480 protein-coding genes, 42 tRNA genes, 4 rRNA genes, 1 other RNA gene, 5 pseudogenes, 2 riboswitches and 2 other annotated features (2 of these 536 running past the window's edge) are annotated in these 461373 nt (G+C 37.5%); of the genes and pseudogenes, 413 read left to right on the top strand and 119 right to left on the bottom strand.

Annotation, left to right across the window (positions count from 1 at the left end; genetic code table 11):
* The 9 genes from MHB65_RS20425 to MHB65_RS20385 all read left to right on the top strand — a co-directional run.
* A protein-coding gene (locus MHB65_RS20425) for a fatty acid--CoA ligase family protein (RefSeq protein ID WP_342441543.1) crosses the window boundary here: on the top strand, positions 1–95 show its 3' portion. 1453 nt of this gene lie to the left of the window's left edge; the window shows 95 of its 1548 coding nt (coding positions 1454–1548); its start codon lies off the left edge, out of view; it ends in the stop codon at positions 93–95.
* A 249-nt stretch (positions 96–344) separates the two neighbouring features.
* Entirely contained in the window at positions 345–992 is a 648-nt protein-coding gene (locus MHB65_RS20420; RefSeq protein ID WP_205445461.1) for a VTT domain-containing protein, read from the top strand.
* Between the two features lie 164 nt (positions 993–1156).
* Positions 1157–2386, top strand: a complete 1230-nt coding sequence (locus MHB65_RS20415; protein WP_205445460.1) for an HDOD domain-containing protein — start codon at positions 1157–1159, stop codon at positions 2384–2386.
* A gap of 164 nt (positions 2387–2550) precedes the next feature.
* Entirely contained in the window at positions 2551–3393 is an 843-nt protein-coding gene (locus MHB65_RS20410) for a YitT family protein (protein ID WP_205445458.1), read from the top strand.
* A gap of 48 nt (positions 3394–3441) precedes the next feature.
* Positions 3442–3759 (top strand): cytochrome c551, encoded by a 318-nt coding sequence (gene cccB, locus MHB65_RS20405; protein WP_205445457.1) that lies wholly within the window; start codon positions 3442–3444, stop codon positions 3757–3759.
* A 142-nt stretch (positions 3760–3901) separates the two neighbouring features.
* The gene (gene hprK / locus MHB65_RS20400; RefSeq protein ID WP_131521124.1) at positions 3902–4837 is read left to right on the top strand and encodes an HPr(Ser) kinase/phosphatase; all 936 of its coding nucleotides are present in this window, start codon (positions 3902–3904) and stop codon (positions 4835–4837) included.
* 46 nt (positions 4838–4883) lie between these two features.
* Positions 4884–5705, top strand: coding sequence for a prolipoprotein diacylglyceryl transferase (gene lgt, locus MHB65_RS20395; RefSeq protein WP_205445455.1), 822 nt, complete (start codon positions 4884–4886; stop codon positions 5703–5705).
* A 13-nt stretch (positions 5706–5718) separates the two neighbouring features.
* Positions 5719–6360, top strand: a complete 642-nt coding sequence (gene ppaX, locus MHB65_RS20390) for a pyrophosphatase PpaX (RefSeq protein ID WP_342441542.1) — start codon at positions 5719–5721, stop codon at positions 6358–6360.
* Positions 6361–6365: 5 nt separating this feature from the next.
* Positions 6366–6908 carry an acyltransferase gene (locus MHB65_RS20385; protein WP_342441541.1) on the top strand — a complete coding sequence of 181 codons (543 nt, stop codon included), beginning with the start codon at positions 6366–6368 and terminating at the stop codon, positions 6906–6908.
* A gap of 396 nt (positions 6909–7304) precedes the next feature.
* Here MHB65_RS20385 and MHB65_RS20380 read toward each other — a convergent pair whose 3' ends face one another.
* Positions 7305–7508 (bottom strand): hypothetical protein, encoded by a 204-nt coding sequence (locus tag MHB65_RS20380; RefSeq protein WP_054549571.1) that lies wholly within the window; start codon positions 7506–7508, stop codon positions 7305–7307.
* A 563-nt stretch (positions 7509–8071) separates the two neighbouring features.
* Between MHB65_RS20380 and MHB65_RS20375 the strand changes: the two genes are divergently transcribed.
* The 14 genes from MHB65_RS20375 to MHB65_RS20310 all read left to right on the top strand — a co-directional run bounded on the left by MHB65_RS20375 (position 8072) and on the right by MHB65_RS20310 (position 20609).
* A complete protein-coding gene (locus tag MHB65_RS20375; protein WP_342441540.1) occupies positions 8072–9244 on the top strand; it encodes an ATP phosphoribosyltransferase regulatory subunit in 1173 nt (390 codons plus the stop codon).
* Entirely contained in the window at positions 9237–9872 is a 636-nt protein-coding gene (gene hisG / locus MHB65_RS20370) for an ATP phosphoribosyltransferase (RefSeq protein ID WP_205445447.1), read from the top strand. The genes MHB65_RS20375 and hisG overlap by 8 nt, the downstream gene beginning before the upstream one ends.
* A 37-nt stretch (positions 9873–9909) precedes the next feature.
* Positions 9910–11184 carry a histidinol dehydrogenase gene (gene hisD, locus MHB65_RS20365; protein ID WP_205445445.1) on the top strand — a complete coding sequence of 425 codons (1275 nt, stop codon included), beginning with the start codon at positions 9910–9912 and terminating at the stop codon, positions 11182–11184.
* A 4-nt stretch (positions 11185–11188) separates the two neighbouring features.
* Complete coding sequence (hisB, locus tag MHB65_RS20360) at positions 11189–11788, top strand: imidazoleglycerol-phosphate dehydratase HisB (RefSeq protein ID WP_342441539.1); 600 nt, start codon at positions 11189–11191, stop codon at positions 11786–11788.
* A complete protein-coding gene (hisH, locus tag MHB65_RS20355) occupies positions 11785–12417 on the top strand; it encodes an imidazole glycerol phosphate synthase subunit HisH (RefSeq protein ID WP_342441538.1) in 633 nt (210 codons plus the stop codon). The genes hisB and hisH overlap by 4 nt, the downstream gene beginning before the upstream one ends.
* Positions 12411–13172 (top strand): imidazole glycerol phosphate synthase subunit HisF, encoded by a 762-nt coding sequence (gene hisF / locus MHB65_RS20350; RefSeq protein ID WP_342441537.1) that lies wholly within the window; start codon positions 12411–12413, stop codon positions 13170–13172. The genes hisH and hisF overlap by 7 nt, the downstream gene beginning before the upstream one ends.
* Entirely contained in the window at positions 13169–13786 is a 618-nt protein-coding gene (gene hisIE, locus MHB65_RS20345; RefSeq protein WP_342441536.1) for a bifunctional phosphoribosyl-AMP cyclohydrolase/phosphoribosyl-ATP diphosphatase HisIE, read from the top strand. Before hisF ends, hisIE begins: the two co-directional genes overlap by 4 nt.
* 90 nt (positions 13787–13876) lie before the next feature.
* Complete coding sequence (locus MHB65_RS20340) at positions 13877–15400, top strand: tetratricopeptide repeat protein (protein WP_342441535.1); 1524 nt, start codon at positions 13877–13879, stop codon at positions 15398–15400.
* A gap of 162 nt (positions 15401–15562) precedes the next feature.
* A complete protein-coding gene (gene trxB / locus MHB65_RS20335; RefSeq protein ID WP_036078816.1) occupies positions 15563–16507 on the top strand; it encodes a thioredoxin-disulfide reductase in 945 nt (314 codons plus the stop codon).
* Positions 16508–16855: 348 nt separating this feature from the next.
* Positions 16856–17323, top strand: a complete 468-nt coding sequence (locus tag MHB65_RS20330) for an 8-oxo-dGTP diphosphatase (protein WP_342441534.1) — start codon at positions 16856–16858, stop codon at positions 17321–17323.
* A 9-nt stretch (positions 17324–17332) separates the two neighbouring features.
* Complete coding sequence (gene rapZ / locus MHB65_RS20325) at positions 17333–18226, top strand: RNase adapter RapZ (protein WP_054549566.1); 894 nt, start codon at positions 17333–17335, stop codon at positions 18224–18226.
* Between the two features lie 4 nt (positions 18227–18230).
* A complete protein-coding gene (locus MHB65_RS20320; RefSeq protein WP_205445432.1) occupies positions 18231–19226 on the top strand; it encodes a YvcK family protein in 996 nt (331 codons plus the stop codon).
* Between the two features lie 65 nt (positions 19227–19291).
* On the top strand, positions 19292–20239 hold the full coding sequence (gene whiA, locus MHB65_RS20315; RefSeq protein ID WP_004228019.1) for a DNA-binding protein WhiA: 948 nt from the start codon (positions 19292–19294) through the stop codon (positions 20237–20239).
* 112 nt (positions 20240–20351) lie between these two features.
* Positions 20352–20609, top strand: coding sequence for an HPr family phosphocarrier protein (locus MHB65_RS20310; protein ID WP_004228023.1), 258 nt, complete (start codon positions 20352–20354; stop codon positions 20607–20609).
* A 54-nt stretch (positions 20610–20663) separates the two neighbouring features.
* Here the strand turns inward: MHB65_RS20310 and clpP are convergent, their stop codons facing one another.
* Positions 20664–21254, bottom strand: a complete 591-nt coding sequence (gene clpP, locus MHB65_RS20305; RefSeq protein WP_004228025.1) for an ATP-dependent Clp endopeptidase proteolytic subunit ClpP — start codon at positions 21252–21254, stop codon at positions 20664–20666.
* 304 nt (positions 21255–21558) lie between these two features.
* On the opposite strand from clpP, the gene MHB65_RS20300 reads away from it, so the two are divergent.
* From MHB65_RS20300 to MHB65_RS20285, 4 genes are all read left to right on the top strand, one after another.
* Positions 21559–21633 (top strand) — tRNA-Arg (locus MHB65_RS20300).
* Between the two features lie 499 nt (positions 21634–22132).
* Positions 22133–22930, top strand: coding sequence for a basic amino acid ABC transporter substrate-binding protein (locus MHB65_RS20295; protein WP_205445430.1), 798 nt, complete (start codon positions 22133–22135; stop codon positions 22928–22930).
* 87 nt (positions 22931–23017) lie between these two features.
* Positions 23018–23728 carry an amino acid ABC transporter permease gene (locus MHB65_RS20290; RefSeq protein WP_205445428.1) on the top strand — a complete coding sequence of 237 codons (711 nt, stop codon included), beginning with the start codon at positions 23018–23020 and terminating at the stop codon, positions 23726–23728.
* Positions 23725–24447, top strand: a complete 723-nt coding sequence (locus MHB65_RS20285; protein ID WP_205445427.1) for an amino acid ABC transporter ATP-binding protein — start codon at positions 23725–23727, stop codon at positions 24445–24447. The genes MHB65_RS20290 and MHB65_RS20285 overlap by 4 nt, the downstream gene beginning before the upstream one ends.
* Before the next feature lie 87 nt (positions 24448–24534).
* On the opposite strand, the gene MHB65_RS20280 is transcribed toward MHB65_RS20285, so the two are convergent.
* Positions 24535–25149, bottom strand: coding sequence for a spore coat protein (locus tag MHB65_RS20280; protein WP_205445425.1), 615 nt, complete (start codon positions 25147–25149; stop codon positions 24535–24537).
* Positions 25150–25282: 133 nt separating this feature from the next.
* Between MHB65_RS20280 and MHB65_RS20275 the strand changes: the two genes are divergently transcribed.
* The 14 genes from MHB65_RS20275 (at position 25283) to MHB65_RS20210 (ending at position 40471) form a co-directional block, all read left to right on the top strand.
* The gene (locus tag MHB65_RS20275; protein WP_342441533.1) at positions 25283–25864 is read left to right on the top strand and encodes a LemA family protein; all 582 of its coding nucleotides are present in this window, start codon (positions 25283–25285) and stop codon (positions 25862–25864) included.
* The gene (locus tag MHB65_RS20270) at positions 25864–26613 is read left to right on the top strand and encodes a TPM domain-containing protein (protein WP_342441532.1); all 750 of its coding nucleotides are present in this window, start codon (positions 25864–25866) and stop codon (positions 26611–26613) included. The genes MHB65_RS20275 and MHB65_RS20270 overlap by 1 nt, the downstream gene beginning before the upstream one ends.
* 148 nt (positions 26614–26761) lie before the next feature.
* A complete protein-coding gene (locus tag MHB65_RS20265) occupies positions 26762–29035 on the top strand; it encodes a S9 family peptidase (protein ID WP_342441531.1) in 2274 nt (757 codons plus the stop codon).
* Positions 29036–29340: 305 nt separating this feature from the next.
* Positions 29341–29574 carry a glutaredoxin family protein gene (locus tag MHB65_RS20260; RefSeq protein WP_205445417.1) on the top strand — a complete coding sequence of 78 codons (234 nt, stop codon included), beginning with the start codon at positions 29341–29343 and terminating at the stop codon, positions 29572–29574.
* 543 nt (positions 29575–30117) lie between these two features.
* Positions 30118–31170 (top strand): sugar-binding domain-containing protein, encoded by a 1053-nt coding sequence (locus MHB65_RS20255; RefSeq protein ID WP_205445415.1) that lies wholly within the window; start codon positions 30118–30120, stop codon positions 31168–31170.
* Positions 31171–31296: 126 nt separating this feature from the next.
* Complete coding sequence (gene gap, locus MHB65_RS20250) at positions 31297–32313, top strand: type I glyceraldehyde-3-phosphate dehydrogenase (protein ID WP_342441530.1); 1017 nt, start codon at positions 31297–31299, stop codon at positions 32311–32313.
* Between the two features lie 547 nt (positions 32314–32860).
* Positions 32861–34045 carry a phosphoglycerate kinase gene (locus MHB65_RS20245; protein ID WP_342441529.1) on the top strand — a complete coding sequence of 395 codons (1185 nt, stop codon included), beginning with the start codon at positions 32861–32863 and terminating at the stop codon, positions 34043–34045.
* Between the two features lie 19 nt (positions 34046–34064).
* Positions 34065–34826 (top strand): triose-phosphate isomerase, encoded by a 762-nt coding sequence (tpiA, locus tag MHB65_RS20240; RefSeq protein WP_205445410.1) that lies wholly within the window; start codon positions 34065–34067, stop codon positions 34824–34826.
* The gene (gene gpmI / locus MHB65_RS20235) at positions 34819–36360 is read left to right on the top strand and encodes a 2,3-bisphosphoglycerate-independent phosphoglycerate mutase (protein WP_342441528.1); all 1542 of its coding nucleotides are present in this window, start codon (positions 34819–34821) and stop codon (positions 36358–36360) included. The genes tpiA and gpmI overlap by 8 nt, the downstream gene beginning before the upstream one ends.
* Before the next feature lie 2 nt (positions 36361–36362).
* Positions 36363–37655 (top strand): phosphopyruvate hydratase, encoded by a 1293-nt coding sequence (eno, locus tag MHB65_RS20230; RefSeq protein WP_342441527.1) that lies wholly within the window; start codon positions 36363–36365, stop codon positions 37653–37655.
* A gap of 220 nt (positions 37656–37875) precedes the next feature.
* Positions 37876–38163, top strand: coding sequence for a site-specific integrase (locus MHB65_RS20225; RefSeq protein ID WP_342443772.1), 288 nt, complete (start codon positions 37876–37878; stop codon positions 38161–38163).
* A 402-nt stretch (positions 38164–38565) separates the two neighbouring features.
* Positions 38566–39093, top strand: coding sequence for a DUF6241 domain-containing protein (locus tag MHB65_RS20220; RefSeq protein WP_342441526.1), 528 nt, complete (start codon positions 38566–38568; stop codon positions 39091–39093).
* A gap of 111 nt (positions 39094–39204) precedes the next feature.
* Positions 39205–39573, top strand: coding sequence for a hypothetical protein (locus tag MHB65_RS20215; protein WP_342441525.1), 369 nt, complete (start codon positions 39205–39207; stop codon positions 39571–39573).
* 76 nt (positions 39574–39649) lie between these two features.
* Positions 39650–40471: a methyl-accepting chemotaxis protein gene (locus tag MHB65_RS20210; protein ID WP_342441524.1), complete on the top strand. Its 822-nt coding sequence runs from the start codon at positions 39650–39652 to the stop codon at positions 40469–40471.
* Between the two features lie 632 nt (positions 40472–41103).
* Here MHB65_RS20210 and dltD read toward each other — a convergent pair.
* From dltD to MHB65_RS20175, 7 genes are all read right to left on the bottom strand, one after another.
* Positions 41104–42279: a D-alanyl-lipoteichoic acid biosynthesis protein DltD gene (dltD, locus tag MHB65_RS20205; RefSeq protein ID WP_342441523.1), complete on the bottom strand. Its 1176-nt coding sequence runs from the start codon at positions 42277–42279 to the stop codon at positions 41104–41106.
* Positions 42276–42509 (bottom strand): D-alanine--poly(phosphoribitol) ligase subunit 2, encoded by a 234-nt coding sequence (gene dltC, locus MHB65_RS20200; RefSeq protein WP_016994756.1) that lies wholly within the window; start codon positions 42507–42509, stop codon positions 42276–42278. Before dltC ends, dltD begins: the two co-directional genes overlap by 4 nt.
* Before the next feature lie 42 nt (positions 42510–42551).
* Positions 42552–43715, bottom strand: a complete 1164-nt coding sequence (gene dltB, locus MHB65_RS20195; RefSeq protein ID WP_342441522.1) for a D-alanyl-lipoteichoic acid biosynthesis protein DltB — start codon at positions 43713–43715, stop codon at positions 42552–42554.
* A complete protein-coding gene (dltA, locus tag MHB65_RS20190) occupies positions 43712–45187 on the bottom strand; it encodes a D-alanine--poly(phosphoribitol) ligase subunit DltA (RefSeq protein ID WP_342441521.1) in 1476 nt (491 codons plus the stop codon). Before dltA ends, dltB begins: the two co-directional genes overlap by 4 nt.
* Before the next feature lie 17 nt (positions 45188–45204).
* Entirely contained in the window at positions 45205–45342 is a 138-nt protein-coding gene (locus tag MHB65_RS20185) for a teichoic acid D-Ala incorporation-associated protein DltX (RefSeq protein WP_004228095.1), read from the bottom strand.
* Between the two features lie 279 nt (positions 45343–45621).
* Entirely contained in the window at positions 45622–47268 is a 1647-nt protein-coding gene (locus tag MHB65_RS20180) for an alkaline phosphatase (protein ID WP_342441520.1), read from the bottom strand.
* Positions 47269–47416: 148 nt separating this feature from the next.
* A complete protein-coding gene (locus tag MHB65_RS20175; RefSeq protein WP_342441519.1) occupies positions 47417–48664 on the bottom strand; it encodes a transglutaminase domain-containing protein in 1248 nt (415 codons plus the stop codon).
* A 205-nt stretch (positions 48665–48869) separates the two neighbouring features.
* Between MHB65_RS20175 and secG the strand changes: the two genes are divergently transcribed.
* The 5 genes from secG (at position 48870) to ssrA (ending at position 53785) form a co-directional block, all read left to right on the top strand.
* Positions 48870–49097 (top strand): preprotein translocase subunit SecG, encoded by a 228-nt coding sequence (gene secG / locus MHB65_RS20170; protein WP_205445394.1) that lies wholly within the window; start codon positions 48870–48872, stop codon positions 49095–49097.
* Positions 49098–49286: 189 nt separating this feature from the next.
* Positions 49287–50033, top strand: a complete 747-nt coding sequence (locus MHB65_RS20165) for a carboxylesterase (protein ID WP_205445392.1) — start codon at positions 49287–49289, stop codon at positions 50031–50033.
* A gap of 38 nt (positions 50034–50071) precedes the next feature.
* Positions 50072–52540 (top strand): ribonuclease R, encoded by a 2469-nt coding sequence (gene rnr / locus MHB65_RS20160; RefSeq protein ID WP_205445390.1) that lies wholly within the window; start codon positions 50072–50074, stop codon positions 52538–52540.
* 71 nt (positions 52541–52611) lie between these two features.
* Positions 52612–53079: an SsrA-binding protein SmpB gene (gene smpB, locus MHB65_RS20155; RefSeq protein ID WP_342441518.1), complete on the top strand. Its 468-nt coding sequence runs from the start codon at positions 52612–52614 to the stop codon at positions 53077–53079.
* Positions 53080–53429: 350 nt separating this feature from the next.
* Positions 53430–53785: a transfer-messenger RNA gene (gene ssrA, locus MHB65_RS20150) on the top strand.
* 125 nt (positions 53786–53910) lie between these two features.
* On the opposite strand, the pseudogene MHB65_RS20145 reads toward ssrA, so the two are convergent.
* Positions 53911–55046 (bottom strand): annotated as a pseudogene (locus MHB65_RS20145) (site-specific integrase).
* Positions 55047–55049: 3 nt separating this feature from the next.
* Between MHB65_RS20145 and MHB65_RS20140 the strand changes: the two are divergent.
* The 4 genes and pseudogenes from MHB65_RS20140 (at position 55050) to MHB65_RS20125 (ending at position 58597) form a co-directional block, all read left to right on the top strand.
* Positions 55050–55637 (top strand): annotated as a pseudogene (locus MHB65_RS20140) (recombinase family protein).
* 99 nt (positions 55638–55736) lie between these two features.
* Positions 55737–57380: a Sau3AI family type II restriction endonuclease gene (locus MHB65_RS20135; protein WP_342441517.1), complete on the top strand. Its 1644-nt coding sequence runs from the start codon at positions 55737–55739 to the stop codon at positions 57378–57380.
* 158 nt (positions 57381–57538) lie between these two features.
* On the top strand, positions 57539–57724 hold the full coding sequence (locus MHB65_RS20130; protein WP_342441516.1) for a hypothetical protein: 186 nt from the start codon (positions 57539–57541) through the stop codon (positions 57722–57724).
* 12 nt (positions 57725–57736) lie between these two features.
* Positions 57737–58597 (top strand): HNH endonuclease, encoded by an 861-nt coding sequence (locus MHB65_RS20125; protein ID WP_342441515.1) that lies wholly within the window; start codon positions 57737–57739, stop codon positions 58595–58597.
* Between the two features lie 309 nt (positions 58598–58906).
* Here MHB65_RS20125 and MHB65_RS20120 read toward each other — a convergent pair whose 3' ends face one another.
* The 4 genes from MHB65_RS20120 to MHB65_RS20105 all read right to left on the bottom strand — a co-directional run bounded on the left by MHB65_RS20120 (position 58907) and on the right by MHB65_RS20105 (position 66077).
* Complete coding sequence (locus tag MHB65_RS20120; protein ID WP_342441514.1) at positions 58907–59134, bottom strand: hypothetical protein; 228 nt, start codon at positions 59132–59134, stop codon at positions 58907–58909.
* A gap of 327 nt (positions 59135–59461) precedes the next feature.
* Positions 59462–62026 carry an SNF2-related protein gene (locus MHB65_RS20115; protein ID WP_342441513.1) on the bottom strand — a complete coding sequence of 855 codons (2565 nt, stop codon included), beginning with the start codon at positions 62024–62026 and terminating at the stop codon, positions 59462–59464.
* Positions 62019–63311 carry a hypothetical protein gene (locus tag MHB65_RS20110; protein ID WP_342441512.1) on the bottom strand — a complete coding sequence of 431 codons (1293 nt, stop codon included), beginning with the start codon at positions 63309–63311 and terminating at the stop codon, positions 62019–62021. The genes MHB65_RS20115 and MHB65_RS20110 overlap by 8 nt, the downstream gene beginning before the upstream one ends.
* A 288-nt stretch (positions 63312–63599) precedes the next feature.
* A complete protein-coding gene (locus MHB65_RS20105) occupies positions 63600–66077 on the bottom strand; it encodes a hypothetical protein (protein WP_342441511.1) in 2478 nt (825 codons plus the stop codon).
* A gap of 221 nt (positions 66078–66298) precedes the next feature.
* Here MHB65_RS20105 and MHB65_RS20100 point away from each other — a divergent pair, with 221 nt between their 5' ends.
* Positions 66299–66949: a hypothetical protein gene (locus MHB65_RS20100; protein WP_342441510.1), complete on the top strand. Its 651-nt coding sequence runs from the start codon at positions 66299–66301 to the stop codon at positions 66947–66949.
* Between the two features lie 97 nt (positions 66950–67046).
* Here MHB65_RS20100 and MHB65_RS20095 read toward each other — a convergent pair whose 3' ends face one another.
* Positions 67047–67271 carry a hypothetical protein gene (locus tag MHB65_RS20095; protein WP_342441509.1) on the bottom strand — a complete coding sequence of 75 codons (225 nt, stop codon included), beginning with the start codon at positions 67269–67271 and terminating at the stop codon, positions 67047–67049.
* Between the two features lie 141 nt (positions 67272–67412).
* Between MHB65_RS20095 and dcm the strand changes: the two genes are divergently transcribed.
* Positions 67413–68666 carry a DNA (cytosine-5-)-methyltransferase gene (gene dcm / locus MHB65_RS20090; RefSeq protein WP_342441508.1) on the top strand — a complete coding sequence of 418 codons (1254 nt, stop codon included), beginning with the start codon at positions 67413–67415 and terminating at the stop codon, positions 68664–68666.
* 239 nt (positions 68667–68905) lie between these two features.
* Positions 68906–69070 (top strand): hypothetical protein, encoded by a 165-nt coding sequence (locus tag MHB65_RS20085; RefSeq protein ID WP_342441507.1) that lies wholly within the window; start codon positions 68906–68908, stop codon positions 69068–69070.
* Between the two features lie 541 nt (positions 69071–69611).
* On the opposite strand, the gene MHB65_RS20080 is transcribed toward MHB65_RS20085, so the two are convergent.
* From MHB65_RS20080 to MHB65_RS20065, 4 genes are all read right to left on the bottom strand, one after another.
* Positions 69612–70571 carry a DNA cytosine methyltransferase gene (locus MHB65_RS20080; protein ID WP_342441506.1) on the bottom strand — a complete coding sequence of 320 codons (960 nt, stop codon included), beginning with the start codon at positions 70569–70571 and terminating at the stop codon, positions 69612–69614.
* A gap of 4 nt (positions 70572–70575) precedes the next feature.
* Positions 70576–71664, bottom strand: coding sequence for a HindVP family restriction endonuclease (locus MHB65_RS20075; protein ID WP_342441505.1), 1089 nt, complete (start codon positions 71662–71664; stop codon positions 70576–70578).
* A gap of 204 nt (positions 71665–71868) precedes the next feature.
* Positions 71869–72027: a hypothetical protein gene (locus tag MHB65_RS20070; RefSeq protein WP_342441504.1), complete on the bottom strand. Its 159-nt coding sequence runs from the start codon at positions 72025–72027 to the stop codon at positions 71869–71871.
* Between the two features lie 92 nt (positions 72028–72119).
* Positions 72120–72335 (bottom strand): hypothetical protein, encoded by a 216-nt coding sequence (locus tag MHB65_RS20065; RefSeq protein WP_342441503.1) that lies wholly within the window; start codon positions 72333–72335, stop codon positions 72120–72122.
* A gap of 203 nt (positions 72336–72538) precedes the next feature.
* Between MHB65_RS20065 and MHB65_RS20060 the strand changes: the two genes are divergently transcribed.
* Entirely contained in the window at positions 72539–72883 is a 345-nt protein-coding gene (locus MHB65_RS20060) for a hypothetical protein (RefSeq protein ID WP_342441502.1), read from the top strand.
* 1 nt (position 72884) lies between these two features.
* Positions 72885–73055: a hypothetical protein gene (locus MHB65_RS20055; protein ID WP_342441501.1), complete on the top strand. Its 171-nt coding sequence runs from the start codon at positions 72885–72887 to the stop codon at positions 73053–73055.
* Between the two features lie 47 nt (positions 73056–73102).
* Here the strand turns inward: MHB65_RS20055 and MHB65_RS20050 are convergent, their stop codons facing one another.
* A complete protein-coding gene (locus tag MHB65_RS20050; protein ID WP_342441500.1) occupies positions 73103–73318 on the bottom strand; it encodes a hypothetical protein in 216 nt (71 codons plus the stop codon).
* Positions 73311–73784, bottom strand: coding sequence for a hypothetical protein (locus MHB65_RS20045; protein ID WP_342441499.1), 474 nt, complete (start codon positions 73782–73784; stop codon positions 73311–73313). Before MHB65_RS20045 ends, MHB65_RS20050 begins: the two co-directional genes overlap by 8 nt.
* A gap of 786 nt (positions 73785–74570) precedes the next feature.
* On the opposite strand from MHB65_RS20045, the gene MHB65_RS20040 reads away from it, so the two are divergent.
* The 30 genes from MHB65_RS20040 (at position 74571) to MHB65_RS19895 (ending at position 98874) form a co-directional block, all read left to right on the top strand.
* Entirely contained in the window at positions 74571–75575 is a 1005-nt protein-coding gene (locus MHB65_RS20040) for a hypothetical protein (protein ID WP_342441498.1), read from the top strand.
* A gap of 545 nt (positions 75576–76120) precedes the next feature.
* Positions 76121–76885 (top strand): hypothetical protein, encoded by a 765-nt coding sequence (locus tag MHB65_RS20035; protein ID WP_342441497.1) that lies wholly within the window; start codon positions 76121–76123, stop codon positions 76883–76885.
* A 113-nt stretch (positions 76886–76998) separates the two neighbouring features.
* The gene (locus MHB65_RS20030) at positions 76999–77430 is read left to right on the top strand and encodes a DUF1064 domain-containing protein (protein ID WP_342441496.1); all 432 of its coding nucleotides are present in this window, start codon (positions 76999–77001) and stop codon (positions 77428–77430) included.
* A 54-nt stretch (positions 77431–77484) separates the two neighbouring features.
* A complete protein-coding gene (locus MHB65_RS20025; RefSeq protein ID WP_342441495.1) occupies positions 77485–77652 on the top strand; it encodes a hypothetical protein in 168 nt (55 codons plus the stop codon).
* 57 nt (positions 77653–77709) lie between these two features.
* Complete coding sequence (locus tag MHB65_RS20020; RefSeq protein ID WP_342441494.1) at positions 77710–78030, top strand: hypothetical protein; 321 nt, start codon at positions 77710–77712, stop codon at positions 78028–78030.
* Between the two features lie 63 nt (positions 78031–78093).
* Positions 78094–78606: a LuxR C-terminal-related transcriptional regulator gene (locus tag MHB65_RS20015; RefSeq protein ID WP_342441493.1), complete on the top strand. Its 513-nt coding sequence runs from the start codon at positions 78094–78096 to the stop codon at positions 78604–78606.
* A gap of 419 nt (positions 78607–79025) precedes the next feature.
* Positions 79026–80006 (top strand): hypothetical protein, encoded by a 981-nt coding sequence (locus MHB65_RS20010; protein ID WP_342441492.1) that lies wholly within the window; start codon positions 79026–79028, stop codon positions 80004–80006.
* Positions 80003–80629, top strand: a complete 627-nt coding sequence (locus MHB65_RS20005) for a hypothetical protein (protein WP_342441491.1) — start codon at positions 80003–80005, stop codon at positions 80627–80629. Before MHB65_RS20010 ends, MHB65_RS20005 begins: the two co-directional genes overlap by 4 nt.
* Positions 80630–81111: 482 nt before the next feature.
* Positions 81112–81573 carry a helix-turn-helix transcriptional regulator gene (locus tag MHB65_RS20000; RefSeq protein ID WP_342441490.1) on the top strand — a complete coding sequence of 154 codons (462 nt, stop codon included), beginning with the start codon at positions 81112–81114 and terminating at the stop codon, positions 81571–81573.
* Complete coding sequence (locus MHB65_RS19995; RefSeq protein WP_342441489.1) at positions 81566–82855, top strand: PBSX family phage terminase large subunit; 1290 nt, start codon at positions 81566–81568, stop codon at positions 82853–82855. The genes MHB65_RS20000 and MHB65_RS19995 overlap by 8 nt, the downstream gene beginning before the upstream one ends.
* A gap of 24 nt (positions 82856–82879) precedes the next feature.
* Positions 82880–84400: a phage portal protein gene (locus MHB65_RS19990; protein ID WP_342441488.1), complete on the top strand. Its 1521-nt coding sequence runs from the start codon at positions 82880–82882 to the stop codon at positions 84398–84400.
* Positions 84400–85332 (top strand): phage minor capsid protein, encoded by a 933-nt coding sequence (locus tag MHB65_RS19985; RefSeq protein WP_342441487.1) that lies wholly within the window; start codon positions 84400–84402, stop codon positions 85330–85332. The genes MHB65_RS19990 and MHB65_RS19985 overlap by 1 nt, the downstream gene beginning before the upstream one ends.
* Positions 85333–85414: 82 nt before the next feature.
* Positions 85415–85948 (top strand): hypothetical protein, encoded by a 534-nt coding sequence (locus MHB65_RS19980; protein ID WP_342441486.1) that lies wholly within the window; start codon positions 85415–85417, stop codon positions 85946–85948.
* 32 nt (positions 85949–85980) lie between these two features.
* Positions 85981–86913, top strand: a complete 933-nt coding sequence (locus MHB65_RS19975; RefSeq protein ID WP_342441485.1) for a hypothetical protein — start codon at positions 85981–85983, stop codon at positions 86911–86913.
* Between the two features lie 83 nt (positions 86914–86996).
* Positions 86997–87173: a hypothetical protein gene (locus MHB65_RS19970; protein ID WP_342441484.1), complete on the top strand. Its 177-nt coding sequence runs from the start codon at positions 86997–86999 to the stop codon at positions 87171–87173.
* Positions 87170–87571, top strand: a complete 402-nt coding sequence (locus MHB65_RS19965) for a hypothetical protein (RefSeq protein WP_342441483.1) — start codon at positions 87170–87172, stop codon at positions 87569–87571. The genes MHB65_RS19970 and MHB65_RS19965 overlap by 4 nt, the downstream gene beginning before the upstream one ends.
* Position 87572: 1 nt before the next feature.
* Complete coding sequence (locus tag MHB65_RS19960; RefSeq protein WP_342441482.1) at positions 87573–87884, top strand: hypothetical protein; 312 nt, start codon at positions 87573–87575, stop codon at positions 87882–87884.
* Between the two features lie 13 nt (positions 87885–87897).
* On the top strand, positions 87898–88437 hold the full coding sequence (locus tag MHB65_RS19955; protein ID WP_342441481.1) for a hypothetical protein: 540 nt from the start codon (positions 87898–87900) through the stop codon (positions 88435–88437).
* Between the two features lie 13 nt (positions 88438–88450).
* Positions 88451–88963, top strand: coding sequence for a hypothetical protein (locus tag MHB65_RS19950; RefSeq protein ID WP_342441480.1), 513 nt, complete (start codon positions 88451–88453; stop codon positions 88961–88963).
* 69 nt (positions 88964–89032) lie between these two features.
* A complete protein-coding gene (locus MHB65_RS19945; protein WP_342441479.1) occupies positions 89033–89548 on the top strand; it encodes a hypothetical protein in 516 nt (171 codons plus the stop codon).
* Positions 89549–89666: 118 nt separating this feature from the next.
* Positions 89667–90044 carry a hypothetical protein gene (locus tag MHB65_RS19940; protein ID WP_342441478.1) on the top strand — a complete coding sequence of 126 codons (378 nt, stop codon included), beginning with the start codon at positions 89667–89669 and terminating at the stop codon, positions 90042–90044.
* Positions 90045–90055: 11 nt separating this feature from the next.
* Complete coding sequence (locus MHB65_RS19935) at positions 90056–90406, top strand: hypothetical protein (RefSeq protein ID WP_342441477.1); 351 nt, start codon at positions 90056–90058, stop codon at positions 90404–90406.
* A gap of 37 nt (positions 90407–90443) precedes the next feature.
* Positions 90444–92339: a phage tail tape measure protein gene (locus MHB65_RS19930; protein WP_342441476.1), complete on the top strand. Its 1896-nt coding sequence runs from the start codon at positions 90444–90446 to the stop codon at positions 92337–92339.
* Positions 92340–92356: 17 nt separating this feature from the next.
* Positions 92357–92758 carry a hypothetical protein gene (locus MHB65_RS19925; protein ID WP_342441475.1) on the top strand — a complete coding sequence of 134 codons (402 nt, stop codon included), beginning with the start codon at positions 92357–92359 and terminating at the stop codon, positions 92756–92758.
* Positions 92759–92797: 39 nt separating this feature from the next.
* Complete coding sequence (locus MHB65_RS19920) at positions 92798–95143, top strand: hypothetical protein (RefSeq protein ID WP_342441474.1); 2346 nt, start codon at positions 92798–92800, stop codon at positions 95141–95143.
* A gap of 58 nt (positions 95144–95201) precedes the next feature.
* Complete coding sequence (locus MHB65_RS19915) at positions 95202–96992, top strand: hypothetical protein (RefSeq protein ID WP_342441473.1); 1791 nt, start codon at positions 95202–95204, stop codon at positions 96990–96992.
* A gap of 19 nt (positions 96993–97011) precedes the next feature.
* A complete protein-coding gene (locus MHB65_RS19910) occupies positions 97012–97167 on the top strand; it encodes a hypothetical protein (RefSeq protein ID WP_342441472.1) in 156 nt (51 codons plus the stop codon).
* A gap of 29 nt (positions 97168–97196) precedes the next feature.
* Positions 97197–97706, top strand: a complete 510-nt coding sequence (locus tag MHB65_RS19905) for a phage holin family protein (protein WP_342441471.1) — start codon at positions 97197–97199, stop codon at positions 97704–97706.
* On the top strand, positions 97696–98433 hold the full coding sequence (locus MHB65_RS19900) for an N-acetylmuramoyl-L-alanine amidase (RefSeq protein ID WP_342441470.1): 738 nt from the start codon (positions 97696–97698) through the stop codon (positions 98431–98433). Before MHB65_RS19905 ends, MHB65_RS19900 begins: the two co-directional genes overlap by 11 nt.
* 111 nt (positions 98434–98544) lie before the next feature.
* Positions 98545–98874 carry a hypothetical protein gene (locus tag MHB65_RS19895; RefSeq protein WP_342441469.1) on the top strand — a complete coding sequence of 110 codons (330 nt, stop codon included), beginning with the start codon at positions 98545–98547 and terminating at the stop codon, positions 98872–98874.
* A gap of 259 nt (positions 98875–99133) precedes the next feature.
* Here MHB65_RS19895 and MHB65_RS19890 read toward each other — a convergent pair whose 3' ends face one another.
* Positions 99134–99295: a hypothetical protein gene (locus MHB65_RS19890; RefSeq protein ID WP_342441468.1), complete on the bottom strand. Its 162-nt coding sequence runs from the start codon at positions 99293–99295 to the stop codon at positions 99134–99136.
* 103 nt (positions 99296–99398) lie between these two features.
* A complete protein-coding gene (locus tag MHB65_RS19885; RefSeq protein WP_342441467.1) occupies positions 99399–99815 on the bottom strand; it encodes a hypothetical protein in 417 nt (138 codons plus the stop codon).
* A gap of 252 nt (positions 99816–100067) precedes the next feature.
* On the opposite strand from MHB65_RS19885, the gene MHB65_RS19880 reads away from it, so the two are divergent.
* From MHB65_RS19880 to MHB65_RS19830, 11 genes are all read left to right on the top strand, one after another.
* Entirely contained in the window at positions 100068–101213 is a 1146-nt protein-coding gene (locus tag MHB65_RS19880; protein ID WP_342441466.1) for a hypothetical protein, read from the top strand.
* 100 nt (positions 101214–101313) lie between these two features.
* Positions 101314–103158 (top strand): recombinase family protein, encoded by a 1845-nt coding sequence (locus MHB65_RS19875; RefSeq protein WP_342441465.1) that lies wholly within the window; start codon positions 101314–101316, stop codon positions 103156–103158.
* Positions 103159–103335: 177 nt separating this feature from the next.
* Positions 103336–103482, top strand: a complete 147-nt coding sequence (locus MHB65_RS19870; RefSeq protein WP_036122926.1) for a hypothetical protein — start codon at positions 103336–103338, stop codon at positions 103480–103482.
* A gap of 191 nt (positions 103483–103673) precedes the next feature.
* Positions 103674–103802, top strand: coding sequence for a hypothetical protein (locus tag MHB65_RS19865; RefSeq protein WP_342441464.1), 129 nt, complete (start codon positions 103674–103676; stop codon positions 103800–103802).
* A gap of 255 nt (positions 103803–104057) precedes the next feature.
* A complete protein-coding gene (locus MHB65_RS19860; RefSeq protein WP_342441463.1) occupies positions 104058–105344 on the top strand; it encodes an S-layer homology domain-containing protein in 1287 nt (428 codons plus the stop codon).
* A gap of 648 nt (positions 105345–105992) precedes the next feature.
* A complete protein-coding gene (locus MHB65_RS19855) occupies positions 105993–106541 on the top strand; it encodes an XRE family transcriptional regulator (protein WP_342441462.1) in 549 nt (182 codons plus the stop codon).
* Positions 106542–106678: 137 nt separating this feature from the next.
* Positions 106679–107935: a hydroxymethylglutaryl-CoA reductase, degradative gene (locus tag MHB65_RS19850; protein ID WP_342441461.1), complete on the top strand. Its 1257-nt coding sequence runs from the start codon at positions 106679–106681 to the stop codon at positions 107933–107935.
* Between the two features lie 3 nt (positions 107936–107938).
* The gene (locus tag MHB65_RS19845) at positions 107939–108379 is read left to right on the top strand and encodes a hypothetical protein (RefSeq protein ID WP_205445362.1); all 441 of its coding nucleotides are present in this window, start codon (positions 107939–107941) and stop codon (positions 108377–108379) included.
* Complete coding sequence (locus MHB65_RS19840; protein ID WP_205445360.1) at positions 108376–109731, top strand: tripartite tricarboxylate transporter permease; 1356 nt, start codon at positions 108376–108378, stop codon at positions 109729–109731. Before MHB65_RS19845 ends, MHB65_RS19840 begins: the two co-directional genes overlap by 4 nt.
* A gap of 19 nt (positions 109732–109750) precedes the next feature.
* Entirely contained in the window at positions 109751–110650 is a 900-nt protein-coding gene (locus MHB65_RS19835; RefSeq protein ID WP_205445359.1) for a hydroxymethylglutaryl-CoA lyase, read from the top strand.
* A 356-nt stretch (positions 110651–111006) separates the two neighbouring features.
* A complete protein-coding gene (locus MHB65_RS19830; RefSeq protein ID WP_342441460.1) occupies positions 111007–112962 on the top strand; it encodes an AraC family transcriptional regulator in 1956 nt (651 codons plus the stop codon).
* 222 nt (positions 112963–113184) lie between these two features.
* Here the strand turns inward: MHB65_RS19830 and MHB65_RS19825 are convergent, their stop codons facing one another.
* Complete coding sequence (locus tag MHB65_RS19825) at positions 113185–113916, bottom strand: helix-turn-helix transcriptional regulator (protein ID WP_342441459.1); 732 nt, start codon at positions 113914–113916, stop codon at positions 113185–113187.
* Positions 113917–114046: 130 nt separating this feature from the next.
* Here MHB65_RS19825 and MHB65_RS19820 point away from each other — a divergent pair, with 130 nt between their 5' ends.
* Together MHB65_RS19820 and MHB65_RS19815 are read left to right on the top strand one after the other, a co-directional pair.
* The gene (locus tag MHB65_RS19820; RefSeq protein WP_342441458.1) at positions 114047–115507 is read left to right on the top strand and encodes an amidase; all 1461 of its coding nucleotides are present in this window, start codon (positions 114047–114049) and stop codon (positions 115505–115507) included.
* Between the two features lie 135 nt (positions 115508–115642).
* Positions 115643–116899, top strand: a complete 1257-nt coding sequence (locus MHB65_RS19815) for an MFS transporter (protein ID WP_342441457.1) — start codon at positions 115643–115645, stop codon at positions 116897–116899.
* Positions 116900–116970: 71 nt separating this feature from the next.
* Here the strand turns inward: MHB65_RS19815 and MHB65_RS19810 are convergent, their stop codons facing one another.
* Together MHB65_RS19810 and MHB65_RS19805 are read right to left on the bottom strand one after the other, a co-directional pair.
* Positions 116971–117411, bottom strand: a complete 441-nt coding sequence (locus MHB65_RS19810) for a cell wall hydrolase (protein ID WP_205445351.1) — start codon at positions 117409–117411, stop codon at positions 116971–116973.
* A gap of 134 nt (positions 117412–117545) precedes the next feature.
* Entirely contained in the window at positions 117546–118100 is a 555-nt protein-coding gene (locus MHB65_RS19805; protein ID WP_036078698.1) for an ECF transporter S component, read from the bottom strand.
* 178 nt (positions 118101–118278) lie between these two features.
* Between MHB65_RS19805 and MHB65_RS19800 the strand changes: the two genes are divergently transcribed.
* The 5 genes from MHB65_RS19800 (at position 118279) to MHB65_RS19780 (ending at position 123128) form a co-directional block, all read left to right on the top strand.
* Entirely contained in the window at positions 118279–119127 is an 849-nt protein-coding gene (locus MHB65_RS19800) for a pyridoxamine kinase (RefSeq protein ID WP_342443771.1), read from the top strand.
* A 277-nt stretch (positions 119128–119404) separates the two neighbouring features.
* The gene (locus MHB65_RS19795) at positions 119405–120901 is read left to right on the top strand and encodes an AAA family ATPase (RefSeq protein WP_342441456.1); all 1497 of its coding nucleotides are present in this window, start codon (positions 119405–119407) and stop codon (positions 120899–120901) included.
* The gene (locus tag MHB65_RS19790; protein ID WP_342441455.1) at positions 120885–122171 is read left to right on the top strand and encodes an McrC family protein; all 1287 of its coding nucleotides are present in this window, start codon (positions 120885–120887) and stop codon (positions 122169–122171) included. The genes MHB65_RS19795 and MHB65_RS19790 overlap by 17 nt, the downstream gene beginning before the upstream one ends.
* Positions 122172–122208: 37 nt before the next feature.
* Entirely contained in the window at positions 122209–122385 is a 177-nt protein-coding gene (locus MHB65_RS19785) for a hypothetical protein (RefSeq protein ID WP_342441454.1), read from the top strand.
* Positions 122386–122528: 143 nt separating this feature from the next.
* On the top strand, positions 122529–123128 hold the full coding sequence (locus MHB65_RS19780) for a hypothetical protein (protein ID WP_342441453.1): 600 nt from the start codon (positions 122529–122531) through the stop codon (positions 123126–123128).
* A 102-nt stretch (positions 123129–123230) separates the two neighbouring features.
* Here MHB65_RS19780 and MHB65_RS19775 read toward each other — a convergent pair whose 3' ends face one another.
* Positions 123231–123776, bottom strand: coding sequence for a DinB family protein (locus tag MHB65_RS19775; RefSeq protein WP_342441452.1), 546 nt, complete (start codon positions 123774–123776; stop codon positions 123231–123233).
* Between the two features lie 108 nt (positions 123777–123884).
* On the opposite strand from MHB65_RS19775, the gene MHB65_RS19770 reads away from it, so the two are divergent.
* Positions 123885–124382 carry a GNAT family N-acetyltransferase gene (locus tag MHB65_RS19770; protein ID WP_342441451.1) on the top strand — a complete coding sequence of 166 codons (498 nt, stop codon included), beginning with the start codon at positions 123885–123887 and terminating at the stop codon, positions 124380–124382.
* 51 nt (positions 124383–124433) lie between these two features.
* Here MHB65_RS19770 and MHB65_RS19765 read toward each other — a convergent pair whose 3' ends face one another.
* The 7 genes from MHB65_RS19765 to MHB65_RS19735 form a co-directional block, all read right to left on the bottom strand.
* Positions 124434–124679, bottom strand: coding sequence for a hypothetical protein (locus tag MHB65_RS19765; protein WP_342441450.1), 246 nt, complete (start codon positions 124677–124679; stop codon positions 124434–124436).
* Between the two features lie 665 nt (positions 124680–125344).
* On the bottom strand, positions 125345–126268 hold the full coding sequence (locus tag MHB65_RS19760; protein WP_342441449.1) for a S8 family peptidase: 924 nt from the start codon (positions 126266–126268) through the stop codon (positions 125345–125347).
* A gap of 510 nt (positions 126269–126778) precedes the next feature.
* Complete coding sequence (locus MHB65_RS19755) at positions 126779–127459, bottom strand: hypothetical protein (RefSeq protein ID WP_016993734.1); 681 nt, start codon at positions 127457–127459, stop codon at positions 126779–126781.
* A gap of 602 nt (positions 127460–128061) precedes the next feature.
* On the bottom strand, positions 128062–128313 hold the full coding sequence (locus MHB65_RS19750) for a hypothetical protein (protein ID WP_016993735.1): 252 nt from the start codon (positions 128311–128313) through the stop codon (positions 128062–128064).
* Positions 128314–128736: 423 nt separating this feature from the next.
* Positions 128737–128925 (bottom strand): hypothetical protein, encoded by a 189-nt coding sequence (locus MHB65_RS19745; protein ID WP_342441448.1) that lies wholly within the window; start codon positions 128923–128925, stop codon positions 128737–128739.
* A 5-nt stretch (positions 128926–128930) separates the two neighbouring features.
* Positions 128931–129104 carry a YvrJ family protein gene (locus MHB65_RS19740; RefSeq protein ID WP_016993736.1) on the bottom strand — a complete coding sequence of 58 codons (174 nt, stop codon included), beginning with the start codon at positions 129102–129104 and terminating at the stop codon, positions 128931–128933.
* 41 nt (positions 129105–129145) lie between these two features.
* A tRNA-Cys gene (locus MHB65_RS19735) sits at positions 129146–129216 on the bottom strand.
* Positions 129217–129349: 133 nt separating this feature from the next.
* Between MHB65_RS19735 and MHB65_RS19730 the strand changes: the two genes are divergently transcribed.
* From MHB65_RS19730 to MHB65_RS19720, 3 genes are all read left to right on the top strand, one after another.
* Positions 129350–129592: a glutaredoxin family protein gene (locus MHB65_RS19730; RefSeq protein WP_342441447.1), complete on the top strand. Its 243-nt coding sequence runs from the start codon at positions 129350–129352 to the stop codon at positions 129590–129592.
* A gap of 143 nt (positions 129593–129735) precedes the next feature.
* On the top strand, positions 129736–130326 hold the full coding sequence (locus MHB65_RS19725; protein ID WP_342441446.1) for a sigma-70 family RNA polymerase sigma factor: 591 nt from the start codon (positions 129736–129738) through the stop codon (positions 130324–130326).
* Between the two features lie 3 nt (positions 130327–130329).
* Entirely contained in the window at positions 130330–130530 is a 201-nt protein-coding gene (locus tag MHB65_RS19720) for a hypothetical protein (RefSeq protein WP_205445336.1), read from the top strand.
* 196 nt (positions 130531–130726) lie between these two features.
* On the opposite strand, the gene MHB65_RS19715 is transcribed toward MHB65_RS19720, so the two are convergent.
* From MHB65_RS19715 to MHB65_RS19705, 3 genes are all read right to left on the bottom strand, one after another.
* Positions 130727–131626 (bottom strand): 3-hydroxyacyl-CoA dehydrogenase, encoded by a 900-nt coding sequence (locus MHB65_RS19715; RefSeq protein WP_342441445.1) that lies wholly within the window; start codon positions 131624–131626, stop codon positions 130727–130729.
* A gap of 222 nt (positions 131627–131848) precedes the next feature.
* Entirely contained in the window at positions 131849–132745 is an 897-nt protein-coding gene (locus MHB65_RS19710) for a copper oxidase (protein WP_342441444.1), read from the bottom strand.
* A gap of 232 nt (positions 132746–132977) precedes the next feature.
* Positions 132978–133664, bottom strand: coding sequence for a zinc transporter family protein (locus MHB65_RS19705; RefSeq protein WP_243456400.1), 687 nt, complete (start codon positions 133662–133664; stop codon positions 132978–132980).
* Between the two features lie 418 nt (positions 133665–134082).
* Here MHB65_RS19705 and MHB65_RS19700 point away from each other — a divergent pair, with 418 nt between their 5' ends.
* Positions 134083–135771 carry an FAD-dependent oxidoreductase gene (locus tag MHB65_RS19700; RefSeq protein WP_342441443.1) on the top strand — a complete coding sequence of 563 codons (1689 nt, stop codon included), beginning with the start codon at positions 134083–134085 and terminating at the stop codon, positions 135769–135771.
* Between the two features lie 131 nt (positions 135772–135902).
* The gene (locus MHB65_RS19695; RefSeq protein WP_342441442.1) at positions 135903–137516 is read left to right on the top strand and encodes a GNAT family N-acetyltransferase; all 1614 of its coding nucleotides are present in this window, start codon (positions 135903–135905) and stop codon (positions 137514–137516) included.
* Positions 137517–137556: 40 nt separating this feature from the next.
* Here MHB65_RS19695 and MHB65_RS19690 read toward each other — a convergent pair whose 3' ends face one another.
* Positions 137557–138174: a 3-ketosteroid-delta-1-dehydrogenase gene (locus tag MHB65_RS19690; protein ID WP_342441441.1), complete on the bottom strand. Its 618-nt coding sequence runs from the start codon at positions 138172–138174 to the stop codon at positions 137557–137559.
* 225 nt (positions 138175–138399) lie between these two features.
* Between MHB65_RS19690 and MHB65_RS19685 the strand changes: the two genes are divergently transcribed.
* The 7 genes from MHB65_RS19685 to MHB65_RS19655 all read left to right on the top strand — a co-directional run bounded on the left by MHB65_RS19685 (position 138400) and on the right by MHB65_RS19655 (position 145836).
* Positions 138400–140001, top strand: coding sequence for a Na/Pi symporter (locus tag MHB65_RS19685; RefSeq protein ID WP_243456399.1), 1602 nt, complete (start codon positions 138400–138402; stop codon positions 139999–140001).
* A 68-nt stretch (positions 140002–140069) separates the two neighbouring features.
* Positions 140070–140519, top strand: a complete 450-nt coding sequence (locus MHB65_RS19680) for an SACOL1771 family peroxiredoxin (protein ID WP_342441440.1) — start codon at positions 140070–140072, stop codon at positions 140517–140519.
* 141 nt (positions 140520–140660) lie between these two features.
* Complete coding sequence (locus MHB65_RS19675) at positions 140661–141296, top strand: sugar transferase (protein ID WP_342441439.1); 636 nt, start codon at positions 140661–140663, stop codon at positions 141294–141296.
* A 10-nt stretch (positions 141297–141306) separates the two neighbouring features.
* The gene (locus tag MHB65_RS19670) at positions 141307–142437 is read left to right on the top strand and encodes a glycosyltransferase family 4 protein (RefSeq protein ID WP_342441438.1); all 1131 of its coding nucleotides are present in this window, start codon (positions 141307–141309) and stop codon (positions 142435–142437) included.
* Position 142438: 1 nt separating this feature from the next.
* Entirely contained in the window at positions 142439–144112 is a 1674-nt protein-coding gene (locus tag MHB65_RS19665; protein WP_342441437.1) for a GNAT family N-acetyltransferase, read from the top strand.
* Positions 144093–144839: a hypothetical protein gene (locus tag MHB65_RS19660; protein ID WP_342441436.1), complete on the top strand. Its 747-nt coding sequence runs from the start codon at positions 144093–144095 to the stop codon at positions 144837–144839. The genes MHB65_RS19665 and MHB65_RS19660 overlap by 20 nt, the downstream gene beginning before the upstream one ends.
* Before the next feature lie 4 nt (positions 144840–144843).
* Positions 144844–145836 carry a polysaccharide deacetylase family protein gene (locus tag MHB65_RS19655; protein ID WP_342441435.1) on the top strand — a complete coding sequence of 331 codons (993 nt, stop codon included), beginning with the start codon at positions 144844–144846 and terminating at the stop codon, positions 145834–145836.
* 90 nt (positions 145837–145926) lie between these two features.
* Here MHB65_RS19655 and MHB65_RS19650 read toward each other — a convergent pair whose 3' ends face one another.
* The gene (locus tag MHB65_RS19650) at positions 145927–146820 is read right to left on the bottom strand and encodes a hypothetical protein (RefSeq protein ID WP_342441434.1); all 894 of its coding nucleotides are present in this window, start codon (positions 146818–146820) and stop codon (positions 145927–145929) included.
* A gap of 270 nt (positions 146821–147090) precedes the next feature.
* Between MHB65_RS19650 and MHB65_RS19645 the strand changes: the two genes are divergently transcribed.
* The 4 genes from MHB65_RS19645 (at position 147091) to MHB65_RS19630 (ending at position 150603) form a co-directional block, all read left to right on the top strand.
* On the top strand, positions 147091–148077 hold the full coding sequence (locus tag MHB65_RS19645) for an agmatinase family protein (protein ID WP_342441433.1): 987 nt from the start codon (positions 147091–147093) through the stop codon (positions 148075–148077).
* Between the two features lie 115 nt (positions 148078–148192).
* Positions 148193–149080 carry a 5'-3' exonuclease gene (locus tag MHB65_RS19640; protein WP_342441432.1) on the top strand — a complete coding sequence of 296 codons (888 nt, stop codon included), beginning with the start codon at positions 148193–148195 and terminating at the stop codon, positions 149078–149080.
* A gap of 112 nt (positions 149081–149192) precedes the next feature.
* Entirely contained in the window at positions 149193–149732 is a 540-nt protein-coding gene (locus tag MHB65_RS19635; RefSeq protein WP_205445310.1) for an RNA polymerase sigma factor, read from the top strand.
* Entirely contained in the window at positions 149722–150603 is an 882-nt protein-coding gene (locus MHB65_RS19630; protein ID WP_342441431.1) for a stage II sporulation protein P, read from the top strand. The genes MHB65_RS19635 and MHB65_RS19630 overlap by 11 nt, the downstream gene beginning before the upstream one ends.
* An 11-nt stretch (positions 150604–150614) precedes the next feature.
* On the opposite strand, the gene MHB65_RS19625 is transcribed toward MHB65_RS19630, so the two are convergent.
* Together MHB65_RS19625 and MHB65_RS19620 are read right to left on the bottom strand one after the other, a co-directional pair.
* On the bottom strand, positions 150615–151127 hold the full coding sequence (locus MHB65_RS19625) for a C39 family peptidase (RefSeq protein WP_205445307.1): 513 nt from the start codon (positions 151125–151127) through the stop codon (positions 150615–150617).
* 56 nt (positions 151128–151183) lie between these two features.
* Complete coding sequence (locus MHB65_RS19620) at positions 151184–151528, bottom strand: thioredoxin family protein (protein ID WP_205445306.1); 345 nt, start codon at positions 151526–151528, stop codon at positions 151184–151186.
* A 353-nt stretch (positions 151529–151881) separates the two neighbouring features.
* Between MHB65_RS19620 and MHB65_RS19615 the strand changes: the two genes are divergently transcribed.
* From MHB65_RS19615 to MHB65_RS19540, 16 genes and pseudogenes are all read left to right on the top strand, one after another.
* Positions 151882–154266: a 3-hydroxyacyl-CoA dehydrogenase/enoyl-CoA hydratase family protein gene (locus MHB65_RS19615; RefSeq protein WP_342441430.1), complete on the top strand. Its 2385-nt coding sequence runs from the start codon at positions 151882–151884 to the stop codon at positions 154264–154266.
* Between the two features lie 49 nt (positions 154267–154315).
* Positions 154316–155488, top strand: a complete 1173-nt coding sequence (locus tag MHB65_RS19610) for an acetyl-CoA C-acetyltransferase (protein ID WP_205445302.1) — start codon at positions 154316–154318, stop codon at positions 155486–155488.
* 126 nt (positions 155489–155614) lie between these two features.
* Positions 155615–157399, top strand: a complete 1785-nt coding sequence (locus tag MHB65_RS19605) for an acyl-CoA dehydrogenase family protein (RefSeq protein WP_205445300.1) — start codon at positions 155615–155617, stop codon at positions 157397–157399.
* 206 nt (positions 157400–157605) lie between these two features.
* Complete coding sequence (locus MHB65_RS19600; protein ID WP_205445298.1) at positions 157606–157962, top strand: arsenate reductase family protein; 357 nt, start codon at positions 157606–157608, stop codon at positions 157960–157962.
* An 80-nt stretch (positions 157963–158042) separates the two neighbouring features.
* Positions 158043–158423, top strand: a complete 381-nt coding sequence (gcvH, locus tag MHB65_RS19595; protein WP_205445297.1) for a glycine cleavage system protein GcvH — start codon at positions 158043–158045, stop codon at positions 158421–158423.
* Between the two features lie 90 nt (positions 158424–158513).
* Complete coding sequence (locus tag MHB65_RS19590) at positions 158514–158855, top strand: hypothetical protein (protein ID WP_004228229.1); 342 nt, start codon at positions 158514–158516, stop codon at positions 158853–158855.
* Between the two features lie 13 nt (positions 158856–158868).
* Positions 158869–159180, top strand: a complete 312-nt coding sequence (locus MHB65_RS19585; RefSeq protein WP_205445295.1) for a thioredoxin family protein — start codon at positions 158869–158871, stop codon at positions 159178–159180.
* A 56-nt stretch (positions 159181–159236) separates the two neighbouring features.
* Positions 159237–159340: riboswitch (SAM riboswitch) on the top strand.
* Positions 159341–159422: 82 nt separating this feature from the next.
* Positions 159423–160451, top strand: coding sequence for a methionine ABC transporter ATP-binding protein (locus tag MHB65_RS19580; protein WP_205447092.1), 1029 nt, complete (start codon positions 159423–159425; stop codon positions 160449–160451).
* Positions 160441–161109, top strand: coding sequence for a methionine ABC transporter permease (locus MHB65_RS19575; RefSeq protein WP_205445293.1), 669 nt, complete (start codon positions 160441–160443; stop codon positions 161107–161109). The genes MHB65_RS19580 and MHB65_RS19575 overlap by 11 nt, the downstream gene beginning before the upstream one ends.
* A gap of 69 nt (positions 161110–161178) precedes the next feature.
* Positions 161179–162030 (top strand): MetQ/NlpA family ABC transporter substrate-binding protein, encoded by an 852-nt coding sequence (locus tag MHB65_RS19570; protein WP_205445292.1) that lies wholly within the window; start codon positions 161179–161181, stop codon positions 162028–162030.
* A 260-nt stretch (positions 162031–162290) separates the two neighbouring features.
* Positions 162291–162527, top strand: a pseudogene (locus MHB65_RS19565) (IS5/IS1182 family transposase); the annotation flags it as partial.
* A 1064-nt stretch (positions 162528–163591) separates the two neighbouring features.
* Positions 163592–164917 (top strand): nucleotide sugar dehydrogenase, encoded by a 1326-nt coding sequence (locus tag MHB65_RS19560; RefSeq protein ID WP_342441429.1) that lies wholly within the window; start codon positions 163592–163594, stop codon positions 164915–164917.
* Between the two features lie 16 nt (positions 164918–164933).
* Positions 164934–166364: a polysaccharide deacetylase family protein gene (locus MHB65_RS19555; protein ID WP_342441428.1), complete on the top strand. Its 1431-nt coding sequence runs from the start codon at positions 164934–164936 to the stop codon at positions 166362–166364.
* Positions 166364–168226 carry a glycosyltransferase gene (locus MHB65_RS19550; protein ID WP_205447088.1) on the top strand — a complete coding sequence of 621 codons (1863 nt, stop codon included), beginning with the start codon at positions 166364–166366 and terminating at the stop codon, positions 168224–168226. Before MHB65_RS19555 ends, MHB65_RS19550 begins: the two co-directional genes overlap by 1 nt.
* Positions 168223–169974, top strand: coding sequence for a polysaccharide deacetylase family protein (locus tag MHB65_RS19545; RefSeq protein WP_342441427.1), 1752 nt, complete (start codon positions 168223–168225; stop codon positions 169972–169974). Before MHB65_RS19550 ends, MHB65_RS19545 begins: the two co-directional genes overlap by 4 nt.
* Before the next feature lie 139 nt (positions 169975–170113).
* Positions 170114–171043 (top strand): glycosyl hydrolase family 18 protein, encoded by a 930-nt coding sequence (locus MHB65_RS19540; RefSeq protein ID WP_342441426.1) that lies wholly within the window; start codon positions 170114–170116, stop codon positions 171041–171043.
* A 35-nt stretch (positions 171044–171078) separates the two neighbouring features.
* Here MHB65_RS19540 and MHB65_RS19535 read toward each other — a convergent pair whose 3' ends face one another.
* Complete coding sequence (locus tag MHB65_RS19535) at positions 171079–171981, bottom strand: LysR family transcriptional regulator (RefSeq protein ID WP_205445285.1); 903 nt, start codon at positions 171979–171981, stop codon at positions 171079–171081.
* A 155-nt stretch (positions 171982–172136) separates the two neighbouring features.
* On the opposite strand from MHB65_RS19535, the gene MHB65_RS19530 reads away from it, so the two are divergent.
* From MHB65_RS19530 to MHB65_RS19450, 17 genes are all read left to right on the top strand, one after another.
* A complete protein-coding gene (locus MHB65_RS19530; protein ID WP_342441425.1) occupies positions 172137–175082 on the top strand; it encodes a histidine kinase in 2946 nt (981 codons plus the stop codon).
* Positions 175054–175818, top strand: coding sequence for a response regulator (locus tag MHB65_RS19525; RefSeq protein WP_342441424.1), 765 nt, complete (start codon positions 175054–175056; stop codon positions 175816–175818). Before MHB65_RS19530 ends, MHB65_RS19525 begins: the two co-directional genes overlap by 29 nt.
* A gap of 468 nt (positions 175819–176286) precedes the next feature.
* Complete coding sequence (sufC, locus tag MHB65_RS19520; RefSeq protein WP_085986379.1) at positions 176287–177072, top strand: Fe-S cluster assembly ATPase SufC; 786 nt, start codon at positions 176287–176289, stop codon at positions 177070–177072.
* An 18-nt stretch (positions 177073–177090) separates the two neighbouring features.
* Positions 177091–178398 carry a Fe-S cluster assembly protein SufD gene (gene sufD, locus MHB65_RS19515; protein ID WP_342441423.1) on the top strand — a complete coding sequence of 436 codons (1308 nt, stop codon included), beginning with the start codon at positions 177091–177093 and terminating at the stop codon, positions 178396–178398.
* A complete protein-coding gene (locus MHB65_RS19510) occupies positions 178398–179627 on the top strand; it encodes a cysteine desulfurase (RefSeq protein WP_342441422.1) in 1230 nt (409 codons plus the stop codon). Before sufD ends, MHB65_RS19510 begins: the two co-directional genes overlap by 1 nt.
* Positions 179617–180042, top strand: coding sequence for a Fe-S cluster assembly sulfur transfer protein SufU (gene sufU / locus MHB65_RS19505; protein ID WP_036078619.1), 426 nt, complete (start codon positions 179617–179619; stop codon positions 180040–180042). The genes MHB65_RS19510 and sufU overlap by 11 nt, the downstream gene beginning before the upstream one ends.
* A 100-nt stretch (positions 180043–180142) precedes the next feature.
* Positions 180143–181540 carry a Fe-S cluster assembly protein SufB gene (gene sufB, locus MHB65_RS19500; protein ID WP_205445275.1) on the top strand — a complete coding sequence of 466 codons (1398 nt, stop codon included), beginning with the start codon at positions 180143–180145 and terminating at the stop codon, positions 181538–181540.
* Between the two features lie 253 nt (positions 181541–181793).
* Positions 181794–182789: an ABC transporter substrate-binding protein gene (locus tag MHB65_RS19495; protein ID WP_342441421.1), complete on the top strand. Its 996-nt coding sequence runs from the start codon at positions 181794–181796 to the stop codon at positions 182787–182789.
* 173 nt (positions 182790–182962) lie between these two features.
* On the top strand, positions 182963–183820 hold the full coding sequence (locus MHB65_RS19490) for a DUF72 domain-containing protein (protein ID WP_342441420.1): 858 nt from the start codon (positions 182963–182965) through the stop codon (positions 183818–183820).
* Positions 183820–184644 (top strand): sulfite exporter TauE/SafE family protein, encoded by an 825-nt coding sequence (locus tag MHB65_RS19485; protein WP_205445269.1) that lies wholly within the window; start codon positions 183820–183822, stop codon positions 184642–184644. Before MHB65_RS19490 ends, MHB65_RS19485 begins: the two co-directional genes overlap by 1 nt.
* Positions 184645–184666: 22 nt before the next feature.
* Positions 184667–186034, top strand: a complete 1368-nt coding sequence (locus MHB65_RS19480) for a bifunctional UDP-sugar hydrolase/5'-nucleotidase (protein ID WP_342441419.1) — start codon at positions 184667–184669, stop codon at positions 186032–186034.
* Positions 186035–186067: 33 nt separating this feature from the next.
* On the top strand, positions 186068–187177 hold the full coding sequence (locus MHB65_RS19475; RefSeq protein WP_342441418.1) for an HD-GYP domain-containing protein: 1110 nt from the start codon (positions 186068–186070) through the stop codon (positions 187175–187177).
* A 23-nt stretch (positions 187178–187200) separates the two neighbouring features.
* Positions 187201–187998, top strand: a complete 798-nt coding sequence (gene yunB / locus MHB65_RS19470) for a sporulation protein YunB (protein ID WP_205445264.1) — start codon at positions 187201–187203, stop codon at positions 187996–187998.
* A gap of 107 nt (positions 187999–188105) precedes the next feature.
* Positions 188106–189023 (top strand): lipoyl synthase, encoded by a 918-nt coding sequence (gene lipA / locus MHB65_RS19465; RefSeq protein ID WP_004228269.1) that lies wholly within the window; start codon positions 188106–188108, stop codon positions 189021–189023.
* 33 nt (positions 189024–189056) lie between these two features.
* Positions 189057–189404, top strand: coding sequence for a YutD family protein (locus tag MHB65_RS19460; protein ID WP_342441417.1), 348 nt, complete (start codon positions 189057–189059; stop codon positions 189402–189404).
* 117 nt (positions 189405–189521) lie between these two features.
* Complete coding sequence (locus MHB65_RS19455; protein ID WP_205445258.1) at positions 189522–190049, top strand: HAD family hydrolase; 528 nt, start codon at positions 189522–189524, stop codon at positions 190047–190049.
* Between the two features lie 63 nt (positions 190050–190112).
* Positions 190113–190295 carry a hypothetical protein gene (locus MHB65_RS19450; protein ID WP_009371989.1) on the top strand — a complete coding sequence of 61 codons (183 nt, stop codon included), beginning with the start codon at positions 190113–190115 and terminating at the stop codon, positions 190293–190295.
* Positions 190296–190377: 82 nt separating this feature from the next.
* Here the strand turns inward: MHB65_RS19450 and MHB65_RS19445 are convergent, their stop codons facing one another.
* Positions 190378–190644: a DUF3055 domain-containing protein gene (locus MHB65_RS19445; RefSeq protein WP_205445257.1), complete on the bottom strand. Its 267-nt coding sequence runs from the start codon at positions 190642–190644 to the stop codon at positions 190378–190380.
* A gap of 89 nt (positions 190645–190733) precedes the next feature.
* On the opposite strand from MHB65_RS19445, the gene MHB65_RS19440 reads away from it, so the two are divergent.
* Together MHB65_RS19440 and MHB65_RS19435 are read left to right on the top strand one after the other, a co-directional pair.
* Positions 190734–191186, top strand: coding sequence for a DUF86 domain-containing protein (locus MHB65_RS19440; RefSeq protein WP_205445255.1), 453 nt, complete (start codon positions 190734–190736; stop codon positions 191184–191186).
* Positions 191183–191935, top strand: coding sequence for a TIGR01457 family HAD-type hydrolase (locus tag MHB65_RS19435; RefSeq protein WP_342441416.1), 753 nt, complete (start codon positions 191183–191185; stop codon positions 191933–191935). The genes MHB65_RS19440 and MHB65_RS19435 overlap by 4 nt, the downstream gene beginning before the upstream one ends.
* A 79-nt stretch (positions 191936–192014) precedes the next feature.
* Here the strand turns inward: MHB65_RS19435 and MHB65_RS19430 are convergent, their stop codons facing one another.
* Positions 192015–192251, bottom strand: a complete 237-nt coding sequence (locus tag MHB65_RS19430) for a YuzB family protein (RefSeq protein WP_004228286.1) — start codon at positions 192249–192251, stop codon at positions 192015–192017.
* 269 nt (positions 192252–192520) lie between these two features.
* Here MHB65_RS19430 and MHB65_RS19425 point away from each other — a divergent pair, with 269 nt between their 5' ends.
* On the top strand, positions 192521–193585 hold the full coding sequence (locus MHB65_RS19425) for an NAD(P)/FAD-dependent oxidoreductase (protein WP_205445252.1): 1065 nt from the start codon (positions 192521–192523) through the stop codon (positions 193583–193585).
* Positions 193586–193638: 53 nt separating this feature from the next.
* Here MHB65_RS19425 and MHB65_RS19420 read toward each other — a convergent pair whose 3' ends face one another.
* A complete protein-coding gene (locus tag MHB65_RS19420; RefSeq protein ID WP_205445250.1) occupies positions 193639–193974 on the bottom strand; it encodes a YuzD family protein in 336 nt (111 codons plus the stop codon).
* A gap of 83 nt (positions 193975–194057) precedes the next feature.
* Between MHB65_RS19420 and MHB65_RS19415 the strand changes: the two genes are divergently transcribed.
* On the top strand, positions 194058–194294 hold the full coding sequence (locus MHB65_RS19415; RefSeq protein ID WP_004228295.1) for a NifU family protein: 237 nt from the start codon (positions 194058–194060) through the stop codon (positions 194292–194294).
* A 51-nt stretch (positions 194295–194345) separates the two neighbouring features.
* Here MHB65_RS19415 and MHB65_RS19410 read toward each other — a convergent pair whose 3' ends face one another.
* Positions 194346–195038 (bottom strand): DUF2225 domain-containing protein, encoded by a 693-nt coding sequence (locus tag MHB65_RS19410; protein WP_205445248.1) that lies wholly within the window; start codon positions 195036–195038, stop codon positions 194346–194348.
* Positions 195039–195224: 186 nt separating this feature from the next.
* Between MHB65_RS19410 and MHB65_RS19405 the strand changes: the two genes are divergently transcribed.
* From MHB65_RS19405 to MHB65_RS19380, 6 genes are all read left to right on the top strand, one after another.
* On the top strand, positions 195225–195599 hold the full coding sequence (locus MHB65_RS19405; protein ID WP_342441415.1) for an iron-sulfur cluster assembly accessory protein: 375 nt from the start codon (positions 195225–195227) through the stop codon (positions 195597–195599).
* Between the two features lie 199 nt (positions 195600–195798).
* The gene (locus MHB65_RS19400; RefSeq protein WP_342441414.1) at positions 195799–196014 is read left to right on the top strand and encodes a hypothetical protein; all 216 of its coding nucleotides are present in this window, start codon (positions 195799–195801) and stop codon (positions 196012–196014) included.
* Between the two features lie 131 nt (positions 196015–196145).
* Positions 196146–196799, top strand: coding sequence for a site-specific integrase (locus MHB65_RS19395; protein WP_342441413.1), 654 nt, complete (start codon positions 196146–196148; stop codon positions 196797–196799).
* 779 nt (positions 196800–197578) lie between these two features.
* Complete coding sequence (locus MHB65_RS19390) at positions 197579–198298, top strand: ParB N-terminal domain-containing protein (RefSeq protein WP_342441412.1); 720 nt, start codon at positions 197579–197581, stop codon at positions 198296–198298.
* Positions 198299–198303: 5 nt separating this feature from the next.
* Entirely contained in the window at positions 198304–198462 is a 159-nt protein-coding gene (locus MHB65_RS19385) for a hypothetical protein (protein WP_342441411.1), read from the top strand.
* Positions 198463–198489: 27 nt separating this feature from the next.
* Positions 198490–198636 (top strand): hypothetical protein, encoded by a 147-nt coding sequence (locus tag MHB65_RS19380; protein WP_342441410.1) that lies wholly within the window; start codon positions 198490–198492, stop codon positions 198634–198636.
* Here MHB65_RS19380 and MHB65_RS19375 read toward each other — a convergent pair.
* Positions 198633–198854: a helix-turn-helix transcriptional regulator gene (locus tag MHB65_RS19375; RefSeq protein ID WP_342441409.1), complete on the bottom strand. Its 222-nt coding sequence runs from the start codon at positions 198852–198854 to the stop codon at positions 198633–198635. The genes MHB65_RS19380 and MHB65_RS19375 overlap by 4 nt on opposite strands.
* A 150-nt stretch (positions 198855–199004) precedes the next feature.
* On the opposite strand from MHB65_RS19375, the gene MHB65_RS19370 reads away from it, so the two are divergent.
* The 24 genes and pseudogenes from MHB65_RS19370 (at position 199005) to MHB65_RS19255 (ending at position 214250) form a co-directional block, all read left to right on the top strand.
* On the top strand, positions 199005–199478 hold the full coding sequence (locus MHB65_RS19370; RefSeq protein ID WP_342441408.1) for a hypothetical protein: 474 nt from the start codon (positions 199005–199007) through the stop codon (positions 199476–199478).
* Positions 199475–199702, top strand: a complete 228-nt coding sequence (locus MHB65_RS19365) for a hypothetical protein (protein WP_342441407.1) — start codon at positions 199475–199477, stop codon at positions 199700–199702. Before MHB65_RS19370 ends, MHB65_RS19365 begins: the two co-directional genes overlap by 4 nt.
* Positions 199703–200007: 305 nt before the next feature.
* Entirely contained in the window at positions 200008–200547 is a 540-nt protein-coding gene (locus MHB65_RS19360) for a hypothetical protein (protein ID WP_342441406.1), read from the top strand.
* 425 nt (positions 200548–200972) lie between these two features.
* Entirely contained in the window at positions 200973–201944 is a 972-nt protein-coding gene (locus MHB65_RS19355) for a hypothetical protein (protein WP_342441405.1), read from the top strand.
* A gap of 264 nt (positions 201945–202208) precedes the next feature.
* On the top strand, positions 202209–202448 hold the full coding sequence (locus MHB65_RS19350) for a helix-turn-helix transcriptional regulator (protein ID WP_342441404.1): 240 nt from the start codon (positions 202209–202211) through the stop codon (positions 202446–202448).
* A 29-nt stretch (positions 202449–202477) separates the two neighbouring features.
* Positions 202478–203431, top strand: coding sequence for a hypothetical protein (locus tag MHB65_RS19345; RefSeq protein ID WP_342441403.1), 954 nt, complete (start codon positions 202478–202480; stop codon positions 203429–203431).
* Between the two features lie 2 nt (positions 203432–203433).
* Positions 203434–203739 carry a hypothetical protein gene (locus tag MHB65_RS19340; protein ID WP_066036204.1) on the top strand — a complete coding sequence of 102 codons (306 nt, stop codon included), beginning with the start codon at positions 203434–203436 and terminating at the stop codon, positions 203737–203739.
* Between the two features lie 121 nt (positions 203740–203860).
* Positions 203861–204454, top strand: coding sequence for an HNH endonuclease (locus MHB65_RS19335; RefSeq protein ID WP_342441402.1), 594 nt, complete (start codon positions 203861–203863; stop codon positions 204452–204454).
* Positions 204455–204536: 82 nt separating this feature from the next.
* On the top strand, positions 204537–204689 hold the full coding sequence (locus MHB65_RS19330; RefSeq protein ID WP_342441401.1) for a hypothetical protein: 153 nt from the start codon (positions 204537–204539) through the stop codon (positions 204687–204689).
* An 88-nt stretch (positions 204690–204777) separates the two neighbouring features.
* Positions 204778–204945, top strand: a complete 168-nt coding sequence (locus tag MHB65_RS19325; RefSeq protein WP_342441400.1) for a hypothetical protein — start codon at positions 204778–204780, stop codon at positions 204943–204945.
* Between the two features lie 142 nt (positions 204946–205087).
* Positions 205088–205507, top strand: a complete 420-nt coding sequence (locus tag MHB65_RS19320; protein ID WP_342441399.1) for a hypothetical protein — start codon at positions 205088–205090, stop codon at positions 205505–205507.
* Positions 205494–206183 carry a hypothetical protein gene (locus tag MHB65_RS19315; protein ID WP_342441398.1) on the top strand — a complete coding sequence of 230 codons (690 nt, stop codon included), beginning with the start codon at positions 205494–205496 and terminating at the stop codon, positions 206181–206183. The genes MHB65_RS19320 and MHB65_RS19315 overlap by 14 nt, the downstream gene beginning before the upstream one ends.
* A gap of 2 nt (positions 206184–206185) precedes the next feature.
* Positions 206186–206389 (top strand): hypothetical protein, encoded by a 204-nt coding sequence (locus MHB65_RS19310; protein ID WP_342441397.1) that lies wholly within the window; start codon positions 206186–206188, stop codon positions 206387–206389.
* Between the two features lie 80 nt (positions 206390–206469).
* On the top strand, positions 206470–206793 hold the full coding sequence (locus tag MHB65_RS19305) for a hypothetical protein (RefSeq protein ID WP_342441396.1): 324 nt from the start codon (positions 206470–206472) through the stop codon (positions 206791–206793).
* Entirely contained in the window at positions 206784–209150 is a 2367-nt protein-coding gene (locus MHB65_RS19300) for a phage tail tape measure protein (RefSeq protein WP_342441395.1), read from the top strand. Before MHB65_RS19305 ends, MHB65_RS19300 begins: the two co-directional genes overlap by 10 nt.
* A 100-nt stretch (positions 209151–209250) precedes the next feature.
* Positions 209251–209637 (top strand): phBC6A51 family helix-turn-helix protein, encoded by a 387-nt coding sequence (locus tag MHB65_RS19295; RefSeq protein WP_342441394.1) that lies wholly within the window; start codon positions 209251–209253, stop codon positions 209635–209637.
* Between the two features lie 431 nt (positions 209638–210068).
* Positions 210069–210653, top strand: coding sequence for a tyrosine-type recombinase/integrase (locus MHB65_RS19290; protein WP_342441393.1), 585 nt, complete (start codon positions 210069–210071; stop codon positions 210651–210653).
* A gap of 193 nt (positions 210654–210846) precedes the next feature.
* Complete coding sequence (locus MHB65_RS19285; protein WP_089934047.1) at positions 210847–211425, top strand: tetratricopeptide repeat protein; 579 nt, start codon at positions 210847–210849, stop codon at positions 211423–211425.
* A 158-nt stretch (positions 211426–211583) separates the two neighbouring features.
* Entirely contained in the window at positions 211584–211949 is a 366-nt protein-coding gene (locus MHB65_RS19280; protein ID WP_342441392.1) for a hypothetical protein, read from the top strand.
* Positions 211950–212101: 152 nt separating this feature from the next.
* A pseudogene (locus MHB65_RS19275) lies at positions 212102–212197 on the top strand (iron-sulfur cluster assembly accessory protein); the annotation flags it as partial.
* Positions 212198–212520: 323 nt separating this feature from the next.
* A complete protein-coding gene (locus MHB65_RS19270) occupies positions 212521–213018 on the top strand; it encodes an NUDIX hydrolase (RefSeq protein WP_342441391.1) in 498 nt (165 codons plus the stop codon).
* A 24-nt stretch (positions 213019–213042) separates the two neighbouring features.
* Positions 213043–213297: pseudogene (locus MHB65_RS19265) on the top strand (LytS/YhcK type 5TM receptor domain-containing protein); the annotation flags it as partial.
* Between the two features lie 52 nt (positions 213298–213349).
* A complete protein-coding gene (locus MHB65_RS19260; protein ID WP_342441390.1) occupies positions 213350–213496 on the top strand; it encodes a LytS/YhcK type 5TM receptor domain-containing protein in 147 nt (48 codons plus the stop codon).
* A 424-nt stretch (positions 213497–213920) separates the two neighbouring features.
* A complete protein-coding gene (locus tag MHB65_RS19255; RefSeq protein WP_004228336.1) occupies positions 213921–214250 on the top strand; it encodes a YuiB family protein in 330 nt (109 codons plus the stop codon).
* Between the two features lie 90 nt (positions 214251–214340).
* On the opposite strand, the gene MHB65_RS19250 is transcribed toward MHB65_RS19255, so the two are convergent.
* Positions 214341–214823, bottom strand: coding sequence for a divergent PAP2 family protein (locus MHB65_RS19250; RefSeq protein ID WP_342441389.1), 483 nt, complete (start codon positions 214821–214823; stop codon positions 214341–214343).
* A gap of 123 nt (positions 214824–214946) precedes the next feature.
* Here MHB65_RS19250 and MHB65_RS19245 point away from each other — a divergent pair, with 123 nt between their 5' ends.
* The 7 genes from MHB65_RS19245 (at position 214947) to cysI (ending at position 222530) form a co-directional block, all read left to right on the top strand.
* Complete coding sequence (locus MHB65_RS19245; protein WP_342441388.1) at positions 214947–216455, top strand: leucyl aminopeptidase; 1509 nt, start codon at positions 214947–214949, stop codon at positions 216453–216455.
* Positions 216456–216590: 135 nt separating this feature from the next.
* A complete protein-coding gene (locus MHB65_RS19240) occupies positions 216591–216794 on the top strand; it encodes a uroporphyrin-III methyltransferase (RefSeq protein ID WP_205445221.1) in 204 nt (67 codons plus the stop codon).
* A 368-nt stretch (positions 216795–217162) separates the two neighbouring features.
* A complete protein-coding gene (gene cobA / locus MHB65_RS19235; protein WP_342441387.1) occupies positions 217163–217936 on the top strand; it encodes a uroporphyrinogen-III C-methyltransferase in 774 nt (257 codons plus the stop codon).
* 12 nt (positions 217937–217948) lie between these two features.
* Positions 217949–218689, top strand: a complete 741-nt coding sequence (locus MHB65_RS19230) for a sirohydrochlorin chelatase (protein ID WP_342441386.1) — start codon at positions 217949–217951, stop codon at positions 218687–218689.
* A complete protein-coding gene (locus MHB65_RS19225) occupies positions 218689–218838 on the top strand; it encodes a YezD family protein (protein WP_205445216.1) in 150 nt (49 codons plus the stop codon). The genes MHB65_RS19230 and MHB65_RS19225 overlap by 1 nt, the downstream gene beginning before the upstream one ends.
* 43 nt (positions 218839–218881) lie before the next feature.
* A complete protein-coding gene (locus MHB65_RS19220) occupies positions 218882–220675 on the top strand; it encodes an assimilatory sulfite reductase (NADPH) flavoprotein subunit (protein WP_342441385.1) in 1794 nt (597 codons plus the stop codon).
* A 133-nt stretch (positions 220676–220808) separates the two neighbouring features.
* On the top strand, positions 220809–222530 hold the full coding sequence (cysI, locus tag MHB65_RS19215) for an assimilatory sulfite reductase (NADPH) hemoprotein subunit (RefSeq protein ID WP_342441384.1): 1722 nt from the start codon (positions 220809–220811) through the stop codon (positions 222528–222530).
* Between the two features lie 46 nt (positions 222531–222576).
* Here the strand turns inward: cysI and MHB65_RS19210 are convergent, their stop codons facing one another.
* The 4 genes from MHB65_RS19210 to MHB65_RS19195 are packed head-to-tail and all read right to left on the bottom strand — an operon-like array spanning position 222577 to position 226318.
* Complete coding sequence (locus MHB65_RS19210; protein ID WP_342441383.1) at positions 222577–223179, bottom strand: response regulator transcription factor; 603 nt, start codon at positions 223177–223179, stop codon at positions 222577–222579.
* The gene (locus MHB65_RS19205; protein WP_342441382.1) at positions 223169–225205 is read right to left on the bottom strand and encodes an ATP-binding protein; all 2037 of its coding nucleotides are present in this window, start codon (positions 225203–225205) and stop codon (positions 223169–223171) included. The genes MHB65_RS19210 and MHB65_RS19205 overlap by 11 nt, the downstream gene beginning before the upstream one ends.
* A gap of 16 nt (positions 225206–225221) precedes the next feature.
* Complete coding sequence (locus MHB65_RS19200) at positions 225222–226151, bottom strand: polyprenyl synthetase family protein (RefSeq protein WP_342441381.1); 930 nt, start codon at positions 226149–226151, stop codon at positions 225222–225224.
* Between the two features lie 2 nt (positions 226152–226153).
* A complete protein-coding gene (locus tag MHB65_RS19195; RefSeq protein ID WP_342441380.1) occupies positions 226154–226318 on the bottom strand; it encodes a hypothetical protein in 165 nt (54 codons plus the stop codon).
* Between the two features lie 438 nt (positions 226319–226756).
* On the opposite strand from MHB65_RS19195, the gene MHB65_RS19190 reads away from it, so the two are divergent.
* From MHB65_RS19190 to MHB65_RS19150, 9 genes are all read left to right on the top strand, one after another.
* A complete protein-coding gene (locus MHB65_RS19190) occupies positions 226757–227260 on the top strand; it encodes a MauE/DoxX family redox-associated membrane protein (protein WP_342441379.1) in 504 nt (167 codons plus the stop codon).
* On the top strand, positions 227257–227688 hold the full coding sequence (locus tag MHB65_RS19185; protein WP_342441378.1) for a hypothetical protein: 432 nt from the start codon (positions 227257–227259) through the stop codon (positions 227686–227688). The genes MHB65_RS19190 and MHB65_RS19185 overlap by 4 nt, the downstream gene beginning before the upstream one ends.
* 398 nt (positions 227689–228086) lie before the next feature.
* Complete coding sequence (locus tag MHB65_RS19180; RefSeq protein ID WP_342441377.1) at positions 228087–228572, top strand: hypothetical protein; 486 nt, start codon at positions 228087–228089, stop codon at positions 228570–228572.
* On the top strand, positions 228559–230367 hold the full coding sequence (locus MHB65_RS19175; protein WP_342441376.1) for an ABC transporter ATP-binding protein: 1809 nt from the start codon (positions 228559–228561) through the stop codon (positions 230365–230367). Before MHB65_RS19180 ends, MHB65_RS19175 begins: the two co-directional genes overlap by 14 nt.
* On the top strand, positions 230360–230779 hold the full coding sequence (locus MHB65_RS19170; protein WP_342441375.1) for a hypothetical protein: 420 nt from the start codon (positions 230360–230362) through the stop codon (positions 230777–230779). Before MHB65_RS19175 ends, MHB65_RS19170 begins: the two co-directional genes overlap by 8 nt.
* Positions 230780–231157 (top strand): hypothetical protein, encoded by a 378-nt coding sequence (locus tag MHB65_RS19165; RefSeq protein ID WP_342441374.1) that lies wholly within the window; start codon positions 230780–230782, stop codon positions 231155–231157.
* A gap of 11 nt (positions 231158–231168) precedes the next feature.
* Positions 231169–232236 carry an ABC transporter permease gene (locus tag MHB65_RS19160; RefSeq protein ID WP_342441373.1) on the top strand — a complete coding sequence of 356 codons (1068 nt, stop codon included), beginning with the start codon at positions 231169–231171 and terminating at the stop codon, positions 232234–232236.
* Between the two features lie 9 nt (positions 232237–232245).
* Complete coding sequence (locus MHB65_RS19155; protein ID WP_342441372.1) at positions 232246–233196, top strand: hypothetical protein; 951 nt, start codon at positions 232246–232248, stop codon at positions 233194–233196.
* Between the two features lie 39 nt (positions 233197–233235).
* Positions 233236–233919, top strand: coding sequence for an ABC transporter ATP-binding protein (locus MHB65_RS19150; RefSeq protein WP_342441371.1), 684 nt, complete (start codon positions 233236–233238; stop codon positions 233917–233919).
* Positions 233920–234349: 430 nt separating this feature from the next.
* Here MHB65_RS19150 and MHB65_RS19145 read toward each other — a convergent pair whose 3' ends face one another.
* The 4 genes from MHB65_RS19145 to MHB65_RS19130 are packed head-to-tail and all read right to left on the bottom strand — an operon-like array spanning position 234350 to position 238219.
* Entirely contained in the window at positions 234350–235420 is a 1071-nt protein-coding gene (locus MHB65_RS19145; RefSeq protein WP_205445210.1) for a sulfate/molybdate ABC transporter ATP-binding protein, read from the bottom strand.
* Positions 235421–235435: 15 nt separating this feature from the next.
* Positions 235436–236311, bottom strand: a complete 876-nt coding sequence (gene cysW, locus MHB65_RS19140) for a sulfate ABC transporter permease subunit CysW (protein ID WP_342441370.1) — start codon at positions 236309–236311, stop codon at positions 235436–235438.
* Between the two features lie 10 nt (positions 236312–236321).
* Positions 236322–237155 (bottom strand): sulfate ABC transporter permease subunit CysT, encoded by an 834-nt coding sequence (gene cysT, locus MHB65_RS19135; RefSeq protein ID WP_205445207.1) that lies wholly within the window; start codon positions 237153–237155, stop codon positions 236322–236324.
* 11 nt (positions 237156–237166) lie between these two features.
* Positions 237167–238219, bottom strand: coding sequence for a sulfate ABC transporter substrate-binding protein (locus MHB65_RS19130; protein ID WP_342441369.1), 1053 nt, complete (start codon positions 238217–238219; stop codon positions 237167–237169).
* A gap of 466 nt (positions 238220–238685) precedes the next feature.
* Between MHB65_RS19130 and MHB65_RS19125 the strand changes: the two genes are divergently transcribed.
* From MHB65_RS19125 to cysC, 4 genes are all read left to right on the top strand, one after another.
* The gene (locus MHB65_RS19125) at positions 238686–239387 is read left to right on the top strand and encodes a phosphoadenylyl-sulfate reductase (RefSeq protein ID WP_342441368.1); all 702 of its coding nucleotides are present in this window, start codon (positions 238686–238688) and stop codon (positions 239385–239387) included.
* A 12-nt stretch (positions 239388–239399) separates the two neighbouring features.
* The gene (locus MHB65_RS19120; RefSeq protein ID WP_342441367.1) at positions 239400–240464 is read left to right on the top strand and encodes an inorganic phosphate transporter; all 1065 of its coding nucleotides are present in this window, start codon (positions 239400–239402) and stop codon (positions 240462–240464) included.
* A 70-nt stretch (positions 240465–240534) separates the two neighbouring features.
* Positions 240535–241674 (top strand): sulfate adenylyltransferase, encoded by a 1140-nt coding sequence (gene sat, locus MHB65_RS19115; protein ID WP_342441366.1) that lies wholly within the window; start codon positions 240535–240537, stop codon positions 241672–241674.
* Complete coding sequence (gene cysC, locus MHB65_RS19110) at positions 241671–242264, top strand: adenylyl-sulfate kinase (protein ID WP_205445198.1); 594 nt, start codon at positions 241671–241673, stop codon at positions 242262–242264. The genes sat and cysC overlap by 4 nt, the downstream gene beginning before the upstream one ends.
* A gap of 45 nt (positions 242265–242309) precedes the next feature.
* On the opposite strand, the gene mnhG is transcribed toward cysC, so the two are convergent.
* The 7 genes from mnhG to MHB65_RS19075 are packed head-to-tail and all read right to left on the bottom strand — an operon-like array spanning position 242310 to position 248065.
* Positions 242310–242678 (bottom strand): monovalent cation/H(+) antiporter subunit G, encoded by a 369-nt coding sequence (gene mnhG / locus MHB65_RS19105; protein ID WP_205445197.1) that lies wholly within the window; start codon positions 242676–242678, stop codon positions 242310–242312.
* Positions 242662–242943 (bottom strand): Na(+)/H(+) antiporter subunit F1, encoded by a 282-nt coding sequence (locus MHB65_RS19100; protein WP_004228375.1) that lies wholly within the window; start codon positions 242941–242943, stop codon positions 242662–242664. Before MHB65_RS19100 ends, mnhG begins: the two co-directional genes overlap by 17 nt.
* A complete protein-coding gene (locus tag MHB65_RS19095) occupies positions 242940–243419 on the bottom strand; it encodes a Na+/H+ antiporter subunit E (protein WP_131522557.1) in 480 nt (159 codons plus the stop codon). Before MHB65_RS19095 ends, MHB65_RS19100 begins: the two co-directional genes overlap by 4 nt.
* A 4-nt stretch (positions 243420–243423) precedes the next feature.
* Positions 243424–244911, bottom strand: coding sequence for a Na+/H+ antiporter subunit D (locus tag MHB65_RS19090; RefSeq protein ID WP_342441365.1), 1488 nt, complete (start codon positions 244909–244911; stop codon positions 243424–243426).
* The gene (locus MHB65_RS19085; RefSeq protein WP_004228379.1) at positions 244904–245245 is read right to left on the bottom strand and encodes a Na(+)/H(+) antiporter subunit C; all 342 of its coding nucleotides are present in this window, start codon (positions 245243–245245) and stop codon (positions 244904–244906) included. Before MHB65_RS19085 ends, MHB65_RS19090 begins: the two co-directional genes overlap by 8 nt.
* Positions 245245–245667, bottom strand: a complete 423-nt coding sequence (locus MHB65_RS19080) for a Na(+)/H(+) antiporter subunit B (protein ID WP_205445192.1) — start codon at positions 245665–245667, stop codon at positions 245245–245247. The genes MHB65_RS19085 and MHB65_RS19080 overlap by 1 nt, the downstream gene beginning before the upstream one ends.
* Positions 245654–248065, bottom strand: a complete 2412-nt coding sequence (locus MHB65_RS19075) for a Na+/H+ antiporter subunit A (RefSeq protein ID WP_342441364.1) — start codon at positions 248063–248065, stop codon at positions 245654–245656. Before MHB65_RS19075 ends, MHB65_RS19080 begins: the two co-directional genes overlap by 14 nt.
* A gap of 155 nt (positions 248066–248220) precedes the next feature.
* Here MHB65_RS19075 and MHB65_RS19070 point away from each other — a divergent pair, with 155 nt between their 5' ends.
* The gene (locus MHB65_RS19070; protein WP_342441363.1) at positions 248221–248784 is read left to right on the top strand and encodes a DUF5366 family protein; all 564 of its coding nucleotides are present in this window, start codon (positions 248221–248223) and stop codon (positions 248782–248784) included.
* A gap of 482 nt (positions 248785–249266) precedes the next feature.
* Here the strand turns inward: MHB65_RS19070 and MHB65_RS19065 are convergent, their stop codons facing one another.
* On the bottom strand, positions 249267–251117 hold the full coding sequence (locus MHB65_RS19065) for a transglycosylase domain-containing protein (protein ID WP_342441362.1): 1851 nt from the start codon (positions 251115–251117) through the stop codon (positions 249267–249269).
* Between the two features lie 237 nt (positions 251118–251354).
* Between MHB65_RS19065 and MHB65_RS19060 the strand changes: the two genes are divergently transcribed.
* The gene (locus MHB65_RS19060) at positions 251355–251942 is read left to right on the top strand and encodes a peptidylprolyl isomerase (RefSeq protein ID WP_205445186.1); all 588 of its coding nucleotides are present in this window, start codon (positions 251355–251357) and stop codon (positions 251940–251942) included.
* Between the two features lie 22 nt (positions 251943–251964).
* Positions 251965–252177, top strand: a complete 213-nt coding sequence (locus MHB65_RS19055; RefSeq protein WP_205445184.1) for a hypothetical protein — start codon at positions 251965–251967, stop codon at positions 252175–252177.
* Between the two features lie 48 nt (positions 252178–252225).
* Here the strand turns inward: MHB65_RS19055 and MHB65_RS19050 are convergent, their stop codons facing one another.
* On the bottom strand, positions 252226–253650 hold the full coding sequence (locus MHB65_RS19050; RefSeq protein WP_342441361.1) for a hypothetical protein: 1425 nt from the start codon (positions 253648–253650) through the stop codon (positions 252226–252228).
* A 108-nt stretch (positions 253651–253758) separates the two neighbouring features.
* Positions 253759–254931, bottom strand: coding sequence for a MalY/PatB family protein (locus MHB65_RS19045; protein WP_342441360.1), 1173 nt, complete (start codon positions 254929–254931; stop codon positions 253759–253761).
* A gap of 72 nt (positions 254932–255003) precedes the next feature.
* Here MHB65_RS19045 and MHB65_RS19040 point away from each other — a divergent pair, with 72 nt between their 5' ends.
* The gene (locus tag MHB65_RS19040; RefSeq protein WP_004228396.1) at positions 255004–255264 is read left to right on the top strand and encodes a DUF1871 family protein; all 261 of its coding nucleotides are present in this window, start codon (positions 255004–255006) and stop codon (positions 255262–255264) included.
* A gap of 79 nt (positions 255265–255343) precedes the next feature.
* Here the strand turns inward: MHB65_RS19040 and MHB65_RS19035 are convergent, their stop codons facing one another.
* Positions 255344–256684 (bottom strand): sodium-dependent transporter, encoded by a 1341-nt coding sequence (locus MHB65_RS19035; protein ID WP_342441359.1) that lies wholly within the window; start codon positions 256682–256684, stop codon positions 255344–255346.
* A gap of 200 nt (positions 256685–256884) precedes the next feature.
* On the opposite strand from MHB65_RS19035, the gene MHB65_RS19030 reads away from it, so the two are divergent.
* The 3 genes from MHB65_RS19030 (at position 256885) to yugI (ending at position 259528) form a co-directional block, all read left to right on the top strand.
* Positions 256885–257433, top strand: a complete 549-nt coding sequence (locus MHB65_RS19030) for a sigma-70 family RNA polymerase sigma factor (RefSeq protein ID WP_205445177.1) — start codon at positions 256885–256887, stop codon at positions 257431–257433.
* Positions 257426–259066: a hypothetical protein gene (locus MHB65_RS19025; protein ID WP_342441358.1), complete on the top strand. Its 1641-nt coding sequence runs from the start codon at positions 257426–257428 to the stop codon at positions 259064–259066. Before MHB65_RS19030 ends, MHB65_RS19025 begins: the two co-directional genes overlap by 8 nt.
* An 84-nt stretch (positions 259067–259150) precedes the next feature.
* Positions 259151–259528 (top strand): S1 domain-containing post-transcriptional regulator GSP13, encoded by a 378-nt coding sequence (gene yugI / locus MHB65_RS19020; protein ID WP_004228409.1) that lies wholly within the window; start codon positions 259151–259153, stop codon positions 259526–259528.
* 42 nt (positions 259529–259570) lie between these two features.
* Here yugI and MHB65_RS19015 read toward each other — a convergent pair whose 3' ends face one another.
* Positions 259571–260878, bottom strand: coding sequence for a sigma 54-interacting transcriptional regulator (locus tag MHB65_RS19015; RefSeq protein WP_342441357.1), 1308 nt, complete (start codon positions 260876–260878; stop codon positions 259571–259573).
* A 145-nt stretch (positions 260879–261023) separates the two neighbouring features.
* Here MHB65_RS19015 and pruA point away from each other — a divergent pair, with 145 nt between their 5' ends.
* The 5 genes from pruA (at position 261024) to MHB65_RS18990 (ending at position 267969) form a co-directional block, all read left to right on the top strand.
* A complete protein-coding gene (gene pruA, locus MHB65_RS19010; protein WP_069480049.1) occupies positions 261024–262568 on the top strand; it encodes an L-glutamate gamma-semialdehyde dehydrogenase in 1545 nt (514 codons plus the stop codon).
* Between the two features lie 250 nt (positions 262569–262818).
* A complete protein-coding gene (locus MHB65_RS19005; RefSeq protein WP_205445172.1) occupies positions 262819–264012 on the top strand; it encodes an ornithine--oxo-acid transaminase in 1194 nt (397 codons plus the stop codon).
* An 83-nt stretch (positions 264013–264095) separates the two neighbouring features.
* A complete protein-coding gene (locus tag MHB65_RS19000; protein ID WP_004233781.1) occupies positions 264096–265340 on the top strand; it encodes a Glu/Leu/Phe/Val dehydrogenase in 1245 nt (414 codons plus the stop codon).
* Positions 265341–265710: 370 nt separating this feature from the next.
* Complete coding sequence (locus tag MHB65_RS18995) at positions 265711–266874, top strand: iron-containing alcohol dehydrogenase (protein ID WP_342441356.1); 1164 nt, start codon at positions 265711–265713, stop codon at positions 266872–266874.
* Positions 266875–267231: 357 nt separating this feature from the next.
* Positions 267232–267969, top strand: a complete 738-nt coding sequence (locus MHB65_RS18990) for a hypothetical protein (RefSeq protein ID WP_205445169.1) — start codon at positions 267232–267234, stop codon at positions 267967–267969.
* Positions 267970–268022: 53 nt separating this feature from the next.
* On the opposite strand, the gene MHB65_RS18985 is transcribed toward MHB65_RS18990, so the two are convergent.
* Positions 268023–269006, bottom strand: coding sequence for a cation diffusion facilitator family transporter (locus MHB65_RS18985; RefSeq protein WP_342441355.1), 984 nt, complete (start codon positions 269004–269006; stop codon positions 268023–268025).
* Between the two features lie 14 nt (positions 269007–269020).
* Positions 269021–269743, bottom strand: a complete 723-nt coding sequence (locus MHB65_RS18980) for an MgtC/SapB family protein (RefSeq protein WP_205445165.1) — start codon at positions 269741–269743, stop codon at positions 269021–269023.
* Between the two features lie 132 nt (positions 269744–269875).
* Here MHB65_RS18980 and MHB65_RS18975 point away from each other — a divergent pair, with 132 nt between their 5' ends.
* The 24 genes from MHB65_RS18975 to MHB65_RS18860 all read left to right on the top strand — a co-directional run bounded on the left by MHB65_RS18975 (position 269876) and on the right by MHB65_RS18860 (position 277849).
* On the top strand, positions 269876–270775 hold the full coding sequence (locus MHB65_RS18975; RefSeq protein ID WP_205445163.1) for a DMT family transporter: 900 nt from the start codon (positions 269876–269878) through the stop codon (positions 270773–270775).
* Between the two features lie 271 nt (positions 270776–271046).
* Positions 271047–272598, top strand: a 16S ribosomal RNA gene (locus MHB65_RS18970).
* A 181-nt stretch (positions 272599–272779) separates the two neighbouring features.
* Positions 272780–275707: ribosomal RNA gene (locus MHB65_RS18965) — 23S ribosomal RNA — on the top strand.
* 160 nt (positions 275708–275867) lie between these two features.
* Positions 275868–275983, top strand: a 5S ribosomal RNA gene (gene rrf / locus MHB65_RS18960).
* The 16S, 23S and 5S rRNA genes sit together here with 20 tRNA genes alongside, the layout of an rRNA operon.
* A gap of 10 nt (positions 275984–275993) precedes the next feature.
* A tRNA-Val gene (locus MHB65_RS18955) sits at positions 275994–276069 on the top strand.
* 3 nt (positions 276070–276072) lie between these two features.
* Positions 276073–276148 (top strand) — tRNA-Thr (locus MHB65_RS18950).
* A gap of 7 nt (positions 276149–276155) precedes the next feature.
* Positions 276156–276231, top strand: a tRNA-Lys gene (locus MHB65_RS18945).
* An 18-nt stretch (positions 276232–276249) separates the two neighbouring features.
* A tRNA-Leu gene (locus tag MHB65_RS18940) sits at positions 276250–276334 on the top strand.
* A gap of 36 nt (positions 276335–276370) precedes the next feature.
* Positions 276371–276445: transfer RNA gene (locus MHB65_RS18935), tRNA-Gly, on the top strand.
* Positions 276446–276450: 5 nt separating this feature from the next.
* A tRNA-Leu gene (locus tag MHB65_RS18930) sits at positions 276451–276539 on the top strand.
* Between the two features lie 8 nt (positions 276540–276547).
* A tRNA-Arg gene (locus MHB65_RS18925) sits at positions 276548–276624 on the top strand.
* 9 nt (positions 276625–276633) lie between these two features.
* Positions 276634–276710 (top strand) — tRNA-Pro (locus MHB65_RS18920).
* Between the two features lie 16 nt (positions 276711–276726).
* A tRNA-Ala gene (locus MHB65_RS18915) sits at positions 276727–276802 on the top strand.
* 28 nt (positions 276803–276830) lie between these two features.
* Positions 276831–276904 (top strand) — tRNA-Met (locus tag MHB65_RS18910).
* Positions 276905–276910: 6 nt separating this feature from the next.
* A tRNA-Ile gene (locus MHB65_RS18905) sits at positions 276911–276987 on the top strand.
* 15 nt (positions 276988–277002) lie between these two features.
* A tRNA-Ser gene (locus MHB65_RS18900) sits at positions 277003–277095 on the top strand.
* Between the two features lie 53 nt (positions 277096–277148).
* A tRNA-Met gene (locus tag MHB65_RS18895) sits at positions 277149–277223 on the top strand.
* Between the two features lie 3 nt (positions 277224–277226).
* Positions 277227–277302: transfer RNA gene (locus MHB65_RS18890), tRNA-Asp, on the top strand.
* Between the two features lie 58 nt (positions 277303–277360).
* Positions 277361–277436: transfer RNA gene (locus MHB65_RS18885), tRNA-Phe, on the top strand.
* A 5-nt stretch (positions 277437–277441) separates the two neighbouring features.
* Positions 277442–277515: transfer RNA gene (locus MHB65_RS18880), tRNA-Gly, on the top strand.
* 1 nt (position 277516) lies between these two features.
* Positions 277517–277593: transfer RNA gene (locus MHB65_RS18875), tRNA-Ile, on the top strand.
* 4 nt (positions 277594–277597) lie between these two features.
* A tRNA-Asn gene (locus MHB65_RS18870) sits at positions 277598–277674 on the top strand.
* Positions 277675–277684: 10 nt separating this feature from the next.
* Positions 277685–277775 (top strand) — tRNA-Ser (locus MHB65_RS18865).
* Positions 277776–277777: 2 nt separating this feature from the next.
* A tRNA-Glu gene (locus tag MHB65_RS18860) sits at positions 277778–277849 on the top strand.
* Between the two features lie 59 nt (positions 277850–277908).
* On the opposite strand, the gene MHB65_RS18855 is transcribed toward MHB65_RS18860, so the two are convergent.
* The 4 genes from MHB65_RS18855 to nadB all read right to left on the bottom strand — a co-directional run bounded on the left by MHB65_RS18855 (position 277909) and on the right by nadB (position 281985).
* Positions 277909–278325: a VOC family protein gene (locus MHB65_RS18855; protein WP_342441354.1), complete on the bottom strand. Its 417-nt coding sequence runs from the start codon at positions 278323–278325 to the stop codon at positions 277909–277911.
* Between the two features lie 166 nt (positions 278326–278491).
* Positions 278492–279595 (bottom strand): quinolinate synthase NadA, encoded by a 1104-nt coding sequence (nadA, locus tag MHB65_RS18850; protein WP_342441353.1) that lies wholly within the window; start codon positions 279593–279595, stop codon positions 278492–278494.
* Complete coding sequence (nadC, locus tag MHB65_RS18845; protein ID WP_342441352.1) at positions 279582–280442, bottom strand: carboxylating nicotinate-nucleotide diphosphorylase; 861 nt, start codon at positions 280440–280442, stop codon at positions 279582–279584. Before nadC ends, nadA begins: the two co-directional genes overlap by 14 nt.
* A complete protein-coding gene (nadB, locus tag MHB65_RS18840) occupies positions 280399–281985 on the bottom strand; it encodes an L-aspartate oxidase (RefSeq protein WP_342441351.1) in 1587 nt (528 codons plus the stop codon). Before nadB ends, nadC begins: the two co-directional genes overlap by 44 nt.
* Before the next feature lie 100 nt (positions 281986–282085).
* Between nadB and MHB65_RS18835 the strand changes: the two genes are divergently transcribed.
* From MHB65_RS18835 to MHB65_RS18725, 23 genes are all read left to right on the top strand, one after another.
* Positions 282086–283156 (top strand): cysteine desulfurase family protein, encoded by a 1071-nt coding sequence (locus MHB65_RS18835; protein ID WP_342443770.1) that lies wholly within the window; start codon positions 282086–282088, stop codon positions 283154–283156.
* Positions 283157–283435: 279 nt separating this feature from the next.
* Positions 283436–283551 (top strand): 5S ribosomal RNA (gene rrf, locus MHB65_RS18830).
* A 10-nt stretch (positions 283552–283561) separates the two neighbouring features.
* Positions 283562–283637: transfer RNA gene (locus tag MHB65_RS18825), tRNA-Val, on the top strand.
* 3 nt (positions 283638–283640) lie between these two features.
* A tRNA-Thr gene (locus tag MHB65_RS18820) sits at positions 283641–283716 on the top strand.
* A gap of 7 nt (positions 283717–283723) precedes the next feature.
* Positions 283724–283799: transfer RNA gene (locus tag MHB65_RS18815), tRNA-Lys, on the top strand.
* An 18-nt stretch (positions 283800–283817) separates the two neighbouring features.
* A tRNA-Leu gene (locus tag MHB65_RS18810) sits at positions 283818–283902 on the top strand.
* Between the two features lie 36 nt (positions 283903–283938).
* Positions 283939–284013 (top strand) — tRNA-Gly (locus tag MHB65_RS18805).
* A 5-nt stretch (positions 284014–284018) separates the two neighbouring features.
* Positions 284019–284107 (top strand) — tRNA-Leu (locus tag MHB65_RS18800).
* 8 nt (positions 284108–284115) lie between these two features.
* Positions 284116–284192, top strand: a tRNA-Arg gene (locus MHB65_RS18795).
* Between the two features lie 9 nt (positions 284193–284201).
* Positions 284202–284278 (top strand) — tRNA-Pro (locus MHB65_RS18790).
* A 16-nt stretch (positions 284279–284294) separates the two neighbouring features.
* A tRNA-Ala gene (locus MHB65_RS18785) sits at positions 284295–284370 on the top strand.
* A gap of 28 nt (positions 284371–284398) precedes the next feature.
* Positions 284399–284472 (top strand) — tRNA-Met (locus MHB65_RS18780).
* A gap of 6 nt (positions 284473–284478) precedes the next feature.
* Positions 284479–284555: transfer RNA gene (locus tag MHB65_RS18775), tRNA-Ile, on the top strand.
* 15 nt (positions 284556–284570) lie between these two features.
* Positions 284571–284663: transfer RNA gene (locus MHB65_RS18770), tRNA-Ser, on the top strand.
* A 53-nt stretch (positions 284664–284716) separates the two neighbouring features.
* Positions 284717–284791 (top strand) — tRNA-Met (locus MHB65_RS18765).
* A 3-nt stretch (positions 284792–284794) separates the two neighbouring features.
* Positions 284795–284870: transfer RNA gene (locus MHB65_RS18760), tRNA-Asp, on the top strand.
* A gap of 58 nt (positions 284871–284928) precedes the next feature.
* A tRNA-Phe gene (locus MHB65_RS18755) sits at positions 284929–285004 on the top strand.
* A gap of 5 nt (positions 285005–285009) precedes the next feature.
* Positions 285010–285083 (top strand) — tRNA-Gly (locus tag MHB65_RS18750).
* A 1-nt stretch (position 285084) separates the two neighbouring features.
* Positions 285085–285161, top strand: a tRNA-Ile gene (locus MHB65_RS18745).
* Positions 285162–285165: 4 nt separating this feature from the next.
* Positions 285166–285242, top strand: a tRNA-Asn gene (locus MHB65_RS18740).
* Positions 285243–285252: 10 nt separating this feature from the next.
* Positions 285253–285343: transfer RNA gene (locus MHB65_RS18735), tRNA-Ser, on the top strand.
* Positions 285344–285345: 2 nt separating this feature from the next.
* Positions 285346–285417 (top strand) — tRNA-Glu (locus MHB65_RS18730).
* A 269-nt stretch (positions 285418–285686) separates the two neighbouring features.
* Positions 285687–286889 carry a diaminopropionate ammonia-lyase gene (locus MHB65_RS18725; RefSeq protein ID WP_342441350.1) on the top strand — a complete coding sequence of 401 codons (1203 nt, stop codon included), beginning with the start codon at positions 285687–285689 and terminating at the stop codon, positions 286887–286889.
* A 45-nt stretch (positions 286890–286934) separates the two neighbouring features.
* On the opposite strand, the gene MHB65_RS18720 is transcribed toward MHB65_RS18725, so the two are convergent.
* Positions 286935–288254 carry a trypsin-like peptidase domain-containing protein gene (locus tag MHB65_RS18720; RefSeq protein WP_342441349.1) on the bottom strand — a complete coding sequence of 440 codons (1320 nt, stop codon included), beginning with the start codon at positions 288252–288254 and terminating at the stop codon, positions 286935–286937.
* Positions 288255–288430: 176 nt separating this feature from the next.
* On the opposite strand from MHB65_RS18720, the gene MHB65_RS18715 reads away from it, so the two are divergent.
* The 3 genes from MHB65_RS18715 to MHB65_RS18705 all read left to right on the top strand — a co-directional run bounded on the left by MHB65_RS18715 (position 288431) and on the right by MHB65_RS18705 (position 290691).
* On the top strand, positions 288431–289192 hold the full coding sequence (locus MHB65_RS18715; RefSeq protein WP_342441348.1) for a MerR family transcriptional regulator: 762 nt from the start codon (positions 288431–288433) through the stop codon (positions 289190–289192).
* A gap of 75 nt (positions 289193–289267) precedes the next feature.
* Positions 289268–289717 (top strand): TraR/DksA C4-type zinc finger protein, encoded by a 450-nt coding sequence (locus tag MHB65_RS18710; protein WP_342441347.1) that lies wholly within the window; start codon positions 289268–289270, stop codon positions 289715–289717.
* Positions 289718–289764: 47 nt separating this feature from the next.
* Positions 289765–290691 carry a dipeptidase gene (locus MHB65_RS18705; RefSeq protein WP_342441346.1) on the top strand — a complete coding sequence of 309 codons (927 nt, stop codon included), beginning with the start codon at positions 289765–289767 and terminating at the stop codon, positions 290689–290691.
* 13 nt (positions 290692–290704) lie between these two features.
* Here MHB65_RS18705 and MHB65_RS18700 read toward each other — a convergent pair whose 3' ends face one another.
* On the bottom strand, positions 290705–291625 hold the full coding sequence (locus MHB65_RS18700) for a 1,4-dihydroxy-2-naphthoate polyprenyltransferase (protein ID WP_205445146.1): 921 nt from the start codon (positions 291623–291625) through the stop codon (positions 290705–290707).
* 247 nt (positions 291626–291872) lie between these two features.
* Between MHB65_RS18700 and MHB65_RS18695 the strand changes: the two genes are divergently transcribed.
* From MHB65_RS18695 to MHB65_RS18670, 6 genes are all read left to right on the top strand, one after another.
* The gene (locus MHB65_RS18695) at positions 291873–293258 is read left to right on the top strand and encodes an isochorismate synthase (RefSeq protein WP_342441345.1); all 1386 of its coding nucleotides are present in this window, start codon (positions 291873–291875) and stop codon (positions 293256–293258) included.
* The gene (gene menD, locus MHB65_RS18690) at positions 293251–294966 is read left to right on the top strand and encodes a 2-succinyl-5-enolpyruvyl-6-hydroxy-3-cyclohexene-1-carboxylic-acid synthase (protein WP_342441344.1); all 1716 of its coding nucleotides are present in this window, start codon (positions 293251–293253) and stop codon (positions 294964–294966) included. The genes MHB65_RS18695 and menD overlap by 8 nt, the downstream gene beginning before the upstream one ends.
* Positions 294963–295772 carry a 2-succinyl-6-hydroxy-2,4-cyclohexadiene-1-carboxylate synthase gene (gene menH, locus MHB65_RS18685; protein ID WP_342441343.1) on the top strand — a complete coding sequence of 270 codons (810 nt, stop codon included), beginning with the start codon at positions 294963–294965 and terminating at the stop codon, positions 295770–295772. Before menD ends, menH begins: the two co-directional genes overlap by 4 nt.
* A gap of 64 nt (positions 295773–295836) precedes the next feature.
* Positions 295837–296655, top strand: coding sequence for a 1,4-dihydroxy-2-naphthoyl-CoA synthase (menB, locus tag MHB65_RS18680; protein WP_205445140.1), 819 nt, complete (start codon positions 295837–295839; stop codon positions 296653–296655).
* 687 nt (positions 296656–297342) lie between these two features.
* Positions 297343–298767 (top strand): o-succinylbenzoate--CoA ligase, encoded by a 1425-nt coding sequence (locus MHB65_RS18675; RefSeq protein WP_342443769.1) that lies wholly within the window; start codon positions 297343–297345, stop codon positions 298765–298767.
* Positions 298768–298899: 132 nt separating this feature from the next.
* Entirely contained in the window at positions 298900–300090 is a 1191-nt protein-coding gene (locus MHB65_RS18670; RefSeq protein ID WP_342441342.1) for a transglutaminase domain-containing protein, read from the top strand.
* Here the strand turns inward: MHB65_RS18670 and MHB65_RS18665 are convergent.
* From MHB65_RS18665 to ytzI, 4 genes are all read right to left on the bottom strand, one after another.
* Positions 300076–301128, bottom strand: a complete 1053-nt coding sequence (locus MHB65_RS18665; RefSeq protein ID WP_342441341.1) for a zinc ABC transporter substrate-binding protein — start codon at positions 301126–301128, stop codon at positions 300076–300078. The genes MHB65_RS18670 and MHB65_RS18665 overlap by 15 nt on opposite strands.
* Before the next feature lie 109 nt (positions 301129–301237).
* Positions 301238–301471 (bottom strand): membrane protein insertion efficiency factor YidD, encoded by a 234-nt coding sequence (gene yidD / locus MHB65_RS18660; protein WP_205445135.1) that lies wholly within the window; start codon positions 301469–301471, stop codon positions 301238–301240.
* A complete protein-coding gene (locus MHB65_RS18655) occupies positions 301468–301629 on the bottom strand; it encodes a hypothetical protein (protein ID WP_342441340.1) in 162 nt (53 codons plus the stop codon). Before MHB65_RS18655 ends, yidD begins: the two co-directional genes overlap by 4 nt.
* Positions 301630–301659: 30 nt before the next feature.
* Complete coding sequence (ytzI, locus tag MHB65_RS18650) at positions 301660–301806, bottom strand: YtzI protein (RefSeq protein WP_205445131.1); 147 nt, start codon at positions 301804–301806, stop codon at positions 301660–301662.
* Between the two features lie 137 nt (positions 301807–301943).
* Between ytzI and MHB65_RS18645 the strand changes: the two genes are divergently transcribed.
* A complete protein-coding gene (locus tag MHB65_RS18645; protein ID WP_016992524.1) occupies positions 301944–302261 on the top strand; it encodes a hypothetical protein in 318 nt (105 codons plus the stop codon).
* A gap of 46 nt (positions 302262–302307) precedes the next feature.
* Here the strand turns inward: MHB65_RS18645 and MHB65_RS18640 are convergent, their stop codons facing one another.
* The 4 genes from MHB65_RS18640 to MHB65_RS18625 all read right to left on the bottom strand — a co-directional run bounded on the left by MHB65_RS18640 (position 302308) and on the right by MHB65_RS18625 (position 306859).
* Positions 302308–302979: an AroM family protein gene (locus MHB65_RS18640; protein ID WP_342441339.1), complete on the bottom strand. Its 672-nt coding sequence runs from the start codon at positions 302977–302979 to the stop codon at positions 302308–302310.
* Between the two features lie 5 nt (positions 302980–302984).
* Positions 302985–304127 (bottom strand): amidohydrolase, encoded by a 1143-nt coding sequence (locus MHB65_RS18635; RefSeq protein ID WP_205445128.1) that lies wholly within the window; start codon positions 304125–304127, stop codon positions 302985–302987.
* Complete coding sequence (locus MHB65_RS18630) at positions 304124–305194, bottom strand: amidohydrolase family protein (RefSeq protein WP_342441338.1); 1071 nt, start codon at positions 305192–305194, stop codon at positions 304124–304126. The genes MHB65_RS18635 and MHB65_RS18630 overlap by 4 nt, the downstream gene beginning before the upstream one ends.
* A 63-nt stretch (positions 305195–305257) precedes the next feature.
* Positions 305258–306859 carry an ABC transporter substrate-binding protein gene (locus tag MHB65_RS18625; protein ID WP_342441337.1) on the bottom strand — a complete coding sequence of 534 codons (1602 nt, stop codon included), beginning with the start codon at positions 306857–306859 and terminating at the stop codon, positions 305258–305260.
* Positions 306860–307077: 218 nt separating this feature from the next.
* On the opposite strand from MHB65_RS18625, the gene MHB65_RS18620 reads away from it, so the two are divergent.
* From MHB65_RS18620 to MHB65_RS18565, 12 genes are all read left to right on the top strand, one after another.
* Positions 307078–308040: an ABC transporter permease gene (locus tag MHB65_RS18620; RefSeq protein WP_205445124.1), complete on the top strand. Its 963-nt coding sequence runs from the start codon at positions 307078–307080 to the stop codon at positions 308038–308040.
* 2 nt (positions 308041–308042) lie between these two features.
* Entirely contained in the window at positions 308043–308909 is an 867-nt protein-coding gene (locus MHB65_RS18615; RefSeq protein ID WP_205445122.1) for an ABC transporter permease, read from the top strand.
* Between the two features lie 17 nt (positions 308910–308926).
* Positions 308927–309949, top strand: coding sequence for an ABC transporter ATP-binding protein (locus tag MHB65_RS18610; RefSeq protein ID WP_205445120.1), 1023 nt, complete (start codon positions 308927–308929; stop codon positions 309947–309949).
* A complete protein-coding gene (locus MHB65_RS18605; RefSeq protein ID WP_342441336.1) occupies positions 309933–310940 on the top strand; it encodes a dipeptide ABC transporter ATP-binding protein in 1008 nt (335 codons plus the stop codon). The genes MHB65_RS18610 and MHB65_RS18605 overlap by 17 nt, the downstream gene beginning before the upstream one ends.
* A 44-nt stretch (positions 310941–310984) precedes the next feature.
* On the top strand, positions 310985–311938 hold the full coding sequence (locus tag MHB65_RS18600) for a DUF1177 domain-containing protein (protein WP_205445117.1): 954 nt from the start codon (positions 310985–310987) through the stop codon (positions 311936–311938).
* Positions 311931–313199, top strand: a complete 1269-nt coding sequence (locus tag MHB65_RS18595) for an ArgE/DapE family deacylase (protein ID WP_205445116.1) — start codon at positions 311931–311933, stop codon at positions 313197–313199. Before MHB65_RS18600 ends, MHB65_RS18595 begins: the two co-directional genes overlap by 8 nt.
* A gap of 134 nt (positions 313200–313333) precedes the next feature.
* A complete protein-coding gene (locus MHB65_RS18590) occupies positions 313334–314095 on the top strand; it encodes an IclR family transcriptional regulator (RefSeq protein WP_205445114.1) in 762 nt (253 codons plus the stop codon).
* An 11-nt stretch (positions 314096–314106) separates the two neighbouring features.
* A complete protein-coding gene (locus tag MHB65_RS18585; protein ID WP_342441335.1) occupies positions 314107–315030 on the top strand; it encodes an aminopeptidase in 924 nt (307 codons plus the stop codon).
* Between the two features lie 507 nt (positions 315031–315537).
* On the top strand, positions 315538–316044 hold the full coding sequence (locus MHB65_RS18580) for a helix-turn-helix domain-containing protein (RefSeq protein WP_342440642.1): 507 nt from the start codon (positions 315538–315540) through the stop codon (positions 316042–316044).
* A complete protein-coding gene (locus MHB65_RS18575) occupies positions 316041–316883 on the top strand; it encodes an IS3 family transposase (RefSeq protein WP_342440641.1) in 843 nt (280 codons plus the stop codon). The genes MHB65_RS18580 and MHB65_RS18575 overlap by 4 nt, the downstream gene beginning before the upstream one ends.
* A gap of 389 nt (positions 316884–317272) precedes the next feature.
* Positions 317273–317740 (top strand): NUDIX domain-containing protein, encoded by a 468-nt coding sequence (locus MHB65_RS18570; RefSeq protein ID WP_342443768.1) that lies wholly within the window; start codon positions 317273–317275, stop codon positions 317738–317740.
* Entirely contained in the window at positions 317724–318500 is a 777-nt protein-coding gene (locus MHB65_RS18565; RefSeq protein ID WP_205445111.1) for a prolyl oligopeptidase family serine peptidase, read from the top strand. Before MHB65_RS18570 ends, MHB65_RS18565 begins: the two co-directional genes overlap by 17 nt.
* Positions 318501–318566: 66 nt before the next feature.
* Here the strand turns inward: MHB65_RS18565 and pckA are convergent, their stop codons facing one another.
* Complete coding sequence (gene pckA, locus MHB65_RS18560) at positions 318567–320153, bottom strand: phosphoenolpyruvate carboxykinase (ATP) (protein ID WP_205445109.1); 1587 nt, start codon at positions 320151–320153, stop codon at positions 318567–318569.
* A 389-nt stretch (positions 320154–320542) separates the two neighbouring features.
* A riboswitch (SAM riboswitch) is annotated at positions 320543–320661 on the top strand.
* 258 nt (positions 320662–320919) lie between these two features.
* On the opposite strand from pckA, the gene metK reads away from it, so the two are divergent.
* On the top strand, positions 320920–322116 hold the full coding sequence (gene metK / locus MHB65_RS18555; RefSeq protein WP_205445107.1) for a methionine adenosyltransferase: 1197 nt from the start codon (positions 320920–320922) through the stop codon (positions 322114–322116).
* 179 nt (positions 322117–322295) lie between these two features.
* Here metK and MHB65_RS18550 read toward each other — a convergent pair whose 3' ends face one another.
* Positions 322296–322808, bottom strand: coding sequence for a gamma carbonic anhydrase family protein (locus MHB65_RS18550; RefSeq protein WP_342441334.1), 513 nt, complete (start codon positions 322806–322808; stop codon positions 322296–322298).
* 134 nt (positions 322809–322942) lie between these two features.
* Between MHB65_RS18550 and MHB65_RS18545 the strand changes: the two genes are divergently transcribed.
* Positions 322943–323749, top strand: coding sequence for an alpha/beta hydrolase (locus tag MHB65_RS18545; RefSeq protein WP_205445104.1), 807 nt, complete (start codon positions 322943–322945; stop codon positions 323747–323749).
* Between the two features lie 127 nt (positions 323750–323876).
* Positions 323877–325385 carry an alanine/glycine:cation symporter family protein gene (locus MHB65_RS18540; RefSeq protein ID WP_342441333.1) on the top strand — a complete coding sequence of 503 codons (1509 nt, stop codon included), beginning with the start codon at positions 323877–323879 and terminating at the stop codon, positions 325383–325385.
* 70 nt (positions 325386–325455) lie between these two features.
* On the opposite strand, the gene MHB65_RS18535 is transcribed toward MHB65_RS18540, so the two are convergent.
* A complete protein-coding gene (locus MHB65_RS18535) occupies positions 325456–326031 on the bottom strand; it encodes a class I SAM-dependent methyltransferase (protein WP_342441332.1) in 576 nt (191 codons plus the stop codon).
* A complete protein-coding gene (locus tag MHB65_RS18530; RefSeq protein ID WP_342441331.1) occupies positions 326028–326984 on the bottom strand; it encodes a TIGR01212 family radical SAM protein in 957 nt (318 codons plus the stop codon). The genes MHB65_RS18535 and MHB65_RS18530 overlap by 4 nt, the downstream gene beginning before the upstream one ends.
* Before the next feature lie 236 nt (positions 326985–327220).
* Here MHB65_RS18530 and MHB65_RS18525 point away from each other — a divergent pair, with 236 nt between their 5' ends.
* From MHB65_RS18525 to leuS, 4 genes are all read left to right on the top strand, one after another.
* Positions 327221–328399, top strand: coding sequence for an MFS transporter (locus MHB65_RS18525; protein ID WP_342441330.1), 1179 nt, complete (start codon positions 327221–327223; stop codon positions 328397–328399).
* A gap of 146 nt (positions 328400–328545) precedes the next feature.
* Positions 328546–328893, top strand: coding sequence for a metalloregulator ArsR/SmtB family transcription factor (locus MHB65_RS18520; protein WP_205445095.1), 348 nt, complete (start codon positions 328546–328548; stop codon positions 328891–328893).
* Positions 328894–328949: 56 nt separating this feature from the next.
* The gene (sulP, locus tag MHB65_RS18515) at positions 328950–330692 is read left to right on the top strand and encodes a sulfate permease (protein ID WP_342441329.1); all 1743 of its coding nucleotides are present in this window, start codon (positions 328950–328952) and stop codon (positions 330690–330692) included.
* Positions 330693–330757: 65 nt separating this feature from the next.
* Positions 330758–330968: a binding site (T-box leader), on the top strand.
* 86 nt (positions 330969–331054) lie between these two features.
* Positions 331055–333472 (top strand): leucine--tRNA ligase, encoded by a 2418-nt coding sequence (gene leuS / locus MHB65_RS18510; protein WP_342441328.1) that lies wholly within the window; start codon positions 331055–331057, stop codon positions 333470–333472.
* A gap of 145 nt (positions 333473–333617) precedes the next feature.
* On the opposite strand, the gene MHB65_RS18505 is transcribed toward leuS, so the two are convergent.
* Positions 333618–334799 carry a nucleoside transporter C-terminal domain-containing protein gene (locus MHB65_RS18505; RefSeq protein WP_279381303.1) on the bottom strand — a complete coding sequence of 394 codons (1182 nt, stop codon included), beginning with the start codon at positions 334797–334799 and terminating at the stop codon, positions 333618–333620.
* Between the two features lie 374 nt (positions 334800–335173).
* Here MHB65_RS18505 and MHB65_RS18500 point away from each other — a divergent pair, with 374 nt between their 5' ends.
* Together MHB65_RS18500 and MHB65_RS18495 are read left to right on the top strand one after the other, a co-directional pair.
* A complete protein-coding gene (locus tag MHB65_RS18500; protein WP_342441327.1) occupies positions 335174–335695 on the top strand; it encodes a sigma-70 family RNA polymerase sigma factor in 522 nt (173 codons plus the stop codon).
* The gene (locus MHB65_RS18495) at positions 335682–336617 is read left to right on the top strand and encodes a DUF4181 domain-containing protein (protein ID WP_342441326.1); all 936 of its coding nucleotides are present in this window, start codon (positions 335682–335684) and stop codon (positions 336615–336617) included. The genes MHB65_RS18500 and MHB65_RS18495 overlap by 14 nt, the downstream gene beginning before the upstream one ends.
* A gap of 36 nt (positions 336618–336653) precedes the next feature.
* Here MHB65_RS18495 and MHB65_RS18490 read toward each other — a convergent pair whose 3' ends face one another.
* Genes MHB65_RS18490 through MHB65_RS18460 form a run of 7 tightly spaced genes read right to left on the bottom strand, consistent with a single transcriptional unit; the run spans position 336654 to position 343297 of the window.
* Positions 336654–337910: a permease gene (locus MHB65_RS18490; protein WP_342441325.1), complete on the bottom strand. Its 1257-nt coding sequence runs from the start codon at positions 337908–337910 to the stop codon at positions 336654–336656.
* Between the two features lie 4 nt (positions 337911–337914).
* Complete coding sequence (locus MHB65_RS18485) at positions 337915–338613, bottom strand: response regulator (RefSeq protein ID WP_342441324.1); 699 nt, start codon at positions 338611–338613, stop codon at positions 337915–337917.
* A 38-nt stretch (positions 338614–338651) separates the two neighbouring features.
* On the bottom strand, positions 338652–339404 hold the full coding sequence (locus MHB65_RS18480) for a histidine kinase (protein WP_205445081.1): 753 nt from the start codon (positions 339402–339404) through the stop codon (positions 338652–338654).
* Between the two features lie 37 nt (positions 339405–339441).
* A complete protein-coding gene (locus MHB65_RS18475; protein ID WP_205445079.1) occupies positions 339442–340434 on the bottom strand; it encodes a dipeptide ABC transporter ATP-binding protein in 993 nt (330 codons plus the stop codon).
* Positions 340431–341444 (bottom strand): ABC transporter ATP-binding protein, encoded by a 1014-nt coding sequence (locus tag MHB65_RS18470; protein WP_342441323.1) that lies wholly within the window; start codon positions 341442–341444, stop codon positions 340431–340433. Before MHB65_RS18470 ends, MHB65_RS18475 begins: the two co-directional genes overlap by 4 nt.
* A 15-nt stretch (positions 341445–341459) precedes the next feature.
* Entirely contained in the window at positions 341460–342380 is a 921-nt protein-coding gene (locus MHB65_RS18465; RefSeq protein WP_205445076.1) for an ABC transporter permease, read from the bottom strand.
* A gap of 14 nt (positions 342381–342394) precedes the next feature.
* Positions 342395–343297 carry an ABC transporter permease gene (locus MHB65_RS18460; protein ID WP_342441322.1) on the bottom strand — a complete coding sequence of 301 codons (903 nt, stop codon included), beginning with the start codon at positions 343295–343297 and terminating at the stop codon, positions 342395–342397.
* Positions 343298–343479: 182 nt separating this feature from the next.
* On the opposite strand from MHB65_RS18460, the gene MHB65_RS18455 reads away from it, so the two are divergent.
* The 6 genes from MHB65_RS18455 (at position 343480) to MHB65_RS18430 (ending at position 351602) form a co-directional block, all read left to right on the top strand.
* Positions 343480–345039 (top strand): glutathione ABC transporter substrate-binding protein, encoded by a 1560-nt coding sequence (locus MHB65_RS18455; RefSeq protein WP_205445072.1) that lies wholly within the window; start codon positions 343480–343482, stop codon positions 345037–345039.
* A 43-nt stretch (positions 345040–345082) separates the two neighbouring features.
* Positions 345083–346333 (top strand): amidohydrolase family protein, encoded by a 1251-nt coding sequence (locus tag MHB65_RS18450; protein ID WP_205445071.1) that lies wholly within the window; start codon positions 345083–345085, stop codon positions 346331–346333.
* Positions 346330–347541 carry an amidohydrolase gene (locus MHB65_RS18445; RefSeq protein ID WP_342441321.1) on the top strand — a complete coding sequence of 404 codons (1212 nt, stop codon included), beginning with the start codon at positions 346330–346332 and terminating at the stop codon, positions 347539–347541. Before MHB65_RS18450 ends, MHB65_RS18445 begins: the two co-directional genes overlap by 4 nt.
* Before the next feature lie 168 nt (positions 347542–347709).
* Positions 347710–348615, top strand: a complete 906-nt coding sequence (locus MHB65_RS18440) for a DMT family transporter (RefSeq protein ID WP_342441320.1) — start codon at positions 347710–347712, stop codon at positions 348613–348615.
* A gap of 766 nt (positions 348616–349381) precedes the next feature.
* On the top strand, positions 349382–350650 hold the full coding sequence (locus tag MHB65_RS18435) for an OFA family MFS transporter (RefSeq protein ID WP_004226054.1): 1269 nt from the start codon (positions 349382–349384) through the stop codon (positions 350648–350650).
* 259 nt (positions 350651–350909) lie between these two features.
* Positions 350910–351602, top strand: coding sequence for an AIM24 family protein (locus MHB65_RS18430; RefSeq protein WP_342441319.1), 693 nt, complete (start codon positions 350910–350912; stop codon positions 351600–351602).
* Positions 351603–351642: 40 nt separating this feature from the next.
* On the opposite strand, the gene MHB65_RS18425 is transcribed toward MHB65_RS18430, so the two are convergent.
* Positions 351643–352893 carry an NAD(P)/FAD-dependent oxidoreductase gene (locus tag MHB65_RS18425; RefSeq protein WP_342441318.1) on the bottom strand — a complete coding sequence of 417 codons (1251 nt, stop codon included), beginning with the start codon at positions 352891–352893 and terminating at the stop codon, positions 351643–351645.
* Positions 352894–353180: 287 nt separating this feature from the next.
* Between MHB65_RS18425 and asnB the strand changes: the two genes are divergently transcribed.
* From asnB to MHB65_RS18405, 4 genes are all read left to right on the top strand, one after another.
* Positions 353181–355031 carry an asparagine synthase (glutamine-hydrolyzing) gene (asnB, locus tag MHB65_RS18420; RefSeq protein ID WP_205445051.1) on the top strand — a complete coding sequence of 617 codons (1851 nt, stop codon included), beginning with the start codon at positions 353181–353183 and terminating at the stop codon, positions 355029–355031.
* A 265-nt stretch (positions 355032–355296) separates the two neighbouring features.
* Positions 355297–356910 carry a polysaccharide biosynthesis protein gene (locus MHB65_RS18415; protein WP_342443767.1) on the top strand — a complete coding sequence of 538 codons (1614 nt, stop codon included), beginning with the start codon at positions 355297–355299 and terminating at the stop codon, positions 356908–356910.
* Between the two features lie 10 nt (positions 356911–356920).
* Complete coding sequence (locus tag MHB65_RS18410; protein ID WP_205445048.1) at positions 356921–357634, top strand: pseudouridine synthase; 714 nt, start codon at positions 356921–356923, stop codon at positions 357632–357634.
* A 165-nt stretch (positions 357635–357799) separates the two neighbouring features.
* Positions 357800–359317: a GGDEF domain-containing protein gene (locus MHB65_RS18405; protein WP_342441317.1), complete on the top strand. Its 1518-nt coding sequence runs from the start codon at positions 357800–357802 to the stop codon at positions 359315–359317.
* A gap of 59 nt (positions 359318–359376) precedes the next feature.
* Here MHB65_RS18405 and MHB65_RS18400 read toward each other — a convergent pair whose 3' ends face one another.
* Together MHB65_RS18400 and MHB65_RS18395 are read right to left on the bottom strand one after the other, a co-directional pair.
* Positions 359377–360546, bottom strand: coding sequence for an MFS transporter (locus MHB65_RS18400; RefSeq protein ID WP_342441316.1), 1170 nt, complete (start codon positions 360544–360546; stop codon positions 359377–359379).
* A gap of 441 nt (positions 360547–360987) precedes the next feature.
* On the bottom strand, positions 360988–361209 hold the full coding sequence (locus MHB65_RS18395) for a DeoR family transcriptional regulator (protein ID WP_004226074.1): 222 nt from the start codon (positions 361207–361209) through the stop codon (positions 360988–360990).
* A gap of 357 nt (positions 361210–361566) precedes the next feature.
* Here MHB65_RS18395 and pepV point away from each other — a divergent pair, with 357 nt between their 5' ends.
* The 7 genes from pepV to MHB65_RS18360 all read left to right on the top strand — a co-directional run bounded on the left by pepV (position 361567) and on the right by MHB65_RS18360 (position 368993).
* Positions 361567–362973 carry a dipeptidase PepV gene (gene pepV, locus MHB65_RS18390; protein ID WP_342441315.1) on the top strand — a complete coding sequence of 469 codons (1407 nt, stop codon included), beginning with the start codon at positions 361567–361569 and terminating at the stop codon, positions 362971–362973.
* Between the two features lie 27 nt (positions 362974–363000).
* A complete protein-coding gene (dat, locus tag MHB65_RS18385; protein WP_205445041.1) occupies positions 363001–363855 on the top strand; it encodes a D-amino-acid transaminase in 855 nt (284 codons plus the stop codon).
* A 223-nt stretch (positions 363856–364078) separates the two neighbouring features.
* Complete coding sequence (locus MHB65_RS18380) at positions 364079–365083, top strand: NERD domain-containing protein (RefSeq protein WP_342441314.1); 1005 nt, start codon at positions 364079–364081, stop codon at positions 365081–365083.
* A 3-nt stretch (positions 365084–365086) separates the two neighbouring features.
* Entirely contained in the window at positions 365087–366016 is a 930-nt protein-coding gene (locus MHB65_RS18375; RefSeq protein WP_342441313.1) for a diacylglycerol kinase family protein, read from the top strand.
* A 97-nt stretch (positions 366017–366113) separates the two neighbouring features.
* Positions 366114–366764, top strand: coding sequence for a tRNA (guanosine(46)-N7)-methyltransferase TrmB (trmB, locus tag MHB65_RS18370; protein ID WP_342441312.1), 651 nt, complete (start codon positions 366114–366116; stop codon positions 366762–366764).
* Positions 366765–366775: 11 nt separating this feature from the next.
* The gene (locus MHB65_RS18365) at positions 366776–367639 is read left to right on the top strand and encodes an MBL fold metallo-hydrolase (protein ID WP_205445033.1); all 864 of its coding nucleotides are present in this window, start codon (positions 366776–366778) and stop codon (positions 367637–367639) included.
* Positions 367640–367766: 127 nt separating this feature from the next.
* Entirely contained in the window at positions 367767–368993 is a 1227-nt protein-coding gene (locus tag MHB65_RS18360; protein WP_337976850.1) for an ATP-grasp domain-containing protein, read from the top strand.
* Positions 368994–369250: 257 nt separating this feature from the next.
* Here MHB65_RS18360 and MHB65_RS18355 read toward each other — a convergent pair whose 3' ends face one another.
* The gene (locus MHB65_RS18355; RefSeq protein ID WP_205445030.1) at positions 369251–369565 is read right to left on the bottom strand and encodes a hypothetical protein; all 315 of its coding nucleotides are present in this window, start codon (positions 369563–369565) and stop codon (positions 369251–369253) included.
* Between the two features lie 165 nt (positions 369566–369730).
* Between MHB65_RS18355 and MHB65_RS18350 the strand changes: the two genes are divergently transcribed.
* The 9 genes from MHB65_RS18350 (at position 369731) to MHB65_RS18310 (ending at position 379757) form a co-directional block, all read left to right on the top strand.
* Positions 369731–370807, top strand: a complete 1077-nt coding sequence (locus tag MHB65_RS18350; RefSeq protein ID WP_342441311.1) for a M42 family metallopeptidase — start codon at positions 369731–369733, stop codon at positions 370805–370807.
* Between the two features lie 59 nt (positions 370808–370866).
* The gene (locus MHB65_RS18345; protein ID WP_342441310.1) at positions 370867–371388 is read left to right on the top strand and encodes a DUF84 family protein; all 522 of its coding nucleotides are present in this window, start codon (positions 370867–370869) and stop codon (positions 371386–371388) included.
* A gap of 94 nt (positions 371389–371482) precedes the next feature.
* Complete coding sequence (locus MHB65_RS18340) at positions 371483–372001, top strand: hypothetical protein (protein ID WP_342441309.1); 519 nt, start codon at positions 371483–371485, stop codon at positions 371999–372001.
* Positions 372002–372071: 70 nt separating this feature from the next.
* A complete protein-coding gene (locus MHB65_RS18335; protein ID WP_205445023.1) occupies positions 372072–372890 on the top strand; it encodes a DUF1444 domain-containing protein in 819 nt (272 codons plus the stop codon).
* A 2-nt stretch (positions 372891–372892) separates the two neighbouring features.
* On the top strand, positions 372893–373507 hold the full coding sequence (ytpR, locus tag MHB65_RS18330) for a YtpR family tRNA-binding protein (protein WP_342441308.1): 615 nt from the start codon (positions 372893–372895) through the stop codon (positions 373505–373507).
* A 262-nt stretch (positions 373508–373769) separates the two neighbouring features.
* The gene (locus tag MHB65_RS18325; RefSeq protein ID WP_342441307.1) at positions 373770–376967 is read left to right on the top strand and encodes a DNA translocase FtsK; all 3198 of its coding nucleotides are present in this window, start codon (positions 373770–373772) and stop codon (positions 376965–376967) included.
* Between the two features lie 229 nt (positions 376968–377196).
* The gene (gene murC, locus MHB65_RS18320) at positions 377197–378510 is read left to right on the top strand and encodes a UDP-N-acetylmuramate--L-alanine ligase (RefSeq protein WP_342441306.1); all 1314 of its coding nucleotides are present in this window, start codon (positions 377197–377199) and stop codon (positions 378508–378510) included.
* Between the two features lie 109 nt (positions 378511–378619).
* Entirely contained in the window at positions 378620–379123 is a 504-nt protein-coding gene (locus tag MHB65_RS18315) for a DUF948 domain-containing protein (protein ID WP_342441305.1), read from the top strand.
* Positions 379124–379256: 133 nt separating this feature from the next.
* The gene (locus MHB65_RS18310; protein WP_342441304.1) at positions 379257–379757 is read left to right on the top strand and encodes a YtxH domain-containing protein; all 501 of its coding nucleotides are present in this window, start codon (positions 379257–379259) and stop codon (positions 379755–379757) included.
* A 52-nt stretch (positions 379758–379809) separates the two neighbouring features.
* Here MHB65_RS18310 and pilM read toward each other — a convergent pair whose 3' ends face one another.
* Positions 379810–381963, bottom strand: coding sequence for a pilus assembly protein PilM (gene pilM / locus MHB65_RS18305; protein ID WP_205445015.1), 2154 nt, complete (start codon positions 381961–381963; stop codon positions 379810–379812).
* Positions 381964–382136: 173 nt separating this feature from the next.
* Here pilM and MHB65_RS18300 point away from each other — a divergent pair, with 173 nt between their 5' ends.
* Both MHB65_RS18300 and ccpA read left to right on the top strand, forming a co-directional pair.
* The gene (locus MHB65_RS18300) at positions 382137–383222 is read left to right on the top strand and encodes a bifunctional 3-deoxy-7-phosphoheptulonate synthase/chorismate mutase (protein WP_004226108.1); all 1086 of its coding nucleotides are present in this window, start codon (positions 382137–382139) and stop codon (positions 383220–383222) included.
* Positions 383223–383396: 174 nt separating this feature from the next.
* Complete coding sequence (gene ccpA / locus MHB65_RS18295) at positions 383397–384401, top strand: catabolite control protein A (protein WP_342441303.1); 1005 nt, start codon at positions 383397–383399, stop codon at positions 384399–384401.
* A 194-nt stretch (positions 384402–384595) separates the two neighbouring features.
* Here ccpA and MHB65_RS18290 read toward each other — a convergent pair whose 3' ends face one another.
* From MHB65_RS18290 to MHB65_RS18280, 3 genes are read right to left on the bottom strand one after another with little or no spacing between them, the layout of a single operon-like run.
* Positions 384596–385756 carry an acetoin utilization protein AcuC gene (locus MHB65_RS18290; RefSeq protein WP_342441302.1) on the bottom strand — a complete coding sequence of 387 codons (1161 nt, stop codon included), beginning with the start codon at positions 385754–385756 and terminating at the stop codon, positions 384596–384598.
* Entirely contained in the window at positions 385756–386403 is a 648-nt protein-coding gene (locus MHB65_RS18285; protein ID WP_205445010.1) for an acetoin utilization AcuB family protein, read from the bottom strand. Before MHB65_RS18285 ends, MHB65_RS18290 begins: the two co-directional genes overlap by 1 nt.
* Before the next feature lie 24 nt (positions 386404–386427).
* A complete protein-coding gene (locus MHB65_RS18280) occupies positions 386428–387060 on the bottom strand; it encodes a GNAT family N-acetyltransferase (RefSeq protein ID WP_036078398.1) in 633 nt (210 codons plus the stop codon).
* Between the two features lie 327 nt (positions 387061–387387).
* Here MHB65_RS18280 and acsA point away from each other — a divergent pair, with 327 nt between their 5' ends.
* The 5 genes from acsA (at position 387388) to MHB65_RS18255 (ending at position 393612) form a co-directional block, all read left to right on the top strand.
* Complete coding sequence (acsA, locus tag MHB65_RS18275; RefSeq protein WP_342443766.1) at positions 387388–389109, top strand: acetate--CoA ligase; 1722 nt, start codon at positions 387388–387390, stop codon at positions 389107–389109.
* 228 nt (positions 389110–389337) lie between these two features.
* Entirely contained in the window at positions 389338–390372 is a 1035-nt protein-coding gene (gene argC / locus MHB65_RS18270; protein ID WP_342441301.1) for an N-acetyl-gamma-glutamyl-phosphate reductase, read from the top strand.
* A gap of 56 nt (positions 390373–390428) precedes the next feature.
* Entirely contained in the window at positions 390429–391661 is a 1233-nt protein-coding gene (gene argJ, locus MHB65_RS18265) for a bifunctional glutamate N-acetyltransferase/amino-acid acetyltransferase ArgJ (RefSeq protein ID WP_342441300.1), read from the top strand.
* Positions 391624–392409, top strand: a complete 786-nt coding sequence (gene argB / locus MHB65_RS18260) for an acetylglutamate kinase (RefSeq protein WP_342441299.1) — start codon at positions 391624–391626, stop codon at positions 392407–392409. Before argJ ends, argB begins: the two co-directional genes overlap by 38 nt.
* A 72-nt stretch (positions 392410–392481) precedes the next feature.
* Positions 392482–393612 (top strand): acetylornithine transaminase, encoded by a 1131-nt coding sequence (locus tag MHB65_RS18255; RefSeq protein ID WP_342443765.1) that lies wholly within the window; start codon positions 392482–392484, stop codon positions 393610–393612.
* Between the two features lie 110 nt (positions 393613–393722).
* Here the strand turns inward: MHB65_RS18255 and MHB65_RS18250 are convergent, their stop codons facing one another.
* On the bottom strand, positions 393723–394604 hold the full coding sequence (locus tag MHB65_RS18250; RefSeq protein WP_342441298.1) for an NAD-dependent epimerase/dehydratase family protein: 882 nt from the start codon (positions 394602–394604) through the stop codon (positions 393723–393725).
* 135 nt (positions 394605–394739) lie between these two features.
* Entirely contained in the window at positions 394740–397787 is a 3048-nt protein-coding gene (locus MHB65_RS18245; protein ID WP_342441297.1) for a transglycosylase domain-containing protein, read from the bottom strand.
* A 102-nt stretch (positions 397788–397889) separates the two neighbouring features.
* Positions 397890–398098: a binding site (T-box leader), on the top strand.
* An 84-nt stretch (positions 398099–398182) separates the two neighbouring features.
* Here MHB65_RS18245 and tyrS point away from each other — a divergent pair.
* Entirely contained in the window at positions 398183–399451 is a 1269-nt protein-coding gene (gene tyrS, locus MHB65_RS18240) for a tyrosine--tRNA ligase (protein ID WP_342441296.1), read from the top strand.
* A 51-nt stretch (positions 399452–399502) separates the two neighbouring features.
* Here the strand turns inward: tyrS and MHB65_RS18235 are convergent, their stop codons facing one another.
* Positions 399503–400306: a cobalamin-binding protein gene (locus MHB65_RS18235; protein ID WP_342441295.1), complete on the bottom strand. Its 804-nt coding sequence runs from the start codon at positions 400304–400306 to the stop codon at positions 399503–399505.
* A gap of 130 nt (positions 400307–400436) precedes the next feature.
* The gene (locus MHB65_RS18230; RefSeq protein WP_342441294.1) at positions 400437–401642 is read right to left on the bottom strand and encodes an iron-containing alcohol dehydrogenase; all 1206 of its coding nucleotides are present in this window, start codon (positions 401640–401642) and stop codon (positions 400437–400439) included.
* 543 nt (positions 401643–402185) lie between these two features.
* On the opposite strand from MHB65_RS18230, the gene MHB65_RS18225 reads away from it, so the two are divergent.
* Positions 402186–402734 carry a MarR family transcriptional regulator gene (locus tag MHB65_RS18225; protein WP_342441293.1) on the top strand — a complete coding sequence of 183 codons (549 nt, stop codon included), beginning with the start codon at positions 402186–402188 and terminating at the stop codon, positions 402732–402734.
* Between the two features lie 91 nt (positions 402735–402825).
* Positions 402826–404022 carry an MFS transporter gene (locus MHB65_RS18220; RefSeq protein WP_342441292.1) on the top strand — a complete coding sequence of 399 codons (1197 nt, stop codon included), beginning with the start codon at positions 402826–402828 and terminating at the stop codon, positions 404020–404022.
* A 203-nt stretch (positions 404023–404225) separates the two neighbouring features.
* Here MHB65_RS18220 and MHB65_RS18215 read toward each other — a convergent pair whose 3' ends face one another.
* The 3 genes from MHB65_RS18215 to MHB65_RS18205 all read right to left on the bottom strand — a co-directional run bounded on the left by MHB65_RS18215 (position 404226) and on the right by MHB65_RS18205 (position 406580).
* Positions 404226–405386, bottom strand: coding sequence for a tyrosine-type recombinase/integrase (locus MHB65_RS18215; RefSeq protein ID WP_342441291.1), 1161 nt, complete (start codon positions 405384–405386; stop codon positions 404226–404228).
* A gap of 113 nt (positions 405387–405499) precedes the next feature.
* Positions 405500–406213 carry an ImmA/IrrE family metallo-endopeptidase gene (locus MHB65_RS18210; protein WP_342441290.1) on the bottom strand — a complete coding sequence of 238 codons (714 nt, stop codon included), beginning with the start codon at positions 406211–406213 and terminating at the stop codon, positions 405500–405502.
* Positions 406214–406226: 13 nt separating this feature from the next.
* Entirely contained in the window at positions 406227–406580 is a 354-nt protein-coding gene (locus MHB65_RS18205) for a helix-turn-helix transcriptional regulator (RefSeq protein WP_342441289.1), read from the bottom strand.
* Positions 406581–406747: 167 nt separating this feature from the next.
* Between MHB65_RS18205 and MHB65_RS18200 the strand changes: the two genes are divergently transcribed.
* The 70 genes from MHB65_RS18200 (at position 406748) to MHB65_RS17855 (ending at position 446900) form a co-directional block, all read left to right on the top strand.
* Positions 406748–406972 carry a helix-turn-helix transcriptional regulator gene (locus MHB65_RS18200; RefSeq protein ID WP_342441288.1) on the top strand — a complete coding sequence of 75 codons (225 nt, stop codon included), beginning with the start codon at positions 406748–406750 and terminating at the stop codon, positions 406970–406972.
* An 11-nt stretch (positions 406973–406983) separates the two neighbouring features.
* The gene (locus tag MHB65_RS18195; RefSeq protein ID WP_342441287.1) at positions 406984–407808 is read left to right on the top strand and encodes a BRO family protein; all 825 of its coding nucleotides are present in this window, start codon (positions 406984–406986) and stop codon (positions 407806–407808) included.
* Positions 407808–408044: a hypothetical protein gene (locus tag MHB65_RS18190; RefSeq protein ID WP_342441286.1), complete on the top strand. Its 237-nt coding sequence runs from the start codon at positions 407808–407810 to the stop codon at positions 408042–408044. Before MHB65_RS18195 ends, MHB65_RS18190 begins: the two co-directional genes overlap by 1 nt.
* Positions 408045–408061: 17 nt before the next feature.
* On the top strand, positions 408062–408343 hold the full coding sequence (locus tag MHB65_RS18185; protein WP_342441285.1) for a hypothetical protein: 282 nt from the start codon (positions 408062–408064) through the stop codon (positions 408341–408343).
* Positions 408344–408556: 213 nt separating this feature from the next.
* Entirely contained in the window at positions 408557–408838 is a 282-nt protein-coding gene (locus tag MHB65_RS18180; protein ID WP_342441284.1) for a helix-turn-helix transcriptional regulator, read from the top strand.
* Positions 408826–409080, top strand: a complete 255-nt coding sequence (locus tag MHB65_RS18175; RefSeq protein ID WP_342441283.1) for a hypothetical protein — start codon at positions 408826–408828, stop codon at positions 409078–409080. The genes MHB65_RS18180 and MHB65_RS18175 overlap by 13 nt, the downstream gene beginning before the upstream one ends.
* Positions 409064–409198, top strand: coding sequence for a hypothetical protein (locus MHB65_RS18170; protein WP_342441282.1), 135 nt, complete (start codon positions 409064–409066; stop codon positions 409196–409198). Before MHB65_RS18175 ends, MHB65_RS18170 begins: the two co-directional genes overlap by 17 nt.
* Before the next feature lie 304 nt (positions 409199–409502).
* On the top strand, positions 409503–409787 hold the full coding sequence (locus MHB65_RS18165; RefSeq protein ID WP_342441281.1) for a hypothetical protein: 285 nt from the start codon (positions 409503–409505) through the stop codon (positions 409785–409787).
* Complete coding sequence (locus MHB65_RS18160; protein ID WP_342441280.1) at positions 409784–410068, top strand: hypothetical protein; 285 nt, start codon at positions 409784–409786, stop codon at positions 410066–410068. Before MHB65_RS18165 ends, MHB65_RS18160 begins: the two co-directional genes overlap by 4 nt.
* Before the next feature lie 64 nt (positions 410069–410132).
* Positions 410133–411062, top strand: a complete 930-nt coding sequence (locus MHB65_RS18155; RefSeq protein WP_342441279.1) for a lambda-exonuclease family protein — start codon at positions 410133–410135, stop codon at positions 411060–411062.
* Between the two features lies 1 nt (position 411063).
* The gene (locus MHB65_RS18150) at positions 411064–411654 is read left to right on the top strand and encodes a hypothetical protein (RefSeq protein ID WP_342441278.1); all 591 of its coding nucleotides are present in this window, start codon (positions 411064–411066) and stop codon (positions 411652–411654) included.
* A complete protein-coding gene (recT, locus tag MHB65_RS18145; RefSeq protein WP_342441277.1) occupies positions 411655–412458 on the top strand; it encodes a recombination protein RecT in 804 nt (267 codons plus the stop codon).
* Between the two features lie 175 nt (positions 412459–412633).
* On the top strand, positions 412634–412837 hold the full coding sequence (locus MHB65_RS18140; protein WP_342441276.1) for a helix-turn-helix transcriptional regulator: 204 nt from the start codon (positions 412634–412636) through the stop codon (positions 412835–412837).
* 25 nt (positions 412838–412862) lie between these two features.
* On the top strand, positions 412863–413312 hold the full coding sequence (locus MHB65_RS18135) for a hypothetical protein (RefSeq protein ID WP_342441275.1): 450 nt from the start codon (positions 412863–412865) through the stop codon (positions 413310–413312).
* Positions 413313–413384: 72 nt separating this feature from the next.
* Positions 413385–413612, top strand: coding sequence for a hypothetical protein (locus tag MHB65_RS18130; RefSeq protein ID WP_342441274.1), 228 nt, complete (start codon positions 413385–413387; stop codon positions 413610–413612).
* A gap of 15 nt (positions 413613–413627) precedes the next feature.
* On the top strand, positions 413628–414410 hold the full coding sequence (locus MHB65_RS18125) for a DnaD domain protein (protein ID WP_342441273.1): 783 nt from the start codon (positions 413628–413630) through the stop codon (positions 414408–414410).
* Positions 414334–415155, top strand: a complete 822-nt coding sequence (locus tag MHB65_RS18120) for an ATP-binding protein (RefSeq protein WP_342441272.1) — start codon at positions 414334–414336, stop codon at positions 415153–415155. Before MHB65_RS18125 ends, MHB65_RS18120 begins: the two co-directional genes overlap by 77 nt.
* 33 nt (positions 415156–415188) lie before the next feature.
* Entirely contained in the window at positions 415189–415905 is a 717-nt protein-coding gene (locus MHB65_RS18115) for a hypothetical protein (protein ID WP_342441271.1), read from the top strand.
* A 4-nt stretch (positions 415906–415909) separates the two neighbouring features.
* Positions 415910–416095: a hypothetical protein gene (locus tag MHB65_RS18110; RefSeq protein WP_342441270.1), complete on the top strand. Its 186-nt coding sequence runs from the start codon at positions 415910–415912 to the stop codon at positions 416093–416095.
* Between the two features lie 16 nt (positions 416096–416111).
* Positions 416112–416297 (top strand): hypothetical protein, encoded by a 186-nt coding sequence (locus MHB65_RS18105; RefSeq protein ID WP_342441269.1) that lies wholly within the window; start codon positions 416112–416114, stop codon positions 416295–416297.
* Positions 416290–416595 carry a hypothetical protein gene (locus tag MHB65_RS18100; protein ID WP_342441268.1) on the top strand — a complete coding sequence of 102 codons (306 nt, stop codon included), beginning with the start codon at positions 416290–416292 and terminating at the stop codon, positions 416593–416595. Before MHB65_RS18105 ends, MHB65_RS18100 begins: the two co-directional genes overlap by 8 nt.
* Complete coding sequence (locus MHB65_RS18095) at positions 416595–416996, top strand: hypothetical protein (protein WP_342441267.1); 402 nt, start codon at positions 416595–416597, stop codon at positions 416994–416996. Before MHB65_RS18100 ends, MHB65_RS18095 begins: the two co-directional genes overlap by 1 nt.
* Positions 416965–417135, top strand: a complete 171-nt coding sequence (locus MHB65_RS18090; protein WP_342441266.1) for a hypothetical protein — start codon at positions 416965–416967, stop codon at positions 417133–417135. Before MHB65_RS18095 ends, MHB65_RS18090 begins: the two co-directional genes overlap by 32 nt.
* The gene (locus MHB65_RS18085; protein ID WP_342441265.1) at positions 417128–417316 is read left to right on the top strand and encodes a hypothetical protein; all 189 of its coding nucleotides are present in this window, start codon (positions 417128–417130) and stop codon (positions 417314–417316) included. The genes MHB65_RS18090 and MHB65_RS18085 overlap by 8 nt, the downstream gene beginning before the upstream one ends.
* Positions 417313–417777 (top strand): YopX family protein, encoded by a 465-nt coding sequence (locus tag MHB65_RS18080; protein WP_342441264.1) that lies wholly within the window; start codon positions 417313–417315, stop codon positions 417775–417777. The genes MHB65_RS18085 and MHB65_RS18080 overlap by 4 nt, the downstream gene beginning before the upstream one ends.
* On the top strand, positions 417774–418481 hold the full coding sequence (locus MHB65_RS18075) for an NUMOD4 domain-containing protein (protein WP_342441263.1): 708 nt from the start codon (positions 417774–417776) through the stop codon (positions 418479–418481). Before MHB65_RS18080 ends, MHB65_RS18075 begins: the two co-directional genes overlap by 4 nt.
* On the top strand, positions 418478–418837 hold the full coding sequence (ssb, locus tag MHB65_RS18070; RefSeq protein WP_342441262.1) for a single-stranded DNA-binding protein: 360 nt from the start codon (positions 418478–418480) through the stop codon (positions 418835–418837). The genes MHB65_RS18075 and ssb overlap by 4 nt, the downstream gene beginning before the upstream one ends.
* 176 nt (positions 418838–419013) lie before the next feature.
* Positions 419014–419559, top strand: a complete 546-nt coding sequence (locus MHB65_RS18065) for a dUTP diphosphatase (RefSeq protein WP_342443764.1) — start codon at positions 419014–419016, stop codon at positions 419557–419559.
* An 82-nt stretch (positions 419560–419641) separates the two neighbouring features.
* On the top strand, positions 419642–420457 hold the full coding sequence (locus MHB65_RS18060; RefSeq protein WP_342441261.1) for a DNA adenine methylase: 816 nt from the start codon (positions 419642–419644) through the stop codon (positions 420455–420457).
* A gap of 10 nt (positions 420458–420467) precedes the next feature.
* Complete coding sequence (locus tag MHB65_RS18055) at positions 420468–420893, top strand: RusA family crossover junction endodeoxyribonuclease (protein ID WP_342441260.1); 426 nt, start codon at positions 420468–420470, stop codon at positions 420891–420893.
* On the top strand, positions 420878–421132 hold the full coding sequence (locus MHB65_RS18050; protein ID WP_342441259.1) for a hypothetical protein: 255 nt from the start codon (positions 420878–420880) through the stop codon (positions 421130–421132). The genes MHB65_RS18055 and MHB65_RS18050 overlap by 16 nt, the downstream gene beginning before the upstream one ends.
* A 29-nt stretch (positions 421133–421161) precedes the next feature.
* Positions 421162–421386 carry a hypothetical protein gene (locus MHB65_RS18045; RefSeq protein WP_342441258.1) on the top strand — a complete coding sequence of 75 codons (225 nt, stop codon included), beginning with the start codon at positions 421162–421164 and terminating at the stop codon, positions 421384–421386.
* A 37-nt stretch (positions 421387–421423) separates the two neighbouring features.
* Positions 421424–421999: a hypothetical protein gene (locus tag MHB65_RS18040; protein WP_342441257.1), complete on the top strand. Its 576-nt coding sequence runs from the start codon at positions 421424–421426 to the stop codon at positions 421997–421999.
* Positions 422000–422043: 44 nt separating this feature from the next.
* Positions 422044–422544, top strand: coding sequence for a hypothetical protein (locus MHB65_RS18035; RefSeq protein ID WP_342441256.1), 501 nt, complete (start codon positions 422044–422046; stop codon positions 422542–422544).
* 58 nt (positions 422545–422602) lie between these two features.
* Positions 422603–423106, top strand: a complete 504-nt coding sequence (locus MHB65_RS18030; protein ID WP_342441255.1) for a hypothetical protein — start codon at positions 422603–422605, stop codon at positions 423104–423106.
* A gap of 125 nt (positions 423107–423231) precedes the next feature.
* On the top strand, positions 423232–423684 hold the full coding sequence (locus tag MHB65_RS18025; RefSeq protein WP_342441254.1) for a LuxR C-terminal-related transcriptional regulator: 453 nt from the start codon (positions 423232–423234) through the stop codon (positions 423682–423684).
* A 474-nt stretch (positions 423685–424158) separates the two neighbouring features.
* Complete coding sequence (locus MHB65_RS18020) at positions 424159–424362, top strand: hypothetical protein (protein ID WP_066037345.1); 204 nt, start codon at positions 424159–424161, stop codon at positions 424360–424362.
* Between the two features lie 154 nt (positions 424363–424516).
* Positions 424517–424786 carry a hypothetical protein gene (locus tag MHB65_RS18015; RefSeq protein WP_342441253.1) on the top strand — a complete coding sequence of 90 codons (270 nt, stop codon included), beginning with the start codon at positions 424517–424519 and terminating at the stop codon, positions 424784–424786.
* Between the two features lie 61 nt (positions 424787–424847).
* Positions 424848–425171, top strand: coding sequence for a hypothetical protein (locus MHB65_RS18010; protein WP_342441252.1), 324 nt, complete (start codon positions 424848–424850; stop codon positions 425169–425171).
* A gap of 9 nt (positions 425172–425180) precedes the next feature.
* Positions 425181–425969, top strand: a complete 789-nt coding sequence (terS, locus tag MHB65_RS18005) for a phage terminase small subunit (protein WP_342441251.1) — start codon at positions 425181–425183, stop codon at positions 425967–425969.
* Positions 425966–427258, top strand: a complete 1293-nt coding sequence (locus MHB65_RS18000) for a PBSX family phage terminase large subunit (protein ID WP_342441250.1) — start codon at positions 425966–425968, stop codon at positions 427256–427258. The genes terS and MHB65_RS18000 overlap by 4 nt, the downstream gene beginning before the upstream one ends.
* A gap of 8 nt (positions 427259–427266) precedes the next feature.
* On the top strand, positions 427267–428601 hold the full coding sequence (locus tag MHB65_RS17995; RefSeq protein ID WP_342441249.1) for a phage portal protein: 1335 nt from the start codon (positions 427267–427269) through the stop codon (positions 428599–428601).
* Positions 428594–429382 (top strand): minor capsid protein, encoded by a 789-nt coding sequence (locus MHB65_RS17990; protein ID WP_342441248.1) that lies wholly within the window; start codon positions 428594–428596, stop codon positions 429380–429382. The genes MHB65_RS17995 and MHB65_RS17990 overlap by 8 nt, the downstream gene beginning before the upstream one ends.
* 136 nt (positions 429383–429518) lie before the next feature.
* Positions 429519–430598, top strand: coding sequence for a DUF2213 domain-containing protein (locus MHB65_RS17985; RefSeq protein WP_342441247.1), 1080 nt, complete (start codon positions 429519–429521; stop codon positions 430596–430598).
* Between the two features lie 12 nt (positions 430599–430610).
* Entirely contained in the window at positions 430611–431057 is a 447-nt protein-coding gene (locus MHB65_RS17980; protein ID WP_342441246.1) for a hypothetical protein, read from the top strand.
* Positions 431058–431075: 18 nt separating this feature from the next.
* Complete coding sequence (locus MHB65_RS17975; protein WP_342441245.1) at positions 431076–431981, top strand: family 1 encapsulin nanocompartment shell protein; 906 nt, start codon at positions 431076–431078, stop codon at positions 431979–431981.
* Positions 431982–431994: 13 nt separating this feature from the next.
* Entirely contained in the window at positions 431995–432306 is a 312-nt protein-coding gene (locus tag MHB65_RS17970; protein ID WP_342441244.1) for a hypothetical protein, read from the top strand.
* An 11-nt stretch (positions 432307–432317) separates the two neighbouring features.
* A complete protein-coding gene (locus MHB65_RS17965) occupies positions 432318–432677 on the top strand; it encodes a DUF4054 domain-containing protein (protein ID WP_342441243.1) in 360 nt (119 codons plus the stop codon).
* Positions 432677–433144 carry a hypothetical protein gene (locus MHB65_RS17960; protein WP_342441242.1) on the top strand — a complete coding sequence of 156 codons (468 nt, stop codon included), beginning with the start codon at positions 432677–432679 and terminating at the stop codon, positions 433142–433144. Before MHB65_RS17965 ends, MHB65_RS17960 begins: the two co-directional genes overlap by 1 nt.
* The gene (locus tag MHB65_RS17955) at positions 433144–433485 is read left to right on the top strand and encodes a hypothetical protein (RefSeq protein WP_342441241.1); all 342 of its coding nucleotides are present in this window, start codon (positions 433144–433146) and stop codon (positions 433483–433485) included. The genes MHB65_RS17960 and MHB65_RS17955 overlap by 1 nt, the downstream gene beginning before the upstream one ends.
* Entirely contained in the window at positions 433482–433964 is a 483-nt protein-coding gene (locus tag MHB65_RS17950; protein ID WP_342441240.1) for a hypothetical protein, read from the top strand. The genes MHB65_RS17955 and MHB65_RS17950 overlap by 4 nt, the downstream gene beginning before the upstream one ends.
* Before the next feature lie 4 nt (positions 433965–433968).
* Entirely contained in the window at positions 433969–434982 is a 1014-nt protein-coding gene (locus MHB65_RS17945; protein WP_342441239.1) for a DUF3383 family protein, read from the top strand.
* 12 nt (positions 434983–434994) lie between these two features.
* The gene (locus MHB65_RS17940; protein WP_281114883.1) at positions 434995–435387 is read left to right on the top strand and encodes a phage protein; all 393 of its coding nucleotides are present in this window, start codon (positions 434995–434997) and stop codon (positions 435385–435387) included.
* A 4-nt stretch (positions 435388–435391) separates the two neighbouring features.
* Positions 435392–435658, top strand: coding sequence for a hypothetical protein (locus MHB65_RS17935; RefSeq protein ID WP_342441238.1), 267 nt, complete (start codon positions 435392–435394; stop codon positions 435656–435658).
* Positions 435659–435841: 183 nt separating this feature from the next.
* Positions 435842–437971 carry a hypothetical protein gene (locus MHB65_RS17930; protein ID WP_342441237.1) on the top strand — a complete coding sequence of 710 codons (2130 nt, stop codon included), beginning with the start codon at positions 435842–435844 and terminating at the stop codon, positions 437969–437971.
* Between the two features lie 12 nt (positions 437972–437983).
* On the top strand, positions 437984–438502 hold the full coding sequence (locus MHB65_RS17925) for a phage baseplate protein (RefSeq protein ID WP_342441236.1): 519 nt from the start codon (positions 437984–437986) through the stop codon (positions 438500–438502).
* Complete coding sequence (locus tag MHB65_RS17920) at positions 438502–438822, top strand: hypothetical protein (protein ID WP_342441235.1); 321 nt, start codon at positions 438502–438504, stop codon at positions 438820–438822. Before MHB65_RS17925 ends, MHB65_RS17920 begins: the two co-directional genes overlap by 1 nt.
* The gene (locus MHB65_RS17915; RefSeq protein ID WP_342441234.1) at positions 438815–439720 is read left to right on the top strand and encodes a hypothetical protein; all 906 of its coding nucleotides are present in this window, start codon (positions 438815–438817) and stop codon (positions 439718–439720) included. The genes MHB65_RS17920 and MHB65_RS17915 overlap by 8 nt, the downstream gene beginning before the upstream one ends.
* Positions 439717–440253, top strand: coding sequence for a Gp138 family membrane-puncturing spike protein (locus tag MHB65_RS17910; protein ID WP_342441233.1), 537 nt, complete (start codon positions 439717–439719; stop codon positions 440251–440253). The genes MHB65_RS17915 and MHB65_RS17910 overlap by 4 nt, the downstream gene beginning before the upstream one ends.
* A 10-nt stretch (positions 440254–440263) precedes the next feature.
* The gene (locus MHB65_RS17905; protein ID WP_342441232.1) at positions 440264–440620 is read left to right on the top strand and encodes a hypothetical protein; all 357 of its coding nucleotides are present in this window, start codon (positions 440264–440266) and stop codon (positions 440618–440620) included.
* Complete coding sequence (locus tag MHB65_RS17900; protein ID WP_342441231.1) at positions 440598–441773, top strand: baseplate J/gp47 family protein; 1176 nt, start codon at positions 440598–440600, stop codon at positions 441771–441773. The genes MHB65_RS17905 and MHB65_RS17900 overlap by 23 nt, the downstream gene beginning before the upstream one ends.
* On the top strand, positions 441766–442434 hold the full coding sequence (locus tag MHB65_RS17895) for a hypothetical protein (RefSeq protein ID WP_342441230.1): 669 nt from the start codon (positions 441766–441768) through the stop codon (positions 442432–442434). The genes MHB65_RS17900 and MHB65_RS17895 overlap by 8 nt, the downstream gene beginning before the upstream one ends.
* Positions 442431–442739, top strand: coding sequence for a hypothetical protein (locus tag MHB65_RS17890; RefSeq protein WP_342441229.1), 309 nt, complete (start codon positions 442431–442433; stop codon positions 442737–442739). The genes MHB65_RS17895 and MHB65_RS17890 overlap by 4 nt, the downstream gene beginning before the upstream one ends.
* The gene (locus tag MHB65_RS17885) at positions 442732–443331 is read left to right on the top strand and encodes a hypothetical protein (protein WP_342441228.1); all 600 of its coding nucleotides are present in this window, start codon (positions 442732–442734) and stop codon (positions 443329–443331) included. Before MHB65_RS17890 ends, MHB65_RS17885 begins: the two co-directional genes overlap by 8 nt.
* A 1-nt stretch (position 443332) precedes the next feature.
* Positions 443333–445174: a DUF6273 domain-containing protein gene (locus MHB65_RS17880; protein ID WP_342441227.1), complete on the top strand. Its 1842-nt coding sequence runs from the start codon at positions 443333–443335 to the stop codon at positions 445172–445174.
* Entirely contained in the window at positions 445174–445389 is a 216-nt protein-coding gene (locus MHB65_RS17875; RefSeq protein ID WP_342441226.1) for a hypothetical protein, read from the top strand. Before MHB65_RS17880 ends, MHB65_RS17875 begins: the two co-directional genes overlap by 1 nt.
* On the top strand, positions 445389–445538 hold the full coding sequence (locus tag MHB65_RS17870; RefSeq protein WP_342441225.1) for an XkdX family protein: 150 nt from the start codon (positions 445389–445391) through the stop codon (positions 445536–445538). The genes MHB65_RS17875 and MHB65_RS17870 overlap by 1 nt, the downstream gene beginning before the upstream one ends.
* 115 nt (positions 445539–445653) lie before the next feature.
* Positions 445654–445902 carry a BhlA/UviB family holin-like peptide gene (locus tag MHB65_RS17865; protein WP_342441224.1) on the top strand — a complete coding sequence of 83 codons (249 nt, stop codon included), beginning with the start codon at positions 445654–445656 and terminating at the stop codon, positions 445900–445902.
* A 13-nt stretch (positions 445903–445915) separates the two neighbouring features.
* Positions 445916–446176 (top strand): phage holin, encoded by a 261-nt coding sequence (locus tag MHB65_RS17860; protein ID WP_342441223.1) that lies wholly within the window; start codon positions 445916–445918, stop codon positions 446174–446176.
* The gene (locus MHB65_RS17855; RefSeq protein ID WP_342441222.1) at positions 446169–446900 is read left to right on the top strand and encodes an N-acetylmuramoyl-L-alanine amidase; all 732 of its coding nucleotides are present in this window, start codon (positions 446169–446171) and stop codon (positions 446898–446900) included. The genes MHB65_RS17860 and MHB65_RS17855 overlap by 8 nt, the downstream gene beginning before the upstream one ends.
* 60 nt (positions 446901–446960) lie before the next feature.
* On the opposite strand, the gene MHB65_RS17850 is transcribed toward MHB65_RS17855, so the two are convergent.
* The 3 genes from MHB65_RS17850 to MHB65_RS17840 form a co-directional block, all read right to left on the bottom strand.
* Complete coding sequence (locus tag MHB65_RS17850) at positions 446961–447293, bottom strand: hypothetical protein (protein WP_342441221.1); 333 nt, start codon at positions 447291–447293, stop codon at positions 446961–446963.
* Positions 447294–447415: 122 nt separating this feature from the next.
* Positions 447416–447802, bottom strand: a complete 387-nt coding sequence (locus MHB65_RS17845) for a hypothetical protein (RefSeq protein WP_342441220.1) — start codon at positions 447800–447802, stop codon at positions 447416–447418.
* A 25-nt stretch (positions 447803–447827) separates the two neighbouring features.
* Positions 447828–448895 carry a hypothetical protein gene (locus tag MHB65_RS17840; protein WP_342441219.1) on the bottom strand — a complete coding sequence of 356 codons (1068 nt, stop codon included), beginning with the start codon at positions 448893–448895 and terminating at the stop codon, positions 447828–447830.
* A gap of 192 nt (positions 448896–449087) precedes the next feature.
* On the opposite strand from MHB65_RS17840, the gene MHB65_RS17835 reads away from it, so the two are divergent.
* Genes MHB65_RS17835 through MHB65_RS17825 form a run of 3 tightly spaced genes read left to right on the top strand, consistent with a single transcriptional unit; the run spans position 449088 to position 450048 of the window.
* Entirely contained in the window at positions 449088–449360 is a 273-nt protein-coding gene (locus MHB65_RS17835) for a YolD-like family protein (protein ID WP_342441218.1), read from the top strand.
* A 15-nt stretch (positions 449361–449375) separates the two neighbouring features.
* A complete protein-coding gene (locus tag MHB65_RS17830; RefSeq protein ID WP_342441217.1) occupies positions 449376–449714 on the top strand; it encodes a YolD-like family protein in 339 nt (112 codons plus the stop codon).
* Entirely contained in the window at positions 449707–450048 is a 342-nt protein-coding gene (locus MHB65_RS17825; protein WP_342441216.1) for an aconitate hydratase, read from the top strand. The genes MHB65_RS17830 and MHB65_RS17825 overlap by 8 nt, the downstream gene beginning before the upstream one ends.
* A gap of 104 nt (positions 450049–450152) precedes the next feature.
* Here MHB65_RS17825 and MHB65_RS17820 read toward each other — a convergent pair whose 3' ends face one another.
* A complete protein-coding gene (locus MHB65_RS17820) occupies positions 450153–450626 on the bottom strand; it encodes an Ltp family lipoprotein (protein WP_342441215.1) in 474 nt (157 codons plus the stop codon).
* A gap of 628 nt (positions 450627–451254) precedes the next feature.
* Here MHB65_RS17820 and MHB65_RS17815 point away from each other — a divergent pair.
* On the top strand, positions 451255–451527 hold the full coding sequence (locus tag MHB65_RS17815) for a hypothetical protein (RefSeq protein ID WP_342441214.1): 273 nt from the start codon (positions 451255–451257) through the stop codon (positions 451525–451527).
* A gap of 251 nt (positions 451528–451778) precedes the next feature.
* Here the strand turns inward: MHB65_RS17815 and rpsD are convergent, their stop codons facing one another.
* Positions 451779–452381, bottom strand: coding sequence for a 30S ribosomal protein S4 (gene rpsD / locus MHB65_RS17810; RefSeq protein ID WP_205444994.1), 603 nt, complete (start codon positions 452379–452381; stop codon positions 451779–451781).
* 469 nt (positions 452382–452850) lie between these two features.
* Between rpsD and MHB65_RS17805 the strand changes: the two genes are divergently transcribed.
* Positions 452851–454734: a GGDEF domain-containing protein gene (locus tag MHB65_RS17805; protein ID WP_205444992.1), complete on the top strand. Its 1884-nt coding sequence runs from the start codon at positions 452851–452853 to the stop codon at positions 454732–454734.
* 92 nt (positions 454735–454826) lie between these two features.
* Here MHB65_RS17805 and MHB65_RS17800 read toward each other — a convergent pair whose 3' ends face one another.
* Together MHB65_RS17800 and hisJ are read right to left on the bottom strand one after the other, a co-directional pair.
* Positions 454827–455306: a GAF domain-containing protein gene (locus MHB65_RS17800; RefSeq protein ID WP_342441213.1), complete on the bottom strand. Its 480-nt coding sequence runs from the start codon at positions 455304–455306 to the stop codon at positions 454827–454829.
* A gap of 24 nt (positions 455307–455330) precedes the next feature.
* The gene (gene hisJ, locus MHB65_RS17795) at positions 455331–456125 is read right to left on the bottom strand and encodes a histidinol-phosphatase HisJ (protein WP_342441212.1); all 795 of its coding nucleotides are present in this window, start codon (positions 456123–456125) and stop codon (positions 455331–455333) included.
* Between the two features lie 163 nt (positions 456126–456288).
* Between hisJ and ezrA the strand changes: the two genes are divergently transcribed.
* From ezrA to MHB65_RS17770, 5 genes are all read left to right on the top strand, one after another.
* Positions 456289–457989, top strand: a complete 1701-nt coding sequence (gene ezrA, locus MHB65_RS17790; protein WP_342441211.1) for a septation ring formation regulator EzrA — start codon at positions 456289–456291, stop codon at positions 457987–457989.
* A gap of 90 nt (positions 457990–458079) precedes the next feature.
* Positions 458080–458547, top strand: a complete 468-nt coding sequence (locus tag MHB65_RS17785; RefSeq protein ID WP_342441210.1) for a GNAT family N-acetyltransferase — start codon at positions 458080–458082, stop codon at positions 458545–458547.
* Between the two features lie 106 nt (positions 458548–458653).
* On the top strand, positions 458654–459805 hold the full coding sequence (locus MHB65_RS17780; RefSeq protein WP_342441209.1) for a cysteine desulfurase family protein: 1152 nt from the start codon (positions 458654–458656) through the stop codon (positions 459803–459805).
* Positions 459806–461017, top strand: coding sequence for a tRNA uracil 4-sulfurtransferase ThiI (gene thiI / locus MHB65_RS17775; protein ID WP_342441208.1), 1212 nt, complete (start codon positions 459806–459808; stop codon positions 461015–461017).
* Positions 461018–461162: 145 nt separating this feature from the next.
* Positions 461163–461373, top strand: the 5' portion of a protein-coding gene (locus MHB65_RS17770) for an alpha/beta-type small acid-soluble spore protein (protein WP_036118875.1). The gene runs 5 nt beyond the window's last position; only the first 211 of its 216 coding nucleotides appear in the window; its start codon is at positions 461163–461165; its stop codon lies beyond the right edge, outside the window.

Here is a 461373-nt window from a genome sequence, read left to right as displayed (position 1 = left end):
AATACAAGGTACCGAAAGTAATTGAAATACTGGATGAACTACCAAAAAACACAACAGGAAAAATATTAAGACGTTCATTAAAAGAAAAAGTTTAAACGAGAAAAGCTACTATTGAAAAATGGTAGCTCTTTTTTTGTACATTATTCGTATAATAGTAAAATCAGTTGAGAGTAGATGTCTGTAAGTGATAAAATCAAACTTGTGAAATCTTCTACATACTTTTCAAGGGCTTGTCATATAGTGAGGAAGTAATGTAAAAAGACGTACAAAACTGGAACCCTTTGAGGTGAAGCCACGTCAAAGCTTTTAGGTAAAAATACTATTGAAAGAGAGCATACAAAAACATGTTAGAGCTCATTAAGGAGTTAATCAGTTTTATTGTGCATATCGATGTGCATTTAGAAGAAATTATTCGTGATTTTGGCAATTGGAGTTATCTTATTTTATTTGCGATTGTTTTTGTAGAAACAGGCGTTGTTATTTTCCCATTCTTACCTGGTGATTCCTTGTTATTTGCAAGTGGAACATTAGCCGCTGCAATGGGCGCGTTTGATATGTGGATTTTAATCCCTGTATTTTTAGCAGCAGCTATTTTGGGAGATACGATGAACTATCATATTGGACATAAGGTAGGGACATCTATCCCACCAAAGAGCCTCCTTGGTAGAGTTGTAAAAAAAGAGCGGATGGAAGCAGCAGAAAAATTCTTTAATACACATGGTGGGAAAACGATCGTTATTGCACGTTTCATGCCATTTATTCGTACATTTATCCCGTTTGTGGCAGGTGCAAGTAAAATGAAATATAGTTATTTCTTATTCTTTAATATTTTTGGTGCCATTTTATGGGTATTCAGTTGTACATTATTAGGTTACTTCTTTGGAAATATTCCAATTATTAAAGATAACTTCTCAGTTGTACTTATTTTGATTATCTTTATATCAGTTGTGCCTGCAGTGATTGGAGCAATCAAAGCCAAAGTGGGTAAATAATAAGGACAGTCCTAAAGTGATGAATTATCACGGGACTGTCTTTTCTTTTAAATTGTCTAAAAAAGCCAATGAGACCATGCTAAGTTAGCTTGAAGTATAAGCATCAGGTCGTAAAAAATGTTATACTATAAATTACTAGAAAATGGAGAAATGGGGGCAACGAAATGGAAGTATTCATTGGCAGACAGCCTATATTTAATCTGCATGAGCAGGTCGTTGCATATGAATTGTTATATCGTAGCAAAAACGTAAATGCCTTTCCAATGGTTGATTCAGATGCAGCAACGATTGACGTACTTGTGAACTCATTTCTTTCAATTGGCTTTGAAGAGGTAACGAAAGGTAAGCCTGGTTTTGTTAATTTTACTGAAAACCTACTGATGAGCTCTATACATGAATTTTTAAATCCCTCACAGGTAGTGATTGAAATATTAGAGGATGTTCCACTTACCTCTCAGTTAGTGGAGCGTGTGATTGAGCTAAAAAAACATGGGTTTCAAATTGCTTTGGATGATTTTATGATGGATGATCAAGTGGAAGTTTATGATGAATTATTCGAACAAATTGATTATATTAAGGTAGATTTTTTAGCCTCTTCCATCGTAAAAAGAATGGAAATTGAAAATAAAGTAAAGGAGAAATTTCCACATATTCAATTGCTTGCTGAAAAGGTAGAGACGCGTCACCAATTTGAAGTCGCTAAATCCTCTGGCTATGTGTTATTTCAAGGTTATTTTTTTGAACAACCGCAAATAATACGAGCAACAGACATTCCAGCGAATGCGATTCAATATATTCACATTATCTCCTTACTGAAAGAGGAAGAACCGAATATTCAATTATTAGCTGAAAATATTGAACGTGATATTTCATTGACATACAAATTATTGCAAATGATTAATAACTCATCTAAACGCTCTAAATCGAAAGTGCGCTCCATCAAACAAGCGATTGTATTACTAGGCGTATCGAATTTACGAAAATGGATTTATTTATTGGCCATGCGTGAAATTGATATCGATGCCGATTCCGATCTGTTTAAAGAAGTGATGTGTACGTCTTTATTCCGAGCTAAGGTTTGTGAGAAACTAGCTAAGCTATCTTATAAAAAGAATTTCTCAGAATATTTTTTAGTCGGCATGTTTTCACTTATCGATACATTACTTCAAAGACCGATGAATGTTATTTTACAGCAACTACCATTCTCAGAGGATATTACGAATACCATTTTAGGCTTTGAAACGGAAATGTCCCCTTATTTGGAGTTTAGTATTGCGTTAAGCAAATTAGATTGGCCGCGATTAGAAGAGCTAGCTGTACAGTTGAATATTCAGTTAGTTGATATTGATCTTTTATATTATGAAGCCATCGAATGGGCAGAAAAATCATTTTAAACCAAATCAGCAAAAGCTATCTTATTGATTACAGTAAGATAGCTTATTTTATATCTTCCTCAATATAGTATCCCTTCATCAAGATGAAGTTCTCAAGGCTAAAAGTATTTGCTATAATCATCTCGTCTTTAAAAAATTCTGATAGTTGAAGTGGGCGTGGGGAAATGAAACATGATGTGAGAGATAGCATTGTGGAGTATGTGTATGTCATAGTAGGAGCGGCAATAATTGCTGTTGGTTTTAATGTCTTTTTATTACCAAATCAAGTCGCTTCAGGTGGGGTAAGTGGGATTAGTACGATTTTACATGGTTTATTTGGTTGGAATCCGGGAATTGTTCAATATGCATTTAACATTCCGCTTTTTATTGCTGGTGTGTTATTTCTGGGCAAAAAATTTGGGATAAAATCCTTTATTGGGACAATTACGTTACCGTTTATTGTCTTGTTAACGAATAGCTGGGAGCCTTGGACTGATAATCCTTTATTGGGTGCTCTTTTTGGCGGAATTGTTGTTGGCCTGGGGATAGGACTGGTCTTTAAGGGGAATGCTTCAACTGGTGGCACTGATTTACTAGCGCAAATCATTACGAAATATACAGGATTGTCGCTTGGAACAAGTGTGCTGTTAATAGATGGCGTTATCGCAATTAGTGCAGCAATTGTTTTCGACTTAGAAAAAGGTTTGTATGCTCTCATTGGACTTTATGTTACCACAAAAACGATTGATATTATTCAGCTAGGTTTCAGTCAATCTAAAATGGTCTATATCATTACATTGAAACAAGATGAGGTAAGGGAAGCCATATATGCTGAAATCAATCGTGGTGTAACGAAGTTACCAGCAATCGGTGGGTATACAGGAGAAGCACGACCAGTTCTGATGGTTGTTGTTTATCAAACAGAATTCACAAAGCTGAAACAACTCATTAAAAGCGTTGACCCATCAGCGTTTGTTATCGTTTCTGATGCTTATGAGGTATTAGGAGAAGGTTTCAAACGTGCATAAATTTGGTATAATGGCGGCGTAAGGTATTTATTATGAGGAGGGGTACTAATGAAAAAAGCAATGTTAACATTAGTGTTCGGATCAGCAATCTTCTTAGCTGCATGTGGTGGCGGAGATAAAACTGCAACTAATAATGAAAGTGCTACAGAGCCAGATGGCGAAGCGATTGCAATGAAATCTTGTGTTACTTGTCATGGTGGCGAGCTACAAGGTGCAAATGGTCCAGCATTAAATGATGTAGGTTCTCGTTTATCTGAATCAGAAATTTTAGATATTATTAATAATGGTAAAAACGGCATGCCTGCAGGATTAGTAAAAGGTGCAGATGCTGAGGCAGTTGCTAAGTGGTTAGCGGCTCAAAAATAATAGCTTTTAAAAAACTAGCGGGCTGGAGAGCCGCTAGTTTTTTTAGTGAAAGTAAACATTGTATTGAGAGTAAATACATTTCTTTTACACATAGACATGCTAAAATAAGGAGAACCTTATCCATTGATTGGAGGCTTTTTCATTGGTCGTAGTATTAACAAGAGATGTTATGGAGAAATTTAAGTTAGAGTTATTAGCTGGTGAAGAAGGAATAGGCAGGACAATTGTGACAAGTGATATTTCAAGACCAGGTCTTGAAATGGCAGGTTATTTTACCCATTATCCGGCAAATCGTGTACAATTGCTCGGCAAGACGGAACTTTCCTTTTTTGAAATGCTACCAGCAGATGTCAAGCTTGAGCGTATGCGTTTACTTTGTTCACAAGACACGCCTGCTATTATTATTTCTAGAGATTTAGAAGTACCAGAGGAGCTTATTCAGGCCTCAAACGAAAAGCATGTACCTGTGTTCAAAACACATATGACCACAACCAAATTTTCGAGTAGATTGACGAACTACTTAGAGGGACGCTTAGCTCCAATGACAGCAGCGCATGGTGTGCTTGTCGATGTGTATGGTATCGGTGTGCTTATTATTGGTAAAAGCGGTGTAGGTAAAAGTGAAACAGCACTTGAGCTTGTAAAAAAGGGTCATCGTTTAGTAGCTGATGATTGTGTTGAAATTCGTCAAGAATCAGAAAACCTATTAATTGGGAGCCCTCCTCCTCTTTTAGAGCATCTATTGGAAATACGAGGAATCGGCATTATTGACATCATGACACTCTTTGGTGCAAGTGCAGTACGTCCCTATAAACGGATTACCCTCATCATTGAACTAGAAATATGGGATCCACAAAAAGTTTATGATCGATTAGGCTTAGAAGAAGAAAAAATGAAGATAATTGATACGGAACTAACAAAATTAACAATTCCGGTAAGACCAGGACGCAATGTCTCCGTTATTATCGAAGTGGCAGCAATGAATTATCGTTTAAAGAAAATGGGCGTCAATGCAGCAGAGGAATTTTCAAGACGTTTAGATGAAGTGATTACATCTAATGATGTGTTAGATGATTAAAAAGTTACAAACAACATTGTTCATGACATATTGAGAGGAGTAGAAGATGGATTTATTACTATTACAGATTGACCCGATCGCCTTTCATTTAGGCCCCATTCCAGTTCGTTGGTACGGATTGCTAATCGTGTCGGGAATCATTTTAGCCTATATTGTTGGACAAAGAGAGACTGTTAAGCGTGGTTTGCCTGAAGATTTTCTTGCAGATTTATTATTATGGGCAGTTCCTATATCCATCATCTGTGCACGTATTTACTATGTGTCAATGCGATGGGATTACTATAGCGAAAATCCAGGAAAAATCATTGAGATATGGAATGGTGGTATTGCCATTCACGGAGCACTCATCGGGGCATTTGTCACAGCTTACATATTTACTCGTATAAAAAATGTAAGCTTTTTACGAGTAGCAGATATTGCAGCACCTAGTATTTTAATCGGGCAGATTATTGGGCGATGGGGCAACTTTATGAACCAAGAGGCTTATGGTGGTGAGGTATCGAAAGCATTTTTAGAAAACCTAATGCTACCAGATTGGATTATTAATCAAATGTATATCGAAGAATTAGGTTCTTATGTACATCCCACTTTTTTATATGAATCGGTTTGGAACCTGATTGGGCTTATCATTTTATTAGCTTTGCGCAAAGTGAACTTACATCGTGGTGAAATTTTCTTTAGCTATTTAATATGGTATTCTATCGGTCGCTTCTATATCGAAGGGATGCGTACAGATAGCCTCTACTTAGTTGGAGATTTACGTTCAGCACAGGTTGTCTCCATTATTGGTATTGTAGTTGGTCTAGGTGCAATTATTTATCGTAGAATAAAAGTGAAACCAGCCGTGAAATACTTGGATAATAAATAAGGGGTTGTAAAAGATGGCTGTAAAGGCACTACTATTTGATTTTGATGGAACTTTACTGAATACCAATGATTTAATCATTCAAACATTTATGCATGTATTAAATGAGCGATTTCCCGGGCAATATTCGCCAAAAGATTGCCTGAAATTCATTGGTCCATCATTGAAACAGACATTTAATGACATTGCACCAGGTGAAGAAGAAGCTTTGATAGAAATGTATCGCGCTTGGAATATTGAGCACCATGATGAACTAGTCAGCCAATACCCTGATGTTGTGTCAACACTAGAGCAATTAAAAGCTCAAGGTATACGATTGGCTATTGTTTCGACGAAACGTAATGAGACCATTGATCGTGGACTTGCTATTCTTGGGGCAACGCATCTATTTGATGTGCGTATTGGTACAGATGATGTGAACAATGTGAAGCCTGATCCAGAGCCAGTATTACTTGCTTTGGAACGATTAGGAATAGAAAAAGAATACGCCATTATGATTGGTGATAATTCGCATGATATTGAAGCAGGACATCGTGCTGGTGTAAGAGCAGCTGGTGTTGCTTGGGCAATTAAAGGTGAGGCGTACTTACAGCAGTATCAACCAGAATATATGTTACAGCATATGTCAGATTTATTTGATATTGTGAAAGAGGGGTAGGATAGATGGCGCGTAAAACAGAACGTTACCGTGTCGAAGGAGCCAATTCACTTTGGAATATATATGATACGGTGTCCTTTTGGAAGGTGATGAAGTGTTTCATTGTCATTCAGATTGGACGCTTCACACCACTTTTACGTGTGAAAAACTGGCTTTATCGTACATTTTTAAACATGACAATTGGTAAGCAAACGTCTTTAGCCTTAATGGTCATGCCAGATACCATGTTTCCAGAACGAATTTTCATTGGAAACAATACCGTAATTGGATTTAATACAACCATTTTAGCGCATGAATATTTAATAGAGGAATATCGCTTAGGTGATGTTCATATTGGAAATGAAGTAATGATAGGGGCAAATTCAACCATTTTACCAGGTGTAACAATTGGAGATGGTGCCATTGTTTCAGCTGCCACTCTTGTACATAAGGATGTACCAGCAGGTTGTTTAGCAGGGGGCAATCCGATGCGAATTATTTATACTGCTGAACAAATGACAGAGCGCAAACGCAATGAGACTGTAGAGTGGTGTACACCAAAAAAATAATAGAAACTCACGCAGTATGGGTATATACTTCGTGAGTTCTTTTTGCGCTGGCTCCACTAAAACCAAAAGTGTCTACTTTTTTCCAAAAATCATTAGTTTTTTTTCAATGGAGTAGCTTTTCACTGAACACCTTTTTATTTGAAAACCTGCAAGAACACTTTTGCTACTTGACTCCCGTCGATACACGGAGCGGTAGCGGAGGAAGCGGCTCGGCGCTCGCCCACAGGAAAGCAAGTAGCCTGCAACGGAAATTCATTTTCACTTTTCACAAAAATTCTATTGATTGTTTTGTTTTTCAACACTATGAACTCACGTAGTATAGGTATATACTTCGTGAGTTTTTTGCATAAAAAAGCTACTCCAAAAATCATTAGTTTTTGGAGTAGCTTTTACTGTTTATGCAAGAGCTGCGTCATAGTCTGACTTGAATTCACAAGTGTCGTGATCACCTAAGCAAGTAGTTTCAACAAAGGTTGATTTAATTGCAGTCCCATCAATGTCTTCAGTTGTATGAAGTGTTACTTTGTCACCAGGATAAAACTCGCCTTTACAAATACTAACGATCATTTGCTCACTAAGTTGTACGAATGGACATGCCATAATAAATCCCTCCAATGTGTAGTGTATATGGTTCTTTTTGTTATTAATGCTATTCTATATTAAGTTTTTTAAAATGTAAAAAGAAAAATAGAATGAGAGTAATAATCAATCAGGATATTGATAGTAAAGTATTCTTGATGATAATGAGATTGATAATCATTTTAAGTGAGAGATGAAAAATAATTATTCTGAGATAATTTATGGATTTCTATATTGAGAATAGTCTATTGATAAATCTTTATTTTTACCAATGATTTGTTAAGAGAGAATCATTATCAATTTTTTAGCGAATACTTTAAGTGATTAATAATTGATTTGTCACATTTTAGACACATTCTCATTCTCAGTAAAATATTTTGTCAAATTATAAGAGAAATGAGTCATGCTTTTTATGTAATTCTTTTCTACTTAATGTGTATAATTAACAGAATAATAAGTATTTAAAGATTTTGATAATTAATAAGGATAGCGTTGACTGTTTAATTGAAATAAGTTAAAATTCTTTCATAATCTAATTCTCTAATACTCTAGTGAATTAAAGTGAAATGTAAGGAAGTGTCCATATGTCGTCAATAAAAATGTTTGAAAAACCACTTGGAATGCGCGATACATTTCCGCAAATCTATGAGAAAGTTGAAGCTGTTAGACATGCTGGCAGAGACTTTTTATATAAAAGGGGTTATGAGTTTATTAAAACGCCTGCTGTGGAGTATTTCGATACAGTGGGAAAGGCTTCGGCTATTGCTGATGCTCATTTATTTAAGCTAGTAGATAGCCAAGGAAACACGTTAGTGCTACGACCTGATATGACTACACCAATTGCTCGAGTAGCTACATCAAAATTATTGAAAGAAATGATTCCTCTACGTCTTGCCTATTTCGCGAGCGTTTTTCGAGCTCAGGAAGCAGAGGGTGGAAGACCAGCAGAGTTTGATCAAATGGGGATTGAGTTAATAGGTGATCAATCCGTATTTGCCGATGCAGAAGTTATTGTAACGGCAATGGAGCTATTAAAGCATTTTAAATTAGAAGAGTTTAAAATCACGATTGGACATGCTGGCATACTAAATTGCATTTTACAAGATTACACAGAGAGTATCGAACAGCAAACAATTCTTAGAACATTGCTTGTCCAACGAAATTATGTAGGGTTTGAAGAAGCGGTGGAGTCTTTTGACCTGCCAAAAGCAAAATCTGATGCCCTCTTACAATTTATTGAAGAAGCCATGAATGTTAAAGATATCCGAGATATTGAAAAATATGTCCGTAAAAATGATGCATTAGAATACATGCAACAGCTTGCTCAACTATTGGAAATGGCTGACTTAGCTGATTATATAGCATTTGATTTCACACTTTCGAGTCATATGAGTTATTACACAGGCATGCTTTTTGAAGTATTTGCTGTAGGAAGTGGCTTTTTATTAGGAAATGGAGGCCGTTATGATGGCCTGTTAGAGGTATTTGGTTCGAAAGTTGGTGCTACAGGGTTTAGTATTCGAGTAGATCGTTTATTAGAAACTTTAAATGGGCAAACAGAGAAACGACAGGAAGCAACCGTTGTACTTTTTGAGGAAGAACAATTTGAGGCGGCTTTACTAAAGGTTAAAACATTACGAGCAACAGGAAAATTAGCTACTTTACAGTTACGTAGTAGTCTAGTCGATGAAGCGGCCTTTTTAGCATACTTTACAGAAGTGGTGGTAGTTGGACAGGAGGAAGTTGGCGGTGAATGAATTGACGATTGCAATGCCCAAAGGACGAATCTTTGAAGAGGCATATCAAATGTTGTTAGAGGCAGGCTTTAATTTACCAGAAGAAGTAGAGATGTCACGTAAATTAATGATTGAAATACCCGAGGAAAAAATTCGCTTTATTTTATCAAAGCCAATGGATGTTCCTGTCTATGTTGAACATGGTGTAGCTGATATTGGTATTGCTGGGAAGGATGTTTTGTTAGAGCAACAGCGAGAGGTGCATGAATTACTTGATTTGAAAATTAGTAATTGCTATATCGCTTCTGCAGGCTTACCAAACACTTCAATGAATGAGATTGCACCTAGAATTGCTACTAAATATCCGAATATTGCAATGAAGTACTACAAAGGCATTGGAGAGCAAGTGGAAATAATCGAGCTTAACGGTTCTATTGAATTAGCACCAATGATTGGCTTAGCTGATCGAATTGTCGATATTGTTTCTACGGGTCGTACATTAAAAGAAAATGGCTTAGTAGAATATGAATTTATTACCGCTGTCTCTTCCCGACTAATTGCAAACCCAGTAAGTTATCGTATGAAAGGTGAGCGTATTATTGACCTCGTGAAGCGATTAAAGAAATGTGTGAATGAGCAGAAAAAGTAATCATTTTTAGCTACATAGACTAAAGGGGATTCATCCTATGAAAATAACAAAGCTTGAAAAAGGCATTTCCTTAAAAAGACCACTTGAAGGGGGAAATGAGGAACAGATAAAAGTTGTGCGACAGGTGCTATCAGATGTTAAGGCACAGGGTGATGCAGCATTACGTACCTATACTGAGAGATGGGATGGCTATGTACCTGAGAGCTTCCGTGTCTCTGAAGAAGAAATACAGGAAGCAGTAAATGCACTTGATCAACAACTCTATAAGGACTTAGCGGAAGCTGCGGAAAATATCCGTTTTTATCATGAACAACAAATACGTTCAGGTTATCGATTAGAACTGGGAGATGGTTCTTGGCTAGGTCAACGGGTGACAGCCTTAGATGCAGTAGGACTATACGTTCCGGGTGGCACAGCAGCCTACCCTTCATCTGTATTGATGAATGTGATACCAGCACAGGTTGCAGGGGTGAAACGTATTGTTATTACTTCCCCTGCAGGGCAGAATGGGAAGCTACCAGCAGGTGTCCTTGTGGCGGCTCACCTTTTAGGGATTGATGAAATTTATAAAGTTGGTGGAGCACAAGCCATTGCAGCTCTTGCCTATGGCACAGAAACAATTTCGCCAGTCGATAAAATTACAGGTCCAGGAAATATTTTTGTGGCACTTGCCAAACGTGAGGTATTTGGAGAAGTAGCGATCGATATGATTGCGGGACCAAGTGAAATTGCTGTGCTGGCTGATGATTCAGCCTATCCTGATGAGATCGCTGCAGATCTTTTATCACAGGCAGAGCATGATCCGCTAGCCTGCGCCATCCTTGTCACAACCTCAGAGTCATTAGCCAAAAAAGTAGCTGAGGAAGTAGAGAAGCAATTGCTGAACCTACCACGTCAAGAAGTAGCTCGTGCTTCCATAGAAAATTTTGGGGTAATTTATGTAGCTGAAACGTTGTCAGATGCAGTGGAGGCCATTAATTCATTGGCACCTGAGCATTTAGAAATTGTGACAGAAAATGCAGAGGGGCTAGCTGAGCAAATAAGACATGCTGGCGGTATTTTTATAGGTCGGTATAGTTCTGAGCCAGTTGGTGATTATTTTGCAGGGACGAATCATGTGTTACCAACCAATAGTACGGCTCGTTTTGCAAGTGGCTTAAATGTCGATGATTTTGTGAAAAAATCAAGTATTGTTTACTATAGTGAAAAAACATGGAAAGACAATGCACCAAAAATTGCACGTCTAGCGCGTATGGAAGGCTTAGAGGGCCATGCCCGTGCAGTGGAATCACGTGGATGGGAGAAGGAATAGGACGATGACAGAAAAGAAACGATATGCAAAGATAGAGCGCACAACAAATGAAACGCAAATTTCAGTAGCAATTGATTTAGATGGAGAGGGAAAGGCAGATATCCAAACAGGCGTGGGGTTTATGGACCATATGCTTGACTTATTTATCAAGCATGGACTATTTAATGGCACAATACATGCAAATGGTGATACCTATATTGATGATCACCATACAACAGAGGATCTTGGTATTGTCTTAGGACAAGCTGTTCGAGAAGCACTTGGTGATAAGAAAGGCATAAAACGCTATGGTAACGCCTTTGTACCGATGGATGACGCACTCGCTCAGGTGGTGGTAGATTGCTCGAATCGCCCTCATCTAGAGTACCGTGTGCCAACATTAAAAGAAAAAGTAGGAACGTTTGATACAGAATTAGTGCATGAATTTTTATGGAAATTTGCCCTTGAGGCACGAATGAATGTTCACGTAATTGTACCCTATGGACAAAATACACATCACATTATTGAGGCGATTTTCAAAGCATTAGCACGTGCGATTGATGCGGCAGTGGAAATTGACCCACGTGTGAAAGGCGTACCATCGACTAAGGGGCTGTTAACGTGAAAATAGGTGTCATTGATTATGGTATGGGCAATTTATTTAGTGTGGAACAGGCATTAAAACGTCTAGGCTGTGAAGTTATTGTAACGGCTGATGAGAAGGTGTTAGATACAACAGATGCCCTATTGTTACCAGGGGTGGGCGCATTCCCTGATGCTAGAAAGCGTTTAGCAGAAACAAAATTAGATCAATATTTACACAAGGCACAAAGCGAAAACCGTCCTCTTTTGGGAATTTGTCTAGGCATGCAATTATTGTTTGAGCAAAGTGATGAAGTAACCTCAACAAAAGGGCTAGGTTTTTTCAAGGGGTGCATTAAACGCTTTAGTGGTATCCAGGAAGGCCAAGCATACCGAGTGCCACATATGGGTTGGAATGAGCTGATTGTGACAAATCGTCCTGCCTGGTTAAATAATGAAGTATCAGCGAAGCATGTCTATTTTGTTCACTCATTTTATGCAGCAGATATAGAAGAATCAGAGCTTGTTGCCTATGCGGATTACTACGGCATTAAAGTACCTGGTATTGTGACAAATGGTTCCGTGACTGGCATGCAATTCCACCCTGAAAAATCAGGAGAATTAGGTGTTTATTTATTAGAGCAATGGCTGAAAGGTGTGAAGGCATGCTAACAAAACGTATTATCCCATGTCTTGATGTGAAAGAAGGTCGTGTTGTAAAAGGTATACAATTTGTCTCTATCCGAGATGCAGGAGATCCAGTGGAGCTTGCGAAGTTCTATGATGAACAAGGAGCAGATGAGCTTGTATTTTTAGATATTTCTGCTTCACATGAAGGTCGAGAAACGATGGTAGACGTTGTTCGTCAAACAGCGGCTACGCTTGCCATCCCCTTTACTGTTGGCGGAGGCATTCGTACATTGGATGATATGAAGCGTATATTACGTGCAGGTGCTGATAAAGTTTCCGTGAACACGTCTGCGTTGGAGCGGCCCGCTCTTATTCAGGAAGGCTCAGATTTTTTTGGTGCACAATGTATCGTTGTTGCAATAGATGCTCGCTATAGTGAAGAAGATGGCACATGGATGGTTTATACACATGGTGGACGCAACAAAACAACTTGGTCAGCCATTGAGTGGGCAAAAGAGGCTGTACGGTTAGGAGCTGGTGAGATTTTATTAACAAGCATGAATCAAGATGGAGAAAAATCTGGCTTTGATTTAGCCTTAACTAAAGCAGTACGTGATGCTGTGACAGTCCCTGTGATTGCTAGTGGTGGAGCGGGACATGCCGAACATTTTTACGAAGTATTAGCACAAGAGGTAGATGCAGATGCTGCACTAGCAGCCTCCATCTTCCATTACAAAGAAACAAGTGTAGCGCAAGTAAAAGAATACTTACGTGAAAAAGGAGTGGCAGTAAGATGATAGAGAACATTCAATTTGATGAGAGAGGTCTTGTTGCAGCTGTAGTACAAGATGCCAATACAAAAGAGGTATTAACAGTAGCTTATATGAATAAAGAGTCATTAGCTAAAACCATTGAATCAGGGGAAACTTGGTTTTACTCTCGTTCCCGTCAAGAGCTTTGGCATAAGGGTGCAACAAGTGGTCATACACAAAAAGTAGTGTCAATCAAAGCAGATTGTGATCAAGATGCGTTAGTAGTGGAGGTTCTACCGACGGGGCCAGCATGTCATAATGGTACAATTTCTTGCTTCAATGAGGTTATGCAGCAAAAAGAGAAGGTCGGCTCTGTGGACATCGTTTCTAAACTTGCTCGTGTCATTGAAAAGCGAGAGCAAGAAATGCCAGAAGGAGCTTACACTACATATTTATTTGATAAGGGCATCGATAAAATCTGTAAAAAGGTTGGAGAAGAAGCAACAGAGGTAGTCATTGGTGCTAAAAACCGAGATGCAGAGGAAGTAAAATGGGAGGCAGCTGATTTAATTTATCATCTCCTAGTACTATTACAAGAACAAAAAGTAAGCATTTATGATGTTCTACATGTGTTGGAAAAACGTCACGAGGAGAAATAACAGCATATTATTGATTGTGTGGTATAATAGGGATTACTGTGTAAAGGAACGTAAAATACGTTCCTTATTTCTTGTTTCGGAGGAAATATATTGGAAAAGAAACGTCAAAATGAGACTCAATCGAATATAGTGTCGTTCATTCCAACAGGCGACTATTATTATAAGAAATCAATTCAAGCAATGAACAGTGGACAAATGAATAAAGCCTATAAATATTTACAGCGTGCGGTAGATTTAAGTCCCGACGATCCAATGATTATCTTGCAGTTAGCCATAGTAGAGTTAGAAGGTCAACGTTTTGAGGAAGCGTATGATCTGCTTCGTCGTGCCTATCAACTTGATCCAGATAATCCAGAAATCATATTTTATATGGCAGAAGTATCAGGATGTGTGGGCATCATGCATGATGCTAAACGCTTTGCAGAAGAATATTTAAAGCTAGAACCTGAGGGTGCTTATGCTGATGAAGCAGCAGAAATATTAGAGTTTGTCGCTTTTGAGCAAGATGATTTTGAAGAGCTTGAAGGATCTGGTGAGGATTTATATCGTCAGGAACAAGCTCGTCGTTGTATGGAAAAGGGAGATTTTCCAGAAGCTATTACTATTTTAGAAGATTTAATTGAAGATCGACCAGCATTTTGGTCAGCCTATAATAATCTAGCACTCGCTTATTTTTATGTTGGAGAAGAAGAGCAAGCTAAGGCGCTCTTGCATACAGTGCTACGTGAAAATAAGGGCAATCTACACGCATTATGCAATTTAACGGTGATTGCGTATTATGAAAAAAATGAAGAGGATTTACAAGAACTGTTAAATGTCCTTGTTAAAATTCAACCCTATACATGGGAGCATCGTTATAAACTTGGTGCGACATTAGCCTTAATCGGACAGTATGAATTAGCCTATAAATGGTTGCGCAGTATGCAAAAGAGAGGCTATTTAGGAGATGCAGGATTTTACTTTTGGTTGTCACATGCTGCCTATTTCTCAGGTCATGAGGAAATTTCGAAAAGTGCGTGGGATCAGCTTCTAGAGCTAGACCCAGACAAAGAGGGCTTCGAACCTTGGCGCCAACAAGAAAATGAATTTGGACTTGATGCGTTGGAGCACGACCGTGATTTTATTGTTGAAAAATTAGAGAGCACGTATACAAGTGAGCGCATTTTTGGTTTGTTTTTACTGAAAGGTACAGCGCATAAGCAAGAAATTATCGCCCATCCGAAATGGATTGATATTGAACAATTAGGCTCTTTTGAGAAATTGTTTTTGGCTTATGCACTTGGACATGAATTTGATAAGAAAAACAAAGTAGAAGCAAGCTTTTTACGGGCAGTACAGGTCTCAGAAATTTTATTAGAACAATATGGAAAGCTATCATCATTAATTGTCCCGATGTTTCAAATGTGGTTTGTGCTATGTGAACAAGCTTTAGTAGAAAATTATCGTTTTACAAATCCAACAGCAATTGCAGGAGCAAATGATTATTTATTCAGATCTTCACAAATGCTCAAAGTGACAAAAAAGGAAATTGCACAGCAATATGGAGTATCGGTATCTACTTTAACGAAGTATATTGACGAAATCTTAACGTTTTTGCCAAACAGTCATAATTAATGTGTGAGCAACATAGTTGAATAACTTTATACTTTCACATACGATGAACATACTAACGCTATCACCAATTTTTCCTTAGCGTCATTGATCTTCTTCTATAGATGACGTTACACTTATTGGTTGAATGAAGATAAAAAGTATTCTGTTTAGGGGGAAGTATTTATGTCGGAAGAAAAAATTTATGATGTAGTAATTATTGGTGCAGGTCCTGCCGGGATGACTGCTGCTGTCTATACATCTCGTGCGAATTTGTCAACATTAATGATTGAACGTGGTATCCCTGGTGGACAAATGGCAAACACAGAAGAAGTAGAAAACTACCCAGGTTTTGAGACAATTTTAGGACCAGAGCTTTCTACAAAAATGTTTGAGCATGCTAAAAAATTTGGTGCTGAATATGCCTATGGTGATGTAACGGAAATCATCGATGGAGAAGAATATAAAACAATTAAATCAGGTGCAAAAGAATATAAAACACGTGCCATTATTATTACAACTGGTGCTGAGTATAAAAAAATGGGCGTGCCTGGTGAAAAAGAACTTGGTGGCCGTGGTGTCAGCTACTGTGCAGTATGTGACGGTGCATTCTTTAAACAAAAAAATCTAGTTGTCGTAGGTGGCGGAGATTCGGCTGTTGAAGAGGGTGTCTATTTAACTCGCTTTGCTGATAAAGTGACAATTGTCCACCGTCGCGATAAATTACGTGCACAAAAAATTCTACAGGATCGTGCCTTTGCCAATGAAAAAATTGATTTCATTTGGAATGCAACTGTAAAAGAAATCAATGAAGCAAATGGTAAAGTTGGCAGTGTAACGCTACAATCAACTGTCGATGGTACGGAATCTGAATTTGCAACAGATGGCGTCTTTGTCTATATTGGTATGTTACCTTTAACTAAACCATTTGAGTCATTAGGCATCTTAAATGATGCTGGCTATATTTTGACAAACGACACGATGGAAACAAAAATCCCAGGTATCTTTGCAGCTGGAGATGTTCGTGAAAAATCACTTCGTCAAATTGTAACAGCAACTGGTGACGGTAGTATTGCCGCGCAAGCTGTTCAACATTATGTAGAAGAGTTATTAGAGAAAATTAATGCCTAACATGGCTATTTTAAGGTAAAAAATACAATTTTAATGTGGTTTTAATATTGCTGTAACTTGTATGACATATAAAAGGTGTATCATTAAAAATGTAATTAGCAATCCCCCTTTTATTTTGTTTAGTAGGTTGTTTCCGCCTCCATTAGGTGGGAGCAACCTACTTTTTTATGTGTAAAAAATCAAATAATCCTATCAGGGAAAATGTAAATTTCGCCCAAGATAAAATGGTTATCTTTGAATAAAACTAAATTGTTAATTGTCTGCGTACAAGAGTTGTAAATGAGGACAAATCTTACAAGGTCTTGTTATAATGAAGAGTAGAATGCAAAAGTGATTAGAGGTGTGCCTATGCAAAGAATTGCAAATTTAATTGCCGTAAAAGACGGTAAAGTATTATTACTTCAGAAACCAAGACGAGGCTGGTATGTAGCGCCAGGAGGGAAAATGGAGAGCGGCGAGTCAATCTTTGAGGCTGCTTTACGTGAGTTTCAAGAAGAGACAAATGTTACACCTTTACATGTTCATTTAAAGGGTGTTTATACGATGGTCATTAAAGAAAACAATGATGTAGTGGATGAATGGATGCTCTATACATTTGTTGCAAAGGATGTAGAAGGTATACCATTCGAAGAAACAAGAGAAGGCAAGCTTGCATGGCACCCAGTAGAGGATTTAGCACATTTGCCAATGGCTGAAGGAGATCGAACTAATTTACAATTTGCTGTTTCGCAATCAGGCATTCAGTATGGCACGTTTGACTATACAACGAATTTTGAATTACTTCATCAGAAAATACAAATTTCAAAAGAACAATAAAGGAGTTGCATGACAGTGGTGGTTGAAGGCCAACAAAGTACACATGAATTGGTTATTATTACAGGAATGTCTGGGGCTGGGAAAACTGTAGCTATTCAAAGCTTTGAGGATTTAGGGTATTACTGTATTGATAATTTACCACCTGCGTTACTTACAACTTTTTTAACTTTACTGAGAGATTCTGGTAAAAACAGTACCCGAATTGCGGCAGTAATGGATATGCGCGGAGGCGACTTTTTTGATGCTCTAATTGGCGCATTGGACCATATACTAAAAGAAGGCGATATTGTTGCTCGTATTTTATTTTTAGATGCAGATGATGCCACATTAGTCAGACGTTATAAAGAAACAAGACGTGCCCATCCATTAGCAGTGAACGGTTTACCTCTAGATGGAATTAAACAGGAACGAGTACTTTTATCTGAAGTAAAGGGCCGTGCTAATTTTGTTTATAACACATCTAATATGAAACCAAAGCAATTGCGTGAAAAAATTGTCAAAGAATTTGCGAGTGAGGCAGATACTATTTTTACCGTTAACATTATGTCCTTTGGCTTTAAACATGGTATGCCGATTGATGCGGACTTAGTGTTTGATGTTCGTTTTCTTAAAAACCCATATTATGTGGAGGAGCTACGTCCAAAAACGGGTCTTCAAACAGAGGTATCTTCTTATGTTTTAGCTTTGGAAGACACGCAAATCCTCATACAAAAACTAACGGATTTATTAGACTTTATGATTCCTCTCTATCGACAAGAGGGCAAATCACAGCTTGTTATTGCTTTTGGTTGTACTGGGGGCCAGCATCGCTCCGTGACATTAGCAGAATTTTTTGGGGCATATTTTGCGGGCAAGGAAAATACGGTTATTACGCATCGTGATATTAATCGTAGAAAGGAATGAGTGAATGGGGAAAAAGCAAACAAAGCTTGTGGTAATTGGTGGTGGCACAGGGCTCTCCACGTTACTTCGCGGGCTGAAGCACCACCCATTTGATATTACTGCTATTGTGACAGTAGCAGATGATGGCGGTTCTTCAGGGCGTTTACGTGATGATTATGATATTCCACCACCTGGGGATGTACGCAATGTAATTGCAGCATTATCAGATATTGAGCCCCTTGTAGAGCAAATGTTTCAATATCGTTTTTCAGCATCTGAAGATTTACGAGGTCATTCCTTAGGGAATTTAATGCTTACGGCACTCACTGACATTACTGGAGATTTCAGTCATGCTATTAGTGAGATGGGAAAGGTTTTAAAAGTTCATGGTCGAGTAATACCAGCTGCTAATAAAAAAATCGCCTTACATGCTGTGCTTGAGGACGGTTCAATTATTGAGGGCGAATCAAAAATCCCGACAGCGACAAAACGCATTAATCGCGTTTTTTTAGTACCTGAAAATGTGCAACCGTTACCAGAAGCTATTCGTGCTATACTTCGTGCCGACTATATTTTAATAGGACCAGGAAGCTTGTATACAAGCATTATTCCGAATTTGCTTGTTAAGGAGATAGGAGAAGCAGTTGTTAAGGCTAAAGGAAGAAAAATATATGTTTGTAATTTAATGACACAAAAGGGTGAAACCATTTCTTATACAGCAGGCGATCATGTAACAGCTATACATAAGCATGTTGGCCATGACTTTATCGATTCCATTTTAGTAAATGATGAAGAACTCCCTAACCCTGTAAAAGAACTGTATAAAGAAGAAAGAGCGGAACCAGTGACATTTGACGTAGCAAAGCTTGAAAGCATGGGATTAGAAGTTATTAAACGAGACATTGCTACAATTCGTCCAGATGGCACGGTTCGGCATAATGCTGCGAATGTTGCAGAATGGCTGGTAGATTATGCTGATATTTACCATCAAAAAGTAAGAGGACCAATAATAGAAACATAATGGCTTTATTGTATATGGTAAGATGAACATATACATAGAAATCAGGATTGAAAGGGGGGCGTGATATGTCTTTTGCTTCTGAAACAAAAAAAGAGTTAACACAAATAGAAGCGGACAATCATTGTATGAAAGCAGAAGTTTCTGCCCTAATTCGTATGAATGGTTCATTATCCTTTGCAAATAAACAACTAAGCTTAGACGTGCAAACCGAAAACGCTGCAATTGCCAGAAGACTATATACGATTATGAAAAAATTGTATCCGTACAATGTGGAATTACTGGTTCGTAAGAAAATGCGACTGAAAAAAAATAATGTGTATATATGCCGTGTAAGAGAAGGTGCGCGTGAGCTGTTAATTGATTTAGAAATCATCTCAGACGACTTTCAATTTAACCATACGATCTCAAGAAAGCTCATTCAAAAGAGTGGCCAAAAAAGAGCTTATTTAAGAGGTGCATTTTTAGCAGGAGGTTCTGTCAATAATCCAGAAACATCAGCTTATCATTTAGAGGTGTATTCTTTATATAAAGAGCATGGTGAAGCATTAATGGATTTGATGAATGAATTTGAACTCAATGCCAAAACAATCGAACGTAAAAAAGGTTTTGTGACTTACTTAAAGGAAGCAGAAAAAATTTCGGATTTCCTTAATATTGTTGGTGCACATCAGGCTATGATGAAATTTGAAGATGTTCGCATATTGCGAGACATGCGCAATAGTGTCAACCGTATTGTAAACTGTGAAACAGCCAACCTAAATAAAACCATTGGTGCAGCATTACGGCAGGTAGAGAATATTCGATTTATTGAAAATTCAATTGGTCTTGATCAACTACCAGAGAAGCTTCGTGAAATAGCACGTCTCCGTGTAGAATACCAAGATGTGACATTAAAAGAGCTTGGTGAAATGGTATCTAGTGGAACGGTTAGTAAATCAGGTGTCAACCATCGATTGAGAAAAATTGATGAGATTGCTGATGCATTAAGGCGCGGTGAAAAAATAGGTGGTTAAGTTATCATACTTTTCAGGTATGAATGTCATGCTAATCGCTTATTGTTCTTTTGCTAGTAAGTGAGGTAAGATAAAACTAATAGATGAACGGTAGTGAAGGGGAGTTTTGAGAATGATTGAGAGAAGAGTCCAGGTTAAATTAAAATTAGGACTACAAGCTAGACAAGCAGCACTATTTGTGCAGGAAGCAAATCGTTTTAGTGCTGATATCTTTCTAGAAAAAGATGAGAAAAAAGTAAATGCCAAATCCATTATGGGTGTCATGAGCTTAGCTGTTGCTAAAGGTACTGAAGTTACTTTAAGTAGTGAAGGTAACGATGCTGAGCAAGCGGTTACAGCATTGGCAACAATTATTGAAAATGAAGATTAACATTCATTGAACACAAAAGGCATCACAGAGAAAATCTGTGATGCCTTTTATTTTTTATTTATTATCGCTACGATGCATAATGTGGTCAATTAAGCCATATTCTTTTGCACGTTCAGCAGTCATGAAGTTATCACGATCTGTGTCTCTTGCAATGACTTCAAGTGGTTGACCTGTGCGTTCAGATAAAATGCCATTTAGTTTTTCACGTAAGAATAAAATACGTTTAGCAGCAATTTCAATTTCTGTCGCTTGACCTTGTGCACCACCTAGTGGTTGGTGAATCATCACTTCAGCATTTGGTAGAGCAAAACGTTTACCAGGTTCACCAGCTGCAAGTAGGAAAGCACCCATTGATGCAGCCATCCCAATACAAATTGTTTGTACCTGTGGTTTAATAATTTGCATTGTGTCATAAATAGCCATACCAGCCGTAATGGATCCGCCAGGTGAGTTAATGTAAAGTGAGATATCTTTATCTGGATCTTCTGCTTGTAGGAAAAGAAGCTGAGCGACAATGGAGTTAGCAACATTGTCATCAATGGCACTTCCTAAAAGGATAATACGGTCTTTAAGTAGACGTGAATAAATGTCATATGCACGCTCACCACGACTTGTTTGTTCAATAACTGTAGGAATTAAATTCATGTTAAATCCTCCTTAAAAAGCTAAATTCGAATACCTTTACTGAAAATTTCCTTTGTATTTCAGCTGTATCCTTATCATACACATTATAGTCAGGGAAGGTCAAATATTAACCCTGCTAAAGTGAAATTAAAAAAATAAATTGTTTTTGCATTCTATGGTTGAATTATATAGGATGGGCTTGTATAATAATTAAGGTTATAAGTTTAAAGTACAGGACACTATTTTGCAGGTATGCTTCAAATGAGGGTTATCTACATCATGCTTTTCGTAAGCCTAGAGTGAGTACTTTTTTTTTGTGTCTTTTGCCCTCGTGGTGTAATGGATAACACGTAAGATTCCGGTTCTTGCACTGGGGGTTCGATTCCCTCCGAGGGCGCCATTTTACTGATGAATTGATATACTGTAATAGCTCATCTCCTAATAAGTAGTTTAGCAGCCTGCTTACTGGAGATCGAGAGGAAGAATAAAGTGAATACTGTCCTAGTTGGCATTATTCCCCTATTTATTCCTTTCAAACCTTCAAAAAAGCAATAACTCCAAATTATTTTTTAGTGAACATACTGTACGTGAGACTAGCAATAGTCGAAAAAAAAGAATCCTATCTGAGGGGATTCTTTTTTTTTGCCTAAATTTATCGAAATTTGGCATGGTTCTCATTGTATATATATTAGTTTTAGGTTTAATTTCTTGTGATTTATACATGTTTTTTCAAATTATATGAATTAATTATAAATTTATATGAAAAAATATTTAGTTTTATGCGAAAAGTTGTTGTCTAAATACTATATTGTTAATATAATTGACCTAATAGTCTAACATTTCCGAATTGCGAAAAATAATACGTATTTTGGAAAATTATCGAACTAGGGGGAAATACAATGAAAAAAACAGGTTGGATGTTACTGATGATTATCGCAGCTTTAACATTAGCACTTGCAGGATGTGGTACAAAAGATGATGCTTCTTCTGGTAGTACACCTTCAGAAGACGGCGGAGATGGCAAGAAAGTATACAAAGTTGGTACTGAGGCCACTTTTGCACCATTTGAATCTGTTGACGATTCAGGGAAAATTGTAGGGATTGATGTCGATATTTTACAAGCTATTGCAGATGAAATGGACTTTGAAGTTGAGTGGAATAATATTGGGTGGGAACCAGTTTTCCAAACAATTAAAAATGGTGAAACAAATATCGGAGCTTCAGGAATCACAATTACTGAAGAGCGTAAAGAATCATTTGATTTCACTGAACCATACTATGAGTCTCAATTATTAATTGTTGTGAAAGAAGATTCAAAAATCAAATCTCTTGATGAATTAAAAGATAAAAAAGTATCAGTACAAATTAATGCTACTGGTCATATGGCGGCGAAAAAGCTACAAGGGGAAGCAAGTACAAATATTATGGCATTTGAAAGTCAGCCAATCGCGATTCAAGAGATGCTAAATGGTAATGTTGATGCAGCTATCGGAGATAATGCGGTAGTTTATGAATATATGAAAGCTCATCCAGATCAAAAACTAAAAGTAATTGAAGATGACGCATTCGATAAAGAATACTATGGCTTCATGGTTCAAAAAGGGAATAAAGAATTGTTAGATAAATTAAATGAAGGTCTTAAAAAGATTAAAGAAAACGGTAAATTAAAAGAAATTACGGGCACTGATTTTGAGTAACAAATGAATGACATGATGCTACTAACATAGTAATTGTGCTAGCGGCTCATTTATTATTCGTAATTTAAAGGGGAATGGGGTTTTCGGATGGACATCTTTGACTTACGCTGGGACATTGTCTGGAACTACCGAGATATGTTTATACGAGGTATTGGCGTAACACTTATTTTGACACTTAGTGGTTATTTTGGCGGTATTCTATTAGGGCTATTTTTAGGTCTTGGAAAATTATCGAGTAAAAAATGGATTTATTGGCCATCTAAACTATATATCGATTTATTCCGTGGAACACCGATGCTTGTACAAATCTTGTTAATTCACTTAGCAGTTATTCCAACAATTTTTGGTCATTCTTTAGGTTATATGGTATCGGGGATTACAGCGCTTATTTTAAACTGCGCTGCTTACAATGCAGAAATTTTCCGTGCAGGGATTCAAAGTATTGCAAAAGGGCAAATGGAGGCTGCACGCTCTCTTGGGTTAACACATAACCAAGCGATGCGTAAGGTCATTTTACCTCAAGCATTTAGACGTATGATCCCACCATTAGGGAATGAATTCATCGCATTATTAAAAGATTCTTCACTCGTAACAGTTATTGCCGCACCAGATATTTTATATGCTAGTAAGGTAGTAGCTGGTGCAAGCTTCCGCTTCTGGGAACCGTATATCGTTGCAGCATTATTGTATTTAGTTTTAACATATGGTGTAACGAAAGTTGTAGCATTTATCGAGAAACGATTTAGCAATAGTTATGTCCCTCGTAAAGCTAAGGTAGAAGGGCGGGAAGCAAGATGATAAAAATTGAAAACCTACACAAGTACTTTGGTAAGCTTGAAGTATTAAAAGGAATCGATTATGAAATTCAAGAAAAACAAGTTGTCTGTGTCATTGGGCCATCTGGATCAGGAAAAAGTACATTTCTACGATGCATTAATATGTTAGAAGAAGTAACAGATGGTGCTATTTATATTGAAAATGTAAAGATTAATGATCCTAAAACGAATATCAATGAAATACGTGCAGAAGTGGGCATGGTGTTTCAACAATTTAACTTATTCCCGCATATGACTGTTATCGATAATGTCACGATGGCACCTATGCAAATTCGTAAAATGAGTCGTGCAAACGCAGAAGAACTAGGACATGAGCTATTAAAAAAAGTTGGACTCGATAGCAAGGCCTATAATTATCCTGAGCAGTTATCGGGTGGTCAACAGCAGCGTGTGGCAATTGCTCGTGCCTTAGCTATGAAGCCAAAAGCTATTTTATTTGACGAGCCAACTTCAGCACTTGACCCTGAAATGGTAAAAGAGGTGCTAGATGTTATGAAAAATCTAGCGGCTGAAGGGATGACAATGGTGGTTGTGACGCATGAAATGGGCTTTGCTCGTGAAGTAGGCGATCGAGTAGTCTTTATGGATGGAGGCTATATCGTAGAAGAAGGTTCTCCAGAGGAACTATTCGGCAATCCACAAAGCGATCGAACAAAGGCGTTTTTAGGAAAAGTATTATAAAGCTGAAAAAGCGAACGACGTGCTCGTTCGCTTTTTTGTGCTAAAAAAAGCAGTCCATGATGAGTATTCACCATGGACTGTTCATATTTAATGAAGGGGATTAGATGTTGTGTCGTATGCATTTAGCATCGTTTGCATATCCTGTTGGGAGTACTGAGGCACCTGATAATAGCCATGTTTATTTTGATAAATGGATAATTCGTATCCCATTTCAATGCAGTTAGGAATACTATCTGCAACAACGCGACGAACAACAGGGTTTGTTGTCTCCAACGCAGCGGTTGTCATACATTTTGCTGCCCCTTTTTGAGCACCAAGTAAGAATCCAGAAATGGCTTCATCATTTATTTCATTAGCATTTTGCATTGGCTTTTTCGGTTGACCAGGATTTAAGCCATATTTGAAGTCATTTCCTGTTTCCATTTGGTAACGTCCTGTTGGAACAGATGGATCGTGCCCTGTTTTAAAGGACTCTACGATTGTATTGTACATACCTAGAGTGAAATTATATTGACGATCCAAAATGTTGAGTAGTTCAGGGTCTTTTACATGGGGACGCAAAATAATGGCTTGGTTCATACCTGCAATAATTTCGCCAATTGTTTCATGCATGTCCATCATTTCATGGCCACCATGATTTAGGCTATGCTGTTGGTTGAAATTTGTTTGATTTGATGATTCGTTGTAAAACGATTGTGACAAAAAAAACGCCTCCTCAATAATTTTTTGTTGCAGTATTTAGTATGTCGAGTCAATTCAATTTCATACGGTATAAATGTAAAGGTAAAAATGTAGACTAATGATAGAAGGAAAAGCAAGTCAAGGAGGCTTAAAATTGAAAAAGTTGCTTGGACCAATTGGAATAATTGTCATTATTCTTGTTGTAATCGCCTTATTATTCATACCTAAATATAATAGCCTGGTGACAGCCGAGGAAAATGTTGATTCTAAATGGGCACAAGTTGAAAATCAGCTCCAACGTCGCTATGATTTGATTCCCAATCTGGTGGAATCTGTGAAAGGCTATGCCAATCATGAGCAAGAGGTGATAACGAGTATTACGGAGGCGCGTGCCCAAATGGGGAGTGCAAGCTCACCAGAGGAGCAAGCTGTCGCCAATGATGCATTAACGGGCGCTCTTAGTCGTTTACTAGTCGTTGTGGAAAATTATCCAAACTTAAAAGCAGATGCAAACTTCCGTCAGTTAATGGATGAGCTAGCAGGTACTGAAAATCGCCTGGCGGTAGCACGTGAGGATTACAATAATGAGGTGCAGCAATTCAATAAACATGTTAAACGTTTTCCTGGTAATTTGATGGCAGGGATGTTTGGCTTCGAACAAAAAGAATACTTTAAAGCCGCAGCAGGAGCTGACAAAGCACCATCTATCAACTTTAGTCAATCAGGTACACATTAATGAAGCGTTGCATTGTACAGATGATCATCGTTTGTTCGGTGCTTCTTTTTTTCTCGGATATAACGAAAGCAGCTATGCCGTCACCCATGAAAAATACGTATATACATGACTTTGCCAATGTAATTTCAGCGAATGTCAAAGAAGAGTTAAATCATTATTCAGAGCAATTGGATCAAGGCACAGGTGCTGAAATCATGGTAGTCACAGTTGATAGTCTTCATGGACAAGAGCCAAAGATGTATGCAACAAAATTGATTCGGTCATGGGGCATAGGTGATAAGGAGAAAAATAACGGTGTCTTGATTTTAACTACTTTTGGTCAAGGGGAAGGGAATAACGACGTTGTAATCGCTGTGGGCCAGGGCTTAGAAGGAGCATTACCAGATGGTAAATTAGGACGCATTTTAGATAATGCCTTTTATCCTTCGGCAAGTACGGGTAATTTAGATCAAGCATTCCAAGCGACCTATACTGAAGTTTTTCGAGCTGTTGCCCAAGAGTATAATTGGAGCGGTGAATTACCAGCACATACAACCGAAGGGGAAGACATGCCCACTTGGTTAATAATCTTAATCATTATCGTTGTCATTATTATTTATTCGTTCTTTTCGAAAGGCGGCGGAGGTCCTCGCAGTGGAGGCTATGGAGGCTATCCAGGTGGCTTTGGTGGAGGACGTTCAAGTAGAGGTGGCTTTGGCGGATTTGGTGGAGGAACTTCCGCCGGCGGAGGAGCAAGCCGGAAATTTTAATAGGGGTAGTGGCGAACTAATTTGTTTAGTTCGCTTTCATTATGAATCAATTAAATTCTCTCAATTATTGACAATAATGCTAGAATTGTTATAATTTAAATATATCGACAATCGATATAACGTAAACTGATATAGGGAGGAATCATTTTTGAAAAAAAGATTTTTATCTGCATCGTTAGCAATTATTTTAACAACCTCTGTCGTTATACCTGCAACAATGCAAGAAGTTCGTGCTGCCAACGAAACAACTAGCACCGTGATAGCACAAGAAGAACGATTGACAGCGCAGGAATTTTTGAATTTAGCTGTAACAACTTTAACATTCCAGCACGGCTCAGATTCAATGCGTCAACAAATTATTGATAAATGGGTAAAGGCTGGGGAATTCACAGATTTAAGTTTGACGATTAAACATGATGAAGCGGCTCGAATTTTAGTAAGAGCGTTAAATAAAGAAGAAAAAGAGGCTTCACTTGCTGAGTATTTAGAGAAAGCCAATAAAATTGGTTTATTTAATGGCTTATCATTAAGTAGTGAAGCAATATCAAAACAAGATGCAGTAAAAATTTTAAACAATGCAAAACAAGAAAAAAATGGTTCCAATCATGAAGGTGTAAAGGAAATTTCAGTTGAAGACTTTATGAAGAATCCTGGGAACTTTGGTTATGAACTTTCACCTGATGGCAATTACATTACTTTTTCCTCTGCTTGGGAGAACAGATCCAATGTTTTCGTGAAAAAGATGAATGATGATAGTGAGCCCGTTCGTGTTTCTAATTCAAAAGATCGTGATGTTGCAGGATTTTTCTGGAAAGATAATAATTTACTATATTTAAAGGATAAAGGTGGAGATGAAAACTTCCATATTTATTCTACGACATTTAATGGCGCTGAGGAAAAAGATTTAACACCATATCCAAACGTCACAGTTGGCATATTAAGTGGTCTGCAAGGTGTTAAAGATGAAATACTTATTATGATGAATAAGGAAGATGCAACAGTTTTTGATGTCTACAAGCTGAATGTAAAGACTGGTGAAACAACTCATGTTGCAAAAAATCCTGGTAATATTACGAGCTGGCTAGCAGATCGCAATGGAAATGTGCGAATTGCCGTAGCTTCAGATGGTGTGGAAGGAACGATTCTTTATAGAGATTCGGAAAAGGATGAATTCAAGCCATTTATTGAAATGGAAGCTGGCGATGAAGTAATGCCACTAGCATTTTCTAAAGACAATCAATACATTTATGCTACATCAAATAAAGGTAGAGATAAAGTAGAAGTGGTGAAATACGACTTAAAAGGTAATGAAGAAGTCATTATGTCTAATGATCAAGTAGATGTTTCGGGTGTCTTATATAGTGCTGAACACGATAAATTGCTATATGGTGCATATATAACAGATAAACCACATTATCAATTCTTTGACGAGAACTTTGAAAAGCTTTTCCGTAAAATTCAAAGCAAGCTGAATGTGCATGAAAGTGAGCTTGGTATCAATGATTACAATAAAGAAATGACAAAATTTATTGTGAGTGTTTCAAGTGATACTGTCTATGGAAAATATTATTACTACGATTCAACAACAGATGAATTAACAGAATTGGCCACTTTAAGTCCTTGGTTAAATCCGAATGAACTTGCTGAAATGCATCCAATTTCTTATAAGAGCCGAGATGGTTTAACAATTAATGGCTATTTAACTTTACCGAAAAATAAAGAAGTGAAAGATCTCCCTCTTATTGTCAATCCACATGGTGGACCATGGGCACGTGATATGTGGGGCTTCAATCCAGAAGTACAATTGTTAGCTAATCGTGGCTATGCAGTGCTACAGGTGAATTTCCGTTCATCAACTGGCTATGGTAAAGAGTTCCTTCAAGCTGGAAATAAGCAATGGGGTCTGAAAATTCAAGATGATATTACAGATGGTGTCCAATGGGCAATTGACCAAGGCATTGCAGACCCTGATCGCATCGGTATTTATGGTGCATCATTTGGAGGTTATGCAACATTAGCTGGTATTACGTATACGCCTGATTTATATGCTGCAGCAGTTGATTATGTAGGGGTATCTAACATATTCACGTTATTAAATACCATCCCACCTTACTGGGAAACTATGCGTAACATGTTTTATGAGCGCGTAGGTCACCCAGAGAAGGACAAAGAATTATTAACAGCTGTTTCACCTGTTTTCCATGCAGATAAAATCAAAACACCATTATTTGTCGCTCAAGGTGCAAATGACCCACGTGTGAACAAAGCAGAATCCGATCAAATTGTGGAAGCCTTACGTGCTAGAGGTGTCGATGTAGAATACATGCTAAAAGATAATGAAGGACATGGCTTCGCTAACGAAGAAAATAGAATTGAATTCTATAATGCCATGGTGAAATTTTTCGATAGTCATTTAAAATAATCTGAAACGAAAGGCATTGATGTGTAGCTTGCTCACAATCAATGCCTTTTTAATTACATAAGGTGAATAGAGTTTGTCTAGCGTTTCTTACGATCAAATGGAGAAATATACAGAGCCAGTTCCTCAATACCATTATAAATTTATTGTTCATCCACTTGAGAAATACTGAAACGAATAAGATTATGCTTTTTAAATTCTGGTAAAAACATTCTAGAGGCGTCATCCATCAAAATATAAATCGTCAATGAATAGTAGCCATAACTTCATTGTACTTTCGTTTATAATAAAGATGGGAGGTGCTATCTATGAAGATTAAATTTTTTAGTCGGGCAAATTGTCCTTTATGTGTAGAAGGATTACAGACATTAAAGCTTGTTCAGGAAGATGTTCCCTTTGAAATTGATGTGATTGATATTGAGCAAGATGATCGCATACATGAAAAATATATGCTAATGATTCCTGTAGTTGAGAAGGATGGTGTCGTAATCCAGTATGGTAATTTAGATTATGCCACCTTGATGGAGCAATTAGGCAGTTAATTTACTGAATGTATAAAAGGTTATTAACGGAAAAAATGACTCTATTGTTAGCTGTAATTCACACAATTCACAAATTGTTCAATGAAAGCGTTTTGAATTTGAACAGTTTGTGAAGACCTTCACATTAGACTTTCTTTTCATAAAAAACGGAGTAGAATAGGTATCAAGTAAGAAGTTGTTATAAAACAGTTTAGCGAATGTATCACAAATTTTAGTGGTTGTTATATTACAAAAATGAATGATGTGAAGGGAGATTTTACAGTATTTGAGAAAAAGGATGTTCGTATTTTTGAATTTACAAATAAAAGTGAAGCAACAAAAGCTTTAGAAGGTTTTAAAAAGAACGCGATTTTATCTTTCACTAAATAAGTACAAAAAAGTCTCGTAGCCATGTTGATGGCTATGAGGCTTTTTTTAATATAAACAATTCAACTACTTGCACTTTAAAACAATGCATATTATAATAAAAGTATAAGTGGGACGCAAAATAATTAAGTGGGATAAAATTAAGCCCACAACTATTAATTAAGGGAGTAGATAGATATGTTAACTGTTCCAGAGGCACAGCAAAGGCTACTTCCTGAAATGTATCCGCTTCTGCAATCAAGATATCGAATTTTGCAAGCCGTTCAACTTATGCAACCAATCGGACGACGTGCGCTAGCCGATTCACTGAAAATGACAGAAAGAGAAATACGTAAAGAAACTGATATTTTACGTGAACAAGGGTTATTAGATGCGCAAAAGTCGGGTATGGTATGTACAGATGATGGTGAAATAGTCATTGAAAAATTAAGAGTCATCGTTTACGAATGGTCTGGTTTAACACAGCTTGCAAAAGTGCTCGAAAACCATTTTGGCATCCAGCGTGTAGTCGTAGTTCCTGGTGATTACAATGAGGATCATACAATCCTGACCATGCTAGGCAAAGAAGCGGCATTGCAATTTATGTCGACTGCTTTTGATGAGCAAGTAGTAGCTGTCACTGGTGGAAAATCTGTTGCCTCTCTTGCACAGTTTTTACATCCTCTAGACGGGCAAAAGGATATCACTTTTGTAGCTGCACGCGGAGGGATTGGACATGAAATGCAAATGCAGGCCAATACACTTGTTGCAACATTTGCCATGCAGATGGAGGCACAGTACCGTACTTTATTTTTACCGGAGCATTTAAGTGAGCAAGCTTATCAAGCGATGTTAACAGAGCCGATGGTAACAGAAATGATGGCATTCTACGATCAAGCAGATTGCGTCATTCACGGGATTGGCTCCGCAGAGGAAATGGCGATTCGTCGTAATTCATCTCCAGAGGATTTGCGAATTCTTGAGGAGAAAGGCGCTGTAAGTGAAGCATTTGGCTATTATTTTAATGCTAATGGTGAAATTGTTCATCGTATACGTACGATTGGTATTCAACTTGAGCAGGTACAAAATAGCCAGCAAGTCATTGCAGTTGCAGCAGGAAAACAAAAGGTCAATGCAATGCTTTCCTATTTTAAAGTAGCACCTAAGCAAACCATATTTGTAACAGATGAAGCAGCAGCCAAAGCAATTGCTGCCCAATTATCTTCTATAGAAAATAAGCATCTTGAATGATGGTAAAGTATCAAACATGTCACTCGATCTCAGAAAGTGCTAGAACACTTTTTGAATGAGCATAAAGTAAATTTTGATGTCTCTATTCATAGAGACAGACAATACACATTATTGGAGGAATTAACAATGGCATTAAAATTAGCGATTAATGGATTTGGACGTATTGGACGTTTAGTATTTCGTGAGGCAATGAAGCATGATGAAATTGAAGTAGTAGCCGTAAACGACTTAACAGATGCTGGTCAGCTTGCGCACTTATTGAAATATGATTCAGTACACGGTATCTATGATGCTGAAGTCAATGCAGATGAAGATTCTTTCGTAGTAAATGGCCAACGTGTAAAAGTATATGCTGAAAAAGATCCTGCACAATTACCATGGGGCGAATTAGGCGTAGACGTAGTGCTTGAATGTACTGGTCGATTCCGTTCAATGGAAGAAGTAGGCAAGCATATTGAAGCAGGCGCGAAAAAAGCCATTCTATCGGCACCAGCAAAAGGGGCAATGCCTACATTTGTTATGGGTGTAAACCATGAGGATTATAACCCAGCAACTGATGATGTAATCTCCAATGCTTCTTGTACAACAAACTGTCTTGCACCAGTAGCTAAAGTACTTGATGAGAAATTTGGCATTGAACGCGGTATGATGACAACAATTCACTCTTATACAAATGACCAACGAATTCTAGACTTCCCACACTCTGATCCACGTCGTGCACGTGCTGGGGCGGTTTCTATGATTCCAACAACAACGGGTGCAGCAGTAGCAGTATCAAAAGTATTACCACAATTAAAAGGTAAGCTAGATGGCTTCTCTATGCGTGTGCCAACACCTAACGTATCATGTGTTGACTTAGTTGTGGAGCTAAAAGCAGATGTATCGAAAGAAACGATTAATGCAGCATTAAAAGAAGCTTCTGAAAATGAATTAAAAGGCATTTTAGATTACAATGAGCTACCATTAGTATCAATCGATTATAACGGTAACCATCATTCTTCTACTGTAGATGGTCTTTCAACAATGGTATTAGAAAACAAAATGGTGAAGGTTTTAGCTTGGTATGATAACGAAATTGGTTACTCTACTCGCTTAATGGACCTAGCTTTATACATTGCTGAACAAGGATTAAACCATAAATAAGTATCATATTTCGACATTTTGAGTAAAAAGTGTGACATATTACTGCTTTTTATGCACAAAAAGTATAGCCTTTATAATATCGAATAGATATAATATACAAGGGTATTGGGAGTAAGGGATAACCCTTACTCCTTTTTTAACTAAATTCAGCAGAAAACGCCCACCTCTATACGTGGTGAGATGAATACACAAATTGCTCTCTTTGATTCAGTGAGTGTCTAAACACAAACTGAATCAAGATAAAAGCCCCAGCAGACGTCACAGATTTTGAAGAGGAGCTTTTAGAGCAAGCTCGAAAAAAATCTGGACGCAATTACGCTAAGGCGTAATTGATACATGGTGATTGCAAGACATAGAAGGTAACTTTTGCTACTATAAAAACAAGTATTAGGGTTCATTATCAAAAGTTGGAGAATCATAATCACACTAGATAGTGACCCTGAAAAAGTACCAAAATGACTTTTCAATTTAGTAAGCATGGTGTAGAGCCAAGATGGGTAAAACACAAGGGTGTAAGACTAAAACAAATTTTGAAGGGAGTTTCTTCATGTTAAATAAGAAAACAATGAAAGATATTGAAGTAAAGGGTCAACGCGTTTTTGTACGTGTAGATTTTAATGTGCCAATGGCAGATGGTGCTATTACGGATGAGACACGTATTCGTGCAGCTATTCCTACAATCGAGTATTTAGTAGAGCAGGGTGCTAAAGTTATTCTAGCTTCTCACTTAGGTCGTCCAAAGGGTGAAGTAAAAGAAGACATGCGTTTAACAGCTGTTGGCATTCGCTTAGCTGAATTAATGGGTAAGCCTGTTACGAAGCTTGATGAATCCATTGGGCAAGCGGTGGAAGAAGCCGTTGCAAACATGCAAGATGGAGATATTCTACTGCTTGAAAATGTACGCTTCCATGCTGGTGAAGAGAAAAATGATCCGACATTAGCACAGCAATTTGCTCAGCTAGCAGATATTTATGTCAATGATGCTTTTGGTGCAGCCCACCGAGCACATGCTTCTACAGAAGGAATTGCTAAGCATATTCCAGCTGTATCTGGATTCCTAATGCAAAAGGAATTAGATGTACTAGGTAAAGCCTTGTCTAACCCTGAGCATCCATTTACAGCCATTATTGGTGGTGCCAAAGTAAAAGATAAAATTGGTGTTATTGAAAGCCTGTTAGAGAAAGTAGATCACTTAATTATCGGTGGAGGTTTATCCTTTACATTTATTAAGGCACAAGGCCATGATATCGGTAAATCATTGTTAGAAGAAGATAAAATTGAGCTAGCAAAGTCCTTTATTGAAAAGGCAAAAGTAAAAGGCGTGCAATTACATATGCCAGTCGATGCTGTTGTGGCAAATGAATTTTCACAGGATGCTGAAACACAAATCGTTGATGTAGAGGCTATTCCAGCTGATTGGATGGGCCTAGATATTGGTCCAAAAACAGCTGCAAACTATGCAGAAGTTATTAAAAACTCTAAATTAATCATTTGGAATGGGCCAATGGGTGTCTTTGAAATGGACAAATTTGCAAACGGCACAAAAACAGTTGCTGATGCAATGGCAACAACTGCAGGCTACACGGTAATCGGTGGCGGTGATTCGGCAGCGGCAGTTGAAAAATTTGAAGTAGCAGATAAGATGGATCATATTTCTACAGGTGGCGGTGCTTCCTTAGAATTAATGGAAGGCAAAGAGCTTCCAGGGATTGTAGCACTAAACGATAAATAAGCTAATCGGAGGCAAAATGATGCGTAAACCAATTATTGCAGGTAACTGGAAAATGTTTAAAACATTTGAAGAAGCTATTCAGTTTGTAGATGCTGTACAGGAAAAACTTCCTTCCAATGACAAAGTAGATGCTGTTATTTGCGCACCAGCTCTTTACCTACCTACACTTGTGCAAGTTGCTAGTGAATCAGAGCTGGCGATTGGTGCACAAACAATGCACTATGAAAATGAAGGTGCTTTTACTGGTGAAATTAGTCCAGCACAGCTAGCAAGTGTAGATGTTGACTATGTCATTTTAGGGCACTCAGAACGTCGCGAATACTACAATGAGACAGACGAAGCGATTAATAAAAAGGTAGCAGCAGCACTTGCACATACTATCGTACCTATTATTTGCTGTGGTGAAACGCTAGAGGAACGTGAAGCTGGCACAACAGAGCAAAAAGTTGCTGGTCAAATTAAAGCGGCACTTGCTGGGTTTGAAGCACAGCAAGTAGAGCATATGGTCATTGCATATGAACCGATTTGGGCGATTGGTACTGGTAAAACGGCTACGGCAGACGATGCAAACCAAGTATGTGGAGCGATTCGAGCAGTAATCGAAGAGCTCTATAATGCTGAAACTGCGAATGCTGTGCGCATTCAATATGGCGGTAGTGTGAAGCCTGATAACATTCAGGAGCTTTTATCGAAAGAACATATTGATGGTGCTTTAGTTGGTGGAGCAAGCTTACAACCAGAATCTTATTTAACATTATTGGAGGCGGCAGCAAATGCCTAAAAAGCCAGTAGCATTAATTATTTTAGATGGCTTTGCATTTCGAGATGAAACATTCGGGAATGCAGTAGCACAGGCGAATAAGCCAAATTTTGATCGATATTGGAGCCAATTCCCTCATGCGACATTAACAGCAGCGGGAGAAGCCGTTGGATTACCTGAAGGACAGATGGGAAATTCCGAGGTGGGGCACTTAAACATCGGTGCTGGACGTATTGTTTACCAAAGCTTGACACGCTTAAATAAATCCATTCGTGATGGAGATTTCTTTACGAATCAAGCCTTTTTAGATGCAGTAGCACATGTTAAAGCTCATCAGTCAAAGCTACATGTTATGGGCTTATTGTCAGACGGTGGTGTTCATAGTCATTATGAGCATATGTTTGCGCTATTAAAACTAGCTAAACAGCAGGGATTAGATGAGGTTTATATACATGGCTTCTTAGATGGTCGTGATGTTGGTCCAACAACGGCATTAGACTATATCGAAGAAACAGAAAAGCAAATGGCTGAAATAGGCATAGGGCAATTTGCTTCGATTCATGGACGTTACTATGCAATGGATCGTGATAAACGTTGGGATCGTGTTGCGCTCACTTATAATGTACTTGTGGATGGTGTTGGTCAAACAGCAGAAAGTGCCAAAAGTGGTGTAGCAGCATCCTATGAGCGTGAAGTAACAGATGAATTCGTCATTCCATTTAGCATTCAAGAGCATGGTGAGCCAGTAGCAACAATTGGCGATCATGATGCAGTGATTTTCTTTAACTTCCGTCCTGATCGTGCGATTCAGCTATCAAAAGTGTTTACAAATGAAGCATTCGATGGTTTTGCAATATCTGCAAAGCATCCAAAGAATTTAAAATTTGTGTCCTTCACACATTATAGTGATGAAGTCAACGCACAGGTTGCTTATGAAAATGACAACTTGAAAAATACAATTGGTGAAGTATTAGCGACGAATGGGAAAACACAGTTGCGCATTGCGGAAACTGAAAAATATCCACATGTTACATTCTTTATGAGTGGTGGACGTGAGGAAAAATTCCCAGGTGAAGAACGAATCTTAATTGCTTCTCCAAAGGTGGCAACATACGATTTAAAACCTGAAATGTCTGCTTATGAGGTGACAGAAGCCTTACTTGCAGAAATTGCGGCTGAAAAATTTGATGGCATTATTCTTAACTTTGCCAACCCTGATATGGTTGGTCATAGTGGAATGCTGGAGCCAACAATTAGAGCCATTGAAGCAGTAGATGAATGCTTAGGGAAAGTAGTAGATGCGCTCCTTGCAAAAGGTGGAGCAGCTATTATTACAGCTGACCATGGCAACTCTGATGAAGTGTTAACTTTAGCAGGTGAGCCAATGACAGCTCATACAACAAATCCTGTTCCAGTAATTGTGACAAAACCAAATATAATGTTAAGAAATGATGGTATTTTAGCCGATTTAGCGCCAACCATGTTAGAATTATTACAGGTGTCACAGCCTACTGAAATGACAGGACAATCATTAATTGAAAAAGAGGAGAATTAATTATGCCATTTATTACACAAGTTTATGCGCGCGAAGTTTTAGACTCACGTGGGAACCCAACAGTAGAGGTTGAAGTATTTACAGAATCAGGCGCATTTGGCCGCGCAATCGTACCATCAGGTGCATCAACAGGTGAATACGAAGCGGTAGAATTACGCGATGGTGACAAATCTCGTTACCTAGGCAAAGGTGTATTAAAAGCAGTTGAAAATGTAAACACAATTATTGCGGAAGAATTAGAAGGTAACTATTCTGTTCTTGATCAAGTGGTCATTGACAAAGCTTTAATCGAGCTAGATGGCACAGAAAACAAAGGCAAGCTAGGTGCCAACGCAATTCTAGGTGTATCCATGGCAGTCGCACATGCTGCGGCAGATTATTTAGATGTACCTCTTTATCAATATCTTGGTGGGTTCAACTCTAAACAATTACCAGTACCAATGATGAACATCCTAAATGGTGGTGCTCACGCAGATAACAATGTAGACATTCAGGAATTCATGGTTATGCCTGTTGGTGCAGAATCTTTCCGTCATGCAGTACGCATCGGTGCTGAAATTTTCCATAGCCTAAAGGCTGTTCTAAAAGCAAAAGGCTACAACACAGCAGTAGGTGATGAAGGTGGTTTCGCACCAAACCTTGGCTCTAACGAAGAAGCGATTACAGTGATCTTAGAAGCGATTGAAAAAGCGGGCTACAAACCAGGTGAAGAAGTGAAACTTGCAATGGACGTAGCATCCTCTGAACTATTCAATAAAGAAGATGGCAAATATCACTTAGATGGTGAAGGCGTTGTGAAAACTTCTGAAGAAATGGTTGATTGGTACGAAGAGTTAACAGACAAATATCCAATCATTTCAATTGAAGATGGCTTAGACGAAAACGACTGGGCTGGACACAAGCTATTAACAGACCGTATCGGCAGTCGCGTACAATTAGTAGGTGATGACCTATTTGTAACAAATACGAAAAAATTATCAGCTGGTATTGAGCAAGGCGTAGGAAATGCTATCCTGATCAAAGTAAACCAAATCGGTACGTTAACTGAAACATTTGAAGCAATCGAAATGGCGAAACGTGCAGGCTACACAGCGGTTATTTCTCACCGTTCTGGTGAATCAGAAGATGCGACAATTGCTGATATCGCTGTTGCAACAAATGCTGGTCAAATTAAAACAGGTGCTCCATCACGTACAGATCGTGTAGCTAAATACAACCAACTTCTTCGCATTGAAGATCAACTTGGTTCAACAGCAGAGTATCTTGGTTTAAATTCATTCTATAATATAAAATAAGCATTTGATTTAAGAAAAAATGCTTTGAACTTAGTAATACACAACCTTTTTATACAATTTGAACTATGTTGTACATTTAGGTGAATTTAGCAATACGTATGTATTGTTTCAACCTCTGATTTATAAGTGTGATAAACACTTGTAGATTGGGGGTTTTTTATTTGCTTATCAAAGATTGATTAAAAGAATTTACATGCTAATTACAGATTAAAATTATTCAATTAGAACAACAGAAACTTATAACTACAATACAACTCACTTCATTCAATATCTGGACGAGTTTCATGAGGTGAATGAAATTGAAGACGTTTCTACAGTTCATGTGAAAAAATATATTCAACATCAATTAAATCTTGGTAAAAAGGCGACTTACATTAACACTGTAATTAAATCGTTGAGGTCGTTTTACACGTATTTGGTGGCGGAAGAATATGTCACATTAAACATCATGGCACGCACCGAATCGTTGTGTGATGAAAGGTATGCACATTACGCACACCCTTGGTGAAAAGGATACGAATAGTAATTAGAAGGTTCGTAACATTATTCAGACCCTTGGAGGGAGTCGCAAAACACGACCCCCTTGTAAAAACGTTATGTACCTAGCAAAATGCTAGATACCTCAGCGATGTTTACGCATTGAGGTACTCTCCTCTATAGAGAGCACCTATGATGGACTTACCTATATTAACGCATACAAAATTGTATCAGTTGTATTTAATCAACGAACGCAATTTTGCGTTGGTTAACATGCTGTATACAATGTATATACCATTATCTAAGAACAGTGTTTGTACTATAGTTTTTCATTGAACCTTGTTTCAAAATTCTGTTATTATTATCCTAATTACATAATATAAACCAATACATAATTGCATAATGATATAAATTACAAGGAGGAGTTAATAACATGAAGAGAAAAACAAAATCTGCAATTGTTATCATTGCAGTATTGGTCATTTTTGGAGGGATTTTTGGTTACATTAAATCCACCGAACAAATGGAAAAACCTGTTGCCAAAAAAGAAAGAGCCACTATAACTGTTGACGGAGTAGCGCTTGAAGATAAAAAAGTTACAAAAGAAGAATTGCTTTATCCTGACAATTTAATGGAAATGAAAGTAAATGAAACCATCCATAGCATGTCTCACCAAAAAGTGAAAGCTACTTCTCAATGGGGGCGTGAGCGAATAACACAAGAAAAAGTTGACCGATTGTTAACTGTAGTTAAAATGAACGATTATAAATATAAAGATCTTTACATTTCAATATTGGAAAGATGGTCGAAAGGTGATTTTTCAAACGCCGTTGACGACCATAACAAAATTTGGGAAATGCAAGGTGGCGATGACACAACAAATTCAGGAAGAGCAACTCGTTTATTATCGCCCGAGGAAGAAGAGCAGTATATTGAACAATTTTACACAGATGAAAAATAGGTGAGCCTTTGAATTGTATGTAAATTTTTCTGTTTGTTATCATTAATTTTTATTACACAAAATCCACCAATTACTAAGATACAAAAAAATTATCGGTGGAGGGTTTTATTTATGAATGAAGAAAGACCGCTAACAGACAAAGAACTTTATCATTTAATTATCACTTTGAACGCAAAAGCCTATGGATTGAAAAACGTGTACAAAAAGAGTTTGGCGATTCAACTATTCATGCGAGGTCACAATTTGGACCATACAATGCGGAACAAGCGAAATCCGAAATTTCAAGTTTTTGTGTTCACTAAGACTCCCAAATTTATTGTAGACCTCATAGAATTGACCATAATAAATCAAGGTTCATGCTCAGGTGCTCCATCACGTACAGACCGTGTAGTAAAATACAACCAATTTCTTCACATTGAAGATCAACTTGGTTCCACAGCTGAGTACCTTGGTTTACAATCGTTCTACAACCTTAAATAATAGACAAAAAATACCTCAAAGTATGTATACCCTAAGCAGTCTAGTATAATAAAGAAAAATAGAGGGGGATAGAGATATGGGGATTATTCAATCATTAGAAGAGACGTTGCCGATTTTTCATGAAGTCTTTAAGAAGGAAATAGCAATGACTATTAATTGTGCAGAGGAAAGAAAAGTCCTGTTTGTATTAGAGGGGACAAGAGTCAAAACGAATTTACAAGTAGGGACTATTCTTGAGGATACACCTGATTTTCATAGTGTCACAAAAGGACAAATTTTAAAGCGTAGCATTTCAAAAGAGTATTTTGGGATTGCAATGAATAGTGAGCTTTATCCTGTGCGTGAAAATGGTAAAGTTGTAGCCGTATTAAGCCTAATCTTTCCAGTTGATGCGCAAGAAAAAGTGGAAGGTTTTATGGGCAGTTTGCAAGCTATTATTCAAGAACTACAAATAAAAGTACATACGATTGCTGCACATTCTGAAGAATTGTCTGCAACGAGTGAAACTATTACAGAAAAATCTCGACATGCCTTAGAAAATTCTTCTCGTTCTAATGAAGTAACAGATTTTATTAAAACGATTTCGAGACAGACCAACTTACTGGGCTTAAATGCCTCGATTGAAGCGGCACGAGCAGGCCAATACGGTGCAGGTTTCAACATCGTAGCGCAAGAGGTAAGGAAGCTTTCTAGTGAGACAGCTACAGCAACAGAGCAAATTGAAACCTCTCTTAAAACGATTACGAGTAATATTCAAGCACTTATGGAAAGCATGGAGCAAATTGAAGCAGCCTCAAATGATCAGGCAGAGCAGGTTCAACAATTTAGTGAAGCCATTGAAAAACTAAATGATATAAGCGAGCAAATGGCGGTTTACATAAAAGGTCTCTTACGATAATAAGAAAGGACAGTCTACTAATGCTAGACTGTCCTCATATTGTTGAAAAACAAAACCATCAATAGAATTTTTGTGAAAGGTGAAAATGGTTTCCGTTGCAGGCTACTTGCTTTCCTGTGGGCGAGCGCCGAGCCGCTTCCTCCGCTATCACTCCGTGCAGGGGCTCGCCTGTCTCGCTATCCCACGGGAGTCAAGTAGCCTTCCACTTCAACATACAAAAGTGTTACCTTTTTAGCAAAGATTTTCAAATAAAGTAAAGGTGTTCACTACTCTTTATGGAGGGGTGTTGGCACGCATCACTTCTCCACATTGAAAATAAAAATCCTATCCCCCTAAGAATACAGATATTGGGCTATTTGATTGCTATGCTAGTATGAAAAAAAGTAAAGACACTTTGCAGAATGGTTGATTGGAGTGGAGCCAGCGTCACTCCTAGGGGATTTAGCGTTACAGAGGAGACCCTGGAGCGAACGGAAGTGAGTGAAGCGGCTCATCGGACGCCCCCTGGAAAGGACGCTGGTGGAACGGAAATCAACCTCTCACCTTGCAAAGTTGCTTTTTCTGCCGTTGACATCATCTTTTTTCAACAGCATGAGGACAGTCTATTAATGCTAGACTGTCCTGATTATTTTTTATGGCTGTGACCAATGTTGATCTAGTTCTTGATCGAGATAGACCCAGCCCTTCCAAGCAATATGAATCGTATCCATTATAAAATAAGGATCATATTCATGATCTGAAAAATCAACATAGGCAACATTCGCGTCCTGTAATACTTGCTCCATTTTATCGTAGTACTTTTGACGACGCTCCTCAGGATAGCCATTATAATCATACCAATAGCCATTAACCGGAATGGACACGAATAGTGGCTTGGCACCTGCATCCTTTAAAACATCTATTACTAGTTGGAAATCCTCATATTCAGGAGAGTTTGTATAATCCTCTTTTTTCCGTATATCTTTAAACTTTGAAAATTTAGCATTTACAAGTCGCTGATAGGCGCGATCTTCAATCATATAGTCATTGGATACACGTTTCTCACCATATGCCTCTGCATGCTGCAATTGTTGTTCAAAGCTTTGATTGGCAATGAGCTTGTCATTACTTTTTAATGCATGACCTTTACGTGGGAAAAGGGAATAATATAAGTCCTTCTTTTCTAGCAATTCCTTGTGGAAACGACCTGCGACCATGGCCATACGTCCAGTAATTGGCTTTTCCTTGCCGTTAGACATTTGATATTGAAACATGGTCTTTAAGAGACGGTCCCGTTTGACGGTATCAAATTCTAGCAGACGCTCCATTGCTCGTTTACGAAGAGCGGCATCCATCTCCTGATTAAAAGCTAAATCATAGGCATGTAACATGGAGTAATTCGGTGAAAAGTGAAATTCACCCATGCCCTTCTCTGTAAACCACTGCGGGGAGATGATAAAGACCACTTTTTTATCCTTTAAATTCTTTTCTTGTGCTGCAAAATTCAGGAAGTGGGTAATGGACTGCATGCCCCCACGTCCAATCATAAATGTCGAATATGGAGCGTTAGTTGCTCGCGTATAATTATATGGATGGAACGGGTCAAAACGGTTTAATTCCGAGGAGCCATATAGAGGCATGGAACTAGGCTCCTGCAACATTCGCTCCTGTAAATATGTGCCTTGAAATACAAGTGGAGACATGTTAGTTTTGGCTTGCTCCACATCCTCATTGGATATCCAGGCTTTAATCCAAGCATTAGGAAAGAAGACAAAGCCAGTAAAAAGAGCGAATGCAATAAATAAAGAAAGAAAGCCTTTTTTGATCATTGTCTTTCAGCTAATTTCCCTGCTATTCGATTAGGCGTATTCCATTCTTCACGATTGAAATCAGTAATAGGTACAGAAATATTAAAACGATTTTCAATTTCAACTAATAAATTAATTGTCCCAAACGAATCTAGTAAACCTTCTTCAAATAAATCAATATCTGGGTTTTCTACAATAATTTCGTCTTCACATAACTCGACTAGCATTTCTAAAACTTGTTGTTGATCCATTAATAATTCTCCTTTAGTGAACAGGCTCTTACAGCCCTTTGTTTAAAATAATGTGCCAGAAAAAATATAGAAGCCAAAGCATATGGCATGAAACGTAATGATTACGCCAATAACATGCGTCCATTTATTTTTTGGCCAACGCTTATGCTTTTTATTCCAGCGTTCAAATTTATCAAAGCTGATAATCAATAGGGCATGATAGAGTCCATAGACCACAAAGTGCCATTCGAGACCATGCCAAATACCCATTAAAAAGAATAGTAAAAAGAAGCCTATATACGAAATAGCAAATTTATTTTTCAGCCACTTTTTCTTTGTCATCCAAAGGACAAAGCGCATATAGACGTAATCCCTAAACCAAAACGAAAGGCTCATATGCCAACGATTCCAAAAATCTTTAATATTGCGGCTGGCGAATGGACGGTTAAAGTTAATCGGTGTTTGGATACCCATTATTCGGCTCACCCCAACAGCAAATGCACTATAGCCAGCAAAATCAAAGAATAAATAAAAGCTATACATATACATATACGCTAGTTGCCCCTGAAAAGGTGTCAAATAGTTATACGTATGATTAGGCAAATAAATAAGCGTGTAGTTATAAATTAAATATGCCAAAATAAATTTATATAAAAAGCCGACAAAAATATAGTTAATTCCACTTAATAGCAGCTTTTGGTAATCCTCCGAGGAAGGCACGGCATGAAAATCCTTCGTAAAACGACGCCAACGATCAATAGGTCCAGATGATACGGTAGGAAAGAATAATAAGAAATAGACTAGCTCTACTACAGAAATTTTCTCTTTCATCAAGCCGTCACGGGTTTCTAAAATCATTTGCACCGCTTTAAACGTAATGTAGGACACACCAAGGAAGCCAAATAAATGATGTAACCCGAGAATCGGCAGAACCTTCACAAGGACAAGCGGTAATATGGATAAAAGCACAGCTATTATAAAAATAGTGCCGCTATTTTGCTGAAGTCGGTAACGCTGATAAGCCACAATAAGGACTACCTGAAAGACCGTAAATAGTACAAGCGAAATGGTCCCATTCAATGAATGTCCGAAAATCAGTGCTAAGACAATTACCGAGACAAAAAGATTATAGCGTTTCGAAGATTTGCCTCGTAACCCTAATAGGATGGTAGGTAGTAATAAAAGTCCGATGATCACAAAAAATGCTATATTTCCATAAGGCGTCATACTGTTTCCATAACCGCCAATCCTTTACGATCAACCTTACCATTTGGATTTAATGGTAAAGCGTCCATATATTTAAACGTTTTCGGTATCATATAGGCAGGTAAGTACGCCGATAAAAGTGCCTTCAATTGCTTTGTCGTTTTGAAGGCCGCGTCTGTTAATGGCTCACGTAATACAATATGGGCACTAAGAGAAATGATTTCCTTCTCTTTATAAACAGGTACAACGACACAGCTTGAAACTGGTGGTAGGTTACTGATTTGTTTTTCAATTTCTTCGATTTCTAAACGATAGCCATGTAATTTCACTTGGAAATCCTTACGACCTGAAAAGAACAAATAACCATCCTGCTCATAGCCGATATCACCAGTTTGATAGATGCGATCGCCATCAACGATCGGGAAAGCTTTCGCTGTTAATTTAGGCGCTCCCAAATACCCGGCACTAACGGTTGGCCCTGAAATCATAATTTCTCCATCTCCTGCTACAGATACGTTTGGCTCTGTTATAGGGGCAATCGGTAATTGTTCGAAGCGTGCTACTAGCTCTGTCGTCACCTTTACATAGGATACAGCGACGGTTGTTTCCGTAGGGCCATATAAATTATAAATTGTTGCCTGTGGAAAACGGAGCATCAACTCGTTACATACCGCTATCGGTAAAACCTCTCCGCAAAATAAAAAAGTATCCAATGCAGGCATGAGTTTTTGATCCCATTCTTTGTTCATCAAACACATCTTGGCAAAGGAAGGTGTAGAAGTCCATACCCGAGTATTTGACGTCGCTAATGAATCAAACAATGCTTTTGGATTAGCAATTTCTTGCTGTGTAATCGCATAAAGCGTGTGTCCACCAACAAGAGCTGGGTAGAGATCCATAACAGATAAATCAAAGGAATAGGGTGCTTGATTTAAAAATACGCCGTCTTCCTGTAAAGGGAAGTGCTCCTGCATCCACATAACAAAGTGTGTTAGATTACTAGCTGTTATTTGTACCCCTTTTGGTTGACCAGTTGAACCAGAAGTGTAAATAATATAATGAATATCCTCATCTTGAACCCATGTTGCAGATGATAGGATTACGTCCTTTGAGGAGGTATCCAGAATATCATGCACTGCCATAACTGGAATGTTCATCTGCATTTGTAATAGCTCTGTTGTCAATACTAAACCTGCTCCAGAAGCTTCTGTAATGAGCTGTAATCTTTCAGATGGTGTTGATGAATCAACAGGTACATATGGATGGCCGGCCTTTACAGCTCCTATAAAGGCAACAATTTGTAGGGGGGACATATGTCCATAAATGACAATAGGTTGCTGTCTCCGCAAGTTAAGCTTCATCAAATAATCGGCAATACGATCCGATAAATGCCAAAGCTCACTATAAGTTAAGGAGGCATTGTGTGTCTGATAAGCAGTTTTTTGTGGCTGCTGGATGGCCACACGTTCAATAGCTGCCAAAATACTTAACATATTTTAATCTCCTTTATTTAAAATTCCGTATATATGAATGGTCCAGCGTTCATATCATGGAAGCCATGTATAAGAAACAACAGTACCAAAACAATCAAATAAAATAGCGTGAAGCCAATGAAGCGTAAATACTCATTATTTTTGATGGATTGCATTTGTCCACCTCCAATGAAAAAAAGTATAGGATTAAACTTTCAAAAAATAGTAATTTACTAGTTAAAAATCCTTACCTTATGTTTTTAACACTGATTTGACGGAATGTGGAGAAAAATGTTGCTGAATTAAGATGAATTCAGTAAATCATAAGATTAATTTAAGGTAAATTTAAGGTTCTGGGGGAATGTGTAGGTTTTGCAAACTATTGGCTGGTTATCTTATGTAAAAAAAGCACGAACATAAGGGAATAATCTCAACTTATGTTCGTGCTATTCATTTTATTTCACTTCATTAATCACTTTTTTAGATACATAAAATTCAGAGCCATTGTAGACATTGATTGTATCAAATGTATGCGTCTTTGCCGTGTTTGTGGAAGTTTGTTCATATATCATGGTGTTTTTATTGACCGGAATCTTCACTGTAACATCTGCTTTTTGTGCAATAAATGTTGGGTTTTCTTTATCCGATAAATCGATTTTTGTTGTAAATCCTTTTTCCGTAAATGCCTTTGTCGCTGGCACATATAAATCATTCGTTAATGTGTTTAAGTCGAAGCCCATAAAGCGTGCCATTGTATGGGCTAAATCAGTGTTTTCTACTAGCCCTGTCAATTTAGAAGGACCAAATGAATATAAAAATACATCTTCACCAGTATGACCACCTGTTGTATAACCAATGTTCGCACGATTAGCTAGCATTTTTACCATTGCATTGCCCAAGTCTTTAGCTGACTGTAATGTTTTGAGCTCGTCCTCAGTTAATGAATCTAGTCCATATAGGGCAGCAACCTCAACTAAGTTAGAGCGATTTTCTTTCAGTTGACTTAATGCTCCCTCAACAGTCATTGAAGCCTTTTTTAACGGATCAATGTAAGCAGAGACTGGAATGCTTGAATAGGTACTAGTTGTGTTAGCGTTCCCCATCGTAATGCCGCTATTTCCATGGTCAGTTACTGCAATGACTAACGTATTACCATCTTCCTTCGCAAAATCAACCGCTTCTTTCACTGCATCATCAAACGATAAAATATCACTAATGATACCAATTGTATCATTGGCATGTGCTGCCCAGTCAACCTTGCTACCTTCTACAAAGAGGAAGAAGCCGTCCTCATCCTTTTTCAGCGTATTGATCGCCTTATTTGTCATTTCTGCAAGTGTAGGCTCAGAGGCTCTTGTTTTAGCACGGTCTAAATCATAAGCAAGTGCACTTGGTGCAAAGCTTCCCCAAATTTTTGAGGATTGACTATTGAATAGCTCATCACGCGTTTTAACGAGATCATAATTTTTTTCATTCAGAACCTTGATTAAATCCTCACCATCTTGACGAGCATTTTTCGTTGTGCCTGGTGATAAGGATTCTAGACCACCACCTAAGACAACATCAATATTTTGATAAACCTGCTGCTCTGCAATATCCCCATATTGACTTCTATTATTGACATGCGCAGAAAACCCAGCTGGTGTAGCATGTTGAATTTCAGAAGTAGAAATTAATCCAGTCGCCTTACCTTGCTGCTTAGCTCCTTCTAGCACATTGGCTACAGGTCGGAAGGCATCTTCCTTAGCGATTTGCGCTAATCCAGGGGAGTTAATCACAGATGGGAGCACACCTATATATTTATCGTTCGATTTATGGCCAGTTGCTAATGCCGTAGCAGCAGGCGCAGAATCTGTAATGGCTGATTCAGCAGAATACGTGCGCATAGCACCCGATAAAATTTCATCCATTGCGAGGCTTTCACCTTTATACCAACGAGAAAGGGTTACAGCATTATTACTGCTACCATCCATCACAAGCATAATGACATTTGTCGGTTTTTTTACTTCGGCTGCGTGTACCTCTTGTTGTGGGATACTAACTGCGGATAAAGTCACTGCACTTGCTAAAAACAATGAAGTCCATTTTTTTGCGTATTTCATGATTTTCCTCCTTTAGATGAATTCAACTGTAAGTGTAAAGGAAGGGTGTAAAGCTAGCGTTAAAGGTTTGTTAATGAAGTATGGTAATTCTGTAAATAATGAGGAAGAAAAGAATCTATGTAGAGGTCACACAGATTCTTTTGGGACATTACAAATTTTCCTGATGTTGTGTACCGTCTATCTTTTCATAATATAAAGTGCCTGCTTCGATGTACAAATTGAGGACTTCATCTTCGAGTAAGACTTCTTCGGAGCCGTCCTGGACATCAATTTTTGTTAGATAGCCAGCATTGTCATAGTCGCTGCAATAAATGGATTCTTGATAAGTAGCTAAATAATAGCACGCCGTTTCTGTAATATGATGGTTTTCATTGGTGTCAAAATTATAAGAATAGACCATATTATCGTTGATACTATTATAATAAATCACATCATCTACAGTATTGGCATACCACATATCATGCATAAAATCATAATCATTATTTGTAGCAGCAAAATAGTTTTCATTTGCCCATAAATGATCTTGGCTTAGTTTTTCATCATTGACTAAAAAGTATTCATAGGAAATCGCATAAGGCTCCGCTGAATCCACATCATTCCATGTTGTATCAAGGTGATACCAGTTGCCATCGATACTGACTAAATTCCAAGCATGTAGCTGATCCTCGCTATAGCCATAAACATATTTCGCTTCCACATCCGAAGCCAATAGTAGGCGATAAGCTAGTAGGGCATAGGCCTGACATACCGCAGTTTCCTCATCTATTAGCTCAAAAACCGTTTGTCCCTCAGTAGAGCCTTGTTCTGTATAAGTGGCTAACTGTACGACAGTATCATTAATGATTTTAGCACGCTCAAAATCTGTCATTTCCTTCGTAATATACTGGTCAGCAAAAGCATCTACATATTGATCGACCTTTTTCTCCTTCTTGGCATCTGTTAAGTAATCAATCGACAACTCCACCAAATAGCCATCATCTGTTTCCCAAGCAGTCCATTCATAAGTAAGAAAATAACCAGCTGTATAGGGGTCAACAAAGGTAAGCAGGCTATTTAAGTCATTCAACTGCACTTCAAAATCTTCGAAAGCTAGCTTCCCTGTATAAGGGACTTCAAAGTGCTGTTCAAACTTTGCTACTTGTTTTTCTACTTTTTTAGTGAATTGTAGTAAGGCAGGATCATCCTTAAATAATGAGGTAGAGAAAAGATCATTAGGTGAAAAAGAAGCAGATAACGCTTTACTTTCTGGCTTCTTTATATCATTCTCTGTTTCTTCTGCTAAGGTCGTAGTTGTTACATCATCCTCATCAAGAAGTATGTCAATGGCCTTTGAGCATGCCGTAAGAAAGGGAATCATGCAGCATAGTACAAGCAGCGCTGTTATTTTTTTATTCATTTTCCCATCCTCCAAAAAAATTCATTTTTGCCATTATAATTTAATTTATAGGGAGTGACATCCACAAATAGTAGCATAAGTCGACAAGGAGGGAGGCATGAAGCGGAAAAAATCCCGCAAAACATAAAGCTAAGTTTGTCATGGTAACCTTTTTTTGTTATAATGTAGTCTGTTGTGATGTTTCAAAGTTCGGGAGGTGCAGTGAATGCATACAGTAGTATTAGTTTCATTAGTTATCGTATCATTAGCGTTAATCGTTGTGGTATTACTTCAATCTAGTAAAAGTGCAGGCTTATCAGGTGCCATCTCGGGTGGAGCTGAGCAACTATTTGGAAAGCAAAAAGCGCGTGGTATGGATTTAATCCTTCACCGTGCAACAATTGTGTTAGCTATAGTGTTCTTTATTTTAGCAATCGCTATTACAAAAATCTAATAGTTGAAGATATATCGCCTAACCGAATTGGTTGGGCGTTTTCTTTTATCATTGTTAAATGGTAAATCCTCTCTCTGTAGTAAAAAATGAATTGTAACGCAATATCCAAATGTCAATCGCTGGACATCATCGAGATGACTATAATGGGTATAGTATGTATAAGTGTTTTAGAATGAAGGAGTGCTTACAGTGAACAAAACATTATCACAGCCATTTTTCTTTCAAGCAGGATCACGTGCTGTTTTATTATTACACGGCTTCACAGGAAGCTCTGCAGACGTGCGAATGCTTGGTAGATTTTTAGAGAAAAAAGGGTATACTACATTAGCACCTCACTATAAAGGTCACGGTGTGGAACCAGAAGAACTAATCACAACAGGACCAGCAGACTGGTGGCAGGATGTCGTTGCCGCCTACAAACAGTTACAGGATGCTGGCTATCAGGAAATTGCCGTTGCTGGCCTTTCATTAGGCGGTGTCATGGCGTTAAACATTGCATTAAATAATCCTGTTAAAGGAATTGTCACAATGTGCGCCCCCATGACAATGCGTACAACCGACGTTATGTTTGAGGGTGTCTTGAAATATGCAAGGGACTATAAAAAGTTCCAAGGGAAACAGGAAGAACAAATTGAAGCTGAAGTTGCGCTCATTGCTGAAAATGGCATGCCATCTCTACAGCAGTTGCGAGAATTTATAGCCCGTACTCGTCAAGAAATTGACATGATTTATGCGCCTATTTTTGTCGTACAAGCTACAAATGATGAAGTAATAGAGACAGAATCTGCCAACATTATATATAATCAAACTGAGTCACTTGAAAAGCACATCAAGTGGTATGAAAACTCAAAACATGTTATTACATTAGATCAAGAAAAAGATCAATTACATGAAGATATTTATCGCTTTTTAGAAAGCCTAAATTGGGCACAATAAATAATAAATAGGATTTTCTCATGAAGGAGGGAATATGTATGAAAGACCAAAAAGATACACTACAAAGTCGTTTACTCGATTTTTTCAGCAAAGAAGATTATAAACCACTAACTGTCGGTGAAATCGAGGATGAATTTGGCTTTGAGGATGCGGAGGAGTTCAAGGAGCTTGTGAAAACACTTGTCCGCATGGAAGGGCAAGGCTTAGTTGTACGTTCTCGCTCCAATCGCTATGGCTTACCGGAGCGTATGAATTTGCTAAGAGGTAAATTTATCGGACATGCGAAGGGCTTCGGCTTCGTGACACCTGATGTCGAGGGCATGGATGATGTGTTCATTCCACCTCACGAAATTAATGGCGCTATTAACGGAGACATTGTTCTGATTCGTGTTTTAAAGGAATCATTCGGTGATCGACGTGAGGGTACGGTTACAAAGGTTGTAGAGCGTGGTCAAACAAGCTTTGTCGGCACATTCCAGGCAAATCGTGGCTTTGGCTTTGTTGTCTTAGATGATAAAAAGCTACCAATGGATATCTTTATTGCCAAAGGAGATACATTAGGCGCTGTCGATGGACATAAGGTTGTTGTTGAGGTAGCAACATGGCCGGAGGATTTAAAATCTGCTACAGGTTATATTACGAAAATTTTAGGGCATAAAAATGACCCTGGTGTGGACATTTTATCCATTTTATATAAGCATGACATTCCACCTGAATTCCCGGATGAAGTCATTGCTGCTGCCCAGCGCGTGCCAGATGAAATTACTGAGGCCGATTTAGTAGGCCGTCGTGATTTACGTCATGAAACGATTGTGACGATCGATGGTGCAGATGCAAAGGATTTGGATGATGCCGTAACTGTAACAAAAAATGTAGATGGTACTTATAAGCTTGGCGTACATATTGCAGACGTAAGTTATTATGTAACGCAAGGCTCAGTTATTGACATTGAAGCTTATGATCGTGCGACAAGTGTTTATTTAACGGACCGTGTAATTCCAATGATTCCACATCGTTTATCGAACGGCATTTGTTCATTAAATCCACAGGTTGACCGTTTAACACTATCTTGTGAAATGATTATTGATGCGAATGGCAATGTCATTGCACATGAAATTTTCCAAAGTGTCATTAAAACGACAGAGCGTATGACATATAAGGACGTTTACATGATTTTAGAGGAGCAGGATGAGGCACTAATCGAACGCTACGAACCACTTGTTCCAATGTTTAAAAATATGGCTGAGCTATCTGGTATTTTACGTCGTAAACGTGAAACACGAGGGGCAATTGACTTTGACTTTAAAGAATCCAAGGTGATCGTGAACGAAGAAGGATGGCCAGTTGATATTGAATTACGTGAACGGACAGTAGCGGAGAAATTAATTGAAGATTTCATGCTAGCTGCCAATGAAACAATCGCTGAGCATTTCCACTGGATGAATGTACCGTTCCTATACCGTATTCACGAAGATCCAAAGCCTGAAAAGCTTCAACGCTTCTTTGAATTTGTCACAAACTTTGGTATTTTAATTAAAGGTACTGGTAATACGGTTCATCCTAAGGCATTACAGGATGTATTAAAGGCCATTGAGGGTATGCCAGAGGAGCCTGTTATCTCAACAATGCTCTTACGCTCGATGCAGCAGGCGAAGTACTATCCTGAAAGCATTGGTCACTTTGGTTTATCAACTGATTTCTATACACACTTCACATCACCAATTCGTCGTTATCCAGACTTAATCGTACACCGTTTAATTCGTACGTATTTAATTAATAAGGATACATCTAGAGAAACAATTGCACAGTGGAGTATGGCAATGGATGAAATTGCCGATCACACATCTGAGCGTGAACGCCGTGCTGTTGATGCAGAACGTGATACAGATGCTTTGAAAAAAGCACAATATATGTCCGATAAAATTGGCGAAGAATTCGAAGGAATTGTTTCATCGATTACAAACTTCGGTATTTTTGTGGAGCTACCAAACACAATCGAAGGACTTGTCCATATTAGCAATATGACAGATGATTATTACCGTTTTGATGATCGTCAAATGATTATGATTGGGGAACGAACGAATCGCCAATTCCGTATTGGTGATGAAGTAACAGTTCGTGTGGCCAATGTCATTATTGAGGAGTCATCCATTGACTTTGAAATCGTAGGAATGGTAACTTCATATGGACGAACACGCAAAGCAGCACCTACTGTTATTCATGCACGTAAAAATTACAGCGATAACAAAGGTGAACGCAGTCGCCGAAGCACACGCAGTGATGAGGAACGAGGCAGCCGTGGGGGCAATCGCAGAGGCGGCCGCCAAGAGGAAGACCGAGGAAGTCGTAGCGCTAAGCAAGGTGAACGTCGTGAAAGCGACCGTGACCCACGTGGTCGACGCAAAGATGACTCAAGCCCAGGTCCGAAAAAACGCGTGAAGCAAAAGCAAAAGTTCTATGAGGGCATTGCCAAAAAAGGCAAAAAGAAAAAATCAAAACGTAAATAAGCCTAAGCGAAAGTGTCCATTGAGAGGGTGCTTTCGCTTAAGCTCAACCTTTTAAGTAGAGGGTGAAAAATATGGCAAAAGGTACTGGTAAAGTATTAGCACAAAACAAAAAAGCAGGCCATGACTACTTCATCGAAGAAACAATCGAAGCAGGCATGGTACTAACAGGTACAGAAATCAAATCCATCCGTGCAGGCAAGGCCCAACTAAAGGACTCCTATGTCCGAATCACCAATGGCGAAGCATGGATTAGCAACATGCATGTCAGCCCCTTTGATCAAGGCAACCGTTTCAATCACGACCCACTGCGCGCCCGCAAACTGCTGCTCCACAAAAAGCAAATCGGCGAGCTAGTCGGTGCCGTAAAGCGTGACGGCTACACAATCGTCCCATTGAAAATGTACATCAAAGACGGCTATGCCAAGCTTTTAATCGGCATCGGCAAAGGGAAAAAAGACTACGATAAACGCAACGACATGCGCAAAAAAGAAGCCAAACGCGAAATGGAACGTACCTTCAAATCAAAAAATCAATATTAATAGATTTGGAGAAAGCTCACTGCTGGACTGCGGTGAGCTTTTTTCGGTTGTTGGGTGGCAGTGGTGCTGGGCGTGGCGGATAGAATGGCGAAAGTGACGGATAGAGGTTGAAATGTGGTGGATAGCAAAACAAAAGTGATGGATAGAAAGCTCAATCTAACGGATACCCTAAGTATCTAAGCCAATTTTTTCTAAGATAGCGGGATACTTGAACTATCAATAGTTTTGTTTTATAATATGTATTACTGATTGCCAGATTTCATGGAAGCGTACTTTTAAGCTCCCACCGTACTAGAAGCAATTCTAGCTCTTTGTTTGAACGAAGCCCAATCGCTTCGCTTCATATTCAAGGGGACGTTACGGATTCGACAGGGATGGTTCAAGCTTTAGTCGCGCGTCGGAGGGCTCGGCTCCGTCATCAACGACAGTTATATAATAACTGGCAAACAACAAAACTTAGCTTTCGCAGCGTAAGCTCGTAAGCGCTCTGCCTCTCTATCGCCCATGTAGAGAACGTGGGGCCCAACTTTAGTGGGATACGGTCGATGGTACCACCTGAGTCATCGGCAAGAGATTTCCAGGTTAGCGTACAGGACGCCTGTTTGTCGGCATAATGTTACGTGAATCCTAAATAGGCAAACTACACGCGTAGAAGCTGAAGTATTGGAGTCTTTGGACGCGGGTTCGACTCCCGCCGTCTCCATAATACAAGTTCATTGAGTTTCAATGAACTTCAAAACCCTTGATACACAAGGGTTTTTTATTTTGCGTTCATTTATTGAATATCATTGGATTTCACCTAATGGCATTTTTGATGGCATTTTTTTAGAGTTAAAAATCTATATACTTTGCAAACTTTTCTGCTGCAAGTTCTTTTGCTTTTTCTGTTACATGAGCATAAATATTCATAGTGGTTTTTACATCTGCATGTCCTAGCCTATCTTGTACTTCTTTAATTGTTGCACCAGCTTCAAATAACAATGAACAATGCGTATGGCGTAGTTCATGTGTAGTGATCTTTTCTAATTTATGTTTTTTTGTACTTGCACCATCCACTTGCGTGTTTTGGTTAGCTGGAGATATTCATTATATTCATTACTGAAAACAAGTTGATTAGGTTTTAATGTATTGATTCCCAACTTCAAATAATCTTGCTTCTGCTTTTTTTCCAAACTTCTAAAATATCCAGCGTTACTTTATCCATTTTAATTGTGCGAATAGATTTTTTTGTTTTAGTTGCCTTTATATATAATTGATTATTTTCACCACGTGCTAATGCTTTATTAATACGGATTTCTTGTTCTTTAAAGTTGATATCATTCCATTGTAATGCCAATGCCTCACCTTTTCTCATACCACTGAAAGCAAGTAACCTAAATAATGCATATGATTTGTAATTGTTCTCCTTTTCAAAACACTTTAAGAAATGAATTAATTGCTCTTTAGTATAGTAATTAATATTTTCGTCTTCATTAGGAATATCAAAATTTTTAGGCATAGTAACTCTTTTCATTGGGTTATCGATAATTACCCCTAGTGTTACTGCATAATCAAATACCTTTGAAGCATAGGACTTTACGGTGCGATATTTTTTCAATTTGTTAAACCATTCATTTACGTGTTTTTGACAAGTCTGTACATTCACTTTTTCAATTTTATAGTTACCTATAGAAGGTAATATATGATTTTTAAATATCCCTGTTGTTTTTACGAATGTACTTGCCTCAACTGTATTTTTATATTGTTCGACCCATAAGACATAAATATCATTGAATGTGTCAACGGATCTTTTACGGAAGTCCCCTCTTTCTATCTCTAGTTGTAAACGAGATAAAGCGATTTGGGTTTCTTTTTTTGTGGTAAATCCATGTTTTCATACGTTTACCTGTTAGTGGGTCTGTCCCAATATACATTTGAAACTTATAAAATTTCTTACCATTTATTGTGTAACTCTGTATAGTTGGCATGAAATATCCCTCCTATTTAGCCACTTGTGGGGGCAAGTTTTTTTGATAGGTAGTGGGAAGAATTTTAATCGTCCGCAGTACCAGGCATTGAAAAGTGTAATTCGTGCTGGAGATCTTATTTATATGGATGCGTTGAATCGTTTAGAGCGCAACTATGATGAAATTATTAGCGAGTGGAAAGACATTACTCGAAATATTAATGCTGATATTGTGGTTCTTGAAAATGAGACACTGTTCGATAGTCGTAAGTTTAAAGCAATGAACACAGATGATAGTAAGCTGGGCTCTTTGATGGAGGAACAGTTTTTATCACTGCTTTCATACGTAGCTGATTAGGAACGGAAAAAGATTTTGAAGCGCCAGGCTGAGGGAATTGCGGAAGCACGAAAAGCAGGAAAGCACTTAGGTAGACCACGACTAGATTTATCGACACTATCGAAAGAGCAGCGTACACTGTTGGAAGCAAATTATGAGGCATGGAAGTGTAAGGAGCTGACGGGGGTTAAGTTTGCGGAGATGTTGGGGTTGAAGAAGAATAGTTTTTATAAGGTTTTGAGGGAGTATGAATTTGAAAGTAAAAATAATAGTTGAAACAAGTTGGGATGAAAGAAAAACGTATGACGTTCTACCAAAGTTATTGATATACTATAATTAATAATTATTGTCCGCTATATTGGAGGGGGTATTGAGTTGAGTAGTGTTTATAATACTAAAGAGAAAGTACATAAAAGAGCATTAGAAGCTGTTGGAAAGACACTTGGAGAAATTGATGTAAATAGCACTATAAATGTGAAAAATAAATCTTATCCAGGCAACGTAATAGAGCAGGTCTGGTTTGACCATCCAGCAGATAATTATGCTGAACCGGATTTTCCAGAAGCTGGAGTAGAATTGAAAGTTACCCCTATAGATAAACAAACAAAAAAGAAAAAAGTCACAAAACTTATAGCTGGTGAGAGACTCGTTTTAAATAAAATTAATTACCAAAATGAATATGGTAAAACATTTGAACAAAGCTCCTTTTGGCATAAAAATAAACTAATTGAATTAATTCAATATTACAGACGGGATGTCTCGTATAAGGAAAAAATTTCTATCGGAGAAATGATTGAAGATAAAACAAAATTTGAAGTATTATATGCAAATCTACTTTCAATGACGGAATTACAAGATTTTGGCTTACCTAAAGATACTGTAATTGAAATACCTGAGAAAGATTTAGAAATCATTAAGCAAGATTGGGGAAAAATATCTGAATATATAAATAACGGTAAAGCTGAGCAATTATCAGAAGGGCTTACAAATTATCTAGGAGCATGTACAAAATCAGCAACTGGTGCTGATTTTACAAAACAAAAGCATACCGATGTTCCTGCAAAACCTAGAGCCTATTCATTTAAAGCAAAATTCATTAATAAACTTATAAATGATCATATTATTGGACAAGATCATACCGAAGCAATTAATAGTATTGTGAAGGATGTTAGTGAGCTAGAAAAGAATACTCTTGAGGAAATTATTGTATCTCGCTTTACTCCCTACTACGGTATGAAACAAAGTGACTTGATTCAAAAACTTGGTATCGAAGTAGGAAAAAGTAAGTCACAAAAAAATATTAATAACATGATAATCCGTGGAATTCTTAATTTACCAACCACTACAAATGAAGTCACATCAGAAGAAATAGAAAAAGCAGAAATTAGTTTAAAAACGGTTACTTTAAGGGATGGGCAACCAAAAGAACATTTTAAATTTATGGGAATTCCTTCATTTCTTGAACTAGTTAACGAACCTTGGGAGGAATCAAGTATTTATAATTTCTTAGAAAGGAAAAAATTTCTACTACTAGTCTTTAATGATTTTAATAAAAAGAAAAAAAATAGCACTTCGTACGAAACAAATCCTGAGAAAATTTTTTTTGTAGGCGCTAAATTTTGGAATATGCCAATCCGTGATATAGATGGGCCAGTTAAAAGAGTATGGGAAACAGAGGTGGCAAAACTAAAAAATGGTGTTGAACTAAATTTTACCAAAAGTGAAAATAATGAAATCAAAATATATAATAATTTCATTAAACCATCTCTTGAAGATATTTTACATCTTCGCCCCGATGCCGCAGTCGCCCAGTACAGAGTAAAATACTATAAAGATGTAATAGTTAAAGGGAAACCTAAAAAGGAGTTAATGAATAATTCTAGGGAATTACCTCATCCAGCAAAATGGATAAATCGACCTGAAAGTGAAAAAGAAAATTTTACAGATGATTATATGACAAAACAAGCTTGGTGGTTAAGTAAAGAATATATTTATGAACAAATTAAAGATTTGTTATAGAATAATGTCTTAATCTAATAAAAAAGCTTACCGAAATGGTAAGCTTTTTATCTATTAATATTTTGGGGACGTGGGATTACATAAGTCATCAAGTCATTGCTTCTCCTTTTAAACCAATTGATTATTAGATTTAGCAGGAATACACTCATGACTACAGCATGATTGATGCTTTTGTTGTTGCTAATGATTCTTCACAAGAGGTTATAGATGAAAGAAACGAGGCAGCGAAAAGATTTTACACAAAGGGACGTACACCAGCTGTTACATATGAATGGATGAATTTAAGGTTGGTTCGATATATCTATAATGAAGTAACAGGAACTTTACAATTCGAAGAAATGTAAGGAGGAAATTCTATGGCCTTTAGAAAGATTGCAGCTGAAGAACAAATTTTTGAAGATATAAGAAATAAACATGGAAAAGTCTATAACAATTTTTTGAAATTTGCAGAAGGTTTATCGCTTAAGAAAGGTGCTGCAAAAAAGAAAAGTGGCAAAGCATCTTCTTATGCAAGGTATTTAGTAAGGTTAGTAATCTTATACGAAGAAACTTTCAATAAAGAAATAATGGATTTAGATACATATTTAGCATTACATCAACTTGAAGAATTAGGGGATTTGCCGGAATTCAAAAAGTATAATCAAGATGAACGTAGATTTCCAATGGCAACACTAAGCTGCTATAAGTCGTATATTGTTGCTAAACATATGGCTCAAGAAGAGCGGACAGATACAGAATTAAATTATAGTTTAAATAATTCAGATGCAATAAAAAATGAAGATGCAATCATAAAAAATGATAATGACTTGGTGAAAGGACCAAGAAAAAGAGCACAACTTATTTTAAGTAAAAATGGAATGAGTTATCCGAGAAATATAGCTGAGAGTATTGAAGCCAAGAAAAGAAGTGCTTACAAGTGTGAGATAGATTCAAGTCATGAAACATTTATAAATTCAAAAGACAATAACCCTTATATTGAAGCCCATCATTTAATTCCAATGGCTGCACAAGGATATTTTGAAAATACTATTGATTTTGCAGATAATATTGTTACTTTGTGTCCTAATTGTCACCGTAAGATTCATTATGCGCTTCCACATGAAAGAGAAAAAATGCTTGAGGTTCTATATATTAAGCGTGAAAAATTGTATTCGAAGTACGGAATTAGAGTTGATAAGCAAATGTTAATGGAGTTCTATGGTATTACGAAAACGTAATAATATCTATAGATAAAATAATATAATTTAGTTGAAATAGTTTGAAAATACTCATGTGGATTATTGCAGAATACGTTGAACTATCGTAGTTTATTTAAAGCGTAATATCCAATTGGAAAATTAATTAAAGAAACCATCTAGATGATTAAAAGGGGCTGTCCCATAAGTAGAAAACTTATGGGACAGCCCTTCTTTCTATAATAAATATCCACTATGAAGTATTGCTCCTGTGGTGGTCGAGTCAAGATTCCACCACAGGAGCAAAGGGTGTGTCTCAAAAGGACTTTTCAGACACGCCCTTATTTCATTTCAAATAAACTCTACTTCCTCCAGCATCTTATTAATAACACTACCCCTCATCCACAGGTATTGTGCATACATTTTAATTCCATTCAATTCAAAATTTTTGTAATTAGCATCTGACCCTGATTCACGCAGAAAGAAGGTATGCTCTTCGAATTTTGAGAAATTCAGCTGTGCACGGACAGTTTGCGTTTTTTTATTGATAATAGGTGTACCATCTTTTTTTAGCATCACCGTTTCCGACAGCTTATGGATAAATAGAAAGGGGGAATCTAAAATAATTTAAAATTAGAATGAACCCATTTATTGATTATTTTGTCCGATTTTAAATAATCAATGATGATTGATTAACTAATAAAAATACCCTTTACCATGAAATTAAAAGTATATAATTTTGCGTTTTGAGGATACCAAGGATGAAAATAGGTATTAAACCAGATTTGTAATCCGAAATATGTTTATATTGGAATTAAGTGTTGTTGGAGATTTAAACTCTGCTTTCATTCATACCAAGAAAGCAGGGCTCCTTTTATATTCAATCCTAGATTTGCTGGATAAATATTAATCACCAAGCAAATCTAGGATTTCATCTAAATTAACAGTTGGGTCAGGTTCTAGTACACCTCGTTCTATCGCGTTAATCATAATTTCTTCCTTCTCTTTTAAGCGATTGTAGATTCGCTCGTCGATTGTATTACGCTGTCCTTCTTGACCATTCATCATGAAAAAGTAGTACTGTGTGTATTGGTCGTCTGCTAATCCTAAACGATGAATACGATCTTTTGACTGTAACATATGAGTTAAGTTGAAAGAGTACTCCAAATAGATTGCGTCGTGACACGTATGGTGTAATGAAACAGATTCTCCTAAAGTATGAGGGTTTGTTACAAGGACATCAATTTCATTGTTTAAGAATTCATTAATTAAAAAGTCACGTTCCTTCTGTGGAGTGCTTCCGAAAATCGTAGCAACCCGTAAGCCTTTTAAGTTTAAATCTTCAGAAACACTTTGAATGGTATCCACAAACATGCACCAAATTATGCTTTGCTTTCCTTCTAGATGTAAGTCAGTAGCCAAATCAATAGCAGCGTAATATTTTGAACTTTTAGGAACTTGTTGAATCAATTGGATTTCTTCCTCAGTAAACTTAACAAGGTCGTCATCAACCTGATTCCATGGATTGTTTTCATCTGAAGCATCCTCACCGTACATTTCAACGTAATCGATTGTGTTTAACAACAATTTTGGATTTGATGATGCTTGCATGAGTCGAATATACAATTCAAAAGCAGATCGCCCAAACTTTCGATAAAGCATATTAATGATTTCTTGTTCGTCTTCGTTAGCTACAACATGACATAACTCGTCCTCATTAGATTTAGGAACATCTAATTGTTCTTTTGTTGTACGCCAAAAGAAAGGATAAAGTGCATTGTTAATTCGTTCGACTAGTAATGGAGATGGTTTTTTAAGCTCATCTTTTCGGAAGTTAAAATACAGTCGATATTCCTCATTGTATAAAATATTTAATAAGTTATAAATGTCTTCATACGTATTAGGGATAGGCGTTCCTGTTAAAGCATATTTATAAATAGCTTTTTTGGAAACTTCTTTAACAGCTAGAGCACGTGAGCTTGTAATACCTTTGATACGGTGCACTTCATCTAGAACTAACATTGTCCGATTATTAATAAGACGCTTTAACGAGTCTTGGAATTTTGGAACAGCTTCATAGTTAACTAAAATTAGATTAGCATCTCCACAAGCTAGTAAAAACTCAGTTGATGTATACTTTGTTTTCTGGACATCAACAACTTTTAATGATTTGTTTCCTCCAAAGTTTGCTTTAAATTCATTTGTCCAAGCCATAAATGAGTTTTTAGGGCCAAACACAACTAATCGATCTACTTTATCTACTTCAGGTGAATTTAAATAAGCAAATGTGGCATATTTCATGGCTGTTTTACCAGCGCCAGGAACGGAAAAGTTTGAACTTTTTTGCATTTCATACATATAAAAAGCACACCATAATTGAACATCTCGAAGGGGACGTACAAAAAATTTCTCAGTAATGACTTTGAATTTTTCAAATCTCTCTAGAATTTGAGGTGCTATACTTTTTTCGTAATATTTTAAGTTGTAGGCATAGTCTGCCCTTTCTTGAATAAAGTAAGATTTTTGTGAAATAAATTCCTTTACTTCATCACTAACAACAAAATTGAAACCTTTCCTTTTTGAGAATTTTTCAATTATTTTTACGATATTTTGAATATCAAGATGAGTTAATGAAGATGAGAAATTCGGGTATTCGTCTTCTAAATAAGGGAATAGTTTTTGAGTAATAAAGGGTTCAGTACCTTTAATTTTATAAGAAGTTAAGTTGTCATGAATAACTAGTCGTTCGTTCTCATATGACAACACCAGTGTATCGTGTAGCAACATATCTTGGTTCAATATAATCTTCCCCTTGTCATAGGTAATAATTTTCTTTCTAACGATGTCATTAAAGCTTTGTACATAGACAAAATGATTTTTCATTCCGTCCCATAATGAATTGAACCGAGTGATTGCACCTTTAGGCTTTTCTAAATCAAATTCTGAGCATTTCCAGGAAGCGGTCACGTCAAAAGATTCGTAGTTCCGATAAATAGCTGCTTCTGTTTCATTATTGGATCCAGTAAAGTAAATGATATCACCAGTTGCATCTATACAAATGCCGTATTTAGTATGGAAAATTCCATAATGAGTAAAGCCAATCTTAATGTCTACATATCCTTCAGCAATTAAATGAGCTAGATTACTATAATTTATCTGTTCATCTAAGGTTAGGGAATCATTTAAACGTTCTAAAAATTGTTCCTGTATCTCTTTTCGAAGAGCGTAGCCTTTTTCAATTAGACGATAATCTTCTTCTGATAAGTCATGTGAAATGATGAGGCGCATTTTTCCACCATTTTCGATTAACCCTTGAATTCCTTTGGCATAAGAGGCAAGAGCCTTAGCGCTAAAATAGCCACTAATCCTGTCATACTGTACACTTTGAGATAGCACAGGAATGTAAAATTCCTGTGCTATGTTGCCTTCATCTGTGTAGTATGAAGGCTTCAAATTTAAAGATTTAAACATGTAGTGCTTTCCCTAAGAGCTCTAATTTTTTTTGGATTTCCTCATAAACTAAGATGAATTCATGCTGAGACTTATCGTTCATATGTTTCACCTGATCGACTGGGATGCTACTAATCTGCTTAAGGGCTGAGTTTAAAGAATCTACAGGTTGAATTTGTGCTTTTTCTCGCTTTGCGTCCTCGATTTTTGTGCTCACAATTTTAAGGCTATTAGAGTTTAGCTCCGATAAATCTTTAGCTACATCACTTAGTGTTTCAAGAGTCACAGATGTTTCCTCAAAAGTTTCCATCATATCTTCTACAATATCATCAAACTTTTCTAAGAAGTCTTCATTATTTGAAGAGTTTATAATGTATTTGCCAGTTTCACGAATATATCGTGATAAGTCTCCGCTTTCTTCACTCTTTTGGCTACGAGCTGCAAAAACTGTTGCGAATAGTGAGTTGCGGATACGGATATATTGTGCTTGCTCATTCTTATCATGATAGTCTTTATTCATTACTGTTAAAATATCGATACCTTTTAGAGCTCGTTCAATAATTCCTACCATTTCTTGTAGAGGACCATCTAAGTTGAAATCACGTGCAATATAGTATTGCTTTGGAGCATTTATGAATTCTAAAAATTGAACCATCAGTACAGATTTTTTAACTAATAGTTTTACTTCTTTTAAATCTTTATTAGAGCTTGAATCTTTTCCGATAGCTACTGTATATTCGGGAATTTCGAAAAGTTCATTTTCGATGATATCTCGGTATACATCTACAAGATTATCAATAGGGTTGTAATCAACTGGTTTCTCTTCTGCATGTTGTAATTGAAGCTCGAGCATTTTGATGTCCTTGCGATTAATGCCTTCACTTTCATCTAAGATGACAGCATGGAAATACACGTCTTTTCCTGCAGCTTTTAATTTGCGTAAGGCTGTAAATCTTCTATTACCGTCAATAATTGTTCCATCATTTAAAACAACACCAGCAACAAGTTGCCCGACAGTATCAATATTTTTCTTTGTAGTGTCCAAAGCTTTAGGATTTGATTGGTAAATAAAATCTTCAATCACAGCATTGTAAGCCTCAGTATCATTCTTATCAATTACATTACCATTAGCAATATGTTGAGAGATATATGTTGAAATCCGACCGTTTAAGTCGTTGTAAAGGCACTTATCAAGTGGAATAATCATTACTTTATGTGCCTTTGTAACCCCTTTAATACGTAACATACGAGTTGAATCTGATTCCATAATTTCTGTTCCAATTAGAGCTTTTAAATCTGTAGTCATTGAAAATTATCTCCTTTATTTTTGAGTTTGATTGAACATCATTATGATGTTTAATCAACATGTTTAATTTTAGTGAAGGGCTATTACATTTTTTAAATAAATATCTAATTTATGAGGCACCGATTGCCATCAAATCGACTGACGGGTAGAGATTTAGGATTAGGAATTAAAAGTTTTCTGATAACTCCAGATATATCTTGGTGGCTCGCTATATAACGTTTAGTAAAGTTTGGCATAGTGATATACTTTGACATATTGATTCAACCTCCTGATGTGAATAAAGTTTTATTAGTAAATATCCTCGTAAAATGCATTTGTATTTAGATAAAAGCATTCCATTTCAGCTGAATAATGCATAGAAGAATTATTAACTATATCAATTAGTTTATATAATTTTAAGTTAAGTCCATATTCACGTTGTAATATGTCCATAAATTTATAGATATCAACTTTAATGTAATTAGAGATTAAGTATTTTATAAATTTAGTTAAATTAGTTTCCTCTAAAGAGGTGCTAAAAATGATATGCGATGAAGTATGGATTGATTGAATTAATGGATTACTCCAAATAATTCGTTCGTAGAATAAGTCGCTAAAACCATAGTCTTCTAACGGATGACTGAATCCTGCTAGTCGAATTTGAGGTAATGTGAAATATTCCATCTGAGATACATATGCATAAACTGTATCTCTATATCCAATAAGCGCACCTTTGGTAAGATTTGCAGCTTCTAATTTTGTACTAGTAATATATAAGTCACGTTCGATTCGAATAGCATCCAACGACCTCTCAAGTTCATACAATGTACCCATAAATGAAGTTGTTTGGTAAATTTGAGATCTAGTATTATGAAAAACATCTTGTTGCATAATATGCTCAGTAAAATATTGCTCAATTGAGTTATATTTTTCATTGAGTACGAACATACCTCTTATATAGTAACCAACCTTTAGTAGAGTATGATTATTGATAAACTTGTTGCGGAAGTTGACATCCAGTGTTTGACCTATCTTTACAAGTTCTTCGATAGTGTAAATATCTTTAGTTAGAAGTTGTTTGAATTTAACTAACTCTAATTCCGTAACTGGAGGATGATCGACTACAATCATATTTTCATGTATATAGGAAATGTAATCGGTATATATTAATGATCGTACAGAAGCGCTTTTTAAACCATAGTTCTCCTCTATATAAGAGACGAACTCATCAATCGAAATAGGCGCTAATTCATGAAACGCCACAATCAGAAATTCTTCTTTCGAAACCTGCCCCACTGAAAACTCAGGCATTCGTGTATATTCAACATGAGGAACATCAATAATCTTTTTGTAAATGTTATGAAGCTCATATTCAGAATCAATATTTAGCTCATTCATTAAATCAATATTTTCATTAAAAAGCTTCGCAGTGCTATAAATCCCAGGCCCTAAGTTTAACAGCTGCTTTAATTGATTTATTTCGAACGTTTCTAAATTCGAAAGATTGTAATAACGGAAACCTTGTTTGTTTGTCCGAATAACACGATTGGATCGATCAGCTAATCCAATAACATTACGTTCATCGAAGAGTAAATTTTCAGTCAATTCTTTCTCGATAATAAATTCATTTGCAATTTCGATGAATTCACTGTAATGCACAGCGACTTCTCCCAAGTTGTAAACTAAATGTTCGAATAGAGCAATTTTATTTGAATAAGGCATAATTTGGTTTTCGTAATTAACATAGTAATTAAAATACGTTAGAACAGTATTTCTTTCGTTTAAGTCCAAAGAAAGTTCATCTAAATGTTTTAATATATCTTTAGTGCCCTTCTTTAAAGATAATTTTAAAAATTGATATACATAGGGATGTTCTTTGAAAATCATATTAAACAATTCTTCTGGCCAGTCATATTGTTCGAAGGATTCTCTATAAATTATGATTTCTTCCATCAAAGGTAAATTGCTAAGAACTTTGCTTAGTTTTTGACGAATTCGTTCGCGGGAAACCTTTTGTTCGTCTGCAATATCTTGTAAAGTAGCGTTATTCAACTTCTGAATTAATATATCTTTATCTTTAAAATCTACTTCTAGATAATCAATGAACTTAATGTATTTTTTAGCGAACCCTAAATCGCTACTTAAAATCAACCCTTTTTCTATATTTTTTTCTAAAAAAACTTCGATTGCGTTCTCGTCTATCTCCCGAACATCAACATGTAAACTCCCATGTAAACTTCTAAGGAGATACAATTTGATTTCTAACTTGGAAATAAATTTTCGCGGAGGTAAGGAATCAAAGAGTTTGATTAAGAGAGAATCGTATATTTTATCTATTGAAGGAGGGATTTGAAAGGCTTCCTCTACTCTTTCAAAAGCTGTTTTTATTCTTTGGAATACAGCTTCTTTACTAGATGTACTTTTTAATGTTTCCATAAAATCGGAGTACGTTAAATTTTCTATATCTTGATAACAAATATTATGTTCTCTCAATAAATTGATATTCTTTATCGATAAACCAGCAGCGGCTAATTTATATACAGATTCGTTTAAGGAAGCTGAATTAATAAAGGGGAGTGCTTTTGTAATTTTTTCATACAATAATTTTTTCTTTTTACTTAACTGATTGGCCAAAACAGTTTGTTCTATAAAATCAGCCAAAGTATAACCCTTAGTTATCAAAAGTTCCACTTGGTGTAAACTAATTTCATATTCCATTAACACATACAAACTATTTGGGTGGTATAATTGGGTGGTATAAAAATTTGGTTTCAAGTTTAGTTTCAATAGTAAATCACCGCCTGAATTATTTGGATATTAAAACCATAACACATAATTCTGGTAAAACTGTTTTTTTCAATATTATGATTTTTGAAGGCATGAAATTGATCGAAGCTACTACAATAATTGCTAAAACAGTATATTTTACACCTAAGACAATCGATTTTACATAAAATAAATGTGATTATATATTATTATATCCTTAGTAATAACAAGGAGGCGATTCTATGAATAGGGTTATGTTTGATCGAGATATACAAAACGAACAAGTACTAGCTAGATACTTAGATTTATATTTTTATCCCCGATTTAATTTACATAATTTTCAGAGGATAAATGATGCACAGTTTGCAGGTATAGATGTTCAATTTGTTAGTAATAACCAAATATATATAGTCGATGAAAAAGGGTATTTATCAAGATCTACAATTCAAGATACATTTGTTTTAGAGTTAATCTCATTAAATAGAAATGGGCAAAGAGTAGAAGGTTGGTTTTATAAACCAGAAAAACAAACAATCCATTATTTAATGTGTTGGGCAGATAGAGATCCGATAGATATTTATAGAGAACAGTTAACGATAGATCATTTACATAGAGTAGAGACTATGCTAGTAAATCGTCGTATATTGCAAAATTATTTGGAGGAACAATACGGTATAAATCGTACATATATCCAAAATAACCAAGATCAACTATTGAGAATTTTACAAAACGGACCGATTAATTTACCTAATAGTAATTCAAGGTATATGGTAAGTTATCAAAAAAGAGAGCAGCCACTTAATATTGTTACGACTAAAGATGAATATATTGCTTCTGGTGCAGTCGAAGCTAGATACATGGTTTATCGAGATAGAATTGAAGACTTATTGTGAGAAAATAACAGCCTAGGCTGTTTGTTATTTAAATATATATTCAACTTCGCTCAATATCCGATTATCACGCTCCCCTTAATTCTCCAAAATATCTTTATTATTGTAATTGTAGTTGGGCTTTTGGAGAAGGTTCTTCAAAAATGATGCAAAGGAGATAGCCTAAAATTGATTGTTCTACTACATCACCAGCAATTCCTGTAATTTTAGGATGGGTAATCGTTCGTGCAAAAACATTATTTACATCCACTTGACCAAGTGTTTTATTCACCACTTTTTTTAAAATAGTATCTAATTCATTTCTAGTAAACTCATGTAGCGCCATAAAAAAAACCCTTTATTCCATTCTTAATTCTAGAATACGCTACTCCACCCATTAAATCACTAAAAGGTATATAAAACATAATTGTTGATCTTTCATTTCCGTTGGTTTATAATACTCATATAGAGAAAGGATGTTCGTATTATGAGTAAAAACCTAAATGTTGTGGAATTATTCGCAGGTGTTGGTGGATTTCGTCTTGGCTTGGAGAAAGTTGATAAAGAATATTTTCAAACAGTATGGGCAAATCAATGGGAGCCTTCAAAAAAGGCGCAAGATGCGTATGATTGTTATAGTAGACATTTTACTGAAGGTGAAGTAAGTAATAAAGATATTGCATCTGTACCTATTGCTAAGTTTGATTCATTAAAAATAGATCTCTTAGTTGGTGGATTTCCTTGCCAGGACTATAGCGTTAGTCGGTCTTTAAATAATGAGCAAGGGATTAACGGAAAAAAGGGCGTTCTATTTTGGGAGATTAAGCGTGTGCTTGAAAGCAGCCATCCGAAGTACGTCCTTTTAGAAAATGTCGATCGCTTAATCAAGTCACCTTCCAAACAACGTGGTCGCGATTTCTCGATTATGTTAGCCGTTTTTAGGGATTTAGGATATATCGTTGAGTGGCGCGTTATAAATGCAAGTGAATATGGTTATGCGCAAAGAAGACGCAGAGTATTTATCTTCGCTTACAAAAAGAATTTAGATTTTGCGAAAAAGCAAATGAGTATAAGAAATAGAGAAGAAATTCTATTTGAAAAAGGTTTCTTTGCAAATGTTTTCCCAGTTAAACAGGATCCATATAAGGATCGTAGAGCAACGGCAACATTACTAGAAGATATCATTAAAATATCGGATAGCTATGCCTTTGGATTCCATCCAGCAGGCATTATGATTAATGGTGAAATTCATACGGTTCATCCAGAGCCGATTGAAAAAGCACCAATTCCGTTAAAGGATATTTTACAGCCTGAAGAGGAAGTTGATGAAGAGTATTATTTAAATGATGCAGCCATCGAAAAATTTGGTTACTTACGTGGACCTAAAAAAATTGAAAGAACGTCTGCTGAAGGTCATAAATACATCTATTCAGAAGGTGGTATGTCACCTACTGATGATTTAAATTTACCAGGTCGAACAATGCTAACAAGCGAAGGTACCGTAAATCGCAGTACACATATAGTTGAAGTTAACGGTAGAAAACGTTTCTTAACTCCAATTGAATGTGAGCGCCTAAATGGTTTTGATGACAATTGGACAGAGGGTATGCCAAAACGTATGCGTTATTTCTGTATGGGGAATGCCTTAGTTGTTGATTTAATACGCGATATGGGTATGAAAATTAAAGAAATTGACTTGCTTGAAAAAGAAGAGGCTACACAAATTACACTTGGAATCTAATACACAGGTCACACCTGTGTATTTTTCTATACGGAGGATTAATGTTACAAGTATATTTACTATATTTAGATTCAGAAATAATGAAAATCCAAGCTGAAGTATTGCAATAATGAAACAAGTGATACTTTGGATATGGAATTAAAGAAAAGATTACAAGCTGATGGTTACGACTTCTAGATTACAGCGATGAAATTTCAATCTTAGTCGATGATCAAGGCAACAACCCGGTATTTGAAATCGTGAGTGAATTTAGTGATCGTACACAATTAGCTGGACGCCTACTCTTTGTACGAAATATTGAAAATGAGTTCAGTGTTGATATTGAATCAATTATGTACGAAGATATATTTAACCTACGTACAAACCTACAAATCCAATTAATCGGAGTAACCAAAGGAGAGTAAACAATGTTCTGTCAAAAATGTCACGGCATCCAAGAGGTTATAAAAGTCCACGAAGAAAAAGACATAACCAAGCCAAGATTATGCGATGTACAGTGCCTTGAATGTGGTGAAACCGTGTATTACCAGCCTTATGATTTCGGATCTGTTTTAAATATTGTTTCTAATAAAAATTTGGAAAATGAATAGGTTTTTCTTATTAGGTATATCACTTATCAAAAAAATCTTACTGTTTAAGTAATAACTGAATGACCTAATGATTTTAAAATAATTTGCCCCCGACAACGCTAATTTAGTGAAATGGCATTTAATATGGCATTTAGAAATTTAATAAAAGTGCTAAAAACCTTTAAAAATGCTGATATAATCAACTTTTCAAGAGACGCGGGTTCGACACCCGCCGTCTCCATCAGCAATACCCAAATACAACGACTATTTTGTGGTTAAATCTTTTATATACAAAAGCAGAGTTGGCAAGATTGGGAAGCAAAACAAAAAGGACAAAGAGGAATAATTTCCTCTTTGTCCTTTTTGTTTTATTTAGTTATGCATTAACGACTTCAAGTTCAAACATATCAATTTGCTCATCTTGCTTTAATACTTCTTTCGCATAATCTTTGTTTTCAATATAGTCGGTAATTGCATTTGCTACATACTCAGCCAATTTAACTGGAACTGCATTTCCAATCATTTGTTCTAAGTTCGTTCTTGAAATACTTAAGAAGTCAAAATCCTTCGGGAAAGTTTGAACATAACTTCTTTCTATTGTAGTTAATGGACGAACTTCCGCAGCAGGTGCTGTATCATTGTGATGACCCGGATAACCTGCAGGAACTGGTCTATTAACTCCACGGATTGTAGGCGAAGGTTCGTCTATGCTAAATACTCCTCTACGATTATAATTTCGAGGGTGTCTGTAATAATGCTCAAGACCTAAACTATCCCCAAAGTAATCACGTAGTGTCATTGGCTTTTTAGTTAAATTCTTTTCTAAAAAAGGTAAAAATAAATCGTCTATTCCACCTAGTTCACCAAATAAGAAAAAGCGTTTTCTTTTTTGCGGAACACCACATAAACTTGCATCTAATACTTTTGATGATAATCCATATCCTGCATTTTTAAAGATTTCAACTGCTCTTTTATATACATCGTATTTTTTAATTTGATCTACATTTTCCATTAAAAAATACTTAGGCTTTACATTTACTACTATATTTGCAAAATCTGTTGTTAAGTTTGCATTATCTTTAGCAATTCGATTGCCAGAAGAAGAGTAGTCCTGACAAGGTGGTCCACCTATAATAATGTCTGGATTTAATTGTTTAAAAACACTATAATCTTCTACTTGTGATAAGTCTAAATTAACGCAAGAGTGGTTAAAGTTTGCATTATAAACTTCAACTGCTTCGTCCCAATTTTCAAATGCAGATATAATTTCGAAACCTGCATTTTGGAAGCCTAAAGACATACCTCCACAACCTGAGAATAGGTCTACTACTTTCAAAAAATCACTCCTCTTGTTCGAAAATATCCGATGCGTAATAAATCGCTGCATCAAAACGACGTTCAGGACTTAATAGCAACTGCCCATCGTTAAGAATAATATTTCCGATTTCCTCCCTTGTAATCCTCGGATTTAATAATTCATCGCAAGCCATATATGGGTTAGTTTTACTTCCATTAACTGCAAAGGCTTTATCTGTTTGAGAATTAAAAGGCATAGTGTAAATTTCACTACTATTTATTTTATCACGGATTGTGTATTGATGTAACAAGTAAAGCAACCAAACAAGAGAACGTGAATATCTATCTATGCCTTTTTTACTAGTATTTATGGAATTTATAAAAAGTCTAGTGACTGCAAAATCAGACCATACAAATAAATCTAGACAATTATCAGCCAGAGCAGAAGACTTACCATTGGTCTTCCATATTGGGTTTAAAATTAATGGAGATTGTTTGTCAATATTTTGTGTAAGTATATCGTTAAGAACATTTATCATCGTTGGTAGCAAAGGTAAAATGGTCTTTTCGTCTTTCCAGTCGCTAATAACACTTGTTACCGGATTGAGAATAGCGGCTAAATCGTTCTTTTTATTTTCATAAAGTTCTATTAAATTTACGGCTAAGTGAACTATTGTGACGGATCTTACAACTATTTCGCAACCGAATTTATCTTCAGTTTTGTTAAAAGTAGCACTGTCAGGTAAAGTTGTTAATTTCACTTCGTGATGGGAAAAGTAAGTATCCTCCAATCCATCTGTTGGAATACTTTTGATTACTAAGTCGCTTCTTAATAATGTTTCATCATATTTGTTGTGTGGCTTATAAATACCTTCGAATTCAAAGTACACATCACTAATACCTACACCCATTGGTATTTTAAATAACTCAGACACTTCTATGTAGTCCTTGTATACAGCATGTTGACTATCCATTTTTAGATAAACAGGCTTTACTTCTTTTTTGCCCATATAGCAAGCAAGTGCTGCGGGAAAACTGCTGTTAAATTGATTTTTACCCCAATTATCTTTGGATGAAAAATCTCTATTCGAGTTCTTTAAGCCGAACAAACTGGCTTTTCTTTCTTTTGTCATCATGTATCCTCCTATTAATAGATTCCAAATATAAGGGTACATTAAGTTGACGACTGGTTCCATAGAATTAGTAAATAAAAGCAAAAAAGACTTAGAATGATAAATTCACACTAAGTCTTTTTTACCTAAATTAGTTATTTAGTTTAATTTTAACTTGCTCAATATGATCTCTTACAGTAGCAGTATTTGTTGCAAAACTTGCATTTAACACTGTAACAGGTTGATCTCCACTATGCTCTCCCGCATACCCACTTGAGACCAAATCCCAACTTCCATCCTTCCATCCTTCCATACTACTATTTTGCCATTACCACCTTCTTTTAACACTTTTCTTAATTTTGTTACATCTTTAATTTTTACCATAATAACCTTCCTCCTCATCACTCGACACTCTACCTATAAGAGGGGAGTAGGTAGTGTGTGCTACCTAATTTCTTAAACCGTATTGAATACTCTTATTTAAGTTCCTCTTCCAATCTTTCGTAGAAGTAAGTTTTAAACAAACGGCTCTTCTTGAATGCAGCCTTTGCAAAAACCTCTGAATCATTGTAGTAATCACTTTCACGTAGTAAATTTAAAAACTGATCAAACTGTCTTCTTGTTGCATATAACTGCAAGTATTCTTCAATTATCTGCATAACAAATTCTTTTGTGTATTTTTCTTTTAACATATTAATAACCCCTTTCGATCTAGCCAAGTTCAGCCAAACGGAGTAGTGTGTACTACTCGAAATATTCCTACTAGTCATTTCTATACGCCTATTTACTTTCCTTTTTTTATTTCAGAAAAAAATAAAGTTTTTACTTGTAGATGAAATAGATTCACGTTTTACTTAAAAAAAGAAAAAAAGAAAAAAAGGAAGGAATGAGCATATTGATAGAAACACAAAAAAATATGTTTTATAAGGCTTTTAGTAATGGTGGGTTAATGTTTGTTATGCAAGGCTACAAAAGACAACACTTAGATTTGCAGAAAAAGCACGAAAATACATTTGTCCTTAAAATTGAATATTTTATTGATTTTAGTACGGTAAGAACACTTATATTTTGCGGTAGAAAATTTATTCGAATTAGTGGCAATATTTTTATGGATGATAATTTTTGCTATAAAATTCTGCTAGAAAACCAATTTACCGTTTACAGTGGATTAAATGTAGCATTTTTGAAGATCGTAGAGGCCGAATATCCAGCAAGGTTCTTTAAAAAGGGGGCTATATAGTATGATTCCAGTGGCTGAGGATGCTATTTTTAAAAGCATTGTTGTGGATAAGTTTGTGGGGAATGTATTCTATAATTCCAAAGGGGAGTTTATCTATGTGACACTTGATAAGTTAATCGCAATAGAAGAAAATAAGGTTTGTTTGCTTAATTTTCATAAGGTTGCACAATAAAAAAGAGGCTTATTCCTATCACATTTTAGGAGTAAGTCTCTTTTTTATCAGCAAGTTTGTTGAATTGCTTCTATTTTTTGTACAACTATTTTATTTAAAAGTGTTTCTTTTTCTTCCTCTGTCATGCTTGTTGGTAGGAAATCTTTAAAGTTGTCTGGAGTCATATATCCCTCCCAAAACATATTACACACTGTAAGTGTAACTTGTCTTTTTTCGGCAATTTCTTTTTCAACTGGCTTAACTACTTTTATAATATTACTCATGTTCGCCACCTAATTTAACTTGTTGGTGAACGAATTTTCCGTATGCTGTTTCAGTGTATTTATTAAATCCATCTTGTGTCTTTTCCATTAGATGGGTGTTTTCTTCTGTAACTGCTTCCGCTGGGACTAATTTGAAAGGCTTTTGATTTAAACTTTCTTGAAAGTCCAACTCTTCTTTAATCGCTTTTTTAGAAGCAATTCTTTCTAATTCTGCTTCGATTTCGTGTTTAGTAATTGCTGCTTTTAAAAGAAGTTCTCTTTCTTGTTCTTTGACTTCTAGATCAATCTCTTCTTGTTGGTAAGTATCAAGGAGATCCATTGCTTGTTGCATTGTTAAGTCTTGAATTATTTCGTCTTGACCGAATTCTTTCTTAATCTGAAGATCATAGAGTTCAGCAGTATTTAAATCCGCATTTACCTCGATAATCCCATTGATTGTTTTAAACTTGTTGTTTTCTTTTAACATATAAATTTCCCCTTTCGTGTTGCCTGTTGCAACAATGCAGTGTGTGCTGCATTTTCTTAATACTTGTAATTTCAATACTTTAAAACGAAAACCTTTTTTATTTTAAAAATTTTATTGAAAGTAATGATTTTGTTTGTTATAATATATAATTTTTCTTTTCTATCAAAAAACCTTTTTTATTTTAAAATTTTTTTAAAAAAGATTTTAGAACTTTAAAACTTACTACTTTCAAGAACATTTCTTTTTTCAAAGTAAAAACCCTCTTTTTAAGAACTTAATTTCTTTACTACTTTCAAGAACATTTTCTTTTTAAAGTAAAAGATCTTTTTGGTTGTTTTAAGAGGTTGTTTTGGTAAAAAAAGAGTTTCTTCCTATTAAAAGAACTAATGTTGTAGATTTGGTTTTTAACTTTGAAAAAAGAAAGTTCTTGAAAGTATATAAGTCATAAAGTTCTTTAAATATAGTTCTTGTAGTTTTGGTGTAAAAAGTTCTCTTTGGAATCTAAAATTCCAACTATCGTCTTCCATCAGATGATTTATTCTATTTATAGATATTTATTATATATGATGGGGTAACTTTTTATTCCGAAAAACCTTCTTTTTTGGAATCTAAGATTCCATTCTTGGAATAAAAGATTCCGTTTTTGGAAGAAAAAATTCCACTTCGATTTTTAAGGGTAATAAAAAATTCCGTTTTGGAAGAAAAAATTCCAAATAAAAAAAGGAATGTTTACTCTGAAGAAGAAAAGATATACATAAGCATATTATTTCGAAAGGGGGAGTTTATATGCAATTAGTAAAAACATACAAACAATTTACAGACTTATATTCAATCTTAGGATGGGAGGTTATCCTAAAAGGTTCGGATTGGGCTGTACTAAGTCTTTTAGTGAGATTAGAGCAAGCCATAGCATTAAAGAAGAACCTCGTTAAAGGGCAAATAGACTGGAATCAGAAGTCGTTTGACTTTTACATAACTGATCAACATATCGCAGATCTAACAGGTCTACATATAAAGTCGATTGGGAAGATAATTTCAAATTTAGAGGAGTTAGGATTAATTAGTGCAAAGTATAGAGTTAATTCTAAAAAGGCCACAGAATATACTATTATTAAACCTGTTCCACTTCCTGCTGAAATTATTATTCCTAAGTTTTGGAGCGAAATTATTTTTACAGAAGGTCGTGCTGAACAGTTGGTGCAGGAGTATGCTGATTTTGTAAATGGAGGACAGAATAGCAAGGAAAAAGTAGATCTTGAAAAAAGACTATTAGAGGCAGGTTATCCTTCTTCTACTGTTGCTGAGGTGTTAGCATTAGATAGTTTCAGAATCGTTGCTAATGGGCTTCTAAACGGCTTAGATAGTAAGCCTAGTGAAGAGGTAGATACTAAGGAAGAAGAAGATGTAGAGCCTAATATAAAGGCTTTTAAAGAGTTTTTAGACAGTAATGATTTAGATTTTAATGGATATAAATCATTTGTAGAAAAAGACGAAAATGAACAGGAAGTAATCCTTGAAATATTAAGTAAATCGAATCTAGAAAAGGTTCAAAATTTAGGAGGTTTTATTTACTCCTTATGTAAAGAAGATCTTGCTAAATTAAATAAAAGACTTGAGCAAGTAAAATCATTTAAGGTTGTTGTTAAGCAAGCAAAGAAAGAAACAGCAGCAACTGACAGAAGTTATTATGAACAACGTATTGAAGGAGCAAATAAAGAAACAGCAGAAGCAACTAAAGCAAGTTATTCTAACCAACATGTTGAAGAAGAAAATGACGATTTGCCATTCTAATTAAACAAAAAAAGACTTACAGCGAACGTTCATTCCTGTAGGTCTTTTTTATTTATATGATGATGAAAAACGGATGTTTTCCGCCATCCGTCTTCCACATGTATTTTACTATCACAAAAGAAAGGAGGTGTTAATATGACACCAAAAACAACCACTACTCATTACTCTAGAAAGATTTGCAAATCTTATTATTATAGACAGATATCCATAAAGTATTTTTAATATTAAATTCTAGGATTTAACTATTAAGTTATACAAACATAACGAAAGCCTGTATGCCTCCGACCACCCTGTCCTAAGTGATAACTATATATTACCACCTTATGTAAAAGATATCCAGAAGGAAGTTTAAAAAAATAATAAATAAAAAAAGGTATTACTATCTAAATGAGTAAATTATATATTATAACAAAAAGATTTATAAAAGTAAATATTTTTTTGTGTAGAAAAAGGTATTTACTTTAGTTAAATCGAAAAGTTAGTTATTGATATATGTAGCACATACTACATTATTTGCGAACAGCAAATCGAAAGGGGATATTAATATGAACAATCAAGCATTTAATCAATTCGGACAAGGGACACAAGCAGTGGTAATGGAAAATTACTATATTATAGATAGTTACTATCAAAGTTTTACAGATATTCCACAAGCGAAAATTATTGAAGTTTTTAACTTCCTAAGAACTCCATTCAAATTCGAGGAGTTAAAAGACAATCACAAAGGAAATTACAGTGTAATTCCTACTTACTGCCGACAAAGACTGTATCAAGCATTTCTTCCTGTTAATATTTCAGAAGAATATGGAGAATACAAACTAAATGGAGGTAACATGTACTGTACTTGTACAATTACAGTGTGTGGTGTTCAGTTTACAGGTGTAGGTGGTGCTAAATTAAATGTTAAAACTGCAGAAGGTGCAGTAACATACGACCACAACACTTTAAAAAGTGTTCAAAGTTCAGCATTTAAAGACGCTTGTAAACGTCTTGGAATGCCGACAAGCAGTGAGGATATATCCTTGGTTATTAAGGGTGTAAGAAGTAAACAACAGGCTTATAAGCCAAATAATCAGCCTGTAAATCAAGAGCAATACGATAATAAAAATAACAGTCAAGAGCCAAACTTTGAGCAAATGAATGTTCAGAAAAATATAGTTCAAATGCCTAGTCAAAACAATCAAAACAATTCTGTTCCTTGTTCAGATTGTGGATATGAGATTACGAGTAAAAATGTAATTCAAAAATCAACTGAGATTCACGGAAAGCCATTATGCTGGAACTGTCAACAAAAGAAAAAAGCAAACTAAATAATTAATAAAAAATGACTTGAGTAATTGTTCGAGTCATTTTTTATTTTCTTATTCAAAAAAGAAGGTATTCGTCTTACTATCCTCAACTGTAGATATAGGAGGTGTTTATTGTGGCTAAAAAATGTATTTACAATTATATAGAGTTTGATAGTGAAACTGAAAGAGATTATTTTATTTTCCTTATAAATCAGAAGGAAAAAGGATTAATAAAAGACTTTGAAAGACAAGTAAGATATGTCGTTCAAAAAGGATTTATATTGCAAGGCAAGAAGAAATTAGACCGAATTTACACAGCAGATTTCGTAGTTGTTTTTAATGACAATAGTAAGATTTTAATTGATGTTAAAGGCCATTTAAAAGACGAAAGAAATTTAATCAACAATACTTTTTCAGTTTTAAAGAAGTTAACAGAAGTAGGTGAAAATGTTGATTTTGCGATTGTTTATCGCAAGCGAAGTCGATGGTTTTGTAAGGCAGTACATACCAGATGTGACTATCCTGCTTTAGGTTTAAATTGGTATAAAAATAAAAAAATAAGGTGATAAAAAAAGGGTCGTTAATTGATATGTTGAAAAGACTTATAGGAGGTGTTTATTATGAACAAATTTTTAGAAAAAATCCTAACAGAAAGTAGAAACGATATTTTAGTACCACTTTTTGATAAAGTGTTGGAAGAAAAAATTGAAGACAAATTTACTCATGTAGATTTAGATCACTTATTTTACGAGTACCAAATCCTTGTAGAGCAGAGGTTAAGCGAATAGGCAACAAGGCGAGGCTCTCCTCTAGAGTGAGCCGAAAGGGAAGGAGGTTGAGGGATTGTGAAAAAGATAGATACAAGTAAGAAGTTATGGTTATTTACGATAATTGACTTTTATCCGAGTGGAGGTATGGATGATTATAATGGTTCGTTCGATTCATTTGAGGAGATTTTAGAGCAAATACAGATTATGTTGCACACATATAAAGAAGTTGATAGTTTTCAAATATTTTACTCTGAAACAAGTGCTTATGAAGAGTACGATATCCTACATTCACTGGAATATGAAGATGAAGATATTCTTTATATAGAGTTAACTTATAAAAATGGCGAAGGTTGTTTTACACCAGTTTATGTAGTTAATAGTACATGTCGTAAATAATAATTATTACGAGGCAGCCCCGCCTCTGAGGGGAGGTCGGTGGAGGAAGAGGAGGAGATTTTTATGATAACAAAAGAAGAATTATTCAACTTAATATATGGTAACAAAACCTACAAGCAGTGGGTTGTTATAGCGGTAAGAAAGGCTTGTTTAACTAACAAAAGCAACTTATCATTTAATTTTTTAGAAGAGGATATGATCTCAGAAGTTCAGTTTAGATTGATTAAATTTTACTTAGAGAATAAAAATGAGAGCCTTAAAACGAGTCATTTTTACACAAAAGCATATGATTTCGCACGTGATATTCTGCGAGAATTTTCTAGAAAAAGCAAGTATTTAAAAGATCAAGAGGTAACTGTTGTATATGAAGATATGAATGACGAAAAAAACACGAATAAATTAAAATATACACAGGAGGTAGATTTATTCCTTCCTAATGGCCTTTCGACTAGACAACAAACTATATGCAGAATGTTAGCAGCAGGACATACGAGAACTGAAATTGCTGAAAAATTGAAGGTAAATAAAAGTACAATTACACGCGAAATTGAAAAACTAAAAGTATCTTTAAGATAAATAAAAAGGTTTTAACTTCTTTAGAAAAATAATTCTAATTTAGTTAAAACTTTTTTATTTTCTATGAAACAGAACATAAGTTCTTGTCGGGGTATATAGTGTAAGGACAAAAGATAAAGACATATATTGAACCCCCTTTCGATTGTTGATATTACTCCTTACAGCAGAAAAACAACACGTTACAAAAACATACTACTTGCGAGAGTGTTGGATTACATTCATTCTTGCAAGTTCTCGTACTGCTGGTGCTTATGACAGGTTCAATCCCTGCGAGTACGACCAAAGAAAAAACACCTCCTAAAGGTATATATTTGCAAGAAGTCCGTGCTGAAAGGTTCGGGCTTCTTGCATGAAAAAGATAAAGCGATTGTGGAAATGAAAGGAAGGAAGGAAGGAAGGAAGGAAGGAAGGGATAGAGAATGTTGAGTTTAAAAATTAAAGATAAGAAATATTTATTAAAGTTAAAGTTAGTTCCAGAAATTACAGGTGACGAGGTGTTGATTAAAGAGAGTGGTATTTGGGGAAGTTTTGGTTTTTTATATAAAAAGCAGATTGAAACAGGTTGTGGTGTTTTAGAATATATATACGTAGTTTATATTTCGAGATTAGATAAAACTTCTAGTCTTATTGAATTAGAAGATTTATTTACATTAGATCCTTCAAAGTATAGAACTTACTCTAAAGAAACTTTAAACGAATTATTCGAAGAAATGTTCTTTGATACTTCTTTAGAAAAAGAATATAAGAAGTTAGTAAAAGACACTGTTCGATTTAGCAAGCATATCAAAATTGACAGTGATTTAGCAGAACAAATTGCTGAGGAATTATACGAAGAACAAGAGCAGGAAAGCGATTGTAAGGAGTATTCGCCTATTTATAAAACTTATGATTTTGGTGGATGGAGCAATGCTACAACTAAATCTAATGAAGACTCTAAAAAAGTTCTTGTTTATGAGAATAGTTGGGAGCAATACATTCCATTTTCACCATTAAGAGGTTCTTCTAAGGTGGAATTTCGAACAGATTATGCGACTCAACTAAGGAAGTCAGCCTTAGTTGCCTTAGCAGCGTATAAAGCAAAAGAAGATTATAGAAAGCCATTTACAACAAAAGAAGATGTTGAAATATGTATTAAGCCGTATGATTTATATTTATTTAATCAAGGCGAGTTAATGGAAAAGGTTGAAAAGATATTATTCACAGAACAAGTTGAAGAAGACATAGACGATATGTCAGAACTTTCTGATTTACTTCTTGAAGCGACTAATCTTAATGAAAAATTCCTTGAAGATATAAAAATAACTAAGAACTTACAGAGATTAGTAGAAAGTCACAATGAAAAGGCTGTAGAGTTAAGAACTAAATTTCAAAAAATTATATTAAAAGGAGGGGTAGTATGATTTGTCAGGTATTTAACATTAAAAAAGCAGAAAGTGAAGAAGATAAAGGTTACTATGTAGTCAAAAAAATAAAGTGTAGAAATGAAGATAGTCGAGTTACGAAAATCTATCTTCATTTATATAAGACAACAGATTTAAACAAAGTAGATCAAGACTTATTTATTAGTGAAGTTGAAGATGTTGAGGATTTATTTAAATTAATTAAAAATATTGAATCGAAAGGTGTTTTAAATTTAGAAGAAACTATTCTTATGGATAGTTTCTTAGAATGCTTCGATCAGTCTTATATAAATACTGAGTTAAATATTAAAGAAGTTTACAGTGAAATGGTTCATTCTTACATAAGAAATCTAGTCGTAACAGACCGTTTTCTAAACTTAGTAGATAGTGTATGTCGCAAGGTTTACATAAATGATAAAGAGGATTTAAAGCAAGAAGTAATCGAAAGATTTTTTGAAACTTCACTAAAAACTAAAGATTCTAACTATCTTCTAAAATTAGAAAGTGAAGGGTATTTAAGAAATACATTAAAGAAAAGTTTGGCAAGATCGTTCCGAACAAAGCGAAACAGACAAGGACAGAAGGAGATTCCAAAATCAGACTTCATTGATTTAGTTGTCTAATAGTCGTTCAAATGAAGTGTTTGAAGTTTGTTGTTTCATACTAAGTGAGCATAGAAAAATTGAAGATGTTGATTTTTTAATCTCACTTAAGCAGGAATTAAAGCATGTAAACTTCAAGGATAATGAAGTGGAAGTGTTAAAGCAACGAGAATTGGAAGGTGAAAAGTTTGAGGATATAGCAAACTCAATCGGACTCTCAGAAAAGCGTTGCCGAAATCTTTATACATTCGCTAAAAAGAAACTACACTTAGCAATTTTAAATACTTTAGAAAAATAAAATGAAGGTATTAAGGGAAAAACGAAGACTAAATGGCTAATTAACTTTTAGAGAGTAAAGAACTCTGCAACCTATTTATTCTTCCAAAATCCTCTATTGTCTTCATTTTTATACCCCGAAGATATGGAAAAGGGCATGACTCTCACAGAGTTGTGTCCTTTTTCTATTTGAAAAGCAGATAAAAAAGAAAGGAGTTGAATGTAAAATGACAAGAAAAACAAAGAGAACAGCCTATGAAGTAAAGGTTCTTCCTCATCTTAAAGAAATTCGTGAATGGTGCGAATTAGGATTATCACAGAAGCAAATAGCAAAAAATTTAGGAATATCAGAAAGCACATTGTACAAAACCTTCAATGAGAATCCTAACTTCAGGGAAGCCTTTGATAGATGGTGTATGCCAGTAGACATTGAGTTGGAAAATATCTTTATGAAGAAAACGAAAGGATATTACTATGATCACTATTATCATGATGAAAATGGAGAACTTAAAACAATTCCTAAGTACATTCCACCTTCCGACCAGTTGTTAATGTTTGCAGTAAAAAATAAAATGCCGGGCTACTACAAAGATAAGCAAGAAGAAGAATTAAAGGAAATGTCATTCGAAGTTACTTATGTGAAGAAAGATAAAAAAGAAATTGCCAGCGAAGGTGAGGAAAATGATTAAAAGAAGTACTCACATTGCGAATAGAAGGAGTTTTAAGTTAATTGTTGACGAAGATATTTTTAATGAAATCTACTTAAAAGTACTTTCTTCCACTTGTTATATGAATTTACTTTATGGTGGTGGTGGATCTGGTAAATCTTCTTTTATGCGTCAAAAAGTAGTCTTAATGGCTATGGCTAAGAAAGAAAGAATTGTTATCTTCCGAAAGGTGGCCTCTACATTACGAGATTCTGTCTTTGCAGAGGTGATGGAACAATTAGACGAGTTTGGTATTTCAAGCCTTGTGAAGGTTAATAGGACTCGTTTAGAAGTGGTATTCCCAAATGGAAGTGTTATCCTCTTCAAAGGCTTAGACGACCCCGAAAAGGTCAAGGGATTAATGAAGACAACAAAAATTTGGATTGAAGAGGCGAGTGAATTAAAAGAGGCCGACTTAAATCAATTAGAAACCCGTCTTCGTGGTGATCACTGTGACGATTTCCAAATCTTCATGACATTTAATCCAATTAGTGAACATCATTGGTTGAAGAAGAAATTCTTTGATAAAGAGCAAGAAGATACTTTAATTGTTCATTCTACTTATTTAGATAATAAATTTATCGACAATAAATTCCATAAGAAAATGTTAAAGATAAAAGAGCGTGACCCAAACCATTACAATATCTATGCTCTAGGGCACTGGGGAAGTTTAGGTAAAATGGTTTACAAAAATTACAAAGTAATAAAAGCAACAAAAGACTATTCCTTTTTTGACTATTTAGTGTGTGGGCTTGATTTTGGCTCAACAGATCCTAATGCATTTTTAGTCTTAGGAGTTAAAGGTGAAGATATTTATGTGTTGCATGAACTTGTAATTAATGATATTACGAACAATGTTTTGATTGAGTTAATAAAAGATAAGTTTCCATTTGTCTTACGAGAGCAGATTCCCATTGTTGCAGACTGTGCTGCCAAAGGATATATTACAGAGTTTGTCTTAGCAGGGTTTAATATTCACCCAACTATAAAGGGTCCACATTCTAAGAAGGAAGGGATTGACCATGTAAAAAGAAGAATGATTTATATTGACGAAAGTTGTGAAACTACATATGCCGAAATATGCAGTTATGAATATATGCAGAATAAAAATGGTGAGGTTCTAGAAAATCCAAAGGATGGAAATGACCACTGCATGGATTCCTTACGCTATGCAGTTTATGAATATGTGAAGATCTTTAACTTAGTTATTTCAGATTACTTAATGCCTCCGTCCCACATTAAGCGTGGCCGTGGAAGTTGGTAGTTAAAAACGAAAGGAGGAAAAACAATGAGCAATTATGAAAAAGGCGACATTGAATATGTAGTCGTTCATAAAGACACACAAGAAACGATAGATATTAAAGAAATAGAAAAAATGGGAAATACAGTAGGGATAGATAGTAAGCAAGTAAAACGATATAAGAAAAATGAAAGGATTTACAAAGGAGAGCATAAAGATTTATTTGCAGGAAATCTTTCTTTAGAAGATAAAGATAGATACATGACTGTAAACCTCATTAAGCCCGCTTTTAGAGACTTATCTAATCTGTATGTATCTTCTAATCCCACTCCTGTCGTACAGTCTGAGGAAGCACAAGAATGGCTAGATACATACATCAAGAATAATAAAATTCAAAGCAAACTCTTTGATATGATTATTTCAATGCTAACGCTAGGAGGTTTAGTTGTTAGAACTGGTGTTCGTACGAGTAAGAAAAATAAAGAAATTGAGATTTATACGGAGTTTGTTCATCCACGCCATTTAGAAGTAATTCAAGACCCTTGGGATCAAGCAAATCCTATTGGTTATCGTTTGATTTTTGAGAACCAAATAGGGCAAGTACAGTATAAAAGGATTGAGGAGTATCGTGAGAATTCTTATGAGATCTCAAGATTTATTAAAGATAAAAACTCAACGACTTTTCGATTAGTTGGTGAAGTTGAACAAGTAAATCATGATGCAGGAATGTTAATCCATTATATGCCGTTTAATCGTGATCCATTTGAATTTTATGGTCGTTCTGCAATTGAGGATGTAGAGGATTTAATTAAAGAGATCAACAATCGTTTTACTTTCTTGAAACGAGTAAATGATATATTCGCTGCACCTAAATTAATGTTACCACCTACTATCTTTAAGCAGTTTCAAAAGAGCATGGGGTGGGACGTTAAAATGGACCAATATGGAAGTGAGTATGTGACTTTCGCCAATCAAGACGTTTTCTGTTTTAACCCTTCTGTTGATGGTCAAATGCCCGAATATTTAACGTGGGATGCAGATACAGAATCAGCCTTCAAATTCCTCTTCACAGTCACTATGGCTATGTCTACGATTTTAGGAGTACCTTCACATTCATTACGAATCGAGGAAGGCAACTATCCTGAAAGTGGAAAGGCCTTAACTCTCCGTTATCTTCCTTCTTTAACAATCATTAAAAACCTTCAAACTGTTGTTAGTGACACTATGGAAATGGTTTATTGGCAAGCACAGAAACTGGCTTATCAATACGGTCAAATCACATTCGCTCCAGAATGGGTTACAGTCTTTCATTTCAGTTCTCTTCCTTTGGACGAAGAATCAGTTATTGCAGAGATTTCTAAATATCAAGCAGGATTACAAAGTAAAGAGACTACTATGCAAAAACTAGATAATTTAAATGCACGACAACTTGAAGAAGAGTTAAGAAAGATTAATGAAGAAAGTAGTAATGACCATTCACACGAAAACGATTATAGTAAGGAGCGAGATTTAACAGCCTTATTAGGTCTTTCAGATAGCAAGGATGAAAAGGAAGAAGTGAATGAATAATGAAATATACATTTTCAGAATATCGAGCGCGCGAAAAGAAGAATGAAAAACTTCGATTAGATTTAGTTGATGCATACGATATGGTTAAAAAACTGATACAAGCCGAAATGACAGTCACAACACAGGCAGAAACTCATAGCGAAATGAAAAAACACTATGATAATGTTATAAAAGGAATAGACAGTAATTTGGCGAAATTGAATCTTTATGTAGAGCAGAATCTTCCTTTATTAGTAAAAGAACAATATGCATTGGGTCAATATTGGGCAGCACTTAATCTGCAGTCTGAGTATGGTATTAATGTTACACGTCAACCCGATTCCTTTTCAAAGATAGACGAATATGCGATTCGTTCCGTGCTAGAGGAAACCTTTCATGCATTAGACTCTGCCCGTGCTGGTGTCTTATCTAATTCACGTGCGATTATAAATAACGAATTAAACAATGCGGTTCTGCAAAATTTAATTTCGGGTGAAAGTATGAAGACGGCTTCTGATAAATTGGCTGAACGATTCATTTCTAAGGGACTAGACTCTATCACAATGAAGAATGGACGAAGCATGGATATATTGCACTATGCACGAACAAAACTTCACACAGCGACAATGAAAGCCCATAATAAGGGTACAGAGTTGTTAATGCTAGAAGACGGCTTCTGTTATGTTACTTATTCAGACCATAAGACTTCTTGTTCTAAATGTAATGCCGTAGTAAAAAAAGGCGGTAAGCGAAATATATACTCCATAGATCCGAGAGTAACCACTTTACCTGATGGAACTCCTGTTAAATCCATAACTGAACTACCAAATGGTGGGGAGTATATACACGAAAACTGCCGTCATGTGAAGAAACCATTTATTCCAGAATACGAAGATATAAGCAATTTCAACACGTTAAAAGAGAATGATGAAGAAAAGAAAGAAGATGCTTAAAACCCATCTTTTTTCTTTTTTTTATGCACTTATAAGGGAAAAATCCGTGTCTATTGGCTAATTAGATTTTGAGGTGATAAAAATGGAAGAATTAAATAACTCGGAAGTTTTAGAAAATACAGAAGTAGAAACTAAAACAGTTGAAACGGTTGCAGACACTGTTGAAACTAAAGAAGAAACAAACACAGAAGAAGCGAAAGTCGTTTCAGAAGAAGATTTTAACTCTCTTAAAACAGAGTTAGATACGATCAAAGCCCTATTAGGCGAAAAAGACTTAAAATCCATTCTAACTGAATTTGATTCCTTAAAGAATTTCAAGACCGAAGCAGAAGAAGTTAAGAAGCAAGAGTCCTTCAAATCATCTGTTACAGAACTATTAAATGGTCGAAAAATGAGCGACACGTACAGAAAAGAAATCGAATATACAAACGATCCAAAAGTTCTAAAAGAGCGTGTCGATACTGTTTATCAAAAAATGGTTTCTGAATTACAGAAGGAAGGTTTACTCTCAACGATTGGACAAGAAGGAGCAAATCCTTCAACAACTTCAAATGCACCAAAAACGACTGAGCAATATGTCGGAGATTGGGCAAGCGAATTTGTAAAAGATATTTAATAAAAAAGGAAAAGAAAGGAAGGGATAATTAAATGGCACATTCACTATTACATTCTTCAAATTTACAAACCGAAGAATTCTTAAAAGGTATTTATGGGTCTTTAGCAAAAGGTTCACCTTTAACAGCACGAATTTTATTTGAAAAGATTAAAGGAGCAGCGATTAAGTTCAGCCGTTCTGACGGTATTCATGGGTCTGGTACTCGTTTTACAGGTCAAGCACCAAAACAAACAGAGTTTAACTACACGCCAGTTACAGAGTCTACTTCTGTGTTCTATGCTGACTTCCGTGTAGATAAAGCAGAATTAGCACGTATGGTTGACCCTGCTTCATTTATTCAAAATGCAGTAATGGATCAAATGGCTTCTATTTCACGTGCTTATGCTCACGAATTTTTATTAGGAGATTTAGAAGTAAACGATGCAGGACTGAATGGTGTTAAAAATCGTATTGCAGAAGACTTAGTTTACACTGCAACAAACAACGACATTGACGAAGTGCAATTACAATTAGCACTTTTAGCATTACAACCTGCTAATCCTTCTGACTTAGTAATTGTTGCGAATGACTTTGACTATGTAAAACTAGTTAACAAATTAGCGAGTAAACATTTGCTAGAACGCAGTACTAATGCATTTAATCTAGGTGTCGTATCATTCAACGGGGCTGAAATTATCCGTATGAGTACATTCCAAAAGCAAGTGAAAGCATTAGACGGTACATTCTCTACTGTAACTGTAAATCCATTACCAAAAAATGAAACTGTTGACGGAGTAGAAAATACTTCTTCAATCTATATTTTAAACCTTGCAAGTGGTCGCTTAAACGGTATTGAAGGTGAACAAGGCATTACAGTGTCACCTTATGAAATCGCTCCAATTTGGAAAGGAAACTACATTGAGTGGCATGCAGGTCTTGCAGAATTTACTGCTCGTTCTGCTGCAGTCATTAAGGGTATTAGATAATTTAAACAAAAGGCATAGGAGTTTGGAGGAATAACTCCTTCCTATGCCTTTTGTTTAAAAAGAAAGGAAAGGAGGACTATGAAATGATTTATAAGATTGAAGCCTTTAACACAAATAAGAATGGTTTCTTTTTGGGCTTAGAATTTAAAAACGGAATTGCAGAAACAAATGATTCTAAAACTGCGGGATTATTTAAATATATTGGTTGTATTGTAACCGAAGAAAAGAGTCCTACCACTAAAAAGAGGGTGTCAAAATGACACTAAGAGACTACAATCTTGTTTCAGTTGAAGAAGCAGATCTATTTATGAGTAATATGATAGACGATTTCGCTAATTGGAATGACTTCACAGAGGACCAAAAACGAAGAGGACTTTCTACTGCTTGGAGAACTATTCTAAACGATTCCACCATTATCTTTAAATACTCAATCGAGTATAAAAAATATAAAGATCACCGAGTTTTTGAAGCGGTTATTTTACAAGCCTATCATATGTTAACTGACCACGAAGCCCAATATGCTGAAAAGAATGCTAAGAATGGTAATACTTCAATTGGTCTTCCAGATTATTCAGCATCTTTTAACAAACCCACGCAGTTATATCCTTCCGTTTACGAAACTTTAATCCCTTGTTTAGTGAGAGTTGGGAGGCTCTAATATGTATAACAACATGCGAGAACCTATTCAAACTTATCCGTTTATTATGAATGCGAAGCGACAACCTACACCAGATTACGATAATGGACATATTGAACATGGCTACATTACCTATGAAAACAATTGGGAGATTGACGCGAATAACCAAGAACAGTATACCATTTATGCCTATCTACACTGTAGAGCAGACTCTCCAATAGATGAATCATGGAGGATTTGGTATGACGAAAATATGTATACTGTATGGCGGGTTTATTTCGTAAGGCATCCATACTCTAGACGGATTCTAAAGAAGATAGTTTACTTTGGCTAGATCAGGACTGAATATGTCAGTTGAGTTAAAGGGATTAAAGGATTTAGCAAAAAACTCAAAGGAACTTCAGAAGAAATTAAACAAAACTATTAGACGTTCTACTAAAGCCGCTGCTTTAAAACTATTAGCAGACGCTGTTGAACTTGCTCCTGTTTATCAAGGGCAAATAGACGAAAATGGTGAATTGCTGAAAGACGAGGAAGGAAATGTAGTAAAAACTCATACGGGTGGTAAATTGAAAGGTTCAGGAACTGTTGTGTTAAACAACAAAACAGTAGTGGCAGAATCGGATGAAAATGGAAATATTAACGCTGCTAAGTCTAACTCTTCTTCTGCTAGGGATATGGAAAGTGTTTCATTCTTTGATGTTGGATTTAATACTACTTATGCTGAAAAACAACATGATCACGAAGAGTATCGACACATTGACGGACAGGCTGATTACTTAATGCAACCAATGCGTGAGTTGAAATCAACTTTCGAGGAACAAATCATTAAGGATGCCAAAAAGACAATGGAAAAAGAAACAAGAAAGAATAGGACAAACAACTAAAGGAGGTGGGACTATGGCCTATCAAGAATTAAACATACCTGAGAATGAACTAAAGGTAAATGCTACGATGTTTCCTTCACCAAATTTCATTCTTAGATACTATTTAGCAGAAAAAGAAGTTGAAGAGTTAAATCTAATAACGATTGATTCATCACATACAGGTTGTGGAATCTTCCTTTACGAAGCGGGTTCATATCCTGCCCCGAAGGTTGCACGACATATTAAATACCCTGTTATTAGTGTTCAAGTTAAGTATTATGACGCAATAGACGATAGAGACCCTCGCTCAGTCTGTGAAGAAGTATCAAATGCATTAGACGAATTAATCAATGTTAGATACGGACCATTCTTAATTAAGAGGTGTTTCGTAGAAAGAGAATTTGAGTTTTTTGAACAACAAGACACTTTATTAGTCTACCGTGCCTCTTACTATCTACAAGTAATAGATTTAAGAAAACAAGCAAAAGCGAATGAAGAGGAGTATATTCCTTCTGAAATTGAAGAAAAAGGGCTGTTTTTGTTTTAAAAACAATCAAAAAGTGATGAAAAATGCACAAAAACGCACAAAAAGTGCAAGAAGGGAGCGAAAAGTATAATGATCAATACAACTAAAAAAACATTTATTACAACTTATGGTTTATACGAAACCACTGACGGCAGTACTTTAGGTGCTAAATTAGGAACAACTTCTGAAGAAGGTGTCACTGTCGAATTTGATCTAGGAGATTTCGAAGTCCCTAATGGGGAAGATGCTTCAATTATGGAAATCGTCAAACGTCTAAAATATGCGGTAATTAATATCGGATTTATGGAATTTGATACGAAGGCATTAAAGAAAGCATTACCACATTTAGTGGAAGTTTCAGCAGGAAAAAGATATGGAATGAAAGGTGGAGCAGTTCGACTTTCAGAACATACATTCTCAGCCGTGTTAGTTCCTATCGACTATCCAGAAGATAAGGAAAAGTATATCTATCTACCAAAGGTAGTTAATGCAGGAAATCCTTCCTTCGAATTTGGATTAGAAACAATCACAACAATAGACTTAGAACTTAAAACATTCAAGGACGAAAGCGGTTATCATTTATACTTCGGTAGCGAAGGAGTTTAAGAATTAAATAACACAAACAAAAGGAAGGACTTTCATTCGTTCCTTCCTTTTGTTTAGTCCTTCATTAATCATTTAAAAAAGGACAGGAAAATAGGAAAAGGAAAAGGAGGAATTAATTATGAGTGAATCAGTGTTTATAAAAATGAAAAAGGTTAAATATTTAGATCAGAACGGTGAGGAGACTTCTTCTATCGTTAAGCGAGTTGTTATCTTTAAAATTCTAAAGCAGTTGTCAGATTTACTAAAGAAAGAAGAAGCAGCGGTTATTTTTGAATTGTTAAATGGTAAAGAATTTACTGTTGAGGAATTAGTAAAAGCAGTAGTTAAGTTACTTCCAGACTTCCCGAATTTACTAGATTTATATATTGATAATTTTGATATTGAAGATGTATTAGATTCTGACGGTTTATATGATTTAGTAATGGCTGTATATGTCGTTAACTTTGTGCCAAATATTGACTCCATAAAAAAGAAGTTCGGGGCGTTCAAAAAGTAGAAAGAAAGAAGTTGAAAAAGTTTGATCTTGAACGCACCCTTCTTGAAATAGATTTCTTCTTTTTAAACAAAGGAATATCTAAACAAGAATGGCAGAATAGTTACTCCTTTGCAGAATGTTTTGAATTTCTTGTTCTAGAAGAAAGACAGCAATTAAATATAAATATAAATAATTTTGTAAATTCCTTAACGGCTATTCAAGGATTTAGTAAAGAAGGAGGAAAGGCAATTAATGAAAGAATGAAAGCATATCAAAAACATTCTAAACTGTTTGACTTTGAAACTGAAGAAGTCCTTCCTTCCATGACTTTGGAAGAGCAATATGATGATGTGCAGAATTTCCTTCTGTCATTAAAAAGGTAAGAAATAAAAAATATAAAAATGAAAGGAGGTAAAAGCAATGGCAAATAAATTTGGACTAGGTAGCATTATGGCAAGGATTGGAGCAGATACTACCAATTTTGACGAAGGAATGGAAAATGTACAAAAACAGATTGACAGTATATCTGGTGCGTTTTCTAAGGCTAATTTAGGATTAGGTGGATTGGCGGCAGGACTAGGTGCAGCAAGTGTTGGCGGTGCTAAAGGGATTGGCGATTTAATTAAAACGGCTGCTGAATATGAAGATACTATGAATCGTGTACAAGCCAGTACAGGAATGACTGACGAACAAGCCTTAAAAGCAGGAAAGCAAGTTAGAGAACTATTCCGAAAAGGATTAGGTGAAACTTACGGTGAAATCGGCTCGGCTTACAGTTTAGTGAATTCCCTGTTCCCAAACACAAGTGAAGATAAGAAGGCAATAACAGAAAGAGTATTGCAAATTGCAAAGACATTCGATTTAGGAGCAGAAGAGGTGGCAAACTCTCTTGCAAGAATGACTGTCGGGTTTCAAGTTCCATTCAAAGAAGCAGCAGATGGATTAGTTAAGACATTACAGGTTTCAGGTGGACAATATTCTCATGTTCTTGACGCATTTACAGAGTATTCAGAAGACTATAGATTAAGCGGAAGTAAGATTGGTGACGTTATTGCTGACATACAATACGGAATGACTGATGGTGCTTCTTACCAAGTCGATAAGATTGCAGATTTAACCCGTGAAATTATGGATAGGACGAAAGACCTTACTCCAGATATGTTGCAGTCCTTAATGGTTCTATATTCTGACGAATTGCAAAGTGGCGAGATTACGATGAATGAAATTATTGACAACCTAAAAGCCCGTGATAAACGAACTTTGGAACAAACTCAAGATATTATTAAGAAAATAGGTGAGGTAGAGGACGGATTTACTCGTAGAAATATGATGGAAGTATTTGGAGGCAGCATTGCTACGGATATGGGGGAAACATTCTTTATTAATTATGGAAAAAGAATTGGAATGTTTATCGAGTCAACAGGATCAGCAGAAAAGGCTTGGAATGATTTTACAAAAGGAAGTTTCGAATACAATATGCTGAAAATGAAGAATGCTTGGACAGATTTAAAAACTACAATAGGAGTGCAATTCCTTCCTGCAGTTATTAAAGCAATTCAGACAATTACTGTTTCGCTTAACGGTATTAACAAATTCTTCCGTGATAATCCTATGGCTTCGAAATTCGTGGCAGGATTTATGGTGTTAGGAACTGTTTTGGCGGGTGTCCTTTCTGCCACTCTTGCAATAATTGCTGTAGTTAGAATTGCTGGACCAGCAATCGCTAAAATGTTTGGCATATTCACAAAAGGAGCAGGAGGAGGAACAGCAGTAGCATGGAGATTATATAGTGTTTTATTCAACATTGCTCTATTCCTTGAAAAAGCCATAACTTGGGTTGCTAGATTCGGAAGACTTCTATTGAGTCCAATCACTCTAGCAGTAGCAGCAGGAATTGGACTTCAAAAGTTACTTTATAATGCAATTAATGAATTTGCAGGGAAAGGTGCTGCAAACTTCTTTAAAATGATTATGAACCCTCTAGTCCTTCTACAGGACATCTTCGTTGGAATCCTTAACTGGTTTGTTTCTATCCTTCCTCAAGGCATTCAATCCTTCGCACAAAAGGTTGTAAACATTGTTGCATACCTTACAAAATTATTAACATTACCAGCCCAAATGTTAGCAAACATAATTTCGGGTGATACAATCAATCCATTTAAAATAATGAGCGAATACAAAACAGATATAGAGAATGGAACAGCAGGAGGCGATACTTGGAACTTTGTCTTTAACGGCAATGTAGATAAGCCTAATGCTCAATCAACTGGCTACGGGCTTGTTCAAGGTGTTAAAACAGCAAATAACATGCGATAAGGAAGGAGGAATGAAAAATGGTAATGACCTTATCAAATGCAGAAAAAAATAACTGCTTGTATTACTTAGAAAATCTAAATGGTACAGGAAGGATTTATTTTATAGGAATTTATGACGATTGGAATCCGCGCTCTTTTGAGGGTAACGTATCAGTCAAGATTCCGCTAGACAAAACCTCAGATGACGATATCCTCTTTGAAACCTTTGGTATTACTTCCACGATCAGTTTAGAAGCAACTATCCTTTCACAGGACTTTCCTTCCTTTTCCTCTTTCAGATTTACGAAATGCAGATTCAAAGATCCACACGGAATTTACAATGTATTTGTAGAACGCGCGGAAGCAGTAAAAGGAAAACAAATAAAGGAAATGGACAGGGTTTCATTAGTTGTTCGAGTAATTTCACAGGTTAATATGTAATGATTATAATGAGGTATAAAAGGAAGGAGGAGGAAATAAATGACGAATTATTATTTAAATGAAAACACACCTATATCAGTTAGTTTGACTGTTAATCCTTATACAGGCGGTTCTATTGCTATTCCTAATAATTTTATTAATCAATTTGATTATGATGCACAGTTTGGCGAAGTTCAGAATTGCGTATTTGAATTAATTTCTTATAAAGGAAAATATAACTATTTAAAGGACGAACAGTTTAAAGGAATTCTCAACAGCAGATTAACAACAATAGATATTAGTGTTAAAAAAGGTGGGTCTACTGACTACATGATGAAAGGGATAATCAATAGTTGGGGAATGGTGGCGGATACTAACGATTACACAATAATTCGTGTTGAAATGGTAGATAGAAATATGGATATAAACAACTCTATACTAAGAGGCACTGACGTTTCCGCGCTAGGAACAATCTATGATCAGGCTGTTGAATTAAGTGGTGATTCAACAAATCGGGATTTAGAAATACTAAACAATGCAATGGGGAAGATTAAAGAAAATAATCCAGACTTCAATTTTAAAGTTGGAACACCATCCAATGTAGATTACGGTACAACTATTCGACCTCCTTCTTCTTCCTCTGGTGGACCTTCAAATGATTATCCTGTTTATGGCGAATGGGAAAAGATTATTGGAAATCTATACAAGTTAATTCCTAATGCTACAAACATAGAGGCAGGAATAACGAAGCAAGGATATATGATTATTTCCTATCTTCCTTTCTATAACCCTAATGACATAAAGTATCATAGATTGCTAGTTATAGATTTAAATACAATGAAAAATGTAACAGTTGAAATGAATATGCATAGAGCAGGATTGAAAGGTGATGGAGCAAATACTGCAAGGCTTGCAGTTAATGAGCAAGGAAACAATGCTATCCTATGTTTTGCAAATCCTTTTACATTTTACAATATAGATTTAGACAGCAAGGAAGTCACAAAGTTAGAAACTAGAAATCAAATTGATCAGCCGACTTCATATTCTAATTTAACAGTAAATAGACAACCATATTTACTCAGAGACCAACTTTTCATGATAACGACAGGAAGTATTAATGGATCACTACAAACTCATGTGGATGTTTTCACAGTAAAGTCTAAAAAGGTAGTTTTAGAATACCAAAAGCACTATGGCCTTTCGATAGAATATCAACAAGATGCATCTTATTATATTGTTTCTGGAAACTACTTTTATTTAAAGAGAATAAAAAGAAGAGAACTTACTCATAATACTTCGCCTGAGTACCGTGTTTTTAGAATTTCAGATGGGCTAAGTATTACAGAGGAAGACAACGAATTTACAATTCCTAATTGGCAAGAAGTACTTCCTTTTAAAACCTACAACAACCCACGAACAATGAATGTCTTTGGTTACACCTTGATTGCAAATAATAGCGATTATAAGATTATAGACCCTGTAGAAAAAACAATAGAAACCATATCATCAAGAAGTGATGCCCAAATCTATGGTGTATCGAATGAAAAACACACTTGTTATTACAAAGGTTATATATATAGAATACCTAACGCGACTGAGGATACGGTTATTAATTCATTTAAAACAGCAAGGCAGAAGGCTTCTTTTAATGAAGTTATTCGGACTAGAGTTAAATTTAAGAATGACGGAGTAGATCAAAATGGAATTCCTACTTCTTACTATGTTGATCAATCTACAAATTCTGCTTATCGAGATTATATAAATTCAGACTATTCCTCTAATATTCCTTCCTACGATTTTGAAGTTCCAAAATATGAAAATTTCATGAATGAGGCTTATGATATGTCTAATTATGTTACTCCTGCTCTTCCTTCTACTGGTACTACGAATGCAGACTTACTAAAGGATTTAGCAGATAGTACAGGAATGAAATTCTACTCAGTTGGTAATATAGTCATCTTCGAAACACCAGAAGTAAAATCACTTGAGGATTTTGTTCTTGATATGAAGTATAGTGCGGAACCAATCGAACATGTTAAATCCGCAAATATTTACAGCAGTGTAAAGATTTATTACGGAAGAGGAGCAAGTAGTGGTGTAGTTGAAATCTTCCGAGATCAAAATGTAATAGCAGGAGAATCTGCGACTACCTATGAGCAAATAAGACCAACTATGAATAAGGCACAGGCTGAAACATATGCAAGAAGGATTCTGAAGAATGGAATAAAGGAAGAAATCCTAATTTCCTTTCCTTATGTTCCTAACCTTAAGGTCGGCCATACTGTAAAGGTTGTTTCACAAAAACTTCTAGGTGGCTCTTACAAAGGAATATGCACAGCAATGTCCTTATCTATTTCGCCTGAGAGTGGTGCTTATTGCCACTACACACTTACAGACTATAGTTAGGGAAAGTAAGGAAAAACAAGCCTTTAATGGCTAATTAAAAAGAAGGAGGGATAAAAAAATGAGTGAATATAGAAATCATCTAGGGCTTCATTCTGAGTTGAAGCGCTTAGTTCAGAAAGAATTAGATAGGCAACAACTAAAAGGGATAAATAGATATGTTTTTGACGGTGAAAAGGCAGTGGATATACTTCAAGAATTATATGTAATTAAATATGTATTAGAAAAGATTACGAAGGAGTACAAGCCTAATGTAGTTGCAGAGGTTGAAAATGAAGAAATAAAGAACACAATTAAACAGTCAGTTATAGACGAACTTAACAGTCAGATTGACTCCATTAACACTGCTATTGAGACTGTAAAAACAACTTATGTAAAGAATACAGACTTAGACATATATGCAAAAAAGATAGATTTAGATAGTTATGCAAAAAAGATTGAATTAGATAAATACTTGTTAAAAAGTGAATACAATAATGGTAGCAACAGTGTTGGTGCGGATTTAACTAGAATTAAAAAAGAACTTGATTCTGTCAATCTAAATCTTTCACGTGAGATTCTATATCGAGTTGTTAATAATGCTCAAAATGGACAACTTGATCCAGTTTGGAGCGGTTTTGAGGGTCTGTACTATGATGACTTTTTTGACGAAGATACAAGTCAATACACACTAACAAACTGTTCAGTAAGGAATGGAGTTATTAAGTCTGATGGAGTTCAGTTTTATAATGTTAATAATTTGAAAAATGAAAGTAAGCCAATCTTTGAAAATGTTAATGACATTACATATAAGTATGATTTTGTTGGAAGTTGGTTAAATGCATATGTTGAAAAAACAAGAAAAGATACTAATACTCAAGAATATATTTCAAGCAAGACTTTATATGAAATTTTTTCATTTTTAGAAAGCAGCACAGTCTATGATCTTAGACATTATTGGCGGAGTGATTATTTTGATATAAAAAATGACCTTCTTCTTATACAGTACTACAATCGTGAAGGTATTTATTTTGTAAAATACCACATTCCTTCAAATACCTATAGTGTGGATAAACATGAGAATTTTAATGGTTTTATGCAAGAAATATGGCAGTATGAAATAGTTTCATTAATTCCGGATGACGATCCATTAAAAGAAGATTACTTATATAATGCTTTGTTTTCGATAGATGAATTAGCCAGTTCAGCATTTAATTCAATTCTTTCATCTGATGGTAAGTTTCTTTACTTTTTAACTTTATTGCCAATCGCGTTCGAACCTCAAAATTATTACACAGGAGGTCCAGCAATGGCTGTTAAGCAAGTGTTGCTTAAAAAGGAACTTGCAACAGGGTTTACTGATATCGCTGCTGAAAGTCATGACGAAATGCATAGTCTTGCACTTTCACTTGAAACACCTTGGTTTTACTCTGGGATTAGCGATATCGTATATGTTGACGATAAAATACTTATCACTCAAGGATATATAAAAAATATATTAACAAATGAAACAATAAACAAAGGTTACTTTAAGAACAAAAATATATATGTATCTTCTAATAAATATTACATTGAAAACAATGGCAATTACCTTGTTATAAAAAAAGATGATTTAAGTGTAACAACACAGCAAAGTTCACCAGTTGGGTTTTCTATAAAAATAAATAAAAACATAATAGCAAAAACTCTCCATGTAATTTTGGCTGCTAACAAGGCATACGCAAGTAATTCTAGCCTTATTATAAGTGGTGAAAAATATAAACTAGATAAAAAAATTGAACTTAATAGTGTAAGCCAAGTTAATAGTCTTGAAATAGTTTTTGACGATTTTGATTTAGAAATATCTGGCCTGCTAGTTGGGTATGCAACTTAATACAAAGGAGGCGTTGCAAATGAAACATATATTAATAAGCAAGACGATTGAACAGGAAAACTTAGAATTAAAAGAAGAGTTAAAGACTGTTAAGGAAGAATTGATAGAGATTAAAGATCTTCTTTTGATTTTAGTTAATAAGGAGAATTCAGACTCCTCTACCGTTGGTAGTTAACTTCTGAATTAGAAGGCGGTGAATATTAAATGGAGGTCTTAACTTCTGTATGGAGTAAGTTAATTAGTTTATTAAGTAATATTTTTATATGGTATTACGGGTTGATTGTTAGCCTGTTAGGAATCTCTTTTACGAGTGATACAGCAAAGTTTTATGTAGTTATGGGTACAACAATTGTTTTAGCGGTGCTGTTTGATTTTATATTTGCGGTCACTTGTGCTTGGTTAAATAAAAATGCAATCATAAGAAACAGACGAATTCGTGACACATTTGACAAGTTAGTTGCCATGATTATTCCTTTTGTTTTTATTTCCTTCCTATCATTAACTTCAAATTCATTTTCAGATTTGGGTTTCATACATACTATTTTAAACGGAATAATTATATTTTATGTTGTGGTTGTTGTTTTGTGCGAATTGATTTCAGTCTTAGAAACAAGCGCAGATATGGGATTTCCTCATGCGATAGTTATTAAAAATAAAATACTAAGGATTTATGAAAATTATATAGAAAAGGAGGAAGATGAAAATGAAAATTAACAAGGATTATTTGCTAACAGATAGCGAAGCATTGCAGGTAACAGGTGGAAAAGGGAATGCAAAGAAATTCCTTACAATTCATGAAACAGGCAATCTAAATGCAAGATCACTAAATCATGCGAAATTGCAAAAAAGACTTGGAATGAAACTAAATAAAGCGAGTTGGCATTACAGCGTTGATGATAAAGAAGTTCATCAGAACTTTGACCATACTTGGAAGTGTTGGCATACAGGAACTACAGAAGGTAATAATTCTAGCATCGGAATCGAAATTTGTTGGGTAAAAGATTTTGATAGTGCTGTTAAGTTAGCCGCGCAATTAGCAGCAAAGATCTTAAAGGACGAAAACATTCCTTTAAGCAACATGAGGCAACATTATCATTGGAGTAAGAAAAACTGTCCTGAAAGAATTAGATCCGGAAAGTATGGGTGGACTTGGGACAAGTTTGTGGCCTTAGTTAAATCCTATTTAAATCCAACAGTACAAAAGAAAGAGGAAGTAAAGCAACCTACGGTAGTTAAGAAAACAACATATGTACAAGTTACAGCAGACAACCTTTGGACTTACAATACGGCAGATTGGAAGGATAAATACATTTCCTATAAAAAAGGTACTACATTTACAGTAGTAAGCACACATACAGTAGCAGGTGCAAAAATGTACAAACTAAAGAGTGGAAAGTATATAACGGCAAGTAGCAAGTATGTCAAAGTTTTTACTAAGTAATAAGTCTAATTATGTTTTATTAATAACACTTCATAATATTTAATAATAAAAAATAATTGTTATTAATAAAGCATAATTACCAACAAATGAGCATAAAAGGAGGTAATTGTTATGCAAGATTTACTGATAATCTTTATTGTTTTCCTCTTATTCCTAATCTCTTTCGTTCTTACTTATAAGTTCAGTAAGAGCAAGGAGTTGAAGGAAATAGCATTTAAAGCAGTTGTAGATACCGCTTCTGATACATTGCAAGAGTTGCTGAAAGTAGTTAAAGCAAGGATTAATGAAAAGACTTCTAAGCAGGAAAAGGTTGATATTGATAAGGTTTTGTCCGAAATTAGTGTTGAATATCAACAACGACTAGTTAAAGCAGGGCTAAATAAAGAACTTGTTGAACAGTTGCTTTTAGATTTAATTAATAAATCTATTAATAAAAAATAGTTCTTAATACCCATTTTCTTTACCAGAAATAAATCATTTTATTCGCCCAGAAATAAATCCCTAATAAGGAGTTATATATAGAAGAAAATAATAAAAAATAGAATAAAATAGGAAAGAGGAGATTAAATTCTTCTTTTAATTATTAAGGCCATAAAATAAAATAATACAGGCAATTTCGGACGACTTTAGACATTTTTAAAAATGAATATAAAAAAGACTATAAAATAGTAAATTCTCTAATTATAGTCTTTTTTTGATATTAAGATAATTTAAAATCCCTTGATTTTTGCACACTTTCGAAGGCTTTACCTAACGGTTCTACATTATAACCATTTTGATTACATACTGTTTCAATGTCTTTTAATGCTCCTTCAATTTTATTTAAAAGAACCTTTACTCTATTTTCTGCTTCATTTGTCATTTTACATTCCTCCTACACTTATCTTCTTACTTACAATTATATAGGAGAACATATTTGGCGCCAATAAATAAAAGACCTCCTATTTATAGGAAGTCTTTTATTTTTACCATATAGACATTGCATGACTATATGCGCTAAAGAATATTTGGCTCAATTCTTTAATTGTTTGTTTATGTGCTAACTTATAGTCCTTTTCTTTATGTTCTATTTTTTGAAGTGTGCATACTACGTTTTCAAAATCAATTCTCAGATCTGCAATTGTTTGTAAAAAGTCATTAGGCAGTCCTTCCTCTTCTGCAATTTCGTTCAATTCCTCAATTGCTTCTGTTATTGTTGTTAGGCTTTGCAGGAATACATTGTAAACACCTGCAGGAATAACATTTTTAGAGTATCTTAGTGCGAACTCCACTCTGTCTTTTGCTGATTCTACTTCTACTTTCTTTTGTTCCATTGGTAATTCTACTTCTATTCCGTTTTCAGTAGTTCCATACTTCTGCCCTGAGTGCTTTCTTGTTAACATTTGTCAACAACTCCTTTTCGTCTTTAGTTTGTTTTGTTTTACATGTATACATTTCTATATAACTTTCTACTTCCTCTTTTTTTATTTATTATTTTTTTTATTTATTTCAAACTTATTTTTCAAGAAGTTCTCGTATTTTAACTACCAATGGTTGATAAAAATGATTACAAAGACCTAATAATAAATAAAGGAAATGACTTTCGGTTGATTAACTGTAGATATACAGGTCATATCACGAAAGGGGTTGATTATATGACATTTGTTCAAGAAAGAAGTAAGAAGAATAAGTTTGAAAAAGAGGTGTTTGATTTAATATACCAAGTAGTAAATGATTGTGATTTAGATATACAAGTTACTACTGGTGCAGTTTCTGATTCTGAAGAGATTACAGAGACCGCGCATTGGGAAGCAAAGACTAAATCAGATCTAGTTTTAAGGGTTAATTTTAAAGTAATGGGTAATAAGGAAAAAATAGAAATTCCTATATCCCTAAAGTACGCTGGGAACTACGAAACAAAGATTCCGAAAAGAGTAAAGATGGCTATAACGAATCAAAAGGTGATCAATGGTGATCCTAATGATTTTCTAATTATAGACACTCACCAGTTGAAGTTGGCTATAAATCAGGGTAGTACAGGCTTCACACTATTTAAAGATTATTTCGATAACAAAGTATATATATATAGCAATACAAGCCTAATGGCAAGTATAGCAAGCGAATGCTTTATTGATTCAGAAGGTGGAATTCTTAATTTCAAGAAGTTTAAAATGGGTGATATTTTTCATGAACTAATACATTCATCAGAAGGTGAGTTTAAACGAAAAAATGTAATAAAAAAGGTATCTACCGCTTCTGCAAATACTAAACTTTCACTGGAAGCAATCCTTAAAGAAATAGAAAAGAAGGTCGAAAAAGAAAAGAAAAGGATTATTGAATTAAGAACTAATCCTAAATTTAAAGACTACGAAAACCAATTAATGGACTATATAAGTCGAAATAAGGTTGTTGCTTGCAGAACTTTCGAAAACCTATCTTCCACAAATCTTTCGATTTGCACAAATATCTACTTTGAAAGCAACATTCTAGAAATGGAGTTAAAAAATGAGCAAGTTGACGAAATAATAATTAAAGACAATCTACTTACGAAAGAATATTTTGATATGTTTATTAAAGGCTTCGATATTAGAAGTATTATAGGCTATGCTATTAATCAAAAATCAATTGAGTCCTATAATAAGCATATTAACAAAAGACAAAGGCTATATACACAGGAGGACGGACAAATACAGGAAAGAATAGCAGTTGCTAGTCCTTCCTCTAAGAAATGTCCTGATGCTCCTTTTAGAAAGACTATTTGGACTTCGTTCAAATTTGGTTATAAGATATTTTTAAGATAATTATAAGGAAGGATTGACGGTCTTGCTATTAGACTATCAATCCTTTTTTATATCCTTTATAATCTCCTTATAATCCTATTATAAAAGGAGGTTTTTTCCTGTGAATAAAGGTAAACGCGCGGTAGGATATGTTCGTGTAAGCAGTAGCAGACAAGCAGAGGAAGGACATAGTCTTAATCATCAACATCAGAAAATTATACAGTATGCAAACGATCAGGAGTTTGAACTCGAAGACGTTTATGAAGACGCTGGAATCAGTGGGTATTCCGACAATAAATTAATAGAATACGAACAAGGAAACACAGGAATAAATTTAAAAAGAAAAGGTATGATACAACTTTTACATGCTATAAAACACCTAAAAATTGATTATATTTTGGTTACAAAATCTGACCGTTTAGGACGTGATTCAAACGAAAGAGCCTTTCTAAAAAGGTTATGTGTAAAGTATAATGTGGAAATAATTTATATAGATCAGCCCGGTTTCCGTGGGGCATCTGACGACCCAATGGAACAATTGATAGACGCTATATTCCAAGCGTTGGACCAGTTTTACAGTATGAATTTAAGTATGGAAGTAAGGAAGATACACGAAGATTTAGCACGAAAAGGATTATATACTGGTGGTAAAGTTCCTATTGGTTATAAACTTAAAGAAGTAAAAATAACAGAAAAGAAATCTGAAAAATATTATGTAGTTGACGAAGAAACAGCACCTACAATTAGGCTTATTTTCAAAATGTATTTAGACGGTTATGGTTATACAGCGATAGCGAATCACCTAAACGAAATTAAAGCACCGGGCATTGCATTTTGGAAACATGCGAATATCATGACGATTCTGAAAAACGAAAACTACTACACGCGAGTATGGAATAAGTCTCAGTCCTTCCAAAAAGCAGGAACAGTTAAGCCGAAAGAGGAATGGATTTTCGCTAAAGAGGGCGAGCATGAAACTATAATTTCGGAAGAAGATTTTGTTAGAGTTCAGGAAATAATAAAGTCAAAAGCGAAGAACACAAACAGAGGAAATAACATAAACGAAGATAGAGACTATCGTGGAAAGGGTAAATACCTTTTAACGGGCTTTATTAAGTGTGGAAATTGTGGGAAGACTTATACAGCGAACAGAACAACAAGCAAGCGTAGCGGAACTGTTAATTACTATTTCACTTGTCCTTCAAATAGTAGCCTTCCGCGCGGAAGAAAGTGTTCAAACAACCTAAACATGGCAAAACTAGACTTCATGGTGTGGCAAGAATTATGTAAATATCTATCAACAGATTCATTAATTGAAGAAATAGACAAGTATCTGGCAACTAAAAATGAGGAAAACCGTGTCTTAAATCAAAAACTTTATGGATACCAAAAGGAAATAAAAGCATTAAAAAGAGAGCACGATAATATTTTCAAATGGATAGGTAAACTAGATCCAGACGAAGACGAAGAACTTTTTGAAGAGTACAATGAAAAACTAACTAAAAACAGAAAAGCAAGAAAAGAACTTGAGTATTTAATCGAAGATTATGGAGACCCATTGCAAGAAGACATGAAGTTTCCTAGAAATATTAAGCAAATTAAAGGCGAATGGCTATTTGAAGAAATTTATTACAACCACTTAAAATTCGAGGTTATGGTTTCAATTTTTGAGCAATTAATAGACCATATTAAGGCAACGAAAATAAATGATAAAGAAACACAGATTGATATATACTTTAAATTCAATCATCCTTCTGTTCACAAACTGGTGGATTTTAGAGCAGCATTAAATAAGAAGAAACTAATAACTAAGACAAGAACAAAAGAGGAAAAAGAGGCGGTTACAAGTAAAATCGTTAGGTTTATTGAAGACATGTATTTGGGTATTGCTAACAGAGTGCCGTCTCCATACATAAAAATGAGCAATATTGTAGCGGTAAATAAGAATAAAGGTATCATCATCTGAAATGAGTGCGGATACAGATATGTTAAATACATTTGGCAATGAATGATTTACTAAGCCTTTACTGAAATTAAGGTTAAGCAGTACACCAATATAGGAAAAAGGTTTACATAAGCAAATAAGGTATACTATATTTGTTGAATAGATTTCTTTAAAGGCAGGAAAAGTAGGTGAACCGAAGTGGGGAAATATCAATTGGATACTAAAGGTAAGGTGGCTGTGGCAAAGTATCATGAAAAACACAAGCCAGCCAAATTTGATAAAAAGCAGCAACTTGAGAAAATACGTGCGGAGTATTTGAAAAAGAAGCAAGAACAAACAGATTAATAATTGAATGAAAACATAGGAAGACTAAAATCTCCCTATGTTTTTCTTTGATATTAACGGTAGAATTTTTCAAATTGTAGATTCGGTGACAGAAAACCTGTCATCAAATATCCATTCCTCTTTAATTGATTTTGACATTTCTTGTCTCGCCCTAGCATTTTTTATTTGTTGTCATAGGGAAGACACTCTCATTGGAAGAACAAATAAAAGATTTAATACATGGGAAAGTGATGACATTAGAAGGGAATCATTATTTATATCCTACTAAAGCAAAAGAAATCATTAAAAGCTTTAGAGAATTTATGAATGAAGTAAAATGAATTAATCCACCTCAATTGCAAAGGTGAGAACGAGTCAACTAGATTGAACAACCTCAACCAGCAGTAAAATATAGCATGAATTTACTTAGTGTAGACTTGGTGTGTTCAAACTATAGACAAATTCAGTGAATTTTTTACAAAATCCCCCCCTTTTTTACTAAGCTCCTATTATGATACAAAATCCTCTTATGTAGAAAATATAATTATTGTAATTTAGTATAAATATGATTATTTTTGAAAACAGAGGAGCGTTATATGAGGAAAAAGTTACTATTACTAATGGTTGTTTTAACTATTGCGATTAATAATCTTTACTTTGCATCGAATGTTTATGCAGCTGAAATGATTTTTAAAGATGTGGATCAAAAGCATTGGGCAGCAAAGGAAATCCAATACTTATCTCAACAAAATATTATTCAGGGAAATCCAGATGGGAGTTTTGCACCTAATGATAAATTAACGCGATTACAAATTGCGTTAATGGTTACGAGAGCGAAGGGATACAGTGTAATCGATCGACCTGACCCACAGTTGGTTGATGTAAAAAATGAAGATGCTCATTTCGATATCATTTCTGCGGTCATGGCTGAAGGGGTTTTTGATGATGTTATAAAGGGGCAAGAATTTAAACCGAACGTATTTGTGACAAGGGCAGAAATGTCATCAATTCTAACAAGAGCTTTTGAATTAAGTGGTCTTTCTTCACTTCAATTTAAGGATGTTACAACGAACGATTGGGCGTATTCGTCTATTCAGGCATTAGTGAAAAATGAAATTGTTTTTGGTTTTGCGGATGGGACGTTTCAACCAGAACGCTTTTTAACAAGAGCAGAATTTGCCGTGATGATGGCGAGGGTATTAGATGAAACGTATCGTGTAGCACCAGAGCCGCCAAAAGCACAAGCTCCTGCAGAAGAACCCAAGCTAAATAAAATGTACATAACGGTTCCAATTGTTAAGCAAAATCCAGAATTGCCAAATGGCTGTGAAATAACCTCTTTAACAGCTGTTTTAAACTATTATGGATTTTCAACAAACAAAATGGAAATGGCAAATAATTATTTACCGAAGGAATCATTTACCTATCAGAATAATAAAAGATACGGTCCGAATCCTTATAAAGCCTATGCAGGTGACCCTCGTTTAGGGACAGGCTTCTTTTCTTATGCACCTCCCATTGTTGCTTCTGCAGAAAAATTTTTCGTCGGAAGAACGACTAAATACACAGCAACTGATGTAAGTGGCAAGGAAAAAGAGTTTTTCTATGAGAAAATTAATCATAATGTTCCAGTAGTCATTTGGGTGACCTTGGATTTAAGTACGCCAAAAGTATCGTCTTCTTGGTATTTCAGTGATACAAAGGAATATTTTAAAGCACCGATTAATCTCCATGCTGTTGTGCTAGTTGGCTATAATGAGCTCAATAATACCGTTCATGTGATGAATCCGCTAAAAGGAAGAGTCTCACATAATGCCGATAAGTTTTTCCAAAGCTATAAAGAACTTGGAAGTCACGCGATGATTGTTGAGAGAAATAAATAAAGTAAAATAAGATTATAATGAGGCTTACGAAATGAATGGATGGTAAGGTTGTATAGTTAAAGGAATTATTATGATGCTAATAGTAATTGGTAATATAACTATTGTAAAGAAGGATTGAAAAGAGAATATTCACATATTGCTAACGGTGAATAAAATGTAATGGTTAATTTATCTATCAATCCAAAGGTAAGATGGACAATAAAAGTTGAAGATTTATTACCAAAATAGCTATGTTCACTTCTTTTTGCACTCGCACTACTGCAAAACTTAGCTACTTCACTAGACTATACCATGCTCAATCAGCTTGATAGCGCATTAGAATGAGCGAAAAAATAAGGTGTTTACGTTTTATCTCCAAGAACTACAATATAAGCTGATTACTGCTTACCAAAAGTATTCATTATGGAGCATGATGCAACAATGACGAAAATTATGATTGGGAGTATACAGACTAAGAAGATGTGAATGTCATCACTATAATGGTATAAGGGTGTGCTAAAAGTAGCGAAACTTTCAGCACACCCTTTTGTATTTAGTTGAACAGACCAAAATGAAAAGGGGGTTATAGTCTCCGTATTTTTCTATCCATCATTTAAAAATATAGTATAGTTATTGTAAAAAACGAAATGATTGAGGGGACTGGAATAGATGAACTTACTAGAAGTTGGAGTAAAAATAAAGCAGATGCGGAAGAAAAATAAAATGTCTCAGGATGATCTAGCTTCGCAGATTAATTTAACGAAAAGTCATATTTCAAAAATAGAAAATGGCAAAGCGACACCGAGTCTGGTGACATTGTCCAAGATTGCAGAAATATTTGATGTGCCAATGGCTTGGTTTGTTATCCAGGATCAATTTGATGGCATTTCGATTGTCTCGAAAAAAGAGCGCAATGAGACTGTTGAAACGAATGAACTTGGCTATCAATATGAGCTGTTAGCGAATAAGAGTTATATGAGCAATATCAATCCTTCTATTGTTACTGTACATAATGGAGCGGAAAATTTAGCCACTTATACACATGATAATGATGAATTTATTTATGTCATTTCGGGTAGTATCGTCTTGAAATACGATCATAAATTTTACAATTTAGAAGAGGGGGATTCTGCGTATTTTTCTGGGAAAAAGGAGCATATCTTTATTAACAATTCTGCGGAAAACTCAAAGGTATTAACGATTTATGTTGAGGATTAAATCTTTCCTTTAAACGTAAATATTATCGAAAATACAAATTTCTTGTTTACAATACTATTCAGACAATTTACAATTGGTGTAATGTTATTCAACTAAGTTGAATTATATTACACTTTTTTATTTTTGGGGGTATAGGGATGACTTCACGAATTAAAGGATTTTATTTACTTTCAGTAGAAGAGCGAATTAAGTTAATCGCTGAAAAATCAAATTTAACCAACGAGGAAGTTGAAGCTTTAAAAAGTGGAATTTCATTAGAGCTTGCAGATGCAATGGTTGAAAATGTTATTGGACATATTTCAGTGCCTCTAGGGGTAGCGGCCAACTTTAAGGTGAATGGCAAAGAGGTATTTATTCCGATGGCTACGGAAGAGCCGTCAGTAATCGCTGCGGCTAGTAATGCGGCACGTGCAGCATATGAGTTAGGGGGTATTTTTACTTCCAGCTCGGGAACAGTTATGCGTGGACAGATTCAGGTATTAAATGTTGAGGACCCTCATGCAGCGAGGGCGAAAATTTTTGAACATAAAAATGAGATCATCGAGCATTGTAATGAAAAAGATCCAACGTTAGTCAAGTTAGGCGGTGGAGTGAAGGATATAGAAGTACACTTAATCGACACAGCAAAAGAAACAATGGTTGTCGTCCATTTAATCGTAGATACGAAGGATGCAATGGGGGCAAACGCTGTCAATACAATGGCGGAATCTGTGTCACCATTAATCGAACGGATTACAAATGGACGAGTTGTGCTACGAATTATTTCAAATTTAGCAGATAAGCGTATTGTCCGTGCGCGTGGTGAATTCTCAACAGAAATGCTTGGCGGTATAGAAATTGCCAAAAATATTGTAAGTGCTTACGAATTTGCGGATGCTGACCCGTATCGGGCTGCTACACATAATAAAGGGGTTATGAATGGTATCACAGCCGCAGTATTGGCATCGGGTAACGATACACGTGCTGTTGAGGCTGGTGCTCATGCCTATGCTGCTCGTTCTGGTAGATATCGTTCTTTAACAACGTGGGAGCTAAATAAAGCAGGCAATCTTGTTGGTACGTTGGAATTGCCATTAGCTGTTGGTATTGTGGGAGGGGCTACGAAGACTCATCCAGTTGCAAAAGCAGCGCTAAAAATTATGGATGTGCAATCTGCAGAGGAGCTAGCCAGCTACATTGTCGCAGTTGGATTAGTAGAAAATCTAGCAAGCTTACGCGCACTTTCAGCAGAGGGTATTCAATCTGGTCATATGCGTCTGCATGCGAAAAACTTGGCTGTAATGGCTGGGGCAACAGGCGATATTATTGATCGTGTTGTGCAGCAGGCGGTAGAAGAGAAAGATTTCCGTTATGATCGTGTTTTAGAGATTACAAACTCTCTGCGAGGTGAATAAAACATGGCGAATACTCCATACAATGAGCAAAAAAATGTAGAGGAAAAAAAGTTTATTGAAATTTTAGGTGACACAGTTTCTGGTAATCAGTTAATTCTTTCAATTATTTTAAGCGTTGCCGCAAGCTTTTTAGGCTATCAGTTTGGCCAGTGGGTTTTTCCGAAGTTTGCAGACCCTCAAATGATTAACTCGTATTCATTGTTAACAGGCATTGCAGGTATTCTGATTGTTGTTGCTATCAATACGATTCTTTTTAAACCAAAACGTATTTTAGTAGAAGATGAAGCATCCAGTCATTCTTTAAAGGAAGCATTTGAAGATTTACAAATTGATATAGACGAGGAAATACGCTTAATCGAGGAAGATCCGGTGACAAAAAAAGAGCTCGAGGATTTTGGTATTCTTTCTAGCTTACAAGGCTTGAAAGGAGCGGATAAAAAATGAGTATTTATTTAATAGCTCTTTTATTTGCCCTTCTAGGCGCAGCTATCTTTACTGTTATTGGGCTTATTTCAGGTACAGATGAAACAGCGATTATGGTACCAATTACGCTGTTAGTTATTTTGCTGGGAGCGCCTCCTGAAGGGGTATTCGCCTTTTTCATGGCGGGCGTGTTAGCTAAGCACTTAACACATGCTGTACCAACTGCGTTATTAGGTATTCCTGGGGACACAACAGCTGTACCTTTAATTGACCATGCCAATACATTACGCCGTTTAGGGATGCCGCACGTGGCACTACGTAAAATGATTTCAGGCGGCGTTATCGGTGCATTTATCGCCCTACCAACCGCAGTACTTTTAGGTCAGTTTTTAGGTCAATTTGCCGACTTTTTTAAATCTTCATCAGGCATCATTTTTACACTTGCCGCTATTTTAATCGCGTTCTTTTCAAAAGGAAAATGGGCAAGTATTTTAATCATTATCCCATTTGCGTTTTTCATTAAAGCTTTAGATAGCGTTAGCTTTGCGATGCTGGATAAACATTTAAGCATTACATTCTTTTTAGGAATTGCCATTGGACCAATGTTTTGTAATATTTTAATGGCGGCATCTTCGGTTGCTAAAAATGATCTAGCACGTAGTAAGCCAAATCAATATAATCTTGCTCCTGAAACGAAATCATGGAAAGGCTATTTTCCAAATCCATTTAAAATTTTATCGAAAAGGCAGACCATTTTTACGAGTATTACAACGTTTCTTTCCTCCCTCACATTTGTCTTCAGTCCTGTCGGGATGACGTCATTGATGGGGGAAATTGTAGGCTCTCGCACAAAAGGTGCCTATAAAAAATCAACAACGAGTCTTACTGTAATGAATGGTGTAACGGAATCGACTTATATTGCTGAAGCGATTATTCCATTAATTGCATTCGGTATTCCGTTAAGTCCAGTTGCACTTGGACCGGCATCACCTTTATTTAATGCACCACCGATTTTTACAGTAGATCCAGTAAACAACTTACACACGCTAATGTCTTCATGGGATTTTTTCATTTTTGGGTTAATCGGTATTAGTGTAGCTGCTTTAATTGCTTATCCATTTGCGATGAATTATGCACGTAAAGCGTCTGTATTAGTATTGAAATATATTAGCCAGGAAGCAATCGTAGCGATGTTCATCGGTTTAGCATTCTTGCTTGCCTATAACGAGGCGCAATTGCTAGGAGTAGTGTTAACATTTACAGTCGCAACTGTTGGTGGTTTATTAAATCGAATTTTAGGTGTAGGAGCCGGTGTGCAATTCATGGTATTCTACGCATCAAGTTGGATTATGCTACAACTGTTCGGCATTTAATTAAAGGAAGTGTATCTTGATGAACTTACCAAAAGCAGTGGAAATAAGAGAAGTAGGTCCGCGTGACGGCTTACAAAATGAGAAAATTTTTATTCCAACTGATTTGAAGGTGCAATGGATTAACTTAATAAGTGAAACAGGTGTCCGCCATATCGAGGTATCCTCTTTTGTTAGTCCAAAGTGGATACCGGCTTTAGCCGATCATCATGAAGTATTCGAGCAAATCACACGTCATGAAAAAATAACGTATGCAGCTCTTGTGCCCAATTTGAAAGGGATAGAAGGGGCCATCCAACAAAAGGTTGATGAAATTGCTTTATTTATTTCTGCTTCTGAGGAGCATAATCAAAGTAATGTAAACGCTTCAATCAGCCAATCTTTGCAAAACTTAAAAGCTGTAGCTGAAGTAGCAAATCGTGAAGGTATATCGTTAAGAGGCTATATTTCAACTGTATTTGGCAGTCCGTTTGGTGACGAAGTAAAGCTTCAAACAGTGAAGGAAATCATTGATGCCTATCTAGAAATGGGCGTTTCTGAAATTTCACTTGGTGATACAATTGGTGTAGCAGACCCTGTACAAGTAAAGGCTATTTTATCAGAGCTGCTCACTCGATACGACCATGATTTGTTTGCCCTTCATTTTCATGATACGTATGGCCGTGCTTTAGCGAATATTTTTGCAGCACTTGAACTCGGGATTACAAAATACGACAGTGCTATTGGTGGTTTGGGGGGGTGCCCCTATGCCCCTGGTGCAAGCGGCAATGTGTCAACGAATGATTTAGTAAATTTCCTACATCGTTTAGGCGTGCAAACGAATATTGATGAAGAAAAATTGTTTACCGCAACACAATTTTTACAGCAGGCAATAAATAGACAGCTTGATAGTAAAGTGTATAAAGTGCAAAGTAATAAGTAAAAGAATGGGATCTATACCCCTATAGTTAGAGTCAAAATCAGAACTGCATCACCAATTGTTAGACACACTCTACCAATTGATGATGCAGTTTTTTCTATGGGAAAATTTCCTGCTGAGAAAAAATAGAGACTGTTTTAAGCTATTTGAAACCATAAATAAATTACACACAACGGTGTAACAAGCTACGTCCTTAATTGGAATTCTTCATCTAGTCAGAAATGATTTGACTGTCCTTGACATATCTTGAAACAAAAATCAAAATGAGAATGATTATCACAAATAATTTCAATTGTAATATGCATGGGAAGGAGCAATCTAATGGATAGGGTAGATAGTAGTCGTTACGTGGTTTTATTATGAATATAGGTGAACAAATTCAATTGTGGAATCAAGTTGACATTCGTGTACTCGACATTCGGATAAAACGAATAGGGCGCGGCGATGTGATTTGTGATTATGTAACACCAGCAAGCATGTTTATGTTTGTGGCAAATGGCCATGCTGAACTGTGGACAAACGATGAAGTATGGCTATCCGAACGATTTCATTTAATACATATCGGCAAGGGGCAGCGGATAACGGTTCAATCCACTGACTTTCTTGACACCTACATGATTTTATACAATGCTTCTTTACCCGCTTCAGCATTGCGGGAGTTTCATATGATGATGCAAACAGACAATCCATTTATGCAAAGCTGGGCAGTGTCACCATCCGAACCGCTCGTTATACTGGAGATGCTAGAAACAATGCTTACCGACTGGCAACAAATAGACAATGGGCAGATAGACAAAGAGAAAAACATGAAGGATGTCCATGAATTGAGAAAACTGAAGGCCAAGGGGGAATTCATCCGTTTCGTACATGCAACGTTACAGGAGCGGCTGGAGCATGCTCACGCCCCATCTCTAACAGAACAAGTTGTCCGCTATATCGCAAAAAATTATCGTGGTATGATTTCTATGGAGCAGTTGGCCCAGCAAATGAATTACACTCCACAGTACGTTTCGAGGAAATTCAAAGAGCAGATGGGATGCAGTCCACTTGATTATACGATTCGATTACGCATAGACTTGGCGCGAAAATTGCTGTGTGATACCGAAGCGACGCTACAGGAAGTAGCTGCTTATGTTGGTTATCCAGACACGGTCTATTTTAACCGTATGTTTAAGAAACAAACAGGCATAACTCCAGGAGAATACCGCAAGCAATATCAGTATATAGGTTCGAAAGATACAATGAATAGGTCAAATCTGTCCATTGTTGCACCACATCCAGCAATGTATCATTTAAATGGTAATGATATTCATTATCAATTAATGTTGGATGGAGGAAATGATATGGCAATTAGAAAGAAGAATCTATTAGCGATGGCACTATTGTGTCTGACTATGGTCGCATCAGGATGTGGAACATCATCAGAAGGGGCTAACGGAAATAGTGGTGCAACAAAATCGAATCAAGTAAAGTCAGAGGCACCTGCCAACATCCAAATGCGAACAATTAAGACGGCACTCGGAGATGTAGAAGTGCCTATACAACCACAACGTATAGCAGCACCTGCCTATTTAGGAACCGTGTTGGCACTTGACGTCCAACCAGTTGCATCTGATTTTTTATTGATGGAAAGCCCGTATTTAGAAGGGATGCTTGATGGTGTAACGGATGTAGGCGATTCGCTAGAAGCACTGGTTGAATTGAAACCAGATTTAATCATCACAAATATTAATAAAGAGGAAACAGTGGATAAATATTCACTCATCGCACCAACAGTGGCTATGCCTTATAATAGCTTTGAAACGATTCAGGAGGAAATGCGTTATTTCGGTGATTTATTAGACAAAAAGGATGTAGCTGAACAATGGATTACCGATTTTGAGAGTCGCACAGGTAAATTACGTGATGAAGTTCAAGCTGCACTTGGTGAGGGAGAGACAGTTTCCATCATGCAGGAGTATGATGGAAAGGTATTCTTATTCGGATCAAAGTCTGGACGCGGCGGTCGAATTATGTATGAAATATTAGGTGCGAATCCACCCTCAACGGTTCCAGAACATATGCTAGCTGAATCATTTTACGAGTTTTCGCTAGAAATGCTTCCTGAATATACTGGAGATTATTTGGTTTTAACAACAAAATCAACGTTGGAGGAACTACAGGCTGATCCGATTTGGGGTAACTTGCCTGCAATTCGAGATGGAAAAGTATACTTGTGGACGGAAAGTGAGTCATGGTTTAGAGACCCAATTGCAGTAGAAGGACAAATAGACAATTTAGCTAAATGGATTATTGAAACTGCCAAAACAAAATAAAAGTGTAGCTAATGAACATCTATGATAAATAAATATCAAACATGATAGAAAAGAGACATTTCGATCTTGGAAATGTCTCTTTTATAATGTCAATTTAGAAAATATTGTAGATACCCCTATAGTTCAAATGACAAATCATATTTATAAGGCTCCAGTTTGTAGAAGAGTTCAATGTCACAATATATGGGTATCGAACAAGAAATTATTCTTTGGAGGAACCTACTAAACATGATCAATATACTTCAAACACTTTGCTAGTAGCTGGGTGCGATTGGTTACTTGAAACTTTCTATATAGGTTTTGAAGATGTTTTTTAATCGTATTTTCACTGATGAATAATTGCTGGGCGATTTCTCCATTTTTCAAGCCTTTGAAAACAAAGTTTAAAACTTCTCTTTCTCGTTCCGTCATTTTAAATAGGATGGAGGGCTGTGAATAGTGATGAAGGGAATACATGTTTTCGATATTTCTTTTCAAATACACTAATTTTAAAATATCTTTTTCATTAAATAACTTTTCTCCTGTTTTCCTTAAAAAGCCAATAACCGCTACGAGCTTATTGTCTACCCTCAAATACATCGCCATTTCATCTTCATAGCGATTTTCTTTTAAAAAAACTTCTTTATAGTGGGTTTGTTTTTGCACACACATAACTTCATTCCTATTCATTAGTTGAATGGAATGCTGTGTACCTATATTTTGAGGGTGTAATGGATCAAATTTTTGATATATTTGTAAATAATCATTAATCGTATGACCCTCTATATTTAAAAGCACAGGAGCATTTAATTCATTATTCGATATTTCCCAAAATAACATATGGTGATAGCCGAGATGCTGACTTAATGTATGCAATAGTTCATGTTTAAAACTCTCATTACTTTGTTTCACATTCATATTCGAAATATGATAGCTCGCTTTAAGAATGTTTTCTAAATCATTTTCCAAAAACATGAAAACACCTCGTTTCTCTATTATGCATTTATATTCTACTTAAAACAGAATTATCCTTTCGGGTAATATCTTAATTTTAGAATATTCAGTACATTGTAATTGCAAGATTACTACTATACGAGGTGATGATATGAATTTACAAGAGTATGCATCATATGACGGTATTGGGTTGGCAGAGTTAGTAAAATCAAAGGAAGTAACACCACAGGAGTTAAAGGAGCTAGCGTTAGAAGGAATAAAAAAAGTAAATCCATCCATTAATGCGGTCGTTAGTGTGTTAGAAGAGCAGGCTGACAAAGCAATTGAGAAGGTTGATGAAAATGCTCCGTTTGCAGGTGTTCCATTTTTAATTAAAGAGCTTGTGTTACATGCAGAGGGAGTACCGCATAGTATGGGGAGTCGTATAGGGGATAATACGATTATTCCGGTCGATAGTGAATTAATGGCGCGTTTTAGAAAGGCTGGCTTGATTTTAGCAGGTACTACGACAACACCTGAGTTTGGCTATAATGCAGCTACTGAAGCGGTTATTTATGGTGCAACGCGCAATCCATGGAATTTAAATCATAGTCCAGGTGGTTCGAGTGGTGGATCAGCAGCAGCTGTTGCGAGTGGTATTGTGCCAATCGCTCATGCCAATGATGGCGGTGGTTCTATTCGTATTCCCGCTTCCTGTAGTGGGCTAGTTGGATTGAAACCTACACGAGGAAGAGTTCCAGCTGGTCCATTCAATAGCGAGCCTTTAAATGGTATTGCCATTGAGTTCGCTGTGACTCGTACAATTCGTGATACAGCGGTGCTACTGGATCAAGTAGCAGGTCCTGATTTAGGGAGCTATTCCAAATTAGAAGTAACGCATGCACCGTACGGACAACTTATCCAAGAAAAAGTGCGCCCTCTAAAAATTGCTTGGACAACTGAAGCAAATTCTGGGGCATTTGTCGATCCGGAATGTATAGAAGCAGTTCATAAAACAGCCCAAGTTTTAAAAGACCTAGGACACGAAGTAGTAGAAGCGCGTCCGAAATATGAACAAGCATCATTTACAAAGGCGACGGTTGATATTTGGACAGCGAATATTTATCAAATGATTAAGGGTGCCGCAGCAGGGACTGGTAAAGCAGTTTCTCCAGACAATATTGAAGCAGCTATTTGGAAATGCTATGAATATGGTGGACAGTTAAAGGCGGCTGATTTATTGGAAGCTATTCATACAAATGCAGTCGTTTCACGTCAAGTTGCAGGCTTCTTTGAAGACTATGACATTTTATTGAGTCCAACAATTGGCACGCTTCCTGCTAAAATTGGTGAATTAAATGCGAACAATCCTAACATTTCAGCTGTTGAATGGACGGAGCAAATTTTCACGTATGCACCGTTTACAAATTTATTTAATGCTACAGGTCAGCCATCCTTATCATTGCCTTTAGCAGAAAGTAAATCAGGCTTACCAATTGGTCTACAAATGACAGGTAAATTTGCAGATGAATTAACGTTATTACAGCTAGGTAGACAATTAGAAGAAGCAATGCCTTGGAAAGACCGTAAGCCAGTAATACATGTCAGTGAACAGCCTCAACCAGCAGTATAATATAGCATGAACGCACTTAGTATAGACTAGGTGCGTTTTCTTTCTGTCGTAATTTTGAAGCTTCCTCAAAAGCAGGTCTTCATCCTGACCTTAAACTCATATACATAAAATAAAAGCTAATAGGAGTAGTGATTATTGGACAAACAACAACATAAGTACAGATGGATTGTGTTTGTTGCTGTATTGTTTACTTATTTGTTAATGGCAAGTCAGCGAACTGCTCCAGGGTTAATTACAGATCAATTGATGAAGGATTTTGGGGTAACGGCATCGACAATCGGGTTATTGACGAGTATCCAATTTTTTGTGTACACGAGTTTGCAAATTCCGATGGGGATTTTAGCTGATCGATTTGGGCCAAACTTTTTCCTCATCATCGGTGCCACCCTTACAGGAATAGGAACCATTCTTTACAGTCTAGGTACACATGAAGTTGTCCTATTCTTTTCTAGAATGCTTACTGGCGTAGGAGATGCGACCATATGGGTGAATATGGTGCTTATTTTGGCACAATGGTTTCATAAAAAGGAGTTTGTCCGATTAATTGGCTTTGCAGGAATGACTGGAAGCTTAGGCTTCTTATTGGCGACAGTACCTTTTGCTACATTGATCCTTTTATTAGGTTGGCGAATCACCTTTTTTTCAACGGGATTATTATTATGCTTATGTGGTGTACTTCTTTATTTTGTGCTTATAAAAAACACGAAACGTATCTTTTCAAAGGAACCCATAAGCATAACTGAAGAAATACAACGTGAAAAAAGCTCCATATTATTACGAAGAATATTTTCAAGCAGGCAAGCATGGGCTTTATTTTTTTGTCATTTTGGCGTTGTTGGAGGTTATGTTGGTTTTATCAGTTCGTGGGCAGTACCATATGGGATCAATATGTATGAGATGTCACGATCAGAGGCTAGTCAGCTGATTATGATTGGATTAGTCGGGGCGCTTATAGGAGCTCCTTTAATGAGTTGGATTGCCGGCTGGCTAGGAACGATTAAAAAACCATATATTGTTGTTCATATTACAGTTTTATTGAGCTGGTTTTCATTTCTTTTATTGAAAGGACATCCTACATTTTTCATGCTCATCGTCCTATTCTTTCTCATTGGCTTTGGCTATGGCGCAAGTGCTTTAACCTTTGCGGCAGTTCGTCAAACTTTCCCTCTAACTGAATCGGGCATTGTTTCTGGGTTTGCCAATACAGGTGGCTTTCTAAGTGCTGCATTGTTGCCCATTATTTTTGGCTATATTTTAGATTACTTTCAAGCTGCCACAGGTAATGTAAGTGATGGGTACTACTACGGCTTCATTTCGCCTGTTATATTTTCTATAATTGGCTTGATTGGTGTGATAATGTTTAAGGAAAAGCTTTTAAAAGTAATGGATTAAGCCATGCTAAATAATAGGAGAATAAAGGGAATACCTGCAATTGAGGTATTCCCTTTACAACGATGAACTAACTATCCCATATATACACTAGCACAAGTATCTGGAGCGGGTTCATAGAAGCAATGATTTTTAAATTGCCCTGTAAACGGCTGGCCGTACCATGTTGGGGGACATGGGGCATATGGATTGAAGTACCAAAGTGCGTATTTTGCTGGATGATCTCGCCAGAAATCTAAGTTCTGTTTCGCTAATCTTTTTTCCGTTTCTCTCGCTCGTTGGTAAAACATATTGCCTTTTTGAACGGCTTCGAAAGAATAGTTCCCACCTTGAACCTGGTAAATAACCTGCTCAATCGTTCTAACATCGTTGAAGTCTAAACAAGATGCTACTGCACGATTGACAATGACATTGCCCACGTAAAGCATGCCTTGTTTTCCTTCACCCTCAGCTTCTGCTCTCATCATCCTTGCCATTAAAGCAACGTCTGCATCACGGTATTTTACTCTTGGCATTTTTACACCTCCACCCTATAGTATGAAAAAAATCAAGGCTAGTTTCGCTTTATCTTGAAATTCATTGTTTCTGCATAGCACACCATAAAAAACGCCATCTGTACTGTGTAAAACAGCAAGATGGCGTACTTCCATTAAAAATTCTTTTTGAAGTATGGTGTTTTTTTCAGTACAACACATACTGGGATAGCGATAACTAAACCTACGATGTTTTGAATGACGTCTCCTGGAATGGATGCCATCGGGGCAATCCAGCTGTTGAACATAATGGCTTGCCCAACATAGTAAACAGCAATCATCACGGGCATTGATACTACTGCTCCTAAAATATTCAGCCCAAGATTATCACCTTTATGTCCTTTTGACCAAGCAATTTTACCGACAATGAAGCCTTGTAATGCGCGTGAAATAATAGTCGTGGGTGCCCAAATTAACCAGCCACCTACGATATCGAATAAGCCCATTCCAATGGCTCCAGCAAGTGCACCTTTTTTAGGTCCGAATAAAATAGCAGAAATAAACAGCATGGATGTTCCTAAGTGGATAAGTCCACCTTGCCCGATCGGTAGCTTAAGATTGATAAACATTGTAGCAACAAAAACAAGTGCTGCTAATATTGCTGTAATGACTAAATCAAATGTTTTAGTGCGTGATTTTGTATAGGATGTTGGCCGTTGTATATTTTGCATTTGTCTCTTCCTCACTATGATGAATATTTTGATGATTTTTACTTTAGCAAAGGACTGACTGTTGTAAAAGTGTCAATTTTATAAAAAAGTTAAGGGTCAGTTTGAGGTTATTTTCGCATTTATCTAATTGTGATACGATGAGGAGAGTAAAAGCAGGATGAGTTAGGTGGAATGAATGATGAAAAAAGTTGCGGTAATTCAAGATATGTCGTCCTTTGGAAAGTGCTCGTTAACGGCTGCGATGCCTGTGCTGTCTGTGATGGGTGTACAGGCTGTGCCACTACCTACAGCTATTTTAACGGCACAAACGGGGTATTCGAGCTTTTATTGCGAAGATTTAACATCAAAGATGGACTCTTTTATAGATGAGTGGAGCAAGCTTGGAGCTACCTTTGATGGTATTCACACAGGCTTTGTTACAGGTAAGGAGCAAATCGATAATATATTTCGCTTTTTAGACGTGTTTCACTCAAAGAAGACGACATTGCTTGTTGATCCAGTGATGGGTGATCATGGTGAAGTCTATAAAATGTTTACGGGCGAATTGCTTGATCGTATGAGAGCGTTAGTAAAGTGTGCGGACATTATTACGCCAAATGTTACGGAATGTTGCTTACTTACAGGTTTATCCTATGAGAGGCTACAGAGCTATCAAAATGAATTAGATTATATTCATGCCCTTGAAGAGGCAGGTCAGCAGCTACAGCAAGCAACCGGATCAAACGTCATTATTACTGGTCTGAATCCACCAGCAGCAGATGCGGACAAGCGTTATGTTGGGAATATGTTTTTCGATTCTGAGCGGTCTTTTCATAGTATCCGCAACTATAATGGTGAGAGCTATTCAGGTACAGGCGACCTGTTCGCATCCATCATGATGGGCGGCATGATGCGTGGACAAGATTTAATGGAGTCAATGAAACTAGCGGAAACATTTTTAGCCGCTGCGATTGAAGCCACATCGAAAGACCAAGTACCCCGTGAGGCAGGCGTGCATTTTGAAAAGTTTTTACGCATGCTGATGTAAAAGTTAATAAGTCTTTAAGTAAAAGTAAGCGTAATAAAAAATTCGTAAATGTCAGTTTTATAGTGACCTTTACGGATTTTTTTGTTGGAGAAAAATTAAATAATATAGGATGATCTTAGTAGATAAGTTGGTTAATTTTATAAAATAATTAGTAATATTTGTATGAATTTATGGTATTATGATGGGAATAAATTTCTTGATAGAAGATACCTAAGCAATACAAGCTTGCCAATCAGAGTTGCTAGAAATATGAAGTTTAGAGGAGGATTCCCCAGAAATGAGTCAATGTAATATCAATACAATCCTGTACGGTCCACCAGGAACAGGGAAAACGTATAATACGGTGAACTACGCGGTTAGCATTATTGAGAATAAAGAATTTATGGCGATTTGTGCAGAAGCGTATCAAGACGTTTTTGAACGTTATCTTGCGTATAAAAAGCAAGGTCAGATTCGATTCGTTACTTTTCATCAATCATATGGATATGAAGAGTTTATTGAGGGAATCAAGCCTGTTTTAAACGATGAAGCAGAAGAGAGCATTCAATACAAAATTGAATCAGGGGTGTTTAAAGAATTTTGTGAGCAAGCGCAGCAATTAAAATTAACTGCTCATAATCAGGTGATGGAAGGAAATAAAAAAGTTTGGAAGATTTCTCTAGGAGGTAGTGGGAATAATTGGCTGAAAGAAGAATGCTTTAAGGACAATCAAATTCGTATAGGCTGGGATGAGGAAGGTACTGACTTTATTGAGGATGGGGACTATCCTTCAGATACCTTGTACTATTTCTATGAGGGAATGAGTGTTGGAGATATTGTCTTTTCTTTAGGTGATCAAAAGCATATTGATGCAATTGGCATTATCACGGGAGAGCCAGAATGGTTAGAGGCCGAGGAAGATTTTAAAAGGAGTCGAGAAGTAGAATGGATTGCCACGGATATCTATGAAAATATTTATGAGCTAAATGGCAAAACGAACTTAGTGCAGCAAACCATTTATGAGCTTTGGAGACTATCGATTAATGATGTAAATAATTTAATTTTAAAATACTCGCAAAATGATCAAATCGATGTGGAAGAAAACACTAATAATTATGTCTTTATTATCGATGAAATTAATCGAGGCAATATATCGAAGATTTTTGGTGAACTTATTACATTAATTGAGCCGACAAAACGAATTGGGGCGCAAGAAGAAATGCATGTAAAGCTTCCCTATTCTAAAAAGGATTTTGGCGTACCTCAAAATGTCTATTTACTGGGAACTATGAATACAGCCGATCGTTCGATTGCCCTGATGGATACAGCACTTAGAAGACGCTTTGATTTTATTGAAATGCTGCCAAATTTGAATGCAGTAGCTGATATAAAAGTTGGGAATATCCATATTCAACGTCTAATGGAAGTCATGAACGCTCGTATTGAAGCGCTATATGATCGTGAACATACTATTGGCCATGCCTACTTTATGAGTTTAAAAGAAGACAATTCATTAGAAAATCTAGCTACTATTTTTAAGAATGCGATTATTCCACTTCTCCAAGAATATTTTTATGAAGATTATAGTAAGATTCAGTTAGTGTTAGGAGATCATTTAAAACCACAGCAATATCGATTTATTTTGGATGAGAAATTAAGTATAAAAGGATTATTTGGTCGAGACATTGATATAGACCTCCCAGAAACAAAATACCATCTTCAAGCAAGTGCATTCGAGGAACCATCAAGCTATATCAGGATATATGGAAGGGTCGAGAATGAAGAGGTTAATTGAAATGAAGGAATATGATATTCTGACATGCAATAAAGCTTTTAAAGATGAGTATATATACTTAGACAAGGATTCTTTCGAGCAACTTGAAAATATGATTTTGCACTGCAATGAAATGGAAGATGTTGATGCATACGATTTTTTCTCTGTTTCCACAAAGCGCCATGTTGGAAAGGTCATTCGTGCAAAAAATTATGTTGGTATTGTGCAATTGAAGAATGGTACACAAATTCAGATTTTGCCAAAAATATATGGGAAAACAGCCATTGACCCTAAAAAAACATTTTTGAAAATGCTTAAATCGCTACAAGAATTTCCTAGCAAAACCTTTAATGAGACTGGTCTTCGGACAGATCGTATGACATTATTGGAAATTTTCATTCGATTGTACATTCAAGAAGTGCAAAAACTGATTAAAAAGGGGCTTAAATCATCCTATTATGCGATGGAAGATAACTTAAATGTATACAAAGGTAAAATGGTATTTTCACAGCAATTAAAATATAACCTTGTTCATAGAGAACGTTTCTATACACGCTACGACGAGTTTGGGATGAATCGGGCCGAAAATCGCTTAATCAAGGCTACATTACTTAAACTGCTAAAACAATCAACAAGTAATGACAATATAAACGAAATTCGTAAACTGCTCGTACACTTTGAACTCATAGAGCAATCAAAAAACTACAGCAAAGACTTTTCAAAGGTAAAGATTGATCGTAACTCAAAAGATTATGAAACGATTATGCAATGGTCTAACATTTTTTTAAATGATGAAAGCTTTACAACTTTTTCGGGAAATTCATTTGGAAAAGCATTATTATTCCCAATGGAAAAAGTTTTTGAGTCTTATATTGGCTTTCATCTGAAAAAGCTACTAAGTAATTCAGCATGGCATGTGCAATTACAGGATAAAGGCTATCATTTATTTCAAGGAAAATTTGCATTACGACCAGATATAGTGTTAACTAATGGCGCTGGCAAAATTGTTTTAGATACAAAATGGAAAATGCTAAGTAATACGCCACACAATAACTATGGAATTACACAGGCAGATATGTATCAAATGTATGCTTACGCTAAAAAATATCACGCTAAAGAAATTTGGCTCATCTATCCATTGAATACTGAAGTTGAACAAATGAAAGAAATCTACTTCAACACAAATGAAGGTGACCAAAGTACCGAAGTGAAGGTATTCTTCGTCGACTGTCACCATGTAGAGGACAGTTTGGAGAAACTAGTAAAGAAGTTTACTCTAGCGACGCAATAGTAAACATACGAGTAGACATCCTATCAGGGGGAAATCTATGGGAATGATAGTTGAAAATAAACGTAATCTATATGCAATAGGGGTAATAAGTTTACTATTGTCAGCCATTTTAACGTCTATTAGCCAAGTGTACTACTCGAACCGTGTACAAGCGGTGCATCCATTTCTTTTCACAGGCATTAGTTTTTTCTCACGACTGTCTTCTTTCAATTAATCACAAGTAAGCAAAAGGTAGAGCCTTGCTGGAAAGAGGCACGATCATCGTTATGGAAGTTAAACGGTGCTTCAATATTAGCCTTTATGGGGTTTTACTTTGCATTAAAATATATTGAACCTGCGATAGTGAGCTCTCTTGAAATGGGACTAGGCCCATTATTTGCATTGCTACTTGCAATACAGCAGAAAAAACGAGTGATAAATGCACAGTGGGGTATTGCAATTGGCATATTTGCAGCTAGTTTATTACTAATTGGTGCTATTTTTACAGGGAAATCGGCTGTACAAACATGGGACCAATCAAGTATTTTAGGAGTCGGGGCAAGCATATTGTGTGGACTTGGTGCTGTATTATGTACAGTCTATTCTAAGCAGCTGAGTCAATTAGGATGGACAAGCTCAATGATTTTAGCAAAAAGATTTTATGGTATCATTTTGCTATCATTTATCGCTACATATGATGTCATGTTTACTTATTTACTTGAAAACATTGGCTGGATTTTACTGATGACAGTCATCGGCGTTTTGATTCCAATGTATTTATTACAGAAGGGTATTCAATATTGTGAAGTATTTCTAGTCATGATGTCACTGTGCTTTATTCCTGTATGTACCTTCTTTTTTCAGCTTTTTGATACAAGGTTACAATGGTCAAATATTACGTTAATGGGCGTCTTATTACTGTTATTGTTTGGAATTTTAAGTGTTGTTGTAGAGCAAAGAGATCGTAGCGTTTCCTAATGAAATTTTTCCATGACAAAGTTACTATACGGAAAAATCCAGAGCCAGTTTTGATGGACATAAAATCAAATTGGCTCTATTTGACTTCATTAATTGTACCTTTCAATATAATTTTAACCCTTTCATAATATTAAAATGATGTCTCTCATGAATAGCCAACAACTGAATAGCTTGAATTAGATTAGGATAATGCGCAATGGGGTCTGGAAAGATAATGTGTCCGGCAACATCCTCGTCTATATCTTTTACTAATTTTTGCAAAGCAAGTGTCTCGTTGATAAGTAATTGCTCGATATCATAACTATTTAAGGCAAAGCGTATTTTCTTAGATGGAACTAAAATACCTGGTGCTCGCATTCCTTGTCCTTTTTTAGATTGATATTCTTCATAAATATCATGTATTTCAGTAGCGAAGGGCTTGTTTCTTCGCATTTTGGCAAAAGGTGTGAGGAAGAAAGAATATTTGGTTGCTGTATGTAACATTTTGAGAATCAAATAGAGGTGATAAAAGTGTTCACCGATGGACCATTTTCCTTCATGTCCTTGCTGCCATAGTTCCTCCTGTGGAAGCATATGTATAGCTGGTAGATAGTGTGCTCGTTGCTCCTCTAAGGTAAGAAAATGTTTCGCCATACTAGTAGATTTCATAGATTTTCAGCTCCTTTATTTCCATTTTAAGGATTGTTATAGGAAAAGTACATCAAATGCTAATCGTTATGGCCGATAAATAGGAAAAGTACGATGGGAGGGAAAGGCATGGAAATTAGACAATTAACAGCAGCAGATGCTGAGGTATATAGAGATTTAAGATTAGAGGGATTGCAAACAAATCCAGAAGCTTTTGGCTCTAGCTTCGAGGAAGAAAAGAATTTGTCGCTTGAGTCGTTTGCAAGTAGGCTCGAAGGACAAGGAACATTTACATTTGGGGCATTTGACCAGGAGGATTTACTCGGTGTGACGACATTGGTGCAAGCAAATAAAGTGAAGCTTAAGCATAAAGCGAGCATTTTTGCCGTTTATGTTTCTCCAAAAAAGCGAGGGTTGGGCATAGGAAAACAACTAATGGTAGAGGTCATCAATCAAGCAAAGACACTAGTAGACATCGAGCAAATTAATTTAACAGTTGTATCTTCCAATGAATCAGCAAAAGGATTATACACATCGTTAGGCTTTCACGTTTTTGGAACAGAGCGAAACGCCTTAAAAATAGGACAGCAATATTTTGATGAGGATTATATGGTGCTGTATTTCTAAAAAGCCTTTGAAGTTTCTATCTTCAAAGGCTTCAATTTATTATGATAAGTATCAATGGAACAATGAAAATAAAGCAATGAAGAAAAGAATCCCTGTAATAACAAGAATAAGTAATGAGCTAACAATGCCCACTTCCTTTATAAGTAACCATATACTTAGCAAGATAATAATGACCGATAAAGGGAGTGCTAGCCAAAATCCAAGAATCCCCAAGTATTCAATCGTAATGGGGAATGAATGGTGAAAGTAATTGTAGGGAATATCTAGCATGAGAAAAATGGTCAAGATCAGTTCCATAAAATCCCCCCATCTACATATTTGTTCTTACATATATGGTATGCAGATAAACAGGTAAGTCACACGGCAGTACTTTTAAAAAGAGTGCTGCCGTCATTTTAGATCAAAGCTCTTACAAATAAATACCTCAGTGCCTGTTGCCTCAAGAGTCTCAGGACATACTACAGCGGTGGCTGGTATTCGTGCATTCTGCGGACTACAAGCATTATTCTATAGGTCTGAAGGTACGCTCAATAAAAATATATAAATATAAACACATAGATAAGAGTAATATGCCTAAGCTTATAACAAATAAACCCATTCCTGACCAACTACCAATGATCAACGACAGAAGAATAATAATTCCGAAGAAAACAAGCGTTAACTTTGTAGCTTTTCTTTTATCTTTTTTAATAAGCATACTTAATCCAAATACTAACATATTAGCGAAAAAGCCTATTCCTATTGGAAGTAGAATATCCATCTCCCTATTCAAATCCTTTCAATAAATAAGTTTTTGCTAAATACCTAAGGTTTCAAATATCAACAGCTCTTACTGTTTATTATACTAAAAGTGGTAATGAGTAGTACAATGAACTAAAAACAAGAAAAATACTCCTCTTAAAAGGAAATTGTTGATGTTTACCTTTTAAAGGGAGTAATTAAATTGCCATTGTTACCACAAATTATTTCAACTGAATAAAACCATTCCCTACCTGATTAATGGAGAAATGATCCAATGAAAGAGCATGAGTTAACAAGTAGTCAAATACATACATTGGAATCAAATGGGGTTCACAATGTTTGATTATTTTTATGATAAGTGCAGCCGCACCGGCAACAAACGGAGCTGCCATAGAGGTTCCAGTCAATTCTACATAATCACTGTTTAAATGCGTTGATAATATATTTTCACCAGGCCCTACAAAATCTAAGTTAACATTCGTATTAGAAAATTTTGAAGGCGTGTCTGTTTCAGATATAGAGCCGACTTGAATTACTTCCTTGTAAAAACCAGGGTATGATATTTCGATAGTTGCGCTTTCTCCATCGCCCTCATTTCCCGCTGCTGCAACTAATACTATACCTTTTGAACGGGCATATTTTATGGCTTTATGCAATTCTTCATTTGGTTCTGGGCTGCCAAGTGACATATTAATAATGTTTACTTTTTCTCCATTAGGTCCAGTCCAATTAACTGCATACATAATCGCCTTAATTAAGTTCCCAAAGCTACCTCGTCCCTTATGATTAATTACTTTTAAAATGAGAAGTTTACTTTTAGGTGCTACACCTGTGCTCCCGCTCCCATTATCAATGGCTGCAATAATTCCAGCTACATGTGTACCATGCCCGAGATAGTCTTGATAAATAATAGGGTCTCCTTCATCATCATCTGTGAAATTATAGCCATCAATAATATTGTCCTTTAAACTCGGGTGGTCAACCTGAACACCACTATCTAATACAGCAATAACAGATCCTGAACCTTGATCTGTTTCTTGCCACAATTCCCTTGCTCGAATCTTATCTAAATTATCAGGAACTGCATTTAGAACTTTAAACAACTTGACCACTTTTACCCGCTCTAAAATGATTTCATATTTCATTTTGTCATCTCCTTTTAAATAATAAAGTGTTAGAAGGAAGATGATAATAAATAAAAAGGAGAAATTCGCTCAATATTAAACAAAAATCTACCCCTGAAATGTTAGTAAAAGTCTAACATTTTCGGAGGTAGATTAAATTTAATATTTCTCTTATAAAATTGAGTATTCTGTTACTATTATTAAGCAATATTAAAGAATAAATCTTTAGCTTTTTGGACCAATTTTCCCACCTTTTACTAACCAATTCCAATACCTTTCGAAAAACTTCGACTTTGTTTGAAATGCATAAGGTAGTCCAATAAACAACCAAAAAAGAGAAGCATACACCAATAAAAATATAAGTAATCCTATCCATATACCTTTTATCTGAAAACTAATAAAAATGCTAGAAAACATAATAAGTAAATGTATTATAATTATTCTCTTATAGGCTAACAAGAATCTCCCCTCCTATTTTAATTATAACATTATTGGTGGGGAGATATTAACTTTATAACTTGTTATTTCTATTTAGCAAAACCCTAATGATTTACAACCTGGTCCACATGTGATCTTATTTTCGCTAAGGCACACTAATCCAAAAACAGCTGCACAAATAAATGGACACGCTACAGTACCGATTGGAGCACAAGCTACCATACAAGCTGCTGTACCAGCTAAGGTACATCCTAAACCTTGGATAGTGTCACAAACAGTAGTACAGATAGTACAATTTGACCACATTAGATTAAGTTCATTATTTTGTGTAGAAGAACGTAATTCATTGACATCATATAATGGGTTTGTGTGCCATTCATAATCGAAATACTCTCCATTAATCTTAATAGTTACAATTGGGAATAAATTTACTCCAACAGATTGTGTAACTTCGATAACACTTGAATGACCATGGAAATGCGAAACAGCTTTAAATTCTGCGTTTTCGACAGTAAAAGTAATTACTGTCTGAAGTTCTTCCATAACTAAAGTAAGAACTTGTACAGGGGTAGTTCCTTTAGTAAATTCTCCGCCTAATGATTGTGTTATTAAAGCTCGAAGATCAGTATACTTAGCTTTAATAGCAGGGTAATGATTTAGTGAGTTGTTGATAAGCGTCTGCACACTTTCATTTGCCAATGCTTTTTCAACTAAATTGTTAACCTCATTTTTCGATAACTCTTTAATTCCTGATTTAGTTTGTTTTTCAGTCATTGTTTTCTCTCCCTTTTAAAGTATTTGAAGCAACATTTAGTATGATGTGCTTCATTACTATGTAAAGTGAAATACAACTGGAGATTTAAACTGCATTTTTAAATTTTTTTCAGGAAATATAAATTAAACCTATAAAACGAAATTATATGCTTTTGAATGGTTTGTTACGTTATGAATAAGGAGGCTAATAGCTCGAATCTATGGAATTTGATAAAACGATTAAAGTAGTACATTTAGAATATAGGTAATATGCATTATAATTAATAGTTATTTTAATTAAATAGAATAGAATGATTAAGAGAGAAATAAAAAGTACAATTTTTTCTTTATATTGTTCTGAAAAATAATTTAGGACCTATTCGCGCATTTATTTTTAACCAATACTAAAACATCTCAAAAACTACGCCTTTTTGGCAATTATAATGAAGGCTCATAAGCACCAAATACAAAAAAGCAAGACCCGAGAATCCAATTATATACTTTTCATCTATTTAGCCTAAAAAATACTATGGATTATTATAAGAAGATATAGTATAGCTATTCTTTGTAGACTATCATAAAATTCCTATCATTCTGACTTTTAAAGATAAACTTTGCTTCTTTTAAGGTTTATTAAATCCATAAAAAGCCATTAGATAAATCCCGATAAACACTACTAATATAAACGAATTAAGGACAACTAAAATCATACGAGTGGGTCCCTTTATCCCTAAAATAGCAAATATTAGTCCTGAAATTCCTAAAATAAATGGAATTGTTATGCCAATTCCCAGAATATATTGAGGAGCCAATCCAATAAGAAATGTTAAAAACAAGAAAATTATTGATAAATACGTAAAAATTTTTCTTTGCAAATAGCACCGCCCCTTTGTATGTAAATGAAGGTTTGACTTTATTACAATTATACCACACGTGTTATTTACAGTTTTCATCACATCGAATAAACCATTCCTTGCCTGAAATCAACTTTGCCTTTTTTTATTTATAATAGTCAATACTTAAAGATTATGAAAAAACCTTATTATCACCATTACATAATAATATAAAAGTTGCTCCATAAATGTTGATTTCTTGTTATTCTACTGTATAAAAAGTGGTATGGGATGCGGTAGTAGAATTACTTTTAATTATCCTCAATTCCATTGTGCTAATAATATTTCTAATAGAAACGTTTGGATTTAAAGAAGCTTAAATCACTTATTAAAAATTAAAACCCATCAAATAAAATTAGGTAGTTCTTAACCTAAATTATTTGATGGGTTTATTTTGTTAATAGATCATGTTTCATTAGCATGAATCTGACAATATTCCCTCAATAAATTAGAAGAAATACTGGTATTTTGTATAAGATTTATTAGTAAATCGCGTTCCTTTGGGGACAGACTGTCACTCGCTAAACAATTTGTATAAAATGATTGAACTTCTCTTGCTTTACAGTAACAGGCCATTAATTTTTCAATTTCCATGTGGATTACCCTCCTTTCTTGTAATTAAGAGATTTTATAACTTCAGATAACTCCATGATGACAGCTTCTAATTTATCTATTTTCCTTTCAAAGCGAATGAACAGATAGACTGTTATGGCAATAGGGAATCCAAAATTTCCTATTAGGCTAATCCAAATTGGAACATTTTCTGGTGTCATAATGTAAATCACCCTCCCTCTTACTCCAAATTAGTAATATAAGGTGATACACGGATTCGAACCGAGGATCCAGGTTTTGCAGACCCTTGCCTTACCGCTTGGCTATATCACCAAAATTGTAACTGTACTATGTAAAGAGGATTCTTCTGTAATAAAAACAACCTGCCTATAAAAAAAATATTATTTTGTCATGGTTTCATTTCTTATGTTTTAATCCTCTTTATAGAAAAAAGGAGGTCTCTAAGATGAAGTATGATATAACGGTATATTCAAGCGATGGATGTCAATATTGTATTAGGTTGAAGGAGTGGTTAGAGGAAAATAATATTACTTATAATAATAAGGATATTACTGAAGAGCACGTATTAATGGAGTTTAAGCAATTTAATAGTAGCGCTATCCCATTTACTTTATTAGTCGCTGATAATAAAGTAGAGAGAATTATTGGTTATCAGCCAGAAAAAATAAAAGCTATATTAGAAATTTAACTAAGTTGGATTAAATCACCTTTTTTGTATAAAAGGTGATTTTTTTTATCTTTCTAAGAACACTTGTTCTTATTTTGGTTTATAATATAGATACAACATTCACTTTATATAGAAAGAAGGCGGATAATAGGAGGGATTATTAAATGAAGAATGATAAACAAAAAATAGAGGAATTTTTCTATAGAAATAATGAGCAGGTTAACAATCCAATTATTAAAAGCTTTTTGTCGGATTCCCAAAATCTTTATTTGGTGCAAAAAGCGATCTTATATCCAACTGATTTGAATAAGAAACTCGTTGATGAATCTTTTCAATCGCACTATATAAATGTTAGGAAGATCAAATATGTAAGTAATTTAATTTATTTCTTTAGTTTAGATTTTGATAAAAAAAGAAGAAGGCTGCAAAATCGGTCTTTATTAATATTAGATAAGGGATTATCAGAGGAGGGGGAGACGACCCTAAAAGAGCTAATAGAAGATACACGCAATGAAAATGGTCTAGATCATTTAATTGGTGGAGGATTATTGGACAATATAGAAGATGTACAGCTCTTAAAGTCCTTGCAAAAACTAACGGTAAAACAGCTTCAAATTTTAGAGATGATTTATGTAAAAGAGCTTTCTATAAAAGAGATAGCTCAACTATTACAAACAACTCCCCAGAATATATCCAATCATCATAGAAAGGCTTTAAATAAACTCAATCATTCACTCGGAAAAAAGGAGGAATAAATTATGGGAAATTTAGAAAATCAACATACTGAAGAGACGCTAACAATAATCGAGAATTTCATCCCAAAAATTAAACATTGTTTACACAATACAGACTATCATGAAAGGGAAGACCTAGAACAAGAAATTAAATTAAAAATTATAGAAAAGCTTGCAACAGTAAAATTTCAAGACGCGCCTAGTTTTTGGGACTTTTTCTTGTGAAAGCTACCAGGCGATTTTCTATTCTGGTGTTCGAGAAGTCACCAGATTACATATACTGTTGTTGCCAGAGTTCATTCCTACATGCATGATGGAATAACTTACGCGGTTTATCTGAAGATAGGATTGTCACTACGAACATTGGGAAAGTAAAAAAAGATGCACATAGTAAAAAGTACTATGTACATCTTTTTATCGATTAAGCTTTTAGAAAATCTGGTTTAGCAAAGCTTGGGTTTGGATATGTGTAGAAGCCTTCACCTGTTGCACGACCAAGTTTACCTTTGTCGATGTACTCTGTTTTTAAGAGGTTAGCTAATTTTTTCATGTTTTCATCGCCAGTGGCAGTTGCTTTCGCTTCCACAATATTATAGGCAGTGTTAATGCCAACGATGTCTAGAATAGCAAATGGTCCAAGTGGAGCGCCTGTACCAATCATCCATGTTTTATCGATTGTTTCTGGATCAGCCACTTCTTTTACAAGTAAGGATTCAGCTGCATCTAAAAACGGCACTAGCAATGAGTTTAAAATATAGCCAGGTTGCTCTTTATGCAATGGTAGTGGTACCATGCCGATGGCGCGTGCAAATTCAACAACTTCATCAAATACTTTCATATCTGTACCAGGGTGTTTCATAATTTCAGCAGTATTGTTTTTCCAAATCGTATTAGCAAAGTGAAGAGCTAAAAATTTCTCAGGACGGCCAGTTGCTTCAGCAAATTGGCTTGGTAATAAAGTAGACGAGTTTGTTGCAAAAATTGTTTTTGCTGGTGCTACTTTTCCAAGATTCGTGTAAAAATCTGTTTTGATGCTCACAACTTCAGGAATTGCTTCTATAACAAGATCAGCATTGGCAACGGCTTGAGCCAAGTCACTATTAAATGAAAGACGTGCATAGGCTGCATCCACTTCTTCTTGAGTTGCACCTAAGTCTTGTTGATAAAATGGTTTTAATTTTGTAATACGATCCTGCGCATTTTTTAACGCCTCGTCGTTAATGTCGTAAACGGTTACATTAAAACCTTTGAAAGCAGATTGATAAGCAATTTGACTCCCTAATACACCACTACCTGCAACTGTAATGTTTTGATAATTCATCGAAATTCCTCCTTTAGAATTGTTACATTAATATAATAGTGTGGATATGTAGATAATCCTTCGTTACAATTCCATACTACTTCTACCTTTGAATAAAAATCAAATGAAAGCCTCTGATATTATATAAATATAAAGTTTTTTGCGCGAAATTCCTTTTCAAGTATGTACCCACTATTAAAGAAATATAACGTAAAAAAGAACAGCTTTTAAGCTGCCCTCATTTTAGAGGTAATTCACCGTGGTAAACATGCCCCCAATACCGGGCGCGCCGTTATTTGTTACGTGATGTGGCATATGACAATGGATGGGCCAGATACCAGGATTATTAGCTGTAAAGCATATATCCCAAGTTTCACCAGAGGCCACAAGAATGGTGTTCTTGGCAATTTGCTTGTGACTAGCGATAGGAAAACCGTCTGCCCCAACAACATGAAATTGGTGACCATGTAAATGGATGGGGTGGTGATGCATTTGAATATTGCCAAAACGAATGTTTACAGTATCACCGAAATGTACGGCTAATGGTTTTGTAAAAGGATAGCATTTGCCATTGATCGTAAAGAAATTAAATTCTGGTTTGATAAAATTTAACGGATACGTACCTTTTGTAAGCTTTCCCCAAGGCAATTGGTCGATGGCCCATTCTTGTAAGAGGCATAGATAATCCCTATGCTGATGAATATTTTGTAAGTTTGGATCTTCAACGATCAATCCACCTAATAGACCAGCGTTATCTTGCACAGCAACATTTACATGGGAATGATACATATACGTTCCTGGAGGATTTTTAATCGTAAAATGATAATCGAAATAATGCCCAGGTTCAATAAAGGGTGACGGTTCAATTGGGGGGACACCGTCCATTGTGTTCGGGACGATTAAGCCATGCCAATGCACACTGGTTTTTTCAGGCAGTCGATTAATGACACGAATACATACACGATCACCAGGGTAAACACGAATGGTTGGTCCAGGAGTGGAACCATTGTAGCCCCAAGCCTGAATGAATATCCCATCGACAAGCTCCCATGTTATTTCTTCCGCAATTAAAGTGAAAAACTTCGAACCATCTACCTGCATACGATAAGGCAAATCTTTTATACCAGGGGTGATAACCATTTTGAAACCTCCTGTAAGCTTGATTTCCATTAATGTATGTCTATAGTGATGGGATTTAGGACCATATTCGACTTTATATCTAATTAAATATGTAATGTGGCTTGTCGTTTGTTCATCTGCTCAACTAGCTCCAAATTCAAGAATAGAAGTAGGATTCTCACGCTTGCTTTAATGCCAGTAATTGAAGAATAAAATAACAAAGGGGTGTCTCAAGTGCAGAGACATCCCTTTGTTATTCAACAAGTATATGGAAAATATAGCTTAGAAAATAACCTAAAAAGAGATACATAAAAAATGCTTTAAATGAGACTTTTTGTAGCTGATGTAAAATGAATTCAGAAATACTAGCTGTAGCAATCAATCCTATCGAAATGCCCATTAAGATCCCTTGTGCTTTGTCTGGTAAAGCCCAATATTGACCAAACCAGATGAAAATACTAAAGAATATAGAAAAGATAAAGAAATAAATGAAAAGTCTCCATAGCCTTTCGCCCTGAGAGATGAGTGCGGTAGATAGAGCAAAGCCCTCTGGGACATGGTGAAGAATAATGGAGGCAGTGAGAGAAATACTTAATGCAGCATTTCCAAGTAAATTTCCGACAGTGAGACTAATGGGTATTGTATGGATAATCATAGCAAGGGTTAATAGAGAGACCGAGGGATTTTGTGTATGAGAAGCATGAAATAAGGTGTCTAGTAGTTGAAAGATGAAATAGCCAATAAAAATACCCAGTATAATACCGAATGGTTGATAGATTTGAAATGAGGATGGGATGATATCTAGCACAAGTAAGCCTACTAAAAAACCCCCACATAATAATGATAATCCTTGTGTTGTATGCTGAAATAGCTTAGAGAAAATCCAGGCAATCGCGCCCCCAATGCTCACACTGAAAAATAGAAAACCGCCAAGTATCATTGCACTCACCTATAAAATTCCTCCGCCCTATCATCAACTTAATGTCTTTTTCAAAATATATGCTAAGTAGAAATGAATATGCTTGCAGTCGATTTGGCAGCGTAAAAACATGATGTGCATACTGCGTTAGACAAGGAAAGAATAGAGTCAGAATCTATGCTAGTTGTAATGATACTTTACAGAGGGAGATGATGATATGAAGGCTGTATCATATCAGGGAATTGCAAGTAAAGCTTATTTAGTGAAGTGGAAGATAACTGTATAAAGGTGATTCTAAAACCTTAAAGGGAGCGATTATGCTCTTTTTTTGTGGAAATATAGGGAACGGTATAAATTGACTGAATATTGGTTTAATTCTATACTTTTTAATAGAAAGGCCAGATTCATCGATTTAGCTCATATAGGGAGGAATAGTTGAATGAAATGGGATGCAAGTTATGATGTAGTGGTAGTAGGCTCTGGTGCAGCGGGATTGACAGCAGGTTTAACAGCAAAGTTACAAGGAATGAAATCATTAGTGATTGAAAAAACAGATCGCTATGGTGGTGCTTCTGCTATTTCAGGCGGTGCCTTATGGATTCCTAATAATCATGTCATTAAAGGTGCAGGTGTCCCAGATACACATGAACTTGCACGCCAATATCTAGATTCAACAATCGGTGATCGTGTGCCAGAAGCGTTAAAGGAAGCTTATATTACGAGAGGACCTGAAATGTTACGCTTTTTATACAATAAAACAAAGCATATGCGGTTCCAGTATGCAAAAGGCTACTCGGATTATTATCCAGAAAAAACAGGTGGCTTGTCACAAGGACGCTCCATTGAACCACTTATTTTCGATTTAACGAAAATGGGTTCTTTAGCAAATTCTATGCGTCGAGCAACTCTATCAACAAAAGGCTTCACGATGAATAGCTACGAGTTTCATAAGGTGAACATGATTACTCGGACGTTAAAAGGAAAAACAACTGCCCTGAAATTAGGGGCGCGTTTAGTAAAGTCAAAGGTGACTAAGAGTGACCCAGTCGCATTAGGAGAAGCTTTAGTTGCTCGTTTACGACTCTCTCTTGCAGAAGCAAATGGTGAGCTTTGGCTATCAACTGCCTTTAAAGATTTCATTATGGACAAGGAGCGAGTGAATGGAATTATTGTGGAACGAGATGGACAAGAGCTGAAAATTGAGGCAAAGAAAGGTGTTGTTCTTTCTTCAGGTGGTTTTTCACATAATCAGACACTCCGAGAAAAGTATTTACCAAGTCCAACGAAAGCTGCATGGACTTCTTCACCAGAAGGGCAAACAGGTGACATCATTGAACCTGGCGTAAAAATTGGTGCTACGTTGGATTTAATGGATAAAGTGTGGGGAGCACCTTCTGTTATTGATCCACAAGGACATCCATTCTTCCTTGTGGCAGATCGCGGTGTACCCAATATGATGGTGGTGGATAGTACAGGACAGCGTTTTGTCAATGAAGCGGCACCATATCATGAATTTGTGGATACGATGTATAAGCATCAAGAGGCAACCAAACAGGCGGTTCCTTCCTGGATACTGATTGATGCCTCTGCTAAAAGCCGTTATATTTTTACAGGACTGTTCCCTGGACAAGCCTTCCCAAAAAGTTGGTTTGAGCATGGAGTCGCAAAAAGTGCGGAAACGATTGAAGAGCTTGCTAGTCAAATGGATGTGCCAGCGGAGAGTCTAGTAGCGACGGTGAATCGTTTTAATGACTTTGCGAGGAACGGACATGATGATGATTTTTATCGAGGAGATAGTGCCTATGATAATTACTATGGGGACCCGACACTGCCAAATCCAAATTTAGCAGAAATCAAGAAAGCGCCATTCTATGCATTGCGTCTTTATCCTGGAGATATTGGCACAAAAGGAGGTCTCGTAGTGGACGAATATGCTCGGGTGATAAAGGAGAATGGTCAACCCATTGAAGGATTGTATGCTTCAGGCAATTGTTCAGCGTCTATCATGGGAGAAACGTATCCTGGCCCAGGCGCAACCATTGGACCTGGTATGACATTAAGCTATGTAGCGACAGCACATATGGCCAATGCAGTGACAAAAGGTGAGGTATCACTTGTAAACGTATAAATGAGATATAACCCTTCCTTTCTAATGAGGAGGGGTTTTTATGTTGGTGTAATGTTCTAATACTTTCTTGCTAGGAATATAGTGGCTACTAAATGTATGGATGATAACGGAAAAAGGAGCGATTTAGTACATTGCTAGCTTATAAACTCATCACGACTATCGAAGAGTTAGAGCCCTATAGAAGTACTTGGTCAGGGATACTTGAAAAAGAGCACAATAATAATCCTTTTATTGAGTACGAATGGATTTCAACTTGGTGGGCAACGCTTGGGGTTCAGGAAAATGTAGAGATTTACATAGTGGAACATCAGGGTGTGGCAGTGGCTTTTTTTCCGTTAGTGCATTGTATACGATTTGGTACAATCCATTATTTTAGCTTTTTAGGACAAGGTTTTGCGACCTATATGGAAGTGATCGCTGATAAGGAGTGGCTAGAACATTCCATTACGTTTCTATTGAAGGAGTTTTCGCGAAAATATAAGCGTTATTTAATCGTGTTACATGGTTTAGTAGAAAGTAAGAAAACCTCTCAAGAATTAGAGAAGTATGCGATCGAATATCAGATGCCCCATTCGATTTTTCGGACTGTCACATCCTATATCGATTTTCAATCCATTACAATAGATACATTTCTACAGAAGCATCGCAAGAAATTCAAAAGCCTTAAACGTCGTGAAAACAAATTAAAGTCACTTGGTCATGTCGTCTTTCAGGAAGTAAATACCAATTATCTGCAAGACATGTTTACGTTGTTCACAAGAAGATGGCAAAAGAAAATTGATAAAAGTGGCTTTACAGAAAAGCAAACACGTCTATTTTATGAGCGGCTAGCTAAAACCAACAGCAAGGTGCTTCGGGTAGAAGTCGATAGCTTACAATTTGAAAGGCAGTGGATTGCTTTTACAATTGACCTATGCTGTAGAGAGCGTAATTTTTGCCAGGCAATGGGCCATGAGCCTGATTTTAACCTATTTGGCCCAGGGCGCCTTATTGAAAAGGAAAACATGCTAAAAGCACATCAATCTGGCTATCGTTATTATGACTTAGGCAGTGGCTATGAGCCATATAAGTTTGAATGGTATACACATATTGATTTCACTAGAAAATTTGTCATGAGTACAAAAGGAGTTAAAGAGCGTAATATTCGATTATGGATGGTCATACGTGATCGGCTAAAAGGGTTATTAACGAATAATCATCAGCTAGTGAAACTGAAGCGAGACAGATTAGGAGAACTGCGTTATTTTTTGAAGCATGCAAATACAAAAGATTGGCTAAGAGCTGTTACGAAAATGTTTCAACGAATACTATCGGTTCATATTTTAGACGTTTATATTGCAGAGCAAAAACAAGATAGCGAAAAAGTGAGATTTCAAGAATTACCAATGAAGGATATCATGACGATGAAAGAGCGAGCGAACAATGTTGCAGACCTCTATAAGGGGTATCGACTCTTTGCAGATGGCGATCAAGTCATATACAAGAGACACGATAAAACGGCAACGGAAGAAACGGTTGACTATTCTTATGAGCTGTCAGATAATATATCGTTTATAAAAGAATATGACAGCCAGCGACTAGTTGAGATTGTTACTGAAGTGCAGCGTGAAGGGAGGGCAGTTTGTACAATAGCCCCATGGTATGATAGAAGCAGACGGCGAAAGCTCGTACAGGCAGGTTTCCATAAAGTAGCCAAAATCAACATAATAAAGATTTTCAAATGGCAAAAAATATATCATGTCTAAACAACAACACCCTCAGCTTTTTTTCGCTGAGGGTGTTCCATTAAAAATGGATACCAGGTTTATCGATTAGCTTACAGCCTGTACCATACTTAGCTTTTAAGGCACCTTTGAAAAGAGTATGCTCCAGCTCTGGGAATGTCTGTTTCCAAAGTTCAAAAACATTATGGCTAGATGCTTTGCCGTCCTTTGTTAGTCGTGCAATATGGAAGCCATATTCATCATTACAACGAGCCAATGGGCGGTTTTCGCGTACCGTAATAATTCGACCACTCATCGTCATTTCATATAATCCTTCATAGCCAACAATCGCACGGCTTTCTTCTTGACCTTCAACTAAAGGTTTTTCTTCGATTGGCGCTACTTTTTCTTCTGTCATGTCTTCCTGTTCAGAAGATTGAGTTTCTTCAGCACTGTTTCTTGCTGGTAGTTGTTCAACAATCACGAAATCTTTCTTGGAAGCTTTATCGCTCATTGTCGCCATAACGTTCATGATAGAGCCTACATAACGTAATGGTTTCTCTCTTTCTTCTTCAAAAACAAAAATATTATATTCGGTTTTATTTATCTTTTTCATAATAATATTGCCTGTTGTAATAGTAAAACCGATGAACTTGTTCTTTTTAAGTGCCTGTATTGCTTCTTGCTTTGTTAAAATCATTTTGAAAATCTCCTAAAGAATTATTTATTCTATTCTACCATAAAAATTATCACATTGTTTTTCGTAAAATAATGGTTGATTTTGTACAATGCAGGGAAATATCCCTATTTTCTCAAATTTAATAATGGTACTATTAAGAATGTTTGAGGAATAAAACTCCTTTAAAAAGGGAGTCGCTCATAAATAGATACAATTTTAGTAGGGAGTGTTGATAGGTTGATCAATGTGCTTGGGGGCATCGGTTTATTTTTACTTGGAATGACGATGCTAACGAACGGTTTAAAGGAATTGGCAGGGGATGCCTTAAAAAAATGGCTCAATCGTTTTACAGGTGGAACCATTAGCTCGGTCTTATCGGGTACATTCATGACAATGATTGTACAATCCTCCACGGCCACAACCCTGATTACGATTGGTTTTGTCAGTGCGGGACTCCTCACGTTTGTCCAATCGATTGGTGTCATTATTGGTGCCAATATCGGGAGTACAAGTACTGGCTGGATTATTTCATTAATCGGCTTCAAGATAAATATGCAGACAATGTCACTGCCTTTTATTGCACTTGGTGTATTTGTACAATTGCTCGCACCACGAGATTACAAAGCAATTGGCGGGCTAGTTACTGGTTTTGGTTTATTATTTTTAGGCATTGATGTTCTTCAGGGAGGAATGGCTGCTGTACAAGATAAAATCCCATTCGATGCATTTAGTGCAAATACTATTAGTGGAAAACTAATTTTAATTGTTTTGGGTCTTATCATGACCGTTATTATGCAGGCTTCTAGTGCTGCAATAGCAGCCACTTTAACAGCCTTATATGCAGGTGCCATTGATTTTGAACAGGCTGCTTATTTAGTCATTGGTCAAAATATTGGGACGACTGCTACAGCATTATTTGCAGCGATTGGTGCATCAACAGCTGCTAAGCGAACAGCTGTGACCCATGTAATGTTCAATGTAGTCACTGCTATACTAGTGACATTCGGTGCAACGTTTATGTTTGCTCTTACAGAACTCGTCACAAAATCCATCAATGGTAGCTTTGATGAAACACTGGGCATTGCTGTTTTCCATACATTATTTAGTGTGATTGGCGCGATACTTTTTGTACCATTTGTCCGTCCTTTTGCAAAGGCCATTGAAAAAATGATTCCTGAAAAAGGCAATCATTTAACACGTAATTTAGATAGTAGTGTTGCCAAATTACCTGGGGTTGCTGTGGAGGTATCCTTTAATACATTACAAGATATTACCAAGGAAATGACGACTGTACTTGTTTCTCTTATTCAAGGGAAAAAACGCACAGCTGAAACAGACAGTAGATTGGCTCAAATGGATGAGGCGATTGAAAAAACACGTTTATTTATGGATGCTATCCAATCTTCCTCACAAAAGGAACGTTATAAGCATATAGCCCTTTTACATGCTTTAGACCACCTCTATCGTTTGTCAAAGGCATTACGCGAACAACATCCTAATGCCTTTCAGTTACAGGAGACATTAACTCAAAAGTGGCTAGAGGTATTGGAAAAAGTACTACTAATCATCGATGAGGATGAACGCCTACCTGAGATAGCAACCTTGCTTGAGGTTACTTCCTCTGAAATGGCGGCCGTGCGACGTGATAAACGAAACGCATATTTTGAGCATACTGTTGAAAATGTGGTAGAGTTAGAGACAGCCGTATCGAAAGTGGAGGCTTTGCTGTGGATTGATCGTCTTGTCTATCACTATTGGCGTACAACGGCTCGCCTTGCTGAGTACCAGACTGTGACCAAAAAAGGTCGCCATAATGAGACAGAAAAAAATACAGTAACAGTTGAATAAAAGGAATGCTCGCCTTACGTTTGTAAGCGAGCATTTTTCTTAGCTACACAAATAAAGGAGGATCTAGAATGGTTCAGCATAAATTCACAATGGACTTAACTTGGTCTGAGGGAAGAAATGGTACAGGAAACATTAAAGCAAGTAATCTGCAAACACAAATTTCTATTCCTCGGGAAATGAATGGGCCTGGCATTGGTACAAATCCAGATGAAATGCTTTTAGGTGCAGCCGCAACTTGTTATTTAATTACATTAGCTGCTCTACTCGAAAGGTCAGAAATAGATGTGGTGGAATTATCTATGCAGGCACACGGATTTGTCAGTGTAGAAAATGGCGTTTTTACGTATGAAAAAATTTTGCATAAGCCGATTATTACTGTGCAAGAGCTAACAGTACAACTTGAAAAAAGAATGATACGCTTAGCACAAAAGGCGGAACAAACTTGTATGATTAGTAAAGCATTAAAAGGAAATGTTGTGATTGAATGTGATGTTCAAATTTTGGAAGCAAGCATATAATAAGACAACAGGAGTTATTCAGCAAGTGTCGCTGATATAACTCTTTTTTTCATAAAATAAGCACTTTTTCTAAAATAGTTCTAGAAATGTTCAAAATGAATATATAGAGTTAAGTGCTAAAAAAATGCAAAGGATGATGTATTGCACGTTCAGACAGCCCAGAATCTCACATTCTATGGTCAGTACGGCAAAAGAATATTTGATATTGTTGGGGCATTATGTTTACTTTTTATGACGATTCCTCTAATGCTAGCAGTATTCCTCATTTTACTCATAACAACAGGTCGCCCCATTTTCTTCAAACAAATACGAACTGGCCATGATCATCACCGCTTTGTGATTTGGAAGCTACGAACAATGTGTATCCAGGCAGTTCCGGTAAATATGCCTTCTCTTTGTGCCAACGGTATCCCTGATGATTATTATTTTAAAACAGAGCAAGATACACGCATCACAAAAGTAGGCGCTATCCTTCGAAAGCTCAGTATTGATGAAATTCCACAACTTTTAAATGTGTTAAAGGGTGATATGAGCATTGTAGGTCCACGTCCTGAGGTACCAACGATCACGAATGCATATAATTCCTTACAGGCTCGGCGTTTGGAGGTAAAGCCAGGCTTAACAGGTCTAGCTCAAATTAACGGTAGGTCGAATATTTCACATGGACAAAAAATATCATATGACATTGAATACGTTGACCATTATTCCTTTTGGTTGGATGTCCAAATTTTGTTGAAGACAATTTATGTTGTAGTTGCACGTACAGGTGCTTACTAAAAAATAAGGAGTGGCCATACTGAAAATCGTTCAGCTTATTACACGAATGGATAAAGTTGGAGGTGCGCAAAAGCACGTGGAGGCACTTGCTATCCATTTAAAACAGGATGGGCATGATGTCACAGTAGTGACGGGCTCCTATCAACCATCACTATGGCACTTACAAGAGCATAAAATTCCTGTTATCAGTATACCTGCTCTTCAACGGGCTATTCATATAGCGAAAGATTTTCAAACATTTTGGCAATTAAGAGCCGTTTTCAAACGTCTACAACCAGACGTTATAGCCACCCATTCATCCAAGGCTGGTGTGATTGGTCGAGTGGTTGGTAGTTTATTACAAATTCCAACTATTTTTACGGCACACAGTTGGAGCTTTACAGAAGGTGTTCCTCAAAAGAAAAAGCTGTTCTATCATCGGATGGAAAAATCAATTCAGCCATTCACGACAAAAATTATTACGGTGTCTGAATATGATCGGGAACTGGCACTACTGAAGAAGGTTGCTCCTGCTCATAAATTGCTGACTATTCATAATGGCATTGAACCGATAGAGAGAAATGAAACAACTGAAAAGATATGCATGGAGCAGCCAGTCATTGTCATGGTTGCTCGTTTTGAAGTGCCTAAAAGACAGGATATTTTACTAAAGACTTTAGCGGAACTGACGGATATCCCTTGGCACCTTCAATTGATTGGGGATGGTTCTCTGAGACCGGCTCTAGAAAATATCGTTGAACAGTATGGCTTAACAGATCGTGTAACATTTTTAGGCAATCAATTAGACGTTCATTCTTATCTTGAGAAAAGCCACTTGTTTGTTCTGTTATCAGATTGGGAAGGCTTGCCGATTTCGATTATTGAAGCGATGCGTGTAGGTCTTCCTATTATTGCAACCAATGTAGGTGGTGTGAAAGAGCTCATTGTTGATCATGACAATGGATTTTTAGTGGAGCGAGAGGATAACGAATTATTGAAGAAGAGACTGCATCAACTTTTAATGGATACCACTTTAAGAGAGCAAATGGGGACTGCAAGTGAACACCGTTATTTACAGTATTTCACCTTTATCCCTATGTATCAAAAAACATTAACGGTTTATCAACAGGCTGTTTCAGAACTAGTGAAGAAAGGGGATTAAATTGCAATTAATTCGCATTAGAACTGATGATGAGCTTATGTGGTACAAGGAAATTTGGGATGCCATTTTAGAAGAAGAGGACAATGATAATCCATTTATAGAATTTGCTTGGTTTTATAATTGGTGGCAAATTGTAGGACGGAAAGAGCGTGTAGAGCTTTATGCCATTGAACATGAGGGGACGATTATGGCTTTTTTCCCCTTTACAGTGTCAATTCGGTGGGGGATTAGAGTGTATGCTTTTGCAGGAGAAAACATCGCCAATTATACAGGGATTGTGACTAAAAAGGAATGGTTACAGCAAGTAACAACCTTTGTATTCGATGAGCTTATTAAAAAGCATCGGCATATTATTTTTTCCTTGCATGGTTTATTAGAAAGTAAACAGTCTACTAAGACCCTAGAGCAATACTTTGTAGAAAGACAATTACGTACAAGTATTTTCCGTGTTGTGACACCTTATCTCGCTTTTTCAGAAATAGATTTTCAGCACCATTTCAATCAACGCCGCAAAATGCATGGCGTTGATCGACGGGAACGAAAACTAAGAAATTTAGGCTCCTTAGCAAGACGTGTGCCTTCACAAGACGAGCTTTGGCAAATGTTTCGGTTATTTGATCGACGATGGGCAAAAAAGCTGGATACAAGTGGCTTTACAAAGGGCAAGAAAAGAGATTTTTTTGAGCGTTTAACGATGCTTAAAGGTGAGGCATTACAGGTGGAGGTCGATGCACTTGTCTTTGAAAACCAGTGGATTGCTTTCACCTATGGACTTTGCTGTCGAGGCCGCTATGTAACGTATGCACTTGCACATGAACCAACATTTAATTTATTTGGTGCTGGACGGATAGTCAATCAGGAAACCATTCAGCGAACGTTTGCTGCTAACTATCGCTTATTTGATATGAGCATAGGCTACGAACCATATAAATTTGACTGGCGCTCGGACATTGATTTTACAAGACAGATGCTTGCTAGCAGCGGTACGAAACGTACAAATCTACTGGCAGGTTTTTTATCGTTAAAGCAACGACTCAAGGAATATGTGAAAGGGAACCAAAGAGTCGTAGAGTGGAAGCGTAACACACTAGGTCATTTACGTTATTTAGTAAAGTATGGAAAGGTAAAAGATTGGCTAGAATATGGACAACAATTCGTAGAAAAATTTATTCGTTTGAAACAAGTGGAGCTGTATGAATTATCCCCATCAGAGGACATATCACCACAGCAGCCTGTCGGAAACTTATTTGAAAAAATGTCGATTCAGGAAGCGATGCAGCTTGATCAGGAAGAAATCATGGCCCTCTTTTATAAGGGCTATACAATCTATAAAGACTCCTTTGCGGAAACGAATAAGCCAGCGTTTGCATTACATGCCACAAATTGGCGTGTAGATTCAATGCAAATTGTAGAAGCCTTACCAAAGCAAACCTATTTTTTAGCCTATGATGTTTTCAAGCAAATCGATATTATTACAGCTTTCTTCCGAAAAATAAATCCATCACAAACACTGTGGGTAACGGTAAGTTTTTGGCAATGGCGCAAGCGGAAGCGCTTAGTACAGCTAGGCTATAAACCTATTTCTCGAATGAAACATTATAAAATCGCTCGTTTTGAGCGACACCGTGTAGAAAAATATACAGAGAGTGGGGGCGATGTACATTCTGTCCATTAAAAGTAAGCGATGGAATATCGCAATGCATCATTTTTATTTTCTCGAAAAGCCAGCCAATGTTCGAAAGTCTATGAAAGTTGTAGGCTATACGCATTCACTAGTACCTAGTCGCAAGCTTGTGAAAAGCGAAACGATTCACATTGATTTGCAAGAACACGAGCTTTCATTGTATTTAGCGCTTTCTGAAGGAAATCGCAAAATCCTACGACGTGCCCAAAAGGAATTTTATCAAGTCATTTTATATAAAGAGCCATCCATAGAAAACTTGCGAGCCTTTCAGCAATTTTACAATCAATTTGCCAAAAGAAAAAAGATTGAAGCAATTGGTAAGTCGCAAATGGAAACCATCCTGCTCCTCAATGAGCAGGGCGCATTATTATTATCTGAGATCCAAAGTATTTGCGGACAAACACTGTGTTATCGACTAGATATTGTGCATGAAAAAAAAGCGATGTCCTTTTACGAGGCAACATGTCATGCATCCGCTATGCCTGCTCAATTAAAACGACCGATCCGTTATGCAAATCGTTTTTTAATTTGGCATAACCTGCTACACCTAAAGGAGCACGGTTTTGTTTTATATGATATGGGCGAGTTAACGGACAATCGAAATGTACGAGCCTTTAAATTGAGCTTTGGTGGCCAGGTTGTTCATGTTTACTCAGGCTACATTATCCAATCAAAAATACGTGCACTATTACTAGGTGTGCAAAAATGGAGGAAGTAGCAACATGAATGGTGGGGGTCTCGTTATTTCATTAGATTTTGAGCTGAATTGGGGTGTCCATGATGTATTTCGTTATGGACAATACAATAAAAACCTATATGGTGTACGTAAAGCCTTGCCCAGGATACTAGCGCTATTTGAGCAATATGATATCCATGCAACTTGGGCAACCGTCGGATTATTGTTTGCTGAATCAAAGGCAGAAATGGCTCATTATTTACGAGGTATCCCTGTGAAATATGAAAACATGCGCTTTGCAGCACATACACAGCTTGCAAAGGTGGGCGAAAATGAACAAGAGGACCTCCTGCATTTTGGTAAATCTTTAATTGAGGAAATTAAACGTACACCACATCAGGAAATAGGAAGTCATACATTTTCTCATTTTTATTGCTTGGAAAAGGGCCAAACAGAAGCTGCCTTTTGTTCAGATTTACACGCAACCAAAACAATCAGTGAAGGTTATACTACGCCTATGAAGTCCATTGTTTTTCCCCGTAATCAAGTAAACAAAGACTATTTAACAGCTTGTCTAGAAGCGGGCTATGTTTGCTATAGAGGTACAGAAAATCATGCATTATATGACGCTCAAAAGTTTACGAAAAAGGGAAGACTTTTAGGTGCAAAGAAGTGGCTAGATAGCTATTGGAATATAACTGGCCATCATATTGCCACACTGGAGGAAATGCAAGAGGAGCAACTGATTAATATTCGATCAAGTGCTTTTTTAAGGCCATATTGTAGTCCATTGCGTGCATTCGAAAGTTTAAAAGTAAAGCGAATAAAGGAAGGCATGCTCAAGGCTGCACAGGCACAAGCTTTTTATCATTTATGGTGGCACCCTCATAATTTTGGTAAGCATATTGAAAAAAATTTGGCGATGCTAGAAGAACTATTACGTTATTTTGAAGAATTGCGTAGCCAGTATGATTTTCAAAGCTATTCCATGTATGAGGTAGCAGAACTTTGCGAAAAACTTTCGAAACAGCAGAAGTAGTCAATTCGAGAGGTTCTAATAAAGAGGCGAAATGTTGAAATGGTGGAGTTTCCTGCTTGATAAAGGGTGATTTCTGGTCAAAGAGTTGAGCTAAGTGCTCGTAAAAGAGTAGAAGCTGCTCATAAAGAGTGTCGAAGTGATCACAGAAAGGTGGAAGCTGCTCATAAAGAGTGTTGGAGTGCTCACAGAAAGGTGGAAGCTGCTCATAAAGAGTGTTGAAGTGATCAAAGCAAGTTGAACCTCGCTCATAAAGAGTGTCGAAGTGATCACAGCAAGGTGGAAGCCGCTCATAAAGAGTGTTGAAGTGATCAAAGTAGGTTGAACTCTGCTCATAAAAGGTGTCAAAGTGATCACAGAAGGGTGGATCCCGCTCATAAAGAGTGTCAAAGTGATCAAAGCAAGGTGAACCCCGCCCATAAAGGGTGTCGAAGTGATCAAAGCAGGTTGAACCCCGCTCATAAAAGGTGTCAAAGTGATCAAAGCAAGGTGAATCCCGCTCAAAAAGGGTTTCAAAGTGATCACAGAAGCGAGGATGCCGCTCATAAATAGTGTTGAAGTGATCAAAGCAGGTAAAAACCCGCTCATAAAGAGTGTCGAAGTGATCAAAGCAGGTTGAATCCCGCTCATAAAGAGTGTCAAAGTAATCAAAGCAAGGTGAAACTCGCTCATAAAGAGTGTCAAAGTGATCAAAGCAAGGTGGATCCCGCTCATAAAGAGTGTTGAAGTGATCAAAGCAGGTTGGATCCCGCTCATAAAGAGTGTCGAAGTGATCAAAGCAGGTTGAATGCCGCTCATAAAGGGAGTCAAAGTGATCAAAGCAAGGTGAATGCCGCTCAAAAAGGGAGTCAAAGTGATCAAAGCAGGTTGAACCCCGCTCATAAAAGGTGTCAAAGTGATCAAAGCAGGTAAAAACCCGCTCAAAAAGGGAGTCAAAGTGATCAAAGCAGTTTGAACCCCGCTCATAAAGAGTGTCAAAGTGATCAAAGCAGGTTGAACACCACTCCAAAAGTGGAGAAATGCCACAATCTCCTAACAAAAGATATATGTAATTTCTGAGCAAACTGATTTCAAGTTTGCTTTTTTTGTTGGATCAAAAGAAAATTTCCAATAAAAGAGGAAAAAAGAAAAACTTTGACGAAAATCATTGTACGAATGGTACTATTACTATAGAGGAAATATGTTAGGACATTTATAGGAGAGCAACAATTGATTTAGGTCAATTTAACTTGAATGAAAAGAAGGTGGTAGATGAATATGTTTATACAGTCAGAATGCCAATGGAAGCAGGAAAATGGATCAGCGATGCATCAGTGGATAAAGCAGCAGACAAATCCGAATCCAAATGAGGTGGATATTGTTGTATATGGCGCCCTTTTATCGTATGCCAATGGTGCGTCGTCAAAAGCGCAATACCCAACAGCCTTTCGTAAGGCTTGGCCAGGTTTTCAATCGTATAATTTAGATGAGCAGGTGAATTTACGCGCGCTTTCGGTTGTGGATTTAGGGGACGTGGCGATTCTAGAACAAGATAGAATGCTTTCGGAGTCTGCCATCGAGGCTGCTGCGGAAAATTTAAGTATAGCTTTTCAAAGAAGCTTTACTTGTTTGATTGGTGGAGATCATACCATTACCGCGCACTCCATAAAAGGGATAAAAAACGCCTTCCCACAGGATCGCATTGGCATTATTCAGATTGATACGCATTTAGATGCAAGGAATCAAGAGGAGATTGGTTTAGCGCAAGATTCTCCAATTCATCAGTTAATTGCCGCAGGGGTTGTAGAGGGGAGACATGTCTATAATGTTGGCTTGCATGGATTTTTCAATTCACCAGAAATGATTCATTATGCTAAAGAACAAGGCATTCATATGATTACGTTAAAGCAAATGCGACGAGATGGTATTCAGCTCACAATACGTGAAATGCTGCGTCAGCTTATGTATGAAGTAGATCGCATTTATGTGTCAGTGGATTTAGATGCACTTGATATTGTATTTGCATGTGATGTTCCTGCAGCTTCACCTGGTGGTTTAACGGCTTATGAATTGTTTGATATCCTAAAGCTTATTGGTGAAAATGAGGGTGTTCGTCATATTGATTTTGTTTATGCTGATCCTAAAGAAGGGATACTGCGTCCAGAAACCGTTAAGATTGGTGTGACGGCATTTTTACAATGGTTAACTGGCATTCAACTAGATCATCGCAATCGTATCTCGAAAAAAGGGAAGGTTACGTTGTAGAGTAAGTGTATTTCCGAGTATTAACAATGCTGATTATTGAAAGTTTGCTATAATGTTTAAGTAGACAACACTAAATAGATACAAACTTTGTATTGTAATAGAGAGGAAATTATTCATGACAACAAAACCAAAATTATTGATTGTTGACGGTATGGCACTGTTATTCCGTTCTTTTTTCGCTTCGGCTGCCATGGGGCATTTTATTCGCTTGGCAGATGGAACACCAACGAATGGAGCCCAAGGATTTGTGCGACATGTTCTAACAGCACAATCAATCATGAAGCCTACACATATGGCTGTTTGCTGGGATATGGGAGCACATACATTCCGCAATGATTTATTTGATGGTTATAAAGCAAATCGCCCAGCCCCACCAGAGGAAATGCTGCCACAATTTGATATGGCGAAAAATTTATCACAGCAAATTGGCTGGCAGAATTTCGGAGTGAAGGGCATGGAGGCAGATGATTTAATTGGCTCCATGATTACGAAATGGCAGGACGAGGCAGACATTACGGTCATTAGTGGTGATAAGGATTTACTTCAGCTTTTAAGACCATCTACAGAAATTGCGTTTATGAAAAAGGGCTATACAGAATACGATATTTATACACACGCTCGCTTTAAAGAAGAATATTGTATTGAACCAGCACAGTTTGCACAGGTGAAAGCCTTTATGGGTGATTCAAGTGATGGCTACCCAGGTGTGAAAGGGATTGGCCCTAAACAAGCGTTAACGCTTATTCAAACATATGGCTCGATTGACAAAATACTAGAGTCGCTTGGTGAATTAAAGCCAGGTCAACGAACAAAAATCCAAGATAATTTAGATATGTTGCAGCTATCACATGAGCTTGCAACGATTCAAACCAATGTACCAATTGACGCCAATTTTACGAGCCTTGTGTTACCAAACTATGAACCACATATTATTAAAGAAATAGAAGACCGTGGCTACACGCTAATTGCCAAGCACGCCCGATCTTTGTATACCCTTATTTAGCTGATCATCGCAGAGTATAGCAATATGCTCTGCTTTTTTTATTGAAATTTTTTGTAACCTTTTTTCACTTTCAAACGAATTATAAGTGACCATACATGGAGGAGGGGAAAGCTTGTTTGATTCGCCTAATTTAGAATCAAAAATAGTAGAAATTTATAATTTGCATTATTTGGATGTGTATCGGTTTTTGATTTATTTTATGGGTAATCAAAATGATGCAGAGGATTTAACACAAGAAGTATTTATTCGAGTTTTGAAAAGCTTACCGAAATTTAATAGTAACTATCCTTTAAAGACTTGGATTTTATCAATAGCAAAACATGTAGCAATCGATCATTATCGAAAAAGGAGGTTTACGGCCCTGTTTAAAGAGGGATTTTTTAAACAGTTATCATCGAGTGACAAGAAACCTGATGAAGAATTTGAAATAACAGAAACGAAAAGATTAATTCATGGGGCTATTGCAACATTAAAGCCTGATTTCCGAGCAGTTGTCATTCTCCGAGGTATCAATGAATTTTCAGTAAGTGAAACAGCAGCCGTTTTACAATGTAGTATGGCGAAAGTCAAAGTGGATTACCATCGAGCCTTGAAAATTCTGAAAAAGAAACTGAATATTGAAATAGAGGGGGCTTTGACAAATGCGAAGTGAGCAGGAATTAATGGATGAGCTAAAAGAAATGTACCCTCAGTATCCATCAAAAGAGTTCAAAAGCTCAACAGAAAAGTTGCTTCGAATGAAAGCGAGGGACTTAGAGAAAAAAAGAAAAATTATCAGATTTACGACAATTATTTCAAGCGGAGTTTTCGTATCTATTTTCATTTTTTGTTTGCTAATTCTTGAAAGAGAAGGGATCAACCAGACATTTGGACAATCTGCACAAACGTTATCAAAGCCTTTAGTTTACATTTATCATACACATAATCGGGAATCTTATTTCCCCGAACTTGACACACAAAAGGAAAAGATGACGGCAGTGAGTGAGACGAAAAATGTTACGCTTGTTGGGAAAAGGTTAAGTAAAGCATTAAATGATCTGCAAATTAATGCCATTCATGATAATACAGATATCTTTGGCGTCTTAGAAAAATATAATAAGCATTACCCAGAAGCCTATACATTTTCCGGTTACTATTTAAAAAAAGCGTTAGAAGAGAATGAAAGTATTCAGATGGTGTTTGACATTCACCGAGATTCCAGTAGTAGAAGTGATTCAACGATCGAAATAAATGGCAAATCATATGCAAAAATTCAATTTATTGTTTCGGAAATCAGTATCAATTATGAGCAGAATAAGCAATTTGCTGTACAGCTTCATGAACAATTAGAGCAGCGATATCCGGGTCTATCGAGAGGAGTTATCGAAAAGGGAGAGAGGACCGCCAATACCTATAATCAAGATATACATGAAAATTCTTTGTTGTTAAATATTGGTGGTGTAGAAAATAGTCTAGAGGAAACCTATCGAACTGCTGATATTTTTGCAGAGGTGATTAATGACACATTAAAAAAGAGCAAATAATTAGCTAATGGTTATTTGCTCTCGTGAGGTGCCAATTTTACAAAGGATAATACCTTCTCGTTGTCCTTATAGAGAGCCTGACGAATTTGGCTATCACGATGCGGCCCCCCATTATCATGGAATATTAACCATAGCTCATCATTTTTTATCTCATAGCCAATAAGTGGTACCCAATGATAGGAAAAGGTTGATTTCTTATCTCGCCACTGTAGGCTAAAATAGCGGTCAAAACGCATAGCAACTGGGCGACCTGCATCAATTTCCTGTAGAGCTTCCTTTAATGAACAAGTTCGAATATCCCAGGTTGGTAGCAGTCGACGAAGGTTGCGAATCAGTCTCCATTTAAATAAGCCAATTTTTGTGCCACCAAGCAGTTTATACAGCTCATTAATGGAAGGCGTTGACTCGTTTAAAAAGTTTAAGATGACGTGAATCGTAGTAGGTCCACAGGCAGAGTTGCGATAGCTTGGTGCAATGGAAACCTCATATTGTGAGGTTCCTCGTAGTGGCAAATGTTGACGCATAATAGGCCCCTTTCAAAAAGAGCTGCATTTCACGAAGAAATGCAGCTCTCTATTCATTATTGCTGAGCAGATAAAAATTCTGTTACTTGCTGAGGTGTTTTGGCATTTGCACTATGTAAGTGTGCAAGTTTTTCACCGTTTTGGAAAATCAATAAGCTTGGAATTCCCATAACATCGTACTTATCAGCGATTTCTGGAAGCTCGTCACGGTTTAGCTCATACCAGTCATATTGGTTGTACTCTTCAATGATTGGATCGATGAACATATTCATACGTGTGCAATCTGGGCACCAGCCAGCATAAAATTTTACTAAAACCTTTTGGTCGCCAGCGATTAGTTCATTAAATTGTTCTGCAGTAGTAATAGTTTTCATTAAGTATTCACTCTCCTTGCTATCCATTCTACACATTTTTCTTGCAATTCGAAAGTTTTCTGTTTGGCCGTTTCGATCGCTACTTCTTGTCCGCTTTTAGCTCGCTAAAAACAAAAAAAGATGTATATTGCAAAAATAATTCTTGAAAAAAGATTGCTAAATTAGACAAAATAATCTACACTAAAAACAGAAAAGTAGTTTTATCTTCATTCATTGTGAAGTGTCGCTTTGGAACGAAGATAAACCTTAGTCGTGCTTGGTTGAGTGGTGGGAATCTCATTCAACAAAAAGGCAAAAAATTCACTAAGGTACACTTGATATTTTTTTGGCCAAAAAATGAATGGCTATTCATTCAATGGGAGAATAAGGGGGAATTGCTTGTGACTTACAACATTAAAAAAGCAGCTGTTCTAGGTTCTGGGGTGATGGGCTCTGGAATTGCAGCACATTTAGCAAATATCGGTATACCAACATTACTATTGGATATTGCACCAAAGGAACTGACGCAAGAGGAAGAGGCAAAGGGTCTTTCTTTAGCGCATCCAGCTGTAAGAAATCGTATTGTAAACGGAGCTTTGCAAAAGTTATTAAAGCAAAAGCCAGCACCACTTACTTCTAAGAAAAATTTATCACTACTAACGGTTGGCAACTTTGAAGACGATCTAGGAAAACTAAAAGATGTAGATTGGATTATTGAAGTTGTTGTAGAAAATTTACCAATTAAACAAAGTCTTTACGAAAAAATTGATGCTGTTCGTACACCAGGAACAATCATTAGTTCAAATACATCTGGTATTAGCATTAATGCGATGGCAGAGGGACGTTCAGATGATTTCCAAAAGCATTTTCTGGGCACACACTTTTTCAACCCACCTCGCTATTTAAAATTATTAGAAGTGATTCCTGCCAATACAACTGCACCTGAAGTAGTTAGCTTCATGAAAACGTTTGGGGAAGATGTGCTTGGTAAAGGTGTTGTACTTGCAAAGGATACACCAAACTTTATTGCCAACCGCATCGGAACATATGGTTTACTTATCACCTTACAGGAGATGTTAAAAGGTGGTTACTCTGTTGGTGAAGTAGATTCTGTAACAGGTCCGCTTATTGGTCGTCCAAAATCTGCAACTTTCCGTACGCTAGATGTAGTGGGGTTAGATACATTCATTCATGTAGCGAAAAATGTTTACGACCAAACAACAGGTGAGGAGCAGCAAGTATTTGCAGTACCTGAATTTTTACAAAAAATGGTCACAAACGGTTGGCTAGGTGCTAAATCGGGTCAAGGTTTCTTCTTAAAGCAAGGAAAAGAGATACATGAAATCGATCCAACAACCTTAACGTATAGTCCAGCGAAAAAATTAAAAACACCTTCTATTGAAATGGCGAAACAAACTCGTGGATTGGCCAATAAAGTTAAGGCATTAACCTATGCGAAGGATCGTACAGGTGAGTTATTATGGGGAATTTTTGCACCAACATTACTTTATTCTGCACAGCTACATGGTGAGATTGCAGATGATATCGTAGCCATCGATAATGCGATGAAATGGGGCTTCGGCTGGCAACAAGGGCCGTTTGAAATTTGGGATGCTATAGGCGTAAAAGAGTCTGTGGCAAAAATGGAGGCTGAAGGTCGAGAGGTACCTGCATTTATCAAAGAGATGTTAGCAAATGGCTTCGAGACATTCTATACAGAATTAGATGGAGACTTAGCTTATTATAATGGTTCACAATATGTCAAAGTGCCAGTCAATGAAAAAGAGATTAATTTAAAACGTTATAAGAAAAAGCATGGTGTGATTAAATCAAATACAGGTGCTAGTTTAATAGATTTAGGGGATGGAATTGCATTACTTGAGTTCCATTCACAATCCAATGCAATCGGTTTAGATATTATCCAAATGATTAACTTTGCGGTAGATGAGGTAGAGGCTAACTATAAGGGCTTAGTCATCGGTAATCAGGGGAAAAACTTCTGTGTTGGCGCAAATCTAGGAATGATTTTAGTAGAAGCACAGGATGATAATATTTTTGAACTAGATTTCGTGATTAAGGCATTCCAAGATGCTATGCAAAAAATCAAATATTCACGTAAGCCTGTTGTAGCAGCACCGTTTGCCATGACATTAGGTGGAGGGGCAGAGGTTTGCTTACCGGCTGCACATATTCAAGCAACGATGGAAACATATATGGGCTTAGTGGAAGTTGGGGTTGGGTTAATTCCAGGTGGCGGCGGAAATAAAGCGCTCTATCAAAAATTCCTAAAGGGCTTACCAAATGGCGTAGAGGTAGACTATCAACATATTGCTAATAAAGTATTTGAAACAATTGCGATGGCGAAGGTTTCAACATCTGGTGAGGAAGCACGTGAAAATAATTTCCTAAACTTTGCGGATGGTATTTCAGTTAATCCAGATCATCAATTATACGATGCGAAGCAGGCGGCCTTAGCGCTTTACGAAGCAGGCTATCAACCACCTGTACCAACAAAAGTGCCAGTGGTCGGTGCATCAGGCTATGGAACATTACTCATCGGTGCGCAAGGGATGTTTGAGTCAGGCTTTATTAGCGAACATGATTTAAAAATTGCTAAAAAATTAGCCTATGTTATTGCAGGTGGTAAGGTTCCGTATGGCACTTTAGTCGATGAGCAATATTTATTGAACTTAGAGCGTGAGGCATTCCTTAGCCTTGTTGCTAATCCGCTTTCACAGCAAAGAATGCAACACATGCTGTTAAAAGGTAAACCACTTCGTAACTAATTGACGAAATAGATCAATCTTGCACATGAAACAAAGGGGGATTAATACGATGCGTGAAGCCGTTATTGTAGCAGGAGCACGAACTCCAATTGGAAAAGCAAAAAAAGGTTCTTTAGCAACAGTAAGACCAGATGATTTTGGTGCTGTCGTAGTCAAAGAAACATTGAAAAGAGCAGGCTATGAAGGGCCGATTGATGATTTAATTTTAGGCTGTGCGATGCCAGAAGCAGAGCAAGGGATGAATGTGGCACGTAGTATTGGTGCACTTGCTGGATTACCAGATACAACGCCTGCCCTGACGATTAATAGATTTTGTTCATCAGGTTTACAGGCGATTGCCTATGCAGCAGAGCGAATCATGCTAGGACACTCAAAGGCCATTCTTGCTGGTGGTGTAGAATCCATGAGTATGGTGCCGATGGTGGGGAATACACCACGTTTAAATCCGACTTTAGCGGAAACGGCTCCACAATACTATATGGGCATGGGGCATACAGCTGAGGAAGTAGCTCGTCAATACAATGTTAGTCGTGAAGATCAAGATGCTTTTGCTGTTCGCTCACACGCGCTTGCTGAAAAGGCGATTAAAGAAGGTAAATTCAATGATGAAATTGTACCAATCGAAGTGGAACAGCATTACGTAGACGATAACAATAAACCACAAGTAAAAAAATTCACATTTAGTATGGATGAAGGTGTACGTCCAGGTACATCAGTTGAAGGTTTAGCAAAACTGCGTCCAGCTTTCCATGTAAAAGGCAGTGTAACAGCTGGTAATGCCTCCCAAACTTCTGATGGTGCAGCAGCCGTACTAGTAATGGATCGTGAAGAAGCTGACAAGCAGGGACTGACACCAATGGCAAAATTCCTAGGCTTTGCAGTTGGTGGTGTACCTCCTGAAGTAATGGGCATCGGCCCTATCGTGGCAGTGCCAAAAGCATTGGAAATTGCAGGTTTATCCATCGATGATATTGATTTATGGGAAATCAATGAAGCATTTGCTTCACAGTCACTAGAGGTTGTACGTCATTTAGGCATCGACCAAGATAAAGTCAATGTCAATGGTGGAGCGATTGCATTAGGTCATCCACTAGGCGCAACGGGAGCTATTTTAACATTAAAGCTGATTCATGAATTAAAGCGTCAAGGTAAAAAATATGGCGTCGTGACAATGTGTATTGGTGGCGGTATGGGCGCTGCTGGCGTATTTGAAATTTTATAATTTTAGCTAGATCAGCTTGAGGTGTACTGTTTACGGTTGCCTCCGAACATTGTATACATCAAGCTTTTCTATACATGATCATTAGGGGAATCAACTAACAAAACGATATATTGGGAGGAATTTATCATGACTGAAAAAACAACTGATTTCATTAAAGGCGGCGGATTTCTTATTGAAGATGTGGAATTAGATCGTGTATTTACACCGGAAGATTTCACTGACGAGCATAAAATGATTGCTAAAACAACAGAGGAATATGTGGCAAATGAAGTCTTACCAGTAGTTGAAAATTTAGAGCACCATGAATTTGAGCATTCAGTGCGTCTCCTAAAAAGTGCAGGCGAATTAGGCTTACTTGGAGCAGATGTGCCTGAAGAATACGAAGGGCTTGGATTAGACAAAGTTTCTTCAGCTTTAATCGCTGAAAAAATGTCTGTTGCAGGTGGTTTCTCTATCACACATGGTGCCCATGTTGGTATTGGGTCATTACCAATTGTTTTATTCGGTAATGAAGATCAAAAGAAAAAATATTTACCTAAGCTTGCTTCAGGTGAATTAATTGCTGCTTATGCATTAACAGAGCCAGGCTCAGGTTCTGATGCTTTAGGTGCAAAAACGACTGCGAAATTAAATGAAGCTGGCACACATTATATTTTAAATGGTGAAAAGCAATGGATTACGAATGCAGGCTTTGCTGATGTATTTGTTGTCTACGCAAAAATTGATGGCGATAAATTCTCTGCATTTATCGTAGAACGAGCATACACTGGTGTTTCAGTAGGCCCAGAAGAGAAGAAAATGGGGATTAAATCATCATCTACTCGTACATTAGTATTAGAAGATGCGGAAGTACCTGTAGAAAATCTATTAGGTGAAATTGGTCGTGGTCATGTCATTGCGTTCAATATTTTAAACATTGGTCGTTATAAACTTGGCGTGGGCACAATTGGTGGTTCTAAACGTGCATTGGAGTTAGCTATTCAGTATACAAACCAACGTCAGCAATTTAAAACAAAGCTTTCTGATTTCAATCTGACAAAAGAGAAATTATCAACAATGGCTTCTCAATTGTATGCTTCAGAATCATTAAACTATCGTACTGTTGGTCTTTTTGAGGATCGTTTAAGCCAATTAAGCCTAGAAGAGCAAAAGCAAGGAAAAGTGATTGCAGGTGCAATTGCTGAATATGCTATTGAATGCTCGATTGCCAAAGTATTCGGTTCAGAAACATTAGACTATATTGCAGATGAAGCAGTACAACTTCATGGCGGTTATGGCTTTATGGCTGAGTATGAGGTAGAGCGTATTTACCGTGATTCTCGTATTAATCGAATTTTTGAAGGCACAAACGAAATTAACCGCATGATAGTACCTGGTACATTTATGAAAAAGGCACTAAAAGGTGAGCTTCCTCTATTACAAGTTGCTCAAAGTTTACAGCAAGAGCTGCTCATGCTAATGCCAGAAGATATCGGTACAGAGCCGCTAGCACAAGAAAAATATTTAGTGAAAAATGCGAAGAAGATTGCGGTATTAGCTGCAGGCTTAGCAGCACAACGCTTTGGTGCAAAACTTGATCAAGAGCAAGAAGTATTGGTGAACATTGCCAATATCGCTAACCAATTATTTGCGATGGAATCAGCTGTCTTACGTACAGAAAAGGCAATTGCTCGTGACGGCGCTGAAAAAGCTCATCAAAAATTGCTATACACACAAATTTTCTGCCAAGAAGCATTCGCAGAAATCGAAAAAGAAGCAAAAGACACAATTCTTGCTTCAGCAGATGGCGATGCAGCCCGTATGACATTATCTGCACTGCGTAAGTTAACGCGCAATAATCCATACAACTTAATTGCGAAGAAGCGTGAGGCTTCAGTTAAACTAATTGATGCTGAAAAATATATTGTTTAATAGCGCACACCTAGCCTAGCTATCTGCAAAAGATAGCTAGGTTTTTTATATGAGATGGATAGAAGTGCAAAATTGGTGGATAGAATCGTATAAGAGACGGATAAAAATGTGAAACTGGTGGATAAACTTACAAAAAAGAGTGAAGTTCACCATTGAAAACAACTATGATGGTATACTACAGAAAAAGACAGAAGAGGAGCATTGTAATGACGATTCAATTTTTCCATTATCCGAAATGTACAACATGTAAAAAGGCACAGAAGTGGTTAAATGAGCATGAGGTTTCCTATGAAGAGGTACATATCGCAGAGCAACCGCCAACTAAGGAAGAATTAACAGCTATTTGGCAAGCTAGTGGACAGCCTTTGAAGAAGTTTTTTAATACTTCTGGCATGAAATATCGTGAGCTTGGCTTAAAAGACAAGTTAGCGGAAATGACTGAGGATGAACAGCTTGAGCTACTTGCTTCCGACGGTATGTTAATTAAACGTCCCATCGTCACAGATGGAAAAAAAGTTACTTTAGGTTTTAAAGAAGCAGATTTTGAGCAAGCTTGGAAATAACGTATTTAACCTTGTATTTATAGGAGAAGTATGGCAAACTGAAAGTGAATATATTACATATTTATGGAGGGGTTTTTTGCATGAGCACACCTAAAGACTTACGATACTCTGAAGAACATGAATGGGTAAAAGTAGAAGATGGAAAAGTACGTATTGGTATTACTCACTTCGCACAATCTGAATTAGGAGATATCGTATTCGTTGAGCTTCCACAAGTTGGCGACGAAATCAAAACAGATGATCCATTCGGTAGCGTAGAATCAGTAAAAACTGTTTCTGAATTATACGCACCAATCTCAGGTACTGTAGTTGAAGTAAATGCAGATTTAGAAGATAGCCCAGAATTCGTTAATGAATCACCATATGAAAAAGCATGGATGATCGTTGTTGAGCCTGCTGATGCATCAGAAATTGAGAAACTAATGACAGCAGAGCAATACGAAGAAATGATCGCTGAATAAGACAAGCCATAATCAAAAAACGTCGGAAACTACCGGCGTTTTTTGTTATATAATGACTTATAAGTGGGATCTCTAAATGGAGGTGGCGTAATGTTCGAGGGAAAATGCTTGATAGTAGAAGGACGCTCAGATAAGCTACAAATTGAGCCTATTTTAAATGAGAATGTTACAATACTATGTACGAACGGCACAATTGGTGTGCATCAATTAGAAGAACTACTTGATCCCTACGAGGGCTGTGAGCTATTTACTTTTTTTGATGCAGATACTTCTGGTGATAAGCTACGTGCATTAATGGACAGACATTATCCAGAAGCTGAGCACCTTCGTACAATGCCAACGTACAAGGAAGTAGAGACAACACCAAGAAAAGTGTTAGCAATGATTTTACTGCGTGCACATTTCTCAATCCATAATGAATATATTTTGTAAGGTTGCGTGAAAAATGGAAGAATGGTCAACAGAGCAGTGGGCAGCGGCCCAACAGTCGGGAGAGACAGCTGCATTTTATTTATATACACCAATGTGTGGAACGTGCGCAGTGGCATCCAAAATGATGTCCATTATTGAACAATTACTGCCACAGCTACAAATTGGCAAAGCGAATATCAATTTTTTGGAACACATAGCCTATGAGCATCAAATTGAAAGTGTTCCATGTCTACTCATCAGTGATGGCGAAAAAGTGACAGAAAAGATTTATGCTTTTCAATCCGTACCATTTTTATATGAATTGTTAAAAAAATCAATTGACTGAACTTTACTAGCGTGGTAAAGTATCAAATATATTACTAAAACATTAAATATATCGAACTCTTATGAAGAGTGGCGGAGGGAAGTGCCCTATGAAGCCCGGCAACCATCACAATGTGAAAAGGTGCCAAATCACCCAAAGATTTTTCTTTGAAAGATGAGAGAACGGTTTAACGTATAATACGTGACCCCTTCTACTTGTCTGTGAGTGAAGGGGTTTTCTATATGAGAAAAGGAGTATTCGCTATGATCCAGCTTCAAAATATTACAAAGAAATACAAAACAGCAAATGGCGAATTAACGGCAGTCAAAGACGTCAACCTTACCATCAATAAAGGTGAAATTTTTGGCATTATCGGCTATAGTGGCGCTGGTAAAAGTACCATGATTCGTTTATTAAACGGTTTAGAGAAACCGACAACAGGAACAGTAACGGTGAACAATCAAGAATTTTCATCGATAAAAGGGCAAAAGCTTCGAGCAGCTAGACAAAAGGTAAGTATGATTTTCCAGCATTTCAATTTACTTTGGTCGAGAACAGTGGCTGAAAATATTGCTTTCCCTTTAGAAATCGCTGGTTTTCCAAAGGCTCAACGTGAAGCACGTGTAAAGGAATTAATTGCACTTGTAGGCCTAGAAGGACGTGATAAGGCATATCCATCCCAGCTTTCTGGTGGACAAAAGCAACGTGTAGGGATTGCCCGTGCATTAGCGAATAATCCAGAAGTTTTACTATGTGATGAGGCGACATCGGCACTCGATCCTGAAACGACGGATGCCATTCTCGATTTACTCGTTGATATAAATGAACGCTTAGGCTTAACAATTGTCCTGATTACACACGAAATGCATGTCATCCGCAAAATTTGTCATCGTGTAGCGGTGATGGAGGCAGGCGAAATTGTGGAACGTGGTGAGGTATTACAAGTCTTCCAAGCACCACAAGCGGCCATTACCAAAAAGTTTGTATCTCAAATTACAGACACAAAGGAAACACAGGATACGGTGGCACAAATCAAAACAAACTATCCAACTGGACAACTTGTCAAACTGATTTTTGTTGGTGAAAAAACAGAACAGCCTGTTATCTCACATCTTGTGAAACAATTTGATGTAGAAGTAAGTATTGTTCATGGTAATATTTCACAAACAAAAAATGGTGCATACGGTACACTGATTGTGCAAATTGATGGCTCGAAGACAAACGTGGCTGAAGCCCTTCGTTATTTAAATACAGTCGAAGTACAAACGGAGGTGATTGCAAATGCTAACTAATCTCTTTCCGAATGTAGACTGGGAAAATATGTGGCAAGCTACGTATGAAACATTGTATATGACAGCTATTTCTACGGTTGTGACATTTATTCTTGGGTTAGCCATTGGTATCGTTCTATTTTTAACTAGCCCCAATCAGTTATGGGCAAATAAAATCGTTAGCTTTTTAACAGGATCACTCGTTAATATTTTCCGTTCCATTCCATTTATCGTATTAATTATTTTATTAATTCCATTTACGAAGTTTTTACTTGGTACAATTCGAGGAGCTAATGCGGCGTTACCAGCATTGATTATCGGTGCAGCACCATTTTATGCTCGTATGGTATTAATTGCGTTACGCGAAATTGATAAAGGTGTTATAGAAGCAGCCCGTTCAATGGGGGCAAAAACTTCTACAATTATTTGGAAAGTATTGATCCCTGAATCATTACCAGCTTTAATTTCTGGTATCACTGTAACGGCTGTTGCCCTTGTAGGTTATACTGCGATGGCTGGAATTATCGGTGCAGGTGGTCTTGGTAACCTAGCGTTCCTAGACGGCTTCCAACGAAATCGCCAAGATGTGACATTAATGGCAACTATTTTGATCTTAGTAGTCGTATTTATTATTCAATGGATTGGTGATTTATTTACTGAGAGAATTGATAAACGCTAGAAAGAAAATTGAGGTTATTCCGGTTCTTACCGCTAACATATTTTAAACAAATAAAAGGGAGTGTCATAAATGAAGAAGTTATTAGCAGGATTATTTTTATCAATACTTGTACTAGCATTAGCAGCTTGCGGTACAGATAAAAAAGAAGATGAAAAATCAGCATCTGGCGATCAAACAGATAGTAAAGAAAACGTAACATTAAAAGTAGGTGCTTCTAATACACCGCACGCAGTTATTTTAGAAAAAGCAAAACCGATTTTAGCTAAAGAAGGCGTCGACCTTGAAATTGAAACGTATACAGATTATGTTCTACCAAACCAAGATTTAGAGTCAAAAGAAATTGATGCAAACTATTTCCAGCACATTCCTTACTTAGAACTACAAATCAAAGACAATGGCTATGATTTTGTCAATGCTGGTGGCGTTCATATTGAACCAATCGGTATTTACTCAAAAAAATATAAAACGTTAGAAGACCTACCTGAGGGCGCAACAATTTTACTTTCTAACTCAGTATCTGACCATGGTCGTATGCTGTCATTATTAGAAGCTAAAGGCTTAATTAAATTAAAAGAAGGCATTGATAAAACAGCAGCAGAATTAAAAGATATTGATGAAAATCCTAAAAACTTTAAATTCGATGCAAATACTGCACCAGAAATGCTTGTACAAATGTACGAAAATGATGAAGGCGATGCAGTACTGATCAACTCAAACTTTGCCATCGATAACGGTCTAAACCCAATCGAAGATGCGATTTCTCTTGAAGATAAAGAATCTCCATATGTTAACATCATCGCAGTACGTGCAGGTGATGAAACAAAACCTGAAATTAAAAAATTATTAGAAGTATTAACATCTAAAGAAATCCAAGACTTCATTTTAGAAGAGTGGAAAGGTGCAGTAGTACCAGTTAAATAATTATCCAGACTGTAGACAAACTCAATGAATTTTGAGTTTGCCTGCAGTCTTTTTCTTTTACAATGAAATAAAATAAAGCCGTTGATTGGAACGAAGGGCGGACGCTTTCCGCGGGCGGGGTCGAGCTGCTTCCCTCGCTTCCCTCAGTCCAGGATCTCGATTTTCCCGCAGGAGTCGCCACCCTTCGTTCCAATCAACTTCTACATAAAGAACTCCTTATTCATATGTTGATAAAAAGTAAAATTTCGAGGTGATCAACCATGATGACGAAGAATCAAACCAATGACCGTGACCAATTAGAAAAGTTAACGATTGATCATTTAGTTCCTACAGATCATTTAGGGCGAAAACTAGAGACTGCTATTGATTTTTCATTTATCTATCCTTTAATAGAAAACCTTTACTGCTAACGGTCTTTCTAGTATTGATCCTGTTGTTCTCTTTAAAGGACGTTTATTCAGCCCATGCGTCAAACTATCAAAGAAATTGAAAGTAACGCATTATTTCTATTTATAGAGAAAGGATAGGCTCTTATTTTAAATGTGAAGTAGTGAAACCATCAATGAAATGGGTAGTGAACACCTTCATGTTGTTGAAAAAAGATGATGTCAACGCCAGAAAAAGCAACTTTGCAAGGTGAGGGGTTGATTTCCGTTCCGCCAGCGTCCTTTCCAGGGGGCGTCCGATGAGCCGCTTCACTCACTTCCGTTCGCTCCAGGGTCTCCTCTGTAACGCTAAATCCCCTAGGAGTGACGCTGGCTCCACTCCAATCAACCATTCTGCAAAGTGTCTTTACTTTTTTTCATAATCAAATCGCCTATTATCTGTATTCTTAGAGGGGATAAGCTCTTATTTTCAGTGTGGAGAAGTGATGCGTGACAACACCTCTTCATAAAGAGTAGTGAGCACCTTCACTTTATTTGAAAACCTTTGCTAAAAAGTTAGTGGGTTGAAGTGGAAGGCTACTTGACTCCCGTGGGATAGCGAGACAGGCGAAACCCTGCACGGAGCGGTAGCGGAGGAAGCGATTCGACGCTCGCCCACAGGAAAGCAAGTAGCCTGCAACGGAAATCCATTTCTACCTTTCAATTGACTGTTTTGTTTTTCAACACTAAAAAGGTATGTGAGTCATATGACTCACATACCTTTTTATGTAATCCCTTAAGTATTGGTGATACTTAAGGGATTTTTTGCATTTATTTATTATTTAGCATGAACTAGTAGTTATGAATTTATTGATAAATATAATGTGAATTATTGCACTAATATTGTCGAATTTTGAGAAAAATAGGCGTTTTATAATGTATTTTCGAAATGTTTAGAAATTGTTTAGTTTCAATTAGTACTATATAAACGTTAGCAAATTGTTGAAGGTTTTGATTAATCGTTTTTCACGGAAAAATCATGAGGAAGTCGGTAGCAATGAAAGGAGTTTGATCAAAATGATAATGAGAAATACTCAATTACTTTGTAGAACGCTTACCATCAATAAATCATTGCTCAAAAATCTTTAAAATCCGTTGGAAGTTGAAAATTGTTTTAGATAGAGGAGTCATTTTTTATGAAAATAAAAACGCAATCACGAAGCTCAGCTTTATCGAATAAAATCAAAACAAAAACTGCGACTATAGGGGTTATTGGACTTGGTTATGTGGGGCTGCCATTTGCTGTTGAGATTGTACAAAGTGGTTTTCATGTTATAGGGTTTGATAAAAATCAAGATAAAATCAGACAGATACAGGAGGGGGATAGTTATATAGCTGATTTACCTAAAGAAAATTTACAGCGAATCATAAAAAGTAGTCGATTTGAAGCAACTAATGATTTTGCCAAACTTTCGCAAGTTGACGTAGTAGTGATTTGTGTGCCTACACCTACAGCAGTAGATGGAACGCCTAATATGTCATTTATAAAAGAGGCAACGCATGACATCGAAAAAAATATTAAAACCAATGCGCTCGTTATTTTAGAAAGCACAACTTACCCTGGGACAACAGAAGAATTTGTTCAGCCCATTTTACAAAAAAATGGCTTTGTCATCGGTCATGATTTGTTTTTAGCGTATTCACCAGAACGTATAGATCCAGGAAATAGCAAGTTTTCCGTTTCGAATACACCGAAAGTGGTTGGGGGAATAACAGCAGCATGTCTAGAAGTATCAAAGGTCTTTTATGAAACAGTCATTCATACCAGTATATATACTGTGTCGAGTCCGAGAGTAGCTGAAATGGAGAAATTGCTGGAAAATACGTTTCGACAAATTAATATTGCCCTTGTCAATGAGTTAAGTCAGATTTGTTATAAAATGGATATCGATGTTTGGGAGGTGATTCAAGCAGCTTCTACAAAGCCCTACGGATTTATGCCATTTACACCTGGACCTGGAGTAGGGGGACATTGTATTCCAGTAGATCCTAAATATTTATTATGGGCTGGGCAACAGCATGGCATCTCTGCAACATTAATTGAGGCAGCAGACAAAGTCAATGATTCAATGCCTAGCTTTGTTGTGAATAGACTAGAAAATTACTTACGTAGACAAAATAAAGAACTAAGTAAGGCAACGATTGTTGTCATTGGTGTTACGTATAAACCTAATATAAATGATCCACGTGAATCTCCAGCACTTCGTGTTATCCAGCAGTTATTAGATAGTCAGTGTGAACTAAAGATTATCGATCCGTTTATTCAAACATTCTCTGTACAACAATCCCTTTTAAATACAGTTCCATTAACAGGAGAAATAGTCCAACATGCAGATGCAGTGTTAATTTTAACGAATCATTCAGAAATTGATTATTCTTTAATTGATCAACAGGCTTCCTTAATTTTTGATACACGTAATACCAATTTTGTGTTTGAAAATAAAAATTATCACAAGTTATAAGGGGAATTCATTGGAAATGAAACTACTTAAAATCTGTAGTCTGCTTATGTTATTACTTCTAACGGGATGTCACCCCGCTACCAAAGAAACGATTCATCCAGTTGATTCTTCTATTAAAATCAAAAAATCTGATGGTACAATGAGTGATTTAATTAGTCATGCCGACATTGTCGTGTCGAAAGTTGCCTTAACATTTAATGGCTTCGCAGATAACGAAACTATGGAGCAATTACTAACAAAGTTAGATGAATCGGATATGAAAGCGACTTTTTTCTTGGAGGGGATGCGTGTTGCTCAGGAGCCAGAGCTTGTGAAAGATATCTTAAAGAGAGGTCATGAGGTACAAAACGGTACATTGACGTTTCCAAATGTAGCAACTTTAGATTATAACCAGACGTATGAAGAAATTTTTTTAACCAATCAAATTTTTGAAGAGCATTTAGGCTATACTCCGAAATATGTTCGAAGTCGCTCAGGTGATGTTACCGAAAACATGCGTTTAGTAGCAGCCACACTAAACATGAAGGCAGTTATTGGATTATCTATTAATCCACTTGATAGAAAAATGCAAAGTGCTCAAGAACTAATTGACTATATCAGCCAATATATTGATAGGGGCTCTATCATTCATCTCAACACATACATTAATCCTGCCATTATTGATACCATCCCCTTACTAGCGCAATTAGCTAAAGAACATGAGTACACGATTACTACGTTAAGCGATGTGTTAGACGAACGTTATTTAACAAAGTCAGTAGAAGAAATAAAAGGGTATGACGCTGTTAGCCCCAATTTAAATTATGAGCATGCCAAGCCCAATATATATTATCGAAAAGAGACGTCCAAAAAGGAAATAGCTATTACTTTTGATGATTGGGCACATGAAAAGCGCGTAAAGGAAGTACTGGACGTTTTACGGAAATATAATATCAAAAGTACATTTTTCTTAATTGGTAGCGGAGTCGAGAAGAATCCACAGTTAGCAAAAATGATTGTAGAGGAAGGTCACGAGGTAGCAAGTCACTCCTATTACCATTTAGATGTGACGAAGATGACACCTGAAGAATTGCAAGATGATTTAGTGAAGGCTCACAGGGCTCTGACCTATGCATTACAAGAGCCACCACTTTTATATTTCAGACCAGCACAAGGCATAATGGATGAGCGAACGGCCAAAATTATTACTGCCGCTGGAATTAAAACCATTGCCATGTACGATATTGCTTCTTTTGATTGGAATTTAGATTACAAGGCGCAGGACATTTATGAACGAGTAATCGAAAGGGCTGCACCAGGGAAAGTCATTGTCATGCATATTTTAGATGGTACAAATACGGTAGAAGCATTACCTCTAATTATTGAAAAACTACAACAAGATGGCTATAGCTTTAGTAAAATGTCGACTTGGATTGAGGAAGATATAAGTAGGGATGTGAATGAGTGATGAAAAAAGAGATTTTAATGACACCACGCTCTGACCGCCGAATTCTATCAAATATTCCCGATCCTGAAAATGTACGAAACCTAGTGGATCGACGTGGTGCATCCTACCAGAAAGAGGAGATTGATCCTACAGATGTGAACGAAGTTTATCGTCTCCAACGAATGAGTTTACGCTATGAAACAAATTTTGAGGTTCAGCTTAAAAGACCTAGACGTCCAGTGAGTTCTAATAAATATTATGCGGAGGATATTTCGGTAACGGGTATCCTTGTTTACTCCCATCAGCCCCAGCATTTATTGATCGATGAAATACTAACAATGGGATTCACAATACCAGGTGGGGCAATGCCAGAGGGCTATGAGTCCAAAGTCAAGTTAAAGGCTAGGGTTATACGTTGCTTTACTAAAGAAGTAGATGAACAAACCCGTTATTATGTTGCATGTGAATTTTTGCATCCTTTAAATGAGTATATGATAAAAAATCGGTGGGGCGTTTCTATTTTTGTAGCCAGCTTATTTTTCTTGATTGTGTCACTATGTGTCATATTAATGAGAGCCGAAAGTTTGATTTATTTCAGGTTTAATAAATTTTTATATCTTTATAGTATTATTGCCGCAACGTTTCTGTTAAGCAGATATGTATTCGGTATGCTCTACAAAAATATACCAATCAATCCGAAGTTTGAACCAGGTGTATCCATTATAATTCCTGTGTTTAACGAAGAGGAATGGATTCATCGCACGGTATCTAGTTGTATTAATCAATATTATCCAGTGGATAAGTTAGAAGTAATCGTCGTGGATGATTGTTCAACAGATCGTACAGAAGAAAAGGCAAAGGATATGATTAATCTTATACATGGTGAGGGTGAACGTTTTAGGACAAATGATCGCTTAAAGTTTTATAAGCTACCACAGAACGGAGGAAAGCGAGAAGCCTTAGTTGCAGGGGTTCATCAAGCCAAGCATGAATTGGTTGTGTTTGTGGATTCAGATAGTTTTTTAGAGCCACATGCCATTCGTAATTTAGTTCAGCCTTTCCAAGATCCTAAGATGGGCGGTGTGGCTGGTCGAACGGAGGTTGAAAATAAATTTACCAATTCTCTTACAAAATTACAAACAGTCCGTTATTATATTGCCTTCCGTATTATGAAAGCCGCCGAATCATGGTTTGATACGGTTACTTGTTTATCAGGGCCATTAGCATGTTATCGGAAAGAGCTTATTCTAAAAAATGAAACAGCCTGGCTCAATCAAAAGTTTCTCGGTCAGCCAGCCACATTTGGGGATGATCGCAGCATGACCAACTATATTTTGAAAACACATCGAACAGGCTATCAGGATAATGCCATTTGTTCTACGATTGTGCCCTCTGATACGAAAGTTTTTTTAGCACAACAAATGAGATGGAAACGTTCTTGGTTACGAGAATCATTACGCGCATTTATATTTATGTGGAAAAAAGAACCTTTTATGTTTCTTTTCTTTATCATTGGTTTAATTGTGCCAATCGCTGCCCCGATTATTGTTGTGTATAACTTAATTTATGTACCACTGGTATATGGCATTTTTCCAACAACATTTTTACTAGGCTTACTATTAATGGCAATGTTAATGAGTTTGGCACATTTATTCTTTAGAAAGAGCACACTATGGGGGTTTGGTTTTATTTTTGTTCTCTATTATGAATTTATTTTGCTTTGGCAGATGCCAGCAGCCTGGGTAACTTTTTGGAAATCTACATGGGGAACAAGAGAAACCCCTCAAGACGTTCTAGCGAAAGAAAAGAAAATGGAAAAGCAGAAGGTACGAAAATCCCGGTTTTCGATGTTGAAAAATAGAAAAATGGGTGAGAAGGAATGAAAGGAAAAAGTATAGAACTCCAGCCAGCTAAAAAAAATCGTCGGAAAATCATTCGTTCGATCGTACAATTAATCATTGTGTTCTTATTAGCTGTGATTTTAATAAAAGCTATATTTTTGACAGAGAGGCGAACGGCTGAAGCGGTACCATTAAACAATAAAGAGGGATTTATTGCCCTTTCTTATTTTGGGTTGAGTAGAAATGATTCTCCCAAATATGTGTCTAAAAAGAATTTGGAAGAACAATTAACATTGCTGAAAAAACAAGGTTATCAAACGATTACACAAAAGGATATTTTAGATTTTTATCAAAAAGACAAACCATTACCTAAAAAAGCATTGTATTTATCCTTTGAGGATGGTCGCACAGATTCTAGTATTTTTGCTCAAAATATTATGGAAAAATTAAATTATAAGGCGACGATGTTTACGTATGCTAATAAAATGGCTACGAGGGATAGTAAATTCTTAAAGCCTAAAGATTTAAAGCTGATGAAACGAAGTGGGTATTGGGAATTAGGATCTAATGGCTATAGGCTAACCTATATTAATGTTTTTAATGATAAAGGACAATCACTTGGTGTTATCGATGAAAATGATGTACCCAATAAAACAACGATAGAATACTACAACCACTATTTAATGGACTTTATTCGCAATCCATATATGATTCCAAGTGAAACACGGCAAGAGATGGAAGAACGCATTAAGAAGGATTATAAGCTGATGGAGGATATCTATCAAAAAGAGTTTGGCGAAGTGCCAAAAGCCTATGCGATTATGCATGCTAACTCTCTTTATAACAATATGGACCCATTAGTACAGAAAATAAATGATAAGGAGATTAAAGACAAGTTTCGTCTGCATTTTAATTTAGAATTGGGTGCCTATAATGATCGAGAGGCAGATCTTTATAACTTAAATCGTTTACAAGTTTCGCCGTATTGGTCAACCAATCATGTCATGATGAAAATTTTTCAAACTAGTAAACAAAACATTGAATTTAAGATAGGAGATCCTCAAATAGCACAAAATTGGCATGTGGTAAATGGGGCGGCAGAATTTGAAAATAATGAAATTACGTTAACCTCTCCCCCATCTAGTGAAGGTAGAATTCTCTTAAAGGATGCATTAGCCGAAAGCTTTCAAGCAAAATTTACATTCAAAGGAAATGTTGTAGGTCAGCAAGCTTTCTATACCAATTATGATGCAACAACAAACAGCTATTTGAGAATTGCATTAGTAGATAATGAGATTGTGGTAAGTGAAAAATTACCAGAGGCAGGGATTGTTGAGAAGGAACGATTTCAGTTAAATGAAGTAAAATGGAATGAAGAGGAATATGCCTTTAACAAGGCGACCGTTTACACCTATCATGATACTCAAAAAGGTTCTCGTATTAATGACAAAGAATACCCAAGAAACTTAACGAAAAAGAGAGTATTTAACATTACCGTCCATCAGGATAAAATAGAAATAAATGTAGATAATGTATTATCCGAAACCGTTCAAATAAATCCAGCATTACAAGGGGCACAGATTGGATTTGGTGCGCTGTACAGTAAAAAGGATACTTCACATGAACAATATGCCGATGATATTTACGACACATTCATAGAGGATATTTTGATTACAGATAGTAAAAAGCAAATCATTTATACAAACCAATATACGAATTTTGAGAAGGTGAGGAATAAAGCCATTGTTATGTTAAATGATGTGGTGGATTTCTTTATTGAAACCTTCTAAACCGAGGTGAAATTTAATTCAAGTGAAGAATTTTGTATTGTTTATCTGTATAGCGCTCCTATTTATTACGGCTTGTAGTCCTAGTAAGGAGCCAGCAGCTGTAGCAAAAGTTGATACAAAGAATAAGGAGAAGCTCCGATTGTCTATCTGGTTACCCGAATGGCAAAATAAATTGGCTATGGAGGATGTGAAAAATTCTCAGCAAGGGTTACAAGATCTAAGGGTTTTCGGTGCTTATTTTAATAGTAAAGACGAATTGCTTTTAACAGAAAATGCAATTGATATGCTGCAACAAACACAGCAGCAATTTACCAATTCACATCATGTGATCCTAACGCTTATTAATGATTATGTAACAGATAACGCTCCATCTGTTCAAAAGGATAGTCAGCTTTTGCACAGATTGGTATATGATTCTGCTGCTAGAAAAAAGCATATCAGCCATATTTTAGAGGTAGCAGAACAGTACCAATTGGCTGGTATTGAGATTGATTATGAAAAGGTAGCGCAAGAAGACCTAAAAAAATATATCCTCTTTTTAAAAGAGCTGTACCAAGCGCTTTCTAAAAAGGATATGACATTGCATGTTGTGCTAGAGCCGAGTTTTCCATTTGATGTAAAATTGCCAAATGGACCTAGCTATACTGTAATGGCCTATAATGTTCATGGCTATCATAGTGGGCCAGGCGCGAAAGCCACTTTTTCTTTTCTTAATGATTTAGTGAAAAAAATCAAAAAGTCAAATCAAGATTTAGCCATTGCCTTTGCTACTGGTGGTTTCGATTGGGGAGCAGAAGGTAAAACAGTTGCTTTAACGGAGCTGGAGGTTGAGCAAATATTAGCTGAAACGCAAGCAGAAAAGAAACGTGATAAGACAAGTGGAGCGGTTTATTTTACGTATATAGATGACAGCCGAATTAGCCATGAAATTTGGTATGCTGATCAAGTAACGCTTGAAAAATGGGTGAACTATGTACAGAGGAGAAACTATCATGACGTGGTGTTATGGCGTGCAGGAGGCTTAGGCGCAAAAACATTACAATGGATTAGTGAGCATTCAACTAAATAATGTGAAGTCAAAAAAATCGCCCAAAAGGCGATTTTTTATTGGAATTGAGAAAGACGAGAAAAGAAGTTTTTCACAAAGTCTAAGAAAATGATTTCTGATGGGGCAATTTCTCGATTTACTGGTGAAATAATACCCACAGTTCTAGGGATTGTAGGAGATTCAATAGGAACCTTTATGGTAAAGCGAGCCGCTGAATCATAAAGAGAGCTTTCTGGTAATAGACTAACACCTATGCCAGCAGCAACTAAGCCCTTCAATGCATCCAAATCTTCCCCCTCTGAAATGACATTTGGTAAAAAGCCTGCAGCTCGACAAGCATCCATCGCTACCTTGTGCAAAATATAGCCATCTGGAAATAACACAAAGAGATCATTTCGCAACTCTGCAAGCTGTATGCTTTCTCTTTTAGCTAATGGATGATTGGCTGGTAGGAGTGCAGCAATATTTTCAGTAAACAGAATTGTTGATTGAATGGATTCGTCCTTTGGGGGGAGGGGTCCTAAAAAGGCTAGGTTCAACTCCCGATTTTTGACTGCATCAATCAAAAATCGATAAGATCCTTGACGTAGTTGAAATTGTAAATCAGGGTATTCGCGTTTAAAGGCTGAAATAACGGTTGGTAGAACATAGCTAGCTAAACTTGTTGGAAAGCCGATTTTAATAGAGCCTTTCGCAGGATTAAGATATTCTTCCACTTGCTTTGCTGCAAAATCAATGGCCTTTAATGCCGTAATGGTATGCTCAAGAAATGTCTTCCCTATTGGGGTTAATTTAACATTTCGTCCCACTCGCTCAAATAACGGGGTGCCTAACTCATCTTCAAGATTTGCGATTTGCCGACTAATGGCAGATTGGGCTACATGAAGATGCTCAGCAGCCTCTGAAATATGCTCACGTTCAGCAACCTCTACAAAATAGCGTAATTGACGTAACTCCACTAACAATTCACCTCTATTAATCTAAAAATAAGATTGATTATACCTTAATTATATATTATTGAAGATGAAAAATGACTGTTAATGTCAAAATAAAAATTATAAGCTGTTAGATATTTGAGAGTTTACTTTTGTACGATAGGAATGAGGTGGGTTTCATGATAAGAAAAGGATTAAGCTGGTTATTTATTTTAGTAGCAATTGCCATGTTAGCATACTTAATTTTTAACGATCAAGATACAAGTCATACTAAATTACAGGCGACGGATGGTTTATTAGATTTATCAGAAATAACAAAAGAGGAAGAGATTGTAGCATTGTCTGGAGAATGGCGGTTTATAGGCAATAAATTTCTTGAACCTGCTAATTTTCCTGATCACGCTCCGATTGAAAAGGTTCCCGGACCATGGCAGGATGATGCAGAGTACGGTACTTATCAACTTAAAATTAAGCTACCACCTCATTTCAAAAAAATAGGTATTCGGGTACGAAATATTTGGTCATCTCATCAACTTTTTATTAATAATGAGATCGCTGCATCCTATGGTACACTTACTACTGCTCGAGAAGCATCAGTACCAAGTAATCCTGTTTATGAAGTGTATTTTTCACCTTCTTCGGAATCATTAACCATAACAATACAAGTGGCAGATTTTTATAATGCTAGGCATGGCATTATATTTCCTATAGATATTGGTGAAGCGGATGCTCTTGCAAAAGATGTAATTCAAGATGTGTACTTAGAAAAAACAACCATCATCATGTTATTGATATTTTCAATCTTTCATTTTAGTTTGTATTTATTAAGAATAAGAGATAAAGCGTTTTTTTATAGTGCAATCTATTTTTTTACATTAGCAATTCTAGTATGTACAAGGGGTGAACGAACTCTTTATAGGGAGTTTCCTTCTATAGCATTTGAGTGGTATTTTCGTTTGCAAGATTTTATAACGTATTTGAATGCAGTGATGTTATTCCTGTTCTTCGTCTATACTGTAACAGCCATGATGAAGCGTAGGACAGCCATGTTTTTTGTGTCACCTCTTATATTATATGGAGTTGGAACGTTCCTTTTACCAGCAAGATCCTTATCAAATCTCCAATATCTATTTTTCACCTATATAAATTTTTTAGCATTATTAATAATTGGACGATTATTGTATTTGATGATGACGAAAAGTGCTCATGTACCAAAAAATGAACTAGCCATATTAAGTGCAACGATAATATCTCTATTTATTTTTAGCGTAAGTGGAACATTTGATCAGCTTTTTTTCTCAGGACGAAATGTTTTTAATCGCATTGGCCTGCTATTTTTTGTAGTAAATATGAATGTTTTCTTGGCTATGCGACTAATTAATCGAACAAGAGACGCTGAATTATATAGCCAACGTCTGGAAAAGGCAACAATTGGTAAGGAATCGTTTTTAGAGGTAACAACAAATGAATTAGAACAACCTCTTTATCATGCATTAAATATCACAAAATCCTTGTCAAATCAATCTATGACGGGTGAGCAACAATTACTAGAACAACAACTAGAACGTTTATTATATTTAGTAAATGACTTGAAGGATTTTACCCGGATAAGATTCCAAGATTTACAAATAACTGTCCATCCAGTCAATATTCAAATGATTATGCTGCATATATTGACCATGCACGAAAAAAAAATAAAGAACAAAAATATTTGTGTATACAAGCACATTAATCAAAAATTATTAGTACAAGCTGATGAGCAGCGAGTAGGACAAATCTTATACAGGGTGCTTGAAACAGCTATTTCTCATGCTGTGAATGGGGATGTCATTTTAAAGGTTTTACATCTTAATACAGACGTCAGAATTTCGGTTGAAGGAACTGGGGCAGAGCCTATAAAGCAAATTGCAGCAGATGAAACGGGTCAGTCCATTGGGAAAGCCATCATTGAACAGATGAAAGGCACATATTCAAGAGATTTATTACAAAATGGCATTCGTTTCAACATCACTTTGCCATTTGGGGGTTATGAGGAAGTGCTAAAAGATAATGAAATGAATGTCATATGGAACAAACAGACACCGTTCAATGAAAACTTGCCGAAGTTACTCATAGTTGAGGATGATGTCATACATGCAGAAGTGTTACAAACTCTTCTACAAAGTCAATATTTTATAGAGGTTGTGCATTGCCCAGAAGAAGCACTTACTATTATTCAGCAAAAAAAACCTGATTTTTTATTGATAGATGAAGTGATGCCTGGAATGGGAGGTATTGCTCTAACGAAACATATAAGACAGTATTTTAGTTATATAGATTTACCGATTATTATGTTAGTAGCCAATGAATATCCAACCAATATTTCACTTGTCTTAGAATCAGGAGCAAATGATTATATCCGTAAACCAGCTACAAAAGAAATGTTAATTACACGTTTATCTGCCATTGCATTAACTAAAGAGGCTATGGGCAAAGCGATACAACACGAAATGGCTTTTCTACAGGCACAAATTAATCCACATTTTTTATACAATGCACTCAGCAGTATTATTTCGTTTTGTTATACAGACGGTGAGCGTGCAGGACATTTATTAACGATGCTATCTACCTATCTACGTTATATATTAGAATCAGGTAAGGATGAACAACGCGCAACATTAGAGAAAGAGCTTGAAATCATACGTGCTTATGTAGAGATCGAACAAGCTCGCTTTGGCAATAAGCTAACTGTTATATTAACAATAGAAGAGACATTAGATGCATCAACGGTAGAAATTCCAAGTCTACTGATTCAGCCTTTAGTAGAAAATGCCATTCGTCACGGGATTTTTGAAAAGGATGGAAATGGAACAGTCACTATTGAAATAAAAAGGCAGCAAAATCATCTTAGCATTCGAGTGATGGATGATGGCGTTGGTATGACTGAGGAACAGGTAAAAGCTTTAAACGATGGTGAAACTATATTTTCAAATGGCATCGGCCTTATGAATGTTTTACGTCGAGTAAAAGAAATACCGCACGCTACTCTTTCGATTACTTCTAAGAAAGATGAAGGGACAACAATGGTATTTATACAACCTTTAAAGGAGCTTCCATATGTGGAGAATTATTATGGTAGAGGATGAACAGCCGATTTTAGATTTGCACAAACTATTACTTGAAAAAGAGGGGATTTTTAAGGTTATTGCTTCCTTTACATCTCCTATAGAAGCGACAACTCAAATTTTGACCATTAAAGGTGAATATGATGCGATTATTTTAGATATTGAAATGCCTAAGATGAATGGATTAGAGCTTGCGGCTCATTTAGTAGAAGAAGGCATAGATGTTCCAATTATTTTTTCAACAGCATATGCAAAATACGCTGTTGATGCGTTTCGAGTGCAAGCATTAGATTATGTATTAAAGCCAATGACTCCGAGTATTGTACTGCAATTAAATGAAAGACTGACGAAATATTATGGACGTCAAACGAAGCAAAATGCTACGAAGTTGGAAGTTAGATTGAAAGGTGAAGTTGGAGCAAGGTTAAATGACAAAGCTATTAAATGGCGAACAAAGGTCACAGAGGAACTTTTTTATTATCTATTAGTCAATGAAGGAATTGTAGTATCAAAATATCGTATTTTAGATGATATTTGGCCCAATTTAGAAGAGAAAAAGGCGTTAGCCAATCTTTATAGTACAATCTACCGTCTGCGTCAGCTTTTTATCGAGCTAGGTTTACCCATTCAGATAGAACGTGTAAATGATGGCTATGAGCTGAAGACGAATGATGCAATTATTGTTACTTCCACTTCAGATGCGGATGCTTTTTTACTGGAATCAAAAGGATATTTATGGGCATATCATCTAGGCTGATTGAGAAAAGGTAGAAATGTTGGATACCATCAACGTTTCTACCTTTTAATTTATCCACGCTTTCCTTTCAAGATATGATTCATTTCTTTATAGCAAAATTTCTTTCTTACAATATGGGCTTTAATTGATTCCATTTTAATGAAATAGGTTATAGTATAGATATGGTTGTTTATGCTAATTTGTCACAAAACCGCTACAATTAGCACTTTTCATGAGGTTTTCACTATGTAGCTAGATGAAATCGATTCTCAATTAGAGATATTTCATTGAAAATGAAGAAAGTCTATTCTCATTGTTTAGGTGAAGTAGTAATAATCTGAAAATGCTTACAAAGTCTTTATTTTTCAAGATTTTATTTGAGGAATGGGAAAGTAATTGAAATGGTTTGCATAGAGAACGATTTTCAGTTAAGATTAGAATGATGATAATTAAGGAATGGTTGACCCATTCACTGAACACTATGGAGGTATTTTCATGTCAACTTTAGTTATTAAAGATCTTCACGTTGCTATCGACGGAAAAGAGATTTTAAAAGGCGTAAATCTTACAATTAATACAAACGAAATTCACGCAATCATGGGACCAAACGGAACTGGTAAATCAACACTAGCTTCTGCTATTATGGGTCATCCTAAGTATGAAGTAACTTCAGGAACTGTTGAGCTTGATGGCGAAGATGTGCTTGAAATGGAAGTGGATGAGCGTGCTCAAGCTGGTTTATTCCTAGCAATGCAATATCCTTCTGAAATTGCTGGTGTAACAAATGCTGATTTCTTACGTTCAGCAATTAATGCGCGTCGTGAAGAAGGCGATGAAATTTCATTAATGAAATTTATCCGCGAATTAGATAAAAACATGGAATTCCTTGAAATGAATGAAGATATGGCTCAACGTTATTTAAATGAAGGTTTCTCTGGTGGTGAGAAAAAACGTAATGAGATTCTTCAATTAATGATGATCAAACCAACAATTGCGATCTTAGATGAAATTGACTCTGGTCTTGATATCGATGCATTGAAAGTTGTATCAAAAGGCATCAATGCAATGCGCGGTGAAGGCTTTGGCTGCTTAATGATTACACACTATCAACGTCTATTAAACTACATTACACCAGACCATGTACACGTAATGATGCAAGGACGTGTTGTGAAATCAGGTGGTGCAGAGCTTGCACAACGCTTAGAAGCAGAAGGTTATGACTGGATTAAAAAAGAATTAGGAATCGAAGAAGAAACAGAAGAACAAGAAGCATAAGAAGGAGGACGAACTAGCATGGCAGTGGAACTTAACTTGCCTGTAACAGTACAGGACGTGCGCTCGTTCTCAGAAGCAAATGGTGAACCAACTTGGTTTACAGAACTTCGCGCGGCAGCACTAGACAAAGTAACTGGTTTAGATTTGCCAAAACCAGATAGAACGAATATTACTAAATGGGATTTCATGAACTTCCCAGCATTGGCAGTTCATAGTGAGGCATTCTCTTCATTGGATGCTCTACCTGAAGAAGCAAAAGGTTTAATTGACCTTGAAGCACAAGAAAACCTATATATTCAACGTAATAATACACCAGCGTACATTAAGACATCACAAGAATTGGCTGATAAAGGTGTTATTTTTACTGATATTTTTACAGCTGTTCGTGAACATGGCGAACTTGTTCAAAAATACTTTATGACAGAAGCTGTTAAAGTAGATGAGCATAAGTTAACAGCACTTCATACAGCACTTGTTAATGGTGGGGTGTTTGTATACGTACCAAAAAACGTAATTATTGAGCAACCACTTCAAGTTGTTTTCCTAAATGACAATGCGGAAGCTTCATTATATAACCACGTTTTAGTAGTAGCAGAAGCCAATTCAGCTGTAACATATGTGGAAACATATGTTTCAACAATTGAACAGGCAAAAGGACAAGCGAATATTATTGCGGAAGTTGTTGTTCAAGATAATGCACAGGTGACATATGGTGCAGTAGATGTCCTTGCAAAAGGCTTTACGACTTATGTAAATCGTCGTGCACGTTTAGCACGTGACGCGAAAGTTGACTGGGCTCTTGGTCTAATGAATGATTCAGACACAATCTCAGAAAACATTACGCATCTAATTGGTGACGGTTCTCATGCAGATACAAAAACAGTCGTAGTTGGTCGTGGAGAACAAAAACTTAACTTCACTACTGAGGTTCGTCACTGGGGTAAAAACTCTAACGGGCATATCTTAAAGCATGGTGTAATGAAAGATGCAGCTCAGTCAATCTTCAACGGTATTGGCTACATCGAGCACGGTGCAACAAAAGCAGATGCACAACAAGAATCACGTGTATTAATGCTGTCAGAAAAAGCTCGTGGGGATGCAAACCCAATTTTATTAATTGATGAAGATGATGTAACAGCAGGACACGCAGCATCTGTTGGTCGAGTAGATCCTCTACAGCTTTACTATTTAATGAGCCGTGGTATCTCGAAAGCAGAAGCAGAGCGCCTTGTTATCCATGGATTCCTTGCGCCAGTTGTTACGCAATTACCAATTGAAGGCGTTCAAAAGCAACTGACGGAGGTTATTGAAAGGAAAGTTCGCTAATGATGAATAAAGACATTAAAAGCTATTTCCCAATTTTAAATCAGGATGTAAATGGTCATAGACTTGTATATCTTGATAGTGCAGCGACGTCACAGAAACCTGTTCAAGTGATTGAAGCCATTAAAGCTTATTATGAATTTGATAATTCCAATGTTCACCGTGGGGTGCATACATTAGGAAACCGTGCAACAGATAAATATGAAGGTGCTCGTGAAAAGGTTCGTAAGTTTATTAATGCACAATCAACACAGGAAATTATTTTTACGCGTGGTACAACAACGGCTTTAAATACAGTTGCGTCAAGTTACGGACGTGCAAATGTTGTCGAGGGTGATGAAATTGTCATTACTCATATGGAGCATCACTCCAATATTATTCCTTGGCAACAATTAGCCAAAGAAAAAAATGCAACTTTAAAATACATTGAGCTTGAAGCAGACGGCACTCTTAGCCTAGAGAAAGTACGTGCGACTGTCACACCTAAAACAAAAATTGTTTCGGTGTCAATGGCATCAAACGTACTTGGAACAATAAATCCAATTAAAGAAATTGCTCAAATTGCACATGCTAATGGTGCTGTCATGGTAGCCGATGGTGCACAAGCTGCGCCACATATGAAAATTGATGTGCAAGATTTGGATGTAGATTTCTTAGGTTTCTCAGGGCATAAAATGTGCGGACCAACTGGAATAGGTGTACTATATGGTAAAAAGGAACACCTTGAAAAGATGGAGCCAATTGAGTTTGGTGGCGAAATGATTGATTTCGTTGGGCTTTATGAGTCAACGTGGAAGGAATTACCGTGGAAATTTGAAGGTGGAACGCCTATTATTGCAGGTGCAATAGGTTTAGGAGCCGCTATTGATTTCTTAACTGATATTGGGTTAGATAACATTGCAGAGCATGAGCATAAGCTTGTAGGCTACGCAATGGATCAGCTTGAGACAATTGACGGTTTGAAAATTTTCGGCCCACGTGACCCGATGAAGCGTTGTGGATTAGTGACATTTAATTTAGATGATGTACATCCACATGATGTGGCAACGGTGCTTGATATGAACGGTATTGCTGTTCGTGCAGGACATCATTGTGCACAGCCACTAATGAAATGTCTTCAGCAAGTAGCGACAGCGCGTGCAAGCTTCTATCTGTATAATACAGAGGAGGATATTGACCGTTTAGTTGCAGGGTTACGTTCTGCGAAGGAGTATTTTGGCGATGTCTTTTAATAATTTAGATCAACTATATCGTTCAGTCATTATGGATCACTACAAAAATCCTCGTAATAAAGGCTCTTTAGAAGAGGATGCTGTAACGATTGATATGAACAATCCTACATGTGGCGATCGTATTCATTTAACATTAAAAGTGACTGACGGTGTTGTAGAGGATGCGAAATTTGACGGTGAAGGCTGTTCTATTTCTATGTCCTCTGCATCCATGATGACACAGCTCATCAAAGGAAAAAAAGTAGAGGAAGCTATTGAGCTTTCTGATATTTTTTCTAAAATGATGATGGGTGAGGAGTACAGCGATAAATATGACCTTGAGGATGTTGAAGCACTGCAAGGTGTTTCACAATTCCCGGCACGAATTAAGTGTGCGACATTGGCTTGGAAAGCAATGGAAAAAGGTGTGAAATAAATCTTGCTTCCTTGTTGCATGAGTGAAAGCTACTAAGTTTTCACTCAAGGCAAGGGATGAATACCCCGAAAAATACATCTCAACGAACGGAGGAGAAAAGATGGCTAAAAAAATGCCTGATATCGGCGATTACAAATACGGTTTCCATGACAAGGACGTATCAATTTTCCGTTCAAAACGTGGTTTAACAGAAGAAATCGTCCGTGAAATTTCAAATATGAAAAAAGAGCCAGAGTGGATGCTGGAGTACCGCTTAAAAGCTCTTGAAACATTTTATACAAAACCGATGCCACAATGGGGTGGCGATCTTGGTGATTTAGATTTTGATGAAATTACGTACTATGTAAAACCATCAGAAGCTACACAAAAGTCATGGGATGAAGTACCAGATGAAATCAAAGCAACTTTTGATAAATTAGGTATCCCAGAAGCAGAACAAAAATATCTTGCAGGTGTATCCGCACAGTATGAGTCTGAGGTAGTTTATCACAACATGAAAAAAGACCTTGAAGATCTTGGTATTGTGTTCAAAGATACTGACTCTGCTTTACGTGAAAACGAAGATATTTTCAAACAATATTGGGGCAAAGTGATTCCTTACACGGACAATAAATTTGCTGCATTAAACTCAGCTGTATGGTCAGGTGGATCATTTATTTATGTACCACCAGGCGTTAAAGTAGAAACACCATTACAAGCTTACTTCCGTATTAACTCTGAAAATATGGGTCAATTCGAACGTACACTTATTATTGTTGATGAAGGCGCTCACGTACACTATGTTGAAGGTTGTACAGCTCCTGTTTATACAACAAACTCTTTACACTCAGCGGTTGTAGAAATCATTGTACGTAAAGATGCATATTGCCGTTATACAACGATTCAAAACTGGGCGAACAATGTTTACAATCTTGTAACGAAACGTACAGTTGTAGAAGAAAACGGTACAATGGAATGGATTGATGGTAACATCGGTTCTAAATTAACAATGAAATACCCAGCATGTATCCTAAAAGGTGAAGGTGCTCGTGGTATGACATTATCGATTGCATTAGCAGGTAAAGGACAACACCAACATGCTGGCGCAAAAATGATCCATATGGCACCAAACACATCTTCAACAATCGTTTCTAAATCGATTGCTAAACAAGGTGGTAAGGTAACGTATATGGGACAAGTTCGTTTCGGTCCTAAAGCAAGTGGTGCACGTGCAAACATTGAATGTGATACGCTGATCATGGATAACCAATCGACTTCTGATACAATTCCTTACAACGAAATCTTAAATGATAATGTATCTTTAGAGCACGAAGCAAAAGTTTCAAAAGTATCTGAAGAACAATTATTCTATTTAATGTCTCGCGGAATTTCTGAAGAAGAGGCGACAGAAATGATCGTAATGGGCTTCATCGAGCCATTTACAAAAGAACTACCAATGGAATACGCAGTAGAAATGAACCGTCTGATTAAGTTCGAGATGGAAGGTTCTATCGGTTAATTTACTAGCAACCCCTAGTCACAACAAAACTTGTGACTAGGGGCTTTTTTGTGTTTTTACGTTGCGAATGAAAATGGATATTTATAATATATCGAAATAGTACTGGATTTTTGAAAGAATACATACTAAAATGATAATGAGAATCAATATCAATTGAAGGGGCTGATAAAACTATTAAGATGTCCAGTACTTCAATATGCAAGATGACATAGCTAATTGTCATAACAATAATCATTCAAAGGAGAATATGTAAATGAAAAAGAAGTTTCTATTTATTAGTTTTATAGCATTATTTATGCTCATTCTTGCCGCATGTGGAGAGAAGAAGGCAGTAGAAGAGGAATCGTCCACTGATGCACCAAAAGAAGAAGCGACACAAACAAAAGAAGAAACTACAAATGAAAATGGCACGAGAACGATTGAATATCTTGGTGAAAGCTATGAAGTGCCAGAAAAGGTTGAAAGAATTGTTGTAACAGGTGCTATGGAAGCGATGGAGGATATGGTTGTGCTGGATGTTCATCCAGTAGGAGCTATTGCTGTTGGTGGCAAGTTCCCTGAGCTATATGCTTCCGTAACAGACAAAGCAGAATCAATTGGTGAAAAAATCAAACCAAACTTTGAAAAAATACTAGAATTAGATCCTGATGTTATTTTAGGTTCATCTAAATTCCCGGAAGAGGTACAAAGTAAATTAGAAAAAATTGCTCCTACCATTTTAGTATCACATATTTCGACGAACTGGGAATCTAATTTGAATTTATTAGCTGAACTAACTGGTAAGCAAGCAGACGCAGAGAAGATATTGTCTACATATAAGGCTGATATTGAAGCTGCTAAAGCTACGTTAACTGAGAAACTACAAGATCAAAAAGTGGCGGCTATTCGTATTCGTGGAGGACAAGCATATGTTTATCCAAAAGAAGTATTTTTAAATGCTGTTCTTTATGGAGAGCTTGGTTTAGCAGTACCTGATGAAGTTGCTAAAGCTAAATCGCAAGAGGCCATTTCTGTGGAACAGCTGGCAGATATGAATCCTGATTATTTATTTGTGCAGTTTTCAACAGATGAAAATGCGGATGCGCCAAATGCTTTAGAAGACTTTAAAAAGAATCCAATCATCCAAAATATTAATGCATTTAAAAATGACCAAGTATTTGTCAATGTACTAGATCCATTAATGGAAGGCGGCCCTGCATACAGCCGTATTAAGTTTTTAGAGGCTATTCAGCAAAATCTTGTGAAATAACTGGTAGCCCGTTTAAGTAGCATGAGTTCAATGGTATATGGACTCATGCTTTTTCTTTTGCATGGAGACAATCCTGCTATTCGATTAGACAAAAGAAGCTATATTTTTTACATGATGTTTATTTGTAGTGACATACTGTGTGCTATGATTATGTACATAGAGGAGGATGTCACATGATTGTAGTTGGATTAACTGGTTGGGGCGATCACCCTTCACTTTATAGTGGAGTGACTACCTCAAAGGATAAATTATTTGATTATACAGGTCATTTTTTAACGGTCGAAGTCGATACTTCTTTTTATGCCATACCAGCTAAAGAGCATGTTCGAAAATGGTGTGAGGATACACCTGAAAATTTCCGTTTTGTTGTCAAGGCTTTCCAAGGCATGACGGGGCATTTACGTGGAGAGATTCCTTTTGAATCAAAAAATGATATGTTCAATGCTTTTATTGAATGTGCCAATGAATTTAAACGTTATGGAAAGCTAGCCATGATATTAGCACAATTTCCACCATGGTTTGATTGCCAAGGGAAAAATGTGAAATATTTATTGTATATCCGGCAACAGCTCAAGGATTTTGAAGTGGCGATTGAATTTCGAAATCAAACATGGTATGCAGAAAATGTTGTCCAGCAGACGATGGATTTTTTACGAGAACATCAATTTATCCATACGATTTGTGACGAACCACAGGCTGGTGTAGGATCTGTTCCTTTCTATCCTGTAGTGACTGCTAATAAAGCGTTGATCCGTATCCATGGTCGCAATATACATGGCTGGCGGAACACAGGAAATGCAGAAAATTGGCGTAAAGTTCGCTTCTTATATGATTATAATAGAGAAGAATTACAGCAGCTTGGGCATAGGATGAAAAAGCTTGAACCAGAGGTCAATGAACTCTTCGTATTATTTAATAATAATTCAGGTAACCATGCAGCGAAAAATGCAAAGGAGTTACAAGTCATGTTGAATATTAACGATGTTGGGTTGGCACCTAAACAATTAAACATGTTTGAAGGGGAACTATAATGGAGTTTATTTTATTAGTCATCATTGCATTGTTTGCTGGTCTAATTGGCTCATTAGTTGGACTAGGTGGTGGAATTGTTTTAGTACCAGCCACATTATACATCGGCTTAAATCTAGGAATGATACCAGATATTACACCACAAAAAGTAGTTGGTTTATCAGTTGTGATGATGATTTTCACGGGACTTGCCTCCACGCTAAGCTATATGAAAGCTAAAACGGTGGATTATAAAAGTGGTTTTATATTCTTTATTGGAAGTATTCCAGGGACAATCCTTGGTGCTTGGGTCAATAAAGGATTAGATTTACCATCCTTCAATTTATACTTTGGTATATTGCTTATTATTTTATCGATTATTTTGCTTGTCCGTGACAAACTGAAGCCTGTAAAATGGTTTGTAAAAAATGGTATGCAACAAGAATTTACTGACTCTGAGGGGAAAACCTATGTATATGGCTATCCCATTTGGTTTGCCATTACAATAACATTTGGTATTGGCTTTGCTTCTGGGCTGTTTGGTATTGGTGGCGGCTCCATGATTGTGCCAGCAATGATTATTCTGTTTTTATTTCCACCACATGTCGCAGTGGCAACGTCCATGTTTATGGTCTTTTTAACGTCCATCGTTAATTCTGCAAGTCATGTTTATTTCGGTCATGTCCCATGGCTCTATACTATTCCTGTTATTCCAGGAGCTTATATTGGAGCAAAACTCGGTGCAGCGTTAAATAAAAGAATTAAATCCGATACACTTGTACTGGCATTACGGATTATTCTATTATTATTAGGAATTCGTTCTATTATAGAAGGCATATTAGCTTAATATTTGAAGTGAGGTGGCTTTAATGCTTGAAAAAATCCATATTTTTCACACAAATGATTTGCATAGTCATTTTAAGTATTGGCCACGAATGCAAAGCTATGTGAAAGAGATAAGAAATAATCTGGCAAATATAGGGGAAACAAGCTTTTTGTTTGATGTTGGAGATCATTTAGATCGTTCCAATATTTATACGGAAGCAACAGTTGGAAAAGGCAATGTGCAATTGCTCAACGAGGCGGGTTACGATGTTGTGACAATCGGTAACAATGAAGGCATTACATTGTCCCATGAAGAGCTCTTTCACTTGTATGATCATGCAGATTTTGATGTCGTTGTGGCAAATGTATATGCCTCTGACGGGAAGAAACCAGCATGGATGAAACCTTTTGTAATAATAACAACAGCAACAGGTACGAAGTTGGGTGTCATTGCTGCCACTGCCATGTTTGAAGTGTATTATGAAGAATTAAACTGGCACATGGACGAGGCTCGCAGTACATTGCTCCGTCTAGCTCATCAACTACGTGAAGAAGTAGACATTGTAGTATGCTTATCCCATTTAGGTATTACCGAGGATGAGCTCTTAGCGGAAGAATGTCCAGAAATTGATGTTATATTCGGCTCTCATACACATCATGTCCTGCCAGATGGCAAAATCATTAATGGTGTTTTACTGACGGGTGGAGGAAAGTTTGGACAATATACTGGACATCTTGTCATAGAATATGATAAAAAATTGAGGAAAATTGTTGAAAAAAAGGATACTTTAATTCATAATAAGGATTTGCCAATTGTTAAAAATGAACAGGAAATGGTACAGTTTTTGGAGGATGAAGGAAACAGAATATTGGATACTCCAGTTTTTACAACAAAGAAAGCCTACAACAAGGAATGGTTCCATTATTCACAGCTATCTGATTTATTTGCACATGCAATTTTGGAAAAAAGCGGTGCTGACTGTGCATTATTCAATGCAGGGATATTTTTAGATGGGCTTCCTAAGGGAACCGTGACTGCCCTAGATTTGCACCGAATTTTTCCACATCCAATTAATTTATGTACAATTGAATTATCTGTTGCTGAAATGAAAGAAATATATATGCAATCTAAAAATGAAGAGTGGCCCTATATCGAATTAAAAGGACTAGGGTTTAGAGGCGTCATTTTTGGGAAAATATTGACATATGGATTTTCCATGAATGAAAATCGCCAATTATTGATTAATGGTAAGCTAGCAGATCCAGATCACATTTATAAACTGGTCACATTGGATCTGTTTACATTTGGTTATTTTTATCCAAGTTTTAAATATGCAAAAAAACAATATATTTTACCTGAATTTTTACGAAACATTATGATAGATTATGGTCAAAGATTCTTTAAACAATAGAGAGAGTTTAAAGAATGGAATGGGGAAGAAGTCATGCGATTAATTTCAATCGATGTATTAAAAGAAGGAATGGTATTAGGAAGAACCATTTGGAATGAGGCAGGTCATCCGCTTTTAAAGAAAGATGTTGTCATTAATGACCGTATTATTCAAAGACTTCAACAGTTAAATACACATTATTTATATATTGACGATGAGATTTCTGAAGGTATAGAAGTAGAAGAGACTGTACCACCTGCTATGCGAAATAAAGTAATCAAAACGATAAAAGATTCATTCCAATCCATTGATGGTTTAAATCCAGTAAATGCTTCTTATATATTAGATCAGCAATCAAAGACAATTGTCTCAATTGTAGATGAACTACTTTCCGCAGTTACTGGAAATAATGAAATTTTAACGATTTTAACAGATGCTTATTTATTTGATGAATATTTATATCAACACTCCTTCCAAGTGACTTTGTATTCTATTGCAATTGCCAAAGAGCTTGGATATTCTGCTGAGGATCTTCGCTTAATCGGGATCGGTGCATTATTGCATGATGTTGGTAAACTCATGGTACCAAAAGATATTTTAACAAAGCCAGGACGTTTAACGAATGATGAGTTTGAAACGATGAAAATGCATGCTCGTTATGGCTTTGATTTATTGCGGAATTTACATTCAATCTCTCTGCTTGTGGCGCACTGTGCTTTCCAACATCATGAGCGTATTGATGGAAGCGGCTACCCAAGAGGACTTGTTGACTTTGAAATTCATCCATTTGCCAAGATTATTGGGGTTGCAGATGTTTTTGACGCTGTTACGACAAATCGTGTTTACCGTGAGAAGATGCTACCTTCACAAGGGCTTGCTATTGTTGAAGCTGGCTCTGGTACTCTTTATGATGCAAGGATTGTAAAAGCTTTAAAAAGAGCTGTCGTCCATTATCCAAACGGTGTTATTTTAAAATTATCTGATGGACGCCGTGGTATTGTATCTAGACAAAACACATTGGATGCGGCATTACCGTGGATTCGTATTTTTGAAGAACAAGATCAATTGCTCGCAGCTACATATGAAATGAATTTAGTGGATTATCCTGGTGTGACAATTGAAAATGTTGAGACCGATTACGTGGTTCCCGCTAAAGTAGAATAAATTGCTCCTCCTGTTCATACGTTATGGAACAGGAGGAGATTTTTTTGTTTTTCCCTCGAAAAAGAATGAAATTACGCTCATATGGTAGAAGGGGAATGCGTCTTAATAAATTAACGATTTTAATTGTTAGTGTGGTTGTTTGCCTTATATTATTTATTTATTATTTAAATGAACGGCTCATGCCAACCTATTTGCAATATGCTGAAGTACAAACCACGAAGATTGCATCTTACGTTGTGAGTAAAGCGATTAATTCGCGTACCTCAAATGTATTAGATGTAAATGATATCATTGAAGATATTCCTCCAGGTACGTCTGAAATGATGACGACTAAGTTTAATACAGAAATCATTAATCGTGTTCGAGCAGAGACATTAGAGCTTGTTAAAATGTATTTGGAGCAAGCTGAACAAGGAGAACTAGCCCATTTACCTGAATTAGATAATGTTGAATATGATATTAACAGAATTCAAGATGGTGATGGCATTGTCTTTTTTGTACCGCTTGGTCAAGCAGCTAATATTCCTTTACTTGGAAATTTAGGGCCAAAGATCCCGATTCGCTTCCATGTGATTGGTAATGTTCATAGTAATGTGACATCCTCCATTCAAGAATTTGGAATCAACAGTGCTTATGTGGAGGTAGGGATTCATTTAGAGGTAAATGTCCAGATTATTGTCCCATTTGCTAGTAAATCTTCAACCGTTGCGCAGGATATCCCTGTCGCGATGGGCCTAACAAGGGGACCTGTTCCAAACATTTATACCAATAGTAGTGATGCGCCTCAGCCTTCCATAGAAATACCTGTCCCTTATAAGTAGAAATGTTTGTTGTGATAGTTGTTGGAGTGCCTTGAATATGTTACATTGACAACAGTGAAGATAGTTAATATTAAAAAATGCATATTTTTGATAGGGGCGATATTCGTATGACATCTTGTAAACCTACAAGTAAAGAAGAACATGTAAGAAAGCCAGACTGGCTAAAAATAAAACTAAACACGAATGATGAATATAAAGGGCTTAAAAAGCTGATGCGTGAGAAAAATCTGCATACAGTATGTGAAGAAGCTCGTTGTCCAAATATCCATGAATGCTGGGGAGAGAGACGTACTGCTACCATGATGATTCTTGGTTCCGTTTGTACACGTGCTTGTCGTTTCTGTGCAGTGAAAACAGGTTTACCAAATGAACTAGATTTGGCAGAACCTGAGCGCGTTGCTGATTCAGTAGCCATTATGAATTTAAAGCACGTTGTTATTACAATGGTAGCGCGAGACGATTTAAAGGATGGCGGTGCCCAAGTTTTAGCAGAAACAGTACGTGCTATTCGACGTAAAAGTCCTTTCACATCTGTTGAAGTATTGCCATCAGATTTAGGTGGAATGAAGGAGAACCTTCAAATGTTAATGGATGCAAAACCAGATATTTTAAATCATAATATTGAAACGGTACGCCGTTTAACACCAAGAGTGCGTGCTCGTGCAAAATACGAACGCTCTCTAGAGTTCCTGCGTTTAGCTAAAGAGATGCAGCCTGAAATTCCAACGAAATCATCATTAATGATTGGATTAGGCGAAACACATGAAGAAATATTAGAAGTAATGGACGATTTACGTGCGAATAACGTAGATATTATGACGATTGGTCAATATTTGCAGCCAACGAAAAAGCATTTACCAGTTAAAAAATACTATTCACCAATAGAATTTGGTAAACTGCGTAAGATTGCGATGGAGAAAGGCTTCAAACATTGTGAGGCTGGCCCACTTGTACGTAGTAGTTATCATGCAGATGAACAAGTAAATGCTGCAACGAAAGAACGTCAATTACAAGCAGAAGTGTAAACGTCAAGGCTGAACGAAAAGGGTGGTGTCACTTTGATCATAGTTGAAGGATTAGAATATGAACTATTAGAAGATTATCGAGAGGCCTTTCAGGAGGAAGTTTTTCAGGAAAGGTACTCAGATATCTTAGCTAGATACGATTATATTGTAGGTGATTGGGGCTATAATCAATTACGTTTAAAGGGCTTTTTTGATGATAAAAATCAAAAATCCACTTTTGATACGAAAATAAGTACGCTTCAAGATTATTTATACGAATATTGTAATTTTGGCTGTGCTTATTTTGTGTTACGTAAAATAGGAAAAGTCATGAAACAGCCGGAAGTAGTGGATACGAGTGAAGTAACAAAGCCAACAGACCATGAACCTTTAGCAGAATAAATTATTATACGAAAAAACCTGATGTGATAGGCATCAGGTTTTTTCTTCGTAATTGTTAGCTTTTGCGTAATTGGGGAAAACTAAAGCACAAAACAGCTTATTGAAGGTGTGTTGCAAATGAAAAGAGCCGTATTTTTAGATCGTGATGGTGTCATCAATGAAGTACTAACGAATCGTGTGAAGTTTGTGAATAAGCCTAAGGATTTGTATTTTTTACCACAAGTGCCTGAGGCAATCAGGAAGCTAAATAAGCATTTCGATTATGTGTTTGTCGTGACAAATCAAGGTGGTGTCGGTTTAGGTTTCATGAAGGAAACGGGCTTACAGAAAATTCATGAGCATATGGTGAAGGAGCTAAAGAAAAAAGGGGCAACCATCCATGAAGTTGTTTATTGTCCCCATAAGCCTAAGTCGGGCTGTGCATGCCGAAAGCCCAATAGCAAATTAATTGTGGATTTAGGAAAGAAATATAACATTGATTTAGCAAAATCCTATATGGTAGGCGATACGGATACGGATATTATTGCAGGAAAACAGGCAGGAACAAAGGGCGTATTCTTAGGGCAACAAGACCCTTTAGCAGATGCTGTCTTTCCAGATTTAATAAGCGCTGCCCAGTGGATTATTAAAGATGCAACAGCTTAAAAGTATTGTGAAAAAAGACGTATAAATCATTGGAAAAAGGATAATTTATGAGTGGAGGTGATGATGTTGGCAAAAGAAAAGCGCAATAAAAAGCCATTAGATCGAGAGGAATATGGATATGGTTTTGATATTAGTGTAGATGATTTAGCTGTGATTGGTCAAAATCAACAAGCGAAAAAGCAAAATGATAATGAAAATAAAGACAAGCCTCATAATAAAGATAATCCATCCACTTTAAATAAATAACAATTCGTAAAAAGATTTCGCAATTGCCTATGGCTAGCGGAATTTTTTTATGCCATATAAAAAACACCCAATAAAATGGGTGTTAGTTCAATAATTCACGTAAATAATCTCGTAATTCGATTGTTTCTTCTTCTGTGCGATTGTACACATGTTCTAAGTAACCAGGCTCTTCTACATCATCAGGACCAATAATAGCAAATCGGCCAAACTGGATATCCATGACAAGCACTTTACCAAAGAAGCGGCCAGATTGTAATATAGCTAAATCATAACGCAACTTTTGTCCAGCAAAACTAACAAATCGTGTTTTTGTATCTTCTACATCATCATATAAAAAAAAACGTTCCATCTTTTAATCTCCTTCCAATCCTATAGTTATGGTACTATAGAAGAGAAAAGACTATCAACTTTTAAAGATTTTGAATGGGGGCTTTCCTTGTGTATTTTGTAGATCGTAATAAAATCACAAAAAATTTACAGTACTTAGATGAGCTATTAACTATTTTGGAGACAGAAGATAATTGGCTTCAGAATGATATAAAGAAATTAGCGATCGAGCGAATTGGACACAACATTATGGAGTCAATGATGGATGTAGGAAATTTAATGATTGACGGTTTCATTATGCGTGATCCTGGAAGCTACGAGGATATTATTGATATTTTAGTCGATGAGAAAGTTGTAGCTGCTGAAATGGAAGCACCATACAAAGCAGTTGTTGGCTTGCGTAAAATGCTTGTGCGTGAGTTTATAGAAGTAGATATCCAAGAGGTTATCCATGTTCTAACAGCCAATTTAACACCTTTAAAGCAGTTCTCGCCAGCAGTTCATCATTATTTAACAAATGAATTAGGACCTGTTTCTGCATTTTTGCCAGAGGATCATCAATGAAACAATATAAGGCCTATTGCTTTGATTTAGATGGCACTGTCTACCGTGGGAAGGAAGGTATTCCTTCAGCGGTTGCTTTTATTCATCGTTTACAGCAAGCAGGAATTGAGCCATTCTATGTAACGAATAATTCATCGAAGACGCGAGAACAACTGCAAAAAGCTTTACTTTCTATTGGTGTGAACGCCCCATTAGATCATATTTATTCAAGTGCATTGGTAACCGCAAAGTATGTGGCTCTGCATTTCACAGGCAAAAAAGTAGCGATGATGGGTACAGATGGTATTCGTCAGGCATTACTCAATGAAAAGATTGTACCTGTTGAGGAGGAGCCGGATGTATTTGTCATGGGGATTGATCGTACGCTTGATTATATGGCACTTGCCAGGGCAACGGTTTTTGTCCAGCAAGGAGCGACCTTTATTGCCACGAATCAGGATATTAAATTCCCAACAGAATACGGTTTCTTACCGGGCAATGGATCTTTTGCTCGCTTGGTAGGAGAGGTTGCAGATGTTGAACCAATCTATATTGGTAAGCCATCGCCGGCCATGCTGGAAGTGATCGCTACCGAACATGGGATTGCGAAAGAAGACATGGTAATGATCGGAGATAATTATGATACGGACATTATGTGCGGCATTCGTTTTGGCTGTGACACTATTCATGTGAATACTGGTGTTACGCCTACAAAGATTGTCCTCGAAAAAGAATGCCAACCTACATATGTAGTGGACGTATTAAAGTAATAAAAGGATGTTTATGCTGATTTTTAGCATAACATCCTTTTTATTTGTTCAAATTTATTCATATAGGCATTTTAGAAAACTACCATAATGGATTTTCTTCAATAAATTGATAAATGGCTTTCGTTAATTCATCAGGAGAATCAGCTTCTACTAATTCACCGTTTACTATTGCATAAAAGGATTCTGAGCACTTTGTACAATAACTGAGGCAGCCATATTCCAAAACGTCGATGTTTGGATCGCGTTCGAGTACTTCATAAGTTGCTTGAGAGCCATTTGCTAAATTACTTATACAAAATTCAACCATTGGATTCATCCATGTCACCTCACCAAAGTAATGCTACTCGGTTTTACGATTTTCGTCAATTATTTACGTTTAAGGGAAAAGAAACGTTTTTTTATAAAAGATAAAGGGAATTCTTTATTAATGGCTTAAAAATCAATTGAAATGAACAAGTTCTCGTTTGTTTTGTGAAATCTTTCACAAATTTTCATTCTGATATTGTGAAACTTCTCACAATCGGTTATACTCGTTTGTGGATACTTTGTGAACAATTATTAAAAGAGATATAAAAGGAGACTATTATGGGAAAATTAGTACTTTTAGGTGGCGGCTACGGCAATATGCGTGTCATGCTTCGTCTATTAAACAGCCTACCATTAGACAGAGAGGTAGTTATAGTAGATAGAGCCCCTTTCCATAGTTTAAAAACAGAGTTTTATGCATTGGCGGCAGGGACTGCAACAGATAAAGAAATTCGTGTAAGCTTCCCAGAGCATGAACGTTTAACAGCCGTATATGGAGAAGTCGTTGAAATTAATCGTGCGGAAAAAGTAGTCATTCTTGAAGACGGACAACGTATAGAATATGATGATTTAGTCATTGGGCTTGGCTGTGAAGATAAATATCATGGTGTACCAGGTGCGGAAGAGCACACGTACAGCATTCAAACAATGGGCAAATCACGTGCAACATTCCAAGCACTTTGTGGTTTACCAGCCGGATCTACAGTTGGAATTATAGGGGCTGGCTTAAGTGGAATTGAGCTTGCAAGTGAGCTACGTGAAAGTCGATCAGATTTAAAAATAAAGCTATTTGACCGTGGTCAACGTATTCTAAAAGATTTTCCGGAAAAATTAAGTAAGTATGTAAAGGATTGGTTTGTTAAGCATAATGTTGATGTCGTTGCCAATTCCAATATTACAAAAGTAGAGCCAGGTAAGATTTTTAATCATGATGATGAAATTTTACTCGATGCGGTTGTATGGACTGCGGGTGTACAGCCAGTCAAAATCGTTCGTGATATGGATGTCGAGAAAGATAAACATGACCGTCCACTTGTCACACAGTATTTTAATGTACTTGATGATGAACATGTCTATGTTGTAGGGGATTGTGCTTCATCAGATTTAGCTCCAACAGCACAGTTAGCGGAGGAACAAGCGGAGCAAATCGTGAAAGTACTTCGTATGCGTTGGAAAGGTGAACATTTACCAGAGAAGATGCCAGATATTAAATTAAAAGGCTTCATGGGGGCTCTTGGTAAAAAACAAGGCTTTGTGTACTTAGCTGATACAACAGTAACTGGACGTATCGCTCGCTTAATGAAATCAGGATTATTGTGGTATTACAAACGTCAAAATGATTAATTAGCTGAAAGGGATTGTTTCAACATCATTTTGAAACAATCCCTTTGTCTTTGTTATACCGTTTCGTCTGGGACGAAACCTAAATTTTCAAGGGCTGTAAATACAGGCTTTAATTGCACGTAGCCTTCCCCAACAACCTCATTGTTAATGAGGACAAGAGGGTAGAAAAATTCATCTTCTTGAATACGTGTCGCATACTCTTGATCGCGTTCATTCTCAATTGGACCTTCAATATCGATATAGCGAATATCGTATGCGTGATCTGGATATTTGCGATTGATGGCTGCTTGTAGCCATTCATATGTATCCTTTGAAGATGGGGCATTGACACAGCTAGCACAGATGACAGCTGTTCCATAAATTTCAATCATAGGTTTTGTTGATAGCATAGTATTTTCTCTCCTTGTGATTCAATATTGGATTTTTTCTGTTGCTAACATTATAATCATTATAAGGAAAGGAGTCGAGATAAATGGCAGAAGCAACAATTAACGACCAAGTTCAAGAGGTATTAGATAAATTACGTCCATTCTTACTACGTGACGGTGGAGACTGTGAATTAGTAGATGTTGAGGATGGCGTTGTGAAATTACGTTTGTTAGGTGCTTGTGGCAGTTGCCCAAGTTCTACGATTACACTAAAAGCTGGTATTGAACGAGCATTATTAGAAGAAGTACCAGGTATTGTGGAAGTAGAGCAAGTATTCTAAGCCTTTGTAAAAAGTTCTAGCTGATTTCCAAGCTAGAACTTTTTTATTTACCTATACATGACGTGCATGTTCTTTTTCTTCACGAATAATGGCCCACTGTTCTTTCGCCATATCTATAATTTTTGCCTCGCCACCGACACTTTGTTTTTCAATGACTCTAGAAAAGAAGCGTGTCGCATTTTCAATATCTCCAATGCGTCTAGATAATTCAGCAATCATATACATAATTCGGACAGCTGACATTTGTGTAGAGCTGTAATCCTCGGTAGAATAAGATTCCATATAATAATCACGTGCTAATTTCATAAAGCGTTCCTCTTGTCCACTATTGTTCAAAGAACGATAGAGCCATGCAAGACGTAAAGTTAATCCAGCAATCGCTACATTTTTTTCCTTTTTAATTGTGCCACAAAGAAAAGCTAATTTATAGGCTTGGATCGCCTGAAATACAGTACGTTCACCCTTGAAATCATGATGTACCCATTTTTCTGTAATTTGTGTGCGAATATTATCTTGAATACCTGGCGCAAAATATTTTGTAAAGTCTTCTGTAAAGGAAAAGCCGCAATGCTCACAAACAAAAACATTATAATAGAGAGCATTCACTTCATCTGCATAAATAGGTTGAAAATCCGTTTCTGTATGATCTACTTTAATAAATTTTGAGCGGACTTTTAGCGTTGGAAATTCTTTTTTGCAATTTAAACATTGAATTTTTTTTTCATAATATGGTGAAATCTCCATATATATTACCCCCTGCCAAGAATTCGTTGTAACTATTATACCAATGATGCTTTTATTAACATGAATAAAAAATACTATTAATGTGAAAAATATTAGAATTATGACTTAAAATCGACTTGAAGCTGAATGTTTGTCATACAATGGTCAAAATTGTTATGATAATACGTAAGAAGGAAGGTGATTGGGATGACAAGTACAAAGCAAGTAATTGAAGTAACACAAGCTGCTGGCTTTCATATTAATGAAATGATGAAGCATAATGAAGAACAAGGTTCTTTTTTACGTGTAGTGGTGAATGGTGGTGGCTGTAGCGGGCTATCCTACGGCATGCATTTTGATAAAGAGAAAAAAGATGATGACTTTGAAGATGTACAGCATGGTTTAACAATTCTTGTTTCCCGTGAAGATGCGCCGATTTTGATGGGAACAAAAATTGACTATAAACAATCGCTAATGGGCGGTGGCTTCACCATCGATAATCCAAATGCCATTGCATCATGTGGCTGCGGTACTTCATTCAAAACAGCAAAACGTGAAGGTACGCCTGAGGTTTGTGAATAATCTAGTTGAACGGACAGTAGGACGTCATGCTTACGTATTTATACCGACTAGTTGTTAGTTGGTTTCTATCGGATATATGAATATTAACGCTAAATTGCGCTTTCTTACGTATTGAAAAACGATACGGAAGGGAGCGCTTTTTTTATGTCTGAAAACCGTTCTATTAAACGACGTAGAGCAAGAGTAGAGACACGTGAAAATGAATCGATTACGACCGTTCATAGAATCGGGCTGTCTGACGCATGGAGTTATTTCATTACCGCTAAGATTGGCGAAGGTATTCGAAGAAGAACGCAAGAGGATTATTCGAACACTTGGCGGTATTTTACGGAATGGTTATTCGAGGCTGATTATAAGGTTCGATATGTTAACGATATTACATCGACAATGTGCCGTGATTACATTCGGTATTTAACAGAAGAAGCACCGCGTTTTAAGAATCACAAATACATGAGCGGTGACTACGGCAAAGGCTTATCGTCTGCAACTATTAATATGCGGATTAGAGCTTTAAAGGTGGCCTTTAATTTTTGGAAGGCGGAGAACATGGTGCGTATAAGTCCGATGGATAATATCAGATGCCAAAAAGATGATGTAGATAAAATAGAATCGTTTACAGATGAACAAATTGAAGCATTAATAAACGCCTGCGATCAACGTACTTACGTAGGGTTCCGCGATTATGTTTTTCAAATTTGTCTATTGGATACGGGAATGCGAATGAATGAATTGCTTTCGATAACACCCGAATCAATCGACATTAAGACTCGTTGTATTCATTTAGGTGCGGAGTTTAATAAAAATCGTCGATATAGAGTCGTACCGATTTCGCAGGATACATTGAAACTTCTATTTGAGTTAGTAGACGAGAATAAGCAGCATTTCCCTGAAGCGAAACGTATTTTCTTATCTTGTTACGGTGAAGAAGTGCGCGATACGCAGATGAATAAACGGTTGAAGTATTACGGAGATGTTACCGGAGTTGGTAAAGAAATTCGAAGTACCGCACATACATGGAGACATACGTTTGCTCGCAATTTCATTCTAAATGGTGGGGATCCGTATACGCTAATGCGAATTTTAGGTCATTCCAGTATCACCATGACCCGCAGGTATGTGCAAATGACTGACGGTGATATACAGGTTAAGCATTTTGAGTATTCACCTTTACGGAAACTGAGAACAAAAATACGCAAATAAAAAAAGAAAAAGCCTAGCGCTCGTAACGCTAGACCTTTCTTATTCCGATTTAACACAAATATGCCCGCCAGCATAAGTGTTTCACCCATAATTGAATATGAGCGATGATATGCCTTCATTTTACTTGAAAAAAAGATAAAATGCAAAGGTCTAGTTTCCTATTGTCAAAAATAGGTTCGTTCCGTCTTGGTTGCCCAATAACAGACGTTAAAGACACTGGAAAGGTTTGTCGTACCGATGCACAAAAGCGACTATATCACAGGTCAAGCCGTTTCCTTGTTTACGGTTGTGATGAAGGCGCGCATCTGCCAATTGAAAAGGTGCGGTGGATTATCGGCTGTTACGGCAGGGTAATCGCACTCATGCGGAAAAGCTTCACGACAACCGCATACGCAGGACGATAATTGCGTAAGAGTGTGACAGACGAAAGTCTGCTGCGAAACAAGGCGACGAGCAACCTCAATAAATCTCCATGACGTTGAATGATCGCGTAGTTACTTTATGTCTATTACTCTTTTTTTGAGTTTTAGATATAAGGTAACAACTTTCTCCGATTTCCTAATTTCATCAGCCATTCTGTTGAAAAATCGGGTGCGGTTGTCAAGCGTAAAACTACAAAATATCAAAATAAATACATAGAGCGTAAATAATATATTCCCGAAAATGAAATAGCGTCATATATAACGGCTACTAAACTATTACGAGATACTTTAACGAAAGGACAACGAGCTTGTATCGTAATTAACTTATTTTATGAGGAGGAGAAGCAGAAGGCAAAAATGACACAAGGTACTAGGACAGACATCTCTCCAGAAATGGAGACAAGTTTAACTGGAGAAGTTGCCGAAGTATTATCGAAGAAATCCGGTGTGGGTAAGACGAACATATACTACTTGCTCGCAGTAAAGGACAAGCGCCCAGACTTATACGAAAAAGTATTTGACGGTTCGTATTCAATAGGAAAAGCACACACGCAAATGAAACTTGATGAAAATCCGCCAACAACAGAGGAAGAACGCCAAGAGGAATTGGAAGCAAACGGTATCCGTGATGCAATTAAGTGTACGCCAGCGTTTACAGTCATTAGCGGACACCAACGACTGCGTATCGCAAAGGACTTAGGATTAACGGAAGTACCAGTCGATATTATCGACGTTGACGAATGGGAGGCAGAGTATTTACTTATTGCTGAAAACGTAGAACGTCGAGGGGTCGCAGAGCAGGACGCTATAAAAAAAGCTAGAATAGCGCAATTTCTCAAAGAATATTGGGGAATTAAACAAGGAAGTAGAAGTGACTTAGTTGAAAATCAACGAAGTATGAAAGATGTAGCTGAAACAATAGGTGAAAGTGAATGGTCAACTAGGCAAATTTTAAAGTTAAATAAATTAATTCCGCAACTTCAACGCCTAGTATCGACAGGCAAACTCGGAACAACAAGTGCATATTTAGGTGTTCGATTACATATGAAGTTTTATATGACTTTAAATGGAGTGTGATTGCATTGCCAACAGAGGAACAGCTTAAGACTATCGTGGAAGGGGTAGCTAGGATGTCCGAAAAGTACGGATTTCCAACAATGCCGAAAAAGAAAAGGAAGAAGAAAAAGAAAGTAAATAACAAGGTTGAAGAAAACAAGAGCGAAGCTAGTCACGGTTTATAAGATTGATAAAGGATGGTGTATATATGTATGATGTATAACCAAGAAAAGTTAAAGAAGTTTGCGGAAGGTGTTCGCAAGCAAACGGAGAAATATAACTTACCGACAACGCCTAGAAGAAAGAAGAAAAAGAAAGTAGAGAACATAATAGAGGAAAACAAGAGCGCAGCCAACTAATCGGCTTGCGCTTTTTCTTCGTCTACTATTTCAATGAGATCGCTAATATCGCAATTCAAAGCTTTACAAACCTTCTCCAATGTATCGAACTTTATTCCATCAGTTTCCTCGTTATACAAACGTGAAAGACCATTTCTATGTAAACCAGTTTCTTTCGCTAATTCAGAAATCTTCATTCTTTTCTCACCTAATAAACGAGATAAATTTACTTTAATCATATGTAATCACAATCCTTTTTAATTTCATTTTACACTGTAGTGTATATAACTTCAATTTATTGTTGACAATGCACACTGTAGTGTATATTATATTAACTATAAAGCACACTATGATGTGCAAAAATGACACTATGGAAGGCGGAATGTGAAATGTTTACGACGTTAGACGAAGGCAAATGGTTAACAGACAACGAAGTTTGGTCAGTGGAGTATCAAATTGTGACGTTTGAAAAAGAAGGCGTATTCTCAACGTCTTATCAGGTGTTTGTGAAGCGACGAAACTGCAGATGGGATTACACAGTTCCTACGACACCAGTTCCGTTATACGTACAGGAAATGATTGATGACACTATTCGTAAGTGCAAACGTTTAATAGCAGAGTATACGAAAAAAGTAGCAGACCAAGCAACAGAAATTGTTATCGCAGATAGTAGTGATTACGTAGATAACTACGAGGCTGTTTCCACAGAGAAAGGTGCTTGGCGAACTATAGTAATGCGTTTATCAAATACAGCACTTAAAACAATTCCAATTTTCGATCATATGCATGTAATTTGTTCAGACTTTTATCGTGCCTTGATAGTTGATGGTCAGGAGTTAGTGATTGGGGGTATTCCAGCATGAAACAAGGAGTTGCGCGTAAACCGTCGTCACAGTCGTTTGAGCGTGAATATAAGAAGGCGTACATTAAACTACTAACGAAAGCAGCTGTCGATACAGCAAAGCAGGTAGACGCATATTTTTTCGGTGAAGAAGGTGAGGACGGTGAACTCAGAGTGTGGTACTACGGTACAACAGCGTTTTCTATCGCAATACCTTTGTTTATATATGTAACGATTAATATGTGAAAAGTTAAACACTCAACTAGCGCCAACTAGTAGAGTCATATATAACGCTGATCCTGCGCCAACAGGACCGGCAAATATTCGCTAGAGCTTGCGCCAACAAGCGACTAGTATCATAATCGTAGCGCCAACTGCGATTGGAGACGGTTACTTTGCAGAGTAGCCGTTTTTCTATTCCTATATTATTACAATAATGACATAATGGTAAATATGTATATATAAAAGTACAACAATCGCATTTTTGTATATACAGAAATGTGAAATTTAGAATAATGGATATACAAATGGGAACCCGGAGGTACATATGTATGACAAAAAACAAAGAAACAGAAATTCTACGAATGTTCATCGCTGGGAGTCGATTAGACACAATTATGAGGCGTTTGAAGGTTAGTGAGGAAGATGTTATGGAAGTCATCATCACAACACCAGCAACACGTGCAGAAGCTCGTAAGATAGTAGACGCAATGCGCGACGGTACATATCATCCTTTCTTATATAAAGAAAAGCTAGGGCGCACCGAACTCCCTGAAAGTAAAAAGCGTAAAATACGACAAATACGTATCTCTGACGAAGAAATGGAGTTTCTAGGTAACCCGAACAGTACGCAGTTACGCAGTAAGTTAATGCGATTACGGGAAATCCAGCTGTTGTGCGAACAATTAGACGCTGCAGACATTGACTTAGTACCGAGCGAATGGATAAATGACGAGTATCCAGCAGATGATCCTTTTTGGAATCATATGTGCCATCGTACATTATTTGATAGATTACGTACATTAGCTGGGAGTGAGCGCACCGTTAAGCATGTAATAGAGAAGTACGGCACGGGTAAGAAAGACGAATAGATACGAGTCTTTGCTGACGCAAATCCTCTACGTCGGCTAAAGCCTCCGTCTCATTACATTATTGATGATATCTAGCGATTGTAATAATATCGATGTAATAGATAGACGCGGACTTATTTTGCGTTCTTTGCAAAATGAGGACGCAAAGGTTTTAAATGGTTGTTCCAACCAAACGGAACCTTTATCGTTACTGTTGATATTGGGCGTTATCCTTACGTGATACTACTGATAAGATAGACAAGATGTCCTGTTGATATGGATACTTATACAATATATATGCAATTTGTAGCTAATTCAATACATAAAACACTATATATTGTGTTGTCGTAACAAAAGTAATCGGGACGTAAAAGGCAGGTAATTCGTCGATTTCGGGACGTAAAAGGCAGGTAATTTTTGAGGAGAAGAAAAGGAGCAGATATGATATGACAGCTGATTTCAAAGAACGAATTAGAAACTACCAAAATAATGGCGATAGATTAATAATTGATGAGATTTTGTACGGAACTACTTTCGATTTTATGAATGATCCAACACGTCAGCATCAAATAGAAGGCAATGCATTGAAAGTGCGAATCGACCTACCACGCCATGAATATTACATTTCATATCGTATTAGAGTGTTACGTGATTTCGCGTTACAGGAATATATCGGTGTTCCGAGAGGAGCAGAATATGAGGATTTTTGCTATTATATAACCGCTTTGAAGTACGAGTACGGGATCGACTTCGGTGCGGAAGTGATTAAACATAACGAGGAACTTGAATATTATCGACTAACCGCGGCTCTATTCGAAAAAATCGATGCCAGACGTGATGAAATACTCGAAAATGTTTACGATCACCATTTCCGTGGATTTTACCGAGGTTATCATAACTTCCGTGATAAAATCACTGCACAAGAAAGTGCTGCAGTTGTAGCTACGGAGCAAGTAGATAAAAACATCGTACAAGCGCTAGAACGCGCCCTAGGCTATGTTGATACAGAGAAATCGGAGCGAGAAATTGTACGATATGTGAACTCAGCATTTTCAACTAAATTTGGTGAGTTAGAACTTGAACGCAAAGGCATGAAACGCATCTATCGAGTAAACGGCCAAGATAAAACAGTTAAGCTATTTGTTAAGAAGCATTTTCCTACTAATCTTTACGGAGTTATTTTGCCAGGAATAAAGGAAAGACATTTAGATGAATTATCGAAGCAACAGGTCGAATTTATCCAACAGGCACACGAAATTGTACTTGCAGATAGAAAAGTAGAGGATTTAACAAACTACAGCTGTCGTGCAAACGGTGCAGCACTTATAAAGCGTGATTATTTAGCAGAAAAATTAAAGAAAAGTCCGGAAAGTGTTAGAAAAATGCTCTCACGTATCAAAAAAAGAGTCACAAACTGACGTATTAATAATTAAGTAGGGAAGAAGAAAATAAAGCAAGCTATTTCAAAAAAAATAAAGGTTGATACCATATTTTTAGCGTTTAGTTGGCTATAAGGGTAGGGAAAGGCATTATGTATCAGTTCGAAGTCACATTTACAGGCGACAGTTGGTCTATATAGTGAGGAAGTAAATTCATAAATTCAAGCGGTCCATTCGGGCGGCTTTTTTTATTTTGCAAAGTAGTTGAGGAATTTACACAACAAACATAGAGGTGGTGAGGAAATGTCAAAATTGAACGCAGCTCAAATTAAATATTATCGTGAGGCACTCGGGTTAACACAGAGCGAGTTGTCGAAGGAATTAGGTATTTCAACAACGATGCTAAGCTCCATTGAACGCGGCGACCGTCGCCTCACGCCAATGGTCGCAAGCAAAGCGTTTCAAAAATTCAATGAGTCACGGCAGCATTTGGCGAAGGTTATCGCTGAGTTAGGCGAACTAGCCGACGCAATACAAAAATAAAACGGAATTAGAAAAGGAGAAGATATGATATGACAGCATTATCAGCAGGCAAGCAATTCGTACAATTAAACCAGGCAACACGACGTAAGGCTATCGCACAAAAACAGAACTACGTAGTAAAAGATGGCAAGCCTTACAGCTTAGAAACCGGAGAATACTTAGGTGATCTTTTCACTCATGACTTGGTTCCAAAAATGACCGAATCAAAATTCCGCTCTATTGAATCAATCCAGGCGCTAGGCTCTCACGAAGAAGAAAACGGTGGATTTGTTTTCGCCTTCTTTCAGCAGTCACGGACAATAATTGAACGTTTCCCTTCATTAAATAACGCTGACATCGCTCGATTAATGTACCTTGGAACATACATCGCATGGAATACAGGGCGATTGCAATACGATAACGGTAAGGTAATCAGTCATGAAGGTTTTGAAAAGTTGACTGGCCTTAGTCGCAAACGTGCTCGCGAACTATTCAGTCGTTATTGCCAGGAAGGTATCATTTCAGAGTCGGAAGGGGTGCTTTACATGAATCCTACCGTCTTTTTCAGAGGAAACATTAAGTCAATTCAATCGCACATAGCGGATTTGCAACATACACGAATGTTTAAGAAAACAGTACGTGATTTATACGATTTATCGAACGGCAAAACGGTCGGACAGCTTGCGCTAGTCTACTCGGTATTGCCGTTTTTAAATTTCGAGACAAATATCGTTTGCCACAATCCAGATGAAACGGATTCAGACCGATTACAGCCGATGAATATTGAAAGTTTGGCGACGTTACTAGGGTATGCGAATGCTGCAAAGCTGAAAACGACAATGAACCGCGTGAAAATTGACGGAAAAGTAGTGTTTGGATTCTTCGAAAACACGAATGATCGTCGTCACAAAGGAATCACCGTAAACCCACGCGTACTATTTGGCGGAAATGGTGAGCAGTTGCAGGCGGTAAGAACACAATTTAATCAATTTGGAGGAGTTTAGAAATGAAACTAAAGCAGACTATTACACAAATTGACGTCGCAGAATATGACGTACAGATCGAAATGGCAGACGGAAGCATTTATGCCGAAACTTTTACTCAGAGTAATGCAGTTTATCCGGCATTTAAGACGCTCATTCGTGTACTGCAACCTTTTAAGGACGTAGCTTTACGTGTTGAAACGAACAGTAAGCCACTTGCAGACGAATACAATGCAACTCAGCAGAATCCAAACGCAGCATTATTGAATCACTTGAAGATGGTAATTGCGCGACAAAATCTCGATGTCACGATCGAGTGCGTAGCGTAAATATAAACACTTGAAATGAAAAGGAGCAGATATGAAATGACATTAGAATACCTTCAATTAATCGCAAAACTAGCTTACATCGAAACGAGACTGGCGCTTGCTATGGAAGTGGGTGAGCGCTATGTGTAAAAAACTTACTTGCCGTATCTGTAATGAGACCAAAGCAATTGAGCTTTTCCGTAGAGATGCCAAAGATAAAAAGGGATACCAAAATATCTGCAGAAGCTGCCGCAGCGAACATCGTCGTGCCAACGGAGAAAAATATCGAGTAAGAGCTAATGCTTATGCAAAAAGAGCTGGTGATAAATTACCACTCGTACCTTGGGAATATATAGCAGAGTTGTTTGAGCAAGACTGTATTTACTGCGGTGTATCACTCAAAGACGATGGTGTAATAGCAACTTGCGATCATGTATTCCCATTGAAAGACGGCAAGGCGTATGGAGGAGCAAATATTCCTGCAAACGTTCTTCCGGCATGTAAAAACTGCAATGATAAAAAGAATGGACTTTTTGCGATAGAAGCGTTTGATAGATACCCCGAGCAATTCAAGCCCGAGCTATTACGTCCGTTCGTCCAACGTTTTATTGGAAGTCTTATTGGCCGTAAACTGACTGACATAGAAGTCGAGCAGATGATAGGACACCTACGAGACGAGGCATCAGAGGTCCGAGGTAATGAAGCGAAACAAAAGGCGGTGCATTCCGCTGTCTAATAACCGAGATTTCGAAGCCTGGCGCATACCGGGCTTTTTTATTTTATACGTAGGTGCAGGGCATAACGAGGCTATTAGGCGCTTGAAACAACGTAAAGGCTATAAAGTAATGGCTACTTACACAGATCGTAAGGGAAAGTTGCAGGCGGTTCAATTCAAGATTCCTAACAATTTACATCGGGGTCTTAAAAATGTACTGAAACGGCTCGAAAACGGCGATTATGAGCCTTCCTAATAAATAAGTCGAGAACATATTTTTAAAGGCTAATATCTAAAGAATTGCTTAAATCTATTACACTGTACGGTCAAGGTGAGGTGATACAATGCAACGGATTGAAAACGGTGTTTACAGATATAACACAGGAGATGTTAACAGCGGTTGGATAACACTTTATAAACTACGAGAAATGACGGCGGCACAGCGTGAAAAATACGACTTGTGTCGCTATTTTATTGACAAAAAAGAGGAGTTGGATCTGAATGGAGCGTAAAACGTATTCATCGAATTATCACGGCGAAGGTAAGCGAGCAAAGCCGAAACGAAGAAAGAAACAATTCAATCGAAATGGTATCGAAATCCACGGACAGCGACCGCCAAGGCCGCGAATAATTAATGGCATGGTGTTTTATTAAATGAGATTCGGTTTTCTATCGCTACATGACGTTGAATCGACGCCTTTTATTACGTTACTTGCTTACCAGGACAATGATAGAGGAATATCGCACGAAATTGCTTCGATTTCGCGGCCTTTTGATACTGTAATTGACGTAATCGACTTGGTTATAGATTTACAGCTTGATAGCCTTGAAACGGACAGCCAACAGCTTTATCGTGATTTAATCGTATGTGATATGCCGATAATTTATCGACGCGAGCTTGATGAAACAAAAACGTATATTGACCGTGCATATGACGAATTAGTCGAGATTTATGAATTGAATAAATCGGAAATAGAGACGCAACAACTTTCAAAGTGGCGTCTTTTTATTATTAAAAAATTAGAGCGCTCGATAGCGTGGTTAAAAAAGGAGACAGAATATGAAAACATTTAATTTTGAACTATTAGACCAATATAAAGAGGAACATAGAGAGCGATCAACTAAGCTTAGTGAGTATCAAAAAGCATGGGATGACGCTAAATCCCGATTGCGAGAACTCGAGAAGCAGTATGAATATACTTTTGCAGAATCGGTAGGCAAAGGTGAGGATAAAACAGCTGAGCTAGCAAAGATTGACGACGATATTACATTGCAAAAAGAAGTCATTGCCCGGAGAGAACGAGATTATAAACTTGCAATGCAGGCTTTGCCGGTAGTCGAAATTTCGCCGGTACAGGTCGTTAATACCTATCGTAGCGAGTTTTGTCCGAAAGTTCAGTCAGAGTATGTGCCTACTGTGCAAGCAAAATTAGATTTAGCGAGAGATTTACTGAAATCTGCATTAATCGATCATCATAGGATTTCAGACGAGTACGATCCTTTATATGCAGAAATGAAGGAAATGTCTCAGGCAAATAAAACTACTGGCAGAACTCGCTATATTGAAGGGGTTATTCATCCAACAAAGTATTTTGAATTCTATGGTGGACAGGGTGTTCCTTCGGGAATAAGTAGACTTTTTGGAGAGCTTAGAGATTATTCCGGCAAGATTGATCAGATTAAACAAGATGCTGATGCGGATTTTTATATCGCGGTAGCACCAAAAACAACAAAAAAGGTAGGTAAATAATTATGACAATAGCTAAAAATCATCAAGTATTACGTTCAACATTAGATAAAAAAGTATTAAAAAGTGAACCAGTAACAATTGACGAACTCGTGCAATTTGCGACTGTAGCTCAAAGTTCAGGACGACTCGCAGACCGTGTATTGTTCGCAAAAGCGAAAAGGTTATTAGTTGAAGAAGATGTAACGACAGACACAAATGCAGAATAACGCAATATTAACGCAATGCATGACGTTTAACCGACGTTGTGCATTTTTCTATTCATAGAAAGGCAAGGAGGATAAGGAAAATGAATAACACAGACAGAGAAATAGAGATTTTAACAAATGCCACACTTTTTGCAGGCGCTTTATTAGACGCAGATTCTAATAAGCGTGAGTCGATGTTGCCGAAGCTAAAAGCGATTGAGACAGAAGTAAAGGCGACTCAACTAGAGGTACACAAAAATTTAAAAAGGTTAGTAATTATGACAGTGAATGCAGCGATCAGATACTGTTCTAGCGGAAAGCAATCAGACGCAAAACTAACGCGTAGGAACGGAAATGAAGTTGCCAAAGAGTTAGGGCGTTTGAAAAGACTTGCACATCGCAAGGAGGAAACTAGATGGCCGTAAATTTAACCGCAGTATTCCGAGTTCGCGATCAAGGCACCTCGCGTCTACGCAGAATCACGCAGATGATGAATCAGATGAACCGTACGAGCCGCACTACTAGCGAAAGTATGTCGAGAGCGCAATCGGCAACCAACCGTCTTGGCGGCGCTGTTTCTTCGGCATCAAATCGTATGGGTGGATTTGCAACTCGAGTCACTTCATTGCGCGTAGGTGCTAACGGACTTAGTGCGTCGTTACGTGGGATGCAATCCGCATTAATAGGGCTAGCAGGCGCATACGTAGGAGCGAACGGTGCTGCTAAATTGCTAAATTTGACGATTGGAGCCGCAGCAAACTACGAACAAAATGCGATGGCCATTAGCGGTATGTTTGGCGATGATAAGCAAGCGAAAAAGTACCTTCAAATGATTGAGAAGGCAGCAATTGCTAGTCCTGTTTTAAATAGTACGAGTATGATGGAAAACTCAAAGGCGTTCATAGGACTTAGTAAAAATGTTGGTGAACTCAAACAAGTTTGGGGGCTAGTTGAACGTATACAGGCGCTTTCAGGCGTAGACACTCAACAGGCGGCTTTCTCAACAAAAGAGCTTATGCAAGGTGACTACGTTTCAATGTACGAGGCAGTTGGACTAGATAAAAAGGAATTGCAAAAAATCACTAAAATGGACGGCATGTCTGCTAAGATGGCCGGTTTGGATAAATTATTAACCAAAATGGGCGTTACAGATGAAATGGTTAATAAGATGGGAAATACGACAAAAGGATTGTGGTCACAACTTGAGGAGAAGTCACAGACGTTCTTTAGAAACATAGGAATGGAAAGCAATACAAAACTAGCGGACTTTCTAAGGCGAATAAATAAGATGTTTGATGGTCTTGATACGACTTCTCTCAGCAATAAATTGGGTAGTATGCTCGGCAAAGTAACCGACAAAGCTATAGCACTCTACGATTTATTCGTGAAGTTTCGTAAACCAATCGCTTATGCTGCAGGCGCATTCGCAACGTTTGTTGGTGCTTTGGCTGTAGTTGGAACAATTTCCGCGTTGGCAAATCCTATAGCACTAATAGCGATGGGGATATCAGCTGCAGCAGTCGGAATCAAAGCGCTCTATGACAATAGCGAAACCTTCCGCGGAGCTATCGACGGTATCGTCAACAAAGTAAAAGAGTTATGGTCAGCATTTAAGGGCGGAGGCACAAGCGGACTGATAAATGCGCTATTCCCGCCGGATATCGCTAATCAAGTTAATTCGGCAGTAGACGGAATCAAGACGAAGATTTCCGGATTAATGACTGCGTTCAAAGAAGGCGGATTTAGAGGCGTACTAGAAACGTTAATATCGCCCGAAGCCATTGACGCTATTGTAACGCGTTTTGCTACTGTGAAAGAGCAGATTACGAGCGTCTTTTCTAATATCGTTGGCTACGTAGTGCCTATTACTCAATCCGTTTGGACCGCAGCTCAGCCGATACTTGGCGCTCTAGGCAACGCATTAAAAATCGTAGCCGACATTGCGATGCTGGCTTGGAATAACGTATTAGCGCCCGCGATTAACTTCGTTATGAAGTCGTTTCAGATGCTTTGGGCAGTCGTAGGCCCTGTGTTAGAGCTTTTCGGCTCTGTTATCGGAGCAACTTTCGCAGTATTACGACTAGCTTGGGACACAATCGTTGGTCCGTTTGTTGCGTTTCTGGCAGGCGCATTTACGCAGGCGTTCGGAGCAGCTACGGAAATCGTAAAAGCATTGACGCCGGTATTCCAGACTGTGGGTAATTGGATTAGTACAGCGGCAGGATACCTTAAAGAGTTTGCGTCGATTTTAGGCAACATCAAAATGCCCGATTGGATCGGTAAAATCGGTTCTGGCGCTGTGAAATGGGCTAAGAACCTAATTCCTGGCGGAAACAATACGCCGGACGGGTCGCATTACAACGGACTGGCGCGCGTACCATTCGACGGCTATCTAGCTCGACTTCACCGTAATGAAATGGTATTAACAGCACAAGAGGCGGATCAGTATCGCTCTTTAGTAAGTCCGAATCAGACACTAATGAACGCTATTAGACCGTCTGAGAGCGTGATTAATAATGTTGTTGTACCGCAGCAACAAGATCAACCGTATTCTCACGTTACTTACGAACAAGTTGAACGCGGCATCGTTAACAACTACGCTAATCAAACGACATATAACGATAATACGCAAAATATGCAGCAGCAAACGCAATCACCGGCTTCTGTATCAATTGCTAAATTAGCAGAACAGATTGTAATACGCGAGGATGCGGACGTACAACGAATTGCTTACGAGTTAGCGAAACTAATCGAAAAGGAGAGGGTGCAAGTTGGTAGATAATACGAACAAACAACGGGCGGGCATCGGCTTTTATAGCTTTGCTTGCTCGTCTTTTTTATGCCTAAATGCGTAAGAACTAAATATATAAAGGAGAGACGGTATGTACGATCGATTAATCGTAGGGCAGCGCCATGTTAAGCCGTATCTTGTAAGTGATAAAGACATCGCCAGGTTACGGGAGAAATTTAACGGAAAAGAAAAGAAGGTACGGGCGGTTGTCCTTCTAGCACAGAATAGCGGTTATATAAAGATGGAAGAAGTGGCGTTCCTATGTAAAATTACGCGCATGACATTATACCGCTGGCGTACGCAGGATAAGACGTTTCAAAGAGAGTGCGATAGGTTGCTTGATAAGGCATTTAAACATACGAGAAATGAGTTCAATAGAATAACGCGACGTCGAGTGTTTTCATTAGCGGAATTATGCGGAGGATGGTACGGGTATCGTAACTTGGAGGATATAATCCACGATTTACCGCTATTATAAAATGTTACATTTTTACTCTTTTGAGAACGTTTTAGGGCGTGAAATGTCGGGCGGATACCTTTTATGGACGCGCCCTAAAACACTTTGGGAAGTCGCATTACCTCGCTATATGACGCAGTTTTAACGCACATATAATAGAAGGAACGCGGATTTTGTACGATTTACATAAGTAAGATGCCGTAATGTTAACGCCGATTACAGGGAGCAGACATTCGGATCGGACGGGGCGGTCTGAAACTCGAGGGGCTCAAAATTAACGCTGTTTTGACGCAGAATAATAAATACATAATCGAAGCTATCGAATGTATGCTTTTTGATAAAAGGATACATATAAAACGTTGATAAATAGCCGTTTAATAATTGCATATCAAACGAATGTATGCTATTTTAGATATAATGATAAAAAGGATACATTCAAAAGGGGCGTAATTATGGCTAATCATAACGAGAAAAAAGGCATGTTAATCGATGTGCAGCCGTTAAAATCGAAAGAAGAAATAAGCGAGATGTTAGAAGCTTTAGGCATGTCGAAGGAATATGGTCTTCGCAATCAGCTACTATTCAAGCTCGGCATATCTACCGGCTTACGTTGCGGAGACTTAGTTGCGCTTAAAGTCGAACAAGTAAAGGGGAAGTCGTCGTTTAAGATTCGAGAAGGCAAAACGAAGAAGGAGCGCACTGTACACCTCGATCAGCTAATGGTTGATATTGCGGACTACATCGATACTTTACCACCAGGAACTACGTACTTATTCCCATCACGTAAAGGTGACGCACATATTAGTACGACGCAAGCTTATCGCATTATTACTGATGCTGGCGATAAAATCGGCAATCATTCAGTCGGCTCACATACAATGCGCAAGACATTCGGTTACACTTATTACAACGCTACTTACGACATAGCAACGCTAATGGAAATCTTTAATCATAGTTCGCAAAAGACAACGCTTCGTTACATCGGAATGACTGACGAACGAATTAAACAAAGTATTAAAAACGTTTCATTCTTTTAATAACACGATCAACAGCGATTCAATTCGTTTGTTGGTCGTTCTTTTTTTGCGTCGAAAGTGCGTGACCCCCAAGGCCCTCAATTCTGAATGGCGCTTTCTGCTGTTCTGACCTTACATACAATTTTTAAACATTTGGGGATTATAAAAGGAAAAATAAATAATAAGTAGAATAAATAGGTAGGAGGAGATGTAAATGTTATCCATTTTTAAGAAGAAGCCAGGCGGAATTATCCGTCACTTAGCGTTAGAGGATTTTTATAGTACGTTATCCGAGTCGGAAATCGAGGAAATAAAAGACTCGCTAGCCCTTCCGTATCAACTATCGAACAGACCATATGTGCGAGATGACTTCGATAAAGGAAATCGTACTTACAGTGGAAGTGCATCGCAGTTCTTAGAAAGCTTGTCTGAGGGCTTATCGTCTGATCTTCGTAAACGAGTTTTAATTGAGGCTATAAAACGGGCCACAAATTCTGCGGACAAACATTTTCCTCGAACAAAGCTCGCAGAAATGGCTTACAAAGCCGGAGATTTCGAGGAATGTGAGCGATATTGTCTTGATGTTATAAACGAATTGGACTTAATTACATTTAAAGATGCGAGAGTAGTTGCGTTTAGCAGGCTGGCTATTATGTACGAAAAGCAAGGGCGAATACAAGATGCTCTTAGTATATCCGAACAGGCGTTGAAAATTGGTCAACATGACAAGACTAAAGGCGGTTACGAAGGTCGCATCGAGAAACTAAAACGTAAAGCAAGTAAAATGAAATAACCTTAAACGTTATAAATTACAGAAAACGTAATTAACGCAGTAGTGACGCGGGTTTACGAGGGTTGCGTATTTTAATTAGGTGGTGTATAGTTCGTATTGTTAACGAGTAATTACCGACCATATCGCGCGCGTGTTTCGGAAGAATGGGGACACAATCTATGGATGAAAAATTAATTAATCAGACAGAATTAGCAAAGATGTTAGGTGTAAGTGTATCGACTATTGCTAGGTACAGAGAAAAGTTTCAATATTTTCTTGGTACATTCTCGCAACCTATGGGGAATAGTGTTCTATTTAATGAATTGGAAGTCGATGCTATGACGTATGCTAAACATAGAGTATCCGGTACAGTTTTTATGCTAGACGCAGTTAAAAAGGCTATAAAGAAGTTTTACGGTATAGATGTTCAAGATGCGGGTTGTGAAAATTGTGCGATGTTAGAAAGTGAAATCGCTCATAAAGATGAAGTGATAAAGCAGCAACATGCGTTACTTTCAACGTTAACAGCCAGGTCTATTAAATAGTTACTTGCGATTCTAGTACGTCTACATATATAATGTAAGAAAGTAATCTATCGTTTTAACAATACGTAGGTATTGCAAAATACGTCGTATTCAAATATCGATAAAAAGTACGTACAGTAGGCGTTCATGCTTCCGGTTAGTATACCGTTCAATTCACCATCGATAATCCAAATGCCATTGCATCATGTGGCTGCGGTACTTCATTCAAAACAGCAAAACGTGAAGGTACGCCTGAGGTTTGTGAATAAAATTAAATAAATTCCATTCGAATAATGGGCTAACAATAATAGGCTTCTTTGATTGATGATGTTGCAAAACATGATGAATGAAAGGAGCTTTTTTCTTTTTATTTTTTGTTTGATAGAAACTATTTTAAAATTCATCTATTTTAATGGAATTCCCAACAACTTTTTATAACAGTATTTGATGAAATTGCAGTCTACAAATGCTTCTTTCATTGAGTGGTTGAATGAAAGAAGCATTTTCACTGTCGATTAGCTGTAAAATTCTGAATAAATGCTTCATTCCAGTGAAAGCAAGCAGGTATAATAGGTAGATAGAGGTGAGGGTTATGAAAAAAGATCGAGGGAAAATATGGTTAGGCGTATCAGGAGTTACGGTTAATGGGCTTGGGCAATGGTTGGTTGTGAAAAAGGCTTACAGCGGCTTGAAGGGGCGTTGGTCATTACCAGCAGGATTTGTTAATGCAGGTGAAACGGTGGATGAGGCGGTCATTCGTGAAATCAAAGAAGAAACAGGCATCGATTGTAGAGTCTCGGGCTTAATTGGATTTAGAACAGGTGTCATCCGTGATGACATCAGTGATAATATGGCCATTTTTTATTGTCGTATGCTAGATGAGCAGCAGCAGGTATGTATTCAAGAAAAAGAAATTTTAGAAGCCAAATGGTTGTATCCTCAGGAGCTAGCCCAAGATGAATCAACATCAGTGATGTTAAAGGAAATGGCATCCAATCAATTTGAAAGACATCAATTAGAAGCGATAGAAGGGATTAATCCAGGTGATATTTTTGGCTATACCTCTTATCGTTTATTCTTTAAAAAATGATATGACTTTAGGAGGTGACCTTTGATGGAGCTATTTTTATTTATGTTAGAGCGAGTTGGGCTGATTATTGTGTTTGCCTTTTTAATGTCAAGATGGCGACTCTTTCGAGAAAAGCTGTTTCAGGAGCAAGGAATGAAAGAGAAAATATGGCTCATTATTATTTTTAGTAGCCTATGTATTATCAGCAGCTATACAGGGATTAAAATTGAAAGTGGGACCATCCATCCTTTAAATCAGATGATACATAGTACAATCAATGCAGAAGAGGCGATTGCCAATACAAGGTTAATCAGTGTGGCCATAGCAGGGATTTTTGGCGGACCACTTGTTGGTGTGTGTAGGTATTATTGCAGGTATTCATCGCATCACACTCGGCGGTTTTACAGCAATAGCCTGTGGTGTTTCATCGATTCTTGCGGGCTTTATTACAGGTGGTTTAAGTAAACGCTTCAAGATAAGTCAAACTTTTTCATGCTAATGCTTGGCTTATTAATTGTGCTGATAGCATTTAAAAAATGGGCACAGCTTTGGAGATTACCGAAGTTTTTATTAGCCCAATCAACCTCATAAAATAGTAGAAACTATTGAAGATAAGCACTTGTCTTCAATAGTTTTTTTGATGAAAAAAGCATTTATTTAACTTGAAAATAGAGAATACCCGCGAAGGAGAAGTGAATACCCGCGGAAGGAGGGAGAATACCCGCGAAGGAGAAGCGAATACCCGCGGAAGGAGGGCAAATACCCGCGAAGAAAGCAAATATCCCTAAATTTAAAGATCAATTGCAGATGATCGATTAATGATTTTCTGAAATATGACGAACAAGCGAAAACAAGGATATGTTCATTGAAAGCGGTGTCGTAATCATGTAAACTAATGAGAGGAAAACGGAGGTTATACATACATGGATGGTCCAGTTTCATTAGTACAGTTAATCATTTCTATATTGTTATTTTTCGTCATGTTCTTTGGTATCGGATTCTTGTTAAATATGCTGTTACGTATGACATGGTTAATGGCAATTGTGTATCCAATTGTTGTCATCTTTATTGTAGATGAAGTAAGCTTCTTAGATTATATTTTTAAGCCAGGCTCTGCCTTCCCAGCATTAATCGATAAATTACAGGCACTTCAATTTGTAGATATTGCTATTTTATCAGGTGGCTTTGCGGGCTCTATTGTGGCGGGTATCGTCATGATTTATTTACGAAAAAGTGGATATCGAATGTTCTAACGTGCTTAGTATTCTTCTTTCAATTGAAGGAAGAATACTTTTTTTATACAAAAAAACACAACCTCCCTCTAGAGGATGTGTTTATGTCTGTTAGATGAAAAACTCGTAGGTTATGATGGCGATAAAAATACCCGTGAGAGCCCCAAAAAATACCTCACTTCGTTTATGGCCTAATAATGTTTTTAATTCCTCCATTTTCTCTTGCCCATCCATCTGTGGCCATTTTTTTAAATCATGGAGCAATGTTTGGAAATCCTTACGCAGTTGATTTAATATCGCTGCATGCTGCCCTGCCTGGTAACGAACACCACTGGCATCGTACATAACGATAATGGAAAACATAGCGGCTACCGCAAAAATGGGGGATTCCAAACCCGTCTCATACGCAATAGAGGTTGCCAGTCCAGTGACAGAAGCGGAGTGAGAACTAGGCATTCCGCCCGTTGAGGTAAAAAGACCCCAGTTTACTTGTCTGGTCATTAAAAAATGGATGGGGATTTTAACAAACTGCGCAAAGAGAACCGCAAAGAGGGCAATTAGTAATGGGGTATTTTGGAGTAAACTCAATTTCATCACAACCTTCGCAAATAATTGCTTTTATTATAACATTCATTATTTTCTAAAAGAAGATATAGGCAAATATTACGCGCTTTTCAGAAACTTCGTTATAATAGTATATGGAATGGAGGAATTTACATGCATATTGTAAAAGAAGCAAAAACATTTGAAACGATTTCTACTGAACTATTAGTGGTGGGAGTCACAAAACATCGTGAACAAATGCAGGACTGGGCAAGCTTTTCATCATTTTACGGTGAGGCCCTTGATACATGGATTAGTGGTGGGGACGTCTCAACGGAATTAAAGAAACTAACAAAATTACCATTTGTGAAAGACCATGCCAACCTCAAACGTATTGTATTTGTAGGCTTGGATGAGCGTAAAAACCTAACAGAAGGTGATATTCGCGCAGCATTTGGTTTAGTAGGGAAAGAATTAAGATCTTTAAAAGTGAAAGAGTATTCCATTTGGGTTGAATCATTTACAACAGAGTCAATTTCAACAGCAGATGTAGCATTTTTAGCAGGTGAAGGAATTGGCCTTGGCTATTATGCTGTTCCTCATTACAAAACCACTTCGAACGAGGTAGATAAACGTATTGATGCGGTTCATCTTGTGACAACAGCAGAGGATTTAGATGAGGTTGTAGCAAGCTTTGAAGTAGGTGTAATTTATGCAGATGCTGTCAATGAAGCTCGTAGCTTAATTAATTTACCGCCAAATCTACTAACAGCAACGGATTTAGCTAATTATGCACAATCTCTAGCTGTGGAATATGATTTAGAAGTAGAAATTTTAGATAAAGCCCAATTAGAGGAACTAGGTATGGGTGGTATTTTAAGTGTTAACCAAGGCTCTTATGAAGAACCACGATTAATTACCTTAAAATATAAAGCGACTGAAGATTTTGAAGATCCGATTGGCCTTGTTGGTAAGGGTGTAACGTATGATACAGGCGGCTATTCTTTAAAACCAAAGGATTCCATGGTTGGTATGAAGGGTGATATGGGTGGCGCTGCTGCTGTGCTTGGTGCGATGAAAATTATCGGTGAATTACGTCCAAATAAAAATGTTGTAGCCGTTATCGGTTCTACAGATAATATGGTGTCTGATACAGCGTTTAAACCAGATGATGTGATTACGACGTACAGTGGGAAAACGGTAGAAGTATTAAATACGGATGCAGAAGGGCGTTTAGTTCTGGCAGATGCAACTACATATGCTAAACAGCAAGGGGCTACATCACTGATCGATGTTGCGACTTTAACTGGAGGCGTTATTACTGCGCTAGGTATGGATAAAACAGGTGCTCTTGCAAATGATGATGCATTTTTTGAAGCATTTATGGAAGCCGCAAAAGAGACAGATGAATTTGTTTGGCGTATGCCTTTAACAGAGAATGATAAAAAACGAATTCGTAAATCAGATGTAGCTGATTTAAATAACTCTCCAGGTCGTGATGGACATATGATTTTCGGCGGAGGCTTTGTAGGCGAATTCGTTGGTGATACACCGTGGATTCACCTAGATATTGCTGGCACATCTGATGCAGTAGCTGTTCATGATTTAGGACCTAAAGGTGGTACAGGAGTTATGGTACGTACGCTTGCGAATTTTGTCCAACGTTTAGGGGAAGAAAAATAATAAAGCTTGTCAATCAGCGAGAGTTTATTCTCGCTGATTTTTTGTGATTTATGCACTAATCCCGATAGAATAGGCATTCTACATATGATAGATGTATCTTCCTACATACGATAGAGTAAAAAGGGGAGGTAGCATATGCGCAATTTCGGAGGTTATCCAGGCGGAGGATTTGGCGGCTTTATTTGGCCATTTGGCGCACCGTTTTTTGGTGGGTTTTTAGGCAGTTTCCTTGGCTCTCAATTTAATCAATATCCTTACAATCCATATTATCCAAACTATCGACCATATCCACCGGGTCCAAATTTTAGACCAGGTCCGCGCTATCGTAGACCATGGTAAGCACATAAACTGATCAACCAGTTGTCGGTCTTGAAATCGGCAGCTGGTTTTTTATTGTGTCTTACGAAGTGGCAAATTTGGTGTTGACAGAATATACTAAATTATTTATTATTCTTATTATATTACTAAGAATTAAATATGTGGCTGACTAGCAAACTAGAGGCTTTTATTGTTCATAGGCATTTTTGTGCCTAAGGATAATATTGGCCTTTTTTCTTTATCTTCATTTAGTAAATGTTTTTTGTACCGAAAGCTGGGCGTCGGGTATAGAAGAATCTCGCTTCTATAGGGAGGGCCTTTTCGAGCAAAATCGAAAAAATCTGGAAGCCATAACAATGAGGCGTAATTGATAGAAGGAGTGAAATAGAATGGGGAAAGTTTATATCGTCGGTGCAGGTCCTGGAGATGTTGACCTCATTACGATCAAAGGATTACGTTGTATTGAATGTGCAGACGTCATTTTATACGACAGACTCATTAATAAAGAGCTATTAGCCTATGCCAAGAAAGACGCTAAATTAATCTTTTGCGGGAAATTGCCACAGCAGCATGCCATGATTCAGGAGCAAATTAACCAAACACTTGTTGATTATGCTCAGCAAGGATATGTCGTCACAAGATTAAAAGGAGGAGACCCATTTGTTTTTGGAAGAGGGGCAGAGGAAGCAGATGTGTTAGCGAAGCATCAAATTCCCTTTGAAATTGTACCTGGTATTACGTCAGGTATAGCAGCCCCAGCATATGCAGGTATTCCTGTCACACATCGTGACTTAGGCTCAAGCTTTGCTATGGTTACTGGGCATATGCAGGACGGGAAAGAAGATGCTATACGTTGGGAAAGTCTTGCAAAAGGGATTGATACGATTGCCATTTATATGGGGGTTGGTAATCTACCGTATATCCGTCAACAATTACTCAAATATGGTCGTGATGAGCAAACGCCTGTGGCTGTTATTCATTGGGGAACAGTTTCTACTAAGCAAAGAACTGTTACGGGTACTTTAGCTACAATTGAGGAAATCGTGCGTACAGAAAATATTCAAAACCCTAGCATCATATTAGTAGGGAAGGTTGTGACCCTAAGAGAAACCATTCAGTGGTTTGAGCAAAGCCCAGCGCAGCCAATCCAAATAACGGGATAAGGTTGTGGAATCATGCAGGCTATTTTATATATTGCACATGGCAGTCGTGTTAAGGAAGGGGTAGAGCAAGCCGTAACCTTTCTTCAAGGTGTTCAAAAAGAAGTGGATGTAGCCATTCAGGAAATATGCTTTTTGGAGCTTGCAACACCGACTATTGCAGAAGGCATTGCTAGCTGTATTCAAAAAGGGGCAACAGCGATTGCCGTGATGCCTATTCTACTACTAGCTGCTCAACACGCAAAGCAAGATATTCCAAAAGAAATGGCTAAAGCTCAAAAACAATATCCATATGTAAAGTTTACATATGGGGAGCCCCTTGGCATACATGAACGATTAATTGACACGTTACAAGCTAGAATAATAGAAAAACAGCAACCTAACAGCAATGCAAGTGTTTTACTCATCGGACGTGGGAGTAGTGATCCAGCCGTCAAGAGGGATTTGGCGAAAATCGCCAAAAGGCTACGTGCTAAATATCACTATAAAGCAGTTGATACATGCTTCTTATATGGAATGGGACCAACCTTTGAAGACTGGCTACAGCAAGATAAAGGAAAGCAACAGCAAGTTTTTATTGTCCCATATTTATTATTTACAGGCATTTTAAGACAAAGTATTGCCAAGCGATTACAAGGCTTTGATAGCCAAAACATCATGTTATGTGAAAGCTTAGGCTATGACGCCAATGTAAAAAAAGTGTTAGTGGAACGTATTGATAAATTACTACATTTTAAAGAGGAAGGTGTTTCGTAATGGTAGATAAAAGGACTGAAAATGTAAATCTAGCATTAGATAATGTCCGCCAAATGTTAAATACTGTGAGCCACGGATCAATTACATTGATTGTTCAAAATTCTTACGTGGTTCAGATTGAAAAAAAGGAAAAAATAAGGCTTCGATAATTTTAAAAATATGAAATGATGATGATTCGTGAGGTGGCAAAGATTGAAATTGCAAGTAATAAACAGTCCATTTAATGAAGAGCAGGTGAAGTTATTAAACGAGCTTCTCCCTAAATTAACCATTGAACAAAAAATTTGGCTAAACGGCTACTTAAGTGCACCCCAAGCAACTCTTGAAGCAATTGTTGAACAGGCACCACCAGCAGCCCAACCTGTTACAAAAACAATAACAATTTTATATGGTTCCCAAACGGGCAATAGTCAAGGGTTAGCTGAAAAATATGCAGCAGCTTTAAAAGCACAACAGGTAGATGTAACTGTCTCATCATTAGGGAAATTTAAAGCAAGTAATTTAAAAAAGATTAACAATCTATTACTTATTGTGAGTACACATGGAGAGGGAGATCCACCAGATCAAGCGATACAATTTTATGAATTTTTGCATAGCAAACGTGCGCCTAAACTAGAGCACCTACAGTATTCGGTCCTTGCCTTAGGGGATAGCTCCTATGAATTTTTCTGTAAGACAGGTAAGGACTTCGATGAGCAATTTGCAAAATTAGGGGCAATAAGAATGGCTCCTCGAATTGATTGCGATGTGGATTATGATGACGCAGCTGCACAGTGGTTCTCTGGGGTTCAACAGGAATTTCTTCAGCAGACAACTTCAGGAACGTCTACTTCAGCACAGAATGAAGGCGCGCAAGTACTTGAAGCATCTACATATTCAAGAAAAAATCCATTTTACGCTGAAGTACTTGAAAATATGAACCTAAATGGTCGTGGCTCAAACAAAGAGACGCGTCATCTTGAATTATCTATTGAGGGAGCTAATTTCCAATTTGAACCTGGAGATAGCATTGGTATTCTGCCCGAGAACGATGAACAATTAGTCAATGCATTGCTGACAGCACTTCAATTCGATTCAGAGACAGAAGTGACTGTTTTTGATGAAATAATATCAATAAAAGATGCACTACAGAAAAAATTAGAAATTACGGTGTTATCTAAGCCGTTACTCGAGAAAATTGCTGCTTATACAGAGCATAAAGAATTTTCTAAGCTATTTGAAGAACCAAATGCATGGAAGGACTATGCAAAAGGAAGAGACTTACTGGATCTAGTAGAGGCGTTTACACCATTTACTTGGAGTGCACAGCAGTTTGTAGAGTTGCTACGTAAAATTCCAGCGCGACTTTATTCTATTGCTAGTAGCCAAAAGGCCAATAGCGAAGAGGTTCATTTAACGATTGGTAAGGTAAGTTATGAGACAGCTGGTAGACAACGTCTTGGTGTTTGCTCTGGAAGTGTGGCAGAACGCATTCAAATTGGTGATACATTACCAATCTATGTTCATAAAAACCCGAATTTCAGGTTGCCAGAGAATAATGAAACACCAATTATTATGATTGGTGCAGGCACAGGTGTTGCACCATATCGAGCTTTCCTAGAGGAGCGAGAAGAGTTAGGGATTGAGGGGAAAGCATGGCTCATCTTTGGTGATCAGCATTTTGTTACGGATTTCCTCTATCAAACGGATTGGCAACGTTGGCTTGCTGATGGCACGTTAAGTCACATGCATGTAGCCTTTTCACGTGACACCGACAAAAAAGTCTATGTTCAACATAAATTGCTAGAAAATGCGGCAAGTTTTTATGAATGGCTAGAGCAGGGGGCAGTCATTTATGTATGTGGTGACGAAAAATCAATGGCATCTGATGTGGATGCAAGTATTCATCGAATCATTGAGCAACAAGGGCAGAAAACACTAGAGGAAGCAAAAGCCTATGTGAATGAATTAAAACAGCAAAAACGCTACCAACGTGACGTTTATTAATTGAATTCAGCACAAATTCCCATAGAAGTGGTAGAAAACCTTTCCTATTCAGGAGCTTATATCTTTGCTAGCAAGCGCAGCCTCAGATATGCGCCATAAACTGAGATATAATGGATTAAAGGAGCGATAAAGAATGACAGAAAAAATAGTTTTACCTCCACAGCCTGGGAAACCAAGTGATGTAGAGCGTATTAAGACCGAAAGTAATTACCTACGTGGAACGCTCGAACGTACCATGAATAATCCATTAAGCTCTGGTATTCCAGAGGATGATAATCGCTTAATGAAATTCCATGGTAGTTACTTACAGGATGATCGAGATCTTCGTAATGAACGTCAGCGACAAAAGCTAGAACCGGCTTATCAATTTATGGTGCGTGTACGAACACCAGGTGGAGCAGCCACACCATCACAATGGCTTGTGATGGATGAAATGGCTAGAAAGTATGGCAATGGCTCTTTAAAATTAACAACACGTCAAGCATTTCAAGTACATGGCATTTTAAAATGGAATGTCAAAAAATATATGCAGGAAATCAATGACGTGCTATTGGATTCTCTTGCGGCCTGTGGGGATGTAAACCGTAATGTGATGTGTAATGTCAATCCCAATCAATCTGCATTACATGAAGAGGTTTATAATTGGTCTGCTAAACTAAGTGAGCATTTACTGCCACGAACACGCGCTTATCATGAATTGTGGTTGGATGGAGAAAAGGTAGTAGATAGTCAGGATGTAGAAATTGAACCGATTTACGGAGCTCAATATTTGCCACGTAAATTTAAAATTGGGATTGCGATTCCACCGAGTAATGATGTGGATGTTTTTTCGCAAGATATTGGACTGATTGCCATCGTTGAAGATAATCAGCTTATTGGCTTTAATGTAGCGGTTGGTGGAGGCATGGGCATGACGCATGGTGATCATGAAACCTATCCACAGCTTGCTCGTGAAATTGGCTTTATAACGCCAGATAAATTACTGGAAACTGCAGAAAAAATAATTACGATCCAACGTGATTATGGGAATCGCTCTGTCCGTAAAAATGCACGCTTTAAATACACAATCGATGCGAGAGGACTTGAATGGTTCCAAGAAGAATTAACGCGTCGTCTAGGCTGGGAAATTCAGCAGGCTCGTCCCTATACATTTGAACGTACAGGTGATGAATTTGGCTGGATTAAAGGGACAGATGGTCATTGGCATTATACGTTATTTATTCAAAATGGTCGTTTAAAAGACTTTGAAGATTATCAGTTGTTAACAGGATTACGTGAAATAGCCAAGGTGCATACGGGCGATTTTCGTTTAACACCGAATCAAAACTTAATGATTAGCAATGTAACACCTCAGAAAAAGAAAAAAATTAATACACTTATTGAACAATACAAACTAACAGACGGTGCGCATTACTCTGCTTTACGTCGTAATTCCATTGCCTGTGTCTCGTTACCGACATGTGGCTTAGCCATGGCAGAAGCAGAACGCTATTTACCATCTCTTATTACAAAAATAGATGCCATTATCGATGAAGCGGGATTAAATGAAACAGAAATTGTTATTCGCATGTCTGGCTGTCCAAATGGCTGTTCACGTGCAGCCATGGGTGAAATCGGCTTTATTGGTAAAGGACCAGGAAAATACAATATGTATCTAGGTGCAAGTTTTACAGGCAACCGATTAAATAAAATCTATCGTGAAAATATTGGCGAAGAGGAAATTTTAGCAGAGCTACGTCCAATTCTTCTGCATTTTGCCAAGGAGCGTTTAGAGGGCGAGCATTTTGGAGACTTTGTCATTCGTGCAGGCTATGTCACAGCTGTTTATGATGGAAGAGAATTTCATGCACAATAATAAAGTATAGATTAGACGAAGGCTGTAAGGAAGGTATTACTTTTCCTTACGGCTTTTCTGTGTTGTTAACTAAGCCTTGTTCCAGTGCTTTTACAACAGCACCTACACGTGATTGAACACCCAGTTTTCGTAGAATAGAGGAAATATGATGTTCTACAGTCCTCTTACTAATAGAAAGCTCTTTACTAATAACTTCACTTGTTTTTTCTGCTACAATAAGCTGTAAAACTTCTAGCTCTTTTGGTGTAAGTAGTGTTTTTTCAAAGGAAGGAAACAAAGTATATCCCGCATAGACCTTCTTCACTGTCGCAATTAAATCCTCATTAGACTGTTCTTTTTTTATAAAGGCTTTAGCTCCAGCATTTTGTGCAGCTTGAATATAGGCATCATCATCGTAGCCGGATAAGATAATAATCGGCATCGTAGGTATACTTTTTATAATAGCTTTTGTTAAGTTTAGCCCATTATATGTCTTGATGCGAATATCCATTAAGAGTACGTCAGGCTGTAATGATAAGATATCCTCTAAAAGTTGCGAGGGGTCAGTGATCGTACCAACTACGTGAATAGTTGGCTCAGCTTCTAGTATTGTTTTTAGGCTTTCTACTAATAATAAATGATCATCTACTAATAATACTTTAATGGACATGCTGTTCACTCCATTTCAATGGTAATGTGATTGTAGCGGTTGTATGTTGGTTGAACTGGGATTCTATTATAAATTCCCCATCTAGTTGCTCTACCTTTTTTTGAATAGTCAACAACCCAAAGTGTTCCCCTGCATGCAATGTCTGTTGTTCAGGAATAGCAAAGCCCTTTCCATTATCAGCTACAACCATTACTAGCTCATGCTGTTTATCGTAAAGAGCGATATGAATGTGTGTTGCTTCTGCATGTTTTATACTATTATTGAGGAGCTCCTTTAGCATACGAAATAAGTGAACTGCAAAAAAAGAGGGGATACGTTCATCTTCTATATCATATGTTAGGTGCACATCAATAGCGTGTTGTTGTTGAATTTTTTGCTGTAAGGACTGGATACTTAAACCGAGCCCTAAATCTTCCACCATTATTGGATGCAAATCATGACACATAGTACGAATAGTTGTAATAGTTTCTACTAACGGCTGCTCGATTGTGTCAACTGAACCTATCTGTATTTTACGTACTACTAATAATAGTTGCTGTAAAACATCATCATGAAGAAAAAGTGATAATTGTTTACGCTCCTCCTCGATCGCCTCTAGTAATTGTCGATTATAGTTTGTAAGTTGCTGTGAGGTTTGTTGTGCTTCCTGTGTAATTTTATCTATTTTTTGGATGGTTAGTGCACTAGCAAATAATTGTACTGCCTCTACATGAATATTTTTTAGTAATGTTAGCTCCTCTTTTTCCCATTTGGTGAAATTACTTTTGCGACCTACAATAATAATACCGTTAATTTCTGTACCATTCCTTAGCGGCAGTGTGTGGTAAAGTGATTGTTTCAAAATTTCAGCATGATTTTGCTGTTGTTGTAGGTAGTATTGTATATCTTGCTGAGCTGTTGGAGAATGTTGAAATAAGCCTGAATCATAAAGAATTGCTGGAGTAGGCTGTGACCATATGATACATACACCTTCTACATCAAACATTTTATGAAGTAATTGTGCAATACGTTTAGCACAGATGGGCAAAAATGCTTCTGAATTCATTTGGTTCAAAATATGCTGTTTTTCTTGCTGGATGGCTTGAAGCTTTGCCACCATCTGCTTTTCTTCGATGTGTTTAAATAATTTATAAAAAAATGTAAATATTCCTCCGCCAACGATAAAGGCTGTGAACTGTTGAGTAGAAAATTGTAATAATCCTATTAAGATAGCAGATGTGATCAGACAGGCTAAAAATACAGGAAATAGTTGTCTGATAAGGTAACTGAAATTTATAATTTCCTGTTTTGTTAATAAATAAGCAAGTGTAATAGGGAACAGAGTAATGGAAATAATCGAAAATTCATAGGGCACACTTGGAAGATGGAAAATAGAGAGTTGAATCATACTTATTAAAACAGGTGTAAAAGATAGGACAAGGCTAATGACCAATATACGCAATTGATTCTGCACCCATTTTGTATGTGACAACCATTGTCTACTAAGAAAATAGCTACATAATATAATGGAAATCAAAATATTGAGAATGATCATAATCGGTATAAGAGTTGCCGCCCAAGGTGTTAATAGAACTATGTCTAAAATAGTAATCGCTATCGCTATTATTAAAGTTAACCATTTAAAGAATGATAAATGATTTCTTGCTTTAGGGATAGGAAAGTATTCAAAAAAATGCATAAGAAAAAAAGGTGCTAGACTAATTGCCAATGTTTCAATGGAAGATGCAATCTGAATTTGATAACTTGATAGTTTAGCATAAGTTATGGCTATACCAGTGATACACATCAATTGAAAAAAACGTTGAACGATCACAGCTTTAGGCTTTTTTAGATAAGCGTAAAAGCCAATGCATAAAAATAATAGACCAATAAAATTTGTTGAATGATTATATAAAATAAGCAATATCGCATTAAGGTAGTCATTTCGATGGATTTGTGCATTGACTAGATGAAAAGGTTGTGTGCGGATAACTGCGAAAATCCAAAGACTAGACAAGACAAGAAATAATAAAATACGCTGATACAATATAATGAATTCTCCTTTAATCTATTAAGTGAATAATCTGTTTTATATAGGGTGATTTATCATTAAAATAGTGTTGTAATAATGATTTAGCTTTTTTTGTATAATATTTTGCTAAAATAGAGCAGTAGTCAATAGCTCCTGTTTGATATATATACTCTCTAATTGTAGTTAAATGCTTTGTAGCTACATCTTGACTACGGATTAATTGTAGCTGTTTCAATAACCAACCATGATCATATGTATTACTATGCTGTACGGCTTTAATTAAAGGAAGTGTAGCTTTTTGGTGAAGTAAATCACTTTTATGATCAGCAAAAATATCGCATATATCATTTTGAAGTTGTAAGCCGTAACCAATATAAATAGCGATTTCTTGCAAAATAGGAGATGGAACAGTTGAACTATGTAATTCAAATATAAGTTGTAGAAATGAACAAGACTTTTGTTGGACAATATGAAAATACTGCTCCTCTGTTGCTGCTGGATGTTCCATAGTAAGATGGAAATCTAGCCATTGCCCATTACCAGCAGTGCGTAAATAGCGGTGAATAATAGCAAATCGATCTGATGTAGAGGAAGCAGTATTTGGCATTAGCAAATGCAATGCCTCCACTAGTAATAAATTTCCAAGCATTAATAATTGGGGTTTGGCTATAGGAGTGTCTAAACTGTTGTCATGATCTATAACATCGTCAAATAAATCTGTAGCCAGCATTAATAATTCAATCCCAGCAGCTTGTTTCATTTTTGTAGTATGTGATACTTCAGTTTCAGTTAAGAGAGAGAATACATAGTAAGAAAATTCTCCCCAAGTAAAATCCTCTTTATTTTGACTAAATATTTTCCCACTTTGATGTAATAATTGTAAAGTAAGCTTTTGGATATCATACTCTAAGCCACTGGTAAGTAAGATATCTTTAATAATAAATTGAATAGTAGTACGCATATCTATTTCCAACCTGGTGAGCCTATAACCATCTTTCCATCACGTTGTAATGTTAATAATTGAAATACCTCTGGCTCTAGTACTGATTCTGCGTAGATCCAATCCTCTATAGTAAGCTCCTTTTTTTTCTTAAATAATTGAATAACTTCCCATAATTTTTGATTCATTTCCAAAAACCTCACTAATAATCAAATTTTTCCCTATTATAATACTATAAAAATAAGCAATAGTAAAATATTATTATTACTGTATATCATTGAATAGGTAAATCCCGCAAAAACATGGCGGGATTTACGGATTTTTTTTTTATTATATTTTGTTATGATTTAGTAAATCAAATTATTTTTTACCATTATTTGAAATTATATTAAGCACTCCAATATGTGCTTTCTAGAAGGCACACTATGAGCTGTTTTAGCCAAATATCTACTAGATTTTAAAATAGTCTTAACCTAAATTTTGGTGATGAACTTATATGCTGAAGGAGGTACGTGTTGAAAAAATTCTTTGACATGTAATAGAGCAAATTAATTATGGATATGTCAAGATTTATAGAAGCATTCATTTTCAGTAAAATATTTAATAAATAGGGAGTTAGAATTGAAATGGTTTATGTGCTTGATGTTGGATTAGCATTTATTCTCTTAACTGCACTATACATGAAAGTTATAGACTATAATAATGCTCGTTATGATATATTCTCATACGGCTTAATCCGATTTCATTATACGGGTATTATCTTAGGAGTCGTTTTAGGGATCGAAGGAAGTTTAGCTATAATGTTTGTCTTAGGTAAATATGTTATGGCTAGCAGTATAGGAGCAGTTGTTTTATTTACTTGTTTTTGTTTTGCTCAATTGTATAAAAAAAGAAAACAAGGTACTAGCAAATGTCACTGTTTTGGGAAAATAGAATGGTTAAATCGTATGCCTTTAACCAGAAACATTTGTTTTATTGTACTTGCTGTCATTAGAGCCTTTTTACCTGAAAGAAACGACACAATTCAAACAAGTTTGATTTTTCTTCTATCAATAATCATTTTCATCCTATGTATGGAATTTGTTCAAGGTATTATAAAAAGCAAAGATAAGGGAATGACAATATTATGATTGCTTTGATGCTATTAATATTATTATCTGCTTTACTGTTTGTGGTGAGGCAAAAATTGAATCAAAAAAAATACGAAAAAAAGTATCAATTACTTAGAAGATTGAAAGAAGAAGGATTTGTAGAAGTGGACGAGGGCTACCCAGTTTTATATTTATCAATGGAAACAGCCTTCTTTGAAGAAATAGCGAGGATATTAGGTGAAAATACTTGTAGACCAATGATAATAGTTTTAGAAGCACCGTTATGGTATGCTTCTTTGCAAAAAAAGCAATGGGCACAACATCTTGTAATTCCTCATATTGAATTAAAAGAATGGTTCAGTGTAAAGAATGATAGCTTCATATTGGTTAAAAAAGGAGTTAAAATTCTTGAAATAAAATTTATTAAAGAGTTTTTACAAATAGAAAATGCATTAAATGGTTTGTGATTATTTAAAAAGTTAATAATTTCATTTTTTGAAATAAATTATAAAAGTACTTTGTAATTGAAAGGAGGTGATAACTATGGCATGTCCTTCTGGAACAATGAAAGTTGCTAGTAAAGGGGTAGTTTTGTGCGTAAATAACGGTTGGTGTACTTGGTATCCTTTGGATAGTACTCGTTCAAATGTAGAACATCTTTACGATGTATGTAAAGACAATAGTACTGGAACAACTTCTGATTACTACTCTCATACTAGAGATATGAATACTTGTTGCTAAAACATTTATGCATGGTGAAAAAGAAGGGAATTTGTAAGTATAAGACACTAGCAAACCTGTAGCTAGGCATATAATTATGCCTAGCTGATTTTCTTATGACGGTTAGAGAAAGGAGCAGATATTTATGAGTGAGATTAACAAATTGAGTTCTCATTTAAAGTTTTTAAAAAGTAATCCTATAACTCAGTTTGAAGTTGGGAGTTATGTTCCCCAAGATTTGCAAGTTGATGAAGACCCGATTGACAATGCATTTTGCTTCAACATAAGTGAAAAAGGGTCAGTTATCTTCATAATTAGTGTTTCTTGTAGCGTGTGTAAAATTGATTCAATTCAATTGCTAACTAAACTTTATCCTGAATTCCAGTATATCCTATTTACAGATGGTACAAAAGAGGATGTAGAACAACAACGTCTATTTCTTAATCAAGTAGAAATAGTACGCGCTAATATTTTCCATATTATACGTCAGCTTGGAATACCAGGTGTTCCGTATGCCTTAGGGATTAATTCAGATGGGCAGATAGTATCCGGACGCCCTTTTGATTCTATTGAAAGTTTAAAAAAAGCAATAAGTCCATTACTTGAGGTTTATTATAATGAGGTACTATAAAATTATTTTAACATATATTTGGACAACTATAAAAGTAGTAAGAGATATTTACCATTACAAAAAAGGAATTGTAGTGATGGGGGTATTATTTAGCTTGTTTTTCTCCCTTGCTGCTCTAGCTAATATACATACTTCTAAGTGGCTTATTAATAGCTTAAATAATACCCAATTTAAGTTGAGTGTTCTAATATTCTTACTTATTACACTACTTAATCTAGTTAAAAATATAATTGCCGATTATCAGGAATTAAAGTATGAAGAGTATGCTTTTAAAATATCATTATTAAATCAGGAAAAATTGATTAAAGCTACTCAAAGAATCAGCTTACGTGAGAAGGAACATTCAGTTTTTCAATCTGAGTTGAGTATTGCTTCCAGAGGTGTAACGATGTATTTTGGGTATTTTCGCGGATTTATACAAATGGGCGAAAGTATTCTTACATCTGTTACTACATTGCTTTTTTTATTCCAGTATTCTTTATATTTAGGGTTATCTGTTGGTGCCATTGCTTTATGTAAAGCGATAATTATATCAAAAATAGTTAACAAAAAAGTGGAGCTCACTAGAGATTTGCAAGAACATGAGCGTGAGCCTCAATATTTTTATAATTTATTGACCAACGTACCTACCCAAAAAGAGCTGAAAGTGTATGGAATTAATGATTTTCTTCTTAAAAAGTGGAATGATGTCAACTATCAGGTACAGAATCTTAGAAGAAAACTCCACTTGATAAAAGTCAAAAACAATTTAGGTCAACATTTATTTTCACAAATAAGTCTAGCGGCTGTTGTCATAATGATTATAGTTTTGCTGAGTGAAAATAGACTAACTCTCGGAGATTATTTTGCATTAACTTTGGCATTGAACTTAGCAGATAGTAGTATGACTACTCTAATTAGAAATATAGTTCAAGGTGTTGAGGACACTTTTTATATTCAAGATTTTCAAAAGTTTATTAGAAAAGAGATAGACGTTGAAAACGACAATGAACAAAAATCTGCCTTTCAATTTAATAACGAAATAGAGATTAAAAACCTTTCTTTTAGATATCCTAACTCTATTAGAAATTCGTTAGATAATATAAATCTGAAAATAAAGAAGGGGCAGAAGGTAGTCATATTAGGTGAGAATGGTTCAGGAAAATCAACATTACTTAAGCTGATCGCTGGTTTATACGAAGCTCCTGAGAATACAATTTTTTATGATGGAGCAAGTCAACATTGTATAAATAAATCAACACTATATAAAAATATGTTTGTAGCATTTCAGGATTTCACAAAGTACATGCTAACTGTTAAGGAAAATATTACTTTTGGTAGAGATGAGGATAATGAGGATAGTGAAAAATTACTAAAAGCAATCCATCGAGCAGGCTTTAAAGATTTGCATATTTTACCCGATGGTTTAACAACACGGCTAGGATATCTAACAAAAGGATCAGTTAATTTATCTGGTGGTCAGTGGCAAAAACTAGTTTTAGCAAGAGGATATTATAATGAATCTAATTTCTTATTATTAGATGAGCCTACTGCTGCAATTGACCCTGAAAGTGAAATGAACTATTTGGAAGATATATTTTTTGACAAAAGTAAGACAGTTATTGTTATAACACATCGTATAAATATAACAAATAATGCAGATTTTATAATTCTCATGAAAGATGGGCGAATTGAAGAATCAGGGACCCATAAGGAGCTACTTCGTAACGAGAGTGGAGTTTATAAAAGAATTTGGGAGAAACAATCAAGTATATTGCATTTAGAAGAAAGAGAAAGGGCGATTACATATGGATAAACTGCCTAACATTAATTTGTATAATTTTGACGGTGCTTTGCTAGAGCTGAACAATGCTTTTAGAGAAAAAGAAGTTTTATTCGTCTTTGTCTCTCTATATTGTAAAAGGTGTATTGAGTTACTTCCAGATATAGAGGGGCTTTTGCAACATGGGCTGGATTTGGTCTTAATAACAAATGGCGAAGTTGAAGATAACTATGAAATGGTAAAATATTTTGGTTGGACTTTTCCAGTATTGACAATGACTAATTCAAATATGGCTGAATATTTTCATGTTTATGAAACTCCTGCTATTAGGATTTATAACAATCAAGGTTTACTGCTAAATCAAGGGATTATCAATGTGTCAAGTGATATATTATTCTATATCAAAAATATGGATTCTCAATTTTCGAAAAGGGGAGATGTCTAAATGAATTCACAATTACTTTGTTGTGATAGTATTGAATTTAATAAAGAAGAGTCTTGTCATATTTTAGGGCGTGTTATTAATAGATTAGATATTTCAACTATGCCAAAAGTAATCGAATTTTATGTGTTCATCAAACTGTTTAACATTGAGCCTGCCAAAACCTATGAGGTTGAACTGCAATTAAAGGATAGTGCAAAAAGGCGTTTTGCTCACACAGAAAAAGTTATTCTTTATAATAGACGTATTCCAGAACAAGTTCAAGGGGTAGATTTCAGTACACCTATGAAGGCTGTAATAACAAAATGCGGGAATTATACGATAGAGCTAATAGTTGATGAGAAAATAACTGCTTCATATCCTATTTATATATGTGATTAAGGGGAATGTGAATGAAACTTCAAATGTACATAAAGCTATTGTATAAATCAATGCTACGAAATAAAACGGTTATGACAGTTCTAACCTTACAAATGGCAATTTCACTTATGCTAGTTACTGTCATATTTTCTTTTTTGAATGGAAGCTATCATACAGTACGGGAGCAAGTGGAGAGGGAAAACGGAACAACAACAATTATGCTAACATATCCGGTTTCACTCAGTACTTTGGCTAAACTTGAAAGGGAGTGGCGAGCAGAGTCAAAGGTTCAGCGATTTTCCTATTTCGCTACGACTGATGATCAGGTGAAATTCGGATCGCACGTTGTTGTTTTGCCGTTATGGGGTGTTAATGAAGACTATCCCTATTTCTATGGTTTTCCCTTTGAGCAGTTAAGGGAAGGTGAGACAGTTTTGACTGTTAATGCAGCCAAAAAAGTGTTCCCCAATCGCAGTGCTGAGAGCGTTGTTGGTGAGTTCATTGAAATTAATAAGAAAGTCTATACCGTTATTGGTGTGGAGCAAGTAAGTTTAGTTGACCGTGTTTATATTCCCCATGCAGATTTCGAGCAGGCATATAACAAGATTGACGGGGTTCGGGTAGGTTCATTAGAGATTGATAAGGATTCCACATCAATAGTGTTAGAAGAATTAAAACCGTATGGACCAGTAGAACGGGAACCAATTGCTCAGTCGAGATACCAGGGTATTATGTTCTTCATCTTAGTAGCAAGTCTGGTTACGGTTTTTTTAGTTCTCTACTCGGTTCTTAGTTTTATTCAGCTATACAGCTTTAAGCTCATTAAGGAGCGCGATAAGTGGAATATATTGTTTTTGCTAGGTGCTACTCGCGGTAACTTAAGGTCTTATTTGTATACTGAAACAGCGAGCATGACAATCGTATCGCTTCTAACTGCTGCAATTGGCTATTGGGCTATTGCACATGCTGTTAGTCTAGAAGGTATAACTTTCCGAATAGATGTAGTTGTGATCTTAGCTATTGCAATAATTGTGATGACAATGATCCTCCTATCAGTGGAGTTAACCCTTCATAAATTGAAAAGAAATGTATTTAAGTGAGGTTTAATTATGAGGGATTTGTGGAGAATTGCATCAAAAATGCTTAATCGTAATAGAAAAATGACATGGTTAATACGCATTCAATTTTTAGTTATGTTTTTGCTCGTCTTCATTTTAGTTAGTTTCCTTTTCAAGAATCAAGATCAAATGCAAGTTCTTAGAGAGCAAATTGGCAAAGATGTTTGGATGATTATGCCTACATTCAAACCTAATTCAAACTCTGGCTTGACCGATGATTGGACCCAAGAACAACTCGATTGGTTAGAACACAAATTTACTGGTAAGGTCGGTATCATTTCTTTAAGCCCGAATCAAGAGGGTGACTCGCAAAAAGTTTATGTAAATGATGTTATTGAAAAGTTAGTGTCTGATAATGATCAAAGGCAAGCGAGGGAATACCTTCAATATTTTCTTTTATATGATTCAATTCAGCCTCATGCACAGATTCTTCCTATTGAAGAAAAAAATCTACAGGATATATGGGTGTATGTTGTAGGGGTAGAAGATGAGGAAATACATGTTAATACTTTAGATGCTGAGCTCTCTAAACTGAATCCAATCTCTAACTATGATGTTCGGCAGGTAATTAATACAAAAGAGCAACAAACAGAAATCAATTTAATTTATGCGAAATCGCTGCTATTCTTTATTACCATTGCTTTCATACTCATTATGATCTGTATTACTAGCTTTGTCTTGCTGCAGAATCAATACCAGACTGCTAAGCTACAGCTATTTAGGCTTTTTGGCGCTACTAGGATGGATATAATAAAGATCTTTGTATTCACTAACTTATTGTTAATGGGACCTTCTTACATGATTGCACTTCTTTTATTTATCTTGGCAGGTGTGCTTTGGCTGACATTCACCACATGGATGCTTACTTTTTTAATAAGTTTCTGTTTAATTGTTATTCTATTGCTACTTATGACAATTCCATCAATATCTTTAGGTCGTTAAATTAGTTGTTCATTTGTTGAATTAAGGAGGGAGCATGCTATGAATTTAATCGAACTAGCCCATATAAAAAAAACATATCAAGGACGGAATATTGAGTCAATCGTATTTCAATCTTTGGATTTAACGATTGATAAAGGAGACTTTATCGCTTTTTATGGAAGATCAGGTTCTGGAAAGAGCACATTGCTGAATATGATTGGACTTGTTGACCGACCAACATCAGGTGAGATTACTCTTGAGGGAAATAAAATTAATACATTAAGTGATGATAAATATGCCTTCATACGAAATAAATATGTGGGTTTTATCTTCCAAGATTTTAAATTGATTGAGGATATGACTGTCTTTGAGAATGTAGAGGTGCCAATGCTCTTTGCAAAAGAGAAACTTTCCAACATGGAACGTAGGACACGTATCACTGAATTATTAAAAAAACTTGGTCTCGAAGGAAAAGATACAGCTTTTCCTGATGAATTATCAGGGGGACAGAAACAAAGAGTAGCAATTGCAAGGGCGCTTGTTAATCAACCGAAATTACTTTTAGCCGATGAACCTACAGGTAACTTAGATAAGTCTTCTGCCGAAGATGTAATGAAAATGATCACTCAGATTCATAAAGAAAATGAGACGACAGTGGTTATCGCAACACATGATCCTCATGTAAAGGAATATGTCAACCGGGTTATTTATGTTGATGAAGGGTTTTTAAGAGAGGAAGAATAAGAATGTAGCTATTTTAGATGGACCAGGCACTACACCATAACTTGAGCTGACCCCTAAAAACTTTTTAAGTAGCCCTTCGAAACTCAACTGGAATTTTTCCGTTGAGTTTTATTTGTATTCGTTCATGATTGTAGTAGTGGATAGAGTTTACTAACGCTTTTTTGAATCTTTTATAGTTATGTGTGGAAATTTATGTAAAAAAACTTTCTGTCAGGGCATTGTTACATGCTTTGCTTGATTTCATAAGTTGCCAATAACTCTCTAAATCGTGGTATTTGATATAACCCTCCTTAATGCGAATGAATAATAAAGTGATGGGTAAAGCCCATAACGATTCCTCCTCCGATGTTTGTGAGGTAACTAACATGTTACACGAGGTCGTTATGGGCTTCTTTTATTTTAGAGGTGTTGCACTTAATATGACAATTCATTAAATGGAGTAATCCTCAGGAATAAACACCTTTAATTGTTTCGGCTTTACAAATACTTGGTCGCCCACTTTCAGTTGAAGAAGATGATATTGTTCTTTTGATAACTCGGCCTCTAAAAATTCATCAAGATCCTCACGGCGTAGCTCAATTTGGACGATAGGGCCTAGCAAATGAATATGGCTGATTTTAACAGGAACTGTACCTGAAATACTTGTTTTCTCAATCTGAATATCATGAGGACGTACATAGCCTATCGCATTGTCATCTGAATGTGTTAGGGCATCAGGTACATCAAGTGCAACTTCGCCATGCATGAGCTTACCATTATGTAAGCGACCCTTAAATAGATTGACATTGCCCAAGAAGTCATAGACAAATGGACTTTTTGGATTTGTATAGACCTCGTCTGGACTGCCAATTTGCTCGATTTTGCCATTGTTCATAACGACAATGCGATCTGCAACATCGAGAGCTTCCTCCTGGTCATGTGTCACAAAAATACTTGTAATATGAAATTCATCGTGCAACTTTCGGAGCCAGCGACGTAACTCCTTACGTACTTTTGCATCCAGAGCTCCAAACGGTTCATCTAGTAACAGTACCTTTGGCTCTACGGCAAGCGCTCTTGCCAGTGCTACACGTTGTCGCTGTCCACCTGAAAGCTGTGTTGGATACCGATCTGAGAAATTTTCAAGTTTCACAAGTCGCAATAATTCCATCACTTTATCTTTGATTTCTTGTTTTGAAGGTCTGCTTTTTCGAGGGCGGACCTTCAGCCCATAAGCTACATTGTCAAAGACCGTCATATGGCGAAAAAGCGCATAATGTTGAAAGACAAAGCCCACATTGCGTTCCTTTGGGTGTCGATCTGTTATGGATTGCCCATCAAATAAAATGTTGCCGACATCACTTGTTTCAAGCCCAGCAATCACACGTAACAAAGAGGTTTTTCCTGATCCAGAAGGGCCAAGCAGTGCTACTAGCTCCCCAGACTGAATATGTATGGATATATCCTCTAGTGCCTGAAAGGAACCATATTTTTTGGATACGTTTTGAATTTGTATACTCATTGAGACCATCTCCTTTTAACTAGATTTTGATTTCCAAGCAATAATGTCTTTCACGATTAATGTAAAGATGGCCATAACGCTCATTAAGGAAGCAACTGCAAAGGCTGCTGCAAATTGATATTCATTATAGAGAATTTCAATATGAAGCGGCATCGTATTAGTCATGCCACGGATATGGCCGGATACAACAGAGACAGCTCCGAATTCTCCAATGGCTCGTGCATTACATAAAATCAAACCATAGAACAACCCCCATTTAATATTGGGTAACGTGACATACCAAAAGGTTTTAAAGCCACTTGCCCCTAATGAAATGGACGCTTCCTCCTCAGATGTGCCTTGGGTCTGCATCAGCGGTATTAATTCACGTGCAACAAAGGGCAATGTGACGAAAATTGTGGCAAGGACAATGCCAGGAAGTGCAAAAACAATTTTAATATCATGTGCAAACAACCACTCACCAAACAGTCCCTGTGAGCCAAACAATAAAATAAACACTAAACCTGCGATAACAGGGGAAACGGCAAAAGGTAAATCTACCATGGTAAGTAATAGATTTTTCCCTTTAAAATTAAACTTTGTGAGTGCCCATGCAGCCATTACGCCAAAGATCGCATTGAGTGGTACAGTAATAGCTACGACGATTAATGTAAGCTTAATAGCAGCTAATGCATCTGGATGTGTAATCGCAGCAAAGTAAACGTCGGCTCCTTTTTGAAAGGCTGTAATAAAAATAGATACTAAAGGTAGTACGATAAAGAAAGCTAAAAAAGCTAAAGCAATAAATATTAACGTATAGCGAATAATACGAGGCTCCTGTAGGGCAGCAGACTGTGTGGCTGCTTTATTTTTTTCTGTACTAGCCTGCTGAATAAAAGTTGATTGTTCCATATAGTACCTCCTAATGTACAAACCGACGATTGGCTAGCCATTGTATCAAGTTAATGGTGAACAACAAGATAAAGGATGTCACAAGCATGACAACAGCTATCGCTGTTGCCCCCGCATAATCATATTGCTCAAGCTTTGTCATAATAATTAATGGGGTAATTTCCGTTTTCATCGGCATATTTCCTGCAATAAAAACAACGGAGCCATATTCACCTAAAGCACGAGCAAAGGCCAAGGAAAAGCCAGTTAAAATAGCTGGTACTAGCTCTGGTAAGATGACTTTACGAAAGGTTTGTAAACGATTAGCACCAAGGCTTGCCGAAGCTTCCTCGACCTCAGCACTAATATTTTGTAAGACAGGCTGGACCGTACGTACAACAAAGGGTAGCCCGATAAAGGTTAAAGCAATAATGATGCCGAGAGGTGTAAAGGCAATTTTAAAATCAAAAAATTGACCGATCCAACCATTTGGCGCATAGAGAGATGTTAAAGCAATACCAGCGACAGCAGTAGGTAATGCAAAGGGTAAGTCTACAAGCCCATCAATGATTCGTTTAAAGGGAAATTGATAGCGAACGAGTACCCATGCAATAATCGTACCGAAAATCACATTTAGTAAGCCTGCGATCAGCGCAGTGCTGAAGCTCACTTTATAGGAAGCAACAGCACGAGGATCTGTAATGATATCGATAAATGCTGACCAGCTTAAGGACATGGTATGAATGAAAATCATCGAAAGTGGTAGTAACACTAGTAAACTAACGTATAGCATCGTATACCCAAGAGATAAATGAAAGCCTGGAATAATTCGACGCGATTTTTTAGGAATGATTAAACTACTCATCAAAACGCTCCTTATTGTGGTACGTATATTTCATCAAAGGTACCACCATCTTTAAAATGGGTTGCTTGTGCTTCTGCCCAGCCGCCGAAATCATCAATGGAAACAAGTTCAAGCTGAGGGAATTGCTCTTTATATTTTTCTAAAATCGTTTCATTACGTGGTCGATAATAATTTTTCGCCGCAATTTCTTGCCCAATATCACTATATAAATGCTGTAAGTAAGCTTCAGCGACTTCACGTGTCCCTTTTTTATCTACGATTTTGTCTACAACGGCAACTGGTGGCTCTGCTAAAATGCTTAATGAAGGCGTGATGATTTCAAACTCATCCTTACCTAATTCATTGAGAGAGAGGTATGCTTCATTCTCCCACGCAATTAAGACATCTCCAATTTTGCGTTCTACGAATGTTGTTGTTGCTCCACGAGCGCCAGAGTCAAGTACTTCGACATTGCTATAAAGTGATTTCATAAATTCTTTTATTTTTGTTTCATCATTGTGATATAGCTTTCCGGCATATGCCCAAGCAGCTAAATAGTTCCAACGTGCACCACCAGATGTTTTGGGATTAGGCGTAATGACAGACACGTCGTCTTGAATCAGATCATCCCAATCTTGTATGTTTTTTGGATTCCCTATACGTACTAAAAAAACAATTGTCGATGTATAGGGAGTGGAATTATTATCAAACTCTGTTTGCCAATCTTTATTCAGCAGCTCGCGTGTTTGAGCAATTTCATCAATATCGTAAGCGAGTGCGAGGGTTACAACGTCGGCTTCAAGACCATCAATAACTGCACGTCCTTGTTTGCCAGATCCACCATGTGATTGATTAATTGTGACATCTTGGCCGGTTTCATCCTTCCAGTTCTTTATAAAATCTTTGTTGAACTCATCGTAAAGTTCGCGTGTTGGGTCATAGGAGACATTTAGTAGCTCTACAGACTTTTTGTCTTCTTGACCACTTCCTTTTTCATCCGAGCTGGCACTTCCACAGCCAGTTAAACTAAGCGTTAGAATAGTTAGTAATGCCAATGATTGGAGAACATAGCTCCTTTTTTTCATAATTAATTCGCCCCTTTTCTGTCTAAAGAATGCAAAAAGCCATCACCCACAATGAAATGACAACATGGGTAGATGGCCTTCAGATCCTCTGATCAGCGCTTTTTTTATTTAGGTCAAAGCTTTAATAATACATTAAACATATATTTCCTATTAGTCAACAAGGAATTGAGAAAAAGATTATTTATTTCGAAAATTAATAAGGGTGTCTCTAGATACCACTCATCATATGCAACAAAGAACTGAAAAAAGTGGGTGTATGAAAAAGATATTCAAAAAACCTAGTTGACTGCTTGGTGTACACTAGTATATATTTGGTAATAAGAAGAATGATTGTGGTACGAGGTAGCAACTACTAGTGAACAATCATTATATAAAGAGCTGGCTAGTCAAACTAGAGGCGTTTTAACAAAGACCTGTTTTCCTGTGTCTTGTGTTAGAACGCCTTTTTTGCTATGAGGGGGATTCGATGTTAACTTACGAAAATTGGCAAGAACCGATCATTGATTTTCAGGTCGATGATTTGTATAAGGCTGCACTAGAGGTTTTACAGTGGAGCTATCAACAATATGGAGATGAAATCGTCTATGCATGTAGCTTTGGTATTGAGGGCATTGTCTTAATTGATCTCATTTCAAAGGTAAAGCCTAACGCTACGATTGTTTTTTTAGATACAGATGTACATTTTAAAGAAACATATGAAACCATTAATAAAGTCAAAGAAAAATATCCACAACTCAACATTGTCATGAAAAAGCCAGCCCTTACACTAGAGCAACAAGCTACACAACATGGTGACGAACTATGGAAATCTAACCCAAATAAGTGCTGTGATATTCGTAAGATAAAGCCTTTGCACGAAGCCTTGTCAGGTAAAAAGGCTTGGATATCAGGCTTACGTCGTGAGCAATCACCAACACGTCAACAGACAAACTTTCTAAATCGTGACGATAAATTTCAATCGATTAAAGTTTGTCCTTTGATTCATTGGACTTGGAAGGATATTTGGCGCTATGTTTCAAAGCACAATCTGCCATATAATCCGTTACATGATCAAGGCTATCCAAGTATCGGCTGTGAGCATTGTACGAAACCGGCATTTACGATGGAGGATTTACGTTCAGGTAGGTGGCAAGGTTCTGGTAAAACCGAGTGTGGGTTACATGAATAAAGGAGTTCTGCCATGCTTGAATATTTTGCAATAGCTATTAGTTTATTTTTTGCAATGAACATAGGGGCAAGCGGAGCAGCCGCCTCAATGGGTGTTGCTTATGGTGCAGGTGCCATCAAAAAAGCGTGGCAAGCATTGCTATTATGTGCGATAGGCGTCTACAGTGGAGCTGTATTAGGCGGAGGAGAAGTAGTCAAAACGATTAGCTCAGGCATTATGCCTCAGGAATATATTACGGTAAAGGTTGTCATCATTATCTTAATTTCTGCGACAAGTTCGTTATTTTTCGCCAATCTTTTAGGCATCCCCTTATCAACGAGTGAAGTAACAGTGGGTGCTGTCGTTGGTGTAGGAATTGCTTATAAAGTATTATTCGTCAATTCGCTGCTCGTCATCATATCATTTTGGGTGATTGTACCGCTTGTTGCCTTTGTCATTGCTCTTGTATGTGGAAAGCTATTATATAAATTACAAAACAGAGGACTGCTTAAAGATCGTCCGATTTTAACTGTTCTTCTCGTATTAGCTGGATTTTTCGAAGCATTTTCAGCGGGAATGAATAATGTTGCCAATGCAGTTGGACCGCTGGTGGGAGCAGGAATGATGGATGTGACAACGGGCATTGTGCTTGGCGGTGCATTTGTTGCAATAGGTGCTATGTTACTTGGTAAACGAGTGCTTGAAACAAACGGTAAGAAAATTGTGCGCTTTCAAAAGGCAGAAGGCATTCTCATTTCAAGTACAGGCGCACTGCTTGTTGGTGTAAGCTCCATTTTTGGGCTTCCAGTACCATTAACACAAGTAACTTCTTCTTCCATCATCGGGATGGGGATGGCGAAAAACGGTAAGCAAATTTTCCATCAGCATATTGTGAAAAAAATTATACGTATTTGGGTTGTATCACCCATCTTTTCATTAGTCATTTCTTATTTTTTAGTGCAGTTATTTTTAGAAAAAGACCTTTATGTCATTATTTTGAATGGCAGTATTATCATAGGGACGCTAGGGGTCATTAGCCTGATGCGCATGATGCGTGAAGAAGAGCAATCTATCTATGATGCAGGGGAAGGCATTTAAATTGAATCTTATCATCACTATATTTTAACTATAAAACTTAGTATTTAACCAGAATTAGGAGGAGATTTTAATGAGTTTACAACCACATGGTGGGCTACTTGTGCAGGCATTTTATCCAGAAAAGGAGATCACAACTATTCACAAGGAAATTGAGCTGGATGCGATTTCGTTGAGTGATTTAGAGCTAATCGCTGTAGGGGGCTATAGCCCAATCGAAGGCTTTTTAACACAAGCAGACTATGAGTCGGTCGTGGAGCAAAGTCGTTTAGCTTCAGGTATAGTATGGAGTATTCCGATTACATTACCTGTTACAAAAGAGAAAGCGGCCACTTTACAGCTTGGTGACGAGGTGAAATTAGTTTATGATAATGAAGTTTATGGCGTTATTGAAGTAGCCGATATTTATGAACCGAATAAACGAAAAGAGGCTTTGCTTGTATATGGGACAGAAGATTTAGCACATCCGGGCGTTCAAAAGCTCTTTGATCGTCCTGCTATTTATGTCGGAGGAAAAATTACATTAATTAAACGTCTTGCACAAAAGTTCCCTGCGTATTCATTTGACCCAGTGGAAACGCGCCAATTATTTGCTGACAAGGGATGGAAAACCATTGTCGGCTTCCAAACACGTAATCCAGTCCATAGAGCGCATGAATATATTCAAAAGGCAGCACTTGAAACAATTGATGGGTTATTTTTAAATCCACTTGTCGGTGAAACAAAGTCAGATGATGTATCAGCCGCTATACGTATGGAGAGCTATGAGGTTTTATTGCAGAACTATTATCCTGAAAGCCGTGTACAATTAGGTATTTTCCCAGCCGCAATGCGGTATGCAGGACCAAAGGAAGCTATTTTTCATGCCCTTGTTAGAAAAAATTATGGTTGTACCCATTTTATTGTAGGCCGTGATCATGCAGGGGTTGGTGATTATTACGGCACATACGATGCACAAAAGATTTTTGAACAGTTTACTGAAGATGAATTAGGAATTGTACCACTAAAATTTGAGCATAGCTTTTATTGTCAGCAATGTGAAGGCATGGCTACGACAAAAACGTGTCCACATGATAGCTCTGCTCATGTCATTCTATCAGGAACGAAGGTACGAGAGATGCTACGAAATGGCGAAGTACCACCAAGTACATTCAGTCGTAAAGAAGTCGTAGACATTTTAATTAAAGGTATGAGTAAGGAGGTAGTGAAATGAGTTCAAACATTGTTTGGCATGAAGCCTCCATTACAAAAGAGGAACGCCGTTCAAAAAATAAACATCAAAGCTTTATTTTATGGTTTACGGGTTTATCGGCTTCAGGGAAATCATCCGTGGCCAATGCCTTTGCCCGTCGATTATTTGAAAGGAGCAATCAAGCCTTCGTATTAGATGGTGATAATGTGCGCCATGGCTTGAATAGTGACTTAGGATTCGATGAGGCAGGGCGCAAAGAAAATATTCGTCGAATAGGTGAAGTTTCTAAGCTATTTATAGAAAGCGGTCAAATTGTGCTAACAGCTTTTATTTCGCCTTATCGGGAAGATCGTCAGGTAGTCCGTGAGCTTGTAGAGGATGGCGAATTTTTAGAGGTCTATGTAAAGTGTTCAGTAGAAACATGTGAAAAAAGAGATCCAAAAGGTTTGTATAAAAAAGCAAGGAATGCAGAAATTACTAATTTCACAGGGATTAGTGCTCCATATGAAGAACCAATCAACCCAGAAGTTATTTTGGATACCGAACAGCATTCTATTGAAGAATGTGTGGAACAGCTGACGCATATTTTAACTGACAAGGGATATATTTAATAAAAAAATCTGCTCGATATAATTAATCGGGCAGATTTTTACTGTTTATTTTACACCTTGTTCCTTTTTCATTCTGTCAATTTCAGGACCTAATTCATCACGTACTGTTCCTTTCCATGGCTTAACACCAGCTATATAGGAAGAACGTGTCATAATGTGTCCTCCAACAGGACCAGTGATGAAGAGGAATAATATCCCTAATAAAATACGAGGGTTGAAATGATCTTCAATTAGCCAAAAGTGAAAGAATACACCGATTAGCACACACATGACGCCAAGTGTTGCACTTTTTGAAGCAGCATGGGCACGTGTATACAAATCAGGTAAGCGGACAAGTCCAATAGCTGTCACGACAATAAAGAGTACTCCAACAGTTATGAAAAAGATAACTAAACTATTAGCGAGAATTATCACGTTTAATGATATCTCCTTTCTCTATGAATTTAGAGAAAGCCATCGTACCGATAAACGATAAGATTGCTAGCAATAAAATGATTTCAAGAAAGAAGCTTGTTTCCACTAAAATCGAAAATAGTCCGATGAGGGAAATGAGTGAAACACCAAGTGAATCCAAAGCTACAACACGGTCAGATGCGGAAGGACCTTTTACCATTCGATAAATGACCGCTATCATCGATAAGCAAATCACTACGATTACAGCAATAATAAATGTTGTCATGATTTACTCACCTCCAAAATTGCTTTTTCAAATGAATCTCGAATGGAAGCAATGGCTTCATCCACATCGTTAATATCAATTGCATGTACATACAGTGTTTTCGCATCATCCGAAACATGCACTACGACTGTTCCTGGTGTTAACGTAATTAGACTCGATAATAACGTGATTTCCCAGTCTTGCGTTAAAACAGTTGGATAAGCAAAAAAGGCAGGTTGCATGTCCAGCTTAGGCTTTAACACTACTTTTAACACTTGAACATTTGCTAAAATTAACTCTTTAAAGAACAACAACGTTAATTTTAGAAGGGCCCATAATCGATAGACATAAAGACGAGACTTGAAAAACCTCCGCATGAGAATAAGTAAAAGTATTCCCATAATGAATCCAATGATAAAACCAGTTGCTGTGTAATTAGAGGAAAGGAACATCCAGACGAAGGCAAGTACAAAATTTAAAATCATTTGAAATGCCATAGTGCTAATCCTCCTTCATTACAGCATCTATATAGATAGATGGATCATTTAATAGTTTTGCTGCATCATCCATAAATGGCGTAATCCATTCGGAACCCACACCATAGGCTACAGTAATAAGTACTAACAAGGCAGTCGGCATAAACAGCATCTTATAGATAGATTTGTCGACTGTACCTTGTGTTTCTTTTTCCTCACCCCAAAAGGCATAGAGGAAAATACGGATCACGGACAATAGGACAAGCAGTGAAGATGCTAAAATGAAAATACTACTCCACATACTTCCAGCCTCAAAGCCCCCCTGTACAATTAACAGCTTTCCAACAAATCCGCTAAGTGGTGGAATTCCAGCTAAGCCAAAAGCTGCTATTAAATAACACCAACCAAGTGCAGGGTATTTTTTCATGAGTCCACCCATCTTACGCAAATCCGATGTACCCGTAATATAGATGACAATGCCGATTAGCATAAAGAGCGCGGCCTTAATCAGCATATCGTGAATTAAATAAAACATAGCACCTTTTAATGAAGTCTCATTCATTTGAGAGACACCAAATAAAATGACACCAACTGCAATGACAATGTTATAGATAATAATGAGTTTTACATCAAAATAAGCGAGTGCTCCAATGCATCCAGCTACAATTGTTGCAATAGCTAATGCCATTAGTAAGTTGTGCGTATAGGACAAATCATGTACAAAAAATAGTGTATAGGTACGTGTAATGGCATATACCCCAACCTTTGTAAGCAGAGCGCCAAATAATGCTAAGACAGGAATAGGCGCTGCGGCGTACGAAGTAGGAAGCCAAAAATATAATGGGAAAATGGCCGCTTTTAGTCCAAATACCATTAAAAATAGTACGGCAATAACAGTAATAATTCCTGGTTGATTAATCTCAGCAATTTTCACCGCAATATCGGCCATGTTTAATGTCCCTACAACAGAATATAAATAGGCAACGGTAATAACAAATAAGGCCGAAGAAATAACATTAATTAAAATATATTTAATAGACCCTTTCAGTTGCCCCTTCTCACCACCTAACACGATAAGTAGATAGGAAGCCATTAACAATACTTCGAAGAAAACAAATAAGTTAAAAATATCGCCTGTTGTAAAGGCTCCATTGACCCCAGTTAAAATAAACATAATACCTGGGTAATAAAAGAAGCGTTCACGCTCCTTCGTAATGGAACCAAAGCCATACCAAACAACAAATAGCGCAATCAGCAATGTTGTTGTAACGAGCAATGCAGATACCATATCAGATACCATTGTAATACCGTAAGGAACGGGCCAGTTTCCAAATGTGACCTTTTGAATACCATCATGTTTCACTTTTAAAAGAAGTGAAAAGGCAGAGAAGAGGGCTAGTCCAATTCCAAGTAATGAAAATGATCGCTGATAGGTTAGATTTTTTTGTCCAAACATTAAAATCATACCGAAGAAAAATGGGATGATAATTGGTAGTAGCAGGAAGTTATTCATCCTCATCACTTCCTCTCATTAAGCTAATATCATCCGTGTTAAGCTCCTGATAGGAACGATAGGCAAGTACAAGGAAGAATGCTGTTACCCCAAAGCTTATAACAATCGCAGTTAAAATAAGTGCTTGGGGTAAGGGATCAGCAAACGTTTTGGCTCCTTCGTTTAAGACGGGTGGAGCTTCGCCACCAAGACCACCCATCGTTAAGATCAGTAGATGAGCACCATGGCTTAACAGGCCTGTTCCAATAATAATGCGCAATAAACTTTTCGATAAGATTAAATAGACCGCTGCCATAAAGAGAAAGCCAATCACAAAGGCCATAATTATTTCCATTATTCATCCTCCCCAATCGTTTGAATAATGGTCATCGTAACACCGACAACAACCAAATAGACACCGCTATCAAAAAGCATAGCCGTGTGTAATGACTGTTTGCCTAGAAGCGGTAAATCGAAATAATCAAAGAAATGTGTGAAAAACGGTTTGCCCACAAACATTGGGTATGCCGCAGTAGCAAGGGCTAATAGTAAGCCAATGGCTGTTAAATACGTGTAATTAATAGGTAGAATATGACGGACTGTGTTGATATCATAGGCTAACACTAAAAGAACAAGTGCACTTGATGTTAACAGACCCCCAACAAAGCCTCCACCAGGCGTATAGTGACCAGCTAAAAAAATATGAATGGAGAAGAAGAAAATAATGAAAAATACAATTTTAGCTGTAAATTGTATGACCACATCATTTGTTTTCATGAGTGTTCTCCTTTCTATTCATACGTAACTTAATCATAGCTAAGATGGCCATGCCAGCTATGCCGAGTACTGTAATTTCAAATAATGTATCGAAACCACGATAGTCTACTAAAATTACGTTTACAATATTTCCGCCACCAGCTAATGAATACACGGTTTCCTCGTAATACTTAGCAATAGAGGGAATTAGTTTTTGGGAATGAGCTGATAGGGCAACAAGGGTTACCATCACACCAACTGCAATCGAAACAACGGCACGATTTAACTGGAATCTCATTCGCTCCTCGCGTTTACCAAGCTTAGGTAGATGGTAAAATGCTAATAAAAATAGTGCTACTGAAATCGTTTCAATAACGAGCTGTGTCAGCGCTAGATCAGGTGCGTTAAAAATGACAAAGAATAAGGCTACGGTATAGCCTACAGTACCAAGCCCAATAATGGCCGTTAAACGTGACTTGGCCAAAATGGTGATGGCAGTACCAATTAGTAAAACGACGATCAAGATTATTTCGTATAGATTTATTGGTGAGGCTCCTTGGAATGAAATGCTAAAAGCATCTTTCATGAAAAGAGAGCCGATAACAATTACAGTAATTCCACTAAACATATAGAGTAAATAGTGACGCATAGAGCCTGTCATATAGCGTCGAGATAAACGATTTAAGCCAACGTCTAAACCCTGCATGATTTTGTCATAGGCATTGTTTAATGTTAAGGCTTGCGGGAATCGCTGATACATCCCTTGCCATTTTGGTAAGGCGACAAATAATAATACCCCAACAATGATAATTCCAATAGTCATCAGTAGCTCTGGGGTGATGCCATGCCAAGCAGATACATGAATATCCACTGCTTGAGGTGTATCATACAAAAATGGCTGAATCGCTTGGACAGCTGGTTTTACAAAGGTATTGCCAATAAAGTTAGGGATAAAGAAGATTGTCACAACTAAAGCCGCTAAAAGTATTGGAGAAATTAGCATGCCAATCGGTGCCTCATGTGGTTTATGAGGTAACTGCTCAGGTTTGTAATTTCCATTAAATGTTCGGAAAACAAAATAAAAGCTATAGATAAAGGTGAAAATACTAGCAATCCAAGCAACAATAGGGAAGAGTGCTCCCCATGTTTCAAAGCCGAAAAATTCAAACTTTTGAAGGGCAAGCATGGCTGTTAAAAACATCTCTTTACTTAAGAAGCCATTAAATGGTGGAAGACCAGCCATTGATAAGCTTCCTATTGCAGCCACAGTAAAACTAATTGGCATGATACTCATTAATCCGCCAAGTTTACGAATATCTCGAGTTCCTGTTTCATGATCAACAATGCCTGCAATCATGAAAAGACTGCCTTTAAATGTAGCATGATTGATAAGGTGGAAAATGGCAGCAAATGCAGCAAATTTAATGGTATCGACTGAGCCATTTGTATGAAAAGCAACAGCGCTTGCGCCGAGTAGTGACATAATAAGACCAAGCTGACTGACTGTAGAGAATGCTAGGATACCTTTTAAATCTGTTTGCTTCACTGCAAAGAAGGAACCCCAGAATAAAGTTAAGATACCTACACCTGTTACAAGCCACACCCAAAGCTCAGAGGCTGCAAATATCGGCGTAAATCGTGCAACTAAATAGATACCTGCTTTGACCATTGTTGCCGAGTGAAGGTATGCACTTACTGGTGTTGGCGCTTCCATGGCATCTGGTAACCAAATGTAAAATGGGAATTGCGCGGATTTTGTAAATGCGCCCAAGAGTATTAGGATAAGTGACCAAGTGAATAAAGGTTGATCTACTAAATTAGGTGCCATGACAATCAATTCTCGAATGGAATAGGTCCCTCCCATTAAATAAAGCAGAACAAAGCCACCTAGCATCATTAAGCCGCCGCCAACTGTAATCATCATAGACTTTAATGCACCGAAGCGTGAGGCATCCCGATTATACCAATAGCCGATGAGTAAAAATGATGATATGGACGTTAGCTCCCAAAAGAAATAGAGTGTAATTAAATGATCTGACTGTACTACTCCCAGCATGGCTGACATAAATAACAGTAAGTAAACATAAAAGTTATGTAATTTTTCTTTATGTTTATCTAAGTAAAAAATGGAGTAAAGCACAACTAACGAGCCAATTCCAGTAATGAGTAATGAGAATAATAAGCTGAGTCCATCTAAATATGAGATGATGGAAATATCAAGCGATGGAATCCAAGGGAGCTCTGCAGTAAATACTTCCCCCTTAGCCACTTGAGCAATATATGTTGCATAAATAATCGCAAGCGTAGCAGGTACAGCAAGAACAAACCAACCTGTGTGAATATTTTTCATGCGTTTATATAATAATGGCACTAATATTGCAACAAGCATTGGAATAAAAATATAAAGTACTTGTAACAAAAAAACCCTCCTTTATGCAGGTAAGTATCCCAATTATAACGTACTTTAATTGAGGATGCATATGTACTATTGGGATTTAGCTTGCGGTCGTTAGAGAATTTTCGTTATATTATAAATAGGAAGTTATCAATAAAAATAGAGGAAAAAAATTTTTTATGAGGAACCCATATATCTATGGTTATCTACCATTAATTACAATTTTATTGTTTAGTTTGACATTTGGTATGTATGCTGTTGGTAAATCATTACAGATTTTTCAAGCCATCGGTGTGTATTCAGGTATGCGAGAGTTTTTATCTGATTTTGAATTACGTGTATTTTTACTCATTGTTTTTGCCATTGTTTTTTTTATGTTATTTTCGGCTCTTAAACTTGTAGGGGAAACCATTCATGAAGTAGGGATGCTGTTTTTTTCAAAGGATAACGAAGGAGCCACTGTAAGTCAGGCTCGTGGCGGCTATATAATCTTATTTGTAGGTGCCATGTGTTCCGCATTTGCCATCCAATTTATTTATGTTTTAATTGGTATTTTTGTGATAACGATATTTGCCTACTTTATTTATCTGATTTATAAAATGAGTCATTTTATATCAATGGGCGGCACAATTGGTCTATTAATCTTTGAGCTATTTATGTGGACGATTCTTTTAACGCTTGTTATTTATGTTGTGTTGAAACTATACAATGGTATTTTGGCAAGTTTGCCGTTTGCAAATTAATACATACTATTAAAAAGGTGATGTCAACAACGGCAGAAAAAGCAAGTTTGAAAGGCGAGAGGTTGATTTCCGTTCCACCAGCGTCCTTTCCAGAGGGCGTCAGCTGAACCGCTTCACTCACTAACGTTGGTTCCAGGGCCCCATCTGTGACGCTGTTTCCACTCCAATTAACCATTCTGCAAAAGTGTTTTTTCCTTTTCTTTCATACTAACAGTAGTGAAAAATGTGGAGAAGTGATTCGTGACATCACCTCTCCATAAAATGAGTAGTGAATATCTTCACTTTATTTGAAAACCTTTGCTAAATTTGTGGGGAGGAGTGGAGCGGTAGCGGAGGAAGCGGCTCGGCGCTCGCCCACAGGAAAGCAAGTAGCCTGCAACGGAAACCATTTTCACCTTTCACAAAAATTCTATTGATGGTTTTGTTTTTCAACACTATGAAAAGGTAGTAGTCTCAGCGACTACTACCTTTTAGTTGTTTCACTACTCAAGCAAAACATTAAATAATTGATGGTGGATTTTGTATTCCTCTAATTGCTGCATCGACTGAGGTTTATCATATCCTAGCCAAACGGCGGCAGTATAATCATCATTGAGCCCCGCAAGCCAGTAGTCTCGATAGTCATTCGTTGTCCCTGTTTTTGCACCAACGTAGCTGCTGTTACTATAGACACCTTGACCCGTACCGTTTGCTACAACATCTGCAAGGAGTTCACGCATGTATTTTACTGTTTTAGGAGACCAGATCTGATCACGCTGTGTATCCCAACTATAAAGCTCTGTTCCATCTAAAGCTGTAACTTTTCGTATACTATGTGCAAGAACATAAGAGCCATCAATAAAGCTTGTATAAGCATCTGCTAGTTCTAATGCTGTCACACCATAGGTTAATCCTCCTAATGATGCTGCATAGTTATGATCTTTCTCTACAATGGAGCGGAAGTGAAAGCGATTAAGGTAGTCAAAGGCTGTTTCAACGCCAACTGTTTGAAAGAGACGCAGTGCAGATGTATTATAGCTGTGTCGAAAAGCAGTACGAATAGTAACATCACCATACGTATAGCCTCCATAGTTTTGGGGGCAAAAGGAGCCCACACAATAACGACCACCATTGACAATCGAATCAGGTGTATGGGATGTCGTTTCGAAAAATGGTGCATAGACTGCCAGTGGCTTAAAGGCAGACCCTGGCTGCCGTGTTCCTTGGAATGCACGATGAAAATCAAATTTTTCATAGTTCTTTCCTGCATACAGACTGACTATTTCTCTTGATTGGTTTTCAATGACCGCACCTGCTGCTTGCAATGGGCTAGCCTCAAGAATAGCTGACATTTTTTCCTCATCATGCTGCTGTTTAGTTGGATCAAGCGTCGTTTGAATGATGAGTCCATTTTGAAATAATGTATGAAGTCGATTATCTAATTGTACTTTAATGTTTTTCTTCTCTTCCTCATTAACTGTAATGCTTAGTCGATCCGCATAACCTTCTTTTTCTGCAACTAGCCATTTTAGCTCTTGAAGAACATAAGTGCTATACATTGGATAACTTTGAATTTTATCTTTCACATTTAATGTAATGGGAGTAGCCTTATTTTTTTTTGCCTCTTCCTCTGTAATCGCCCCATTTGCTGCAAGGGTATCTAACAATCGTTCCTGCCTCGCTTTAGTTTGATCAAAATTTTTTAAAGGATTGTAAAGGGAGGGGTTATTTGGGATAGCAGCAATGAAAGCTATTTCAGCAATAGATAATTCTTGGAGTGGCTTTTGAAAATAATAAGTGGCTGCTCCGCCAATGCCATAAACTTGATTGCTAAAATAGGATTCATTCAGGTACATTGTTAAAATGGCATCTTTATCAAATTCTTTTTCTAATTCATATGCATAAAAAAGCTCTGTCAATTTCCGTTCATATGTTTTTTCCTCAGATAAATAACGCATTCGAACAAGCTGTTGTGTGATGGTACTACCACCTTGAGAGGTGGTGTTACTATTTGAATTAGCTACAACCGCACGAATAATCGCACTTAAATCAAAGCCGATATGCTCATAAAAATCAGCATCCTCACTTGTGATGAATATTTCCTGGGCAATTTGTGGAATTTCTTGTAAACTTAGTGGCTGCCGCCATTCGACATATTCCTCACTAAATGTTTGCCCATTTCGATCAATAAGGGTAACAGGTAGCTGGGCCTCTACCTCAGGTAAATGTATAGCATTTGTCATTTGTTCCTCATGTGCTTGTGCTATATTGATTTCTGTTTTAATGTTTGTGCTAATCCACCATAAAGCAGGAAGGGATAGAACGATAATAAAAAAACCAAAAGCCTTTTTCATGTGTGCCTCCACTCTTTCTATAAATCCTTCATCAGAATAACATATTTTGGATTGATTCCAAATACTCGCTCGGACCTATTTACTTCGTTTTAAAAATGAATAGTAAAAGTGCAAAAATCGTCAATACTTTGAGGGAGAAAACCAATAAGAAGTATGTTAGACTAAAATGAGGTCAGAAAGGATGCACAGGCATCTTTTTTATTGAAACTGAAATTTATCATTAAAGGAGAGACTTCCATGTTTCCACAATTAACAACAGACGTACAAGCAGGCGAAGTGCTTGTAGAAATGAACACAACATTAGGTGCTGTCAAAATTAAATTATTCCCTGAGCACGCACCAAAAACGGTTGAGAACTTTTTAGGGCATGCTAAATCAGGCTACTATAACGGCATTGTTTTCCACCGTGTTATTCAAGACTTCATGATTCAGGGTGGCGACCCAACTGGTACTGGTATGGGCGGAGAATCAATTTGGGGTAATTCCTTTGAAGATGAGTTCTCAGATCAATTGTTTAACCTACGTGGAGCGCTTTCAATGGCAAATGCAGGTCCAAATACAAATGGTTCTCAATTCTTTATTGTACAAATGAAGCACCTTCCAAGTGATATGCTTCGTCAATTACAAGGGGCAGGCTTCCCAGAAGAGATCATCGAAGCTTATGCTCAAAATGGTGGTACACCTTGGTTAGACCATAAACACACAGTATTCGGTCATGTTGTAGAAGGTATGGACATTGTGGATAAAATTGCGGATGTGGAAAAAGATTTCCGTGATAAACCATTAGAAGATGTGAAAATTGAGTCAATTACAGTCTTTGAATAATACTTATAAGGACGTGTAGAACATGCAAAACTTTATGTATCAATTTTTATATTTCCCAGAAGACAAATCAGGTTATATTCCAGCAGCATTTGAATTTTTAATTATGCTTATTTTATGTATTATCGTGTTTACGCTTTTCAGAAAAATTTCTAAGAAACAAGAATTGAAATCAAAAGAAATTGAAGCACGTATTCTAGCGGATAAGAAAAACACAAACAATCAACAGAATATCTAAAAAAAGGAATCTGCTTGCCACGGAGGGCGAGCAGATTCTTTCTTTGTATCATTTTTTAAAGCGGCGAATACTATTTTGCAGTGTTTTGAGGACAGTGAAACAAACCAGTACGAGTGATAAGCCAATCCCACTCAATGCAGTAATAAAGGCTACCCATTCAAAGAGTGTATAACTACCGATGCTATCGAAATCACTGCTATCTTTCCAACCTTCAATGACTAAGTTCATACCGTAAATACCGGATACAACAGTAAAAACTGTTAAAATAAACAGTAAATTATTACTTCGATTATCAGATTGGTCTTCTTGTATACGATACAAACTGTCCAATGTTGCTTTAGTTTCCAGATAATGTTCATTTATACGGAAATACTTTCGCAGCATTTGAGAAATTTCTCTGCCTTCTGTTCTTACGATGACTTCTTCAAAATAATAGCGTGCAGAGAACTTTGTAATCAGCTCGATTAGTTCATTGATAACCTGCTTATCTTTGCCCCATTTTATTTCACTATACTCATAGGAAAGCTTTAAGAGCATCATTTTATAAAAATAATGAATGAACAAGTTGTAATAGTGCGTACCCATAAATTCTTGAATACTATGAGTACATTTATCAAACGGCCTATTTGTAATTGTCATCTGTGCCTGTGACGAGGTGATAATATAACTATTAGGTGCCCAGCGTGTATGGGCGTGCTCTTGTACATAATTAGAGATATAGTGAGGATTCGTGCTAGAAATAAAGGGCTTGCCATCTGGTGTCCTACCATCAACTTGCCCTAATCGAAATAAATGCTCAGGTAATAGTTTAGCCTCTTCCTCAGCAATGAAATAAGCTGAGGCAAACATTCGCTCATCTTCAAAGAACGGTAAGCCTTCGTAGCTGTGGTCTTGTTGATGTAATAGAAAAGGCTGTAAATAAGGTATAAAATACTTAAATAATAATTCACTTGTAGAAGAACAATGACCAAATGAAAAATGATGACTGGCACCTTTCTCCTCTCGTAGCTTAGCCTCTAATACTCTAAAATAATGAACAAAATTTAATATATCACTTAGATCATGTGATTGATCTGTAATATTTGTTCTTACTGTTATAATGCCATTCCCAAAAGGACATAATGTCACATCGATACTCATCACTTCGTAATTATAATTGATTTGACTTTCTTGAAGATGTAAGGAGCCTTGTGTATAAAATGCTTTCGAAAAACGAATAAAGTCAGGGCTATTCATTTCGTTTGGAAATAGTTTATCCTCCAGAAAAGGATAGAAAAATTGAGCAAGCTCCTCATGTATAATCGTCATGTCACTGTAAAAGGCGTCTTCAAGAGATGTGTTTTTCAAGGTGAAAAAAGAAAAACCTTCCTTTAGTAGTACATCACCAATTTTTTGACGATTTTTTGTGGAATAGGCGAAAGGAAATAGGAATGTCATATAGGCACGTTTAATCGTTAATGGAACGATGTCCATGTAAAACACCTCTTTTAAAATCCAACTGATAAGAAACTTTTCCACAAAATTATGATTTTAAACATAAAAAGGCTATCTCCAAAAGTAGAGATAACCTTTCAACCATTTTTATTCTGCAAAGACCTTTTTAAAACGCTCGACTCCATCTTTCACAGTATCAAATGAACAAGCCAAATTCATTCGTAGGAAGCCACGACCTTCTTCTCCGTATTTTGTCCCTGGTTCTAGTGCCAGCTTGCCGATTTCTAGTAAGCGATTCATGATATCCTTCTCTTCAAGCGCTAGCTCTCGGTAATCAATCCAGATTAGATAAGTGGATTGAGGAATCGTAACACGAATGCCTGGAATCTGTTCTAATTCAGCTTTCACATAATCCATGTTAGCAGAAATATAAGAAAGTAATTCATCTAACCAAGGAGCCCCTTCTGTATAAGCAGCATGAAGGGCAACAGAGGCAAATGTATTTAATGAGCCTTGTCCACTTGCCATATTGATGGCCTCTAGCTGCAGGCGTTTTTTCTTATCTGTTACGATCATATATGACACTTGAATGCCTGCTAAGTTAAATGTTTTAGTAGGAGCCATACACGTAACAATGCGATTGATTTCATCCCCTGCAACTTTAGCTAAAGGTATATGCTTATCCCCATTGATCATTAAATCAGCATGGATTTCATCAGAAATAATGATGACATCGTATTTAGCACAAAGTCGTACAATTTCCTTTAAAGTAGCTTCATCCCATACATAGCCTCCTGGATTATGAGGGTTACAGAATATGTAGGCTTTCACATCTTGTGCTAAAGCCTGCTCGAAGGCTTCAAAATCATAGACAAACATTCCATCTTCTTCAACTAATGGGCAGCTTACAACTTCACGACCATTACTTTTTGGTATGTTAAAGAATGGCGGATAAACTGGTGGTGAAATGAGTACTTTGTCACCAGGATTAGTTAGTGCTACAATGCTGTTAGCTAATGCAGCGACCACGCCATTACAGAATAGGATGGCTTCTTTCTCAATGTGCCAGTCATGGCGAGTACTTTGCCAGTCTACAATGGACTGGATCGCTTCTTCGCTCATAAAACTATAGCCAAAAATAGTTTGTTCAGCATGTTGTTGTAAAGCCTTTGAAACAGCTGTAGGTGCAGCAAAATCCATATCAGCTACCCACATTGGCAAGATATCTGCCGCATCGTTTAGGCCATAAACCTTTTCCATTGCGTCCCATTTTACAGAGTTTGTACATCGACGTTTGATAGTTTGATCAAAAATAGACAAGCAAATCACTCTTTTCTTTTTTTTTTACTATGGTATCATACGAGTATGATCAAAGGATAATAGGTGAGTATTTTGGAAAATATTAAGATGAATCAAGCAGCTGTCCATCTGCTAGAGGAGTGGGATCCATTCCACTTAGGTCCAGACCATTATGATACAGAAACAGCAGATGTAGTAGCAGCCTTGCAAGGAATTGATGATCCATCGACACTTGCAAAAGTTATTCAAGAAACATATGAGCATTCGTTTGAACAATGGATACCGTTTGAAGATTGTGTAGCCATTTCTTACAAACTAATTGCCATTAAATTTGAAGCGAAATGTATTATTTAAAATATTTTGCATATTCCTTATAAAAAAAGGGGTTGTCAATGGACAACCTCTTTTTTAATGGAGTGATTGAGGTTAATACTTATTTAAATAAAGGTAAAATCCCCTGAATGAAAATGACCAAAATGGCGAGTGGGGAGACGTAGCGAATTAAAATGTACCAAATATTAAACAGTAAGCTAGATGCAGCTAATTCCTTACGTGAAATATCCTTAGTATAATAATAACCTGCAAAAATTGAAATCAACAAAGCTCCTATCGGCATACCGATGCTATTGGTCATAAAATCAACAAAGTCAAAAATAGAGCGATCTAATATTTTTACATCGGATAATATACCAAATGAAAGGGCACTTGGAATACCAACGATGAAAATAATGATTCCACCAATCCAAGCAATCTTTCTACGTTTTTCTGATTTATCACCAATGGCGATAGCCACGACAATTTCTAACATGGAAATGGAAGAAGTCACTGTAGCAAAAAGTAACAGAATGAAGAAGATTGTTAAGAATAAGCCCCCAAGAGGTAACTGTTCGAATACAGCTGGCAAAATAATGAATACTAAGCCAGGCCCTTGATCGGGTGTATAGCCAAGTGCAAATACTGCTGGGAAAATAACAAGGCCCGCCAGTAAAGAAATAATAATATTCATGGATGCTACATTTATCGCAGAGTTACCAATCTTCTCTTTTTTAGACAAATAGGAAGCATATGTAATCATAACGGCAATACCTACACTTAATGAGAAGAAAGCTTGTCCTAAAGCCATTAAAAATGTTTCAGCATTAAAATAGGACCAATCAGGTAAAAACATAAATTTAACGCCTTCCATGGCCCCGTCTAAAGTTAAAGAGCGGATAACTAGGACAATAAAGAATATAAAGAGGAGAGGCATCATCCATGTGCTGGCTTTTTCAATACCACCCTTAATACCTGCTGACACAATGACTACTGTTAATAACATAAATAGTCCCTGTACAAGAATGGCTTCAAATGGACTTGAAATAATCTTGCTAAATAAATCGGTGTAGTTGATGTCAGAGCCAGCATTCGTTAGCTTAAATGTAAGGGCACGACCCAAGTAGCTTAAAATCCATCCACCAACAACGCTATAGAATGATAAGATAAGGCCGGCAATCACCATACCACCCCAACCAATCAAATACCATGGCTTTCCTGGCGCTTGTTCCTTAAAGGAAGTGACAGCATCCTTTTGACCTCGGCGACCAATCATAAACTCAGCAATGAGCACTGGTAAACCAATAAAAAATGTACATAAAATAAATAATAAAATAAAGACACTACCGCCATTCGTACCTGCCATATAGGGAAATTTCCAAATGGCTCCCAGCCCTATAGCACTTCCTGCGGCAGCTAAAATAAACCCAATTTTAGTTGTAAATTGATCCCTCGATGACACGAAAATAAATCCTCCTTATACTAAAGTTTTATTTTACCTCAATATTCTCATAACACAAGCAAATATCAGAAAATTGATGATAGATCGGAAGACATTTGATGGAGTAAAAATATAGAATGATGACATATAAGGAAAGACATCTAATTTATGTAACAATTAGGCAGATTGCATCGTTCCATTAACAAAAAGGGGGGATAGCCATGATGGAGGTTGAATTAATAGCAAGGGCACAGCAAGGAGATAAAGAGGCCTATATCGAGCTTATCCGCAATCATCAACGAACCGTTGAAAAGTTTGCCTTTCAATGTGGTGTACATACGAATGATTTAGCTGATGTTTCGCAGGAGGTATTTGTCAAACTGTATCGCTTTTTACATCAATTTAAACAGGATCGATTTACAACGTGGCTCTATAAAATCACATTAAATGCTACTCGTGATTATTATCGTAAGGAACAGCGACAGCAGGCAAAAGAGGACAAGCTACATGCCCAGCAGCAAAAGACCTATTCATCTGCAGAAGAGAATGTTCTTTTGTTTGAAGAGGACAGGCATCTACACAGTGCCATTCAGGCCCTTGATGAAAAATACCGTTATCCTCTCGTGTTGTATTATTTCCACGAATTAAAATACGAAGAAATCGCTGAAGTCTTAAATATTTCACTATCGACGGTGAAAGTGCGATTATTACGTGCGAAGGAAAAGCTAAAGGCAGCATTAATGCAAGATGGGAGTGTTGAAAATGGATGATAAGCAATTTAATCAACGTATGGCACTACTAAAAAAATCCTATGATCGAATGGAATCACAGCTAGACCCACAACGAGTTCTTCAGCAAATTGAAGCTGAGGATAATGTAAGAGAGTCTCTAGAAAGTATGAATACGGTGCGAAAGCCTTCTGCAAGATGGCAAAAATCGGCTGTATGGATCGCAAGTATTGCCAGTGTGCTTTTGGTAGGTATTCTAATTTCGTCTTATATGTTCCATCCTTCAGCACTCGTTCATTCAGATGAAGAAAAGGAGATAGAAAGCAACTATGAAGATTGGTTTTCTAGATTTCAAAAGAAGTATCATGAAAAACGTGAAAAAACACGCCTTGAGCTCAATATACCTGAGGAAAACTTTAAGAAACTAACATTTGTTGTATCTGCTGATTATCTATACAATGATAAAGCTAAAAATAAAAAAATAGTTTTAAACAGAATGGCTGATGATCCAAAATATTTAACACAATTAGAGCAAGAAATAATAGACCGTTTGCAAACACCTCGAGAACTGATAGAGCAAATTGAAACCTACGAAAACCCGATGTCATTTGCCGAATCTAGATATTTCTTTAGCATATATTACTACGCAACGAAAGATGTTTTGACATATTATACAAATGAACTTTCCCAGTTTAATACCGTACTTCCACAAGCAAAGAAAGATTATCCTAAAGAACTAAAAGAATTGATTGAGACGACCAAAAAACAATATTTCGAGTTGTCACATGATGGGAATATCTATAGTTTTAAAACAAATCCTCTATTTATGAAAGATGCACCAGCCTCTATTGACCGTCTTCATCCGGATATCTTAGGCTATTTTAAATATTTTGCTACAGGCTCTTTATTCAATGGTGAGGATTTACGATTTTCTGCGGAAGAATCTGCTCGTATTTTAAAATTATACGAAAGAACATTAATAAATGACCTATCAACATCAGGACTCGATTTCCAATCACGCAATTTAAAGAAAGAGTTTGAAAATGCGTGGCTTGCACTATTAAAAGGTATTGATGATAAAAGTAGATACTCACCCGAACATATAAAGCTATTAAATGATACGGCAAATGGAAAGTATGGAGAATCGATGCGCTTAACCGCACAATTCATCCTCGAAGAATTTAAGGGAAAAGGAACATCCAAAACAATAGACAAACTGACAAGACAGGATATGGGGATAGAGCTTTCATATTTAACTAACGAAGTCTATATAGAATCAGAAGATGGTTCGACAAGCTTACAAATTGATTACCGCTGGATTATCCAAACGGAAGGCCTATACAATGCGTATACGTCAAGCAAAGCTGATACCATCCTAGATTCATTAAATCCAATGAACGTTGTAAGCCTCTTCTTATATGCGCAAGGAAAAGGAGATCAAGAAACAGCTAAACGGTTATTGTCTCAAGATGTAGATTTGAATAAAGTGGTTCAATTTGATGGGATGGAACATTTTATAGTTCTTTATGCCATAGATGCCTCCCAAACAACCATTAAAGCAGGTGTTAAGCCAGAATCAGTTCAGATGATTGGGCAGCATTTAACCTTCCAGTTAGGTACAGTGACTACAGGAAAAGGTGAAAAACGTTACATCATTACAGCCATTTCCGAGTAAGGAGATTTTTTGCCCCGTATTTACACGTATGTTATAATTTAAGCGATATATACGTAGCAAACAAAAAGAAAGTGGGCAAAGGTTATGGTAAAAAAATATGAATTAGGAGACGTGTTGACCGGAAAAGTTACAGGTATTCAACCATATGGTGCATTTGTTGCGCTAGATGACAATACGCAAGGCCTTGTGCATATTTCGGAAATAACATACGGCTTTGTGAAGGACGTTAGTGAATTTTTAGCGGTTGGGCAAGAAGTAGAAGTCAAGATTCTTGAAATCGATGAAGAGGCCGAAAAAATTAGTTTATCGATGAGAGCGCTACAGGATCGCCCAGCAACAGTAAGAAAAAAAGATGCACCACCACGAAAATCATTGCAGGACCGTGTAGATGAATCGGATGCGAATGGTTTTAATTCCTTAAAAGATAAATTACAGGACTGGATTGAACAATCTGGTCAATAAAAAAACGAGGATGCTTTCGAATGAAGGTATCCTCGTTTTTTGCTATTGTTTTTTTATTTTGCGGATTCGATATTGTAGGTTTTGTCTGCTCATACCAAGTGCATTCGCTGCCTTTGTAATATTGCCCTCATATAAATTTAAGACATTTTGCACATAATATGATTCGGCTTCACGCAAATAGGCATCGAGTGGCATGACATTGTGATTTTGATGGAACATAAAAAATTCTGGTTCACGATTGTTTGTATCTTGCTGCTGCACTTTGAAGCGGAAATGTAAAGGTAATAAATCTGAAGTAACAGTGGACTCCGTAGTCATAAATGAAACAATCTCATCCAGTAGTAGCTCAAGTTCCTTTAAATTCCCTGGCCAATCATATTGTAAAAATAATTCCTGTACATCTGGTGCAAGTTCAGTGACTTGGGAGGCAAAGCGTTCTCGATGTCGACTAAAATAATCATCGACAAATGGAAGAATATCTTCTTTTCGATCCGTTAAATTGGGAATGGTAATAGCCATTGTTGCAAAAAAATAATAAAGAGATTTAGACAGCTTTTTTTCGGCAATCAATGTAATAGGGTCACTGCCCACACTTCCAATTAGCATATATTTGGACTGTGGAAGCGAATGCAGTATATCTAAAAGCTGCTCTTGAATGTCTAAGCTTAAAAAATCGATACGTTCAAAGAAAAAGGTATAATCTTTATCTTCTTCTAATAGCTGTTGTAATTTATCAAGCACCGATTGAGCTGAACGGCGACTAACGAGTGTCACAAAGGCGTCAGGGTCGGGGGAAGCTGCGTGGTGAATTCCTTCAGCTACTAGATCTTTCCCTGTGCCAGATTCGCCAATTAATAATACTGGTAATTTTACAGCGGCTGCTTTTTTAGCGTTTTCGATAACCTGCTTCATTGATTCAGAATCAGCTTTAATCATATCAAATGTTAATGGTTCATCGTAACGACGAAGGGGTTGATAAACAAGCTTTTCCAGTGAGGTAATATCACGTGCAAATTCGATTGCGCCAATTAGTTTACCTTCAACAAAAAGTGGAAAAGTATCATTGATTGTTGTAATTTCATGGCCATTTTTATTCCAGTAGGATTGTTTAACATTAATTTCTTTTTTTCCTGTTTGTAAAACACGCATTAATGTACTTTCGTGTTGTCGGAAGGAAAACATTTCAATAATGGAACGATCCGCAAGTTCATCAAAATGAAATCCTTCAATTTCTTTCATTTTTGTATTATAAATAATCGTTTTGCCAGAGAGGTCTACTGCATGAATACCAACGGATACATTTGTTGCAATAAACTCATAAAAAGGTAGTAAAGGTTCAGAATTTTTCATAAAAATGTGCACCTCAAAAATTTTTTACTTGAAATATGCAACGAAATTTTGCATTATAATAAGTGTAAGGATATTTTATACGCAAAGATATTTTGCGTCAATGTTTTTTGCATACCCAAATACATTTCACAAGGGAGGATTAAGTATGATTCCATACAAACACGAACCATTCACAGATTTTTCACAAGAGGCAAACTACAATGCTTATGTAGAGGCTTTAAATAAAGTTGAAGGTTACTTAGGTCAAGACTACCCACTAATTATTGGTGGCGAGCGCATTACAACGGAAGATAAAATCGTTTCGTACAATCCTGCAAAGAAAACAGAAGTCATTGGTCGCGTTTCGAAAGCAAGCAAAGATTTAGCTGAAAAAGCAATGCAAGCGGCAGATGAAACATTTAAAACTTGGAAAAAAGTTGATCCAGCGATTCGTGCAGACGTTTTATTCAAAGCAGCAGCGATCATCCGTCGTCGTAAACATGAATTCTCTGCTTTATTAACAAAAGAAGCTGGGAAACCATGGGCAGAGGCAGATGCAGATACAGCGGAAGCAATCGACTTCTTGGAATACTATGGTCGCCAAATGCTACGCATTAAAAACGGTCAACCAGTAGAAAGCCGTCCAGGTGAGTACAACCGTTATGACTATATTCCACTAGGAATTGGTATCGTCATTTCTCCTTGGAACTTCCCATTTGCAATCATGGCTGGTACAACAGTAGCTGCTTTAGTAACAGGGAACACAGTTTTATTAAAACCAGCTTCAACAACTCCAGTTGTAGCGTATAAATTTATCGAAGTATTAGAAGAAGCAGGTCTTCCAGCAGGAGCTGTTAACTTTGTACCAGGTTCTGGTGCTGAAGTGGGCGACTATTTAGTTGATCATCCAAAAACTCGTTTCATCAGCTTCACAGGTTCACGTGATGTTGGCTTACGTATTAACCAACGTGCATCTGTGTTAAATGACGGTCAAATTTGGATTAAACGCGTTATCGCTGAAATGGGCGGTAAAGATACAATCGTAGTCGATAAAGAAGCAGATTTAGAATTAGCTGCACAATCGATCGTGAAATCAGCATTTGGCTTCTCTGGTCAAAAATGTTCAGCATGTTCTCGTGCTGTTATCGTAGAAGATGTGTATGACCAAGTGGTGAACCGTGTAGAAGAGTTAACAAACGCTTTAACAGTGGGAGATCCAACTGATTTCAGCAACTTTATGGCAACGGTTATTGACCAAGCGGCATTCAATAAAATTACGGAATACATCGAAATCGGTAAAGGCGAAGGTCGTCTAGTAGCTGGTGGTACAGCGGATGATTCAGTCGGTTACTTCGTACAACCAACTGTCTTCGCGGACGTAGAGCCTTCTGCACGTATTATGAAAGAAGAAATCTTCGGACCAGTCGTAGCGATCGCAAAAGCAAAAGATTTCGACCACGCGATTGAAATTGCAAACGATACAGAATACGGTTTAACAGGCGCTGTTATCACAACTAACCGTGTGAACCTAGAAAAAGCGCGTGAAGAATTCCATGTAGGAAACCTTTACTTCAACCGTGGCTGTACAGGTGCAATCGTTGGTTACCAACCATTCGGTGGCTTCAACATGTCAGGTACAGATTCAAAAGCAGGTGGCCCAGACTACCTACAACTGCATATGCAAGCAAAAACAACTTCAGAAATGCTTTAATTTTCACATTGACGTGAGGGCTGTTCAAAGTAAGTAGAAATTGAGGCATTTTGAATGAATTTGTGACACTTCTCTAGGTAACGCTACCCTGGCTATAACCGTAGACATCCATGACGTAGTTTACCTTGGAGAAGTTAGCAAATTTATCGTTTGAATTGTTGTTAAATTCTTAATCATTCTACTTATAGTGATACATAGTCCCTTTCTATTAAAAGTTTTTCATCATGATTTAGTAAGGAGAGAATAGGATATGACAAAAACTCAACAAGTTATTGAACAAACACAAAATTTTGGTGCAGCAAACTATCATCCACTGCCAATCGTTATTTCAGAGGCTGAGGGTGCTTGGGTTAAAGATCCAGAAGGCAACAAATATTTAGATATGTTATCAGCTTATTCAGCTGTTAACCAAGGACACCGTCACCCAAAAATTATCGCTGCTTTAAAAGAGCAAGCTGATAAAGTAACATTAACTTCACGTGCTTTCTACAGTGAAAACCTTGGAGAATGGTATGAGCTAGTAGGGAAATTAACAAATAAAGAAATGGTATTACCAATGAATACTGGTGCTGAAGCAGTAGAAACTGCGTTTAAAGCAGCTCGCCGTTGGGCATACGATGTAAAAGGCGTAGAAGAGGGTAAGGCTGAAGTTATTGCATGTAATGGTAACTTCCATGGTCGTACAATGCTAGCTGTATCTCTATCTTCTGATGAAGAATACCGTCGTGGTTTTGGTCCAATGCTACCAAACGTTAAATTAGTAGATTACGGTAATCTTGAAGCTTTAAAAGCTGCTATTACACCAAACACTGCTGCATTTTTAATTGAACCAATTCAAGGCGAAGCTGGTATCGTAATTCCAACAGAAGGCTTCTTAAAAGCAGCTCGTGAACTTTGCCGTGAAAACAATGTACTATTCATTGCTGACGAAATTCAAGCTGGTTTAGCACGTACAGGTAAAATGTTTGCTTGTGATTGGGAAGAAGTAGAACCAGATATGTATATCTTAGGTAAAGCACTAGGTGGCGGCGTATTCCCAATTTCTTGTGTGGCTGCAAACCGTAGCATTTTAGGTGTATTCAACCCAGGTTCACATGGTTCAACTTTCGGAGGTAATCCTTTAGCTTGTGCAGTTTCAATTGCATCTATTAAAGTTTTATTAGATGAAAAATTAGCAGAGCGTTCACACGAACTTGGTGAATACTTCAAAGGTAAATTAAAAGAAATTAACAACCCTGTTATTAAGGATGTACGTGGTCGCGGTTTATTTATCGGTATGGAGCTAACAGAAGCAGCTCGTCCATACTGTGAAAAACTTAAAGAATTAGGTCTATTATGTAAAGAAACACATGATACAGTAATTCGTTTTGCCCCACCACTTGTTATTTCTCAAGAGGATTTAGATTGGTCAATTGAACAAATTGAAAAAGTATTTAAACTTTAACAAAATGTTCACATTTTAATTCGGAAGTATGTTACAATGATGCCGATAACTATCATTAAAAAAAACAAAGAGGCGATTTAATAATGTCTGAAAACTTAAATCTTTTCACATCAACTCAAGATGTCATTCAAGATGCTCTAAATAAACTTGGCTATGATGAAGCAATGTATGAATTACTAAAGGAACCGCTTCGCATGCTACAAGTACGCATTCCAGTGAAAATGGATGATGGTACAACAAAAGTATTTACAGGTTACCGCGCACAACATAATGATGCTGTAGGACCAACTAAAGGTGGGGTTCGTTTCCACCCGCAAGTGTCTGAGGAGGAAGTTAAAGCGCTTTCAATGTGGATGACATTGAAATGTGGTATTGTCGATCTACCTTACGGTGGTGGTAAAGGCGGTGTCATTTGTGATCCTCGTCAAATGTCTATGGGCGAAATTGAACGCTTAAGCCGTGGTTATGTACGTGCAGTAAGTCAAATCGTGGGGCCAACAAAAGATATTCCTGCGCCAGACGTATTTACAAATGCACAAATTATGGCATGGATGATGGATGAATACAGCCGCATGGATGAATTCAACTCCCCAGGCTTCATCACTGGGAAGCCACTAGTACTTGGTGGTTCTCAAGGTCGTGACCGTGCGACTGCACAAGGTGTTACAATCGTAATCGAAGAAGCAGCTAAAAAACGTGGTATTGATATTAAAGGTGCTCGTGTTGTTATTCAAGGATTTGGTAACGCAGGTAGCTTCCTTGCGAAATTCATGCATGACTTAGGTGCAAAAGTAATCGGTATTTCAGATGCTTATGGTGCCCTTCATGATCCTGAAGGTTTAGATATCGACTATTTATTAGATCGTCGTGATAGCTTCGGAACAGTAACTACTTTATTTGAAAACACAATTTCAAACAAAGAATTATTAGAGCTTGATTGTGACATTTTAGTGCCAGCTGCTATTGAAAATCAAATTACAGCTGACAATGCACACAATGTTAAAGCAAATATCGTAGTAGAAGCAGCAAACGGTCCTACAACTGCTGAAGCAACTAAAATCTTAACAGAGCGTGGCATTTTACTTGTACCAGACGTATTAGCCTCTGCTGGTGGTGTGACAGTTTCTTACTTCGAATGGGTACAAAATAACCAAGGTTATTATTGGACAGAAGAAGAAGTGGAAGAACGTCTATACAAAAAAATGGTTGAAGCATTTGACAATGTTTATACAACAGCTACAACACGTAACATCAACATGCGCTTAGCGGCTTACATGGTAGGTGTTCGCCGTACTGCAGAAGCTTCACGCTTCCGTGGATGGGTTTAAGTAATCAAAAGATAAGATAATGAGTCATTCCTAAATTAATGGGATGACTCATTTTTTTCATTTTTATTCGATTGAATAAGGTGATCTAGGCGCTGTTCTAGTAGCATCTTTTTTTCTTTCCTTATTTTTTGGATTTTGAAAAATCTTAGCAGAAAAAAGCCCAAAATAATGGTTACAGCAGCAATTATAATAATAAGCATGTGCAAAATTTCCTTTTATTTTATGTATTAAATAGTACTATACAACTATTATCTGAACAAAATCTGAACAGTTTGATAAAACCTTTAGAAATAGCAAAGTGTTGCAGCGTTTAATCTTTGCTTTCTCTAGCGCAATTATGAGAAAATCCAACTAGAAAGGGGCGAATTAGATGGATTCATTTACTTTTTTTAACCCAGTGAAACTACATTTTGGTGAGGACGCACTGGAAAAATTACCGAAAGAATTAGAGCAATTTGGGAACAAGGTTTTAGTTGTATATGGTGGCGGAAGCATTAAAGCGAATGGTGTATACAATGCTGTTATAGAGAAATTACAACAGGCGGATAAAACGATTTTTGAATTAAGCGGTGTAGAGCCAAATCCACGAGTAGAAACAGCTAGACGTGGTATTGAACTATGTAAAACAGAAGGAATTGACTTAGTTCTGGCTGTTGGTGGTGGTTCAGTAATCGATTGTTCTAAATTAATCGTTGCTGGTGCAAAATATGATGGCGATGCTTGGGATATCGTGACACGTAAAGTGTTAGTAGAACAGGCCTTACCACTAGGAACAGTGTTAACACTTGCTGCTACAGGGTCTGAAATGAATGCTGGATCGGTGATTACAAATGCTGCTACAGAAGAAAAACTAAGTTGGGGTAGCCCAGCAGCCTTCCCAAAATTTTCAATACTAAATCCAGCATATACAGTGACTGTACCTAAAAACCACACTGTCTATGGAATTGTTGATATGATGTCACATGTATTTGAGCAATATTTCCATAACACAACGAATACCCCAATTACAGACGAAATGTGTGAAGGTGTATTGCGAACGGTTATTACGACAGCTCCAAAATTAGTAGAGGACCTAGAAAATACGCAGTTACGTGAAACCATTCTATTAGCAGGGACAATTGGTTTAAATGGATTCTTATCCATTGGTTCTCGCGGGGATTGGGCATCCCATAATATTGAACATGCTGTATCGGCTGTATATGATATTCCACATGCGGGTGGTTTAGCAATTCTTCAACCACATTGGATGCGTCTAAGTGTACCAGTAAATCCTGCGCGTTTTGCAGGTATAGCAACACGTGTATTTGGAGTCGATGCAACTGGTAAGACAGTTGAAGAGGTTGCTTACGAGGGAATTGATTGTTTATCTGCATTTTGGACATCATTAGGAGCGCCTAATCGTTTAGCTGATTACGATATTGATGATTCGAAATTCCAACAGATTATTGATCATGCTATGCAAAATGGACCTTTTGGAAACTTTAATAAATTGCAAGAGCAAGATGTAAGAACTATTTTACAAAATTCTCTTTAAACATAAAGTATGAGGCTATGTTGATAGCCTCATACTTTTTTATTGCAAGGTTAAGAAAAATTAACGATAAATGTTGAATTTTGTCGTAGAAGTTTCTTTAGTCCTGCAATATAATAAAATAGATAGATAATAAAAGGGTTAAAAATATATTTTTCTTTGTTTTAAGTGAGAAAAGTCACGTTTTTTATTGAGTCATTCAACCTATATTGTCGGTTGTTTTACTATAAGGCGATTTTTGAATGATAGAAATGAACAGTTTTTTGTCGTAATCACTCAACTAATATGTCGATGTTCAGAAGTTGTTCAGTCACCTTTATTAAAATAATTACAATATTAAACAAAGAGGAGAGGGATCAAATGTTGAAACAATTGCTAGAGGACCGTATTGTTACATTAAGTTGTGTAGAAATGCCATTTCAGCAGCATGTATATAAAATGCAGAATTGTGTAGAAGTATTGGGAATTGAAGCGAAATCATTGCAGATTGAAAATGATAAAATAATCACTGGATACATTGTAGATCAAAGTATATTTTTTAAAAGCTTACGTTTTGGGCAAACGAATATTATTTTTTCGGATGGTGTAAATAAAGCAATTGTACAATTATTTGTTCGTCCTTCTGGAGAAATTGTTGTAGAAGTTAAGCCGTATTTGGGGGGTGCTGAAATTGTTCCTGTTTATTATCGAACGATTTTAGCAGATACAGCTATTGCAATTGATTTAAAAGGTGCTTTAAAACATTATTTGGTAGCCCATCAATTCATGAATATAGAAGATTCAATTGCTGAAGTACATTATCAATCCATGCATCCGAATGTATTAAAGGATTCTTTTGCAGGGAATTTCGTGTTGGGTTGTCATGTGGATGGCAGAAACATTCTAAATGCCGAAGAATATGCGTTAGCCAACCGTCAAGCTTCTCTACAATTTTCAAAAATCGTTATTCAACAGAATGGTAAAAGAAAAACGATTGCTTGTAACAAATTACTTACGTTTATGATTACAAACCATGTCTTTGTAGGTTATGAGGATATTCCTAATTATCTAAATGAAGTAAAAATTAATGACGGACGAGATTATTTAAAACTAGTATAATAAATAGCCAACTGCCTGGAATACGGCAATTGGCTATTTATCTTTATAAAGTATTAAATGGAGTTATTTGGCTTTTCACCAACATGTATCCAGCTTGTTTTACCATCATCTTCGTCGAATAATATAGCTACTTTCGATACCCCTTTTTGGCTTAAGATGACTTCTGTTAAATGATCTCGAACATCGTCTAAAAAAGCTAGCGATAAAAGGGGATCAGCTTCAGCTACTAGTTCTACATGTAAAAACTCCCCTTCTTTAACCACTTCAAGGCGCACAATATCTTTAATGTTCGGATCATCCATTACAAGGTGAGCGATATGGTTTAACATTTCCTCATCTGTCTCACCAATGACGCCACGTGCATTATCGAGGAACACTTTACCAACTACATAAAACATCATGGCTCCGATTATCATCGAAACTAGTCCTTCTATTCGACCCCAACCTGTAAAATAAGCAATTAAAATAGCTGCAAAGGCTAAGAAGTTACCCGCAGTAGCAACTAAATCTTCCATAAAAACTAATTTTGTTGCCGGTTTTGCTCGATTTAAATAAGAGAATGCTTTTGGAATCGCTGTGATACCTGCCTTTTCTTGACCTGCTTCATGTAGTACCTCTGCAGCCGCTTTAGCTAGCACGGTTCCTTCTAAAACAATCCCTATGAATAGTACTCCTAGGGCAATCAGTATCCCACTAGACTCACCAGCAGGATGAATAAAATGATGCCAACCTTCTTTTATTGTTTCATAAGAAAGTATAGCTACAATAATAACAGCAAAGAGGCATACTAAGTTGACAATACGGCCAAAGCCACTGGGAAATTGTTTTGTAGGTGCCTTTTTAGAAAGAGCTGAGCCTATATACACAAATAATTGGTTAGCTGCATCCCCTAGAGAGTGCATCATTTCTGCAAACATGGCAACATTACCTGTAAAGAAAAAGGCGATCCCTTTAATAATCCCTAAAAAGGCATTTACACATGCAGCCATTAGAGAGGGTTTATTGCCGTCTTTTAGTAGTTTTAATAGTTCTGCCATAAAAAATCCTCCAACTAGTTTAAAATTTCCATTTCGATTTTTTCTATATAAGATAGTGCTCGTAATGAACGATAAAATGACAACAAATTATCAGAGACAATTAAGGATAGACGTAAATCTAATTCATGTAAAACACTATCATTTTTTAAAGGTACATCTTTGATGCGTATGTTTTCGATGATAATGTTGTTGTCCTTTAAAAATAATAGAAATGATTCTGTATGATTGTCATCATCAATTTGAACTTTTAATAAAATTTCTCGCATACGAATTCGCTTTGGCCCGATTTTCATAAGGAAAGGCGAGAGTACTTCAATACCAAAAACAATGATCACAACAGCTAATGTTGCATCCATGTAAAATCCCGCACCAACTGCAATACCGATACCAGCGGCTCCCCAAATCATGGCAGCAGTTGTTAAACCCGTAATACTGTCATTACCGCGTCTTAGAATGACTCCTGCACCAAGAAAGCCAATTCCGCTAACAATTTGTGCAGCTAAACGAAGAGGGTCCATCGTAATATTGATATCTTCTCTAGCAGGGGTTGAGTAGGCTGTCTCAATGGAGATGATCGTTAATAAGCAACTGAAAGTAGCAATAACTAAACTTGTTTTTAATCCCACTGGTTTTTTCTTTAATTCCCTTTCGATACCGATTACTAAACTTAATGTGGCTGCAATAACTAATTTTATGCCAACTTCATATGTAATCATATTTTCCAATAGTGTTTCCATACACAACCCTCCATTGATATTTCGTATTGCTAAGAGATATGCAAACTGTCATTATTATATGTGCATCACTTTTTTGTATTGTACAACATGAAGTGAGGACATATAAGTATTTTTTCAGGGAGGTGGGGTTTTATGGAGCAGCCTAAAATTCATCCATACATCCCGATAGTTATTGGTGTAATTTCAGTATCTATGTCAGCTATTTTTGTGAAACTAGCATCGGCGGAAGCGGGCATTATCGCATTTTATCGCATGTTATTTTCTGTTTTAATAATGGCACCATTGTTTTTGAGAGGATATACAAAGGAGTTAACTACTTTAAATAGACGTGATTGGCTATTTTCTTCAGTTGCGGGGATTTTTTTAGCATTTCATTTTATATTATGGTTTGAATCACTCAACTATACTTCAGTAGCAAGTTCTACAGTTTTAGTAACACTACAACCCTTGTTTGCATTTGTGGGAACATACTTTTTCTTTAAAGAGAAAATAACGATGAAAACAATCGTTGCAGGATCAATTGCCATAATAGGAAGTGTTTTAATTAGTTGGGGTGATTTTAAAGTAAGTGGAACAGCCTTTTATGGAGATATACTAGCACTCATTGCTTGTGCCCTAGCGACAGCATATTTTCTATTAGGACAGGATGTACGAAAGAGATTATCTTTAGTGACCTATACAATGGTTGTATATGTTGTGAGTACCATTACTTTATTTATATATGTATTGGTTAAAGGGGAATCTTTTGGTCCATACTCTTCGATGGATTGGTTATGGTTTATTTTATTAGCATTAATACCAAACTTACTTGGTCATACTTTGTTTAATTGGTCTATTAAATATGTTAGTACGAATGTTGTTTCAATTGCTATATTATTCGAGCCTGTAGGAGCCGCTCTTTTAGCCTTGTTGATATTTAAAGAGTATTTAATCATGACACAAATCATCGGTGGATTGATTGTATTAGCAGGAATTCTATTGTTTGTAATAGATATTAAAAAGATTTTTAATTTTTTTACGAAAAATGCTTGATTTTTAAAATGCTATATTATATATTATTACTTGTCCTTAACAAGAAGGAACGCTTGAAAAGAAAGTTTTAAAAAAGTTGTTGACTTCTTGTTGTGAATGAGATATGATAATAAAGTCGCTGAAAACGACTTGAAAAAATGAACCTTGAAAACTGAACAAGCAAAACGTAATCAATAAAGTTTTAAGTAGCTAGCTTCGGCGAGTGAACGAAACAAAAATTTTGGACATCAAAATTGATGCCAGCAAAACAATTTGAGCTAATCAAATTTCTTTTATGGAGAGTTTGATCCTGGCTCAGGACGAACGCTGGCGGCGTGCCTAATACATGCAAGTCGAGCGAACAGAGAAGGAGCTTGCTCCTTCGACGTTAGCGGCGGACGGGTGAGTAACACGTGGGCAACCTACCCTATAGTTTGGGATAACTCCGGGAAACCGGGGCTAATACCGAATAATTTGTTTCACCTCATGGTGAAACACTGAAAGACGGTTTCGGCTGTCGCTATAGGATGGGCCCGCGGCGCATTAGCTAGTTGGTGAGGTAACGGCTCACCAAGGCGACGATGCGTAGCCGACCTGAGAGGGTGATCGGCCACACTGGGACTGAGACACGGCCCAGACTCCTACGGGAGGCAGCAGTAGGGAATCTTCCACAATGGGCGAAAGCCTGATGGAGCAACGCCGCGTGAGTGAAGAAGGATTTCGGTTCGTAAAACTCTGTTGTAAGGGAAGAACAAGTACAGTAGTAACTGGCTGTACCTTGACGGTACCTTATTAGAAAGCCACGGCTAACTACGTGCCAGCAGCCGCGGTAATACGTAGGTGGCAAGCGTTGTCCGGAATTATTGGGCGTAAAGCGCGCGCAGGTGGTTTCTTAAGTCTGATGTGAAAGCCCACGGCTCAACCGTGGAGGGTCATTGGAAACTGGGAGACTTGAGTGCAGAAGAGGATAGTGGAATTCCAAGTGTAGCGGTGAAATGCGTAGAGATTTGGAGGAACACCAGTGGCGAAGGCGACTATCTGGTCTGTAACTGACACTGAGGCGCGAAAGCGTGGGGAGCAAACAGGATTAGATACCCTGGTAGTCCACGCCGTAAACGATGAGTGCTAAGTGTTAGGGGGTTTCCGCCCCTTAGTGCTGCAGCTAACGCATTAAGCACTCCGCCTGGGGAGTACGGTCGCAAGACTGAAACTCAAAGGAATTGACGGGGGCCCGCACAAGCGGTGGAGCATGTGGTTTAATTCGAAGCAACGCGAAGAACCTTACCAGGTCTTGACATCCCGTTGACCACTGTAGAGATATAGTTTCCCCTTCGGGGGCAACGGTGACAGGTGGTGCATGGTTGTCGTCAGCTCGTGTCGTGAGATGTTGGGTTAAGTCCCGCAACGAGCGCAACCCTTGATCTTAGTTGCCATCATTTAGTTGGGCACTCTAAGGTGACTGCCGGTGACAAACCGGAGGAAGGTGGGGATGACGTCAAATCATCATGCCCCTTATGACCTGGGCTACACACGTGCTACAATGGACGATACAAACGGTTGCCAACTCGCGAGAGGGAGCTAATCCGATAAAGTCGTTCTCAGTTCGGATTGTAGGCTGCAACTCGCCTACATGAAGCCGGAATCGCTAGTAATCGCGGATCAGCATGCCGCGGTGAATACGTTCCCGGGCCTTGTACACACCGCCCGTCACACCACGAGAGTTTGTAACACCCGAAGTCGGTGAGGTAACCTTTTGGAGCCAGCCGCCGAAGGTGGGATAGATGATTGGGGTGAAGTCGTAACAAGGTAGCCGTATCGGAAGGTGCGGCTGGATCACCTCCTTTCTAAGGATTATTTCGGAATACAAACCTTGGGTTTGTAAGATTACGTTTTGCGTTCAGTTTTGAAGGTTCATTCTTTTGAATGAAACACTTCAAAACTTGTTCTTTGAAAACTGGATAAAACGACATTGAAATTGTAACAAACACATTTATTTTTTTAAGTTTTTTATAGGCTTAATAACTTGGTTAAGTTATTAAGGGCGCACGGCGAATGCCTTGGCACTAGGAGCCGAAGAAGGACGGCACTAACACCGATATGCTTCGGGGAGCTGTAAGTGAGCTTTGATCCGGAGATTTCCGAATGGGGGAACCCACTACGTTTAATCGCGTAGTATCTTGACGTGAATACATAGCGTCTTGAAGGCAGACCCAGGGAACTGAAACATCTAAGTACCTGGAGGAAGAGAAAGAAAAATCGATTCCCTGAGTAGCGGCGAGCGAAACGGGAAGAGCCCAAACCAAGAGGCTTGCCTCTTGGGGTTGTAGGACACTCAATACGGAGTTACAAAAGAGCGAGTTAGATGAAGCGACTTGGAAAGGTCCGCCAGAGCAGGTAAAAGCCCTGTAGTCGAAAGTTCGTTCTCTCCTGAGTGGATCCTGAGTACGGCGGAACACGTGAAATTCCGTCGGAATCCGGGAGGACCATCTCCCAAGGCTAAATACTACCTAGTGACCGATAGTGAACCAGTACCGTGAGGGAAAGGTGAAAAGCACCCCGGAAGGGGAGTGAAAGAGATCCTGAAACCGTGTGCCTACAAGTAGTTAGAGCCCGTTAATGGGTGATAGCGTGCCTTTTGTAGAATGAACCGGCGAGTTACGATTACGTGCGAGGTTAAGCTTTAGAAGGCGGAGCCGCAGCGAAAGCGAGTCTGAATAGGGCGAAATAGTACGTGGTCGTAGACCCGAAACCAGGTGATCTACCCATGTCCAGGGTGAAGGTGAGGTAACACTTACTGGAGGCCCGAACCCACGCACGTTGAAAAGTGCGGGGATGAGGTGTGGGTAGCGGAGAAATTCCAATCGAACTTGGAGATAGCTGGTTCTCTCCGAAATAGCTTTAGGGCTAGCCTCGTGATGAGAATACTGGAGGTAGAGCACTGTTTGGACTAGGGGGCCATCCCGGTTTACCGAATTCAGACAAACTCCGAATGCCAGATATTTATACACGGGAGTCAGACTGCGAGTGATAAGATCCGTAGTCAAAAGGGAAACAGCCCAGACCACCAGCTAAGGTCCCAAAGTAATCGTTAAGTGGAAAAGGATGTGGCGTTGCACAGACAACCAGGATGTTGGCTTAGAAGCAGCCATCATTTAAAGAGTGCGTAATAGCTCACTGGTCGAGTGACGCTGCGCCGAAAATGTATCGGGGCTAAACGATTCACCGAAGCTGTGGATTGACATCTACGATGTCAGTGGTAGGAGAGCGTTCTAAGTGCGTTGAAGTCAGACCGGAAGGACTGGTGGAGCGCTTAGAAGTGAGAATGCCGGTATGAGTAGCGAAAGACGGGTGAGAATCCCGTCCACCGTATGACTAAGGTTTCCTGAGGAAGGCTCGTCCGCTCAGGGTTAGTCGGGACCTAAGCCGAGGCCGATAGGCGTAGGCGATGGACAACAGGTTGATATTCCTGTACCACCTCCTCACCGTTTGAGAAATGGGGGGACGCAGTAGGATAGGGTAAGCGCGCTGTTGGATATGCGCGTCCAAGCAGTAAGGCGTGTGTGTAGGCAAATCCGCACACTGTAACGTTGAGCTGTGATGGCGAGTCCGTATGGACGAAGTTCCTGATTTCACACTGCCAAGAAAAGCCTCTATCGAGGTGAGAGGTGCCCGTACCGCAAACCGACACAGGTAGTCGAGGAGAGAATCCTAAGGTGTGCGAGAGAACTCTCGTTAAGGAACTCGGCAAAATGACCCCGTAACTTCGGGAGAAGGGGTGCTCTTGAGCGTGCAAGCGCATGAGAGCCGCAGTGAATAGGCCCAGGCGACTGTTTAGCAAAAACACAGGTCTCTGCAAAACCGTAAGGTGACGTATAGGGGCTGACGCCTGCCCGGTGCTGGAAGGTTAAGAGGAGTGGTTAGCGCAAGCGAAGCTGCGAATTGAAGCCCCAGTAAACGGCGGCCGTAACTATAACGGTCCTAAGGTAGCGAAATTCCTTGTCGGGTAAGTTCCGACCCGCACGAAAGGCGTAACGATCTGGGCACTGTCTCAACGAGAGACTCGGTGAAATTATAGTACCTGTGAAGATGCAGGTTACCCGCGACAGGACGGAAAGACCCCGTGGAGCTTTACTGTAGCCTGATATTGAATTTTGGTACAACTTGTACAGGATAGGTAGGAGCCAGAGATCTCGGAGCGCCAGCTTCGAAGGAGGCGTCGGTGGGATACTACCCTGGTTGTATTGAAATTCTAACCCATGCCCCTTAGCGGGGCAGGAGACAGTGTCAGGCGGACAGTTTGACTGGGGCGGTCGCCTCCTAAAAGGTAACGGAGGCGCCCAAAGGTTCCCTCAGAATGGTTGGAAATCATTCGTAGAGTGTAAAGGCACAAGGGAGCTTGACTGCGAGACCTACAAGTCGAGCAGGGTCGAAAGACGGGCTTAGTGATCCGGTGGTTCCGCATGGAAGGGCCATCGCTCAACGGATAAAAGCTACCCCGGGGATAACAGGCTTATCTCCCCCAAGAGTCCACATCGACGGGGAGGTTTGGCACCTCGATGTCGGCTCATCGCATCCTGGGGCTGTAGTCGGTCCCAAGGGTTGGGCTGTTCGCCCATTAAAGCGGTACGCGAGCTGGGTTCAGAACGTCGTGAGACAGTTCGGTCCCTATCCGTCGTGGGCGTAGGAAATTTGAGAGGAGCTGTCCTTAGTACGAGAGGACCGGGATGGACACACCGCTGGTGTACCAGTTGTCTTGCCAAAGGCATCGCTGGGTAGCTATGTGTGGACGGGATAAGTGCTGAAAGCATCTAAGCATGAAGCCCCCCTCAAGATGAGATTTCCCATTACGCAAGTAAGTAAGATCCCTCAAAGACGATGAGGTAGATAGGTTCGAGGTGGAAGTGTGGTGACACATGGAGCTGACGAATACTAATCGATCGAGGACTTAACCAAAACGTTTGAACCATTCAATGTATCGTTTATCCAGTTTTGAAAGAACAACACTTTCAACAAGTTTTTAAGATACTATGTATTTTGAAGCTTTTAAAAGGAACTTCTGCTAAGAACGCAACATCCGTGTTGCAACGCAGAAGCCAGCACATCCATGTGCAAGTCTAGTGATGATGGCAAAGAGGTCACACCCGTTCCCATACCGAACACGGAAGTTAAGCTCTTTAGCGCCGATGGTAGTTGGGGGCTTCCCCCTGTGAGAGTAGGACGTCGCTAGGCATAGTACCCAGGAGGATTAGCTCAGCTGGGAGAGCATCTGCCTTACAAGCAGAGGGTCGGCGGTTCGAGCCCGTCATCCTCCACCATATGCCGGTTTAGCTCAGCAGGTAGAGCAACTGACTTGTAATCAGTAGGTCGTGGGTTCGATTCCTATAGCCGGCACCATTTTTTCGAGCCATTAGCTCAGTTGGTAGAGCATCTGACTTTTAATCAGAGGGTCGAAGGTTCGAGTCCTTCATGGCTCACCATTTTTGAAATAATAATAAGCGGGTGTGGCGGAATTGGCAGACGCACTAGACTTAGGATCTAGCGCCGCAAGGCGTGGGGGTTCGACTCCCTTCACCCGCACCATTATTTTCATTGCCAGATAAAAAAACTTATGCACATGCGGAAGTAGTTCAGTGGTAGAACACCACCTTGCCAAGGTGGGGGTCGCGAGTTCGAACCTCGTCTTCCGCTCCAAATGTGCCGGGGTGGCGGAACTGGCAGACGCACAGGACTTAAAATCCTGCGGTAGGTGACTACCGTACCGGTTCGATTCCGGTCCTCGGCACCATCTTAAATGCGCCCGTAGCTCAATTGGATAGAGCGTCTGACTACGGATCAGAAGGTTATGGGTTCGACTCCTGTCGGGCGCGCCAAAAGAACAACGGGAAGTAGCTCAGCTTGGTAGAGCACTTGGTTTGGGACCAAGGGGTCGCAGGTTCGAATCCTGTCTTCCCGACCATTTCCTAAAAATTTATGGGGCCTTAGCTCAGCTGGGAGAGCGCCTGCCTTGCACGCAGGAGGTCAGCGGTTCGATCCCGCTAGGCTCCACCATAAGTAAATTAACCAGTATAAAGATCCTGGCGGCGTAGCTCAGCTGGCTAGAGCGTACGGTTCATACCCGTAAGGTCGGGGGTTCGATCCCCTCTGCCGCCATCTTAAGGACCTTTAGCTCAGTTGGTTAGAGCAGACGGCTCATAACCGTCCGGTCGCAGGTTCGAGTCCTGCAAGGTCCACCATTTATATATTGTAACGGAGGTATACCCAAGTCTGGCTGAAGGGATCGGTCTTGAAAACCGACAGGCGGGTAACACCGCGCGGGGGTTCGAATCCCTCTACCTCCTCCAGTTTTAAATTTTTATAAATGGTGCTTTAAAAACTCGAAACAGCATAAAATTATCGCGGGGTGGAGCAGTGGTAGCTCGTCGGGCTCATAACCCGAAGGTCGTTGGTTCAAATCCGGCCCCCGCAACCAAAAGGTCCCGTGGTGTAGCGGTTAACATGCCTGCCTGTCACGCAGGAGATCGCCGGTTCGATCCCGGTCGGGACCGCCATTTTTAAAATAAAAGTCATGAGAAGCAAAAGAGTGAGCAAGCTTAGCATGGACGAAATGGGTCAGTAGCTCAGTTGGTAGAGCATTAGATTGAAGCTCTAAGTGTCGGCGGTTCGATTCCGTCCTGACCCACCATTTATGCGGGTGTAGTTTAATGGTAAAACCTCAGCCTTCCAAGCTGATGTCGTGGGTTCGATTCCCATCACCCGCTCCAAGGGCCTATAGCTCAGCTGGTTAGAGCGCACGCCTGATAAGCGTGAGGTCGATGGTTCGAGTCCATTTAGGCCCACCATTATTCCGAAGTAGCTCAGTTGGTAGTAGCACCTGACTGTTAATCAGGTTGTCGCAGGTTCGAGTCCTGCCTTCGGAGCCATTTTTATTTTGGGGAAGTACTCAAGAGGCTGAAGAGGCGCCCCTGCTAAGGGTGTAGGTCGGGTAACCGGCGCGAGGGTTCAAATCCCTCCTTCTCCGCCATGGGCCCGTTGGTCAAGTGGTTAAGACACCGCCCTTTCACGGCGGTAACACGGGTTCGAATCCCGTACGGGTCATACTAAAAACAGTAGATGCAGTTGCATCTACTGTTTTTTTATATTCATAGATATAAATTTTACGCTTGATTCAATGCATTTTCGTCCATATAAACTACTTCCCAGATATGCCCGTCTACATCTTGAAAACCCCAACCATACATAAATCCGTGATCTTGTGGTTCACTATAAGGTTTACCACCAGAGGCAAGTGCCTTATTCACTAATTGATCTACTTGTTCTCGATTTTCGACAGAAAGGCATAAGATTGCTTCTGCAGAAGTAGTAGTATCTGTAACTTCTTTCTTACTAAACCCTTTAAATCGTTCTTCCACCATTATTAATACAAAGATATTTTCACTAATAATCATTGAGGCCGTTGTTTCATCACTGAATTGTTGATTGAACTCAAAACCTAATTCCTTAAAAAAGTTGATAGATTTGTTTAGATCTTTCACTGGTAAATTGATAAAGATATTTTTCGATTGAAAAGCCATTTAGTATCACCTCCAAATCGACAGTATCATAGCGCCTTAAGTCATGTCAATTTTAGCATTGTGGGCAAAAATGGCAGACATTTAAATTATTTAAAGCAGATGTTATATCACCATAAAAAACAGAAAGGTTATTTATACAACCTTTCTGTTGATAAAGCCTATCTATTTATCCTCTAGCTAGCATTCTTTCAAGTGAGCTAAGTGCTTCAGCAGTAGTATGTTCATCTACTTGTATACGGTTATGAGGTTGCCCCTGCTCAATACTTTCGAGGCTCCATAACAAATGCGGCAGGTCAATACGATTCATTGTTAAGCAAGGACAAAAGTTTTCATTTAAAGAGACAATATGTTTATCTGGATGCTGCTTAATAATGCGATTGACTAAGTTCATTTCTGTTCCAATGGCCCATGAAGATCCGCTCGGAGCGCGATTGATTGTGTCAATAATGTATTTTGTGGAGCCTGCATCATCAGCTGCTGCTACAACTTCACGACTGCACTCAGGGTGAACAATAATTCTCATAGTTGGGTGTGCTTTGCGAATAATCTCTGTATGTTGAACTGTGAAACCTTCGTGCACAGAGCAGTGACCCTTCCAAAGAATAACCTGAATATTTTCAAGGGGCTCTGTTGTTTCGAGCATGTTCTTATGAGGATTCCAAACAGCCATATTTTCAAGAGGAATACCTAAGTCATAGGCAGTATTTCTTCCTAAATGTTGGTCAGGTAAAAAGAAGATACGCTGTTTTTGTGTAAATGCCCATTGAACAAGCTCCTTAGCATTCGATGAAGTGACACAAGCACCACCATGTCTTCCAGTAAAGGCTTTAATAGCTGCAGTTGAATTGACATAGGTTAGAGGGATAATCGTATCACCAAAGAGTTCTTGAAGAATCGGCCAAGCTTGTTCAGTTTGATAAATGTCTGCCATATCAGCCATTGAACAACCAGCACGCATATCTGGCAAATAGACATATTGTTGTTTCGTTGTCAGCATATCAGCAGTCTCTGCCATAAAATGCACGCCGCAAAATACGATGTGTTCAGCTTCCTTATTTGCTGCGGATAATTGAGCTAACTGTAAAGAATCTCCAGTTGCATCAGCAAATTGAATGACCTCATCTTTTTGATAATGGTGCCCAGGAATAAATAATTTAGGACCTAATTTTTTCTTTATTGATAAAATACGAGATTCCATTTCCTTTACGGATAGTGCCCGATAATGCTCAGGAAGTAGTGTCGTTTGTTGTAATAAACTAGTGATGGACAAGGGAATGATCTCCTTTCATTTGAACGAGTGCACTAATGTCAAAAGCTTTAACTGAATGTGTTAAGGAGCCAAGTGAAATCCACTGAATACCCGATTGGGCATATGCCTTTAAATTTTCAAGTGTGATGCCCCCAGATGCTTCAGTTGCAATAGAAGGAGGGACAGTAGGAAGCCATGCACGTATCTCTTCTGGACTACGGTTATCAAACATAATAATATCTGCTCCAGCGTTGATAGCTTCTTCTAGCTGTTCTTTTGTTTCAATTTCAACTTCGATTTTTACAGTATGACCAACCTTCGCTCTAGCGGATTGAACTGCATTTGTTATGCTACCAGCAAAGGCAATATGATTATCCTTTAGCATGATTGCATCATACAGACCATTACGATGATTAAAAGCACCACCGATTCGAACAGCATATTTATCCAGCATACGCAGTCCAGGTATTGTTTTACGGGTATCGCATATTTTTGCATGCGTACCTACGGTTTCTTGAACGGCAAGATGGGTCGCCGTTGCAATAGCAGACATACGCTGAATAAGATTTAAAATGACACGCTCACCTATTAATAACTTTTGTAAGGGCCCTTTAATCACAGCAAGCACATCACCTGACTGAACCATCTCTCCATCTTTTTTATGAAGAGTGACTTCGATTGATCGATCGAGTAGGAAAAAGCCATGCTCAATAATGAGAGCTCCACAAAAAATCCCGTTTTCTTTAGCATAAAAGGAAAAAGACCCCTGCTGTTCGGCTGAAAAGATAAATTCACTCGATAAATCCCCATCTCCTAAATCCTCATTAAAAAATTGCTTGAGCATTTCCTCGAGTTTGATGATATTCATACAATGAGTTCCTCACTTTCATTTGTCCTTGCGAAAAAATAATCCATCGACTTGCCCATTGTGCATCCATTTCGGATTTATCCGTACGAATGTGGGCACCACGTGTTTCCGTTCGTGTAATGGCTGCATGTGCCATTAATGTTGCGACTACGTGCATCATAAATAATTCCAACTTAGCTTGGTCTAGCCCTTCTAAATTAACGTGAAGAAGAGATTGCATGGAAGGTAATTGCTGAGCAAAACGCTGCAAATCATCAATATTCCTGACAATACCTAAGAACTGCATCATGTGCTGCTGTAATTGCGGTTTGCTAAATAAAGGTGGCATCATATCGGTACATTGTTGGTTTTCAAGTAAAAAGTTTTTTTGATGACACCCTTTTTGAATAATGAATTGCGCCATTTTTTGACCAAATGTAATACCTTCCAATAGTGAGTTACTTGCTAAACGATTCGCACCATGTACACCTGTACAGGCAACCTCACCAACTGCATATAAGTTTGGTATAGTAGTTCTTCCTTTGTCATCAGCAATAACACCACCCATTAAGAAATGACTTCCTGGAGCCACGGGGATTAGGCGATCTTGTAAATGAACTTGATTGTCATGACAAAGCTGAGCAATTGTTGGAAATTTTGCTTCAAAGTCTTGTATGTTTGCAATATCAATGAACGTTTCTTCACCTGCAGCCCGTTTTGTAAATAGTGCTAGTGCCGTAATATGTCTTGGAGCTAAGTCAAGTTGGGCATGCAAGCCCGTCATAATCGGCTGACGTTGTGCATCGACAAAGATACCGCCAGCTCCCCGGACAGCTTCAGAAACTAATCCCTTTGCTTCATTTTTGCACCAAAGCAGACTTGGGTGAAATTGCATAAATTCCATATCACTGATGGCAGCACCTGCTCGAAATGCTAATGCGATCCCATCGCCTGTATTGGTTGGAAAGTTAGATGTACTTGAATAGAGGGCACCTGCACCGCCTGTCGCTAAAATCACATGATGTGCCCAATAGCGTTTTGTACCTTTTTCTCCTTTAGTGAGTACTCCCACACAGTCACCATCTGTATTACGTAAAAGCTCATAAGCCATTTCATAGCAATTTATCTTCGTTTTTGGTGAAAGTTGATGAAGCAAGTAATCTATGAAAACCTGACCTGTACGATCACCACCTGCATGTAGAATACGATGGTGACTATGTGCTCCCTCAAGTCCTAGAGCAGGTTTTCCGTCAACCTGCCGATCAACTGGGAGCCCATTCTTTAGATATTTCTGCATAATTGCAGTGCCGTTTTTTATAAGTGTTTCAACATGTCTTTTCTCATGATGATACTCTCCAGCTTTTAATGTATCAGCAATGTGGTGTTGAATATGATCTTCCTCACTTGTAACAGCAGCAATGCCACCTTGTGCACGATAAGAGCTACTCATATATATAGATGATTTTGTAACAATTTGTATTTGAAAATGTTTTTCAAGCAGTAAAGCAGCCTGAAGTGCAGCAATACCACTACCAATGATAAGGACGTCTGTCTTTACATCCATAGTTATACCTTCTTTACAGTTGTCTTGACACCTATCTTTACATAAAATAAAAAAGAAAACAAGACCTGATGAACTAGAGAGGAAGAAGACAATGATTTATATGGATTATGCTGCAACGTCACCTATGACAAGGAATTCTCTTGAGGCATATGTAGAGGTTGCACAACGTTATTATGGAAACAGTGCAAGTCTGCATGATCTAGGGGGACAAGCCCTTTATTTTGTCCAGCAGTCAAGAAATGTTGTAGCCCATGCTCTAGGCGTAAATAGTGATGGTGTAATTTTTACAGGGAGCGGAACTGAAGGAAATCTCATAGCCATCTTGTCATTAGCGCTAGCCTCTAAAAAAGGAAAACACATTATTTCATCTCAAGCCGAACATACGTCTGTGCATGCAGCTTTGAATACACTTGAGAAAAAGGGCTTTGTTGTAACGAAATTACCATTGCAGAAGGATGGTTGCGTTGATCTGGTCCAATTGCAACAAACAATTCGTGAAGATACAGCTTTGATTACCATTCAACATGTCAATTCTGAAATTGGTTCTATCCAGCCTGTGAAGAAAATTGTAGAGATGGCAAGAAAGTCAAATATTTTCTGTCATGTTGATTGTGTGCAATCATTTGGCAAACTACCTATACCAAAAGGAGCAGATGCGATTACCATCTCAGCTCATAAAATAGGTGGACCAAAGGGGTGTGGTGCTGTTTATCTGAATCCCGCAATTCGTGTACCTTCATTAACACCAGGTGTAACCCATGAGAGAGGGCTAAGAGGGGGAACATTAGATACTCCTGCAATTGTGGCCTTTGCGGCGGCAATTGAAAACTATCAATATGAATTGCAACATTACGAGACTTTAAGAAATTTTTTCAAAAATGATTTATCTGAAACATGTCAACTTGTTGAGTGTAAACAGCAACTACCTAATATTTGTGGGGTAATGATGGAGAAAGTAGAGGGGCAATATGTTCTTTTAAAGTTAAATGAAGCAGGAATTTGTATTTCTACGGGTAGTGCATGTGATATTCATAGTGAATCTGGAACAAAGGCCATTTTATCAATGGGTTTCTCTTTAGAAGCGGCACGCCAATTTTTTAGAATATCTTTTGGTCCTTCCACCACACTTGATGATATTACAAAATTAAAAATAGAGCTTTCAAATATTTAATGAAAAGACGAGTGGAGGATTTTCTATGTTCTTCACTTGTTTTCAAATAGATTATAAGTTAAGAAAATATACAAAATAAAATAATTGTTTTCTTTTGAAACAACAATTGCTATAATATTTTGCAGGGCAATAATTTCTCTTACTTAACAAAAATATCTTCAAAACGTAATAATTTCTTTTTTTTTATAAAAAAGTATTGCATAATGTTAGAAAACGTTATACAATAATTCTTGTCTTGAAGGACAGGTAAACAACTTCAAAACGAGATACATAACAAAGTCTAGTGATGATGGCAAAGAGGTCACACCCGTTCCCATACCGAACACGGAAGTTAAGCTCTTTAGCGCCGATGGTAGTTGGGGGCTTCCCCCTGTGAGAGTAGGACGTCGCTAGGCATAGTACCCAGGAGGATTAGCTCAGCTGGGAGAGCATCTGCCTTACAAGCAGAGGGTCGGCGGTTCGAGCCCGTCATCCTCCACCATATGCCGGTTTAGCTCAGCAGGTAGAGCAACTGACTTGTAATCAGTAGGTCGTGGGTTCGATTCCTATAGCCGGCACCATTTTTTCGAGCCATTAGCTCAGTTGGTAGAGCATCTGACTTTTAATCAGAGGGTCGAAGGTTCGAGTCCTTCATGGCTCACCATTTTTGAAATAATAATAAGCGGGTGTGGCGGAATTGGCAGACGCACTAGACTTAGGATCTAGCGCCGCAAGGCGTGGGGGTTCGACTCCCTTCACCCGCACCATTATTTTCATTGCCAGATAAAAAAACTTATGCACATGCGGAAGTAGTTCAGTGGTAGAACACCACCTTGCCAAGGTGGGGGTCGCGAGTTCGAACCTCGTCTTCCGCTCCAAATGTGCCGGGGTGGCGGAACTGGCAGACGCACAGGACTTAAAATCCTGCGGTAGGTGACTACCGTACCGGTTCGATTCCGGTCCTCGGCACCATTTTAAATGCGCCCGTAGCTCAATTGGATAGAGCGTCTGACTACGGATCAGAAGGTTATGGGTTCGACTCCTGTCGGGCGCGCCAAAAGAACAACGGGAAGTAGCTCAGCTTGGTAGAGCACTTGGTTTGGGACCAAGGGGTCGCAGGTTCGAATCCTGTCTTCCCGACCATTTCCTAAAAATTTATGGGGCCTTAGCTCAGCTGGGAGAGCGCCTGCCTTGCACGCAGGAGGTCAGCGGTTCGATCCCGCTAGGCTCCACCATAAGTAAATTAACCAGTATAAAGATCCTGGCGGCGTAGCTCAGCTGGCTAGAGCGTACGGTTCATACCCGTAAGGTCGGGGGTTCGATCCCCTCTGCCGCCATCTTAAGGACCTTTAGCTCAGTTGGTTAGAGCAGACGGCTCATAACCGTCCGGTCGCAGGTTCGAGTCCTGCAAGGTCCACCATTTATATATTGTAACGGAGGTATACCCAAGTCTGGCTGAAGGGATCGGTCTTGAAAACCGACAGGCGGGTAACACCGCGCGGGGGTTCGAATCCCTCTACCTCCTCCAGTTTTAAATTTTTATAAATGGTGCTTTAAAAACTCGAAACAGCATAAAATTATCGCGGGGTGGAGCAGTGGTAGCTCGTCGGGCTCATAACCCGAAGGTCGTTGGTTCAAATCCGGCCCCCGCAACCAAAAGGTCCCGTGGTGTAGCGGTTAACATGCCTGCCTGTCACGCAGGAGATCGCCGGTTCGATCCCGGTCGGGACCGCCATTTTTAAAATAAAAGTCATGAGAAGCAAAAGAGTGAGCAAGCTTAGCATGGACGAAATGGGTCAGTAGCTCAGTTGGTAGAGCATTAGATTGAAGCTCTAAGTGTCGGCGGTTCGATTCCGTCCTGACCCACCATTTATGCGGGTGTAGTTTAATGGTAAAACCTCAGCCTTCCAAGCTGATGTCGTGGGTTCGATTCCCATCACCCGCTCCAAGGGCCTATAGCTCAGCTGGTTAGAGCGCACGCCTGATAAGCGTGAGGTCGATGGTTCGAGTCCATTTAGGCCCACCATTATTCCGAAGTAGCTCAGTTGGTAGTAGCACCTGACTGTTAATCAGGTTGTCGCAGGTTCGAGTCCTGCCTTCGGAGCCATTTTTATTTTGGGGAAGTACTCAAGAGGCTGAAGAGGCGCCCCTGCTAAGGGTGTAGGTCGGGTAACCGGCGCGAGGGTTCAAATCCCTCCTTCTCCGCCATGGGCCCGTTGGTCAAGTGGTTAAGACACCGCCCTTTCACGGCGGTAACACGGGTTCGAATCCCGTACGGGTCATACTAAGTGCAGTAGATGAATTTACATCTACTGCACTTTTTAATTTACTTAAAAATAGCTAGATAATAATAAACCTTTACAGAAATTAGATCCTGTAAGGGTTTATTGTTTTTCTGGAGGTTTAGATTGGAATTCTCGGTGTTTGTAGGTCCAAAACCAATGTATAACTGATATATTTGCTTGCTCTGACTACCCCTGTTTAATTTTGGTAATAAATTTTGTATTTTAAAGCTAGATCGACTAAGCTATTGGTAAAGGGGGAGATAGGTATGAAGGAAAAATTAAAGTGGGTGCACAATCAGCTAGACAACACAAACCAAGGCTCACCATTACTATCATATTTTACACTGGAACAAGTAAAGAAGGTTGGTCAATTTCAGCGTACATATGAGCGATTTGAGCAGACACCTCTCCATCATCTTGAGGCACTTGCTTCATATATGGGTGTAGAAAAAATCATGGTTAAAGATGAATCTTATCGATTTGGTTTAAATGCCTTTAAAGTATTAGGCGGTATTTATGCAATTGCGCAATATATTGCCAATAAGCTTGGGAGGAATATAAAGGAGCTATCGTTTGAACAGTTAAAATCTCCGGAAGTAAAAGCAGAAGTAGGCGATTTAACATTTATTTCAACGACAGATGGTAATCATGGTCGTGGTGTTGCATGGGCAGCTAGAGAACTGGGTTTTCAAGCGCGAATATATATGCCAGCTGGCAGCGCGGCTGAGCGTTTACAGCATATTAAAAGTGAAGGGGCTTTTGCTGAAATTACGACAATGAATTATGACGATACTGTTCGTTATACCTCACAGCTTGCACAAAAAAATGGCTGGGTTCTGGTTCAGGATACAATGTGGGATGGCTATGAAGAAATTCCATTATGGATTATGCAAGGTTACACAACCATTGTGCAGGAGATTGTTGAACAGATACAGCTAGCCCCGACACATGTATTTTTGCAAGCGGGTGTAGGATCCTTTGCAGGAGCAGTAGTTGCGTTTTTACAGCAATACTATGAGCAGGAAGTTACTTTTGTATTGGTTGAGCCTCATGTCGCTAATTGCTATTATGAAAGCTTTAAAAAAAATACGGATCAATTTGTCTCTGTTGGCGGGGAGATGCAAACGATTATGGCAGGGCTTGCTTGCGGTGAACCGAATCCACAGGCTTGGCAAATCTTAAAAGCCTCCACAAAAATAAGTATCTCCTGCGAGGAAGAAATAGCAGCTACAGGTATGCGCGTTCTTGGCAATCCATTAGACACAGACACTCGCATTATAGCTGGTGAATCAGGAGCGGCGCCATTTGGTTGCTTTTATGAAATAATGACAAATGAACAATATAAGGAATTAAAAAATGCCTTACACCTAAATGAACATGCGAGGGTGCTGTTTATTAATACAGAGGGTGACACAGATAAAGAGAACTATCGACAAATAGTATGGCATGGGAAATATGCGAACCAATAGCAAACTAGTGATGAACTAGCTTGCTATTTTACTTTGTAAAAGGTTTTATTGGTGTATCTTAATGTTGGCAATTTTATAAGCACCATAATCATCCGTAATAACTGTATAAGTTTTATAGCGATCATAGAATTGGTAATTACCTTGTGCATCATAAAAATCAAAAGTTTCATTCATGTCAACATAATATTGACCATTTGAGTATTGTACATCTAGCACATCATTGTTTGTAAAATAGAAGTAATGACCCTGGTAGGCAATCTCATTAATGTATTTCTCCAATTCTTGATATGCTGTACTGCCAGGTGAAAGCATATCAGCTATCCAATAAAAATCACCATCATTGAGTGCCATTTCATAATAGAGACGGAATGCTTGCACGAATTGACCTGCTAGTAAGGCGTCTGTTTCGTTGGTGGGTTTTGTTTCAATAGTAGATTGTTGACTACCTTCATAAACATTCGCAATAGCCCGAACCTCATTTGCAGAAAGTGGTTTAGCAATCCATCCATCAAATTGATCAAGCATACTATAAAGGGGAATGGAAAAGGCAAAGTTAGTACTTGTATCAGTTGTATAAAGTAGTGAGTTAATTCCAATTACTTTGCCTGTATTAACATCAACTAATGGGCCACCGCTGCTACCTTTATCAATTTGTGCATCTACCTGATAAATTTGCTTATAAATAAAATTTTCAAGTTTCATATCACGTTTATTACCTGTTATATAGCCAATAGAAGCCGAATTTTCAAAACCTTGTGGACTACCAAATGCAATGACTTCTAGACCTATAGGTGATTCTGCAGTCTCCATGCCTAATGGCTCTGTGTCTTGGTAGTTAGGCACCTTTATTAAAGCAATATCATAGTGATCAGATATACCGATAACAGTACCTGGAGATTCTTGACCATTTACATTACGAATCATTACATCAACTTCACCTTGGATAACATGAGCATTTGTAATAACATATCCACCCTTTTTATATAGGAAGCCAGAGCCTTGACTATTGTTAGTTAGGACAGTGAAGACTTTTTGTTGTATTTCCTTTATAAGGGTGACACGATCAACCTGCTGTGCATGAGCTTCTTGTTTTTTGGTGAGTTCTTCTGAAGAAACTTGTTGTGCATTTATCTTTTGATTATCGTTAATTTCCGAGTAAGCGGTGGTATAGCTCTTTTTATCATTAAAAAAATCCCAATATGCATAACCTAGACCGCCTATTGCAATAAAACAGATTGAAAGTACGATAATTGCCCATGTTGGGATACCTTGTTTTGGAAATGATGGATTTATGAGCTTATTACCACAATCCGAGCAAAATTTACTGTCTATAAGATTTTCATGCTGACAATTAGGACACTTCACCTTATCACACCCCTGTGAAATATTTACTATTCATATCGGCTTGAAAATATAGCTTTATAGGTATTTATGGAATTATATTAATTCGAAGGGTGTATATGGAATAAAAAAATTTTTCATTCTGCTCTTGACCTTAACGTTGCGTCAAAGCTTACAGTAGCATTAATGGAGGTGATTACATGGAATATACCATTCAGGAGCTTGCTCAGTTGTCAGGTATTAGTACAAGAACATTGCGCTATTACGATGAAATTGGGTTGCTGAAACCAGCAAGAACCAATGAGGCGGGCTATCGATTTTATGGCCAATGGGAGGTCGATATGTTGCAGCAGATTTTATTTTACCGCGCATTAGACATGAAGTTAGTGACGATTCAGGCTATTATTCAGGCACCTAATTTTCAGCATGCCGAGGCGCTTAAAACACATAGAGCAGAGTTGCTTCAACGCAAGGAACAGTTGGAAACAATCTTACAGACAGTAGAAAAAACAATACAATCCATTGAGGAGGAACAACCAATGTCAAATGAAGAAAAATTTAAAGGTTTTAAAGAAAAGTTAATCGAGGATAACGAAAAGCAGTACGGCCAAGAAATCCGTGAGAAATATGGGGATGAAACAGTGGATGCATCTAATGCTAAGCTTATGAATATGACAGAGCAACAATATCAGGCGATGCAACAGTTAGAGCAGCAAATGTTTGAGCGTTTAGCAGAAGCAATGGAGCTTGGAGATACTACAAGTGACATTGCGATGGAAGTAGCAGAGTTGCATAAACGTTGGCTGAGTTTTACGTGGAAAGAATATTCCAAAGAGGCACATGCTGGGCTGGCACAAATGTATATAGCTGATGAACGTTTTACGGCTTATTATGATGAGCGAGGGGCAACAGGAGCAGCGCAATTTTTACATGACGCCATTATAGCTTATACAAGTAAATAAATAGGTCTTCCTTATGCTGACATGTTTTAGAAATCGTAAATTAGGAAAAAATAAAAGCATGAGGAGGAGATTTTTGTGGATCAACAAGTAATGCAACAATTAAAAAGACAACTCGAGCAAGAATTACAAGAAATAGAACAGCGACTTGAGGAATCTGAGCGTCCTCAAGCGACAGAGCTATCTAATTATGATAATCACCCCGCTGATAATGCCAGTGATTTAACGGATCAGTTGACAGAAATGGCTATGGATGAGCATCGTGAAGACACTGTGGAGGAAATTAAAAAGGCCCTTCAAGCAATGGCAGACGGAACATACGGTAAATGTGTTGTCTGCGGTGAAGAGATTCCATTAGGACGCTTAGAGGCTATGCCTAAAGCTCTGACCTGCGTGGAGCATGCAGAGCAGAAAGAAGAAAATTTACGACCAGTGGAAGAAGATGTGCTATCCTCAACCCCAAAATCAGATGATTTCATTGAGCTTGAGGAATTTGGCTCTTCTGATACACCACAAGATAAAATTTAGTAAGTTTTTCCTCACGAAAGCAGTATAATAACTGTAGAGGTGAGGATATGAAGATCATTGATTTACACTGTGATGCACTTTTAAAATTAACTACTCTTGAAACGGCGAATTTTGCTGAGGATGTGCGTATACATGCCAATCAAAAAAGATTGCAATTAGGGCAAGTAGAGACTCAAGTGTTCGCCATCTTTATTGACCCAAAAATCCCGCAAAATTTGCAATTTCTTGAGGTCATGCGTCAAATCGAAGCATTCCATACTCATGTTTTACAAACAGAGGGCATGGTGCATATTACAGATTGGGCACAGTTAGACCAATTAGCTCCACATGAAATAGGAGCTGTTTTAAGCTTAGAGGGCTGTAGTGCCATTGGCGAAGATTTAACGAAGCTAACAGCTGTACTGGATGCGGGCGTGAAATTAGTAGGTTTAACGTGGAATGAAGAAAATGCTGTAGCTCATGGTGCTGAACAGGATGCAACCCTTGGATTAAAGCCATTTGGTAAAGAAGTTATACAATTATTAAATGAGCGCGATATGATTATTGATGTCTCCCATCTAAATGAGCAAAGCTTTTGGGATGTCTTGCCGTTAGCGAAGCATATTATTGCAAGCCATAGTAATGCACGTGCACTATGTGACCATCCACGCAATTTAACAGATGCGCAGGCAAAGGCACTTGTAGAGCATGGAGGACATATCCATGTTGTTTATTTCCCACTCTTTATTGGAAAAGATGCAACACTAGACCATTTAGTGGAGCATGTGGAGCATTTAGCGGAACTAGTAGGTGTAGAGCATATAGGGTTAGGCTCCGATTTTGATGGGATTGATAGGACTGTTAGTGGCTTAGCACATGCAGGAGAAGCGCAAAATTTACTAGAGGCATTACGCACACGTTTTTCAGATGAAGAAGTGTATGGTATTGCAAGTCTAAATTTCCGACGCTATGTAAAAAAAGCAGCAACCCGTTAAGGCTGCTGCATCTTTAATAAAAGAAATAATGAAATAATAAACCGATTCCTAATAGGAAGCCAAAGAATGTATTTGTTTGCGCTGTATATTTCATCGCAGGCATTACCTCTTTGGCTTCTTTTTTGTCTCGGAAAATTTGAATGGCACGTAATGGTTTTGGAATACTTAGGAAGATGATTAAAGCCCAAAATGTAATACCATCAACTGCTACAAGAGCGATCACCCATAAATAGGAGACGATAAAAAAGCCTGATAACACGGAAATTGCATTATCACGTCCTACCAAAATAGCCAAGGTCTTTCGTCCGCCCTCTGTATCACCAACAATATCACGAATATTGTTTGATAGCATAATGGCACCGACTAAAATCATGCTTGGTACAGAAAGCAACACAGCATCCAGTGTTACTGTAAGCGTTTGAATATAAAAGGCAATTAATACAATGCCCATACCCATTACTGCGCCAGAGACAATTTCACCAAATGGAGAATAGGCGATTGGGTACGGTCCACCTGTATATAAGAAGCCAATAAGCATACAAACAAGTCCGACAGCTGCTAACCACCAAGACGTTGAGGCACATATGTAAATGCCAAGAAGCATGGCAATAGCATAAAAGCTTAATGCAATCATCATAATTGTTTTTGGCTGTACACCATGACGGACAATCGTACCGCCAATCCCAACAGAATGCTCGTTATCTAATCCTAATTTGTAATCATAATATTCATTGAACATATTCGTTGCTGCTTGGATAAGCATACTTGCAATAAGCATAGCAAAAAATAGTCCAAAATCAATTGTTTCTTTATCAATTGATAAGGCAATAGCTGTTCCTAGGAATACTGGAACAAATGAAGCGGTTAAAGTATGTGGACGTGTTAAATGCCACCAAACTTTAAAACCCCTATCAGCTTCAATGACTTTGGTCATAAGGTCTTTCTCTCCTTCAAATGTTGTCGACTCTTCTTATTTTAAACGAAGATTGAGAAAATGGGTAGGTTCACAGCTTATTACATACTGTTTAATGAAAAAAAGTGATACAATAGAACATGCATTTATGATCTGAAAATAAAAAAAGAGCGGTTAGCAACAGTACGAATAACTGCGTTGTCGACCAAAATATGATGTGTTTTAACCATCATTCATTATGTACATTGCAACAACGGAGGTAATTTTCATGCAACAGAAGTGGTACCAAGCCACAGAAGTAGAAGTGGACTCTTTGGGCCAAAGCCTTCATTTTTATATGGAAACAATTGAAGTAAGTCGCCTTTCTGCACTGGCGTTCTATGCAGCAGGCGAAGAATGTTATAAAGGTGAACGATTTTATTGGCAAAATAGAGAAAAAACAATGACATTAGTTGGACTAGGACATGCTCATACCATTCAAAACAACGCTAAAGATGACCGCTTTGATGCTGTAGAAGCGGAATGGAAAAAATTAACGAAAAACTGTCTAAAAGGTCAAAGAGAGCTACAACCTATTTTGTTTGGTGGCTTTACATTTGATCCTCAAAATAATGTGGATGGGGAATGGACGGATTTCCCAGAGGCTTATTTTGCATTAGCAACGTTTCAGCTTGTGATACGTGATGATAAAGCATACGTGAGTATTCATCTTTTGACACAAGATCAGCAGGCTGAGGAGCAGTTCGAAGCTCTAAGAAAAGAGCGAGATCATTTAATTCATGCGGCTCAGGTTAAAGAAGTGAAAACGTATACAAAACCTGAAATCACAAGTTATTTTGAGCCATATAAGGAACCTTATCTAGCCTCAATTGATCAAGTGACGGCATTAATTAAGGAGAAAAAGGCAGATAAAGTGGTCATTGCACGCTCGCTTGCTTTGCAATTTAAAGAGTATGTAACTGCACCACAAGTGCTTTCCCAAATTATTCATGAGCAACCAGAAAGCTATTTATTCGGCTTAGAGCATAGAAATTTATTGTTTTTTGGAGCATCACCCGAACGGCTTGTGAAAGTAGAAGAGGGTCGTGCATTTTCTTCTTGTATTGCTGGCTCGATTAAACGAGGTAAAACAGCTGAGGAAGATGAGGCTTATGGACAAAGTTTATTAAATGATCCTAAAAATGGCGGAGAACACCAGTATGTTGTCGATATGATTGCGGATACATTCCGTAAAAATTGCATGGACATGACGGTGCCAGATAGACCACGCTTATTAAAAATACGGGATATTCAACATTTATATACACCTATAGAAGGTCAGTTAAATCAGGACGCAACAATCCTACAACTGACTAAATCATTACATCCAACACCCGCTTTAGGTGGTGTACCACGCACAGAAGCATTGGCGGCCATTCGCAAATATGAGCCGATGAATCGAGGGCTGTATGCTGCGCCAATAGGCTGGCTAGATGCAGAGGGTAACGGTGAATTTGCAGTTGCCATACGTTCAGCTGCCTTACTAAGTGATAAAGCTTATTTATATGCGGGCGGTGGGATCGTCGCAGATTCAGAACCACAATCTGAATATGAAGAAACATTAGTCAAATTCCGTCCAATGCTTCGTGCGCTAGGGGGACAATTGCATGAGTGAACGAAAAATACTAACAGATTATGTTTATAAAATGGTCGCATCGCTAGTGCAGGCTGGTGTAGAAAATGTTGTCGCCAGCCCAGGCTCACGTTCAACACCGCTTGCTTATGCGGTTGCTTCCACTAAACAGGTAAAAATGTATCGGCAGGTAGATGAACGCTCAGCTGCGTTCTTTGCGCTAGGGCTGGCTAAGGCAACTGCTAAACCAGTAGTTCTCTTATGTACATCTGGTACTGCGGCAGCAAATTATTTTCCTGCAATTGTGGAGGCAAGCTATGCACGAGTACCATTGATTATCATAACAGCTGATCGCCCACATGAATTACGTGAGGTAGGCGCTCCGCAGGCTATCAATCAACCTAATTTATATGGTTCACATGTGAAATGGAGTGTTGATTTTCCGTTAGCAGATGGTGCAGAACCAACATTGCCTTTTATTGAGCGTCATCTTGCTCGTGCGGTAGCCATTGCAACGAGTGCACCTTTTGGACCAGTACATATCAATGTACCTTTCCGTGAGCCTTTATTAATTGATTTACAGCAGGATCTACCAGCAGTGACGTTTAAGCACAGCAGTATGGGACAATTAACCCCTACGACTACTGATCAGCAGGAACTTTCCTCTATTCTACAATCAACTAAAAGAGGCTTTATGATTATTGGTGAGTTAGCTCTTGGTACAGATTTATCCATTGTTTGGCAATTTATGCGTCAGCTGAAGTGGCCTGTCATTGTGGAAAGTTTATCGAATATGCGTACATCCGTACCAGAGGATTGTTTACCATATATCGTGACAACCTATGATGCCATTATGAAGAGTGATGACTTCAAAGCACTGGTGCAACCAGATACAGTAATCCGAATAGGAGCACAGCCTGTTTCGAAATTTATTATGCAATTCATAACAAAAACACAGCCCAATGCCTATGTGATTATTGATGAAGACCCTATGTTTAGAGATGCTACGGGCGTATCTACGCATTTTATTCATGCGAATATCGATCAGTGGCTGACAGAATTAGCGATTACTGAAACAGCTATTGAGGAAACCTACTTAGCTGAATGGCAAAAAGCGAATCAGCTCGCTACAATGCATATTGAGCAATACTCAGAGGTAGAAAAAGATGAAGGAGCCATAGTCAGTCGTTTACTCAAAATGATTCCTGACGGTAGTGATATTTTCGTTAGCAGTAGTATGCCAGTACGTGATATCGATACATTTTTATTGGCTACACCGAAAGATCTACGTGTTTTTGCCAATCGAGGCACGAACGGAATCGATGGGGTAGTATCAACAGCTATCGGTTTCAGTCAAGGAAATAATCGAGAAAGTTATTTACTGATTGGTGATCTAGCCTTTTTACATGATGTCAATGGACTGATTGCTTCCAGATATCAGGAATGTAACTTAACGATTATTGTGATGAATAATGATGGTGGAGGTATTTTTTCTTACTTACCACAGTCAACTGTTGAAGATCATTATGAGGATTTATTTGGCACACCAACAGCCCTTGAATTCCGTGATATTGCCCATATGTATGATATGGACTATGTACGTGTGGAATCAATTGACGAGCTTTCCGAGAAATTTTCAACAAGTAAGAAACGTTCTTTACGGTTGGTTGAAATATTTACAGATAGAACCGAGAATGTGAATGCACATCGAGGACTTTGGAATCGAATTAATGCGGAGTTAAAAGCATGACAAAATGGATGATTCGGGGGCTTGAAACCCATGTTGACATATGGAATGAAAATGGTGAACACACGCTCGTTGCGTTGCATGGATTTACAGGTAGTACGGCAACATGGCATAGTCTAGCACAAGCTCTTCCTCATGTTCGTGTTATTGCCATTGATTTAATTGGGCATGGTCAAACAGCTATTCCACAGCACGTACAGCGTTTTTCTATGGAGGAGCAATTACAGGATTTAGAAGAACTATTTTGCCAACTCAGTTTAGAGAAATTTACGCTGTTAGGCTATTCGATGGGTGGAAGAATCGCTTTATCCTATGCCATTACGTATCCAGGTCGCATTCATCAGCTCATTTTAGAAAGTGCTTCTCCTGGCTTACGAACAATCGAAGAGCAAAATGAACGTTGTAAGCGAGATGAAGCACTGGCACAAAAAATAATGACAAATGGTATACGGTCATTTGTCAATGCATGGGAAAACATACCGCTTTTTGCTTCACAGCAACGTCTATCTAAAAGTGTAAGAGAAGCCATTCGAGTCGAAAGGCTTTCACAGAAAGAAGAGGGACTCGCAGGAAGCTTGAGAGGTATTGGGACAGGAGTTCAACCTTCAAACTGGGATAGACTGGCGCAACTAGAAATGCCTGTCCTGTTAATTACCGGGGCATTGGATGAGAAATTTTGTAAAATTGCACTAGAAATGAAAGCGCTCTTAAATACTGTTAAGCATTTAACAGTAAATGACGCTGGACATGCAATTCATGTGGAAAATCCCGCTGAGTTTGCTACAATAGTAGAGGAGTATTTAACGTAATATAACGATTACGTTAGCGCCTCGCTAGAAACGAGACGAATTTAATGCTATAGGAGGCAATTCAATGACACGTCAATGGACTACACTACATACTTATGAAGACATTAAGTATGAGTTCTATAACGGTATCGCAAAAATTACGATTAACCGTCCAGAAGTGCGTAATGCATTCCGCCCAAAAACGGTTATGGAAATGATTGACGCATTCTCACGTGCACGCGATGATAAAAATATCGGTGTTATTATTCTAACTGGTGAAGGTGAACATGCTTTCTGCTCAGGCGGAGACCAAAAAGTTCGCGGTCACGGTGGCTACGTAGGGGATGATGAAATCCCACGTCTAAACGTTCTTGATTTACAACGTTTAATCCGTGTGATTCCAAAACCTGTAGTGGCAATGGTTGCAGGCTATGCAATTGGTGGAGGACATGTTTTACATGTTGTCTGTGACTTAACAATTGCTGCGGACAATGCTCGCTTTGGACAAACTGGACCAAAAGTAGGTTCATTCGATGCTGGTTATGGCTCAGGCTATCTTGCTCGTATTATTGGTCATAAAAAGGCACGCGAAATTTGGTACCTTTGCCGTCAATACGATGCACAACAAGCACTTGATATGGGCTTAGTCAATACAGTTGTGCCTTATGCGCAATTGGAAGATGAAACAGTTCAATGGTGTGAAGAAATGCTTCAAATGTCACCAACTGCACTACGCTTCTTAAAAGCAGCGATGAATGCAGATACAGACGGTTTAGCAGGTCTTCAACAAATGGCTGGTGACGCTACACTTCTTTACTACACAACTGATGAAGCAAAAGAAGGTCGCGACGCATTCAAAGAAAAACGTCAACCAGATTTCGGTCAATTCCCAAGATTCCCTTGATTAGTAAAGGGTGTAAAGCTCGTATCTTTTTGGAGATACGAGCTTTTTGTATGTGCTGGAGGAGGATTGGTGGATAGAAAGCTAAAAGTTGCGGATAGAAGCGGCTAAGCAGTGGTTAAAATGCTCAAAGTAGCGGATAGCATCTGAAATGTGAAGGATAGAGTAGGGTTGTAATAAGAGTGTTGGATAGAAAGCTAAAAGTAGCGGTTAGAAGCAGCTAAGAGGTGGTTAAAAAGCTCAAAGTAGCGGAAGCATCTGAAATGTGAAGGATAGGGTAGGGTTGTAATAAGAATGGAGGATAGAAAATTAAAAGAAGCGGTTAGAAGCAGTTAAGAGGTGGTTAAAAAGCTAAAAGTAGCGGATAGCATCTGAAATGTGAAGGATAGGGTAGGACTTGTAATAAGAGTGTTGGATAGAAAGTTAAAAGAAGTGGTTAGAAGTAGTTAAGAGGTGGTTAAAAAGCTCAAAGTAGGGGATAGCACGTTAAAATGTAAAGGATAGAGTAGGGTTGTAATAAAAGTGTTGGTTAGAAAGCTAAAAGTAGGGGATAGCACGTTAATATGTGAAGGATAGAGTGACTTGTAATAAGGGTGATAGATAGACACACTAAAGTGGTAGATACCCCGTGGATTAATAGACAAACTAGACAGGAAAGCGTTAAGATGTAGGGTGATTGGAGTGACAAAGATGTATCCTAATTGGATTTTACAACGAGCTTATTTAACACCATTACGCAAGGCACTGACTTTTAAAAAGCGAAGCTGGACTTTTCAAGAATTAAATGATGAATCGATAAAACGTGCTCGACAATTAGTGGCACTCGGTATTCAACAGGGTGATCGAATTGCGATCATGGGGCCAAGTAAGCCTGCGCTTGTGATCATGATGTATGCCTGCATGCATTTGCAATGTGAGATGGTGATGCTTAATCGCAGACTATCACAGGAAGAGCTGGCTTATCAGCTAGAGGATTCAGAGGCTGTGGCAGTGTTGATTGCAGATGAGGATGTAGAAAAGCTGCCATCTGAAACAGCCTATCATTTATTTTCAGCGATTGAAGAAGGGGCAGAGGGTGCACTAGAGATAGCCAAGGAATGGCCTCTTCATCAAACAACAACGATTATGTATACTTCGGGTACAACGGGCTTTCCAAAAGGTGTTCGCCAAACGGTTGGAAATCATCAGGCTAGTGCGACTGCCTCCGTTTTAAATATTGGGCTGCAGGCTCAGGATGTTTGGTTATGTGCTGTACCTTTATTTCATATTAGTGGATTTTCCATATTAGTGCGGTCGCTGCTATATGGCAATCAAGTCGTTTTATATGATCAATTTGATGTGGAAGCTATCGCGCAAAATATTATGGATGGGGATGTTACCCATATGTCTGTTGTAGCGGTGACCTTGGAACGTATTCTACATACACTAGAGCAATGCAATGCGAAAGCTTCACCTCATTTTAAGCTGATGCTAGCTGGAGGTGGGCCTGTACCCGTGGATTACTTAGCGAGAGCGCATGCGTTAAATTTAGCTGTCGCACAAACATATGGGATGACAGAAACCTCCTCACAAACAGCCACATTGGCAAGTGAAGACGCTATGCGGAAAATTGGTTCTGCTGGAAAGCCTTTATTTTTTAATCAAATAAAGATTGCTGAGCCAAATGCTAAAGGTGAAGGGGAAATTTGCATTCGAGGTCCTCATGTCACACCTGGCTATATTGGACGTTTTGCACAAAAAAATGCAACGATGGCTGGCTGGCTTCATACTGGAGATATTGGTTATTTAGATGAGGAAGGTTACTTATTTGTCATTGATCGAAGGGCAGATTTAATTATTTCTGGAGGAGAAAATATTTATCCTGCAGAAATAGAAAATGTGCTACTCACACATCCAGCAGTCAAAGAAGCGGGTGTATGTGGTATGCCTGATGAGCAATGGGGACAGGTACCTATTGCATTTATCGTGTTAAATGAGCAGGTATCTGTTGAGCAATTACAAGCCTTTTGTATACAGAAACTTGCTAAATATAAAGTACCTAAAGAAATGATTATCACAGACAGTCTTCCACGCAATGGCGCGGATAAATTACTGAGACGAAAATTATTACAATAAAAATCTTGTGAAAGAAGTCTTCTTACAAAGGAAGGCTTCTTTTTTATTTGAACTTTTAGCATGAAATTAATCATTTATTAACATAATAAAAAAAGAGAGGCATAAACTATTTAGTAAAGGAGAATGACTCATATGAGGAAATATATATATAATGTTGTCATTATATTATTTGTTCTACAAATGAGTCATGTGCAAGTATTTGCAAACTATGAAAAAGAAGATGTAGCAACAGCTCATACAATTGAAACACTACAATCTCTCATTAATAAAGAAGTTATGCAACTATCGTCCGAATTCTCGATTCGTTATACTGGTGATATAGCCGAGATAAAAGATGAACTAACGGAAATTACTAAAAATGCGATTGAAAACTCTTATATTTATACTAATATTTCAAGTTTCCAATGGAAGTACGAAGGGTATAGCAATAATATTGTCATTGCATTTGCATTTACGTACCATCTATCACAAACGGAGGCGGTATTTGTAGAGCAAACCTTGGCGAATATTATTGCGCCTATGCATGGATTAAGTGACGTAGAAAAACTACAGGCTGCACATGATTTTATTGTCTTATCTGCGGAATACTCCAAGGAAACAGAAGGAAGTCAATATTCTCCTTATACATTATTAACGGAGAATAAGGGCGTCTGCCAGGCATATGCTTTAGTGTTATATCGAATGTTAGAAATGCTGGGCTTTGAGGTACAATATGTACCTGGAAAAGTAGGAGAACAGCTACATGCCTGGGTATTAGTGAAGCTTGATCATGCTTGGTATCATATTGATGTGACATGGGATGACCCTTTGCCAGATCGGAAAGGGGAAGTTCGCTATCAATATTTTTTAGTGTCGGATCGCCAATTAGCACAAGATCATACCTGGGACTATGCAAGCTTCCCTGCTGCAACAAGCGAGAAATATACGGAATTGCAGGAAGAAACGAAAAGACAAAGTTTAGCAATGCCAATACAACATCGTTTCAATCAAAATATGGGATTATCAATTATTGGCGAAAATAGGTTAGCAGTACAACAATTAGTGGAACAGCCGATGAAGCTTGTTACACAAAAAAACAATAAGCAAGACACTTTAGTTCAGTTTGACTTTATTGAATGGGCACCGATGCTAGTAGAAAGTAGTATAACGGCCTATGTTGCAATTCAGCCAAAAGCGAAGCATATGACTAAGCAAAAAACAACAAAGTGGCTAGCGTCTTTTTATCGAGCGGAGAAACGAATGCCACAAGAAAAATATGTCATAATAAAGGAGGTGTCCCATCCATTGCGGGGCACCTCCTTACTCATATTATTGAACGCTTAAAGCTTTTTCTAATGTTTGAATATTTTTTTGCATCAATGTGAAATAGGTTTCCTCATTTTTTTCATCATCAGCTGTTAATACACTTAAATTATGCAAGACAAGAGATTCTGCACCTACTTCTTTTTGAATAACCTCTGCTAATTTTGAAGAGACATTTTGTTCAAATAAAATATAGTGAATATGCAATTCATTTGCTTTGTCTACAATCTTTGTTAATTCCTTTTGGGATGGCTCATTTTGTGAATTCAAGCCAGCAATCGGCACTTGAGTTAAGCCGTATTGACCTGCAATATAGCCAAATGCAGCATGTGATACAAAGAATGTTTTATTTTGTGCTTTGTCAGTCATTGCTTTAAAATCTTGATCTAAATCCTGTAACTCTTTTACTAATGCATCATAATTTGTGTTAAAAGTTGCCTCCTGCGCCGGCATTTTTTCAACTAATGTGTTTTTAATAGCCAGTGCTAAATCTTGACTAATTGTAGGAGATAACCAAACATGTGGGTCGATATCGCCATGCTCATGCTCGTCATGTCCATGCTCTTCACCTTCATGTTCGTGCTCATGCTCTTCCTCTGTGGCACCGTGCTCATGCTCGTCATGTGTGTCTGCTTCATGTTCTTCATCTTCCGCATGCACATGCCCTGTGCTGACAGCTAATTTTTCATCTGAAACTTCATCAGCAGTTGCCACCATTGTAACATCTTCGTTCTCTAATGTTTTTTTAGCGTTTTCTACAAAGCCTTCAAGTCCTAATCCAATATAGAAAAAGATATCAGCATCTGCTAATTTCATCATATCTTTTTGTGTTGGCTCGAAGGTATGTTCATTTGCACCAGCTGGATAAATAGAAGATACTTCAACATAATCGCCACCAATGCGCTGTGCAAAATAGCTTAACGGATAAACCGTTGTATAAATACTTAACTTATCTTTTTCCTCAGTCTTTTGGGCTGTGGACGATTTGTCTCCACCTCCACAGGCGGCAGTAAATAAAGCAAGAACTGCGACTAGCAATACTAAATACAGTTTTTTCATATAATAAGATACCTCTCTTAAATAGTAATCATTACGATTTATTTTTTAGAACAGTTATTATGATAACGCACAACTTAAAAAAGTACAAGAAAAAAATGCCCTGCGAAAATTAATTCTTTTTCGAAGGCCATTTTTCAGGCACAGGATCAAAGCCACCAGGATGAAATGGATGGCATTTGGATATACGTGTAATCGTTAAAAGGAAGCCTTTGAATGCACCGTGCTTTTGAAAAGCTTCGAGGCCATAAGAAGAACAGGTAGGATGAAAACGACAAGTCGGTGGCGTCATAGGTGAAATGAATTTTCTATAAAACCGAATGAGCCAAATAAAGGGGTATTTCATCGCTGCTCTTCCTTTTGCTGAGCTGTGATTTGTTCAGGCTTTGGATCAATTGTTTGTGTAAAGATATTATTTTTTTTCTTCATAATGATAATGACGGAAACGCCAAACATTAGCATCATCATGGCAATCATAATGATAATTGGTAAAGGTACGCCCATTGCTTTCACTCCAAATTCAAGTAATGATAATTAATTCTCCTCTTGATGATAGCTTTGCTTCGGTTTTTCATCAACAGTATGTTTAAAGGCATAGGCACGGTTGACACTGATAATCGTCGCAAGGGTGATAAAGATAACGATGATAACTGCGACTATTAAGAGCGTAGTTAAACTCATAGTATTCACTCCGTTCTTTATTCATCATACCTATTATAAATTATCTGGTCCTATTAATTGTGAAGGAAGTTTGACATAAAAGCGAATAAAACAACACCTATCACTCCATACTATGGAAAAAGGAGTGAATCATAAAGATGGATCGTCAGCGCGTATATTTTTCACTTGCCAATAGAACTTATTATACAAATCCATATGCAGGACCATGGAATTTTGAACTGAATGTAGATCGACAAGCATTAGATGTTTTTGAGAGGATCTTTCAGCAAATGCAGCTGTTGGAAATTTCGAATGCATGGCGTGCACAGTTACCGTATATACAGTATCACCTAGATAGGGAAAATGATGAAATAGATAAAAGATTAATGAAAATCTATGCACTTGTTCATGAATATGGGGATGATGATACGAAGGCATTCGTTGAGCAGCTTCCTTATTTTAATAAACGTGTCTAGCGAATAAGGGAAAAGGTCACTAATTCAGAAGTGACCTTTTCTTCTATTAACAAATGGCTTTTAAAATTGTAAAAACCGCCTCTCGAGGGACGATGATGGGGATAGTGAGTTGATCTTTAATCATGTTTTTCATCGTTGTGGAATAGCCCATACAATCAAGGATAAGCAAATCCGCTCCTCGCTCTTCTAATCGTTGTGCATTTGCCAATAAATGTTGCTGATCAAAGTGGTATGGGGAGCTAGCTGAAAAGGTTACATCGAACTGTGCTTTTTGCCATTTCTCTGCAACTGTTCGTTGTTGTTCTGGTTCAGGACCTATTAAACCAATGGCTAATTCTGTATGTAACCCTTTCACTAAATTCGTCATCATACGATCAGGCAGTAAAAGATTTTTATAGGATAATTTATTCGAAAAATCTCCTGTACACATAAGTAGTATCCAAGTGAATTCATGTAGATCATCAATGCATCTCTGAATATAGGGCATAAGCTTTTGTTTACTGAGCTTTACTTGTTGACCATTGGTAAGAAGTGTCACTAACACATCAGTATCTTCACGAGAAGGAGAAAGGGTAGCAATTTCCTCTAAGGAAAGTGAATCCAGTACACCGAATTCATGAACATGTAAACCTGCTTCTCTTAATTGCTGTATATCCTCTGCCATATCTTTGCGTGGTGCCTGACCAATTGTTACAACGGCAATTTTCGAATGTTGCATTGTGCTCACTCCGCTTCGTAATATTTTTGTCCATTTACATAAGTTTGTAAAACCTTTGCTTCTGTTTCAAAAATAGGATGTGACCAAACAACAAAATCAGCATCTTTGCCTTCCTCAAGACTACCAATGCGATGATCTAGCTGTACGAGCTTAGCTGCATTGATCGTAATACTTTTGAGGGCTGTGTCTTCATCTAAACCATAACGAATCGCTTCTGTGGCACAATATTTTAAGTATTGAATTGGTACGAATGGATGATCTGTCATGATGGCGAACGGAATATTATGCTCTTTAAAAATGGCTGCAATTGCTGGAGTAGAATGACGCGTTTCATATTTAGATGGTGTTAACATATAAGGGCCAAGCGTTGCATGAAACCCACTATTTTTAACGGCATCGACAATGAGATAGCCTTCTGTGCAATGCTCTAAATGAAGCTGCACATTAAATTCTTTGGCAATTCTTATAGCTGTCATAATGTCATCTGCTCTATGACAGTGAAGGCGAAGGGGCATGTCGCCTCGAAGTACCTCAATAAATGGGCGTAACTCAGCATTTTGTTTAATTTGTTCTGCTCGTTGTTGTTCATTGAGTTGACTGGCACGTTGGAAACCATCCCGTAAAAGCTGTGCAATGGCCATGCGAGTCATTGGCTTGCGTTTATACTGATTGCCAAAGACGTTTTTCGGATTTTCCCCTAGGGCGCCCTTTAAACCACTTCGTTCTACTAAAACTCGAGAGGCAAGGGTAGGTCCTGCTGTTTTAAGAATACTCCAAATGCCACCAATGACATTGGCACTACCTGGACCGGTTTGTACAGTGGTTACGCCACCTTCTAACGCATGTTGAAAGGAAAAGTGTCGGATATCTACACTATCTAAAGCGTGCATAAGAGGTGTAAAGGGTTCGCTATATTCATTGGCATCATTAATGTCTTCAGTAACTTCAGCCCACGTTCCAACATGGGCATGAATATCAATTAACCCTGGTGTGACATAAGCTCCCTGTAGATCAACTAGCTCTGCTTGTGGGGGGATTTCTTTCGCTGGACCAATATAGACAATACGCCCATCTTCGATCCATAACTGCTCACAAGTATCGTTTTGTTCATTGACTGTAAGAAACTTTGCATGATGATAAATAATCATTGTGTAAACCCTTCTTCCCGTGCATAAACTTTTGTTCCTTTAATATAGGTTGCGACAACCTGTGCATCTAAATCTAATGGATGCTTATCCCAAATCACAAAATCAGCAAAAAGACCATTACAAATAGCGCCTGTTTTGTGGGCGATACCAAGGAAATTTGCAGCTCCTGTTGTTAGAGCATATAGCACGTCCTGACGTGTCATACCTTCTCTTACAGCCAAACAACCTTCTAACGTTAGATGAGAGGTGCTACTAACAGGATGATCTGTACAAAAAACAAATGGAATATTGTGTTTGGACAGCTGGTTATACAGTTTTGGTGATAGCGCCATCATCTCATTATGCTCGATATATCGAAATGTTGGACCAGCAATAATTGTATTGAAGGATGTCTCCTGAAGGAGCGGAACTTCAGTGCCATGGATAATATGAAAATCAAAGATCGAAGCAAATTCTTGTTGAAGGCGGCTAATGAATTCAAGATCAACGGCTTTGTGTGCTCGAATAACGATTTTTTTAATCGACGGTTCTTGCCGCTGAATTTGTTGTAATGTTTCTCTTAAAATTTTGGCGATGCCCATGCGAGTGAGTGGTTTTTTCTTTTCAGCGAAAAATGTACTTTTTGCCTGATGTCCAATAGAGAAGGAATACGCCACATCTTTTGAAATGACCATTTCATCAACGGTTGTATGTGTATGATGAATAATAGCCGTTTTTGCACCGATCAAGCTTTTAGGAGAGGGAACAATATGAGAGGCTGTCACCCCATGAGATATGGCTTTTTGAAATGCAGTATCAAATGGATAAATACCATCAACTACAGAATATTGCAGATGTGAATCAAATTCATAGCTATCATCACCCTCCCAACGAATTCCTATTTCGGCTAAACCGATTTGTGAACAGCTATCGATAAAGCCAGGTGTAATATAGTAGCCATCTAAATCCAATTCTGTTTCGGCTAGGCTAGTAGCGGATTCAAAGTATTGCCCTTGTACTTGAAACGATTGTTTAGTAAAGCTACGAGTCTCGGAATTAAAAACAAGTCCATTTATATATCGAGTCATTGGATCAGATCTCTCCTTATGAAGAGAAAAGCGGAGACGATCATCTCCACTTTTCCAGTTTAATTATTTAGTAATGGATACGTTTGTACCATTCGGATGTACAATTTGTACGGAGTTATCAGCAGAAACCTCAAAGCCCTGTACTTTTTTGTTTACACCTGCAACCGTTTGTGTCGCCTCTAATTCAATACGTGGCACATCAGCTAAAATCAGCTTTAATGCTTCTTGGTATAATTTTGCACGCTCTTCTTGCACCACTGTTTCAGATACGGCACGCTCTAATAATTTATCCACTTCTGGGTTGCTGTAACCTTTACCATTTCCTAACGCACCAATTTGATTTGTATGGAATAACTGATAAAGGAAGAAATATGGATCTGGATACCAAGTCCAGCCACCAATATTCATTGGCGCATTACCCTTTGCGACAGTATCACTGTAAGTACCCCATTCAAGCACTTTAATTTCCACATCAATGTTTAAGTTTTTCTTTAACTGACTTTGGAAAATCGTTGCGTAAGGAACACGTGCTTCTGATACGAAAATGTCTGTCTTGAAGCCATCAGGATAGCCTGCATCAGCTAGTAATTTTTTTGCTTCTTCTGGATTATATTTTGGTACTAAATCAACTAACGATTTATCATACCCCCATGAACCAGGTGGTAATGGTAAGTATGAAACATCACCGCCACCCCATTGGTTAACGCCAGAAATGATTTCCTCTACATTTGTTGCCATATAAATAGCTTCACGAACGCGTTTGTCAGCAGTCGGACCTACTTTGTTATTAAGATCAAGGTAAACAATGGATAGACCTGGATTTGTTAAAAGCTCAAGGTTGCTATCTTGGTTGATGATTTCACGGTTTTGGCCTTTGACATCCATGGCGATATCAATATCTCCAGAACGTAATGCATTCGTCATCATATTTTGATCGGAGATAAACTTCATTGTTAAGTTATCGATATTCGGCTTATCACCCCAATAATTTTCGTGACGAACTAATTTTACCTCTTGATCTTTTTTCCACTCTGTTAATTGGAATGGACCTGTACCAATAAAGTGTTCAGAAAAATTATCGCCCCAGCCTTCAATCTCTTCTTTTGGAATAATGATATTCCCTGCATCCGTTAGCATAGCAAGTAGGGCAGCATTCGGTGTGGCTAAGTGAACCTCTACTTCATAATCAGATAGCACTTTCACCTCTGTCACACCACTTAAACGATTCATAGCGGATTCTTTGGCAGAGCGTTCTAAAGAGTATTTCACATCTTCAGCTGTCATTTCACGGCCATCTTGATATTGACCTTTTTGGAATTTTACACCTTCGCGTAATTTGAACGTGTAAACTAACATATCCTCTGAAACATTCCATTCTGTTGCTAATGAAGGGATGATATCGGATAGATCTTTGTTATAAACAACTAACGTATCACCCATTTGACGCATTACCTGTGATTCATAAACCCCCGTGTATTTGATAGGGTCAAATGTTTTGGCATTGGCTGACAGACCGACATTTAATGTGCCGCCTGAAGTAGCTTCTCCGTCTTTTTCATCTGTTGAAGTACTTTTTTCATTGTTCCCACCACAAGCAGCTAAAACACCAATTAGTAAAGTTAAAAAGAGAAGTAGTAAAGACTTTCTTACGTTTAATTTCTTCATATGCACTAGCCTCCTTAGTTTTTGTTTCACAATATGAACCGTTGATTCAAAAATGGTAGGTTCGAGAATAAAATTAGCACACTTGTAAACAGAAAGTAAATAAAAAATTACAAAGATTCAGAAAAAATATATTTACAAACAATTATTAAGTGGTGTAGTATGTGGTTATTCACAATATGAACCACTGATTCTAATAATGAAAAGGAGGTCTTGCTAAGATGGGCTCATTTATTTTAAAAAGGTTAGTTAACCTCATCCCCACACTGCTAGTAGTAGGGATTATCGTCTTTATTATTACGCGAATGATTCCTGGTGACCCGGCTTCAGTCATGCTTGGACCACAAGCTAGTGTAGAAGATGTAGAGAATTTAAGAGAAGAGCTAGGATTAAATAAATCCATGCCTTCGCAATTTATTTCATATGTAGGAGATCTAGCACAGTTAAATTTAGGATATTCCTATTCTTATAGTGAGTCTGTCATCGGGCTTATTCTCGAAAGGTTCCCTAACACAGTGATACTGGCATTGGCAGCATTGTTAATAGCAGTCGTGATTGGTATTCCAGCAGGAATATTTGCAGCGAGAAAGCAAAATACAATGATTGATTATGTTGTTATGCTTGTGTCATTAGTTGGTGTATCCATGCCAATTTTCTGGTTGGGCATCATGCTTGTTTTATTCTTTAGTGTTAACCTTGGTTGGTTTCCTGCGACTGGGATGGGGAATATCAGCGATGGCCTATGGACCTATTTGAAGCATTTAATTTTGCCAGCATTTGCTTTAGCAACAATTCCAATGGCGACATTTGCACGGATTACCCGTTCAAGTATGTTAGAGGTTATTTCGCAAGATTATATTAAAACAGCTCGGTCTAAAGGTATTAAAGAATATTTAGTGATTGGTAAACACGCATTTAAAAATGCCCTAACACCGATTTTAACGGTGCTAGGAATGCAAATTTCTAATTTACTGGGCGGGGCGGTATTAACAGAAACGATTTTTAGTTGGCCTGGTATGGGTCGATTAATTGTAGATGCCATTGATAAACGTGACTTTGTAGTCGTACAAGGTACTGTTATTTTCATTGCGTTTATCTTTGTGCTTGTTAATTTAGTAGTTGATGTGCTTTATAAAGTGGTCAATCCTAAGGTCAATTTAGAATCGGATGGAGGGAAAAAATAACAATGACTCAAGCAATCGTCAATGAAACGAGAAAAAGAAATACGTTATTGCGCAAGTTGCTAAAAAATAAATTAGCGACAATTGGGTTAATCATTGTCACCTTAATGGGCATTGTTGCTATTTTTGCCCCATTGATTGCTACCCATCCACCGAATGAAATGATTGTCGGTAAATCATTTTTACCAATGAATACAGAGGGACATTTGCTAGGAACAGATAACTATGGCCGTGATCTGTTTAGTCGCTTAGTTTACGGTACACGCATATCGATGATTGTTGGGATTGCAGCGGTGCTATTTGGTGCTGTATTTGGCACACTGTTAGGTTTAGTAGCAGGGTATTTTGGTGGTCGCATTGATTCGATCATCATGCGCACAATGGATGGTCTTTTCGCATTTCCGTTTATTTTACTAGCTATTACGTTAATGACGGTTTTAGGGCAAGGACTTGTCAACGTTATTGTTGCGATTGGTATTGCTAATATTCCAGGTTTCGCACGACTTGTTCGTGGACAGGTTTTAAGTGTAAAAGAGGAAGAATTCGTTGAAGTGACGCATTCTTTAGGTGCTACACATACGAGAATCATTTTTAGCCATATATTACCGAACTGTTTAGCTCCTTTAATTGTCTATGGAACGATGAGTACAGCTGGCGCTATTATTTCAGAGGCTGCCCTTAGCTTTTTAGGATTAGGCGTTCAACCACCGACAGCTTCATGGGGCAGTATTTTAAAAGATGGTAAAGACTTTTTAGTATTAAATCCCCAAATGGCGACATTTTCAGGCATCTGTATTTTATTAACAGTTCTTGGGATTAACCTTTTAGGGGATGGATTGCGCGATGCATTAGATCCGAAAATGAAAGTTTAATGGAAGGGGGTGGAGTCATGACTGAACGTTTACTAGATGTAGAAAACTTAACAGTAGAATTTAAAAGTGGCGGCTCTACAATGAAAGCTGTTAATGGAGTAAATTTACAATTAAATAAGAAGGAAACACTAGGTATTGTGGGAGAGTCAGGATCAGGAAAAAGTGTGACAGCCACTGCTCTCATGCGTTTAATTCCATCTCCGCCAGGAAAAATAACGAATGGAAAAATTCTATTTAATGGCCGCGATTTAATAGGAATTTCTGAAAAGGAAATGCGCAATGTGCGAGGCAATGACATATCAATGATTTTCCAAGATCCAATTACAAGTTTGAATCCTGTATTAACGGTGGGCAATCAAATTATTGAAGTCATTCAAGCACATGAAACAATATCGAAGAAAGATGCAGCTATCAAAGCCGTTGATATGTTAAAAATGGTTGGTATTCCTGAGCCAGAGAAACGATTAAAAATGTATCCTCACGAATTTTCAGGAGGAATGCGTCAGCGTGTCATGATTGCTATTGCCCTTGCTTGTAACCCGAAACTACTCATTGCCGATGAGCCAACAACTGCACTGGATGTCACTGTACAAGCTCAAATTCTTGATTTAATGAAAAAGTTACAACAAGAACACGATACAGCCATCATTATGATTACGCACGATTTAGGTGTGGTTTGGGAACTATGTGACAAAGTAAATGTTATGTATGCAGGTCGTACAGTAGAGTCTACTACAACAAGACAGCTCTATGAAAAACCGTTACATCCCTATACGTGGGGATTATTAGAGTCTCAAATTACAATGGGGACACAAGAGCAACAAAGGTTGCCAGCCATTCCAGGTAGCCCGCCAGATTTAACGATGCCACATAGTGGTTGTCACTTCTCAGCACGCTGCCCTTTAGCAACAGATATTTGTCGTAGTACGGTGCCTGATTTAGTGGAAGTACAGGACAACCATTTTGTAGCCTGTCATTTACAAGCAAAAGATCGAATTGTCGCAAGGAAGGAGGGAATTTTTAATGCAACAGCACAATGAACTTGTCTTAAAGGTAAGTAATTTAAAAAAGCACTTTCCCATTAAAAGTTCAATTCCTTTTAAAAAATCAACACAATTTGTGAAAGCGGTAGATGGTGTAAGTTTTGAATTATATAAAGGGGAGACACTGGGGATTGTGGGCGAATCGGGTTGTGGTAAATCGACGGTTGCTCGTTTAATCAACCAGCTAATCTCACCAACAGAGGGAATGGTTGAATTTAAGGGGACAGATTTAGCAAGCTTAAATACAAAAGATATCCGCGTTGCTCGAAAATCCATACAAATGGTTTTCCAAAATCCTTATGCATCACTCGATCCTCGGAAAACGATTGAATACCTTATTGCTGAGCCACTAGTTATCCATGGTATTGGTGATGAGGCATCACGTAAAAAGCGTGTTATTGAATTACTTGAAACAGTTGGATTAAGTGCATACCATGCAAAGCGCCATCCACATGAGTTTTCTGGTGGACAAAGACAACGCATTAATATTGCTCGGGCCCTTGCACTCAATCCAGATATTGTTGTATGTGATGAACCTGTTTCAGCATTAGATGTCTCTGTACAGGCACAGGTGATCAATCTATTAAAAGATTTACAGAAAGAATTCGGCTTAACCTATATTTTTATTTCACATGATTTAAATGTCGTGAACTACATGTGTGATCGGATTGCCGTCATGTATTTAGGGAAAATAGTGGAAATTGGCACATACAAGGAAATATATGAAAACCCTCAACATCCCTATACACAAGCCTTGTTATCAGCCATTCCTAAGGAAAATCCTTTTGATAAAAAGGAACGCATTATTTTATCTGGCGATGTTCCAAGCCCAGTAAATCCTCCTAGTGGCTGTGCATTCCATAAGCGTTGTCGTTTCGCTACAGAAAAATGTGCAGACGTTCAACCGACACTTGATACAGTAACAGCTACACATCAAGTATCATGTCATTTATTTACGTCAATACAGCAAGAAGTATCATCGATTTAACGAAATGTAAATTTTATTGAAGCAGAAAAAGGAGCGGACTGATTATGTCATTGAAGCATGTTATTGAATTATACGAGGTAATGGATAGTATTTATGTAAACGGAGCCACGATTAAAGAATATTTACACAATATTGATTCCACAGCAGATGTCAAGGTAAAAACTATTCAAGGCGAAAGCGGCTCAACTGATTTTGTTCGCGTCCTCGTGAAAGGAAAGAACGGCAAATCCTCAGGCGGGAATGCACCTACATTAGGAATTATTGGACGCTTAGGTGGTATTGGGGCGCGTCCTGAAATGACAGGCTTTGTATCAGATGGAGATGGCGCACTGGCATGTTTGGCAGGGGCAGCAAAAGCTATTGATATGGCCTTAAAGGGTGATCAATTAGAGGGTGACGTTATTTTCTCCACACATATTTGTCCAACAGCTCCAACCTTACCACATGAGCCAGTGCCATTTATGAACTCTCCAGTGGATATTAGTGTCATGAACGAAAATGAAGTAGAAGATACAATGGATGCTATTCTATCCATTGATACAACAAAAGGCAATCAAGTATGTAACCATAAAGGATTTGCTATTACGCCAACAGTCAAAGAAGGTTACATATTAAAAATTAGTGATGATTTATTGCAAGTGTATACACAATCAGCTGGCATTTCTCCAGTTGTTCTACCGATTACGATGCAAGACATTACACCATATGGTAATGGTTTATTCCATATCAATAGTATTTTACAACCGGCTGTTGCAACATCTAGCCCTGTTGTAGGTGTAGCGATTACAACTGAATCTGTTGTGGCAGGCTGTGCAACAGGTGCAACGCATGTCACGGATGTAGAAAATGTTGTGCGATTTGTATTAGAGGTAGCAAAAACTTATGGTGCTAATAAATGCTCTTTCTTTGATGAAACACAATTTACACATATGAAAGGCTTATATGGTAGCATGAGTCACTTACAAACGAAAGGAAACGAGGTACACACACATGAATGATTTACAAGCACTTAAAGCTCAATTAGTAGATGCAGTTGAAAATCATCAAGATGAATTGATAGCGTTTTGCTCGAAACTTATTCAAATTCCTAGTGTCAATCCTCCGGGGGATACGACTGAAATAACAGCTTTTATCGAAAACTATTTAAATGATGTTGGCATTACTTATCAAAAATATGAAGCTGCAGATAAAATGTTTAATTTAGTAGCTTCCATTGGGAATGGTGAAGGAAAGGAACTCGTTTATTGTGGTCATACAGATGTTGTTCCTGTCGGTGATTTATCAAAATGGGATTTTGATCCGTTTTCAGGAGAAGTGAAGGATGGCTGGATGCTTGGCCGTGGAGCAAGTGATATGAAAGCCGGTTTAGCGGGTATTATTTTTGCAACAAAGCTATTAAAGAAACTGAACATTGAACTACCAGGGAAATTAACTTTGGCGATTGTACCAGATGAAGAAACGGGCGGCGAGTTTGGTGTTCCTTGGCTGTTAGAGCGCGGCTATGTGCAGGGAGATGGTTGTTTAATCGCTGAGCCATCTTCACCTTTAAATCCAACAATTGGACAAAAGGGCTCCTACTGGTTTGAATTAGAAGTGCGTGGGGAACCTGGACATGGAAGTCTATCACCTTTGGCTGGACGAAATGCCATTGTCGATGCTATTCGAGCTATTCAAGAGATTCGTACACTATGGGATGTAGAAATTACGATTCCAGAAGAGGTACAGCCACTTATCGAGGTATCAAAAAAATACATGCGTGAAGTGGAGAAAGATCGCTTGAAATATCAAGAAGTTTTAGAGAAAATTACTGTAAATATTGGTACAATTGAGGGAGGTACGAAGTCCAACGTAATCCCAGATTACTGTAAGGTTCAAGTCGATTGTCGCTTACCATTTGGTATTACACAAGAAGAGGTAACAGAAATCTTGACAAATAAACTAGATGGTTTGGCTATCGATTATTCGATCCAACGTTTTGGCTTCAAAAGTGTAGCCAATTATACGCCTGCTGAAAATCCTGTGTGCCAATCGATAGTGGAAAATATTTCGTACGTCACAGGGCAAGAGGCATATGGTGTCATGCAATGGGCAAGCAGTGATGCTCGTCATTTCAGACAATACGATATTCCTGTATTGCAATACGGCCCAGCTTATTTACCAAGTATTCATGGTTATAATGAAAAAGTGCGTGTTGAGGATATCGTACGCTGTGCAAAAGTTTATATAACTGCTGCTGTTGATTTCCTATATCAAAAGTAAGAGATTAGCTACTCTCTTACTTTTGATAAAGTGATATCAGGTGCTGACGGCTGCTAAATCTGTCGATTATTTCCCCCTTAAGAGAGAGATTTGCAGCCGTTTGTACAGATAAATAGATCAGAAGGATGAGAGATATGCTAAAGACATTAAATTTATCAATTGCGGTTTTAAAAATGTTTACAAAGGAAAAGCCAACATGGGGTGGACGAGAGTTAGCACTGGCGATGAATATGAATCATACAAATTTATATCGCATTCTTGAAACCTTCGAAAATAATGGGTTTATTACAAAAGATCCTATAACGAAAAAATATTCACTTGGTATAGCATTATGGGAAATAGGTATGAATATGTATGATTCATTAAACATAGATCAGCTATGTATGCCAGTTCTTGATAAATTAAAGGATGTCACTGGCGAAACAGCCATTTTTACCGTACTGAATGGACTGGAAGCGTTAACTTTACTAAAAGCAGAACCTGTAAATAAGGTGAAATTTACAGTTTCAAGAGGAAGTAGATCGCCACTTTATGTAGGAGCATCTTATCGTTCGATGCTTGCTTTTTTAAATGAAGAGCAAATTGCAAAGGTCATAGATGAACCGTTAACAGCTTATACGAATAATACGATGACAGATGCTACAGAAATACGGGCAGAGCTAGAAAAAATTCGATCATGCGGCTATGCCCTTAGTAATAGTGAGTATTCTGTTGATGTATTGGCGCTAGCTATGCCTATATTCAATAGTGAAGAACAGGTCGTAGCATCTATTACCGTTTCTGGACCAATCTATCGTTTTACAGAGCAACGTGTTCCAGAGTTTTTGGGACCTCTGACGGAAGCTAGAAATGAAATAGAAGGAATTATTCGTAGATATCATTTGAATTTTAATTAAGGAGTCCTATTATGCAGCATTTACATGACATTGCACTAAATGTTTTAAAAGGCAATTTAAATGTTCAATCATCAGAGTCACTATTAATTTTGACAGATAGTCACAAACAAGACATCGCAAAAATCTTTTATGAAGCTGGACTGTCAATTACAGCAAATACAATGCTCATGGTGATGCCCCTGTTAGACAAATCTGGACAGGAGCCCATCCATGCAGTTTCTGAGCTTATGGCGAATGCGGATGTTACACTTTGTATTACCTCCCACTCCTTAACACATACAATGGCTCGTAAATATGCCTGTGAAAAGGGCGGACGTGTAGCGACAATGCCAGGTGTGACATTGGAGATGCTGGAGCAAGGTGCCCTTCATGCAGATGCACAGGAGATTGAAGCCATGGTAGAAAAATATGTCCTTTTACTTGATACGGCAAAAGATATTCGCATTGTCAAGGATGGCCATGAGCTGACATTTAGTGTAGAAGGCCGTTTAGGAATTCGATCCACAGGTGTTATTCGTCAACCTGGTGAGTACGGGAACATTCCTTCAGGAGAATCATATATTGCGCCAATTGAAACATCTGCAAATGGAGAGATTTTAGTAGATGGTTCTATTGCTAATATCGGTGTCTTAAAGGAGCCATTATTATTAAAAATTAAGAATGGTCGTTTAGAAGAAGCAATTGGTCCTGATGGTCCACGTCTACTGGCCTTACTTGGTGAAGGAAATGGTAGAATCATTGCAGAGTTTGGCATCGGAGCCAATAAAAGTGCCATCCTATGTGGCAATGTATTAGAGGATGAGAAGGTATATGGGACAATCCATATTGCTTTTGGCAGTAATGCGCCATTCGGTGGAGCCAATGCGTCAGATGTTCATATCGACTGTGTTGTGAAAAGCCCTATCGTCTACTTTGACGGTCAGCAAGTAATTTAAAGAAAAGCGTGTCTTCCTAGGAAGCACGCTTTTCTATGTTGTTGAAAAAAGATCATGTCACTAGCAGAAAAAGACCTTTTAGCAAGGTGAGGGGTTGATTTCCGTTCCGCCAGCGTCCTTTCCAGGGGGCGTCCGATGAGCCGCTTCACTCACTTCCGTTCGCTCCAGGGTCTCATCAGTGACGCAAAATCCCCTAGGAGTAACGCTGGCTCCACTCCAATCAACCATTCTGCAAAGTGTCTTTACTATTTTTCATACTAGCATAGCAATCAAATAGCCCAATACCTGTATTCTTAGGGGGATAGGATTTTTATTTTCAATGTGGAGAAGTGATGTATGACAACACCCCTCAATAAAGAGTAGGGAACACCTTTACTTTATCTGAAAACCTTTGCTAAAAAGTTAAATATTTATGGGATTGGAGTGGAAGGCTACTTGACTCCCGTGGGATAGTGAACTGCACCCAAAATATTGGACTTGAAAAATTTAATATAGGGGGTGCAGTTAGTGATTTCTGATGAACAAAAGTTAGCCGCAGTTCTAGCTTACATTGAAGAAAAGGAAAGTACGTATCAGATTGCCAATCGATTAAAGAGGGATCGACAGTACATTCGATTATGGATTGAATTATATCGCTATCATGGCATTGAAGGAATTATTCGTCCTCAAGGGTTCACGAATTACGAAGATTCTTTTAAAATAAAAGTAATTCAACACCTGATAGAGACGGGCGATTCGCTCCTTCAGACTGCTGCGAAGTTTAATATTCCTTCTCGTGAAACCATTCGGAGATGGAAAAAACAATGGATGTCTAAGGCTGGAGAGGTGCTCTATCAAATAGAAAAGGAGCACCGATCAATGCCAAAAAAACAACCACCTTCGTCCGATTTAAATGAAAAAACAACGGAAGAGTTAAAAGCGGAAATTGAGTATTTACGGATGGAAAATGCCTATTTAAAAAAGTTGAAAGCCTTAGTTCAAGAAAAGGAAGCCTTCAAACCAAAGAAAAAGTGAGAGCTGTGTATGAGCTAAGGCTGGAATTTCCACTTCAAGCTCTATTAAAAGTCGCGAAACTTAAGAAAAGTACGTATTATTATCATCTTCAAAAATGGGTAAAACCAGATAAATATCAGGCGATTAAAGAACGAATCCAGATACTTTTTCATCACCATAAGGGGCGTTATGGCTATCGTCGTATTTGTCTTGCCCTCCGAAATGAAGGGATTTTCATCAACCATAAAACGGTCCAACGATTGATGAAAGAATTGGGCTTAAAAGGGACAGTACGCCCTAAAAAATATCGTTCGTATAAAGGAACAGTCGGCTATGTCGCAGAGAATGTCTTCCAACGTGATTTTGAAGCCTCTGCACCCAATCAGAAATGGGTAACCGATGTCACAGAGTTTAAAATAAACGGTCAAAAAATCTACGTATCGGCTGTATTAGATTTATTCAATCGAGAGATCGTTGGATATGAGGTATCAAAATCACCTAATTTTGAGTTAGTTCAACAGTCTTTTAAAAAGGCGTTTATGTATACAAAGTTATCGAAAAAGAGTGGCTTAATCATTCATTCTGATCAAGGATGGTTATATCAAATACCACGTTTTAAAGCGTTATTGGCAACACATGAAATCAAGCAAAGTATGTCACGGAAAGGAAATTGTTTAGATAATGCCGTGATAGAAAGCTTTTTTGGTATTCTGAAATCAGAATTTCTGTACACAACTACGTTTAAAAACTATGTAGAATTTACAAAAGCATTAGCAGAGTATATTTACTATTACAATCATGAGCGGATTAAAAGAAAACTCAACGGAAAAAGTCCCGTTGAGTATCGAAAAGCTTCGTAAAAAAGTTTATATTTTTGGGGTCAGATCATAGCGAGACAGGTGAGCCCCTGCACGGAGCGGTAGCAGAGGAAGCAGCTCGGCGCTCGCCCACAGGAAAGCAAGTAGCCTGCAACGGAAATCCATTTCTACCTTTCAATCGACTGTTTTGTTTTTCAACACTATGGAAAAGCGTGTCTTCCTAGGAAGCACGCTTTTTTACATGCTTTACCAGACTGTAGTTTAGAGTTGCTTGTCTTTGTAGAATTACACTATAGTTATTATAGATAGGAATAGGAATAGGAATAGGAATAGGAATAGGAATGATGATTAAATTCTGTCCATAAATATAGAAGTAATGAAGAAGAGAGTAACTTTTGTTTTGCAACAAGAAAGAACGTGAGGTTGAAGAGATGTTAACATTTACAGATTTACATGGCCTACAAGTAGATTTGAGTTTTACAAGAGGCGAATTTAAAGTAGAACCTAAACACGTCCTTGTCCTTTTAAAGCATGAAAATAAATGGTTATGTACGGTCCATAAACGACGTGGTGTAGAAGTACCAGGGGGGAAATTAGAAGAAGGCGAAACATTAGAGGAGGCGGCGATTCGAGAAGTTTTTGAAGAAACGGGTGTTCATGTGAAAAATCTTCAATGGTTCGCAGAGTATGCAGTGCATGATGAAATCGTTTTTTGTAAAACCGTTTTCACTGCACAATTTTTAGCGCAAGAGGACATCGAATTTGATTTAGAAACGTCAGGCATGCTTTGGTTAACAGATGAAGAATTTACCCAGCATCCTAACTTGAGTTTTCATATGAAGGATGAGGGAATGAAGAAAATGCTGGAGGAGTTGAAAGACCGTGACATACAATGGTGAAATTGTGGAAAAACGTGCCTATCCCTCACCCAATCCAGCAATACGACTAACAGAAATAACCTATCTATCACAGGGTTTACGTATAAAAGGATTATTAGCGGAACCAAAGACAGAAGGTACATATGATGGCTTTTTATATTTAAGAGGCGGCATGCAAAGCATTGGGATGGTAAGACCCTCTCGTATTGCCCAATTTGCGGCGCAGGGCTTTATCGTCTTTGCCCCATACTATCGTGGAAATCGTGGTGGAGAGGGTCGCGACGAGTTTGCAGGGGCAGATCGTTATGATGCTGTCTATGCCGTAGATGTACTTAAGCAATACTGTAATGACAATATACATGTTTTTGGCTTTTCTCGTGGGGGAATTATGGCTCTTTGGACAGCCATTTTAAGAAAGGATATTACTTCTGTTGTGACATGGGCAGGTGTTTCGGATGCAACGGCCACTTATTGGGAACGCACAGATATGCGAAGGATGATGAAGCGCATTATTGGAGGAACACCGAATCGTGTCCCAGAAGCGTATGATGCGCGAACGCCACTATTTGAGATAGAGCAGATAACAGCCCCTGTACTGATCATTCATGGCTATCGTGATGAAAATGTGGATATAGAACATGCCAGACAATTGGCATTTTTTTTAGAGGATGCAAATAAATCATTCGAAACGTGGTATGATCTTAACTACGCACATCAATATCCACCAGCAAAAAATCGTGAAACTGTTCGTGCTCTTTGCAAGTGGATGAAACAACAATAAAGCATAGAAGAAAACAAAAAGACAAAGGGAACGAATAATTTGTTCCCTTTGTCTTTTATTTAGTCGTTATTTTAATGGGCCACCAAGTGTAGTGATAGCTTCAGAAACGTTTGAGAATTTTTTGAAGTTTTCGTTGAATAAGCCTGCAAGCTCAGCAGCTTTTGCATCATATGCAGCTTTATCTGCCCAAGCTTCACGAGGGTTTAACACTTCTGAAGGTACACCTTCAACCGCTGTTGGAATGTGTAAACCAAACACAGCATCTTGTGTCGTTTCAACACCTGCTAATTTACCATCGATTGCTGCACGTACCATTGTACGTGTGTAAGAAAGTTTCATACGGCTACCTGTACCATATTCGCCACCAGTCCAACCAGTGTTCACTAGGAATACTTGTGCGCCGTGCTCGTCAATTTTTTGTCCTAACATTTCTGCGTATACTGTTGCAGGAAGTGGAAGGAATGGTGAACCGAAGCAAGTAGAGAATACTGGTTCTGGCTCAGTAACACCACGTTCAGTTCCAGCAAGTTTAGAAGTGAAACCACTTAGGAAGTGATACATTGCTTGCTCTTTTGTTAATTTACTGATTGGAGGTAACACGCCAAATGCATCAGCTGTTAGGAAGATGATTGTTTTTGGATGACCTGCAACAGAAGGATCAACAATATTTTCGATGTATTGGATTGGATAAGCTACACGTGTATTTTCTGTTAGTGAACCATCATCATAGTCACAAATACGAGTTTCTGGATCAACAGCTACGTTTTCTAAAACAGAGCCGAAGCGGATTGCATTGTAGATTTCTGGTTCTTTTTCAGCAGAAAGGTTGATTGTTTTAGCATAGCAACCACCCTCAATGTTGAACACACCATTAGCAGACCAACCGTGTTCATCGTCACCGATTAGCTTACGATCTGGATCAGCTGATAATGTCGTTTTACCAGTACCAGATAGACCGAAGAATAATGCCACATCGCCAGCTTCACCAACGTTTGCTGAGCAGTGCATGGAAAGAATACCTTGTTGTGGTAATAAGTAGTTCATGATACCAAAGATAGATTTTTTCATTTCACCAGCATATTCAGTACCACCAATTAAGATAATTTTCTTTTCAAGTGATACGATGATGAATGTTTCAGAAGCAGTACCATCAACCGCAGGATCTGCTTTAAAGTTAGGAGCTGAGATGACAGTGAAGTCGGCAACATGAGAAGCTAATTCATCTGCTGTTGGACGGATAAATAATTGATGAGCAAAAAGATTGTGCCAAGCGTATTCATTAATGACTTGAATGCTTAATTGTGAATCTTTGTCAGCACCTGCAAAGCCTTTGAATACGAATAACTCGTCACGTTCTTTTAAATATTTTATTACTTTTACGTATAGGTTATCGAACACTTCAGAGGAGATTGGTTGGTTGACTTTACCCCAGTCAATTTGATCTTTTGTGCTTTCTTCTTCTACCGTATATTTATCTTTAGGTGAACGACCAGTGTATTTGCCAGTTTCTGCACGAACTGCGCCATCTACTGTTAACATTGCTTCACCACGAGAGGTAGCTTTTTCTGCTAATTGTGGTACTGAAAGTTGAACATTAATGTTACCGCCGTTTAATAATTCCTTCAGTTCGTTTGCAATTTCTACTGAATTCATCGATTAAATACCATCCTTTTTTATAGTATTCCCTTGATTTAGAGGGATTTTTTCTTAATTTCAAAAATAGTATAACACAATTGCTTAAATAATCTATACTAATTAAGAAATTATTTTAGAGTTTTTATCACTTTTCAATAAACTGACAAAAAATAATGTTTTTCGAGTAGAATACCATCAATCCTACAGTAATTAGGCGCGAAAATTGAGCCACACATATGTTACCACAAGTAGCTAGGTATGTTGTAGGGATTAATTTGCTTCTATTTACATCATCATCCAAGTATGAAAAGTTTTTGTTTAATCTGTTCTTTCCTTTTTATACAGTAATACATAAGAAAATATTTGACAACGTTCGACCTTTTCAGTAACATGAGATTGAACGGATACTCTTATCCCGAGCTGGTGGAGGGTCAGGCCCTGTGAAACCCGGCAACCTGCATGAACTATTTCACGACATGCGTTGGTGCCAACCTGATGCAAGGGAACATCCCTTGAACGATAAGAGTGAAAGGTTACGCAGTCATTATTCCTTTCCTCATGTAAAGTAACGTGAGAAAAGGATTTTTTTATTGTTAAAAATCAATGTAAAGGTAAGTATATGTAGTTCTTTCCTTATTATAATGACGGATCTTTCGAAATCCTCGTGTTAAAAGCAGCAGTAACGGCTTGAGAGTTCAATCCTTAGGAGCGGACTTGACATGGGTAATGAGTACCGTATTCATACACAACTACTTATTGTAAGAGTATTTAGGAGGAAAACCAAATGACAAACCGTCGACTGTTTACATCAGAGAGTGTAACAGAAGGACATCCAGATAAGATTTGTGACCAAATCTCGGATGCCATTTTAGATGCTATTTTAGCAGAAGATCCAAATGCACGTGTAGCGTGTGAAACAACTGTAACAACAGGGTTAGTATTAGTAGCAGGAGAAATTACTACCTCTACTTACGTAGATATTAAAGGTATTGTTCGTGACACTGTAGCAGAAATAGGCTACACACGAGGTAAATATGGCTTTGATGCTGAAAACTTAGCGGTGCTTGTGGCGATTGGTGAACAATCACCTGATATTGCACAAGGTGTTGATCAAGCATTAGAGGCACGTGAAGGCTCTATGACAGATGCGGATATTGAAGCAATAGGTGCTGGTGACCAAGGCTTAATGTTTGGCTATGCATGTAATGAAACACCAGAGCTAATGCCATTACCAATTAGCTTAGCACACAAATTAGCACGCCGTTTAACAGAAGTACGTAAATCAGGTGAACTTGCCTATTTACGTCCTGATGGGAAAACGCAAGTAACGATTGAATATGATGACAATAATGTACCCGTTCGCGTGGATACAATTGTTATTTCAACACAGCATGATGAAGAAGCAACACTTGAACAAATTCAAGCGGATTTAAAAGAATTTGTTATTGCTCCAGTCGTGCCAAGTGAATTATTAGATGCTAACACGAAATACTTCATCAACCCAACTGGCCGTTTCGTAATCGGTGGGCCAAAAGGAGATGCTGGTTTAACAGGACGTAAAATCATTGTTGATACATACGGTGGTTATGCACGTCACGGTGGTGGTGCATTCTCTGGTAAGGATGCAACAAAGGTAGACCGTTCAGCGGCATATGCGGCACGTTATGTAGCGAAAAATATCGTAGCAGCGGGCTTAGCAGAACGTGCTGAAGTACAACTTGCCTATGCAATTGGCGTAGCTCAGCCTGTTTCTATTGCGGTAGATACATTTGGTACAGGTAAAGCGAAAGAAAGTGAGATCGTAGAATGGGTACGCGAGCTATTCGATTTACGCCCAGCAGGTATCATTAAAATGCTTGATTTACGTCGTCCAATTTATAAACAAACGGCTGCGTATGGACATTTTGGTCGTACAGATTTAAATGTACCATGGGAACAAATTGATAAAGCAGATGCACTACGAGAAAAAGCACGTTTATAAACTATTGAACTAAAGTAATGAAGTCGTTAGAAAATTATTCTAATGTATTAATAAGAAAAGGGGCAACATTGCCCCTTTTGTTTTTTTACAAAAAATGCCTCGCTAGGATTCGTGAACAAATTCGTTACACGGAAACGCGAGGGATTTTTTCGTTAGTATTGATTTTTTGTGTATGTTAGTTATTTCTGAAGCGATTTATAGTATTGACCTTTTTCTGCGTATTCTCGTACGATGCGTTCCATATCCTCTTTATCTTCTGCATTTAATTCACGGACAACTTTTGCTGGACGGCCTAATGCTAAACTATTCGGAGGAATGACTTTACCAGGAGGTACTAGGCTTCCTGCTCCAATAAATGCACCTTCTCCAATCTCAGCTCCGTCTAAAATAATGGAACCCATACCAATTAAGGCATTTTTGCGAATTGTACAACTATGTAAAGTGACTTGGTGTCCAACTGTTACCTCATCTTCAATAATGAGCGGATACTTTGGGCTTTGGTGTAAGCAGCAAAGATCCTGGATACTGACACGTTTACCAATAATCGTTGAGGAAACATCACCACGAATAACCGTATTAAACCAAATGGTTGTTTCGGCACCAATTGTTACATCGCCCGTAACAGTTGCGTAATCAGCAATGAAAACGGACGGATCGATCTTTGGCATTTTATCTTTAAATGGATAAATCATGAAAATCGCCTCTTTTCTTTCTATAATGTAGTATTATCGTATCAAATACGCAACTTTATGGAAATATAAAATTAAAATGTGCTATTTATTTCGCTATAATTAAAGTGTAATTATTTTTTAGGAGGACTATGTAAATGTGGAAATGGGAAGCTGATGGACAAGCAAAAGCTGTGATTGCTATTCTTCATGGTGCTTATGAAAATCACCGTTGGTACGCATGGCTGATAGAAAAATTAAGATTGGAAGGCTTCCACATAGTCATGGGAGATTTACCGAATCATGGGGTGGATGCAAGGTTTGCCCGTGTCCATGATGAGGACTTCAAATTGTACAATAAATATACAAGAAATCTGATTGAGAATGCTTTTTCATATAATTTACCAACTTTTGTAATAGGGCATGGGCTAGGCGCAACATTAATTCTCCATACAATGCAAAAGAGGCAATATGAATGTGCGGGTATTATTTTAACATCACCTTGGTTGCAACTAAAGCTATTACCAGGTAAATTAACAAATGCTTTAACGAGTTTAAGTGCATTAACAGCCAATGTCAAATTGACACATGACATTACTTTAGAGAAATTAACGCGTAATGTTGAAGGTAGAGAAGAAATGAAAGATGATGTACCGCTCATGTCTGTTGTTTCTGTGAAATGGTATCGAGAGCTTCAGCAGATGATGAAAAATTTAGTGATGCTGCCTAAAGGTGAAATGCCAAATATGCCTATGCTCATTATGACGGCTGAGAAAGATAAAATTACGGACACACGCCAAACTCGAAACTGGCTACATCAACAAGAATTTACGGAATTTCAGTTTAAAGAATGGGAAAATTGTTATCATAATTTATTTCATGAGGGAGAGCGTGAAGAGATTTTTATGTATATACGTGATTTTATTAATAATGCTCTTCGAAGAATTGGTTATATAATTAAATAGTTTTATACCCTTCCATTTACTAGGTTACTTACTTAAATATTGTTACTTGAAAATAATATTGTAATTTTCTGAAAAGTGTAATACTATAATGACTTAAAGTAAGGTATTTCAAAATTGGAGGGGTAAAATGGATGTAATTGTGGAGAAATTGAATGGGATTTTATGGGGACCATGGTTTATTTACGGTATTTTATTGATTGGGTTATTTTTCTCAATCATCACGAGGTTCCTACAAGTACGACACATCAAAGATATGTTTGTTTTAATGTTTAAAGGGGAAAAATCGGAAAAGGGAATCTCTTCATTCCAAGCAATGTCTATCGCATTATCAGGACGTGTAGGTACAGGTAATATTGCTGGTACTGCGACAGCGATTGGAATGGGGGGACCTGGTGCTGTCTTTTGGATGTGGGCAATCGCTTTCATTGGTGCGGCAACTGCGTATGTAGAGTCAACATTAGCTCAAATCTATAAAGAAGAGAAAGATACAGAATATCGTGGTGGACCGGCCTTTTACATAGAAAAAGGAATGGGCCAAAAATGGTTTGCAGTAATTTTTGCTGTGGCTGCTTTAATTGCAATGTTAGTTTTGATGCCTGGTGTGCAGTCTAATGCCATTGCAGGTGCTGTTGAAAACGCTTTCGGTTTGGATACATGGATCACAGGACTTATTATTGTTGTTTTATTAGGTGCCATTATCATCGGGGGTGTTAAATCAATCGCAAATGCGGCCCAGATTATTGTACCGTTTATGGCATTAGCTTATATCATTATGGCAATTGTCATTATCTTTATGAATATTTCACAAGTACCAACAGTTTTTGGTTTAATTTTTTCTAGTGCCTTTGGGGCTCAAGAAATTTTTGGCGGCATTATTGGTTCAGCGATTGCTTGGGGTGTGAAACGGGGAATTTACTCCAATGAAGCTGGTCAAGGAACGGGGGCTCACCCTGCAGCAGCTGCGGAAGTATCGCATCCTGCTAAGCAAGGAATTGTACAAGCAGCATCTGTGTATATTGATACATTATTAATTTGTTCTGCTACGGCATTTATGATTTTATTTACTGGTATGTACAATGTACACGATGAGAAGGCAGCTGAAGGAGCAGATCCATTTATTCATGTTGGAGAATTTAATAGTGGTGGATTAGCAGGCGATGAGCAAATGACTTTTGCAAAAAGTATTGAAGCAGGTGCAGCGTATACACAATATGCAGTTGACTCATCATTACCTGGCTTTGGCGCTCCATTTGTAGCCATTGCGTTATTCTTCTTTGCCTTTACAACAATCATGGCTTACTACTATATTGCAGAAACCAATGTCGCTTATTTATTTAGAGGTAGTACAGAAAAGATTTTCATTTGGATTGCGAAGATTGCCATTTTAGTTGCAGCCTTCTATGGTACAATCCGTACGTCTGGTTTAGCGTGGGCAATGGGCGATGTAGGGCTTGGTCTGATGGTTTGGATTAACGTTATAGCTATTTTAATTATTATGAAACCAGCTATTGTCGCATTGAAAGATTACGAGAAACAGAAAAAAGAAGGAAAAGATCCAGTCTTTGATCCTCGTAAACTAGGAATTAAAGGTGCAGATTTCTGGATTGACTATAATGAAAAACGTAATAACAAGTAGATAAAGATAAAGAGCAAGGCGATCAACTAGTTTCTATAAAACTAGTTGATCGCCTTTTAGCATGTCATCATTAAATAGGATATTCTTTCATTTTCTCTAATGCAATGACGAATGGTGGATCATTTTGTTGATTAAGAAATGCATATTTTAAGACATGGACATATTTTTGTGGAAGCTGACTTACATATTCAATGACCTTATCACGTTCTTCTTTTCCACCTGGATGACCATGATAAATAACAAGAACAATCAAACCGCCCACTTTCAAGAGCTTCAATAAATTTTCAATTGCTTGGATTGTTGTATTAGGTCTTGTAATAATATCATGGTTGCTTCCAGGTAAATAGCCAAGATTAAAAATAGCCGCAGTTACTGGCTTGTGTACAAACTGTGTGACTTCTTCATGACCTTTATTTAAAACGAGTGCGCGGTGTTCTAAACCATGATCTAAAAGTCGAAGGAGTGTCGCATCAACCGCCTCTTTTTGGACGTCAAAGGCATACACTTGTCCTTCATCCCCAACAAGTTGTGCTAGAAACAACGTGTCATGACCGTTTCCTGCAGTCGCATCAACAACCGTATCTCCTTCTTCTATACTATCCGTTAGTAGCTGCTGGGCATATTGTAAAACGCGTTGTAGTTTCATTTCGTAACCTCAGCCTTATAAAACTTCCCTTGCCAACTACCACGTCGTTCAAGCTCAGCGTCAATGCCATTCAAAACTTCCCATTTATTGACACTCCACATCGGTCCAATCATTAAATCAATTGGTCCATCACCCGTAATACGATGAATGACCATCTCTGGTGGTAAAATTTCTAATTGATCTGCTACTAGTTTTGTATACACATCTTGATCTAAAAATTCTAGCATACCTTTTTCATATTGCTTCACCATGGGCGTCCCTTTTAATAGATGAAGTAAGTGGATTTTAATGCCTTGGACATCTAATTGTGCGACTGCTCGTGCCGTTTCCATCATCATGTCATAGTCTTCAAGAGGCAAACCATTAATGATATGTGAGCAAACACGAATGCCATGCTTACGCAATTTTTCAACGCCTTCTACATAGGTTGCATAATCATGGGCGCGATTAATAAGATTGGCCGTTTTCTCATGCACCGTTTGAAGACCAAGCTCAATCCATAAATACGTTCGCTCATTTAACTCTGCTAAATATTCCACAACATCATCAGGTAAACAGTCAGGACGAGTAGCAATAGAAAGACCTACAACACCTTCTTGCGCTAAAGCAGCTTCAAATTTTTCTTTTAAAACTGGCAATGGAGCATGTGTATTTGTGTAAGCTTGGAAGTAAGCCATGTATTGGCCATCCTTCCATTTCTGATGCATTTTGTCTCGGATTTCAGCAAATTGAACATCGATTGGATCTACCTTATTGCCAGCAAAATCACCAGAACCTGCAGCACTGCAAAATGTACAGCCACCAAAAGCGACTATGCCATCACGGTTAGGGCAATCAAAGCCTGCGTCTAATGCCACTTTAAATACTTTATGACCAAATTGATTACGTAAATAGCGATTCCATGTATAGTATCTTTTCCCCTCTGAAGGAAAAGGAAAATTCATCTCTGTCATTTATTTCACTCCTCTAACGCTCTATTCTATCATGTGCTTTTCGTTCCGTCATGGGGGAAGGGTATTATCATGATTTGGATGAAGAAAAATGGGAAGGAACAAAAGCAGGGGGTAACTAAATACGATTGAAAATAGGATGGAAGTCTTGTAAAAAAGGTAAAATTATTTTCCTTGTGCTTTTAAGTATTTCAGCATACACTAACTATTTAGAGAAGCGAAATAATGGAGGTCATCCTATGCCAAAACGTGTTTGGTTTTTAATTATCGGAATGCTTGTGAACACAACAGGCAACTCTTTTTTATGGCCTTTGAATGCCATTTATATGCATGATTATTTAGGCAAATCTTTAGCAATGGCTGGTTTTGTCTTAATGCTAAATTCTGCTGCTGGAGTATTAGGCAATCTATTAGGTGGCTACTTATTTGATAGAATTGGTGGCTATAAAGCTATTATGCTTGGCATCCTGTTAACGATTGCTTCATTAGTTGGCTTAACAATTTGGCATGGCTGGCCACATTATGTGTGGTTTTTAACGATACTAGGCTTTAGTGGGGGCATTGTTTTCCCAGGAATGTTTGCCTTGGCTGGAGCTGCTTGGCCAGAAGGTGGACGTAAAGCTTTTAATACGATCTATTTAGCACAAAATGTCGGTGTTGCAGTAGGGCCAGCACTTGCAGGTATAGTGGCAGATTATCAATTTGACTATGTGTTTAAAGTTAATTTAGGCATGTATATTTTATTCTTTTTTATTGCCCTATTTACATTTAAGCGTTTGGAGGCAGGCAGTATTGCACCTAAAAATGTCTTGAGTGAAAGTAAACGAATCGTAAACAAGGCACCTTTCTATGCTTTGTTAATAATTAGTGCATCCTCCGTTTTATGCTGGCTAGCGTATTCTCAATGGAGTGCAACCATTTCATCTTATACACAAGATTTAGGTTTAGGATTAAAACAATATAGCCTACTCTGGACAATAAATGGCCTGCTGATCGTCATTGGGCAACCACTCATTGCACCGCTCGTAAAGCGTTGGGAAAACAATTTAAAGCGTCAGTTAGTATTTGGCGTAACGCTGATTGCTTTTTCCTTCGGCATTATTGCCTTTGCGAGTGATTTTAAAATGTTTGGAGTAGCGATGCTTGTCTTAACATTTGGCGAAATGTTTTATACCCCGGCATTACCAACGATTGCTAATCAACTGGCACCAAAGGGGCGACAAGGGTTCTATCAAGGCATTATCAATAGTGCTGCCACTGGAGGACGGATGATTGGTCCACTATTTGGCGGTATTATGGTGGATCAATTTGGCATGATTCCTCTTGTTTTAACATTAGTGGTCGTTGTACTATTAGCGATTATTCCATGTCTAACATATGATTATCCTTTAAAGAAGAACAAAATAGTAGCAGATTAATAATATCGCAATGAAAAGAGCAAAAACGAGTGGTAAGCACTTGGTTTTGCTCTTTTTTTAATAGTAGATATTGAAAAATTCTTGTGACAGGATTACAATCATACATATTCAAATATTTGAATATGTAGTTATGTGGAGGGGTTTTTATGGAAGAGGGCTTACAACAGTTTAAGGCGGATTTTTTTAAAGCATTAGCACATCCGTTACGCATCAGAATACTTGAACTCCTTGTGGATGGTCATAAAAGTGTCAATGAGATTCAAGATTGCTTAGAGAAGGAGGGTTCCGCAGTTTCTCAGCAATTAAGTGTATTACGTGCCAAAAATATCGTTTATGGCGTGAAGGAAGGAAAAAAAGTTTATTATTCTTTAAGTGACCCAATGATTGGTGCATTACTTGGGGTGGCAAAGGATATTTTTAATAACCATTTGGTTCATACCATTTCGAGATTAGAGGAAATGACAAGTAATGAAGGTGACGAAGAGAATAAGTAAATCAATGATGATGAAAAATTGGGCTTTGCTTATTATTTCGAAGGGAAGATTTATCTATGAAGTCACTGTTTACAGGACGCTTTGAAGGGTATTCAGTTCATCATGTAAAGAAGGATTTATTGTCAGGAATTATTGTCGGAATCGTTGCTATTCCACTTGCCATGTCCTTTGCCATCGCATCGGGTGTGAAACCTGAATATGGGATCTATACGGCATGTATTGCAGGTATTCTTATTTCTCTTTTTGGTGGATCCAAATATCAAATAGGTGGGCCAACTGGGGCGTTTGTGCCAATTCTATTGGGCATTGTTCTTACTTATGGCTATGAAGATTTATTGCTTGCGGGTTTAATGGCAGGGATTATGCTTTGTGTCATGGGCTTTTTTAAGCTAGGGACTTTAATTAAATTTATTCCACGTCCTGTAACAGTTGGCTTTACAGCAGGTATAGCTGTGATTATTTTTACAGGTCAAATTGCCAACTTTTTAGGACTATCAAATGTTAAAAGGCACGAGTATTTTATCGCCAATATTCAGGAAATCATGAAGCAGCTTGGTACGACAAATATGTATAGTATTCTTACTGCCGTCCTATGCTTGGTGACAATATTGATCACACCAAAATTTTTTCCAAAGGTTCCTGGTGCATTAGCGGGTATCGTTGTCTCTACACTTGTGGCAACTTTCTTCTTTTCAGGACAAGTTGCTACCATTGCAACAGCTTATGGTCAAATTCCTAATACATTACCTCATTTTGCCTTACCGAACATCACGCTTGAACGATTACAACAACTTATTGGTCCAGCATTTGTCATTGCGATGCTAGGTGGTATTGAGTCTCTATTATCTGCAGTTGTTGCGGATGGGATGACAAATAGTAAGCATAACAGTAATCGTGAGCTAATTGGTCAGGGGATTGCTAATATTGTGACGCCATTGTTCGGTGGTATTCCAGCAACAGGGGCCATCGCACGCACAGCGACCAATATAAAAACAGGGGCAGTATCTCCTATGTCGGGTATCATACATGGTGTGTTTGTTTTAATCACATTATTGTTATTAGCTCCATATGCATCTCATATTCCGTTAGCAAGTATGGCTCCGGTTTTGATGGTCGTAGCTTGGAATATGAGTGAACGACATCATTTTGCACATATCGTAAAATTAAAATCAGGCGATTCACTGGTGTTATTGATTACCTTTTTATTAACGGTATTCACTAGTCTCACATTAGCAGTTGAAGTGGGGCTTGTGCTGGCTGTGCTATTATTTGCGAAACGCATGAGTGAAAAGCTTGTTGTCACGAAGGTACTTCCAGACCATTCGAATAAAAGTGAGAAGGTACAGCCATATGTTGTGCATCAACAGCATGATTGCCCGCAAATTAGTATGTACACAATTGAAGGGCCGTTGTTCTTTGGTGCTGCACAAATGTTTGAACAAACAATTGAAAGTACTTTGCATCAGCAACCAAGAGTTTTAATATTACGAATGGGGAAAGTGCCCTTTATGGATTCTACTGGAGAGGCATATTTTAGCAATATCATTGAAAACTATAAGGCACAGGGCGGTACTATTTTGGTAACGGGTGTGCAAGGTGATTTAAAGGATGCTCTTCAGCACAATGGTCTTTACGATAAAATAGGTGCGCAACATTTTTATCAACATACTGGAGAAGCGATTACAAAGGCTTTCAATTATTTGAACGCAAATCAATGTATCGGATGTCAGCATTTTGCATTTCATGAATGCAAGGATTTATCAAAGCCTAAGGAAAAAAAGGAATTAATTGTTCAGTAATGGGTAAGCTGTAAACAAAGGCTTGTGCTTTTCAATACTTTCCATTAGAATAAATGCAATATCATGTAAAGACTGTGATGAGGAATAGTAGATTTGTGGTTCTTTTTAGAGAGCTAGCGGTTGGTGGGAGCTAGTAAGAAAGCAAGTTGAACTCGCCTTCTGAGTCTGCCCGCGTGAAACAGCGTGTGTCGTTTCTTCCGCGTTAAGGAAGCTTGAGCCGAGTGTAATCACTAATCTGGGTGGTACCGCGGGAGTACAAATTCTCTCGTCCCTTCTTTAAGAATGGGGCGAGTTTTTTTATTTTTTAAATATTTTGTCAATTATGATGGAGAGCAGCATGATCAATCGAAGGAGGAAAAAGAATGAGTTTTAATCATGAACAAATTGAAAAAAAGTGGCAGCAATATTGGGCTGATAACAAAACATTCAAAACTGAAAATGAAATAGAGAAGCCTAAATTTTACGCATTAGATATGTTCCCATATCCGTCTGGTGCAGGACTCCATGTAGGCCATCCAGAAGGGTATACGGCAACTGATATTCTATCGCGCTTTAAACGTATGCAAGGCTACAATGTACTACATCCAATGGGCTGGGATGCTTTCGGTTTGCCAGCTGAGCAATATGCGCTTGATACAGGGAATGATCCAGCTGAATTTACAGCTAAAAATATTGCGACATTTAAACGTCAAATTCAAGAGCTAGGCTTCAGCTATGATTGGGATCGTGAAATTAACACGACTGATCCAGAGTATTATAAATGGACACAATGGATTTTTATCCAGCTTTATAAGAAAGGTTTAGCTTATGTGGATGAAGTGGCTGTTAACTGGTGTCCAGCACTCGGCACGGTATTAGCTAACGAAGAAGTGATTGATGGGAAATCAGAGCGTGGTGGTCATCCAGTGGAACGCCGACCAATGAAGCAATGGATGCTTAAAATTACAGCCTATGCTGATCGTTTAATCGATGACCTAGAAGAAGTTGATTGGCCTGAGTCTATTAAAGATATGCAGCGCAATTGGATTGGCCGTTCAGAAGGGGCAGAAGTGACATTTACCATTGACGGTTCAGATCAAAACTTCACCGTTTTCACAACACGCCCTGATACATTATTTGGTGCTACATACTGTGTGCTTGCACCAGAGCATAAATTAGTGGAACAAATTACAACAGCTGACCAACGCCATGCTGTTGAGACTTATTTAGAGAAAGTTAAAATGAAATCTGACCTAGAGCGTACAGATTTAGCGAAAGAAAAAACAGGCGTATTTACAGGTGCTTATGCAGTGAATCCGATTAACGGTAAAAAAGTGCCGATTTGGATTGCTGACTATGTGTTAGTGTCTTATGGTACAGGTGCTATTATGGCGGTGCCAGCACATGACGAGCGTGACTATGAATTTGCGACTGAATTTGGCTTAGACATCGTTCCTGTACTTGAAGGTGGAGACATTAGTAAAGAAGCGTTTACAGGTGATGGTCAACATATTAACTCTGAATTCCTTAATGGCTTAAATAAAGCAGATGGCATTGCAAAAGCCATTGAATGGTTAGAGGAAAAAGGTGTAGGGGAGAAGAAAACTTCTTATCGTCTACGTGACTGGTTATTCTCTCGTCAGCGTTATTGGGGTGAACCAATTCCAATGATTCATTGGGAAGATGGCACGATTACGCCAGTTCCAGAATCAGAATTACCATTAATGCTGCCAAAAACAGATAATATCCGTCCATCGGGTACTGGTGAATCACCGCTAGCTAATATTGCTGAATGGGTGAATGTTGTCGATCCAGAAACAGGCAAAAAAGGACGTCGTGAAACAAATACAATGCCACAGTGGGCAGGTTCTAGCTGGTACTTCTTACGCTATATCGATCCTACAAATACAGAAGCGATTGCAGATCCAGCGTTACTAAAACGATGGTTACCGGTTGATATTTATATTGGTGGCGCGGAGCATGCCGTATTGCATTTACTTTACGCTCGCTTCTGGCATAAAGTTCTGTATGATTTAGGCGTTGTTCATACGAAAGAGCCATTCCAAAAATTATTTAACCAAGGAATGATTCTAGGTGAAGGTAACGAGAAAATGTCTAAATCGAAAGGCAATGTCGTCAACCCAGATGAAATCATTTCGTCACATGGTGCTGATACATTACGTTTATATGAAATGTTCATGGGACCACTTGAGGCATCTGTTGCATGGTCTACAAATGGTTTAGATGGAGCACGCCGCTTCTTAGACCGTATCTGGCGTCTATTTGTCAATGAAGAAGATGGCGCAATCTCAGCAAAAATCCAAGTGTCTAACAATCAATTACTTGAAAAAGCATACCACCAAACAGTGAAAAAAGTGACAGAGGATTATGAAGGCATCCGCTTTAACACAGCTATTTCACAAATGATGGTCTTTATCAATGATTGCTATAAAGCAGATGTGATTCCAACGGCTTATGCTGAAGGCTTTGTTAAAATGCTAGCACCAATCGCTCCGCATATTGCAGAAGAACTATGGCAATTATTAGGGCATAAATCAACACTTTCATACGAGCAATGGCCAACATATGATGAAACAAAACTTGTAGATGATGAAGTGGAAATTGCCGTGCAAGTGGCTGGTAAAGTACGTGCGAAAATTGTTGTAGCGAAAGAAGCGTCAAAAGAGGATATCGAAAAAGTAGCGCTTGCTGATGAAAAAGTTCAAGAATACATGGCAGGAAAGAACTTAGTGAAAATCATCGTTATTCCAGGCAAACTTGTCAATATTGTCGTGAAATAAAGAAATATAAATTAAAAATGTACATTACTAAATTCAATTTTAGTGATGTACATTTTTTAATTTGGAGTAACTTTATAGCGATAAATGAGGAAAAAACTACACCCAGCTATCTGAGTGCAGTTCAAATAATAGTTCCTTATTCAATTTAAATAATCAATCCAACAATAATAGCTGTTAGGATACTTACAAGTGTAGCGCCGTACAATAATTTTAAACCAAACCGAGCAACGACATTGCCTTGCCTTTCATTCAACCCTTTTACAGCTCCTGAAATAATACCAATTGATGAAAAGTTGGCAAAGGATACGAGGAATACAGAAATAATGCCTAGTGTACGTTCACTCATGGACTCAGCGACGTCACCAAGGTTAATCATAGCAACAAATTCGTTTGTCACTAATTTGGTTGCCATAATACCGCCAGCAGCAACAGCATCTGCCCATGGGATACCCATTAGGAAAGCGACTGGTGCAAAGATATAGCCTAATATTTCTTGGAACGATATACCAATTATCATATCGAATAGTGAATTGATTAAATCCATTAATGCTACGAAACCAATCAGCATAGCACCAACAATGATGGCTACTTTAAAGCCATCCATAATATATTCACCAATCATTTGAAAGAACGCTTGCTTATGCTCATCTTCAATTGTTAAGATATCTTCTTTTTCATCAACAGTATAGGGATTAATGATGGAAACAATGATAAAACCACCAAACAGGTTTAACACAATGGCTGTTACGACATACTTTGGCTCAATCATCGTCATATAAGCTCCAACAACTGACATCGACACAGTCGACATAGCTGAAGCACATAGTGTATACATACGCTGTGGTGCAATTTTATCTAATTGCTTTTTTACAGTAATGAACACTTCAGATTGGCCTACCATAGCAGAAGCAACAGCATTATAGGATTCCAATTTCCCCATGCCACTTACCTTGCTTAAAAATAATCCTACCCATTTCATTAGGAAAGGAAGAATTTTGAAATGTTGCAAGATTCCAATCAGGACAGATATAAAGACGATTGGTAATAAAACAGCTAAAAAGAAGGGAGATTCTCCTTCATTTGCTAGGCCACCAAACACAAAGGATATACCCGCATTTGCATAAGACAATAAGTGATCAAATACTTTGGTGATTCCTTTGATTAGAACATAACCAACTGTTGTATTGAGTAGTAAAGCTGCCAATAAAAATTGAATGATCAACATAATCACTATATATTTATATTTAATTTCTTTTTTGTTTTTACTCATTAATAAAGCTAAGGCAAAAACAAGTAACAATCCACAAAGGGATATTAAGTATCTCATAAGTTCCTCCATAAGTATCTGTGATATTTTGTCCTGATGTTCCAATGTCAGAAGAACAGCTAAAGATCTTAATTAGTCAGACGTCAGACAAACAATCTCACTATAACAGTTTTTTCGCTAGTTATTCAATAGATAATAGAAAAAAAGTATGCGACATGGCATACGAATAAATTCAGTGTAAAAAATGTTCGTTCTATCTATGGTAGTGACTATCCATATTTATGGTTACCAGAATAATTCAAAATAAAATACCCTTTTATTGTGTGAAGATTTTTTCATTTTATGACCATCGTGTTAATGAAACTTTTTGGTTTTTTGAAACCAACTAAGATTGGGTTACGACTATAGAGTGAATGTGAATAGGAGGTGTTTGGGTGAGTGAGCATTTAGCGGCCATTATGGAAGAACACGGAGAATATTGCTTACGAGTGGCTTATCTTTATGTAAAGGACTGGGCGATAGCTGAAGAAATAGTCCAGGATGTCTTTTTTTCTTATTATCGGCAACAGGATCGCTTTGAACAAAGAGCATCCCTAAAGACCTATTTAGTTAAAATCACGGTACATAAAAGTCATGATTATCTGCGAAGTTGGAAAAATAAACGCCATCTACTGTTGGAAAAATTACATATTGGTGCAAGTAAACAAACACCAGAAACGATGTTACTAGCCCAGGATGAGCGGGCAACCATAACGAAAGCGTTATTTGAGCTACCTATTACTTATAGAGAAGTCGTCATTCTTTATTATTATCAGGAATTGAAGGTTAAAGAAATTGCAGATATTCTTACATGTGCAGAAAATACGGTTAAAACCAGATTGCATCGGGCAAGGAAAATGTTACAGGAACGATTAGCGAATAGTGAGTGGGAGGTGTTAGTGGATGACAGCTTTTAAAGAGAAGTTGGATCAAGAACTTGGCGAAGCACCACGATTTACGAAGTCTTTACAGGAGGATATTTTACGGCAAGTGCGGCAAACAAAAAAGACAAGACGCTGGTCTTATCCATTGATCATCATAGGCACGATTGTCATGCTTCTATTGTTAATAGAAATGGGTCCGTTAGGGCAGATGGAGCAAACGAAACATGCTTCAATTGTTCAATTAGCACAGCAGGAGACCATAAAAAAATATACAATGATTTTCAATTCGGATGAGGAAATCTTTAAGGCTGGAAGACCTGGGTGGGTCATTGGTCAACAAGTGATGGAGCAAAGTTCAGAAAAAGCGCTGTTACAACAACTATTACAGCAAGCTACAGTGACACAAATGAATGAGCGTACTTTTTTTAGATTACAGCGTGATGTCTGGGTAGAATTTGAAAAAGGGCAGGTTATTAAGCTGAAAATGTTCATAAACGAGGAGGATATCGGAATTGTTGATTATGACAACCATTCATTTTATAAAGTAGATAATAGAGATTTGGCAAAGGCTTATTTAGATCTTGCTCTCAAAGATGAAGCTAAATTTGGCATGACAGGTTTAATCGTTATGCTAGTTATTCTCTTAGCTAGCCAACTACTTGTCGATAAACTAATGAGGAAAAAGTTTAATATATCAAAGGACTACGTCAATAGAGGACATCGACGTGCTGTTTGGGCTATTAAAATTTTGAATATCATTATGCTTCCGCTACTCATGTTAAAAGGGTGGATTTTATTTACTGTTATCATCGGAGGATATTTAGCTGTTATCCTTTTCAGCTCTATTTTTATCGACTATTACTACGGTCGAGAGGAAAAAAGACATTATCTTTCCATTAGTTCAGCCTTTATTGGAGTGCTATTCATAATCCTATTCATTTATTATAGCAGTTAAATAAACGAATAAGCCTGAACCCGAATAATCTCGAGTTCAGGCATTTTTTTCTATAGTTTCAGTCTGCAGCATTAATTGATAAATACTCGAAATCATAAAGCTGGCAGCTAAACCGTATAGCGCATTGAAACTTATACCTACGCCAATTCCAATGATGATGGATAGCAGGATGACAAGCCAACTATGTTTATGAATACGGCGATTCGTAAATAAAAGGATTAACATAAACGGTAGCAAGGTAATGTGCAGGAAGGCAAAAGAATAAATAACACCTAAAATTGTTAGATCTATAGATAAGAAGCAGGTAAATAAAATCACCATAAGGCCAATCAAATAGAAATAATAGGGTCTTTTCTTTACAAAAAAACGTTTCGTTGCCCGCATGTCTACAAGCAAGGTTGTGATAATGGCTAATAGGACAATGACGAGAAAAGCAAATGTAAGAAATCCAGGCTGTACTTCATATAAAAACGTGAAAATCAGCACTTGAAACTGACCAAAGGATCCGCTATATAAGGCAATCATTAAAATCGCAGTAAATGATAGTGTTAATAACGCTAAAATCACACCTGAGGAAAACAGGCTACGTCGTACTTTTTTGGGCTTAATAAATGCAATTAAATACCATGTTGATTTATCAAAAAATACTTGTCCTAAAACGGCTAGTTGAATAATGACATAGAACAGCAGGATTTCGCTATTTTTAAAATAAAATAAATAAGGGTGGTATAAGCGAATCCCCTCATATACGGTGCTTGCTCCATTTTGTACAAAGTAATAAATGGGGATAAAAATAAGTAATGAAAAAAGAGCAATAATAAATAAAATTTCCAGCCATAGTATACTTTTCACAGACATGATGCGATCAAGAAGTAACATGCCAATTAAAAAGAAGAAAAGGGTAATGGGTACTGGGATATTTAACATAATTTCAGACAATACACTAATACTTATTAATTGAATGAGCCAAAGTTCAATACCTGTCAGCAGGTAAAATAGCCGTATAACCTTTAAATTCATACCAGATAATTTTCGCTGTATGGTAAAGAGCAAAAAACTTTGGGTATGCTGGTGTTGCGTATAATCACTCTTATTCAACAATGAGCCAAGTACGATAAATGAAATAGCTGTTGCTAATGTATAACAAATACCTGCCATAAAACCAAAAGAAATAAGGGCTGAAGGAGAAGACAATAATAAGTTACCATTAATCCATCTGGCTAAAAGAATAATGACACCTGCTGCTGTGCTTAAACTTGCAAATGGTACGAGCAATGAAAATTTCCTTAGCATACAATCAAATCCCTTTACTCATTTTAGAGGATTTATATTGTCGCGGTGATTGATTATATTTTTTCTTAAACGCTACACTAAAATAGTGTTGACTATTAAAACCACAGCTCTCAGCAATCGCAGACATACTTGCGTCCAGATTTTCATTGATTTTCTTTACAGCCATTTCTAGGCGATAATTATTAATATACTCATTAATTCCGATAGACTGCTCCTCCAAAAATTTACGACTTAAATAGCTTGGATTCAAATGAATTTTTTCAGCAATGATATTTAGACTCAGTTTTTCATGATAGTTTTCATGGATATAGGAAAGAGCGCTTTGAATCGCATCATGGTTAGAACTCCATACTTTATATTTCTCCACGATTGCATCTAATTCACTTGCAATGACAGGTTTTGTAAGATAATCTTTTACCCCAATACGCAATGCTTGTTGGGCATATTCAAAGGTCTGATAAGCGGTTACCATAATGATATCTACCTCATAAAGCGCTTTTAATTCCTTGCTCAACGTGATTCCATCTTTCCCAGGCATTTGAATATCCAAAAAGGCGATAGTCATACGGTGCTTTTTAGCTAATTGCAGGGCCTGTGAGGCATCTTGAGCAGTATGGAATGTCCAATTCGGAAAATGTGGCTTTAATAAATAAATCATTTGCTCAAGCTCTAATGGCTCATCATCTGCGATTAAAATATTCATGGTGAGATTCTCCTTTCTTATTCAAATTGATAGAAAGCCTAAGCGGGAACATGGATGGTAACAGTGTAATGCTGTTCATTGTTTTGAATCGAGAATAAAATATTTTCGAGACCATAAATAAGCTCAAGTCGTTTTCTAATATTTTCGAGACCATAACCTTGCTGCAATTCGTCTACTACCTGCTCAGTAGTCATTTCTATTTTTTCTAATGGTTGTGTATTTTTTATTTCTATTAATAAGACATTCTCCATTTTTTTAATTGTAATGGATAGCTCTGCAGGTCCTATATGTTTTTCAAAGCTATGTTTATATGCATTTTCAATAATGGTCTGCAGAATAAATGGAGGTATTTGAACAGATAGAGCCTCATCATCAACATATTTATTTACAGTCAAACGATGTCCAAATCGTAACTGTTGAATATTTAAATAACTATCAACAAATTGTACCTCGTTCTTTAACGCAATTAAAACCTCATGATTATTGTATTTAAATTTAAAGAATGTTGCCAAAGCCTCAATGCCCGCAACCAAATCTTCCTTTCGATTGATGCGGGCTAGGCTAAGTAATGAATTTAATGCGTTAAAAAAGAAATGTGGCTGTATTTGCTGATTTAACTGGAGAATATTCGCTCTTTGTAAATCCTGCTCAAGCTCTAAGTTTCTTTTTTCCTCCTCAAGGCTATCGATTTGTTTTTCGAAAATAAATATAAAAGTAAGCAGAAAAGCTCCAATAATTGGAGCAATTACACATAGGAGAATATATATGTTGAAGGTTTCTAGTTGTAACATAATGACCTCTCCGTTTATTTTATAAGTGTATGATACATTAAACTAAATTTTCTGCGAAATGGCAAGCTACCTTATGTGTTGAAGAGATTTCTCGTAATGCTGGCACTTCTGCTTTACATTTATCTGTTGCGAATGGGCAACGTGTGTGAAAGCTACAGCCAGTAGGAGGATTAAGAGGGGATGGTAGGTCACCTTTTAAAATAATACGCTCCTTACGATGCTGCTTATCAATAACTGGTATAGAAGAAAACAGTGCTTTGGTATAAGGATGATGTGGCTGTGTGAAAAGGGAATGCTTATCAGCAATTTCTACAACCTTTCCGAGATACATCACCATAATACGGTCTGAAATATGTCGAACAACACTTAAATCGTGTGAGATAAATAAAAAGGTTAAATCTAAATCTCTTTGTAGTTGCTTCAGTAAATTGAGTATTTGAGCTTGAATGGAAACATCTAGGGCAGAAACGGACTCATCACAAATAATAATTTTAGGATTAACAGCAAGGGCTCTTGCAATGCCAATACGTTGACGCTGCCCACCAGAAAATTCATGTGGATAACGCTCTAAATACTCAGGACGTAACCCAACAAGGGACATTAATTCAATCATGCGTGCTTCTTGTTGCTCAGGCGGTACTATTTTTTGAATAGACATGGCTTCTGTTAGCATTTTACGAATCGTTCTTCGTGGGTTAAGGGACGCATAGGGATCTTGGAAAATTATTTGAATGTCCTTGCGCGCAGCACGAAGCTCTTTTTTGTTCATATTCACTAAATTTTTACCAAATAACAATACCTCTCCAGCAGTAGGCTCATCTAATCTTAAAATAGAACGACCTGTCGTTGATTTTCCACAGCCAGATTCTCCAACAATGCTGAGTGTCTCACCAGGCATAATATCGAAAGACACACCATCCACAGCTTTTACAACTTGCTGTGGACCGAAGAGCTTTTCTTTTTTTAAGAAAAAATGCTGCTTTAAATCATTTACTTCTAATAGTGGTTGAGTGTGTTGCGTAGTTGTCATACTGTCAGCTCCTTCATAAGTGTTTCTCCTTGCCATTCATTACTGTACATCCAGCATCTTACCTTTTTTCCTTGCTCAACAGTCAGAAGTTCAGGCTGTTGTTCACGACATAAATCTGTAGCAAATGGGCAGCGTTCTGCATAACGGCAGCCAATCGGGTAATTATAGGGACTTGGGACAGTCCCATGAATAGTAGATAATTCTTCTTGGTCCTCATATAGCTTTGGTAGTGATTGAATTAATCCATTTGTATAAGGGTGTAACGGTTTTTCAAAGAGACTTTCTGTTGAGCTTTCTTCTACAACCTGCCCCGCATACATAACAGCAATCTTATCGCAGATTTCTGCTACAACACCAAGATCGTGGGTAATGAAGATAATGCTCATGCCTAATTGTTTTTGCAGGTTTTGAATAATATCAATAATTTGAGCTTGAATGGTTACATCTAATGCTGTCGTCGGTTCGTCAGCAATTAACACATCTGGTGTACACGCTAGTGCCATGGCAATCATTATGCGTTGTCGCATCCCACCACTTAACTGATAAGGCTCCTGCTTCGCTCTTTTTTCTGGTGCAGGAATCCCAACGAGGCGAATCATATCGACAGCCTTTTGCCATGCTTCTTTCCGTGACAAGCCTTGGTGCAAACGAATGGATTCAGCAATTTGCTCTCCAACGGATAATACAGGATTTAAGCTTGTCATAGGCTCTTGGAAAATCATCGATATTTTATTGCCTCGAATTTTACGTAGCTCTTCATCTGATAGTTTCAGGATGTCCGTATTATTTAATAAAATTTCACCATTGATGATTTTACCAGGAGGAGATGGTACTAAACGAAGTAATGACAGGGAAGTCATTGATTTCCCACAACCAGATTCACCAACAATGCCTAGTGTTTCTCCTTTTTGAAGAGTAAAGGACACCCCATCCACAGCTTTGGCAACACCTTCACTCGAATAAAAATAGGTTTGTAAATTTTTTACTTCCAACACGGTTTCTTGTTTCATCCGATTTTCCCCTCCTTAGTTTAAATCCATTCGTTTATTAAAGATTCGGTACAAAATGTCTACAAAAAGATTAATGAAAACAAATATTAATGAGGCAACAAGAACGCCACCTTGAACGACAGGTATATCACGTGTCCGAATGGCATCTACAATCATTCGTCCTAATCCATTCACAGCGAAAACAGATTCAACTAAAACTGTTCCACCAAGTAAACTACCAAATTGTAAGCCTACTACTGTAATAACGGGAATCAAGGCATTGCGTAATGCGTGCTTTAAAATGATAATGTACCCTTTTAAGCCTTTTGCTTTCGCTGTTCGAATATAGTCTTGGTTTACAACCTCTAGCATACTAGAGCGAGTCATACGTGCTACGATGGCAGCTCCACCAGCACCAAGTGTGACAGCAGGAAGAATAATATGCTTGGCACTATCCCAACCTGCTACAGGGAGCCAATGTAACTGTACGGAGAATACATACATTAATAAAATACCTAACCAGAAACTTGGAAGGGAGATCCCTAATAAAGCGACAACCATTAATCCTACATCCATAAACGAATAAGGACGGATAGCGGAGATAATACCAGCAATAAGCCCTAAAACAATGGTGATTAAAATACTATAAAAGGCAAGCTCTATTGTAATCGGTAAACGAGACGTAATTTCCCCAAAGACAGGTTGGTTATTTTTTAATGAATGACCCATATCTCCTTGTAGAAGATTTTTAATATACTCTGTATATTGAACGGCTAATGGTTTATTGAGCCCTAAATTTTCACGTAATTCTGCAACCGTTTCTTGAGAAGCTCCTTCTCCTGCTAAAATGATCGCTGGGTCCCCAGGAATCATCTGCATAATTAGAAAAACAACAAGCGTTACACCAAGTGTCACAGGAATAATTTGAGCTAGTCGTTTTAAGATAAATAATGTCATATGTCTTCTCTCCTTTAATTTTTCATTCTTGGATCTAGCGCATCGCGTAAACCATCACCAAATAAGTTAAAGCCTAATACAAGTATAGAAATCATAATACCTGGGAATAGCGCCATATAAGGAGCGGTAAATAGGAAATCACGTCCGTTAGATAGCATGGCACCCCATTCAGGAGATGGTGGCTGAGCACCTAAACCTAAGAATGATAGACCGGCTGCAGATAGAATAGCCGTTGCTAAGCGCATAGACGCTTGTACAATAATAGGTGATAAAATGTTTGGAAAAATATGCTTAATTAGAATTGTCATATCATTTGCTCCAAGTGTTTTGACAGCATCGATATATTCTAATTTTTTAACTTCCATTGTTGAGCCACGTACAATACGAGCAAACATAGGAATAGAGAAAAAACCAACAGCAATTGTGACATTGATAAGGCTTGGCCCTAATGCACTAACAATAGCTAAAGCTAGCAAGATACCTGGGAAGGCAAGCATGATATCTAAAATTCGACTAATAATAGAATCAACCCATTTGCCATAATAGCCAGCAATAAGTCCTAAGAAAGTGCCGATTGTACCACCGAATAAAACAGCTGAAATACCAACACCAATTGATAAACGTGATCCATATAAAATTCGACTTAAAATATCTCGCCCTTTGTCATCTGTGCCCATTAGATGATCTAAACTGGGTCCTTGTAATTTTTGATCTAACTGTACGTCGTATGGATCATAAGGGGCTAAAATGGGCCCGATAAGAAACATCATTATATATAGAAGAATGATGATGCCTCCTGCGACAGCTGCTTTATTTTTCTTAATTTTGTTTAGGAAAGAAACAAGATTCTTTTTTCTAGATGCCTTGCGTGCATTCACTAAAACAGAATGATCGATAGTAGTTGCTACTTTATTCATATCGAATACTCCTTTTCTATTTGATTTGATTTCAATTTAGTGAAAAGCGTAAAGAATGTAAATATTTTATGGCTTATTAGTCAGAAAATTTAAAAAACACGTAAAGATTTTAAAAAACAAGTGAAATTTATTTCTTTATAATTCGAAATGTAAGGAACAAATTACACAAGGAGGAAATGTTGATGAAGAAAATGAAGTTGTTTTTATTCATGGCACTAATGATAGTACTTATTCTGCAAGCATGTTCTACTGCTAGCAATAATAGTACGGAAGGTTCCAAAGAGGGATCGAAAAGTGTAGGAGGAGAATTAGTCGTTCTAAGAGCAGCAGATGCGACAAGCCTAGATCCTCATTTTATTACAGATATTCCATCAGCGAATATTATTCATGGCAAGGTATATGAAACACTTGTTGCTTTTGATAGAGATCGTAAAATTGTTCCACTACTTGCAAAAGAATGGGAGCAAAAAGATGATGTCACTTGGACATTTACATTGAATGAAGGTATTAAATTCCATGATGGTGCAGATTTTAATGCAGAGGCTGTTAAAGCTACATTCGACCGTATTTTAGATCCTGCAACTGGTTCACCACAACGTGATAAATTATCAATGATTAGTGAAGTAGTAGTAGATGATACGTATATTGTTACATTGAAATTAAAAGAACCGTATGCACCGCTGCTATCTATTTTAGCAAGTCAAGAAGGTAGTATGATGAGTCCGAAAGCTATTGCTGAAGCGGCCGACGAATTAGCAACACATCCAGTAGGGACAGGCCCATTTGTATTTGAATCTTGGAAATCAGGTCAAGAAATTACATTAAATTCGAATAAAGATTATTGGGGAACTGTACCGAAAGTAGATAAAGTAACATTTAAAGTTGTACCGGAGGATTCTACGCGTCTAGCAATGATTGAAAGTGGAGAAGCGCATATTGCTGAACAAGTACCTGTAACAGAGATTGATCGTATTGAAAATTCTTCAACGATGACTTTATTCCGTGCAGAAGGACTTGCAGTAGAATTTATCGGATTCAATGTGAAAGATACCCTATTATCAGATGTAAAAGTACGTCAAGCAATTAGCTATGCTGTTGACCGCGAAGCGATTATCAGCGGTATTTATGATAATGTAGGAACACTTGCGAATTCGGCAATGAGTCCAAAAATTATTGGTTATTCTAGTGAAACGAAACCGTATGACTATGATGTAGTGAAGGCAAAAGAATTATTAAAAGAAGCTGGCGTGAAAGAAGGAACAAAAGTTAAATTACTGACAAGTGACCGTAAAGAGCGTATCAATATGGCTGAGGTGATTCAATCTCAATTAAAAGGAATCGGATTAGATGTTGAAATTCAAGTAATGGAATATGGTGCATTTATTTCTGAAATCACGAAAGAACAGCACCAAATATTTATTAGTGGCTGGGGTAATGCTACTGGGGATGCTGATTATAACCAATTTAATCTATTCCACACTGCTTCTATGGGACCTCCAGGAAACCATTTCTACTATTCAAATCCAGAAGTTGACAAACTAATTGAGCAAGGACGCTCTGAAGCAAACCAAGAGGCACGTAATGAAATCTACAAAAAAGCAATGCAAATCGAGTTAGATGAAGCTGTGTATATCCCAGTGCGTAACTATGAGCATTTAGCAGTCTATAGCAATGCTGTAAAAGGCTTCTGGTTGGATGCATCTAACTACACGATGATTAGTGGCGTTGAAATTGTAGAATAATCGAATTTGGTGATAGACGGAAAATACCAATTGGGAGGAAACTATGAGTAAACTATTGCTGAAAAATGTGAGATTAGAAGAAGCATATGAGCGCGAAAATGAACACATTGTTGCAACTCGTACAGGTATTTATGATGTCCTAATCGAAGATGGGCATGTTCAACAAGTGGATAAGAATATAGTGGCTGATGGAGATGTAGAAGTAGTAGATGCGCAACAGCAACTATTAGTCCCTTCATTCCGAGAGATGCATATTCATATCGATAAAACGTATTTTGGTGGAGAATGGCAGGCGCCAAGACCCATTACTAAAGGGATTTTAACACGTATTGAAGAAGAAAGAACGCTACTACCAAAGCAATTGCCGACAGCTGCTTATCGAGCTGAGGAAATGGTGAAGTGGCTTATTTCACAAGGACACACACATATTCGTTCACATTGTAATGTTGACCCGCAAATTGGGACAAAACATATTGAAATTACAAAACACGTTTTAGAAAAATATCAAGATCAAATCACCTATGATATTGTGGCCTTTCCACAGCATGGCTTATTACGCTCCAATGTAGAGGGACTAATCCGTGAGGCAATGGCAATGGGAGCAACGCTTGTTGGGGGCGTTGACCCATCCATTGTAGATCGCAATATCGAAAAGTCATTGCAAACAACAATGGGCATTGCTCAAGACTATAATGCAGGGATAGATATTCATATTCACACTGCTAACACACTAGGTGAATTTGAATTTTATAAGCTGATAGCGTTAACGAAACAGGCAAAAAAAGAAGGACAAGTCACAATTAGCCATGCGATGGCACTTGCTGATTTAGAACAGTCACGCTTAGAAAATTTAGTTCAAGCAATGGCTGAGGTACAAATGGATGTAACAACAACTGTACCAATAGATTTGAACCGTTCGACGATACCAATTCCTTATCTTTATAACAATGGTGTAAAGGTATCTGTGGGGCATGATAGTTTAACAGATCATTGGTCACCATATGGTACGGGTAATACCATTATGAAATTAAATGTGATGGCGGAGAGATTCCGTTTTATTGATGAATATTCATTAAGTCGGGCTTGGAAATACGCTTCTGGTGGTATCACGCCATTGAATGATGCTGGAGAACGTGTTTGGCCACAAGTTGGTGATAAAGCCAATATGCTGTTAGTGGATGGCGTGAGCACTGCCCATGTGATAGCAAGAAGATGCCCAATTACTACGGTCATTTCACAAGGCAAAATGATTCACCAACAGGATGTAGGAGAGTTGAAAGGAGAATTCAGATGAAGCAATGGCTTACAAATGTTCTACTTGAAACAGGAGAATATCTAAAGGAAAATGACACAGTTGGTACGAAAGTGGAGCTTTTTCACCTTGAAATTATAGATGGCTTTATTTCTCAAATTGTACCTGCAACACAGGCAATCGATTTATCAAATGAAGTTACAGATATGAATGGAAAGCTGCTATTACCTGCCTTTAAGGAAATGCATAATCATTTAGATAAAACATACTTATCTTTACCGTGGAAGGCTTGTGTTCCCGTAAAGAATTTAAAGGAACGACTTGATCGTGAAGCACAAGAGTTATCCGTTCTTGCTACAACTGGTAAACAACGTGCAGCTGCAATGATTGAAAAAATCCTTAAGAATGGTGCAAATCATATTCGTACACATGTTAATATCGATCCATACATTGGATTAAAAAATTTAGAAGGTGTACTAGCGGCATTGGACGATTATAAAGATGTCGTGACATCCGAAGTGATTGCCTTTCCACAGCATGGCCTATTAAGAGATGATGTCCCTAAATTATTGCGTGAAGCTTTACGCAATGGAGCGACGATGATTGGTGGCCTAGATCCAGCTGGCATTGATAACTCGATTGAGCCTTCTCTTTATGAAGTGATGGATATCGCACAGGAATTTAATGTAGATGTCGATATTCACCTACATGATGGTGGCCACGTTGGGTATTATACAATCGATAAATGGATAGATATCGTGGAGGATGCCAAGTATCAGGGTAGAACGGCAATAAGTCATGCCTTTTCACTTGGTGATGTATCGGTCATGGAACAACATAAAATTGCAGATCGTTTAGCGCAACAACAAGTAAAAATAATGTCAACTGTGCCATTTGATTTGCGACGATTAATTCCACCAATTGAATTACTGACAGAGCACGGCGTGGATGTCCACTTTGGTTGCGATGGCTTTTATGATTCCTGGAGTCCCAATGGCTCAGGAGATATATTAGAAAAAGCGACTACTTTTGCAGATATTTCTCGCAAGCTTGATGAACGTTCGATTCGACAAACATTAAAATATATTACAAATGGTGTCACACCATTGGATGCTAATGGTCAGAAGGTTTGGCCGAATGTGAAAGATGAAGCAAGTTTTGTATTCTTTGACGCAGTATCAAGCGCTGAAGTCATTGCGCGTAAACCATCCAACCGAGTGGTTATGTCTAAAGGTAAGTTTATCAACTAAGTATTAATCTAAATCCCCCTTATTTAGATAACATAGCAAACTAGAAAATTTCTAGTTTGCTATACTTATGTTTTAATAGAAAAGATGAATAAAGGAAAGGGAAGTAGATTTTTATTAGTTGATCCATAACTTATATAGAAGTCTCTTTATATGCAGGTGCGATAAAATATGAAGCAACTTACAATCTATATGATTTTATTTAGCTGTGTATTTTTTTGGGCCAGTAACTTCATTATTGGCTCTATTTTAATTGAACATTGGGACCCTTTAACGGTCGCCATCTTTAGATTGATTGTCATAGTTCTGTTTTTAGGGGGGATTAGTTGGAAAGCAATTAGCAGAACAACATTTACGCGCAATGAGCTATTGTTGTTGATCCTTGCAGGAATACTGGGTGTTTCCATTAATCACTATAGCTTTTATGCTAGTCTCCAGCACACTTCTCCTATTACTGCGGCTTTAATATTAGCCTGTGCACCGATTGTCACTTCTCTACTGAATAAAATGATTTATCATGAATCACGTAACGGCATATTTTGGTTAGGTGCGATAATTTCATTTGTTGGTGTTGGTCTCATTATTACAAAAGGAGCACTTATCACCATTTCCATCGGTAAGGGTGAGGTGCTGAGCTTAATTACAATGCTAAGCTTTGCTTTGTTCCTCATTATTGTCAATCATCTTAGTTTGAAAATGTCAGCCCAGTCGATTACGTTTTATACAAATTTAATTGGTTTACTAGTGCTTGTCCCATTTTCTTTTACTATTTTGCCACAGACGAATTGGCAAGTTGCAATGCCCTACTGGTTTTTGCTCATTTTATCAGCGATTATTATTCATGGGGTAAGTAATTTAATGTGGAATCAAAAAATGAAGGAAATCGGCTCGACGAATGCGTCACTGTTGTTAAACTTTGAGCCGGCTATAGCTATGCTATTGAGTGCGGTATTTTTAAAACAATTCCCTACAAGTGTTCAAATATATGGCTCTTTATTAATTTTAGTAGGCATTTTGCTCTGTATTTATTATAAAGAAATTAAAATGTTGCTTTTGCTGAAAAGAAAAATAAATTAAAAAATGCACTTTTCTGTACAGTATGTTAGAAATGATTTCTAACATGCTGTTTTTTGTAGGCTGTATGTATTGTTTTTCTGAAAAAATAATATTACTTCAAAAATATCCACTTTTAGAATATTTCTATCATGTAGAAGCAATTGATACTGAATTAATAGAATTTTACCTATAATTTTTTGTATTAAAAATATATATTTGGATAATAAAAATCTTGAGGTATTGAAAGTGTTTTATAAAATATACATCCACTGTATTGTGAAAAATTTGTTTTTTTATTAATTTAAGTAAAAATATATTTGTTTATAAAAAATGCGAACCATTTCTAAATATAAAAATTTCGTCTATTACATTTGTAAAATGCTCTTTTGTTCTGTAAATTTCTATATACTATTGATTTACTGTGCTTCTTCTTATGAGAGATACACATAATAATCCTGCTGGCAAAATAAGACGTATACATTTAATGAATGTGAAAATATGCACAAATTTAATTATATCAATATAATTAAATGTTGTTTGTGTAATAGAGCAGAAAAGTAATATTAGCTAAAAGGTGTTATGTTTTCTGTAAGATAAACGTAGTTATACTTAGAGGCTGTAAGGTTTTCTGGATAGAACGTAATGATAAAAAAGAGAAAAACTTTTTGGAGAAATAATATTTTTTAGAAAAACATCTTGCATTTGAATAATTCTAAGTGGTAAATTGTTTAACATGGACGTTCATAGAATTTTCACAGGTAGCAAATGAGGGGAGAAATGAGAATTTATGAATAAAAATAGATGGTTAATTGCATTATCTGCAATCGCTATTCACCTTTCAATCGGTGGAGCCTATGCATACAGTGTATACAAGCTACCGATTGTCACAGAAATGGGATGGAGTGAAACAAAGGTAACGATTGCCTTTACCATTATGATGGGGTTAGCTGGTTTCTCAGCCGCATTATTTGGTAGTTTAGTAGAAAAAATGGGACCACGTAAATCGGCGATGGTAGCAGCTGTCTTATTTGGAGCAGGACAAGCTGGTGCTGGTGTAGCCATTTCAATGGATTCTGTTGTCATGTACTGGTTAACATATGGTGTTCTTAGTGGATTAGGAATGGGGATTGGCTATATTGCACCTGTATCAACACTTGTAAAATGGTTCCCAGACCGTCGTGGACTAGCAACAGGTATGGCCGTACTTGGTTTTGGATCGGGTGCACTTATTACAGCACCAGTCGCAGCCAACTTAATGGAGGCAGTTGGCATTTCTACAACATACTTTATTCTAGGGGCAAGTTACTTCACGTTAATGATTTTAGGGGCTTCATATATAGCACCACCTAAGCCAGGTTATATGCCTGCTAATATGAAAGCAGCTGCCAATAATGGCAAGGATGTAGTGAAGAAAGATTTAGCTGTTATGTCAGCACGAGAAGCAGTTAAAACAAAGCATTTCTGGATGCTTTGGTCAATGCATTTAGTTAATGTAACGGCAGGGATTATGATGATTTCTGTTGCTTCACCAATGGCACAGGAAATTGTCGGTCTATCTGTTGCAGGTGCTGCAGCAATGGTAGGAATTATGGGGTTATTTAATGGTGGTGGCCGTTTAATTTGGGCTGCTGTGTCTGATTATATCGGTCGTTCAAACGTTTTCGTTATTTTCTTTACAGCACAGCTAATCACATTTATCGTTTTACCACATACAACTAACGTGATTATTTTCCAAGCACTTATTTTCTTAGTTGTTAGTTGCTATGGGGGTGGGTTCTCAAATCTACCTGCTTTTGCAAGTGATTTATTTGGAACAAAGCAACTTGGTGTTATTCATGGTTATTTATTAACAACGTGGTCATTGGGTGGAGTTTTCGGACCATTGTTAGTAAGCGCAATCAAAAATGCTTATGGAAGCTATATTCCTGTATTCTATGTATTTGCTGGGTTAATCGCAGCTTCGTTAATTATTTCCTTAACGTTACGTGCAGATGTACGTAAGCAAACAGCTTTAAAAGCAGCGCAAAATGTTGGAGACGTTTCCGCTACGCAATAATTTGAACTTTCAATTTACTATATAGGTGTCATTTCGTACATGGCACTTATATAGTTATTTTTTTGAAGTAATTGTTATATAACAATTATGATTTCTTTGTTTAATGTATAACAGCACATGTCTGATGTCAATAACATTACTGGAAATAAAGTGATTTCGTAATTAAAAGAGAAATTTTGTAACGAAATGCACAATCCGTTAAAATTTGAATCTTTTCTCATAGACTAACGTATATAAAGTAACTAGGGAGGGATCAATCATGGGGAAATTTTCTTTAGATGAATTTGTTCATAAAACACAGCAGGATGATAATGAGAATGATTATTTTGAATTGGAAACTGAACGCGTATTAGAGGTTAATCTAAACGGTGAAGTATGGTCAAAAATGGGCGCTATGATTTCCTATACAGGTGATATTAAATTTGAACGTGAGCGCGTGTTGGAACATGGTCTTGGCAAAATGTTTAAAAAGGCTTTAACAGGTGAAGGTACGCAATTAATGAAAGCCAGCGGAAAGGGCCGACTCTATTTAGCGGACCAAGGAAAAAAAGTAACGGTTTTTGATTTGAAAAACGACAGTATTTGTGTCAACGGCAATGATTTACTTGCCTTTGAGCCTAGCATCGAATGGGATATCCGTTTAATGCGGAAAATGGCTGGCATCATGTCAGGTGGTTTATTTAATGTAACTCTACAAGGTACAGGCAAAGTTGCGATCACTACACATTTTGAACCATTGACATTATTAGTGAAACCAGGTGAAACAGTATATACCGATCCACATGCTACTGTCGCATGGTCAGGCAACCTAACACCTGAATTTAAAACAGATATTAGCTTCCGTACATTTATCGGTCGAGGCAGTGGAGAATCCATCCAAATGGCGTTTTCTGGTGAGGGCTTTGTCATTATCCAGCCATATGAAGAAGTTTATATGTCTAGTGAAAGCTAAAAAAGCGCGTCCGTTTTCCACGGACACGCTTTTTCTTCTATTATAATGCTGCATGCATTCCTGCAATTCTTCCCGTTACGAGGGCTGAAGTGATGTTATAGCCACCTGTATAGCCATGAATATCAAGAATTTCTCCACAGAAGAACAGTCCCTCTTTTTTCTTTGAGGCCATTGTTTTTGGCTCGATTTCTTTTACAGAGACACCACCACCTGTAACAAATGCTTTGTCAAGTGACTGTGTGCCGCTCACTGTTAATGTGAAGTTTACTAGTAAACGTGCAAGCTGACGGATTTTCTCTTGGGATAATTCCGCACCCGTCAATTGAACATCAATATGTGCTCGCTCACATAAGAACAAGAGCCATCGTTCAGGGGCTATGCCTTTCCAAACATTTTTCACAGCCTTTTTCGGATCTTCCTTCATTAATTTATTTAAATATTGCAGACATGTTTCTTCATTATAATGAACCAGTGTTTGAATACGCATTGTCACAGGCTCATAGCCAGTCTTCATTAATTCTTTCACAACGAATTGACTACAACGCAAAATAGCAGGACCGCTTAAACCAAAATGGGTAAAGAGCATATCCATTTGATGGGTGACGAGTGTCTTGCCTTTTTTATTTAGCACAGAGACAGCAACATCACGTAACGCTAGCCCTTGAAGTTCACGGTCTTGAATAAAGTCCTCTTTTGAAATAACCGGTACTTCTGTTGGGAATAAGGTTGTGATTGTATGACCGGCACGCTCAGCCCAAGGATAGCCATCACCTGTTGAACCAGTTTGTGGGACTGCCTTGCCACCAACGGCTACAACGACTGCTTGACTACGGACTTCGGAGCCGTCTGCAAGACGTACACCCAAAATTTTATCTTCGTCCATTAGAAGCTTACTAACAGCTGTGTGTAAACGAACTTCAATATGAAGACGTTGAAGCTGTCTAATCAGCCCATCAACCACATCTTGGGCGCGATTGGATACAGGGAACATTCTGCCATGGTCCTCTTCCTTTAGGGCGACACCAAGCCCTTCAAAAAATGCGATGATATCTTCATTATTATAAACGGTAAAAGGACTATAGAGAAAACGACCATTACCAGGTATATGCTTCACGATTTCTTCAACAGGCAAACGATTTGTCACATTACAACGTCCTCCGCCAGAAATGGCCAATTTCTTGCCTAGTTTTGTGCCTTTTTCTAACAATAACACTTTCTTTTTACGCTCTCCAGCAGCAATCGCCGCCATTAAACCAGATGGGCCACCACCAATCACGATTACATCATACATAGTTAGAAACTCACTTTCTGTTCAAATTAGGAATCTTTCCTATTATACATGAAGTCTATATAGAGAGGGGCTTTCTTTGACGTTGAAAATAATAGAAAAGTGTTTTATAATTCTTTATCTCATCTTTCAGGATGAAAGGCATTTCTAGTAGAATGAAACACAATATTCTTTGTTATACAATTGCATTAATGAAAGTTTTCCTTTATTAGCATTGTCGGCATGAAATGAATGTCTTTTCGTGCTATTATGGTAAAGGTTATGCACTAAATTATGAGGTGAAAAATAGAATGTGCGGATTTATAGGTTATATTAATGGAACAAATGTGATTGATCATCATCAAACAATAGAAAATATGATGAATACAATTATTCACCGTGGACCAGATAGCGGTGGTATTCATAGTGACGATAAAGTGACGTTAGGTTTCCGTCGATTAAGTATTATTGACTTATCTGACGTAGCGAATCAACCATTGTATAGTGCAGATGGCAATATTGTGCTTGTATTTAATGGTGAAATTTTTAACTTCCAAGAGCTGCGTGCAGATCTTATTGAAAAGGGTCATACGTTTAAAACGCAGTCAGATAGTGAAGTCATTATTTATGGCTATGTAGAATATGGCGTAGATTTTGTGAAGAAACTGCGTGGGATGTTTGCTTTCTGTATTTGGGATAAAAAGAATGATTTACAATTCATTGCGCGCGATGGCTTTGGAATCAAACCATTGTACTACTCTGAGCATACAACAGACGGTACATTTATTTTTGGCTCTGAGATTAAATCGTTTTTACCACACCCTTCATTTATTAAAGAGTTAAATAAACAGGCACTACGCCCCTATTTAACATTCCAATATTCATCTATGGATGAAACATTCTTTAAAGGTGTCTTTAAATTACCACCAGCTCATTATATGCTGATTCAAAATGGACAAAAGCAAATCGTGCAATATTGGGATAAAAAATTCCATGCAAAAGAAGCACCGATTGAAAAATATATCGAAGAAATTCGTTCAACTGTTAAAGAATCTGTAGAGGCTCATCAAATCAGTGATGTAAAAGTGGGTTCATTCTTATCGGGTGGTATTGACTCTAGTTATATTACGTCTTTATTACGCCCAGATAAATCCTTCTCAGTCGGGTTTGCTGACTATGAAGATATGTTCAATGAAACAAATCTTGCAAAAGACTTATCAGATACGTTGAATATTCAAAATGAACGTAGATATATTACTGCGGATGAGTGTTTTGAAGCTCTTCCTAAAATTCAATGGCATATGGATGAGCCACAATCCAATCCATCTTCAGTGCCACTTTACTTCCTATCCGAGCTTGCTTCAAAAGATGTAACGGTTGTCCTATCAGGTGAAGGTGCCGATGAAATTTTTGGTGGCTATGCTTGGTATCAAAACTCAGGAAGAATGCAAAAATACGAAAAATTACCATTAGGTCTACGTAAAACATTACGTGGAATGGCAGAAGCCCTACCGAAAAATCAATACACGAACTTCCTTATTAAAGGTGCTCAAACAGTAGAAGAGCGTTTTATTGGGGAAGCGGTAGTTTGGGATGAAGTGGATGCCATTAATGTTTTGAAGCCAGCTTATAAAAATGCGCCATCTGTAAAATCGATTACAAAACGTATATATGATGAAGTGCCTGGCGATGATGATGTGACAAAAATGCAGTATCTAGATTTAAATCTTTGGATGCCTGGTGACATTTTATTGAAGGCAGATAAAATGAGTATGGCGCACTCGATTGAATTACGTGTACCATTTTTAGATAAAGAAGTAATGGAGTTAGCGAAAGAGATTCCATCAAGATACCGTGTAAATGATATCGATACAAAATATGTTCTACGTCAGGCTGCACATCAGGAATTGCCAGAAGAATGGGCAAAGCGTCCGAAACTTGGATTCCCAGTGCCGATTCGTCACTGGTTACGTGAAGAAAAGTATTACAGCATGGTAAAAGAAATGTTTACAACTGACTTTGCGAATGAATTCTTTGATACAAAACAATTAGTTGGTTATCTAGATGAGCACTATGAAGGGAAAGCAAATCGTGGTCGTTATATTTGGACGGCTTATGTATTCCTAGTATGGTATAAAAAGTTCTTTGTGGACATGGTATAAAGAAATACTTGAATCGGTGGGGATGTGCCATTCCTCACCGATTATTTTAAGGTCTTTTTTCATCAGATTTTCTTTGGAACGAACTTTTTGATGTATTTATGCGTCTCATTTCCTATAAATATGTTAAGATTACAGATGGTTTACTTTTATTGCTCTTAGAGTGATAGCGCTTGCATATATGTTATGTTAAAACGAAAAAGTTTTATAAGTATCCTTTGAAGTGTTACGATAATAATATTGATTTTACAATGAATGGATGGGTATGATGTCCAATTTAATGAAAGGTACTGCGATATTAACAATGGGGATGTTTTTATCGAAGGTACTCGGATTAATTTATATTTTTCCGTTTTATGCAATTGTCGGCGAGAAGAACATTGCGCTTTACCAATATGCATATATTCCCTATTCAATTATGTTGGCAATCGCCATTTCGGGTGCGCCAATTGCCGTCTCTAAATTTGTCTCTAAATACAATGCAATGGGGGATTATCAATCAGGTCGCAAGCTGATGAAATCCGGCATTCTGATTATGATGGTGACAGGCTTCGCAGCATTTATTGCCCTCTTTCTACTTGCAACGCCAATAGCAGGGCTAGTTATTAAGAGTGAGGAACAGGTCTTTACAGTTGAACAGATTGCTTCAGTAATACGATGGGTTAGTTTTGCCTTAATCGTTGTACCATTTATGAGTTTATGGCGTGGCTTCTTCCAAGGCTATGACAAAATGGAACCTACCGCCGTTTCACAATTGGTGGAACAAATTGTGCGAATTGTTGTATTACTTGGTGGATCGTTCTTAGTGGTTATTGTGTTTAAAGGGAAACCAGAGACAGCCATCTCCTTTGCTGTGTTTGCTGCATTTATCGGGGCAATCGGTGGATTAGGTGTTCTTTATTATTACTGGAAAAAATATCAGCCTGAATTTAACCTATTACGTAGTCAAAGTGTGACTTCCACACAGCTACCAATGTCCAATATTTATAAAGAAGTGATTACCTATTCCATCCCAATGGTGTTTGTAGGGGTAGCCAATCCGTTATTCCAATTAGTCGATATGCTTACGTTTAATGGAGCAATGACGTCCATTGGTTTAGCAGGAGTAACAGATACTTATTTATCGATGATTAACTTTATGACACATAAGGTTGTCATCATTCCCGTTATGCTAGCGACTGGATTCTCAATGGCGCTTGTACCAACGATTACAAAGTATTTTACACAGGGTGAGTATTTAGCGCTACGCCATGCAATGGATAAGACCTATCAAATTTTAATCTTTATTACATTGCCAGCTGTGGTTGGTATTTCTCTATTAGCCAATGAAATTTACTTCATGCTATATTCTGAAAGTGAAATGGGGGCAACCATTTTAGCGCATTATGCACCTGTTGCGATTTTATTTGCGTTATTCCAAGTTACAGCAGCCTTACTTCAAGGAATTGATTTTCAAAAGTGGATTGTTTTCAGCTTATTATCAGGGATTTTCGTGAAGCTAGCATTAAATATTCCATTAATTCGTTGGTTAGAGGCAGATGGTGCTATAGTGGCAACAGCTATTGGTTATAGTGTTTCGATTATCATTAATATGCTTGTGTTACGAAGAACGTTGAATTATCGATCAGAAATGGTTGTGCGTCGTGTCATGCTAATTGCTTTATTGACAATGGCAATGGCCATTAGCGTGCTGATTGTGCATAAATTATTGGAATTACTAATGGGTCCAGTTGATAGTAAATTCTCAGCATTACTATTCTCAATTATTTGTGCGGGTGTCGGTGCGGCTGTCTATGGCTTTTTATCATTACGCCTAGGTTTAGCACAAAAGCTATTGGGTGAACGATTAACCCGTATGATGAGTAAACTGGGATTGAAATAGGAGTGGAACGATGCGTTTAGATAAATTACTAGCAAATATGGGGTACGGTTCTCGTAAGGAAGTGAAGCAGCTATTAAAGCAAAAAGCTGTCACAGTAGACGGTGCTTATGTCAAGGATGCAGCTTTACACGTAGACCCAGAGCAGCAAATGGTATCAGTGTTTGGAGAGCGCGTTGTTTATACAGAATTTGTTTATTTTATGATGAATAAACCGCCTGGTGTTATTTCTGCCACTGAGGATTTAAGAGATGAAACAGTTATTGATTTATTAGAGCCATTACAGCAGCATTTTCAACCGTTTCCTGTTGGTCGACTAGATAAAGACACAGAAGGCTTGCTTTTATTAACAAATGATGGTGTATTGGCTCACAATTTATTGTCTCCCAAAAAACATGTGCCAAAAGTTTATTACGCACAGATTGAAGGGGTTGTGACAGAAGAAGATGTCGAGAAATTCGCAAATGGTGTTGAACTCGATGATGGCTATGTTACCAAGCCTGGAAAGCTTGTGATTTTAAAGTCTGCACAGCAATCTGAAATAGAGCTAATGATTCAAGAAGGAAAGTTTCATCAGGTAAAGCGAATGTTTGAGGCTGTAGGTAAACGTGTAACATATTTAAAGCGAATTTCTATGGGAAGCCTGACATTAGATGAAAATCTAGCGTTAGGTGAATATCGCGAGCTAACTACAGAAGAGCTAAACGGTTTACAAAACAATCATTAAACATAGTGTTCCTCGATGCCTCACATAGCATCGGGGATTTTTATATACAGTAATATAACAGTAACTGTATAATATGAAATGAGTTATTGTGATATAGTCAAAGAACGTATCATGTTCTAAATGTTTACGAAAAGACGATGGTATAAATAAGTAGAGGACAATTAAATGAAGAACCTGCGTATTAAATTATTACTATCTTTAATAGCTTTTGCAGTCATACTCGTTGCTGTTATTTCATATGTGAACCGACAAATATTGATAGCGGAAATCGAAAAGCAAGTGAGTATGAATAAAGTTTTAATTGAAAACCATATTCTTACAGATATGCAAACTGTCGATAATGCCCATTTTTATTTTGATAATAATATTTCAGACAAAATGGAACAGGAGCTTAGACAGTTAAAAAACTATTATCTTGAAAACCCTGCTGTAGCTACTTGGGATTTGCAGCAAATGAAAAAGAAACATGGTATGGATATTTACATAGTGGATCAATCCAATACAGTGGTTTACACGACTTTTGCCAAAGATATTGGCTTGGATTTCTCGCGTTGCTGTCAACGTTTTTCTGCTTTATTAGATGAACGGCGAGCTAGTGGCGAATTTTTTACAGATGGAATTGATATTTCAACATCGACAGGAGAATACCGGAAATTTGGCTATCTAGCAACAGAGGATAAAAAATATCTGCTTGAGTTAGGTTTAGACTTACTGAATGATCCTGTTTTTCAAACCTTTAATTTTGAAAAAACGGCACAGTACTTGATTGGTAAATATGCTGATTTAGTAGAAGTGCAGACGATTAATGCAGGGGGAGTTTTCTTTGATGATTCGTCGTTGAAGAAGATTACTGTAAAAGATCAATCCAAACAGTTCCAAAAATACTTTGAGCTGGCAAAGAAAACAATGGAGCCAGTTGAGTATCAAAAGGCTTTAGCCAATGGTTATCTAGAAACACATCGTTTTCTGCCTTATGAAGCAGAGACAGTGAGAGGGGAGTCTTCAAAAAGAATTGTCTATGTGAAATTTATCAATTTCACTAAAATGGAAGCACTCCAAAAAAATACGAAACAATTTTGGAGCTTACTGTTCATCGCCTTACTAACATCCTTTATTATGCTGCTCGTCATTAATAAAATTTTATCTAAAACAATACAGCTAGCTACTTTCGATCCGTTAACTGGTGTCTATAACCGTGCTACCTATATTAGAAAGATTGATAATTTATTAAGGAAAAGAAAAATGAATGTGCCAGGTTTATTGTTAATCGATTTGGATAACTTTAAACAAGTGAATGATCAATTTGGGCATGTAGAAGGAGATCACATCCTGATTGAAACAGCGAGAATTTTAAAGCATGTTGTGAAACAAAGTGGTTTTGTCGTACGCTTCGGTGGGGATGAATTTGCCATTGTTTTATACGATACAACAGAGCAACAGATGCAGCACATGGCAGAGGCCATTTTGGCTCAAATAAGGTCCGTTGAATATGATGGCCATGCTAGCGAGAAATGGTCTGTACTATCTGTGAGCATGGGCGGAGCCATTTATAACCATGATGAAGATACAGAAATGAGCTTATTTGAACGGGCCGATAAAGCGCTTTATCAATCGAAAAATGCTGGTAAGGATCAATACTCTAGTTATGCAGAGGTTGCTGCTGACGAAGGTTATAATAGTTAAAAAAACGCCCCATTCTATCGATAGCAAAATCAGCTATTTTGATAGCAATGGGGCGTTTATTAATGAGCTGCTGTTTTGGTTCTATAAAAGATACAACTACATAAAACAAGAACAGCGATGACAGGAAACATAGCATTCATATAATGAGTCAATAGCCAACCGCCTATTATGGGGCCAATAAAGCCACCTAAATTTTTAAATTGCGCAGCACCTAAGTAGGTTGCCTTTTGAGTATCTGGCGCAATTTCATCAATCATGACATTCATCGTAGGGAAGGCAAAGATTTCACCTATGGTAAAAATAATCATGGCAATGATATAGAGCGTATAATTAGTGGAGAATCCAAACATAAATAGTCCAATAGCAAAGAACAGTACGCCTACTAATAATGTTGCTGTGGATGAAAAGCGCTCTGATACTATACTAATTGGTAATTGTAGTAGTAACACAACCGCTGCATTGAGAGAGATTAATAACGAATATAGTTTCGCACCTTCATCAATTTTTAATTCGATAATTTGTGGTAGCGTTGAGTCAAATTGCGAGTAGCCGATATTGATTAAAATGGCTCCCAAAATAAAGCTAAGCAGCACAAGATTTGTCAAAAGAATCGTGAATGTACTGAGTATCTTTGTTTGAGTGACAGCTTTGGGTTGCTGCATTTGATAGCGATTTAACACAAAAAATAAAAAGACAGCGTAAATAATATACATAATCCCTGTCAGCATAAAAGGGATACTCGGGCTGGATAGCTGTGAGATATACACACCAATAATAGGACCAATAACCGCTGCAATATTGATGGCCGTATAACGTAAGGAAAATAGTCTTTTTCGTTTTTCAGCAGGTGTAAAATCAATCATTAATGCCTGTGTGGAAGGTTCGAAAAATGAACGACAAAGCCCATTCAAAGCATTGAATAGGACAAAAAGCCAAACAACATGAACCGTTGCAAAGCCAAAGAACACCAGACTCCAAACAATAATCGTTAATAGAATAACGCTTTTTCTACCAAAACGATCGGTTAGATAGCCACCAAAAAATCCACCTACTGTGGAAATGAGTGGTGCAATACCAATGGTCAATCCAATTTGTAATGGAGAGGCTTGAATTTCATTATGTAAATAAATAGCTAAAAAGGGCATTGCCATAAAGCTTGCAATACGTGTGAATATTGTTCCACCTAAAATGATCCATACTAATGGATGAAACAACTTTGACAATGTCATATCAAATCCTCCTCTCAACATTTAGAATGTTTCGAGTTTAACGGATTGTTAAGCAACTGTAAATAGTCAAAATAATCTTGAACGAGAACAATGCACCCTTTTTCAGTGTGAACGGTAAAGATAATGGCGCAAATATTTATGTTTCTATGCTACGGAAGTGAGGCACAGATTGAAGAACAGAAGAGTATGATCGCTTTGCGCGGATAGATGAGCGGAAGAGAGAAGAGTATGATCGCTTTGCACGGATAGATGAGCGGAATACAGAAAAAAATGATCACATTGCCCAAATAGATGAGCGGTAGCGAGCTGAAGAAGTCAGTAAATACGTCTCTTCTTCCAAATAGGGAAAAAATCTAATAATCTTCTAACGACAAAAAAGAATGACCCCGACGAAAGGTCATTCTTTTTCCATACACAATGCTTTACGTACAAGACGTAAAACTAAGACGTCAATTTTACTTTTTTCTTCGTCGTTGTCCATCTGCCTCGACTTGGACTTGTCACCAAATCGTTAAAGGCTAACACGTTCAAATCTCTTTGAACGGTGCGAGGAGTGATACTAAACTCTTCGACTAAATCCTGTGTAGACACGGTTCCTTTGTCTAAAATAAACATGTACACGTCTTTAATACGATTAAGCATTCGATCAGTAGTTGGTTTCATTAAATGAACCACTCCTTCATCTTAATTCTCTTGGCAAAGACTAGCGGACGACAATATGTGCGGAGTGCACTTAGGCTAATAAGTAGCTGCCTTAGACATCCCCTTTTCTAATTTTATAGTCAGAACAATTATTCTGATAACTTTATTATATAGAAAAACGACTTGATTTTCTAGTGAATGCAATAGAAATTTACAATTGACATATAAATTTTATACTGTATTTTGTGGGAACACGTGAAAAACATGCTATATATGGTAGTGACAGTAGAAGTTACTGAAAATAGTTGTCAGAAAGCTGATTGTCATATATGTTGTAAGGTGTAGAATAATGTTAATACTTTGAAGGAGGTACATGGTATGGATTGGTTACAAGCTGCAAAAGAAAGGCAAGATGAATTAATACAAGAGTTACAGGAGCTTGTGCAAATTAATAGTGTGCTCGATGAGGATACAACAACTACTGAAGTACCTTTTGGAGAGGGTCCACTTCAAGCACTTAAATGGTTACTAGCAAAAGGTCAGAATGAAGGCTTACTCACGAAAAACGTTGATAATTATGCTGGACATATTGAAATGGGTACAGGTGAAGAGTTATTAGGTATTTTATGTCATGTTGATGTTGTTCCAATTGGAGAGGAAGCGGATTGGACATACCCTCCATTCAGCGGCACAGTAGCAGATGGTAAATTATTTGCACGTGGTGCGATTGACGATAAAGGACCTACGATTGCGGCATGGATGGCCATGAAGCTTGTGAAAGATGCAGGTATTCCATTAGAAAAAAGAGTACGAATGATTATTGGTACGGACGAAGAAACAGGATTCCGCTGTGTCGACCACTATTTTAAACAGGAGGAAATGCCGACAATTGGTTTTGCACCAGATGCGGATTTCCCGCTCATCAATGCAGAAAAAGGCATTGCAGAGCTTGTGTTCTCTCAAAATAAAGTGGGTGATGCAACGAAAGAACAACTACTACTATTTAATGCAGGAAAGCGCCCAAATATGGTACCTGATTTTGCAAAAGCAACGATTCAGCATGTATCAGCATCATTCGAACAGAATTTTCAAACATTTTTAAGCAAAAATCAGCTAGAAGGCTCTTTATTAATGGAGGACTCTCGCTATATAATAACTATCAAAGGTAAAGCAGCCCATGCAATGGAACCAGATAAAGGTGTCAATGCAGCTGTTTATCTTGCAGCATTTTTACAACAAGAGTTGACGACAGAAGCAAGTAAACAATTTGTCGACTTTATTGCAGATGTTTTTTATCAGGATCATTATGGCAGTCAGCTCGACCTACAGTTTGAGGATGCAATGTCAGGACAAACGACATTAAATCCAGGGATCGTCAGCTATGATGTTCATAAAGGTGGCAGTTTAGTAATTAGTATGCGCTATTCTGTTTCCTATCCATTCGATGAAAAAATAACGACAGCACAACGCTTAACGGTAGAAAAAGGGTTTTCTCTTGATATTCAAGACGACTCGAAACCACATTATGTCAGCGAGGATGATCCATTTATCCAGACATTAGCAGCTATCTATAGACGTCAAACGGGAGATACAGAAACACCTTTATTATCAACTGGTGGTGGAACGTACGCACGTGTGATGAAAAAAGGCGTGGCATTTGGCATGCTGTTCCCAGGAGAGCCAGATGTAGCGCATCGAGCGGATGAGTTTGTTGTCGTTGAAAACCTCGTGAAAGCAGCGGCAATTTATGCTGAAGCAATTGTTGAACTTGCAGGAAAAAAATAACTCAAAGACGAAAAGGATGAACAAAACATGGCATATTCATTATGGAATGATCAAATTGTGGAAGAAGGATCCATTGCGGTATCACCAGAAGATAGAGGCTATCAATTTGGTGACGGCATTTATGAAGTAATCAAAGTTTATAACGGAAATATGTTTACAGCACAAGAGCATATTGATCGTTTCTATGCAAGCGCCGAAAAAATTCGTCTTGTTATTCCTTATACGAAAGACGTTTTACACAAATTATTACATGAGCTAATTGAAAAAAATAATCTAGATACAGGGCATGTTTATTTCCAAATCACACGTGGTGCCAATTCACGTAATCACGTTTTCCCAGATGCAAGTGTTCCAGCTGTATTAACAGGTAATGTAAAAGCGGGTGAACGTGCATATGAGAACTTTGAAAAAGGGGTAAAGGCTACGTTTGTAGAGGATATTCGTTGGTTACGCTGTGATATCAAATCGTTAAACTTACTTGGTGCAGTATTAGCAAAACAAGAGGCTGCTGAAAAGGGCTGCTATGAAGCGATTTTACATCGTGGGGATATCGTAACAGAATGTTCATCAGCAAATGTTTATGGGATTAAAGACGGTAAGCTTTATACACATCCAGCAAATAACTTCATTTTAAACGGTATTACTCGTCAAGTGATTTTGAAATGTGCAGAGGAGATTAGTTTACCTGTCGTGGAAGAACCAATGACAAAAGCTGATTTATTAACAATGGATGAAATCATTGTATCATCTGTATCTTCTGAAGTTACACCTGTTATTGATGTGGATGGTAACCAAATTGGTGCGGGAGTGCCAGGTGAATGGACGCGTAAATTGCAACAAGCTTTTGAGGCGAAATTACCACTTTCTTTGAATACAAAATAAAAGAACCATTTAAGAGAACTATCGATAAGGATAGTTCTCTTTTTTATGGATGTAATGTTTGGTGTCGTCATGTAAAATAAAAAGGATAGTAATGAATAATTTTACAGATTGAAATTTGTAGAATAATTGTCGATGTATTGAATACAATGCCTCTTTTCTACCAAAGCAATCAAGATAAAAAGAGAACTATAGATATGGTGAGTAAGAATGGAGTGACCTTTACATGGCACAATTGGTGAAATTACAAGATTATATTTCACGCTATCAAATTGATTTAGCGAGATATCCAACACAGTTTGTGCGCCTAAAGAAAAACCAATGGGAGCGCATTAAGCGACAGTGGGAATTGGGAGAAGATATTAGCGAGTGGCAACATGTCGACAATGAGGCAGAAGCGGAGGCTTACGAGGAAAAAGAACGATTTTCCTTCATAAAAAAATGGTTTGCTGGACGGCAAAAGGAAGTAACAGAGGATGTTGAAGAAGTAGAGATATCAAATGAGCTTGTCAGTGATGAGGATATCATTCCAGAAGAAGAAACGACGCTCACATTTGAACCTAAAATTGTGTATGCACCACAATCCATCCATGAGCTGAAACGAATGTTTATTGATCAATTTTTTCATTTTCAAATGAAATGGGCCAGTTCAACATTACGAGAAAAATCATATGTAGATCCTCGTTTTATGCGTGACTCATTGCTTCGTATGTTATTGCAAACATTACCAGATAATTATCTATTGTTTTATTATCCGATACTACAAATTAGAAAAGCCCCTATAGAGCTGGATGTAGTGTTAATGTCCCCAACTGAGTGTATTTGTATTACGGTCTTAGAGGCTGACAATCAAGCTGTTTACGTAGGTGGCAGTGATCGCTTTTGGATTAAAAAAGTAGGGACGAAGGATTCTAAAGTTTTGAATCCAACAATTAATTTAGGTCGGATGGAATCGGTACTGTCGCAGTTATTTAAACAAGAGGATATTGATATGCCTATCCGTAAGGTTGTGCTAACTCGTAATGGATATTTTGATTATCCTGGTTCACCATTTGGGGTTCGCTTTGTTGATCGTCGAAATTACCATGAATGGATAGAGCATTTAAGAAAAGTTTCCTCTCCTATGAAGCATATGCAAATCCGAGCTGCACAGACGATTTTAAATACAGTCCAAACGACTTCCTTTAACCGAGATATTTGGCAGCAAGCTCCTCAGCCAACAGAGGACTGATGTATGAACATTCTATTTATTGTCAATGAGGCCGCAGGAAATGGAAAAGGAAAAAAAGTTTGGCTCCAACTTCAACAGCAACTAACGATTCCCTATCAAGTGGCTTTTACGGAATATGAAGGACATGGACAGGAAATCGCGCAACAATGGGCACATCAGCAGCAAGATAAAAAGTTACTTGTCGTTGTTGGTGGTGATGGCACCATCCATGAAGTGGCTAGTGGCGTTGTACATAATGAATACATCATAATTGGTGTTGTTCGTGCTGGCTCAGGTAATGACTTTGCACGCTATTTTCACTCATTTTCCAATGCTCAGCAAATCGAGGACTATGTAAAGACTTCCTTGGCCAATGTGAGGATGGATGCAGGAATCGTTCAGCTTGGGAATAGACGAAAAGAAATATTTGTCAATAATGCTGGCATAGGCTTCGATGCCTATGTGACAAAATCAATTAATACTTCTCGTCTTAAGTTTTATCTCAATAAGATTGGACTTGGAAAACTTTCGTATGCTGTCGCTGTTATTAGAGGGCTATTCCGCTTTGAACGTTTTGACATAACGATACGCTCAGGAGAACAGGAATGGCAATTTCAGCAGACATGGTTTGTGGCAATGAGTAATCAACCTTATTTTGGGGGAGGCATGAAAATATCACCTGCCGCAAAAGCAGATGATGGCCAAGTGGATATAACGATTGTACATGGGATTTCACGTATCAAATTATTAGTTGTATTTGTCACTGTGTTTTTTGAAAAGCATACAAAATTTAAGGAAGTTACATTTTTACAGGGACAGGATTTTGAACTTATCGCAGCAAATAAGGTTGATTGCCATGCGGATGGTAATTATATTGGCATTGTCAATCAAGGGACCAATATCCACTGTACAATACAACAAAATGCTTGGCAGGTTATTATCAAGGATTCATAAAAAATATCATTGTGCAATAATTTCATGCGAATTATAAGGGAATACGTTATACTATAAAAAAATCAATAATTTCACAAGAAAGAAATGAGGAACAACATTGAGATTAAGAAATAAGCCTTGGGCAGAGGAAATGATTACAGATCATCCAGAGGTGATTATTCCAAATCCTGAAGACTTTAAAGGAAATTGGCAGGCCGTTTTCGGCAATGACAACCTTATCCATATTGAAGTAGGCTCTGGAAAAGGGCAATTTGTGACAGGTATGGCTTTGCAAAATCCAACGATCAATTATATTGGAATTGAACTTTATGATAGTGTGATTGTTTGTGCATTAGAAAAAGTACTAGAGGCAAAATCTCCAGCGAATTTACGTTTACTAAAAGTAAATGGCGCAGATTTATATAAATTCTTTGACAAAAATGATGTATCACGAGTATACCTGAATTTCTCAGATCCTTGGCCAAAAACACGACATGCAAAAAGACGTTTAACGCACGGGGATTTTTTGAAATTATATGAGTCGATTTTAGTGGATAATGGGGAAGTCCATTTTAAAACGGATAACCGTGGTCTGTTCGAGTATTCTTTAATCAGTGTGTCTGAATATGGGATGTTATTAAAGTATGTATCTCTCGACCTACATGCAAATATGCCAGAGGATAATGTGATGACAGAATATGAAGAGAAGTTTTCTGCGAAGGGGCAGCCGATTTATCGATTAGAATCGCAATTTATCACTAAATTGTAGGGGGAGTATGGATGGATCAGTTACAGTTTCACAATATGTCATTATCATGGCTAAACGGGGGTGTCACGTGCCTAGATGGTGGTGCAATGTTTGGCGTTGTACCAAAGCCACTTTGGTCTCGCAAATATCCAGTCAATGAAAAAAACCAAATTGAATTACCAACAGAACCGATCCTCATTCAATATGAGGGCAAAAACTACCTTATTGATACGGGTGTTGGTTTTAACAAATTAAATGAAAAGCAGTTACGAAACTTTGGTGTAACAGAAGAATCTTCGTTAGTAGATAGCTTACAAGAGTTAGGCTTAACGACAGCAGATATTGATGTAGTGTTAATGACGCATTTACATTTTGATCATGCTGGTGGTTTAACGCAATGGGAAGGGGATGTACTTGTACCAACTTTCCCGAATGCTAAGATTTTTGTAACGAAAATTGAATGGGATGAAATGCGTAACCCAAATATTCGTTCTAAAAATACCTATTGGAAAGAAAATTGGGAGCCCGTACAACATTTAGTTGAAACTTACGAAGGATCGTTGGAAGTAGTACCTGGAATCGAAATGATTCATACGGGTGGTCATAGTGAGGGACATGCCGTAATCAAGCTAACGCAAAATGATGAAGTGTTATTGCACATGGCAGATATTATGCCGACCCATGCTCACCAAAATCCACTATGGGTATTAGCCTATGACGATTATCCAATGACAAGTGTATTTGCAAAAGAGCGACTGATGAAAGAAGCTCTAGCGAATAACTATGGCTTTATTTTCTATCACGATGCTTATTACCGTATGATTAGATGGGATGAATCAGGCAAAGAGATGGTGGATAAACTAGAGCGTAGTAGACAAGCTGTTATTACATTTTAATAGAGCAAGCAAAGGCGAGGTATTTGGCACATAAAATGTCAATGCCTCGCGTTTTTGTTCGTGAACAAGATAGAAAATATGATACACTTAACACGATACTAAAATACAAAAGAGAGTTGAAATAAACATGGCAACTGAACAACCATTTTTACCAGTTTTACTAGGATCAGATATGAATGCATATGGTATGGCACGTTCGTTTTATGAAGCATATGGTATTAAACCACTTGTCTTAGGACGTTCTCATTTAACAGCAACACAAGATAGCCATATCCTACAATTTCAAGAAATAGACCGTTTAAATGAACAGGATGTTTTTGCACCTGCTCTTGCAGAAGTTGCAAAAAAATATGCTGATAAAAAACTATTATTGTTAGCATGTGGGGACGATTATGCCAAGCTGATCATCAAAAATAAGCCAGCGTTACAAGAGCACTTTACCGTACCTTATATCGATGAATCGTTGATGGATGAAATTTTATTGAAAGAAAATTTCTATAAAATGTGTGATCAATATAATTTTAAATATCCAGGTACAACAACGGTGACAGCTGACAACTATGAAAACTTTACACCACCATTTGCTTACCCTATTATTTTAAAGGCTTCAAACTCTGTAGAATATTGGGCATGTAAATTTCCAGGGAAGAAAAAAGTTTTTGTTGCACATGATGAAGCGGAAAAAACGGCTATATTAAAAGCAATTTATAGCTCGTCTTATCAGGATACAATGATTATTCAAGAATTTATTCCTGGGGATGATTCCTATATGCGCGTGTTAAATGCTTATGTAGGGAAAGATGGAAAAGTGAAGCTGATGTGTCTAGGTAATCCTATTCTAGAAGAACATTCTCCTGAAGGGATCGGAAGTTATGCAGCCATCGTGACAACCTATGATAAAGAATTAATGGATCAAGTACGATTCTTCCTAGAGGATATTGGCTATACAGGCTTTGCGAATTTCGATATGAAATATGATATTCGGGACAAGCAATATAAGCTATTTGAAATTAATTTACGTAATGGTCGATCTAGCTACTATGTAACGGCAAGTGGTCATAATTTAATGAAGTATGTTGCGGATGATCATATGTTAAATATCGAGCAAGAAGTCACATATGTGCAGGACAAGCATTTATGGATGATTATTCCGAAAGGTGTATTATTCAAATATGCATCGAATGAAAAGCTCAAACTAGAGGCGAAAAAATTAATTAGTGAGGGCAAATACACAAATTCTCTTTATTATAATGAGGATATGAATGCGAAGCGTTGGGTGAAGTTAACGCTTAATAACTTAAATTATTATCGTAAGTATAAAAAATACTTTAACAATAAAGGTTTATCCGAATAACATAGAGAAGCCATCTCCAATTCGTGAGATGGCTTCTTATGTTGTTGAAATAGATAGTATCACTAGCAGAAAAAGACCTTTTCATAAGGCGAGAGGTTGATTTCCGTTCCGCCAGTGTCCTTTCCAGGGGTCGCCCACAGGAAAGCAAGTAGCCTGCAACGGAAATCCCTTTTCACCTTTCACAAAAATATTTTGTTTTTCTACATTATAAGAAGCCATCTCCAATAAATGAGATGGCTTCTATTGTCTATACATGATTAAACTTCTATTAGTTCCACGACAACACCAGAGCGTGCATCGGCAGCAAATTCGAATGTCTGCATCTCACCTTCATGCATACGCGAGATCCCCCCGCGATATACTGGGATGGTAATAATACCATTTGAGAAATCTTCAGTTTTCATAAAAATCCAAGAACCATCAATCGGCGAATCCTTTTTAAATTCTCTTTTTATGTTTTCAAGTACTTGTCCTGCAGGTACGAACGGAGAAACTTTTTCACTAGCTTCTTTAATAATGACTGCGGCAGCTAAGCCAGTTGCGACACCAATTAAAAAATCACGTAATTTCATACTTTTTTCCTCCTTTTTCTATACCCTTATTTTAGCATAGCCTATGGAGTGAATGCACGTTCACAATTTAGTGGATTTAGGAAATGTATCAATATTTCGAATTCGGAAATAATTGTGTTACAATAGGCAAGGAAGAATATTCTACTTCGTGGGGAGAGAGTCATCATGAATGAGGAAACATTACAATTATTTAAAACATTAACAGAATTACCAGGCGCTCCGGGTAATGAACACGCTGTACGTGCGTTCATGCGTTCTGAGTTAGAAAAATACTCGGATGAAATTGTTCAAGATAATTTAGGTGGTATTTTTGGTGTTAAGCACAGTGATGTTGCGGATGCACCGAAAGTTTTGGTTGCTGGTCATATGGATGAAGTAGCATTTATGGTTACGTCTATCACAGATAATGGGATGATCCGTTTTCAAACATTGGGCGGCTGGTGGAACCAGGTTATGCTTGCACAGCGTGTAGAAGTATATGCGAAAAATGGTGCAATTCCTGGTGTTGTTTCATCCATCCCACCACATTTACTAACAGATGCAGAACGTGCGAAGCCAATGGATATTAAAAATATGCTCATCGATGTTGGTGCTGACAATAAAGAAGATGCAATGGCTATGGGTGTTCGTCCAGGACAATCCATCATACCAATTTGTCCATTCACACCAATGGCAAATCCGAAAAAAATTATGGCCAAGGCTTGGGATAACCGCTATGGCTGTGGTCTAGCGATTGAATTAATGAAAGAAGTACAACACGAAAAACTAGGTTCGCATTTATATTCAGGTGCAAATGTAATGGAGGAAGTTGGCTTGCGTGGTGCACAAGTATCAGCAAACATGATTAAACCAGATTTATTCTTTGCGTTAGATGCTTCTCCTGCCAACGATATGTCAGGAGAAAAAAGTCAATTTGGACAACTTGGCAAAGGGACTTTACTCCGTATTTTAGATCGTACAATGGTTACACATCGTGGTATACGGGAATTTATTTTAGATACTGCCGAATCAAATCATATCCCTTACCAGTATTTTGTCTCCCAAGGTGGAACAGACGCTGGACGAGTGCATACAGCGAATGATGGTGTTCCAAGTGCAGTTATCGGCGTATGCTCACGTTATATTCATACTTCAGCGTCTATTATTCACATTGATGATTATGCGGCTGCCAAAGCGTTAATTGTTGAATTAGTGAAAAAAGCAGATCGTTCGACATTAGAGACAATTCGCGCTAATGTATAAGAAGTTAGGAAGATGCCTTTTAGGGGCATCTTTTTCTATGGAAAGAAAGTAGGGATTAGATGAAGATAGCAATTGGCACAACCAATAAAGCCAAAACAGAAGCAGTTGAAGTAATTGCTCGAAACTACTTTGAGGGTTCTATCTTTACTCATGTGAAAGCTGCTTCTGAAGTATCAGATCAACCAATAAGTAATGAAGAAACCCGATTAGGGGCAATGAATCGTGCTAAAAATGCTTTGATTTTAACAGGTGCAGAATTATCATTCGGTTTAGAAGGTGGCGTAACTGAAATCGATGGTGACATGTATGTTTGTAACTGGGGTGCCTTAACGGTGTCAGACGGGACAATGTTTACAGCTGCTGGTGCACAAATTATACTACCAAAAGAAATTGCCCGGGAAATAAGAACTGGGGGAGAACTTGGCCCTATTATGGAACAATATACAAAACGCCGAGATATTCGTCAAGGTGCAGGTGCTGTAGGTATTTTTACGCAAGGTTTAGTGAGTAGACAGATGATGTTTGAGCATATTGTATCACTTTTGATCGGACAATATTTGTTCACATTTTCACAAAAATAGTTAAATAGAATTAGTGATAACAGGATAGTTAGGTTGCATCTTATGAATAATTTTTTTAAAATAGAAAAAAGTTCGTAGTGAAAGGAAGAGAGACATGTCGTTTTCATGGCTAAGAGCTATTGGCCTAATGCTTTTACTTCTTGTCCTTTCTGGCTGCAATCAATCTATAGATGATCAAATTGCTAATGGCCTCCAATTAACGGAGACGGTTTTTGCTGAAGAGCCAGAAGAACATACAGTGGAAATTGGGGATATTAAATTATACTTACCTTCAAACTTTAAAGTTGAAGACAGTTCAGATGCTTATAATATTGTGATTTCAAAAGGAAAAGAAAGCTATATTCTTTTTATCAATGATCGTGAAGCACAAGACAGTAAGCTTTATTATAGTCTTTTAAAAGAAAATGAAGCTGACAAAATTATCGAAGAGTCAACTTATGATAAGGACAGTCGTTTTGGCTTCACTGCGGTTCTAAAAACAGACGAAGAAAATGAAATGGAGCTCATTGTTAGTAGTGGTGGTGTGAAGATGACAACCATTTCAAAGGCTAAACAAATTGAAAATAATTTGCGTGAGATGACGAAAATCGTTCATTCGGTTAAGATGAAGTAAATAGAAGGATTGAACAGAACGGTTCACAAACATGTGAGCCGTTTCATTTTGAAGTTAGGATGTGAAAAAGATGAAACAAATGAAGTCCGAACAACTAGTCGAGCTATTAAAAAAGCAATTAACGGAAGAGAAATATGAATTTCATTTTGATAAAAAGCATGATAAATTACGTTTGAATCATAAGACGATTGAAAAAGGGATGGAGCTTTCCTTGCCTGGAATCTTAGCAAAATATAATGAGAAGCAAGAGGCGGCGATTAAAGAAGTCGTATACACGATTGAGCAAACCTTTAATGCGATGGAGCGAGAAAAAGAACAGGGTTTCCAAACGACTACACATATTTATCCAGTTATTCGTGCCACTTCTTATCCCCAAGCATCGAAAGAAGGACATGCCTTTATAACAACTGAGCATACAGCTGAAACACGTATATTTTATGCACTCGATTTAGGTAAAACCTATCGCTTTATTGATGAATCCATGCTAGAAACATTACAATTAACTGTCGAGCAAATTAGAGAAATGGCACGCTTTTCGGTGAAGCAATTACCAACCGCTTATAAAAAAGATGAGGTAGCAGGTAATATTTTTTATTTTGTCAATGTGAATGATGGCTATGATGCTAGCCGTATTTTAAATGATAGCTTTTTGAAAGAAATGCATGCACTAGTGGAAGGTGATATGACATTATCTGTGCCACATCAAGATGTATTAATTATAGGTGATATTCGCAATGAAACAGGGTATGATGTATTAGCACAGATGACGATGCATTTCTTTGCTGTCGGTACGGTACCGATTACGTCATTATCTTTTATTTATGAAGATGGGGAACTAGAACCGATCTTTATCTTAGCCAAAAACAGAGTGAAAAAGGAGCAAGAATAACAATGAACGTATTTTACAACAAAGAGCATGTAGGAGATGTCTTACTAGTTCAACTAGCAACGGAGGCTATTGTGAAAACAGTGGTAGAACGCGCTGGAGATATTGCTATTTTAAAGGAAGCTCAAACAGGAGAAATTAAAGCCTTTAATTTATTTAATGCAAGCAGTTACATCCAAACAGAAGCAAAAGGCTTAGTGGAAGTGACACCAGAATTAGTTGCGCAGCTAACAGCAGCAATCGAAAAAAATGGAGCTAGTATCAATCTTGATGTTGATTTTTCTCCAAAGTTTGTTGTTGGTTATGTAGAGACAAAGGACAAGCATCCTAATGCTGATAAATTGAGTATCTGTTCAGTGAATGTAGGAGATGAGACATTACAAATTGTTTGTGGTGCTCCGAATGTAGATGCAGGTCAGAAGGTAGTTGTTGCGAAAATTGGTGCCGTAATGCCTTCAGGAATGCTTATTAAAGAAGGAAATTTACGTGGTGTTGATTCTTACGGCATGCTTTGTTCAGCACGTGAATTAGCGATTCCTAACGCACCATCTGAAAAAGGAATTTTAGTATTACCAGAGGATGCTATTGTTGGTAGTGCTTTTGAAGCACCAACTAAATAAAAATTCCTCTATTTTAAAAAGAAATTATTAAAATTTAAATGTTTTATCATGATATTATTCCTTGTATCAAGGTGAAATGCCCTAAATCGTTATGTTACTAATATGCTAGTAGCATAACGATTTTTTTGTTTAGAATGAGCCTCTAAATGCAAGTTTCAAGACCGTTTTTATGGTATGCTTTTTCATGTAGACATTGAGCTATGGAATAATAGAAAACTAGACAATGCTATAAATGAAGTGTAAGAGAAATGAGTGAAACGAAGTGAACTGGTTTAAAAAACAAATTAGTAAATTTATTAATAAAGAAGACGAAGATTATGAGTATGAAGAATATTATGAGGACTATGGAGAAGTACAGTCAGAGCAATTACATACACATAAAGAACCACCAATGGCTAAGCAAAAGACTTTCCGTTTCCCTTTGATTGACGATGATGAAGGTGGGACATCATACACGCCATCAAAAGAAATGTTTGACCAAATGGATGAGGATGATTATGGACAAATTGGAGATTTATCGTTACCAAAGCATTTAAATCATCATATTGTCGACTCTAGTGTTTATGATGTAGAGGTTTCAGGGATTCGGGATTTACTAGCAAACCGCTCTAAACGAACAGGTAGAAAAACAATGATGAAAAGTCAGCCTTTAGAACAGGAATATCGTTCAAGAGCAAGCTTAGTGTTTCGAGATGCACAAAATGAGACTGCTAATATAAACCCTACACCTGCACCAAAAGAAAAGAGTCAGCGGAAAGAACAAAAAGTTGAAAATATTTTACCTGAGAATCGTAAACGTTTTGTGCCAACAGATGTGCCTTCACCCGTCTATGGTTTTGCAAAACCAAGTCCAATCAAAGAATTATTAGATAAAAGAAAAGAAGAATATGAGAAGCAAGAAACCGATGTACAGGCAGTTGAAAAGATAACTGCTGCAAAGCCTTTAAAAGAAGCGACAACAAATGAGGTAAATGAAAATATACTAGAAGAAAAAGAGCCGGCTAGCACAATCCAAACGGTTGTTACAGAGCATCATGAAATCATTCAACCGAAAGAGCTATCGACAGTAAATGAACCCATTATTTTTGAGGACGAAGTGTTGGTTGAGCATAAAGATGAAATGGATAATTTGTCATCAAATGCAGCTGTACCTCAAACGTCTTCTTTTGCAATGGATTTTGAAGATCAAGTGAAGGAAGCTGTTGTGCAAGATCAAACTGTTCAACAACTTTCTGCAGATTCATCTGAAATCCATGTCAAGGAAATGATTGTGGAACAAGTACAAATCGAAAATTCTACGATCCATATTGGAGAAGTTACAGTCGTTCAACCGTCAATGGATGACCAATCTCCTGATACTGCATCGAGGGAAGAAAAAAGTCGAATTCCATTTAATGTACTCATGTTAAAAACAGATAAAGAAAGATGGAGAATTCAACAGCAATTAAAGGTGGCCCAGCAGCCTATCCGTGTAGAAAGCAAGCCTGAAGCAGTGAAAAATAGGCTAGTGGATGTGACGACAGAAGAATCATCTTCCTTAGACAGCATTACAACAAATGAAACTTGCGTAACAAAGCCAGAAGAGGACATTGATTTGCTTATGACAGAGAATGTTCAATCACAAGCAGATTTTCCAGTCCAACTTGATATTAAAGATGATGTAGAAAGTGTCACTTCAAAATACAGTGCTGAAGAGCCTGTAGCTGTGATTACAATGGCCCCTGTTACATCAATGTCAGGTATCTCCACGAAAGAAAGAATAGCAATCGAAAAAGCAACCGCTGATGAAATTTCAGCAACGATTGAGCTAGAGCCAGAACCTGAGCTAGAGCCAGAACCAGAACTAGATTCGGAACTGGAACAAGAGCCAGAACTTAAGCTAGATACGGAACTTGAGGTAGAGCCAGAACTTGAGCTAGATCCAGATCTTGAACCAGTACCAGCTCCCGACATAGAAGTAGTTTCAGAAATTGTAGAGGCTGTTCCAGTAGAATCGGTTGAGGATCAAGTAGTAGAAATGGAAGCTGTAATACCTGCGAAGCCAGTTCATGTCTATCAAAAACCTACGGATGAATACCTAGAGCCACCAGAGGAAAAAACACAGGATACGGATTGGATGGAGCAACAGGGCGATACATTAGTCGAAGCATTATCTTATTTCCAAGTTTCTGCTCAAATTGAATCGATTATGCAAGGCCCAGCTGTTACTCAATTTGAAATAACGGTGAGTCATGGTACGAAGGTTAGTAAAATTCGAAACTTGGCAGATGATTTAAAACTTGCCTTAGCAGCAAAAGATATTCGTATTCAGGCACCAATTCCTGGGAAAAGCTCAATAGGTATTGAGATTCCAAATCGAGTATCTCGAGCTGTTCGATTATCTGAGGTAACAAATAGTGCCTCTTTCGTTGAGTCGGATTCGCCATTAGAGGCAGCTTTAGGTCTTGATTTAACTGGAAAGCCTGTTACGTTAGATTTACGAAAAATGCCTCATGGCTTAATTGCTGGTGCAACGGGTTCGGGTAAATCGGTTTGTATTAATTCTATTTTGGTTAGTTTATTATATAAAGCTGCGCCTCACGAGTTAAAACTCATGCTGATCGACCCTAAAATGGTGGAGCTGGCGCCATTTAACCATATTCCACATTTAGTTAGTCCAGTCATTACCGATGTAAAGGCTGCAACGGCTGCACTGAAATGGGCTGTAGAGGAAATGGAGCGTCGCTATCAACTATTTGCACATGCAGGTGCACGTGATATTACACGTTATAACGCAATAGCGGATAAAAATAATGAACATAGTCTGAAGTTGCCTTATATTTTAATTGTCATTGATGAGTTAGCTGATTTAATGATGATGTCTCCAGCAGATGTAGAGGAAGCTATTTGCCGTATTGCCCAAAAGGCGCGTGCATGTGGTATTCATTTAATTGTTGCAACGCAAAGACCTTCTGTGGATGTTATTACAGGGTTAATCAAATCAAATATCCCTACACGTATTGCCTTTGCTGTTTCCTCTCAAATTGATTCCCGTACCATTTTAGATGGGCAGGGAGCAGAAAGGTTACTTGGTCGAGGGGATATGTTATATTTAGGTAATGGTATGTCAGCGCCAGTGCGCCTACAGGGAACATTTGTTACAGACGATGAAATTGAAGCGATTATTGAGCATGTTCGTGAACAAGGAGAGCCTGATTATATTTTCGATCAAGAGGAATTATTGAAGAAAACAGAGGTGTCCGCAGAACAGGACGATTTGTTTGAAGATGTTTGCCGATTTGTCTATGAGCAAGGGGGCGCTTCTACTTCATTGATTCAACGAAAGTATCATATTGGCTATAATCGTGCTGCTCGTTTAATTGATATGTTAGAATCACATGGTTTTGTTTCGGAAGCGAGAGGAAGTAAGCCGCGTGAAAGTTACATTACAGAAGAAGATTTAATTACTATGTTTGAATAAGAATTGCATTGTTTTCGTCTAGATTATCTAATTTACGTCGAATTTAGTTTTTTTAGAAAAGTTACACATCTATCCTTATGCATAAAAAGTGCTATAATAGACAAGATGTGTTGAATAGTACGTATTTTTTAACACTTGTGAAGGTATTAATACCTAACCATTCGTAAAATAATACGATACACCTAATAGATGATAGATGGGATATTGAAATTCCCGGGGGGTTTAATTAATGACAGTTTTTCATTTCACAGGCATTAAAGGTTCTGGCATGAGTTCGCTAGCGCAAATCTTATTTGATGCTGGTGAACAAGTACAAGGCTCAGATGTCGATAAATATTTCTTCACGGAGCAACCGTTACGTGAACGTAATATTCCAATTTTTACATTTAATGCAGATAATATTAAAGAAGGTATGACAGTGATTGCAGGAAATGCATTTTCCGACGATCATCCTGAATTAGTACGTGCTCGAGAAATCGGTGTAGAAGTCATTCGTTACCATAAATTTTTAGGTGAATATATTGGCAACTATACATCCATTGCTATCACAGGTGCACATGGTAAAACATCTACGACTGGCTTAATGGCACATGTGGTAGGTGGTTATAAACCAACATCTTATTTAATTGGTGATGGTACTGGTGCAGGTCATGAAAATTCGGATTTCTTTGTCATGGAGGCATGTGAATACCGCCGTCACTTCTTAGCCTATAATCCTGATTATGCTGTGATGACGAACATCGATTTTGATCATCCAGATTACTTTGCTAATATAGAGGACGTATATTCTGCCTTTCAATCATTAGCATTACAAGTGAAAAAAGCAATTATAGCATGTGGCGATGATGAACAGCTTCAGCGTATTCAAGCAAAAGTGCCAGTTGTGTATTATGGATTTGGTGCTGAAAATGATTTCGAAGCTCGTAATGTAGAAAAAACAACTGAGGGTACAAAATTTGATGTTTTTGTACGTAATGAATTTTATAGCACTTTCTTTATCCCATTATTTGGAGATCATGCTGTTTTAAATACATTGGCGGTGATTACGCTATGTGAATATGAAGGCATTTCACCAGACATTATTCAGGATCGCTTACACACGTATAAAGGTGTAAAGAGACGTTTTACTGAGACCGATATAGGGGATAATGTTTTAATAGATGACTATGCACACCATCCAACGGAAATTCGTGCGACAATTCAATCAGCACGACAAAAATTCCCTGAACGTGAGCTAGTTGCAATTTTCCAACCACATACATTTACACGTACACAAGCTTTTTTACAAGATTTTGCGGATAGTTTGAGCCTTGCGGATACAGCCTATTTATGTGATATATTTGGCTCTGCGAGAGAAACGCAAGGTGCGCTTTCTATTCATGATTTAGCATCACTTATTAAAGGCAGTGCAGTGATTACCACTGAAGGAATTGATATATTAACAAAACATAATGGCGCGGTATTCTTATTTATGGGCGCTGGTGATGTTCACAAGTTCCAAGATGCTTTTGAAGACGTGCTTAAAAACAATGAAACAGCTTAGTCCGTAGGGGTTAAGCTGTTTTTTCTCAAATTTAAGCAGGAATTCCGTTTTTTTTGTCGAAGATAGGGAAAGTAATAGTAAAGACAATTTACTAGCAGGAGGTCAACTTATGGAAGTGATTTTGTATATTGCAGCCATTATTGCTGCAATCGGTTTTTTAATTTTATGTGTGAGCGTGGGCATGACATTATTCTCACTTAAGTCCATTCTAAACAGCTTATCTGGGACTTTATCTGGGATTGAAGGTCAAATGGAAGGCATTACACGCGAAACAACGTCTTTATTATCAAAAACAAATAGCTTAGCAGAGGATATTCAACATAAATCTGAACAATTAAATTCAGTTGTTCAAGCTGTTAAAGGTATTGGTGACTCCGTGAATGGTTTAAATAATTCTGTTCAACAGATTACTTCTTCTGTTTCTAAAAGCGTAGAACAGAACGAAGAAAAAATTGCACAAGTTGTACAATGGAGTAATGTTGCGATGGGTATTGCAGATAAATGGAAAAAACGCAAAATCATTGAGCAAGAATCGGTATCGCCTGATGCCTATGCATTTGAAACTGTGCAAGTTGAAGAAACACCAAAAAGAAAATGGGGTCGTAAAAAATGATGATTATTCAGTAAGTATTCCATGCTGACTGAATAAAAATAAAGTCTTAGACATAAGTTGAAGATGCATCTGTGAAAGTAGATGGACAACCAGTCTAGACAAATTTGATAATTAGATGGGGAGGAATTGTTGCATGACAACTCAAAAGCCAAATTTTAACGAAGTAAAGGAACAACAGCTTGAAAGTTCATTGCCTCAGCTTTATCATCCGCAAGACTCGATTTATGAAGAGGAGCGTGTAAACATGAAGGATTTTGTGATTGGCGCATTAGTTGGAGGAATCGTAGGTGCTGCTGCAGGTCTACTGTTAGCTCCAAAATCAGGAAAAGATTTACGGAGTGATGTGGCTGTACAAGCTGTTCAGTTAAAAGATAAGAGTGCAGACTTCTCGACAACTGCAAAAGATAAAACAGTTCAACTTTCTAAACAAATTCAAGAGCAATCTACACAATTAGTGGAGAAAGTAAAAACATTAAAAACGGCAAAAGCACCAACTGTTTTTGATGATGGTACGGTTTCCTTTGAAGGGGAAGAACCGCTAGAGGATTTTCTTCCAAGTGAGGAACCAAAAGCCGAAGAGACGACAGAAGAAACACAACACAAAGAAGAGACAAATGAAGAAGTTCGTGCTTAGTGCATAATATAAAGGGATACGTTACAAGATAAAGTTGTAACGTATCCCTTTTTTAAATGATTGGTGAAGTTTCTAATAGTATTTCTAATTGATCACCACCGAATATTTCTGTATCAAAGCTTGCTGGCTGACCATTTCTTAAAATCGTAAAATTCCCCTTAAAGGCGCTTGGTAGCTGCCAATTAGAGAAACGGAAAACATCTTGATAAATCCAACGACTGCGATCCTTTTCTTTAAATACTAAAGTCGCCCCATTTGGTACAGTGGACTGTGGTGACACAACCATTTTATTGACAATCGCTTCATTTGCTGTTTTCCTTAGTTCCAAAACTTCTTGTTGAAAATGAATGATGATTTTATCCTCTAGCAAAAGGTTCATTTGGTCTGCTATATGTTGTACGGTTGGTAAAGATGGTTGTTGGAAGCTAATCACATCTCCATTTTGTACAGCATAGCTCAGTTTGGCTACTTTTCCATTAATCATTAGCTGTGATGAAAATTCTGGTAAATACAAAGGTTGTCCATCAACTTGAATCGTATAGGATTCAAATTGCTTTAATAAATGCCAATTATTTGTGATTTTAAATACATCCTCGATTGTTTCGGCTATGTCAAAAACGACAATATCACGATCGTTTAAAACCGTTTCAAGAGATGCTGAAGAGGTATTCACAGTAATTTTCGGCTCAATCACATATTTGGTATTTTGAATAGTCACCGTCTTTATTGCTGCTTCATCTATAAGATCTCTTACTGTAGCCGTTGCCTGTTGCCCATCTAGCCCTTCTATTAGCTGAATGGCATCTCCAGTTTTAATCAGGCTTTTTGTTGATGCCTGTTGCCCGTTTACAAATATTTCTGCTGGCTGGCCATGCCCACCTGGTATAAAAATATCCTGTCCGTTGACACTGATAGAAAGCCCATGACCTGGTTTTCCATATAATTGCTTTGCGCGAATATTGGCGGCTAAAAAAGCATCTGCCACAGTCATTTCTTTTAGTTCAAAAAGGCGAACCACTTGATTATTGACCGTTAAACTCATATATTGGATCGGCATTTTTTTAGCAGCAATGGCAATACCGATTGGCGTGACTAATTCAGGTGAGGCTTTGATATGTTCTTCCTTTGTTAAGTTTTGAATAGCATCAATACCTCGAACAGCAATACGATTTGCTGGTAAATCCAGAACTTGGCCAAGTTCTGTAGTTAGATTTGGTGTTAAGCTACCTCCACCAACGAGCATAACGGCTTTGGGTGCTACTCGGTTATTGAGTCGTAAAATTTCTTCTCCGATAGACTTTGCCAACTGTTTCACTGCAGGCTCAATCGCTAAAAAAACTTCCTCCTTGGGATAGAACTGATCAAAGCCTAGTATATCTTGAATCAGTATCTCCTCTGCTGTTTGTAGTTGACGTTTTGCCTCTTCAGCTACAGGGAAGTCTAGCAAATAGTGATCGCTTAAAGCTTCTGTTATTTCATCGCCAGCTGTTGGTACCATGCCATAAGCCACAACTGTACTTTTATCCGTAATGGCAATATCCGATGTCCCAGCTCCTATATCAACAAGTGCCACATTTAAGCGACGCATCGTTGGAGGAATTAGCACATTAATGGCGGCAATTGGCTCTAATGTCAGTGCTTCCATCTCTAAATCCGCCCGTTTAAGAGCGGCAATCAGTGATTCCACCACTACCCGAGGTAGAAACGTTGCAATCACTTCGATTTGGGCTTCATCCCCTTGTTGATCCAAGAGGCTGCCAATTTCCTCGCCATCCAAGCGATAATAGAGGACTGAGTAGCCTACACAATAATAGTGGCTAATTTTTGCATCCTCTTTTTGTTGCAAGAGTTGTTGCTGTGCTTGTTGCACAGCCTGAAGTTCCAAGCGACTAATATCTTCTTCAGTAAAAATTGGTCGATTACGTATATTGATGGTCACACTAGCCTGTTCCGTTTTCAAAGATCGACCTGCTGCAGCAACACTTACCTTTGTGAGAGGCCCGTGTTTCTCTTCAAGTTCACGTTTTATTTCATTAATTAAATCTGCCACATACATGACATTATGTATTTGTCCATCTACCATGGCACGTTCTTTATGCTCTTTTACTAGAATATCTTCCACATGAAAATGGTCATTTTCTTCTTGTAGAATAATCCCGACCACTGAGCGTGTGCCAATATCAAGTGCGAATAGTTTAGAACTCAATGTAATCGCTTCCTTTCGCGTCATACTTGAAAATAATTTAGCGAGTTGAAGCGCTAAATTAAAAATGCGTGACATTCTGAACAACATTGATTATAATAATGCTATTATCTAAAAATGTAACATACATTTCAGAGTTCTGAAAGTGTCTGTCATGAGGAGAGGAGCAAGAAAGCATGAGCCAAAAAGATTTAGAAAGCTTACGTAGTCAAATAGACGGTTTAAACTTAGAAATTCTTCGTCTAATTAACGAACGTGCAGCTGTAGTTGATGAAATCGGTAAAATTAAAGAAAAACAAGGTGTGAATCGCTATGATCCACTGCGTGAAAGACACATGCTTGATCTTATTAAAGAACACAATCAAGGTCCATTAAACCAAATGACGGTTGATTATATATTTAAGCAAATCTTTAAAACAGCTTTAAAACAACTTGAAGCTGATAAGAAGAAAGAGTTGCTTGTATCTCGTAAGAAGAAATCAGAAGATACAATTATTAATATCAATGGTGAATTAATTGGACAAGGAAAACCATCTTTCGTATTTGGTCCTTGTGCGGTTGAGTCGTATGAGCAGGTAGCAGCTGTTGCCGCTTCTATTAAAGCAAAAGGTGAAAAGTTAATTCGTGGTGGTGCATATAAACCACGTACTTCTCCATATGACTTCCAAGGTCTTGGGTTAGAAGGTCTTAAAATTTTAAAACGTGTGTCAGAGGAATATGGTTTAGGTGTTATTACTGAAATCGTGACACCAGGTCATTTAGAGGAAGCATTAGATTATATTGATGTTATCCAAATCGGTGCACGTAATATGCAAAACTTTGAATTATTAAAAGCAGCAGGTGCAACAAATAAACCTGTCCTATTAAAACGAGGTTTAGCTGCAACAATTGATGAGTTTATTCATGCGGCAGAGTACATTATGTCTAAAGGAAATGAAAACATTATCCTTTGCGAACGTGGTATTCGTACTTATGAAAAAGCAACTCGTAATACATTAGATATTTCAGCCGTACCAGTTTTAAAACAAGAAACGCATTTACCAGTATTCGTAGATGTTACACATTCAACAGGGCGTCGTGATTTATTATTACCATGTGCGAAAGCAGCTATTGCAATCGGTGCTGATGGCGTCATGGCAGAAGTACATCCAGATCCATCTGTTGCATTGTCTGACTCCCAACAACAAATGGATATCCCAACATTTGACGCATTCTATGAAACACTACAAAAATTCATGAAAAATCATGAAATTCATGCGTAATTGTTAACAGCGAACACCGCTTGCTTATTTCGGCAGGCGGTGTTTGTTATATCGTGACAAAATAATGTCTAGAATAGGACTATTAGTACTTGGTTTTTACGTAGTTCTTCTTGAAAATAATATGAAAATTATCGTATGATAAGGCTATAATAGGAAAAAAGGGAGGCACGTACGATGACTGTTACAATTTATGATGTTGCAAGAGAAGCAAATGTTTCCATGGCAACGGTCTCTCGTGTAGTCAATGGTAATCAAAACGTAAAACCAGCAACACGAAAAAAAGTACTAGAAGTAATTGAACGATTAGAATACCGTCCAAACGCAGTAGCGCGAGGTTTAGCAAGTAAGAAAACAACAACAGTTGGCGTGATTATCCCAGATATTGCAAACAATGTTTATGCGGAGCTGGCTCGTGGTGTAGAGGATATTGCCACAATGTACCGTTATAATATTATTTTAGCCAACTCGGATCAACATGAAGATAAAGAGTTACAGCTACTGGATACAATGCTTGGAAAACAGGTTGATGGTATTGTCATGATGAGTGACGAGGTCACAGAAAAAATGCAGCAAACGATGGATCATTCGCCAGTACCGATTGTGCTTGCAGGCTCTGTGGATGAATCCCAAACAATTGCAACTGTGAATATCGATTATTTCCAGGCAGCTTATGAAGCAATTTCTTTACTTATTCAAAATGGACATACACGGATTGGTTTCGTGACTGGCCCACTTTCGTATACAATTAACGGAAAATTCAAGCTAGCAGCCTATAAGAAAGCATTGCAGGATGCTGGTTTACCAATAGATGAAGCATTAATTGCCGCAGAAGAGTCCAGTTATGATATGGGCTTAGAGGCTTGGGAGATTTTATCTACTCTTGAACAGCCGCCAACAGCTTATTTTGCAGGTAGTGACGAGTTGGCCATCGGTTTAATTCATGGTGCACAAGACGCTGGCAAAAATGTTCCAGAGGATATTGAAGTTATCAGCTTTGAGAACTCAAAGCTAGCACGAATGGTTCGCCCACAGCTAACAAGTGTCGCACTACCGCTTTACGATATTGGTGCTGTTGCTATGCGCCTGCTGACAAAGTTAATGAGCAAGGAAGCAGTCGAGGATGAGGCGGTAATTTTACCACACCGTATTGAGCATCGACAATCTGTCAAAAGTAAATAATGATTCCTAACACGTAAATCGCTTCTGAAGGATTTGCGTGTTTTTTATTGATTGATGGAAAGAACATCAGAAATAGAGGATAGCAGTTCAAAAGTGCTGGATAGAACGCAAGAATGGATGGATATACCACCAAAAGCGGTGGATAGCTCTCCGATCCAAAGAAAAAGCCCCACGAATATCGTGAGGCAAAGAGGTTAATCTCGTTTCTCATTCCGAATAATATGTAGCGACTTTGCTAACATTTGAGCATTCTTTTCCTCTATTTCCGCTTTACGAGGAATGTGCTCATATAAAGGAATTGGGTCCTCCCATGTTGGAATAAAAGGAACAGGTGCTTCTGGTTGCCAGCGATCAAGCCATGCTTGAGGGAGTGGTCCTGTTGGTAACGCTTGTTCAGTCATTTCCAACCATAACATGGACCAGGCACGAGGCACCACTCGCCAAATATCATAGCCACCGCCACCAACAGCAATCCATCTACCATCACAATACTCATGTGCTAATTGATGAGCAAGCTTTGGAATTTCACGATAAATATTCATGGTTCCGTGTAAATGTGTTAATGGATCAAAGTAATGGGCATCTGCACCATTTTGCGTTAATACTACATCTGGCTTGAAAAATTCAAAAATCTCTCGCATGGACTGTTCATAGATTTCTAGAAAGCTTTCATCCTCTGTAAAAGCATCCATTGGAAAATTAAACGAGGTTCCATAGCCTTGGCCATTACCACGCTCGGTAATATTTCCTGTTCCAGGGAATAGATAACGACCTGTTTCATGAATGGACAGTGTACAAACATTAGGATCCTCATAAAAGCTCCATTGGACACCGTCTCCATGATGAGCATCTGTATCTACATAAAGTACACGAGCATTGTACTTTTCCTGCAAGTAACGAATAGCAACCGTGCTATCGTTGTAAATACAAAAACCGGACGCACGACCACGGAAACCATGATGGAGTCCACCGCCAAGGTTAAGGGCGTGTTCGGCTTTCCCTTCCATTACATAATCAACAGCCGTTAAAGTTCCACCAACTAGCTGTGCACTTGCTTCATGCATATTTTCAAAAATGGGGGTATCTTCAGTGCCAATACCATAACTTTCACATTGAGCTTCTGATAATTCACCATGTCCTGCTTTTTTCACGATGTCTATATATTTTGGATCATGTGCAAGCAACAATTCTTCTTCCGTTGCAACACGTGCTGGCACAATATCTACATCATTGAGAGCATTAATATTTTTTAGTAAATCCATAGTTAGCGTCAAGCGTTTATGATTGAAAGGGTGTGTATCTGAAAATTTATATCCGAGTTGTTCCGGCGAGTATACGAATACGGCCTTTTTCATTATAGCGAAACACCTGGTAAATTAGGCCATAGGACATCGAAGCCCTCTTTACGTAGATCTTCAATCATTGCTAAAGGATTTAGTGTTTTTACTCGGACACTTAAAATTTTGTTTTGTGTATTTTCAGAGTCAGGATAAACTAAGACGCTTTGGACATTGGCATGATGTTGGTGAAATATTTTCGTGATTTCAAATAAAACTCCTGGTGTATCTGATACTCGAATTTCGATTTTGGACCCAGGCTCTGTAGCACCAGTCAGCTCTATATAGGTATAGAGTAAATCTGTTGTCGTAACAATGCCTACCAATTTTCCGCCAGAGACAATAGGTAAACAGCCTACTTTTGACTCATAAAACGTTAGTGCTACCTCTTCAACAAAATCTAGTGGATGACCTATAAGAGGGTCTTTCACCATAATTTCCTCTACTTTTGCATTAAAAACAGGAGAGTTTGGTTCATCCTGTAAAGATGAAGGCAAGACCTCTTTAATATCTCGTTCAGTAATTACACCTAAAACGTGGCGTTCGTCATCTACAACTGGTAAATGACGAACCTTTTTTTCACGCATTAACTTCAGAGCCTCATGCACTGTATTGGTAGGAGCTAATGTGTAAGGCTCATCATTCATAATTTCTTCTACAATCATATATGCATCCCCTTTGTATTGGTTTTAATACATGAAACGATTTCTAAAACGAAGCCTATCAAATCTTTCCATTGTCTCAGGAGGCACACGTTTTCCTTCGCGCGCCATAAGGCAATTGGCTGGATGTGATGTAATTTCGGGATCATCCGTGGCAAAATATTCGAAACCAGCGGAGCTCATCATTTTCTCCATCATTTTGCGGTAATCCCAAACATTTAAACCAGTTCCTTTTAAATCCCAATGCCAATAGTACTCGGTAGTAATCACAAGATAATCTTCCATTTCATCTCCCATAAATGAAACGGCTAGTAGTGCCTTACCAGCACCAGTTCCACGGTAGTCTGGAATGACTTCAATGGCGCCTAATTCAATCATGTCATCGATACGATCTTCTGCCCATCGTTCAAGTGGATCAGGATAAAGATAGGTAACATAGCCTACGATAATATCTTCGTTTCGAATAATAATAATTCGGCCTTCAGGAAGTCCTGCAATTTCTATAATGGCCTGCTGCTGTTGTTTTGGAGGTCTGAAGGCAACCAGGCCTTCATGGAATGAATATGTAGCTAATTTTTCTGGAGGCACAGGTCCTTCCACATACACAGTACCATGCTTTGTTTCCTTTGTGACAGAAAAAAAAGTTTTTTTATGTTCCATAATTACACCACCTGAGTTTAATAATTCCATTATAGCTGATTTCTTGCGTAAAAACGCTTATTTTTGCAAAATATACCTGTATTTTTGGAAAAATAAAAATATTGAGACAATCTATCTGAATTCGTGTAAAATAAGATTATATTGCTTCTGTTATTCAACAGATAAAAGTAGTGCTGTTGGGAATTTGAACATTATTACTATGGCTAACTGTTATATAACAAGAGCTACATATCAATTTTGCTTTTGAAATATTTTCTGAATTTCAACAGGGGGGATTGTTGAAATTTAGTCAAAAACAAAAGCGAAGAAAGGGGTATTTTCATGGGGATGAAAATGAAGGAGAAGTTAATGGCTTTACCTGGTCAACACCATTTAATGAATTATGAAGAAGTGGCAGAGTCTCATAATTGGGCAGATACGGAAAAGGTATTTAGCTGGTTCGAAACAGGTTTAGTGAATATGGCGTATGAGGCTATCGATCGTCATACAGAAACACATCGTAAAAATAAGGTGGCACTTTATTTTAATGATGGTAAACGGAAAGAGGCATACTCATTTAATGAAATGAAAAGGTTAACAAACAAAGCAGCGAACGTTTTTAAAACGGCTACTAATTTGCAAAAGGGTGACCGTTTATTTATTTTTATGCCACGTTCACCTGAGCTTTACTTTTCATTATTAGGTGCGTTGAAAATGGGTGTTATTGTTGGACCGTTGTTTGAAGCTTTTATGGAAGGTGCTGTGTATGATCGACTTGCTGATAGTGAGGCAAAAGTATTAGTCACGACACCAGCGTTACTTGAACGTGTACCTTTAGCTAAATTGCCTAAATTGGAGCATATCTTTTTAGTAGGGGAGGATGTTGAGGAAACAGCTCAAATCCTAGACTTTACTAAACATTTAAAAGAAGCTTCAGCTCATTTTGAAATAGAGTGGGTAGACAGAGAAGATGGTATGATTCTTCACTATACTTCAGGTTCAACTGGTGCTCCAAAGGGGGTATTGCATGTCCATAATGCTATGGTTCAGCAATATCAATCGACACAATGGGTACTTGATTTACGCGAAGATGATATTTATTGGTGTACAGCCGATCCTGGGTGGGTTACAGGAACAGCTTATGGCATCTTTGGCCCGTGGTTAAACGGTGTAACAATGCTAATTGTTGGGGGAAGATTCTCACCACAAGCATGGTATCAAGCTATTGAAGATTATAGTGTGACAGTTTGGTACAGTGCACCAACTGCGTTCCGTATGCTGATGGGTGCAGGAAGTGGTTTGCTTGAAAGCTATGATCTAACGTCTTTACGCCATGTACTATCTGTTGGTGAGCCTTTGAATCCAGAAGTTATTCGCTGGGGAGTAGAGGAACTAGGACATCGTATACATGATACATGGTGGATGACAGAGACAGGAGCCCATATGATTTGTAATTATCCTTCGATGGATATTAAGCCAGGTTCAATGGGGAAACCACTTCCTGGTATTCATGCGACAATTGTAGATGATGCAGGTAATGAGGTGCCACCTTTTACAATGGGTAATCTTGCCATTCGTCGTGGTTGGCCTGCCATGATGCGCCAAATTTGGGGCAATCCAGAGCGCTATGAATCTTATTTCTTAAAAGGAGAATGGTATGTTTCTGGGGATTCAGCCTATATGGATGATGAAGGTTACTTCTGGTTCCAAGGACGTGTGGATGATGTCATTATGACGGCTGGTGAGCGCGTTGGGCCATTTGAAGTGGAAAGTAAACTGCTTGAGCATCCAGATGTAATTGAAGCAGGAGTTATAGGGAAACCAGATCCGGTGCGAGGGGAAATCATTAAAGCCTTTGTATCCTTACGAGAAGGTGTTGAACCTTCTGATGCATTAATTGACGATATACGTGATTTTGTTAAGAAAGGTCTATCTGCACATGCAGCACCACGTGAAATTGAATTTAAAGATAAATTGCCAAAAACACGTAGTGGTAAAATTATGCGTCGCGTATTGAAAGCTTGGGAATTAAATTTACCGACTGGTGATTTATCAACGATGGAAGATTAATCATCTCTACTAAGACAACAATTGATATTTATACAACATGTGCATAAAAAGAAGGCAGGGATTCATTCGATGAACGAAGGGATTCTTGCCTTCTTTTTTCTGAATTTACAAGTGATGTGAAGGTGAAATAATGTCTATTTAAAAAAACAGGTAATTAAATAAAAATTCAGTTGACTTAATAAATATGCAGACGTATACTATTTTTAACTTATTTCAGAGGTGAGTGCAGTGAAAGTAGGTATTGTTGGAGCAACTGGATATGGTGGACTAGAGCTTATTCGGTTTTTACATAATCATCCAGCTGTAGATCAGATTGATTTATTTACTTCTTCAGAAGAGGGTGTTCTTTTTTCTTCAAAATTTGGTCATCTTGTTAGGATAGCTGATACACCGTTACAAAAGATAGCGTATGACACTTTAGAAAAATTTGATGTTGTTTTTACGAGTACACCATCCGGGGTGACAAGTGAGCTTTTACCGCCTTTGGTTGGGAAAGGACCAAAATTAATCGATTTATCTGGTGATTTTCGGTTAAAAGATCTCGCAAGCTATGAAACCTGGTATGGCAAAAAAGCGGCACCGTTCCATAGTGTTCAACAGAGTGTATATGGTTTAACAGAGTGGAATGCAGAGCTTATACGACAAGCACCACTCATTGCTAACCCGGGTTGTTACCCGACAGCGGTCTTATTATCCTTACTACCACTGGTAAAAGAACGCTTAATTGATCCTAGCTTTCTAGTGATTGATGCAAAGAGTGGCATTTCAGGAGCTGGCAATAAACCTTCACAAACTACCCATTTTAGTGAGACAAATGAGAATTTCTCGATCTATAAAGTAAATACACATCAGCATATACCAGAAATTGAACAGGCACTTTCCATGTTTGCTCAAGTAGAGACAACGATTACTTTTAATACGCATTTGGTTCCCATGACACGGGGAATTTTGGCGACATCTTATGCCCCTGTAATGCCGGGTATTACAGAATCGCAATTGATTACTTGTTTACAGGCAACCTATGAAAATCATCCATTTGTTCGGATCGTGACCGATGCATCAAGTTTAGGGACAAATCGTGTCAAAGGATCAAATTATTGCGATATTTTAGTGAAAGTAGATTCCCGTACAAATCGGGCCACAATTGTTAGTGTGATTGATAATCTTGTTAAAGGGGCAGCAGGGCAAGCTATCCAAAATATGAATGTGCAATTTGACTTACCACAAACGACAGGACTAGATGTCGTGCCGTTCTTTATTTAACAGCATGCAGGAAACTGTATGCTTCTCTTATTTATTAAACTAAGGAGGAATTTTGAATGACAGTAATCACTTCAACGAATGTAATGAAAAAATTATCAAGTAAAAATATCGTTTCACCAAAAGGCTTTAAGGCAGCAGGATTACATTGTGGTTTAAAGCATAAGAAAAAGGATTTAGCCCTTTTAGTAAGTGAAGTACCAGCAAGTGTAGCAGGTGTTTTTACAACAAACGCTGTGCAAGCAGCACCATTAAAAGTCACGAAGGAGGTTGTTTATACAACTAAGAAAATGCAAGCGATGATCGTAAATTCTGGCAATGCCAATGCTTGTACAGGTAAGCAAGGTGTAAAAGATGCCCAAACGATGCAAGCGCTAGCTGCTGAAAAATTAGGGATTGCTTCAAATTTAGTAGGAGTTTGCTCAACAGGCGTTATTGGGGAAATGATGAAATTAGAGCCAGTAGCGAACGGTATTCAACTGTTAGAGCCAAAGGACAGTTTAGAAAGTGCTATTGACTTTGCACAGGCTATTTTAACGACAGATACTGTCATGAAAAACACGAGCTATAGTACAACTGTGGATGGCAAGGAAGTTATTATCGCTGGTGTTGCAAAAGGTTCAGGTATGATCGAACCAAATATGGCAACAATGCTAGGCTTTATTACAACAGATGCCAACATTGAATCTGATATGTTGCAGGCAGCTTTATCGACTATTACTAATTTAACATTTAACGCGATTACAGTTGATGGGGATACATCCACAAATGACACAGTGGTGATATTGGCTAATGGCTTAGCAGGAAATGATTCATTAACACCTGAGCATCCAGATTGGCAAAACTTCTATTACACATTGCAAACAGTAGCGGAAGATTTAGCAAAAATGATTGCCAAAGATGGTGAAGGGGCAACGAAGCTCATCGAAGTGGAAGTTGTTGGTGCATTTTCAGACGAGGAAGCACGTAAAATTGCAAAAACAGTCGTTGGTTCACCACTTGTAAAGACTGCTGTTTTCGGCTGTGATGCTAACTGGGGGCGTATTATTGCAGCGGTAGGATATAGTGGTGCAACAGTTGATCCAGATAAAATTACCATCCAAATTGGTGGGGCTACGATGGTAGAAAACGGTGAGCCGATTCCTTTTTCTGAGGATGAGTTAATACAAATATTAAAAATGCATGAAGTAAAAATCTATGTGTCTCTTGGTGTGGGTGATGGTAAGGGGCATGCTTGGGGATGTGACTTAACGTATGACTATGTCCAAATCAATGCATCATACCGCTCGTAAACGTATGGTCATTAAACTTGGGGGCAGTACACTGGAAGGTTTAAATGAGGCTTTCTTTGATAATTTTAAAAGATTACAAGAGAGTGGAGTAGAGCTAATTATTACCCATGGGGGTGGGCCAGCCATTAATCGTGAACTAGCTGCTCAAGGCATACAATCTCATACGTTAAATGGAATACGTGTCACAAATGTGGCAGCTATTAAGGTTGTCCAGTCGACCTTAATTGGCCAAGTGAACCCTGCGTTAGTTCATGAATTAACAACCGCCGGTATAGCAGCCATCGGATTAAATGGCTTTGATGGTCAGTTGATGGTTGCGGACTTTTTGGATCAAGATATGTATGGCTTTGTCGGAGCAATAACAAACATCAATACATCCTTATTAGAAGCTTTAATGGGTGTAGGAATTGTACCTGTTATTGCCTGCGTAGGTGCTACCGAAGCAGGTCAGGCTCTTAATATTAATGGCGACACGGTGGCAAGTGAAATTGCGTTAGCAGTCGGAGCAGATAGCTTATTACTCGTGACGGATGTGAGTGGTATTCGTATTCAGGATGAATACCAAACAATAGCTACACCTTCACTCATTGACCAATGGACAGAACAGGGTCATATATACGGTGGGATGATTCCGAAAGTACAAGGAGCCATCGACTGTTTACGGGCAGGGATCCCTTCCGTACAAATCGTGGGCGCAACATTAATTGGGACGACGATTGTAGCCTCAAGTGAACTTCATTCTTCCTAGTGTTCTAATAGGATAGCTTGAGAAGTATAGTTGTTGAAAGAAACTATTTTAAATGATAGTGGAGATGATAACATGAGTGTTTTATTCGAGAACTACGGCAAGCGTCGTGCACAAATCGTCAAAGGTCAGGGGACAATTGTTGAGGATTCTACAGGTAAGCAATACTTAGATTTTACAAGTGGCATTGCTGTGGTGAGTCTTGGTCATGCCCATCCAGCCGTTGTACAGGCACTACAAGAGCAAAATGAAAAGCTATGGCATATTTCAAATCTTTTTGATATACCAGGTCAGGAAAAGGTAGCAGAAAAATTAATTGCTAATACGCACTTTGCTCATGCCTTTTTCTGCAATAGTGGGGCTGAGGCTAATGAAGCGGCCATTAAATTAGCACGAAAACATACAGGGAAACATCATATGATTACGTTCGAAAAATCATTCCATGGTCGTACCTTTGGAGCTATGTCTGCAACAGGTCAAGGCAAGGTACATAATGGCTTTGGACCACTCGTGGAAAAGTTTACGATTTTACCATTTAATGATGTTGCTGCACTTGAAGCAGCCATTGATGATTCTGTGGCAGCCATTATGCTGGAGATGATTCAAGGAGAGGGTGGCGTTAATAGCGTCTCAGCAGAATTTGCTACAGCTATTGCAAAAGCCTGTGAGGAGCAAGGGATACTACTAATTATTGATGAAGTGCAAACAGGTATTGGACGAACAGGAACGCGCTATGCCTTTGAACAAACTGTATTAAAGCCACATATCATGACATTGGCAAAAGGCTTAGGTGGTGGATTCCCTGTGGGTGCAATGTTAGGGACTGCTGAGCTTCATGCTACATTTAGTCCAGGAACACATGGTACAACATTTGGTGGAAATCCTCTTGCGATGAATGTGGCACAAGCCGTGTTGAGTCATGTATTTGAACCAGCCTTTTTACAGCAGGTACAAGAAGTATCTGCCTATTTTGTGGAACAACTAAAAGCCCAATTACCTTCTAGCTATACCGTTCAAGGACAGGGTCTCTTGTTAGGGATTGGCTGTGGTGACACGGAAGTAGCGCCTTATATCTCGGCAGCAGAAGAGAGTGGTCTTTTGCTAGTGGGGGCAGGGCCAACTGTTATTCGTCTCTTACCTCCGTTAACGGTCACAAAGGAAGAGATTGATAAAGCAGTAGCTATTTTAAAGAGCATATTACCGTGATAGACTTCAGTTCAGCAATGCAAGTGAAGCATCAGCGGCAAAAACGCTGAGGCATAATGAATGAACAAAGAATCTGCTAATTATCTAGCAGATTCTTTGCGTTGTTAAAGCTATTGTAGCTGTTTTACTAATGTTGTCACTAATTTTGGTAGCCAATCTTCAAGCTGGCTAAATGTAAACCCTGCCTTCTCTGCTTTTGCGTTGGACATATACCAATCAGCAGGCACCCCATAAGGCGATGGTGATTCCTCATCGCCACCAATAAGGGAAATTTTTGCACGCTGACCACTCGCTTCTTCGATTAGAGCAATGAGGTCTTTGAGAGACATAGCACCAGATGCGGTAGCATTGTATGGACCTTCAATAGGCGTAACGCCAGCAAAATATAAAAATTCAGCTGCTTCCTCATCTGTAATATAATTCATCTTTGCATCAATGTTCGGTAAAGTAATCGGCTGATTCTGTAAAATACGTTCAACGTGGAAATGTAAACGACGTGTATAGTCATCCTCGCCCATCACAATGGGGAACCGTACAGCAACGACTGGGAATGAAGCTTCTTTAAATAAGACAGCCTCCGCTTGTCGCTTTCCTTCTCCATAAGAAAAATCCTCTTGATGTCCCATGCGAATTTGATACTGGAATGGATCAAAGTCTTCTTCCTTTTTCATCTTACCATCTACTTCATAGGTTGAAAGAGTAGAAGTAAAGACCAGCTTTTTCGTTTTCCCTTTTAATATCTCGCAAATTGCTTGTGCCTCGTTGGGCGAATAGCAAATATTATCATAGACAATGTCCCATGTTGTATTGGCTAGTGCCTGTGCTAGAGCATCACGATCATTACGATTTACTACTAACTGCGTAACATTTGTACCAAAGGGATTGCCACTTTGACCACGTGTTAAAATCGTTACATGATGTCCATTTTGAATACAAAGATCCACTAGCTTTTTTCCAAAAAAACGTGTGCCCCCTAAAATCAATACGTTCATATATTTCCACCCCTTCAAAATAGTAGTCCTCTTTATAATGACAAAAAAACAGACTTACTACAATTCATAAGTAATATGTAGTAAGTCTGTTATTTGATTATTTAATACAAATGCTTCTTGCTAGGGCATAATGGCTTATCGCCTTGATGTGTCAGGTGGAGGCGTGGTATTTTCTCCTCCGTTTGAGCCATCTCCAGGGTTACCAGAGCCCTCGCCATTGCTTCCGGATCCATTTCCATTATTGGAGCCATTGCCGTTGTTACCAGAGCCATCACCGTTATTGGAGCCATTGCCGTTATTACCAGACCCGTTTCCGTTATTGGAACCATTGCCGTTACTACCAGAGCCATTGCCATTATTACCAGACCCGTTGCCATTCCCATTAGTTGATGGCGTTGTAGGTGGTATTGGTTCTTGGTCGTTTTCCTCTGGGTCAGGTTCATTTTCACTACCGCCAGTAGAAACAACATTGGATTGAGGTGATGATAAGCCTGTAATATCTACAGCGACTACTACATAAGCTTGTCCACTAGCAACCGTAATGCTTTGTGTTGATTCTAGTACGGATGTTACAAGCGTATTACCGCCATTCGTAACGTTGTAGATACGATAACCAACAACATCATTCGATGACTCTGACCATGATAATGTAGAGCCATTTACTGAAGCTGAGACAGCTGCTGGTGGGCTGCCATCTGCTGGGAAATCAACAGCTGATACAGATGAATTCGACAATGTTGAATTCTTTGGTAACAGACTAGCAGGGTTACCGCCAAGTCTACCTAACATTCGTTTAATAAAGTCTTGATTAATGCCTGCACCACCTGCTTTGACAAATTCTGTTGGTGTATTTGGCAGGGCATTATAAGTTTTACCTTTAATCGTCACAACACTTGAAGATGCTAAGCTATCATCAGGTTGAGATGGTAAAAATACCTTCGCATTAAATAAATCGGAACGTACAAGACCTGCGCTAGCGCAAGCTGCAGAAGGGGCCATACCGGAAATGCCACAGAATGATGCAGTCACAACATTTTTAGGCGCCTTAAAGCTTGTTGGTGGATCGATTAGCTGAGGGTCCGCATCGTAAACGGCATTCATTAACGTACCCCAAAGCTTATTCACACGAACGCTTGGCTGTAAGTAGGTGTTGTTAAATGCATAAAGTGTACGAGGTTGATCATAACCCATCCAAACACCAAGGGATACATTTGGGTTATAACCAACTAGCCAAACATCTTTATACTCTTGAGAAGTCCCTGTTTTTGCAGCGAAATCAGAAGAGAATTTTAAGGTGTTTCGTGCCATTGTCCCTGTACCTTTAGTAAGAACATCACGTAACATATCTGTCACGATATAGGATGTTTCTGGGCTAAATACTTGAACAGGTTCTACCTCATGTTTGTAAATAATATTTCCTTCTTGGTCTTCGATACGATCAATCATATAGGCATCAATGAATTGACCACCATTTGCAAAAGTAGCAAAGGCATTTGTATTTTCTTCTACAGTAGTCCCTTCACTTAAAGCACCAATACCAGTTGCTAGGTTAGTGAAGTCATCTGGGTGTAATTTTGTGAATCCCATTTTTACTAACAAATCAGCGGGGCGTCTATTAATAATATCATTATATAAACGTAGCGCTGATATGTTTTGAGAGTCTGCTAATGCTTCACGTGCAGGAATAAGTCCTCGCTCATCACTTGTAATATAGTTGCTTGGACTCCATTTACCAATAGAGAATTTCACGTCAACTAATGGGCTACCTGCACCAATAACTCCATATTCTATAGCAGGACCATAAACAAGTAATGGCTTCATTGTAGAACCGTTAGAACGGTAAGCTTGTGTTGCGTGGTTTACTTGAATTGTTTTAAAGTCTCGACCACCGACAAAGCTTAAAATGCGACCTGTGGTATTTTCTATTAAAATACTACCTACCTGTACGGGCATCTCAATATCAATTTCTTCACCAGTAACAGGGTCTTTCCCTTTACCAGTATACGTATGTCCATAATACTGGAAGTCCTTTGCTGCTTTTTGCATCGCATCATACATATCTTTATTAATAGTTGAGTAAATGCGATAGCCCTTAGAACGAACATCACGATCTGCTAAAATCGTATATTTATCCTTTAATTTTTTTTCTGACTTTAAGCGCTCTGGGTCAATCCCATCATCTTTTGCTAGTTTTTCAGCAATAATGTCATTTGCACGAGCTTCAAGCTCATAAGTCAGCCATGGATAACGATCCTCCGCACGCATTTCTGGTCCGCGGAAATCTGCAGCAATATCATAGTTTAACGCTTCATTATATTGCGCATCGTCAATATAACCAGCTTCTTTCATACGATAAAGTACTGTTTTCATACGATCAATACCTGGTTTCAAAGCTTCTTCACTTTTCAGTTCACCTGTATTCGTAAATGGTGTATAAGCAAATGGTGCCTGTGGAATACCAGCTATGTACGCAGCTTGAGGAAGAGACAATTCTTTTGCTTTTACGCCAAAAATCCCTTCAGCAGCTGTTTCAACACCTGCAATATTTCGTCCTGAAGAGTTACGACCATACGGAATAATATTTAAATAAGCCTCTAATATTTCTTCCTTCGTCATAAAATGCTCTAAACGCATCGCCAGTAAAATTTCCTTAGCTTTACGTTCATAGGATACTTCATTTGTTAATACTTGGTTTTTAATAAGCTGTTGGGTAAGTGTAGATCCACCTGTTTGCGTAGCAGAATTTGTGACATCTTGTAATAACCCACGAATAACCGCTTTTGGTACAATTCCGTTATGCTCTCGGAAATATTCATCTTCTGTTGCCAGAACAGCATTCACAACCTCTGGTGCAACATTGCTAAGCGAAGTTTCACGTCGGTCTAAATCTGTCCGCAATTTCCCAATATAAATATCGTTGGCAAAATAAATTTCACTGGTTTCTTCATAACTAAAAATTTGATCGCGCAGCTCTTCTTTTGAGCGTAGCGGTTCTTCTTTTACAAGAGAAGCAAAATAACCAGCTCCAACTGAACCGACAAATACAGTACCAACCAATGCAAAGACTAAAAATAGTAAAAATAAGTTCCAGGTAACACTACCTGAAATACGTAATTTCTTCATCCATTTTTGTTCAAGTAATTCATCGATCTTTGCATTGATTTTTTCAATCCAATCTTTCAATGTATCGACCTCCTAAAATCTTGTCTATTATAGCACATATTGTTTTAGCACGAACATAGTTATTGACTTTGAAAAAGAATCGTATAGAATTATGTTTATAGTTTTCTGGTGATGAAGAGTTTGCAGTAGTGTCTATATTCCCTGTTTAGAGAGCCAGTGGTTGGTGAAAACTGGTCATAATGTAGAGACGAATTACGTGCTTGGAGCTTAGACGTGCGCGCCTGCGATAAAGGCGATTGAATGAAGTGGAAGGTGGATGACATCTTCAAGCTGGGTGGTACCGCGTTAGTTTGCAACTTAACGTCCCTGCATGCAATTGTTTGCGTGTAGGGACTTTTTTTATTTAAAAATGTCCATGCACGTAACGAATTTCAACCATTTTAGGAGGAATGAACATGACAAACGAATTATTACAAGATTTAGAATGGCGTGGTTTGCTCTACCAACAAACAGATGCGGAAGGTATGGCAAAACTATTAGATGAACAATCAGTATCTTTATACTGTGGTGTAGATCCAACAGCTGACTCCATGCATATTGGACATATTGTTCCATTGTTAACACTTCGTCGCTTCCAAAAAGTGGGTCACCGTCCAATTTTACTTGTTGGTGGTGCGACAGGGATGATCGGTGATCCATCTGGTCGTTCAGAAGAGCGTCAATTACAAACGGTAGAGCAAATCGATAAAAACGTTCAAGGAATCCGTAGTCAATTAGAACGTATTTTTGATTTTGCGGAAGATGGCAATGGTGCTCAGCTTGTGAACAATCGTGACTGGATTGGAAACATAAACACAATTGAATTTTTACGTGATTACGGGAAATTAATTAATGTGAACTATATGTTAGCAAAGGATACGATTGCTTCTCGTCTTGACACAGGAATCTCGTTTACAGAGTTTGCCTATACGTTAATTCAAGGTATTGATTACAATCATTTATATAATCACTACAATTGCCGTATTCAAGTAGGTGGCTCTGACCAATGGGGTAATATTACAACAGGTTTAGAGGTTATTCGTAAAACACACGAGGAAGAAACGAAAGCCTTTGGGATTACGATTCCATTAGTAACAAAGGCAGATGGCACAAAGTTTGGTAAAACAGCAGGTGGTGCTGTATGGCTAGATAGTAAGAAAACATCTCCATATGAGTTCTACCAATTCTGGATCAATGCTGCTGATGCAGATGTCATTAAATACTTAAAAATCTTCACGTTCCTTTCTCGTGAAGAAATTGAAGCATTAGCAGTCTCTGTAGAGGAGGAGCCGCATTTACGTAAGGCACAAAAAGCGTTAGCTGAAGAAATGACTCGTTTAATTCATGGTCAAGAGGCATTAGAGCAAGCCATTCGTATTACAGCAGCTTTATTCTCAGGGGATCTAAAAGCACTTTCAGCTGAAGAAATGAAGGATGCTTTTAAAGATGTTCCTTCTATTGAAATGGCTAAAGAGGACAAAAACATTGTTGATCTTCTTGTAGAAGCAGGCATTTCATCTTCAAAACGTCAAGCACGTGAGGACGTATCAAATGGTGCAATTAGTGTAAATGGTGAAAAGGTGACGGATTTAGACTATGTATTCGATGCGAAGGATCGTTTAGAGGATGCATTCAGCATTGTCCGTCGAGGTAAGAAAAAATATCATATGGTGAAATTTGTATAATTTCTATTAGCAAAACCACATTCCCAAAAACGAGGGGATGTGGTTTTTTAATCATAAGAAACTTGGAGGTTTTAATTGCTCATATTCTTTAGGATGCAGTATTTTTGCAAGCTTGATAGCACCTTCAATAAGTCGTGGAGAAGGGCGACAATACAGCCATTCTTCCATTACATGAAGCTGTTCCGATTGAACGGCATGTAGCTCTTTGGCATATGGACGTTTTAATAAATGAGCAGGTTGTATACGCTCAAATGCTACACCAACCCAAGCCATCATGATGTAGTCGGGCTTACGTTCAACAACATCTGTCCAATCAGTTTGAACACTGGCAAGTTCTACATCTTGAAATAGATTGATGCCACCAGCAAGAGCACTAATTTCCGTTAGCCAATTTATTTTCCCAGGAGTAAAAATAGGATTTGGCCACCATTCCCAATAGAGGGTAGGTTTCTTCGGGATGGTTTGTGCAATGGAATGCATTTTTTCGATGGAATGCATATACTCTTCAGCAATGTTCTTTGCTTGTTCTTCCACTTGACAAGCCTTACCGAGGGTTATAAGATCCTGCGCAATTTCCTCTAATGAGTTTGCGTTAAAAATAATATGAGGAATATTTCTTTCTTTTAATGCCTCGATGTTTCTTTCCATACCGGGTACACTCAAGGAAGCCAGGACAAGATCAGGCTGTAATGCCTCTAATGCATCCATATTAATCGATAAATCTGGCCCAAGCTGCGGTAACTCTTTAACCGTTGCTGGCCAATCCGAATAATCATCGACGCCAACGAGCTGGTCTATCAGCCCTAAATAGGCGACTAATTCTGTATTGCTAGGACAAATTGAAATTAAACGCATATCGTTTTCTCCTATTCTTTTTAAGAAAAGTATAGCGAGAGTTTCTAGGATAGACAATGTGTGTATAAAAAAGGTGGAGAAAACATTTGTTTTCTCCACCCATTGTCATAAACTTATAGGAAACCTTCGATTAAGAAAGGACAACTGCTTCGAGTGACTCTTCTTTTTTCACAATAGGTCCCATTGCGTTTGTAATGATTTGTTTGATATCCTCTAGTGTTGCTTTACGAGGGTTCGTCTCAGCACACACATCTAACAATGCATTTTTTGCTAGGATCTCAATATCCTCATCTTTTGCCCCTAATTCACGGAAGCCACTAGGAATATTTAAATCTTGTGATAACTTCTCAATAGCTGTAATAGCCTTTTCAGCGGCATCGCGCTTACTTAAACCTTCCACATTTTCTCCTAATAATTCAGCGATACGAGCAAAGCGCTCTGTACGTGCTGTTACATTGAATCGGCAAACATGTGGCAATAAAATAGCATTGCACACGCCATGCGGTAGATTATAGAAACCGCCCAATTGATGAGCAATTGCATGTACATAGCCAAGTGATGCATTATTAAAGGCCATTCCCGCTAAAAATTGAGCATATACCATTTGTTCACGCGCTTCTATATCAGCTCCATTTGCATAGGCACGTGGTAAAAATTCAGGAATCAGTTGAAGTACTTTTTCAGCACATGCATCTGTAATTGGTGTGGCATTCGTAGAAACGAATGATTCGATGGCATGTGTTAATGCATCAACACCAGTTGCCGCAGTTAGAGCAGGAGGTAAACCAATCATAAGCTCAGGGTCATTAATGGACAGTAATGGTGTTACATGCTTATCAACAATGGCCATTTTCACTTTACGTGCTGTATCTGTAATAATGGTGAAACGAGTCATTTCACTTGCAGTGCCTGCAGTTGTATTGATCGCAATTAATGGCACAAGTGGATTTTGTGATTTATCAACGCCTTCATAATTATGAATGCGTCCACCATTCGAAGCAATAAGTCCGATACCTTTTGCTGCATCGTGTGCGCTGCCTCCTCCAAGAGAAACAATAGAATCGCAGTTTTCAGCATGATACACTGCAATGCCATCTTCAATGTTTTGATCTGTTGGATTTGGTTCTGCTTTAGGGAAAATTGCTACATCAATTCCAGCAGCTGTAATGATATTTGCAATTTGTTCTGAGAGACCTAATTTGTGTAGGCCCTCATCTGTTACGATTAATGTCTTTTTCACTTCTAAATCATTTAAGCGCTTACCAACTTCTTGAATTGCTCCAGGTCCAAATAAGTTTGTTTTCGGCATAACAAATTGCTTTAGAACGTCTGACATATTTCCAACCCCTTTTAAAAAATTATTATTGCTTGAATGATGGTGAACCACCTTTCGCAATTCATCGTATTCTATTTTTTGTTAAAGTTCAACTCGTATTTTTATTAAAATTGTTAATTTTATTCATGTTATTATTTTACAAAAAAGTTAAGGAGTCAAAGAAGGTGTGAAATGTTGCTTTGTAGTAGAATATTAATTTAATAAGGTTTGAAAAATATTTTACTATGAAAGTAAAATATATTTTTTGGAAAACAGTTCTATTTTGATGATCTATTGAATAGTAAATAACTGATATTTTGTTTTTATTATTAAGGTAGTGATTATGTTATTTTGAAACTATGTAATTACTATTTTAAAGTACATAAAATTGTCACAATATGTGGGGATAATTATTGTAGGTTATAATAATTAAGGCAATGCGTCTGCACTAAAAAAGTAGTGGCTTTATTTTGAAGAAATTTGTGGAAATAAAAGTTCTTGCCTTCGATTAAATTTATAGTTAGAATGGTTGATAGTTAGATAATCTAATTAAAAGGTGATTCAATGACAAAAATTAAGAAAACGTACACGAATGAAGATGATTTGCCAGTATTAGGGGTAGAGCCGTATATTGAACTGATTCAGACATCTTCTGCCAGTGATACAAATCAAGAAAATGCGAAATTGGGATTAATATTGTTATGGTTAAGTGATCATGTTTTAGATGTAATAGACAATGAGTTAGCTCCTTTTGGAATTACAGAAAGTAAATTAGACTTATTACTATTGCTGACACTACATGGAGAGAGACGTGCGACTCCGTCTGCTTTAGCTAAACGATTGGGCATTACGAGAGCATCCGCAACGTCAATGCTTGATTGGCTGGAAAAGAGAAATCTTGTTGTACGGAATCATAGTAAAGAAGATCGGAGGAAGATCTATGTAAGTTTAACGGACGAAGGTCGTATTTTTATTGCTGAAGTTTTACCGACTTATTGGTCGGCATGCGCTTCTAATGTAAGCGATTTGGAACCTGATGAACGAAAAGTATTTGAGAAGCTAGTGAGTAAATTATTAAAATCTATACAAAGAAAACTAAAGGTGGAACGTTAAACTGTAGCTATATTGATACAGTTTAATTTTCAGTCATTTAATTAGATTATCTAACTATAAGTTAATCGAACTAAAAAGGGTGATTTATTTAATGAACATTGTAATTTCAGAAAATCGCGCAAATTATGCTTTAATGACAACTATTTTATCCTGGACAGGTATGGTAGTGATGTCGAGTCTTTATTTAACAATACCGCTGATTAGTGTATTCAGTGATTATTTTAATATTTCATTGACTAAAGCAGGCTTTACATCAAGTGTTTTTTCGCTTGGATTTGCACTAGGGTGTTTTTTCTATGGTGCGATATCAGAAAAATATGGACGTAAAAATGTCATTGTATTTGGGCTTTTTTCATTAAGCATGATAACGTTACTTCTAGGTTTAGTTAATGATTTTTCTTTTATCCTTCTATTAAGAGGATTACAAGGGCTCGCGGCAGCTACATTTTCACCAGTAGCGCTTGCCTATACCCTTGAGGTTTTTCCAAATGATCGAAAAGTTGGGACAGTTGGTTTTATCAGTACGGGATTTCTTGTAGCGGGTATAGTTGGGCAGGTGTTTAGTGGATATGTAAGTGAACATAGTCATTGGCACGTCATCTTTTATGTGCTTGCTGCAGTGTATGTTATGACTGCTTTGCTAGTCGTGTGGATCTTACCGAAGGGAATAATTCAGAACGAAACTAAAAATATATGGGCTCCTCTGAAGAGAATCAGTATTATTTTCACCAATAGAAATTTGATATTTAGTTATATCATTGCGTTTGTATTATTAATGTCATTTGTCAGTATGTACATTATTTTAGGTGCATATTTAACGAGTGATTCCTTTGGTATGAAAAGTCAGAACCTCATTTACATTCGTGGCTTTGGGATAATCGGAATGGTTATGTCACCATTTGCAGGAAAATTAGCAAAGCGTTTTAATGTGCTGTTTGTACTGAAAGTGGCCTTATCTCTATCGATTATCGCACTAATCCTGATGAGCTTTATTTCAACTATAGCTGGTTTAACGATCATTAGTATTTTATTTGTTAGTGGGATTGCACTTGCTGTTCCTTCATTAGTGACACTTGTTAGTCAGTTAGGCTGGAATATGGGAGGGATTGCAGTCTCGATGTATACAGTCATTTTATTTGCTGGAACAAGTGTTGCACCGTTCATATCTGTTTATTTGATACAATTTGGTAGCTTTACTGTAGCCTTCCTTCTTCTTGCTACAACACTTAGTACGGGATTAGTTTCTGCACTAATGATTAATAGCGGAAAAAACGTAGGTTCGAATTGATTGTCATAGGAATTAGGATAAAATGGTGAAACAATAAAAAAAGCCCTGAAACCTTGATATACAAGGGATTTCAGGGCTTTTGTTGTCATTAACGAGAGAAGTGCTCTATAGATTCTTAAACCGTTGTGGCTGTAAGGTTGAGAAGGGATTTCTAAAATCGCTCCCCCAATTCTTCCCCCAAAACCCCCAAAATAGGGGGGATTTCACCCATTTTTTAGAGCTTCAACAAACACATCTGTAACCTTCTTTTTATCATCTTCAATGACATGAGCATACGTTTCCCAAATCACTTTCGGGGTGTTGCCAAGTCGTTCTGCAACTGTTGCCACATCTTCACCACTGTATAATAAAATTGAGGCATGAGTATGTCGTAATGTGTGGGGTTTAACTAAGGTACCCATTTTTTCTGATAATCGTTTGAATGCATAAAATAAACTGTTATCAGCATAAGGCTCTTTAGTTTGTGAAGAAATAAATACATAGCCATTTTCTTTTAATTGTTCACCATCTTCCAAAAGAATTTCAGAACTCCATACCCGATATTTTTTTAGCAATTTTACTAATTGCTCATCTATAGAGATGGTACGATAACTATTCTTGGTTTTAGGTGATCTATGGCCGTTCCTATCACGGGTTCCTTCTATAGTAATAGTTCCATTCTTTAAATCGACATTTTTCCATCTTAAAGCTAATGCTTCGCCACGTCTAATGCCAGTGAAAGCAATGGTTCTTATAATAGCATAAGATGTTATAGGTTCATCTGATTCTGCAATTTCCAGTAATTTATTAAGCTGCTTGATATTCAGTACATTTGCTTCTTCTCGTTCCTCATCATTGATAACCACTTTAGTAAATCGATTACGAGGGATTATTTCTGCATCCACTGCGGCATTTACAGCAACTTTAAACACTCTATGAAATAGACGTACTGTCGAAGGTTTGTATTCTTTCAATAAAGGTATAATAAACTTCCGTTTATATGTTTCTTTATCTAAAGACGAAAGTTTCATCTTCCCGATTAACGGTTTCACCTGGTATTTTATTATGTTCTTTCGCTGTTTTTGAGTTGAGATTTCCCATTCTCTTTCATTTGACTCATACCATATATCTATCCATGCTCCGACAGTCATATTCTCATTTTCTACTTGAACCGAATTACCATTCAATAGTTGAGACTTAATCTCCAACAATTTTCGAAAAGCGACAGTCTCAGAGGAAAAACCTTGACCTGTCTTTTCTTTTCGTTTTCCTAAAACATCATAGTAACGATAACGATACGCATATTTTGTAGATCCATCAGAATCTACATACCAATACAAATCCTTATCCTTTTTCGATTTATTCATTTTTGGTTTATAACTCATTTGACATTCCCCCATGAATTTTACACGGACAGGTGTACTCTGTGGGTAACTGTCTTGGCATCACTCCTCCCTAAAAAGAATGTAAATTTTTGGTTTAAATAATTAAGTGAATATTAAGAATCACTTAAAGTCAATGCTTCCTCTAGCATATTTCGTATAAAGAGTGCATTATCATATAATTTTGCAAGTCTTTCAATGTTAGCTTTATTCAATATCTCTGAATAAATGATTGCGTTTTTGTGGTGTTTAATGTTTTCCATGCTAGCTATAGAAAGATCTCGATATTCATTTACCATTCTTTTAGCTGACATTCTATTTAATGCACAGTTTCTTATTAAATAATTCACCAAGCGCCAATAAAGAGCAGTGTCCGAAATTTTAACACGAGTTTTTATTTGAAAGTAATGAAGTTTACTGCTCATCATTGTTAAAATAACATTGTCAGGAAATAATAGATGAGATGCAAAAGCGTTTGCTTGCATCTCAAATTCGTTTATGGTGTTATCGAGCATATTTTTAGATCTGTCTTCGAATTGAGATTTTTTCTCAAGGTGTAAAAAATAATGCCCTAATTCATGACCTATAGTAAAATTTCTACGTTCAGGTGAATGACTATTGTTGTATACTAAAGTTTTTTCGTATTCATCTACAATAAGCATTCCGCATAAATCATCATTCAATGGGTAACCTTCAGTAAAAATATTTTCTTGGTAAACAATATTCATTAATAATGAGTCACATCTATAGTTGTTCCAGTCTTGAATATTAACGTTGTATTTTATGAATACCTTTTCAGCCTTCGAAATTGCCTCTCTAATTAATTCCAATATGCCACACCACTCACTTATTGTTTTTTCTACTTTCTAAAATACGTTCTCTTCTGTGGGCTAGATAACCTTGGATGTCTTTCTCTAGTTCTTTTCGTTCATTCTCAGACAAATCTTCGTTTTCAGATCTTAACCAACCTTTAAGAGTTGGTTCTTTAGTTCTTTCAGGAATGTCGGTTCTCCCTAACAAGTAATCAGTGGAAACATTAAAATAGTCAGCGATTTTATTTAAAGTTTCATGATCAGGTTCTCTTTTCCCTTGTTCATACATAGCGTAAGTAGTTCTTGCTACACCTAACGTGTCAGCAAGTTGTGCTTGTGTGTAAGGTGTAGAAGAACGCATTTTTTTTAATCTTGTTGATAACATGGGGTTAACCTCCTTATGTAACAATTATAACTACACGTAGCGTGTAATGGTAATCAAAAAAATAAATTACGCGAATTGTGTATTTTTTGTTTGACACTACACTATTTGTGTATTATTCTTAAATTAATAAATACACAAAACGTGTATTCAGATTGAGAGGTGGGACAATGATAAATCGAGAATGGCTAAAAGTGTTAAGGAAAAATGCTAAACTTAGCCAGAAACAGGTTGCATTTAAAGTAGGTATTTCTCCAAGCGCATATGCAATGTATGAACAAGGTAGACGTACTCCAGATGTAGCTACAGCTGCTAAAATCGGACTTATATTAAAGTTTGAGTGGCAGCATTTTTTTGAAACCCAACTACACGAAACGTGTCATAAGATTAGTTAGGAGGAATTGGAATGAAACAATTACAAACATTCAAAGGAACTGACAAATACGAATTATTCGAAGTTGGAGCAAAAGTTGAAGGTGACAATATTCTCTTTGATGCAGAACAAGTTGCTAAGTGTTTAGGTATTACAGATGTGAAAAACGGTGTTCCATATGTACGTTGGAGCCGTGTAAATAGTTACCTTCCAAAGGATTCGCCACAAGTGGCGAAAGGTGATTTAATCCCTGAACCAATGGTGTACAAGCTAGCTTTCAAAGCTTCAAACGAAGTTGCAGAACACTTTCAAGATTGGTTAGCTATCGAGGTTATACCATCTATTCGCAAAACCGGCAGTTACTCGATTGACACTACCCAACTAAGTCCAGAACTCCAAATGTTCAATCATCTGTATAAGGCAATTGCTTCAACAGAATTGAAACAGCGTGAACAGGATGAAAGACTCGAAAAAATTGAACATCACCAAAATCAACTCGAACGCGAGCAAGAAAATATTGCACATATTGTTTCTCTCAATCCAAACGAATGGAAAAACAAAGTTAATGTCATTTTGAATAAAATTGCTTTGTCGCGTGGTGGTGGCGAGCAATATCGTATGGTGCGAAATGAAAGTTATGGGTTATTAGAAAAACGTGCACATTGTCGTTTAAATATCCGATTAGAAAATCGTAAAAAGGAAGCACTAGCTAACGGCATTATTCTTAAATCAAAAATTGAAAAATTTAAAAAGATTGACGTTATTGCTGATGATCCTAAATTAGTCGAAATCTACTTATCTATTGTGAAAGAAATGGCTATTACACACAAAATTAAAGTAGAAGGGTTGGGAGCCTAATGATTGAACTAATTCGCAAAAATACGTTATTGACTGATGAATTCGCAATTGAAACGGATACAAATGTTGACCATGCTTTATCTGTCATTTCTATCAATCCAGTAGAAGGTAATACGGCTGATGGTTTTGCAGAAAAAATAGGGATTACATTAAGTCTAAATTACGAGCAAATTGATGAAATAATTTTAATTTTACAAGAAGCAAGCAATGCACTTAAGCGTTCAGAAAATCTTTAGATGAACGGAGGTACCACATGACTGCCATTGTACAAGTAGAAGTCAAAACTGACAACGAAGCATTAGATGCAAAATATGATGAGATTTTCGAAAAACACGTTACAGCTAGAAAGAAATTAGTAACTGTCAAACAACTAGCTGCTATGTACAGTATGGAACGAGATGCACTAGAGGACGCGTTTTTTACTGATCCTCGCATAAAACTATACGAGCGCCGCCGCGGAAAAGGGAAGCGCTTCTGGATAGCTGAAAAAGTGATTCCGATTATGGATGAAATTATTGAATACGAATGGAATTAGAAAACAAAACACGGACAGGTGTACTTACATTCGTAACTTACAAAAACATAGGAGAGGCCAGGGCAAATGGCCTCAATCAAACTACCAATCTAGTAGAAATCTAAGAGGTAGGGGCAACTACCTCTTATCTATATATTACTAAGTTATACAATTACTTACTATGCACAGTGTGCATTATGCAGAATATGCATATTTAAAAAAGGGTGGAAAATCATGAATTTAAACGTTGGTGAAATTATTAAACAGTGTAGAAAAAAGATGAAATGGTCACAAGAGGAATTAGCTTTTAATGCGAATATATCTCAATCAACTGTAAGTCGACTAGAGAAAAATAAAATAACTTGTGATGTGAACACGTTAATGAGCATTGCGCAAAAGACAAATGCTCAAGATGTCTTAATGGCAATGATGTTCAACATAGATATGGGGCTTGTATCTCAAATGCTTCAATTAGTACCAACATTTATAGGAGGATTTTTCAATTGGATGCTTTAGAAAAACTGAATCAACAGATTAATAGAGAACTAGCTTGTATCGAAGATCTTGCAATTGAAATTGTAATGCTGTCACACAAACTAGAAACTGACATAGCCCAACAACGCAAACAGGACTTACATAATTCGTTGGAACAACTAGAGAAACTTCGTAGACGCAAGGAATTGTGGTCAATAGCAGCTGAACTAAACTTGCAAGGGAGAAAAGCGAAGGTGGTGAAAAAGGTTGTGGAAATGGCTTGATAACTATTTTTACTTACCAGAGGATGATGTACCAGAATCACACAGAAAGTTTTGTATCAGTATTGTTATTACGATGCTTGTTATCGGAGTGCCAATCATCATCACATTTTGGCAATAAAAAAGCTGCTTAACCATTTGCGAGGGATTAAGCAACGACAATCATATACAAATCTATTATATCACACTATCAGACGTTTGCGAGAGTTATCTCGCTCTCGTCAAGCAGCCAGCAATTTGCCGTCTCCCTACGGCTCGCTTTGCCAACATTGCTGGTTGCTTGATGGGACTAGCAATCTATTTATAAAACCTAGCACAGTACGCCATGACCATTTGCGAGCGACAGCCAACGGCCCCAGTTGCGATGACAGTTTTATAAGTGGATTGGTGGTTATCCATCAAAAAAATTGAAAGGATTGATCTATATGAAATTAGTTAATGCAGTGTCTAAGATTGCTGAATTGCCACAGATTTTAGAACGACATGGTATAGAGCTAGAAAATGTTCTTAATGTTGAGTACAACGCTAATGTCATGGAACATATCAACGTTCAAGTTCTATTACATGACAAGGAAACCATTCAAAAACTAGGTGTCTGCGATAACGAAAGTACGATTGGCCATGATGATACTCACTGGACACAATTCAGAATTGTTAAAGATGGTATTTCATTTGTTTGTTGGGAGCGTCAAGGTGAGGCGATAGCATGAGTGTGCTTCTAGAAGTAGAAAACCCAATGGTACTAGGGCGTATTGAGTATCCAACCCCACCTTATGAGCCTGTTGTAACCTTTGAAATGCACGATGACTTTGGTAGTTTCATAGCTTGTGGTGATGTGTATTTCGAGATAGGCGACGCGTTCATTCACATCGACAATATCAGTGATTATTTAGCTGCTGGATATCGGGATGATTCAACTTACAACATGAGTGATTCGGAGGTTATTGCTTATGTGGAGGAGCATTATGGTTTTGCTCATACAAAAAAATAAACCACTTGGCAGAGTGGCTTAAAAAACATTTATTAATCAGATTTTAGCATAGGAGGGCAAGGGAATGGAAGCAGTTTCTACTTTAGAAATGGATCGCATTGAATGGCTACAACTCCGCAAGAGTGGTATTGGCGGTTCTGATGCGTCAGCAATCTTAGGTTTCAACAGTTATAAGTCAGCGTTCCAACTATACATCGAAAAGACTTCTGATTTCGTTGAGGAAATCGATAACGAGTTCGTTTATTGGGGGAATAAACACGAAAATACGGTCGCAGAGGAATTTACAGTTCGTACTGGCAAAAAGGTTAGGCGTTTGAACCGTATGTTACGCCACCCTGATTATCCATTTATGACTGCTAACCTCGATCGAGTAGTAGTTGGCGAAAAAGCAATTCTAGAATGTAAAACAACGTCTGCCTACAACGAACGTGCGTGGGAGGGGGAAAATATTCCTGCTGCGTATATTTGCCAGTTACAACACTATATGGCGGTGACTGGTTATGAGAAGGCATATATAGCTGTTTTGATTGGTGGGAATCGTTATGTGTGGAAAGAAGTTGCTCGTGATGATGAATTTATTGAGCTCATGATCCAACGTGAAAAAGAATTTTGGGAGAATCACATTCTTACTAATGTACCACCGGCGATTGACGGCAGTTCGTCAGCTAGTGAGTTCTTAATGAAGATGTACCCTCAAGATGATGGTTCAGCCATTATGTTGGACGAGCAATCAAACACATTGATCGAAGCTATTGAATCTTTAAAAGCCGAAGAAAAGCAACTCGAACTACAGCGTAAAGAGTATGAGAACCAACTCAAAATGACGCTTGGTGAGGCAGTCGAAGGGCACTCTAATCGTTTTAAAGTTTCATATAAAACCATCTTTTCCAATCGATTTGATAGTAAAAGGTTGAAAGATGAGAATCCAGACTTATACAAAAAGTATTGCAAAGAATCACCATCAAGACGCTTAACAATTAAGGAGGCTAATTAATATGGCAAAGTTTAATATCGAAGTTGAATTAGATTGGTTAAATGAAGAAATGGGTTTAGATGAAGAAATTCAAAAACAAGTTATTTCAGGTTTACAAAATCGCTTAGTTGCAAACTTAGAACAAAAATTTGAACAGAAGATTTCTTCTATTATCACAGAAAAAGCTGAGTCGATTGCTGATGAATTTATCGCAAAAATAATGACGGACAACATCGCAAATATCCAGATGCCAATTAAAACAAGTTCTTGGGGTTCGGAAGTTAATTATTTACCTCTTTCCGAATTTGTTGGTAAACAATTCGAAAATGCTATGACAGAAAAGACACTAAATGAACGTGGTGGCAAAGCAGAATACCGTGATGATAAAAAATATTCCATTGTCGAGTATTTAACAAAAGGTTACATCGCCAAGGAACTTAATTCAAAAGTTAGCGATATGATTCGTGATGCTAAAGAAAAAGCTGAACAATCATTAATCAAAAATTTAGAGGAAAATTTACAGCAACAATTACATGCAGATATGGTGAAACGTTTAAATATTCCACAGTTACTACAAAATCTTCAAAATACAATTGATTGCGAGGTTGAATAAATGGCAACTACAACTGACTTAAAAGCTCAAATGCAACAAACACCATCTACTCAAGCAAAACCTAAAACAATTGATGATTACCTAAAACAAATGGCTCCAGCAATGGCCCAAGCTTTACCAAAACACATGGACGTAGACCGTTTAATGCGACTAGCAATGACTACAATTCGTACAACTCCAGCACTTAAAGATGCAGATGTTTCTAGTTTACTAGGTGCTGTAATGCAAGCTGCTCAACTAGGATTAGAGCCAGGTTTAATGGGCCACTGCTACTTACTACCTTTCAAAAACAAAAATAAAGGCATTACAGAGGTTCAATTCATCATTGGCTACAAAGGGATGATTGATCTCGCTAGACGAAGTGGTCATATCCAATCGATTTACGCTCATGCCGTGTACGAAAAGGACGAGTTTGAGTATGAGCTAGGGTTAGACCCTAAGTTAAAGCACAAGCCTTGTATGGACGTAGATAAGGGCAATTTTGTAGGTGCCTATGCGGTCGCTCATTTTAAGGATGGGGGTTATCAATTTGAGTTCATGTCAAAAGCCGAAATTGAGAAGCGCAAAGGTCGTTCGAAGGCTGCTAATTCATCGTATTCACCGTGGGCTACAGACTACGAGGAAATGGCGAAAAAGACCGTTGTACGGCACATGTGGAAGTACTTGCCGATTAGTGTGGAGATGCAACAGCAAGTAGCTTATGACGAAGGTACAGCGCCAAAACGTGAAATGAAAGACATCACACCTGAAACAGAATTTTTCGTTGATGCACCTGAAATTGAAGTGGAAGTAGTGAATGAATAACGTACCACACAAAGTCCTTCTGCCTGCTTGGATATTCCAACAGGCAAAGGATAACGATGAAATCAGACGCTTGGTGCTTGAATATATGAAACGCTATCCAAACTATAGGGTGCTCAAGGTTAGTGGTAGTTTAGCAATCTGTGAGAGACGTGACGGGCTGTTATAGGAGGTAGCAATGATTAAAATTAGACTGGCTGTTTTATTGGCTGAACGCGGCTTAAAAATACGAGACATTCATAGTAGGACAGGCATTCCGATGGCAACACTAAGAAACCTGTATTATGGGCGTTCAAACAGTGTGAAAATAAAAGATTTAGAGGCAATTTGTAAGGTGCTGAATTGTTGTGTGGGAGATATTTTAGATTACCAGGCAAGATGATTTTTATACCTTGGGAGGAATGAAGATGAAACTAGATGGAAAATGGATTATTACGTTTGATGAAGAAAAATGGGATGCTAACAATTTTGGTGAGTTTGATTCGAAAGAGGAAGCAGTTGCCTTCATCGATGAAACTGGGGCAATTCAATTATTTGATATTTGGTTAGATGAAACTGGAGATGAACCAGATCCTGAACAAACTGGTGTAACTATTTATGTAGGGCGAATGCAAGGATTTGTACCGTCAGTAAATGTCGATAGTGTACTAGATGACATAGCTGAAAACGCATCTTGGGTGGGCGGTGACTATGCTGATGATTATTTACACCATGTTCCAAAAGAAGCTCAAGAAGAATTAGAGAAAAAACTCAATTCTGCATTAGCTGAGTGGATTGAAAAGCATCAATATCACCCTACGTTTTATTCAATCGAAAACATTGAAACTATAGAGAAGTCCTTTGAAACCGTTGTTTAATCACAAGAATTGTGGATTTTGTGAATAAGTCTGTGATTAAAAATTTGAATATTGAAAATATGGAGGGCGAACATGAACAAAGCTTCTAAATTAAAGCTTGAACAAATTCGGAAAGTAATAATGAACGAAATCATTGCTCGAAGAACTAATCAACAATTAGATACAAATACAACTTTTAAATTTATTCAAGAAATCAATAATGCGACTTATAAAGAGCTTCAAACTCTAGCAGTAGAATCAGTAATTCACAATAAAAAGGTTAGTGATTTATTTATCGATGGCACACCACTGCCATTTTAGGAGAGGTGAGGGCAAATGGGCATCATCCGAGTAGCTAAGAATAGCAACTATGTAGTGATGAATCGAACGGCATTGAACGATAATCGGCTATCTTGGAAAGCTAAAGGCATAATGGCATACATGCTTTCAATGCCAGATGATTGGGTGTTTTATATGGACGAGCTAATGACTCACTCAACAGATGGCAAGGCATCGTTCAGAGCTGGTTTCAATGAGTTAAAACAATGCGGCTACATCGAGCGAAAACCTATTCGTGAAGGGCAAAGAATTAAAGAATGGGAAACGGTCGTTCATGAAGTACCTATAAATTCTCTACTTACCGATTTTCAAGAAGTAGAAAAGCAAGAAGTAGAAAAGCAAGAAGTAGGTTTTCAAGAAGTAGAAAATCGAACACTACTAAGTACTGATAATAACCAAGTATTGAATAAACCAAATACTGATAATAACCAAGTACTGACTACAGACACGAAGCATGCTCAAAAGCTATATGAGTTCTTTGTCAGTCGTCTGCAAAAGTTTCCTAGTGATAAGTTACGAGAAGATATCGAGTACTATCTAGCAACCTATCATGATGCAGATCTTATTATCGAAGCATTTGAACGAGCGCTTATAAATAGCCGAGTTACTAACAAAGAAAAATACGCAACCGGCACATTACGAAACTGGAAACACGAAGGTGTAACATCCATCCAACTATTAACTAAAAAGGAGGCGCAGCAACTTGCAGGCAATCAACACAGCACTACAAAAGGACAGCGTACTACACAAAGTGAACTCGGGGTTGATGTGGGCTTCTAGCAAATGTGAGAAACATGATATCCAACTGATGATCGTAAATGGCGAAGAATCTTGTCCTAGATGTTTTTGCGAGAAAGAAAATGCTGCATTCGAAGCTGAATTCAAGGCTGAACTTCAGCAACAGCAAGCAAAGGTTAAGTTTAATACACTCGCAAATAAAAGCTTGATACAGGACAAAACGTTACTAGATGCAACATTTGATAGCTATATTGCACAGACAGCCGAAGAACAGGCAAATAAACAAAAAGCAATGCAATTTTTAGAACGCTACCAACAAGGCCACCGTTTCAATTTATGGTTTAACGGCAAGCCAGGTGTAGGAAAGAGCCACTTGTCTATGAGTATCTTAAAAGCTCTGAATAGCTTGTATGTATCGTGCTTGTATATCGACATCGATGAAATGTTGAGAAAGATAAGAGCCAGTTTTAACGACAAAGAATCACCGTATACAGAACAGTATTTCATCGATTTACTAACGAACGTTGATTACTTGGTACTGGACGATTTAGGAGCAGAAACAGGAAACATCGATACGAACAAACAAGCAACAGATTTCACCAGCAAAGTATTACGAGCCGTTGTTAACGGACGACAAGATAAGTCAACAATCGTAACTACGAATCTATCAAGTAAAGCACTAATGAATATGTATGATCCAAAGTTAATTAGCCGGATGATGAAGAATTTAGAAACGATTATTTTTACAGAAACAACGGACAAGCGTATTAAAAATATTGGATTTTAGAGGGGCAACAGCCCCTTGATGGAGGGTGAAGGGATGATAGTTAAAGCAGAATTTGAAAACACTACGATGCTTTTTGGAGATTCATATAAACCATGGCAGATGCAATTCGATGAATGGGCTTGGTTGAGTAAGAACGATAAATCATTGAACTTAGTAAGAGTTACAGTTTCGGAAGAACATTGGGTATCGTGGGGCGGATTGAAATGGTGTCCTGAAGATCGCTTTCAGCATCAATTGAATCGGGAAGGTTGCCAAGATGATGAACCAGAAAACCCGAATCCACGAAAATACAGTGAAATGCAATTTGTACGTGATGCAAAGGTAGAACGCAAGGTATTGAAGATGCTTGATATTACACCTAAACAGCATCGATTAAACATCGTAAATAACCTTATTCGGTATATTTCAGAACGAGGACATAGGTACTTTTATACAAACAGTACACTTCATGAAAGTAACGTTGACAGTGTAGCTAATATGAAACTTAAAAACGGTCGTCTTTATTTTGTAGACAATTATACAAAGCATGAGGTACCAGTGTTAGATAATGGCCGTGACTGGAAAGGGTTTTCGCATGGTGGAACGTTACGAGCGCTAGTACTTGATTTCGCAGAGTTTATTCGCACAGGGAAGTGGAGTAATGGCAGCAATGGATATGGCGGTTTGTATTGTAGTCATTGGGGCCACAGCGATGAAATTCAACAAGAAATCATCAACTACGCTAAAGAGATTGGCTATTTGAAGGGGTGAAGGAATGGAAAGAAAATATCGATACTTTGTATCTTTTTCACATAATACTGGCTTTGCTAATGCAGAAATAAGACGATCAACACCAATTCAAAACATTGGCGACGTTGTTGAGGAAGGTAGAAATCTCGAACGAAATAATTATTTTCCTGATAAATCGATTGTAATCCTTAATTTTCAATTATTTGAGTGAAGTGGAGGGTGAAGGGATGAATTGTCGTCATCAACTTAGAGAGATGTACGAAGCTTATCGAGAGATAGAAATAAACAAACTCTTATCAGAACTTGAGGACTTCAACAAACGAAATTATAAAGATGCAGCTATAGATGTTGCATTGACTACTGGCGACCGTGAGGCTTTTAACAAATTAGTGGGGAGTGAATTGAATGGCTGAGAAAGTGAAGGTTAGTCGAGAAGTAGCAGAATTAGCAAGAAAATTTAACCATCGTCACAGTAGCATTGGTGTTATTGAAGAAATAATTTGCGCAGAAGGCTATGATGAATCACAAAAAACACAGGCTATTAATGCATTTTTAAACGGCTGCGAAGTTGAGTTAACTCCAGAAGATGAGATATACGAAACATATCAATCATTCCGTAGAAATGCATCTAAATACGATGTTGGGTTTAATGACGGTATTAGATATGCCCTTAATACACTAGATATCAAAATCAAAGGGGTGAATGAGTGATGAAACAAGAACAGTTGAATGCCATTAAAGAACGTGTGGCGAAGGCTACGTTGGGGCCGTGGAAAGTTAGAAATGATAACGAAGGAACAGAATATTTTCCATTTTGGGTAGTAAGTAAACTCGGATTAGACAGTGGCGAGTGGTTCGCTGAATTACATGTAGGTGATATATCCGACGCTCAATTTATTGCTAACGCTCGCGAAGATGTGCCAGCGCTTATTGCAGAGGTTGAGAGGTTACGTGAAGCACTTAAATTTTATGCAGAAGAAACAAAGTACGAAAGAGTAGAACTTTGTGACGGTGACAAAGAAATTTACATCGAGCGTGACGGTGGCGAAATAGCACGCCAGGCACTAGGTGGTGAACCGGATGTCGAACGGAAACAAAATCATCACACGTAGTAATAGCAAAATTATGATTCGGTATGATGAATTACCACGGATATTAAACGCTACTGAAATACAACAATGGCACCATATTGTAGCGAAGATTGAACGGTTTCAAGACAAAGAGTTGGAGAGGGGGATTTTTCGTGAATGAACAATTTCTGATTGATCAAATCATTATGTATTTAGGCACATTTCAACGCTTTGGAGGCAAGCATAACGAAACCATGGCTTATAAACGTTTGGAGCAATTGAGAGTCATGGTGGGGCTGAGAGATGCTGAAGAGGCTACTGATTATCTCATTTCACGAATGAAAGGGGCGATGGTTGCATGAGACGACCAAAATTCAGAGGATTTTCAAAAGTAATTAACAGTTGGCATTATGGCCATGGATGGTTCGAAATTGACTACACAGAAGAGTACTTGCTTGAGAAAGGTATTGAAAAACAAGCAATGCTTTATACAGAAGCTTATCCAATTGAGTGTGAACTGAAATCTATGGGCGAATACACGGGTTTAAAGGACAAGCATGGAACGGAGATTTTTGAGGGAGATATTATTTATTGGGAAATTAACAATGGCGTAGGAATAGAAAGTTACACAGCGGTTGTTAAATGGTCAGAAAACCTAGTTAAAGAAGGATGGAACCAAACTTACAAATGGCTTGTTGGTTACACAGGGAATTACTACCGTGGTTCTTATGATGAATTATCTACACCTGCAGCATATAACGATGAATTGCAAGTAATCGGCAACATCTACGAAAACCCAGAATTATTGGAGGGAACGGCATGACATTAACCGAACAACTGGCATTTCATTTTGAAGATGATGAGATTTGGAAACCTGTTGTTGGTTATGAAGGATTGTATGAGGTTAGTACTAGAGGTCGTGTTCGATCTTTAGACAGAAGAGTTTTTAACGGTGTTGGATATTACATTATGCCTGGACGGATTTTGAAACAAAGTAACACCCATATCAATAAAAACTATCAAAAAGTATTACTAAAGAAACCAGGCGAAAAACACAAAAATGAAAAGGTTCATAGGTTAGTTGCTAAGGCGTTTATTGATAAGCCTCATGGTAAAGATTATGTCAACCATTTAGATGGTGATAAAGCTAACAATAAAGTTGAAAACCTTGAATGGTGTAACTTAAGTGAAAACTCGAAACATGCAATGGAAAACGGTCTTTCATTTAGTAATTTCTATCCAAATGCAGATGCAATCGTTAAAGAGTACATTGCTGGTTCTTCATTAATAAGTCTAGCGAAGAAATACAAATGTTCAACTGAAACAATAAACAAATATTTTGAGCTAACTGGTGTGAAAATAAGAAATAAATCAGAAGCTCGGAAGATTCTTAATTATAACAAAGAAGATTTAATCACAGATTTTGATAATGGTTTGAGTTATCAAGAGCTAGAAAAGAAATATGGTATGAAATATCACACACTGGCAGCTTATAAACATTTACACAGAAAAGGAGAGTTAGCATGATCAATAGATTTGTCGGTGTTGGAAGATTGGTAGCTGATCCGCAATTAAAGTACACGCCAAATGGTGTAGCAATGACAAAATTTAAGATAGCTATCAATCGTCAATTTACTAATCAACAAGGAGAAAAAGAAGCAGATTTTATTAGTTGTATTGCATTTAGAAAACAAGCCGAGAATCTAGCAAACTTCATGAAGAAAGGTAGCTTAGTAGGTTTGGAAGGGCGAATCCAAACAGGCAGTTACGAGGGGCAGGATGGCGTTAATAATCAACCTAGTTATACAAGGGTCGATGAAGATCCGTTTGCTAATAGTAAGGGGCCGATTGAGGTAAGTGAGGATGACCTCCCTTTTGATTAAAAGAACAGGAAGGATGTGAGAAAAAGTGGAGTATTCGAAACAGGAATGTCCAAAGTGCGGGAAATTAGTGAAAACGTTATATAGACCTAGCATGGCACACGAAGGGCCTAACTTTTGCTACTGGTGCAATAAAAAACGAATGAAGGAGGAAAGTAAAAAATGAACTTAACAAACCTATTCAAAACACAAGCAAAGTTGGACGAGCACATCATGCAGGAGCATCCAAAGTTGAGAGGGCAGAACATCTTGATTGGAAGCTACTAGCCTTACAGGTTGAACTAGGGGAATGTGCGAACGAATGGCGTGGGTTCAAGAAGTGGAGTAAGGACCAAGAGCCGAGAACGAAAGTTCCAGTTACAGCATGGGGTGAACCTTATAATAATCCGTTGCTAGAAGAATACGTCGATTGCCTCCATTTCATTTTGTCGATTGGACTTGAACTAGGGGCGAATAAATGGATGAAACTTAGTGAATACCCAGTGGCAAACGAAAATGGCAGCATTACATTACAATTCCTAGACGTACATTCCAAAACATTAAAAGTAGTGGAGGAAATCATTCGAATGGAATCAGCACCAGCAGAAATCAGAGATTTGTACACGCAAGCATTCGAAAGCTTTTTACAACTGGGTGCAAAACTTGGCTTCACATGGGAGCAAGTCGAAGAAGCTTACTACGCTAAGAATAAGGTCAATCATGCTAGACAAGCAAATGGATATTAAGTAAATACACACTGCTGGTAGATCGGCATTAGGTTGTTTTATCAGCAGACTTCTAAAAGTGCTAGTAAAAGGATGTGAAGGAATGAAAAGGATTTTAAATTACGTGGGGAGTAAGTGGAACTTAGCCGACTGGATAATTAGTCAAATGCCAGAGCACAATGTTTATCTCGAAACACATTTTGGCAGTGGTGCAGTGCTATTCAACAAACAACCTTCCAAAATCGAAACAGTGAATGATATTGATGGCAACATCGTAAATCTGTTCAAAGTTATTAGGGAAAAGCCAGAGCAGCTGGCTGAACACATTCAACTTACTCCATATTCAAGACAAGAATACAACGAGTCATTTGAAGCATTACAAGGCCAATTAAGTGATTTAGAGAGAGCTAGAGTATTCCTTGTTCGTTGTTGGATGGCACGTGGAGGTAAGACAAGTGACCGTACAGGATGGAGGCATAACGTAGACTCAACAACATTCAGCGCTTTACCAGATTGGCGCAAGTTGCCAGCTGTTGTTTTAGAAGCTACTGAGCGATTACAGAATGTACAAATTGAAAATCAAGATGCTGCAACATTGATAGGGCGTTATAACAAAGAAGATTGTTTGATTTATAGTGATCCCCCTTATCTATTAAGCACTCGTACAAAACGACATTATGCTCATGAAATGACAAATGGGCAACATGAGATTTTATTAGAAACACTGGTGAATCACAAAGGTTATGCAATGATTAGTGGTTATAACAGCGATATGTATAACGACATTTTACAAGGATGGACAAGGATTTCGAAGATGGCCACTACTGAGGCAGCACGGGAAAAATGCGAAAGCCTTTGGTTGAACCCGCAAATTATTGAGATGGGATATATACAAGGCTCACTTTTTGAAATTGTTTAGGAGGGCAAATATGAACGTACTCACATTTGAAATACCAGGAGTTATTCAACCACAAGAGCGACCTCGCTTTAGTAGACATGGCAAGAAAGTAATCACACATGATGCACCTAAAAGCAAGAATTTCAAAGACTTTGTAAAGCTCGTAGCATGGCAAAATAAGCCGTCTGAATTGATTACAGAGCCAATTAAACTACAAGCTGATATTTACCTCATGCCACCACAAAAATATCGCACAGGGCCAAAGAGAAAGCTTATAGCGAGTGGTGAATTACTTCCTACAACAAAGCCTGATCTCGATAACCTGATTAAGGGCATAAAGGATGGGTGTAACAAAGTTATTTGGCATGATGATTCTCAGATTGTTGAGATGAATGTACGGAAGTTTTATTCAGAGCAACCGAGGGCAGAGGTGACGATTGAATGGCACCAAAAGTAGAGAATCGATACATCTTGTTCACTGGTGAGGTTCATGAATCGGTTAAGTTTGATTTTACAATTCAACAAATAGGAACCTTCATAGCTATGTGGAATCAAGGATATCCAATTAACGAGATAGCTCAAAAGCTTAATGCAAGTAAGGTGAGTGTGGCTTTGATTGCGATGGATCTTGAAATGGCAGGACGGATTGGGCCAAGGGCTGGCGGTTTGTTAGGGAAGAGGAAAGTGGTTAGTTGAAATCTATTGCGAAATAAGGTGAATCTAATATGGCAAGATACCTTGTTTATCAAAGTTATATGAAACCTTCGAAAATAAGAGGTGAATTACCTGATATAACAAATGAATATGTCGCTAATGATTCTGACATCAGATGGCATTATACATTTACAAAGGATATTGAAAACGCCTATTTCTTTAATGATTTCGAGGTTGATTTAGCAAAAGAAATTGCAGAGCTATGGAACATGAAATTAAAGCAATTAGAGGTGTAATTGAAAGTTTTTGTTCAGAAACGAAAGGGGGATAATCATGGATCAAGAACAAATAAATGCGATAAAAGATCGTGTGAAAAAGGCTACACTGGGGCCGTGGAAAGTTGTAAAAAGCGAAGAAACAGGTGTACAAATCGGTACAACATGGGAAAGTGGTCAGTTAAAAAATTGTGTACCAGTAGTAACAACGGCGCATGGAGTTGAAGGTGTAACGATTTATATTAACGACAACAATTCTGATTTCATTGCTCATGCTCGTGAAGATGTGCCAGCACTTGTTGCAGAGGTTGAGTACCTACGTGGAATGCTTAGAGATACAAGGAAAATTGTACGTCAAAAAGTAAAAGAAGTTAAAACATTGCAGAATGCTTGTAAGAATCATAAGGCAAAGCAAGAGGCATTGGAATTTCATTTGAAAGTATCTATCCATCATGCAGAGGAATTAGATGGTGAATTAGAGGCCGAGGTTACTGAAAATGAACAGTTACGTAAAGCACTTGAATTTTATGCAGAAGAAACAAAGTACGAAAGAGTAGAACTTTGTGACGGTGACAAAGAAATTTATATCGAGCGTGACGGTGGCGAAATAGCACGTCAAGCACTGAATGCTTAAGCTCGTATATGAAAGATTTTGTCCAGTAGAAGGGAGTTAGTGAAATGGAATTGAACACAAGTGAACGCCGTATTAATCAAGAGGTTTTGGAGATATTTGAAAATGCTAAGTTGAAACATGTCATTGAAGAAGTGACAAAATCGTACCGTTTTCAACTAATTAAGTTAGCCGATGCAGCTCAATATTTAGGACCAACAGGGTTTAAAGAAATGACTGAAGCCTTAGAGCCATTTCTCAAAAAAATCGAAGAAGGAAGAATCAAAGATGGTAAAACTTCCGGAAATGATTACATTGTCATCAATCAAGATGAACCATATGTCAATGAAATCATTAAAGTATTGGCGACTAATGGGCATTGGGATGGAAAAGTATTAGAGGAATGTGGCTGGTGCGGTACCGAAACGAATGAATTAAGTGGTCCACATATGATGGACTTTGTTCCAGGTGAAAAGATGTGTCGTGGCTGTTGGAATCATGATCGTGAAACGTATTTAGGTTCAGTTGGTACAGATATTGGTGAATTTAAACCAATAGGGAGCAATTAAACGAGCTATTGAAAGATATTGTTCAACAAATACAAATAAACAATTGGAGGTAACAAGTATGAAAACAATTGATAAACAAGCAATCTTAAATGTTCTAAACGGTTTAGAGGTAATTGAACAAAACGGTGGAGAAGATGCTTATATTCTTGTTGAAAATAATGCAGCTAATCATGAAAAGTTAAATGCAGTAGGTGTACCAAGTGAAGCAATTAATAAGTATGGTGACGAAGAAACATTCTGTATTTTAGCCTTAGCATTTAGTGAGGGCTATGCTAATGAATTAGAGTATAGCAAGTTAGTTCTTAGACCAGATAAGTTTGCTGTATATGATACCACTTATAACGAATTTAACTTACATGATACTTATAAAAGTGCTTTGGCTGATTATGAGGCAGCTAAGGAGTCAATTATGGAAGAAAGCTTATCTGGAGATGAACAGGTCTTTATTTTAGAGGTTAAAAAGGTAGCTTGCATTGTTGAAGATAAGGATAGAGAAGACGATCCAGCAGAAAAAGGTTTTGACGGATGGTGCAAGTGGGAAGAAACTGATTTTGATAAATAACGATTACTGAACAATATGAGTAAAAGAAAAAGCCGCAGCGTCATCACACGCTACAGCTCGAATTGGTTTATGCCCTTTGACGGTACTAACAACGTTATTATAACACAACCTAGGAGGGCAAACCTATGTTAACAGGGCAAACACAAGAAGTAAAAAAGTATATGATAGATCAATGGTTGAAAGATTATCACTGGATGGTTGAACAAATTAGATTAGGAAAAATGCAGAATGAACTTGCAAAAGATATTGAGTACGATGGCGCTAAAGTAGCCGCATATGGAATCGAGGCAACATTACCAAGAGCCAGTGGAGGAACTAGTGATCCAGTTAGTTATGAAGCAACAAGACGTTCGCAATTTTATGTAAAAAGAGTTTTGCGTTATGAATGGAAAGTTAGGGAAATCCAAAAAAGAGCAAGCAATGTTACAGGAGAACGTGAAATATTCGTGCTTAATTGTATCCTAGATGGATTTTCATTGCGTAAAATAGGGCAAACAATGGGACTATCAGAAGCAACAATTAGACGACTAAAAGAAAATATTTTAGAAATGATGTCGGAAGTTAAATGTCGCATATGACGCAAAAAACGCATATGACGAATTGTTGAAATGGTATATTTTTCACATGTAAACTTAAGGGGAGGTCGGACAGGTAAATCTTTCTTCACTTGGTATTTATAAAAACCTAAATATTAGGGAAAGACAGACCGACGACCGACCTGCGCTGAACAAACTTGTTCGGAGCAAGACATACATCGCCGGCCCATATTTTTTTAAGAGATTAGGTATCTTAATTAATATAAAAGGCTAATAAAACTAAAGGAGTGGTTTATATGTGAACTTCGTTCACTTTCCATAATTTCAGTCAAACTTACTATGTAACAAGTGCACGGAAATGCACTCTAAAATTAGAACACAATTCGTTACAAAATAACGTGGTGTCGCTCTACCACGAGTCGGAAAAGAGCACTCGACAAAATAGGATAACACAATAGAAAAAAGCCTTCATCAATGCGATGAGGCTTTTTATTTTGCTTTGAAAGGAGAAAACAAATGAAACCACAAATTGAAAACAACTTTATGTACCATGCACCAAAAGAGGGACAACCAGCAAAGTATGAGGCTATTCGTGAAAAGGCGAAAGAGCTTGCTTATCTAATCGATGAAGAATGCCCAAACAGCCGTGAGAAGTCAGTTGCTATGACTAACCTAGAAACTGCTGTAATGTGGGCTAATGCTTCAATCGCACGAAATTAAGAGCCCTTCACAGGGCTTTTTCTTTTGCTTTGAAAACTGCATCAAACAGCCAAAACACTTTGAGTTGAGAGGGCAGAGTTTGATGTGGTTTTGAGAGCAAAAAGTTATTACATATATTTCATCTACTAGGTTATGATTGGGTGGGGGTGAGGGCATGGATATAAAAGTACTTCTTTATCCAAATGGAGATAATTCATCAATCGAATTGATATATTCGGGTGACAGTAGAAACGTAAATGATGCATCTATAACTCTTAATCAATTAGAGTCAAGAGAGGCATTTATTGTTATGGCCAAACAAGGACCAAAGAAAGTTAGAGTATATTCGGTTGAATCAAGTATTTCTGCAAAACCTGGTGGTGGTGAAAGAAAATACGTATTAGTTCCAATTGATATCAAAACAAAAGATATAAAAATCGTGTAGAGATACACGGTTTTTTTATTTCTAAAAAACTATAAGCAACTAGCATAATGGGGTGATGCCATTGGACATCGTAGTAACGATTCCTAAGAGTGAATATGTAAATGATGATAAAGAAACTGCTGTTTATGAACAAGGTGGATACGAACAATTCTGGCAACTATCCAGGCATCCTAAAAAACTAAACATTGGTGACAGAGTGTATTTCGTCAAAAATGGATTTATTGAATCATCAATGAGGGTGATGAGAATAGAAACAAAGGCAACTGCGTCATGTGAGGTAACTAATCGCACATGGAACGGTTGTCTTATTTTTATGGATGATTTAAGGCAAGAAGGCTTAGAACAAGTAAGAGGCTTCCAAGGCTTCAGGTATAGGTGGTGGTGATTATGAGATATGGCTAGAGCGAGAGATCCGAATCGAGATAAAGCATTTGAAATTTATAAAGAACATAACAGTGATATCCCACTTAAAGATATTGCTGTACAACTTGGTAAAGGTGAAGGTACCGTCCGAGGGTGGAAAAATAAAGATAAGTGGGATGAAACATTGAATGGAACGCTCCAATCAAATGAACGGAACGTTCCAAATAAAGTTGGAGCCCCAAAAGGCAATGATAATGCTAAGGGGAATAGAGGTAATCCCAATCCGACACCTAAGTTTCCGAAACGCAACTCAATAGCAGAGAAGCACGGCTTTTTCTCAAAGTTCTTACCAGAAGAAACACTCGAAATCATGGAAGCGATGAACGAGCGTTCTCCAGCCGATTTAATCTGGGACCAAATACAGATACAGTATGCTGCTATCATAAGGGCTCAAAGGATTATGCATGTCGAATCTAAAGACGAAATAATTAAGGAGCTCAAAAAGGCAAAATACGATTACTATCCGCGTTCAAAAGAGGATGGTGGAGGCGTAGAAAAGGCTGTAACAGAAGAAGAGTACGAATTCCAATTCGCATGGGAACGACAGGCGCAACTACTCACTGCTCAATCGAGAGCAATTGGGGAGTTGCGTTCTTCTATTCGTCAGTTCGTGGAGATGGCGGATCAGGATGACGAGCGTCGATTGAAGCTTGAGCAGATGCAATTGTCCATCGATAAAACAAAAGCCGAAATTGAAAAACTTGATAAGAAAGATGACGGACCTATGGAAATTGTCATCAAACGAAAGGGTGAGGATTGATGGAGAAAGAAATTAATCCTCGATTTGACGATTTTCTATTTGATTGGTCAACCAAGTTTCAGTTTCTTGTGGGAGGATACGGTTCCAGTAAGTCGTACCATGTGGCATTAAAACTAATTTTGAAGTTACTGCAAGAGAGACGAACAGCACTAGTTGTACGTGAAGTATATGATACTCATAGAGATTCCACATTTTCTTTGTTAGAGGAAATAGTGATTGATTTAGGCTTGGATGGAAGAGTCAAATGCTTATCATCGCCTATGCAAATTCGTTTCCCTAATGGCTCAAAAATCATCTTTAAAGGGATGGATAAGCCACAAAAGTTAAAGTCGATTAATAACATCTCGATTGTATGGTTGGAAGAATGCTCAGAAATCAAATATGCAGGCTTTAAAGAATTACTTGGCCGTTTACGCCATCCGACTTTAAAACTGCATATGATTCTCTCTACAAACCCAATTGGAACAGATAACTGGTCATATAAACATTTCTTCAAAGATGATTTGAATAAGCGATTAGTTTTAGAAGACGAGCTTCTCTATGAGCAAAAGACAATTATAAAGAACGACACATATTATCATCACTCAACAGCTGATGATAATTTATTTTTGCCTGAAAGTTATATCGCTCAATTAGATGAGTTAAAGGAGTATGACCCAGATCTATACAGGGTAGCTCGTTTAGGACGTTTTGGAGTAAATGGTGTAAAGGTTCTACCACAATTTGAAGTGATGCCACATGACAAAATGATGGAGTTTATCGAGAGTAAGCGACCATTTTTAACGTTTAGAGCTGGTATGGACTTCGGATTTGAGGAATCATACAATGCGCTCATCCGTGTGGCTATCGATAAGCAACATAAGCACTTGTACATCTACTATGAATACTACAAAAACAAAATGACCGATGATAAAACGGCCATAGAAATCGCTGAATTTAAAGAAACGAAAGAACGTATTCGAGCGGATGGTGCAGAACCTAAAACGATTGAGTTTTTTAGACAACAAGGATTTAACATGGTTGCTGCTCAAAAGTTCCAAGGTTCGCGGCTACAGTATACGAAAAAGGTAAAACGATTTAAAAAAATATTTTGTTCTGACAAATGCACAAACACCATTTTCGAATTGCAACCTCTGACGTATAAGAAAAATAAGAACGACGAAATCATTCCGGATGAGTTTAGTATTGACCCACATACTTTAAGTGCCATATGGTACGCGCTCGATGATTACGAAGTATCAGACTTAAAGAATCCAATTGATCGCTATAAAAATTTACTAGGAAGGTAGGTGAGAATATGAAATCCTTAGACCGAGCAAAAGAGTTGAGAAATGACTTCATGCAAGGGAATGGCAAGGCAAATCATAAAGATAAACTGACCAGACAGGTTGCTGGTGTTGGCCGGAAATTATCTCATGATGAAATCACGAACTTATACGGTGATAGCCGCATTGTGCAAAACATCATCGATATACCAGCCGAGGATATGACACGTAATTGGTTCACTTTGAAGATGGAGGATGAAAAATTAGCTCGTAACATTATGAGTAAGCTTGCTGATCTTAAAGCAAAGAAAGCATTTAAAGAAATGTTCACTTATGACCGTCTCCGTGGAGATGGTTTTATTAGTTTAGGGGTAACGCAAGCTAGCACATTTGATTTAAGTGATGAACTACAGATGGATAAATTATATAAAGTCGATTATCTCCATGCGTTCAGCTCCATGAAAGTAAATGAATTTTTGATCAACGAGGATGTATTTGATATTAAATACGGCCAATTAGAGCAGTTACGCATTAATCGAGCATCAAGTCATGGGTTACAGACACAAACAACAGAGTCATCAGTGCATGTCTCTCGCTTGCTCCACAGTCAGACAAGACGATTTGAAGGGGAAGCGCAGGGGCGTTCATTACTTGAGCCGCTGTATGATATTCTGACTGTTTTTGATACGTCTGTATGGTCAGTTGGTCAAATCCTCCATGATTTCACGTTCAAAGTATATAAATCGAAGGATATTGAAAATCTATCGACTCAAGATAAGCAGCAACTGTCTATGATTATGGACTACATGTTTAGAACTGAAGCATTAGCAATGATTGCTGATGGTGAGGAACTGAAGAAAGAAGCAACGTCAGTAGGTGGCATTAACTATCTGCTGGATTTCGTATGGGACCTACTTGCTGGTGCTGCCCGTATGCCAAAAACAGTCATCAAGGGGCAAGAATCAGGCACCATTACTGGTGCTCAATACGATGTGATGAACTATTATTCGCGTATTGTGGCAGACCAAGAGAATGATATGAAACCTCATTTAGAAAAGCTCATTCGTATGTTATTAATGGCAGAAAAGGAGCTCGGAGGACGTATTGACCCTGAATCATTAGAGTGGGAAATACAATTTAACCCTCTTTGGAACGTTGATGCTAAAACAGATGCTGAAATACGTAAGTTAGTTGCTGAAACAGATCAGATTTACTTACTCAATAATATTATTACTGCTGATGAAATCCGTGAGGCTCGTTTTGGTCAATTTGGTTTGTCAGATACTCTTAAATTCAGTGGAGATGAAGCCGATTTGAAGAACCTTGTTGATAAAGTATACAAAGGATATCGTGACCACAATGAGTAAAAAGGTGCCAATAACTCGTTTTCCAGATGCAGCAACCGTTACGTACAGTCGAGATATCCGAAAAATGATTCTTGAGTTGGGAGAGGAAACCCTAAAGCAATTTGAACAGAATGTAGTGCCATTACTAAATGATCAAAGGCAGGACTCTACTGAATACTTAGTTGATGGCATCTTTGACAACCTCAAACGAATGTTTAAAGCATTAGCGAAGAAGGCTTCAAAGTCGTTCAGTGAGCGAAGAAGGCTTTCGGCAGCTAAAAAGTTTGTAAATAACGTTAATCGGTTTAATAGACATAACATTGCTAATCAACTTGCTGTAAGAGGGATTGATCTAGCGCAACGAGAACCTTGGTTAGAGACATTCCTTGTCAATAAAATCAAAGACAATGTGACCTACATCAAGAATATTGAGGATGATTACCGAAACGAGGTTGAGAATGTCGTTCGAAAAGGCGTTCAGGAAGGGCAATCTATCAAACAGATACGTGAGTCCATTCAAGAACGAGTAGAGGTCGCTGAAGGTAGAGCTGAATTTATTGCTGTGGACCAAGCAGGTTCTATACTAGGGCAAATGACAGCTGAGCGCCATCAGAATATAGGGATTGAACGGTTTGAGTGGTATGATTCGGCTGACGAGCGTGTACGAGATACACATAAAAGGCTCAGTGGTAATGTGTTTTCTTACGATGACCCACCAGACGTGAACGGTAGAAAGGTTTTACCTGGCGAGGATTATCGCTGTAGGTGTGTTGCGATTCCTGTATTTGATGATGAAGATTAATAAAAAGGAGTGATTGATAATGAAGGGCTACACTGAAATTCCAAATGCTGTGCTTGTAATTTGGATTATTTTATCAATCATAGCTTCAATAATGATTGGCATGTAATTATACATTCTATAGGGAGGAGGTGAAACATTGAAACTACAACGCTATGACACATCTTATATAAAAGACTACATGGAAACACCAGAAGGGTATTTAACGGTCAATGTACCAATTACTCGTCCTGGTGTTTTTCCATATCAACGGCAAGATGGCACAGTCCAAATGGAGGCAAAACTGCCTGATGAAATCTTTAGCGACCGCACTATTCGTTCAGCGCGTTCTAAACCAGTAACAGATGGCCATCCAAATGAGCCAGTAACAATTGATAACTATCAAGCCTATGCAAAAGGTATGAGTCATACAGATTCGCGTGTAGAGGACTTCAAACTCTATATTTCATTGACCGTAACAGACAAAACTCTCATTGAGAAAATTCATGAGGGGTACAACGAAATTAGTATTGGTTTCTTATCGGATGTTGTTGCAGAAAGTGGAACATATAACGGTGATCAGTACGAATATGTACAACGGAATGTTGAAATCAATCACATCGCTATCGTAGAAAAGGGTCGTGCAGGTCCCGAGGTTGCTATTCGTGCAGATTCAGATGCATGGCAAGTAAATGATGATAAAAAGGGAGGGCATAACATGCCAGTATATAAAATTGACGGAAAAGATTTTGAAGTAGATTCAGCTGTAAAATCTCACATCGAGAAATTACAGGCACAACTTGAAACAGCTCAAACGAAAGCAGGTACAGTAGATGCTTTACAAGGTCGTTACGATGCACTTGAAACAAAGCTTAAAAAGACTGAGAAAGACCTTGAGGATGAAAAGGCAAAGCAGGTATCAGCAGACGAATTAGATAAACATGTTGAGGCACGTGTGCAGTTAATTGGCGCTGCTAAACCACTTTTAGGTGATTCATTCGACTTCACAGGTAAAACAGATCGTGAAATTAAAGAAGCAGTTATTTCTACAACTAAACAGGACTTTAAGGGCGATGGTAAATCAGACGATTATATCAACGCCTTTTTTGATGCGACTGTGGAGCAAGTGCAATCAAATGGTTTCTCTAGCACAGGGGCCAATAGCGCTTACACTGGCGATGCTGGCGGAAATAAAGATTTAGAAGAACTAAAAAATAAACGCTTAAACATGCGTTCGTAGGAGGACATACACATGCCTATTACAAATTACCCTGATTACATGCAGCCAGCGGGTAAAGCTGGTCAATTATCTAGTTATCAAGATTACTTAGCGGATACTTACCCAGTAGAATCAAAGGTTCCTTTTGGTGCAGCAGTGCAACTTAATTCAACAGGAACAGCGATTAAACCAATCGCAACAGGCGGCACAGTTATCGGTATCGCTTTAGCTCAAAATATCCACGATTACGTAGAGAAGAAAGACGACCAGAACTATCCAGTTGGTGAACCTGCAGCGATTGTTAAACGTGGTCGTATTTTTGTAGTTGCTGGTGGTGACGTTATCAACGGCCAAGCTGTGAAAGTAGATCCTGCTACTCAAAAGTTTACTGTAGATGGTTCTGTCGAAGTGAAAAATGCAGTATTTAAAGCCAATGCTTCAGCAGATCAATTAGTAGAAATCGAAATTAACTTACCTTAATTAAGGAGGAAACTATATATGACAATTCAAGCTTATCGCGGAGATGCTTTAATCCGCCCACAAGACTTAAATGCAATTGACAAACGCATTTATGAGCCACACGCTTCGGAATTAAAAGCACGCTCAATTTTTGCATTAAAAACCGATATTCCAGTAGGAGCAGAAACTTACAGTTATGATGTAATGACTCGTTCGGGTGTAGCAAAAATCCTAGCTCCTGGAGCTACAGATGTGCCACTAGTTGATGCTGACTTAGAACGTCATACAGTAAATGTTTATTCAATTGCTGCAGCATTCAATATTTCTGTACAAGAAGTACGACAAGCGCAGATGTCTGGCAAAGGGATTGATGTAACAAAAGCTGATACAGTACGAAAAGCCATTGCTGAAAAGGAAAACCAAATTGCATTCTCTGGTGAAGCGAAATACAAAATCAAAGGCTTAACTGATGCAGTTGGTATTCAAGTGTATGCTACGCCAAATAATGAGGCTGGTACTTCTACAAAATGGAAAGACAAGTCAGGTAAAGAAATCGTTGCTGACATTCGTAAAGCTAAAAATATGATCAATAAATTGAACGGTCATGAAGCTGATACGCTGTTATTGACACCTGACTCATTTGAGGAGCTTGAAAAAACATTCAACGAGTTCACACAACAGTCAGTGTTGGAGTACATTAAATCTCAAAATTGGTTTAAGCGAATTGAAACAGTAAATGATCTAGCGAAAAAAGGTTTAGCAGGTTCTGAATGTTTTGTGGTCCTTGATTCGTCACCGTCAGTAGTGGAGCTTGGTATTCCTATGGATGTTACACGTCATCCACAAGAATATGCATTCCCGAATACAAAAGTGCCGTTTGAAGAACGTACAACAGGCTTAATTATTCGTTATCCGATGGCTATTTGCCGTGCGGATGGAATTTAAGGGGGAATGATTGATGTTAGTGCAGAATAAAGGAAATCATTCGTACACAGCCAATGATTTAACTCTTAATCCAGGTACAAATAAAGTGGATGAGAAGGACTTTGAACGTTTTCTAACTCATCCACTGATGAAACACCTTAATGAAAAAGGTGAATTTGTCTATGACAGTGACAAAGCGAGACCATCAGCAAAGGATGCAATCGCAATGATAGAAGATGCTTTCGATATTGATATGTTAGAGTCCCTGAAAGCTGAAGAAGATCGTAAAACAGTACTGGATGCCATCAATAAACGCATTGAAGAATTGAAAAATCCCGAAAAATAGGAGGGATTCACATGTTATTAACGTCATTAGAGCGCATTCGTATGCTTAGTGATGAATTTACTTCTATTTCAGATGACCGATTAACAATGTACATTGAGGATGCTTCCTTAGAAGTGTCCTCTTTGCCTGTCCCAGAGTTATATCAAGAGCGATTAGCACGTTATTTGGCTGCTCATTTAGCTATTTTAAGTGTAGCCAAGGACCAATCAGTAATCCGTGAGAAAGTTGACGTAATTGAGCGTCAATACAGCGATCCGAACAAAAATATCGGTTTGTTAGGGACGAAATATGGTCAAGAATATCAACGAATTATGGATGAGTTGGCTGATCAATTAAAACCAAAGAAATCAATTAATTTGGTGGTGTTGTAATGGGTGTGCGGATAAGGATAAGTGGTACTAATCGAATCCCACAATTAGTACAATCTATACGAGAGCTCAGGAACTTTGAAATAGAAGTCGGTATTTTTGGGAGTGATGACTCTTTTTATGCCATGATTGCAACTGTACATGAGTTTGGTATAACCATTCGTAAAGAAAGAGGGTCCATAGTGATTCCTGAACGTTCTTTTTTGAGGTCCACATTTGATGAAAAGAATGATGAATGGATTAAGTTTGTAAAGAAACAACTACCTAAATTATTGGACGGACAAATGAGCGCTCGTACAATTTGTGAACGATTAGGGGCAAAGATGGTAGGGGATATTCAAAGGAAACTCACACAATTAGATGATCCGCCTAACGCTCCGTCAACAATTGCTCAAAAAGGGTCTAGTAATCCATTGATTGACAAAGGTGGCTTACGTCAAAGAATTACGTATAAGGTGGTGACTCGATAATGCCAGAAAAAATGTTATTTGCATCCGTTATTCATGATCAAGGAGTACCGTTTATTGCTCATTTAATGGGCAGTGGTAGTTATATTGATGGTGAATGGGTAAATGGCGTAGTAATTCCAACTGAATTGACTGGCATCATCCTACCTCTTAGTAATGATGATTTAAAATATGATGAAAACGGCACTTATACTGTGAAAGAAAAGAAACTACTAGTTGTAGATCAAATACCTGAAGGCACAAAGGTTGAGTACAATGATCAAAAATACACTGTACAAGCCTTCAAAGACTTTTCGGAGTATACAGACGTAAACATCTACATCATGAGGTGGCGAGAGAAATGAATTTAGCTAAATTGATTCGTAAACAGCTTGCTGAAGATACTGCATTAACAATTATTCGAGCTGATCAAACAGGTGATGTGCCAAAATTACCTTATGCCACTTATAAAGTAATCGGTGACCGAAAAGGTGTAGGGCAAGAAGATGTATCACAAGTTAGTAAGCCTAATACTTTATCAGAAACACGAGTACAAGAACGCAATGCAACTATATCTTTTAATACTTATGGAACTTCGCATGATAACGCTTTTGAAGTAGCTACACAGCTTCGTAAGTGGTTTGAGTGGCGAGGTTCTTTATTTTTAGATGAAATCAATGTTGCCATTGTAAATATTACTGATGTAACTAACCGTACAACTTTTTTGTTAGATTCTTATGATGAAAAGTGGGGATTTGATGTAATCATTCGTTATCTAGAGATTGATGAACACGAAATAGATTACTTCGACAAAGTGGAAGTAGAAATGAAATTAGGAAGGTGATTAAATGCGCTATGTTGACGTGCAAATATCAAGAGAGACAAAGCCAATTTCCGAAAAAGGTTTTGGCTTACCTTTGTTACTAGCAACAAGTAAAGAACTAGAATACAAAGAATATACAGGCATTGAGGATGTAGCAGCTGATTTTGATGAAAGTACAAAAGAATATAAGTTGCTCTCTCGTATGTTTGGTCAAACATTAAGACCAGCAGAAATAGCAGTACATGGTTTTGTTTATGCAAGCGATGCAACCACACTAACATCAAAATTGAATGATTTAATCAAAACGCATAATGATTTTTATTATGTTGTATGTACTGAGCAAGGTGATGAAGAAATAACAGCACTAGCGGAATGGACTAACACCCAAGATAAGCTATATGGTGTCACAACATCAAATATTGAGCTGGCAGAGACACTAAAAGGGAAGTACGATAACACATTTATTCTTGTGCATGATCAACCAGAAACGTATGTAGCAGAGGGGTTAATTGGGGCGTGTGCACCAAAGAAAATCGGCGCGTATACATGGACATTTAAAAATGTACAAGGTGTGCCAGCTGTAAAGTATGACAATACAATGATTAATCGTATTCATGAGGCAAATGCATCTACCTACATCAATGAGGCAGGCCTCTTAATAAATTCCAAAGGCGTTGCGACAAGTGGAGAGTACATTGATGTAATTCAGGCCACGCACTATTTAAAAGCACGTATTGCCGAAAGTGTATTCAGATTGCTTGCGTTAAGAGATAAAGTGCCTGGTACTGATACTGGTATTGGTTTAGTTGTTGCAGAAGTGGAGGGTGTATTGGCTTCTACAGTAGAAAATACAACAACTGGTGAAGGTATTATCGCTCGCGATGATGCTGGTAACCCAATGTACACAATTACATTCCCTAGGAGAAAAGATATTCCAAAAAACACCCTAGCACAGCGTATTTTGCCAGATATCCAATGGACTGCAACTATTGCAGGCGCATTCGAAAAGGTGCAAATTCGTGGCGTACTAACGGTTTAAGGAGGGGTTTAAATGGCTGAAACTTTTAATTTTAAAGACACAGTTGCGATTGTCGGCGGCATAATCCTTACTGGATTTATGGATGGCACGCCAATCGAGGCTGAGAAGAACGAAGATACATTTAGTCAACATGTAGGTGCCGATGGTTCTGTTACTTACAACGAATCAGCCGACGAAACAGGGACGTTTACGTTTACTTTAAAACAAGATTCTAGTGTCGTACCAATGTTAGACGCGTTGTTGAAATCGAAGGAATCATTTAACGTTTCACTCAATGATGCAAAACGAAAGAAACGTGTGAGTGGTTTGGATTGTCGTTTTTCTAAGAATCCAAACTTCTCGCGTGGAGCCGAAGTTGAAGGTGTTGAATACACAATTCTAGCAGCACAATATAAGGAGGATTAATTACATGACTTTTAAACCAAAAACAAAAGAATTTACGTCAACAGCAGGTAATGAATACACATTCCAAAATGTACCCAATTCCAAGCAAGCAGAAATTATCGATATTGGTACAGGGCTACAAGGGAAAATTCTTAATTCAAGAATGATGCCACAAATGTTAGAACATGTAGTCGTTGTACCAAGTGGTTTAAAAATGGATGAATTTGAAACGTGGGAAGAGTTAGAGGAGGTCACTACCGCAGCCTTCAACTTTCTTCGAACAGGACAGTAATAAATTAAAAAACATTTCAGGGGTGCAAAGCATCCCTTCTTTTTATGAAAAAGCAGCAGGTGAAAAGTGGTGGAAATATACTATCGGATATCACTACAAAATTAATCCGCATTCAGTGGAACAGTGGGATAACGATACCATTTTAGAAACACTCGCATCCTTAAAAATGTTAGGGGTGATTAAATGACCAGTGCTAGCATGCGTGATATGTATGTAGGTATCTATTTTAGGGACGAAGCAACAACAACTTTACAACATTTGAATCAGGTCATGGATAACATTGAAGATGAAATAGTCAATGTTGGTCAAGGATTAACTCATACGACACAGGGCTTTAACCATTTTGGTCATGCAGGTATATCAGCTTCACAAAACGTTGCACACGGATTAAATAACGCCGAAACAGAAGCTGGGCAATTAAATCAAGAAGTTCAACACGTCAGTAAAACATTAAATGGTTTTAAATCAATGATGCGTGGTCTTGCAGGGATAGTTGCTGGTGTATTTGCTGTTAATAAGGTGAAAGAGTTTGGTTTAAGTGCTATTGAGTCAGCGGCCGGATTCCAAGCTATGAATGCGCAATTTGAACAGGTATTTACAGGCATGCAATCTACAGCAGATGAAAATTTAAACAAAATTGCAAAACAAACAGGTATGTTGCCAGAACGGTTAAAAGGTAGCTTCACGCAAATAGCCGCATTTGCTAAAACAACTGGAGCAGATACTGCAGATGCTTTGTCTTTGACGGAACGAGCTACTTTAGCTGCTGCAGATGGTGCCGCATTTTATGATCGATCAATTGAAGAAGTAATTGAAAACATGCAGTCCTTTTTAAAAGGTAACTTCGAAAATGATGCAGCGCTAGGTATTTCAGCTACAGAAACAACACGTAATGCTAAAGCTAATGAACTCTATGGTAAATCGTTCATTAAATTGAATGAATCTCAAAAGCAATTAACCTTAATGGCAATGGTTGAAGATGGAAACAAGTTGTCTGGAGCACTAGGGCAAGCATCTCGTGAAGCCGATGCATATGAAAATCAGCTAGGTAACTTAAAACAGTCATGGACTAATATCAAAGGGAAAATTGGTGGTCCATTATTAGAACCGTTCGTACTGTCAATGAAATCGGCATCACGATGGATGGAAAACTTAGATACTGACAAGTTGGTCAATAAAATCGATCGTGTAGTTTCTTTCGCAGGGACGGCCAAGGATACCTTCATGTCATTAGTGAATGATACAGGAAATGTATCTAACTTGTGGCAAAACTTCGGTATTTCAAAAGATGCAAGTGATGAAATTGCTTCATTTGCTAATACAATGCGTAGCACTGTTGTAGTAGGAATTGGTGCAGCAAGTACAGCTTTTGGAGGATTTAAAAACGGTATCAGCTGGATGATTGATAATAAAGAATTAGTTATAGCTACAACAGCAGGGATTGCAGGTGCATTCGCAACATTTAAAGTAATTTCTACAGTCAATACTCTAATGACAGCATATCAAGCTAGTACATTCGCATCTACAGTAGCAACACAAGGGTTTAATGCTGCTTTAAGGGCTAATCCGATCGGTATGGTCGTTACTGGTGTTGGTTTACTTATTGCAGGTGGAGTAGCATTATATCAAAATTGGGATACCGTTAAAACAAAGGCTATACAACTATGGCAAGTTATTGATAATAACCCTATCCTCTCTTTTTTAACTGGACCAATAGGAATGTTAATTAAGGCAGGCGTTACGATATATCAAAATTGGGATACTATCACCAATAACTTCAATAGATTTAAAAATGCAATCACCAATTTCAAATTACCAGGGTGGGTTACATCCATTGGAAGTACAATAGGCAAAGCAGCAGGTGCAGTTGGTAACTTTATCAGTGGTTCCCATGCTACAGGTCTTGAAAACGTACCTTACGATGGATACGTGGCCGAACTGCATAAAAACGAGGCTGTTTTAACTGCCCAACAATCCAATACACTACGTTCGATGGGGATACTTTCATCTAATAGTGATGGCACACCAGCTATTGATATGTCAGCAGGAATAAGGTCTACCAACAGTGACAATCAAAATACTAACGGCTTAGTGTCCAGTAATTCCAGTATACCTAACGCTGAAGGTCCTTCTTTAGAATCTAGTATGATACCTACAGCACAAGGTCATCAAATCAATATCGATATGCCAATTCAAATAAATGCATCTTCAGATAAAATCAATGAGATTGCTCGATTAATTAAAGAAAAAGTGCCTCCGATTGTACGAGAAGTCATTTCAGATATCATAGATACAGAATTTCAGGCTACTTAGGTGGTGATAGGAATGCCGTACATTAAAGATGTATTAATCGATGTCATAACAAAGGTGTCAATGCCTGAGTCCTCTACTACAACTGACCATGCGCTTGAAGATGGCGAGCAGATAACTGACCATGTGAAAAGTAATCCTATCACCATTTCCTTAACAGGTGTAATTCTTGATGAGACTGAGGCAAAAGTGCTGAAACTTCGAGAATACCGAGAAAAGGGTGTAATAATTGATTTTGATTACATGACAAAGTTAAATCACATGGTTATAACTGACTTCAGCCGTGATTATGAAGCTAGAGTAAAAGATGGCTATGCCTTTACGATGACGCTCAAACAAATAAAAGTAGGTAAGGTTGCTAAGTTTGTTAGTGTATCTATCCCAGTTAAAAAACAGACAAAGGCTGTTACTAAAAAGGGTCGACAACAAACGAAAAAGACACCTACTACAACAGCAAAAACCACTAAAGAAAAATACACAACACCACCTAAAAGTTCATCAGGTGGTTGGGCAGGAATGGAGGGGCGTAAGTAATGGATGAATATATTGACATCGATAAAAATGAGATACCATATTCCTTTGAAATAGAGCTTGGAGGAGAAGTGTTTGAAATTGAAGTTAATTACAATCAAGCGCATGACTTTTTCACTGTAGATTTATTCAAAGATGGTGGTGTTTTAGTTATTGGAGAAAAACTAATCCTTAACCGCCCATTATTCAGAAACCGTGTAAACATTGACTTGCCAAAAGTACAAATAATTCCTAAAGACCGAGCTAATTCAGCTACTCGTATTACCTACGAAAACCTGAACGAGACGGTCTTTTTATATGTGGTAGGTGAATCAGATGAGTAATTTATTCATGCGTAAAACTACTTTTTTAGTGAGTAACCGAGAAATTACGGATCCACTCACAATTAAATTTAGCGTGCCATTCGGTGACAATGAAAAAGTAGATACGATTGATATTCAAGTTTATAACCTCAAGGATGAAACTATTAATTCTATTTCTATAAATCAAGCTGTTATTTTAAGTGCTGGCTATATTGATGATAATGGAGTGATTTTTAGCGGTTCACTAAAGAAAAAAGAAACGAAGTGGGAAGGGCTAGATAAGATCACAACATTCAAATGCATTGATTGCAGTTTGGACTATTCAAATGGTGTTGTGAAACGAACGTATGGACGAAATACTCACGCATCACTCATATTGCGCGAATTAGCCCGTGATGCAGGACTTGCCATCGGGGATATAGATTTACCAGTCGATTTTGTATATCGTTCAGGTAAAGTACTCAATGGCAAAATTAAATTTCAAATTGCTGAAATTGCGAAGGATTGCAAAGCAAAACAGTATGTAAATAAAAATCGGCTTTATGTACGTGACCAAGCTAAAGGCAACAATATCGGGCTTGATATATCGAAAGAAACAGGATTAATCGATGATCCAGAAGAAGTTGAAGAAGAAGTAAAGGAAGTAAAGGCCGAGAAAAAAGTTGAGAAAAAAAGTGAAAGGAAGAATGGAAAAACAGATAAAAAAAGCGAGGAAAAAAAGTCCATATCCAAGCCTGCTAAGAAAAAGCTTAAAGGCTACAAAATTAAGATGTTGTTAAATCATAAAGTCACAACAGATGTCATTATTAAACTAACGTCCAGAAATGTTAGCGGACTGTTTCGGGTATCAAAAGGTGAGCATAAAGGGGATACGTCAGGAACAGAATACTACACAGAATGCGAGGTGGTGCCATTATGACAACATCTATTAGTCAGTTTGTAGGGAATTCTATTGAAGAAAGTTTGATGAACATGAATACTTGTTTGATCTGTGAAATACTTGAAATTGATATGAATCTTTTTAGGGCGGATGTTCTTCCAAAGAATGATCCAGAAGCTACGCCTATATTGGATGTACCGATAGCATTCCATCAAACAGATCAATTTGTAATCCAAATACCTTACAAGAAAGGCAATCTAGTACTTGTGGTTTGTTCCCAAGCTGATATAGACCCACTATTGTTTGGTGGTGGTGAGGCTGCTAGTCGTTCATTTAGTGCTAATGATGCCCTAATAGTTGGTGGTATTAACCTTTTTACGTCTCCAATTCAAAATGAACATCCTGATGATGTGGTTATTGGGACTAAGGATTTCCAAACAAAAATCGTATTAAAAGATGATGGAGAAATCATGGTGAAATCATCCAAATTTAAAGTTGAAGCCGATGATATAGAATTTACAGCTGGCAATATTACTGCAAATGGTAAGGATTTAACTGCAGCTTCAGTGTAGGAGGTAGGTTATGCACACACTTAAATATGACGATGATGGTGATTGGGTGCTAAATGAGCTTGTGCATGGTGATGACCAACTTATTCAAAATTTAAAACATTTGTTGCGTACACGAGTAGGTGAATGGATGTTTGATGATAATCATGGTTTCCGTAGATCAGTGATTGAACAAAAGTTGCCAAACAAAAAACAAATCGTACAAGCTATGCATGATTGTTTGTATCAAGAGCCACGTATAGCTGAAGTAATGTATGTAGAATACGATTTTAATAGAATTAAACGCCATCTAACTATTTATTTTAAAGCACGTACAACAGCAGGTAGTGAAATAGGGGGTGAAGCTGTTGTTAACCAGATTTGGGTTTAAACGCAAACGAACTGTTGATTATTTACCTGAAATCCAAGAGATGGCCCGTGAATTATTTGGCGATGATGCTGATCTATCAGACAATACGCCATTAGGTAAATTCATCCACTTACAAGCCCAACAAAGGGCGGAAGATAATGAGGAGCTTGAACATGTCTATAATTCTCGCTTTGTTGATACAAGTGAAGGAGCATCTTTAGAAGCAAATGTTATACGTGTAATCACACGCAAACGTTGGATTAAAGCCACTGGTGAGGTCATCGTCAATTTAGACAAAGGTGCCAAAATAAATATAGATGATTTATTTAGAACACGATATAACGTATATTTTAAAGCATTAGAGGCTGTTGATGCCGTAGAAGATGGAAATTATCGTATACCTGTCGAAGCCCTTGAATATGGAGCTATCGGCAATGTAGAGCCTCATGACATATCAATCATTGTAAATCCGCAGAGTGGCATCAATTCGGTAACGAATCCAGATGCTTTTTTTAATGGTCAAGATGAGGAATCGGATGAAGAATTGCAGGACCGTTATTATGAATCCTTAGGGAAATTAGGCTCTAGACGTATTGAGTCAATCGAAGCGAATGTTCTAGACGATGTGCCTGGTGTACGTGCTGCTATTGTAATTGAAAATGACACAAATGTTGAAGATGCAGATGGTCGGCCTCCAAATTCGTTCGAAACGGTGGTATTAGGTGGCCTAGACGAAGACATTGCAATGGCTATCTTCAGAAAAAAAGGTGGCGGTATTCGTGCTTATGGCTCTACAGTCTTCACTTATACTGACAATAGAGGTATAGTGCATGAAATCGGCTTTACACGCGCTACAACCGTCCCTGTTTTCGTCAAGATATTTATCAAAAAAGGTAAACAATATCCGTTGAATGGGGATGATTTGGCTATTGCTCAAGTAATTAAATATGTTGGCGGTACATACAATGGGACTCTTTATTTTGGTGTAGGCATGAGTACCGATGTTGTTTGTACTAAAGCAGAAGCCCGTGTTTTATCCATTGATGGCGTTGATGATGTTCGTGTGGAGTTTTCTATTGATGGTGACATTTATGAACCTCAGAACGTCCTTATTGCCTTTCCAGAAGTGGCCGAAACAGATGAATCAAAAATCGAGGTGTTGCCTCTTGAATAATCAACGATTGCAAATACTATTAGATCGTATGCCTCAGCAATTCTCACAAAAGGAGGATAGTAATAACTATAAACTACTTAAAATTATTGCTGAAAATAGCGTAGAAAACCTTTCTATCCAGCAAACTATTTTAAAGTATTGGGACGTGGATCGGTCAGAAGGTTACGGATTAGACCGATTAGGTAAAGACGAGGGTATTTCTCGTGGTAGTTGGGATGATGCAGAATATCGCAAAATGATAAAAATTCAATGCATCCTTAATCTTTCGGAGGGTGACATTGAAACAATGAACCAAATCATGGATGCCTATATGGGCCACGATTTTATTGGTTTTGAGGAAGGTTGGCGAGAGTTTGAGCCAGCAACATTGTTACTTAATGTCCGTTCATCAGCTAAAAGCATCCCAGATGAATTAGTTAAAAGAATCAAGACTGCAGGTGTTGGCATTTATATTTTTTTAAATGAGTTAAATGAATTCTTGATACTACACGCCGGTACTTATGCATGGCAAATAAATCATAAAATTTGTGGTCGTTTTAAAACAGCTAAAACCCACGGCGCATTAGGCAATGAAATATTAAGTGTTTCGAATAATACTTATGGTTTCATTATGAACAATCGGATTTGTGGAAGATTTAGAGCAGGAGGTGTGAGGAATTGAATGAAATACAACCGTTAATGATAGATTTAACGCAGCAATTTTTAAGTAATCTTGTAGCAGGAGCCAAGGTGACTATTGATGGAGTGGTGTATGACAAAGAAATCTATAATACTAGCACAAAGTATGGACTAAGAAAGTATGTGAAATTGTCTTTAGAAAAAGGCTTAGTTACACGTGCTGCTTTAGTCGATAGTTATGGGCGTGAATTGTACGTTAAAACAATGAATTATCAAAAGAGTTCACAGGGGTATGTTATCGCATTTCCTCTACAACTGGAAGCGAAGGAAGTGAGAGTAAGTGAATAATCTAATGAATGGCGAGATACCTTTAAAATTCAAAAAAAATCCTTATGAACGTACACAATGGCATGATGATGCTACAGACCCTGTGACAGGTGAAGTTATTGATGATGGCACACCATTCATGTCAGAATTTGCGAATAATTTTGAGTGGGGAATCTACAACGCTTATCGAGTTTTGATAGAACACGCTCGTCAAATGCAACGTTTACAAGTTCAACTTGAGCTAGATGGCCGTGTTCCTGGGAATTCTGGGACATTTGCAGATACATTGGATGGCAGCTCAAATAAAATCAGCTTAGATAAAGCATTAACGGATATTATCGAAGCTGTCGAAATAGGTACAACTATTTTAAAAGTGGCCAACATAGAAGGTTTTACATCATTTACGCAGGTTACGATTTTTGATGATGTAGCGAGCGAGGACGTTATAATCACAGCAATTGGTGCAGATACAATCACAGTACAAGCTCTTAAAAATGCGTACAAAAAAGGCGCTAAAGTGGCTCGTAGTAATGTGGCGATCGATACCATAAATGCTGAAATGGGCGTTGGCAAGTGGCAAACATTTAATGTCGAACTAATGGAGGTGGTATAGGATGGCTTGGGAACTAGTAGATAGCAATAGTTTCAGTACCACGTATTCAACCGCGTTTACCTTAGTGAGAAATGGCGGATCTACAAGTTTTATTGTACTAACTACATCAGGACCGGAAAAAAGCATCACTCTAGATTTCCAAAAATACCGTTATCGACTTCGTGTGTTGATTTATGACCTTCAAGGTAGGGTAAAGTCAACAACACTGACTTGTAAAGGGACAACATCTGCATATAAATCGGGGAATGATGTGACGTTTGATAAAAGCGATGATTTAAGTGGATTTTCCATAGTTACAGATACGAACGGTGGTCCTAACCTAACCTTCACGACAATCATTGAACGGATTTCCCTAGCAAACGGCAAACTAAAAGACCAAGCACCCGGAACGGTTATTAATTTCGCAGGCAGTCCATGGACGTTACTTGAACCGAGTACAGGGTATTTGTTTAAAAATACACATGTAGGCGAAATGAAATTCGATAATTCTAATCAAAATGTATTTGGTACGAGTAGCATACGCAGTTATTTAAATAACGAATATTACAACGCGTTGTCCGCGGCAGATAGATCATTGATATTACAAAAAATATGGCACGCCGGTCTTCCGAACAAAGAATCTGAAGTGAAAGTAACTGCACGCGTTGGACTGTTATCTCATTCCGAGTGGACGAAATATTTTGCGGACACAATATTGTCAAAGCCTACAGAACCTTTTTGGACTCTTACACCGTCAACGAACAATTCTGTTTATCGTGTTGTGGCGTCTGGTCATTTATTAGCAGACTATTCCCCGGGACTGGCAGGAGTGTATGTAAGACCAGTGTTGTGTATTAACCCCGAGACCAATCTTATAAATGGAACAGTCGTCCATAACGCAACACCTACTATTACATTATCGTCACCAACCAACAATCAAACGTTATATGAAAACGACACATTTAACATCGCAGGCAATGCTCACGACACCGATGCAGATCAATCAGTCACAGCATATTACCAAATTAACAATGAACCTCGTAAAGTACTAGCAACAAATCTGAGCCAGACACAAATATCACTATCGAAACAGTTAATTTTTAAAGGCTCAAAACTGTTTGATGGAGAGGTCGCTATTACAGGAGTTTTAGCTGATGGAGTAGCCCATACACTTAAAGTTTGGGCAGTTGACAGCGAAGGTGGACAATCTACCACTGTAGAGCGTACATTTTATGTTGTTCCTAACCGAGCGCCATTGCTTGCTATAGATGCTATTACACCGAGCGGAATTATAGATACTGATAAATTTACAATCAGTGGCACTTCAGGCGATCCAGATGCGAACGCTAATGTTAAAGTGTCTTATCGTATCAATGCAGGTAATGCGGTAGATATCTACGATGGTTCAGGCGGGGCATGGGAGTTTGAAGTGTTATTAGCTCAGTTAAAAGTTGGAGAAAATACAATTATCGTTGAGGTAGTCGACAATTATGGAGCAAAGACTAGCAAGACGATAAAACTTAATAAAAACACTGTAAACACGCCTATTTTGCAATCTGTAGCGAGGCATAAGATTTCTCCTCCTAAAGGTTCAGCAAGAGGCGTTTTAATTTGGGTACAGCGAGATGAGGACCTTGATTTAACGGTTGAGCTATCGATGACATTAGCTGGCGAGCAGGAGCAATATATCTTACTCGAAGCAGATCCAGAAAACATCGTAGAAGTTTCAGAGGGAATTGTTGAAGATGAATATTACCACGAAACTGTAGAACCGAAGGATAATATCATTCTTAAACTGACTACTTCCAGAGCTAATGTAAACATAGACAATAAAATTTATTTAATTTGGGGGGTGTTGGAATAATGCTACGAAGAAAAAGGCTACCTGGTGGAGAATTAGGTCCACTAGAAAAGGTTGGGTCAATACTCACAACCGAGGAGCAAGTGATGTCATTAGGTGAACAACTAGCACAGGAGAAGATGAAAGGCATTCAAAAAGACCTCCTGATCAATAACCTTGGCTCTCAGCTTACACAACTAAAATTAGATGTCATTTCAATGAAAGGTGGTGGGAGCTGATGGAATTTTGGCAAATCGCTTTTATGTACAAGTGGGTAACTGCTGAACAGTTAAGAATCGTAGTTAAAACTGATGCAAATCCGTTCGGTGAAATCACACCTGAACAGTATAAAGAAATCACGAAGCAAGATTTTGAGGCGCAAGCATAAGCTTGTGTTTTTTGTGGGCTATGAGAACAATCGAGATGGGCAACGGTACATGTTACTGATTCTCGATGCTTCTCATGGCTTTTTATTTTAAATAGGGCAAAGGATTGGTGATGTAATGGATCCAGTAACAACGGTAACAGCAGCAAGTCAGGTAGCAAATTCACAAGTAGTATGGTCAATTCTGTGTATTTGCTTAGTAGTTTATGTTTTTTGGAATTCTGCAAAACGTGAACAAAAACTCATGGAAAATTTAGAAGCATTAACAGCAGCCCAAGGTGAACAAGCTAATGCAATGCGTGAAATCAGCAAAAGCTTAACATCACTTGAAGGTCGAATGGACCGCATGGAAAAACACATCTTTTAGGAGGAAATATATTATGAAAATCAACTGGAAAGTACGTTTAAAACACAAACCTTTTTTAGTGGGAGCATTTGCATTGTTGCTACTAATCATTCAACAAATCGGGGCATTATTCGGTTATGATACAACAATTTATAACGAGCGATTTACAGAGTTATTTAACACTGTGCTCGCTTTATTAGTTCTATTTGGTGTCGTGAGCGATCCAACAACACCAGGAATGAATGATAGTGAAAGAGCTATGGGATACGCTCGAAAGGATGATAGTAATGACTAAAAAGTTCGTAGGATCTAGTGGCCATGGTTTAAAAATTAGAGGTGCCAAGCATTTTATCGATGAAGTAGATGAGGCTAGAAAAGTAACTAATGAGGTTCATAGACTCCTTACTACTGAATACACTGGTGCTGGCTCAGTGTTCCATGACAATACCTCGACTACTCAAAATCAAAATCTACAGACAATCGTGAACTATCATAATGGGCAACAACGTGATTTGGATTGGAGCATCCACTTTAATGCAGCAAGCGTCATCGATGGACCAAGAGGGGTTGAGGTTCTTTATTATGATGAAAAAGATTTGTCAGCTAAGGTTAGCGCTGCTATTTCCAAAGCATCAGGACTTAAAAATCGTGGAGCAAAACAACGTACAGAGTTATATTTCCTAAAAAATACGACTAAGCCTGCTATTCTTCTTGAGATTTGTTTTGTAGATAGCAAAGCTGATGTCGAATTGTACCATAGGAACTTTGCTGCCATTTGCGCTGCCATCGCAGAAGTATTTGCAGCTCATTTAGGTTACACAAAAATACAAACTGAACATACACAGAAAGAGGAGCAAATTACAGGAGCGAAGGTCATGTTCAATGATGTGAAGACCGTTAATGCTCTGATTATTGATGGTAAGATGCATGTTCCAGTTAGAGATGTTGCGGACTTGTTAGGATTAAAGCTCATTTATAATAACGAAAGCAAAACAACCAAATTATACGAAGTAAAATAATCACTAAAAAAGCCCAGGTACTCAATTTTGAGCCTGGGCATTTTTTAATAATAAAGAATTCTATTTTAAAGGGAGTCCAAATCCTAAAAATGAAGCAATAGTCAGAATAGAACCCACAGAGCCTAATAAAGTGTTTAATTTTTCTAGTGGTTTCTTAGCTTTCTCTTTATCCCCACTTTTTAAATGAGTTTGAAGAAGGTCAAAATGTGGTTCGGCTATTTCTCTTTTATCTTCTGAAAGTTTTTTAATTTCTTCATTAATCTGCTTTAGTGCAGTTCCTATATCCTCATCTGTTTTAGCAAACCCTTGGTTTAAAGTACCATTATTTTCAAGGTTAAAGTTACCATTGTTATTTCCAAAAGTAAAACCGCTGTATTTACTAGATTCGTTCATATAAGCATCTCCTGTATTTATTATAATGTTTACATTCCCAACCTTCGATACTTCTTCTAATAAACCTTCTCTCTTTAAAATAGGTATTATTTCTTTTAAACTTAAAGGTTTATTATAAGCTTCTAAACTAACATTAGTTCTCTTGTTAAAGGCTTTTTTTTTGAAAAACTCTCTCTATAACCGTCATCTAATTCAATTATTGGTATTGCATCCAAAGGATCAAAGTTATTTTCAGTTCCACAATACAAGCAAGTAACTTCAGGATCGAAAAAATCATTCTGATTAACTGTTAAAATGCTTCTACAACATTCTTCACAAAGAAATTCGTGTTTAATTTTTAGAGCTTCCTGTTCTTCTAATTCTTTCAGTTTATTTATAACTACACCGAGAGGTAATTCGGTCATTTTCGCAATATAACTTGGGTAAAATTTCTTCACTTGACTAACAGCAATAGTTTCAAGTGCTTCATTAAAAATTTTATTTACTTCCCATGGTTTAATATCACGCATAAATTTCACCCTCTCAGTTAGTTAATTAAAACATTTTTTCTCTAATATAATCTAATACGTGTTCAGACGCAAATACGTTGAATTTAAATGTTTTTGATTTTACACCAATTCGAATCGAATAAACTTGCACAACTCCACTTTCAGCATGCTCAAACAATATAGAACCTTTTTGCTTTGCAAGATAAGGCTCTAAATAATCGTATAAAGGTAGCCCTCTAAGTTCTCGAATACTTCCCAAACCTATCGTTTCAAGACCACTTAAAAGTAGTAAAGTGAATGGGGTAGTTTCTAAAATACCAGTAATATCTTCACTATTTAAATTTTCTTCTAGTATGGTTAATTCGCCATTATTATAATATTCGTCAATGGCAGATAGTATGCTCACAATTGATTGGCCTTGAGTTTCTTCAAAACTCTCTACCAAACCTTCTGGTCTCCCTATAGCATCAATTAATTGACCTTGTAATGCGTCAGCTAATAATTCTAAGTCACCATTGTAACTTTCTAAAAAATCAAACTGTTTAAAGTCATATGTTTCATTCAAAATTGCAGCTAATCCAGATATAACCTTTTTTGCTGATGTAGAACTTGCTCTTACTTCAATTATTCCCTTAACTTCATCAATATAAACTGTAGTAATTTCGTGTTTAATGTATTCTCTTCTGTCAGCTAAATAATAGTCAACGCTTACACCCGCTCTATGAATGAATCGAAGAAGATACTTAGAAGGTCCATCAATTTCGGTAGCAGCAATTATAGATGGTTCATTAGGAATTTCTGTACTATTTGGAGTAATCACCTCTTCAAATGGATTAAAAGGCATGTTTTGGATAATATTTTGTTTAAGCCCAACTAAACCTTCCTCATTTGTAGTACGATACCATGCTAAAGAAATTGCCCCCGCAAAGATGTTTTTGTATATCTTTTCAAGTGTACTTCCCTCAATTTGACCAAATGAAGACCATACTCTATTTGTTAATTCATTGACATTTCCCGTTGATTCTAATGTCAGATCATTACATATATCCTTTAAAATGCTTTTACTTAATCTATTCAGGTCTTGAGGAAAAATTAATGACTTCAAAGTATTCATAGTAAACCTCCGGTAATATTTAGTTTCTATGAAATTATATCCCAAAAACTATACAAATAGTATGATAATAAATTGTTCAGTTTAGTAAAACTTATCGAAAAAGGGAAAAAGGAGAATAAATAACACCTTGAAATATACGAACGTTAGTTCTATAATATATACAAACAAATGTTCTTAAAAGGAGTGGCTAAAATGGCAAAAACTAAAACGCCTACTAAAAAGAAAGATCCGAAACACCCAGATCGTGATGAATTTGACTTAGAAGAAATGGCAAACGCGCTAACCGAAGCAATGGAGGAAAAACAGCCCAAAGTTTTTAGCATCTACAAATGCGATGAACCATTAGAAGGTACCATAACAAAAATGGATGCAAATACAAAACTAATCCATATTAAAGATAAGTACATGAATAATCATAAGGTGCATTTTTTAGATATCCTAAAAATTTCAGATATCGAATATTAGTGGAGAGTGATTGTGATGTTAAACGACAGAGGATCTAAAAAATGGACTGCTATGATGCTACCAGAACATCTTGACCTCATTAAAACATGGAAACAGGAGCAATTTTATGATAAAAAGCGTGATTTAACTGAATGGGAGCTTGAAGAGATAGAGAATACCATCCAGCGTGCTTATAAGATGCAAAAGCTTGTGAGATTAACATTATGGGAACAAAATAAGTTGCATGATGAAGTAGGGAAAGTCACTGGTACCGATGCGTATAAAAAGGAACTATTACTAGACACTGATTTATCTGTGAAGCGTATTACATTCGATAAAATTCAAAAAGCTACTTTGGTTGACTCAGATGATTAACAGAGAAGATCGCCAAGCACTTTATGAATATATAAAACTAGATATGGCCATCAAATCATTACAGCGTGATTATGACAGCTTAACAAATCTGAAAATGGGCAAAGTCTACATCAATATTGTAGATGCACTTTTAAAGGATATACGAAACGATTATTACAACAAAAAGCGCCTGTTAGCTAAAAATAAAATAGAAGTAGTTAAATGGATGAAAATAAGTGAACATTTTAGCGAGGTAACAATAAGAACGCCTGGCGAGGATGAAGTGCATCAGTATGCTAATCAAGCGCTAAAAACCCATACAGAAGAGTTGATATTTAAATATTTGAAGAAATAAAAAAACAGGTACTCATATGAGGCCTGTTTTTTATGTATAAAAAAAGCCACTCATTTGAGTGACCTTTGATGTGACTTCCACATTCTTCATGTGGAGTGCATTACTTATTTTAAATTATCAATAGCATACTGAGCTTCTTCTGGAGTAAATTTTTCTCCATATTCTGAAATTAATTGGTCATAAATAGCTGAATCTGACATACTCATTTCTGCGTATGACTGAGCTTTTTTTAATGCATTTTCTTTCCAATCAAATACAATGTTATCCACTGCATATTGAGCAGCTTCTGCGGGAAAATTCTCTCCATATTCAGAAGTCAATTGGTCATAAATTCCCAACTTTGACATTTGCATATTTTTGGCATAATCCTCTGCTTTCTTTAATGCCGATTTATATTCTCTAGGAACATTTTCTTCTTCAGCTTTAGTTTCTACTTCTGCTTCAGAATTAGTTTTCTCAGCCTCAGCTGATACAGGTTTTTGGTCATCTTTAGTTGATTCATCCTTTGTAGCAGTTTCTCCACAAGCTGCTAGTCCAAGACTTAATACCAATGCTGCGCTAAAAATTATTTTCTTCATATAAGTTGTCTCCTTTTATGTAATATATTTGTAACACTTAAATTGTATCAATAATGGAAGTGGTTGTCAGTATAGCTTTTATACATACAAAGATTAGATTTTAAAAAAATACAAATACTGAAGTATGGACATCGAGACATTACAGCTTTTAGCTATTTATTATTTCGAAAGGATCCGCAGTAGATGTGTATTTTTAAAAGTTTATTCTTATATGGAGGAAGAAGGCAATTTTGCGTTTTATGGGTTATATAAATGCAAGAGAAGAATATTGGTAAAAAAAGTAATATTGACACCAAACGGAGATGTTGTTGCGGTTTTTTCGCTTTGAAAACGAGAAATTTGTCGAACGGTGTAAGAACTGTACAAATATTTTTCAATTGGGTGTGAAACCCATTTAAAAATAATGATTCCAGTGCTACCATAAAAGTAACAGACAAAATTGGAACGTTTGTTCTGTAAACTGTAACGGAGATGATAGATATAAAAATAAGAAAAATAAAAAACACATCTCAAGCTGGAACTTGAGATGTGGAAAATTTCGAGTGACATTCACTCACTACCAAAATTAATTATAACTAAAAACAGTTGTGATTAAAAGTGAATGTCCTCATTTTAACGGAGGTAAAATATGGAACATATATTATTGGAATTATTATATGAGTTTTCTGAAGTGATTAGTGTAACACCACCGACTTCCATGTCCAATATTTTAGACTGGTGGGACAATACCCTTAATGAAATTAATGATTATTGGCTAACTGATTTAATGCAATTTCAACTCTTTTCCAATAGTGAAACTCCGACTGTGCAAACAATGTATGAAATGTTATTAAAGCAATGTAACAAAAGAGAAAACCTTAATATTCACTTTATGTATTCTTGTTATCCACAAAAAAATTAAAAGGTTACTCATTTGAGTGACCTTTTTATTTATATAATACAAATAAATCGTTTTGAAGAAATGTACACCTGTCCGCTGGTTGTTTATGAATATAATTATAAGCGAAAAAAACGCTCCCCCAGTCGCTCCCCCAAACCCCCAGTAAAAAATCGTTAAATATCTAAAGATGAAAACAAAACAAAAACCCCGCAAACACTTGATATACCAAGGTTGCGAGGTTTAAGAATCCGAAGTAATCTAACGTTAAAAAATTAACGAGAGTAGTACTCTACGATGAATGATTCGTTGATTTCAGCTGATAATTCAGAACGCTCTGGAAGGCGAGTGAATGTACCTTCTTTTTTGTCAGCATCGAATGTTAAGTAGTCAGGTACGAAGTTGTTTACTTCGATAGCTTCTACTACTACAGCAAGGTTTTGAGATTTTTCACGAAGAGAAATCGTTTGACCTGGTTTTACGCTGTATGATGGGATATCAACGCGTTTGCCATCTACTAAGATGTGACCATGGTTAACTAATTGACGAGAACCACGACGAGTACGAGCTAAACCTAAACGGTAAACTAAGTTGTCAAGGCGAGTTTCAAGAAGGATCATGAAGTTTTCACCGTGAACACCTTTCATTTTACCAGCACGGTCAAATAGTGTACGGAATTGACGTTCGTTCATACCATACATATGACGAAGTTTTTGTTTTTCTTGAAGTTGTAAACCGTATTCTGATAATTTTTTACGTTGGTTTGGACCGTGTTGACCTGGTGCGTAAGGGCGTTTTTCGATTTCTTTACCTGTACCGCTTAGTGAGATACCAAGACGACGTGATAATTTCCAAGATGGACCTGTATAACGAGACATATTGTTGTCTCCTCCTTTAAATTTGGTTTTTTTGTTGTAAAACAAAAACCAGTAGTACCCGTTCTTACACGCATTTTATTTTCATGTACTTTCGCCTATGCAGCCGTTAGGTTACGCAATACACCATCTAATTTTCATTACTGAGAATCTCAAGTAGTTGTATATCAGAAAATAGAGGAATAAAATACAATCATAAGCTTATACCACTGCTGCGTTTATTTTACACAACCTCCATTGTAACTGCTTAGGACAAGGACGTCAATTATTTGCTTTTAAAAATTTGTAAAAGAACATAGTAGGAAATTCCTCACTATCTATTTTAAATGATATAGGAATAGTTAATGATACGCTGTGTAATGTAAATTGTAAAAGTAAGGGATAATTACATAGTCAAAATGACACAAATTATGTATAATATATTATAAGTTAATAGTAATTGATTTGGACGTTATATAGAAAAGGTGATTTCATGACAGACCATTTACAAACGCTAAAATATATAAAATCTGATGTTTTGAGCTTTTGGGTGAGTTCTTATGAAGAACAAACTAGTTTTAATGGGTATTTTTGTTCATTGAAACAGTTTCTAAAGAAGCGCTTGAAAATTGACAATGCTGCTTTTCTCAGTTTTGAAGGTAATTCTTTAATACCTATTGAAGAGATGGCTTCATTAACAATTGAAACAAAGCTAAATGCTGTGTCATGGCTGATGATCGAAGCTAGTTTTTATCAACAAAAAGTAGTGAAAATTCCTTATATATTAAAAGCAAGACAAGCCTATTCAATGATGACAGATATGGTGCTTTTCCAAGCAGAGGGCAAAAATCCCATTGGTGTATTACTTGTGGAGGCAACAGAGTCTTGGACAGACTTTATGACCTCGGAGTACGGTGAAGAGTGTATAGAAATACTTTCAAAGGTTCTTCAAATGATTAGAGACAATTTAGATGTCAAAATAAATGAAGACCAATATAGAAAACTATATAACATGACTGATTTATTTCATTCAACAATGGATATTGATTTAATTTTAGAAAATGTATTAAAAAATATACGGGATAATTTCCCTGAATTTAATGTGGAGCTGATATTATCGAATGATCAAGATCGACACACGACCATCGATATTAAGCTTTTTGATTATTTATCTGAAAGACCTGCTACAATTGAAGCCTTTGTATCAGGAGAGTTAACGACAGAGTTAGCGAGCGATTTAAATTGTCGGTTGTTAAATGCACCTATTAAGGGCAGGCAAGCTATCTATGGCATCTTGCAAGTAAGTGCTCCCACGACTTATCTTTTTTCAACAACTGAAAAAGATTTTGTACGGATGCTGGCGCAAGCGTCAGGAAATGCTCTTGAAAATGCAAAATTATATCATCAATCGCATCGCCTCGTAAGTGACTTACAACTCATTAATGAAACATCGCATCGTTTAAATATGCGAATTGACATTCATGAAATGTTACTTTTCCTACAAAAGCAGTTACTGAAATCTTTTCAGCCAATGGAAGTTTGTTTCGCATTTAAAAAACACGATACATTTGAAATAACAGGTGCAAGTACCTCCTTGTTCCATTCAGAAAATGGTCAAAGTTATATAAAACATGTTGAACAGCATTTTGCTCAAACGAATGATCCACTATTTGTTGCCGATTTCAGCCGTCTAACTCCTAATCAAATTGAGTATCGTTCTATTATGGCGATTCCTATACTTATGGAGGAAAAGATTAATGGTTTTAGTATTGTCTTACATAAAGAGCCATATTTCTTTTCGTTCGATAGTTTCAAATTAATGCAATCTTTAATTCACCACTCATCGTTAGCCATTGCAAATTCAATTTTACGAACACAGCTTCAGGAAATGGTCGATTTGGATCATTTAACGAAACTATATGCTCGCAGTTACCTCGATCAGTTTGTAGAAAAATCACTTGAATATGATCAATCTGGTATGTTTTTGTTAATTGATATTGATAATTTTAAACGTATTAATGATACGTACGGTCACCAAGTTGGAGATAAAATTCTTGTACAGATTGCGGTTCAATTAAAAGAGACGATTGGAAGTCGTGGGATTTGCGCAAGATGGGGTGGAGAAGAAATGTCTGTCTATGTGCCTAATATCAATGAAAAAGAAGCTTTAGAATTAGCATCAACCATTGTGAAAGTAATCCCAAGTGCCACAGATCCACAAGTTACAATTTCTGCGGGGCTTATAACATGGGATGAGCGAGATCGACCAGCATTCCAATCTGTGTTTTTACATGCTGATACAGCCTTGTATGAAGCAAAAAATAGTGGGAAAAATCGTTTTTGTACTCATAACGGTTCGTATCAAACAAATTTATAGGTTTGATGAAGCACAATATAATGAATAGTTGTTTAAATAAATTACCCTGAAATGACAATATAAAACATTTCAGGGTAATTTTTGTTGTTTTATTATAAATGATTGAGTAGTGTTTTAACAAATTCCTCTAAGCCATTGCGATCTTCCTCTGAAAAGCGATTCACAATAGGACTATCAATATCTAATACACCAATGATCTCACCTTGTTTCAGCAGCGGTATAACAATTTCAGACTGTGAGGCCGCATCACAAGCAATATGCCCTGGAAAATCGTGTACATCTTTTACAACAATTGTTTCTCTCGTTGCCACAGCTGTACCACAAACACCACGTCCAATAGGGATTCTAACACAGGCAGGAAGACCCTGGAATGGCCCTAGCACAAGTTCATTATCCTGTAAGAGATAAAAACCAACCCAGTTGATGTTCGTTAAAAACTGATTTAATAGAGCAGAGGCATTACTTAAATTGGCAATTTGATTGGTTTCACCAGTGAGTAGTGCATCTAATTGTTTTGATAATGTTAGATATTGGTCAGCAATAGATCCTTCGTAATTAATTTGTGTAAACATATAAGCACCTCGTTTAAAAATTATTTATATTGGTAATATAACATTATAGTGTTGATGTAAATCCTCTGCGCTATGCGCATCCGAACCAAATACATATGGTAGTTGAATAGCTTGACTATAATGGATAAAGGCAAAAGGTGGATAGGGCTCCTGACAATATTGTTTACTTAAACCAGCACTATTTAAATCTAATTCATAGCCCGCACATTTCATGCTGTCCAATACTTCTCTGATACGTCGGGCATCATCGATTTTTTCGTTGTGCGCCAGTTGGAATTTATGAATAAGTGATGGGTGCCCAATCCGTTTTGGTTTGTATGGACCAAGATCTGCTCTAATTGATCGTAGGACAGTATCATAATATAAATCATAAACCTGTTCAACAGAGCCAACTTTCTTTGAAAAATCAATAAAGCATTCAGAAGAAAAGTCGATACATACAAAGGTATCTTGCCATTTTAAAAAATGAACTGATAAAATAGCGTCATCTAAAAAATGTCCATATGTATCAAGGAGTTGACGAGTTTCTTGTTCGTAACCTTGGATATAGTCAACCTCTAATCCGATACGGATGCGAATATCCTGTGCATACCGTTGTTGCAGGTGTTGCAATTCTTTAATGTAAGGCATGAGATCATCAGGGTTCATGCCACTATCTTGTTGCGGGGTTGGATCAAAAAAACTTTTGGGCAATGGGGCGTGTTCTGTAAATGTTATATCTGTGAAATGATGAGAAATTGCTTTTTCAATATATTGGTTGAATGAGTCCGTAGTGCCATGTGGACAAAAAGGACTATGTATATGCCCATCACGTTTCATAATTTACCACTCCTTTAGCTCTATAGATACGCTATTTAAATATTTCACAATAGCGAAAATACAGTTTTCTGAAAAACACTTAAATTTTAGTACAAAAGGCGAAAACATAGTATATAATAAATACAACTAGCCAATTCGTTTATTGTAGAATAGGAGGCTTACGATGGAGTATATCATCATTCCGATTATCCTACTATTAATTTTAGCCATAGTAGGATTTATGATGCGAAGAAAACATGTTGCAATTATTGCAAAACTTGAAAATGAAAAATTACAAATACAACATAATCCTATAAATGAAGAAATTTCAAAAGTAAAATCTTTAAACATGAACGGTGAAACGGAAGAAATGTTTGAACGATGGCGCAATACTTGGGATGAAGTCATCGATGTACATATGACTAAAATCGATTCTCTTCTATTTGATGCTGAGGATCAAATTAATCGACTTCGTTTTAAAAGGGCAACCTTAATAGAACGTGAAATTGAAGATTACATTGAAAAATGCGACCAAGATAAAAATAATATTTTAGAAGAACTGAATGAATTAATTGGCAGCGAAGAAAAAAATCGAATTGAAATCGAACAATTAAAAGAATACTATCGCTCTGCAAGAAAGACATTGCTGGCTCATCAGCATTCATTTGGTGTAGCACTACCTGCATTGGAGAAAAAGCTGGAGACATTTGTTCAAAAATTTGAAGAGTTCGATGTATTGACAAATGAAGGCAATTATTTGCAAGCACGAGAAATTGTTATTAGCTTAAATCAAGAATCTCAGCAGACATTCGAGTATATTAATGATGTTCCTACTATTTTAACGGAAATTCAAGTTAAGTTACCAGGTGCGGTTCAGGAATTGCGTAATGGTCAGCGAGAAATGGAAGACCAATCTTACTATTTACAGCATTTAGAATTGACAGATGCACTTAATAAATATGAAAAAGAATTTGATGCATTAAAGCTGGACCTTGCAGAGCTTAATTTAAAAGTTGTTAAACCTCGTGTGACAGAGATTAATGAAGAAATCGATCGTTTTTATGATTTACTTGAAAAAGAGGTTATTGCTAAAAATTATGTAGATCAAAATTGTGATCGTTTATTAAGCTCTATCACCAATGTCATTTCTTCTACAAAGTTAGTGAATGATGAGGCAACGTATGTGCAACAAAGTTACCATTTAAATGAAAAGGATGCTGAAATTCCAAAAGCCGCTTTAAAACAATTGGAAGCACTGCAACGTCGCTATGATTTATTAGCCATGCGAGTTAAGGAAGAAAAATCGGCTTATTCTAGCTTACAGGAAGAGTTAATCGAAATTAGTGAAGAGCTAGAACGAATTCATGAAGAACAAGGGCATCTATCGAATACAATGAAGAAACTTCGAATAGATGAAAATAAGGCACGCGCTCAAGTCGAAAACTTAAAGAAAATATTACAAGATACCGATCGTTTATTAAACAAGGCAAATATTCCAGGGATTCCTGAGGAGATGGATGCACGTCTTGATGAGGCTGCAGAGCACATCTATGTTGTCATGCAAAGCTTGCAAGAAGTACCGCTTAATATGGGAACGGTTCATAATAATCTAAATGCAGCAACACTTTGCGTAGAGGATGTTAAAGTAAAAGCACATGAATTAATAGAAAATGTGATGCTCATTGAACGCATTATTCAGTACGGTAATCGTCACCGTGCATCGAACCCGAAATTGAACGGACGTTTAAAAGAAGCAGAAGAGGCTTTCCACCAATTCCGTTATGCGAAGGCTTTAGAAGAAGCAGGTACAGCAGTGGAAGAAATGGAGCCAGGTGCTTTAAAGCGTATTCAAGAAATGGTTGCTGAACAATTCACAGTAAAATAATTCGAATAACATTTTGAGCTGTCTAAAAAGTATAGCGATTACTTTTTAGACAGCTTTCTATTTATTGCATAGATGAGGATGTGATTCAGTGTGAAGCTGTCGATAAAAAAAATGAATGAACAGTTTGCAAGTGAAATTTTACAATGGCAATATGCAGAACCTTACGATTTTTACAATAATGAATTATCGGATGAAAATGTACAAGAAATGCTTGATCATCCCTACTTTGCTATCTTGAATAATCAGGGGGAGTTAATCGGCTATTATTGCACAGGTTTGGCAGCACAAGTGCCAAAGGGACAGGATATTGGTGCATATATAGAATGCTGTGTAGATATTGGAATTGGTATGAAACCAAATCTAACAGGTCAAGGATTAGGAACGGCATTTTTTTCGTTTATTGTACAAACAGTTCAACAAGAGCATCATCTACCACTTCGCTTAACAGTCGCCCTATTTAATAAGCGAGCAATCCATCTTTATGAAAAATTAGGTTTTGTTAAAGCGATCGAATTTAGTACGCCCACAGAATTTATCACGATGTTGAAAAAAATGTAGGATACCAATTAAAATTTAAAGAATCGTTAAAGTTAGTGGTCAATCGCCAAAGATTGCGTTATGATAAATACCGTTAAATCAACGTTTTGAAAGTGTGTGAAAAGTTATGGTTAATACAATTTATTTAGATAATAGTGCAACAACAAAGCCTTTAAATGAGGTTATGCAAGCATTCATGGCTGTCAATGAACAGTATTATGCCAACCCTGCTTCCATCCATGCCATGGGTGTTGAAGCAAATGATTTATTAATGCGTGCGCGTGAGCAAGTAGCAGATATTTTGCAGACAGAGGCAAAAAATGTGCTATTTACTTCAGGTGGTACAGAATCAAATAATGCAGCTATTTTTGGCATAGCACGTAGTAATACGCATATAGGAAAGCATATTTTAACGACTGAAATTGAACATCCTTCAGTGCTAGAAACGATGAAACAGCTTGAAAAAGAGGGCTATGATGTTGAATATCTTCGTGTTGATCGAAATGGTGTGATTTCTCTCGATGAGCTTCGTACTAAAATACGAAAAGAAACCATTTTAGTTAGCATCATGCATGTGAATAATGAAATGGGTACAATTCAGCCTATAAAGGAAGCAGCAAAAATGATTCATGAAATGAGTCGTGCAGCCTTTCATGTTGATGCTGTTCAAAGCTTTGGGAAATTAGCTATATCCTTTAAAGAAGAAGGCCCAGACTGTATTTCTATCTCTGGTCATAAAATTCATGGCTTTAAAGGCTCAGGTGTATTAGCATTCCGTAAACCCGTGAGATGGCAGCCTTTTGCTCTTGGTGGTGGTCAGGAATTTGGAATGCGCAGCGGTACTGTGGCAGTTCCGCAAGCTGTTGCTTTAGCGAAAGCGGCTCGATTGGCCGTTGAAACAATGAACGAACGCGCAAATAAATACCGTCAATGGCATGATGAAATTCGAGCTCAGCTAGACGGATATGGAGAAGCAGTCCATGTTTTATCGACCCCACAAGGAGCTGCGCATATTATGTCATTTAGTGTTCGTGATTTAAAAGGGGAAGTTATTATTAATGCTATGCAAAAACGCGGTGTCATTGTGTCAACATCAAGTGCATGTTCATCCAAGCAAACGAAAACAAGCCATGTAGTCGAGGCACTACACCTTGATGAGCATTATAAAAAAGGTGTGATTCGCATTAGCTTTGGCGCACATAACACAATAGAAGATATAGAACAGTTTAAACAAGTACTTGCAGAAGTAATGTTGGAACTCAAAGGAGAAAATAAGTAAATGATTTGGAAAGAAATTTTAATTCGATATGGTGAGCTTTCTACAAAAGGCCGCAACAAAATGGATTTTATTCGCCGCTTACGTGAAAATATTCGACATGCTTTTGCTGATTTAGGTCAACTGCATATTCGTACAGAACGTGATCGTATGTTTATTGCTATAGAGGACGAAGCACAAATGCAGACGCTAATTACAGGTTTACCTAAAATTTTTGGTATTCAATCATTTAGCCCTGTAGCTGCATGTGAAAAAGAGATGGAAAGTATGAAAAAGCTCGCTATCACGATTATGGAGACATTTAAAGACGAGCAACATACATTTAAAGTAGAAGTAAAACGTACTGATAAAACATTTCCATTAGAATCTCACGCCATCCAACGTGAGATTGGTGGCTATGTTTTACCGCAATTTCAAAATTTATCTGTCAAAGTGAAAAAGCCTGATATTGAGCTACGTGTAGAAGTTCGTCATGATGCAACTTATATGATGGCACAAGTCATTCCTGGTGCAGGTGGAATGCCAGTAGGATCTAATGGGAAGTCTTTATTAATGCTATCAGGCGGTATTGATAGTCCTGTCGCAGGTTATTTAATGATGAAGCGTGGTGTACGATTAGAAGCGATTCACTTCTTTAGTCCACCTTATACAAGCCAAAATTCATTGGAAAAAGTTAAAGTGCTTGCTAATGAATTAACGAAATTTGGTGCTAGTATTCGTTTGCATGTCATTCCTTTTACTGAAATACAAGTTCTTATTAAAGAAAAAGTACCTTCTAACGTATCGATGACAACAACACGCCGAATGATGCTGAAAGTTGCTGATCAGGTGCGTGAGGAAATTGGTGCACTTGCTATTGTAACAGGTGAAAGCCTTGGACAAGTAGCGAGTCAAACGCTTGAAAGCTTAACAGCAATTAATGCAGTAACAAATACACCTATTCTACGTCCGCTGATTTCAACAGATAAATTAGAAATTATCGATATGGCTGAGAAAATCGGCACATACGAAACATCTATTCAGCCATTTGAAGATTGCTGTACGATTTTTACACCAGCAAGTCCTAAAACAAAACCAAAGCTTGAAAAGGTGGAGCATTATGAAAGCTTCTCTGATTTTGATGAATTGATCGAGCGAGCAGTGAAAAATCGCGAGGTCTATATTTTCCCTAAGAAAGAAGAACAGCAACAAGATAAATTTGCAGATCTATTATAAGGTTTTAAAAGCCGTCTCAAAGCCCATTTTGAGACGGCTTTTTTGCGTGATTAACGGTATTCCAATAGAGGTACAATTTACCTCTAAAATTTTTGTATTAAAAATCTAATATCGCACATTCTATATTCACAAGGAGGTGAGAGACATGACTTCAAACAACAACCGCAGTTCAAACAAGCTTGCAGTACCTGGTGTACAACAAGCACTTGATCAAATGAAATACGAAATTGCACAAGAATTTGGTGTTCAATTAGGAGCTGAAGCTTCAGCTCGTGCCAACGGTTCCGTTGGTGGTGAAATCACTAAACGTCTTGTACAAATGGCAGAATCTCAATTAAAAGGTATGCCAAACAACC

It is taken from the genome of Lysinibacillus sp. FSL K6-0075, assembly GCF_038592945.1.
GTDB lineage: Bacteria > Bacillota > Bacilli > Bacillales_A > Planococcaceae > Lysinibacillus > Lysinibacillus fusiformis_F.
Note: the sequence above shows the minus strand (reverse complement) of the source record. Positions and strands in the feature narration are given on the sequence as shown.

Coding starts and splice junctions, on each gene's coding strand:
- MHB65_RS20420 (WP_205445461.1), top strand. CDS start 345: ATGTTAGAGCTCATTAAGGAGTTAATCAGTTTTATTGTGCATATCGAT.
- MHB65_RS20415 (WP_205445460.1), top strand. CDS start 1,157: ATGGAAGTATTCATTGGCAGACAGCCTATATTTAATCTGCATGAGCAG.
- MHB65_RS20410 (WP_205445458.1), top strand. CDS start 2,551: ATGAAACATGATGTGAGAGATAGCATTGTGGAGTATGTGTATGTCATA.
- cccB (WP_205445457.1), top strand. CDS start 3,442: ATGAAAAAAGCAATGTTAACATTAGTGTTCGGATCAGCAATCTTCTTA.
- lgt (WP_205445455.1), top strand. CDS start 4,884: ATGGATTTATTACTATTACAGATTGACCCGATCGCCTTTCATTTAGGC.
- ppaX (WP_342441542.1), top strand. CDS start 5,719: ATGGCTGTAAAGGCACTACTATTTGATTTTGATGGAACTTTACTGAAT.
- MHB65_RS20385 (WP_342441541.1), top strand. CDS start 6,366: ATGGCGCGTAAAACAGAACGTTACCGTGTCGAAGGAGCCAATTCACTT.
- MHB65_RS20380 (WP_054549571.1), bottom strand. CDS start 7,508: ATGGCATGTCCATTCGTACAACTTAGTGAGCAAATGATCGTTAGTATT.
- MHB65_RS20375 (WP_342441540.1), top strand. CDS start 8,072: ATGTCGTCAATAAAAATGTTTGAAAAACCACTTGGAATGCGCGATACA.
- hisD (WP_205445445.1), top strand. CDS start 9,910: ATGAAAATAACAAAGCTTGAAAAAGGCATTTCCTTAAAAAGACCACTT.
- hisB (WP_342441539.1), top strand. CDS start 11,189: ATGACAGAAAAGAAACGATATGCAAAGATAGAGCGCACAACAAATGAA.
- hisF (WP_342441537.1), top strand. CDS start 12,411: ATGCTAACAAAACGTATTATCCCATGTCTTGATGTGAAAGAAGGTCGT.
- hisIE (WP_342441536.1), top strand. CDS start 13,169: ATGATAGAGAACATTCAATTTGATGAGAGAGGTCTTGTTGCAGCTGTA.
- trxB (WP_036078816.1), top strand. CDS start 15,563: ATGTCGGAAGAAAAAATTTATGATGTAGTAATTATTGGTGCAGGTCCT.
- MHB65_RS20330 (WP_342441534.1), top strand. CDS start 16,856: ATGCAAAGAATTGCAAATTTAATTGCCGTAAAAGACGGTAAAGTATTA.
- rapZ (WP_054549566.1), top strand. CDS start 17,333: ATGACAGTGGTGGTTGAAGGCCAACAAAGTACACATGAATTGGTTATT.
- MHB65_RS20320 (WP_205445432.1), top strand. CDS start 18,231: ATGGGGAAAAAGCAAACAAAGCTTGTGGTAATTGGTGGTGGCACAGGG.
- whiA (WP_004228019.1), top strand. CDS start 19,292: ATGTCTTTTGCTTCTGAAACAAAAAAAGAGTTAACACAAATAGAAGCG.
- MHB65_RS20310 (WP_004228023.1), top strand. CDS start 20,352: ATGATTGAGAGAAGAGTCCAGGTTAAATTAAAATTAGGACTACAAGCT.
- clpP (WP_004228025.1), bottom strand. CDS start 21,254: ATGAATTTAATTCCTACAGTTATTGAACAAACAAGTCGTGGTGAGCGT.
- MHB65_RS20295 (WP_205445430.1), top strand. CDS start 22,133: ATGAAAAAAACAGGTTGGATGTTACTGATGATTATCGCAGCTTTAACA.
- MHB65_RS20290 (WP_205445428.1), top strand. CDS start 23,018: ATGGACATCTTTGACTTACGCTGGGACATTGTCTGGAACTACCGAGAT.
- MHB65_RS20285 (WP_205445427.1), top strand. CDS start 23,725: ATGATAAAAATTGAAAACCTACACAAGTACTTTGGTAAGCTTGAAGTA.
- MHB65_RS20270 (WP_342441532.1), top strand. CDS start 25,864: ATGAAGCGTTGCATTGTACAGATGATCATCGTTTGTTCGGTGCTTCTT.
- MHB65_RS20260 (WP_205445417.1), top strand. CDS start 29,341: ATGAAGATTAAATTTTTTAGTCGGGCAAATTGTCCTTTATGTGTAGAA.
- MHB65_RS20255 (WP_205445415.1), top strand. CDS start 30,118: ATGTTAACTGTTCCAGAGGCACAGCAAAGGCTACTTCCTGAAATGTAT.
- gap (WP_342441530.1), top strand. CDS start 31,297: ATGGCATTAAAATTAGCGATTAATGGATTTGGACGTATTGGACGTTTA.
- MHB65_RS20245 (WP_342441529.1), top strand. CDS start 32,861: ATGTTAAATAAGAAAACAATGAAAGATATTGAAGTAAAGGGTCAACGC.
- tpiA (WP_205445410.1), top strand. CDS start 34,065: ATGCGTAAACCAATTATTGCAGGTAACTGGAAAATGTTTAAAACATTT.
- gpmI (WP_342441528.1), top strand. CDS start 34,819: ATGCCTAAAAAGCCAGTAGCATTAATTATTTTAGATGGCTTTGCATTT.
- eno (WP_342441527.1), top strand. CDS start 36,363: ATGCCATTTATTACACAAGTTTATGCGCGCGAAGTTTTAGACTCACGT.
- MHB65_RS20220 (WP_342441526.1), top strand. CDS start 38,566: ATGAAGAGAAAAACAAAATCTGCAATTGTTATCATTGCAGTATTGGTC.
- MHB65_RS20215 (WP_342441525.1), top strand. CDS start 39,205: ATGAATGAAGAAAGACCGCTAACAGACAAAGAACTTTATCATTTAATT.
- MHB65_RS20210 (WP_342441524.1), top strand. CDS start 39,650: ATGGGGATTATTCAATCATTAGAAGAGACGTTGCCGATTTTTCATGAA.
- dltD (WP_342441523.1), bottom strand. CDS start 42,279: ATGATCAAAAAAGGCTTTCTTTCTTTATTTATTGCATTCGCTCTTTTT.
- dltC (WP_016994756.1), bottom strand. CDS start 42,509: ATGGATCAACAACAAGTTTTAGAAATGCTAGTCGAGTTATGTGAAGAC.
- dltB (WP_342441522.1), bottom strand. CDS start 43,715: ATGACGCCTTATGGAAATATAGCATTTTTTGTGATCATCGGACTTTTA.
- dltA (WP_342441521.1), bottom strand. CDS start 45,187: ATGTTAAGTATTTTGGCAGCTATTGAACGTGTGGCCATCCAGCAGCCA.
- MHB65_RS20185 (WP_004228095.1), bottom strand. CDS start 45,342: ATGCAATCCATCAAAAATAATGAGTATTTACGCTTCATTGGCTTCACG.
- MHB65_RS20180 (WP_342441520.1), bottom strand. CDS start 47,268: ATGAAATACGCAAAAAAATGGACTTCATTGTTTTTAGCAAGTGCAGTG.
- MHB65_RS20175 (WP_342441519.1), bottom strand. CDS start 48,664: ATGAATAAAAAAATAACAGCGCTGCTTGTACTATGCTGCATGATTCCC.
- secG (WP_205445394.1), top strand. CDS start 48,870: ATGCATACAGTAGTATTAGTTTCATTAGTTATCGTATCATTAGCGTTA.
- rnr (WP_205445390.1), top strand. CDS start 50,072: ATGAAAGACCAAAAAGATACACTACAAAGTCGTTTACTCGATTTTTTC.
- smpB (WP_342441518.1), top strand. CDS start 52,612: ATGGCAAAAGGTACTGGTAAAGTATTAGCACAAAACAAAAAAGCAGGC.
- MHB65_RS20130 (WP_342441516.1), top strand. CDS start 57,539: ATGATTGATGCTTTTGTTGTTGCTAATGATTCTTCACAAGAGGTTATA.
- MHB65_RS20125 (WP_342441515.1), top strand. CDS start 57,737: ATGGCCTTTAGAAAGATTGCAGCTGAAGAACAAATTTTTGAAGATATA.
- MHB65_RS20115 (WP_342441513.1), bottom strand. CDS start 62,026: ATGTTTAAATCTTTAAATTTGAAGCCTTCATACTACACAGATGAAGGC.
- MHB65_RS20110 (WP_342441512.1), bottom strand. CDS start 63,311: ATGACTACAGATTTAAAAGCTCTAATTGGAACAGAAATTATGGAATCA.
- MHB65_RS20100 (WP_342441510.1), top strand. CDS start 66,299: ATGAATAGGGTTATGTTTGATCGAGATATACAAAACGAACAAGTACTA.
- MHB65_RS20095 (WP_342441509.1), bottom strand. CDS start 67,271: ATGGCGCTACATGAGTTTACTAGAAATGAATTAGATACTATTTTAAAA.
- dcm (WP_342441508.1), top strand. CDS start 67,413: ATGAGTAAAAACCTAAATGTTGTGGAATTATTCGCAGGTGTTGGTGGA.
- MHB65_RS20075 (WP_342441505.1), bottom strand. CDS start 71,664: ATGACAAAAGAAAGAAAAGCCAGTTTGTTCGGCTTAAAGAACTCGAAT.
- MHB65_RS20070 (WP_342441504.1), bottom strand. CDS start 72,027: ATGGTAAAAATTAAAGATGTAACAAAATTAAGAAAAGTGTTAAAAGAA.
- MHB65_RS20065 (WP_342441503.1), bottom strand. CDS start 72,335: ATGTTAAAAGAAAAATACACAAAAGAATTTGTTATGCAGATAATTGAA.
- MHB65_RS20055 (WP_342441501.1), top strand. CDS start 72,885: ATGATTCCAGTGGCTGAGGATGCTATTTTTAAAAGCATTGTTGTGGAT.
- MHB65_RS20050 (WP_342441500.1), bottom strand. CDS start 73,318: ATGAGTAATATTATAAAAGTAGTTAAGCCAGTTGAAAAAGAAATTGCC.
- MHB65_RS20045 (WP_342441499.1), bottom strand. CDS start 73,784: ATGTTAAAAGAAAACAACAAGTTTAAAACAATCAATGGGATTATCGAG.
- MHB65_RS20040 (WP_342441498.1), top strand. CDS start 74,571: ATGCAATTAGTAAAAACATACAAACAATTTACAGACTTATATTCAATC.
- MHB65_RS20035 (WP_342441497.1), top strand. CDS start 76,121: ATGAACAATCAAGCATTTAATCAATTCGGACAAGGGACACAAGCAGTG.
- MHB65_RS20025 (WP_342441495.1), top strand. CDS start 77,485: ATGAACAAATTTTTAGAAAAAATCCTAACAGAAAGTAGAAACGATATT.
- MHB65_RS20015 (WP_342441493.1), top strand. CDS start 78,094: ATGATAACAAAAGAAGAATTATTCAACTTAATATATGGTAACAAAACC.
- MHB65_RS20010 (WP_342441492.1), top strand. CDS start 79,026: ATGTTGAGTTTAAAAATTAAAGATAAGAAATATTTATTAAAGTTAAAG.
- MHB65_RS20005 (WP_342441491.1), top strand. CDS start 80,003: ATGATTTGTCAGGTATTTAACATTAAAAAAGCAGAAAGTGAAGAAGAT.
- MHB65_RS20000 (WP_342441490.1), top strand. CDS start 81,112: ATGACAAGAAAAACAAAGAGAACAGCCTATGAAGTAAAGGTTCTTCCT.
- MHB65_RS19995 (WP_342441489.1), top strand. CDS start 81,566: ATGATTAAAAGAAGTACTCACATTGCGAATAGAAGGAGTTTTAAGTTA.
- MHB65_RS19990 (WP_342441488.1), top strand. CDS start 82,880: ATGAGCAATTATGAAAAAGGCGACATTGAATATGTAGTCGTTCATAAA.
- MHB65_RS19985 (WP_342441487.1), top strand. CDS start 84,400: ATGAAATATACATTTTCAGAATATCGAGCGCGCGAAAAGAAGAATGAA.
- MHB65_RS19980 (WP_342441486.1), top strand. CDS start 85,415: ATGGAAGAATTAAATAACTCGGAAGTTTTAGAAAATACAGAAGTAGAA.
- MHB65_RS19975 (WP_342441485.1), top strand. CDS start 85,981: ATGGCACATTCACTATTACATTCTTCAAATTTACAAACCGAAGAATTC.
- MHB65_RS19970 (WP_342441484.1), top strand. CDS start 86,997: ATGATTTATAAGATTGAAGCCTTTAACACAAATAAGAATGGTTTCTTT.
- MHB65_RS19965 (WP_342441483.1), top strand. CDS start 87,170: ATGACACTAAGAGACTACAATCTTGTTTCAGTTGAAGAAGCAGATCTA.
- MHB65_RS19960 (WP_342441482.1), top strand. CDS start 87,573: ATGTATAACAACATGCGAGAACCTATTCAAACTTATCCGTTTATTATG.
- MHB65_RS19955 (WP_342441481.1), top strand. CDS start 87,898: ATGTCAGTTGAGTTAAAGGGATTAAAGGATTTAGCAAAAAACTCAAAG.
- MHB65_RS19950 (WP_342441480.1), top strand. CDS start 88,451: ATGGCCTATCAAGAATTAAACATACCTGAGAATGAACTAAAGGTAAAT.
- MHB65_RS19945 (WP_342441479.1), top strand. CDS start 89,033: ATGATCAATACAACTAAAAAAACATTTATTACAACTTATGGTTTATAC.
- MHB65_RS19940 (WP_342441478.1), top strand. CDS start 89,667: ATGAGTGAATCAGTGTTTATAAAAATGAAAAAGGTTAAATATTTAGAT.
- MHB65_RS19930 (WP_342441476.1), top strand. CDS start 90,444: ATGGCAAATAAATTTGGACTAGGTAGCATTATGGCAAGGATTGGAGCA.
- MHB65_RS19925 (WP_342441475.1), top strand. CDS start 92,357: ATGGTAATGACCTTATCAAATGCAGAAAAAAATAACTGCTTGTATTAC.
- MHB65_RS19920 (WP_342441474.1), top strand. CDS start 92,798: ATGACGAATTATTATTTAAATGAAAACACACCTATATCAGTTAGTTTG.
- MHB65_RS19915 (WP_342441473.1), top strand. CDS start 95,202: ATGAGTGAATATAGAAATCATCTAGGGCTTCATTCTGAGTTGAAGCGC.
- MHB65_RS19910 (WP_342441472.1), top strand. CDS start 97,012: ATGAAACATATATTAATAAGCAAGACGATTGAACAGGAAAACTTAGAA.
- MHB65_RS19905 (WP_342441471.1), top strand. CDS start 97,197: ATGGAGGTCTTAACTTCTGTATGGAGTAAGTTAATTAGTTTATTAAGT.
- MHB65_RS19900 (WP_342441470.1), top strand. CDS start 97,696: ATGAAAATTAACAAGGATTATTTGCTAACAGATAGCGAAGCATTGCAG.
- MHB65_RS19895 (WP_342441469.1), top strand. CDS start 98,545: ATGCAAGATTTACTGATAATCTTTATTGTTTTCCTCTTATTCCTAATC.
- MHB65_RS19890 (WP_342441468.1), bottom strand. CDS start 99,295: ATGACAAATGAAGCAGAAAATAGAGTAAAGGTTCTTTTAAATAAAATT.
- MHB65_RS19885 (WP_342441467.1), bottom strand. CDS start 99,815: ATGTTAACAAGAAAGCACTCAGGGCAGAAGTATGGAACTACTGAAAAC.
- MHB65_RS19880 (WP_342441466.1), top strand. CDS start 100,068: ATGACATTTGTTCAAGAAAGAAGTAAGAAGAATAAGTTTGAAAAAGAG.
- MHB65_RS19860 (WP_342441463.1), top strand. CDS start 104,058: ATGAGGAAAAAGTTACTATTACTAATGGTTGTTTTAACTATTGCGATT.
- MHB65_RS19855 (WP_342441462.1), top strand. CDS start 105,993: ATGAACTTACTAGAAGTTGGAGTAAAAATAAAGCAGATGCGGAAGAAA.
- MHB65_RS19850 (WP_342441461.1), top strand. CDS start 106,679: ATGACTTCACGAATTAAAGGATTTTATTTACTTTCAGTAGAAGAGCGA.
- MHB65_RS19845 (WP_205445362.1), top strand. CDS start 107,939: ATGGCGAATACTCCATACAATGAGCAAAAAAATGTAGAGGAAAAAAAG.
- MHB65_RS19840 (WP_205445360.1), top strand. CDS start 108,376: ATGAGTATTTATTTAATAGCTCTTTTATTTGCCCTTCTAGGCGCAGCT.
- MHB65_RS19835 (WP_205445359.1), top strand. CDS start 109,751: ATGAACTTACCAAAAGCAGTGGAAATAAGAGAAGTAGGTCCGCGTGAC.
- MHB65_RS19830 (WP_342441460.1), top strand. CDS start 111,007: ATGAATATAGGTGAACAAATTCAATTGTGGAATCAAGTTGACATTCGT.
- MHB65_RS19825 (WP_342441459.1), bottom strand. CDS start 113,916: ATGTTTTTGGAAAATGATTTAGAAAACATTCTTAAAGCGAGCTATCAT.
- MHB65_RS19820 (WP_342441458.1), top strand. CDS start 114,047: ATGAATTTACAAGAGTATGCATCATATGACGGTATTGGGTTGGCAGAG.
- MHB65_RS19810 (WP_205445351.1), bottom strand. CDS start 117,411: ATGCCAAGAGTAAAATACCGTGATGCAGACGTTGCTTTAATGGCAAGG.
- MHB65_RS19805 (WP_036078698.1), bottom strand. CDS start 118,100: ATGCAAAATATACAACGGCCAACATCCTATACAAAATCACGCACTAAA.
- MHB65_RS19800 (WP_342443771.1), top strand. CDS start 118,279: ATGAAAAAAGTTGCGGTAATTCAAGATATGTCGTCCTTTGGAAAGTGC.
- MHB65_RS19795 (WP_342441456.1), top strand. CDS start 119,405: ATGAGTCAATGTAATATCAATACAATCCTGTACGGTCCACCAGGAACA.
- MHB65_RS19790 (WP_342441455.1), top strand. CDS start 120,885: ATGAAGAGGTTAATTGAAATGAAGGAATATGATATTCTGACATGCAAT.
- MHB65_RS19785 (WP_342441454.1), top strand. CDS start 122,209: ATGGGAATGATAGTTGAAAATAAACGTAATCTATATGCAATAGGGGTA.
- MHB65_RS19780 (WP_342441453.1), top strand. CDS start 122,529: ATGGGACTAGGCCCATTATTTGCATTGCTACTTGCAATACAGCAGAAA.
- MHB65_RS19775 (WP_342441452.1), bottom strand. CDS start 123,776: ATGAAATCTACTAGTATGGCGAAACATTTTCTTACCTTAGAGGAGCAA.
- MHB65_RS19770 (WP_342441451.1), top strand. CDS start 123,885: ATGGAAATTAGACAATTAACAGCAGCAGATGCTGAGGTATATAGAGAT.
- MHB65_RS19765 (WP_342441450.1), bottom strand. CDS start 124,679: ATGGAACTGATCTTGACCATTTTTCTCATGCTAGATATTCCCTACAAT.
- MHB65_RS19760 (WP_342441449.1), bottom strand. CDS start 126,268: ATGAAATATGAAATCATTTTAGAGCGGGTAAAAGTGGTCAAGTTGTTT.
- MHB65_RS19755 (WP_016993734.1), bottom strand. CDS start 127,459: ATGACTGAAAAACAAACTAAATCAGGAATTAAAGAGTTATCGAAAAAT.
- MHB65_RS19745 (WP_342441448.1), bottom strand. CDS start 128,925: ATGGAAATTGAAAAATTAATGGCCTGTTACTGTAAAGCAAGAGAAGTT.
- MHB65_RS19740 (WP_016993736.1), bottom strand. CDS start 129,104: ATGACACCAGAAAATGTTCCAATTTGGATTAGCCTAATAGGAAATTTT.
- MHB65_RS19730 (WP_342441447.1), top strand. CDS start 129,350: ATGAAGTATGATATAACGGTATATTCAAGCGATGGATGTCAATATTGT.
- MHB65_RS19725 (WP_342441446.1), top strand. CDS start 129,736: ATGAAGAATGATAAACAAAAAATAGAGGAATTTTTCTATAGAAATAAT.
- MHB65_RS19720 (WP_205445336.1), top strand. CDS start 130,330: ATGGGAAATTTAGAAAATCAACATACTGAAGAGACGCTAACAATAATC.
- MHB65_RS19715 (WP_342441445.1), bottom strand. CDS start 131,626: ATGAATTATCAAAACATTACAGTTGCAGGTAGTGGTGTATTAGGGAGT.
- MHB65_RS19710 (WP_342441444.1), bottom strand. CDS start 132,745: ATGGTTATCACCCCTGGTATAAAAGATTTGCCTTATCGTATGCAGGTA.
- MHB65_RS19705 (WP_243456400.1), bottom strand. CDS start 133,664: ATGATACTTGGCGGTTTTCTATTTTTCAGTGTGAGCATTGGGGGCGCG.
- MHB65_RS19700 (WP_342441443.1), top strand. CDS start 134,083: ATGAAATGGGATGCAAGTTATGATGTAGTGGTAGTAGGCTCTGGTGCA.
- MHB65_RS19690 (WP_342441441.1), bottom strand. CDS start 138,174: ATGATTTTAACAAAGCAAGAAGCAATACAGGCACTTAAAAAGAACAAG.
- MHB65_RS19680 (WP_342441440.1), top strand. CDS start 140,070: ATGGTTCAGCATAAATTCACAATGGACTTAACTTGGTCTGAGGGAAGA.
- MHB65_RS19660 (WP_342441436.1), top strand. CDS start 144,093: ATGTACATTCTGTCCATTAAAAGTAAGCGATGGAATATCGCAATGCAT.
- MHB65_RS19655 (WP_342441435.1), top strand. CDS start 144,844: ATGAATGGTGGGGGTCTCGTTATTTCATTAGATTTTGAGCTGAATTGG.
- MHB65_RS19645 (WP_342441433.1), top strand. CDS start 147,091: ATGTTTATACAGTCAGAATGCCAATGGAAGCAGGAAAATGGATCAGCG.
- MHB65_RS19640 (WP_342441432.1), top strand. CDS start 148,193: ATGACAACAAAACCAAAATTATTGATTGTTGACGGTATGGCACTGTTA.
- MHB65_RS19630 (WP_342441431.1), top strand. CDS start 149,722: ATGCGAAGTGAGCAGGAATTAATGGATGAGCTAAAAGAAATGTACCCT.
- MHB65_RS19625 (WP_205445307.1), bottom strand. CDS start 151,127: ATGCGTCAACATTTGCCACTACGAGGAACCTCACAATATGAGGTTTCC.
- MHB65_RS19620 (WP_205445306.1), bottom strand. CDS start 151,528: ATGGATAGCAAGGAGAGTGAATACTTAATGAAAACTATTACTACTGCA.
- MHB65_RS19610 (WP_205445302.1), top strand. CDS start 154,316: ATGCGTGAAGCCGTTATTGTAGCAGGAGCACGAACTCCAATTGGAAAA.
- MHB65_RS19605 (WP_205445300.1), top strand. CDS start 155,615: ATGACTGAAAAAACAACTGATTTCATTAAAGGCGGCGGATTTCTTATT.
- MHB65_RS19600 (WP_205445298.1), top strand. CDS start 157,606: ATGACGATTCAATTTTTCCATTATCCGAAATGTACAACATGTAAAAAG.
- gcvH (WP_205445297.1), top strand. CDS start 158,043: ATGAGCACACCTAAAGACTTACGATACTCTGAAGAACATGAATGGGTA.
- MHB65_RS19590 (WP_004228229.1), top strand. CDS start 158,514: ATGTTCGAGGGAAAATGCTTGATAGTAGAAGGACGCTCAGATAAGCTA.
- MHB65_RS19585 (WP_205445295.1), top strand. CDS start 158,869: ATGGAAGAATGGTCAACAGAGCAGTGGGCAGCGGCCCAACAGTCGGGA.
- MHB65_RS19580 (WP_205447092.1), top strand. CDS start 159,423: ATGATCCAGCTTCAAAATATTACAAAGAAATACAAAACAGCAAATGGC.
- MHB65_RS19575 (WP_205445293.1), top strand. CDS start 160,441: ATGCTAACTAATCTCTTTCCGAATGTAGACTGGGAAAATATGTGGCAA.
- MHB65_RS19570 (WP_205445292.1), top strand. CDS start 161,179: ATGAAGAAGTTATTAGCAGGATTATTTTTATCAATACTTGTACTAGCA.
- MHB65_RS19560 (WP_342441429.1), top strand. CDS start 163,592: ATGAAAATAAAAACGCAATCACGAAGCTCAGCTTTATCGAATAAAATC.
- MHB65_RS19555 (WP_342441428.1), top strand. CDS start 164,934: ATGAAACTACTTAAAATCTGTAGTCTGCTTATGTTATTACTTCTAACG.
- MHB65_RS19550 (WP_205447088.1), top strand. CDS start 166,364: ATGAAAAAAGAGATTTTAATGACACCACGCTCTGACCGCCGAATTCTA.
- MHB65_RS19545 (WP_342441427.1), top strand. CDS start 168,223: ATGAAAGGAAAAAGTATAGAACTCCAGCCAGCTAAAAAAAATCGTCGG.
- MHB65_RS19530 (WP_342441425.1), top strand. CDS start 172,137: ATGATAAGAAAAGGATTAAGCTGGTTATTTATTTTAGTAGCAATTGCC.
- MHB65_RS19525 (WP_342441424.1), top strand. CDS start 175,054: ATGTGGAGAATTATTATGGTAGAGGATGAACAGCCGATTTTAGATTTG.
- sufD (WP_342441423.1), top strand. CDS start 177,091: ATGGCAGTGGAACTTAACTTGCCTGTAACAGTACAGGACGTGCGCTCG.
- MHB65_RS19510 (WP_342441422.1), top strand. CDS start 178,398: ATGATGAATAAAGACATTAAAAGCTATTTCCCAATTTTAAATCAGGAT.
- sufU (WP_036078619.1), top strand. CDS start 179,617: ATGTCTTTTAATAATTTAGATCAACTATATCGTTCAGTCATTATGGAT.
- sufB (WP_205445275.1), top strand. CDS start 180,143: ATGGCTAAAAAAATGCCTGATATCGGCGATTACAAATACGGTTTCCAT.
- MHB65_RS19495 (WP_342441421.1), top strand. CDS start 181,794: ATGAAAAAGAAGTTTCTATTTATTAGTTTTATAGCATTATTTATGCTC.
- MHB65_RS19490 (WP_342441420.1), top strand. CDS start 182,963: ATGATTGTAGTTGGATTAACTGGTTGGGGCGATCACCCTTCACTTTAT.
- MHB65_RS19485 (WP_205445269.1), top strand. CDS start 183,820: ATGGAGTTTATTTTATTAGTCATCATTGCATTGTTTGCTGGTCTAATT.
- MHB65_RS19480 (WP_342441419.1), top strand. CDS start 184,667: ATGCTTGAAAAAATCCATATTTTTCACACAAATGATTTGCATAGTCAT.
- MHB65_RS19475 (WP_342441418.1), top strand. CDS start 186,068: ATGCGATTAATTTCAATCGATGTATTAAAAGAAGGAATGGTATTAGGA.
- yunB (WP_205445264.1), top strand. CDS start 187,201: ATGGAACAGGAGGAGATTTTTTTGTTTTTCCCTCGAAAAAGAATGAAA.
- lipA (WP_004228269.1), top strand. CDS start 188,106: ATGACATCTTGTAAACCTACAAGTAAAGAAGAACATGTAAGAAAGCCA.
- MHB65_RS19455 (WP_205445258.1), top strand. CDS start 189,522: ATGAAAAGAGCCGTATTTTTAGATCGTGATGGTGTCATCAATGAAGTA.
- MHB65_RS19450 (WP_009371989.1), top strand. CDS start 190,113: ATGTTGGCAAAAGAAAAGCGCAATAAAAAGCCATTAGATCGAGAGGAA.
- MHB65_RS19445 (WP_205445257.1), bottom strand. CDS start 190,644: ATGGAACGTTTTTTTTTATATGATGATGTAGAAGATACAAAAACACGA.
- MHB65_RS19435 (WP_342441416.1), top strand. CDS start 191,183: ATGAAACAATATAAGGCCTATTGCTTTGATTTAGATGGCACTGTCTAC.
- MHB65_RS19430 (WP_004228286.1), bottom strand. CDS start 192,251: ATGAATCCAATGGTTGAATTTTGTATAAGTAATTTAGCAAATGGCTCT.
- MHB65_RS19425 (WP_205445252.1), top strand. CDS start 192,521: ATGGGAAAATTAGTACTTTTAGGTGGCGGCTACGGCAATATGCGTGTC.
- MHB65_RS19420 (WP_205445250.1), bottom strand. CDS start 193,974: ATGCTATCAACAAAACCTATGATTGAAATTTATGGAACAGCTGTCATC.
- MHB65_RS19415 (WP_004228295.1), top strand. CDS start 194,058: ATGGCAGAAGCAACAATTAACGACCAAGTTCAAGAGGTATTAGATAAA.
- MHB65_RS19410 (WP_205445248.1), bottom strand. CDS start 195,038: ATGGAGATTTCACCATATTATGAAAAAAAAATTCAATGTTTAAATTGC.
- MHB65_RS19405 (WP_342441415.1), top strand. CDS start 195,225: ATGACAAGTACAAAGCAAGTAATTGAAGTAACACAAGCTGCTGGCTTT.
- MHB65_RS19400 (WP_342441414.1), top strand. CDS start 195,799: ATGAATCGATTACGACCGTTCATAGAATCGGGCTGTCTGACGCATGGA.
- MHB65_RS19395 (WP_342441413.1), top strand. CDS start 196,146: ATGGTGCGTATAAGTCCGATGGATAATATCAGATGCCAAAAAGATGAT.
- MHB65_RS19390 (WP_342441412.1), top strand. CDS start 197,579: ATGACACAAGGTACTAGGACAGACATCTCTCCAGAAATGGAGACAAGT.
- MHB65_RS19380 (WP_342441410.1), top strand. CDS start 198,490: ATGATGTATAACCAAGAAAAGTTAAAGAAGTTTGCGGAAGGTGTTCGC.
- MHB65_RS19375 (WP_342441409.1), bottom strand. CDS start 198,854: ATGATTAAAGTAAATTTATCTCGTTTATTAGGTGAGAAAAGAATGAAG.
- MHB65_RS19370 (WP_342441408.1), top strand. CDS start 199,005: ATGTTTACGACGTTAGACGAAGGCAAATGGTTAACAGACAACGAAGTT.
- MHB65_RS19365 (WP_342441407.1), top strand. CDS start 199,475: ATGAAACAAGGAGTTGCGCGTAAACCGTCGTCACAGTCGTTTGAGCGT.
- MHB65_RS19360 (WP_342441406.1), top strand. CDS start 200,008: ATGACAAAAAACAAAGAAACAGAAATTCTACGAATGTTCATCGCTGGG.
- MHB65_RS19355 (WP_342441405.1), top strand. CDS start 200,973: ATGACAGCTGATTTCAAAGAACGAATTAGAAACTACCAAAATAATGGC.
- MHB65_RS19350 (WP_342441404.1), top strand. CDS start 202,209: ATGTCAAAATTGAACGCAGCTCAAATTAAATATTATCGTGAGGCACTC.
- MHB65_RS19345 (WP_342441403.1), top strand. CDS start 202,478: ATGACAGCATTATCAGCAGGCAAGCAATTCGTACAATTAAACCAGGCA.
- MHB65_RS19340 (WP_066036204.1), top strand. CDS start 203,434: ATGAAACTAAAGCAGACTATTACACAAATTGACGTCGCAGAATATGAC.
- MHB65_RS19335 (WP_342441402.1), top strand. CDS start 203,861: ATGTGTAAAAAACTTACTTGCCGTATCTGTAATGAGACCAAAGCAATT.
- MHB65_RS19325 (WP_342441400.1), top strand. CDS start 204,778: ATGCAACGGATTGAAAACGGTGTTTACAGATATAACACAGGAGATGTT.
- MHB65_RS19320 (WP_342441399.1), top strand. CDS start 205,088: ATGAGATTCGGTTTTCTATCGCTACATGACGTTGAATCGACGCCTTTT.
- MHB65_RS19315 (WP_342441398.1), top strand. CDS start 205,494: ATGAAAACATTTAATTTTGAACTATTAGACCAATATAAAGAGGAACAT.
- MHB65_RS19310 (WP_342441397.1), top strand. CDS start 206,186: ATGACAATAGCTAAAAATCATCAAGTATTACGTTCAACATTAGATAAA.
- MHB65_RS19305 (WP_342441396.1), top strand. CDS start 206,470: ATGAATAACACAGACAGAGAAATAGAGATTTTAACAAATGCCACACTT.
- MHB65_RS19300 (WP_342441395.1), top strand. CDS start 206,784: ATGGCCGTAAATTTAACCGCAGTATTCCGAGTTCGCGATCAAGGCACC.
- MHB65_RS19295 (WP_342441394.1), top strand. CDS start 209,251: ATGTACGATCGATTAATCGTAGGGCAGCGCCATGTTAAGCCGTATCTT.
- MHB65_RS19290 (WP_342441393.1), top strand. CDS start 210,069: ATGGCTAATCATAACGAGAAAAAAGGCATGTTAATCGATGTGCAGCCG.
- MHB65_RS19285 (WP_089934047.1), top strand. CDS start 210,847: ATGTTATCCATTTTTAAGAAGAAGCCAGGCGGAATTATCCGTCACTTA.
- MHB65_RS19280 (WP_342441392.1), top strand. CDS start 211,584: ATGGATGAAAAATTAATTAATCAGACAGAATTAGCAAAGATGTTAGGT.
- MHB65_RS19270 (WP_342441391.1), top strand. CDS start 212,521: ATGAAAAAAGATCGAGGGAAAATATGGTTAGGCGTATCAGGAGTTACG.
- MHB65_RS19255 (WP_004228336.1), top strand. CDS start 213,921: ATGGATGGTCCAGTTTCATTAGTACAGTTAATCATTTCTATATTGTTA.
- MHB65_RS19250 (WP_342441389.1), bottom strand. CDS start 214,823: ATGAAATTGAGTTTACTCCAAAATACCCCATTACTAATTGCCCTCTTT.
- MHB65_RS19245 (WP_342441388.1), top strand. CDS start 214,947: ATGCATATTGTAAAAGAAGCAAAAACATTTGAAACGATTTCTACTGAA.
- MHB65_RS19240 (WP_205445221.1), top strand. CDS start 216,591: ATGCGCAATTTCGGAGGTTATCCAGGCGGAGGATTTGGCGGCTTTATT.
- cobA (WP_342441387.1), top strand. CDS start 217,163: ATGGGGAAAGTTTATATCGTCGGTGCAGGTCCTGGAGATGTTGACCTC.
- MHB65_RS19230 (WP_342441386.1), top strand. CDS start 217,949: ATGCAGGCTATTTTATATATTGCACATGGCAGTCGTGTTAAGGAAGGG.
- MHB65_RS19225 (WP_205445216.1), top strand. CDS start 218,689: ATGGTAGATAAAAGGACTGAAAATGTAAATCTAGCATTAGATAATGTC.
- cysI (WP_342441384.1), top strand. CDS start 220,809: ATGACAGAAAAAATAGTTTTACCTCCACAGCCTGGGAAACCAAGTGAT.
- MHB65_RS19210 (WP_342441383.1), bottom strand. CDS start 223,179: ATGTCCATTAAAGTATTATTAGTAGATGATCATTTATTATTAGTAGAA.
- MHB65_RS19200 (WP_342441381.1), bottom strand. CDS start 226,151: ATGCGTACTACTATTCAATTTATTATTAAAGATATCTTACTTACCAGT.
- MHB65_RS19195 (WP_342441380.1), bottom strand. CDS start 226,318: ATGAATCAAAAATTATGGGAAGTTATTCAATTATTTAAGAAAAAAAAG.
- MHB65_RS19190 (WP_342441379.1), top strand. CDS start 226,757: ATGGTTTATGTGCTTGATGTTGGATTAGCATTTATTCTCTTAACTGCA.
- MHB65_RS19185 (WP_342441378.1), top strand. CDS start 227,257: ATGATTGCTTTGATGCTATTAATATTATTATCTGCTTTACTGTTTGTG.
- MHB65_RS19180 (WP_342441377.1), top strand. CDS start 228,087: ATGAGTGAGATTAACAAATTGAGTTCTCATTTAAAGTTTTTAAAAAGT.
- MHB65_RS19175 (WP_342441376.1), top strand. CDS start 228,559: ATGAGGTACTATAAAATTATTTTAACATATATTTGGACAACTATAAAA.
- MHB65_RS19170 (WP_342441375.1), top strand. CDS start 230,360: ATGGATAAACTGCCTAACATTAATTTGTATAATTTTGACGGTGCTTTG.
- MHB65_RS19165 (WP_342441374.1), top strand. CDS start 230,780: ATGAATTCACAATTACTTTGTTGTGATAGTATTGAATTTAATAAAGAA.
- MHB65_RS19160 (WP_342441373.1), top strand. CDS start 231,169: ATGAAACTTCAAATGTACATAAAGCTATTGTATAAATCAATGCTACGA.
- MHB65_RS19155 (WP_342441372.1), top strand. CDS start 232,246: ATGAGGGATTTGTGGAGAATTGCATCAAAAATGCTTAATCGTAATAGA.
- MHB65_RS19150 (WP_342441371.1), top strand. CDS start 233,236: ATGAATTTAATCGAACTAGCCCATATAAAAAAAACATATCAAGGACGG.
- MHB65_RS19145 (WP_205445210.1), bottom strand. CDS start 235,420: ATGAGTATACAAATTCAAAACGTATCCAAAAAATATGGTTCCTTTCAG.
- cysW (WP_342441370.1), bottom strand. CDS start 236,311: ATGGAACAATCAACTTTTATTCAGCAGGCTAGTACAGAAAAAAATAAA.
- cysT (WP_205445207.1), bottom strand. CDS start 237,155: ATGAGTAGTTTAATCATTCCTAAAAAATCGCGTCGAATTATTCCAGGC.
- MHB65_RS19130 (WP_342441369.1), bottom strand. CDS start 238,219: ATGAAAAAAAGGAGCTATGTTCTCCAATCATTGGCATTACTAACTATT.
- MHB65_RS19125 (WP_342441368.1), top strand. CDS start 238,686: ATGTTAACTTACGAAAATTGGCAAGAACCGATCATTGATTTTCAGGTC.
- MHB65_RS19120 (WP_342441367.1), top strand. CDS start 239,400: ATGCTTGAATATTTTGCAATAGCTATTAGTTTATTTTTTGCAATGAAC.
- sat (WP_342441366.1), top strand. CDS start 240,535: ATGAGTTTACAACCACATGGTGGGCTACTTGTGCAGGCATTTTATCCA.
- cysC (WP_205445198.1), top strand. CDS start 241,671: ATGAGTTCAAACATTGTTTGGCATGAAGCCTCCATTACAAAAGAGGAA.
- MHB65_RS19100 (WP_004228375.1), bottom strand. CDS start 242,943: ATGACAACATTTATTATTGCTGTAATCGTAGTGATTTGCTTATCGATG.
- MHB65_RS19095 (WP_131522557.1), bottom strand. CDS start 243,419: ATGGCATTTCAAATGATTTTAAATTTTGTACTTGCCTTCGTCTGGATG.
- MHB65_RS19090 (WP_342441365.1), bottom strand. CDS start 244,911: ATGAATAACTTCCTGCTACTACCAATTATCATCCCATTTTTCTTCGGT.
- MHB65_RS19085 (WP_004228379.1), bottom strand. CDS start 245,245: ATGGAAATAATTATGGCCTTTGTGATTGGCTTTCTCTTTATGGCAGCG.
- MHB65_RS19080 (WP_205445192.1), bottom strand. CDS start 245,667: ATGAAAACAAATGATGTGGTCATACAATTTACAGCTAAAATTGTATTT.
- MHB65_RS19070 (WP_342441363.1), top strand. CDS start 248,221: ATGAGGAACCCATATATCTATGGTTATCTACCATTAATTACAATTTTA.
- MHB65_RS19065 (WP_342441362.1), bottom strand. CDS start 251,117: ATGAAAAAGGCTTTTGGTTTTTTTATTATCGTTCTATCCCTTCCTGCT.
- MHB65_RS19060 (WP_205445186.1), top strand. CDS start 251,355: ATGTTTCCACAATTAACAACAGACGTACAAGCAGGCGAAGTGCTTGTA.
- MHB65_RS19055 (WP_205445184.1), top strand. CDS start 251,965: ATGCAAAACTTTATGTATCAATTTTTATATTTCCCAGAAGACAAATCA.
- MHB65_RS19050 (WP_342441361.1), bottom strand. CDS start 253,650: ATGGACATCGTTCCATTAACGATTAAACGTGCCTATATGACATTCCTA.
- MHB65_RS19030 (WP_205445177.1), top strand. CDS start 256,885: ATGATGGAGGTTGAATTAATAGCAAGGGCACAGCAAGGAGATAAAGAG.
- MHB65_RS19025 (WP_342441358.1), top strand. CDS start 257,426: ATGGATGATAAGCAATTTAATCAACGTATGGCACTACTAAAAAAATCC.
- yugI (WP_004228409.1), top strand. CDS start 259,151: ATGGTAAAAAAATATGAATTAGGAGACGTGTTGACCGGAAAAGTTACA.
- MHB65_RS19015 (WP_342441357.1), bottom strand. CDS start 260,878: ATGAAAAATTCTGAACCTTTACTACCTTTTTATGAGTTTATTGCAACA.
- pruA (WP_069480049.1), top strand. CDS start 261,024: ATGATTCCATACAAACACGAACCATTCACAGATTTTTCACAAGAGGCA.
- MHB65_RS19005 (WP_205445172.1), top strand. CDS start 262,819: ATGACAAAAACTCAACAAGTTATTGAACAAACACAAAATTTTGGTGCA.
- MHB65_RS19000 (WP_004233781.1), top strand. CDS start 264,096: ATGTCTGAAAACTTAAATCTTTTCACATCAACTCAAGATGTCATTCAA.
- MHB65_RS18995 (WP_342441356.1), top strand. CDS start 265,711: ATGGATTCATTTACTTTTTTTAACCCAGTGAAACTACATTTTGGTGAG.
- MHB65_RS18990 (WP_205445169.1), top strand. CDS start 267,232: ATGTTGAAACAATTGCTAGAGGACCGTATTGTTACATTAAGTTGTGTA.
- MHB65_RS18985 (WP_342441355.1), bottom strand. CDS start 269,006: ATGGCAGAACTATTAAAACTACTAAAAGACGGCAATAAACCCTCTCTA.
- MHB65_RS18980 (WP_205445165.1), bottom strand. CDS start 269,743: ATGGAAACACTATTGGAAAATATGATTACATATGAAGTTGGCATAAAA.
- MHB65_RS18975 (WP_205445163.1), top strand. CDS start 269,876: ATGGAGCAGCCTAAAATTCATCCATACATCCCGATAGTTATTGGTGTA.
- MHB65_RS18855 (WP_342441354.1), bottom strand. CDS start 278,325: ATGGCTTTTCAATCGAAAAATATCTTTATCAATTTACCAGTGAAAGAT.
- nadC (WP_342441352.1), bottom strand. CDS start 280,442: ATGAATATCATCAAACTCGAGGAAATGCTCAAGCAATTTTTTAATGAG.
- nadB (WP_342441351.1), bottom strand. CDS start 281,985: ATGGATGTAAAGACAGACGTCCTTATCATTGGTAGTGGTATTGCTGCA.
- MHB65_RS18835 (WP_342443770.1), top strand. CDS start 282,086: ATGGATTATGCTGCAACGTCACCTATGACAAGGAATTCTCTTGAGGCA.
- MHB65_RS18725 (WP_342441350.1), top strand. CDS start 285,687: ATGAAGGAAAAATTAAAGTGGGTGCACAATCAGCTAGACAACACAAAC.
- MHB65_RS18715 (WP_342441348.1), top strand. CDS start 288,431: ATGGAATATACCATTCAGGAGCTTGCTCAGTTGTCAGGTATTAGTACA.
- MHB65_RS18705 (WP_342441346.1), top strand. CDS start 289,765: ATGAAGATCATTGATTTACACTGTGATGCACTTTTAAAATTAACTACT.
- MHB65_RS18700 (WP_205445146.1), bottom strand. CDS start 291,625: ATGACCAAAGTCATTGAAGCTGATAGGGGTTTTAAAGTTTGGTGGCAT.
- MHB65_RS18695 (WP_342441345.1), top strand. CDS start 291,873: ATGCAACAGAAGTGGTACCAAGCCACAGAAGTAGAAGTGGACTCTTTG.
- menD (WP_342441344.1), top strand. CDS start 293,251: ATGAGTGAACGAAAAATACTAACAGATTATGTTTATAAAATGGTCGCA.
- menH (WP_342441343.1), top strand. CDS start 294,963: ATGACAAAATGGATGATTCGGGGGCTTGAAACCCATGTTGACATATGG.
- menB (WP_205445140.1), top strand. CDS start 295,837: ATGACACGTCAATGGACTACACTACATACTTATGAAGACATTAAGTAT.
- MHB65_RS18675 (WP_342443769.1), top strand. CDS start 297,343: ATGTATCCTAATTGGATTTTACAACGAGCTTATTTAACACCATTACGC.
- MHB65_RS18670 (WP_342441342.1), top strand. CDS start 298,900: ATGAGGAAATATATATATAATGTTGTCATTATATTATTTGTTCTACAA.
- MHB65_RS18665 (WP_342441341.1), bottom strand. CDS start 301,128: ATGAAAAAACTGTATTTAGTATTGCTAGTCGCAGTTCTTGCTTTATTT.
- yidD (WP_205445135.1), bottom strand. CDS start 301,471: ATGAAATACCCCTTTATTTGGCTCATTCGGTTTTATAGAAAATTCATT.
- MHB65_RS18655 (WP_342441340.1), bottom strand. CDS start 301,629: ATGGGCGTACCTTTACCAATTATCATTATGATTGCCATGATGATGCTA.
- ytzI (WP_205445131.1), bottom strand. CDS start 301,806: ATGAGTTTAACTACGCTCTTAATAGTCGCAGTTATCATCGTTATCTTT.
- MHB65_RS18645 (WP_016992524.1), top strand. CDS start 301,944: ATGGATCGTCAGCGCGTATATTTTTCACTTGCCAATAGAACTTATTAT.
- MHB65_RS18640 (WP_342441339.1), bottom strand. CDS start 302,979: ATGCAACATTCGAAAATTGCCGTTGTAACAATTGGTCAGGCACCACGC.
- MHB65_RS18635 (WP_205445128.1), bottom strand. CDS start 304,127: ATGATTATTTATCATCATGCAAAGTTTCTTACAGTCAATGAACAAAAC.
- MHB65_RS18630 (WP_342441338.1), bottom strand. CDS start 305,194: ATGACTCGATATATAAATGGACTTGTTTTTAATTCCGAGACTCGTAGC.
- MHB65_RS18625 (WP_342441337.1), bottom strand. CDS start 306,859: ATGAAGAAATTAAACGTAAGAAAGTCTTTACTACTTCTCTTTTTAACT.
- MHB65_RS18620 (WP_205445124.1), top strand. CDS start 307,078: ATGGGCTCATTTATTTTAAAAAGGTTAGTTAACCTCATCCCCACACTG.
- MHB65_RS18615 (WP_205445122.1), top strand. CDS start 308,043: ATGACTCAAGCAATCGTCAATGAAACGAGAAAAAGAAATACGTTATTG.
- MHB65_RS18610 (WP_205445120.1), top strand. CDS start 308,927: ATGACTGAACGTTTACTAGATGTAGAAAACTTAACAGTAGAATTTAAA.
- MHB65_RS18605 (WP_342441336.1), top strand. CDS start 309,933: ATGCAACAGCACAATGAACTTGTCTTAAAGGTAAGTAATTTAAAAAAG.
- MHB65_RS18600 (WP_205445117.1), top strand. CDS start 310,985: ATGTCATTGAAGCATGTTATTGAATTATACGAGGTAATGGATAGTATT.
- MHB65_RS18595 (WP_205445116.1), top strand. CDS start 311,931: ATGAATGATTTACAAGCACTTAAAGCTCAATTAGTAGATGCAGTTGAA.
- MHB65_RS18590 (WP_205445114.1), top strand. CDS start 313,334: ATGCTAAAGACATTAAATTTATCAATTGCGGTTTTAAAAATGTTTACA.
- MHB65_RS18585 (WP_342441335.1), top strand. CDS start 314,107: ATGCAGCATTTACATGACATTGCACTAAATGTTTTAAAAGGCAATTTA.
- MHB65_RS18570 (WP_342443768.1), top strand. CDS start 317,273: ATGTTAACATTTACAGATTTACATGGCCTACAAGTAGATTTGAGTTTT.
- pckA (WP_205445109.1), bottom strand. CDS start 320,153: ATGAATTCAGTAGAAATTGCAAACGAACTGAAGGAATTATTAAACGGC.
- metK (WP_205445107.1), top strand. CDS start 320,920: ATGACAAACCGTCGACTGTTTACATCAGAGAGTGTAACAGAAGGACAT.
- MHB65_RS18550 (WP_342441334.1), bottom strand. CDS start 322,808: ATGATTTATCCATTTAAAGATAAAATGCCAAAGATCGATCCGTCCGTT.
- MHB65_RS18545 (WP_205445104.1), top strand. CDS start 322,943: ATGTGGAAATGGGAAGCTGATGGACAAGCAAAAGCTGTGATTGCTATT.
- MHB65_RS18540 (WP_342441333.1), top strand. CDS start 323,877: ATGGATGTAATTGTGGAGAAATTGAATGGGATTTTATGGGGACCATGG.
- MHB65_RS18535 (WP_342441332.1), bottom strand. CDS start 326,031: ATGAAACTACAACGCGTTTTACAATATGCCCAGCAGCTACTAACGGAT.
- MHB65_RS18530 (WP_342441331.1), bottom strand. CDS start 326,984: ATGACAGAGATGAATTTTCCTTTTCCTTCAGAGGGGAAAAGATACTAT.
- MHB65_RS18525 (WP_342441330.1), top strand. CDS start 327,221: ATGCCAAAACGTGTTTGGTTTTTAATTATCGGAATGCTTGTGAACACA.
- MHB65_RS18520 (WP_205445095.1), top strand. CDS start 328,546: ATGGAAGAGGGCTTACAACAGTTTAAGGCGGATTTTTTTAAAGCATTA.
- sulP (WP_342441329.1), top strand. CDS start 328,950: ATGAAGTCACTGTTTACAGGACGCTTTGAAGGGTATTCAGTTCATCAT.
- leuS (WP_342441328.1), top strand. CDS start 331,055: ATGAGTTTTAATCATGAACAAATTGAAAAAAAGTGGCAGCAATATTGG.
- MHB65_RS18505 (WP_279381303.1), bottom strand. CDS start 334,799: ATGAGATACTTAATATCCCTTTGTGGATTGTTACTTGTTTTTGCCTTA.
- MHB65_RS18495 (WP_342441326.1), top strand. CDS start 335,682: ATGACAGCTTTTAAAGAGAAGTTGGATCAAGAACTTGGCGAAGCACCA.
- MHB65_RS18490 (WP_342441325.1), bottom strand. CDS start 337,910: ATGCTAAGGAAATTTTCATTGCTCGTACCATTTGCAAGTTTAAGCACA.
- MHB65_RS18485 (WP_342441324.1), bottom strand. CDS start 338,613: ATGAATATTTTAATCGCAGATGATGAGCCATTAGAGCTTGAGCAAATG.
- MHB65_RS18480 (WP_205445081.1), bottom strand. CDS start 339,404: ATGTTACAACTAGAAACCTTCAACATATATATTCTCCTATGTGTAATT.
- MHB65_RS18475 (WP_205445079.1), bottom strand. CDS start 340,434: ATGACAACTACGCAACACACTCAACCACTATTAGAAGTAAATGATTTA.
- MHB65_RS18470 (WP_342441323.1), bottom strand. CDS start 341,444: ATGAAACAAGAAACCGTGTTGGAAGTAAAAAATTTACAAACCTATTTT.
- MHB65_RS18465 (WP_205445076.1), bottom strand. CDS start 342,380: ATGACATTATTTATCTTAAAACGACTAGCTCAAATTATTCCTGTGACA.
- MHB65_RS18460 (WP_342441322.1), bottom strand. CDS start 343,297: ATGAATAAAGTAGCAACTACTATCGATCATTCTGTTTTAGTGAATGCA.
- MHB65_RS18455 (WP_205445072.1), top strand. CDS start 343,480: ATGAAGAAAATGAAGTTGTTTTTATTCATGGCACTAATGATAGTACTT.
- MHB65_RS18450 (WP_205445071.1), top strand. CDS start 345,083: ATGAGTAAACTATTGCTGAAAAATGTGAGATTAGAAGAAGCATATGAG.
- MHB65_RS18445 (WP_342441321.1), top strand. CDS start 346,330: ATGAAGCAATGGCTTACAAATGTTCTACTTGAAACAGGAGAATATCTA.
- MHB65_RS18440 (WP_342441320.1), top strand. CDS start 347,710: ATGAAGCAACTTACAATCTATATGATTTTATTTAGCTGTGTATTTTTT.
- MHB65_RS18435 (WP_004226054.1), top strand. CDS start 349,382: ATGAATAAAAATAGATGGTTAATTGCATTATCTGCAATCGCTATTCAC.
- MHB65_RS18430 (WP_342441319.1), top strand. CDS start 350,910: ATGGGGAAATTTTCTTTAGATGAATTTGTTCATAAAACACAGCAGGAT.
- MHB65_RS18425 (WP_342441318.1), bottom strand. CDS start 352,893: ATGTATGATGTAATCGTGATTGGTGGTGGCCCATCTGGTTTAATGGCG.
- asnB (WP_205445051.1), top strand. CDS start 353,181: ATGTGCGGATTTATAGGTTATATTAATGGAACAAATGTGATTGATCAT.
- MHB65_RS18415 (WP_342443767.1), top strand. CDS start 355,297: ATGTCCAATTTAATGAAAGGTACTGCGATATTAACAATGGGGATGTTT.
- MHB65_RS18410 (WP_205445048.1), top strand. CDS start 356,921: ATGCGTTTAGATAAATTACTAGCAAATATGGGGTACGGTTCTCGTAAG.
- MHB65_RS18405 (WP_342441317.1), top strand. CDS start 357,800: ATGAAGAACCTGCGTATTAAATTATTACTATCTTTAATAGCTTTTGCA.
- MHB65_RS18400 (WP_342441316.1), bottom strand. CDS start 360,546: ATGACATTGTCAAAGTTGTTTCATCCATTAGTATGGATCATTTTAGGT.
- MHB65_RS18395 (WP_004226074.1), bottom strand. CDS start 361,209: ATGAAACCAACTACTGATCGAATGCTTAATCGTATTAAAGACGTGTAC.
- pepV (WP_342441315.1), top strand. CDS start 361,567: ATGGATTGGTTACAAGCTGCAAAAGAAAGGCAAGATGAATTAATACAA.
- dat (WP_205445041.1), top strand. CDS start 363,001: ATGGCATATTCATTATGGAATGATCAAATTGTGGAAGAAGGATCCATT.
- MHB65_RS18380 (WP_342441314.1), top strand. CDS start 364,079: ATGGCACAATTGGTGAAATTACAAGATTATATTTCACGCTATCAAATT.
- MHB65_RS18375 (WP_342441313.1), top strand. CDS start 365,087: ATGAACATTCTATTTATTGTCAATGAGGCCGCAGGAAATGGAAAAGGA.
- MHB65_RS18365 (WP_205445033.1), top strand. CDS start 366,776: ATGGATCAGTTACAGTTTCACAATATGTCATTATCATGGCTAAACGGG.
- MHB65_RS18360 (WP_337976850.1), top strand. CDS start 367,767: ATGGCAACTGAACAACCATTTTTACCAGTTTTACTAGGATCAGATATG.
- MHB65_RS18355 (WP_205445030.1), bottom strand. CDS start 369,565: ATGAAATTACGTGATTTTTTAATTGGTGTCGCAACTGGCTTAGCTGCC.
- MHB65_RS18350 (WP_342441311.1), top strand. CDS start 369,731: ATGAATGAGGAAACATTACAATTATTTAAAACATTAACAGAATTACCA.
- MHB65_RS18345 (WP_342441310.1), top strand. CDS start 370,867: ATGAAGATAGCAATTGGCACAACCAATAAAGCCAAAACAGAAGCAGTT.
- MHB65_RS18340 (WP_342441309.1), top strand. CDS start 371,483: ATGTCGTTTTCATGGCTAAGAGCTATTGGCCTAATGCTTTTACTTCTT.
- MHB65_RS18335 (WP_205445023.1), top strand. CDS start 372,072: ATGAAACAAATGAAGTCCGAACAACTAGTCGAGCTATTAAAAAAGCAA.
- ytpR (WP_342441308.1), top strand. CDS start 372,893: ATGAACGTATTTTACAACAAAGAGCATGTAGGAGATGTCTTACTAGTT.
- murC (WP_342441306.1), top strand. CDS start 377,197: ATGACAGTTTTTCATTTCACAGGCATTAAAGGTTCTGGCATGAGTTCG.
- MHB65_RS18315 (WP_342441305.1), top strand. CDS start 378,620: ATGGAAGTGATTTTGTATATTGCAGCCATTATTGCTGCAATCGGTTTT.
- MHB65_RS18310 (WP_342441304.1), top strand. CDS start 379,257: ATGACAACTCAAAAGCCAAATTTTAACGAAGTAAAGGAACAACAGCTT.
- MHB65_RS18300 (WP_004226108.1), top strand. CDS start 382,137: ATGAGCCAAAAAGATTTAGAAAGCTTACGTAGTCAAATAGACGGTTTA.
- ccpA (WP_342441303.1), top strand. CDS start 383,397: ATGACTGTTACAATTTATGATGTTGCAAGAGAAGCAAATGTTTCCATG.
- MHB65_RS18290 (WP_342441302.1), bottom strand. CDS start 385,756: ATGAAAAAGGCCGTATTCGTATACTCGCCGGAACAACTCGGATATAAA.
- MHB65_RS18285 (WP_205445010.1), bottom strand. CDS start 386,403: ATGATTGTAGAAGAAATTATGAATGATGAGCCTTACACATTAGCTCCT.
- MHB65_RS18280 (WP_036078398.1), bottom strand. CDS start 387,060: ATGGAACATAAAAAAACTTTTTTTTCTGTCACAAAGGAAACAAAGCAT.
- acsA (WP_342443766.1), top strand. CDS start 387,388: ATGAAAATGAAGGAGAAGTTAATGGCTTTACCTGGTCAACACCATTTA.
- argJ (WP_342441300.1), top strand. CDS start 390,429: ATGACAGTAATCACTTCAACGAATGTAATGAAAAAATTATCAAGTAAA.
- argB (WP_342441299.1), top strand. CDS start 391,624: ATGACTATGTCCAAATCAATGCATCATACCGCTCGTAAACGTATGGTC.
- MHB65_RS18255 (WP_342443765.1), top strand. CDS start 392,482: ATGAGTGTTTTATTCGAGAACTACGGCAAGCGTCGTGCACAAATCGTC.
- MHB65_RS18250 (WP_342441298.1), bottom strand. CDS start 394,604: ATGAACGTATTGATTTTAGGGGGCACACGTTTTTTTGGAAAAAAGCTA.
- tyrS (WP_342441296.1), top strand. CDS start 398,183: ATGACAAACGAATTATTACAAGATTTAGAATGGCGTGGTTTGCTCTAC.
- MHB65_RS18235 (WP_342441295.1), bottom strand. CDS start 400,306: ATGCGTTTAATTTCAATTTGTCCTAGCAATACAGAATTAGTCGCCTAT.
- MHB65_RS18230 (WP_342441294.1), bottom strand. CDS start 401,642: ATGTCAGACGTTCTAAAGCAATTTGTTATGCCGAAAACAAACTTATTT.
- MHB65_RS18225 (WP_342441293.1), top strand. CDS start 402,186: ATGACAAAAATTAAGAAAACGTACACGAATGAAGATGATTTGCCAGTA.
- MHB65_RS18220 (WP_342441292.1), top strand. CDS start 402,826: ATGAACATTGTAATTTCAGAAAATCGCGCAAATTATGCTTTAATGACA.
- MHB65_RS18215 (WP_342441291.1), bottom strand. CDS start 405,386: ATGAGTTATAAACCAAAAATGAATAAATCGAAAAAGGATAAGGATTTG.
- MHB65_RS18205 (WP_342441289.1), bottom strand. CDS start 406,580: ATGTTATCAACAAGATTAAAAAAAATGCGTTCTTCTACACCTTACACA.
- MHB65_RS18200 (WP_342441288.1), top strand. CDS start 406,748: ATGATAAATCGAGAATGGCTAAAAGTGTTAAGGAAAAATGCTAAACTT.
- MHB65_RS18195 (WP_342441287.1), top strand. CDS start 406,984: ATGAAACAATTACAAACATTCAAAGGAACTGACAAATACGAATTATTC.
- MHB65_RS18190 (WP_342441286.1), top strand. CDS start 407,808: ATGATTGAACTAATTCGCAAAAATACGTTATTGACTGATGAATTCGCA.
- MHB65_RS18185 (WP_342441285.1), top strand. CDS start 408,062: ATGACTGCCATTGTACAAGTAGAAGTCAAAACTGACAACGAAGCATTA.
- MHB65_RS18180 (WP_342441284.1), top strand. CDS start 408,557: ATGAATTTAAACGTTGGTGAAATTATTAAACAGTGTAGAAAAAAGATG.
- MHB65_RS18165 (WP_342441281.1), top strand. CDS start 409,503: ATGAAATTAGTTAATGCAGTGTCTAAGATTGCTGAATTGCCACAGATT.
- MHB65_RS18160 (WP_342441280.1), top strand. CDS start 409,784: ATGAGTGTGCTTCTAGAAGTAGAAAACCCAATGGTACTAGGGCGTATT.
- MHB65_RS18155 (WP_342441279.1), top strand. CDS start 410,133: ATGGAAGCAGTTTCTACTTTAGAAATGGATCGCATTGAATGGCTACAA.
- MHB65_RS18150 (WP_342441278.1), top strand. CDS start 411,064: ATGGCAAAGTTTAATATCGAAGTTGAATTAGATTGGTTAAATGAAGAA.
- recT (WP_342441277.1), top strand. CDS start 411,655: ATGGCAACTACAACTGACTTAAAAGCTCAAATGCAACAAACACCATCT.
- MHB65_RS18140 (WP_342441276.1), top strand. CDS start 412,634: ATGATTAAAATTAGACTGGCTGTTTTATTGGCTGAACGCGGCTTAAAA.
- MHB65_RS18135 (WP_342441275.1), top strand. CDS start 412,863: ATGAAACTAGATGGAAAATGGATTATTACGTTTGATGAAGAAAAATGG.
- MHB65_RS18130 (WP_342441274.1), top strand. CDS start 413,385: ATGAACAAAGCTTCTAAATTAAAGCTTGAACAAATTCGGAAAGTAATA.
- MHB65_RS18125 (WP_342441273.1), top strand. CDS start 413,628: ATGGGCATCATCCGAGTAGCTAAGAATAGCAACTATGTAGTGATGAAT.
- MHB65_RS18115 (WP_342441271.1), top strand. CDS start 415,189: ATGATAGTTAAAGCAGAATTTGAAAACACTACGATGCTTTTTGGAGAT.
- MHB65_RS18110 (WP_342441270.1), top strand. CDS start 415,910: ATGGAAAGAAAATATCGATACTTTGTATCTTTTTCACATAATACTGGC.
- MHB65_RS18105 (WP_342441269.1), top strand. CDS start 416,112: ATGAATTGTCGTCATCAACTTAGAGAGATGTACGAAGCTTATCGAGAG.
- MHB65_RS18100 (WP_342441268.1), top strand. CDS start 416,290: ATGGCTGAGAAAGTGAAGGTTAGTCGAGAAGTAGCAGAATTAGCAAGA.
- MHB65_RS18095 (WP_342441267.1), top strand. CDS start 416,595: ATGAAACAAGAACAGTTGAATGCCATTAAAGAACGTGTGGCGAAGGCT.
- MHB65_RS18090 (WP_342441266.1), top strand. CDS start 416,965: ATGTCGAACGGAAACAAAATCATCACACGTAGTAATAGCAAAATTATG.
- MHB65_RS18080 (WP_342441264.1), top strand. CDS start 417,313: ATGAGACGACCAAAATTCAGAGGATTTTCAAAAGTAATTAACAGTTGG.
- MHB65_RS18075 (WP_342441263.1), top strand. CDS start 417,774: ATGACATTAACCGAACAACTGGCATTTCATTTTGAAGATGATGAGATT.
- ssb (WP_342441262.1), top strand. CDS start 418,478: ATGATCAATAGATTTGTCGGTGTTGGAAGATTGGTAGCTGATCCGCAA.
- MHB65_RS18060 (WP_342441261.1), top strand. CDS start 419,642: ATGAAAAGGATTTTAAATTACGTGGGGAGTAAGTGGAACTTAGCCGAC.
- MHB65_RS18055 (WP_342441260.1), top strand. CDS start 420,468: ATGAACGTACTCACATTTGAAATACCAGGAGTTATTCAACCACAAGAG.
- MHB65_RS18050 (WP_342441259.1), top strand. CDS start 420,878: ATGGCACCAAAAGTAGAGAATCGATACATCTTGTTCACTGGTGAGGTT.
- MHB65_RS18045 (WP_342441258.1), top strand. CDS start 421,162: ATGGCAAGATACCTTGTTTATCAAAGTTATATGAAACCTTCGAAAATA.
- MHB65_RS18040 (WP_342441257.1), top strand. CDS start 421,424: ATGGATCAAGAACAAATAAATGCGATAAAAGATCGTGTGAAAAAGGCT.
- MHB65_RS18035 (WP_342441256.1), top strand. CDS start 422,044: ATGGAATTGAACACAAGTGAACGCCGTATTAATCAAGAGGTTTTGGAG.
- MHB65_RS18030 (WP_342441255.1), top strand. CDS start 422,603: ATGAAAACAATTGATAAACAAGCAATCTTAAATGTTCTAAACGGTTTA.
- MHB65_RS18025 (WP_342441254.1), top strand. CDS start 423,232: ATGTTAACAGGGCAAACACAAGAAGTAAAAAAGTATATGATAGATCAA.
- MHB65_RS18020 (WP_066037345.1), top strand. CDS start 424,159: ATGAAACCACAAATTGAAAACAACTTTATGTACCATGCACCAAAAGAG.
- MHB65_RS18015 (WP_342441253.1), top strand. CDS start 424,517: ATGGATATAAAAGTACTTCTTTATCCAAATGGAGATAATTCATCAATC.
- terS (WP_342441251.1), top strand. CDS start 425,181: ATGGCTAGAGCGAGAGATCCGAATCGAGATAAAGCATTTGAAATTTAT.
- MHB65_RS17995 (WP_342441249.1), top strand. CDS start 427,267: ATGAAATCCTTAGACCGAGCAAAAGAGTTGAGAAATGACTTCATGCAA.
- MHB65_RS17990 (WP_342441248.1), top strand. CDS start 428,594: ATGAGTAAAAAGGTGCCAATAACTCGTTTTCCAGATGCAGCAACCGTT.
- MHB65_RS17980 (WP_342441246.1), top strand. CDS start 430,611: ATGCCTATTACAAATTACCCTGATTACATGCAGCCAGCGGGTAAAGCT.
- MHB65_RS17975 (WP_342441245.1), top strand. CDS start 431,076: ATGACAATTCAAGCTTATCGCGGAGATGCTTTAATCCGCCCACAAGAC.
- MHB65_RS17970 (WP_342441244.1), top strand. CDS start 431,995: ATGTTAGTGCAGAATAAAGGAAATCATTCGTACACAGCCAATGATTTA.
- MHB65_RS17965 (WP_342441243.1), top strand. CDS start 432,318: ATGTTATTAACGTCATTAGAGCGCATTCGTATGCTTAGTGATGAATTT.
- MHB65_RS17960 (WP_342441242.1), top strand. CDS start 432,677: ATGGGTGTGCGGATAAGGATAAGTGGTACTAATCGAATCCCACAATTA.
- MHB65_RS17955 (WP_342441241.1), top strand. CDS start 433,144: ATGCCAGAAAAAATGTTATTTGCATCCGTTATTCATGATCAAGGAGTA.
- MHB65_RS17950 (WP_342441240.1), top strand. CDS start 433,482: ATGAATTTAGCTAAATTGATTCGTAAACAGCTTGCTGAAGATACTGCA.
- MHB65_RS17945 (WP_342441239.1), top strand. CDS start 433,969: ATGCGCTATGTTGACGTGCAAATATCAAGAGAGACAAAGCCAATTTCC.
- MHB65_RS17940 (WP_281114883.1), top strand. CDS start 434,995: ATGGCTGAAACTTTTAATTTTAAAGACACAGTTGCGATTGTCGGCGGC.
- MHB65_RS17935 (WP_342441238.1), top strand. CDS start 435,392: ATGACTTTTAAACCAAAAACAAAAGAATTTACGTCAACAGCAGGTAAT.
- MHB65_RS17930 (WP_342441237.1), top strand. CDS start 435,842: ATGACCAGTGCTAGCATGCGTGATATGTATGTAGGTATCTATTTTAGG.
- MHB65_RS17925 (WP_342441236.1), top strand. CDS start 437,984: ATGCCGTACATTAAAGATGTATTAATCGATGTCATAACAAAGGTGTCA.
- MHB65_RS17920 (WP_342441235.1), top strand. CDS start 438,502: ATGGATGAATATATTGACATCGATAAAAATGAGATACCATATTCCTTT.
- MHB65_RS17915 (WP_342441234.1), top strand. CDS start 438,815: ATGAGTAATTTATTCATGCGTAAAACTACTTTTTTAGTGAGTAACCGA.
- MHB65_RS17910 (WP_342441233.1), top strand. CDS start 439,717: ATGACAACATCTATTAGTCAGTTTGTAGGGAATTCTATTGAAGAAAGT.
- MHB65_RS17905 (WP_342441232.1), top strand. CDS start 440,264: ATGCACACACTTAAATATGACGATGATGGTGATTGGGTGCTAAATGAG.
- MHB65_RS17880 (WP_342441227.1), top strand. CDS start 443,333: ATGGCTTGGGAACTAGTAGATAGCAATAGTTTCAGTACCACGTATTCA.
- MHB65_RS17875 (WP_342441226.1), top strand. CDS start 445,174: ATGCTACGAAGAAAAAGGCTACCTGGTGGAGAATTAGGTCCACTAGAA.
- MHB65_RS17870 (WP_342441225.1), top strand. CDS start 445,389: ATGGAATTTTGGCAAATCGCTTTTATGTACAAGTGGGTAACTGCTGAA.
- MHB65_RS17865 (WP_342441224.1), top strand. CDS start 445,654: ATGGATCCAGTAACAACGGTAACAGCAGCAAGTCAGGTAGCAAATTCA.
- MHB65_RS17860 (WP_342441223.1), top strand. CDS start 445,916: ATGAAAATCAACTGGAAAGTACGTTTAAAACACAAACCTTTTTTAGTG.
- MHB65_RS17855 (WP_342441222.1), top strand. CDS start 446,169: ATGACTAAAAAGTTCGTAGGATCTAGTGGCCATGGTTTAAAAATTAGA.
- MHB65_RS17850 (WP_342441221.1), bottom strand. CDS start 447,293: ATGAACGAATCTAGTAAATACAGCGGTTTTACTTTTGGAAATAACAAT.
- MHB65_RS17845 (WP_342441220.1), bottom strand. CDS start 447,802: ATGCGTGATATTAAACCATGGGAAGTAAATAAAATTTTTAATGAAGCA.
- MHB65_RS17840 (WP_342441219.1), bottom strand. CDS start 448,895: ATGAATACTTTGAAGTCATTAATTTTTCCTCAAGACCTGAATAGATTA.
- MHB65_RS17835 (WP_342441218.1), top strand. CDS start 449,088: ATGGCAAAAACTAAAACGCCTACTAAAAAGAAAGATCCGAAACACCCA.
- MHB65_RS17830 (WP_342441217.1), top strand. CDS start 449,376: ATGTTAAACGACAGAGGATCTAAAAAATGGACTGCTATGATGCTACCA.
- MHB65_RS17825 (WP_342441216.1), top strand. CDS start 449,707: ATGATTAACAGAGAAGATCGCCAAGCACTTTATGAATATATAAAACTA.
- MHB65_RS17820 (WP_342441215.1), bottom strand. CDS start 450,626: ATGAAGAAAATAATTTTTAGCGCAGCATTGGTATTAAGTCTTGGACTA.
- MHB65_RS17815 (WP_342441214.1), top strand. CDS start 451,255: ATGGAACATATATTATTGGAATTATTATATGAGTTTTCTGAAGTGATT.
- rpsD (WP_205444994.1), bottom strand. CDS start 452,381: ATGTCTCGTTATACAGGTCCATCTTGGAAATTATCACGTCGTCTTGGT.
- MHB65_RS17805 (WP_205444992.1), top strand. CDS start 452,851: ATGACAGACCATTTACAAACGCTAAAATATATAAAATCTGATGTTTTG.
- MHB65_RS17800 (WP_342441213.1), bottom strand. CDS start 455,306: ATGTTTACACAAATTAATTACGAAGGATCTATTGCTGACCAATATCTA.
- hisJ (WP_342441212.1), bottom strand. CDS start 456,125: ATGAAACGTGATGGGCATATACATAGTCCTTTTTGTCCACATGGCACT.
- ezrA (WP_342441211.1), top strand. CDS start 456,289: ATGGAGTATATCATCATTCCGATTATCCTACTATTAATTTTAGCCATA.
- MHB65_RS17780 (WP_342441209.1), top strand. CDS start 458,654: ATGGTTAATACAATTTATTTAGATAATAGTGCAACAACAAAGCCTTTA.
- thiI (WP_342441208.1), top strand. CDS start 459,806: ATGATTTGGAAAGAAATTTTAATTCGATATGGTGAGCTTTCTACAAAA.